Origin of the sequence: Acinetobacter sp. yr461, from assembly GCF_900110445.1 — a bacterium.
Classification (GTDB): Bacteria; Pseudomonadota; Gammaproteobacteria; order Pseudomonadales; family Moraxellaceae; genus Acinetobacter; species Acinetobacter calcoaceticus.
The window spans coordinates 461373-905607 of the sequence record NZ_FODU01000001.1; the positions used below are offsets into that span (position 1 = coordinate 461373).

Annotated in this window: 427 protein-coding genes and 9 pseudogenes (1 of these 436 running past the window's edge); 224 read left to right on the top strand and 212 right to left on the bottom strand. The window is 37.5% G+C overall.

Going from position 1 to position 444235, the window contains the following annotated elements:
- The 7 genes from BMW38_RS02235 to BMW38_RS02265 form a co-directional block, all read left to right on the top strand.
- On the top strand, positions 1-1463 hold the 3' portion of the coding sequence (locus BMW38_RS02235) for a bifunctional mannitol-1-phosphate dehydrogenase/phosphatase (RefSeq protein ID WP_213031083.1). It extends 685 nt beyond the left edge of the window; the window shows 1463 of its 2148 coding nt (coding positions 686-2148); its start codon lies beyond the left edge, outside the window; it ends in the stop codon at positions 1461-1463.
- 105 nt (positions 1464-1568) lie between these two features.
- Positions 1569-2195 (top strand): 2'-5' RNA ligase family protein, encoded by a 627-nt coding sequence (locus BMW38_RS02240; protein ID WP_092705634.1) that lies wholly within the window; start codon positions 1569-1571, stop codon positions 2193-2195.
- Positions 2183-2701 carry a bifunctional adenosylcobinamide kinase/adenosylcobinamide-phosphate guanylyltransferase gene (gene cobU / locus BMW38_RS02245; RefSeq protein ID WP_092705635.1) on the top strand — a complete coding sequence of 173 codons (519 nt, stop codon included), beginning with the start codon at positions 2183-2185 and terminating at the stop codon, positions 2699-2701. Before BMW38_RS02240 ends, cobU begins: the two co-directional genes overlap by 13 nt.
- 1 nt (position 2702) lies before the next feature.
- On the top strand, positions 2703-3758 hold the full coding sequence (gene cobT, locus BMW38_RS02250) for a nicotinate-nucleotide--dimethylbenzimidazole phosphoribosyltransferase (protein WP_092705636.1): 1056 nt from the start codon (positions 2703-2705) through the stop codon (positions 3756-3758).
- Positions 3751-4350 (top strand): histidine phosphatase family protein, encoded by a 600-nt coding sequence (locus BMW38_RS02255; protein ID WP_092705637.1) that lies wholly within the window; start codon positions 3751-3753, stop codon positions 4348-4350. Before cobT ends, BMW38_RS02255 begins: the two co-directional genes overlap by 8 nt.
- Before the next feature lie 125 nt (positions 4351-4475).
- Positions 4476-6047, top strand: coding sequence for a histidine-type phosphatase (locus BMW38_RS02260; protein ID WP_092705638.1), 1572 nt, complete (start codon positions 4476-4478; stop codon positions 6045-6047).
- A 107-nt stretch (positions 6048-6154) separates the two neighbouring features.
- Complete coding sequence (locus BMW38_RS02265; protein ID WP_092705639.1) at positions 6155-6895, top strand: adenosylcobinamide-GDP ribazoletransferase; 741 nt, start codon at positions 6155-6157, stop codon at positions 6893-6895.
- Between the two features lie 101 nt (positions 6896-6996).
- Here the strand turns inward: BMW38_RS02265 and BMW38_RS02270 are convergent, their stop codons facing one another.
- The 6 genes from BMW38_RS02270 to BMW38_RS02295 all read right to left on the bottom strand — a co-directional run bounded on the left by BMW38_RS02270 (position 6997) and on the right by BMW38_RS02295 (position 13572).
- Entirely contained in the window at positions 6997-8106 is a 1110-nt protein-coding gene (locus BMW38_RS02270) for a 3-deoxy-7-phosphoheptulonate synthase (RefSeq protein WP_092705640.1), read from the bottom strand.
- Between the two features lie 96 nt (positions 8107-8202).
- Positions 8203-9090, bottom strand: a complete 888-nt coding sequence (locus tag BMW38_RS02275) for a sulfite exporter TauE/SafE family protein (RefSeq protein ID WP_092705641.1) — start codon at positions 9088-9090, stop codon at positions 8203-8205.
- Between the two features lie 153 nt (positions 9091-9243).
- Positions 9244-9525: a DUF1634 domain-containing protein gene (locus BMW38_RS02280; protein WP_092705642.1), complete on the bottom strand. Its 282-nt coding sequence runs from the start codon at positions 9523-9525 to the stop codon at positions 9244-9246.
- Positions 9522-11078, bottom strand: coding sequence for a PepSY-associated TM helix domain-containing protein (locus tag BMW38_RS02285; RefSeq protein WP_213031085.1), 1557 nt, complete (start codon positions 11076-11078; stop codon positions 9522-9524). Before BMW38_RS02285 ends, BMW38_RS02280 begins: the two co-directional genes overlap by 4 nt.
- On the bottom strand, positions 11071-11370 hold the full coding sequence (locus BMW38_RS19535; protein ID WP_244524324.1) for a hypothetical protein: 300 nt from the start codon (positions 11368-11370) through the stop codon (positions 11071-11073). The genes BMW38_RS02285 and BMW38_RS19535 overlap by 8 nt, the downstream gene beginning before the upstream one ends.
- A gap of 66 nt (positions 11371-11436) precedes the next feature.
- Positions 11437-13572, bottom strand: a complete 2136-nt coding sequence (locus tag BMW38_RS02295) for a TonB-dependent siderophore receptor (protein ID WP_092705643.1) — start codon at positions 13570-13572, stop codon at positions 11437-11439.
- 220 nt (positions 13573-13792) lie between these two features.
- On the opposite strand from BMW38_RS02295, the gene lpxB reads away from it, so the two are divergent.
- Positions 13793-14968 carry a lipid-A-disaccharide synthase gene (gene lpxB / locus BMW38_RS02300; RefSeq protein WP_092705644.1) on the top strand — a complete coding sequence of 392 codons (1176 nt, stop codon included), beginning with the start codon at positions 13793-13795 and terminating at the stop codon, positions 14966-14968.
- Here lpxB and BMW38_RS02305 read toward each other — a convergent pair.
- The gene (locus tag BMW38_RS02305; RefSeq protein ID WP_092705645.1) at positions 14965-15612 is read right to left on the bottom strand and encodes a CerR family C-terminal domain-containing protein; all 648 of its coding nucleotides are present in this window, start codon (positions 15610-15612) and stop codon (positions 14965-14967) included. The genes lpxB and BMW38_RS02305 overlap by 4 nt on opposite strands.
- A 118-nt stretch (positions 15613-15730) precedes the next feature.
- Here BMW38_RS02305 and BMW38_RS02310 point away from each other — a divergent pair, with 118 nt between their 5' ends.
- Genes BMW38_RS02310 through BMW38_RS02325 form a run of 4 tightly spaced genes read left to right on the top strand, consistent with a single transcriptional unit; the run spans position 15731 to position 20764 of the window.
- Positions 15731-16753 (top strand): HlyD family efflux transporter periplasmic adaptor subunit, encoded by a 1023-nt coding sequence (locus tag BMW38_RS02310; RefSeq protein ID WP_092705646.1) that lies wholly within the window; start codon positions 15731-15733, stop codon positions 16751-16753.
- Positions 16743-18506 carry an ATP-binding cassette domain-containing protein gene (locus BMW38_RS02315; RefSeq protein ID WP_092705647.1) on the top strand — a complete coding sequence of 588 codons (1764 nt, stop codon included), beginning with the start codon at positions 16743-16745 and terminating at the stop codon, positions 18504-18506. The genes BMW38_RS02310 and BMW38_RS02315 overlap by 11 nt, the downstream gene beginning before the upstream one ends.
- A gap of 10 nt (positions 18507-18516) precedes the next feature.
- Positions 18517-19641 carry an ABC transporter permease gene (locus tag BMW38_RS02320; protein ID WP_092705648.1) on the top strand — a complete coding sequence of 375 codons (1125 nt, stop codon included), beginning with the start codon at positions 18517-18519 and terminating at the stop codon, positions 19639-19641.
- A gap of 4 nt (positions 19642-19645) precedes the next feature.
- Positions 19646-20764, top strand: coding sequence for an ABC transporter permease (locus BMW38_RS02325; protein WP_092705649.1), 1119 nt, complete (start codon positions 19646-19648; stop codon positions 20762-20764).
- 44 nt (positions 20765-20808) lie between these two features.
- On the opposite strand, the gene BMW38_RS02330 is transcribed toward BMW38_RS02325, so the two are convergent.
- On the bottom strand, positions 20809-21678 hold the full coding sequence (locus BMW38_RS02330) for a DUF2797 domain-containing protein (protein WP_198078578.1): 870 nt from the start codon (positions 21676-21678) through the stop codon (positions 20809-20811).
- 39 nt (positions 21679-21717) lie between these two features.
- Between BMW38_RS02330 and BMW38_RS02335 the strand changes: the two genes are divergently transcribed.
- The gene (locus BMW38_RS02335) at positions 21718-22179 is read left to right on the top strand and encodes a DUF6231 family protein (RefSeq protein ID WP_092705651.1); all 462 of its coding nucleotides are present in this window, start codon (positions 21718-21720) and stop codon (positions 22177-22179) included.
- A gap of 99 nt (positions 22180-22278) precedes the next feature.
- Positions 22279-22869 (top strand): YidB family protein, encoded by a 591-nt coding sequence (locus tag BMW38_RS02340; RefSeq protein ID WP_092705652.1) that lies wholly within the window; start codon positions 22279-22281, stop codon positions 22867-22869.
- A 110-nt stretch (positions 22870-22979) separates the two neighbouring features.
- On the opposite strand, the gene BMW38_RS02345 is transcribed toward BMW38_RS02340, so the two are convergent.
- From BMW38_RS02345 to BMW38_RS02365, 5 genes are all read right to left on the bottom strand, one after another.
- Positions 22980-24086 carry a porin gene (locus tag BMW38_RS02345; RefSeq protein ID WP_092705653.1) on the bottom strand — a complete coding sequence of 369 codons (1107 nt, stop codon included), beginning with the start codon at positions 24084-24086 and terminating at the stop codon, positions 22980-22982.
- 255 nt (positions 24087-24341) lie between these two features.
- Complete coding sequence (locus BMW38_RS02350) at positions 24342-24755, bottom strand: HIT family protein (protein WP_004642705.1); 414 nt, start codon at positions 24753-24755, stop codon at positions 24342-24344.
- 17 nt (positions 24756-24772) lie between these two features.
- Entirely contained in the window at positions 24773-25042 is a 270-nt protein-coding gene (locus tag BMW38_RS02355) for a YARHG domain-containing protein (protein ID WP_092705654.1), read from the bottom strand.
- Positions 25043-25835: 793 nt separating this feature from the next.
- Positions 25836-26708, bottom strand: coding sequence for an NAD(P)-dependent oxidoreductase (locus BMW38_RS02360; protein WP_092705655.1), 873 nt, complete (start codon positions 26706-26708; stop codon positions 25836-25838).
- A gap of 10 nt (positions 26709-26718) precedes the next feature.
- Positions 26719-27804: an alpha/beta fold hydrolase gene (locus tag BMW38_RS02365; protein WP_092705656.1), complete on the bottom strand. Its 1086-nt coding sequence runs from the start codon at positions 27802-27804 to the stop codon at positions 26719-26721.
- 135 nt (positions 27805-27939) lie between these two features.
- On the opposite strand from BMW38_RS02365, the gene BMW38_RS02370 reads away from it, so the two are divergent.
- The 5 genes from BMW38_RS02370 (at position 27940) to BMW38_RS02390 (ending at position 32232) form a co-directional block, all read left to right on the top strand.
- Complete coding sequence (locus tag BMW38_RS02370; RefSeq protein WP_213031086.1) at positions 27940-29127, top strand: O-succinylhomoserine sulfhydrylase; 1188 nt, start codon at positions 27940-27942, stop codon at positions 29125-29127.
- A 196-nt stretch (positions 29128-29323) separates the two neighbouring features.
- Positions 29324-29557 carry a hypothetical protein gene (locus BMW38_RS02375; RefSeq protein ID WP_017390619.1) on the top strand — a complete coding sequence of 78 codons (234 nt, stop codon included), beginning with the start codon at positions 29324-29326 and terminating at the stop codon, positions 29555-29557.
- A gap of 281 nt (positions 29558-29838) precedes the next feature.
- Positions 29839-30168 carry a YbaB/EbfC family nucleoid-associated protein gene (locus BMW38_RS02380; RefSeq protein ID WP_004642711.1) on the top strand — a complete coding sequence of 110 codons (330 nt, stop codon included), beginning with the start codon at positions 29839-29841 and terminating at the stop codon, positions 30166-30168.
- Positions 30169-30177: 9 nt separating this feature from the next.
- Positions 30178-30774: a recombination mediator RecR gene (gene recR / locus BMW38_RS02385; protein ID WP_003651607.1), complete on the top strand. Its 597-nt coding sequence runs from the start codon at positions 30178-30180 to the stop codon at positions 30772-30774.
- Positions 30775-31107: 333 nt separating this feature from the next.
- On the top strand, positions 31108-32232 hold the full coding sequence (locus tag BMW38_RS02390; RefSeq protein ID WP_092705658.1) for a ribonuclease D: 1125 nt from the start codon (positions 31108-31110) through the stop codon (positions 32230-32232).
- A gap of 461 nt (positions 32233-32693) precedes the next feature.
- Here BMW38_RS02390 and BMW38_RS02395 read toward each other — a convergent pair whose 3' ends face one another.
- Positions 32694-33377: an FMN-dependent NADH-azoreductase gene (locus BMW38_RS02395; RefSeq protein WP_092705659.1), complete on the bottom strand. Its 684-nt coding sequence runs from the start codon at positions 33375-33377 to the stop codon at positions 32694-32696.
- A 118-nt stretch (positions 33378-33495) separates the two neighbouring features.
- Here BMW38_RS02395 and BMW38_RS02400 point away from each other — a divergent pair, with 118 nt between their 5' ends.
- From BMW38_RS02400 to BMW38_RS02410, 3 genes are all read left to right on the top strand, one after another.
- Positions 33496-34347 (top strand): LysR family transcriptional regulator, encoded by an 852-nt coding sequence (locus BMW38_RS02400; RefSeq protein ID WP_092705660.1) that lies wholly within the window; start codon positions 33496-33498, stop codon positions 34345-34347.
- A 96-nt stretch (positions 34348-34443) separates the two neighbouring features.
- Entirely contained in the window at positions 34444-34710 is a 267-nt protein-coding gene (locus BMW38_RS02405) for a hypothetical protein (protein WP_045432582.1), read from the top strand.
- A 158-nt stretch (positions 34711-34868) separates the two neighbouring features.
- Positions 34869-35204 (top strand): hypothetical protein, encoded by a 336-nt coding sequence (locus BMW38_RS02410; protein ID WP_005047367.1) that lies wholly within the window; start codon positions 34869-34871, stop codon positions 35202-35204.
- A gap of 67 nt (positions 35205-35271) precedes the next feature.
- Here the strand turns inward: BMW38_RS02410 and BMW38_RS02415 are convergent, their stop codons facing one another.
- On the bottom strand, positions 35272-35436 hold the full coding sequence (locus BMW38_RS02415; RefSeq protein WP_002113596.1) for a hypothetical protein: 165 nt from the start codon (positions 35434-35436) through the stop codon (positions 35272-35274).
- A gap of 471 nt (positions 35437-35907) precedes the next feature.
- Between BMW38_RS02415 and BMW38_RS02420 the strand changes: the two genes are divergently transcribed.
- The 8 genes from BMW38_RS02420 (at position 35908) to BMW38_RS02455 (ending at position 43316) form a co-directional block, all read left to right on the top strand.
- A complete protein-coding gene (locus BMW38_RS02420) occupies positions 35908-36213 on the top strand; it encodes a YcgL domain-containing protein (RefSeq protein ID WP_003651616.1) in 306 nt (101 codons plus the stop codon).
- A complete protein-coding gene (locus tag BMW38_RS02425; RefSeq protein WP_003651617.1) occupies positions 36206-36592 on the top strand; it encodes a hypothetical protein in 387 nt (128 codons plus the stop codon). Before BMW38_RS02420 ends, BMW38_RS02425 begins: the two co-directional genes overlap by 8 nt.
- 29 nt (positions 36593-36621) lie before the next feature.
- Positions 36622-37473, top strand: coding sequence for an AAA family ATPase (locus BMW38_RS02430; RefSeq protein WP_092705661.1), 852 nt, complete (start codon positions 36622-36624; stop codon positions 37471-37473).
- Between the two features lie 15 nt (positions 37474-37488).
- Positions 37489-38676 (top strand): vWA domain-containing protein, encoded by a 1188-nt coding sequence (locus BMW38_RS02435; protein WP_092705662.1) that lies wholly within the window; start codon positions 37489-37491, stop codon positions 38674-38676.
- 36 nt (positions 38677-38712) lie between these two features.
- Entirely contained in the window at positions 38713-39918 is a 1206-nt protein-coding gene (gene trpB / locus BMW38_RS02440) for a tryptophan synthase subunit beta (protein ID WP_092705663.1), read from the top strand.
- Positions 39919-40155: 237 nt separating this feature from the next.
- Positions 40156-41160: a 50S ribosomal protein L3 N(5)-glutamine methyltransferase gene (gene prmB / locus BMW38_RS02445; RefSeq protein WP_003651622.1), complete on the top strand. Its 1005-nt coding sequence runs from the start codon at positions 40156-40158 to the stop codon at positions 41158-41160.
- A 12-nt stretch (positions 41161-41172) separates the two neighbouring features.
- The gene (aroC, locus tag BMW38_RS02450) at positions 41173-42264 is read left to right on the top strand and encodes a chorismate synthase (protein ID WP_004642724.1); all 1092 of its coding nucleotides are present in this window, start codon (positions 41173-41175) and stop codon (positions 42262-42264) included.
- A gap of 326 nt (positions 42265-42590) precedes the next feature.
- Positions 42591-43316, top strand: coding sequence for a hypothetical protein (locus tag BMW38_RS02455; RefSeq protein WP_092705664.1), 726 nt, complete (start codon positions 42591-42593; stop codon positions 43314-43316).
- A 293-nt stretch (positions 43317-43609) separates the two neighbouring features.
- Here BMW38_RS02455 and BMW38_RS02460 read toward each other — a convergent pair whose 3' ends face one another.
- Positions 43610-44839, bottom strand: coding sequence for a GGDEF domain-containing protein (locus tag BMW38_RS02460; protein ID WP_092705665.1), 1230 nt, complete (start codon positions 44837-44839; stop codon positions 43610-43612).
- Between the two features lie 318 nt (positions 44840-45157).
- Between BMW38_RS02460 and BMW38_RS02465 the strand changes: the two genes are divergently transcribed.
- Positions 45158-45910 carry a TenA family transcriptional regulator gene (locus tag BMW38_RS02465; RefSeq protein ID WP_003651630.1) on the top strand — a complete coding sequence of 251 codons (753 nt, stop codon included), beginning with the start codon at positions 45158-45160 and terminating at the stop codon, positions 45908-45910.
- Positions 45911-45957: 47 nt separating this feature from the next.
- On the opposite strand, the gene BMW38_RS02470 is transcribed toward BMW38_RS02465, so the two are convergent.
- Positions 45958-47097, bottom strand: coding sequence for a transcriptional regulator (locus BMW38_RS02470; protein WP_092705666.1), 1140 nt, complete (start codon positions 47095-47097; stop codon positions 45958-45960).
- Positions 47098-47253: 156 nt separating this feature from the next.
- A complete protein-coding gene (gene lipA / locus BMW38_RS02475; protein WP_092705667.1) occupies positions 47254-48240 on the bottom strand; it encodes a lipoyl synthase in 987 nt (328 codons plus the stop codon).
- A 361-nt stretch (positions 48241-48601) separates the two neighbouring features.
- On the opposite strand from lipA, the gene BMW38_RS02480 reads away from it, so the two are divergent.
- Genes BMW38_RS02480 through BMW38_RS02505 form a run of 6 tightly spaced genes read left to right on the top strand, consistent with a single transcriptional unit; the run spans position 48602 to position 55451 of the window.
- Positions 48602-49564 carry a thiamine pyrophosphate-dependent dehydrogenase E1 component subunit alpha gene (locus BMW38_RS02480; protein WP_004642729.1) on the top strand — a complete coding sequence of 321 codons (963 nt, stop codon included), beginning with the start codon at positions 48602-48604 and terminating at the stop codon, positions 49562-49564.
- A 13-nt stretch (positions 49565-49577) separates the two neighbouring features.
- Positions 49578-50597, top strand: coding sequence for an alpha-ketoacid dehydrogenase subunit beta (locus tag BMW38_RS02485; protein WP_003651637.1), 1020 nt, complete (start codon positions 49578-49580; stop codon positions 50595-50597).
- A 1-nt stretch (position 50598) separates the two neighbouring features.
- Positions 50599-52137, top strand: coding sequence for a 2-oxo acid dehydrogenase subunit E2 (locus BMW38_RS02490; RefSeq protein ID WP_092705668.1), 1539 nt, complete (start codon positions 50599-50601; stop codon positions 52135-52137).
- Positions 52138-52147: 10 nt separating this feature from the next.
- Entirely contained in the window at positions 52148-53551 is a 1404-nt protein-coding gene (gene lpdA, locus BMW38_RS02495) for a dihydrolipoyl dehydrogenase (protein WP_092705669.1), read from the top strand.
- A 26-nt stretch (positions 53552-53577) separates the two neighbouring features.
- Positions 53578-54363 (top strand): acetoin reductase, encoded by a 786-nt coding sequence (locus BMW38_RS02500; RefSeq protein ID WP_092705670.1) that lies wholly within the window; start codon positions 53578-53580, stop codon positions 54361-54363.
- 29 nt (positions 54364-54392) lie between these two features.
- Entirely contained in the window at positions 54393-55451 is a 1059-nt protein-coding gene (locus BMW38_RS02505; RefSeq protein WP_092705671.1) for a 2,3-butanediol dehydrogenase, read from the top strand.
- 45 nt (positions 55452-55496) lie between these two features.
- On the opposite strand, the gene BMW38_RS02510 is transcribed toward BMW38_RS02505, so the two are convergent.
- Complete coding sequence (locus tag BMW38_RS02510; protein WP_092705672.1) at positions 55497-56408, bottom strand: bestrophin family protein; 912 nt, start codon at positions 56406-56408, stop codon at positions 55497-55499.
- Between the two features lie 69 nt (positions 56409-56477).
- Positions 56478-57749 (bottom strand): sigma-54 interaction domain-containing protein, encoded by a 1272-nt coding sequence (locus BMW38_RS02515; RefSeq protein WP_092705673.1) that lies wholly within the window; start codon positions 57747-57749, stop codon positions 56478-56480.
- A 192-nt stretch (positions 57750-57941) separates the two neighbouring features.
- On the opposite strand from BMW38_RS02515, the gene BMW38_RS02520 reads away from it, so the two are divergent.
- From BMW38_RS02520 to BMW38_RS02535, 4 genes are all read left to right on the top strand, one after another.
- On the top strand, positions 57942-58637 hold the full coding sequence (locus BMW38_RS02520; protein ID WP_092705674.1) for an MBL fold metallo-hydrolase: 696 nt from the start codon (positions 57942-57944) through the stop codon (positions 58635-58637).
- Positions 58638-58649: 12 nt separating this feature from the next.
- Positions 58650-60305 carry a bifunctional protein tyrosine phosphatase family protein/NAD(P)/FAD-dependent oxidoreductase gene (locus BMW38_RS02525; protein ID WP_092705675.1) on the top strand — a complete coding sequence of 552 codons (1656 nt, stop codon included), beginning with the start codon at positions 58650-58652 and terminating at the stop codon, positions 60303-60305.
- A 239-nt stretch (positions 60306-60544) separates the two neighbouring features.
- Positions 60545-61336 carry a sulfite exporter TauE/SafE family protein gene (locus BMW38_RS02530; RefSeq protein WP_092705676.1) on the top strand — a complete coding sequence of 264 codons (792 nt, stop codon included), beginning with the start codon at positions 60545-60547 and terminating at the stop codon, positions 61334-61336.
- Between the two features lie 112 nt (positions 61337-61448).
- Positions 61449-62453 carry a homoserine dehydrogenase gene (locus BMW38_RS02535; RefSeq protein ID WP_092705677.1) on the top strand — a complete coding sequence of 335 codons (1005 nt, stop codon included), beginning with the start codon at positions 61449-61451 and terminating at the stop codon, positions 62451-62453.
- Between the two features lie 32 nt (positions 62454-62485).
- Here the strand turns inward: BMW38_RS02535 and BMW38_RS02540 are convergent, their stop codons facing one another.
- Entirely contained in the window at positions 62486-63403 is a 918-nt protein-coding gene (locus BMW38_RS02540; protein ID WP_092705678.1) for a DMT family transporter, read from the bottom strand.
- Positions 63404-63569: 166 nt separating this feature from the next.
- Between BMW38_RS02540 and BMW38_RS02545 the strand changes: the two genes are divergently transcribed.
- Positions 63570-64424, top strand: coding sequence for a helix-turn-helix domain-containing protein (locus BMW38_RS02545; protein WP_092705679.1), 855 nt, complete (start codon positions 63570-63572; stop codon positions 64422-64424).
- Between the two features lie 19 nt (positions 64425-64443).
- Here the strand turns inward: BMW38_RS02545 and chrA are convergent, their stop codons facing one another.
- Positions 64444-65793: a chromate efflux transporter gene (gene chrA, locus BMW38_RS02550; RefSeq protein ID WP_092705680.1), complete on the bottom strand. Its 1350-nt coding sequence runs from the start codon at positions 65791-65793 to the stop codon at positions 64444-64446.
- 251 nt (positions 65794-66044) lie between these two features.
- On the opposite strand from chrA, the gene BMW38_RS02555 reads away from it, so the two are divergent.
- Genes BMW38_RS02555 through BMW38_RS02590 form a run of 8 tightly spaced genes read left to right on the top strand, consistent with a single transcriptional unit; the run spans position 66045 to position 73253 of the window.
- The gene (locus tag BMW38_RS02555; RefSeq protein WP_092705681.1) at positions 66045-66788 is read left to right on the top strand and encodes a GntR family transcriptional regulator; all 744 of its coding nucleotides are present in this window, start codon (positions 66045-66047) and stop codon (positions 66786-66788) included.
- 28 nt (positions 66789-66816) lie between these two features.
- Positions 66817-68550, top strand: a complete 1734-nt coding sequence (locus BMW38_RS02560; protein WP_092705682.1) for a fumarate reductase/succinate dehydrogenase flavoprotein subunit — start codon at positions 66817-66819, stop codon at positions 68548-68550.
- Positions 68551-68570: 20 nt separating this feature from the next.
- A complete protein-coding gene (locus tag BMW38_RS02565; protein WP_056479873.1) occupies positions 68571-68816 on the top strand; it encodes a 4Fe-4S dicluster domain-containing protein in 246 nt (81 codons plus the stop codon).
- 19 nt (positions 68817-68835) lie between these two features.
- Complete coding sequence (locus tag BMW38_RS02570; protein WP_092705683.1) at positions 68836-70266, top strand: ABC transporter substrate-binding protein; 1431 nt, start codon at positions 68836-68838, stop codon at positions 70264-70266.
- Positions 70267-70300: 34 nt separating this feature from the next.
- Entirely contained in the window at positions 70301-71155 is an 855-nt protein-coding gene (locus BMW38_RS02575) for an ABC transporter permease (RefSeq protein ID WP_092705684.1), read from the top strand.
- A 1-nt stretch (position 71156) separates the two neighbouring features.
- On the top strand, positions 71157-71996 hold the full coding sequence (locus tag BMW38_RS02580; RefSeq protein WP_092705685.1) for an ABC transporter ATP-binding protein: 840 nt from the start codon (positions 71157-71159) through the stop codon (positions 71994-71996).
- Entirely contained in the window at positions 71993-72988 is a 996-nt protein-coding gene (locus tag BMW38_RS02585) for a HEAT repeat domain-containing protein (RefSeq protein WP_092705686.1), read from the top strand. The genes BMW38_RS02580 and BMW38_RS02585 overlap by 4 nt, the downstream gene beginning before the upstream one ends.
- Complete coding sequence (locus tag BMW38_RS02590) at positions 72972-73253, top strand: DUF971 domain-containing protein (protein WP_092705687.1); 282 nt, start codon at positions 72972-72974, stop codon at positions 73251-73253. Before BMW38_RS02585 ends, BMW38_RS02590 begins: the two co-directional genes overlap by 17 nt.
- A gap of 38 nt (positions 73254-73291) precedes the next feature.
- Here BMW38_RS02590 and BMW38_RS02595 read toward each other — a convergent pair whose 3' ends face one another.
- Entirely contained in the window at positions 73292-74578 is a 1287-nt protein-coding gene (locus BMW38_RS02595; protein ID WP_092705688.1) for an MFS transporter, read from the bottom strand.
- Positions 74579-75106: 528 nt separating this feature from the next.
- On the opposite strand from BMW38_RS02595, the pseudogene BMW38_RS02600 reads away from it, so the two are divergent.
- Positions 75107-77309 (top strand): annotated as a pseudogene (locus tag BMW38_RS02600) (TonB-dependent siderophore receptor).
- Positions 77310-77365: 56 nt separating this feature from the next.
- On the opposite strand, the gene BMW38_RS02605 reads toward BMW38_RS02600, so the two are convergent.
- Positions 77366-78784, bottom strand: coding sequence for an aspartate ammonia-lyase (locus BMW38_RS02605; RefSeq protein WP_092705690.1), 1419 nt, complete (start codon positions 78782-78784; stop codon positions 77366-77368).
- Positions 78785-79197: 413 nt separating this feature from the next.
- On the opposite strand from BMW38_RS02605, the gene BMW38_RS02610 reads away from it, so the two are divergent.
- The 4 genes from BMW38_RS02610 to BMW38_RS02625 all read left to right on the top strand — a co-directional run bounded on the left by BMW38_RS02610 (position 79198) and on the right by BMW38_RS02625 (position 82280).
- Positions 79198-79380, top strand: coding sequence for a hypothetical protein (locus BMW38_RS02610; RefSeq protein ID WP_004642753.1), 183 nt, complete (start codon positions 79198-79200; stop codon positions 79378-79380).
- A gap of 111 nt (positions 79381-79491) precedes the next feature.
- On the top strand, positions 79492-79713 hold the full coding sequence (locus BMW38_RS02615) for a hypothetical protein (protein ID WP_080028261.1): 222 nt from the start codon (positions 79492-79494) through the stop codon (positions 79711-79713).
- Positions 79714-80261: 548 nt separating this feature from the next.
- Positions 80262-81155, top strand: a complete 894-nt coding sequence (locus BMW38_RS02620; protein WP_004642755.1) for a LysR substrate-binding domain-containing protein — start codon at positions 80262-80264, stop codon at positions 81153-81155.
- Between the two features lie 231 nt (positions 81156-81386).
- The gene (locus tag BMW38_RS02625; RefSeq protein WP_003651675.1) at positions 81387-82280 is read left to right on the top strand and encodes a LysR family transcriptional regulator; all 894 of its coding nucleotides are present in this window, start codon (positions 81387-81389) and stop codon (positions 82278-82280) included.
- A gap of 49 nt (positions 82281-82329) precedes the next feature.
- On the opposite strand, the gene BMW38_RS02630 is transcribed toward BMW38_RS02625, so the two are convergent.
- From BMW38_RS02630 to BMW38_RS19475, 6 genes are all read right to left on the bottom strand, one after another.
- Entirely contained in the window at positions 82330-83502 is a 1173-nt protein-coding gene (locus BMW38_RS02630) for a thiolase family protein (RefSeq protein ID WP_092705691.1), read from the bottom strand.
- A gap of 65 nt (positions 83503-83567) precedes the next feature.
- Complete coding sequence (locus tag BMW38_RS02635) at positions 83568-84977, bottom strand: short-chain fatty acid transporter (RefSeq protein ID WP_092705692.1); 1410 nt, start codon at positions 84975-84977, stop codon at positions 83568-83570.
- Positions 84978-85094: 117 nt separating this feature from the next.
- Positions 85095-85736 carry a 3-oxoacid CoA-transferase subunit B gene (locus BMW38_RS02640; protein WP_004792490.1) on the bottom strand — a complete coding sequence of 214 codons (642 nt, stop codon included), beginning with the start codon at positions 85734-85736 and terminating at the stop codon, positions 85095-85097.
- A gap of 1 nt (position 85737) precedes the next feature.
- On the bottom strand, positions 85738-86442 hold the full coding sequence (locus tag BMW38_RS02645; RefSeq protein WP_017389585.1) for a CoA transferase subunit A: 705 nt from the start codon (positions 86440-86442) through the stop codon (positions 85738-85740).
- Between the two features lie 245 nt (positions 86443-86687).
- Positions 86688-87569, bottom strand: a complete 882-nt coding sequence (locus BMW38_RS02650; protein WP_092705693.1) for a LysR family transcriptional regulator — start codon at positions 87567-87569, stop codon at positions 86688-86690.
- Between the two features lie 116 nt (positions 87570-87685).
- Positions 87686-88075, bottom strand: coding sequence for a hypothetical protein (locus tag BMW38_RS19475; protein WP_213031087.1), 390 nt, complete (start codon positions 88073-88075; stop codon positions 87686-87688).
- A 187-nt stretch (positions 88076-88262) separates the two neighbouring features.
- Between BMW38_RS19475 and BMW38_RS02660 the strand changes: the two genes are divergently transcribed.
- The 3 genes from BMW38_RS02660 to BMW38_RS02670 all read left to right on the top strand — a co-directional run bounded on the left by BMW38_RS02660 (position 88263) and on the right by BMW38_RS02670 (position 90193).
- Complete coding sequence (locus BMW38_RS02660) at positions 88263-89090, top strand: RsiV family protein (RefSeq protein ID WP_092705694.1); 828 nt, start codon at positions 88263-88265, stop codon at positions 89088-89090.
- A gap of 97 nt (positions 89091-89187) precedes the next feature.
- Positions 89188-89589, top strand: coding sequence for a J517_1871 family lipoprotein (locus tag BMW38_RS02665; RefSeq protein WP_092705695.1), 402 nt, complete (start codon positions 89188-89190; stop codon positions 89587-89589).
- Positions 89590-89833: 244 nt separating this feature from the next.
- Positions 89834-90193, top strand: coding sequence for a hypothetical protein (locus BMW38_RS02670; RefSeq protein WP_092705696.1), 360 nt, complete (start codon positions 89834-89836; stop codon positions 90191-90193).
- Here the strand turns inward: BMW38_RS02670 and BMW38_RS02675 are convergent.
- The gene (locus BMW38_RS02675) at positions 90190-90327 is read right to left on the bottom strand and encodes a hypothetical protein (RefSeq protein WP_244524325.1); all 138 of its coding nucleotides are present in this window, start codon (positions 90325-90327) and stop codon (positions 90190-90192) included. The two genes, BMW38_RS02670 and BMW38_RS02675, sit on opposite strands and share 4 nt — an antisense overlap.
- Positions 90328-90711: 384 nt before the next feature.
- Between BMW38_RS02675 and BMW38_RS19545 the strand changes: the two genes are divergently transcribed.
- The 4 genes from BMW38_RS19545 to BMW38_RS02700 all read left to right on the top strand — a co-directional run bounded on the left by BMW38_RS19545 (position 90712) and on the right by BMW38_RS02700 (position 93735).
- The gene (locus BMW38_RS19545; protein WP_244524326.1) at positions 90712-91614 is read left to right on the top strand and encodes a TonB family protein; all 903 of its coding nucleotides are present in this window, start codon (positions 90712-90714) and stop codon (positions 91612-91614) included.
- 86 nt (positions 91615-91700) lie between these two features.
- Complete coding sequence (locus tag BMW38_RS02690) at positions 91701-92117, top strand: energy transducer TonB (RefSeq protein ID WP_092705698.1); 417 nt, start codon at positions 91701-91703, stop codon at positions 92115-92117.
- A gap of 181 nt (positions 92118-92298) precedes the next feature.
- Entirely contained in the window at positions 92299-92958 is a 660-nt protein-coding gene (locus tag BMW38_RS02695; RefSeq protein WP_092705699.1) for a YajG family lipoprotein, read from the top strand.
- A 438-nt stretch (positions 92959-93396) separates the two neighbouring features.
- Complete coding sequence (locus BMW38_RS02700; protein WP_092705700.1) at positions 93397-93735, top strand: hypothetical protein; 339 nt, start codon at positions 93397-93399, stop codon at positions 93733-93735.
- 178 nt (positions 93736-93913) lie between these two features.
- Here the strand turns inward: BMW38_RS02700 and BMW38_RS02705 are convergent, their stop codons facing one another.
- Positions 93914-94177 carry a hypothetical protein gene (locus BMW38_RS02705; RefSeq protein ID WP_092705701.1) on the bottom strand — a complete coding sequence of 88 codons (264 nt, stop codon included), beginning with the start codon at positions 94175-94177 and terminating at the stop codon, positions 93914-93916.
- Between the two features lie 230 nt (positions 94178-94407).
- Between BMW38_RS02705 and BMW38_RS02710 the strand changes: the two genes are divergently transcribed.
- Positions 94408-94851, top strand: coding sequence for a BLUF domain-containing protein (locus BMW38_RS02710; RefSeq protein WP_213031097.1), 444 nt, complete (start codon positions 94408-94410; stop codon positions 94849-94851).
- A 666-nt stretch (positions 94852-95517) separates the two neighbouring features.
- Here BMW38_RS02710 and BMW38_RS02715 read toward each other — a convergent pair.
- The 12 genes from BMW38_RS02715 to BMW38_RS02765 form a co-directional block, all read right to left on the bottom strand.
- On the bottom strand, positions 95518-96648 hold the full coding sequence (locus tag BMW38_RS02715) for a phage integrase Arm DNA-binding domain-containing protein (protein ID WP_092705702.1): 1131 nt from the start codon (positions 96646-96648) through the stop codon (positions 95518-95520).
- Between the two features lies 1 nt (position 96649).
- Positions 96650-96856: a hypothetical protein gene (locus tag BMW38_RS02720; RefSeq protein ID WP_005047321.1), complete on the bottom strand. Its 207-nt coding sequence runs from the start codon at positions 96854-96856 to the stop codon at positions 96650-96652.
- Between the two features lie 9 nt (positions 96857-96865).
- On the bottom strand, positions 96866-97009 hold the full coding sequence (locus BMW38_RS19405; protein WP_004642101.1) for a hypothetical protein: 144 nt from the start codon (positions 97007-97009) through the stop codon (positions 96866-96868).
- The gene (locus BMW38_RS02725) at positions 97006-97218 is read right to left on the bottom strand and encodes a hypothetical protein (protein ID WP_031977200.1); all 213 of its coding nucleotides are present in this window, start codon (positions 97216-97218) and stop codon (positions 97006-97008) included. The genes BMW38_RS19405 and BMW38_RS02725 overlap by 4 nt, the downstream gene beginning before the upstream one ends.
- Entirely contained in the window at positions 97206-97853 is a 648-nt protein-coding gene (locus tag BMW38_RS02730; RefSeq protein WP_092705703.1) for a Sak single strand annealing protein, read from the bottom strand. The genes BMW38_RS02725 and BMW38_RS02730 overlap by 13 nt, the downstream gene beginning before the upstream one ends.
- A gap of 11 nt (positions 97854-97864) precedes the next feature.
- A complete protein-coding gene (locus BMW38_RS02735; protein ID WP_092705704.1) occupies positions 97865-98194 on the bottom strand; it encodes a hypothetical protein in 330 nt (109 codons plus the stop codon).
- Between the two features lie 2 nt (positions 98195-98196).
- Positions 98197-98457: a hypothetical protein gene (locus tag BMW38_RS02740; RefSeq protein WP_092705705.1), complete on the bottom strand. Its 261-nt coding sequence runs from the start codon at positions 98455-98457 to the stop codon at positions 98197-98199.
- 2 nt (positions 98458-98459) lie between these two features.
- Positions 98460-98648 (bottom strand): hypothetical protein, encoded by a 189-nt coding sequence (locus tag BMW38_RS02745; protein WP_092705706.1) that lies wholly within the window; start codon positions 98646-98648, stop codon positions 98460-98462.
- A 129-nt stretch (positions 98649-98777) separates the two neighbouring features.
- A complete protein-coding gene (locus BMW38_RS02750; RefSeq protein ID WP_092705707.1) occupies positions 98778-100487 on the bottom strand; it encodes a DUF2326 domain-containing protein in 1710 nt (569 codons plus the stop codon).
- Positions 100477-100719, bottom strand: coding sequence for an ABC-three component system middle component 6 (locus tag BMW38_RS02755; protein WP_092705708.1), 243 nt, complete (start codon positions 100717-100719; stop codon positions 100477-100479). Before BMW38_RS02755 ends, BMW38_RS02750 begins: the two co-directional genes overlap by 11 nt.
- The gene (locus tag BMW38_RS02760; RefSeq protein ID WP_092705709.1) at positions 100716-101708 is read right to left on the bottom strand and encodes an SMEK domain-containing protein; all 993 of its coding nucleotides are present in this window, start codon (positions 101706-101708) and stop codon (positions 100716-100718) included. The genes BMW38_RS02755 and BMW38_RS02760 overlap by 4 nt, the downstream gene beginning before the upstream one ends.
- A gap of 15 nt (positions 101709-101723) precedes the next feature.
- Entirely contained in the window at positions 101724-102440 is a 717-nt protein-coding gene (locus BMW38_RS02765; RefSeq protein ID WP_244524327.1) for a LexA family protein, read from the bottom strand.
- Between the two features lie 99 nt (positions 102441-102539).
- Here BMW38_RS02765 and BMW38_RS02770 point away from each other — a divergent pair, with 99 nt between their 5' ends.
- The 8 genes from BMW38_RS02770 to BMW38_RS02805 all read left to right on the top strand — a co-directional run bounded on the left by BMW38_RS02770 (position 102540) and on the right by BMW38_RS02805 (position 107599).
- Positions 102540-102797, top strand: coding sequence for a hypothetical protein (locus BMW38_RS02770; RefSeq protein ID WP_092705711.1), 258 nt, complete (start codon positions 102540-102542; stop codon positions 102795-102797).
- 30 nt (positions 102798-102827) lie between these two features.
- On the top strand, positions 102828-103112 hold the full coding sequence (locus BMW38_RS02775; RefSeq protein ID WP_086378012.1) for a hypothetical protein: 285 nt from the start codon (positions 102828-102830) through the stop codon (positions 103110-103112).
- A gap of 55 nt (positions 103113-103167) precedes the next feature.
- The gene (locus BMW38_RS02780) at positions 103168-103443 is read left to right on the top strand and encodes a hypothetical protein (protein WP_244524328.1); all 276 of its coding nucleotides are present in this window, start codon (positions 103168-103170) and stop codon (positions 103441-103443) included.
- Positions 103444-104304 (top strand): MmcB family DNA repair protein, encoded by an 861-nt coding sequence (locus BMW38_RS02785; protein WP_092705713.1) that lies wholly within the window; start codon positions 103444-103446, stop codon positions 104302-104304.
- Positions 104301-105245, top strand: coding sequence for a helix-turn-helix domain-containing protein (locus tag BMW38_RS02790; protein WP_092705714.1), 945 nt, complete (start codon positions 104301-104303; stop codon positions 105243-105245). Before BMW38_RS02785 ends, BMW38_RS02790 begins: the two co-directional genes overlap by 4 nt.
- Positions 105246-105329: 84 nt before the next feature.
- A complete protein-coding gene (locus BMW38_RS02795; RefSeq protein ID WP_092705715.1) occupies positions 105330-105752 on the top strand; it encodes a DUF559 domain-containing protein in 423 nt (140 codons plus the stop codon).
- Entirely contained in the window at positions 105733-106239 is a 507-nt protein-coding gene (locus BMW38_RS02800; RefSeq protein WP_092705716.1) for a hypothetical protein, read from the top strand. The genes BMW38_RS02795 and BMW38_RS02800 overlap by 20 nt, the downstream gene beginning before the upstream one ends.
- 43 nt (positions 106240-106282) lie before the next feature.
- Positions 106283-107599, top strand: coding sequence for a DUF6602 domain-containing protein (locus BMW38_RS02805; protein ID WP_092705717.1), 1317 nt, complete (start codon positions 106283-106285; stop codon positions 107597-107599).
- Positions 107600-107627: 28 nt separating this feature from the next.
- Here the strand turns inward: BMW38_RS02805 and BMW38_RS02810 are convergent, their stop codons facing one another.
- Positions 107628-108767, bottom strand: coding sequence for a hypothetical protein (locus BMW38_RS02810; RefSeq protein ID WP_092705718.1), 1140 nt, complete (start codon positions 108765-108767; stop codon positions 107628-107630).
- A gap of 234 nt (positions 108768-109001) precedes the next feature.
- Here BMW38_RS02810 and BMW38_RS02815 point away from each other — a divergent pair, with 234 nt between their 5' ends.
- Positions 109002-109943 carry a hypothetical protein gene (locus BMW38_RS02815; protein WP_092705719.1) on the top strand — a complete coding sequence of 314 codons (942 nt, stop codon included), beginning with the start codon at positions 109002-109004 and terminating at the stop codon, positions 109941-109943.
- Positions 109944-109971: 28 nt separating this feature from the next.
- Positions 109972-110700, top strand: a complete 729-nt coding sequence (locus tag BMW38_RS02820; protein ID WP_092705720.1) for a hypothetical protein — start codon at positions 109972-109974, stop codon at positions 110698-110700.
- Here the strand turns inward: BMW38_RS02820 and BMW38_RS02825 are convergent.
- Positions 110697-111950 (bottom strand): LlaJI family restriction endonuclease, encoded by a 1254-nt coding sequence (locus BMW38_RS02825; protein ID WP_092705721.1) that lies wholly within the window; start codon positions 111948-111950, stop codon positions 110697-110699. The two genes, BMW38_RS02820 and BMW38_RS02825, sit on opposite strands and share 4 nt — an antisense overlap.
- A gap of 32 nt (positions 111951-111982) precedes the next feature.
- Positions 111983-113356 carry an McrB family protein gene (locus BMW38_RS02830; protein WP_092705722.1) on the bottom strand — a complete coding sequence of 458 codons (1374 nt, stop codon included), beginning with the start codon at positions 113354-113356 and terminating at the stop codon, positions 111983-111985.
- 78 nt (positions 113357-113434) lie between these two features.
- On the opposite strand from BMW38_RS02830, the gene dcm reads away from it, so the two are divergent.
- Positions 113435-114727 (top strand): DNA (cytosine-5-)-methyltransferase, encoded by a 1293-nt coding sequence (dcm, locus tag BMW38_RS02835; RefSeq protein WP_213031088.1) that lies wholly within the window; start codon positions 113435-113437, stop codon positions 114725-114727.
- On the opposite strand, the gene BMW38_RS02840 is transcribed toward dcm, so the two are convergent.
- Both BMW38_RS02840 and vsr read right to left on the bottom strand, forming a co-directional pair.
- Positions 114719-115699, bottom strand: a complete 981-nt coding sequence (locus BMW38_RS02840) for a hypothetical protein (RefSeq protein ID WP_092705724.1) — start codon at positions 115697-115699, stop codon at positions 114719-114721. The two genes, dcm and BMW38_RS02840, sit on opposite strands and share 9 nt — an antisense overlap.
- Positions 115700-115825: 126 nt before the next feature.
- Positions 115826-116335, bottom strand: coding sequence for a very short patch repair endonuclease (vsr, locus tag BMW38_RS02845; RefSeq protein WP_092705725.1), 510 nt, complete (start codon positions 116333-116335; stop codon positions 115826-115828).
- Positions 116336-116539: 204 nt separating this feature from the next.
- On the opposite strand from vsr, the gene BMW38_RS02850 reads away from it, so the two are divergent.
- From BMW38_RS02850 to BMW38_RS02860, 3 genes are all read left to right on the top strand, one after another.
- Positions 116540-117094: a hypothetical protein gene (locus BMW38_RS02850; RefSeq protein ID WP_092705726.1), complete on the top strand. Its 555-nt coding sequence runs from the start codon at positions 116540-116542 to the stop codon at positions 117092-117094.
- A gap of 158 nt (positions 117095-117252) precedes the next feature.
- The gene (locus BMW38_RS02855; RefSeq protein WP_092705727.1) at positions 117253-118485 is read left to right on the top strand and encodes a hypothetical protein; all 1233 of its coding nucleotides are present in this window, start codon (positions 117253-117255) and stop codon (positions 118483-118485) included.
- A 151-nt stretch (positions 118486-118636) separates the two neighbouring features.
- A complete protein-coding gene (locus tag BMW38_RS02860) occupies positions 118637-118948 on the top strand; it encodes a hypothetical protein (protein ID WP_092705728.1) in 312 nt (103 codons plus the stop codon).
- Positions 118949-119082: 134 nt separating this feature from the next.
- Here BMW38_RS02860 and BMW38_RS02865 read toward each other — a convergent pair whose 3' ends face one another.
- Complete coding sequence (locus BMW38_RS02865; protein ID WP_092705729.1) at positions 119083-119403, bottom strand: hypothetical protein; 321 nt, start codon at positions 119401-119403, stop codon at positions 119083-119085.
- Between the two features lie 109 nt (positions 119404-119512).
- On the opposite strand from BMW38_RS02865, the gene BMW38_RS02870 reads away from it, so the two are divergent.
- From BMW38_RS02870 to BMW38_RS03050, 38 genes are all read left to right on the top strand, one after another.
- A complete protein-coding gene (locus tag BMW38_RS02870) occupies positions 119513-119989 on the top strand; it encodes a hypothetical protein (protein ID WP_092705730.1) in 477 nt (158 codons plus the stop codon).
- Positions 119949-120590, top strand: coding sequence for a putative metallopeptidase (locus tag BMW38_RS02875; protein ID WP_092705731.1), 642 nt, complete (start codon positions 119949-119951; stop codon positions 120588-120590). The genes BMW38_RS02870 and BMW38_RS02875 overlap by 41 nt, the downstream gene beginning before the upstream one ends.
- A gap of 57 nt (positions 120591-120647) precedes the next feature.
- Positions 120648-121169: a DUF2280 domain-containing protein gene (locus BMW38_RS02880; RefSeq protein ID WP_092705732.1), complete on the top strand. Its 522-nt coding sequence runs from the start codon at positions 120648-120650 to the stop codon at positions 121167-121169.
- The gene (locus tag BMW38_RS02885) at positions 121129-122415 is read left to right on the top strand and encodes a terminase large subunit domain-containing protein (protein ID WP_092705733.1); all 1287 of its coding nucleotides are present in this window, start codon (positions 121129-121131) and stop codon (positions 122413-122415) included. The genes BMW38_RS02880 and BMW38_RS02885 overlap by 41 nt, the downstream gene beginning before the upstream one ends.
- 39 nt (positions 122416-122454) lie before the next feature.
- Positions 122455-123795: a DUF4055 domain-containing protein gene (locus BMW38_RS02890; RefSeq protein ID WP_092705734.1), complete on the top strand. Its 1341-nt coding sequence runs from the start codon at positions 122455-122457 to the stop codon at positions 123793-123795.
- A gap of 9 nt (positions 123796-123804) precedes the next feature.
- Positions 123805-124908, top strand: a complete 1104-nt coding sequence (locus tag BMW38_RS02895) for a minor capsid protein (RefSeq protein WP_092705735.1) — start codon at positions 123805-123807, stop codon at positions 124906-124908.
- Positions 124909-125007: 99 nt separating this feature from the next.
- A complete protein-coding gene (locus BMW38_RS02900; protein ID WP_092705736.1) occupies positions 125008-125601 on the top strand; it encodes a hypothetical protein in 594 nt (197 codons plus the stop codon).
- Positions 125602-126042: 441 nt separating this feature from the next.
- A complete protein-coding gene (locus BMW38_RS02905; RefSeq protein WP_092705737.1) occupies positions 126043-126573 on the top strand; it encodes an antA/AntB antirepressor family protein in 531 nt (176 codons plus the stop codon).
- 39 nt (positions 126574-126612) lie between these two features.
- Positions 126613-126744 (top strand): hypothetical protein, encoded by a 132-nt coding sequence (locus BMW38_RS19700; protein WP_280138474.1) that lies wholly within the window; start codon positions 126613-126615, stop codon positions 126742-126744.
- Positions 126745-126849: 105 nt separating this feature from the next.
- Complete coding sequence (locus BMW38_RS02910) at positions 126850-127605, top strand: hypothetical protein (RefSeq protein WP_092705738.1); 756 nt, start codon at positions 126850-126852, stop codon at positions 127603-127605.
- A 13-nt stretch (positions 127606-127618) separates the two neighbouring features.
- A complete protein-coding gene (locus BMW38_RS02915) occupies positions 127619-128569 on the top strand; it encodes a major capsid protein (protein ID WP_000852272.1) in 951 nt (316 codons plus the stop codon).
- A 42-nt stretch (positions 128570-128611) separates the two neighbouring features.
- Positions 128612-128938, top strand: a complete 327-nt coding sequence (locus tag BMW38_RS02920; protein ID WP_092705739.1) for a HeH/LEM domain-containing protein — start codon at positions 128612-128614, stop codon at positions 128936-128938.
- Between the two features lie 3 nt (positions 128939-128941).
- Complete coding sequence (locus BMW38_RS02925; protein ID WP_092705740.1) at positions 128942-129322, top strand: hypothetical protein; 381 nt, start codon at positions 128942-128944, stop codon at positions 129320-129322.
- Positions 129322-129690, top strand: a complete 369-nt coding sequence (locus tag BMW38_RS02930; RefSeq protein WP_092705741.1) for a glutamate 5-kinase — start codon at positions 129322-129324, stop codon at positions 129688-129690. The genes BMW38_RS02925 and BMW38_RS02930 overlap by 1 nt, the downstream gene beginning before the upstream one ends.
- Before the next feature lie 41 nt (positions 129691-129731).
- Entirely contained in the window at positions 129732-130328 is a 597-nt protein-coding gene (locus BMW38_RS02935) for a hypothetical protein (RefSeq protein ID WP_092705742.1), read from the top strand.
- Between the two features lie 174 nt (positions 130329-130502).
- Positions 130503-130871 (top strand): hypothetical protein, encoded by a 369-nt coding sequence (locus BMW38_RS02940; RefSeq protein WP_092706111.1) that lies wholly within the window; start codon positions 130503-130505, stop codon positions 130869-130871.
- 125 nt (positions 130872-130996) lie between these two features.
- Complete coding sequence (locus BMW38_RS02945; RefSeq protein ID WP_092705743.1) at positions 130997-131404, top strand: hypothetical protein; 408 nt, start codon at positions 130997-130999, stop codon at positions 131402-131404.
- On the top strand, positions 131376-131744 hold the full coding sequence (locus BMW38_RS02950; protein ID WP_092705744.1) for a hypothetical protein: 369 nt from the start codon (positions 131376-131378) through the stop codon (positions 131742-131744). Before BMW38_RS02945 ends, BMW38_RS02950 begins: the two co-directional genes overlap by 29 nt.
- Before the next feature lies 1 nt (position 131745).
- Complete coding sequence (locus tag BMW38_RS02955) at positions 131746-132144, top strand: phage tail terminator-like protein (RefSeq protein WP_092705745.1); 399 nt, start codon at positions 131746-131748, stop codon at positions 132142-132144.
- 120 nt (positions 132145-132264) lie between these two features.
- On the top strand, positions 132265-133014 hold the full coding sequence (locus BMW38_RS02960; protein ID WP_092705746.1) for a hypothetical protein: 750 nt from the start codon (positions 132265-132267) through the stop codon (positions 133012-133014).
- 38 nt (positions 133015-133052) lie between these two features.
- Positions 133053-133634: an amidase domain-containing protein gene (locus BMW38_RS02965; RefSeq protein WP_092705747.1), complete on the top strand. Its 582-nt coding sequence runs from the start codon at positions 133053-133055 to the stop codon at positions 133632-133634.
- Positions 133635-133732: 98 nt separating this feature from the next.
- Entirely contained in the window at positions 133733-134083 is a 351-nt protein-coding gene (locus BMW38_RS02970; RefSeq protein ID WP_092705748.1) for a hypothetical protein, read from the top strand.
- Entirely contained in the window at positions 134083-135174 is a 1092-nt protein-coding gene (locus BMW38_RS02975) for a phage tail fiber protein (protein ID WP_092705749.1), read from the top strand. Before BMW38_RS02970 ends, BMW38_RS02975 begins: the two co-directional genes overlap by 1 nt.
- A gap of 94 nt (positions 135175-135268) precedes the next feature.
- A complete protein-coding gene (locus tag BMW38_RS02980) occupies positions 135269-136186 on the top strand; it encodes a phage tail tube protein (RefSeq protein ID WP_092705750.1) in 918 nt (305 codons plus the stop codon).
- 71 nt (positions 136187-136257) lie between these two features.
- Positions 136258-136767: a hypothetical protein gene (locus tag BMW38_RS02985; protein ID WP_092705751.1), complete on the top strand. Its 510-nt coding sequence runs from the start codon at positions 136258-136260 to the stop codon at positions 136765-136767.
- Positions 136768-137269: 502 nt separating this feature from the next.
- A complete protein-coding gene (locus tag BMW38_RS02995) occupies positions 137270-137908 on the top strand; it encodes a TonB family protein (RefSeq protein ID WP_092705753.1) in 639 nt (212 codons plus the stop codon).
- A 34-nt stretch (positions 137909-137942) separates the two neighbouring features.
- On the top strand, positions 137943-138311 hold the full coding sequence (locus tag BMW38_RS03000; RefSeq protein ID WP_244524329.1) for a hypothetical protein: 369 nt from the start codon (positions 137943-137945) through the stop codon (positions 138309-138311).
- An 87-nt stretch (positions 138312-138398) separates the two neighbouring features.
- On the top strand, positions 138399-138941 hold the full coding sequence (locus BMW38_RS03005; protein WP_092705755.1) for a hypothetical protein: 543 nt from the start codon (positions 138399-138401) through the stop codon (positions 138939-138941).
- Entirely contained in the window at positions 138938-139285 is a 348-nt protein-coding gene (locus tag BMW38_RS03010) for a hypothetical protein (RefSeq protein ID WP_170834026.1), read from the top strand. The genes BMW38_RS03005 and BMW38_RS03010 overlap by 4 nt, the downstream gene beginning before the upstream one ends.
- Positions 139286-139336: 51 nt before the next feature.
- Positions 139337-139795 carry a hypothetical protein gene (locus BMW38_RS03015; RefSeq protein WP_092705756.1) on the top strand — a complete coding sequence of 153 codons (459 nt, stop codon included), beginning with the start codon at positions 139337-139339 and terminating at the stop codon, positions 139793-139795.
- Positions 139796-139932: 137 nt separating this feature from the next.
- The gene (locus BMW38_RS03020; RefSeq protein WP_092706115.1) at positions 139933-144450 is read left to right on the top strand and encodes a tape measure protein; all 4518 of its coding nucleotides are present in this window, start codon (positions 139933-139935) and stop codon (positions 144448-144450) included.
- A gap of 400 nt (positions 144451-144850) precedes the next feature.
- Positions 144851-145009, top strand: a complete 159-nt coding sequence (locus BMW38_RS19410; RefSeq protein ID WP_170834027.1) for a hypothetical protein — start codon at positions 144851-144853, stop codon at positions 145007-145009.
- A gap of 151 nt (positions 145010-145160) precedes the next feature.
- The gene (locus tag BMW38_RS03025) at positions 145161-145559 is read left to right on the top strand and encodes a hypothetical protein (RefSeq protein ID WP_092705757.1); all 399 of its coding nucleotides are present in this window, start codon (positions 145161-145163) and stop codon (positions 145557-145559) included.
- Positions 145559-146065, top strand: a complete 507-nt coding sequence (locus tag BMW38_RS03030; RefSeq protein ID WP_092705758.1) for a DUF1833 family protein — start codon at positions 145559-145561, stop codon at positions 146063-146065. Before BMW38_RS03025 ends, BMW38_RS03030 begins: the two co-directional genes overlap by 1 nt.
- Positions 146062-146424 carry a hypothetical protein gene (locus tag BMW38_RS03035; RefSeq protein WP_092705759.1) on the top strand — a complete coding sequence of 121 codons (363 nt, stop codon included), beginning with the start codon at positions 146062-146064 and terminating at the stop codon, positions 146422-146424. Before BMW38_RS03030 ends, BMW38_RS03035 begins: the two co-directional genes overlap by 4 nt.
- Positions 146417-149854: a host specificity factor TipJ family phage tail protein gene (locus BMW38_RS03040; protein ID WP_092705760.1), complete on the top strand. Its 3438-nt coding sequence runs from the start codon at positions 146417-146419 to the stop codon at positions 149852-149854. Before BMW38_RS03035 ends, BMW38_RS03040 begins: the two co-directional genes overlap by 8 nt.
- 117 nt (positions 149855-149971) lie before the next feature.
- Complete coding sequence (locus BMW38_RS03045) at positions 149972-150361, top strand: hypothetical protein (protein ID WP_092705761.1); 390 nt, start codon at positions 149972-149974, stop codon at positions 150359-150361.
- 588 nt (positions 150362-150949) lie between these two features.
- Entirely contained in the window at positions 150950-151495 is a 546-nt protein-coding gene (locus BMW38_RS03050) for a glycoside hydrolase family 108 protein (RefSeq protein WP_092705762.1), read from the top strand.
- Between the two features lie 156 nt (positions 151496-151651).
- On the opposite strand, the gene BMW38_RS03055 is transcribed toward BMW38_RS03050, so the two are convergent.
- From BMW38_RS03055 to BMW38_RS03090, 7 genes are all read right to left on the bottom strand, one after another.
- Positions 151652-152266, bottom strand: a complete 615-nt coding sequence (locus BMW38_RS03055) for an RDD family protein (RefSeq protein WP_092705763.1) — start codon at positions 152264-152266, stop codon at positions 151652-151654.
- 102 nt (positions 152267-152368) lie between these two features.
- Positions 152369-152785, bottom strand: coding sequence for a hypothetical protein (locus BMW38_RS03060; RefSeq protein ID WP_244524330.1), 417 nt, complete (start codon positions 152783-152785; stop codon positions 152369-152371).
- A gap of 436 nt (positions 152786-153221) precedes the next feature.
- Complete coding sequence (locus tag BMW38_RS03070; RefSeq protein WP_092705764.1) at positions 153222-154475, bottom strand: S1 family peptidase; 1254 nt, start codon at positions 154473-154475, stop codon at positions 153222-153224.
- Positions 154472-154963, bottom strand: coding sequence for a hypothetical protein (locus BMW38_RS03075; RefSeq protein WP_092705765.1), 492 nt, complete (start codon positions 154961-154963; stop codon positions 154472-154474). The genes BMW38_RS03070 and BMW38_RS03075 overlap by 4 nt, the downstream gene beginning before the upstream one ends.
- 383 nt (positions 154964-155346) lie before the next feature.
- Entirely contained in the window at positions 155347-155766 is a 420-nt protein-coding gene (locus BMW38_RS03080; protein WP_092705766.1) for a hypothetical protein, read from the bottom strand.
- Positions 155767-155769: 3 nt separating this feature from the next.
- Entirely contained in the window at positions 155770-156777 is a 1008-nt protein-coding gene (locus BMW38_RS03085; protein ID WP_092705767.1) for a hypothetical protein, read from the bottom strand.
- 2 nt (positions 156778-156779) lie between these two features.
- A complete protein-coding gene (locus BMW38_RS03090; RefSeq protein WP_092705768.1) occupies positions 156780-157133 on the bottom strand; it encodes a hypothetical protein in 354 nt (117 codons plus the stop codon).
- Positions 157134-157205: 72 nt separating this feature from the next.
- On the opposite strand from BMW38_RS03090, the gene BMW38_RS03095 reads away from it, so the two are divergent.
- The 4 genes from BMW38_RS03095 to BMW38_RS03110 all read left to right on the top strand — a co-directional run bounded on the left by BMW38_RS03095 (position 157206) and on the right by BMW38_RS03110 (position 161523).
- Positions 157206-157907 carry a hypothetical protein gene (locus BMW38_RS03095; protein WP_092705769.1) on the top strand — a complete coding sequence of 234 codons (702 nt, stop codon included), beginning with the start codon at positions 157206-157208 and terminating at the stop codon, positions 157905-157907.
- A 354-nt stretch (positions 157908-158261) separates the two neighbouring features.
- Positions 158262-160394, top strand: coding sequence for a TonB-dependent siderophore receptor (locus BMW38_RS03100; RefSeq protein ID WP_244524331.1), 2133 nt, complete (start codon positions 158262-158264; stop codon positions 160392-160394).
- Between the two features lie 83 nt (positions 160395-160477).
- The gene (locus tag BMW38_RS03105; protein WP_092705771.1) at positions 160478-160705 is read left to right on the top strand and encodes a hypothetical protein; all 228 of its coding nucleotides are present in this window, start codon (positions 160478-160480) and stop codon (positions 160703-160705) included.
- A gap of 443 nt (positions 160706-161148) precedes the next feature.
- Positions 161149-161523: a hypothetical protein gene (locus tag BMW38_RS03110; RefSeq protein ID WP_092705772.1), complete on the top strand. Its 375-nt coding sequence runs from the start codon at positions 161149-161151 to the stop codon at positions 161521-161523.
- Between the two features lie 36 nt (positions 161524-161559).
- Here BMW38_RS03110 and BMW38_RS03115 read toward each other — a convergent pair whose 3' ends face one another.
- Positions 161560-161934 (bottom strand): hypothetical protein, encoded by a 375-nt coding sequence (locus BMW38_RS03115; RefSeq protein ID WP_092705773.1) that lies wholly within the window; start codon positions 161932-161934, stop codon positions 161560-161562.
- Positions 161935-162192: 258 nt separating this feature from the next.
- Here BMW38_RS03115 and BMW38_RS03120 point away from each other — a divergent pair, with 258 nt between their 5' ends.
- Complete coding sequence (locus BMW38_RS03120) at positions 162193-162636, top strand: Sbal_3080 family lipoprotein (protein WP_092705774.1); 444 nt, start codon at positions 162193-162195, stop codon at positions 162634-162636.
- A gap of 10 nt (positions 162637-162646) precedes the next feature.
- Positions 162647-163135: a hypothetical protein gene (locus tag BMW38_RS03125; RefSeq protein WP_092705775.1), complete on the top strand. Its 489-nt coding sequence runs from the start codon at positions 162647-162649 to the stop codon at positions 163133-163135.
- Positions 163136-163179: 44 nt separating this feature from the next.
- On the opposite strand, the gene BMW38_RS03130 is transcribed toward BMW38_RS03125, so the two are convergent.
- Positions 163180-163512 (bottom strand): hypothetical protein, encoded by a 333-nt coding sequence (locus tag BMW38_RS03130; RefSeq protein ID WP_092705776.1) that lies wholly within the window; start codon positions 163510-163512, stop codon positions 163180-163182.
- A 69-nt stretch (positions 163513-163581) separates the two neighbouring features.
- Complete coding sequence (locus tag BMW38_RS03135; RefSeq protein WP_092705777.1) at positions 163582-164031, bottom strand: Arc family DNA-binding protein; 450 nt, start codon at positions 164029-164031, stop codon at positions 163582-163584.
- 108 nt (positions 164032-164139) lie between these two features.
- Here BMW38_RS03135 and BMW38_RS03140 point away from each other — a divergent pair, with 108 nt between their 5' ends.
- The 5 genes from BMW38_RS03140 (at position 164140) to BMW38_RS03160 (ending at position 169110) form a co-directional block, all read left to right on the top strand.
- Complete coding sequence (locus tag BMW38_RS03140) at positions 164140-164295, top strand: Arc family DNA-binding protein (protein ID WP_092705778.1); 156 nt, start codon at positions 164140-164142, stop codon at positions 164293-164295.
- Positions 164296-164363: 68 nt separating this feature from the next.
- A complete protein-coding gene (locus BMW38_RS03145; protein WP_092705779.1) occupies positions 164364-165167 on the top strand; it encodes a BRO-N domain-containing protein in 804 nt (267 codons plus the stop codon).
- Positions 165168-165557: 390 nt separating this feature from the next.
- Positions 165558-166979, top strand: coding sequence for a GntP family permease (locus BMW38_RS03150; protein ID WP_213031089.1), 1422 nt, complete (start codon positions 165558-165560; stop codon positions 166977-166979).
- Positions 166980-167012: 33 nt separating this feature from the next.
- Positions 167013-167798, top strand: coding sequence for a 3-hydroxybutyrate dehydrogenase (locus BMW38_RS03155; RefSeq protein WP_092705780.1), 786 nt, complete (start codon positions 167013-167015; stop codon positions 167796-167798).
- 325 nt (positions 167799-168123) lie between these two features.
- Positions 168124-169110 (top strand): AraC family transcriptional regulator, encoded by a 987-nt coding sequence (locus tag BMW38_RS03160; protein ID WP_005047199.1) that lies wholly within the window; start codon positions 168124-168126, stop codon positions 169108-169110.
- Positions 169111-169182: 72 nt separating this feature from the next.
- On the opposite strand, the gene BMW38_RS03165 is transcribed toward BMW38_RS03160, so the two are convergent.
- Together BMW38_RS03165 and BMW38_RS03170 are read right to left on the bottom strand one after the other, a co-directional pair.
- Positions 169183-170526, bottom strand: coding sequence for an MFS transporter (locus tag BMW38_RS03165; protein ID WP_092705781.1), 1344 nt, complete (start codon positions 170524-170526; stop codon positions 169183-169185).
- Between the two features lie 17 nt (positions 170527-170543).
- Entirely contained in the window at positions 170544-171797 is a 1254-nt protein-coding gene (locus BMW38_RS03170) for an OprD family outer membrane porin (protein WP_092705782.1), read from the bottom strand.
- Between the two features lie 329 nt (positions 171798-172126).
- On the opposite strand from BMW38_RS03170, the gene BMW38_RS03175 reads away from it, so the two are divergent.
- Genes BMW38_RS03175 through BMW38_RS03195 form a run of 5 tightly spaced genes read left to right on the top strand, consistent with a single transcriptional unit; the run spans position 172127 to position 177016 of the window.
- Positions 172127-173377: a dienelactone hydrolase family protein gene (locus tag BMW38_RS03175; protein ID WP_092705783.1), complete on the top strand. Its 1251-nt coding sequence runs from the start codon at positions 172127-172129 to the stop codon at positions 173375-173377.
- A 12-nt stretch (positions 173378-173389) separates the two neighbouring features.
- Positions 173390-174175, top strand: coding sequence for an SDR family oxidoreductase (locus BMW38_RS03180; RefSeq protein WP_092705784.1), 786 nt, complete (start codon positions 173390-173392; stop codon positions 174173-174175).
- Positions 174176-174218: 43 nt separating this feature from the next.
- A complete protein-coding gene (locus BMW38_RS03185; protein WP_213031090.1) occupies positions 174219-175457 on the top strand; it encodes a styrene monooxygenase/indole monooxygenase family protein in 1239 nt (412 codons plus the stop codon).
- Between the two features lie 27 nt (positions 175458-175484).
- Entirely contained in the window at positions 175485-176015 is a 531-nt protein-coding gene (locus tag BMW38_RS03190; protein WP_017390674.1) for a flavin reductase family protein, read from the top strand.
- A 53-nt stretch (positions 176016-176068) separates the two neighbouring features.
- A complete protein-coding gene (locus BMW38_RS03195) occupies positions 176069-177016 on the top strand; it encodes a SphA family protein (protein WP_092705786.1) in 948 nt (315 codons plus the stop codon).
- 68 nt (positions 177017-177084) lie between these two features.
- Here the strand turns inward: BMW38_RS03195 and BMW38_RS03200 are convergent, their stop codons facing one another.
- The 4 genes from BMW38_RS03200 to antA form a co-directional block, all read right to left on the bottom strand.
- On the bottom strand, positions 177085-178137 hold the full coding sequence (locus tag BMW38_RS03200) for an AraC family transcriptional regulator (RefSeq protein WP_092705787.1): 1053 nt from the start codon (positions 178135-178137) through the stop codon (positions 177085-177087).
- Positions 178138-178587: 450 nt separating this feature from the next.
- Positions 178588-179622 carry an anthranilate 1,2-dioxygenase electron transfer component AntC gene (gene antC / locus BMW38_RS03205; protein WP_092705788.1) on the bottom strand — a complete coding sequence of 345 codons (1035 nt, stop codon included), beginning with the start codon at positions 179620-179622 and terminating at the stop codon, positions 178588-178590.
- Between the two features lie 5 nt (positions 179623-179627).
- Entirely contained in the window at positions 179628-180119 is a 492-nt protein-coding gene (antB, locus tag BMW38_RS03210) for an anthranilate 1,2-dioxygenase small subunit (protein WP_092705789.1), read from the bottom strand.
- 2 nt (positions 180120-180121) lie between these two features.
- Positions 180122-181537, bottom strand: coding sequence for an anthranilate 1,2-dioxygenase large subunit (antA, locus tag BMW38_RS03215; protein ID WP_092705790.1), 1416 nt, complete (start codon positions 181535-181537; stop codon positions 180122-180124).
- Positions 181538-181759: 222 nt separating this feature from the next.
- On the opposite strand from antA, the gene BMW38_RS03220 reads away from it, so the two are divergent.
- The 4 genes from BMW38_RS03220 to BMW38_RS03235 all read left to right on the top strand — a co-directional run bounded on the left by BMW38_RS03220 (position 181760) and on the right by BMW38_RS03235 (position 184697).
- Positions 181760-182107, top strand: coding sequence for a winged helix-turn-helix domain-containing protein (locus tag BMW38_RS03220; RefSeq protein WP_092705791.1), 348 nt, complete (start codon positions 181760-181762; stop codon positions 182105-182107).
- Positions 182108-182597: 490 nt separating this feature from the next.
- Positions 182598-183383: a molybdate ABC transporter substrate-binding protein gene (gene modA / locus BMW38_RS03225; protein ID WP_092705792.1), complete on the top strand. Its 786-nt coding sequence runs from the start codon at positions 182598-182600 to the stop codon at positions 183381-183383.
- Complete coding sequence (modB, locus tag BMW38_RS03230; RefSeq protein WP_092705793.1) at positions 183380-184072, top strand: molybdate ABC transporter permease subunit; 693 nt, start codon at positions 183380-183382, stop codon at positions 184070-184072. The genes modA and modB overlap by 4 nt, the downstream gene beginning before the upstream one ends.
- Positions 184073-184076: 4 nt before the next feature.
- Positions 184077-184697 carry an ATP-binding cassette domain-containing protein gene (locus BMW38_RS03235; RefSeq protein WP_092705794.1) on the top strand — a complete coding sequence of 207 codons (621 nt, stop codon included), beginning with the start codon at positions 184077-184079 and terminating at the stop codon, positions 184695-184697.
- 46 nt (positions 184698-184743) lie between these two features.
- Here the strand turns inward: BMW38_RS03235 and BMW38_RS03240 are convergent, their stop codons facing one another.
- Together BMW38_RS03240 and BMW38_RS03245 are read right to left on the bottom strand one after the other, a co-directional pair.
- On the bottom strand, positions 184744-186348 hold the full coding sequence (locus BMW38_RS03240) for a PepSY-associated TM helix domain-containing protein (RefSeq protein ID WP_092705795.1): 1605 nt from the start codon (positions 186346-186348) through the stop codon (positions 184744-184746).
- A gap of 3 nt (positions 186349-186351) precedes the next feature.
- A complete protein-coding gene (locus BMW38_RS03245) occupies positions 186352-186642 on the bottom strand; it encodes a hypothetical protein (protein ID WP_003651724.1) in 291 nt (96 codons plus the stop codon).
- 400 nt (positions 186643-187042) lie between these two features.
- Here BMW38_RS03245 and BMW38_RS03255 point away from each other — a divergent pair, with 400 nt between their 5' ends.
- Positions 187043-187786 (top strand): 4'-phosphopantetheinyl transferase family protein, encoded by a 744-nt coding sequence (locus BMW38_RS03255; RefSeq protein ID WP_092705797.1) that lies wholly within the window; start codon positions 187043-187045, stop codon positions 187784-187786.
- 41 nt (positions 187787-187827) lie between these two features.
- Here the strand turns inward: BMW38_RS03255 and entS are convergent, their stop codons facing one another.
- From entS to fes, 4 genes are read right to left on the bottom strand one after another with little or no spacing between them, the layout of a single operon-like run.
- Entirely contained in the window at positions 187828-189078 is a 1251-nt protein-coding gene (gene entS / locus BMW38_RS03260; RefSeq protein WP_092705798.1) for an enterobactin transporter EntS, read from the bottom strand.
- On the bottom strand, positions 189075-196229 hold the full coding sequence (locus BMW38_RS03265; RefSeq protein WP_092705799.1) for a non-ribosomal peptide synthetase: 7155 nt from the start codon (positions 196227-196229) through the stop codon (positions 189075-189077). Before BMW38_RS03265 ends, entS begins: the two co-directional genes overlap by 4 nt.
- Before the next feature lie 12 nt (positions 196230-196241).
- A complete protein-coding gene (locus tag BMW38_RS03270) occupies positions 196242-196457 on the bottom strand; it encodes an MbtH family protein (protein ID WP_003651732.1) in 216 nt (71 codons plus the stop codon).
- 29 nt (positions 196458-196486) lie between these two features.
- Entirely contained in the window at positions 196487-197689 is a 1203-nt protein-coding gene (fes, locus tag BMW38_RS03275; protein WP_092705800.1) for an enterochelin esterase, read from the bottom strand.
- A 267-nt stretch (positions 197690-197956) separates the two neighbouring features.
- On the opposite strand from fes, the gene BMW38_RS03280 reads away from it, so the two are divergent.
- The 5 genes and pseudogenes from BMW38_RS03280 (at position 197957) to BMW38_RS19550 (ending at position 202562) form a co-directional block, all read left to right on the top strand.
- Complete coding sequence (locus BMW38_RS03280; protein WP_092705801.1) at positions 197957-198727, top strand: SDR family oxidoreductase; 771 nt, start codon at positions 197957-197959, stop codon at positions 198725-198727.
- A gap of 44 nt (positions 198728-198771) precedes the next feature.
- Entirely contained in the window at positions 198772-200010 is a 1239-nt protein-coding gene (locus tag BMW38_RS03285) for an isochorismate synthase (protein ID WP_092705802.1), read from the top strand.
- A complete protein-coding gene (locus BMW38_RS03290) occupies positions 200007-201671 on the top strand; it encodes a (2,3-dihydroxybenzoyl)adenylate synthase (RefSeq protein WP_092705803.1) in 1665 nt (554 codons plus the stop codon). Before BMW38_RS03285 ends, BMW38_RS03290 begins: the two co-directional genes overlap by 4 nt.
- A 21-nt stretch (positions 201672-201692) precedes the next feature.
- Positions 201693-202310, top strand: a pseudogene (locus BMW38_RS03295) (isochorismatase family protein); the annotation flags it as partial.
- The gene (locus tag BMW38_RS19550) at positions 202293-202562 is read left to right on the top strand and encodes a phosphopantetheine-binding protein (protein WP_227549254.1); all 270 of its coding nucleotides are present in this window, start codon (positions 202293-202295) and stop codon (positions 202560-202562) included. The pseudogene BMW38_RS03295 and the gene BMW38_RS19550, both read left to right, overlap by 18 nt.
- Positions 202563-202616: 54 nt before the next feature.
- Here the strand turns inward: BMW38_RS19550 and BMW38_RS03300 are convergent, their stop codons facing one another.
- Complete coding sequence (locus BMW38_RS03300) at positions 202617-205778, bottom strand: multidrug efflux RND transporter permease subunit (protein ID WP_092705805.1); 3162 nt, start codon at positions 205776-205778, stop codon at positions 202617-202619.
- A 217-nt stretch (positions 205779-205995) separates the two neighbouring features.
- Between BMW38_RS03300 and BMW38_RS03305 the strand changes: the two genes are divergently transcribed.
- Positions 205996-207948 (top strand): TonB-dependent receptor plug domain-containing protein, encoded by a 1953-nt coding sequence (locus BMW38_RS03305; RefSeq protein ID WP_092705806.1) that lies wholly within the window; start codon positions 205996-205998, stop codon positions 207946-207948.
- 138 nt (positions 207949-208086) lie between these two features.
- Positions 208087-208488: a transcriptional repressor gene (locus BMW38_RS03310; protein WP_004642804.1), complete on the top strand. Its 402-nt coding sequence runs from the start codon at positions 208087-208089 to the stop codon at positions 208486-208488.
- Positions 208489-208548: 60 nt separating this feature from the next.
- Here BMW38_RS03310 and BMW38_RS03315 read toward each other — a convergent pair whose 3' ends face one another.
- Positions 208549-210327, bottom strand: a complete 1779-nt coding sequence (locus BMW38_RS03315; RefSeq protein WP_092705807.1) for a bifunctional metallophosphatase/5'-nucleotidase — start codon at positions 210325-210327, stop codon at positions 208549-208551.
- Positions 210328-210575: 248 nt separating this feature from the next.
- Between BMW38_RS03315 and pqqA the strand changes: the two genes are divergently transcribed.
- The 8 genes from pqqA (at position 210576) to BMW38_RS03355 (ending at position 216139) form a co-directional block, all read left to right on the top strand.
- Positions 210576-210650 (top strand): pyrroloquinoline quinone precursor peptide PqqA, encoded by a 75-nt coding sequence (gene pqqA / locus BMW38_RS03320; protein ID WP_001982218.1) that lies wholly within the window; start codon positions 210576-210578, stop codon positions 210648-210650.
- Between the two features lie 75 nt (positions 210651-210725).
- On the top strand, positions 210726-211637 hold the full coding sequence (gene pqqB, locus BMW38_RS03325) for a pyrroloquinoline quinone biosynthesis protein PqqB (RefSeq protein WP_092705808.1): 912 nt from the start codon (positions 210726-210728) through the stop codon (positions 211635-211637).
- Positions 211638-211645: 8 nt separating this feature from the next.
- The gene (pqqC, locus tag BMW38_RS03330) at positions 211646-212404 is read left to right on the top strand and encodes a pyrroloquinoline-quinone synthase PqqC (RefSeq protein ID WP_092705809.1); all 759 of its coding nucleotides are present in this window, start codon (positions 211646-211648) and stop codon (positions 212402-212404) included.
- Positions 212401-212685, top strand: a complete 285-nt coding sequence (gene pqqD / locus BMW38_RS03335) for a pyrroloquinoline quinone biosynthesis peptide chaperone PqqD (RefSeq protein WP_061875282.1) — start codon at positions 212401-212403, stop codon at positions 212683-212685. The genes pqqC and pqqD overlap by 4 nt, the downstream gene beginning before the upstream one ends.
- On the top strand, positions 212682-213836 hold the full coding sequence (gene pqqE, locus BMW38_RS03340) for a pyrroloquinoline quinone biosynthesis protein PqqE (RefSeq protein WP_092705810.1): 1155 nt from the start codon (positions 212682-212684) through the stop codon (positions 213834-213836). The genes pqqD and pqqE overlap by 4 nt, the downstream gene beginning before the upstream one ends.
- A 17-nt stretch (positions 213837-213853) precedes the next feature.
- Complete coding sequence (locus BMW38_RS03345) at positions 213854-214906, top strand: dipeptidase (RefSeq protein WP_092705811.1); 1053 nt, start codon at positions 213854-213856, stop codon at positions 214904-214906.
- 577 nt (positions 214907-215483) lie between these two features.
- The gene (locus BMW38_RS03350; protein WP_199990501.1) at positions 215484-215660 is read left to right on the top strand and encodes a hypothetical protein; all 177 of its coding nucleotides are present in this window, start codon (positions 215484-215486) and stop codon (positions 215658-215660) included.
- Positions 215661-215902: 242 nt separating this feature from the next.
- Positions 215903-216139: a hypothetical protein gene (locus BMW38_RS03355; RefSeq protein ID WP_005040740.1), complete on the top strand. Its 237-nt coding sequence runs from the start codon at positions 215903-215905 to the stop codon at positions 216137-216139.
- A gap of 83 nt (positions 216140-216222) precedes the next feature.
- Here BMW38_RS03355 and BMW38_RS03360 read toward each other — a convergent pair whose 3' ends face one another.
- A complete protein-coding gene (locus BMW38_RS03360; protein ID WP_092705812.1) occupies positions 216223-219330 on the bottom strand; it encodes an efflux RND transporter permease subunit in 3108 nt (1035 codons plus the stop codon).
- Complete coding sequence (locus tag BMW38_RS03365; RefSeq protein ID WP_092705813.1) at positions 219327-220493, bottom strand: efflux RND transporter periplasmic adaptor subunit; 1167 nt, start codon at positions 220491-220493, stop codon at positions 219327-219329. The genes BMW38_RS03360 and BMW38_RS03365 overlap by 4 nt, the downstream gene beginning before the upstream one ends.
- 143 nt (positions 220494-220636) lie before the next feature.
- Here BMW38_RS03365 and adeR point away from each other — a divergent pair, with 143 nt between their 5' ends.
- From adeR to BMW38_RS03380, 3 genes are all read left to right on the top strand, one after another.
- Entirely contained in the window at positions 220637-221368 is a 732-nt protein-coding gene (gene adeR, locus BMW38_RS03370) for an efflux system response regulator transcription factor AdeR (protein ID WP_092705814.1), read from the top strand.
- Positions 221358-222425, top strand: coding sequence for a two-component sensor histidine kinase AdeS (gene adeS, locus BMW38_RS03375; protein WP_092705815.1), 1068 nt, complete (start codon positions 221358-221360; stop codon positions 222423-222425). Before adeR ends, adeS begins: the two co-directional genes overlap by 11 nt.
- A 117-nt stretch (positions 222426-222542) precedes the next feature.
- A complete protein-coding gene (locus BMW38_RS03380) occupies positions 222543-223130 on the top strand; it encodes a uracil-DNA glycosylase family protein (RefSeq protein ID WP_080027068.1) in 588 nt (195 codons plus the stop codon).
- Positions 223131-223147: 17 nt separating this feature from the next.
- Here BMW38_RS03380 and BMW38_RS03385 read toward each other — a convergent pair whose 3' ends face one another.
- Positions 223148-224713 (bottom strand): phospholipase D family protein, encoded by a 1566-nt coding sequence (locus BMW38_RS03385; RefSeq protein WP_092705816.1) that lies wholly within the window; start codon positions 224711-224713, stop codon positions 223148-223150.
- 223 nt (positions 224714-224936) lie between these two features.
- Between BMW38_RS03385 and BMW38_RS03390 the strand changes: the two genes are divergently transcribed.
- The 3 genes from BMW38_RS03390 to BMW38_RS03400 all read left to right on the top strand — a co-directional run bounded on the left by BMW38_RS03390 (position 224937) and on the right by BMW38_RS03400 (position 226675).
- A complete protein-coding gene (locus BMW38_RS03390) occupies positions 224937-225371 on the top strand; it encodes a GFA family protein (protein WP_092705817.1) in 435 nt (144 codons plus the stop codon).
- 190 nt (positions 225372-225561) lie between these two features.
- Positions 225562-226017, top strand: a complete 456-nt coding sequence (locus BMW38_RS03395; protein WP_092705818.1) for a hypothetical protein — start codon at positions 225562-225564, stop codon at positions 226015-226017.
- A 349-nt stretch (positions 226018-226366) separates the two neighbouring features.
- Complete coding sequence (locus tag BMW38_RS03400) at positions 226367-226675, top strand: hypothetical protein (RefSeq protein WP_092705819.1); 309 nt, start codon at positions 226367-226369, stop codon at positions 226673-226675.
- A gap of 59 nt (positions 226676-226734) precedes the next feature.
- Here BMW38_RS03400 and BMW38_RS03405 read toward each other — a convergent pair whose 3' ends face one another.
- Positions 226735-227892 (bottom strand): catalase family protein, encoded by a 1158-nt coding sequence (locus BMW38_RS03405; RefSeq protein WP_092705820.1) that lies wholly within the window; start codon positions 227890-227892, stop codon positions 226735-226737.
- Positions 227893-228076: 184 nt separating this feature from the next.
- Here BMW38_RS03405 and BMW38_RS03410 point away from each other — a divergent pair, with 184 nt between their 5' ends.
- Together BMW38_RS03410 and BMW38_RS03415 are read left to right on the top strand one after the other, a co-directional pair.
- Positions 228077-229948, top strand: a complete 1872-nt coding sequence (locus BMW38_RS03410) for a non-contractile tail sheath protein (protein WP_213031091.1) — start codon at positions 228077-228079, stop codon at positions 229946-229948.
- A 229-nt stretch (positions 229949-230177) separates the two neighbouring features.
- On the top strand, positions 230178-231287 hold the full coding sequence (locus BMW38_RS03415; RefSeq protein ID WP_003651772.1) for an S-(hydroxymethyl)glutathione dehydrogenase/class III alcohol dehydrogenase: 1110 nt from the start codon (positions 230178-230180) through the stop codon (positions 231285-231287).
- 56 nt (positions 231288-231343) lie between these two features.
- Here the strand turns inward: BMW38_RS03415 and BMW38_RS03420 are convergent, their stop codons facing one another.
- The 6 genes from BMW38_RS03420 to BMW38_RS03445 all read right to left on the bottom strand — a co-directional run bounded on the left by BMW38_RS03420 (position 231344) and on the right by BMW38_RS03445 (position 238190).
- Entirely contained in the window at positions 231344-232315 is a 972-nt protein-coding gene (locus BMW38_RS03420) for a DUF4882 family protein (RefSeq protein WP_092705822.1), read from the bottom strand.
- A gap of 113 nt (positions 232316-232428) precedes the next feature.
- A complete protein-coding gene (locus BMW38_RS03425; RefSeq protein ID WP_092705823.1) occupies positions 232429-233439 on the bottom strand; it encodes a fimbrial protein in 1011 nt (336 codons plus the stop codon).
- Entirely contained in the window at positions 233436-235994 is a 2559-nt protein-coding gene (locus BMW38_RS03430; RefSeq protein ID WP_092705824.1) for a fimbria/pilus outer membrane usher protein, read from the bottom strand. Before BMW38_RS03430 ends, BMW38_RS03425 begins: the two co-directional genes overlap by 4 nt.
- A 58-nt stretch (positions 235995-236052) precedes the next feature.
- Positions 236053-236787: a fimbrial biogenesis chaperone gene (locus tag BMW38_RS03435; RefSeq protein WP_045432364.1), complete on the bottom strand. Its 735-nt coding sequence runs from the start codon at positions 236785-236787 to the stop codon at positions 236053-236055.
- 86 nt (positions 236788-236873) lie between these two features.
- Positions 236874-237407, bottom strand: coding sequence for a fimbrial protein (locus tag BMW38_RS03440; protein WP_000731817.1), 534 nt, complete (start codon positions 237405-237407; stop codon positions 236874-236876).
- Between the two features lie 492 nt (positions 237408-237899).
- The gene (locus tag BMW38_RS03445; RefSeq protein ID WP_092705825.1) at positions 237900-238190 is read right to left on the bottom strand and encodes a type 1 fimbrial protein; all 291 of its coding nucleotides are present in this window, start codon (positions 238188-238190) and stop codon (positions 237900-237902) included.
- Positions 238191-239202: 1012 nt separating this feature from the next.
- On the opposite strand from BMW38_RS03445, the gene BMW38_RS03450 reads away from it, so the two are divergent.
- From BMW38_RS03450 to BMW38_RS03485, 8 genes are read left to right on the top strand one after another with little or no spacing between them, the layout of a single operon-like run.
- Positions 239203-240261: an ABC transporter substrate-binding protein gene (locus BMW38_RS03450; RefSeq protein WP_092705826.1), complete on the top strand. Its 1059-nt coding sequence runs from the start codon at positions 239203-239205 to the stop codon at positions 240259-240261.
- A gap of 13 nt (positions 240262-240274) precedes the next feature.
- Positions 240275-240985, top strand: a complete 711-nt coding sequence (locus tag BMW38_RS03455) for a class II aldolase/adducin family protein (RefSeq protein ID WP_092705827.1) — start codon at positions 240275-240277, stop codon at positions 240983-240985.
- 33 nt (positions 240986-241018) lie between these two features.
- Complete coding sequence (locus BMW38_RS03460; RefSeq protein ID WP_092705828.1) at positions 241019-242212, top strand: LLM class flavin-dependent oxidoreductase; 1194 nt, start codon at positions 241019-241021, stop codon at positions 242210-242212.
- Positions 242213-242222: 10 nt separating this feature from the next.
- Positions 242223-243797 (top strand): ABC transporter substrate-binding protein, encoded by a 1575-nt coding sequence (locus tag BMW38_RS03465; RefSeq protein WP_092705829.1) that lies wholly within the window; start codon positions 242223-242225, stop codon positions 243795-243797.
- Between the two features lie 5 nt (positions 243798-243802).
- Complete coding sequence (locus tag BMW38_RS03470) at positions 243803-244954, top strand: ABC transporter permease (protein WP_092705830.1); 1152 nt, start codon at positions 243803-243805, stop codon at positions 244952-244954.
- Positions 244951-245799 carry an ABC transporter permease gene (locus BMW38_RS03475; RefSeq protein ID WP_092705831.1) on the top strand — a complete coding sequence of 283 codons (849 nt, stop codon included), beginning with the start codon at positions 244951-244953 and terminating at the stop codon, positions 245797-245799. Before BMW38_RS03470 ends, BMW38_RS03475 begins: the two co-directional genes overlap by 4 nt.
- Positions 245800-245801: 2 nt before the next feature.
- The gene (locus BMW38_RS03480; RefSeq protein ID WP_092705832.1) at positions 245802-247619 is read left to right on the top strand and encodes an ABC transporter ATP-binding protein; all 1818 of its coding nucleotides are present in this window, start codon (positions 245802-245804) and stop codon (positions 247617-247619) included.
- A 27-nt stretch (positions 247620-247646) separates the two neighbouring features.
- Positions 247647-248924, top strand: a complete 1278-nt coding sequence (locus tag BMW38_RS03485; protein WP_092705833.1) for an acyl-CoA dehydrogenase family protein — start codon at positions 247647-247649, stop codon at positions 248922-248924.
- A 317-nt stretch (positions 248925-249241) separates the two neighbouring features.
- On the opposite strand, the gene BMW38_RS03490 is transcribed toward BMW38_RS03485, so the two are convergent.
- Positions 249242-250294: an ABC transporter substrate-binding protein gene (locus BMW38_RS03490; RefSeq protein WP_092705834.1), complete on the bottom strand. Its 1053-nt coding sequence runs from the start codon at positions 250292-250294 to the stop codon at positions 249242-249244.
- 283 nt (positions 250295-250577) lie between these two features.
- On the opposite strand from BMW38_RS03490, the gene BMW38_RS03495 reads away from it, so the two are divergent.
- The 4 genes from BMW38_RS03495 (at position 250578) to BMW38_RS03515 (ending at position 258176) form a co-directional block, all read left to right on the top strand.
- Positions 250578-252389: an ABC transporter ATP-binding protein gene (locus BMW38_RS03495; protein WP_092705835.1), complete on the top strand. Its 1812-nt coding sequence runs from the start codon at positions 250578-250580 to the stop codon at positions 252387-252389.
- Positions 252386-254218, top strand: coding sequence for an ABC transporter ATP-binding protein (locus BMW38_RS03500; RefSeq protein ID WP_092705836.1), 1833 nt, complete (start codon positions 252386-252388; stop codon positions 254216-254218). Before BMW38_RS03495 ends, BMW38_RS03500 begins: the two co-directional genes overlap by 4 nt.
- Before the next feature lie 165 nt (positions 254219-254383).
- Positions 254384-256876, top strand: coding sequence for a TonB-dependent receptor plug domain-containing protein (locus BMW38_RS03510; protein WP_092705838.1), 2493 nt, complete (start codon positions 254384-254386; stop codon positions 256874-256876).
- Between the two features lie 88 nt (positions 256877-256964).
- Positions 256965-258176, top strand: coding sequence for a lipase family protein (locus BMW38_RS03515; protein WP_092706124.1), 1212 nt, complete (start codon positions 256965-256967; stop codon positions 258174-258176).
- Between the two features lie 94 nt (positions 258177-258270).
- On the opposite strand, the gene BMW38_RS03520 is transcribed toward BMW38_RS03515, so the two are convergent.
- Complete coding sequence (locus BMW38_RS03520) at positions 258271-259359, bottom strand: LLM class flavin-dependent oxidoreductase (RefSeq protein ID WP_092705839.1); 1089 nt, start codon at positions 259357-259359, stop codon at positions 258271-258273.
- 315 nt (positions 259360-259674) lie between these two features.
- Here BMW38_RS03520 and BMW38_RS03525 point away from each other — a divergent pair, with 315 nt between their 5' ends.
- The gene (locus BMW38_RS03525; protein ID WP_017390729.1) at positions 259675-260751 is read left to right on the top strand and encodes a sigma-54 interaction domain-containing protein; all 1077 of its coding nucleotides are present in this window, start codon (positions 259675-259677) and stop codon (positions 260749-260751) included.
- 29 nt (positions 260752-260780) lie between these two features.
- On the opposite strand, the gene tatC is transcribed toward BMW38_RS03525, so the two are convergent.
- The 7 genes from tatC to BMW38_RS03560 form a co-directional block, all read right to left on the bottom strand.
- On the bottom strand, positions 260781-261527 hold the full coding sequence (gene tatC / locus BMW38_RS03530; RefSeq protein WP_045432324.1) for a twin-arginine translocase subunit TatC: 747 nt from the start codon (positions 261525-261527) through the stop codon (positions 260781-260783).
- Positions 261524-261940 (bottom strand): Sec-independent protein translocase protein TatB, encoded by a 417-nt coding sequence (gene tatB, locus BMW38_RS03535; RefSeq protein ID WP_092705840.1) that lies wholly within the window; start codon positions 261938-261940, stop codon positions 261524-261526. The genes tatC and tatB overlap by 4 nt, the downstream gene beginning before the upstream one ends.
- 13 nt (positions 261941-261953) lie before the next feature.
- On the bottom strand, positions 261954-262169 hold the full coding sequence (locus tag BMW38_RS03540) for a Sec-independent protein translocase subunit TatA (protein WP_045432320.1): 216 nt from the start codon (positions 262167-262169) through the stop codon (positions 261954-261956).
- Between the two features lie 95 nt (positions 262170-262264).
- Positions 262265-263020, bottom strand: coding sequence for an ABC transporter ATP-binding protein (locus tag BMW38_RS03545; protein ID WP_092705841.1), 756 nt, complete (start codon positions 263018-263020; stop codon positions 262265-262267).
- A gap of 33 nt (positions 263021-263053) precedes the next feature.
- Positions 263054-263842, bottom strand: coding sequence for an ABC transporter permease (locus BMW38_RS03550; RefSeq protein WP_092705842.1), 789 nt, complete (start codon positions 263840-263842; stop codon positions 263054-263056).
- Positions 263842-264681 (bottom strand): ABC transporter permease, encoded by an 840-nt coding sequence (locus BMW38_RS03555; RefSeq protein ID WP_092705843.1) that lies wholly within the window; start codon positions 264679-264681, stop codon positions 263842-263844. Before BMW38_RS03555 ends, BMW38_RS03550 begins: the two co-directional genes overlap by 1 nt.
- A gap of 3 nt (positions 264682-264684) precedes the next feature.
- A complete protein-coding gene (locus tag BMW38_RS03560; protein ID WP_092705844.1) occupies positions 264685-265758 on the bottom strand; it encodes an ABC transporter substrate-binding protein in 1074 nt (357 codons plus the stop codon).
- Positions 265759-266071: 313 nt separating this feature from the next.
- Here BMW38_RS03560 and BMW38_RS03565 point away from each other — a divergent pair, with 313 nt between their 5' ends.
- From BMW38_RS03565 to BMW38_RS03580, 4 genes are all read left to right on the top strand, one after another.
- Positions 266072-267205 carry an LLM class flavin-dependent oxidoreductase gene (locus tag BMW38_RS03565; RefSeq protein WP_092705845.1) on the top strand — a complete coding sequence of 378 codons (1134 nt, stop codon included), beginning with the start codon at positions 266072-266074 and terminating at the stop codon, positions 267203-267205.
- A gap of 190 nt (positions 267206-267395) precedes the next feature.
- Entirely contained in the window at positions 267396-268223 is an 828-nt protein-coding gene (locus BMW38_RS03570) for an energy transducer TonB (protein WP_092705846.1), read from the top strand.
- A 24-nt stretch (positions 268224-268247) separates the two neighbouring features.
- Positions 268248-268985, top strand: a complete 738-nt coding sequence (locus BMW38_RS03575) for a MotA/TolQ/ExbB proton channel family protein (protein WP_092705847.1) — start codon at positions 268248-268250, stop codon at positions 268983-268985.
- Positions 268985-269389 (top strand): ExbD/TolR family protein, encoded by a 405-nt coding sequence (locus BMW38_RS03580; RefSeq protein WP_001018517.1) that lies wholly within the window; start codon positions 268985-268987, stop codon positions 269387-269389. The genes BMW38_RS03575 and BMW38_RS03580 overlap by 1 nt, the downstream gene beginning before the upstream one ends.
- A gap of 65 nt (positions 269390-269454) precedes the next feature.
- Here BMW38_RS03580 and BMW38_RS03585 read toward each other — a convergent pair whose 3' ends face one another.
- Positions 269455-271038, bottom strand: a complete 1584-nt coding sequence (locus BMW38_RS03585; protein WP_092705848.1) for an ABC transporter substrate-binding protein — start codon at positions 271036-271038, stop codon at positions 269455-269457.
- A gap of 285 nt (positions 271039-271323) precedes the next feature.
- On the opposite strand from BMW38_RS03585, the gene BMW38_RS03590 reads away from it, so the two are divergent.
- The 3 genes from BMW38_RS03590 to BMW38_RS03600 all read left to right on the top strand — a co-directional run bounded on the left by BMW38_RS03590 (position 271324) and on the right by BMW38_RS03600 (position 277737).
- Entirely contained in the window at positions 271324-273936 is a 2613-nt protein-coding gene (locus tag BMW38_RS03590) for a TonB-dependent receptor (RefSeq protein ID WP_092705849.1), read from the top strand.
- A gap of 251 nt (positions 273937-274187) precedes the next feature.
- The gene (locus tag BMW38_RS03595; RefSeq protein WP_348271185.1) at positions 274188-276518 is read left to right on the top strand and encodes a TonB-dependent receptor; all 2331 of its coding nucleotides are present in this window, start codon (positions 274188-274190) and stop codon (positions 276516-276518) included.
- Between the two features lie 22 nt (positions 276519-276540).
- A complete protein-coding gene (locus BMW38_RS03600; RefSeq protein ID WP_092705850.1) occupies positions 276541-277737 on the top strand; it encodes an LLM class flavin-dependent oxidoreductase in 1197 nt (398 codons plus the stop codon).
- A 1092-nt stretch (positions 277738-278829) separates the two neighbouring features.
- Here the strand turns inward: BMW38_RS03600 and BMW38_RS03610 are convergent.
- A pseudogene (locus BMW38_RS03610) lies at positions 278830-279054 on the bottom strand (TetR family transcriptional regulator); the annotation flags it as partial.
- A gap of 63 nt (positions 279055-279117) precedes the next feature.
- On the opposite strand from BMW38_RS03610, the pseudogene BMW38_RS03615 reads away from it, so the two are divergent.
- The 3 genes and pseudogenes from BMW38_RS03615 to adeT1 all read left to right on the top strand — a co-directional run bounded on the left by BMW38_RS03615 (position 279118) and on the right by adeT1 (position 282997).
- Positions 279118-279355: pseudogene (locus BMW38_RS03615) on the top strand (VF530 family protein).
- Between the two features lie 208 nt (positions 279356-279563).
- Entirely contained in the window at positions 279564-281825 is a 2262-nt protein-coding gene (locus BMW38_RS03620; RefSeq protein ID WP_092705851.1) for an ATP-binding cassette domain-containing protein, read from the top strand.
- Positions 281826-282001: 176 nt separating this feature from the next.
- Entirely contained in the window at positions 282002-282997 is a 996-nt protein-coding gene (gene adeT1, locus BMW38_RS03625) for a putative multidrug efflux protein AdeT1 (RefSeq protein WP_092705852.1), read from the top strand.
- 79 nt (positions 282998-283076) lie between these two features.
- On the opposite strand, the gene BMW38_RS03630 is transcribed toward adeT1, so the two are convergent.
- From BMW38_RS03630 to BMW38_RS03640, 3 genes are all read right to left on the bottom strand, one after another.
- A complete protein-coding gene (locus BMW38_RS03630) occupies positions 283077-283844 on the bottom strand; it encodes a tetratricopeptide repeat protein (RefSeq protein ID WP_092705853.1) in 768 nt (255 codons plus the stop codon).
- A gap of 267 nt (positions 283845-284111) precedes the next feature.
- A complete protein-coding gene (locus tag BMW38_RS03635) occupies positions 284112-285119 on the bottom strand; it encodes a lipase secretion chaperone (protein WP_092705854.1) in 1008 nt (335 codons plus the stop codon).
- Positions 285120-285197: 78 nt separating this feature from the next.
- Positions 285198-286214 carry a lipase family alpha/beta hydrolase gene (locus tag BMW38_RS03640; RefSeq protein ID WP_092705855.1) on the bottom strand — a complete coding sequence of 339 codons (1017 nt, stop codon included), beginning with the start codon at positions 286212-286214 and terminating at the stop codon, positions 285198-285200.
- A 249-nt stretch (positions 286215-286463) separates the two neighbouring features.
- Here BMW38_RS03640 and BMW38_RS03645 point away from each other — a divergent pair, with 249 nt between their 5' ends.
- Both BMW38_RS03645 and BMW38_RS03650 read left to right on the top strand, forming a co-directional pair.
- Positions 286464-287495, top strand: coding sequence for an AraC family transcriptional regulator ligand-binding domain-containing protein (locus BMW38_RS03645; RefSeq protein WP_092705856.1), 1032 nt, complete (start codon positions 286464-286466; stop codon positions 287493-287495).
- Positions 287496-287680: 185 nt separating this feature from the next.
- Positions 287681-288556, top strand: coding sequence for an alpha/beta hydrolase family protein (locus tag BMW38_RS03650; protein ID WP_092705857.1), 876 nt, complete (start codon positions 287681-287683; stop codon positions 288554-288556).
- 7 nt (positions 288557-288563) lie between these two features.
- On the opposite strand, the gene BMW38_RS03655 is transcribed toward BMW38_RS03650, so the two are convergent.
- The 6 genes from BMW38_RS03655 to BMW38_RS03680 form a co-directional block, all read right to left on the bottom strand.
- On the bottom strand, positions 288564-290216 hold the full coding sequence (locus tag BMW38_RS03655; RefSeq protein WP_092705858.1) for a serine protease: 1653 nt from the start codon (positions 290214-290216) through the stop codon (positions 288564-288566).
- The gene (locus BMW38_RS03660; RefSeq protein WP_092705859.1) at positions 290216-291235 is read right to left on the bottom strand and encodes a lipase/acyltransferase domain-containing protein; all 1020 of its coding nucleotides are present in this window, start codon (positions 291233-291235) and stop codon (positions 290216-290218) included. Before BMW38_RS03660 ends, BMW38_RS03655 begins: the two co-directional genes overlap by 1 nt.
- A gap of 22 nt (positions 291236-291257) precedes the next feature.
- Entirely contained in the window at positions 291258-293609 is a 2352-nt protein-coding gene (locus tag BMW38_RS03665) for a toll/interleukin-1 receptor domain-containing protein (protein WP_092705860.1), read from the bottom strand.
- Between the two features lie 425 nt (positions 293610-294034).
- Entirely contained in the window at positions 294035-294577 is a 543-nt protein-coding gene (locus BMW38_RS03670; RefSeq protein WP_092705861.1) for a GNAT family N-acetyltransferase, read from the bottom strand.
- A gap of 21 nt (positions 294578-294598) precedes the next feature.
- The gene (locus BMW38_RS03675; RefSeq protein WP_092705862.1) at positions 294599-295186 is read right to left on the bottom strand and encodes a hypothetical protein; all 588 of its coding nucleotides are present in this window, start codon (positions 295184-295186) and stop codon (positions 294599-294601) included.
- 170 nt (positions 295187-295356) lie between these two features.
- Positions 295357-295911, bottom strand: coding sequence for a TetR/AcrR family transcriptional regulator (locus tag BMW38_RS03680; RefSeq protein WP_213031092.1), 555 nt, complete (start codon positions 295909-295911; stop codon positions 295357-295359).
- A 1349-nt stretch (positions 295912-297260) separates the two neighbouring features.
- Here BMW38_RS03680 and BMW38_RS03685 point away from each other — a divergent pair.
- Together BMW38_RS03685 and BMW38_RS03690 are read left to right on the top strand one after the other, a co-directional pair.
- Entirely contained in the window at positions 297261-297737 is a 477-nt protein-coding gene (locus tag BMW38_RS03685) for a hypothetical protein (RefSeq protein ID WP_092705864.1), read from the top strand.
- 167 nt (positions 297738-297904) lie between these two features.
- The gene (locus BMW38_RS03690; RefSeq protein ID WP_092705865.1) at positions 297905-298345 is read left to right on the top strand and encodes an HD domain-containing protein; all 441 of its coding nucleotides are present in this window, start codon (positions 297905-297907) and stop codon (positions 298343-298345) included.
- A 200-nt stretch (positions 298346-298545) separates the two neighbouring features.
- On the opposite strand, the gene BMW38_RS03695 is transcribed toward BMW38_RS03690, so the two are convergent.
- From BMW38_RS03695 to BMW38_RS03775, 17 genes and pseudogenes are all read right to left on the bottom strand, one after another.
- Positions 298546-299703: a hypothetical protein gene (locus BMW38_RS03695; RefSeq protein WP_092705866.1), complete on the bottom strand. Its 1158-nt coding sequence runs from the start codon at positions 299701-299703 to the stop codon at positions 298546-298548.
- Positions 299700-301028, bottom strand: coding sequence for a TolC family protein (locus BMW38_RS03700; protein ID WP_213031093.1), 1329 nt, complete (start codon positions 301026-301028; stop codon positions 299700-299702). Before BMW38_RS03700 ends, BMW38_RS03695 begins: the two co-directional genes overlap by 4 nt.
- On the bottom strand, positions 301025-302611 hold the full coding sequence (locus BMW38_RS03705; RefSeq protein ID WP_092705867.1) for a GH3 family domain-containing protein: 1587 nt from the start codon (positions 302609-302611) through the stop codon (positions 301025-301027). Before BMW38_RS03705 ends, BMW38_RS03700 begins: the two co-directional genes overlap by 4 nt.
- Positions 302608-303396 (bottom strand): hypothetical protein, encoded by a 789-nt coding sequence (locus tag BMW38_RS03710; protein ID WP_170834031.1) that lies wholly within the window; start codon positions 303394-303396, stop codon positions 302608-302610. The genes BMW38_RS03705 and BMW38_RS03710 overlap by 4 nt, the downstream gene beginning before the upstream one ends.
- A gap of 187 nt (positions 303397-303583) precedes the next feature.
- Complete coding sequence (locus BMW38_RS03715; RefSeq protein WP_092705869.1) at positions 303584-305131, bottom strand: DHA2 family efflux MFS transporter permease subunit; 1548 nt, start codon at positions 305129-305131, stop codon at positions 303584-303586.
- A gap of 25 nt (positions 305132-305156) precedes the next feature.
- Positions 305157-306218: an HlyD family secretion protein gene (locus tag BMW38_RS03720; protein WP_092705870.1), complete on the bottom strand. Its 1062-nt coding sequence runs from the start codon at positions 306216-306218 to the stop codon at positions 305157-305159.
- Positions 306219-306915: 697 nt separating this feature from the next.
- Entirely contained in the window at positions 306916-308376 is a 1461-nt protein-coding gene (iaaH, locus tag BMW38_RS03725; RefSeq protein WP_092705871.1) for an indoleacetamide hydrolase, read from the bottom strand.
- Between the two features lie 86 nt (positions 308377-308462).
- Entirely contained in the window at positions 308463-309182 is a 720-nt protein-coding gene (locus BMW38_RS03730; protein ID WP_092705872.1) for a response regulator transcription factor, read from the bottom strand.
- Between the two features lie 391 nt (positions 309183-309573).
- A pseudogene (locus tag BMW38_RS19555) lies at positions 309574-309843 on the bottom strand (J517_1871 family lipoprotein); the annotation flags it as partial.
- Positions 309844-309848: 5 nt separating this feature from the next.
- Positions 309849-310184, bottom strand: coding sequence for a hypothetical protein (locus BMW38_RS03740; protein WP_244524332.1), 336 nt, complete (start codon positions 310182-310184; stop codon positions 309849-309851).
- A 123-nt stretch (positions 310185-310307) separates the two neighbouring features.
- Complete coding sequence (locus tag BMW38_RS03745) at positions 310308-310769, bottom strand: hypothetical protein (protein WP_092705874.1); 462 nt, start codon at positions 310767-310769, stop codon at positions 310308-310310.
- Positions 310770-311136: 367 nt separating this feature from the next.
- Positions 311137-311259 (bottom strand): hypothetical protein, encoded by a 123-nt coding sequence (locus BMW38_RS19705; RefSeq protein WP_280138475.1) that lies wholly within the window; start codon positions 311257-311259, stop codon positions 311137-311139.
- A 168-nt stretch (positions 311260-311427) separates the two neighbouring features.
- On the bottom strand, positions 311428-312822 hold the full coding sequence (locus BMW38_RS03755; RefSeq protein ID WP_092705876.1) for a methylenetetrahydrofolate reductase C-terminal domain-containing protein: 1395 nt from the start codon (positions 312820-312822) through the stop codon (positions 311428-311430).
- Positions 312823-312894: 72 nt separating this feature from the next.
- A complete protein-coding gene (locus BMW38_RS03760) occupies positions 312895-313662 on the bottom strand; it encodes an ADPR responsive transcriptional repressor NtrR (protein ID WP_092705877.1) in 768 nt (255 codons plus the stop codon).
- A gap of 60 nt (positions 313663-313722) precedes the next feature.
- Positions 313723-315216: a nicotinate phosphoribosyltransferase gene (locus tag BMW38_RS03765; RefSeq protein ID WP_092705878.1), complete on the bottom strand. Its 1494-nt coding sequence runs from the start codon at positions 315214-315216 to the stop codon at positions 313723-313725.
- A gap of 11 nt (positions 315217-315227) precedes the next feature.
- Complete coding sequence (locus BMW38_RS03770) at positions 315228-316112, bottom strand: phosphoribosyltransferase family protein (protein ID WP_092705879.1); 885 nt, start codon at positions 316110-316112, stop codon at positions 315228-315230.
- Between the two features lie 181 nt (positions 316113-316293).
- Positions 316294-317103 carry a sulfite exporter TauE/SafE family protein gene (locus BMW38_RS03775; protein WP_092705880.1) on the bottom strand — a complete coding sequence of 270 codons (810 nt, stop codon included), beginning with the start codon at positions 317101-317103 and terminating at the stop codon, positions 316294-316296.
- Between the two features lie 98 nt (positions 317104-317201).
- Here BMW38_RS03775 and BMW38_RS03780 point away from each other — a divergent pair, with 98 nt between their 5' ends.
- Complete coding sequence (locus BMW38_RS03780; protein WP_092705881.1) at positions 317202-317990, top strand: AraC family transcriptional regulator; 789 nt, start codon at positions 317202-317204, stop codon at positions 317988-317990.
- Here the strand turns inward: BMW38_RS03780 and BMW38_RS03785 are convergent.
- Genes BMW38_RS03785 through BMW38_RS03800 form a run of 4 tightly spaced genes read right to left on the bottom strand, consistent with a single transcriptional unit; the run spans position 317985 to position 321269 of the window.
- Entirely contained in the window at positions 317985-318479 is a 495-nt protein-coding gene (locus BMW38_RS03785) for a GNAT family N-acetyltransferase (RefSeq protein WP_092706132.1), read from the bottom strand. The genes BMW38_RS03780 and BMW38_RS03785 overlap by 6 nt on opposite strands.
- Positions 318476-319240, bottom strand: coding sequence for an ABC transporter ATP-binding protein (locus BMW38_RS03790; RefSeq protein ID WP_092705882.1), 765 nt, complete (start codon positions 319238-319240; stop codon positions 318476-318478). Before BMW38_RS03790 ends, BMW38_RS03785 begins: the two co-directional genes overlap by 4 nt.
- On the bottom strand, positions 319237-320247 hold the full coding sequence (locus BMW38_RS03795) for a FecCD family ABC transporter permease (protein ID WP_092706134.1): 1011 nt from the start codon (positions 320245-320247) through the stop codon (positions 319237-319239). Before BMW38_RS03795 ends, BMW38_RS03790 begins: the two co-directional genes overlap by 4 nt.
- A gap of 2 nt (positions 320248-320249) precedes the next feature.
- On the bottom strand, positions 320250-321269 hold the full coding sequence (locus tag BMW38_RS03800; protein WP_092705883.1) for an ABC transporter substrate-binding protein: 1020 nt from the start codon (positions 321267-321269) through the stop codon (positions 320250-320252).
- A gap of 639 nt (positions 321270-321908) precedes the next feature.
- Here BMW38_RS03800 and BMW38_RS03805 point away from each other — a divergent pair.
- The 3 genes from BMW38_RS03805 to BMW38_RS03815 all read left to right on the top strand — a co-directional run bounded on the left by BMW38_RS03805 (position 321909) and on the right by BMW38_RS03815 (position 327116).
- The gene (locus tag BMW38_RS03805) at positions 321909-323462 is read left to right on the top strand and encodes a tyrosinase family protein (protein WP_092705884.1); all 1554 of its coding nucleotides are present in this window, start codon (positions 321909-321911) and stop codon (positions 323460-323462) included.
- Between the two features lie 44 nt (positions 323463-323506).
- Positions 323507-325471 (top strand): multicopper oxidase family protein, encoded by a 1965-nt coding sequence (locus tag BMW38_RS03810; protein WP_092705885.1) that lies wholly within the window; start codon positions 323507-323509, stop codon positions 325469-325471.
- A gap of 301 nt (positions 325472-325772) precedes the next feature.
- The gene (locus BMW38_RS03815) at positions 325773-327116 is read left to right on the top strand and encodes a PepSY-associated TM helix domain-containing protein (RefSeq protein WP_092705886.1); all 1344 of its coding nucleotides are present in this window, start codon (positions 325773-325775) and stop codon (positions 327114-327116) included.
- 56 nt (positions 327117-327172) lie between these two features.
- Here the strand turns inward: BMW38_RS03815 and BMW38_RS03820 are convergent, their stop codons facing one another.
- From BMW38_RS03820 to BMW38_RS03830, 3 genes are all read right to left on the bottom strand, one after another.
- On the bottom strand, positions 327173-329269 hold the full coding sequence (locus BMW38_RS03820) for a TonB-dependent receptor (protein WP_092705887.1): 2097 nt from the start codon (positions 329267-329269) through the stop codon (positions 327173-327175).
- A 52-nt stretch (positions 329270-329321) separates the two neighbouring features.
- Positions 329322-329738 (bottom strand): DUF2946 family protein, encoded by a 417-nt coding sequence (locus tag BMW38_RS19745; protein WP_092705888.1) that lies wholly within the window; start codon positions 329736-329738, stop codon positions 329322-329324.
- A gap of 96 nt (positions 329739-329834) precedes the next feature.
- Positions 329835-330311 (bottom strand): GNAT family N-acetyltransferase, encoded by a 477-nt coding sequence (locus BMW38_RS03830; protein WP_092705889.1) that lies wholly within the window; start codon positions 330309-330311, stop codon positions 329835-329837.
- A gap of 105 nt (positions 330312-330416) precedes the next feature.
- On the opposite strand from BMW38_RS03830, the gene BMW38_RS03835 reads away from it, so the two are divergent.
- Entirely contained in the window at positions 330417-330839 is a 423-nt protein-coding gene (locus BMW38_RS03835; RefSeq protein WP_213031094.1) for a MarR family winged helix-turn-helix transcriptional regulator, read from the top strand.
- Between the two features lie 158 nt (positions 330840-330997).
- On the opposite strand, the pseudogene BMW38_RS19560 reads toward BMW38_RS03835, so the two are convergent.
- Positions 330998-331111, bottom strand: a pseudogene (locus BMW38_RS19560) (TetR family transcriptional regulator); the annotation flags it as partial.
- 65 nt (positions 331112-331176) lie between these two features.
- The gene (locus BMW38_RS03845) at positions 331177-332073 is read right to left on the bottom strand and encodes an AraC family transcriptional regulator (RefSeq protein WP_092705891.1); all 897 of its coding nucleotides are present in this window, start codon (positions 332071-332073) and stop codon (positions 331177-331179) included.
- A gap of 192 nt (positions 332074-332265) precedes the next feature.
- Between BMW38_RS03845 and BMW38_RS03850 the strand changes: the two genes are divergently transcribed.
- Both BMW38_RS03850 and BMW38_RS03855 read left to right on the top strand, forming a co-directional pair.
- Positions 332266-332859, top strand: coding sequence for an NAD(P)H-dependent oxidoreductase (locus BMW38_RS03850; RefSeq protein ID WP_092706136.1), 594 nt, complete (start codon positions 332266-332268; stop codon positions 332857-332859).
- Positions 332860-332941: 82 nt separating this feature from the next.
- Positions 332942-333352 (top strand): YybH family protein, encoded by a 411-nt coding sequence (locus tag BMW38_RS03855; protein ID WP_092705892.1) that lies wholly within the window; start codon positions 332942-332944, stop codon positions 333350-333352.
- 140 nt (positions 333353-333492) lie between these two features.
- On the opposite strand, the gene BMW38_RS03860 is transcribed toward BMW38_RS03855, so the two are convergent.
- From BMW38_RS03860 to BMW38_RS03890, 6 genes are all read right to left on the bottom strand, one after another.
- Positions 333493-334047, bottom strand: a complete 555-nt coding sequence (locus BMW38_RS03860; protein WP_213031095.1) for a TetR/AcrR family transcriptional regulator — start codon at positions 334045-334047, stop codon at positions 333493-333495.
- Between the two features lie 636 nt (positions 334048-334683).
- The gene (locus BMW38_RS03870) at positions 334684-335889 is read right to left on the bottom strand and encodes a multidrug effflux MFS transporter (RefSeq protein ID WP_170834028.1); all 1206 of its coding nucleotides are present in this window, start codon (positions 335887-335889) and stop codon (positions 334684-334686) included.
- A gap of 38 nt (positions 335890-335927) precedes the next feature.
- Complete coding sequence (locus BMW38_RS03875; RefSeq protein WP_092705895.1) at positions 335928-337028, bottom strand: alpha/beta hydrolase; 1101 nt, start codon at positions 337026-337028, stop codon at positions 335928-335930.
- A gap of 16 nt (positions 337029-337044) precedes the next feature.
- Complete coding sequence (locus tag BMW38_RS03880) at positions 337045-338181, bottom strand: cupin domain-containing carboxymuconolactone decarboxylase family protein (protein ID WP_244524333.1); 1137 nt, start codon at positions 338179-338181, stop codon at positions 337045-337047.
- Between the two features lie 39 nt (positions 338182-338220).
- Entirely contained in the window at positions 338221-339270 is a 1050-nt protein-coding gene (locus BMW38_RS03885) for an alpha/beta hydrolase (protein ID WP_092705897.1), read from the bottom strand.
- Between the two features lie 19 nt (positions 339271-339289).
- Positions 339290-340141, bottom strand: coding sequence for an aldo/keto reductase (locus tag BMW38_RS03890; protein WP_092705898.1), 852 nt, complete (start codon positions 340139-340141; stop codon positions 339290-339292).
- Positions 340142-340298: 157 nt separating this feature from the next.
- Between BMW38_RS03890 and BMW38_RS03895 the strand changes: the two genes are divergently transcribed.
- Positions 340299-341192, top strand: coding sequence for a LysR family transcriptional regulator (locus BMW38_RS03895; protein WP_092705899.1), 894 nt, complete (start codon positions 340299-340301; stop codon positions 341190-341192).
- Positions 341193-341377: 185 nt separating this feature from the next.
- On the opposite strand, the gene BMW38_RS03900 is transcribed toward BMW38_RS03895, so the two are convergent.
- The 3 genes from BMW38_RS03900 to BMW38_RS03910 form a co-directional block, all read right to left on the bottom strand.
- Positions 341378-342430 carry an NAD(P)-dependent alcohol dehydrogenase gene (locus BMW38_RS03900; RefSeq protein ID WP_092705900.1) on the bottom strand — a complete coding sequence of 351 codons (1053 nt, stop codon included), beginning with the start codon at positions 342428-342430 and terminating at the stop codon, positions 341378-341380.
- Positions 342431-342492: 62 nt separating this feature from the next.
- Positions 342493-343125 carry a carboxymuconolactone decarboxylase family protein gene (locus BMW38_RS03905; RefSeq protein WP_092706138.1) on the bottom strand — a complete coding sequence of 211 codons (633 nt, stop codon included), beginning with the start codon at positions 343123-343125 and terminating at the stop codon, positions 342493-342495.
- Between the two features lie 107 nt (positions 343126-343232).
- On the bottom strand, positions 343233-343727 hold the full coding sequence (locus BMW38_RS03910) for a (R)-mandelonitrile lyase (RefSeq protein WP_092705901.1): 495 nt from the start codon (positions 343725-343727) through the stop codon (positions 343233-343235).
- A 207-nt stretch (positions 343728-343934) separates the two neighbouring features.
- Between BMW38_RS03910 and BMW38_RS03915 the strand changes: the two genes are divergently transcribed.
- Positions 343935-344822 carry an AraC family transcriptional regulator gene (locus tag BMW38_RS03915; RefSeq protein ID WP_092705902.1) on the top strand — a complete coding sequence of 296 codons (888 nt, stop codon included), beginning with the start codon at positions 343935-343937 and terminating at the stop codon, positions 344820-344822.
- Positions 344823-344932: 110 nt separating this feature from the next.
- Here BMW38_RS03915 and BMW38_RS03920 read toward each other — a convergent pair whose 3' ends face one another.
- Entirely contained in the window at positions 344933-345160 is a 228-nt protein-coding gene (locus BMW38_RS03920; RefSeq protein ID WP_004642882.1) for a tautomerase family protein, read from the bottom strand.
- Positions 345161-345222: 62 nt separating this feature from the next.
- On the opposite strand from BMW38_RS03920, the gene BMW38_RS03925 reads away from it, so the two are divergent.
- Positions 345223-345705 carry a winged helix-turn-helix transcriptional regulator gene (locus BMW38_RS03925; protein WP_092705903.1) on the top strand — a complete coding sequence of 161 codons (483 nt, stop codon included), beginning with the start codon at positions 345223-345225 and terminating at the stop codon, positions 345703-345705.
- A 44-nt stretch (positions 345706-345749) separates the two neighbouring features.
- On the opposite strand, the gene BMW38_RS03930 is transcribed toward BMW38_RS03925, so the two are convergent.
- The 6 genes from BMW38_RS03930 to BMW38_RS03955 form a co-directional block, all read right to left on the bottom strand.
- Positions 345750-345959: a cold-shock protein gene (locus tag BMW38_RS03930; protein ID WP_005040451.1), complete on the bottom strand. Its 210-nt coding sequence runs from the start codon at positions 345957-345959 to the stop codon at positions 345750-345752.
- Between the two features lie 348 nt (positions 345960-346307).
- Complete coding sequence (locus BMW38_RS03935; RefSeq protein WP_092705904.1) at positions 346308-346844, bottom strand: DUF4468 domain-containing protein; 537 nt, start codon at positions 346842-346844, stop codon at positions 346308-346310.
- Positions 346845-347043: 199 nt separating this feature from the next.
- A complete protein-coding gene (locus tag BMW38_RS03940; protein WP_092705905.1) occupies positions 347044-348993 on the bottom strand; it encodes an alkyl/aryl-sulfatase in 1950 nt (649 codons plus the stop codon).
- 138 nt (positions 348994-349131) lie between these two features.
- The gene (locus BMW38_RS03945; protein WP_092705906.1) at positions 349132-350526 is read right to left on the bottom strand and encodes a hypothetical protein; all 1395 of its coding nucleotides are present in this window, start codon (positions 350524-350526) and stop codon (positions 349132-349134) included.
- Between the two features lie 341 nt (positions 350527-350867).
- Complete coding sequence (locus BMW38_RS03950) at positions 350868-351485, bottom strand: TetR/AcrR family transcriptional regulator (protein WP_092705907.1); 618 nt, start codon at positions 351483-351485, stop codon at positions 350868-350870.
- Between the two features lie 182 nt (positions 351486-351667).
- Positions 351668-352294 (bottom strand): TetR/AcrR family transcriptional regulator, encoded by a 627-nt coding sequence (locus tag BMW38_RS03955; protein WP_092705908.1) that lies wholly within the window; start codon positions 352292-352294, stop codon positions 351668-351670.
- 166 nt (positions 352295-352460) lie between these two features.
- Here BMW38_RS03955 and BMW38_RS03960 point away from each other — a divergent pair, with 166 nt between their 5' ends.
- Together BMW38_RS03960 and BMW38_RS03965 are read left to right on the top strand one after the other, a co-directional pair.
- Positions 352461-354038, top strand: coding sequence for an MFS transporter (locus tag BMW38_RS03960; protein ID WP_092705909.1), 1578 nt, complete (start codon positions 352461-352463; stop codon positions 354036-354038).
- A complete protein-coding gene (locus BMW38_RS03965) occupies positions 354035-355123 on the top strand; it encodes an HlyD family secretion protein (RefSeq protein WP_092705910.1) in 1089 nt (362 codons plus the stop codon). Before BMW38_RS03960 ends, BMW38_RS03965 begins: the two co-directional genes overlap by 4 nt.
- A gap of 131 nt (positions 355124-355254) precedes the next feature.
- Here BMW38_RS03965 and BMW38_RS03970 read toward each other — a convergent pair whose 3' ends face one another.
- Positions 355255-356289, bottom strand: coding sequence for an AraC family transcriptional regulator (locus BMW38_RS03970; RefSeq protein ID WP_092705911.1), 1035 nt, complete (start codon positions 356287-356289; stop codon positions 355255-355257).
- Between the two features lie 683 nt (positions 356290-356972).
- Between BMW38_RS03970 and BMW38_RS03975 the strand changes: the two genes are divergently transcribed.
- From BMW38_RS03975 to BMW38_RS03985, 3 genes are all read left to right on the top strand, one after another.
- A complete protein-coding gene (locus BMW38_RS03975; RefSeq protein WP_092705912.1) occupies positions 356973-358595 on the top strand; it encodes an arylsulfatase in 1623 nt (540 codons plus the stop codon).
- A gap of 42 nt (positions 358596-358637) precedes the next feature.
- Positions 358638-359561, top strand: coding sequence for a formylglycine-generating enzyme family protein (locus tag BMW38_RS03980; protein WP_244524334.1), 924 nt, complete (start codon positions 358638-358640; stop codon positions 359559-359561).
- A 183-nt stretch (positions 359562-359744) separates the two neighbouring features.
- Complete coding sequence (locus BMW38_RS03985; protein WP_092705916.1) at positions 359745-360944, top strand: OmpP1/FadL family transporter; 1200 nt, start codon at positions 359745-359747, stop codon at positions 360942-360944.
- A 54-nt stretch (positions 360945-360998) separates the two neighbouring features.
- On the opposite strand, the gene BMW38_RS03990 is transcribed toward BMW38_RS03985, so the two are convergent.
- The 3 genes from BMW38_RS03990 to BMW38_RS04000 form a co-directional block, all read right to left on the bottom strand.
- The gene (locus BMW38_RS03990; protein WP_092705918.1) at positions 360999-362390 is read right to left on the bottom strand and encodes an amino acid permease; all 1392 of its coding nucleotides are present in this window, start codon (positions 362388-362390) and stop codon (positions 360999-361001) included.
- A 109-nt stretch (positions 362391-362499) separates the two neighbouring features.
- Entirely contained in the window at positions 362500-364065 is a 1566-nt protein-coding gene (locus tag BMW38_RS03995) for a CoA-acylating methylmalonate-semialdehyde dehydrogenase (RefSeq protein WP_092705920.1), read from the bottom strand.
- 54 nt (positions 364066-364119) lie between these two features.
- Positions 364120-365502 (bottom strand): aspartate aminotransferase family protein, encoded by a 1383-nt coding sequence (locus tag BMW38_RS04000; protein ID WP_092705922.1) that lies wholly within the window; start codon positions 365500-365502, stop codon positions 364120-364122.
- Between the two features lie 96 nt (positions 365503-365598).
- Here BMW38_RS04000 and BMW38_RS04005 point away from each other — a divergent pair, with 96 nt between their 5' ends.
- Positions 365599-366516: a LysR family transcriptional regulator gene (locus BMW38_RS04005; RefSeq protein ID WP_092705924.1), complete on the top strand. Its 918-nt coding sequence runs from the start codon at positions 365599-365601 to the stop codon at positions 366514-366516.
- 218 nt (positions 366517-366734) lie between these two features.
- On the opposite strand, the gene BMW38_RS04010 is transcribed toward BMW38_RS04005, so the two are convergent.
- Positions 366735-367115: a winged helix-turn-helix transcriptional regulator gene (locus BMW38_RS04010; protein WP_092705926.1), complete on the bottom strand. Its 381-nt coding sequence runs from the start codon at positions 367113-367115 to the stop codon at positions 366735-366737.
- A gap of 260 nt (positions 367116-367375) precedes the next feature.
- Between BMW38_RS04010 and BMW38_RS04015 the strand changes: the two genes are divergently transcribed.
- Positions 367376-368500, top strand: a complete 1125-nt coding sequence (locus tag BMW38_RS04015; RefSeq protein ID WP_092705928.1) for an NADH-dependent flavin oxidoreductase — start codon at positions 367376-367378, stop codon at positions 368498-368500.
- Positions 368501-368762: 262 nt separating this feature from the next.
- On the opposite strand, the gene BMW38_RS04020 is transcribed toward BMW38_RS04015, so the two are convergent.
- The 10 genes from BMW38_RS04020 to BMW38_RS04065 form a co-directional block, all read right to left on the bottom strand.
- Positions 368763-369647: a bile acid:sodium symporter family protein gene (locus BMW38_RS04020; protein ID WP_092705930.1), complete on the bottom strand. Its 885-nt coding sequence runs from the start codon at positions 369645-369647 to the stop codon at positions 368763-368765.
- Positions 369648-369729: 82 nt separating this feature from the next.
- On the bottom strand, positions 369730-371370 hold the full coding sequence (locus BMW38_RS04025; protein ID WP_092705932.1) for an AMP-binding protein: 1641 nt from the start codon (positions 371368-371370) through the stop codon (positions 369730-369732).
- Positions 371371-371438: 68 nt separating this feature from the next.
- A complete protein-coding gene (locus tag BMW38_RS04030; protein WP_092705934.1) occupies positions 371439-372812 on the bottom strand; it encodes a long-chain fatty acid transporter in 1374 nt (457 codons plus the stop codon).
- Positions 372813-373026: 214 nt separating this feature from the next.
- The gene (locus BMW38_RS04035; protein WP_092705936.1) at positions 373027-374850 is read right to left on the bottom strand and encodes an acyl-CoA dehydrogenase; all 1824 of its coding nucleotides are present in this window, start codon (positions 374848-374850) and stop codon (positions 373027-373029) included.
- 9 nt (positions 374851-374859) lie between these two features.
- Positions 374860-375321, bottom strand: a complete 462-nt coding sequence (locus BMW38_RS04040; RefSeq protein ID WP_092705938.1) for a MaoC family dehydratase — start codon at positions 375319-375321, stop codon at positions 374860-374862.
- A gap of 2 nt (positions 375322-375323) precedes the next feature.
- On the bottom strand, positions 375324-376235 hold the full coding sequence (locus BMW38_RS04045; RefSeq protein WP_092705940.1) for an SDR family NAD(P)-dependent oxidoreductase: 912 nt from the start codon (positions 376233-376235) through the stop codon (positions 375324-375326).
- A gap of 44 nt (positions 376236-376279) precedes the next feature.
- On the bottom strand, positions 376280-377035 hold the full coding sequence (locus tag BMW38_RS04050) for an SDR family NAD(P)-dependent oxidoreductase (RefSeq protein WP_092705942.1): 756 nt from the start codon (positions 377033-377035) through the stop codon (positions 376280-376282).
- 12 nt (positions 377036-377047) lie between these two features.
- Positions 377048-377812 carry an SDR family oxidoreductase gene (locus BMW38_RS04055; RefSeq protein WP_092705944.1) on the bottom strand — a complete coding sequence of 255 codons (765 nt, stop codon included), beginning with the start codon at positions 377810-377812 and terminating at the stop codon, positions 377048-377050.
- A gap of 15 nt (positions 377813-377827) precedes the next feature.
- Positions 377828-378889 (bottom strand): phosphotransferase family protein, encoded by a 1062-nt coding sequence (locus tag BMW38_RS04060; protein WP_092705946.1) that lies wholly within the window; start codon positions 378887-378889, stop codon positions 377828-377830.
- 2 nt (positions 378890-378891) lie between these two features.
- Positions 378892-380142, bottom strand: a complete 1251-nt coding sequence (locus BMW38_RS04065; protein WP_092706140.1) for an acyl-CoA dehydrogenase family protein — start codon at positions 380140-380142, stop codon at positions 378892-378894.
- Between the two features lie 87 nt (positions 380143-380229).
- Between BMW38_RS04065 and BMW38_RS04070 the strand changes: the two genes are divergently transcribed.
- The gene (locus tag BMW38_RS04070; protein ID WP_092705948.1) at positions 380230-381165 is read left to right on the top strand and encodes a LysR family transcriptional regulator; all 936 of its coding nucleotides are present in this window, start codon (positions 380230-380232) and stop codon (positions 381163-381165) included.
- Between the two features lie 163 nt (positions 381166-381328).
- Here the strand turns inward: BMW38_RS04070 and BMW38_RS04075 are convergent, their stop codons facing one another.
- From BMW38_RS04075 to BMW38_RS04095, 5 genes are all read right to left on the bottom strand, one after another.
- Entirely contained in the window at positions 381329-381634 is a 306-nt protein-coding gene (locus BMW38_RS04075; RefSeq protein ID WP_092705951.1) for an energy transducer TonB family protein, read from the bottom strand.
- Positions 381635-381839: 205 nt separating this feature from the next.
- Positions 381840-382076: a hypothetical protein gene (locus BMW38_RS04080; RefSeq protein WP_045431740.1), complete on the bottom strand. Its 237-nt coding sequence runs from the start codon at positions 382074-382076 to the stop codon at positions 381840-381842.
- Between the two features lie 116 nt (positions 382077-382192).
- A complete protein-coding gene (locus BMW38_RS04085; RefSeq protein WP_092705953.1) occupies positions 382193-382789 on the bottom strand; it encodes a glutathione S-transferase family protein in 597 nt (198 codons plus the stop codon).
- Between the two features lie 71 nt (positions 382790-382860).
- Positions 382861-383280, bottom strand: a complete 420-nt coding sequence (locus BMW38_RS04090; protein ID WP_092705955.1) for a DoxX family protein — start codon at positions 383278-383280, stop codon at positions 382861-382863.
- A gap of 16 nt (positions 383281-383296) precedes the next feature.
- Positions 383297-383863: an FMN-dependent NADH-azoreductase gene (locus BMW38_RS04095; protein WP_092705957.1), complete on the bottom strand. Its 567-nt coding sequence runs from the start codon at positions 383861-383863 to the stop codon at positions 383297-383299.
- A gap of 158 nt (positions 383864-384021) precedes the next feature.
- On the opposite strand from BMW38_RS04095, the gene BMW38_RS04100 reads away from it, so the two are divergent.
- The gene (locus tag BMW38_RS04100) at positions 384022-384939 is read left to right on the top strand and encodes a LysR substrate-binding domain-containing protein (RefSeq protein ID WP_092705959.1); all 918 of its coding nucleotides are present in this window, start codon (positions 384022-384024) and stop codon (positions 384937-384939) included.
- Between the two features lie 19 nt (positions 384940-384958).
- On the opposite strand, the gene BMW38_RS04105 is transcribed toward BMW38_RS04100, so the two are convergent.
- The 3 genes and pseudogenes from BMW38_RS04105 to BMW38_RS04110 form a co-directional block, all read right to left on the bottom strand.
- Entirely contained in the window at positions 384959-385660 is a 702-nt protein-coding gene (locus tag BMW38_RS04105; protein WP_092705961.1) for an alpha/beta fold hydrolase, read from the bottom strand.
- A 49-nt stretch (positions 385661-385709) separates the two neighbouring features.
- Positions 385710-385841 (bottom strand): annotated as a pseudogene (locus tag BMW38_RS19290) (DUF2314 domain-containing protein); the annotation flags it as partial.
- Positions 385842-385871: 30 nt separating this feature from the next.
- A complete protein-coding gene (locus BMW38_RS04110) occupies positions 385872-386081 on the bottom strand; it encodes a hypothetical protein (RefSeq protein ID WP_004642902.1) in 210 nt (69 codons plus the stop codon).
- A gap of 352 nt (positions 386082-386433) precedes the next feature.
- Here BMW38_RS04110 and BMW38_RS19415 point away from each other — a divergent pair, with 352 nt between their 5' ends.
- Complete coding sequence (locus tag BMW38_RS19415; RefSeq protein ID WP_166645289.1) at positions 386434-386610, top strand: hypothetical protein; 177 nt, start codon at positions 386434-386436, stop codon at positions 386608-386610.
- A gap of 277 nt (positions 386611-386887) precedes the next feature.
- Here the strand turns inward: BMW38_RS19415 and BMW38_RS04115 are convergent, their stop codons facing one another.
- The 3 genes from BMW38_RS04115 to BMW38_RS04125 form a co-directional block, all read right to left on the bottom strand.
- Positions 386888-387118, bottom strand: coding sequence for a hypothetical protein (locus BMW38_RS04115; protein WP_005040408.1), 231 nt, complete (start codon positions 387116-387118; stop codon positions 386888-386890).
- A gap of 98 nt (positions 387119-387216) precedes the next feature.
- Positions 387217-387357 (bottom strand): hypothetical protein, encoded by a 141-nt coding sequence (locus tag BMW38_RS04120; protein WP_092705963.1) that lies wholly within the window; start codon positions 387355-387357, stop codon positions 387217-387219.
- Between the two features lie 267 nt (positions 387358-387624).
- A complete protein-coding gene (locus BMW38_RS04125; RefSeq protein ID WP_092705965.1) occupies positions 387625-388038 on the bottom strand; it encodes a hypothetical protein in 414 nt (137 codons plus the stop codon).
- Positions 388039-388347: 309 nt separating this feature from the next.
- Here BMW38_RS04125 and BMW38_RS04130 point away from each other — a divergent pair, with 309 nt between their 5' ends.
- Positions 388348-388608, top strand: coding sequence for an Arc family DNA-binding protein (locus tag BMW38_RS04130; RefSeq protein ID WP_092705967.1), 261 nt, complete (start codon positions 388348-388350; stop codon positions 388606-388608).
- Positions 388609-388702: 94 nt separating this feature from the next.
- On the opposite strand, the gene BMW38_RS04135 is transcribed toward BMW38_RS04130, so the two are convergent.
- The 16 genes and pseudogenes from BMW38_RS04135 to BMW38_RS04225 form a co-directional block, all read right to left on the bottom strand.
- Complete coding sequence (locus BMW38_RS04135) at positions 388703-388852, bottom strand: hypothetical protein (protein WP_092705969.1); 150 nt, start codon at positions 388850-388852, stop codon at positions 388703-388705.
- 276 nt (positions 388853-389128) lie between these two features.
- Positions 389129-389842, bottom strand: a complete 714-nt coding sequence (locus tag BMW38_RS04140) for a DUF2314 domain-containing protein (RefSeq protein WP_092706142.1) — start codon at positions 389840-389842, stop codon at positions 389129-389131.
- 257 nt (positions 389843-390099) lie between these two features.
- Positions 390100-390411, bottom strand: a complete 312-nt coding sequence (locus BMW38_RS04145) for a hypothetical protein (RefSeq protein WP_092705971.1) — start codon at positions 390409-390411, stop codon at positions 390100-390102.
- Positions 390412-390556: 145 nt separating this feature from the next.
- Positions 390557-390697 carry a hypothetical protein gene (locus BMW38_RS04150; RefSeq protein WP_004642928.1) on the bottom strand — a complete coding sequence of 47 codons (141 nt, stop codon included), beginning with the start codon at positions 390695-390697 and terminating at the stop codon, positions 390557-390559.
- A gap of 211 nt (positions 390698-390908) precedes the next feature.
- Positions 390909-391766: an Imm49 family immunity protein gene (locus BMW38_RS04155; RefSeq protein ID WP_092706144.1), complete on the bottom strand. Its 858-nt coding sequence runs from the start codon at positions 391764-391766 to the stop codon at positions 390909-390911.
- A gap of 748 nt (positions 391767-392514) precedes the next feature.
- Complete coding sequence (locus BMW38_RS04170; protein ID WP_092705975.1) at positions 392515-393021, bottom strand: DUF2247 family protein; 507 nt, start codon at positions 393019-393021, stop codon at positions 392515-392517.
- 101 nt (positions 393022-393122) lie between these two features.
- Positions 393123-393602 (bottom strand): hypothetical protein, encoded by a 480-nt coding sequence (locus tag BMW38_RS04175; RefSeq protein ID WP_092705977.1) that lies wholly within the window; start codon positions 393600-393602, stop codon positions 393123-393125.
- 12 nt (positions 393603-393614) lie between these two features.
- The gene (locus BMW38_RS04180; RefSeq protein WP_092706146.1) at positions 393615-394319 is read right to left on the bottom strand and encodes a hypothetical protein; all 705 of its coding nucleotides are present in this window, start codon (positions 394317-394319) and stop codon (positions 393615-393617) included.
- 153 nt (positions 394320-394472) lie between these two features.
- Complete coding sequence (locus BMW38_RS04185; protein WP_092705979.1) at positions 394473-395315, bottom strand: hypothetical protein; 843 nt, start codon at positions 395313-395315, stop codon at positions 394473-394475.
- 87 nt (positions 395316-395402) lie between these two features.
- The gene (locus BMW38_RS04190; RefSeq protein ID WP_213031098.1) at positions 395403-395984 is read right to left on the bottom strand and encodes a TetR/AcrR family transcriptional regulator; all 582 of its coding nucleotides are present in this window, start codon (positions 395982-395984) and stop codon (positions 395403-395405) included.
- A 582-nt stretch (positions 395985-396566) separates the two neighbouring features.
- Positions 396567-396965, bottom strand: coding sequence for a CDI toxin immunity protein (locus BMW38_RS04200; RefSeq protein WP_092705983.1), 399 nt, complete (start codon positions 396963-396965; stop codon positions 396567-396569).
- A 91-nt stretch (positions 396966-397056) separates the two neighbouring features.
- Positions 397057-397927: pseudogene (locus tag BMW38_RS04205) on the bottom strand (metal-dependent hydrolase).
- A gap of 33 nt (positions 397928-397960) precedes the next feature.
- On the bottom strand, positions 397961-399190 hold the full coding sequence (locus BMW38_RS04210) for an NADH:flavin oxidoreductase/NADH oxidase family protein (protein WP_092705985.1): 1230 nt from the start codon (positions 399188-399190) through the stop codon (positions 397961-397963).
- 57 nt (positions 399191-399247) lie between these two features.
- Positions 399248-400117, bottom strand: a complete 870-nt coding sequence (locus tag BMW38_RS04215) for a metal-dependent hydrolase (RefSeq protein ID WP_092705987.1) — start codon at positions 400115-400117, stop codon at positions 399248-399250.
- Positions 400118-400130: 13 nt separating this feature from the next.
- Positions 400131-400877, bottom strand: a complete 747-nt coding sequence (locus tag BMW38_RS04220; protein WP_092705989.1) for an acetoacetate decarboxylase family protein — start codon at positions 400875-400877, stop codon at positions 400131-400133.
- Positions 400874-401677, bottom strand: coding sequence for an SDR family NAD(P)-dependent oxidoreductase (locus BMW38_RS04225; protein ID WP_092705991.1), 804 nt, complete (start codon positions 401675-401677; stop codon positions 400874-400876). Before BMW38_RS04225 ends, BMW38_RS04220 begins: the two co-directional genes overlap by 4 nt.
- Positions 401678-401784: 107 nt before the next feature.
- Between BMW38_RS04225 and BMW38_RS04230 the strand changes: the two genes are divergently transcribed.
- The gene (locus BMW38_RS04230) at positions 401785-402834 is read left to right on the top strand and encodes an AraC family transcriptional regulator (RefSeq protein ID WP_092705993.1); all 1050 of its coding nucleotides are present in this window, start codon (positions 401785-401787) and stop codon (positions 402832-402834) included.
- 180 nt (positions 402835-403014) lie between these two features.
- Here the strand turns inward: BMW38_RS04230 and BMW38_RS04235 are convergent, their stop codons facing one another.
- Positions 403015-403872 carry an SDR family oxidoreductase gene (locus BMW38_RS04235; protein WP_213031096.1) on the bottom strand — a complete coding sequence of 286 codons (858 nt, stop codon included), beginning with the start codon at positions 403870-403872 and terminating at the stop codon, positions 403015-403017.
- A 127-nt stretch (positions 403873-403999) separates the two neighbouring features.
- Here BMW38_RS04235 and BMW38_RS04240 point away from each other — a divergent pair, with 127 nt between their 5' ends.
- Positions 404000-404359, top strand: a complete 360-nt coding sequence (locus BMW38_RS04240; RefSeq protein WP_092705997.1) for a winged helix-turn-helix transcriptional regulator — start codon at positions 404000-404002, stop codon at positions 404357-404359.
- Between the two features lie 106 nt (positions 404360-404465).
- Entirely contained in the window at positions 404466-404906 is a 441-nt protein-coding gene (locus BMW38_RS04245; protein ID WP_092705999.1) for a winged helix-turn-helix transcriptional regulator, read from the top strand.
- 62 nt (positions 404907-404968) lie between these two features.
- Here BMW38_RS04245 and BMW38_RS04250 read toward each other — a convergent pair whose 3' ends face one another.
- Genes BMW38_RS04250 through BMW38_RS04265 form a run of 4 tightly spaced genes read right to left on the bottom strand, consistent with a single transcriptional unit; the run spans position 404969 to position 408580 of the window.
- Positions 404969-406219 carry an NADH:flavin oxidoreductase/NADH oxidase family protein gene (locus tag BMW38_RS04250; RefSeq protein WP_092706002.1) on the bottom strand — a complete coding sequence of 417 codons (1251 nt, stop codon included), beginning with the start codon at positions 406217-406219 and terminating at the stop codon, positions 404969-404971.
- 9 nt (positions 406220-406228) lie between these two features.
- On the bottom strand, positions 406229-406615 hold the full coding sequence (locus BMW38_RS04255; RefSeq protein WP_092706004.1) for a helicase: 387 nt from the start codon (positions 406613-406615) through the stop codon (positions 406229-406231).
- 47 nt (positions 406616-406662) lie between these two features.
- Positions 406663-407526: an alpha/beta fold hydrolase gene (locus BMW38_RS04260; RefSeq protein ID WP_092706006.1), complete on the bottom strand. Its 864-nt coding sequence runs from the start codon at positions 407524-407526 to the stop codon at positions 406663-406665.
- 40 nt (positions 407527-407566) lie between these two features.
- Positions 407567-408580, bottom strand: coding sequence for an alpha/beta fold hydrolase (locus BMW38_RS04265; protein WP_092706008.1), 1014 nt, complete (start codon positions 408578-408580; stop codon positions 407567-407569).
- A gap of 236 nt (positions 408581-408816) precedes the next feature.
- On the opposite strand from BMW38_RS04265, the gene BMW38_RS04270 reads away from it, so the two are divergent.
- Together BMW38_RS04270 and BMW38_RS04275 are read left to right on the top strand one after the other, a co-directional pair.
- Positions 408817-409620 (top strand): oxidoreductase, encoded by an 804-nt coding sequence (locus tag BMW38_RS04270; RefSeq protein WP_092706010.1) that lies wholly within the window; start codon positions 408817-408819, stop codon positions 409618-409620.
- A 56-nt stretch (positions 409621-409676) separates the two neighbouring features.
- Positions 409677-410681: an NADP-dependent oxidoreductase gene (locus tag BMW38_RS04275; RefSeq protein WP_092706012.1), complete on the top strand. Its 1005-nt coding sequence runs from the start codon at positions 409677-409679 to the stop codon at positions 410679-410681.
- A gap of 84 nt (positions 410682-410765) precedes the next feature.
- Here BMW38_RS04275 and BMW38_RS04280 read toward each other — a convergent pair whose 3' ends face one another.
- The 4 genes from BMW38_RS04280 to BMW38_RS04295 form a co-directional block, all read right to left on the bottom strand.
- Positions 410766-411644, bottom strand: a complete 879-nt coding sequence (locus BMW38_RS04280) for an NAD(P)-dependent oxidoreductase (protein ID WP_092706014.1) — start codon at positions 411642-411644, stop codon at positions 410766-410768.
- On the bottom strand, positions 411644-413020 hold the full coding sequence (locus BMW38_RS04285; RefSeq protein WP_092706016.1) for an MFS transporter: 1377 nt from the start codon (positions 413018-413020) through the stop codon (positions 411644-411646). Before BMW38_RS04285 ends, BMW38_RS04280 begins: the two co-directional genes overlap by 1 nt.
- Positions 413021-413053: 33 nt before the next feature.
- Positions 413054-414025 carry a D-erythronate dehydrogenase gene (gene denD, locus BMW38_RS04290; protein WP_092706018.1) on the bottom strand — a complete coding sequence of 324 codons (972 nt, stop codon included), beginning with the start codon at positions 414023-414025 and terminating at the stop codon, positions 413054-413056.
- 220 nt (positions 414026-414245) lie between these two features.
- Positions 414246-415181, bottom strand: a complete 936-nt coding sequence (locus tag BMW38_RS04295; protein ID WP_092706020.1) for a LysR family transcriptional regulator — start codon at positions 415179-415181, stop codon at positions 414246-414248.
- Positions 415182-415292: 111 nt separating this feature from the next.
- On the opposite strand from BMW38_RS04295, the gene BMW38_RS04300 reads away from it, so the two are divergent.
- From BMW38_RS04300 to BMW38_RS04310, 3 genes are all read left to right on the top strand, one after another.
- Positions 415293-416468, top strand: coding sequence for a fumarylacetoacetate hydrolase family protein (locus tag BMW38_RS04300; protein WP_092706022.1), 1176 nt, complete (start codon positions 415293-415295; stop codon positions 416466-416468).
- Positions 416469-416556: 88 nt separating this feature from the next.
- On the top strand, positions 416557-418344 hold the full coding sequence (locus BMW38_RS04305) for an IlvD/Edd family dehydratase (protein WP_092706024.1): 1788 nt from the start codon (positions 416557-416559) through the stop codon (positions 418342-418344).
- Between the two features lie 16 nt (positions 418345-418360).
- Complete coding sequence (locus BMW38_RS04310; RefSeq protein WP_092706026.1) at positions 418361-419935, top strand: aldehyde dehydrogenase (NADP(+)); 1575 nt, start codon at positions 418361-418363, stop codon at positions 419933-419935.
- 190 nt (positions 419936-420125) lie between these two features.
- Here BMW38_RS04310 and BMW38_RS04315 read toward each other — a convergent pair.
- The 3 genes and pseudogenes from BMW38_RS04315 to BMW38_RS04325 form a co-directional block, all read right to left on the bottom strand.
- A pseudogene (locus BMW38_RS04315) lies at positions 420126-420290 on the bottom strand (IS5/IS1182 family transposase); the annotation flags it as partial.
- A 122-nt stretch (positions 420291-420412) separates the two neighbouring features.
- Positions 420413-420622: a hypothetical protein gene (locus BMW38_RS04320; protein ID WP_092706148.1), complete on the bottom strand. Its 210-nt coding sequence runs from the start codon at positions 420620-420622 to the stop codon at positions 420413-420415.
- Between the two features lie 228 nt (positions 420623-420850).
- Positions 420851-421405 carry a TetR/AcrR family transcriptional regulator gene (locus tag BMW38_RS04325; protein ID WP_092706028.1) on the bottom strand — a complete coding sequence of 185 codons (555 nt, stop codon included), beginning with the start codon at positions 421403-421405 and terminating at the stop codon, positions 420851-420853.
- Between the two features lie 746 nt (positions 421406-422151).
- Here BMW38_RS04325 and BMW38_RS04335 point away from each other — a divergent pair.
- The 4 genes from BMW38_RS04335 (at position 422152) to BMW38_RS04350 (ending at position 425982) form a co-directional block, all read left to right on the top strand.
- A complete protein-coding gene (locus BMW38_RS04335; protein ID WP_092706030.1) occupies positions 422152-422721 on the top strand; it encodes a TetR/AcrR family transcriptional regulator in 570 nt (189 codons plus the stop codon).
- Positions 422722-422859: 138 nt separating this feature from the next.
- Positions 422860-423879, top strand: coding sequence for an MBL fold metallo-hydrolase (locus tag BMW38_RS04340; protein ID WP_092706032.1), 1020 nt, complete (start codon positions 422860-422862; stop codon positions 423877-423879).
- A 187-nt stretch (positions 423880-424066) separates the two neighbouring features.
- Positions 424067-424615 (top strand): RrF2 family transcriptional regulator, encoded by a 549-nt coding sequence (locus BMW38_RS04345; protein ID WP_034677660.1) that lies wholly within the window; start codon positions 424067-424069, stop codon positions 424613-424615.
- Between the two features lie 161 nt (positions 424616-424776).
- Complete coding sequence (locus BMW38_RS04350) at positions 424777-425982, top strand: NAD(P)/FAD-dependent oxidoreductase (protein ID WP_092706034.1); 1206 nt, start codon at positions 424777-424779, stop codon at positions 425980-425982.
- An 85-nt stretch (positions 425983-426067) separates the two neighbouring features.
- Here BMW38_RS04350 and BMW38_RS04355 read toward each other — a convergent pair whose 3' ends face one another.
- Positions 426068-426760, bottom strand: coding sequence for a type 1 glutamine amidotransferase domain-containing protein (locus BMW38_RS04355; protein WP_092706036.1), 693 nt, complete (start codon positions 426758-426760; stop codon positions 426068-426070).
- 155 nt (positions 426761-426915) lie between these two features.
- Between BMW38_RS04355 and BMW38_RS04360 the strand changes: the two genes are divergently transcribed.
- Positions 426916-427332: a MerR family transcriptional regulator gene (locus BMW38_RS04360; RefSeq protein WP_092706038.1), complete on the top strand. Its 417-nt coding sequence runs from the start codon at positions 426916-426918 to the stop codon at positions 427330-427332.
- 77 nt (positions 427333-427409) lie between these two features.
- Entirely contained in the window at positions 427410-428216 is an 807-nt protein-coding gene (locus BMW38_RS04365; protein ID WP_092706040.1) for a type 1 glutamine amidotransferase domain-containing protein, read from the top strand.
- 68 nt (positions 428217-428284) lie between these two features.
- On the opposite strand, the gene BMW38_RS04370 is transcribed toward BMW38_RS04365, so the two are convergent.
- From BMW38_RS04370 to BMW38_RS04385, 4 genes are all read right to left on the bottom strand, one after another.
- Complete coding sequence (locus tag BMW38_RS04370; protein ID WP_092706042.1) at positions 428285-428860, bottom strand: dihydrofolate reductase family protein; 576 nt, start codon at positions 428858-428860, stop codon at positions 428285-428287.
- A 213-nt stretch (positions 428861-429073) separates the two neighbouring features.
- Positions 429074-430141, bottom strand: a complete 1068-nt coding sequence (locus tag BMW38_RS04375; protein WP_092706044.1) for a saccharopine dehydrogenase family protein — start codon at positions 430139-430141, stop codon at positions 429074-429076.
- A gap of 15 nt (positions 430142-430156) precedes the next feature.
- Positions 430157-431395, bottom strand: a complete 1239-nt coding sequence (locus tag BMW38_RS04380) for an NADH:flavin oxidoreductase/NADH oxidase family protein (RefSeq protein WP_092706046.1) — start codon at positions 431393-431395, stop codon at positions 430157-430159.
- 159 nt (positions 431396-431554) lie between these two features.
- On the bottom strand, positions 431555-432385 hold the full coding sequence (locus tag BMW38_RS04385) for an alpha/beta fold hydrolase (protein WP_092706048.1): 831 nt from the start codon (positions 432383-432385) through the stop codon (positions 431555-431557).
- A 330-nt stretch (positions 432386-432715) separates the two neighbouring features.
- Between BMW38_RS04385 and BMW38_RS04390 the strand changes: the two genes are divergently transcribed.
- Positions 432716-433612, top strand: coding sequence for an acetoacetate decarboxylase family protein (locus BMW38_RS04390; RefSeq protein ID WP_092706050.1), 897 nt, complete (start codon positions 432716-432718; stop codon positions 433610-433612).
- Between the two features lie 58 nt (positions 433613-433670).
- On the opposite strand, the gene BMW38_RS04395 is transcribed toward BMW38_RS04390, so the two are convergent.
- From BMW38_RS04395 to BMW38_RS04425, 7 genes are all read right to left on the bottom strand, one after another.
- Entirely contained in the window at positions 433671-434966 is a 1296-nt protein-coding gene (locus BMW38_RS04395) for a DcaP family trimeric outer membrane transporter (RefSeq protein ID WP_092706052.1), read from the bottom strand.
- A 149-nt stretch (positions 434967-435115) separates the two neighbouring features.
- Entirely contained in the window at positions 435116-436756 is a 1641-nt protein-coding gene (aliA, locus tag BMW38_RS04400) for a cyclohexanecarboxylate-CoA ligase (RefSeq protein WP_092706054.1), read from the bottom strand.
- Between the two features lie 140 nt (positions 436757-436896).
- Complete coding sequence (gene aliB / locus BMW38_RS04405) at positions 436897-438054, bottom strand: cyclohexanecarboxyl-CoA dehydrogenase (RefSeq protein ID WP_045431557.1); 1158 nt, start codon at positions 438052-438054, stop codon at positions 436897-436899.
- A 14-nt stretch (positions 438055-438068) separates the two neighbouring features.
- On the bottom strand, positions 438069-438851 hold the full coding sequence (badI, locus tag BMW38_RS04410; RefSeq protein WP_081173763.1) for a 2-ketocyclohexanecarboxyl-CoA hydrolase: 783 nt from the start codon (positions 438849-438851) through the stop codon (positions 438069-438071).
- A 48-nt stretch (positions 438852-438899) separates the two neighbouring features.
- On the bottom strand, positions 438900-439667 hold the full coding sequence (badH, locus tag BMW38_RS04415; RefSeq protein ID WP_081173761.1) for a 2-hydroxycyclohexanecarboxyl-CoA dehydrogenase: 768 nt from the start codon (positions 439665-439667) through the stop codon (positions 438900-438902).
- A 471-nt stretch (positions 439668-440138) separates the two neighbouring features.
- Positions 440139-441335, bottom strand: a complete 1197-nt coding sequence (locus BMW38_RS04420; protein WP_081173759.1) for an acyl-CoA dehydrogenase — start codon at positions 441333-441335, stop codon at positions 440139-440141.
- Positions 441336-441368: 33 nt separating this feature from the next.
- Positions 441369-442523 carry an acyl-CoA dehydrogenase family protein gene (locus BMW38_RS04425; protein WP_092706056.1) on the bottom strand — a complete coding sequence of 385 codons (1155 nt, stop codon included), beginning with the start codon at positions 442521-442523 and terminating at the stop codon, positions 441369-441371.
- Between the two features lie 392 nt (positions 442524-442915).
- On the opposite strand from BMW38_RS04425, the gene BMW38_RS04430 reads away from it, so the two are divergent.
- Entirely contained in the window at positions 442916-443776 is an 861-nt protein-coding gene (locus tag BMW38_RS04430) for an IclR family transcriptional regulator (RefSeq protein WP_081173755.1), read from the top strand.
- Between the two features lie 73 nt (positions 443777-443849).
- Positions 443850-444235, top strand: a 386-nt coding sequence (locus tag BMW38_RS04435; RefSeq protein WP_139193528.1) for an NAD(P)/FAD-dependent oxidoreductase, incomplete at its 3' end; no start/stop codon positions are given.

A 444235-nucleotide genomic window follows, 5' to 3' on the forward strand; every position in this document is an offset into this window, starting at 1 on the left:
ATATGCCACAAGTACAAGAACCTTTTCCGCAAAGCCTGAATCAACTGACGGTTGGGATACATGGTTTCGGTGCTATTGGGGGCGGCTATATAGCGCAAATTTTGTCGCACTGGGATGGATACACAAAACCAAGACGTATTATTGCTTCTACGCGTAATAGTCTATTCCGTGAAGCTGTAAATGCGTTTGGAACTTATAGTATTCGCTATGGACAGTTTTCTTATGATGAACGCATTGAAAATATGACAATTGTTGATTCTGACAATGAACAGCAAATGTTAGAGATGTATACCCATTCGAGTTTGATCGCACTGTGCTTACCAGAACAAGCCATCGAAGCTGAGGCAAAAACGATTGCAAAAGGCTTATACGCTCGTTTTAACTCGGCACTTGAAACATGTATAGAACCGTTAACTTTTTTAATTATTTTAAATAAAGTTGGCGCAAAATATTTGGTGATGAAGCATCTTAGAGAAGCACTTTTAGAAATAACTAATGATGAGGACGTGACGGAGCATATTTTAAAAGAACATTACTTTTGCGACACCGTTGTAAACCGTATGGTTTCAAAATTGTCTAATCAAAATCTATATCGTCAGCTTCGTATTAAGCATCATTTTCTTGAACAGCACTTATCTGATGTAGAACAAGAGGAGCAGGTCGAAATTGAAGATTGCAATAAACTGACCCAAGATCAGCAAAATCAGGCATCTTTATATGTAGATAATATGCGTCGTAATTTTCAGCCGGGACATATATTACAAAGTATGGATCTAATCTTGTTCAATAGCGAAACTGATATGCCAATTTATGTAGAAAAAGGTAGCCCTTTAGTCGAAAAATTGCGCCAAGTTGTGTTGGTTGAGCAGATTACAGATATTCAATTAATCAAAAATCGACTGTGGAACGGCGTACACGCGATGCTTGCTTGGTATGCATCTTTACTGGATTATGATTCTATTGGTGTTGCTATGGGCGATAGTTCTGTTAAAGCATTTGCAGAGAATTTAATTACAGAAGTAAAGCAAGGACTTGCAATCGTATTACCTAACTATGCAAAAGATTTAGATCGACTTGCGCAGAGTTTTCTAGATTCATGTGAATATGCATTTAAAGATCCATGTCAGCGTGTTGCGCGAGATCCGCTACGTAAACTGGGTCACAATGAACGGGTAATAGCATCAATTGTGGTGAATATAGGTCATGATTTACCCTATAAAAACTTATTAAAAGGCGCCGCTTTAGGTTATGCCTATGCAATTCAATTTTTAGAAATTGATGAGAATGATGCGATTAAACATTTGCAGCAACAAATTCAGAACTTGGACATGAGTACAGTTCAGAAAAGACATCTGGAAGTTGAGTTGACACAATTAATTCAATATTTATTTTCTGAACAAGGCAAGCAACCTTTGAACATGAATATTATTAACTCCAAAACTACGCGTACTCAATATGCTTAAATTCGTTCAATGAATTAAGACTCTACAATTAAAAGGCAAACATGCTTTAATACAAAAATTGAATCATTTTGAATTAAAGCTGTGCTGCTAAAACCTTCGACATCCATGGTGCCAACATCTATACGGGACTATCCGGAATGGCACCTTGGGCGTCAAAATTATGCTTTATGGTATCTGGAAATTAATGATCAAAAATTAGTTGATTATTTAGATGGATTGCGCGCACATTTTTCAGATTTTTTATTAGAACTCAATAGCCGCCAATATCATGTCACATTGTTTATATGTGGCTTTTTGACTGATGAATCTAAAGCTTATAAAGATGACTTTAGCTTTAGTGAGTTTGAGCAGCAGATAGAAATTTTAAGAAAAAAGAATTTTGCATCATTTGAATTAAAAATTAGAGCAGTTGATAGTTTTAGTAGTGCTTTATTTGTAGAAATTCAAGATGCCGGAAATATCTTATCTCTAATACGACAAAAGCTAGGCACGGTTTCTAATGAAATTGCGGCTTTAGATTATTGCCCACATATCACCTTGGGTCTATATAAAGAAAATTATAATAGTGATTTGATTTTGCAAAAAATTTCTGAATTACCTGTACAATATAAGCACGCTGAATTTGAACTTAAAATTGAGCATTTGACGTTTGGTTATTATCAGGCTCAAACTTTACAAGGTAAGTTATATCCATATCAGCATTTATTTTTAGGTGATTCATGTTGCAACTAATTTTAGGTGGTGCTCGTTCTGGTAAAAGTCGACTGGCTGAACAAACGGCAATATCTATGCAATTAGCTGTGACTTATGTCGCGACTGCGCAAGCACTTGATTCAGAAATGCAAAGCCGAATTGCACACCATCAAAATCAGCGTCCTGCTCACTGGTCGTTGGTTGAAGAGCCATTATTTTTGGCAAAAACTTTACAAAAAATTGATCGACCTAATCAAATCATTCTGGTGGATTGTTTAACACTCTGGCTAACGAATTTGTTACTTTTAGATGATCAAAACGTTCAAGTGTTTGAGTGTGAGCAACTAATAGACGTTTTACCCACACTTCAATCAGAAATTATTTTAGTCAGTAATGAAACTGGTCTGGGTGTTGTGCCATTAGGCGAGATTAGCCGGCGTTTTGTAGATGAAGCAGGAAGACTGCATCAAGCTCTAGGACAAATTGCAGATAAGGTTATGTTTTGTGTGGCTGGTTTTCCAATGATTTTAAAAGGTGAGAAGTGAAATGAACTGGTGGTTAGAATCTGTACAGCAACCTAATCTGAAAGCAAAACAACAAGCTGAGCAACATCAACTCCAACTCACCAAACCTACAGGTGCATTAGGTGATTTAGAGCAGATTGCAATTACACTTGCCAGTTTACAGTCCAATGCTCATCCTCAAGTTAATTATCCGTGGATCACAGTTTTTGCTGGCGATCATGGTGTTGTTGAAGAAAATATCTCTGCATATCCTCAAGCTGTCACACGCCAAATGTTGCAAAACTTCACAACTGGTGGTGCAGCAATTAGTGTAATTGCTAAATATCATCAAGCTCGTTTGCAAGTCATTGATTGTGGCACAGTAGGCGAAGCATACGAATATGTCGGTATTGAACGTCATTGTATTCGTGCAGGGACAGCAAATTTTGCCAAACAAGTTGCAATGAATGCTGAAGAATGTCGTGCTGCTTTAGAGTTAGGGAAAAAGAGCGTAGATACAGCTAAAGCTGACGGTGCAGATATTTATATTGCGGGTGAAATGGGAATTGGAAATACCTGTTCTGCTTCTGCCTTAGCATGTCTTTTATTAAATGATACGGCTGAGCAATTAACTGGCGTAGGTACAGGAATTGGTGCCGATCAGTTAAGACATAAAATTGAAGTGATTGAGCAGGCAATAGAGCGTCACTATCAACATGTCATTGGTGATGCATTTAAAACCCTAAGTGCTGTAGGCGGCTTGGAAATTGCTGCCATAACTGGTGCTTACATTCGATGTGCTCAGATTGGCTTACCTGTGATTGTGGATGGCTTTATTAGTTCGGTAGCCGCTTTATGTGCGGTACGAATGAACCCAAAAGTACGTGACTGGATGTTATTTGGCCATCAATCGGCAGAATATGGGCACCGACGTATTTTGCAAGAACTCAATGCCGAGCCAATTTTAAAGCTGAATTTGCGTTTAGGTGAAGGTAGTGGAGCTGGTGCTGCTTTGGCATTGGTTAAAATGGCGTGCGCATTACATAATCAAATGGCAACGTTTGCTCAAGCGGCTGTAAGTGGAGATAAAATTGAGTAAATTGAAAATTGATTTACTCAGACATGGTGAAACTCAGTTTAGTCATACTTTACGTGGACATTTAGATGATGACCTAACACCAAAAGGTTGGCATCAAATGCAGTCAACCATTGAGCAAGACACAAATCAGACATGGGATGTCATTGTAAGTTCTTCGTTAAAACGGTGTGCATGCTTTGCGGAGCAACTTGCTAAAACAACTGAACTGCCTTTGCTTTTAAATCATGATTTAAAAGAAATGTTCTTTGGAGACTGGGAAGGCATTTCTACTCAGCAAATTTATGAAATCTCGCCAGAGTTACTTGCAAATTTTTGGCAAAAACCGAGTCAATATTGTCCGCCTGGGGCTGAAACGTTAACGCAGTTTCAAATAAGGGTTTTGAAGGGTTTTCAAGATTTACTTGTAGATATGCAAAAGCAGAATTGGCAACATGCATTGGTTGTTACCCATGGAGGTGTCATTAAGCTATTGGCTTGTTTAGCCGGGCAACAACCTTTAGATGACTTACTTAAAATGCCAGCAGAGCTTGGGAAGTTATATCCTCTCGAATTTTCTGAAAAAGATGGTCAATTAACTTTTATACTTAAATAACAATCCTCTTATTTTTATACACTTGTAAGTTATTATTTTTATAAAGATATTTGAAGTCATGTAATCGTACTGTCATTGCTAAAAATTAAGCTATGGGCATTTCTTATTAATCACTTATCAGACTCATGAATATTTTATTTAAAATGACGTTGCTTGCTGCGTCATTGTTGCTTGTGGCTTGTAACAATAATGACGATCAAGATGATCAACCAACGACACCACCTACAACCCAATCAAAGTATTATCAAACCAAAACGCCTTATCAGCCGCAACAAGATATAAAAAGCTATGAACAGGCACCGAGTGGGTTCCAGCCAGTTTTCACAGAGTTGGTCGCGCGTCATGGTTCAAGAGGTTTATCAAGTCTCAAATATGACTTGGCACTTTATAATTTATGGAAGCAGGCAAAAGCAGAAAATGCCTTAACGCCGTTAGGTGAGCAATTAGGTGCTGACTTAGAGGCCATGATGAAAGCCAATATATTATTAGGCTATGGGGTCGAAGGCATTCGCCAGTATGGTTATGGAAATGAAACCATGACTGGTATTTTAGAACATCGTGGTATTGCAGATCGGTTATTACAACGCTTACCCAATCTTTTAAATCCGCAAGCCTCTATATCGGTACAAAGTTCGGGTGTCGATCGTGCGGTAGATAGTGCTAAATTCTTTACGGCTGAATTAATTAAACAACAACCGCAGCTCAAAGATAAAATTGTTCCAGTCTCTTATACCAATTTATCGAGTGAAAGCGTTCCAAGTGTTGAAGATGGTGGGGTAGATCGTTTTAAACTTTATTTCCATAGCTTGAATGCAGATGATGACTTAACACAACCACTCAGTACTAGTCAGCAGAAAATTTATGATGCAAGTCAGGCCTATCAAGATTTTGAAGAAAATAATAATGACTTAACACAAAAGCTGGATGAGTTATCAAAAAATACTCAGGCTGAAAAAACTGCTCAGGCTGTACTCAACCCGATTTTTAAAGCAGACTTTATTAAAAAATTGGGTACAGCGGGTTATAGCTTTAGTAATACAGGGTCTTTTACCGTAACTTCGCCTAAAGGTGAGCAAATTACGGAAAAAGGTAAGGGTAAAAACACTATCGCCAGTACAGTTGATGCAGCAGCTTATGTGTATGAGCTCTATTCAATTTCTGGTGGCATGAAAGATGAGCTAAAAGGTATCGATTTTGATAAATATATGCCTGTTGAAGCCGCAAAATTTTATGCAGAATTTAATGATGCTAATGATTTTTACGAAAAAGGCCCAAGTTTCACAGAGTCAAATCTAGTCACGAGTGAAATTGCACAAGGCTTAAAACAAGATATGTTCCAACAAGTTGATGCTGTTGTGAATAAAGCCCAACCTTACAAAGCGGTTTTACGTTTTGCCCATGCTGAAATTATTATTCCTCTGGCCACCAGCCTAGACTTACATAATATGATGCAGCCTTTACCACTTCGCCAGACGTATAATTACTCAACCAGCTTATGGCGTGGAGAAGTGGTTTCACCTATGGCTGCCAATGTACAGTGGGATATTTATCAAAATGGCCAAGGCAATACTTTGGTAAAAATGCTTTATAACGAAAAAGAAACTTTGTTTAAGTCTGCATGTAACTATGCGCGCTATAGCCCAACTAGTTTCTACTACGACTATATAAAATTGAAACAGTGCTATCAAATACAATAGATTTTCTGTTTTCTGAAGTCTTTAATGGGAATAGGGATTGCTATTCCCATTTTTATTTCTTCATAATTCAAACTGTTTTTAAATATAGATCAGTTAGAGATTTGGACATGACACCATTTTGGATCGCATTGCAATTTTTAACTGTTCTGCCGATCGAGCTAAAGACAATGCCGACGGCGCAACAAAATGGTCGAGCTATTTTGTTTTATCCATTGGTTGGACTCATTATCGGTGGCATCCTTTTTCTTATTACATGTCTGTTCGCAAAATTACCAATTCTTCTACTTGCCGCCCTCATCATGACTTTATGGATTTGGCTAACAGGAGGATTGCATTTAGATGGGCTGGCAGATACGGCAGATGCGTGGGTAGGTGGTTTTGGAGACAAACTGCGTACTTTGCAAATTATGAAGGATCCAAGTTGTGGCCCTATTGGAGTACTGAGTTTAGTTGTTATCTGTTTACTCAAGTTCGCACTGTTTTATGTACTGATTGAACAACAGCAAACACTATTTTTAATATTGGTTCCTGCTCTTGGACGCCTTGTGCCATCCATTTTATTTTTAACTACGCCGTATGTTCGTGAAAAAGGTTTAGGTCGTTCTCTGACTGACCATTTACCTAAAACAGCTTCTTGGATAATAGTTTCTCTAGTTGTATTAATGTCTCTATATTGGGGATGGCAAGGTCTAATCGCCGTGATTGGCTTTTTAATGAGCCTTGTTTATTTAAGACATCTGTTTATAAAACGTATTGATGGTATTACAGGGGATACGGTGGGAGCTGCGATTGAGCTTAGCGAAACTGTGCTACTTTTTGCTTTTATCGTAAGCTATTTTTATTTATAAATAATAAAACTTTTAAACACTATTACGGCTTATCTAGAAATTTCATTAAAATAAAAAGCCCTCAAAAATGAGGGCTTAATCGATATTCTTAAAAAGATGAATTAACGATTTGGTAAAACGTCTTTTAAAGCTTCATGCATTTCAAGCAATGTTCTTTCAGTGGTTTCCCAGTCAATACAGCCATCAGTCACTGATTTACCATATTCTAGGTCACAAAGGTTTTCAGGAATATCTTGGCGGCCGCCTTTTAAGTGACTTTCAACCATAAGACCAACAATTGACTTATTACCATCTAAAATTTGTTCAGTAATATTTTTAAGAACAAGTGGCTGTAAGTATGGGTCTTTATTTGAGTTCGCGTGACTCGCATCAATCATGATTTTATTGCTAACTTTTGCTTTCGCTAAAGCATTTTCTGCTTCTTCAACAGAACCAGCATCATAGTTAGGCTTACCATTACCGCCACGTAAGACTACGTGTGCATAAGGGTTACCATTTGTATTAATAATTGAAACCTGACCGTCTTCGTTAAGGCCTAAGAAACTATGGCCATATTTAACAGACTGCATGGCGTTAGTGGCAACAGTTAAACCGCCGTCTGTACCATTTTTAAAACCAACTGGTGACGATAGACCAGAAGACATTTCACGGTGAGTTTGGCTCTCGGTTGTACGTGCGCCAATAGCAGACCATGAAATTAAATCTTGGTAGTATTGTGGAGAGTTAGGGTCAAGTGCTTCAGTTGCACATGGCAAACCTTTTTCATTTAACTCAAGCAAGAGTTTACGACCAATACGTAAACCTTTTTCGATGTTAAATGAGTCATTCATGTCTGGGTCATTGATTAGACCTTTCCAACCAATTGTCGTACGTGGTTTTTCAAAATAAACACGCATAACTAAATACAAAGAATCTTTAACTTTTTCGCTTAGCACTTTTAAGCGATCGGCATATTCGTGAGCAGCTTTCGGGTCGTGAATAGAGCAAGGACCAATAACGACAAACAAACGTTTATCTGAACCATCTAAAATATTACGAATAGTTTCGCGACCTTTTAGAACGGTTTGTGAAGCAACATCAGATAAAGGCAACTCTGATTTAAGCTCAGCTGGTGTTACAAGAGTTTGAATGCTTTTAATATTAAGGTCGTCGATATCTGGCTTTGAAACGGATTTTGAATGTGTAGTCATTACTGTCACTGGTTCGATCATACTAAAGGTTGTTTTGTGTACTGAATATACCATGAAATAATTATGAAAATACTACATCTCATGGTATTTCAGTTTGGAAAAATCTTATTGATTTTGCTATCTTTCAGTTGAATTGCTTGTTTTTTCAGCAATCACTGCTTGTTGTTGTACCACAGGGGCTTTTTGTTTTGCTTTGACCGGGTTAATCATAAAATTAACACCGAGAGCAAATAGGGTAATCCCTAAAATTTTTCGGATTAAACGTTCTGGCATGCGGGAACTAATGAGCGTACCGACAATAATTGCTGGAATTGAACCCACCAATAACCACATAAGAAGCGTAAAGTCGACGTTACCAGCACTCATGTGTCCAAGGCCGGCCACTAAAGTAAGCAATACTGCATGTACCACATCTGAACCAATAATTCGAATCATTGGCAAGTTCGGGAACATAATCACAAGCGCCATAATACCAAATGCACCAGCGCCGACAGATGAAAGCGTTACGAATACGCCTAAAATAATACCCATAATAATGATGTAGAGGCGTTTATGGTGAATAGCCAATTGCTCATTTTCTGTTTGGGTTACTTCTTTACTTCTAAAACGATTAAAGAATTTTTCAATACGTGAACGAAAGATAATTGAAACACCAGTCAGTGTTAGCATAAAACCTAAAACCATGGTTAACACAGCTTTATAGTGAGTTGACTGACTTAAATAATGTTCAAGTACCCATGAGGTAACGAAAGATGCTGGAATACTACCCACTGCAAGCCATAAAACAATTGGCCACACAATGTTGAGTTTTCTAGCATGAACCATTGAGCCACAGAATTTTGAAATTGCGGCATAAAGTAAATCGGTACCAATTGCGATATGCGGTTCAATTCTAAAAAGACTAATTAAAATTGGTGTCATTAATGATCCACCACCAACTCCTGTAATCCCTACACAGAAACCAACTAACATACCCGCTAAGATAAATTCAAAAGCACCAGACATCTTTATCGCCACTTATCACGAAACGCCCATATCTTATTCCTTTTAGAGATAAACAGTTGTCATGAATAATGATTTACTTATGCAAAAAAAAGCTAAGCAATCAAAATATTGCTTAGCTTGAGCTATTTTTCATCAAATTATTAGGATCTAAGATTATTTTGATGGTTTCAAGGGGTTAAGTAGAAGTATGAGACCAAAAGTTAACGGGGTTGCAAATATCCACCAACTAACAAAACCAATTGAAAAATTATAATGTCGAATCAAAATATATGCGCATAAAACAAACAATATGAATGCAGCGATCTTAAAGTGTTGGTAATATTTTTGAGCTAATGGCTTGAAATGGCCTGTTGATTTTGGTGATCGATATTTTTCACTCGCCATAAATAACAAATACATTCCTAATAAAATTAAGATGAAAGCTATAAAGATCATGAGCTCACCTCAGTATTTAATTTATTCAGCTTCTTCTGGATTTTTTCTGCAGCTTTATGCTGAATAGGTTGAATTTTACAGAATATAAAAATCGCTAAGCCTGCAAATATCCACAAAAATATATCTATACGTGCAAAGACCCAATAAGTGTTGAAGCTTTCAACATAATCATGCTTGAGCAAATAAATTAGATTTAAGACTGGAAGCGCCATACAAAGCAGAATAAAAATACTCAGTTGAGTTCGCCATAAATATTGTTTTTTAGTGACTAAAGCAATCATTAGGCTGATTAGCCAGACCAAGAAAAAACTATAAATTTCATAATTGATTGTGGTTGAAGTGACTGTAAATAATCGATTCGCACTTAAATAGGCGACAGTTGCACACGGCAGTCCTACAAAAGTTGCGACATTTAAACGGTCAACTAAATAGTGTCCAAAGTGAAACTTACTATTCTTATTTTGAATTTGGCGTTTAAGGCTCCAGAGTAACAAACCAGAGGCAATCATGACACACCCTAAAATGCCAGAGAAGAACAAACCTAAGCGAAGTAAAGGTTGGGCAAATGTTGCCATGTGTAGACCGTAAACTCCCGCATTCAGCGTTGCAATAGCACTATTATTACGTGTGTCTGCTAAGACTTTGCCTGTTGATGCATTCAATGTAATTTGAGCCTGATTACGAGTAATTGAATGATCTTCATTTTGAATAAAGGTAATTTGAGCCTGATTGGTATTTGGATTTTTTACACTAATTGTCGATAAAGTTTGATTTCCCCAACTTTGTTGCACTTGGTTTAATAACTTTTCGATAGATAAGTTCTGAGCTGGCTGTATCGATTGGTTCTCAAGCACATTGTTTGTACGTATTTCGGTAAAATATTGATATGGATTTTCAGGATAAAGCTTTTGCATTCCCCAAGGCAGATACAAATAAAAGAAAATGGCTAGGCCTGTAAATGTAATGGTTAAAAAGAAAGGTAGGGCAATCACCGAAGAAATATTATGAAAGTCTAGCCATGAACGCTGAGACTTAAATGTACGCAAAGTAAAAAAGTCGGTGAATATTTTTTTATGGGTAATAATGCCTGAAACCAAGGCAATCAACATAATAAATGCGGCAAGACATACTATTAATCGTCCAAGTAATATTGGGACGCCAAAAAGTTGGTAATGGAATCGGTAAAAAAAGTCGCCGCCTAACGTTGCCGAAAGTTGAAGCTCTTGACCTGTGTTTGCATCAAGTGTGGTATTGCCATAACCGCCGTCTGATTTTTCCCAATACATGGTGTTTACCGGACTTTCTGGTGTAGCAACAGTTAAATACCAAGATTTGGCATCTGGAGCGTGGTCTTGTAAGTATTGATAGGCTGTTTTAATAGCAATATCTTGCTTTACTTCATATTGCGCAAGTGGAGGCTGCATCCATAAATTAATTTCGTGGCGGTAATAGGACAAACTTCCCATTAAGAAAATGGCAAATACGAGCCATCCAAAAATTAAGCCAGTCCATGAGTGTAGCCATGCCATAGATTGACGTATACCTTTATGCATAACCCACCATACGCGTTGCAAAAAAGAAAAGGGCACATAGAACGACTGATAGCCCAGTGAGTTTCAAAAGTGATTGAATGCAAAAACCTATAATTACGAACACTACGTAAAATAGAATTGCTATAAATGATGCGAGATAGATAGCTTCAGCTTTGTCTAAGGTCAAAAGGAGAATTCCAGTGAGTCCAAGACTTAAATACGCCATACAGGCAAAACCCATACCGAAAACCAGCAAGAATCGATAGAAAACTTTTATGCGATATGACACAGGGAGATTTACAGTTTTGGACATCTTTAATGACACATAAACAAAGAGTAATAAGAAAAGCCAATCCCTAAATTGGGATTGGCTACGATATTAATATTTAAACTTTACAGCAACTGTATAGTTGGCAGAAGGACCATAAAATCCTTGGCCATCAGGGAAACTATATAGATACTTCTTATCGAAAATGTTATTACCATTCGCTTGAAGCGTAATATGATTATTTACTTCATAGCTCGCCATTAAGTTCACTAAGGCATAAGCATCTTGTGTGATGGTACTGTTTACAGTTGAGTCATATAGCTTTACACCATCTTGCCATTGTAAGCCTGCTCCAACTTTCAGCTTAGGTAAAGCTGACGGCGTATAGGTCGTCAGCAAATTAAGCGTCTGGTTTGGATTATAAGTTCTTGCCTCACCACCATTCTTAATATCTTTAATACTAAATTGAGCATAACCGAAAGAAAGATTCACATTATCTGTAATTTGGCCCGATAGGCCGACTTCTACACCTTGCGATTCTAAATCACTGGTTGGTACTTTTCTGTTGAGAGGATTTCCGTCAGAGTTGCGTAGCGGATAATTATTCTGCTCAGTTTTAAATACTGAAAGTGTTCCGGTTAAACGGTCATCTAGCCACGAGCTTTTTACACCCATTTCATAGCTTTTGCCGTCAATAGGTTTTAAAGCTTGATTGGTGTCTTTATCAATACCGGTTTGTGGGCGGAAAATAGAGGTATAACTCATATAACCTGTATATTCAGGTGTGAAGTTATAGGTGAGTCCAACATAGGGTGATACTTTACTTTCACTATATGACATTGGTGAGCCATAGCTTTCGCCTTTACTCTCAGCTCTGACATAGTTCGCGCCAAGTAAAAGTTTTAAATCTTCATTGAGATGTAAGCGCGTCGCGGCATAGATCGAGTCAATATTTTGCGTATAGTTAGCGGCTTCTGTGAAATCTGACCAAGTTACAGATTGAGGTGTCCAGCTTGCCCAGTCTGTAGTTGTCGAATTGATAACATTACTATCGTTAATCGTTCCTGTAGATTGTTTATCTTGCTGATGACTACGTACATAGCTATAACCAAGAGTTGCTTCATGTTCTCTGTTAAAAAGTTTATAGGTTCCTTCGAGGTTAAAATCTACTGCATGTTTCTCTTGGTGTTCTTGACCTCCCCAAGGGGTTAAAGATATGCCTGAACCATCAGCTTTTGGATATCCATAGTAGTAAAGGAGGCGACTATTATGCTTCGTATCAAGATAGTTGTAGGTTAGCTTCGCTGCCCATTGCTCATTAATTTTTTGCTTTAATTCGACAAAAGCATTTTGTGTTTCATTATCCCAGTGTGCCCAATCAGGGTTTGGATTATATGAGCGGTCGTACGAAATTTGCTTGCCATTTGCATCGAGTAAGGGCAGAGCACCCCAGTTATTTGCATTCGGTTTATTTTGTTCTTGGCTATAGCCTACGGTGAGTAAAGTACTATCTGTTAAATCAGCTTCAACAATACCTGCGAAACCATTTTTTTCTGAAGAATATCGGTCAATGTAAGAATTGCCAGTTTGTTCATAGCCCATGATACGGCCACGTACTTTTCCACTCGGGGTAATTGAGCCTGATACGTCAGCTTCATAACGTTGAGTATCCCACGAACCATAACTCAAACCGCCACTTGCTTGGAACTCTTGAGTTGGTCGCTTACGAATATTGTTGATTGTTGCACTTGGGTCACCAAATGCATTAGTTAAAGAGTCTGCACCTTTAACTATTTCTACACGATCGTAAAAGTAGGTATCTGGGTTAGTGTTGTTGTAGTTATACCCTGAGAGTGGAAAGCCCACGCCGTCAGTCAAAATATTTGAAATCTCAAAACCACGAGCCATGTACGAAGTACGTTCGGTTTCCTGATTGCTTACAGTTACTCCTGGAGTATTTTTTAGAACATCTCTCGTACTGGTAAGCCCGAAATCTTCAATTTGCTGACGAGTGACTACATTAATAGTTTGAGGAGTTTCTTTAGCCTCAATATTAAGCTTGGTTGCGCTACTTGAGTTTTTAACATTGTATGCTTTGGTCTGTTCAGAAGACTGCTCAGCACTTGTGGCTTTAACTTGAATGGTCTGTAAAGCTTGCACATCTGCATCTTGAGCATAAGTGAGGTTCGCATAACAAATCGCGCAGGCGATGACTGATAGCTTAAATGGTCGAGGTGGGATATTCATAAGAGTAAAGATAATGTAAATAATTCTCATTTATTTTATTGTTTGTGAATGTAAGCTACAATTCAAATTGCATTGTTAATTTAGATTAAAAGATGGTGAATGAATGTAATTTTAGATAGTGTACGCCGTGGCCGCTTTTAGTGAGGATGCAACGATCAAGTTCAAGATTGATAAGCCTCTATGCTAGAATGCGTTATTTCAAATTCTTGGGTAAATCGCCTTGGCAAACCAAAAACTTAAAATAGGCATTGTAGTTGGGGAAGTTTCAGGAGATACGCTTGGCGTTAAGCTCATGCGTAGTTTTCGAGAACAAGGAATCGATGCTGAATTTGAGGGAATTGGTGGACCTCAAATGATTGCTGAAGGTTTTAAAAGCTATTACCCAATGGAAACTTTGTCGGTAATGGGGATTGTTGAGGTATTAAAAGATTTAAAAAAACTATTTGCGGTACGTGATGGTTTAATTAACCAATGGACTGAGCATCCCGTTGATATTTTTATTGGTATTGATGCGCCAGATTTTAACCTCAGACTTTCAAAAAGTATTAAAGAAAAGAATCTTCCAATAAAAACAGTTCAATATGTGAGTCCTTCGGTTTGGGCATGGCGTCAGGGGCGTGTTCATGGCATTAAACAGAGCATAGATTTAGTCCTTTGTTTATTTCCTTTTGAAAAGGTCTTTTATGAGCGATATGACGTTCCTGCGGCATTTGTGGGTCATCCATTAGCTAAACAATTACCACTTGAAAATCCAATTCAAATTGCAAAAGCGCAATTAGGTCTTGCTGAAAATCAAAAACATATTGCTTTGTTGCCAGGTAGCCGTAAAGGGGAAGTAGAGCGACTTCTTCCTATGTTACTGGGCGCTGCCAATATTTTGCATACCAAATATCCAGATATTCAATTTTTGATTCCCGCAATCAACGATGCACGTAAACAACAGATTGAGCAGGGTGTTGAACAATTAGCACCTCATTTAAAAGCTGCAATTCATATTTTAGAAAATACAGACGCTGAATCAAAAGTTGGCCGTATGGTCATGAATGCAAGTGACATCATTGCTTTAGCTTCTGGAACAGCGACATTAGAAGCAATGTTAATGCATAGACCTATGGTTACTTTTTATAAGTTGCATTGGTTGACCTATTTAATTGCTAAGTTTTTGGTCAAAATTCCTTACTACTCTTTGCCAAATATCATTGCTGGTAAAAAAGTGATTGAAGAGTTGATTCAGGCAGATGCAACACCAGAAAATTTAGCAACTGAAATAGAAAAACTGATGAATATTGAAAAGGCGCAAATTCAAGTGATGCAACATTTAACCATGCATAAACAGCTTATTTCTGGAAATACAGAAGATCCGGTACAGGCAATTTTGCAATGTTTGAATAGCTAATTTTTAAGATTTGATTGGCTAATTGCTTTTAACCCAGCCAATGAAAATTTCTTAAAATGTTCAACTAAATCGTGTAATGGCATTTGGGCGATATTCTTAAGAGGCTCGGGTGCTTGAGCATTCGGTCCGGCAATAATGAGCATCATGCAGGGTGTCATAACACTTAAAATGCAGGGTAAAACAGCCGGATCATTTTCATTTAAACCAGCCACTTGACTAATCAACTTGCGAATAAGAAAAAATTTTCGCATTCCTGCAAATTCAATAAAACTTAATAAATGCTCTGAAGGTGAAAACAGTTCACGAATAAAGACTTTGCCATGCCAGACATCTTTTTCAGTTAATTTATGCAATAAAGTCTCAAGTAATAAGTTTAATTTTTCTTCTGGAGAGTGAGCGCTTTCAACAAGTTTTAGCAGGTAGTTTTCATCCAGATAGTGTGCGTGAGCTTCAACTAAAACAGCTTGATATAGTCCATCTCGACCATCAAAGTGATAATTAATCGCAGCTAAATCGACATTTGCTGCTTTGGCAATTGCTTTGTTTGCTGTCTTTGCAAAACCATATTGGGCTATCAAAGGTCCCGCAGCCTCAATAATTTTAGACTTGGTTAAATCACCATCACTTCGTCTAGATCTGGACATGTTTAAACCTAATTTTAATTCACCATAAAAGTATATCTTTTATTCAAAGAGTAAGGTAATTTAAATTTAAATTGAATTTAAACTATGAAAATTTGAATTTAATAAAAAGGCCAATAAGATGAATAAAAAAGTGATTGCCGGTGTTTTGGTTATTATAGCTGTGGCTCTAATCGGCTTTTGGGCTTGGAAATATAATGATAAAGAACAATTAGATAGTTTTTTAACTTTGCATGGAAATGTTGATATTCGCCAAGTTTCGCTTGCATTTGAACAGTCTGGCCGTATTCAGAAACTCATGGTCCAAGAGGGCGATAAAGTTCAAGCAGGCCAGTTACTTGCTACTCTTAATACCAATGCATTGCAAATTCAGGCAAAGCAGGCACAAGCACAGCTCAAAGCGCAACAAGAGGCAATTATTAAACAAGAGGTGGGAGCTCGTCCTGAAGAAATTACCCAAGCAAAAGCACAATTGGCTTCTGCTCAAGCAGAGTTAGATAAAACGGATAAAAACTTACAACGGTTACAAATTTTGGTGAGTAGCACAGATGGTCGGGCAATTAGCCAACAAGAGTTGGACTATGCCAAAAGTAATCAGCAAAGTGCTCAAGCAGTGGTGCGGGAAAGACAGGCCAATTTAGAATTAATAATTAAGGGTGCTCGACAAGAAGATCGTGAAGCGACCAAAGCACAGTATGAAGTAACCAAAGCTAATTTAGATTTAATTAATTATAACCTTACCCAGACTGAACTAAAATCTCCTGTAAAAGCAGTGGTCCGAGCACGTCTACAAGAAATTGGCGATATGACAACTGCTCAAAAGGCCGTTTATACATTGGCACTGACTGATCCGAAATGGGTACGTGTATATGTCAATGAACAAGATCTTAGTTCCATTAAGATGGGAGATACTGCCCAAGTCATTCGTGATTCTTATCCTAATCAGCCTATTCATGGAAAAATTGGCTATGTATCTTCAGTGGCTGAGTTCACGCCGAAAACAGTGCAGACCGAAGAGATTAGAACAACACTGGTTTATGAAGTCCGAGTGTATGTAAATGATCCGAATGATCAATTAAAAATGGGGCAACCCGTTACTGTGAAAGTTCCACTTGCTTCAAGTGAGAATGCCCATGACCAATGAAAATATAGTGGTTTATGTCCATGATTTGGTCATGACTTTTAAAGCTGAGAGTAAAAAGGCAGCAGATATTACTGCAATTGATCATTTAAACATGCAAATCAATAAAGGAGAACTTACAGCTTTAGTAGGTCCAGATGGTTCGGGGAAAACAACTTTATTACGATTAATGGCAGGATTATATAAAGCCACTTCGGGTTCATTAAATGTACTTGGAATTGACGTGAGTAAAAATCCACAAGCTGTGCAAGACCGTATTAGCTATATGCCGCAACGTTTTGGACTATATGAAGATTTAAGCGTACAAGAAAATCTTGATTTATATGCCGATTTACACGACGTTCCAAAAGAAATTCGTCATCAACGATTTAAACGTTTATTGGAAATGACAGACCTTGCTCAATTCACTCGACGTTTAGCGGGTCAACTTTCTGGCGGAATGAAACAAAAACTAGGGCTAGCATGTACTTTAGTTCGTTCCCCAGAGTTACTATTGCTTGATGAGCCTAGTGTTGGGGTAGACCCTTTATCAAGACGGGACTTATGGATCATTATTGAACAGCTCGTTCAGGAAGAAAACTTAAGTGTAATCATAAGTACTGCTTATATGGATGAAGCAGAAAAATGTGCACAAGTTTATATCATGCACGAGGGGAAAATTTTAAAGAAGGGCTCTCCAGAGCAATTAAAAGAAATAGCACGTGGGCAAACATGGCAAGTAGAACCTCCTGCAAATATTAAGGCGCGGACTGTACAAGCCCAATTACTTGATAATCATCTAGAGATTATTGATGCTGTTCCAAAAGGTGAACAAGTACGTTTTATTAGTCGCCAGAAAGAATTATCAGCCGGTGCTTTACCTCAGGGGCTAGTAGCAAATACACGAGAACCTGAACTTGAAGATGCTTTTATGATGTTATTACAACAGAATCAAAAGCAACGAAAACAAATGTCCATTTCTGAACGAGCTTTTGATTCACTGCAAAATCATGAGTTGGAATCAGACCAACCTATCATTGTGGTCAAAGATTTAGTCAGAACTTTTGGAGATTTTACTGCTGTCGCTAACACTTCATTTGATGTGCAGCGCGGTGAAATTTTTGGATTACTTGGGCCTAATGGAGCTGGGAAAACAACGACATTTCGAATGCTATGTGGATTGTTACCAGCAAGTAGTGGATATTTGGAAGTTGCTGGTAAAAACTTACGGACAGCTCGTGCTGAAGCTAGGGCTAATGTAGGTTATGTCTCTCAGAAATTTGCACTTTATAGTAATTTAACTGTTTTAGAGAATCTCAAATTTTTTGGTGGAGCCTATGGCTTATCGGGCGAAAAGCTAAAACAACAAATTGATAAAGCGTTACAGCAATACGATTTAAAAACTCATATTAAAAGTGGTGATTTACCGGGTGGCTATAAACAACGCTTATCTATGGCTGCTGCATTGCTACATGAACCGGAAATTTTATTTTTAGATGAACCCACTAGTGGCATTGATCCACTTGCACGGCGTTCATTTTGGTACAGCATTGGTCAGCTGGCAAATCAGGGTATTACCATCATTATCACTACGCACTTTATGGAAGAAGCGGAATATTGTGACCGGATTGCCATACAAGATGCAGGAAAGTTGTTAGCCTTAGGTTCACCCCAACAAGTACGCGAATTAGCAAGTAAAGATAGATATATCAGTGATATGAATGAGGCTTTTATAGCAATTGTGGAGCAAGCACGTGCATTAAGGCATGCTGTTTAGGAGGTCTACAATGAGTTTTGCATTTTGGAATCGATTGACAGCGCTAGTTCGTAAAGAAACTAAGCAGCTCATTCGTGATAAAAGCAGCCTCGGGATTGGTCTGGTTTTGCCTATCATCTTAATTTTACTATTTGGCTATGGACTCTCCTTTGACTTAAATCAGGCACGCGTTGGTGTTGTAGTTGATCAGTCTTCACCACAGATCAATCAGGTTTTAGCGGGTTTAAATGGTTCGCAATATTTAACGAGTCAAGAGTTTCATAATTTGCCTGAAGCAGAGCAGGCCATTCGAGATGGCGAGATTGATGCCATTTTGCATTTCCCTTCAGATTTCGCGAGTCAGGCACAACAAGGTAACGCAAAGGCTCAACTGTTATTAAATGGTACGTCTACCACCATAGCAACAGCTTTGGAAGGATATGTCACAGGTGCTTTGGCTACCGCGCCGTCTATACAAGTTGACCGTAGTCCAATATTAGCAACTTCAAGCACCGTTAATATTGAACAACGAATATGGTTTAACGAATCTGCTAACAGCACTTGGTTTTTAGTCCCTGGCTTAATGGTATTAATTTTAACTTTAATCGGTGCATTTTTAACGGGATTGCTTATTGCCCGTGAAAGGGAACGGGGAACACTAGAGGCCTTATTTGTGACGCCTGTAAGACCATTTGAAATTGTATTAGCAAAGCTCATTCCCTATGTTGTGGTTGGCATGATTGATATCGTGATCTGTATTATTGCTGCGTATTTTATTTTTGAAGTACCCATGCGTGGTTCATTATTCTCAATTTTATCAGCTTCATTTCTATATTTAATTGTTTCGTTATTACTTGGTTTAACCATATCAGGCTTTGCTCAAAGCCAGTTTCAGGCGAGTCAAATTGCTTTATTGGCAAGTTTTATGCCTGCACTCATGCTTTCAGGTTTTGTTTTCGATACACGAAATTTACCCTTGGTTGTACAAATTGTTAGCCAGTTACTTCCAGCTACGCATTTTATGATTTTAATTAAAACCCTATTTATGGGAGGTGATGATTGGAAGTTATGGTTTAAAGAATGCGGTATTTTATTGGGATATATCGTTGTTTTGATATGTGCTGTGAACTTTTCACTGAAAAAACGGTTGAGATAAAGTTATGTGGCAGCAACTAATAGCTTGGCTAAAACATTTAAGTTTTTTAGTCAAAAAGGAATTTCTGACCATTTTTAGTGACCCTGCAAATAGAGTCATTCTATTTGTACCGGCACTGATGCAAGCACTTTTGTTTGGTTATGCTGCAACTTATGATGTTAACCGTGTGGATTATGCAATTTTAGATCAGAGTAATGGGCAAGTTTCGCATGAACTGACCTCAAAGCTCGATGGCTCTGGTATTTTTAAGCGGATTGCAACACTTCAATATACAGATCAAATCAAACAGGTAATTGATAGTCGTCAGGCATTGGTCGTGATTACGATTCCTTCAGACTTCGAGAGCAAATTAAATAATAATCAAAGCTCTCCTATACAGGTCATTGTTGATGGCAGAAACTCATCAACTGCTGTTGTGGCTGGTTCATATCTAAATAAAATTATTGGTCAGTTTAATCAGCAAAAATTTAACTCAGCCTTACCGATTAGTCTTGAAACAAGAACATGGTACAACCCAAATCAAGAGTCTCGATGGAGCTTAATGCCTTCATTAATTGCGGCTTTAAGTATGATGCAGACATTGCTTCTATCTGCTTTATCTGTAGCACGTGAACGAGAGCAGGGTACATTCGATCAGTTATTAGTTACGCCGTATACACCATTACAAATTATGATTGGTAAGGCCTTACCTCCAATTTTTGTAGGATTGATACAATCAACCATTATTTTATTGATCATTTTATTTTGGTTTAAAATTCCAATGAATGGCTCTATTAGTCTGCTTTATTTTGGTTTATTAAGTTTTAATGTGGCTGTAGTCGGAGTGGGCCTATCAATTTCGGCTTTATCCTTAAATATGCAACAAGCCATGCTTTTTACATTTTTATTGATTATGCCTTTGATGTTGCTTTCAGGTTTACTTACACCAGTAGAAAACATGCCGAAAGCACTACAAATAGCAACTTACGCAAACCCCTTAAGGTTTGGAATTAACTTGGTACAACGGGTTTATTTGGAAGGTGCGAGCTTTGCACAAGTCAAATTCAACTTTATTCCAATGATCATACTTGGAGTAGTGACTTTACCCTTAGCGGCTTGGCTATTTAGAAACAGATTATCTTAATCATGTTAATTAAAAAGCCCCATTTTAGGGGCTTTAAAACTTACTTAGGCACGTATAATCAGTTGGTAACCCGTATATTTACGGATGTTAATAACACCAATATCAAAAATTAAATATTGACCTTTGATGCCCTGTAATACGCCGCGAATTTTTGGAGTTTTATCCAGATTTAATGACTTAATCTTTTCAGGATACTGCTCAACAGGGTAAACAAACTCACGTGGTAGCTCATCTTCTAATAATTCAACGGTTTCGTTAAATTCAAGATTTTGGCTAAATTCCTCACGAATCGTTTGAATTTTAGGTGCAAATTCTTCGATTAACTGATCACGTTGCTCAGTTAGTTTTAGAGGTTCAGCTTCTCCCTTAAGGAGTTTACGCCAATCAGTTTTGTCAGCAACTAAAGAACCAAACATTGTTTCAAGTTGACCAGATAAACGACGTGATCCAACTTTCATAATTGGTAAGGCCTGAGTTGCACCTTGATCTAACCAACGACCTGGCATATGACTAACGCGGGTAATACCAACTTTCAAAGCGCTCGAATTTGCCAAATACACAATATGAGGCTGGAAACAAACATTGTGGGCAAAGTCATCTTCACGACATGTACCTAAGTGGTAATGGCATGTTTCTGGTTTCATAATGCAGAGGTCACATTCCGCTTTCGTTTTAAAACATTTAAAGCAGTGACCTTGAGAATAAGATTTTGGTGTTTTAGTGCCACAAGAGGTGCAATAAATATTACCTGTCCATTCGATTTCTAGTTCTTGTCCTAAATTAAAAGGAAGATCAATTTCTGAACGGTCTAATACAAATTTGTATTCAACATTTGCCTTGGTTGTCTGTTGATCAGTTACACTAGCATCTTTTAGGCCTGCATGCATTTTATGGCAAATGCCTTGTAGTTCCATAAAGTTTAAACTCACATCTTTCAATTAAGGGTTGCAGTCATGGCTGAACAAAATGTCATCGCTTCTATGCTAGACGATTTATCAAAAGAACAGCCCATTCATACTGCACTTTGTATTGGCCAAAAAATTGACCAGAATAACGCAATTCAATGGCACTATTTTAGCGTAACTGAGCTTTTAAGTCTGCCTTTTACTCAGCGTTATGATTTGGGTTTTGTATTATTTGATACCGATGAAATGCAGAACATCAGTGATATTCAAAAATCACAATTATTAGTAAAACTAAGAGATTTATTAGCAAAACGAATTGTGGTGGTGAGCAAACGAAGTGATGAACAGTTATTACGCTCCCTAGGTTTTACTCAACTGATTGATAAGACTTCACATGATAGTGATTTTGCTTTATGGCAATTTAATATATTGACCTATAAACATGTTCCAGATTGGTTTAATTCAAAGTTTTGGGCAAACCCAGAAAACTGGAATAAATTCCGTTGGTAAAAGGCCATTAAATCTCTTTCAAAATTTAACAATTTGGCTTTTGCTGTCTGAATAAGAATCCGCGTATGCTCATGTATAAACCATACATAAGAGTTACACATGACAAATTTAAGCAGCATTGTTGAAGTTTTGGCTAAGCAGGCATTAGGTGGGAACCAGCAAGCATCAGGTCAAGGCGGTTTGGGCGGAATTTTAGGTTCAGTACTTGGACAAATGGGGGGTAATACTTCTTCTGGTACTCAAGGGGGCCTTGGTGGAGTATTAGGTTCTGTATTGGGTCAAGTGACTGGAAATAATAATGCGCCTCAAGCAGGTGGTGGTGTACAAAGCTTATTAATTGCGGTTGTGCCTTTAATTTTAGGTTGGGTTCAGCAACAAGGTGGTTTGCAAGCGGCTTTAGAAAAGTTAAAAGGAGCAGGCCTAGGTCGCCAAGTTCAAAGCTGGGTTGACCCAAATCAAAGCAATAGTGAGGTTCCTACTCAGCAATTACAGAGTCTATTTAATCCCGCTGATATTGAACAAGTTGCAGAGCAAGCTCAAGCTCCAAAAGAACAAGTTTACGGTGCAATTGCTTCAGTCTTACCTCAAGTCATTGACTCATTAACGCCTCAGGGTGACAGTACAGACCATCAAGAAGCAAATCAGGACATCCAAAATGTGATGAATCTTGTGAGTGGTTTCTTGAAATAAGATATAGGTTGTTAAAAAAGCCGATATAAAGATATCGGCTTTTTTAATCTGTACAATAAAATAAAAGGGCATTAGCCCTTTTATTTTAGATTTGAATCAAAGATAACTAATTAGAAGTTATATTCGATACCTGTACCTACAACTGTTTGCTTGTCGTCATCATTCAACCAGTCGCGTTTTTGTTGAGCAACAATACCGTAGAAACGAGCTTGCTTGTTGATTTGGTAATCAAGACCTAAACCGTACAAATCAATTTTACGATCTGATTGACCACTTACTTGTGTTTCAGCTGAAGCGTATTCTGCTTTCACTTTAAGTTTAGTGTTAGGAATTTTATAAGCAGCTGTTACTGCATATGCTTCTTCCTCTAAACCACGGTAAGCTTTACCAGCTTTATCAATTGAACCATCTGATTTATATGATTGACCATATGCAGTCAAATCATCAGTAGGTTCAGCATGTTGCCATAAAGCACCTACAACAAAGCCTGATTTTGCGATGTCATAAGAACCCGTTACACGGTAAGCATCTGTATAAACATCTTTCAGACCGTAAGCAGCATATTTACCTTTAATACCGAAGTCACCAGCAGCAGCCACTGCTAAGCCAAGGTCTTTGTTTTCATAACCAAGCGCAGTTGACACAGAGTCAAAGCTGTCGTTTTTGCTGTCTTTACCAGTTTCACCTTGTTTGCTATCTGAGGTGCTTTCACCAGTTTGAGCCATGATATTGAATGTTAAACCAGCTAATAATTTAGGGTCTAATTCAAAACCAACCACGTTGTCTAAGCGGTTTTCGCCGTACATGATGTTGGTAATATCTAAACGTGTATCGTCATTAAAGATGTCTTGGTTACCACCAGCAGCGGTTTTAAAGTAAGAGTCGTACTTACCTACTTTTAATGTACCCACGCCTTCAGTTTTTAAACCGATGAAACGGTTACGAGCGCTAAGATCAGTATCTGAACCTGAACCATCAGTAGAAATTGCCCATTCAGCTAAATAAACAGCAGATAGCTTGTCAGTTAATTTCTCTTCGCCTTTTACCCCAATGCGAGAAGAGTTTGAGTTAACTTCAGTAACGTCACTTTTTCCATCGAAATTTTTATTGTCAACTTGGTTAATAGAAACATTCAGTTTGCCATACAAAGTTGGCGCTGCTTGCACCGCGTTTATGCTCAAAGTTGCAACTGCGGCAGCGAGTAGCAATTTCTTCATTGAGATTTCTCCAAAAAGTATTTAAAAATGGCGTATGCCTAGTTAACTATTTATTTTGTAGTTGACTTATGTACAAAAAGTTACAAAAGCTCACCAACTTGCTAAGCAGTATCGGCAAACTTTGTGACAGGGGCGTGAAAAATAAATGACAGTTTTATGACGGTTAAAATTTAGAAATAAATTAATTATTTTAATTTTTTATAGTTTTTAGACGAAAAAAAGCGGAGTCAAAACTCCGCTTTAATGAATTAAAAATCAAAGAGCTGCTTTAATTTTCTCAGCTAATCCTTTAATTTTTTCTTGATCTCCTAACTCTACAGCATGGCGTCCAAGTTGATGCACATTTGTCGGAATAAGGTGAAAATGAACATGCGGAACAGTTTGTCCTGCCGCTGCTCCAGAGAGTTGCATCAAGACTATACCTTCTAAATTGAGGGCTTTTTCCATTGCTTTTGCAATTTTCTGAACAATTTGTATAGTATATGCGGCTGCTTCTGGAGGTAAATCAAGGAGCGTTACAGCAGGTGTTTTTGGAATAACTAATGTATGACCATCGGCTTGAGGCATAATATCCATAAAAGCTAGAACTTGATCATCTTCATAGATTTTTATCGCTGGAAGTTCATCACGTAAAATTTTTGCGAAGATATTTTGATCATCGTATGCCATGTATTATTCCTTTAAAATTATTTACATTTCAATTCTTTCTGACGCTCTTTAATAGCATCAAGACGTTGTTGCTCTTTGTCAGAAAACTTTGGTTTTGTCGTATGACAGTTTTCATTACCATATTTTTCTTTTGCATCAGGATCTTTAAAACAAAAGCCTTTTGATGCATAAATCAAATTATAATCGTCTTGCAATTTCTGACATTCTTGCTCAGGCGTTGCAGCTTGAACGCTTAAACCAGCAATACTTACCATGCCAGTAAAGACTGCAACTATAAATTTATTCATGAGCGTTTCCTCAGTTAAAGGTATGAACCTGTACTCAATATAAGGTTTATTACCAATATTTCAATGACTATTAATTACTCAAGTGTCATTTTGGTTGATAATTTGTTCACAATATAAATAAAAACTTTACATATCAACTATTTATAAAAATCAAATAAAAACATAAACTTAAGAAAAATTATATATGTTTTTTCAGAATTTGATTCTCGTTTAATCTACTTTAACTGTTATTAATAAGAGAAAAATATACTTCTGGTTCGGTTGATAATATATAAAAAATTGTAGGAAAAGATAAGATTTTATAGCTTTTTCATTTGCTAAATAGACGGCTTGAGTTTGAAATTGGGTCAATGAAAAAGAAATATATCAATGACATTATAAAAATACAAAGCGTGATAATTATCACATTTTTGTATTTTAGGATTAAGTGGAATTCACAGGGCCCATTTTAATTTAGACGGAAATGGGCTTTTTCTTTTGATATCTAAAATATAAATAAGCCAAAATTGATCTTAGTTTACAATTCAACTGAAAGATGTATTGATTTTACATGTTTTAGCTTCTATTATGTGATCCTTAATTGCTGCGTTTGATAGTTTTTGTAACCCATTTCTAAAATTGAAATGGGTTTTTTTTATTAAAGTTATTTCGAATTATACTAATTCGATCTTCTATATTGAGAGATATAGTTTGCTGCCGAGCTATATGTTTACCAATCCTTTTCTTTCGATATTGATTATGCAGCTTATTGAAATTAAGCATCTTTAATAAGCTGCCATTTAAAAGATCTAATTTATTCCAATGTAATCTTGGTCCATGCTTCATACATTTTAACTGCCGCAGAGAAGTCACTATTGTCTTCAGCAGTTAAATTCGCAGCCTGAATTAAACTTTGTGTTAATGACAAAAGTGGGGCAGGAAGCTTAGCTTGATGGACTAAATCCAAAGCAATTCCTGTGTCTTTGGCAAGAAGAGGTAAGCCAAAGGTCACTGGAAATTCACGACTCAATACACGCTGTGGGAAGATAGTTTCTGTTACCAAACTTTTACCACTTGAGGCATTAATGCACTCTAATGCTTCGTTCAAACTTACCCCATGTGCTTTGAGTGCACTGAAGCCTTCTGCAACAGACCAAAGGTTGACTGCGAGTAACATATTATTAACGGCTTTTACGGCAAATCCTGAGCCCGATTCACCAACATGTTTAATTAATTTACCTACTGCTTGCAGTGCCGGTAATGCGCGTTCGAAAGCTGCTACATCACCACCGACCATTACAGTCAAAGTTGCATTTTCAGCACCTACTGTTTGACCACTTACTGGAGCATCCAGAAAATCAACATTCAATTGTTTTAATGAGATTGCTAATGTGCGGGCAGAGTCAGGGACTCCACTTGTACAATCTATCCAGATTGCCCCAGATTTAATTTGTACATTATTAATAAGTGCTTCTACATCATTGCTTGTCGGTAAACATGAAAAGATAATATCTGCTTGTACCGCTTGCTCTAGTGGGGCAGCCTTTGTGCCATATTCTATTGCATGTTGTTTGGCTTTTTCGAAATTTCGATTCCATACATAGACAGTATCGAAGTGTTTCGGTAAATGTGCTGCCATACGGTAGCCCATTGCACCCAAACCAATAAATGCAACAGATTGACTCATGACCTTATCCTTAAATTTGTGTTGAACGTTCGGTCAGCCATTTCGCCAGTTTTGGCCAGAATTCCAGAGCACTGGCCTGACTCGACATTAGACCTAAATGACCGCCGGGGATGAGAGTAAACGTGACATCTTGGCTGCTTGTCAATTGACTTAATGGAGAAGCAGCATCAGCAGTCACCAACTGATCACTACGACCCGCGCCAACTAAGAGAGAGCAATCTATATTTTTTAATTCGATTTTCTTATCTTCTAATTGAATAAAGCCACGTTTTAATGGATTTTGTAGCCAGACATTAAACAACATGTCCTGATTAATCCCACCTGGGTAATCAATCATATTATTTAAAAAGCTACTTAAGGTTGCATGCTCTTGTACAAATTGCAGGTCATCAAGATTTTTTAGCAATTGAACATGCCCATCAAACCAGCCTTTAGGATCAAGAATTTTAAAGCCTAATGAATTTAAAATTCCGGGACTATGAATCAGGCGTTTTGGCAATCCAGAATAAATACGGTCCTGAATTTTTTTGTTACGACCAATAAGATGGTTCATGTTTCGGTAGAGTTTGCCAATATAGCCAGATGCATAACTATCTATTGGACTACCAAGAACAATAAGGTTTTTAATATAGTTAGGTTGGTTAAGCGCAGTATATAGAGTAACGAATATGCCAGCCATACTCCATCCATGAAGTGAGATTTGTTCACTTCCTGAATGTGTGCGGACAATTTGTATCGCTTTTGGAATGAAATCTTCAATAAATGATAAAAAGTTAAGATGTCTATCTTTAAACTTTAAACTTCCCCAATCGACCAAATAGACATCGAAACCAGCATTTTGGAAATATTTAATAAGAGAGCGATAAGGATATAAATCATATATCGCCATATTAATGGCGAGTGGGGCAACAAATACTAAAGGCTCTTTAAATCTTTTCTGTGTTGCTGCGTAATAGCGAATACGGGTTTGATTGAACTCGCCAATGACTTCATAGGGAGTGCTTTGTGACAGAACCAATGTTTTTGGGTGAAATAGTCGGGCAGAAAGATGCTTCATTTGACTTTGTTCAGAGACAAGGGACTTTAAGCGTTTCATCTTGCTTTACCAACTATTTACTAAAGATTGAATAAAGTCTAAGCGATAATTTTAAGGTTTACCTTGACCTTAAATACATTAGACACTCAAAATGATGATAGTTTTTAGTACATGACCAGTAAAGGCGAACATTTAATGAACCAGTCTGATGATTTAGAATACCAACTTGATACTTTAGCCATTCGTACCGGACATACTCGTAGTTTTGAAGGTGAACATGGCGAACCAATTTTTTTGACATCATCTTTTGTATATGAAAATGCAGCTGAAGCTGCAGCAAAATTTTCTGGTCAGGTTCAAGGAAATATCTATTCTCGTTTTACTAATCCGACTGTAGGCATGTTCGAAAAACGTTTAGCAGCTTTAGATGGTGCTGAACGTGCTGTTGCGACAAGCTCTGGAATGGGCGCGATTTTGTCAGTTACTATGGCATATCTCAAAGCGGGTGATCATGTTATTTGCTCAAGAGCAGTTTTTGGTTCAGTTGTTGCCTTATTTGAAAAATATATTGCCAAGTTTGGTGTAGATATTACATTTGTCGATTTATGTGATTTAGACGATTGGAAAAAGGCAGTACGTCCAGAAACTAAGCTTCTATTTGTTGAATCACCATCTAACCCTTTGGCTGAGATTGCGGATATTCAGGCACTTGCAGATATTGCCCATGCGAATGGCGCATTACTTGCAGTTGATAACAGTTTCTGTACGCCTGTTTTGCAGCAACCATTAAAATTTGGTGCAGATCTTGTCATTTACTCGGCAACTAAATATTTAGATGGTCAAGGACGCGCGTTAGGCGGTGCTGTTGTCGGTAATCATCAGTTGTTAGAAGAGGTTTTCGGTGTTGTCCGTACGCTTGGGCCTTCAATGAGTCCATTTAATGCTTGGGTCTTCTTAAAAGGTTTAGAGACTTTACGTTTGCGTATGAAAGCACACTGCGAGAGTGCTCAAATTCTTGCAGAATGGTTATCTACTCATGAAAAAGTAGAAAAAGTTTACTACGCTGGTTTGCCAAGTCATGAAGGTCATGAACTTGCTGCCAAACAGCAAAATGGTTTTGGTGGGATCGTTTCATTTGTTGTTAAAGGCGAACGTGAAGGCGCTTGGAAAGTTATTGATAATACTAAGTTTATTTCAATTACTGGTAACTTGGGCGATGTTAAGTCAACAATTACACATCCTGCAACGACTACACATGGCAAACTTTCTGCTGAAGCAAAAGCTGCTGCGGGCATCCAAGAAGGCTTAATCCGTGTATCTGTGGGCTTAGAAGATATTAACGACATTATCCGTGATATCTCACGTGGTCTAGATTTAATCTAATTATCTCGATCGAAATAACACTCTTTGGTTATTTTGTTCATGAAACCATCTCTTTAATCGAGATGGTTTTTTTTATATTTAAATGTTACTCAAATTTCAGAATTGCAATAAAAAACCTACATTTTTGTTTAAATGAGGGCTAAGAGTACAAGGTATAAAGACTTTAAATTTAATTAAAAGAAATGCGAGTTTTAAAATGCTTAAGCCTATTGCTATTGTTGTTGTGGTAGGGGTAATTGGGGTGGTTGGATATAAATTATTGACCAAACCGCATCAACACCCAGTAAATGAAACAACCTTATTGATTAACAATGCAGAGAAGTCGGTGCAAGAAGCAGATAAGTCTATTCAAGAAGCAAATACTTCCTTTAAGAAAGTCCCTTTAAGTGAATATAAAACAATTGATAAAGGGTTACAGGCATCTCAATAGTGAAATCAATTTTTATAAAACTTTACTGTATAACTTTTAGGCATTTATGAAGTGGATCTAAGTTTAATCATGCCACTCATGTAGCTACGTGAAATAGAGCTAGAGATACTGATAGAAAACATTAGTCTATTGTGTCAGAATTACGGATTAATTTGAGTTCAATGCGCTAATCTGTATGGATTTTAATCACATGGGTTGGTTCAATGAGATTAAGTTTTTATAAAGTATTACCAGATAACCAATAATACTTTAAAGATTTGATAGAGATACGGAGTAAAGTTATGAATATCAATATGCTCATGCAGCAAGCGCAGCGCATGCAAAAAGATATGGAAACAAATATAAAAAAGGCGAAAGAAGAGCTTGCCCAAACTGAAGTCCAAGCAGAAGCTGGTGGTGGTTTGGTTAAAGTAACCATGAATGGTCGCTATCTTGTAAAACGTATCGAAATTAACCCTGAATTACTTCAAGATGAACCAGATATGATTGAAGATTTGATTGCTGCCGCGGTAAATGATGCTGTGCGTCAAGCAGAAGTTATTTCAGAAGAAAAAATGCAAAAAGCGAATTCTGGTATGGGCTTGCCACCTGGCTTAGCGGGCATGTTCTAAGGAAGTTCTGTGTTTAGTGATAGATTTGAACAACTCGTTCAAGCTTTACGTATATTGCCTAGCGTTGGTCCGAAATCGGCTCAACGTATGGCATTACATCTTTTGATGAAAAATCGAGAAGGTGCGTTCGCATTAGCTCATGCTTTACATGAGGCTTCAAGTTATATTCATGAGTGCAGCGTTTGCCATTCTCTAACTGAAAATGAAATTTGTGATATTTGTGCCTCAACTGAGCGAGAAGATCAACTATTGTGTGTAGTTGAATCACCAGCAGATGTAATGGCGATTGAGCAAAGTGGTAGTTTTCGTGGTAAATACCATGTTTTAGGGGGACATCTTTCTCCTTTGGATGGTATTGGCCCAGAAGAAATTGGTGTTCCTTATCTGATTCAGCGCTTAAGTCAAGGCACTATTGAAGAAGTGATTTTGGCAACTAATGCGACTGTAGAGGGGCAGGCGACCGCTCATTATTTGGTAGAGGCGACTAAGCACTTACCTATACACATGACGCGTATTGCTCAAGGTGTACCGCAAGGTGGTGAACTTGAGTATGTAGATAGCCATACCTTAAGTCAGGCAGTTCATAACCGTATGAGAATGAAATAAGCATTCCGATGCTTATTTCATTGATGCGATATAAAATTGAATTAAATTTATTAATTTAGCTATTAAAGTAAAGGCAAATATTATTTTGTCTTTAATTAGACAAGATAGTTTAAATAAAATATGAAAGCACATAAGAATGAAAAAGATCTTAGAGATTTTAAAGAATGAATATTTGGAGTTAACTTTAAAAGTATAAATAAAAGATCAAAAAATTATCTATTTTCGAAAAATTGTTCAAAAATAGAGTATTCATAAAGGTTTAAGTGGTAATTTCCTACTTCTATGTTATATATACCAGAGTTCTAAGCACTCTTTGCATTTACTTGAGAAAGCATGTTTCAGTTTATCCAACAGCAAACCGAATTGGTTGATGTTCTTCAAAAAATGGATCAATGTTCGATATATGGACTTGATACAGAATTTATTAAGGTTGACACACTCTGGCCTAAACTTGGGGTATGTCAAGTCAATGTAAATGGTAATGTCTATCTGTTGGATGGTGTTTCATTAGATCTAAGTCAGTTTTGGAAAAAAATATTTCTCGCACAGCAGAACATTTTTCATGCATGTGGGGAAGACATTGATTTAATCTATCATTACGCTGATCAAGAAGATTTGCTTAATGTGTTTGATACTCAAGTGGGCCTTTCTTTCTTAGGTCACGGACTACAAGTGAGTTACCAAGGCGCTTTAAAGCTTTGTCTCGATATTGACATTGAAAAAGATCAAACAAGATCCGATTGGTTGGCTCGACCTTTATCGCCTCAGCAACTCTGTTATGCAGCCAATGATGTTCTATATATAATGAAGTTAGCTCATCATATTCAAGAACAACTTAAGCAGAAAGGGCTTTATGACTATGTTCTTGAAGATTGTAGTAGTTTAACTAAAGAAATTATTAGTGAAACGCCTACAGAGTTACTCTATACCGATGTTGGTAATTATCGTCATTCGCGCCGTCAATTGATGCAATTGCAAAATTTAAGTGAATGGCGTGATTACATTGTTAAAGCGACGAATCAGCCACGCAGTTTTATTCTTAGAAACTCAACCATGATTGATATGGTTGAAAAGAATCCACGTAATAGTTTTCAACTCTCGCAAGTTAAAGATATTCGCCCAAATGTAGTTCGTGAATATGGAAAAACGATTCTAGAATTACTTAAAGATTTACCTAATGAAAGTGAATGGCCAACAAGAATTGCCAAACCTTTTAAAGTAACATCTAAAGAAACTTTAAATAAAATGGATATGGTACTTGCCCATGCAATAAGTGAAACTTCTATTCCTAAAGAAGTATTACTTAGAAAAAAATGGCTAAATGCAATTCATCAACATGTTCTTTCTCAAGGGGATGAACAAGATTTACCTAATTATCTTTTGGGTTGGCGTTATGAGTTGTTAACTCAACCATTAATTCATTTATTTCAAGAAGAAAAAGAAAGTCTATCAATTTAAAATGAGTTGATAGTTAAAATTTAAAAGGCTCATCTTCGTGATGGGCTTTTTTAATTAAGGATAGTGAATGGCTTGAAGTTTAAATTGAGTAGTTTTTATTTAAAATAATAGATATTTAACATCAATAGTTAATAAAATGAATAATTATATTAGTTATATTAAATAATTAACTTATTTTAAAAGCTAGTAAAGTGATGAATTGAATGGGTTTTAATTTGTAAAAGTGATAATGAATTAAATTAACCGATTCAATGAGAAAAATTCAATTGATTAAACATACAGGTCTGTATATTCTTGGATGCAAGAAAAACAATTTCAATATGAATAATATATAACTATAAGTTTGTTTCAGTGCAGAAATAAGAAAGCCGATCCAATTGGGTCGGCTTTTTATTTTTAATGATACAGCTTAGTTAAAATGTCAGTAGGTTATTAGATTTTAAAAATTAACTATTAATATTCTACGGATTTTTTGTGAATGAACCAGCAAGTTCCGCTACAAGTTCTTCAGCTTTTTGAAAAGCATTTTCTAATGACTCTATATGTCGTTCATCTCCAAACTCTTGATATTCTGAGGCAATTTCATAAATTTTCTCTACACCTAAATATTTACTGAGTGTACGCAGGTGAGGTACAAGATGATTCATGTTGTGACGAATTCCATCTTTCTCAAAACCAAACTCTCCACTAGATGTGATAATGATTAAAATTTTTCCAGATAAAAGAGGTTGTAAAGGGAAATCTCCTCGAGCAAGGTCAAAATCAAATGTCTTATTAATTCGAATAATTTGGTCAAACCATGCTTTGAGTTGAGCAGGCATACCGTAATTGTACATAGGAGAAGAAATTAGAATGATATCTGAACTCGAAACCTCCGCTATTAACTGATCGGATATTGATAAGACATCACATTGAGTTTGTGTTCTTTTATTTTCAGGTGTGAATACGGCATCAATCCAGTCTTGAGTAATAAATGGAGGCGGATTCATTCCTACATCCCGATAAATATACTCATCCATAGGCCTTGTATTTTTCCATGAATGGACCAATCGGCTGGCAATATTTTTTGAAATAGAATTATGATTTAGATTGGGGTTAATTGCAGCTCGTACGCTGGCATCTATATGTAAAATTTTACTCATCATAAATTCCATAAGGGTTAGGAGTTAATTTATTCTGAGTTTTAAATGAGAAGTAGACAAACGAGAAAATTACAGCTATAGATGATTTTAAATCACCTATAACTGTGATTCAGGAGAAAGCATGCAAGTCTCATTGCAAGCACTTAGGGCATTTGAATCAGCTGCTCGACTAGGCAGTTTTAAATTGGCTGCTGAAGAGCTTTCGCTAACACCGACTGCAATTTCACATCATATTGCCAATCTTGAAAGCAGGTTAAATGTTGATTTATTTCATCGACAGGTAAGAAAAATAACGCTTACAACCACAGGTGATAGGCTAGCAGTAGCGATTTCTGAAGGATTTCGTAAAATTGAAGATGCGCTAGATGAAATAACAGTAAATGGAAATACACTCAGAGTAGCTACCACGTCTTCATTGGCAGCAATGTTATTAATTCCCTCAATAAATGAATTTTATCAATTACATCCTGATATCTCGGTTGAATTTTCTACAGGGGAAGCGTTAGAAAGTCACTTATATACATTACCTATTCGATATGGTGATGTATCTTTAATACCTTCTAACGATATTCTTAAATATGAGTCTTTTAATGTATTTGGTGCATCTAAACTTGATCCCCTTGAACATTCTAATGAGCCAATAATGTTATTCACCACAGAATGGAAAAATAAAGCATTACCAAGTCCGCCACTAGAGACTTGGCTTGAGCTGAATGGATGGGACCGAACGCAAATAACAATTAAGAAGTTTGATCAGGAAATTTTTGGAATACATGAGGCATTAGCGGCCAATGGACTTGTATTTTGTTCTTCTACACTTGCCCAGAGATTTATTAAAGCAAATCTTATACAACCGCTTAAAACTAAATCAGTTCAATCTGAGCTGTGCTATTACATCCCAAATAAAGAAGATTTTAAAAATAGAAATGCCAGAAAATTTATTGAATGGATAGAGAGGTTATTTAATCAATAAGCTTATATTTCTGATTGGAATTAACTACACAACACCAAAACTATATAAGCTTTTTATGCTATAAAATTAGATAAATTAATAATTAGAGAGATAAATATGCTTAATAACTTTAGTGCTGAACAAGCGCGTCAAAATGCTAAAAATTTTAAAATCAATCAAGAGGCCATGCTGGAAAAAATTTTAACAGGCACTGAAACTGATTCTAAAGCAGGGAAGCGAAAAGCAACTTTCCTGTTTCCGATTGATGCTGTAAGTCCTGATCACCTCACACAAGTAGAAGAGGAACTTAAGGGTAGAGGCTTTAATGTATCAACCAATATTGAACACTCTGGTACTACCATAACGATAGAAATAAGCTTTTAAATATCGATTTTTTTTAGACCGCTCTTTTAAAGGCGGTCTTTTATATCGTATTAAAAAGGGAAGATAAATTTATTTACATTTAAACTTATGTTAATCATGATTTTATTTGACAGGTTCTACCATCTTCTGTAGCTTTACTTTTTAAGTGGAATATGGATATGAACTTCCAAACAATACTTTTATCTTTCAAAAATCAATCTACTGGTACAGATGCATTTAAAGATTTAAAAAATGCTTGTGAACAGTCTCTTAAAGAATCTCAAAATACAAAAGAAAAAGCAGCAGTCTATTTGATCTATGGTTTTGCACGTAGCTACGTGATTTTATATGAAGATGAAGCCGTAACAACTGAATTTGCCAACGTTTCTAAGACTACGCTCATAGGTTACATGGAATGCCTCAATGAAGCTCTATTAAGCCAAGATGATAGTGCTATTTTGAATGCCTTAAATCAAGTAACTGATAACTATATAAAGAGTTCTCGAGTCTTCTAAATATCATTAACTTGTTTTGGTAAAAATACTTCTTTAGCTTGGGCTAAAGAAGTATTCAAAGTTTGTATTAGTGAGACTTTTTCTTACCGCCGCCATCTTGTTTATTGACGGTAGACCATGCGATTCGTTCAGCTTCTTCTTGAGAATGACCTCTGTCTACTTCACTCTCAACAATATGTTTAGCCTGACGTTTTTGCTTTGCTGTGTAAGCTGTTTTATCGCCACGAGGCATAAGTTCATCCTCCACATCTATTATTAAGATACTTATTATTGAAACATATTGAGAATTTAAACTAGTTAAGTAATGTCTGCTAATGTTTATTAAGTGGTTAGAAGTTTTACTTAAATGTGAATTTTAAAAGGTAATACCTAATTTTAATACGATAAATTTCATAGTATTAAGGGGTGAAACTATTAAAAACAGATCACAAAAAGTACTTAGTAACGAACGATTTCTTATTTTTTTCTAAAATTGTTTTTATTTTATTAAAATGAATAATTATATTTAATTTTTAAAATCAGATATTTACTTGTTTTTTATGAAGGCTGGCTTTTGTCTAGAACAAAGTTATTATCGACCTTAATCAACGTTGTGGGTTAATATTTCCCAAGAATTAAAAAAACGACTGATGCGTAAACAAACCTGCGTGGGTGAGTCGTTTTTTTTCATGTATGCTGTCCTTAGTTCAAGAGTTGATTTGAAATGCACTGTGATATTTATAGATCGAGCAAAAAAGATGAAATGTACATTTATATTGCTCGTCCAAACTATCCTGACGATGCGGAACAAGCTGATCCGTTTGAAAATGTTCCTGAAGCTGTTTTGCAAGCGTTTGGTCGTGCAACGTTTGTCATGCATTTAGAATTAGCTCCAACACGTAAATTGGCGCGTGCTAATGTTTTACATGTTTTAGACTCATTACAAACAAAGGGTTTCTTTATTCAGATGCCACCAGAAGGGTTAATTAACCCGAATGCGGTTGAACCAGAGGGCTTACGTGGTGCGTGAAAATCAAACTGGAATAATGAATCAATTATTCTCTTTTTTGGATTTTATTCCTGAAGATGCTATTGCTTTAACAGCTTATGGAATAGGCGCTATTATTGCTTTGTGGTGTTGGTGGCGATTAATGCGCCGTCTTCCTACAACTTTTGGTGCGATTAGCTGGCTTATTGTATTTGCTATTTTAGTCACACCAACAGTGTCTGAAGGTCCGAATGCATCGGTAGCACCAGCTATTTTTGGACTACTTTTTGGTGTTTTAACCAAAGATAGTCCTCTAATCTGGTCAAATTTATCTTTAATTCTGTTTGTAGTTGGTCTAGGTTTGGTTATTGGCTATTGTTGGTCAAAATATTCAACAAACAAAAGCATGCGTTCCATCTAACCATTGAAATAGAAAAATAAGGTCTTCACATGTCTGCTGATACCCAACATTTTACCGGTACAGATCAATATATCGCGACTGACAGTCTTAAGCTCGCTGTAAAAGCAGCCCGTGCTTTACAAAAGCCTTTACTAATTAAAGGTGAACCTGGTACGGGTAAAACTTTACTTGCTGAACAAGTAGCAGAAAGTTTGGGCTTAAAACTCATTACTTGGCATATCAAATCGACAACCAAAGCACAGCAAGGGTTGTATGAATATGATGCTGTTTCTCGTTTACGAGACAGTCAGTTAGGTGATGACCGTGTTTACGATATTAAGAACTATATTAAACCCGGTAAATTGTGGGAAGCTTTCACTAGTGAAGAGCGTTGTGTCTTGTTAATTGATGAAATTGACAAAGCCGATATTGAGTTTCCAAATGACTTGTTGCATGAACTCGATAAAATGTCTTTTTATGTTTATGAAACAAGTGAAACCATTACGGCAACACAACGCCCAATTGTAATTATTACATCGAATAATGAAAAAGAGTTACCAGATGCTTTCTTGCGTCGTTGTTTCTTTCATTACATTGAGTTTCCAGATGAAGTGACCATGCGAGAAATTATCGATGTTCATTTCCCGAATATTTCTGCAACACTCGTCAACGAAGCTTTACAGGTTTTCTTTAAATTACGTGAAATTCCTAATTTGAAGAAACCACCATCAACATCTGAGTTAATTGATTGGTTAAGCTTGCTCATGGCAGATGATATGCCTGAAGATGTATTGCGTAATCGAGATACATCTAAAGCTATTCCACCGTTATATGGTGCTCTCATCAAAAACGAGCAGGATGTGCAACTCCTCGAACGTTTGGCTTTCATGTCTCGACGTTAAAGGAGGGAATAACCCATGTTTGTGCGGTTATTTTACACCCTACGTAAATACGGTGTTCCAGTTACAACTCGTGAGCTTATTGACTTAAACCGTGCTGTAAGTGAAGGTTTAGTTTTTGCCGATCAAGAAGAGTTCTATCAACTTGCTAAAACTATTTTAGTTAAAGATGAACGCTTTTTTGACAAGTTTGATCGTGCCATAAAAGACTACTTTGACGGTATCGAAACCTTTGATCTGGATGAGTTACTCAAGCAAGTTCATAAATTACCAAAAGACTGGTTTGATTTAGAGCTTCTAGAAAAACATTTAACTCCTGAACAAAGAGCAGAACTCCAAAAAGCTGGTTCCTTAGAAGAACTGATGAAAATGCTGGAAGAGCGGTTACGCGAACAGCATAAGAAACATCAAGGCGGCAACCGCATGGTGGGTACAGGTGGTACTTCACCTTTTGGGGCTTTTGGGGATCATCCTGAGGGAGTGCGGATTGGTGGGCCGGGTCGTAAACGTTCGGCGGTAAAAGTATGGGAACAGCGTAAATATCAAAATCTAGATGACGACCAAGTTCTTGGTACTCGTCAGATGCAAATTGCTTTGCGTCGTTTGCGTAAATTTGCGCGTCAAGGTGCAGCTGAAGAGTTGGATGTTGACGGTACAATCCGTGAAACAGCCAAGCAAGGTATTCTTGATGTTCAAATGGTACCAGAGCGTCGAAATCGAATAAAAGTGCTTATGTTGTTCGATGTAGGCGGTTCTATGGATGCTCATATTGCCCAATGCGAGAAACTCTTTAGTGCCGCTAAAACTGAGTTTAAGACACTTGAGTACTTTTATTTCCATAATTGTCTCTATGACTATGTTTGGAAAGATAATCATCGCCGCACAGCTACCCGTATGAATACATGGGATCTCTTTCACACTTATGGACGCGACTATCGTGTAATTGTCGTTGGTGATGCCAGTATGGCACCTTATGAGCTGAAATCGGTAGGTGGCTCGGTTGAATATATGAATGATGAGACTGGTGAGGTTTGGTTACGCCGCTTACATCAACATTTTGATAAAACAGCTTGGTTAAATCCTGAAACTGAAGGGTATTGGCATTACACTCAGACCATTGGCTGGATTAAAGAAATTTTTGAAAATCATATGTATCCAATGACGCTAAAGGGCATTGAAGATATGACTCGCTACCTTTCTCGATAAGCTTAATAACTTTAATAATTTAAAAAGAGAGATGACATGCAACATCAAATTAACGGTATTGCTTTGCCGAATGAACAAGGATTTTTTGGTGAATATGGCGGACAGTTCATTCCTCCACATTTAAAAGAGGCAATGGATGAGATTAATGTTGCTTATGAAGAGATTCGCCATACCCCTGAATTTAAAAATGAATTGTCAGATCTCTTTACAAATTATGTAGGCCGTCCAAGTCCTTTATTTCATGCGAAGCGTCTTTCTGAACAGTTAGGCGGTGCACAAATTTATTTAAAGCGTGAAGACTTAAATCATACGGGTGCACATAAAATCAATCACTGTTTAGGTGAAGCTTTACTTGCCAAGTATATGGGCAAAAAGAAAGTTATTGCTGAAACAGGTGCTGGTCAGCATGGGGTTGCTTTGGCAACAGCTTGCGCCTTAGTGGGGATTCCATGTGAAATTCATATGGGGCAAGTCGATATTGAAAAAGAACATCCAAATGTGGTCAAAATGAAAATTTTGGGCGCTCATTTGGTCGCAGTAACACGTGGTACAGCAACCTTAAAAGATGCTGTAGATAGTGCATTTGAAGAATATTTAAAAGATCCAAAAAACTTTATCTATGCGATTGGTTCCGTGGTGGGTCCACATCCATTCCCTAAAATGGTTCGTGATTTTCAATCGATTATTGGTACAGAAATTAAAGAACAAACACATCATCGTTTTGGAAAAAATCCGGATTATGTTGTGGCATGCGTCGGCGGCGGTTCAAATGCAATAGGCGCATTTACTGCATTCTTAAATGATCCCGATGTAAAGCTGGTAGGCGTTGAACCGGCTGGACATGGTTTAGACACCCATATGCATTCAGCAACACTAACTTTAGGTAAGCCAAGTCAAATTCATGGTATGGCCTGTTATGTCCTTGAAAATGAGGACGGTGAGCCTTTACCAGTGCATTCTATTGCTTCGGGGCTAGACTATCCGGGCGTTGGCCCACAACACAGTTTTTTAAAAGATTTAGGTCGTGTTGGATATAGTACTGCCACTGACCAAGAGTGCTTAGATGCTTTTATGACACTTTCTCGTGTTGAAGGCATTGTTCCTGCGCTTGAAAGCTCACATGCTGTCGCATGGGCAATTCGTGAAGCTCCTCAATTAGCGAAAGAAACCATGATTGTAGTGAATCTATCTGGGCGTGGAGATAAAGATTCTGATTATGTCGCTGAAAAACTTAAGCTTTAAAACCCATTAAACTATAAAAGCGGTCCATCATTTAAGGGCCGCTTTTTAATTTGAATATCTAAATTAAAGTTTAATTAAAATTCATCATTTTATAATTAAAACAAAGTATTCTGATTTTAACGTGTGATTGTTCGAGATAGGCGTGTAAAACTCCGGTTCACAAGGCAAAGCGTTGCTTTGCTGTACCTCACTCAGTAGAATAGTCACTTTGCAAAATTTGCCTTTGGAGACGCCTAAGTGGAGCGACCGACGATTAGCCCTGAAAATTTACAGGAAGCGGCTGAAAATTTATCAACAATTCGAGATTTTATTCGTTTTGGGGTATCAGCATTACGTCAACATGATGCACATTTAGGACAAGGTACTGAAGATTATTTTGCAGAAAGCTCTGCATTAGTTTTACAAACCTTATCTCTTGAATGGTCAGCAGACGCAGAAATTCTAGATGCGAAGTTATTACCAAGCGAAAAAGCAGAATTTTTAAGCTTATTGGAACGCCGTATTAATGATCGTATTCCAACATCTTATTTATTAAACCTTGCTTATTTCTTTAATAAGCCATTCTATGTAGACGAGCGTGTACTGATTCCACGTTCACCAATTGCAGAATTAATTGAGCAACGTTTTGCGCCATATTGTTTAGATGAAAATGGTCAAATGCGTGAAGCTCTCAATAATTTGCCAGAAAATGCAAAGCCTAAAACTCCGCACCGTATTTTAGATATGTGTACAGGTTCTGGATGTATTGCAGTCGCTTTGGCGTATGCTTATCCAGATGCTGAAATTGATGCAACTGACATCTCTAAAGAAGCTTTAGAAGTTGCTTCAATTAATACTGAGCACCACAATAAGCAATATCAGGTTGCATTGCTTGAGTCGGATCTATTCGCCAAGATTCCAGCTGAAAATCAGTATGATTTGATTGTGAGTAATCCACCGTACGTCGATGCTGAAGATATGGCTGACTTACCAGAAGAATTTTTACATGAACCTGAACTTGCATTGGCGGCGGGCCAAGATGGTTTAGACTTAGTTCGTAAAATGCTTGCACAAGCGGCAGATTACTTAACTGAAGATGGTCTCATTGTCATTGAAGTAGGTAATTCTGAATGGTCAATGCGTCAGAACTTTAATACGATTGATTTCAACTGGCTCACTTTCCAAAAAGGTGGTTCAGGTATTTTTGCTTTGACTGCTGAACAATGTCGCCGTTATAGAAAACTATTTGAAGAGCAAATATAAGGAGTTGGGCATATGGCAGGGAATAGTATTGGACAACTCTTTCGTGTAACTACTTGTGGTGAGTCTCATGGCGTTGGCTTAATGGCAATTGTTGATGGTGTGCCACCGGGCCTTGCGTTAACCGAAGAAGATCTACAAAAAGATCTAGACCGTCGTAAGCCAGGGACATCAAAATTTGCGACTCAACGCAAAGAGCCTGATCAAGTTGAAATTATTTCAGGTGTATTTGAAGGTAAAACCACTGGTACACCAATCGGTTTATTGATTCGTAATACTGACCAAAAATCGAAAGATTATGGCAATATTGCCCAAACTTTTAGACCTGGCCATGCCGACTATACCTATACTCAAAAATACGGCTTCCGTGACTATCGTGGCGGTGGCCGTTCAAGTGCTCGTGAAACTGCTATGCGTGTTGCAGCAGGTGCAATTGCTAAAAAATATTTAGCAGAAAAATTTGGCGTTTTGATTCGTGGTCATGTGACGCAAATTGGTAATGAAGTTGCCGAAAAACTGGATTGGAATGAAGTTCCGAATAATCCATTTTTCTGTGGTGATGTAGACGCTGTTTCGCGTTTTGAGGCGTTGGTTACTTCTTTACGTGAACAAGGAACGAGCTGCGGTGCAAAACTAGAGATTTTAGCTGAAAAAGTTCCTGTGGGTTGGGGTGAACCTGTTTTTGACCGTTTAGATGCTGACATTGCTCACGCGATGATGAGTATTAATGCGGTTAAAGGTGTTGAAATCGGTGATGGTTTTGCAGTTGCTGGACAGTTTGGTCATGAAACACGTGATGAAATGACCAGTAATGGCTTTTTAGCGAATCATGCTGGTGGTATTTTAGGTGGTATCTCAAGTGGTCAGACCATACGAGTTGCTATTGCACTAAAACCAACAGCAAGCATTACGACACTAGGTAAAACGATTAATTTAAATCGTGAAGATACAGATGTGTTGACTAAAGGCCGTCATGATCCTTGCGTAGGTGTTCGAGCAACTCCAATTGCGGAAGCAATGTTAGCAATTGTTTTGATGGATCACTTCTTACGCCATCGAGCACAAAATGCAGATGTTATTCCACCATTTGCTCCAATCGAACCATAGTCATAATTTTTGACTAAAGTAAATAAAACCCCATATTTAAATTAAATATGGGGTTTTAAATTTTTATTCCATTAAGTCTGATTAAATTTTAAATTATTTTCTTGTCTTATAATATTTATATAAATATAATATTCTGCGAATTATTTTTGAGTATATTCATCTGTAGAGCTTGGCAATTAAATCTTGTTAATTTTTACTGCAACCGATATTTATCACCGAAAGTTAATTTACTCAAATTGCTTTTATATAAGTTTATTACATATTTAAATTTTTATTACTTTAAACAAAGAATTTTCAAAGTCATCATTGAAATTGGGGAAATATCAATGAATCAGTGCACATATAGAATTGGCTGTATGTCAAAGGATAGGCTATTGCCTAAAAATTTAGAGGCAATGATAAAAGTTATTCATGACTTATCTTTGTCATCTCATCTTGTGGGGAATTGGATATATAGTGAAGATAATCCTGATATACATATTATTGATTTAGATAGTGGTTATACGAATATTCTTATTCCAAAAAAAATTAAGATCGTATTAAGTAATAATCCTGAGCTTTTAAAGGGCTATCAGTATGGTTTGAAGAGACCAATAAGATATCAGGAACTTCTCAATATTTTACAAAATATTGAGAAGAATGAATATTTTAAAACAAGTCATCAAGAACGTATAATAAATAACGAGAATATAGTGTCTAAAGATCATTTAGAGACAAAAATTCTTTATAAGCTTGTCTGTTATCCAAACTTTAAAAACATTCATGCCGAGCAGATTGTTAATGTCACTAGAGTTTGTGCCTTATTATCTATTGAGTCAAAAACAGCCCAAGAAATTAAGAGATTTTTGAATTTATCTATTGATGAAATACAAAAAATTATAGAAATAATAAAAAAAGAAGCCTATCCAAATTATGAAACAATACATGAGAATATTGTTTCGATTTTACCATTTTCAACTGAAGCTATTTCCACAGTACCGCAAAGAATACAACAAAATTTACTATTTTATTTTTTAATTAAATTTTGGAAGAGGTTGAAAGGTGAGCTCTAATAAAATGGAATTTTTTCTATATTAGATTATCTGAATCTAGTAATTTTCATTATATAAAAACAGGATGTTGATGTATTGAAAGTCGCTAAATTTATTAAGTTTATATAAGTCATTTTTAACAGATGGTTTAAATTTAAATAAAAGAGGTTTTCGCACGTACTGGTTCTAAATTACATTTTAGCTTTGCCACGGATGGAAAAGCTAATTGTTTTTTTAATTGGGAAATGAGCGATAAAAGAACTTAAGAGAGATAATAATTAGTCAAAAGTCATTTTGAATAGAAGTCTGACTTTTTAAGTTAAATCTACAATTTGTTCTTCGTTTACAGCAATCTTATATTGATTGCGTCCATTAGTTTTTGCTTTGTACAAAGCATGGTCAGCACGAGCTACAAAAGCAGAAATTGAATCGTTTAGACGAGGAATTGTGGTTGCGACTCCAACACTAATAGTGACATGTGGTGAAACATCACTACATGGATGTTTAATTGCAATTTTATCAATAGCATTCATTAAACGTTCAACTTGGATCAAGGCTTGCTGATTATTTGTCATTGGAAATAACAGTAAAAATTCTTCACCACCATAACGAGCAACTAAATCACCACTGCGTGCAGCAATAGAAGAAATAGCAATTGCGATTTCTTTTAAGCATTCATCACCCTTTAGATGTCCTAATGTGTCGTTGTATGCTTTAAAATAGTCGATATCGACCATCATGATGGTAAGGGGCATTTCATGTCGTAAAGCACGGCGCCATTCATTATCAAGTGTTTCATCTAGATAGCGTCGATTGGCTAAACCGGTGAGCGCATCTTGCTGTGAAAGTAAAGATAATTGCTGTGCTTGCTGCATCAGTTCAATACGATTCAGCTCAATCATGCAGTTTTGTAAATAGTTTTCTCTATGTTGACGGTCAGTTGCATAGGCAAGGGTCATTCCTAAAAAACTACTGAAGGTGTAAGTCCGGTTCAAGAAAGTCCAGTCGATCACCCCATTTAAGTAATTACTTATCAAAATTCCAACAAGCCCGCCCATCCATCCAGCAAATATGGCGGTATAAAAGCGCATACCTACCGCACCATAGATAATCACAATCGCATACATCATCGCTGCATGAAAAAGAACATTATCTTGGCCATTTTCAATGACGTTAATTAAAATAAAAGTAATCGCCACAGCTAAAGCTGAACCGACTCCTACATAATAATCAAAATACTGATTTAATTTTTTAATAAATGATAAAATCCAGGCGATAAGAATGATTATGCCTACCCATGAATAATAGCTAAACCAGGGTAAAACTTGTTCAGTTGGTAAAACTTGATATATACCAAAGCTTAAAAATATATATAATATTAAAATAATAGGCGCTCTAAAGCGAAACTCATTAGCAGCACCGTTTTGGTATTGAAAACGATAAAGCGTTTCGAGCTGTTTAGGAAACCATACGAAGTTTAATCCTCGAGTGGTTAATAAATCTATTTGTTTCTGTCCCAATATATTGGAACCTTGCAACTTCATAATTAGTGCTCTCTATATTGGAAGTTGTCATAAAATGAGACTATTTTAGTAAAGTTCCATCTAAAAATATTGATTATATAATGTGTGATTTATTCAAAATAATAATACAGTTTTTTTAAAAAAGTAATGATTTTTATCTGAGTTAAATGTGATAAAAGTCACGTCATTTCAATGATTAGCGTCGTGATTATCCAAAGATTGGCAATCCATCGAAAAAAGTTACAAATGGTCGAATAGCGATTGTAACTTTATCATTTTCGGATAGACTTATACCGTGAAATACAGATGATTGCTGTCATATAAATAGGAAAATTAGCAATGACTGCTCTAAATCAATATGGAATGCATTTAGAAATTACACCGCATAATGGATGGTCACAGCAGTTCTGGGATGACCTGCTACCAGCGAAAGAACGGGTAAGTAAACATCCGTTTTTTTCGGAAATGGCCAATGGGGGATTGAGCCTAGATAGTTTCCGTTATGCTTTACTTAATTTCTATCCGTTAGTAGCGCATTTCCCGTCATATATGGCTGGGGCGTTAGGCAAAGCAACGGGGTTTTCTGAACCGGGCGTTACAGAGGCACGAGATTGGTTAATCCAAAATATTAAGGTAGAAGAGCGACACTTAAAATGGTATCGCGACTGGGCTGGGGGTTTTGGCTTAACTGTTGATGAGCTTGATCATGTACGACCGCCAGCTGCGATGAATGCGGTGAACCATTTCTTATGGAATATGAGTCATCGTGGTAATTTGGCAGAATGCCTTGCTGCAACAAATCTGGCAATTGAGTGGGCAACTGGGGATTGGTCGATTCAGGTCTATAAGGGTATTCATACCTATACTGACCATCCTGAAGTAACGATAGATAAACGTTCTTTAGCTTGGTTGCGTGCGCATGCACATTATGATGATCTTCATCCTTATGAAGCCATGGAGCTGATTAAGCGTTTATGTAATGATCGTCCTGACTGGCAGCAAAAAGCATTTCATGCCGCGGAAGAAGGGCTGCGGTATTATGAGTTAGCTTTAGATGATTGCTATAAGGTACAGCTTCAAGCCTCTGCTTGATCTTATTTAAAAAGGGAGAATATCTTATGGATATTCTCCCTTTTATTTTATTCGAGTAGTTTTAACAGTTTGGTTCGATAAGGCGTGTCTTCAGGCAATAATTCAAGTAGACGTTCAACTGCGTCTACTCGGTCAGGGACACGACTGACCACTCGTAATAACTGATCAACATCTTCAATCTGATAAATCACATGACTTAAGCGAGCATCAAAACAGTCTCTCCAAGCACATAAAAATGGACTTTCCGATTTAGCTAAAAAACTCCCTCTATAAAGCGTTAGTGTTGTCGATGTGAAACCCAAATTTAATGCTTGCTCCGCCATTAAAAAATCACATTGAATTTCACAGTTCAGTCGGTAAGGACGAGACTCGATCACATCGGGAATTAAGTTTCTGAGTTGAGATAGTTCTGCTTTTAAAGTGGTCGTACTTACAGGCCGATCGCCATATAAAGAGTAGTGAAGCTCTTCAAGATTAATACCTTCAGGGCACAGTGTCAGAATGCACAGAATCTCAATTTGACGTTGAGTTAAAGTAAGACTGCGTTGGTTATATTGAACTTTTGGAGTTCCAAAGGCCTTAATATATAAAATATTTTTTTGGTGAAGCTGAATTGCTTGTTTCACAATGTCCGCACATCTCTCAACGGCTAAAAGACCTAAAGAGTTATGTTTATGGGATTTTGTAGACAAATTCATAATCCCATAAAACTGGCCTGTATGTGTATCGGTGATAGGTGCTGCATAACAGACCCAATCTCTTACACTATTCATTTGGTTTTCGTGTGAGTAAACGCAGTTAGCTGAATGAGTATTTAATGCTAAACCAATTGCATTTTGTCCTACTGCCTGAGTAGACCATTGGCCACCTTCAACAAAATGAACTTGCTCTGCCGAAGAGCGCATAGGGTGACTGCTCCATGTCCAAAGTAGAGTGCCATGTGGGTCGGTCACACCAATTGCCATATCGGCATCTTCGGCAATGTGCATTAAGTTTCGGTGACACTCATGAATAGAACGTCCGAATAATGAATGTTCCCATTCTTCACTTAGGTCAAATAACGGAGCTGCTTCAAGGTCAACTGATGGCTTTTTTCCTAAATATTGAGAATGAGATGACTTTCCCGGCCGAAATAAGGGGGGAGTATTATCTATAAAAGGCGATGATAATTGTTCTGACATATCCATATCGAAATTCCTTTATCATTGAAATGGCGTATCCGTAGCCGCTCAACCGTTATAACTTTTTTATTGTGACTATTTCCTCGTTATCTCCTTACCTTAAATACTTTTATAAGTCTTGACCATTAGCCTATTGGATAAGTTTTGTTAATTACATGATCTTTAAGATAAGACATCTTTTCGACTAAAAGGTTTTGGTACGTCTTCTCCAAAATATTGTCGATCAGCAAAATAACTGGAACGGACCATCGGTGCACTCCAGATATTTTTAAAACCTAGCCGTTTACCATGTCGCGTATATCTTTCAAATTCTTGTAAATTTACAAATCGATGAATGGGTGCATGTGACTTTGAAGGCTGCAAGTACTGTCCAATGGTAATAAGGTCTACCTGATAATCTTTTAAGTCGTTCAGTAGGGCAAGTACTTCTGCTTCAATTTCTCCTAATCCAACCATTAAACCAGATTTGGTTTTGATATCGGGACAATATGCTTTAAAGCGTTTTAGTAACTCTAAGGAATGTTGATAGTCTGAGCCTGGACGCATTGCTTTATATAAACGCGGAACAGTTTCAATATTATGATTAAAGACATCGGGAGGAGATAAGCTCAAAGTTGAAAGAGCTGTCTCTAAACGACCGCGAAAATCGGGTACCAAAATTTCAATCAAAGTTTCTGGGCAGTGTTTTCTGATCTCTTCAATGCATTTTACAAAATGTGCAGCGCCGCCATCGTGTAGATCATCACGGTCTACAGAGGTAATCACTACATATTTTAAGTTTAAGTTTGCTACTGTTTCGGCCAAATGTTTAGGTTCATCTTCGTCTAGGGGTTTTGGACGACCATGAGCGACATCACAAAAAGGGCAACGTCTGGTGCAGATATCACCCATAATCATAAACGTTGCTGTACCGTCACCAAAGCATTCCGGTAAATTTGGACATGCCGCTTCTTCGCAAACGCTATGTAACTTTTGCTGACGTAAAAGGTTTTTAATACGTTTAATTTCTTCAAAATCTGTAATTTTTGCTCTAATCCACTCAGGTTTAGTTGGCAACTCTTCTGTTGGTAAAACCTTAATTGGAATACGGGCGACTTTATCGGCCCCCCGTAATTTAATACCAGTTTCAACTTGTCTTTTAAAATCCATATTAATAATTCCATTTTATTTAAAACTTACTTAAACTCCTGCCTATTTAATTTAAAGACTAATTTAAATTTCCTTAATAAGTCACAATTAATAATAAACACAGGGTGTGGCGAGTATTATAAAGTAACAAAGGTTGGTTAAAGGTTTGTTTTGCAAGCGAATGAAAATTATAAAATTTTTTTAAATTTATTTTGAGTTGTTAAGTTTTTGAAATTAATAATTTAATTGGAAATATTTTAAATAAAAACTTTTTAGTCTAATAGATCAATTATTGAATTTGAGTTTAAGTATTTATAGCGAATTAGCATTTTAGCTTGAAACTTGGTTGATTTTTAAAATCAAGATAATAAAGGAAAAGGATATGCAATTAACGGAAGAGCAATTACTCGCAGCATATAAAAGCATGCGTGATATTCGTGAATTTGAAGATCGACTTCACGAAGAAAATACCAATGGTGATATTCCCGGCTTTATTCACTTATATAGTGGTGAAGAGGCTGTAGCAGTCGGTATTTGTGAGAATTTAACAGATAAAGATTACATCACTTCAACCCATCGTGGCCATGGACACTGTATTGCAAAAGGCTGTGACATTCACGGCATGATGCTGGAAATTTTCGGTAAAGATGATGGGCTATGCCGAGGAAAAGGCGGTTCTATGCATATTGCCGATTTAGACAAAGGCATGCTTGGCGCCAACGGGATTGTGGGCGGTGGACCTCCTTTGGCAATTGGTGCTGCGTTAACAGCTAAAACATTAAAGACAGGCGGTGTGGGGCTTTCTTTTACAGGTGATGGCGGTTCAAATCAGGGCCTTACTTTCGAAGCGATGAACATGGCTGTCGTACTTAAACTTCCTGTGATTTTTGTCTTCGAAAATAACGGGTTTGGTGAGGGTACAGGTCATGACTACGCGGTAGGAAGTAAAGACATTGCAGGGCGTGCGGCAGGTTTTGGTTTGCCAGCAGTTAAAGTCGATGGTACCGATTTCTTTGCTGTATATGAAGCGGCTCAAACTGCCATTGAACGTGCACGTCGTGGTGAAGGTCCGAGTGTCATTGAAACCATTACTAACCGTTTTTATGGACATTTTGAGGGTGACCCAGGGCTCATTCGCTCAAAAGAAGAAGTCGACTTTGTTAAAGAAAATAAAGACCCTTTGAAAATTTTCCGAGAAAAAGTTAAAGGCAAAATTGATGAAGCCAAATTAGACGAGATTGATGCAGTGTCTAAGGCAAACGTTGATGATGCAGTTGCTAAAGCTCGTGCAGCGGCATATCCAAAACCAGAACAACTCCTTACCGACGTCTATGTCTCTTACTAAAGGAATAGTAAAGATGCCAAATAAAAGTTTTCGTAATGCGATTAAAGAAGCCATTGAATCAGAAATGCGCCGTGACCCAACTGTGTTTGTTGTTGGGGAAGATGTGCGCGGTGGACATGGCGGTAAAAATACCGAAGATAACCAGCTTGAAGGTTTCGGTGGTGTGCTGGGTGTAACTAAAGGTTTGTGGACAGAATTTGGTTCGGAGCGTGTTATTGATACGCCAATTACTGAATCTGCAATTATTGGTATGGCGGCTGGGGCTGCTGCGACAGGTTTGAGACCAGTTGCCGATCTAATGTTTATGGATTTCTATGGCGTGTGTCATGACATGCTCTATAACCAAGCGGCAAAATTCCGTTATATGTTCGGTGGAAAAGCAAAAGCACCAATGGTCGTGCGTGGCATGATTGGTGCGGGTTTTTCGGCAGCAGCTCAGCACTCTCAGTCACCATATAACGTATTTGCCGCGGTTCCAGGCTTAAAAGTTGTGGTTCCATCAAGTCCATACGACGTGAAAGGACTTTTAATTCAAGCAATTCGAGATGACGACCCTGTCGTGTTCTGTGAGCACAAAATGCTCTATGACATTAAAGGTGACGTTCCTGATGAAGCCTATACCATTCCTTTTGGGGTAGCGAATTACACCCGAGAAGGTACGGATGTGACCATTATTGCTTTAGGTCTGATGGTCCATCGCGCTAATGAAGTAGCAGATAAGCTAGCAAAAGATGGTATTTCGGTTGAAGTTGTAGACCCTCGAACAATTTCTCCACTTGATGAAGAAGGAATTTTAGAGTCTGTGGCATCGACTGGACGTGTGGTCATTGTGGATGAATCAGCAGCGCGCTGTGGTTTTGGTCATGATGTTGCTGCATTGATTGCACAGAAAGGTTTCCATTATTTGAAAGCACCTGTTGAACTCGTAACGCCACCACATACGCCTGTTCCATTCTCTCCAGTTTTAGAAAAAGAATGGATTCCAAGTGTAGAGCGTATTGAGCAAGCTGTGCGAAAAACATTGGAGGCTTAGGATGAGCGAAATTAAAACGCTGGAGATCCCGAAATGGGGATTATCCATGGAAGAAGGCACGATTGCCCAATGGTTGATTAAAGAAGGTGACATCTTTAATAAAGGCGATGAAATTTGTGAAATTGAAACCACAAAAATCGTCAATGTATTAGAAGCACCTTTTGCGGGAACACTCCGTAAAATCTTAGCAAAAGACGGTGATACTTTACCTGTAGGTGGTCTTATTGCTGTATGTGCTGAAAGCCAAGTTTCTGATGCAGAAATTGAAAATTTTATTACATCACTAGGTGGTTCAGCAGCTAAGGCCCCTGAAGCATCTCCTGAACAAAGTAAAGCGGAAATATCTACACCTGTTATTGAAAAAGCGGATCAACCACAGACTGTAGTAGCTAGCGCTTCAGCTCCTGTAAAGGTAGCTAAAGGTGAGTACGCTGTACCAGAGTCATTACAAGGCTATCAAAAATCTGATGAGTTGTTTACAACACCGCATGCTTTAAAGCTTGCTGAAAAGCACAATGTTAATTTGACAAGAGTGACAGGTTCTGGTCGTGAAGGCCGTATTAGCGTTCAAGACATCCAAAAGGCTGTGCAAGCTGCTGGAGGTCAGTGGCCTGATGTTAAACAGCAGCATCAAGCTAAAGTAGTTAAATCTACGGCCGATGATAGCCAAGTTTTAGCGACGCCTGTAGCACGTCGTTTAGCAAAGCAATGGGGCATTAACTTAAATGACTGCCGTGTTTCAGGTACTCGTGGCCGCGTTTGCAAAGAAGATGTTGAAGCGGTTTACAACCGTAACAACCCAACGGCGGAAAGTGAGCAGTCTACTCAGTGTGCTGCTACTCAACCACAATCGACAATTACCACTGTCGCGATGAATGGTATGCGTAAAGCGATTGCTTCACGGTTACAGGCTGCAAAACGTAATGCGCCACATTTCCGTCTTGTAGTCGATCTAAACGTAGAAGCACTTCAAAATTTACGTAAGCAGATTAATGAGAGTGTTCCACATGTGAAACTTTCTATTAATGACATGCTGATTAAAGCCGCGGCAGCAGCACTCATTAAAGTACCTGAAGTAAATGTTCAGTTTGATGAAGCCACACAGTCGATTCTGCAATTTTCTCAAGCCGATATTTCGGTGGCTGTGGCGATTCCAAACGGTTTAATTACACCAATTGTGAAAACCGCCAATCAGAAGTCTTTAGCACAGATTTCCGATGACATGCGTGATTTGGCAACGCGTGCTAAGACTGGAAAGTTACAACCTGACGAGTTTCAGGGAGGCAGCTTTAGCATTTCAAATTTAGGAATGTTAGGTATTAAACAGTTCGATGCCATTATTAATCCACCGCAAGGTGCAATTATGGCATTAGGTGCTTCTGAATCACGTGCTGTCGTTGAAAATGGAAATGTTGTGGTTCGTGAGATTGTCACAGCGACGTTGTCATGCGATCACCGAGTCATTGATGGTGCAGTTGGGGCGAAATTCTTGGCCAGCTTTAAGCAGTTTGTTGAAAACCCAGCTTTAATTTTGGTGTAGGAGAACCCGCATGTCAGAAACTCAATTCGATTTGATTGTGATTGGTGCGGGACCGGGTGGATATGTGGCTGCAATTCGTGCAGCCCAGCTCGGGTTAAAAACCGCAATTGTAGAAGAACAGCATTTGGGTGGAATATGCCTGAATTGGGGGTGTATTCCAACCAAAGCTCTATTGGCTGGGGCAGAGTTGGCAACTCAATTTAAAAATGCTGCGCAGTTTGGCTTTCAGGTATCTCAACTCGATTTTGATATTCAAAAGCTTGTGCAGCATAGCCGTCAAGTTTCCGCACAGTTGGTACAAGGCATTGATTATTTGCTTAAAAAGAATCAGGTGACTGTTTTTAATGGTCGTGCTCAACTTACGGCTAAAGAAAAAATTGAAGTTACAGATGCTCAAGGTAAAAGTCAGGCTTTAAGTGCACCACATATTATTTTGGCAACTGGTGCTAAAGCCCGACATATTCCTCAGCTTCCTGTCGATGGAACGTATGTTTGGAGCTATAAAGAAGCACTTATTCCAGAAGAGCTGCCAAAAAGCTTACTCGTCGTTGGTTCGGGTGCGATTGGTAGTGAGTTTGCCAGCCTCTATCAAGACTTAGGGTGTCAAGTCATGCTTATTGATTTAGCTAAGCAGATTCTACCGACCGAAGATTCAGAAGTTGCTCAATTTGTCAGAAAACAGTTTGAACAAAAAGGAATGAAGGTCTTAACCGATGCTGTTGTTCAAAGTATTCAAATTGAAAATGGGCAAGTTCACTGTGTAATTGAAACGGCAAATGACGTTCAAACAGTCGTTTTTGACCGTGTGCTTTCGGCAATTGGTGTACAGCCTAATACCACGGGACTAGGACTGGAACGTTTAGGCGTAGAACTGAACCAGCAAGGTTTTGTGGCAATTGACGATTATTGTAAAACCAACGTAGCAGGGCTTTATGCCATCGGTGATGTTGCTGGAGCACCATGTCTTGCCCATAAAGCAAGCCATGAAGCCATGATATGTGTGGAAAAAATTGCTGGCGTGGCAAACGTGCATTCACTCGACCGTAGCCAAATTCCGGGTTGCATTTTTACTCATCCACAAGTGGCTAGCATTGGTCTGACTGAAAGTGCAGCAAAAGCTCAGAACTTACCTGTACGAATCGGCAAGTTTTCTTTAACTGCGAATGGCAAAGCTTTGGCAATTGGAGATGCGTCAGGTTTCGTTAAAACGATCATTCATGCAGAAACGGGCGAGCTACTTGGTGCACACATGGTGGGTCATGAAGTGACCGAGCACATTCAAGGCTTTGCAATTGCTAAATATCTAGAAGCGACTGATGAAAGTCTAGCTCAAGTCATTTTCCCACATCCAACTTTATCAGAAGCCATGCATGAATCCATTTTGGCTACAATGCAACGAGCGATTCATATGTAGTGATTCTGCATTTACAGGAGTTGAAAATGGTTAAGGGATTAAAAGATAAAGTCGCATTAGTGACAGGCGCAGCTCAAGGCATTGGCCGTGGGATTGCCCTACGTTTGGCACAAGAGGGTGTACACATTGCATTGGTCGATATGAAGCAAGATCGACTCAATGCGGTACAGCAAGAGATTCAAGCTCTAGGCGTAAATGCCAGTACGTTTATTGCCGATGTCAGTGATCGTGAACAGATTTATGCTGCGATTAATCATGCTGAGCAGACGCTTGGTGGCTTTGACATCATGATTAATAATGCTGGAATTGCTCAGGTTCAGGCTATTGCAGATACGACACCAGATGAATTTCACAAAATCGTTGATATCAATATTGGTGGAGTACTGTGGGGCATACAGGCTGCTGCTGCAAAATTTAAGCAACGTCAACATAAAGGAAAAATCATTAATGCTTGTTCAATTGCAGGCCATGATGGGTTTGCTTTGCTGGGTGTTTATTCTGCTACTAAGTTTGCAGTGCGTGCGCTTACCCAAACCGCCGCAAAAGAATATGCCAGTCATGGTATTACGGTAAACGGATATTGTCCCGGAATTGTTGGAACCGACATGTGGGTTGAAATCGATAAACGTTTTGCTGAAATTACCGGTGCTGCTATAGGTGAGACTTATAAAAAATATGTAGAAGGCATTGCTTTAGGTAGAGCCCAAACGCCAGAGGATGTCGCTGCATTAGTTGCTTTTCTGGCAAGTGAAGATTCAGATTACATTACGGGTCAATCGATTTTAACGGACGGCGGAATTGTCTATCGTTAAAACAACATCCTGATTTGAGGGAGATAATAATGAAAGCAGCGCGTTTTTATGACAGAGGCGATATCCGTATTGAAGATATCCCAGAACCAGAAGTCACTCCCAGCACTGTAGGCATTAAGGTTGCTTGGTGTGGAATTTGTGGTACAGATTTGCATGAATTTATGGAAGGACCGATTTTTATTCCACCGTGTGGACATCCTCATCCTATTTCAGGCGAATCTGCTCCAATCACCATGGGACATGAGTTTTCTGGTGTAGTCTATGCCGTAGGTGAAGGTGTTGATGATATTGAAGTCGGTCAACATGTGGTCGTAGAGCCTTATATTGTGGCGGATGATGTACCGACTGGGCCAGGAGATAATTATCATCTTTCCAAAAATATGAATTTTATTGGTTTAGGTGGTCGTGGCGGCGGTCTATCGGAAAAAATTGCGGTTAAACGCCGTTGGGTACACCCAATTTCAAATAAAATTCCGCTGGATCAGGCTGCATTAATTGAACCGTTATCGGTTGGTCATCATGCTTATGTCCGCAGTGGCGCGAAGGCTGGTGATATTGCTCTGGTTGGTGGTGCGGGCCCAATTGGTTTACTGCTTTCGGCAATTTTAAAAGCGAAAGGTCTTAAAGTCATCATTACCGAGTTGAGTGCAAAACGTAAGGAAAAAGCCAAAGAGTCGGGAGTTGCAGATTATATTTTAGACCCATCTGAAGTTGATGTGGTTTCTGAGGTCATGAAAATCACCAATGGTGATGGCGTCGATGTTGCATTTGAATGTAGTAGCGTTAACAAAGTTCTAGATACTTTGGTTGCGGCAGTGAAACCAACAGGCGTTATTGTTATTGTTTCGATCTGGAGCCATCCAGCATCAATTAATGTGCATAGTGTGGTGATGAAAGAGCTGGATGTGCGAGGAACAATTGCCTATGTAAATGACCATCAGGAAACCATTAAGCTGGTTGAAGAAGGTAAAATAAATCTAGAACCTTTTATTACCCAGCGTATTCAACTTGATGATTTGATTTCACAAGGTTTTGAGACCTTAATTCATAACAATGAGTCCGCCGTTAAGATTATCGTACAGCCATAAATAAACCTTTAAATCTAAAAAAGAGCGATAATTCGCTCTTTTTTATTAAAGTAAATTGTTATTTTGGGCTTCAATAATAGGGGGTAATGGTTGTCCTAAAGAGCTTAAAGACTCTCGTTCAATCAAACGTACAATAGAATCAAGCGGTAAATCATTTTCTTGCAAACCAAAAGGCTCTTCAATTTGAGCACTTAAGGCATCTAGCCCTAAAAACATATAAGCAATTAAGCCCACAATAAGTGGTGTCCAAATACCTAAAGCTGCTTCCAGACTAAACGGTAATATGAAACAGAAACAGTAAACAGCGCGATGTAAAAGTACTGAATATGAATAGGGCAAAGGGGTACCAGCAATTCGATCACAACCTGCTTGAATATTACCTAGCTCAACAATATGACGTGTCAATGTGCTGTAGATAATGTCACTAATTTCGCCATCTTTTAAAGCTTTGACTAAATCTTTTTGAATATTTTCGAGTACAAACTGAGGTGCATTAATATGCTCATTTAAATAATCAAGTGAAGAGTTATTTAAATAGGCATGTTCAAGAAATTTCGTTGGCTCGGCTGTTTGTTGGCGCAAACGGTCGCGCAATAAATTACTAAAAATTAAGACTTGATGAATTAAATTTTCACGTTGTTCATTGGATAGAACATGACTATCTCTGACAATATGCCTCGCATTTGCAATTAAAGCTCCCCAAAGTTTGCGTCCTTCCCACCAACGGTCATAACACGCGTTATTTCTAAAACCGGTGCAAATTGAAAGAATCACACCAAAGATGGTAAATCCAATTGCGGGAACGGTAGGGATTTGAATCCAATGATAATAAGAAAGCCAGACTACACATGCTGAAATAAGAACAACAAAAATTAGCGCAGGTAAAACCTTGGGTAGAACTGTTCCTTTCCATGCAAATAAGAGTTTAAAAACGCTGCTTTTATCGCGAACAATCATAGAAAGCCTTTGAACTAATGGACCTAACCAAGTGCAGTATGATACGCCTTAGATCAGATAAATACCTACCTAAAGCTTATGTTTTTGTCTATATCGCCAAAGCGTAGTACGGCTAATTCCAAAAATATTAGCCACCATATTCAGGTTGTGATTATATTTTTCCAAAGCTGCTTGCACATTTTCAGGATTAAGTTCCGTATTTGTCTCTGGTAATTTAACGTAATCCTCAGCATTTAAGAGTTCATTCGGTAAGTCTTCGACTTCAATTTCGTCCTTACCATTTGCCATAGTTAAAGCATAAAGCAAGGTGTTTTTAAGCTCACGAACATTCCCCAGCCAATCATAATTCAGTAAAACCTGCATGGCTTTTTGATTGACTTGACGAGGCATTGTGTCGAGTTGAGTTGAATTTTCTTTTAAAATCTGATCGACAATGAGTGGAATATCGACTTTCCGTTCTCTAAGTGGTGGTATAAAAATTGGAATTACACGTAAACGATAGAGTAGATCGTGACGGAAACGCCCAGCCTTGGCTTCTTCACGTAAAGCCTTGTGCGTTGCTGTAATAATACGGACATTGGCTTGAATAGGTTTTTCACCACCGACCGGAGTAAATTCACCAGTTTCTAAAACCCGCAATAATTTAGCTTGTAGCTCTAAAGGAATCTCAGCAATTTCATCTAGAAAAAGAGTTCCGCCCGCTGCACGTTCAAATACACCTTTATGGTCGCGAATTGCTCCAGTAAAAGCGCCTTTAACATGCCCAAATAGTTCGCTTTCTAAAATATTGGCATTTAGAGCAGCACAGTTAATGGCAACAAAGATCTTATTTTTACGTTGGCTATAATCATGAATAGCCTTTGCTACGAGTTCTTTACCACTACCAGATTCACCGCGGACGAGCACTGGAAACTCAGTAATTGCCACTCTTTGAATAATTGAAAACATGCGGGTCATTTCTGGTGAGCAACTATTAAAAACCTTGGCTAAGTCTTGTAATTGCTCTGTTAATTGCACTTGATCAGCAATATCATCTTCTGTGCCAACTGGCTGTAAAATATGTAGCTTCCCAATAAAATGGTTTTCACTAATATAAATGTCATGCTCTTGATAGATAAATCGCTTTTTAATTTTATGCGTATTAATTTCAAGATATTGGTTGTGATGGTCTTGAGTAAGCGCTGCCATGCTCTCAACGGAAATGTCATCTGTATTAAATTTATAGTGAATTGCGTGAGTCGTTATATCTGCTAAAAATAGACTAGCACTTGGGAATAAAGCCTTTAATTGCTCAAATAAAATAAAAAAATCTTGTTCTGACTCAAAATTTAACTTTGCCATTGTCTGCGTTTCACCATTGTTTCATTGAAACATACTAAAGTTGCATAGAAACATCAAGTAGTGCTTATTTTCCGGATATAAATTTAATTATTAATTTAAATATTTGATTTTTATTCTTATTATTTAAATTAAAGAAATTGGCATCTTATTTGCAAAATGTAGGAAAGAAATAAATTATTGGGGGTATAAATCATGTTCTTTAAGCAGTTTTTTGAACAGGAAAGTTCGACTTATACTTATATGCTTGCATGTGAAGAAACACGAGAAGCTGTTTTAATTGACCCAGTTGCATCAGATATAGAGATTTATACAAAAGAATTAGATCAGCATCAATTTATACTGATCTATACCTTAGACACACATGTTCATGCAGACCATATTACTGCTGCAAATTTGCTGCGTGAACGCTTTCATTGCAAATCAGTTTTACACCGAAATTCAGGTGTAAATTGCGGAGATATTTTAATCACTGATGGTTGCACGCTTAAATTGGGCAACCTCAGTATTGAAGCGCGCTATACACCAGGTCATACCAATGCTTGTACGAGTTATCTGGTTGGAAACATGGTTTTCACTGGTGATGCATTATTAATTGATGGTTGTGGTCGAACTGACTTCCAAGCGGGTAATGCTGGAACGCTCTATGACAGTATTCATAAACAACTTTTCAGTTTGCCTGACGATACAATTGTTTATCCGGGACATGATTACAAAGGTCGTCTGTCTTCAACCATTGAAAATGAACGCTTAAAGAATTCACGCTTAGGTCAGAAACGCTCCCGTGAAGATTTTATTAAATTAATGGATGATTTAAATCTGCCATATCCAAAACAAATTGATAAAGCACTACCTGCCAATCAGGCATGTGGTTCAACCTCACAATCATAAGAAGGTGGCAATATGGAACTCAAACGAATTAATCAAGATTTTTATGTTGCTGGTCAAATCACTGCTGATGAAGTCGCAAAAATTGCAGATCAGGGAATAAAAACTCTAATCTGTAACCGTCCAGATGGAGAAGGTCCGGATCAGCCGAATGTGATTGAAATTGAAGAAGCAGCTCAGCGACATGGCCTAAATGTAATTTATCAGCCTGTTACGAGTGGCAAAATTACCGATCAACAAGTTACCGAGTTTAAGCAGTTTTACCACAATACTCAGAAACCTGTTTTAGCGTATTGCCGCTCTGGCATGCGTGCCATCAGTCTATGGGCTTTAGCGGAAGTTGATCCTTCAAATGCAGCACTTTTAGTCGAAACAGGTAACAAACTTGGTTTTAACTTGAAAGGCTTAGTGCCACGTATTTTAAAACGTGATCATGAACCAGCAACGATTCCTTGCTATAGCGTTGTGATTGTGGGTGCTGGTGCAGCTGGAATTTCTGTAGCGTCTAGTCTTTTATGCCGTGAACCGAACTTAGATATTGTCATTATTGATCCGGCAGATACGCATTATTATCAACCCGGCTGGACCATGGTAGGGGCTGGAATTTTTAAGCCGCAAGTAACAGCACGCTCAATGGCAAGTGTAATTCCATCCAAAGTTAAATGGATGAAAGCTGCTGTTGCCGGATTCGACCCTGAGCACAATCAAGTTATTTTGGAAGGATGCCAACCGATTCAATATAAAGCATTGGTTGTATGCCCCGGTTTAAAACTGAATTGGCATGGGATTGACGGTTTAGTCGAAACCCTTGGTAAAAATGGAGTGACCTCTAACTATCGCTATGACTTGGCACCTTATACATGGCAATTGGTACAACAGCTAAACGGTGGAAAAGCAATCTTTACCCAGCCACCTATGCCGATTAAATGTGCTGGTGCTCCTCAAAAAGCGATGTACCTCTCAGCCGACTATTGGTTAAAGCAAGGCAAACTTAAAGATATTTCTATCCATTTTTATAACAGCGGCGGTGTTCTATTTGGTGTGAAAGAATATGTGCCTGCACTGATGCAATATGTCGAAAAATATGGTTCTGAACTGCACTTTAACCATCAACTTGTCAAAGTAGATGGCCCTGCGAAGAAGGCTTGGTTTAAGGTAGTAAATGAAGAAAATGCAGCATTGGTTGAGACAGATTTCGATATGCTGCATGTTGTTCCACCGCAACAAGCTCCAGACTTTATTCGTGCCAGTACTCTCACTGATGAAGCTGGATGGGTGAGCGTTAACCCGCAAACTTTACAACATACCGAGCATGCCAATATTTTTGCTTTAGGTGATGTGATGAATGCGCCTAATGCCAAAACTGCTGCGGCAGCACGCGCTCAAGCTCCAATTGTCGCTGTGAATGTTCTAGCGCAACTTAAAGGTGAGCAAAACTTTTGTGAATATAACGGTTATGGTTCATGTCCGCTCACAGTAGAGCGTGGAAAGATTGTTCTGGCTGAATTTGGTTATGGCGGCAAATTACTTCCAAGTTTTCCCAAATGGGTAATTGATGGGCAGAAACCATCTCGCTTGGCATGGTTACTCAAAGAGCAAATTTTGCCACCGATTTACTGGCAAGGCATGCTCAAAGGCCGCGAGTGGATGGTCAAACCTGAGCGAGGATAAGTAAAGATTAATAATCTTTACCCGAGCGCAAGACGAGAACTGTGTTCGAGTGGAAGAGGATAAGTAAAGCAACGCTTTACCCGAGCGCAAGGCGAAAGCTGTGCTTGAGCGGAAGAGGATAAGCAAAGCAACGCTTTTTCCTGAGAAGCGGTTAAAGCTTCGAAAGAAGGTGAGAACTAGGTTCGAGTAAATACTGTAGTTCATTGCAAATGAAAAACATGAAATTTTAGGCTTCTGATATGTTATTACTTGTCGTTGAAGGCATTGTGATTGGCTTTTTACTTGGTCTAACTGGCGCTGGTGGCGGTATTCTTGCTGTACCCGCGCTAATGACCAGTCAAGGCTGGAGCGTAGCTCAAGCAGCACCGATTGGTTTATTGGCAGTTGCGCTTTCTACGCTTCTTGGAACCATTGAAGGGCTATTTAAAAAGATGGTTCGTTATCGTGCTGCAATCTGGATCGCCCTTATTGGCGCACCTATGGCACATATCGGAATTTTAATAGCTAACACCATTTCACCTATTTGGCTCATGCTCATGTTTAGCTTAGTCATGTTTACAGTGGGCTATCGACTCATCAGTAACCGAGTTTCGGATTTCCACAATCCGCCGTGTCAGGTTAACCCAAGTACGGGGCGCTTTATCTGGAATTTTAAAACGGGAAGCGTTCTTGCGAGCATCGGGATTATTGCTGGGCTTTTAACGGGAATGTTAGGGGTTGGCGGTGGTTTTGTGATTGTACCTGCACTTAGAAAAGTCACTAATCTCGACATGCATAGTATTGTTGCAACCTCACTCATGATTATTTTTCTCATTAGTGGAATGAGTATTGTGATGCATATTGCAGAGGGTTTTCACTATCCAGTAGGCATTACCAGTGCGTTTGCACTCGCATGTGCATTCGGTATGTTATTAGGGCGCAGAGCCATTCGTTTTATTCCGGCTGCAATTGTACAAAAAGTCTTTGCATTAATGGTGTTTGCAGTCGCAATTTATATGGTAGTTAAGATTATTAATCTCACAAATATCTAAGTAATATAGTATTTTAACCTATCTTTATAAATACAAAGTTTCCAAATGAAGCCTTAACATTAACTTTGGAAACTTTTGGATTTAAACCATTTAAGTTTTTTGAGAAAGCGATATGAAGCGAGTCAACGTGGCAATTTGTGGTTTTGGACGGATTGGGCAACAAATTGCAGAGCTTCTTTTAAATCGATCGGCATACTATAAACAAAAATATCAAATTGATGCCCGTTTAGTGGGCGTTTGCAATTCATCATCAGGCTTGATTGATCAAGACGGTTTGCAAGCTGCCAAATGGCTAGATAAAACTCAATATCAAGCAGGCCTCACTGAACAAAAGTTTTTAGAACAGGTACAAACGGATGTCATTATTGAGACCGGGCCGAGTGATTATGTGACAGGTGGAAAAGGCCTGTTTTATTTAAATTATGCTCTAACACATAACATGAATGCGATTGCAGTATCTAAAGGTGCTTTAGTCGTAGAAGGTAAAAAATTAATTAACTTGGCGCATCAACACAATAAAAAATTATTTTTTAGCGGCGCGACGGCTGCGGCTTTACCGACAGTTGATTTGTTTGAATATAACTTGGCTGGCTGTCAGATTTTAGAAATAGAAGGTGTTTTTACTGGAACCACAAATTTTATTTTAAATGATATGTTGCAAAATGAATGTGCATTTGCAGAATCTCTTGAAAAAGCTCAAGCAAAAGGTATTGCCGAACCTAATAGCTCTTTTGATGTAGATGGATGGGATACCGCTGCTAAAATTACGATATTGGCAAATACGGTTTTGGGAGCTGATATAAAAATTCAAGATATTCCAAGACAAGGAATCAGCCATGTTACAGCCGATCATATTCGTGACTGGAAAAAAGAAGATCTAATTCCTCGTCTGGTCGGTTTTATTCACATTAAGAATCAGCAAATTCAAACAGGGGTTGAATTACGTTTAGTCCCAGCAAATCATCCCTTTGCCCATCTTCAAGGTTCCAATAAATGCATTCGGGTGCTAACGCAAGAAATGGGGGAACTTGTGGTAAGTGGAGGAGCATCTGCGCCTTTAGCCACAGCAGCCGCAGCTTTAAAAGATTTCGAGTTGATGCTAAAAACGGGCTGCTAAAATTAATCATGATTTAAAAAAAAAGCAGGCTTTTAGGCCTGCTTCTCACAACTTTTTTGAGTATTAAATAACTTTTTTCCAATTTCAAATTTACTAAACATTAAGTAGTTGCCGAGTAAAATCAATAAAATTCCGAATAGAGCGTTTAGGGTCCAGACATATCCTTCAAAGAAAGTAGAAACAGAAAGCGCGACTAAAGGGAAGAGCAAAGTGCTATAGGCTGCTTTTGAAGCGCCAATTCGCCCAACCAATGAAAAATATGCAGAGAAGCCAATAACCGTACCAAATACAGCTAGGTAAAGTACTGAACTTAAAAATGGAAAATTCATCGGAGGCATTAAATCTTGGCCAGTAAATAAAGCTAGACTTAACATTACCAATGCACCATAGGTCATGGCATAACAATTGGTTGAAAAAATATTTAGGCCACGTTTCTGATGTCTAACACTAATCATGTTCCCTAAAGAAAAACCATAAGTGCCTATTGCACACAGCCCAATACCCATCAATAACTGTGCATTAAACTGGCTATTAATGAGGTCATGCCAAAAGAGCAAGACAATACCCATTAGGCCTAAAATTGCAGCTGGTGCAAAGTTTGGGGAAGGTTTTTGCTTAAAAAAGATAAACGCATTAATAGCATTAAAGAAAACAGCCATCGAAAAAATGACAGACTCTAAACCGCTATTTACATATTTAACAGCAGTATAAAAACAAATAAAGTTTAGGCCGAAAACACAAAGGCCTTGTAGCATACAAAACAGATGATCTTTAAAAGCAATTCGTTGTAATTTTCCGGAGAATAGTAAAACAACCCAAAGTAATAAGGCTGAAATGGCAAAACGCCATAAAATTGCGACAACGGGTGTTGCATAATGGCTTTGAACGGCAATTCCAATCCATGTTGTTCCCCAAATCAACACCACCGCAACATAGAGTAAAATATTCATAAATTCATCCTCGATTACTAAGCTTAAGTATCGAGGAATGCTTCATTTTTCACGTATATATTCTTGTGTTGTACATGCAAGATCTTGCGTTTTTTATAGATCTAAACTAGCTGAATTTTACTGAATATGTTTAACTTAAGCTCAATGATATTTGTTTTAATTTTGCATGGCCTATCAAACTTTAGAACAGCTACAGCAATCTAAAGCCAAGCTTCACGAAACCGTGGTGCTTGATGAAAATATGCAACTTGCATTTTGGTCTAATCAGCAAGATCGTGTAAGTGTCTGTAGCGATCACCACACTTTGAGTCTCTATATTCAAGATGGCTATGAAAGCTATCAAAAAACACCAGTAGGCTGGAAAAATGGCGGTGGGCCGGGTCGTTTCTGTTTATTACCTGAACATCAGGAGTCGACTTGGGATATACGAGGTGGGCTTAAATTCGTTCATTTGTATTATACCGACCAACATTTGCGTGATGTTGCTGAAAAAATATGGGACAAAGAGCCTAATCAAATTGAACTAAATGAAGTTGTCTTTAATGACGACGAACGGATTCGAGCGCTATATCAGTTTTTCTTACTCGACTGTGACTGGCAAGATTCTTCAAACCATTTACAAATGAGTATAACCGCCAGTTTATTGCTAAATCATTTAATTCGAAGATATAGCAATGTTAAATGGCAACAGCCTGTTATTAAAGGCGGGCTTGCGCCTCATAAGCTCAAATATATTCAAGAATGGATTGAAGATCATCTCGATCAAGCTCTGACTTTGTCAGATTTGGCAAATGTCGTGAACTTAAGCGAATATCATTTTGCCCATATGTTTAAACAATCTATGAATATGGCACCTCACCAATATGTCATGCAAAGACGTTTAACCAAGGCAAAAGGGCTGATTCAGTCTTCACACTTTTCTTTACAAGACATTGCATTGGTATGTGGCTTTAGTTCAGCAAGCCATTTGAGCCATCGCTTTAAACAGTTTTATGGCATGAGTCCTTCACAGTTACGTTAAATGACTCATCTTTTAATTTCTATAAAAGATAAACCAACAAGCCAATAAGGGCAGATGTAAAAATCACGTATAACACATTAATTTCAAAACGGAACAAGGCAATAAATGCTGCAATGGTAATTAAAGCCGCAACAACATCAATGTGACCAGAAAAACCCTGTGGCCACAAAACATGGTAGCTAAAAAATAGTGCCAGATTTAAAATCACACCGACCACACCAGCTGTTATTGCTGTTAAAGGGGCAGTAAACTTAATCTCATTATGGGTAGATTCAATAATGGGTGCGCCAGCAAAAATAAATAAAAATGAAAAAAGAAAAGTAAACCAAGTCACAATGACAGCACCGAGTGCTCCAGCAAAAAATAGCTGTTCTGGACCAAGTAGTGCATGATTCACACCTCCTAAAAAACCAACAAAAGCAACAACCATAATCAGTGGACCCGGTGTGGTTTCACCTAAAGCGAGTCCATCAATCATTTGAGTAGGTGAAAGCCAGCCAAAGTTATTAACTGCACCTTGATAAACATAAGGTAAAACGGCATATGCACCACCAAACGTAAGCAGTGCAGCTTTAGTAAAAAACCATGCCATTTGAGTATAAGAATGGTGCCATCCAAAATATGAACCTAAAGCTAAGATGGGTAATAACCATAAGCCGATAGCCACAAAAATAAGTCTAGCTAAACGCGACCATTGGAATTTAGCATGCTCTGGTGTGGGCGTATCATCATCAATAAATGCTCGACCATAATCTTTTTGGCTGGCTTTATGGCCACCTGCTGAAGAAAATAGCTCAGGGTATTTCTTACTCGTTAAATAGCCTGCAATACCTGCCGATAAAACGATAAGCGGGAAAGGAAGTTTTAAAACAAAAATAGCAAAGAAAGCAGCAATTGCGACGAACCATAAAAACTTATTTTTAAGTGAGCGGCTACCTATTCGATAAGTCGCATGAAAAACAATTGCGGTGACAGCAGGTTTAATCCCATAAAAAATTCCCGCAATAACCGGAACATCTCCAAATTTTATATAAACCCAAGACAGTCCAATTAAAATAAATAAAGAGGGCAATACAAATAGAATACCTGCAACTAATCCTCCAGCCGTTCTGTGCATAAGCCAACCAATATAAGTTGCCAATTGCTGTGCTTCAGGGCCCGGTAACAACATGCAGTAGTTAAGCGCGTGTAAAAATCTTTTTTCGGATATCCAGCGTTTTTGTTCAACTAGTTCCTGATGCATCACTGCAATTTGTCCAGCTGGTCCCCCAAAACTAATAAAACCAAGCTTGAGCCAAAATAAAAAGGCTTGCCAGAAGGTGACCTGTTCCACTGAATCATCATTGGTATTTTGTTGTTTTTGTTGCATGTCCATCTCTTCAAAAATAGAACTTAATTTATAAAAATATCTGCTTTAGAAAGGCCAAATTATTTTTAACAGCATAGCAAAGCCAAATGTACTTTTGATGATAATTTCTTCAATATTACGTTTTTGCACATATCAATACTTTGAAATTAATAGAAATTATTTTTTAAACTAAAGTTATCGCTTTAAATTATTTCCAAAGAGGAAACATTTTAAACATTATTTGCTCAAGTTGTTATAACAGGTTGTAAGTCGTGAGCCAGCTACCCCAAGATCAAAAAAATCATAAGCCTCTTTACGATCAATTAAGGGAACTCATTCTCAATAAAATCGTAAATGGTGAATATGCTGTGCTGAGTCAAATTCCATCTGAAAATGAGTTTGCTGAACAGTTCGGTGTGAGTCGAATTACAGTTCGCCAAGCACTCAACCAATTACAGTTAGAAGGCTATATTTTTAAAGTTCCAGGTAAAGGGACTTTTGTAAGTAAGCCAAAAACCTTTCAGAACATTTCAAGTTTACAAGGCTTTGCTGAAGCAATGTCATCTGCTGGACATGAAATTTTAAACCGTGTCATCTCGGCTGAACTTAAACAAATTCCTGTGCATGTCGTGCCGAAATTGAAACTACCTGTTAAAGCCAATGTGTATGAAATTCAGCGTGTTCGTTTGCTAAACCGTCAGCCTGTTTCTTATGAGTTGACTTATTTGCCAGAACACATTGGTTTGAAACTTAAAGAAAAAGCGATTGATTTACGTACTACCGATATTTTTAAAGCCCTAGAAGAAGAGTGTGACATTCCTTTGGGTCACGCAGACTTAAGTATTGATGCAACCGTAGCAGATGAAGAATTAGCTGCTTTGCTACAAGTCGAAATCGGCACTCCGGTATTACGGGTCGAACGTTTGACTCATGATGCAAATGGCCAACCGATTGACTATGAATATCTCTATTTTTCGGGCGATACCTTCCAGTACCGTTTACGTATTCATCGTTAAGAATAGAAATAAAAATAAGGAATATACAATGGAAACTAAATATCTTGAGTTTGATATTGTGGTTATTGGTGGTGGAACTGCTGGGCCAATGGCAGCAATTAAAGCAAAACAAGAAAATCCCAATTTAAAAGTTTTACTCATTGAAAAAGCTAACGTAAAGCGTAGCGGTGCGATTTCTATGGGAATGGACGGGCTTAATAATGCCATCATTCCGGGGTATGCAACACCAGAGCAATACACCAAAGAAATTACGATTGCCAACGATGGCGTTGTGAACCAGGCAACCGTATATGCTTATGCCAAGCATAGTTTTAAAACTATTCAACAGCTTGATCAATGGGGCATTAAATTTGAAAAAGATGAGACTGGCGAATTTGCAGTAAAAAAAGTACATCACATGGGGGCGTATGTTTTGCCAATGCCCGAAGGCCATGATGTTAAAAAAGTTTTATATCGTCAGTTAAAGCGTGCTCAGGTCAAAATTAATAATCGGATTGTCACCACGAAGCTTTTAAAAAATGAACAGGGTGCAATCAATGGGGTATTAGGTTTTGACTGCCGTAGTGGCGATTTCTATGTCATTAAAACTAAAGCTGCCATTTTATGTTGTGGTGCAGCAGGGCGTTTAGGTCTGCCAGCTTCAGGCTATTTAATGGGAACTTATGAAAACCCAACCAATGCAGGCGATGGTTATGCCATGGCATACCATGCAGGAGCTGAGCTTGCCAACTTGGAATGCTTCCAAATCAATCCGCTGATTAAAGATTATAACGGCCCAGCTTGTGCCTATGTGACAGGCCCATTGGGTGGATATACCGCCAATAGTAAAGGTGAACGTTTCATTGAGTGCGACTACTGGAGTGGTCAAATGATGTGGGAGTTTTACCAAGAGCTGGAAAGTGGTAATGGTCCTGTTTATTTAAAAGTAGATCATTTGGCTGAAGAAACGATTCAAACCATTGAAGAGATTCTGCATACCAATGAGCGCCCAAGCCGTGGACGTTTTCATGAAGGCCGAGGAACCAATTATCGTCAAGATATGGTGGAAATGCATATTTCAGAAATTGGTTTTTGTAGTGGTCACAGTGCTTCTGGCGTATGGGTAAATGAAAAAGCAGAGACTTCGGTTAAGGGATTATATAGTGCTGGTGATATGGCAGCTGTACCTCATAATTATATGCTTGGTGCATTTACCTATGGCTGGTTCGCTGGAGTAAACGCTGCGCAATATGTGAATGCAGTTGAAGATAGTGAATTAAACCAAACTGAAATAGAAGCAGAGAAAGCACGAATCTTTGCACCGCTTGATTGCCCAGAAGGTTTACCAGCGGAACAGGTGGAATATAAGCTGCGTCGTTTTGTAAATGATTATTTGCAGCCACCCAAAACTCGCCAAAAAATGGAAATTGGCCTGAAACGTTTTGAAGAAATCAAACAGGATATTGCTCGAATTTCTGCAAGAAATCCACATGAATTGATGCGCGCTGCCGAAGTTTCTTTTATTCGAGACTGTGCAGAAATGGCAGCTAGAGCCTCACTGTTTAGAGAGGAAAGCCGTTGGGGCCTTTATCACTACCGAGCAGATTTCCCTCAAAAAAATAACTCAGATTGGTTCTGCCATGCACATTTGAAAAAAGATGAACAGGGCAACATGACCAGCTTCAAAAAAACAATCGAACCTTATGTGGTTCCAATTAATCAAGATGAAGCTGTGTCTTATGACCGTTTACGCATTCAAAAAGATGTTGCTCTTGCAGACTAAATAAATCAGGAATTCAAACAATGGCTTTTATTTTTAAAGAAGTTCAGCACCGTACTGTCGCACCCGTCATTATTGATGAAGATAAATGCATTGCAGATAAAGGATGCACAGTCTGTGTGGATGTTTGTCCAATGGACTTATTGGCAATCGATCCTCTAACTCAAAAAGCTTATATGCAATTTGATGAGTGTTGGTACTGCATGCCATGTGAAAAGGACTGCCCAACAGATGCAGTCAAAGTAAATATCCCATACTTACTCAAATAATTAATTTGGAATACTCAACATGAGACAAAATAAATTGATCAATAGAAAACTATTACTCAGTAGCTTAATTGGTGCCATTGTACTTGGCACTTTGGGGTGCGGCAATAAAACAGAAACTGTTCGTGTAGCCATTGGCACGCAAGACACAACCATTAACTGTGCAACAGGTGGATTACTTGTTCGTGAACTGAATTTATTACCAAAATATTTACCCAAAGATGGTGAGTACAAGCATGTTAAATACGACATTCAATGGAAAAACTTCACCTCTGGTGCACCACTAACCAGTGAGATGGTAGCTGGGCGTCTAGATTTGGGAGCAATGGCCGACTTTCCTGCTGTAAATAATTTAGCGGCTTTTAAAAAGGCTGGAAAAGAAAGCATATTTTTAGCACCTTTGTCAGGCAGTATTAATGGCAGTGGCAATGCGATTGTTGTTCCAATTGACTCAAAAGTTACCTCACTGAAAGAACTAAAGGGACAGACTATTTCTGTACCTTTTGCTTCAACTGCCCATGGGCTGTTACTTCGTGCCATTCAAGCTGAAGGTTGGCAACTTGATAAAGATATTAAAGTGATTGCTCAGGCTCCTGAAGTTGCAGGACCTGCATTAAAAAGTCATAAGATTGCTGCACATGCTGACTTTGTACCCTTTGGAGAGTTATTTGCCTACCAAGGTTTTGCCAAAAAAATCTATGATGGTTCACAAGCAAAATCGCCGACATTTCATGGTTCACTTGCCAGTAAGGATTATGCACAGCAACATCCAGAAGTCATAAAAGCTTATTTACAAGCAACCATTGAAGCAAATCGTCTGATTCGAGAACAACCTGAAAAATATAGTGAATTTATTTCTGAAAAAACAGGTATTCCTGCCGAGGTGGTCTATCTGTTTCATGGTCCATTAGGTCTACAAACCCGTGACTTGACTTGGAAACCTGAATATCGAAAAGCAACTCAAATCGCAGTTGACACTTTAAAAGTTCTAGGCAAAAACGATGGCACTCTCGATGTAAATAAATTTATTGATGATCAATATATTAAAGATGCATTTCAGGCTTCTGGGCTAAATTACAGCCAGCAACTCGCTGACTATGCAAAATCACCTTTGGTTGCAAATGATGCTTTAACGGGCCAACCCATCAAAACGTTTAATCGTGTGACTCAAATTTGGGTAAAGGGTGAAGAAAAAGTTCGTAGCTATGAAACACCTGAACATGCATTTTCCGATTTAAAGAAAATTCAAGCGGCAGGAAAAACGGTGCGTGTGGTTTATAGCCAAGATCATCAGTCCGACATTAAGTTGCTTGCCAATCTAGCATGGTATGCCACAGATAAAGCAGGACAAATTCAGGCCTTTTTATTAAAAGATGATGCTGAAAAATGGGCTAAACAACAAGGCGGAAAAGTATATGACTTTAAAGCTGTTCAGCTTGTAACACAGAGCTGATGTGTTGTCTTAGCTAATGATTAGGAGGTGACAAATGTGTAGTTTAGTCCAAACAAAACCTAAAAACCAAAGTACATTTTTGATTAAATTTTTTCAGCAGTTGGTAGCATATAAGACACATTTTAAAAACTATGTCATCGCTTTTACATCTATAGCTTTTTGGATAGTAATTTGGCAAGGACTTGCTCAGTTTAAAATAAATTTAGGCATTGTGAACTTTAGCAATGTACCGACACCTTTAGATGTCATCCATGCGCTGTGGTCATTTTTTCAACTCAGCACCGCATTTGAACATGTTGAATCTAGTGTCTTTCGGGTGGTGGTTGGTTTTGTGTTGGCTGCTCTGATTGGTGTAGGTATTGGTTTATTGGCAGGACGTTATCAAAAACTCGCTGCATTTTTAATGCCGCCATTAGAGGTTTTACGTCCAATTCCAGCAGTTGCATGGATTCCTTTAGCGATTCTGATTTTTCCATCGTCAGAGGCATCCATGATTTTTATTACTTTTATTGGTGCATTATTTCCAATTTTATTAAACACCGTACATGGCGTTGGCGCAGTTGACCCAAGACTCGTTGCATCAGCAAAAAGTCTAGGTGCTTCTGATCTTGCCATTATTTATGAAGTCATTATTCCGGGGGCATTACCGAACATTATTACGGGTTTATCCATTGGAATGGGCACGTGTTGGTTCTGTTTGGTCACCGCTGAAATGATTTCTGGTCAACATGGAATTGGATATTTCACTTGGGAATCGTTCACCTTGCAAAACTATAGCAATATTGTGGTTGGCATGGTGCTGATTGGAGCGTTGGGTATGTTCAGTAGTACCTTAGTTCGTGTGATTGGAAGCCGATTTACACCATGGTATCAAGTGAGGAAGTCTTAAAATGTCGATTAAACATGGCCATGTGCGCATTCAAAATCTATCTCTACATTTAGGACAAGGCAAAAATCGCTTTCAAGCATTAGATCGGGTTAATTTCGAAATACAACCTGGTGAGTTTATTTGTCTACTTGGTCCTTCAGGTTGCGGAAAATCAACATTACTAGGTGCTTTGGCAGGACATTTACCCATTAGTTCAGGGGCTTTAACGGTCGATAATGAATCTATTCTGGAACCACATCCAGACAGAGGGCTAGTGTTCCAGCAACATACGTTATTTCCATGGAAAAGTGTGCTTGAAAATATTGCTTTCGGCTTAAAAATGAAGGGAGTCGGTAAACAAAATCGTATAGATCAGGCAAAGAAAATGATTGATCTGGTGGGGCTCAAAGGTTTTGAGCAGAAATTTCCAGCTGAACTTTCAGGTGGTATGCAGCAAAGAGTTGAAATTGCACGAGTACTTATTAACGAACCTCGCATCTTATTAATGGATGAACCTTTTGGTGCGTTAGATGCGCAAACCCGTTTAAAGATGCAAATGCTATTGCTCGACATTTGGCAAGAAATTCAAACTTCGGTTTTATTTATTACCCACGATATTGATGAAGCGCTTTTTCTGGCAGATCGAGTACTGATTATGAGCCATAGACCAGGCCGAATTATTGAGGAAATCAACCTTGATTTTGAACGTCCACGTGATATCGAACTTGTTACGAGTAGTGAATTTACAACCATTAAAAAACATTGCATGCAAACTTTAAAGGAAGCCACTCAACAAGAAGAGTTAAGCCGCTTAAACCCTTTAGGGCTTGGAAAGAAAGCACAAATCAAGGAATACGAATGAGTTTTTATCAAACTTTAGATGACCAAGATGAATATAATCAAGAATTTCTTGGTCAGTTGAACCATCCAGATGAGAAGGTTCGTTTTGTTACTTTAATGAACATCGGGGACGAAGAAAATCCAGATTTACTTCCTTGGCTACATACAGCAATGCAACATGACCCGTCTGCTTTGGTGCGTGAAGAGGCCGCAAAAAAATTAGAAAGTTGGGAGGACCACGTCAGTTTGGAGGTATTGGCTCAGGCTTTAAGTGATTCCAATCTTAATGTGCGTCTCGCAGCAAGCCAGAGTTTGAGTGAAATCAAAGAAGCTGCATCAGCCGATGTACTTGCACCATATTTACAGCATCAAGACACTTTTGTACAAAGTGCAATCTTACGCGCTTTAAAACCTTTACGAGCGCAGCAATTCTTTGCAGAAATATCAGCTTTGGTACAGCATCAAGATATTCTTGTACGCCGTGAAGCTGTGAGTGCTTTAAGCTGGTTGCAACAAGATCAAGCCATTGCAATATTGGCAAAAATTGTTGAAACAGATATAGATGATGAAGTACGACGTATTGCAACAGGTGGTTTGGCTTATAGTAAAAAATTATCAATTGATGTGATTCAAGCACTTAATCATTCACTAAATGCAGAAAGTTGGCAGTTAAGAGTGGAGTCTGCATTAACTATTGGGAAATTACGTATTTCCGAACTGGAAGTACCCTTAATTAAGGCATTAGTTGATCCTTATTGGCAAGTACAAATAGCAGCTGTACGTAGTTTGGGATTGTTAAAATCGAGTTTGGCAGTTGCAGATTTGGCAGTTAATTTTAAACATGAAATTAGCAATTTACGTAAAGAAGTTGCTTTAGCACTTGGAGAAATTGGCACACGAGAAGCTCAAATGCTATTAGAGCAGCATCAACATGATTCTGATCCAGAAGTTCGAAAAGCAATTCGTATTGGATTAAATCAAATTGGTGAGGTGAAGTATGCAAACCAGACCTGATATCCATGTCGATACTGTTAAGAAACAGGTCCATTTTGTATGGAGTGATGGCTTAAGCGTATGTCTGAGTCATCAAAATCTAAGAGAAATTTGCCCATGCGGCTTTTGCCGAGCCAAGAGGATTAAACAAATTAAAATTGAGCATCAAAATATTGAAGTGACAGCAATGTTCGATCAAGGATATGGCGCCCAAATTTGTTTTAGTGATGGGCATGATAAAGGGATTTTTCCGTGGGCTTTTTTAAAAGAATTTGCTAAGGGTTAAAGATGCCTTCTGCTTGGGACAAAAGGCATCTCATTTATTTAATGGTCATGTTCTAAATAATCTGGTTTTTTCGGCAGCGCAAGGCTACATAAGAAACAGATAATAAGCATGACAATCACATAAATAAAGAATGTATTTTCAATTCCGGCAGCTTTAAACTGCAATGCAACTGAAGGTGCCGATCCACCAAAAATGGCATTACCTACCGCATAAGAGAACCCTACACCTAGTGCACGCACATGAGGAGGGAACATCTCTGCTTTGACTAAGCCACTAATTGATGTATAGAAGCTCAAGATCATCATCATAAAAATGAGTAGCAAGGTAATGATAATCGGTGAATCTATATAATTAGGCATGCCGATCGCCATAATTGGATAGATAAAAATCGCAGATAACAAGCTAAATGCCAGCATTGAAGCACGTCGCCCAATACGGTCAGAAATTGAACCAAATACAGGTTGGGCACACATATAGACAAATAGCGCGAAGGTCATAATATAACCAACGGTTTTTCCATCCATACCTAAGTTAGTTAAATAGGTCTTTGAATAAACGGTTTCCACATAAAAAGTTAATGAACCCGCAGAGGTATAACCAACCACCAATAAAAAGGTTTTCCAATGTTTTTTAAAGAGTTCTCTTAAGCTACCAGATTCTTCACGTTCACTATCTTGATGAGAAAGTGTTTCTTCCAAACGACTACGAGCAAGTAAAGATAAAATTGCAGCAAACCCACCAATGACAAACGGAATACGCCAACCGCCATCATGTAATTGTTGCTCACTCAAAAATGCTAATAAAATTACACCGAGCAAACTTGCCAGTAATTGACCACCAGAGAGTGTGACGTATTGAAAAGAGGAGTAAAAACCACGTTGACCTTTTAATCCTAATTCACTCATGTAGGTTGCTACGGCGCCATATTCACCACCTACAGATAAACCTTGAAGTAAGCGCACAACGAGTAAAAGAAAAGGAGCAAATAATCCGACTTGATCGTAGGTAGGCAAGGCAGCAAATAAGAAGGAACTCAAGGCCATTAAGCAAATAGAAATGACCATTGATTTTTTTCGACCATGTCGATCTGCAATGCGCCCGAATATCCAACTACCAATAGGACGCATGAAAAAACTTGCAGCAAATACACCCCAAACATAAATAGCTTTGGTCGAACTATCCATGTCGGGTGCAGTTAAGGCTTGTGTAAAATAGGTAGCAAAGACTGCATAGATATAAAAGTCAAACCATTCAACAAGGTTACCAGAGGCCGCACCAACAATACCGCGTATTCTGCTACGTTTTTCATCCTTAGTGTATGTCATATATATTCCGTCAGTTAGCAGAAAAAAATAGAAATTTTTAGGTGTACTGAACAGGAAATAGCATGAGTTTTTAAATATCACTCAATCCTGAGTACTTACCTTAGAATTCCTCTCCATGCATTTTTTATAATTTTAAATTTCCATTCTAGTGATTCTATGATCTTTTGTTCGATTTAAAGATATTTTTATCGATTATCGAACATTTCCTTAATTTAGTTGGATGATCAATACACCATAAACTTTATTTAAAATCAGACATCTAATTTATCAACCATATTCTTTATTGTATTCCTCCTTGGTTTTAAGCCTATTTTGAGCTTAGTTTTATTTTGACTATTTGGTAATACTTAAAAAGTTATAGTACCAATTTCAAAGAAAATAAATGAAATTTATATAATGATGACCCTTTATTACATAAAATTTACTTGATCTGAAAATTACATAATTTGTTGTTTCTCGATATGTGTCACTGTATTCTTTCGAGGCTAAAAAATATGGAAGATTTCCGACTTTTAGCATACTTATATTATGCACGGTATGGGCAGGTAGTTATTCAATGGACAGACACTCGTTAAATCTTCACTTCATTACATGTTCTAAAACAGCATTAGCATCATCTATTGCACTGATGACGTCTGTTGTCTATGCAAATGAAGCGGAAGTTTCTCAACTACCTACAATTACCGTGAATGCTACCCAAAACACTGACGATTTGTATTCCTCAAAAAAAGTTGATTTATCTGGTTTTCAAACAGGCGATATAAAAAAGATTCCTGCATCTATCACAACAATTACATCTGAACGCATGGCCGATCAGCACGCAAAAACACTGACTGATGTTGTTAAGAATGATTCATCGTTAGGAGATGGCTATGCTGCAATTGGTTATTACCCTAATTTCGTAGCTCGTGGTTTTTCGCTCGATTTAGGTTCAAGTTATCTTATTAATGGTCATAACATTCGCGGTGAACAAAACGTTGCTTTAGAAAACAAAGAGCGAGTAGAAATTTTAAAAGGGATTTCTGCAATTCAAAGTGGAATGTCGACTCCAGGTGGTGTTGTCAACTATGTAACCAAACGACCTGCCGATGTTAAGAGTGTTACCGTCGATGCAAACTCAGAAGGTGGTTATACACTTGCAACAGATGTAGGTGGCTTTTTGAATGATAAATTTGGATATCGAATTAATTTAGCTCATGAAAGTATTCACCCAAATGTCGATCATGCAAATGGTAAACGTGAGTTTGGTTCAGTTGCTTTAGATTGGAAAATTAATGATCGCTCTAAACTACTGTTTGATATTGAAGCTCAGCATCAAAGCCAACGCTCAGTACCGGGGTATCAACTGCTTGATGGACAAGTACCAACAAATGTTGATGAAGACCGTTTGTTGGGGTATCAGTCTTGGAACAAACCTGTTGTAAATAACAGCGTAAATGCAAGCTTGAAATATCAATATGCCTTTAACGATCAATGGAATGGCAGCTTAAGTGCATCGCAAAGCCGTGTTGTGATTGATGATAATAGTGCTTTTCCTTGGGGATGTTATAACGATATTTGTGAGTATTCTGGTTTAGGCAATACTTTTGATAAACACGGTAATTACGATATTTACGATTTTCGTAGCCCAGATGACACACGTATTACCAACCAATTTGCAGCTGGGTTAAATGGACACTTCAACACTGCTAATATTCAACATCAAGTTGCTTTGCAACTACAACGTACTTATAAGACCTTAAAGCACCATACACCCCTTAATGTAGCGGTAGGAACAGGTAATATCTATCAAGATACAATTGACTACAGCCCATCATCAGACAGCTTAGGCGATCGTTACAAAGCTCTAGAAAGTGATCAGACTGCTTTCACGATATCTGACCGAGTTCAATTTAACGAGCAATGGTCAACTTTACTGGGTGGAAAACTTATTCATCTTGATGAACAGGCTTATAATTCAGATGGGCAACAAAGCCGAGATACAGACCTAAATAAGTTTTTACCGCAATTAGCACTCATGTATAGCCCAAGTGCTACGACCAATTTGTATGCTTCATATGCCAAAGGATTATCGGACGGTGGTGAAGCACCTTGGTTTGCTAATAATGCTCTTGAAATTTTAGCACCTAGAAACTCTGAACAATTTGAACTTGGTGTTAAGCAACAAGTTCAAAATTTCTTACTAACGGCTGCTATCTTTGATTTAAAACAGGATAACCAATATAGCAAAGTCAATGCCGACGGATCTTTCGATTTTGTTGAACAAGGTGAACAACACAATCAAGGTATTGAATTAGGCCTGACGGGTGCCTTAACAGATGCACTCGACGTAAGCTCAGGTATTACCTATACCAAATCTCGCCTTGTTGATGTTGATAGTGACAGCTACAAAGGTCATCAAACTCAAAATGTACCGAAAGTACGCGCAACTGCCCAGTTATCTTATAAAGTACCATCAGTTGAAGGTTTAAGACTGTTAAGTGGCATACAATATAGTAGTAGTAAATATGCAAACAAAGAGGCAACTGCAAAAGTAGGTGGATATAGCGTCTTTAATATTGGTGCTGCCTATAAAACAAATTTTGCTGGGCATGACACGACGTTTAGATTCAATATTGACAACTTATTTAATAAGAAATATTGGCGTGATGTTGGTCCATTCATGGGGGATGACTATCTATTCTTGGGTAATCCTCGTACAGCTCAATTCTCTACAACTTTTAATTTTTAAAATTTATAACACAAATAAAAAAGGAGCTTATAAAAGCTCCTTTTTTATTTCAGGAATTAAGCCGACATTTTTGGTTTAACCATATTATTAATCGACAAGATATCATCAAGCACTTGTGGCGATAATAAGCCTTCGCTCTGAACTAATGCCAATACACTTTGTCCAGTTTCGTTTGCAGTTTTAGCAATACGAGTTGTAGTTTCATAACCTAAATATGGGTTAAGTGCAGTCACAATCCCAATTGAGTTTTCAACTAAAGCTTTGCAATGTTCAGGGTTCGCCGTAATCGTATCAATACATTTTGACTGGAACATTGCCATCGCGTTACCAAGCAAATCCATCGATTCAAATAGTTTGAATGCAATAAGTGGTTCCATTGCATTTAACTGTAATTGACCAGCTTCAGCAGCTAAAGTTACAGCCAAATCATTTGCAATAATCTGGAAGCAAGCAAGGTTCATTGCTTCAGGAATAACTGGATTTACTTTACCCGGCATGATCGAACTACCAGGTTGACGTGCTTCTAAATTAATTTCATTGATACCAGTACGTGGACCACTTGAAAGTAAGCGCAAGTCATTAGCAATTTTTGAAAGTTTAGTTGCGGTACGCTTTAATAAACCAGATAAAAGAACGAAATCACCCATATCTGAAGTTGCTTCGATTAAGTCAGGAGATGATTTAATTTTTTTACCAGAGATTTTTGCAAGTGCTTGAATCGCAAGTTCACGGTAATTATATTCAGTGGTAATGCCCGTACCAATCGCTGTGCCACCAAGGTTCATATAAGCTAAAACATTTGGAATAAGCGTATTAATTTGCTCAAGGTCTTTTTGCAAAGTTACTGCAAAAGCTCCAAACTCTTGGCCCAATGTCATTGGTACAGCATCTTGCAACTGAGTACGACCCATTTTTAAGATGTGAGCAAATTCTTGAGACTTATTTCGGAAGCTTAAGATCAAGTTATTAAAAGGGAGATTCAATTCGTCTAAATTTAATAATAAGCCTAAACGAATTGCAGTAGGGTACACGTCATTTGTAGACTGTGACATGTTGATATCATTATTAGGGTGTAAATATTGATATTGGCCTTTTGCATGCCCCATATATTCTAAAGCAACATTCGCCAATACTTCATTTGCATTCATATTGGTTGAAGTACCAGCACCACCTTGTAACATATCGATCGGGAATTGATCGTGAAAATTACCGCGAATAAGTTGATTACAACTATATTCAATTGCTTCAAATTTAGTTTGATCTAAGCTTTTAAGATTATGATTCGCTTCAGCACAAGCAAGTTTTACCATTGCTAATGCTTTAATTAAATGAGGGAAATTTCCAACTTTGCTTTGGGTTAAGTTAAAGTTTTCTAGAGCACGTAATGTTTGAACTCCGTAATAATCATTATTGTTGATTTCTCTATAACCAATAAGATCCTTCTCAATACGGGTGGTAATTTCAGCGTTCATCATTAAACTTCGAATTAGTAGAGTAGATAATTCATATTAGATTTCGAAATGCTTCACTTCTAATGCATTTATCAAGTTAATTATGCATTTTTTGCATATCAGTTTTCTTCTTTTCTAAATTTAAAAATAAAAAATTTTGTTTCCTGCACTAATCAAATCTAAATTTTATTTTTTAAATTAACAGTTTACTGTTTAGATAAATTTAATATGCAAAAATTCTTTGATGAACAAAATGGCCATGTAATTAAAAAATAACAGAATACGAAATTATGGATTCATTAATTTAAGTGAAATATCAAGTAAATTAATAAGGTTTACAGCACAAAGAGTGTAGCTTATCTAACAAATTTATATAAAAATGTGATGCATTTCACATAAAAACCACTATAATACGAAAAAATCCTAGTTTTAAGTTTATGTTAAAAGTCACAGCTGCATTAATTATTTTGGGTAGTTTTACATACTATGTACTTTTTCAGGGTGAAGAGAAGAGAGAGTCTAAAACTTCTCGTCTGCTTAAAGAAGCAGAGCAATCTATTGCTTCTGCGGAAACTTCTGTAAACAAGGCAAATAGTATCGTAGCAATATCTTATAAATAGCCACGGTTACTCAGCCTAACTATTTTACATTATCCATCAAAATATTGTTTTACCTAAATTTTATTAAACTTTAGGTAAAAGACCGTATGTATAGAGACAAAATTCATGAGAATGAAGTTTATCGCCTATGATCCCAATTCTGGGGAAAAAGTAAGCTTAAAAGAGCATATCCATCAAATGGATAAATACACCACTTATATCTTTTTTAGCGATGAAAAAGATAATATGGTGTTTAACCCACAGAAAAAGCAAGTTTTTGAAATCACTCAATATACTTCTAATATGATGGTTGAAATTTCAAGAAAGCTATATTATCTCATTGGTGAATATTAGAAATTTGTTTCAGCTCAATCTCGGATAGATACTTTAGTAGAATAGTCAGGTTTATTTAGTTGAATTATACTGCAAATATATCTTCTGATTTGAATGATTTTATTAGGTCAGAAAGCTTAAATCCTGAAATAATCAAAATAGTAACATTTTAGTTTTACAGTCCGTATTCTTCCCCAAGGTACGGACTTTTTTTTATCAAAATTAAAAACATGATGAAAACATAAGATTATTTTTATTTTTTATTAAGATTGAAGTGTTCATTTACTTAGGTTATGTTTAATTTAATTATTGATTTAAAATAATTTTTACCTCAATAATTTTATATTTGTATGAGTTGATGAGTTAAATCAAAGTCTTTTATTCTCTTACACTCTTTTCTATGTCAGAATTATTAAATACATACTTTTTATCGTTTGGCCTTGCCATTCTTCCATCGCATTTTTGCAGGTACTCCCATGTTTTATATTTTTCATTCATCTATTCAGCTATTTATCCAGCTTCCCAACAAGACAAATTAAGGACATAAATATAAAAAGGGAATGCATAAAATGAACTTAGAAGTACGTTGGGTAGAAGATCTTTTGACATTAGAGCGCGAGCGTTCTATTTCAAAGGCAGCAGAAAAGCGATTTATTAGTCAATCCGCTTTTACGCGTAGAATTCAGCAATTAGAAGAGATGATAGGAGCTGAAGTTATTATTAGAAATAATAAAAATAATATTGAATTTACAGACATCGGGCGAATTATGCTGGTTATGTCTAAAAATATTGAAAAGCAGGTGGAAGAGACCGCTAAGCTGATTAAAAATATTAAAAATGAAACCGAATCTACTATTCGTTTTTGTGTTGTTCATTCATTAGCTTCTGGTTTTTTAACGACTTTTTTGAAAAAATTCCCAACGTTTATGCGTGATTTAAAAATCGAAATTGTAGCGACCAATAGTGGTGAGGGTTTATCTCTTTTAAAAGAAGGTGCCTGCGATTTTATGATTTGTTATGCAGACCGATCTCATATTAATCGTGTTGGTGATGATATTTTAAGTGGGATCAAAATTGCGGAAACAGAGATTGTTCCTGTATCAGCTACCGAAGCCGACCATACGCCTAAGCATACAATTCAGAATAATTTTTCATTGCTTGCTTACAGTAAACACGCTTATTTGCGAAAATTAGTGGACCAATTAATCGAAGGTAAATTGATCTATAAAACCTTATATGAGACTGATAATGCAACTAATTTGAAAGAGCTGGTATTGCAAGGACTAGGTGTCGCATGGATTCCAAAAATTAATGTAGAGGAAGATCTTGCTAACGGAAAACTGGTCATGTTGGATCATCATGAATATTGTCTTCCCCAAGATATTTACATTTTTAAAAATAATTTGAGTGATAACAAAGCAGTCCAGCAAATCTGGAAGGGCTTCCAAACTCAGCCTGATTAAAATTTATAATTATGGGCTGTATTCAGCAAAGTTATATACAAAGTAATCAATTAAAGCGCCCATACCTTTGTCTTTATGATGAAAGGCTTTATAAAGCATTGCTCATGGTCTAGATTCTTTGTTAATTTAGACCATATATCAATAATTCAGAAATCTAGAGAGCATTTTTATATATGCTGTACCTGATTTCATTCCTTTTGAATGGATTATTTGATCCAGACGGAGACAATTTTGTTTGATCTAGATAGTAGATTACTAAATATTTTTTATCATATTTATCGGTTTAAAAGCGTTTCAATGGCTGCTGATGCTATTGGTCTTACCCAACCGAGTGTTAGTAATGGACTGAACAAAATCCGTCAGCATTTTAATGACCCGCTTTTTATTCGTGTTGGGAATGAAATGATTCCGACTGAATTGGCTAAAGAAATCTTTCCGCTCATTAGTGAAGTGATTGATAAAGTTGAAAGTATTAACAACTTTAGTGTGAACTTTGACCCACTTACTTCTGATCAACTTTTTACAATTGCGATGACGGATGTATCTCATCTGGTCTTATTGCCGCAATTAACCAACTATTTAAAAGAGAAAGCTCCTTTAATTCGTTTGAATATTCGGCCGATTACACCAGAAACTAGCTATCAAATGGCAAATGGTGAAATTGACCTTGCAATTGGCTTTTTACCCCAATTAGAAGAAGGCTTTTATCAACAAAAGTTTTTCAAACAGCATTATGTTGTGATTAGCTCTAAGAGCCATCCTCGTTTAGATCCAAATAATTTTACTTTAGATGATTATATGCGTGAATATCATATCGATATTGATGCAGGAATCGGGCACTATCACATTAAAAATGAATTACAGAACAAAGGATTGGATAGAAATATTCTAATCCGCTTACCAAGTTATCTAGGGGTGGGTTTAGTCGTTCAAGAAACAGATGCGATTGCAACCGTACCGTATTATTTGAGCCAAGTCTTATTGGTCAGAGAAAATTTACAGATTTTACCGGCACCTCTCGACTTTCCAACTTATGATGTTAAACAACATTGGCATATGTCTTGTCATCATAAAAGTAGCCATAAATGGTTCCGCCAAACCTGTTATGAACTTTTTAAAGTCTAAAAAAAGAAGATGTAAGAAAAACTCCTACATCTTCTGTGTGGTTTGGTTTTTAGATTTCAATTGCGACGGCTGTAGCTTCACCGCCACCAATACATAACGCAGCAACACCTTTCTTTTTACCGAGGCGTTTTAAAGCATAGATAAGAGAAAGAATAATTCTTGAACCCGTTGCGCCAATTGGATGTCCTAAAGCACATGCTCCGCCATGTACGTTTACTTTTGCTTCATCAATTCCGAGCTCATGAATTGGTGCCATTGCGACCATTGCAAAAGCTTCATTAATTTCCCAAGCATCTACCTCGTCAACAGACCAACCAGCACGCTCAAGTACTTTTTGAATCGCACTAATTGGAGCAATTGTAAACTCGCTTGGATGCTGTGAATGACTAGAAGTCGCCACAATTTTTGCTAAAGTATTTAAACCATGAGACTGAGCATATTCTTCAGTAGTGAGTACTAATGCAGCAGCACCATCAGAAATTGAGCTTGCGTTTGCAGCTGTAATTGTACCGTCTTTACTAAAAGCAGGACGTAAAGTTGGGATTTTTTCAAGATTCGCTTTTAATGGTTGTTCATCTTGATCGATAACTTCGACACCTTTACGTGTTTTTACTTCAACAGGAACAATTTCTTCTTTGAAGTAGCCTTCGTTAATTGCAGTTTGCGCTTTTTTAAGTGAAGCAATCGCGAAATTATCCATTTGTTCACGTGTAAAGCCTTTGGTATTCGCCATATCTTGAGCAAATGAACCCATTAAGCGGCCTGTTTCTGCATCTTCAAGGCCATCTAAAAACATGTGGTCTTTAATTTCGCCATGTCCCATACGGTAACCACCGCGAGCTTTCGGCAAAATATAAGGCGCATTGGTCATAGATTCCATACCACCTGCAACAATAATGTTGGCACTACCAGCTTTTAAAGTATCTGATGCCATTAACACTGCTTTCATTGCAGATCCGCAGAGTTTATTAATAGTAACCGCACCCACGTGATCTGGCACACCAGCTTTACGCATAGCCTGACGAGCTGGTCCTTGACCTATACCTGCGCTCAGTACGCAACCAAAAATAACTTCATCTACTTGGTCTGGTGCAACACCTGCACGTTTAATCGATTCACGGATTACTGCAGCACCAAGCTCTGGAGCTGTTAAAGAAGATAAACTGCCCTGAAAACCGCCCATTGCAGTACGACTACCTGAAACTATAACAATTGAACTCATCTTAATATCTCTTATTGATGTATTTGCTAAATTTGCCTCTAGTCGAAACTAAAGGCGCCAGTAAATTAAAAAGTGGGTGGGGTGTAGCTAAGCGTTCTTCCAAAGAACCACAATAAAAATAAAACTAAAGGAAAATGCACGACGAGCTGAGTGACTGTAAAACCAATCACATCTTTTGCTTTTAGTTTTAAAATGCCTAACATTGGAAGCATGAAGAATGGATTGATTAAGTTTGGTAAGGCCTCAGCTGCGTTATAAATCTGTACAGACCAGCCCAAATGAACTTTTAAATCATTTGCTGCTTGCATGACATATGGGGCTTCAATGATCCATTTTCCACCGCCAGAAGGTACAAAGAACCCGAGTATGGCAGAGTAAATTCCCATCACAATCGCAAAGGTTTCTTTTGAAGCGATAGAGACGAAAAACTCGGCAACATAATGCGACAGCGATAAATCTTGACTGTTTAAAGCTTGCGTCATAATAAAGGCGATACTTCCGTACAGCGGGAATTGAATTAAGATTCCTGATACAGCTGGAACTGCCTTTGCAACAGCATTTAAAAAGTTTCGTGGCGTTCCATGTAATGCTAGACCTAGCATTAAAAAAACAAAGTTGTATGTGTTTAAACTTGAAATGGCAATGATAGGATTACTTTTTGAAAATTCAAAAAACATCCAGATTAGACCTAAAGCCACCACAATAATCGTTAAAATAGGCGAGTTTTCTAACCAATCACCCGGACGGGTAGATTTCTCTTCATGTGGCTTTTCTTCTTCAAATTGCACATTAAAACTATCAATCGTTTTAACGTTATCACCTTTTGGAGCTGACCAATACGCGATTGCGATTGAAACAATCACCAAAATAATGGTCATCGCAATTGATTGCCAAAGAAAGATCGTTTCTGTAAATGGAATAACACCGGTCAAATTATAAATCGACTCAGGCAAACTGCTTTTATTCGCTTGAAGCTGTGCTGCTGACGAACTAATTCCCAACGCCCAAGTTGCACCCATACCAATAATCGCAGCCGCTGCGGCAGCACGATAATCCATATTGAGTTCTTTACGTTTTGCCAATGCGATCACCAAAAGTGCAGTAAGGATGGTACTTACCGCCCAATTGACCAGTGAAATTAACAAGCTGACGGTCGCAACCAAAACAATAGCACCACGCCCAGAATTTGGAATACGCGCCATTTTTTGAATCAGAAATTTGATGGGTTTAGAAACAGAAACGACATAACCCACAATAATCAGCATGGTCATTTGTAGCGTAAAGGGAATAAGACTCCAAAAACCATTACCAAATGACGTCGCTACATCTTGGATTGGAACACCAATACCCAAAGCGGCAATAGAAACAATAATGACGCCGAGTAATGCAAAAATATATGAATCTGGAAACCACTTTTCAGACCAGTCACTAATCCGAAGGGCAAATCTTTCAAAAATTCCTTGCTGTTTTTCCATAGCTGAAAAAATCCTTCTCGTTCTTATTCGTTGACAGCACATCCGGTGCTTAAAGGGGCTAAGACTTAAGCTCACTTTCTAGCTTAAGTCTTGTCTGGCTAACTAAAAAATTAAAATTTAAGCAACTAAGGTTTTATAGAATTCGACACCTGTAACAGCTTGAATTTGTTCTAGAGTGACATCTTTAGCAAGTTCAATCAGTTCAACACCTTGTGGGGTGATGTCCATTACACCTAAGTCAGTAATTACGCGGTGAACTACACCTTTACCTGTTAAAGGTAAACTACAGTTTTTCACAATTTTTGGCGTACCATCTTTTGCACAATGTTCCATAAGAACTACAACTTTTTGGACACCAACAACCAAATCCATTGCGCCGCCCATACCTTTTACTTTCTTGCCTGGGATCATCCAGTTAGCCAAGTCACCATTTTCGGAAACTTCCATTGCACCTAAAATTGCAATGTTTACATGGCCGCCACGGATCATGGCAAAAGACTCTGAGCTTGAGAAAAAAGCAGCGCCAGGGCGAGCAGTAACAGTTTGTTTACCTGCATTAATTAAATCGGCATCAACAGTTTCTTCAGTTGGAAACTCGCCAATACCCAATAAACCGTTTTCAGACTGAAGCCAAACATTAATATTTTCAGGAATATAGTTAGCAACAAGGGTAGGTAAGCCAATACCTAAATTGACATAAAAACCATCTTCAAGTTCTTTTGCAGCACGTTGTGCCATTTCATTGCGTGACCAAGCCATTTTATACTGCCTCCGTGCTTAAAGTTTTATGCTCAATGCGTTTTTCAGGTGACGCATTAAGTACAATGCGATTTACATAGATACCCGCCAAATGGATTTCATCCGGATCCAATTCACCAATTTCAACAACCTGTTCAACTTCAGCAATTGTAATTTTTCCAGCCATTGCACATTCAGGGTTAAAGTTCTGAGCAGTTTTACGGAAAACCAAATTACCCGCTTTATCAGCTTTATATGCTTTAACAAGTGCTACATCGGCTGTTAAAGATTCTTCTAAAATGTAGTTTTTGCCTTTAAAGGTACGTTCTTCTTTACCTTCAGCAATCAGTGTACCTACGCCAGTTTGAGTATAAAATGCAGGAATTCCAGCACCACCAGCACGTAACTTTTCAGCTAAAGTACCTTGTGGGGTGAGTTCTACATCAAGTTCACCATTTAAATACTGACGCTCAAATTCTTTGTTTTCTCCAACATAAGAAGAGATCATTTTTTTAATCTGTTTGGTTTGAAGCAAAATACCTAAGCCAAAGTCATCTACACCTGCGTTATTAGAAATACAAGTGAGACCAGTCACACCACTTTGCTTAACTGCAACAATCAGTTTTTCAGGAATTCCGCATAAACCAAAACCGCCAACGGCAAGTGTTTGATTATCTGCAATAACATCTTTCAGTGCTGCCTCTGCATTGGCATAAACTTTATTCATTCTATTGTTTTCCTATATCCCTTAGTGGTTTTAGTTTTAGCATCTAGTTTTATGTTATAGAAGTTAATTTTTTAAAAGGATTAATAAGTATAATCAATGAATCGCATCAAATTAACAACAAAAGATAAGAAGAAAAAGGGCAAAAAATCTTAAAAAAAGTATTTCATTGCATTGAAAATTATCATAATTAAGAAATTCACCTTAGCCGTAAGCTTAGCTCATCCTAAAATACAGTATTTAATTTTTTAAAATTTATATTGAAGTAATGCCTCAATAAATTGAGTTGAAATATTTGAAATTTCAAAGTTCTTTTTATAGACAATCCCAACTGTTTTATGAATAGCTTCGTCTTGTAGCTCAATTAATACATTGTGTTCTTTATCAATGTGAGATGCAAAATGTCTTGGGATTGCACTTACACCAATTCCATAGGCCACAAAACTTGAAAGTGATGAAATTTGATGACATTCAACTTTCAAATCAAGCGTTATATTATTTCGTAAACAATTTTGCTCAACCAAATAACGAACAATCGAAGGTTTTTGCAAAGTGACAAATGGGTTAGAACAAAGCTGTTGCCAGGTAATTGACGCAGACTGTGCAAGTGGATGAGTCTTTGGCAATAGAGCTAAAAAATCTTCTTCAAAAAGCGGTTTAAACTCTAAACCTTCAGTCAGATCTGGCTCAAAACATAGGCCAAGCTCAAAAATACCATCCTGTACTTTTTCGATAATGGTTTCATTAGGAATATCATGAATTGAAAAGTTAAGGTTTGGGTGGAGACTCAAAAACTCATGAATGACTTGAGGCAAAATTGCATGAGTCACAAATGGCATAGAGGCAATACTTAGGGTTCCACGATTAAGCTTAAACCTTTGTTTAACATCATTTTCCATTTCATCCCAATTGGCAATTAATTTTTTTGCATAGGGAATAAGTGATTTGCCTTCCTGAGTTAGTTCAACACGGCGTGTATTACGGTTAAATAGTTTCCCACCTAATTCTTCTTCTAGGCTTTTGATAGTGAGACTTAAAGCGGACTGGCTAAGATGTAAATCTAAAGAGGCATTGGCATAGTTAAGCGTACGAGCAAGGGCCAAAAAAGCTTTTAGTTGTTTAAGCGTCATTTCGTTCCTTTAGATTACAGTTCCAGCCTAGTGCTGTAATTTATACGAAAATTTGTCTAATAAGATGTTTTTTGACAAAAAATTAAGAAAAAGGTATGAGCAGACAAGCGACTCAACTACTTTAGTAAATTTTCCCAACAAAATTCATCTCTGTTGTTTGCAAAATATAGAGCCATTCCAACTCCATGGAAAAATAAATGACCTAACCAAATTACTTGAGGAGCAACTTTTAAACCTTCTAATAAAATAGTTGTTGAATAAATTGCTAATAAAAAGGTGAAGATGATGATGTATGTAACACTCGCTACAAATTTATATTTCGGTGCTAGTTGAGGAATTTTATATCCAATCAAAATTTGCATACCGCAATTTATGATGAGCGAAAGTATACCCATAATGACTTGTGGCACATTAAGATATTCTAAAGAGAGTTGTTCGATTATAAAAATGATTTGCCACAGTAGAAACATACCCAGAGGGTACAATACAAATTTAATCCACATCATATTTTATTTTCTTATCAAGACTTTATAAGAGTATTCTATTGAATAACAAAGATTAAATAAATACTGTTTTTCAAAAAAACTATATCTCAATATAAAGCTAGTCTTAATTCAATTAAAATATTTGTGAATTTTAAATTCATTAAAACTTAATTTAAAAGATAAATGAGATTATGTAAGGGTAAAATTAATGAATAAAACTATTCTTGGTTTAGTGGTAGTGCCACTTATATTGAGTGGATGTATGAAAAAAGCTGAGGAAAAACCTGTAGAAAAAACAGAAAATACTTCAGCTATAAAAACGATCGAACAGCCCCAAACAAAAGAAAATCAAATTCCTGCAATGATAGCGCGCAGTTTTCTCGTGAAGTTTGAACAACCCAAAATTTGTGGGCCTAATCCAGATGTCGAGGGTATTGTATGTACTTCTAAAGAAGCTATTGCACTTAAAAGTAATATTGACTGGATTGATCAAGTAATCGATAAGGAAATCCGTAAAAATTATGCCGAAGCACTTACTCCTGCATCAGAACAGCAAAAGCAGTTAAATCAAACACAAGCTGAGGGGCTTAATAACTGGTCAGATAGTGTGGTTTATCGCTTTAATGGACAGTTTGGTCAATATGTGCAAATTTCAAAAGTTAGCTCAGAATATTCTGGCGGAGCACATGGTATAGCAACTTTTGAAGATTATGTTTTTGACTTGAAAAGCAAAAAACGCATTGCATTAAAAGATATTGTAGTGAATGGAAAAATGAATGCACTTAAAGATGCTTTATGGAAACAGTACGAATATTGGTGCCAAGAAAATGATATGCAGCCCTTTATTAGCAAAGAGGACTTTAAAGTAAGTGAAAATTTTTATATCAACCAGTCGGGTGGGCTGACCTTTGATTTTCAGCTTTACGAATTGGCTCCATATGCCGCAGGTCCTGTGAGTTTAGAGCTCTATGATACGAATCAGCTGATAAAACCAGATTTTTTACCACTAATGCCTACTTTAAAAACTGAAATGTAAGAGCAATAAATACTAAATAAATTACTTAGACCACCTTCGGGTGGTTTTTCATTTTCTGAACTGTTAAATTTTACTCATTATTAAAATGGATAATTTCATGAAAAAGATAATTTTATTAGGAGTGGTGGTTTTATTAGGTGGGTGTTTAACTCCCGCTACTCAAATGATTAATAATAAATTTAGTGAAATACAATCTTCAACACCTTCAGTGTCAGGTATATGGACGATTTCTATCGGCCCTAGCATATCAACAATAAAACTTGATTCAGATGGCAATGGAATACTTTGTGACGATACTAATGGACATGTTGTATTCAACAAAGTTAAGTATGCAAATAATATGATTTACATTCAAAATGGTATGACTCTAGAAGTGAAGCTTCTAAACAAAGATATACTTGAATCTAGAATAACGTTAAGTGCCTCCAATTCAAATATGGTCTATAAAGCCGATAATGACTTAAAGGCAGCTTCATTAAAGTGTACCAAAGAATTATAGATAATTACCTTATAAGTTAGCAGAGGTGTTGACATGATGAAGTGTTAGGAAGGATGGTGCAGAAGTTGATAGGTATTTCATCTTTTATGGAAAAAACTTCCTACTTATAGATTTTGAAATGACTTTTCCACATTTGTAATTATATTTTCTTCTCTCTTAGATTGGACTTCATCTAAATATTATCTTTATTTGTATAAAGTTGTTGATATATAATTATTTTTTAATAGCTTTAAAACTTTAAAAAATGAACTTAAAATATATTTTGATTGCTTTTGGTCTAGTATTCTTTGTGCAAACTATCGTTAGTGCCTTGATTGGCGGGTTAGCGAGGATGATATTTCCACGTAACATTGCTATGGCAATTTTCTACGCAGCAGCCATCCTTATAGTCATTTGGATCGGTTACTATAATACTAAGACCGCTGTAGGTTTTAAGGTGAAGACAGCCTTCAAGTTACATTTACTTATAGCCTTTTTTCCTCTTATTGGTTTATTAGTAGGACCTGTAGAGAAAGTTGTATTAAATATTGTGACTCTATTTATAAGTCTTAATATTGGAACAGCTATCTATTACTTTAAAGGTAAGAATCTAGTATCTGCCTAATCCATTTCAGCTTCTTTTATACGGCTCAAGATGTAGTTAATTACGTCTTGTTGCTCTAGATTGAAGGCTGTCTGTGTTGCTGAGTCTTTATCGCAAGGAAGCTTAGTATGGAGTAGCTCTATTAGCTCATTCAATAATTGTAATCCTTCACCATCACTAAAGACATTGTTGTATTTGTTATTCACTGTCCATTGCTCCTATGATTTGATCAGGAGTCGTATTCTTAGCTTGATCCTTAGACCTGTAAAACCTACTTACTGCATCATCATTTGTTAAAGGTAATTTATTGGTAACGTATTGGAGTAGTCTATTTAGTAAGTTTGATAGAATACATTTTTGAGATAGCGAAAATTTTATGAATAATAAGAAAATAAGTCTATTAAGATAGCCTTCTTAAATTAATTGAGTTGTTTGTAAAATTTGTACTGTTGGATAGCTTTTAAGCTATTTAAATGTGGTTTATATTTTCTAGTTAAAATATATGGACCTATATTAATTAGGATTAAATGAAATTCATTATGAAAATTTTAATAAAATTTATCTTAAGCTTTTTATTTTACTTTGCATTAAATACGTATGCGCAAGGAGCTGGAAATTTTAGAGAATTGCGATATCAAAAGGTTAAGTGGATTCAACCTCCAAGCATTAGCATCAGTAATGATGAGCTACAAGGATATGATAGAAATGTTGTGATAGCAGCAGAAACTAATATAAGTGGTAAAATTACAGCAGTTAAATTGTTGCAAAGTAGTGGAATTAAGAGTTTAGATTTAAAGTTAATAACCGCAGTGGAAAACGCCAGATTTTCCCCTTATCAAGAAAATGGAGTTTTCTATCCAGTCAGATTTGTACAACCCTTCCACTTAGAAGCATCTAGAGAACCTGAACTCGAGGTCTATCCAGAAATAAAAGTAAATGACGAAGATCTGTATGGTCAAAATAGATCAGTATCTATTTTTACAGAAGCTGATGTGAACGGAACTCTAACTAGATCTGAAATTCAAAAAAGTAGTGGGCTTATTAAATTAGATAATTTCGTGCTTGATGAATTTCGTAAACGTGCAAAATTTTATCCATTAAATGTTAATGGAAAACCTTATCCTATTCGTAAAACTGTTGCTTATAATTTTCCCTCATCTATTACCTCAAGCGAAGCTGAAAGATATAAAAAGGAGTACCAGTTAAAAATTTTTAAAGCTTGGAATGTTCCTACTAACTCGGCAGGAACAAATGCAAGAGTTAGAGTCTTATTAACAGATAAAGGTGAGATTGATCAAATAATATTTTTGAATGAGGTACCTAAAGAATTTAAGTTAAGTATTGAACGAGCGATTAAAAAATCAATTCCGTTTACTTTGCCTGAAAATACTGATGTTAGAAAAATAGCAAGAAACTTATCAATTAGCTTTAAGGCAACATAGTTATTTGATATTAATTTAAAATAAAGAACTCATTAGTGTTTTTTTTGAGCTGTTAAATTTTACTTATTATTAAATTGGTTACTTTTATGAAAAAGATTATTTTAACTAGCCTGTTCCTTATTTTATTGGGGTGTGCAAGTAAACCTGTAGAAAGTTTAAATAGAAACTTAGATTTAGATGTTAAAACTCCTCCAAATTTTGATTCAAAAAATTCTTACTATAAGGTTCCTGAATCATTTAAAGTTTATTGGTTAAAAGCTCCATCGCTTACTATTTCGGGAGCAGAGCTTGCAGGACGAAATAGACTTGTGCTTTTAGATGTTAAAGCTGATGAATGGGGAGTAATTACAGAGGTTGTTTTAACTCGAAGCAGTGGGCTAGCAGAGCTTGATGAAAAATCTATGAATGCTGTCAAGTTAGCTAAATTGAAGCCTTATAAAATAAATGGAAAACATGTTCATTTCGATGTAACTCTACCTCTGCTATTTACACTTGAGAACTAGTCTAATATTAATAAGTTTTCATAAAAAAATAATTTATTTGTTTAATAGAAGGAAAGGCTATTCACATGTCTTTAAATAATTATATAAATTTTTAAACCATGTGGCTGAGTATTTCTTTATGTGACATTTGGTAAATAATTTGTTAAATTGTGTGAATTTTATAACAAGCGGTTAAAAACTCATGATGAAAATATTGGCTACAAGTTTAATTGCTTTCAGTTTAGTTGGGTGTGCAACATCAAGGGGCTTAATTGAAATACCTCAAGGTCAAAAACTAAATCAATCCCAAAATATAGTAGCACAAGGCAAATCGATTATAGTGAAGGTTGAGGATGATCGAAAATTTCAAGATAAACCCGCATCAGCTGATATTCCATCTTTAAAAGGTGAGCAATCTAATGCAACAGCAGAAGAAAAAGCCCGAGCTGTTGCTCGTAAAAGAAATGGATATGGAAAGGCTTTAGGGGATATCCTTTTAAAGGATGAGACTGTATCGCATTTGGTTGATAAACGTGTTTCTGAAGCATTGCAGCAGTCGGGATATAAAGTTCTTGCTAATAACACCACTAATGAAGCCAATGCCGATCTGATACTCAATATTAAAATTAATAAATTTTGGTCATGGTTCCAGCCTGGATTTGCCTCAATCAAAATCAATTCTGAAATTGATACCGAAATTTTAGATGCCAAACACCCTAATCGCCCACCATTTAAAATCTATAGCAAGGTAACGAGATCAGCACAGGTAGCGAACGAGTCGAAATGGGTAGAGAATATTGACAAAGTACTCAATGACTACGAGGAAAAGTTAATTATTGAAATTTCTAAGCAAAGTCAGTAGTTTTTATTTAAATCTTTGAAATATATTTAAGTTTAAAAAGCACCCTAGGGTGCTTTTTATGTCTCATCGTTGTTTGTTCACCAGTTGCATTACCATCAATTGATTTAGAAAAGTAATTAAGTATTCCAAACAGCTTTTGTAATAAATTGTGGTAGATTATTAACAATTAAGGTTTTGACAGTATTTTCATGTACCATTGCGGGATTAAAAAAATAAAATCTCTAAGGTAAAATGAAATGAATAAGATAACCCTAATTTTGCTAGCCGCTCTTCTTTTTTGTATTTTAGCGAACTATGAAAGTTTTAACTTATTAAAACCTCAAGAAACTGCAAGTAGTGAAATTAACAAAACTCTTCCCAAAAACTAATCCACCTAAGGGTGGTTTTTTTATACCCTAAGCTCTTAAATTTTAATTATTAATAATAAAGGGTAATTTTATGAGAAAAACTTTAATTGGAGCTTTATTCTTAACATTTGGAGCCTCGGTAAGTGCAGCATCGAAAATTGAAAAAGAGGAAACAAAAAAGTTTTCAACAATGAAGCAATGTATTGAATGGCTAGATTCTAAATATCCAAATAGCAAATGGCATAAAGACAGAGGTGCCTCGTGGAGTTTAGAAAATAATAATTCAAATTTTTTATCTGGAATTACACATGTTCCTAGTGACGAAAATAAAAAACTGACACATCCAATTGCGATTTATTGCAAATTAAAAGAAACAAGTACCGAAGGCGTCTTCTATGAAGGAAAGTATATCGTCATAGAAGCTATTTAATCTCAAATTCAGCTATAAAAAACCCACTCAATGAGTGGGTTTTTTATAGCTGAAGAAAATCAACAAACTCATTGCCAAGAACAATTTTTCTATGATTGGATTGCTCATCGTGTAGTGATTTAAAAACCTTGAATAATTACCCTTTTCTTAGCTTCCATCGTATGCGTACAGCTATATGTCATGAGGGCCTGACTTTAGTTTTCTTTGTCAAAATCTTAATAATTTTAAAAACTTGCTCACCCAGTTTTATCTTTTGATGAACAGTTCCATTGTCGAGCTCATCCCACAACTCAAATGGGAAAAACTCTGAACTATGATCAAAGACCCATAACCATTGATGACTATTGTTAAGCGTATTTACATCAAAACGCACATCCTGAACTTTGACAATCTTAAGTTGTTTATGATGTTCGTCTTGAAGAATAATTTCATGGTTCTCCATTAGACATCCACAAATTAAAGACAATTTTCAATTTTACTGAAATTGATACTTTACTTGTGAGTTTGTTAGTTGGCTTTAATTTACAAAAGATTTCTGGTTGTTAAAGTTTGTCATTTTCAAAATGATAATAATCTTTACTCTTGAAATACAAGGTTTTAAATAGGTTCTGTTGTAAGCGATAGGCGTAAATGTCAGAATGCTTAGCTGACATCTATCTTCGAGTTATCGCTATGAGTTTAATAGGGTTTATGTATGCAAGTAAAACCAATAGTGAACATAGTCAAGTAAAACAAGATTTAATTGATATCCTCACAGAAGCAGTCAAATTCAACTCTTATAATGATATTACGGGAGTACTTTACTATGGTAATGGATATTTCTTGCAGTATTTGGAAGGCGAGAAAGAACAAGTTGAATCACTATTTTATAATTCAATTTTGAAAGATTCGCGACATCAGAACTGTGAAATCATCTTTTCGAAACCGTCCGAACAGCGGTTGTTTAAGCATTGGAGTATGAAATTTGCTCCTATAAATACGAAAATAAAAGATTTCTTTTTTCATCATCATGTCGATGAGTTTAACCCGTATTTGCTTAACACTACATCAATTCCATCTTTTATTGAATTGCTTATAGATCAACCAAATCTTAAAGCTGATCAATATCAAATTTAATCAATGATAGGATCTGAATTAGAGTAGTTTTTTCTACTTAAAAATATTAGCCCTCTAAAGAGGGCTTTTCTTAGTTAACTCGTGTTAGTAAGCCGCAGTCCTTAAGACTGCTTGGCTCACTTAGAAAGTTAATTTATACGAAAATTTGTCTAGATGATATTTCCAAAAAAATTAAATCATATGAAGAATATTTCTTAAATTATTTTAAAAAATATATTATTTAATTGCCTTTATTAAATAATATAGAGATATTAATTTAATTTACTCAATAATTAATAAGTTTTATAAAATAATGAAACTTTAAGAATAATAAATTTTTACCAAATAAATAACATATATATATGTTATTTATAGATATTTTAAAATTTAAATAAATTACATTGTTTTTAAATATTTTAGTGATATTTTATTTTTAGGCACATTTACCTATTACCAAGCATAGATATTGTGATTTTTATCATTATAGGTTTGGGATAACCTAAATATCTTCTGGTAATTTTAAACCTAATATTTATTCTTTAGGGAGAAATTATATCTAGCATTTATTTTAAAGTCATTGATTTTAAAGAATTTTATTATATTTTTTATTTTAATTATTATAGAACTTTTCGAACATATAGAATTATTAGAAAACAATAACTTAAGAAAGGGTTTTGCAGCCCAATCTTATGTCATTTCGGCAAATGGTAATTTAATACCTACGTCCACATCATTCCATATAATTTCATGTCCAGCTTCATAATGTTCAGTCATTTTCTTACTCGTATGCCCAGCTAATGCCTGAGCAGATTTCCCCGCTTTTTTATGCAAGAAAATAGCAAGAGCTCTAATCTCGTGGAAGGTCGGTAACTGTCTTCCAGTTAAGTTTGGATATGCATTTGACTTCTTAACTGCTTTTAAAAAGTTTGAAGATAAATACTGATTATCAATTTGGGTCCAATGTTCTTTCTCATATTTTCTCTTTTTGCCTTGTTTAATCGGCACACGATGAATAATGAAAGGACTCACAATATTATCTTTACAGCGATTTAAAACTTGCTGAAGTTCATTATCAATTTTAATCCGTACATAACCGGCACCTTCAGAAATCTCAAATTCATCTTCAGGGTTATCAGTGGTTTTCTCCTGAGCAACATGCAAGTAGCCATCCTGAATATCTGTCCACTTCATTTTCAGGATATCGACTCGTCTCTGTGTTGTTAGCAAAGCCAAGTCAATCGCATTTTGAAGCCATGCAGGAGAGTGCTTACGAACAAGTTCCAATCCTTCTAAAGTATGTCTTCGTCGTTGGCGCTTCGAATGTTTAGGCATCGTGGCTTCAATAGGATTATCTGGACATAATCCTTTACTGACAGCCACATTAAACAGATCAATTAAAACTCCACGACATCCGTTGCTGGAGGATGCCCTCATATCGTCTAGAAGTTGATTGGCCATAAACAAAGTGATCTGGTCTATTCGTAAATTACCCCATTTCAATTTACAGCGCTCAAGGTAAGACCTATAACTTTCAATTGTTGTGCTGGCTACTGGCTTACCATCTTTACGTCGTTTATTCGCTAAGTACTCATCTGCAAATTCACCAAAAAACACTCCACCCATGACTTTACCAATCAGGTCATCTGACGGGATGAGTAATTCATTAAGTTTACGAGCTGCTGTAATCGCTTTTGATTTATCTGAACCCATTGCATGAAACTTACCTGTTACCGGATGTCGGTAGCGCCATCCACTGCCTTCACCGCGATAAAGATTAGCGGGTAAGTCTTTGTTCTTTGTATTACGAGGTCTTGCCATCTCAACCTCTTAAAACACGGTCAACAAGTTCATTACCGGTACGCTTTCGGTAAATTTCCCAATCTATATACCAGATCCTGCCAATTTGTTCAGCCGGTAGCTCTCCGCGTCGGCAACTACGGGTAATGGTTTGCGGGGCTGGAGGTGTTGCATCCTTGCCACCATAAACCCGTTTAATAAACTCAGATACTTTGATTAGACAAGCCATAGGTCTTCCTTACTTTCTCCAAGTTGCTTCTTTAAATTTCGCCTCATCAACCAAGCTGTCGATTTGAGACGGGTTCACATTGTCGTAGTAATGGTTCATCAGGTTGCCGAACACAATAAGTGTTCGGGCTGAAGATGAGTAACGGAAGCTCATATACATTCCTCCATAGCTTCAAAAGCCTGTTTACGGGCTGAAGCCTGATTCTTGAGTAAAGAGATATGAGCATCTTTAATCAGCTCATTACTCTGCATGACACGTTGCTTGGCGTGGAGGGCAGAGGTCGCTTCAATACGACCCCTTAGAGTGCCGTTGCCATGTAGTTTGGCAACATACCTAAAGATATAGGTACTTAAGCGCTCCATCCCTCCATGTCCTTTTTTGCCTTGCATACCTTCACAATCTGGCTTTCAAAGCTGGTGCCTTTGAAGCGTTTATAGATTGTGCCGAGGTCTGCCTCATTTTGTGTATGTTGAATCGCTTGCAGTGCTTGCTGGAATTCAGCCGTAAGTTGTTGGGCTGCATTCGGCTGTTGCTGCTGGTTCTGTGGCGTTTGCTGCTGTTGAGGTTGAGCTGCCATTTGCTGAGTCTTTTCTTCCTCAGGTAAGTCTTCACCAGCATAGATATATAAACCTAAACCGTGTACAGCAATGCCTTTAACCAGACAACGCATCATGGCCTTATTGATTTCAAATGCATTTGGCTTGGTAATCGCTTTATTACGATAGTCCATCACAGGCAAGAACATGTACATGGTTTTACCAAACACGGTGACATCACAATGAACCATCATAGATCCATCCGGAAAAGTCATCGGATCACGAAAAGCCCAGTTTGCTTGTGGATCTATGCGCATGAGTTTGTCCACGGCCCAAGACCAAGACAGATAAGACATGTTGTTTTTCTTTTCGATGTGTCCAGATACGCTAATCGCTGCTAACTGTTCAAAGTGGTTAGTACTTTCATTGTTTAAAACTGCTGGATTAATTGCTGCATTCATTTTTCTTATCCTTATTTTGAACCAGTAAAGCCGCGCTTCTTCTTATAAGCTTTGCGGTCATATGAAGGGATGTTGCTAAGTTCTAGGGCAACTGCTAATGCTTTTTTTCGCTGGAAGTTAATCACACTCATTAAGGTTGCATACACCTTAGGGCGCTTCGCTTTAAACTCTTCAACATTTAAAGGAGTCTTCACTTCACCTTTTACTGTGTACAACACACTGCCATTTGCATTAGCTGCATAAACAGTCCAGCCGATACGCACAGAGTAGAGACCAGTTAAGCGGTCATGGCCCATATAGGCTTTAATACCATCTGGATGTGGTTTGAATTGAGCATTCATGATTAAGCTGCTCCCTTAGGTTCTTCATAGATCCAAACTTTAGGGTTGCTATCAAACTTGACAGAAAACACACCTGTGCCTTTGGTGCGAATAATTACACTTAGATCATAGGCACACTGTTTTTCAGTAATTTGATGGCCTTTAGATCCCATGCTGCGTACAACTTGCCATGTATAAGGCTGGTGACCTTCTTTATTGATTTCGATAACAGTTTGCAAAACAGCTTGTTGGCGTTCAGATAGGTTGAATGTTGAGTTAGTCATGATCAGCCTCCCATCATCCAAGACGCTGCAGTTACAGCAACCACCCAAAGGATGAATGAAAGGGCAATAAACTTAATGAAGTCGATTACATTGGCTTTAATGGTGGCGAAACGAGAAGGGCGCTGTTCTTCAAGGGTTGGGTGTTGATATAAGCGTGATGTGGTTTGACTGGGAATAGGGTTTTGTTTCATACTTACCTCGCGTTATGCAAAGCCCCGTCTCCGTCCAAAGTTTCGGGGCTTTTTGTTGTCTACGAGATAAATATGAACCAATAGTTCAAATTAGTCAAGAACTATCAGTTCAACTTATTTTGTTTGTGTTTAATCAATTTCACTATAATTAAAATTAAGGAATTTTTTATTTTTAGTAAATCTTGCAATAGTATAAATATCAATATCACCACTATTTATGAAATCAATATTATATTTATCAATACTTAATGTGAAAATATATTGTTTGTCAAAATTATTGAAAAGATCACAAAAATATTCTAATAAGAAGTTAAAGTTTTTATCAGCAGTATCTTGATCCATATCAAAAATATTATCATGAATAAGAAAATTTGGATGTCTATATTTAAATTCATCCGTTATTAATAGTGAAATATCATATAAAAAAACCTTTTCTCTATCTACACTATGACTACCATCATCAGAAATTCTAAGATTAAAATCTAAAATTTCTTTCGTATTATTAGTTTGAATATTGAAAGAACATTTTTGATTCTTCATAACTATCTGATAAATAGATAATAAATTTGATTCAAATTTCTTTATAGATTTTTCATTTTCTAAAATAAACTGATTGAGATCTAGTAGAGCATTAGCTTTGAGAGCATTAAGTTTTTTTAATTCATTTTCAAATTTATCATAAGATTTAATAAGATTTAATAAAGATAATTGTTCTGAAAGTTTTCTATGATATTCTCCAATCGAAATTTTAAGTGTACTGAATAAGTTTTTATCATCTAATAGTTTTACTTGTTCATGAAATTTACTTTCCAATATATCACATTCATCTTCTAATTTCTTTATTGTACTTTTTAAATATTCCGTTCTCGTACTCAATATACTTTTCTGAAAATTATCAATACTATTTTTAAATGAAATTATTTCTTCCAAATTTTTAGAAACTAAATCTCCAAGAGATTGAGAGTAAAACTTATAAGTCTCAGCCACTTCATTAATATTTATATAGTTATCACCGGAAAAAAGATTAATTTTTTTTAATTCACTTTTATGTATAGCAATCTCACTTTTAATAGCTTTAATTTGATTTTCTAAGTTTAGAAGAAGTAATTTTGCGTCTTCAAAACTATCAGCAAACTGAAGGTTATCGATGTTATTTTGTAAGTTTAATATTTCTGAATTTAATTCATTGTATACAGCATGAGCTTCATTAAAATTTAGACCTGTAAGAGTTTTAATATCTTTTTTAATTTTAGCTTTTAAATTTTTTACAGAACCAATTTCAGATATTATATTTTTGACTTCTTTATAGGGCTGAGGATTTATCCCAAAGAAGTATAGGTGAGGGGAGTAATCAGGTGGAATTCTTTTTTGAGTATCATAACAGTTAATTATTGATTTGAATTCAGAGGACTCATCTCTAATGATAGGTCCCATTAAAGTTCTAAAACTTGGGTAATGGTTGCTATCATTAAAATATAAGTTATTAAGATAATCTTTTGCATCTTCTAACTTAATAAATTCAACAATTTTGTTATCTACTTTGAAAAAAATATGATTAGGATTTTTACTTGACCTCTTAATAGTAATATTTTTATTTTTTAGATCAAAGTTTAGACATATAAAACTGTCGTTTAGCAAATGCTTTGGTATTTTTGAGTGTCTTGTATCCTTATAAGTTTTTAATAGGCAAAAGTTAATGAAATCGACACACAGTGATTTACCTACACCATTCGTTTTTACTGTAGTATCATTTTTATCACCTAAAATAATATTCATACCTGAGTAAAAATTTATTGGTGAGAAGATTTCAGGCACACTATACAGTTTATTAAGTTTCATTTTTCAAAAAAACATATGGTTCATTAAAGTCAATAAGATCAATAGTATATAGAAATATTAATGCATTATATAGTGTTTTGGGACTTATTTTTTTTTGAGATTTTAAGTGTTTCATTATATCTAATATATTGATTTTATTTGTTTTTTTATCTTTGAAGAGTTGCAGTATTTGTGCACCAACAATTGGTGGTGCAAAATTTAAATTTTCTGTTTTAACAAACATATTATTCATATTAATGCCTGCTGAATAAAGGCCTCTTGAGGAAAAACATTACATGCAATAAGCTGTTTTATAAGAGAAAATCTAATAGCTCCATCATCATACTCTACATTCTTTTTAGTCAACTTTTCAATAAAAAAATCTGTTAAATTATTAAATGCCAATTGAGGATTATTATTAGAATCTATTAAAATTTGATTACTAATAGTTCTTAAAAAAATTTCCATTTTTCTTTGTTTATTAGAACTAATCTGAAAATTATCTTCTAAGCTCTTGTATATACCTTCATAAAGAATAAATAAACTTGTGTAAGTACTAATTATAAAATGACTATGATCAGAGAAACGGTTATATATTTTATATTCGGGATCAGGTTTTTCACTATAAGTGTTACATTCAATATAGTTTTCATCATCTGAAAGAACCTCAATAATACTTAAGAAAGTATTTACCTCCTTGCAATTTTCAAATTTATTATTATTTTTCTCATTTTCATAGTTTTTTTCGAAGTTCTTTTGGAAGTAAATATGTAAATCATTTAATTTATCTATTGGTAAACTATTAATTCTCTTTATTAAATCTTCTCTATCTAGTATATGATTTCTACTATTAAAATAAGTATTATCTCCAATTTTGATAATTTCTTCTTTGTGCTTCTTCTTTTTAGTAATATTATAGATATATAGTTTTTCAAATTTTTCACTCAATCTATTGGAAATAAATTTATTGACAGTTTCAATATATTTAGCTTTACTATTATTAGATGTAATTTGTATAGCAATTTTTTTTTGTTCATCTTTTAGATCTATAGAAACATAATTAGAACAGTTGAAATTAACGTTTTGTAAATTTAAATCAAATAAAATATTAAAAAGCTCACAGAAAAAATCTTCTGAAACTATATTGATTATGGATATATTCAAGATGCCATAATTCTCAATCTGCACAATTAATACACTTAATTTTTCATTAATGTAAGAAATATATTTTTCTCTATTCATAATATAGTTATCTTTTTAAATGTCTCTGAACAAACCTACAACTTTACCAATTAACTTACAGCCTTTATGAAGTTCAATAATTTTTTCATGCCATTTAGGATTTAATGCCTCTAAATACATTCCATCAGTTTCAATAACTAACTTTTTAAATGTTGCTTCATTTTCACCTTCACAAGCTACAATTACTAAATCCCCTGTCTTTAAATCACTTACGGGAAAATCAGGATTAACATATATACGATCATTTGGTTCAAATTTGGGAGACATAGATTCGCCCTTCACAATTAATCCGTACCCATTTTTGCCACATTTAGGATTTGGAGGTAACCATTCATCGAATTCAGTATCTAATGGCACAGAGTCAATTGAGCTCCACGTGCCAGCGGCTACCCAAGAAATTACAGGAATTAATTTTTCAGAAATTTCAATTTTTTCATCAAGATTTATGTTGTTATCTAAATATCTGTCACCCGTTACTGTTTCTTTATTCATGCTTCCAGTACCGGACAATAGCCATTCAGAATTTACATTAAGAAAATAAGCTATTAAAGGGATTTTTGATGTTTCTGGTATAGCATCGCCATTTAGCCATTTTCCTGCGCCTTTATCAGAAATATTAAATTCACGACTTAATACTCGAGCTCTTCCTCTAATAGGGTAAGCCGCGGCATCCATTGCCTTATGAAGCCTTTTAGCAAACTCTTGTTTGACGAAATCAGTTTGTGAAGTCATAGCATCACCATTATGAACCATTGGTTCAATACTAAATGTTATTGAAAGAACTATCAGTTCCTGTTAAAGTTGAACCAATAGTTCATTATTAGGTTGAAAATGAGCACCATAAAAGAAGTCATTAATGATGCTGGTGGAGTTTGTGCTGTTGCATTTGCTGTCCAATTAAGTGAAAGGTCTATTTATAAATGGATTGAAAAGAACTGTTTGCCACGTTCTGAGTACACAGGAGAAAGCAACTATTCAAATTCGATAGCCCAGTTATGCGAAAACTTTACAGAACAAGAGATTCTTGAGATTGGTAATCCTCGTAAGTCAAAAAATATAGAGCGTAGGAATGAAGTAATTCCTACATGATTTTTATAAGGCAAGGGAGCTGCTCTTTTCATGAGAACCGATGAAATGAATGAAGCAAGAGAATTGGGCTTTCTAGGTGGAAAGCTCGATAACCCTGTAACGGTCAAATTTAATGACTTGACTGATGAATCCATCGAAGGCGTGGCTAATGCCAGCGACATGACGAAAGCAGACTGGATACGTGAAGCTTGCATAGAAAAACTCTTGGTGGAGAGACGCAAGTTCAATCGTATGCGAAAAGTGTGGGGTCATCCCAAGGAAACAAGAGATGCCAGAGGATGCCATGAGAATACACAGTCAAATTTAGAGCATTAAAAAACCACTACCTGCGGGAACAGGAGTGGTTTCGTATTCACAAATTTAGGAACCCATGAATATGCAAACTAATTTATCAGAACAACCAATTGAACTCAACTCAGAAGAATTTGTAGTAGGTGACATGGTGGTTGTTAATGAGCTGGATCATAAAGAAATTTTTGAAGTGTTTGGATTTTACTACAGTACCCCTAAACGACTTTTTGTTAAGTCAGTATGCGGGAAGCAGTTAGCTCTACCAGTTCAATTTTTTAGATCAGCATCAATTGCTGAGTTAGAAGCAAAACGCCGATTAACTGCAGAAGAATTAGCACGGGCGGAGGTGTCTTAAATGAAATGGGGACATGATCAACTAGCTCACGACTTAGCAGAATATCTAATGCAGAACTCTGACCGAATTATATGGACTGATATGCAATTAGGTTCTGCTGGCTCACCGAGACCTGATGTATATACGATTCCTAAATCCTATGCCAATTTCAAGCCGATTGCTTATGAATGCAAGGTATCTGTTGCAGACTTTCGGTCGGACATCACAAAAGGTAAATGGCAAAGTTACTTGAAATTTGCCAGCGGTGTAATTTTTGCCGTACCTAAAGGTTTGGTTTCAAAAGAGGATATCCCTAAAGGTTGTGGATTAATTGTCCGTAGTGAAAAGGGATGGCGGATGGTAAAGGGCCCAACCTTATTACCTGTGAAAAATGATCTATCGGCTGATTTCTGGATCAAGTTAGTTATTGATGGTGTTGATCGTTCTTTAGGTCGACATAGAAAAATGACAATGAATTTATATACGGTACACAATCAAATCGAAAAGAAATATGGCAAAGAATTAGCCTATTTATTATCTGATTTTGATACTGCCAAGAGTCGGCTTGAAACCAAGACCAAATATCTACAAGAAAAGATTAATCAACTGGATGTCTTTAAAGCTGCTGAACACTACAAACGTGAATTAGATGAACTTGAGATCGTAAAGAAAGAACTATGTGACCTACTTGGTCTTCATCATAACGTTGCAGTCTGGACAATTAAAAGACGTCTAAGTGAAAAGATGCAGTTGTTAGACGTTGATCAAACCGTTTACAAAATGAAAGGTGTCGTTGAGAGTTCAATAAATCATATGGAGAGGCAAGTTCGTGATCTAAAGTCCTTACTGGAACCGGTATTTGATACCAAGGGGGATTTATGAGCCTTGATGCCACTAATTGGGCTTGGAAAGTTTCTATCCCGACAAAGAAAGGCGGCTCATTACCCGCTTTGAAACTAGTTGTTTTGCTATCTATGGCTGATCGCGCAAGTGAAGATCATACCTGTTATCCAAGCGCTAAACGTTTAGCAGCGGACTGTAAAATTGACAGAAAAACTGTGATGAAGATTCTTGCTGAACTCTCCGATGATGGATTAATTACTGATACTGGAGAGCGCAAAGGTCAGACAAAACAGGTGGTCGTTTACCGCTTGAATGGTGTAGTTGGTCGTGAAGATACAGTCCCAACAATGGGACCGTTAGAAGGTGAAAATTTAGATGGAAAGAGTACCAACGTTGGAACAGTCCCAACAGTGGAACAGTTCCAACAATTCCATGAAAGAGTCCCAACAATTCCGGTAAACGGTCCCAACGTTGGGACACGGAATCTTTTAAAGAATCTTTCAGAAGAATCTAAAAATAAAAAAACATGGTTGAGTTTGAAAAAACTTGGTGAAGAAATTCGTTTGGCAACTGATCAGGAAACTTACGAGCAGATCAAAAACGCGACTTGGTTTGATCGGGAGCTTCGAGCATTTGAACTCTACAACGCAGAGAAGAATCTTTGTGATGAGCTCATGCATTACCACTTTGCAGATTGGTTAATCAACGCATGTGGAAAATACCAAGCACATGAACAGGCAGCTTTCCGGAATTCAGGGTCGCAGGTTCGATGCTCGCCGAGCGCACCGCACCAGTTAAGCGACAAACAGGTTCACAGCTTCGCTCAAAAACTTTCGCAGCATCCTGAGTTCGCAAGCCAGTTTGCAGCTGCAGGGGAAAGCTACGATCAACTCGCAGCACGTATCGCCGTAAAACTCAGTGATCCAGCTCAGGCCAAACAATGGGAACCGTATCTCAAGCAAGTTGGGTTCAAAGGCTGATTGCAGGGGGCAGCATGACAGACCTCTACGATGTCAACGTAGCGCTCTTGGATGGTGAGCTCTACGCATTTGAAGGGGCTTTGCATGTCTAGTATGAGTTTAGCTGAATACCGTGAATTATTTCCAGTGAAGACAAAGAAACGCCGTTCAGCAAAGCAATGTACCAGACAGCCAAGTGAAGGTGAGACGGTACTGGCCACGCACTTAAGAGCATGCAAGATCAGTTTTGAGCAGGAATACAAATTCCATCCGAAACGCAAATGGAGAGCAGATTTTTTTATTACGGGCACAAAGATTTTGGTAGAGGTTGAAGGTGGGATCTGGATGGCAGGTGGTGGACGTCACACAAGGGGCAAAGGTTACATCGGGGATATGGAGAAATATAACTCGGCTGCAATGATGGGTTTTACAGTTTTAAGGTTCAGTACAGAGCAAGTGAAGTCAGGTTTAGCGGTTCAGCAGATAGAGAAAATGGTTGGGGGAATGAATGACACTAATGATCGATAAGAAGCATGTTATGCACTCAGTGGACTGGTCTCGGTTCGATCTGGAAGGCTGGTTATATCAGTTCGGTGCATGGTTAGATCAAAAGAGCTTTACCGGTATTCCTTCTGGCGCATATAGCAACCCAATTGCCTCAGCAATGGTAGAAGCTGAAAAGCAGCGCCGTTTAAAACGGTTGGGTAAGAAGAAACAACGGGAGATTATTGCGAATTATTTTGTGAGTGAATCAGATCCATTCCGTAAAACTAAATCTAAAACCCAGTGCCAGATTGATGACAATGAAGCCCGTGCTGTACAACGGTTAGTTTTAGATTTAATGGGGCAGAGTGAAGTTATGGATGAATGGATGGACGCGATTATTGATCGTTACTTCCGTGGACAGTCATGGCCTGAAATGGTGAGAGAAGATCGTTCTCAGTCAGATGCACGTAGTGATGTTAAGTGTGGATTGGCTGTGTTGCATTGTCGGTATGGGTTTATTATTTATTAAGAATAAAATAATATATTAATATTAATAGGTTGTGGCAATTATAATGATTAAAGATATAGTGGATTTACTAAAACAGTTTTTTGAATTTGAGAGACAGAAAATAGCTGATTTTGATATGCCTCATATGCCTACGCTTGGAGAAGCATATGAAGAAATAACTAAACAAGGCTTAAGTCAAAAATATGTTTTACCTGATTTACATGGGTTAAAAGTAGTATCGGGTTTTATAAAAGTAGGAGAAAAATTAGTTCCCCATCAGATTGATTGCATGTTAGTACATGGAGATGGTGAACAATTCGGTTTAACAAGTTCATATGTTTATGAAATTAAAAATGTTTTAGCTATTTTTGAAGTAAAGAAAAATCTTACAAAGACTGCCTTGGAAGAAGCTCTTGTCCATTTAAGTGAAATTAAAATGACTATGTATGATTATGTTGATGAAGTTTTAGAATCAGAGGATTTTGAAAACTATTTTGATAATTTTTCTTTACATTTTAGTTATTTAATGGGTTTTCGGTTTGAAAAATTTGAAGATTTAAAAAAGTTGAATCAAGAGGATTTTAAAATAGCACAAGCTTTATTAACTGAGATGATCATGCCAGTAACGATCGTACATGGTCATGAAGGATATAAAACTATTTCTGGGCTAAGAACAGCCTTAAAAACAATCATTTTTGCTATCCATGATAGTAATCCAAGTAGAGGATTCAGAATTTTTGATTTACCTACATTAATTACCACTGCTAATGGAGGTATTTTAAAAACCACAGGATTACCTTATTGGTGCACTATACATAGAGATACTAATGCTTGGGCCTATATGTGCTCTTTTACAGAAAATCCAGCTCGGATTATGATTGAAAAAATATGGGCAAAAATTGGAATTGTCTTAAATATTCAATTTCCTTATGGAGATGATCAAGAAAAAGAAAATCTATTTCCATTTTTTGAAATTTATAAAAAGAAGAATAAAACATGGGAGGGTTTTTTTGTTGAATATGATGATGAAAATTATCAGGAATTTAAGAAGCCTTCAAGTATGTTTCAACCTATAGAATTAAACTCAGAATATACAGATTATATTAATCTAATATTTTTTAAGGGAGGAGTGGATAATATTGAAGAATTTAAAGAAACTTTAAGTAATGCTGGGATAGATGTAGAAATTTTCTTTGATGTTTTAAGGACCTTACCCTTTATTGGCTTAAGAGATACTGGAATATTTATTACGAATAGTTGGTTATGTGCAGAAGTGGGCGAGAAAATTTTTGTTTCTTCAGAAATAGAAAGATTTCGAATATGGCTAGATAGCCAGTCAGAAGAATATGCAATTTTATATAATAATATTTTAATTTTATAAGTACTATTTTAACGAGATAGCAGGACAACTATGGTCGGCCTACTTTTATCCGTTCTTGTCTATGTCTTTCATTAGCATAGATAAACATAAGTAAATCGATATAATTTTGTTTTGTACCTTTTATTTCAGCTAAATCTAAAGCATTAACCAGTATCCTTTCTTTATTTTCTACAACATAATCAGCAAAATTATCTAAGTGTGCCAATTCAGGATTATCTGAATTTTGTCTCAATTTAGATTTTGGTAAACTTTTAGCGTATTTCTCAAACTCTCTGCCTATTCCTCCAACATGAGTTTGTTCTTTAAGATTATCGTAATAACAGTAATCAATTACCTTAAAAGGAGCATATAAATAATTTTTTGCTGCTTTGATAATTTTACACATTGGCAAAAAATGTATATCACTACTTTCTGTGCTTCCGCGTATATGCATACCAATTAACCGTGAATCACCTACTTCATTCAACACAACAATTAATCCACCGGACATACCATTTGTATCTATATCTAAATAATTCATTTTCTCAAAATGAAATGTGAACTCATTTTCTCTTAAAATCCCACGAATCATGTCACATTTGTATGTAGTACTGGATGTAAATTTCTCTTCATCAAAAGGAAGAGCCTCATTATCACCATCATAATAATAAGGATTCGAATGTGCGGAAAAACCTATATCTGATAATATATCACCATCTTGGTAGTTCATCATTTCCAACACTTCCACTTTATCCATATCGATATAGTGATCTACAATTTGACCAGGAGCCGGATTAAAGAGTTCAACCAAGACTACATCTTCGAAATCGTAATAATCATATTCTGGTATCAGTTTTCCAATTTCCCAAATTTTCTTGGGATATAAGAAATCTAGAGTATTATCAAAAGATTTTGAGCTGTGACTGGTTATCCTAAATGGTGAAGTATTTGATAAAGGTTCATCTAAATATGTTGCTAAAACATGACGAGCTGTTAATAAAAAAAACTTCATACCTTTTTTTAAAAGTGTACCAGTACCATAAGAACCAAAATAAGAATCTTTAAAATAAAGTTTCTCATCATAAGAGGGGTCAGTAGAAATATGAAAAATTCTTCTGGTTGATAAAATATAGTTTTCAAATTTAGTAGCAAATTTTTTAGAAATTTTAATTTTTTGTTTATGAGACATATCAATAACTTATTGTAAAAAGATACATCCTAATCATTTTCATCTTAAATGCAATAAAACTTAAATATTTATAAATGCGAAGCAAGCCTCTATGACTTTGAAAATTCATTTCACAGTTATGGCATTGCTAACTAAAAATGAAGGAACAATTTATGTTTTTAACTAAATATTCCAAAATATATTTATAAGTTGTAGAGTAATGCTTATACATAACTGATAAGAAAGAATATTATTATGACATCAAAACCAAAAATTGAAACGGCTTACTACAGTGAGGACTGGAACTTTGAAAATGGAGATCCTGAGGAGTTAATTAATAATTCAGCTCATATAACAGCAAGTGAATTTGACCCAGCAATGGCAGGTCATGTTTTTTGTCCTGTATGTAAAACACCTCTGACTAGAGTTCCAAAATCTGGACTCATTCAGACTAATAATGTGAAAGCCTATTTCAGGCATCTTCCTTCTTATAAAAGTGTGAAATGTAAATTAAGAACGCCTGAGAGTGAAGGTAAAAGATATAAAAATGAAGAAGATGCCAAAGAAGCTATTGAAAAGGAGGAACTAATAATCATCTCAAAGTTTACTTCGGAACCTGTAGAAACTAACTCTGATAGACAAGCTGAACCATATGATGCTACTGCAGTGGAAGATGAAGAAGGTGAGTTGACTGAAGTCCCGATAGCCAGACACAGAGGAGAGAAATTAAATTTACCAACCCGAATTACGTCAGTTCAAGCTCTTTGTACTAACTTTGATAAGAAATTTTATTCTTATATTCTTTTCCCAGGCAAGGAACAGGCATTAATGCTGAAAGATATACTGATTAATATTAAGGATATAAATAAAGAAAAAATGGAAGAGCTGGATGCAGATGAGGAACAAGCACCACAGCTTTATTATGGCGAAATCCAGTATTCGAGGTTTTTAGGTGAATCTCATGATGATTACTTAAGAATGACCTTACTTAAGTGTCATGAATCTGTTCACGATTTTTGTATAAAAATTAAATCGAAACTCCAGGACCGTAGAGGAATTCATGAAAAAGATGCTAGTAAAGGGCGGATTGTAATTTTTTGGGGAATTATAAAAGAAAGTGGTTTTGGTTTTGCAGTTAAACCTTTATGGGGCGAATTTGGCTTATTGCCAGAAAAATATAATAAATTTTTGAAGTAGTGATGATAAGTAAAAAGGTTGAAATCCAATGACAGTATTTCAAAAACATATAATAGTTCTTATTATTTTATATGTTTTATTCTTTGCTTTTTTTGTAGTTGTGTATTTCCATCTTGGACATATCAGTTCTTCTGAACTAGGGATAGATAGCAAACAAATTCCTCAATGGTCTAGAAGTGATTTAATCGCCATGTTCGCTGCAGTTGGAGCATTAGTGGCTCCGATTGCTGTCCTGTACGGTTTGCATGACTGGAAGAGGCAACATTTAACCGGTGAGAAATTAAAACTCTTATATGAGATCAATGAATTAAATGGTGAAATTAAAGGGGTTATAGATGATGTCCGGGATAGGAATTTTTATATGATGATTAAAATTGGTGATTTTGATTATCATGAAGATTTTAAAAAGTATTTCAGAGAATATTATAAAATAGTTAACAATATTGCTTTAAAAAATCACTCACTTGAGCTTATTGATTTAGATGGTGACCTAAGAGAAGTTAAAAAGATTCTGGATATTTTAGAAATTATCAGCAAGAATTTTTATGATAGCTATAATTATTTTAGGGCTGAAATAAATTCAGAAAATCAGAGGACTGCAGAATCATTTGATATACATAGAATGATGCTTAGTTCTGAACCAGTTAAGTTACTTGTGAAAGATCCTGAAAACATAATAAATGAAGTAGAGAAAAGATACACTTCACATTTTGAGAATATAGATAAAATTCTTAAAAAAGCAGTTACTAAAATCTAAGCTATTGAACCTATTAGTTCTAATCTAGTCGATTCTTTATATGTTTTTATAACTCTCATTGGATCAAGATAAACACATTGGATAGAGGGAAAGCTTTTATCAAGATAATCACCAGTTTCCTGATCTTGCATATGAATCTTATCAAATGCGTTTTTTTGCCCAGGAAAGATCAGGGCATTTTCAAATTTATAGCCTGTAAATTCGGGCATTATTGAAATTGCTTTTTCATAAAAGAACTGTTTGACGAGATCTCCCCAGCCCGGAGCATTTTCTATACTAGTTGCTTCATAATATTTGGCATCCAGAATAGTCAGTTTTTTAGCTGCCTTGTCTTCAATCACGATATCAGTTCGCATACCTGATTTTTTCGCCGGTATTGCCGTTCCATCCGGTTTTATAAATACCGGTTTAGGTAACCGGCTATTAATATCAATGACATTATCAAGGCATCTGGAAAGCATGTGTTCCCAAGCGACATGAAAGCGTGTAACGCCAATAATCTGGTTCTTCTGCTCATTACCCTTATAGGCTTCAAGATACTCGATAAGCGTTTTTAGAAGAAGAGTCTGGCGATCCGCAAAATGATTTCTTATTTCATTCTTTAAAACTGAAATCTGGGCATCCGTAGAAAGGGCAGTTTCACCATACTGTTTTAATGAATGTGGAATCTTGTTCTTGCCTGTAAAAATAAACCCGTAATTTTTATATACCTGTTTAAGGATTCCGGCATGAATACGTGTAATTTCCGAATTGGTAGAGGTTCTCTGTTTTCCGTAAACATCCAGATAAACAGGGCGACCAGAACTGTCAGGGAAAGAAACCGACCGGTTAATGGTTCTTTTCCAGTCTGTTTTTCCGGAATTCTTTCGTAGAAGAACTTCTTCATTCTTAAAAATGCCGTGTTGCTGGAAATCCTTAATCAGGTATTTGAAAATCTCCAGTTTTTCAAAACCGGTTTCGTCAGCACCATCTTCAGGGCTAGTGACCTGTGTTTTTGAATACTGGGAAAATTTAAAAAGTGCCTGCATCAGAAGAGCTGTATATTGTTCAGGAGCAAGTTTAATCTTTTCTATATCTGACTGCCGAGGAAAGAAGAAGTAATTCTCTCCCTGATAGGAGACAAGGCCACAGAATGAAACTCTCAAGCCATTAATTGAGCTCAACAGGCCTTGACCCTGAATAAAGTCTGCAACTGGATTGGGCAGTTCATTTACAGGGTTTCTATCTAGCAGGTAATGATTATTCTTCAAACTGGTTTTTCCTGATCATTCGCTCTAAATTTTTACTTACCAGTTTCTTCTTTTAGTCTTTTTTCAAAGTTTTCCGAGAAAATAATTTCACCGGCATTAAATTTCTTTACTAAAGAACCGAACGTTTTAATATCCTGCTGGAAAAGGACAGAGCGTTCACTATGGCGTAAAACATCGTCCCAGAGGTACATCAGGATTTTTCCTGTTAAAGCTTTCTTTGCATCTTCCGGATCTTTAATCTCGGTTTCATTTACAAACCATGGACCCATGTGGCGATCTTCAGGAATAGATTCTGAAGAAAGAATAGAGTTTACAACCTGTGCAAAGGCAGACCAGCTTACAGTTTGAGGTCCGTCTTGCGTGTTGATTTCAAAATTACCTAACGGTGAAGTTATGAAATCAAGTGGTTTATATTCAAACTTCCAGCGACGCTTAAATGCCGTATCCAGAGGCATAACAGCCTGATCACTACTGTTCATTGTTGCGTAGAGGCTAAGATTTTCCGGAATATAGAGTTTATTAGCTGGCAAAGGAGCAGATAGTTCTTTGGTTAATAAGGTCAATAAACCCCTATCATTGATATCAATTTTATATTTACTTTTTCCAGCTGGATCTCTGTCTAGCAACTGGAATAGTTCCCCAAAAACTGCAGCTGCAGGTGCGCGGTTTATTTCTTCAATGATGAGATAATAATGATGTTCAGGATCCTTTAATGCCTTGACTAAGGCTTCAATGAATGGTCCGTGTTTGAAACTATATTCAATACCATCATCATTCATAGAGGGTTTCAGGCATCCTACGAAATCACTGTACTGAGTTTCCTGATGAAACACTGTACGAACAGAATTGTCGTCATCAGTTTGCTTATCAATCGAATGACTTTTTCCAGTTCCCGGAGCACCATAATAGATAACATTTTCGCCACCGGTTGTATGCGGGGTCTTACTATTTGCGGTGATTTCCGGCGGGATAAAGTTAGCTGTATAATGTTGTACCTGTCTGTTTAGAAAGGCTATCGTATTATCAAGATTTGCTTCGGTGAGAGGCATTTGTTTTTCAATATATTCAAGATCATTAACAGCACATAAGACTTTATGTATTACTGAATATAAAGGCAATGTCTGTACAGTTGAAAGAGCATTAACAACCGGATCAGTCAGGAATTCTGCAAAAGCATCTCGCCATGGTTTTTCAATATAGTCCGAGTTAGCTTCAAAAATACTAAAATTTTCTTTGATATCTATAAGTGTTTTTTCTAAAGAAAATAAAGAAATTTCAAACTCTTTTAGTCCGCGTCTTCCCGTATTTGAAAATCTTAGAGATGGCCAGCCAGGAACTCGGGTAAGAGACATTTCACTTTTATAAGTAGATATTCGGTTAATAAGGTCATCTATTGTATGGATCATTATAAATCCTGTTAATCATGATTGCGCTTTAATGACTATCATGGTTTAATAACCGGGTCAAAAAGCGGATAAGTTATTGTGAAGTACGTTGATCTTGATTCATCTTATATCAGACAAAAAAGAAATAACATGGGGTTATCCCTTAAAGAGTTCGCTTTGCTGCTTGATATGAAAGAGAATGGTGAAAGAACAGTCAGAGGCTGGGAAAGTGGCGAGCACGTTCCTACAAAAGCAAAATGGGAGCAGATTATTGCGTTGCCGGATAAAGCTCCATACAGGGAACGTCCTGACCAGAAGCATAAATTCACGTTTATTGACCTTTTCGCCGGTATTGGCGGAATCCGTTTACCTTTCCAGCAATTAAAAGGGAAGTGTGTATTCAGTTCCGAATGGGACAAGTTTGCACAAAAGACCTATGCAGCGAATTTTGGTGAATTACCTTCAGGTGATATCACACAGATCAGGGCAGCAGATATTCCTGATCATGACATTCTTCTGGGTGGTTTCCCGTGTCAGGCCTTTTCACAGGCTGGTAAGCGTCAGGGCTTTCAGGATACCCGCGGTACCATGTTCTTCGAGATCCAGCGAATTCTCTTCGAGAAACGTCCAAAAGCATTTTTGCTCGAAAACGTGAAGCAGCTGCAGGGTCATGACAAAGGCCGTACGCTCAAAACCATTCTTGAGATTCTACGTGGTGAGTTTAATGAAGAACTTGATCTTGAAGTTGAGCTTTCGGATGAAACCAAAAAGGCACTTTCAGAAAAACTGAATTACTGGGTTGATGTGAAGGTACTTCGCGCTGCAGATTTTGGTGTGCCACAGAACCGTGAACGTATTTTCCTTGTAGGTTTCGACAAGAATTACTTTGGTGAAGAGTGTAACTTTGATGAACTCTTCAGCTGGCCAGTGCCTCCTAAAACACAGACACGACTCGGTGATATTCTTGAAGACGTATCTAAATTCAAAAAGAGTGAAGATGTCTACACGATTTCCGACCGTCTATGGGAAGGACATCAGCGCCGTAAGGAAGAACACGGAATCAAAGGTAACGGATTTGGCTATACGCTTTATACCGGTGATAGTCCATATTCCAATACCTTAAGCGCCCGGTATTATAAGGATGGCTCAGAGATCCTTATTTCACAGGCCGAGCATGGCAAGAATCCGCGCAAACTGACCCCACGCGAATGTGCACGCTTACAGGGCTTCCCTGAGAACTACATAGTTGATGCTGTTTCACATGGCCAGATCTATAAACAGTTCGGTAACTCTGTATGTGTAAAAGTTATTGAAGCTGTTGCTGGCCAAATGGTTAGCTGTCTTGATAAGGCTGAAAAGATTGTCGCAGAGAAACAGCTGAAATTATTCTAATGGTTTAAATTCCTTAACTGGGCATATTCTTGTTGGATATTGCCCATTGGGTATTCCCATTCCGCTACCACCCTGAATCACTGATGATGCCAGATTAGAATTAAAATTATACATACCTATCATTTTCCAGCCTAAAAAATTCCTGCTCTTCTGATTATCAATATGTCTTACCAGATAATAGGTTGGCCACCATGTAATATCTCTTAATTTGAGTAGTGCGTTTATACGCCTAAGGTCCATGCCGAATCCCTGAGGAGGTGTTTTACTTAAATCCTTTTCTTTAATCTCAATTAAAGCAAAACTATTTAATTTTTCAGAAAATACAATAGAATCAATATCACTCGGAACTCCTTTAACCTTGGCATAACCAATATATCCATCAAATATAAGCCGCTGCACATATATACTTAAAATATCGTTATATTCAAACGGAAGAAGCATATTTATTGCAGCAGTGTAAGCTGCGGATGTGATTTTATGAGCACTACGGCCTGGTATTTTATTAGCAAAATTATTAGTCAGAGTACTAAAATGTACCTCCTTAAATGAATCGTCCTGCACTGAAAACTCGTAACAAACAAATGGAGGTACCGGAACAGGGTACTGAATATTCATTACATCTATTTGAGGCCATTCATTTACTGGTACTGAATTATCCCATTGAATAAAAAACATACTTTTACAGGAAACAAGAGCTATTTTTTTATAAATTTCTATATATTCATCTGGCGATGAATTGCAAATAGTGAAGTAGACTGGAAATAAAAGAGAATCGTCGTCTTTCACAGCAGGTAAAAAGTAACCTCCTGTAAAAAGTGGAACCGCAGGCCTGTTTTTTCTCATCCAGGGTAAAAAATCAAGTTCTGCTACAAAACCTTTATATCTACTGGTATAGGCATTCTCTCTAATTACATTGTTTGCAATGAGCAGATGAAGTGCATTCAGTAAATCTATTTTATTTTGTTGATTCATTTCGAGGCCAGATTACATTTTTAAAATTAAAGAATAAATTTTTTTAAATTCATGAGTGGTATGAAAGATAACGAAATATTTAAAAGAGGACAATACTTGGATTAAACCAATACTGAATACGCTAGCTCAGGAAGCTGGCATACTACTTCCGATCGCTTCTTTGTTTGCCTGTATATGCATAATCATTGGTTCATCTATCTCAAGCAGTTGTTCAGAACCAGATAACCATTTTGTCAGAATATCCATAAGTACTACTGGGTCTTTTTTAGAACGACGTACCGCACACTCCCAGATGGTACATATTCTCCAGCCGCTATTGAAAAGAAGCTTTTTTGCTTTTAGATCATTTTCCTGATTTTTAGAAATTTTTGCTTCCCAGAATTCGGTACGGCTAGCCGGTAACTTGAACAACCGGCAATTCTGATGTCCATGCCAGAAACAGCCATGTATAAAAATGATAGCCCTGTATTTTGGTAATACGATATCAGGTTTACCTGGCAGGTCCTTGCGGTGGATACGGAAGCGGAAGCCCTGCGCATGAAGAAGGCTACGGATGAGCAATTCTGGTTTTGTATTCCGTCCTTTAATATTTGACATCATACGGCTACGAGTTGCGCTATCGACGATATCTACCATTAGTATTTATCCTTTTTATCACTAACTGTAAGTTTATCAGCACCACTCTATATAAAGGTTGAGCACTATTTTTCGTTATAGTGATGGTATTGTAAATAAAGTAAGTAGTTGTATTTAGTTGCTGATAGTGAGGTATAGCTTTTCGTATTATCTTAATCAGGATTTATATATAATATTTTTTTAATTTCTTTTATATCAAATAAAATGCCTAATGATTTTCAACAATGGGTTTCTCTTATTGCAAATATTGCAACAATTTTAGGACTGGTTATTGCCTTTACTGTATGGATAAATTGGAAAAAGCAACAAAACTATCCATTTATCAGAGATAAACTTTCAGAACAGGAACTGTGTTTGACTAATTTATTACTTTCTTTTCAATCCACAATGGAGAATTATTTCTCTTTGCGGAAAAACGAGTTATCTGCCGCCAATGATAGGGAAATTGAAGAAGTAAGAAAAAAATTTGAACTAAGTTATGATACATTAAAGGCTAATAGTTCCAGATATGATGTTAATCATATATTCATTTCAAATTTAGCTTTTAAGAAGTTTTCTGGTTATCAGATTGACCGTATACATATAGAGGCAATTAATTTACCTTCTTTACGTATGCGTTTTGATTTTTTAAAAAAAGAAATGGATAAAATTGAATCAATAGAAGTTATAGAAGAAAAATGCACTTTTGAATTAGAGCTTGTGAGAAGAACTATAAGAGATATTATGATTGTTATAGTAACTATTAGAGCTGATTTATAATATCCATAGAAAATTTTTGAATGCTAATACTATAAGTAGTAAGAAGACTGATTCCGGAATAGAAGCCCCTCTAAATATAGATTATTAGTGGGTTTTTTTCTATGAGTTGAATGACATATGCTGTATAAAGGCAAAATCTTTTGCAGAGATTGAATTCCATGCCAATATTTACTTTAAATAATAATGAATTAAATGCAGTTGAGACTACCTCTTTTAAAGAAGAAGCTATTCTGGAAAGATTGCATCTCCAGCAGGCGCTCAAGAAAAATATCGGGGTAATTGCTGAGGACTGCCTCATTATTGCTGAAGAGTATGCTGAATGGGATGGTTCAAAGAGAAGAATTGATTTACTGGCAATCGATAAAAATGCAAATCTTGTAATTATAGAGCTGAAGCGTACAGACACTGGTGACCATATGGAGCTTCAGGCTCTACGCTATGCCTCTATGGTTTCCACCATGACTCTGGATATAGCGATAGATATCTATCGTCGATATAAAATAAATAATGGCTATCCATCTTTTGATCACGACAATGCACGTGAAGAAATTTCAAACTTTGTGGATATTGATAAGCTGGATGAAAGTAATTTTGCAGATGATGTGAGAATCATTCTGGTCTCATCAAATTTTTCTAAAGAACTGACTACTTCAGTGATCTGGCTTAATGAGCGAGATCTGGATATTACTTGTATAAGAATGCAGCCATATACTCATAATTCCCAGATTCTGGTTGATATTCAACAAATTATACCTTTGCCGGAAGCAAAGGATTATCAGATTAAAGCACAGAAAAAATCAGAAGAAAGACGAGAAGCCAAGCTTACGAATGCAAGGGATTACTCAAGCTTCATGTTTAATGGTAAAACTCTAAATAAACGTTATCTTGCTCTCGAAATTATTAAAAGCCGGTTTAATGAAATTGAAAATAAGAATATCGAAGATCTTAGGGCAGAGTTTATTGCATATCCGAATCTGGATAAATTACTGGTTAAACTTAACCTTCTTGAAGACCACAGATATAACCGGTACTTCATAGATAAAGAACATCAGTTACAGATGAATAATGGCGACATATATGTTGTTTCCAATCAATGGGGGCAAGGCAATATTTATGAGTTAATAGAAATCGCAGCCAACTTTAACTATGAAATTATTAACACTTCAAAGGATCAGTTGAAACGTTCAGTTGAATATGGTGATTATTTGATAGAGCAGCTCGAAGATACCACTATTCTAGTTTATAAAAATGGCGAGAAAGTATCAGCTTATGGAGTATTACTAGAGTTGGCCACTTCTAAGGGCATTAGCCATTTAAATAGTAAAGGTGGTAAAAAGAACACAAGGCAACTTGGGAAAGATTTGATTGATCAATTAGGCACTAACTCGTAGATCTATTAAATTTCATCTAGTTGAAAATCGGATTTATTAAATACAAAACTTGACCCTGTACAGGGTAAATGCTATTTTTGCGATATAGTGGTCGAAGTATAAGTAAACTGTTGGGTAAACCTCGCAATGCGAGGTTTTAAAATTTTAAATTATGAAAAGTACTCCTGACCAAGCAATATCTGATTTAGCATTTCTAATTTACTTGAATACGATAAAGTTATTTGAAGATGAAAAAATTAAAGTATCTAAAGATTACTTCTTGATTGAATGTCTTAAATTGGTTGCTAAAGTAAAAATGGTAGAGTTTAAAATTTCCTCTTACAATCAAACAATCATATTTGAATTGGATAAAGAGAAACACTCTTTTTGGCTTGTAGAAATCCCTGATGTTAATGAAAAGTACAAGTTTGTTGATTATTTAACTTCAAGTTTTTTATACATTTTCTATAACTTAAATAATTAAAGATTTCTAGCTTAAAAAATCAAAGCCCACTTTTTACACTGGGCTTTTTATGTTTCTGACCAACCTGTACTTTTAAACTGACAGGTACGATAATATGTGTAACTGTTTGAGTTAGTGTAATTAAGTATTTTAGTTTAATATGTTATTCCATGTTCCTTAATTTTTTTCTCCATATAAAAATCAATTAACTCCTTATTCGTTTCATAGTCTTCTAAAGAAGGATCTTCAATCCAAACAACTGTCCCCCAAAGGTCTTTATATAATCCAAATAAGGCTAATCTAGCTCCTCTATAGCCTAATTTTCTAAACTCTAATTCAAGGAAAGGAACGATCTGTTCAAAGCCTTTATCTGTATAGTCGGTTAATTCATTATGAAAAAAACTACCATTGTTGATGAAAGTTTCATATATACCAACTACTTGTTCAGGTGTTGGATATTCAACATGCAATTCCATATTTTGTTTCTCTATAAAATTATAATTCTTTGATACATATAGCAGAGTACATTGTATAAATAAATATTTAATGTGAAGAATTCTCTATAATAAAAAGGCGGGGATAATTATGGAAATTAACCAATACATCAGCCTTACAAAAAAGAAGCCAATTAAATCAAAACCAAGAACAAGACCATTACCCAAGGCAAAAGAAACATATTCAGAAGCTGAGAAAGAATTTGAAAACGCATTACAAATTCTTAAAATCAAATACGAGAAGAAATTTCAGTTTAAATCAACTAAGCACTGGCGGTTTGATTTTCATTTAATCGAACATCGCATTTTAGTGGAAATTACTGGCGGTCCTTGGTCGGGCGGTCGCAAGGGCAAGCTTAAGAGCAAAGCTTGGAGTCTTGATCGATACGATGTGGCAGCAGAAATGGGCTATACAGTGGTGCGCCTTGAGGCAGCAGCGAGATTTAAGATTGATGATTCGGGTCCATTACAGATCCGTGCAAGCTTTGCCAGCCAATGGCTTAAAAACTTGAAGAGGCAAATATTCAATGGATCAGATCAGACCATTCCCGCCAACAGACTTTATTGACCAAGCTGAACAAGAGGAAGCAATCCGTTTAATATCGGCACCAGATTTAAAAAAATGGGTTGTCGCTAACTATCTAACGCTTGGTGGACCACTTCACAATCCAGATCATGACCATATTGCTGAGCTGCTTCATGACAATGAGGCGTTTCTGGCGTTTGCTTGGGCTTCGTCAGCATTTAAAAGCAAACAGGCAATGGTTCTTGGGCAGTGTGAAAAGGTTATGTTTAATATCGGTGGCTGGCGTAAAGCAAGACAGGAGCAACAAATGCGAGACTGGTTCGGCTCAGTACCGACTTACTTAATAACGATCGATGCCACATTTTGCGATAAAGCTAACGATAGTGAATTCTGTGCTTTGCTTGAACACGAGCTTTACCATATAGGTGTAGAACGTGATGAAGACGACGAGATGATCTTTAGCAGCTCAACTGGTTTACCTAAGCACTATTTAGCTGGTCACGATGTGGAAGAGTTTATCGGAGTGGTCAAACGCTGGGGCGCAAGTGAAAGCGTTAAGCGTCTTGTTGAAGTTGCAAAGAACCCGCCGTTTGTTTCAAATCTAGATATTTCAAAATGCTGCGGAAACTGCGTAATCAATTGAGCCATAAGGCTCTTTTTTTGCCTGTTTTGCTTTACGTAGCTTTACGAAGGGGCAAGTATGGCAACACTAAGAGAGCCTGTAAAAATCTTTATAGTTCAGTCTCTTGCCTGCTTTGAAACCCCTCAACAGGTAGCAGATGCTGTAAAGCAAGAATTTAACATCGAAATTGAACGTCAGCAGGTCGCTTTATATGACCCAACAAAAGCAACGGGGAAAAACCTAAGCAAGAAACTGGTGACTTTGTTTAATAAAACCAGAGCGGATTTCCAAAAGAATATTTATGACATTCCTCTAGCCAATAAAGCCTATCGCATTAAAGAACTTCAGAAGATTTATGAAGGCTGGAAGAACAACCGGCTAATGAAGCAAGGTGTGATTAAACAGGTTCGGGAAGAAATGCAGGGTCATGACTTAACACTCCTGAATATTGAGTTAAAACAACTGGAGATTGAAAAGATCAGGACGGGCGACGGTGAAGGTGCAGATGATCCAACACCGGTCAAGGTAACCATTCAAGTTGTAGATGCGAGTAAAAAAGATGCCGAACATCAATCCGACGCTGAATGTACCTCAGGCTAGATTTCTTCAAATGGAAAACAAATTCAGGGCATTTATATCCGGATTTGGTGGCGGAAAAACTTGGGTAGGTTGTGGTTCTTTATGTCATAAGGCTTGGGAATTTCCGAAAGTTAGACTGGGCTACTTTGCACCGACATATCCTCAGATTCGGGATATCTTTTATCCGACAGTCGATGAGGTTGCTTTTGACTGGGGGTTAAAGACTAAAATCTATGAATCGAATAAAGAGGTCGATCTTTATTACGGTCGTCAGTATCGAAGCACGATTATCTGCCGGTCTATGGAGAAGCCGGCAACAATTGTCGGTTTTAAGATTGGTCATGCATTGATTGATGAGCTCGATGTTATGGCTACTCACAAGGCTCAGCAAGCGTGGCGTAAGATCATCGCACGTATGCGATTTAAACAGGCAGGTTTGTTGAATGGTATTGATGTAGCGACTACACCGGAAGGTTTTAAATTTACGTACGAGCAATTCGTTAAAGAGGCGAATAAATCAGAGGCCAAGCGAAAGCTTTATGGAATGATTCAGGCTTCAACCTATGACAATGAGGCCAATCTACCAGATGACTATATTGCATCTTTACGGGAATCCTATCCACCTCAGCTCATTGAGGCATATTTACGTGGGCAGTTCGTTAACTTAACCAGCGGTGCTGTTTATCCTGACTTTGACCGTAGGCTCAACCATACTGATGAAGAAATTAAGCCGAATGAGCCGTTAATTATCGGTATGGACTTTAACGTTCTGAAAATGGCCGCCGTGGTATATGTGATCCGTGACGGTAAACCTCTGGCACTGAATGAGCTGGTAGGAGTTCGTGATACGCCGACTATGGCCAAACTGATTATTGAGCGTTTCCCCGATCATGAAATTACGATTATTCCTGATGCTGCCGGACAGTCTACTTCATCAAAAAATAGCAGTGAGTCGGACCATGCCATTTTAAGGCAGCATGGTTTACGGGTAGAGGTGAATAACACTAACCCGACCATTAAAGACCGTTTAAATGCCGTGAATGCTTTGATCCTGAATGGTGATGGAGAACGGACGTTAAAGGTTAATACTTATAAGTGCCCACGGTTTACCGAGACACTGGAACAGCAGATTTATGATGACTTTGGAATGCCTGACAAGAAATCAGGACTCGACCACGTAGGTGATGCAGGTGGCTATCCACTAGCGAAACGGTTCCCGATTATTAAACGGATTGTTCAGGTCAGACGGATTCGGGGTATGGCTTAAATAACGCACCTTTATCGGTGCTTTTTTATTGGTGTTTTTATGGCAGTTACGGATAAACATCCGCAGTATAGTGCTGCACAAAAAAGCTGGTTGGTTATGCGTGACGCCGTTGCCGGTGAAGAGCAGATTAAACAGGCACAGACAAAGTATCTTCCTAAGTCGGCTGGAATGATTGAGGCTGAAAAGCAAGGCGATAAGACTGGAGAAATTTATAAAGCTTATCTCAGTCGTGCTCAGTATCCATTATGGGTTCAAGATTCTCTTCGCACGATGATTGGTCTGGTCTCTAAGCTTGAACCAAACATCGTAATTGAAAGTACTTTATTAAAAGGGCTTATAGAGAATGCAACCAATGACGGATTTGGGCTTAAACAGCTTTTTATCCGAATTTGCCTAGAGTTACTGGAATATGGTCGTTGTGGCTTGCTGGTGGATGTAGATGCTAACGGTGTTCCATACTTCGCCTTATATGATGCCTTATCCATTATTAACTGGAAGGAAAACAGCATTGGTGGCCGTAAGGATCTGAAACTATTAGTGCTCGAGGAGCAGTTTGAAAACGGTGGAGATGAGTTTGGCCATGATACAAAAACGGTCCACCGCGTTTTATCCATGATTGATGGAGCCTTAGCAGTCCGTTTGTTTGATGGCTCTAATGTGGAGGATAAAACTCCGGATCTTGGCGGTAATCAGCTTTCATTCACACCATTTGTATTCTGCGGTACCACGGATAATTCCCCTAATGTTGGAACTATTCCGCTTTTAACTATGGCAAAAGCAGCCCTGAAGTATTACCAGCTCAGCGCGGACTACTTTCAGTCACTTCATCACACAGCTCATCCTCAGCCTTGGATTAATGGTCTGGAAGGTGATGAAGATATTAGCGTCACTGGTGTGATGGCTGTCTGGAGTCTTCCACGTGAATCTCAATGCGGTTACTTGGAGATTTCTGGCGATGGTATTGATCTGACTAAAAAGGAAATGGATGCCCAGAAGAATTCAGCTCTTGAAGCTGGAGCAAAGGTTATTGACACCAACACACAAGAATCAGGTGAAGCCCGCCGTGCACGTCAGGATGACCAGCATGCGAGTCTACATAGTATTGTGATGTGTGCAGCTCAGGCCATTGAACAAGCTATTAAGTACGCAGCTCAGTGGTTAAAGCTTGATGCATCTAAATATACATTTACGGTAGAGCCTGAATTTATCATTCAGCAGTATGACATCAATCTTGCTAAGCAGCTTTATGAAGGTGCTCTTGCAGGGAAGAACTCATTCCAGACATATTGGGAATATATCGCTACTGGCAAGTTACCGGCTCATGATTTTCAGGAAGAGCTGAAGCGGGTTGAAAGTGAGCGGGATAACGCTCCGCTTTAGAGGTGTTAAATGGCTTCAGAAGATAAAACCTTGATCGAAGTACTTACACAACATCAGGCGTATTTATATAGGGCTTCTTCTCATTCAGTGAATGAGCTGCTAAAGATCTTTAATAATGAGTCGGCTGCAATGCTGGTAAAGCTTCGGGATTTATTAGATGAGTTAAATGAGTCTGAAAAGCTAGCACTTTCTGGTGGACAATACACTACAGCCAATCTCAAAGAGCTTCGTGATCTTATTTCTCAATGGTATGCGGCAATAAATACTTCATTGCCAGAAGCCTTTGCCATTTCTGTTACAGCATTGGCCGTATATGAAGCGAATTACACAGCCAAGTTATACGGCGGCAAAATGAGAAAGCCAAATGGTGAAAAGCTTTATGCTGCAGCCAAGAAAGTATCCTTAGTGGGCGGAGCATTGGTTGACGATCTACTATCCAAGTTTGCCGAGACTGCTCGTCAAAAAGTTGAATATGCCATTCGAGATGGGATTAGCTCAGGTAAAACCAATCAAGAGATTGTTCAGCGTATTCGTGGTACTAAAAAGCTCAATTATGAAGATGGTCTTTTAACTAGCACTAAGTCTGATATTGACCGTACTGTGAGAACAGTTCGCAGTCATGTCGCGAATCAAGCTTATCTGAATAGCTTCACCCAGATTGGCTTTGAATATGTTCGATTGGTTGCAACGCTGGATGGAAGGACTTCAAAACTTTGTGCCTCTTTAGATGGTGCTATATGGGAAATTAAAGATCCAGCAAAGCGTGTACCGCCGTTACATCCCAATTGTCGCAGTATTCTGGTACCAGTTGAGAAAGATGGTCGACTTGTTGGTGAACGCCCGTTTGTTATGGATGAGCGAAGAGTTAAAGACATCCCCAAAGAGGAGCGTAGCCAACTCATCGGCCAACTGGATGCCAATACGACATTTAAAGAGTTCTTCAAGAAAACAGATGACTTCTTTCAAAAGGAATGGCTAGGGCCAAAGCGGTACAGACTTTATAAAGAAGGCCAGTTTGATTTTGATAAGTTCTTTGATCCTGAAGGTAGGTTATATACCTTAGATGAGTTAAGAGTGTTGGATGAGAAGGCTTTTAAAAAGCTAGAACTGTAATCATTGCTCTTAAAAAGTGATTAAGTTTATTAAAATTTTATATATCATAATGTTAATATAACTTATCACTTATAGAATAAATCATAGAGTTTAAATTGAATGACAAAGATCTTTCTAAAATCACTACTCATTCTATCTTTTATAAATCTTATTTCTGGTTGCGATGATTCTAAATGGTTAAAGCAAAACGATTTATATGAAAAGGAAGTTGAATTTGTACCAGCACCTGGCAGTAACTGGATTCCTTCAAAATATATTGAGGAACAAAGTGGAAAGGTTACATATAACTTGGCAACTGCAAGTGAGCTTTTAAATACCACAGCTGAACCATATTCTAAAGATTCACGTTTAATATTCCTTTATAAGCAGGAATCTAATGATAATAGTATTTTGCTAACTGTAACTAGAGGACTTGCTATTTGTCCTGAAACTGATTGTGACGTCATATTCAAATTTGATGAAGAAAAACCTGTAAAAGTTAAAATGTTTGTTTTAGATGATTTTGATGGACATTCTTTTCAAGTTAAACGTACTCAAGATAAAGAAGAAATTATTAAGTTACTTAAGAAAAGTAAGCAGTTAAAAGTAGATATATCCTTAATCAATAATGGAGTTAAAACAGCACAATTTGATATTTCTGATTTTAGCTATGTTTTAGATCGTTTCTTGAAAGAAAATAGTCAAAAAAAATGATTTTAAATTAGATAATTTAAGGCACTTAGTCGGTCGAGACGTCCACATGCCTATATTCGAATTAGCTAAAGGTCATGACTGGCATAAAGGCGGGATAGGTTATAGGACATTGCTGGAATGTAGTTTGATTAAGTTATAGTTTAAGGTCTTGACAGCAGAAACAGTTTTGGGCTAATTTTTACCACAATGAATAGTTGTGCAAATATCTTGTTTTTATAACAAATATGCATCAACTATTAAGAAATTCTAAACCACCTTTCGAGGTGGTTTTTTTATGCCTGAAATTTAGGCAACTCAATACTAGTTAGAACGACGGTTTAAAAAGCATGCCTTTCATATTCAGTGTGCTTGCCAGTTCTTTTTGAAAAGTTTAGCCGCGTAGATGTGTTTCGTTACCACATGTCTATGCGGCTTTTTTTATAAGGTAACGAGGTAAACGATATGAATGAAATTATGAAAATTGAAAATCAGACACCATTTGTTGAGTTTGATTTAAATGGAGAAGTACAACTTGGCGTTAATGCTCGTGATTTGCATGTAATGCTTGACGTTAAGGCTGAGTTTTCACATTGGATTAAACGTAGAATTAATCAATGTAAATTTGAAGAAAATTTTGATTATGTAGTTTTCGTCAAAAAAGACGAAAACCTAAAAGGTGGTCGGCCAACAACTGAATATCTCATTTCTGTAGATATGACGAAACAATTAGGAATGATGGAACGCAATGATAAAGGGCATGAAATCCGAAAATACTATATTGAACAAGAAAAAATTGCTCGTGATACCTTTGCAGGTGTTCAACTAGAAATTGGAAAGCTTAATTTACTTGCTGAACAATGGACTGAAACTCTATCAAATGCTGGGCGTATCTTGAGTGTGGGTGGCAAGCAAGTTAAACCAAAAATATTAAGTAAATTAGATGATCTAGTTAAGCAAGCTCAATACAAATTAGATTTTGATCCAAAGCATTGATATGTACTTAATAGCACGCCACCAAGAGGTGGTTTTTTTATGTCTGAATTAAAGGTAGAAGGAAAAATGAGCGAGAAAGGTGCTGACCGTGCAGGACTAATGCAGGCAATTACCAATTTAGGATTAGTCATAGGAATCATTATTATCGCGATTATTTTGGCGCTGAAATAATCGCTCTCTTACAACGTACCGCCTTCGGGCGGTTTTTTAATGCCTGAAGCAAAGCAGAGGGCTAAACAATTAAATCCGCAAGGCGGTATCTCTAGGAGATTTTAAATGTCAGATGAAATCAAAGTTGATCTGGAAAATCCAGAAGTTAAGGCTGCTATTCAAAAAGCTGTTGATGAACAAGTACAGGGTTTAAAAACCAAGAACAGTGAACTCATTACTAAAAACAGTGAATTAAAAACTGAACTTGGTGACTTGAAGCAACAACTTGAAGGAGTTGATCTGGGAGCAATTAAGGAGCTGCTTACCAAGGCAAGTATGGATGAAGAAACGAGACTTATTGCTGAGGGCAAGGTTGAGGAAGTCATCCATAAACGTACCGAGAAGATGCGTGAACAGCATGACAAATTACTCAATGCTGAAAAAGAACGGGCTGATAAAGCAGAAGCTTATGCCAACAAGTTCAAGCAGTCGGTTGTTCAGAGCCAGATTGTACAGGCTGCTCTTGAGCTGGAGGCTTTGCCGGAAGCAACAGCAGATATCGCATTTCTTGCCCATTCTAAATTTGTACTCGATGAAAACGGTAAGGCCGTAGCAGTCGATACACAAGGCGAAGTAATCATCGGGAAAGACGGTAAGACGGCGTTATCACCAAAAGAATGGGTCGAAACCTTGCGTGAGCAAAAGCCTTATTTCTGGCCTAAAGCAAATGGAACAGGTTCACCTGGTAGCACCAATACAAAAGGACAGGTTGATATCACTAAACCAGATGGTTCGGTGAATCTGACCAAACTTGCCCAATTACGAAATGAAAATCCGCAGCTGGCGAAAGAGCTGGCGGCTAAACACGGTATTAATCTTTAAGGAGTAAAGCCTAATGGCTGAGACAAAAATTGCTGATGTAATCGTACCCGAGTTATTCACTCAGTATGTTTTAAATAAAACTGCCAAGAAATCCGCTTTATGGCAATCAGGAATTGTAGGGGAGCTGGATGTTGAAGTTGCTTTCGGTACCCAAGGCGGTTCAACCGTAAATATCCCGTTCTGGAACGATTTGGACGGGGAATCTGAAGTACTTTCAGATGCGACGCCTCTAACCGTAAACAACATTGCTGCGGGTCAGGATATTGCTATTTTGCATGCACGTGGTAAGGCATGGGGTGCTAATGATCTTGCAAAAGCTTTATCTGGTGACGATCCTCTTGGTGCAGTTGGGGATTTAGTAGCAGATTACTGGGCACGTGAGTTTCAAGGCTTTACCGTGAATACACTTAAAGGTGTGTTCGGTTCTGCAAGTATGGCAAGCAATACACATGACATCTCTGCGGGTACTGGAGCCGCGGCAGTTATCGATGGTGTTTCATTTATCGATGCCTCCTACAAGCTTGGCGATGCAGTCGATAAATTAACGGCTATTGCTATGCATTCGGCGACCATGGCTGCTTTAGCTAAGCAGGGCTTGATTGAAACCGTACGTGATGCAGATGGTGTTGTGCTCTACAAAACCTTCATGGATCGTCGTGTGATTGTCGATGATGGTATGCCAGTTGATGGTGATGTATTCACATCATTCCTGTTCGGACAAGGCGCTATCGGCTTTCAGGATATCGGTGCACCTGTAGGTGTTGAGACGGATCGAGACAGTCTCGCGGGCTCTGACATTCTCATTAACCGCCGTCACTTTGTCTTGCATCCTCGTGGCATCAAATGGGCTGGTGCAATGGGTGTTGCTCCGAATAATGCAGGTCTTTCATCTGATACCAATTGGGAACGCGTTTACGATCCAAAGCAGATTCGTATTGTGGCGTTCAAGCACAAAGTTAAATAAAGACAGGCGGAATTATCCGCCTTTTCTTTTGGAGATAAATCAATGGGCCTATCCGCATTTAACCGCATGAGAGAACGTCAAATGACACAAGCACAAGTAACTGAACTTGAAGAACAACTGGCAACGCTGAAAGGTGAGTTTATTGCATTCCAGAATGATCCGGAGGCAATGAAAGCACGTATTGCTGAGCTTGAGCTAGGTGAAGGTAGTCAGAATCCGGAAGGTGATCAAAAGCCAAGTGAAGTTCAAGCAATTAACTACGCAGGACTTAAAGTTGATGAGCTTCGAGCTGTATTAACTGAAAAGGGTATTTCATTTGAATCAGGCGCTAAAAAAGATGAGTTGTTAGCACTTCTTCCCAAGGAATAAACCATGAGCTTTATCACTGAACAAGAAGCGATAGAATATGTTGAAGGCTTTGATGCTTTATCTGCCAGTGATAAGGCTCAATACCTTCAGATGTCAGAAGCTTATCTATTAGCACGTAATGTTAAACCTTATGAAGATGCCACTCTGGTTCCTGAGTCCCTCAAAACTGCCTCTTATCAAATCATCAAGGGCATTATAAAGGGGGAGCTATACCAAGGTCAGGAACAGACATTAAAGCGTAAGAAAGTTAAGGCTGATACTGTTGAGACCGAAAAGGAATATCAGGATGGATCAGTAAAACTTAGTGCGATCGAGCAATTTATTCTTGATTTGATCAAGCCGTATAGCAAAAGAAAATCCGTATTTTTTGTCAGGAAAATCTAATGGGCTTACGTGACGAAATTCAGGCAGATATTGCTGAAGCATTTAATGAGGATCTAGCAGACGCCGTTCATACATTTACGTGTGAGCGAGTCACTAAATCAAATTGGGATCCTAAAACTGAAACTTATATTGAGGTTAAAGATAATTATTCTGGTCGTGGTGTTCTGTTTGGCTCATATAGTCAATATGAAATACAAACGCTTGGAGTACTGGCTACGGATAAAAAGGCTACTGTGCTGCAGAATGAAGTATCTATGACGCCTAAAATTGATGATGAGTGGATAACTGCCTTAGGTTCATTTCGAATCATCCATATTCAGCAGGATCCTGCTGCGACAATTTGGAAATGCCAGTTGAGGAAAATATAGGAAAAATTCTATATTATTAGGCTCGAAATATAGGAATTTTTATGAATAAGAAATTTTTACTATGGAGCATAATTTTATTATCAGGTTGTTCATCTGTTAATAATCCAGTGAAGCAAGATTTAACTCCAACTAATATCTCAGATGCGTATAAAGAAATTTCTGAAATCAAGGATTACAAATCTCGCTTATTTTTAAATTATGCAAAAGAAATAAAAACAAAATACCCAGAGATGAAGACCTCAACTTATGGTCGTCCAATGTCTATAAGATTTAATCCAGTAAGTTCAGATTACTATTATGAGCATAAAAATGACAAAAAATGGTTAAATTTTTATCTATCACAGAGTTTTGATGAAAAAATATGGAGAGATCTTTATGTATATTCAAAACATTCAGGAAATTATCAAGCATCTAAAGATGAAGCTATTAAATATTGTAAAGAAATTACTTCACTTATCTCTCCAAGCTTCAGCATTGTAATAGACAAATTAAGTCGTGATTTAGAATTAAAAGAAAAGAAAGGATCTGTACGAGCACTCAGTACTTTCAGTGGAAGTTTTAATATCTTGTTAAATGGTGAGGAGTTTGATGAAGGTGGGCCCTTTATATGTAATATTACTCAGTTTGAAGATAGTTAGACTACTGAAAAAGATAGCTGAATTGATTGATTTTCTATTAATTAAAATATCCCTTTATAAATTTAATGAAATTATATGACTACAACTACCCATAGTTCACTTTATATTTCTCGTACAAGTAATTACGAGGGCGATGGAATTGACGATAAAGAAGAATTTATTGAGTCATGCAACATCCATTTTAAAGATCTATTCAAAGATCAAAAATCAATCTCTACACTTTCTGGAACTGAAAAAAAATACTTTGATAAGTGTGTTTCGGCTTCAAATGATAAATATGCTGCTGAAGAGGTTATTTATGATCTTGGTGTTGGGTTTGCCATACTAGTTGTTTTGATGGGCATAGGCTGGGGGTTTTATGAGGCGAAAAAATCTTTAAATACTCCAATGATAATTAATCCCAAGGAGAATTCTGAGAATGAGGCCAATGGAGGTCATATTTCTGACGGAGTCATTGTAGTGCTTATTTCCGTAATTATTGCTGCATTTATTTATCTAATTTTTAGTTTTGTTTCCGGAATATGGATATCGATTAAATATTAAAGTTTTGAGTAGGGTAGATATGGAACCAAAATGTATTAGAAAATTCAAATTGTAATATAAATTTATGGATATAAGTTCAAACCCACTTCGGTGGGTTTTTTAATGGGCGCAAGTTAGGAGTTTAGATGATAAGTACAGATTATGTTCCTTTATGGCGTATCTCACCATTTCAACATGTGCATTACACACTGGCTAGAAATCAACTCCATATGGATCTTCTATTTGAGGATATGAATCATGTGGATCAGTTCCTTTCCATTAATGGTGCAGCGGCTCAAGTCGATTATTATTTTGATGGCGCATATGCCATTGTCCAGCTTGGCGATACATCAGAAAGAAAACCAATTGAGGTATATGGACTGCTTTTACATGAAGCGGTTCATGTGTGGCAGAAGATTAGAAAGCTAATGGGTGAAAAGGAGCCTAGCTCAGAATTTGAAGCTTACTCAATTCAAGCAATCGCTCAAGACCTTTTTGAAATGTACGAAGAAAGTGAGGTGAAACATGGGATGGAAGGGGAAAAAGCCAACTGATTTTAGTTTTGATGTGGCTAAATCAGCAGAAGATCAGGTGAAGAAAATCACCATGGATACAGTGCAATCACTAGTCGTTTCAAGTCCCGTTGATACTGGTGCTTACAGATCTTCTCATATTGTTTCTATTGGATCTGGTGACTTTGGAGCACGTGAACCTGAAACAAACGCTGTTCAAGATGCCGCTATTCAGGCCGTGAAATTTAAGCTGGGTAATTTGATCTATATTCAAAATAATCAGCCATATGCAGAACGCTTAGAAAATGGTTGGTCTGATCAAGCGCCGCAAGGTATTTACAACACTACATTTACTTATATTACTCAAAAGTATGGTGGCTAGAATGGTAATGACATTAGAGCAAACTAGACAAGCTATTATCAGCCGCATGCAAAGCTTTACAGGTATTGCTCAGGACAGAATCCAGTATCCAAATGTATCAGGCTTTACGGTACCAAAGGACGGTTTGTGGTGTCGTTTAACGATCGCTGGTGGGCCTAGTTTTATATCCGGAGTCGCTGATAAGCCTTGTACACGCCGTACTGGTAATATTATGGTTCAGTGTTTTGCTCGGCCTAATTCAGGAATTATGGAAATTACTAAACTAAGCGATGCATTGCTTGCTCATTTTGAATATTACTCATTCGATCATCTTGAGTGTTTACAAGGGCAATCTAGTTATTCTGAACAAAACAAAGACTTTGTTCAGAATAACTTAATAATTTCTTATGTGATTCATTAGTAATTCTACATTATTTTCATTTATATTATGTAAAAATGTAAATAATTTGGTTAAATCCTTTTTTTTATTTTTTGCATATTTTATTTTAGTACCAAATATTATTTTTGATAAATGAGAAATATGCAAAATAAAAAGTTGATTTGGTTAATTGTCTTAATATTAATACTTATTGGTTTTATCTACTACTTCTATCCTAAGAATCAAGAGGATAAATTGAATTCTCAGCAAGGTAGCTCCGAAACAAAAGAGAAGTTAAATAAAAATAATTCAATAGCTTCAAATGAAGTTAACCGAAAAGTTAAGTTCGAAAAATTCAATCCACAGCTGAATTGGAAGGATAAAAAACTTAAAATTAATGGTAAAGAAATTGATTATAGATTTGGAGAAGGTAATCCCGAAGAAGTAGCCTTAAATCCTGAAGATTATCGTGCTAAAGGTGATCATGATGGAATTCCGTATGTCACTCCAGAAACAGAAAAGAATCTCAATGATTTTTTGTCTGACTCCGATTTACCCGATATTTTAGATAAATGTGAAAATTATAATCGTAATGAGATGGCTAGGCTTAATCCAAATATTCCTGCTAATCAGCTACCTATTTTATTATCTTCAAGTGACTTTGATATCGAAAACTTGATGAAGGTAGACCCTAATACTGGGCGAAAAGAAATAGATTTATCAATTATTAATAGAATAAATGACTTCATGAATACATTAAGTAACCCTATGTCTGGTGATGAATTCGCTGTTAAATGTGCAGGTACTTCATATTTACAAAGCATTGAACGTATAAAACAAAAATTTACTACTTTAAATAAGTCATATACCAATACGGGAGGAGGCGTATTAGGTAAAGAGTGGACACGTTAATTTTAAAAAAACTTAATTATTCCTTTGAGGATATTTCTATGAGAAAAAAGCTTCCAACAACAATAATGGCTGCTGTTTTAAGTACTTCTGTATTTGCAGATGCGCCGCGTAAATCACCTTGGAATTATACTTCAGCTTCTAATTATGCTTATCAATGGGCCTTATCTCGAAATGCAAATTATATAAATTTCTCTAATGATTGTACTAATTTTGCTAGTCAAGCTCTAAGGGCCGGTGGGTGGAAAGATACAGTTTCTTTGCAATCGACACAGGCTTCAAGTTGGTACTATAAATCTGCTACAAGCTACGCTCAAACCTGGTCAACTGCAAATGGTCTACGATATCGTTTTACTAATGGTTATGAGCTTGGAACAACTAAATTACCAAGAAGTCTTTTAGGAACAGTACCTGAATATTTACATACTGATATTCGATTAGGAGATATTATTTTTGCTGATTGGAATGATGATGGAATTTATGACCATACTATGGTGGTTACGCAAGTAAATTTAACTTCAACTTTGGTTAGTTATCATTCCAATGATAATAGAGACAAATCTATGTTAACTATTTCTTTGGAAAATCCAAACGCCCGCTTTGAGGTTTATCACATAACTTAAATATGCTGTAATTTAAAAAGGGCGCATTTCGCGTCCTTTTTTATTGCTTCGTTATAGCCACCTCATAGGTGGTTTTTTTATATCTATAGGAATCACTTATGAGCAATTTTGTTTTTAAGCGTGGTGACACATTCAACTTAAATTTGCAGCTCGTTGATATGGATGATGCGCTGCAATATCCAGCCAATGATGTACGTCGAGCGATTGATTTAACGGGTTATACCTTTACTTCTCAGGTCAAAACTTTGGATGGTACCGCTGTAGCAACATTAACTTGCGCCGCACTGAGCCAAGCGACTCAGAAAGGGTGGTTGAACGTGAAGTCGAGTGCAACTACAACAGCTTGGCCTTTAGGTTTGTGCCAGATGGATATCAAAGCAGTTTTAGGTGGAGTAATCCAACATACTGAAACCCTGACATTCCAAGTTATTGATGGAGTAACGGCATAATGGCAAATCTAGTTTTTAAATTTTCATGGGATCATCGGCCCTTTCAATATAACTCTGCTCAAGGAAAGCGGCAGTTTATGCTTCCTTTTGCCTCAGGTATTCCAAATTTAACACCCGACTGGTCGCAGGTAACAGGGCTTGGCACAGCGGCCATAAGAAATACCGGTATTGGAAACGGAGAGGTTGCAACTTTCGGTCCATATGGTGTTGCTGATTTTGGATATGGAGCTTCACCAGTATCTGAACCGGAAACAGATTTGGATTTAGTTTATAAGTCTGGTACTCAAAAAACACGCTTTAAAAATGCGCCCTCTAATATTTATACAAATCCATTTGTGGCGGGTTATGGACCTTCAATTGTGATTACACGTGGAGGTCTTACTGGAACGGAGTTATTCTTACCGTATTACACCTCAACTCGTGCCAATAACATGGCAGTAATCGCATGGAGTTATAACTCTTCTACTGGAAATCTTAGTAAAACCGAGCAAATTGTTTATACGAGCAAGAACGCCATCATTTATACGACAGATAATAGTGCCACAAGTGGGAAGTTGGTTACTGTGGCTAATACAGGCGAACTGAGTTCAAAAGGCTTTACTGTCGATTCTAACGGGGTTTATAAAGCAGCTTCACCGATTGCAAGACTGTTTGCTGATTCACTTGAACTGAATGAAGACGCTTCAAAACAGCCGATTAGCTTTGAAAAGATAGATGTTGGTGACTATCTGATTAAAGACTCCCTAGGCTTTGCTAAAGAAGGCTGGTATATCGAAATGCCCAAGGATGCTAATGGCAATGTAGTTGTAGCCGTGTCTTATGAGCAGCTTGAAGATGGAGACATTTCAGTAAAAACCTACAAGAAAAAGTTCGATATCGAGACAGCCTCAATTATTCCTGATTTCGATAGTCCTGTAGATATTCCTGAATCCCGCTGGATTGATATTCGATTGCATGAAGAACCAGAGCCTGAAGAGCCACCAAGTGAAACACCCGTCGAGTTTCAGCCGACTAACTTATCTGAAGCAGTAGCTGCGGCACTAAATGGTATAGAACCGCCTGAATCCTCAAACCCTGATGAAACTCTTTAAAGGACCGCTTAATTAGCGGTTTTTTTACACCCATTTTTTAAACGACCCGCTGATGAAGCGGGTTTTTTAATGCCTAAATTTTGGAGAACCATAAATGAGTTCAGGCGCAAAAATTCGATTATATGCTTGTGAAGAAGCAGTACTGGGAACAACTCCAGCTAATCCAATCTGGTACGTCGTTCGCCGTGTGAGTGACGGATTATCAGAAAACGTCTCTACAGAAGAAAGTAGTGAAGTTGTAGATTCACGCTTTCGTCAGGGTGGAGTGGTTACTGAAGCTGAAGTGGCTGGTCAGTTAGAGTTTGAATTATCTGTAGGAACATTCGATCTATTTTTGAGTGCTCTTGCATTTAACAACTGGGCAGCAAATGCACTTAGCTTTGGTGGCACAGTACGTAAATCATTCACTCTGGTTAAAGTATTTGAAGATGTTGGACAGGTCTTTATTTACCGTGGTGTTCAGGTAAATACGGGTGAAATCACCATTCAGACCACAGGAAAGATTACTGGTAACTTTGGCTTGGTTGGTAATTCCTTTACTCGTCAGCAAGTAAACCCAGTTACCAATCCAGTAGCAGCATCAAGCCGCCCACTGGTCAGTATGCCTAACGTTGAAAACTTACTTGTGAATGGTCAATCTATTCAAGGTAAGGCATGTATGCAGTCACTCACACTATCAATTAATAATAATCTTGAAGCTATCCGCTGTATTGGTTCAGGTAAGTACACACCAGAGTTCTATTTAGAGAAGATGATGGATATTGAAGCGAATGCTTCATTTATGTTCTCGGCCACAGCTGCAGGTTGGATTGATGCCATTAAAACCCGTGATGTATTCACACTAACATTTGATATTAAAGACAGCAAAGGCAGTAAGTACTCGTTCAACTTTCCTCAATTGGAAGTAATGGAAGCTAATCACCCAGACGGAGGTGGTGATGACATCATCACTTTAGATATCAACTTTGCTCAAGTCCGTACAGCTCCGACGATTGTACGAGCGCTTGTGTAATTCAAATTAATAAACCTTAAAGCCTATGGAATCCCATGGGCTTTTTTATTTTCTAAATTTCAGAGGTAGGTATGGCTTTAAAAGTCGGAATTGTTCGAAGCTCAGAAGTATCTAAGTGGTGCGTATTTGAAACCGTAGATGGACAGGCTGAGTTTAAAATTCGTGGGATTGGTTATAAGCCGTTTCAAGTTGCGTTAGAAAAGGCAGGCAATCAGATCTCATCTAAAGGCTATGACGTGATGGTAAAAGATGAGAACGGAAAGCTTTACCATGAGCTTTTGTTGGATGCTGCTGGAGCGCATTTAATTGAAGACTGGAAGGGTGTTGTTTTTGCAGAAGTGGTAGATGGTGTAACAGTTGAAATTGATCAACCTTACACGCCTGAAAATGCATCTAAGCTGCTTAACCTTGGTGATATTGGTTTATTGATCTGGTCGTTCGTTAAAGAGCAAGCTCAAAAGATCCAGGAAGAGGCTGACAAAGATAAGGCGACGATTTTGGGAAAGTCATCGAACTCTACAAGTACCAAAAGACCTATGCGTCGAAAACGCCGCACGAAATCGAACAAATCAAGTTCTTAGGTGGGCATATCCCAGATCCACCTGAATATTCTTATGCAGCAGATTCAATCCTTTCTGCCTTTTATACGATTATCAGATCTAGGCGATATGAGCAGGGCATTCCGCTATCTTTAGATCAGCAGGCTATCAACGTTTATGCAGATCATAACGATATGCCAGTTGATGCTCATATCTTCAATGATTGTATATTTGCCCTGGATAATCTATTTATTGAAGAGGCTCATAAGAAGATTTCTAATAAATTCAAAAAGTAATAAATAGCTATCTACGTGATGGCTATTTTAGTTATTGTGCCACACATACTCTAAAGTCTTCAAAAAACAGTACATGCCAGCTCTATTCAAGCTTTCACAGCATGAATACACCGAGCAAACTTTAACTAGAGATTTTGGTGCTGTAATTAATTTCTACAAAAAACTTTTGTCGTTAATTGCGGTTGAAATCATTTATAATTTAATCACTTTTTATACTTTCAAATAAATATTTTAATACTTGGATCAATATGAAAATTCTCTTAAAAGTTTTATTAAGTTTATCGTTCTGTTTTGCGCTTAATGTTTCTGCTAGTGATCCTAATAATTTAATCGAAGTAATGCCTCCAAATTTACACTGGAAGCAAATCCCTAAAATTAATATTAGTGATCAGGAACTTCAAGGATATGACAGAGAGGTTGTTGTAGGTTTTTTAGCGAATGAAAAGGGTAAAGTAGTAGATACTACAATCATTAAAAGTAGTGGTGTTGAATCTCTAGATAAAAAAAGCTTAAAAGCCATGAAGAATGCTAGCTTTTACCCTTATCAAGAAAATGGTTTTTATGTTGGATTTTATGGTAAGCAGCCATTTAGTTTTGATGTTTCTAGAAAACCAAAATTTGCAGTTTTTCCTGAGATTAAGGTGAATAAAGATGATGTTAAAGGGCAAATCAGATATATGAGTATTTATTCAGAAGCAGATGATAATGGCAATATCACAGTTGCAAAGATTCAAAAAAGTACCGGTTTTCAAGAATTAGATAATTTTGTTTTAGATGAATTCCGTAAAAAAGCAAAATTTTTCCCTTTGATAATTAACGGCAAATCTTATCCGATTAGTGATACTACAAATTTAACGCTAACTAAGTTTTCTACTCTTCACTACTAGAATATTATTAATTTAATAGACACTGATTTATAAAATGACAAAATCTAAGAGAAACCTAATGAAAAGGCTTTATCTATTTACACTTATGTTTACATTGATAGGAACGGTTCAAGCCAAATCAGTTGAAAATATGGAAGTAAAGAAAAAGTGTGAAATATTTACAGAATTAGCATTGGTCTATTTAGATAATTATTTCAAGGGTCAAAGTCGAGAGGAACAATATCATTTAGTTAAAGAAAATACTCGAGATGAAGTATTGATTGTTTTTAGTAAAAAATTAATTGACACTGTCTACGACTATACTCCATTAACGATGAATGAAAGTGATAGAAAAGCATACAGGAAAGAATATTCATCATTGTTTTTTGATAAGTGCATGCGAGGTTATAAATCTTCTAAATGAATTTTATACACACTACATAACCACCTTCGGGTGGTTTTTTAATGTCCTAAGTGTTAAATTTTAGCCATTATTAAAATGGGTAACTTCATGAAAAAAATTATTTTGTTAGGGTTAATTTGTTTGTCTTCTTCTTCATGGGCAGAACATAAAAACCTCGGAACTTGTGAGATTTCAAAAGATAAAATTATTGTTGGTGATGTGGGGTTGGGGAAATCAGTTAAGGAATTAGCATCAAAGGATTATAGAAGGCTTGAACTTGAGAATGATGTTTTTAACAAAATAGGGGCAAAGGAATATCGTGTTTCTATCTTAAATAGGACTAATGATATGTGGTTAAGTGGTCAACCAATCTATGATTTTAACTTCATAACCTATGATCCAAAAAATTATAAAATTTTAAGTTTTGGATTAAGTCTAAGAATGGACGATTTTCCAGTTGGCAAAGTTAAAGATGCCCTTATAACCTTATATGGTTTACCTAAAGCTGGATGGAGCTTGACTCAAGAAATTGATCCTAAATACGGTGACGTCAATGAATATCATTATAGATGTAAGGACTATTGGATAGATATATCACAATCTGGATTGGGAACTAGTCTGAGAATGTATGATAAAGGTGGGGCGAAATGAAAAAGATTATTTTGTTGAGTTTAGTTTTCTTGCCTATTTTGTCGATTGCAAAACCTTCTAAACCTATGAGCGATGATGAACGGGATAAAAATTGCCGAATGTACATGGAATTGGCTAATACTGTCATGATGCAAAAACAAAATGGTTTACCATTGATTAAAGCTTTAGAGGCAAATGATTCAGCACTCAAGAAAACTCCAAATAAAAATATGCATAAAATAACTACTTTAATTATTCGTGATGCTTATGAGCAACCGAGTTATTCAGCCCCATCAATAAAGCAGGAACAGTTAAATGAGTTCTCTGCAAAATATTATTTGGGCTGTATGGCAATGTATGAATAATAGAAACAACCTAGAGTGTACTGTTTTACTGGAATAGGTTCAGGATCAAATATGAAAAAACTTTTATTATTTATATTGTCTTTGAGTGCTTACTCAATTGCGAATGCTGGATTCAATATATTAAATACTCCAGAGGTGATATCGGTAGGTAGATGTCATATGGGATATTGTTCTTGGTCTAAATCCATTAGTACAAAGATCATATCAGAAACAAGTAAAAATGTTTTACTTGAGGCAACCTTGTTGGGTGGTACTTCGGATTTTGATCCTGAAGATAGTAGAGGCGGAGATCAAGATATACGCTGGGACAAAAAACCACACAAATTAATTATTAATTGCTCCTATACAAAACCATCGGTTGGAAGTGGCTCTCAAATAACAATATTGGATTTTAGTAGCGCTGATGGGATGCCAGCAGTATATGATAGTGATATATCAGTTTATTTTAAGTATTGTCATTCCTACACCGATAATGGTGATGCCCCAAAAGAGTTTGGATATATAAATTAACGCAAGTAGAGAAAGCAGCTTAGGTTGCTTTTTTATATAAAGGCTAAATTATTTTAATACATCAGATTGGTAAATATATTTAACTTAAATAGACCCACTCAATGAGTGGGTTTTTTATTGCCTGGAGAAAAGTAAAAATGGCACAAGAATCCCGTTTGGTCATTGTTATTGATTCGCAGAATGCTGAACGTAATGTCAAAGCCTTGGCAGAAGAATTATCAAAATTTACTGATCGAGGTGATTCCGCATCAAAATCTTCAAAAGATATGGGCAAACAGCTTTCTGTTACCAATAACATTGTTCAAAATTTTAATACCACCGTTAATAATTCTAATACTTCAGTTCAAAAAACGGTTGAAGTGACTAAGCAAGCAACTCACCAAAATCATAAATTTGCTCAAGAAATTAAAGCCACAACCAATGAGCTGGATAAACAAGATAAAGCGGCTAATTCATTCGGTATTTCAATTAAAGCTTTGGCTGGATATATGGCAGGCCTGGCTACGGTCAATGCTGCAATTGGTCAAATAGATGCTTATACAGGACTACAAAACCGTTTAAAGCTAGTTACTAAAGACCAGACGGAGTTAAATAAGGCGACTGAAGATACATTCAGAATTGCTCAAAATACCTATTCAGCATGGGATTCTGTTTTACAGGTTTATCAAAGATTTAGTGATAATGCTAAATCTTTAAATCTAACAATGGATGATACAGCGCGTTTAACTGAAACTGTTTCAAAAGCTGTGGCGATTAGTGGCGCGAATGCTTCTGCGGCAGATGCAGCATTAGTTCAATTCGGGCAGGCCTTAGCGAGTGGTACCTTACGTGGTGAGGAACTGAACTCTGTCATGGAACAAACACCGGCTTTAGCAAAAGCTATTGCTCAGGGAATGGGTATTACCGTAGGAGAGTTGCGTACAGTTGCTGCTGAAGGAAAAATTACATCGCAAGAAATTGTGAAAGCTTTAAGAAATGTAGAGTCTGATGTAGATGCATTATTTGGTAGAACTGATATTACGATCAGCCAGTCATTAACTCTTCTTAATAATGAGATTACTAAATTTGTTGGGGAGGCTAGCCAGGGAAGCGGAGCGGCTCAAGTATTATCTGGTTCAATCAAGGTTTTAGCCGAAAATTTAGAATCAATCTCTTATGTAGCTATTCTAGGTGGTACAGCATTACTAAGCAAAGCAATCGCAACACAAGTATCAGCTTTAAATACCAAAGTAGGGTCCTTAGTTGCTGACAATGCTGCATCACAATTGCAAAAGCAAAAGGCGATCGAAAGTGCCAAAGCAGCACTGGCTGAAGCTGAAGCGCATTTAGTTAATGTGCGAGCAACAAATGCCGAAACTCAAGCCAAATTTGGAGCAAGTGCAGCTAGTGCCAGATATGTACTTGCAGCCAATAATGTTGAGAAAGCAACAAAGGCGGTAACTTTAGTGCAAGGTAAAAGCGCTTCAATGGCAGGCTTATTGAGCGGAGCATGGGGATTGATTGGTGGTCCAATTGGGGCAATCACATTAGGCGTGACTGCTTTGGCTGCTACTTATATGTATTTCTCAAGTAAATCTGCTGAAGCCACAGCAAAGCTAAAGGAGCAGGCCGAAGCTGCAAAGTTGACTAAGGAAGAAATTAAAGCTCTTAATGATGAACAACGTAAGGAAAAACTAGGGGATTTAGCAGCAACTTTGGATGATCAGAACAAAGCCTTGAGAGAGCAAGAATTAGCGGTCGGTTCAGCATTGATCAATATCCAGAACTATGCGGTGGGCAATGCCAAAGTTGCTGAAATTTCGAATAAGGCCAGACTTGGCACCATTTCATATACAGAGGCGATTGAGCAATTAAAGAGTCAAAAGATTCCGTCCGATTTACGGGATGCATTGCTTAAACAAGTGAATGCCTATGATGAAGCAGCTGAAATTGCTGCCAAGACCAAGCATACATACAGCTTATTTGGTGTTGAGGTAACACTTGCAGGAAATAAAGCTGAAAATGCTATCGTAGGAGTGGATAAAAACACCAAGTCCTTGAATGAGAATGAAAGGGCTGCATTAGCTGCTAAAAATGCACAAAAACAATATGCCGATTCATTGGCAGATCGTAAATTTGAAGCATTAGTTACCAAAGGTTTACTTGCCAAAGGTTACTCACCTGAACAAGTTAAGCAAATGGTTGAAACTGCAAGCTGGGCGCGGAAAAGCGGAGTAGAAGTTTCTAATGAATTATATCAGATTGGTTTGCAGACTCTTTCGATAGAGGAACAAAACAAGAATGTGATTGATGCGAAGAATAAAGCATTAAAGGAAACAACTAATGAGTTATCTAAACAGCAAAAACTTTCGAAACGATTAGTCGGTGTGTCAGGCCAGTCAGGAATTGGTACAGGACCACATCTTGATGTTCGTTATGGCGGTTCAATGTCTGGCCAGAAAGTTTCTAATGAACATCTTGCGCGATTGCAGGCAGGTGGCAAACCTCTATCCAATTACAAGATCAGTTCCAATTATGGTCCACGAAAAGCCCCTACTAAAGGGGCTTCTTCATTTCATAAGGGTATTGATTTTTCAATGCCTGAAGGCACACCAATCACGACTAATGTTCCGGTGAAAGACATTAAGACCCGTTACGATAGTAAAGGTGGCGGTTATGTCAGTGAGGTGATATTTGAGGATGGTGTATCCCTAAAACTTCTTCACCAATCACCAAGTATGCAAAGCAAGGTTAAAGGTGGGGCAAGTAAAGGAAGTGATAAAGCTTCAGGTGATATTCAATCACAACTTGATCGTCAACTAGATGCTCAGCGGTCACTTGAAAATGAAGTGGCCACTGAAGTACAGCGGATCCAGAATAACTTAACGGTTAGACTGGAGGATGTTGATAAGGCCGGTTTTTCACCAGAACGTACAGCCGAAATCAAGGCAGAATTACAACGCCGTGCTGATAATGATATTGCGATCGCTAAACAAGCTATTAGCAGCAAACTTGAGGACTATAAGGAGTTCCAGAAAACCGAGACTGAACTACTTAAAGAAAATTTTAATCGCAGGAAATTTAATGCGGCTCATAATATTGAATTAAGTAAGTCTGAACAGAAACAGGCAGTGGAATTGCTGGAACAGCAATATCAGCAAGAAAACGCGCTTATAAAGTTGGCTCAAGAGCAGCGTTTATTTCAAGCTAAACAAGCTTTGTTGACAGAAACCCAAGCCATGCAGGAACGCTATAGATTAGAGCGGGAGGAAATAGCAAAAACTGTTAAAGATACTGAGGAACGTCAAGCAAGAATCGCGTTCTCAAAAGCCAATCAGAACAAAGAGACACGCGACAAAGTTAATAATGCTGTTCAAAACTGGGGCGGTATACAGGCTGATATGAATGGTACCAGCGAATTTTATAGACAGGATCAAGAACGATTTAGTCGATTGGGTGCTGCTAATGATTTGGCTGATAGTAAATTTGGTGCTGCTGATTTAGATGAACAAAACTCATTAGAAACACTCAATGCTCAGTTTGAGCAGCAGCTTATTAGTCAGCAAGATTTTGAAAACCAGAAAACTGCAATCATTCAAGCTGCTCAAGAGCAACGCAATCAAATTGGTAGTGAATATGCTCAGAACGCTAAAGATATTGAAGACAAATATCAACAGGATCGACTGAACACCCAAATAGCTCTTGGTGGGCAAATGATGGGTTCAGTCACCTCAATGTTTGGTTCTATGTTTGGCGAACAATCCAAAGCCTATAAGCTTATGTTTGCGGCGGATAAGGCTTATGCGATCGCTGCGGCCGGACTTGCTATTCAGCAGAATATTGCAGCAGCTGCAAAGGTTGGTTTTCCTTACAACTTACCTTTGATTGCTGGAGCCGTTGCACAAGGTGTCAGCATTATTGCAAACATCCGGGCAATTAAGGATCAAGGCTTTGCGGATGGTGGTTACACTGGCTCTGGTGGTAAGTATGAAGCTGCGGGTATTGTCCATAAAGGCGAGGTGGTCTGGTCACAGGATGATATCCGCCGTTGGGGTGGAGTTGGTTTAGTCGAGAATATGCGTAAGAGCTCAGGTCCTGAAGCATTTATCAATAACCATGCTCAAAACAACACTTCTACAGAGAATGTCTTTAATCGTTCTTTCTTAAGCTCAAAAGCTTTTAATGATAGTCAAAGTATCTCGAATATTTTTAATCAACCTACTCGAGAAAATCAGATTATTACTAAAGGCTTTGCTAACGGTGGATTTACTGGAGGAGCTGTTTCAAAGCCTCCCGCTTCCGCTCGTTCAGATTTATTCCACGACGGAAAAGTTTACTTCTCATCCAATGGTTTAGTTCAGGATAGGTCAAATCTCGAAGTTGTACAGGACTTTACCTCTGGGCAATCTCCGCGTCCTCAAGCTGAGTTTATGCCTTCTTTTGAGCAATCTTCTCCAACTATCAATTTCAAGATTGAAGTACTGAATCAAGTCAATGGGGCAACAGTTGAAACTGAACAACTGGATGAGAAAACTGTCCGGATCATCGTAAGAGAAGAACTGGATAAGCAACTTCCAAAAGCGGTACCAAAATTAGTTAGTGAGGATATTAAAAATCCGAACTCTCTAGTTAGTCGGTCATTGACTGAGAATACGACAGCAAGACGAAATCGATAACTAAACATCGTTGGTTTGAAGTATTCCAGATTCTAAATGATGTAAAAATGAATATAAATGGAATGTTAAATTTTATACATTTAATTTAGTGTTGGATGAATATCGTGCAGTAATTTCTTATAAACTGGTTTTATGCCTTTTAATTTCTATTGACACGTTCTATTATTTTTTCAAGCGAAGCCGACTCTAAACAAGTCGGCTTTTTTAGTGCCTGAAAAAAGTAGTGGAAAAAATTGAGAGATTTCTAGTTATGTCAAAAGTTTAAAAATATGGACAAGTTCATTCTAAACAAAATTTAGAAATTGAAACTGTTAACTCTAATAAAGCAAAAACCCCAGTGTTGGTAGCACTGAGGTTTTTAGTTCCACTTAATCGTCGAGAATCAAGGAGAAGAATTACTATGCATGAAATTATAGCAGTGATTTTAAAATATGTAGAGGCAACTATGGAAAAATATGGTTTTGTAAAAGTAACAGGATCTATCTTTTTCGGAATTTTTCTTTGGCAGTTTTCGAACATTATTAACGCTCTGGCCAAGCTTATTGAGGTGGTTCAATGAAAGATAAATATACCTGGTGGGATGTTGGTAAACCAATATTAATGATCTCCATCCCAATATTACTATGGAAGTTAGATTCCATAATATTAGCGTTAAAATCCTAGAAACCGACCTAATTAAAAGTCGGTTTTTTATTGCCTGCAGGAAAGTTATGTACAAGTTAAAGCTAAATCCTCAAACAAATGGCTACGGCGTAACACCAGGTGATGATGTAAAGCGTCAGCAAATGGATGGAGGGCGAGGACGCTATTACATCGATGTAAAACGTAATAGTCACATTGTCGATGTGAACTGGAATTTAAGTAAAACCGATTTCAATAAAATGATGGCCTTCTGGCGTGTTTACCAAAGCAAACCAGCATCATTTTATGCGGATCTTGTTATTGATCAGGGAGCGCGCCAGCAATATCAATGCAACTTCATTCCCAACTCATTCAAGACTAACGAGGTGAATGGAAATCTTTACCGGGTAACCGCTCAGATTGAAGTTGTTCAGAACCAGCCGAACCTTACAGCTGATGCAGCATTGATCAAAGATTGGGAGGTCTAATGGATAATGAATACGCCAAGTTCTTTCTCAATCGTAAAGTCGATATCTATCAACTGGAGTGTATTGAGTTATCACATCCATCTTTTCTAAACACTTATCGTGTTGTTCGTAATGATGATCGAGGTGTCTATGTACAGCACAGAGAAGGGTCAGGCCAGTTCTACTATGAATATTTACCATTAACGATTCAAAGATCCGGAATGTTAGGTGATCTGGATCAGACTTTAACTGTCTCAGTTTCAGGTCTTGGCGATATATTGCCGGATGAGTTTGAGCGAGTGCTGGAAGGCCAATTTGCAGATGTTAAACCTATTGTGAATTATCGGCTCTATAGTTCAGATAACTTGAATACACCAATCCATTATTTGCTAGGTCTTCAACTTGCAGGTGTTTCAATGAACCATAAAGCTGTGACTTTCAAGGCTGAATCACCTCGTTTAAATACCTCCAAAACTGGTGACATTTTCTCACTAGATAGATTTAGTGGACTGAAGGGAGCTGTATGAAAAGTCATGATCATTTGCTTGATAAGCAATACGACGAAGAACACTACAACTGTGTTCACTTTGCACATGAAGCCGCTCTAGATCTATTTGGAGTAGACCGGAGTGAAGCTTTGGATTTGTTCATGAAACCTAAAGGTCATATCGAGTTTAAAGTCTCACGATTAAAGCTCTTAAATCCGCTGCCCATGCCCAAGGAAGGCTGCATAGTCGCCTTCCATCCAAGACAAAGAAATAAGCCCCCGCATGTGGGGCTTTTTCGTGGGCAGAAGGTTTTACACCTGATGGAGAGTGGAGTCACTTATTTAGCTGAAGACGTCATTAAAGCAATGGGGTTTAGTCGGGTCAGTTACTATGATTAAGATTATTTATAAACAGGATCCTTTGTCTGAAGAGAAGACAATTGAGCATGCCGAAACTATCGGGCAATGGCTTACTTCAAAATATGAATACTTGCCTGAGCATGTTCGTATTTTTCATACATCAAGCAATATGGATCATGCGGAGATCTCTTTTGCCAATGAAGTTACTCCTAAGAATGCTCACGACTTAAAGCAGCTTGATTTCTTGCCGGGTACTTTCATTGTGATTGAAAACCCGAAAGGGATGCCTGCGCTTATTGCTGCTATCGTCTCTATTGTTTTAAGTGTGGCGATCGCATTTCTAATGCCCGCGCCGTCAATTGCCCAAACTACTCAGAATAACAATCAATCCTCATCTGCAAATAACGAACTTTCAAATCGCGAAAACAAAATGCGGGTGAATGGCCGTATTGCTGATATTTACGGGGCTGCTTGGGATACGCCTGACTTAATTGCAGTTCCTTACAAAGTCTATGAAAACAATGTTGAAGTTGAACATCTTGTTGGTTGTATTGGGCGTGGTCACTATCATATTAAAGGCGCTTACGATGGTGAAACCAATATTGTTGATATTGCAGGTGCATCGGTCGAGGTCTTTCGACCAGGTGTCGATATAGTATCCGGACAGCCTTATTTTTCGCTCGGTAGCGAAATTACTACACCGCCTTTAACTGTTCAGCATCAAAACTCAGTGAATGGTCAGATATTGCGGCCAGCCGATACTCAAAGTCTAGAGGGCACAAATTATCTTCAATTTGCATATCCAAACGAGATCCTGCGAGCAGCCGCAAACAATACTGATTTAACGACTAAGTTTGTCAGCAATGACCGAGTTGAAATTACTAATGCTTCTTTTACTTATAATGGGCAAACATACGATTTAAATGGTACGTACAGCGTCTTATCCGTTGCTGATGACCGAATGGCCTTATCAAATCCGGCAGCAGTAAATCCGAATTGGCTAAAGCTAAAAGAGCTCACTAATCAGCAAACTGGTGCTTTATCTCCAAAGCTTTCATCTATTGGCGAGAAGTGGATTGGTCCATTCATTCTGGACAACATTGAACGTAGTCGTGTCATCTTTAACTTTGTGGCGAACAATGGGCTTTATACCGTCTCTTCAGGAGGTAATCAGGCGGCTGTAAATGTCACAATTGAAGTTGAAGTAACTCCAGTGAATGAGTCTGGTGCAGCTATTGGCAACCCAATGCTAAAACAGATCATTCTCAAGGGTTCAGCTAAGTCACGGCAAACTGTCGGTGCAACGCTGGATATGGTCACATTTCAAGGGCGCTGTAGCGTACGTGCTCGCCGATTAACACCAACTCCAGCAGTGACAACCGTAGTAGATGAAGTGAAGTGGCAAGCACTCTACGGTGCTTATCCATTACAAAGCACGATGTATGAACATGAAACGGTTTTCCGTGCACGTACATATGCAACGACTGGAGCCTTATCTGTTAAGTCGCGCAAGATCAATTTCGATCTTCAGCGGATGTTGCCAACATACAAAAATGGAGCGATGACAGCAGAGTTGTTCCCAACTTCAAGCTTTGCAGATGCTTTGGTTTCAATGGCGCTCGATGACAAGATTGGCCGCCGTACGATCAATGAGATTGATATTGAAAACATCTATCGTACTTATAACGATATTGTCGATTACTTCGGTACGCCTTTAGCTGCTGAGTTCTGTACAACCATTGATGACACTAATCTTTCATTTGAAGAGCTGGTCACCAACCTTTGTGATGCTGTTTTTTGTACGGCATATCGACAGAACAACAAGCTAAAGATCTACTTTGAACGACCAACAGATAACTCGGTATTACTGTTTAACTTCAGGAATATCATTCCGGATAGTTATAAGCATGATCTAACGCTAGGCATGATGGACGACTATGATGGGTTGATCTATGAATATACGGATCCGACCGATGATAGTCGTATCAATATTTATTTGCCGGATAAGGGATCCAAGAATCCCAAAGAAGTTAAATCTGTTGGTGTGCGTAACAAATGGCAAGCTCGTTTTAATGCGTACCGGCTTTGGAACAAGCTCCGCTTTCAGCGCAAATCAATCACTTTTGATGCAGCGCCAGAATCGGAATTACTGGTTTTACGTGACCGTATTGCTGTAGCGGATTACCGCAATGGCGTTCATCAAAGTGGTGATGTGGTGAAACAAGAGGGCTTAATTCTAACTCTAAGCCATGATGTAGATTTCATCGCTGGTAAGAGCTACGTGATTTATTTGCAAATGGGAGATGGTACCGTTGATCTACTTCCTATTACTGCCGGATCTGCTAAGAACAAAGTAGTTTTAGGACGGTTGCCCAACGGGGCTTTAAAACTAAGTCCAGATGATTTTATTAATACTATCTATACGGTTGTTAATGACGATACAAAGGACTCCTTACCTTACCTTGTCGCTAAGAAAGACCCAGTGGATAAGTTCTCAAATACGATTACTGCGGTGAATTATGATGTTCGGTATTACCTCAACGATAAAGATTTTATTGATGTACCAGTCGATGATTCTCCGATTTACATTCGATACGACCAGTTAGATATTAATCTGGCGCGGTTATATCAGATGCAAAGAGGTGACTTGCCAACCTCTGGAGAAATTAGCTTTATCGTTGAAGCCGGTGCTTTGGTTTCGAGCTCTAGTTCACTTCGACCAGAAACACGAATGGTGTATAAGTTCGACCACAATTCTAGTCCAGCAAAACAGGAGTTTATTGTACCTGCCGTCCAAGAACTGCCAGCGATTGATACAGGAGAGTTTCCTCCTGGTCTTACTGTAAATCTTACGATTAAAGGTTCAGTGGTTGGGCGTGGGGGCGATGGTGGTTTGCCACATTTGGCCTTTGGTGCATGGTCTAGTGATCCTGATTATAACTTTGCCAAAACACGCCGTGATGGGTTCCAAGGTGCACCGGGTTTAATGAACCGGCACGGTAAATTGAACCTGATTATTGACGGCGGAACACTTGCTCGAGGCGGCTCAGGAGGTGGCGCTACTCCAAGTGGTATCTACACTGAACTAACTTATGGAGTTCAAGGAGTACCGGGTGGAGCTGGTGCACCTTTTGGACGGGTTATGACAGGTCAGCCAATTTACAATGATACTCAGGACTGGCGTTGGTACTTTAATGGCTATTTTATGGTGGATAAGGTTACTGATGCAGAAGCTTTAGTATCTGGTAAAGGATACCGAACTCAAAACGACCGCTATGTATCACCTTTGTCAGGTGATGGAGGAGGCTGGGGTCAGCGTGGTACCAAGTCTTCAAACAGTGGTACTTCGAACTGGAATTACCATGGCACAACTGAAGGCCAGCCAGGAGCAGGCGGCACTGCAATTGTCGGAGTAGCGCCACTGACAACTAAATTGATTAATGGAGGAAAAATCTTACAAACCCTTTAATACTTTGAAAGAACTTAGAGCACCCAATTCGGGTGCTTTTTTTTGATTGGCCCAATGATGGATTGGACAACGTACAACTACCGCTTTCTAGCGGTTTTTCTATTTCTGGAGAAATAAATGGAACCAGTTTCCACAAGCGGTTTAACAGCATTATTAAAATTTTATGGCGCAGCAATTATGGTGACTTTAGCCGTCGCTTTAGTTGCAGCAGTTGTATTGATGACCCGGATGCCTCGCTCACCGCAAGAATGGGCAGTGGGCCTGATCTGTACAGTTGTATCAAGTTTAGCCGGTGGCTCATTTATTATCGTGAAGTGGGGGCTTCATGAATGGATTACAGATATTTGGGGGATGATGGCACTTGGAGGATTCTTCTTTGTTTGCGGTATTCCGGGTTGGGCTTTGGTCCGGTGGACATTTAACTTTATCAACAAACAGGAAGGTAAGACGATTATTGAAGTAATCAAAGAAGTTAAGAAAGCCAGAAGTGACATCGAAAACAGTTAATGCCGCCTTCGGGCGGTTTTGTTTAGAAGTACACGTATAAGAGAGAAATTACCTGTTGACAGTGAAAGCCTCTGGTTACTACTAAATCCTATTGACAACCAATATTATGAAATGACCACCACAGGGTGGTTTTTTTATTTTTACAGGCAGGAAAATTATGTGTGAAGAGTACGTCAATCAGCATAAACAATTTTTTAACAAAGTCAGCGGAAGTCCTTCCGCCTGATATTAAAAAAAGGATGGAGGTAAAGTTCATCTATTAATTTTATGGGAAGTAAGAAATGTACTTTATCCCAAAAAAGCAAAAACCCCAGTGCGCCAACACTGAGGTTTTTAATTCCACCCACCAATACAAGTAAGAGGAAAAATATATCTATATGGAGCATTTTAAACCAATAGTGGAGCTTATAAAAGTGTCTATTGAAAAGTACGGCTTATGGCAAACAATAGTTGCATTTATTCTATTGTTTTCCATCCCAATCTTAATGTGGAAGTTGGATGTAATAATTGCTTCTATAAAAGCATGAACCAACTTGAAAAAAACTGCGCCACCTACGGGTGGCTTTTTTACGTCAAAAGGAAAGTAAAATGAACATTGATCAATATCTTGAAGAACTTATTAATCGCGAAGGTGGTTATGTAAATAACCCTGCTGATCGTGGCGGTGCAACTAAGTACGGTATTACTGAAGCAGTAGCACGTACAAATGGTTTTAAAGGTAATATGAAAGATTTACCACTTGAAGTGGCCAAAGCAATTTACAAGAAGCAGTACTGGACAGCACCACGATTCGATCAATTAAATACTATCAGCTCAGCAGTAGCGGAAGAGCTTTTAGATACTGGTGTGAATTGTGGTACCGGTTTTGCAAAACCTCTTTTACAGCGTGCATTAAATCTATTGAACAACCAAGGCAAAACAGGGTGGCCAGATCTCTCCATCGATGGAATTTATGGCCCAGCTACTCTAAATGCTCTTAAAAATTATCTGTCAAAAAGAGGCAAAGAAGGCGAGAAGGTATTAGTTCGCGTGCTGAACATCATGCAAGGCCAACGTTACATCGAAATCTGTGAGCGCAATCCAAGCCAAGAACAATTCTTTTACGGTTGGATCGCTAATAGGGTTTCTTTATGAAAGCTTTAGTACTGCTGTGCATTCTGTTTTCAGGATGCACAGCTCATGCTATTAATAATAATGTGAGTGTTGGCATTTGCGTGAAAGTTCTCTAAGGAGAGCTTTTTATAAAAATTTTTAACTGTAAAAACCTAGTGCATAATTGTCCGTATTAATTTAACTAGCGATAACTTTTCTGGTAAATGGGTTAGGGATTTGATCTTTAGAATATTTTTGTTTGATCACAACAGTTCCTGCAATAAAGTCATGTATTGCACGTTTTCTTTTATTAAAAAGTAAAACTATGAACTCACTCCAGAACCATAATTGATTCAATAGGTTTATTAAACCATACCAAGTCGGTAACAATAGCATTATGTATTTTGCCCGATTCCCCCATCCTGCATTAAGATAAATATCTGGATCAGCCTGTTTTAAAGCAATGAGTTGAGCCGTAACTACAAAACAGGTAATGACAATTTCTACTGAAGATCTTAGTACAGCTTCTTTTAAGCCAATCTTATGACCATTAGGTAGAGTTATCTGGATACCTACTACCATTTTTCCTATAGTCGCACCAAATTTATAATGAAAAAAAATTATATAAGCATAATATAATGGGGCTAAGATTGTTGTTGTTAGTATGGCATTTAGCATTGAGATACTTTGAATGTAATAACTGATAAACATTACAGGTATAAATACAATTATATCAATAATTGCGGCACCTAGACGTTTCCAAAAACCAGCAAAAACCTTTTCACCGTTGATTTCGATAGGTAAAAATTCCATTTTTATTCCTTTAGTGAGAATTTATAAATTAATTTTTATTAATGTAAAATATTATAGTTAGTTGAATTAATAGTAAACAGAATTCATAAGAACAAATTTTAGTTAAATAGGCCCAGCTAGCCAGTAACCATGATTTGCGCAAGCATCAGGAATAGAAGGGGTGACTTGTGTAGGTTTTACTTCATATGGACCACCGCTTATTGATATTTCCTCGCCAATTAAAACAGATCGATTTGAAAAACTATTGGTAATTTTAAATATACCACGACTTGGATTTTCTAATTTGCTGCCATAGCGCCAAATAATTAATGGACCCGTTTCATCGCCAAGTCTGATACATCCATTTTTATCTGCATAAAGCTTTCCATGTGCTGAGGCCATCATTGAAATATTACTTTTCGTATTGCTTGTGATAAGTATCGGTTGAATAGAGACCTCTTTATTGTTAGCTATAATAGGCTTTACCATGCAAGAAGTAAGACTAATAGTTATTAAAGATGCTAAGAGTTGTATTTTCATATAAGGGCTTTTTCTTTACTTTTTAGTAATAGGTTCTATAAGTTGATTGATAATAACACCTTTACTTAGATCACATGCTGGTTCAGGTTTAACGATCTAGTTGTAGTCATTCAAATTAAGTGCATAAGCTTCTCCACAACTGAGGCTGTTCCTTTCACCCGAATAAACAGGACTACAACTTTGACCTTTACTCAGCGGCCCGATCTCATTTGTTTTTGACTAATGGTGATAAATGTCATTATGAGTAGCTGGCCAAATTGTCGATATAGGGCCAATTGATGTTTAAAGCCTTATTGGAATGTACTCTATTACACGATGCACCGCTCATACGATTAATAGCAATGTTAGTGTAGATATTGGTTTGAAAGCCCTCTAATGAGGGCTTTTTTTAGGCAAGTTAAAACATGCATAATTATCGAGATTTAGTTTGAAATAATTATTGCTTAATTGTGTTTACAGATGAAATATGATCATCAATATAATCAATAGGCATATAAATAGCTATATCAGGATTATCTGAACCTGCTGTGTGAATACCCACACCAGAAATGTTAGAAGAGGAGCCAGGATATATGAACCATGGTCCACCGCTATCACCGCCTGTACTTATATTAGCCTGACTACTATTTCCAACTTGAATCCATCCAGCAACACCGTCATGCGTTGCATTTCCATTTAAAATTTCACCACATGTAATTCCTGTTACTGCTCCTGATTTACAAACAAACATACCTTTTTTTTGGTTGAGGAAAGTAGTAATTGAAGTTAAGTTTAGTATTCCAGAGGCAGGAAACTCAGGAATACCATTTAAATCTTTATATTGGATTTTATTATCAACAACTAGACCTGTGGTTTCCCAAATCTGATAGTCATACTTATCTGCAATACCATCTTGTACTTGATGAGGCTTTTCAATAATAGGGCTATATAGAAGCACATCATGATTACCCATATTGGCAAAATATGCATTATCACAATGACCGGCTGTTAAAATTCCTTTTTTTGATACGCCTCCTGAAATATAACTAACAGCATAGCCTAAAGTACATCTATAACCAGTAGCACCAGCGCTACTCCAAACAGGATTACCACCATATAATCTATCGCCAGGTTGTACGCCCGTTGGAGCAGCTTGTATTTTAGGAATGTTTCCAATGTTAAAGGAAATTTCATCTGGACTGGAAAGTAGATTTTGTTTCGACGTAAATAATCTTTGCAGAGTTTGTAAATTGCTATTGTTTTCTACAGTTACTAAGAACTTTTGTTTTTCAAGATCATACACAGATGAAAAAGGAATATTAGAAGTAGTAAATAATTGGTTAATTTCATCTAATTTTTTATTGGTCTCATTACGAGATTTTTTCACTTGTTTGACCTGAACAAATTGTCTTATCTCAGGATCTAATGATTTTAAAAAATCAAAGCGATCCTTATTGTCGGAAAACATCACTATAATTTTATATACAGGAACATGCTGTATATACATATCCGCGTAATTTGGATCATTCATCTGATTTAATTTCTCAGATAAAGCTATTACTTTTTCTTGTAAATCGATTCTCTTTTTTGCTTCCGATTTACTAAGTTTGTATTTCTTTTCAACAGAAGAAATAGAAGGATTTGCATAAGTACAAGTAGCAAATAATCCACTCATTAAAAATAATGTTATTTTATTACTTAACGTTTTCAAAGGAAATCTCCTAAAATAATATATTCATTCGGGCAATTTTCTGGGGGATTAATATTAAATTTTACTTTTGAGCTTTCAAAAGAGACACCTCCAATGCCTGCTTTCGTATTTAACTTAATTGTTTTATTCGTTTTAGTGTCTTGAATTGCTTCTAAACCTCCATTTGAGTTGTAAATAACTTTTTGTTTTTTATTTAAAATTAATAAATAATCTTTATTGCTATCATCCTCTAAGTGGACTGACAGACAATTATCTTTAACTTGTATTTTTATAGGCACTTCTTTATCAAGGAAAAATACATTATCAATAATTTGAGTATTAGGAAATGAAGCTATAAATAACGAATCTTGTTGGTTTTTTTGATTTTTATTTATTACAGAGGATGTTTTTTCTCTTTCTAAATTTTCCGATTTATAATTCTTAAAATCACATCCATTTAGTGTGATAATTAATAATGAAGCTGAAAGTAAAATAATATTCTTTTTCATAAGAGGTAATTCGTTTCTCAAGCTAAAAATAGTTACATAGTGATTTTATAATCTATATTCTTATCTTGTTTTTGTTTATTTATGGAAGCCTTTTTTGTATCAATTGGTAAAAAACTTATAACCATTTGTTTTTTATATTTTAAAATTATATGATTTTTATACCTACTGTAATTACAGACTATTATTTTATAAGTTACTGAAAATATTTTTTTATAAAAAAACTACTCTCAAAACAAGGGTAATTGAACCTCTTACAGAGTTTTATGAATTTCCATGGCGTATCACATCCCATAGTGAATTTTTTGATAATTTAATCAAAACCCGAGGCTAAGATAACTAATAAAAAAGGGGCTTTTCGCCCCTTAATTATTTAAAATTCTTTTTTATTTACTTTTGAAAATATAAATAGCACTAAAAATTAAGAACATAGCTTGGAATAAAAACCATCCAAGTGTTGAATAGTTAGAACACTTGGTGATGGAATCATAAATAATCTCCTTATAAGATACAGTTTCCATCATGTTTAGTAGTATTAATTCAGCTAATAATAGAACTAGAGAAATAACAGTATAAAAATACTTATTTCTTATAAAAATTAAAATTATTGAAACGATGATCGATAATAAGCCACACATCCCTAACATTGATGGATCATTAGCTGAAACCCCATTTAACTCTTTAAAATAGGTAATAGTGCCTATAGCAATATATTCATTAATACATAAATCTTGCCCAAAATTATCTATCGTATATCCGCCTATACCTGATAAGAATAAAAATAATATGGCTACATATCTAATCATAATTTACAAACTCAATTTTAATGATGGATCAAATTTCCATGTTTCAACTTGTAGTTCTGGATCTGCTCGGCAAGTTCCTTGGCATCCATCTGGAATTGCTATTACATCACCATTTAGAGCTAATTTTATAGCTTCTTGCCATTTCCATGATCGAGCATAGACAGCTTTTTCAAGCCTTTCTTTTGGAATTTCTCCCTTTATCCAACTTCTTAAAGCCTTTTCACCAGCATTATAAAAAACTGTTGACTCTTGCAATGTTAATTTCCGTCCTAATATGTTTCCACCACGGACCACATTTTTTGCTACTAAATCCATAGCTACAGTTGCATCTGTACAGATCACAACAAAAGTTTCATAGAGCCAATCTGGATTCCTTTTATCAATATTCATCAACTCTGCTGCTAATCCTACTTGCATCTCTCCAAAGCCATAGCTGTTATGAGGATAGACTTCACCTAGATTAAGATAAAAGGATAAGAGGTTCTTTCTATAAGCCCATACACCATGCATTTTTTCTTCAAATACAATAGATGCAACGATCTGAGGATCTATGCCATTTTTAGCGCCAGCTGTTTTAATTTCATTCCTCAAATAAGCAACCATCCTTAAACCTTCAGGTACAGGATAGGTAGTTGGTACAGTTCGATTTTGAACTTTATGCTTATCTTCTCTTTCGGTTTTATCTTGAAATAGTTTAAGTTGATATTCAGTTATTAATGGTTTTGAATTGGCTTCTTTTGTATATGTATGACCATAAATTTTAATTTGAGGATTATATTCAGTTCCCGATGGCAAAAATATCTTAAAAGAAACCGTTGTTTTTGCCCCATCTTCTTGTTCATTTAACTCAAAAAATGCTTCACTACCCAAACCATTTGATTGAATTGGCAGTTTTCTGGTTGCACCAACTCGCCCCTTACTAGTTACAAAGGTAGCTACAACACTAAACTTACTAAAATTTAATATATTCTTGCTTTCTTTGATTCTTAATCTTGCGTAGGCTTTTGACATTATTACTTATCATCTTCAAGGTTTGTATATTTATCAACTAAATGGAAACTAATGTTTTCTTGTTGTTCAGTATAAATAGGTGAAGTATAACCTTCTGAATTAGTTGTTCCTTCAATCAATTTGCCAGATTCTGTTACCGCAAAATATGCTTTATTTCGATGAGGTATATTTTCACCATCTATAAGTTGAACGCTAACATTGAATAAGCCACTATTTACTTCAGGTAACGTAGGGATATGGCTAACAACTTGTTCACCCGACTTGAATATATGTTGACCAGCTTTAACCTCAAATTTACCTCCCGTTATTACAGTAATACCTTTATCATTAATTACAATACGCGAACCACCCGCCATATTTTTTTATTCTCTAATTAAAAATTATGAGGCTAGAATAACATACCTTCAGAAAACTCAAAAAATACAGCAATGACAATGATTATTTCGGCTCATTTGGGAGACTGCATACTAATCGCAGCCGATAAAAGAGCTATGATTTATGATTTAAATTCCAGATTATTAAGAATTTCTCATGATGATGAGGCTAAAATAAAGTTATGGTGCCGTGGTGCTATTACAGGCACAGGGGACAGTTTATTGATAAGTCGTATAATGAATTATTTTGAAAATTTAACAGAACAAGAACAAAAAATTGAACAAATAAATGCGATTCAAATGGAAATAGAAAGGAGATTATCTGAAGGGGTTCCAAAAGAGTTTATTTTTAATAATACGCTTATATTTTCAATATTTAATGGATATGGAACCTCATTATATACAATACCTATACAGCCATTTTTTGAGACATTTAAACTTGGTGGCCGCGAACATTTAAGAGCTCAAGTTAATGAAATTAAAGAATGGACCATAGAGGTGTGCTGTTTAAATATTCCTTCCGATTTAGCATTATTACAAGACTTCCAGCGAAATTTAAGAAGCCTAAATAGTTTTGAAAGTGAGGGGCATTTCATTAGTTACTATATAGAGAATTTAAAGACTATTTTTGCGAAACAAGCCTCCATAGATACTAGTGTTACACCGTCTTTTGATCTGTATTTACAATCATGTGAGACTGGATGTAGCTTTGCTATTCATATTGAGAATAATTTTTTAACCACTTCAAATGTCTAACGTTTTGCTAATTGGTCTAACCAGATCAAGATTAACTAAATTATTTTTAGCTCTAAGAATTATTTGGCCAAATGTGGGAGAGAAGGAGAGAGGCTATTAGTTCGAGTGCTGAATATCTGCAAGGCCAATGTTACATTGAAATCTGTGAGTGAAATCCTAGCCAAGAACAGTTTTTCTATATGGGTGTTGGGCTTAGCTGAGAATTAAATATCCGATGAATAGAACATGTATTTTATTTAAAAAATAGTGATAATGATTATCGTTTAGTTTAACATTGTTGTGTTTTTGTTCTCCATGGAAAGTGGTATGTTAAACACACAACAAAAGAAACTAGTTATAGCAATATCTTCAATTATGCTGCTGGCCAGTACTGGCACTCTCCTGCATGCAGAAGTTGTTTTGCCTACAATCAAATTAAAAGCTTCTGAACAGGATCAAAATGGTTATACCGTTAAAAAATCGTCTGCTGCTACAAAGTTGGATCTTTCCTTAAAGGAAACACCCCAGTCCGTTAGCGTAATCACAGCTGAACAAATTCAAGACCAGCAATTAAAAACACTAGGTGAAGTATTAGACCAGACACCAGGTATCTATCAGCAACGATATGGGGCAACTGGTGCTGTGGGGACTGGTGGGGAATATGCGAGTTACTATGCTCGAGGATCAAAAATAAATAACTTTCTTATTGATGGCGTAGTGTCTGCACCTGTTACAAGTGGACGTACAGGAATGTCTTTAAGTACTTTAGATCCTGCTATATATGAGAATATAACAGTTGTTAAAGGGGCGACAGGATTAAGCTCTGGTATTGGTAATCCAAGTGCCTCAATTAATTTGAGACGTAAACTAGCAGATTCAAATGTAGCTAAAGGAAATGTAAATATTAGTACTTCAGCTTTTGATGATAAATGGGCTGGTTACCGTACTACCGTTGATGTGCAAAGTCCTTTAAATGATTCAGGGACGATCCGAGGAAGAACTGTACTATCTTATAATAATTACGATTCTTTTATGAATTGGGGAGACTCACAGTCTGCATTATTTTATAGCACGCTTGGTGCAGATTTAGGGGAAAATACTACATTAAATGTGGGGGCACTATTTCAACGTGCTAAATCAAACGGTTTAACGGTACATGGTTTTACTAATTATAGTAATGGCGTAGCAAGTACACGTACCCGTGAAGATAATGCTGCCGCAAGATGGGCATACAGTGATGTAGATACATTAAATGCTTTTGTGGAATTAGAACATCGATTCAATAACGGATGGAAAGTACAGGGTAATTATAATTATCTCACGCAAGATACCGATGCTGTATATGCCGTGGTCGGAAGTGCTGCTGGATCTACAGCAAACTATTTAAATAATACAGGTTCAGTTACAGCTGGTTATCAGGAATTAAAGCCTGAAATGCATGGCGTTGATCTCTCAGCAGTAGGACCATATCAATTGTTTGGGCGTGAACATCAGTTAATGGTAGGTGCAAGTTATCAAAACGTACAATCTGATGACCCAAATTACGGCCGAAAATCAGGCACCCAGTGGGTTAATCTTGACACATGGAATGGGAATATTGAAGTTCCTGCTGGGCTATACACAAGTAATGGTACTCGTAATAAAACAGATATTAGCCAATATGGTTATTACATGGCCACAAGATTTAATCCACTTGATAAGTTAAATATCATTGTTGGGGCTAGAGGTCTAGGTTATGAGTTTAAAGACATTAGCGCGGATAAGTTGACAGCTGATTACTCAAAAAATGCCGTAACGCCTTATGCTGGAATAACATATGACATTAATCCATTTGTTACAGCCTACGCGAGCTACACCAATATTTATATGCCTCAATCTTCTCGAGACATCAATTATAGGGTTTTAGATCCAATAGAAGGGATCAGTTATGAAGGTGGTTTAAAGTCTTCTTTTTATGATGACAAGCTAAATCTTACAGCAGCTTATTTTGAGTCAAAACTTGATAATGTTGCTCTAAAAGCGGGAACATTTACTTCCGGCGATCATAAAGATGAAACATATTACACTGGGATAAGTGGAGCTAAAACACGTGGTTTCGAATTAGAGGCAAGTGGAGAAATTTTACCTGACTGGAATCTACATGCTGGCTATACGCAGGTGAAGACAAAAGCCCAAGGGAATAGAACTGGATTAGATATGCCAGAACAGCAATTTAAGCTCTATACAACATACCAACTACCAGTTTTAGAGCAACGTTTAAAAGTCGGTGGTGGTATTAGATGGCAAAGTGAGATTGTTGACTCTTCCCTAACTGGAGCAGCTTATGATGCCAATAAGCAAGGTTCCTTTACTGTGGTTGATTTAATGGCAAAGTATCAAGCTACTAAAGATATAAGCCTTGGTTTAAATGTTAATAATTTAACTGATGAAGAATACCGTGTGAATGTATCTAACAATACCTATGGTGATCCTCGAACGTATATCGCTTCTATGACTTACAGTTTCTAAAAGTACAGCTGGTTTTGAATTGATAGGGGCTTTTCATATAGGCCCTTATCAAGTTTTATAAAGGTAATTAGCTGAGGGACATCATGGAAGAATTTCGAGTTAAAGTTAAAGATGAAAGCGGGATGGAGTTATATGTGAATGCATATATCTATAAGTGGATTGCAAAAAAGATATCTACACCACTAAAAAGATTAAATTATATTGAATATATTGTCATCGGAGATGAACGTATATTACCGAACGAACGCTATGTATTTCTGAGTATGCTGACTGGGAAAACCTATAGAGTAGAAAATATAAGTTCAATCTAATTTTAGAAATTAAATATAAAGTAGTATTACATTAGTCACTTATTTTATTGCGATGGCGGGAGTTGAACCCGCGTCTTTAAAAGCTCTCTTAGGAGGGCTGAATTACTCTGTTTTTTCTTGATTACTTCACCCACTTCATTATGATGTTAAATTATAAAATTCTTATAGTGATAGGCCTACTATTTTGAGTTTGTTATGTTTCTATAAGCAAGTGAGTCTTAAAGAGAAAGGACTAGAATTTTTAAAAAAATAATGAAAGGAATTATATATAATCTCGATTGACTCCATGTAAGCCTGATCTTATTATTATGTGATTTTGTAAAGATATAGTTAAGAGTATTTAAATAATATATTTTACAAAATTAAATTATGATTCTTCATATGGGAAAGAGTCTGGGTTATGCGAAAAGCATATTTCAGAAGAGTAAAATAAGGAATTTATTATGTTAAGTCAAAATCAAATTAGTGTATTACAGCACATTATCGATAATGAAGAAGAATTAATTATTGAACTTGCAGAAGAGAATAATCTTAATTCAGATGCTAGCATTGGTGTAGCACATTTTTTGTTAGCTGATGTAAATAATTTTTCTCAAATGAGTACTAGCCAGATTTTTCATTATGAAAAAGCAATTAAACCCTTAATTCATAGGGTTCACTGTGATGGAATGATTGGAGATCATGAAGATGGTTCATCCTCATGTATAGGGGATGGTTTTATTGATGAAGAAACTTTATTAGGGGCCTATTTAGAGCAAGATATGCGTTGCCAGCATTGCATACAAACAACTGATGATTGGTATGCTAATAACCCTTAATCACATAATAAAAAAGCACCTAAAGGTGCTTTTTTATTATTCATGATTTTTATATTTTTTGGGATCATGGCTTTGATGGTAATTAAGCTGAGTCATCGCTTCGGGTATTACTGTAAGGCGAGATCGCTGTGGTTCAGTTAAATTGCTACTGATATTATAATTAGGGTAACTACCTTTTATTTCAGGGTGAAGATAGGCTGCAATCTCTACATCACTTTCACTTACATATCTTCCAGCCCATCTCTCGATATAATGTTTAATAGGATATGAATGGCGACATTGAGTTTGGATTTTTTTCTGAGCATCAAGCCACGTATATGCAATTCTTACACAATCAGGATGTTCATGTAGATTGTTAGGATTTTTAGAAATTTTATTAATTGCTTGTTGAATTTCTTGGTCAGTTAACATTTTTTTCTCCGTTTAAAAAAACTTAAGATTACAAATCAGCTTCATCCTCAAAAACTAACCAAAGATAGCTTTCATCACGTTTTTGATATACGTACATAATGATCTTGATCTACTAATCAGCTTAATCTTCTATTTCCATTGTTTATATCCGTTTAAAATATTAAGTTATTTTTAAAAGATTACATTAAAATTTACCATGTGACAATTAGTAACCAGTTTGTTAGATTATGTGAACTTTATAAAAATCATTGAAAATTCATGAAGAAAATATTAATCACTAGTTCAATTGGATTGGCTTTAGGTGGGTGTACATCAATTCAAGTTAATAATGCTACTGGTTTCAATCCAGAGTCTATTCGCCATGTTTGTATTGTTGATAACCCGAAAGTTGTCATCAAGGATTTTAATCAAGTCATCGAGCGAAGTTTCAAACGCTATAATATTGATGCGAAAACTTATAAGGATACTGATAACTTAAGTCTTTGTCAGACGACTTTGAACTATACAGCTACTCGTTCTTGGGATATGGCTCCATATATGGTTGCTGCTCAATTCAATCTTTTACAGAATGGCAGACAAGTTTCCGAAGCTTCTTTTAGATTACGTGGAAATGGTGGGTTAGCCCCAAATAAATGGCGTAGTACTGAAACGAAGATTAATGAGTTGGTTGATCAGTTATTAAATAAAGTACCATCGAAGTGAGTTATCTAAAATGAAAAAGATTGTTTTTACCTTTATTATAAGTGTGATGGTCTCAACTTCTACCTTTTGTCAAATTATTTGGCAAAAAGCAGAGAAAGGAATGAGTGTTGCTCAAATTAAGAAAAACTTTCCTAAAGCTCAGAGTGTTCAGCCAACTGATGGAACAACATTAGGGGATGGTGCGCTAAGATTATTAGAGTTGTCAGACTATGATATTAATAATTTCAAATTTGATGCATTTTTCTATTTTAAAGATGCCAAACTAATACAAGTTACCTTAAAAGCAAAGGATTCAGAAAATCAGGCACTTGTTTATAAAAAAATGGTTGAAGCATTCCGTATGAAATATGGCGAAGAAAAATCAACGAATAATATGAGTATTGGACAAGAAAAACGTTGGATAACGAAGGATAAAACTGAAATAACTGTTTCTTTCTTAGGGGGTGATATGAATATTTATTATTCAGCCAGAGTAGGTAATGAGCTAAATAAAATATAATCAAAAGGACAACTAGCAAGTTCATTAGCTAGTAAAAAAGCACCTTAGGGTGCTTTTTTTAAATTATTATGAATTTCTTTAATTAACTCATCAACCTCTAAGTTTGATACTTCAACTTCAGTTTCATTATTGATTGTAAACTTTTTAATTTTACTTGCTTTATATGAGTTGATAAGCCATGTTGCAAGGGTTTTAAGCACATCATATGATGCTCCGGCCGCAACACCAATTACTATATCGTATAAAGCGCTATCACAAGTTAGCCCATTATAATTTCGAGGTACCACAGTTAATTTAAAATTAGAATTCAATAAATTATCTTTCTGGAAAGAGGCAATATCCTCAATAAATATCTTGTTAAATTCAATTTTTTGCATGATTTCTCTCTTTTTATGTTTTCGACATTTTAATTAGTTTTCTTAAAGTAGAGGATATCCGGTTCCCCATCATTCCTTATCCTTATGTACATAATGATCTTCAACAATCAGCCAACCAAGACTTTTTTTACCATTATCTACAACATCAATATGATTGTTGCCTTTATAAACCAGAACATCTTTATTAAAAAACTTCAATGAATTCCAGAAAGAAGAGTTACTCAAAACTTCCAGAGATAGATGGATATCATCACGAAGACTTGAAAGTCCCTGTGTGTAATCCAAATCAAGTGTATTCAACAATTTCCCATAAATGACACGCTTTTTACCATCTTTTAACGGGATTATTCTGACATCAGCTTGGTTGTTGCTAAAATTAGTCGCCGGTAAAAAACTCTCTTCTAGACGATGTACTGCTTCAGCATTTATTGATCTACCGCTTTCTTTAGCCGCATCTTCAACTTGTTGTTTGAGTTCTTGTGGAACACGTAAATTAAATTGAGGATCTGTTCTAGCCATCAAAGTGAAGTCCAAAAATTTTTATAAGAATATGCTAGTACCGTGCTTGACTTCAATATTAGCACCGTAATAGTATTATCACCGTGATATCACAAAACGGAACACTATATGGCTAGAAACGATAAACAATTAAATGTTCGTATGCCTTGCGAATTGATTGACGAGCTAAAAAAGAATGCTGAACAAAGCAGACGTTCATTAACAGCTCAATTAAATTTCATTATCGAAGAGTGGCTAAAAGATCAGCCTAAAATCATTAAATAGAAAAACAATGAAGCCCCTGAATCTTGGCGGACTAGGGGCTTCTATCCAACTCGGTTAGGAAATCAGATATGACAAGTCTAGCATTAACATTTAATGAAGTGAACTTATACCCAATTTCTATAGAGGATGGGCAGGTGTGGATAGGGGCAACCCAAATTGGGTTAGCCTTAAGATACGCAAATCCTGAAACGGCTGTAATTAAACTGTTTAATCGAAATATTGAAGAGTTTTCTACAAATATGACTCGGTTAGTAGAAATGAAAACAAATGGTGGTTTGCAATCTATAAGAGTTTTTTCACTTCGAGGTTGCCATCTTATTGCTATGTTCGCAAAAACTGCGATTGCTAAAGAATTCCGTAAATGGGTTTTAGATATTCTAGATCGGGAAGTTCAACCAAAACATAAAACTCACAAATCTGAACGTGTATCACTTAACGATGCCATTCACTTACTAGTGGCCAAAACTAAAAACCTGAACTTCTCTGATGCCTACAAACTGGTGCACCAGCGTTTTGGTGTAGAAGGCATAGATGAAATTTCTTTTGATCAGATTCCTGTAGCGGTTGAATATGTTCACCACCTCATTGCTCTTATGAGCAATAAAAACGGTAATACAGGATTAGATAGCAATGTTAGAGCCATGGCTATATACCTAGCTTGGCTAAGCGGGTGGTGGAGACAATTTGGCCCTGCGGTAAGAGGTATTAATCCGCATATGGCCGCAGCAATCCATGATTATTTTAATGATGGAGGCTTTGTCGCTTGGTCATTTATTGAAAAAGATAAGAGAGCCGAGCTACATAAACGCATAGATACTCATCCTTGGCATTTACCACCAATGGATCGTTATCATTTGCTAAATAGAAACTAATAGTTCAGTGGAGATGACGGGAGTTGAACCCGCGTCTTTAAGAGCTCTCTTCGGAGGGCTTTTTTATGTAATGAGCATATAAAAACTAGAAAAATAATATTTTTATGCTTTTGTAATTCCTGTCAAATATCAGTACAAAAATGATTCCAATAGATGTAATGTCTAGAAGGTTATTTACATGAAAATTACAACATCTTAAAAAAGAAATCTTTATAGAAAACTTCAAAATAGATGTTGTCATTTGTGTCAGTAAAATGATTATTAGATTTAACTGTTTTGCAGGAATTTTGCATTTATTTTGCAGGACATCGAAATAAATCTAATAAACTTAAAATTAATCAAATAGATATGGAATTTCTAAAATATTTATTCTTTATGGAGAAAGAATATATGTGGGAATTATTTGTAATTCTACTTTCGCTTGGGCTGTTAATGTACACAGCTTACAAGGGTTTTTCCGTCATTCTCATGGCACCAATTTGTGCCTTACTTGCAGTTTTACTCATTAACCCAGCCAATGTTTTGCCGTTTTATTCGGGTGTTTTTATGCCCAAAATGGTGAACTTTATTAAAGATTATTTTCTTGTATTTTTGCTAGGGGCAATTTTCGGTAAAGTTGTTGAAATGTCAGGAATTGCTGAGTCTATCGCTCGAACTATTGTGAGATGGATTGGGGCAAAAAAAGCAATTTTAACCGTTGTGTTATTAGGTGCAATTTTAACCTATAGCGGTGTCAGCTTATTTGTTGCAGTATTTGCAATTTATCCTTTTGCAAACCAGCTTTTTAGACAAGCTAATATTCCAAAACGCTTAATTCCGGGAACCATTGCGCTTGGTGCATTTACATTTACCATGGATGCCTTACCGGGTACGCCGCAAATCCAGAACGTTATTCCAACCACGTTCTTTGGTACCAATATTTATGCCGCCCCATTTTTAGGGATTATTGGCGCTATTTTTGTTTTATGTGCAGGTTTAGCTTATTTGGAGTGGCGCCGTCGTGCTGCTGCAAAAGCGGGTGAAGGCTTTTCTGGTTTTGGAGTAGACAATACGTCGTCTCAAGAAATTGAAGCCGATATATCTATGCAAAATAATGGAAGTACAGCTCGTCAGTTTTTAGCATTTGTACCTCTCATTCTTGTTGCAGTAATGAACAAGTATTTGTCTAAGGCAATTAAAGAGTGGTATCCAAATGGCTTTGATTTTGCCACTGTAGGTTTAGCCGATTACACCGTTGATGTTGCAAAAACTGGGGCAATCTGGGCTGTTGGTTTAGCACTTATTGTCGGAATTATTGCTGCAATTTTATTTGACTACCAACGTGTAGTTACCAACTTTAAAGAGGGCATTAATGCCAGTATTGGTGGCTCACTTTTAGCAGTGATGAATACAGCTTCTGAGTATGGCTTTGGTGCAATTATTGCGTCATTACCGGGCTTTGCCATGATTAGCCACGCAATGAGTAGTACCTTCACGAACCCATTGGTAAACGGTGCGGTAACCACAACGGTTTTAGCGGGTATTACTGGTTCAGCTTCTGGTGGTATGAGTATCGCTTTAAGTGCGATGGCTGAACATTATAACGCCGCGATTTTAGTAGCAGGTATTCCGCCAGAAGTCATGCATCGTGTAGTTGCGATGGCATCGGGTGGTATGGATACGCTTCCGCATAATGGTGCTGTTATTACTTTACTCGCTGTTACAGGTTTAACCCATAAACAGTCGTATAAAGATATTTTTGCAGTCACAGTAATTAAAACATTAGCGGTTTTTGTGGTCATTACGGTCTTTACCGTAACAGGTATTGTTTAAATCAGCCCGTTATAAGTATTAAGGAGTAAATAGATGACAAAACTTTTAGACGGTAAGGTCGCTTTTATTACAGGTTCTGCAAGTGGTATCGGTCTAGAGATTGCTAAGAAATTTGCTCAAGAAGGTGCAAAAGTTGTTATTTCTGATATGAATGCTGAAAAGTGCCAAGAAACAGCAAAGCTGCTCAAAGAGCAAGGTTTTGAAGTACTATCTGCACCATGTGATGTGACTGATGAAGATGCTTATAAACAAGCGATTGAACTGACTCAGCAGACTTTTGGTACAGTAGATATCTTAATTAATAATGCTGGTTTCCAACATGTTGCACCTATTGAAGAGTTTCCAACGGCTGTTTTTCAAAAGCTAGTTCAGGTCATGCTCACTGGTTCATTTATTGGCATTAAACATGTTTTTCCAATTATGAAAGCTCAGAAATCGGGTCGTATTATTAATATGGCTTCAATTAATGGCTTGATTGGCTTTGCAGGTAAAGCAGGTTATAACAGTGCTAAACATGGTTTAATTGGTCTGACAAAAGTTGCCGCATTAGAATGTGCAAGAGATGGCATTACAGTCAATGCACTCTGCCCAGGTTATGTAGACACACCATTGGTTCGTGGTCAAATTGCAGATTTGGCTAAAACCCGTAATGTGAGTTTAGACAGCGCACTTGAAGATGTAATTCTGGCAATGGTTCCTCAAAAACGTTTGTTATCTGTTGAAGAAATTGCTAATTATGCAATTTTCCTTGCGAGTGACAAAGCAGGTGGGGTAACAGGTCAGGCTGTGGTCATGGACGGTGGCTATACCGCACAATAATGTAGAGTTTTTTAAAAGCCGCTTATTTTTTAATAGGCGGTTTTTTATAAATAATAAAATATGTAAGTTTAGTGTTCAAAACGATGATTTATCTCTACTATAGTTGCTTATAAAAATCTAATAAAATAAGTTTGTTAAGGTATGAAATTATACTTTAAAGGTATTTAACTTATTTCCAATTTTAAAATTTAATAGAGTGTGAGAAAGTAATCTTTACTCTCTTTCTTGATTAGATATTTTTCAGGAAAATTCGTCAATTAAAGGATATTAATTGGCATACAAGTTGCTTTTTTAGCAATAAGTTATTTAGCTAGGTGAAAAGGATATGATATCACTCAGCCAACAGACGGAACTCAATCATTATTCACGCAAAGCTGAATTTGCGCAGAATTTGATGTCCACAATTTGTGGTGAACACCGTCTAGATACTATTTACAAAGACACGCTCGATTTTCACTATGACGGTATGCGCCTGCCTAATAAAAAGATGGCAATTGGCACAATCAGTTATGGTGCAAATGTTGCCATTAACATCTCAAATTTAAAAGCTTATAGCATTAGCTTACCGATACAAGGAAGACAAGCTCTCAACATTCGCGGCGCTCATTATCAGTCGGATGAAAACAGAGGGCTTATTGTTTCAAATAACGATCAGCAAGATTTGATTATTGATAAAGATTGTCGAAAATTTCAGGTGGTTATTCCAGAACGAAGCATGCAAATTGTTCTTGCAGATCTACTGAATAAACCGATAGATGCCCCCATCATTTTTAATCCAGAAATGCATCTGGACTCGGAGCAACTGATTGGTGCATGGTGGAAAAATATTCAGAATTTTTTACAGTTAAAATCACAATATAGCAATTTTTATGGTTTGCAGATGCTGTCTGAAGACTATGAAAATTTTGTAATTAAAGCCTTACTTTTATCTCAAGAAAATAATTATTCCGAAAGTTTAAAGTTACTTTCGCATCAGGATGAACCAGCCTATATCCGAAAGGTGCGGAATTTCATTATTGAACACGCCCATGAAGAAATCTGTGCAGAAGATTTGCAACGTCTAGCGGGGGTTTCAAAATCCAAGTTGTATGACGAGTTTCAGCAGTACTACGGTACAAGCCCAATGTCCTATTTGAAAAAGTATCGTCTACAACAAATTTATAAGATTTTGAGTACAACAGGTGCTGATAGAAAAGTATCTATTTCTAAGCTTGCTTATGACTGGGGGTTTAATCATTTAAGTCGTTTTTCTCAAGAATATCGCGAAGAGTTTGGTGAAAAACCAAGTGAAACGAAGGGCAAAATTTTTTAAATATTTAATCTTTTAAGCAATAAAAGACCTGATTGAATTAACCCAATCAGGTCTTTTATTTATCTATATATTTTAAATACTATTTTCAAGATTCAATACTTGCTTACTTTTAGATTTTTCATAAATGACTTTAAGACTAAGAGCAATAAATGAAATGAAGGTTGGTAAAGCAAGAATAAAGAATATACCGCTTAAACTTAAGTTAAACGTGAAAATGAGTGAGCCAAAGAAAGCACCTAAAATTGCACCGATACGACCAATACCATGCATCCACGAAACGCCAACCGCGCGGCACACCGCGGGATAGAAAATAGCTGCAAGTGGCAGTAATGAAGATTGAGCACCAGCAAGTAATGCACCAATTAAGAAAATGGTAATACCCAATAAGAAAATATTTGAGCTTACCAGACCTGCAACAATGAATAGCCCAAAAGCAATTAAATAAGAGTATTTAATGACTGTGGTTGGGTTCAGTTTATCCATGTACCAACCCATAATGGTTGCACCAATCACACCACCAAAAGGGAAAATAGCTGCAATTAAACTAAATTGTTGTGTCGTAAAACCAGCAGTTTTTAAAATTGTTGGCATCCAGCTTGTTAAAAGATAAAACACCAATAGGCTGGTAAAGCAGCATAACCAAAGCATGCTTGAACCCCAAAGGTATTTTCCTAAAACGATTTTAACCGGATTTTCCTCTGATGCTGTTTCTGTTTGAGCCAAGACAAGTTTTACTGGTTCTTGGAATGGATGCCCTTGAATATCTTCTAAAATTCGTTGTGCTTTATCTTGTTGTTGGCGCGTAATTAAGTATTGAGTTGATTCAGGTAATTTAAGCAATAAGGCAACCACTAAAATTAGGGGAATACTTCCACCAATAATAATCACTTTAGCCCAGCCATAACTTTCTAACAGATAAGCTGACAATACACCGCCACAAGAAATACCCAGCATAAAACCACAGCCAGCAAGACCTGTTAGGAATGCTTTACGTTTTACAGGCATATATTCAGAGACAATGGTACTGATGTTTGGCATGGCTGCGCCTAAACCCACACCTGTAATAAATCGGTAAATCATGAGATCTTGGGTCGAGTCGGCAAAACCACACAAAATCGTAAATATTGAAAATAATAGGCTCGTAAAAACAATGACGCCTTTACGCCCAAACTTATCGGACAAAGGCCCCGAAATGATGGCTCCGATTGACATGCCGACTAAAGCGGCGCTTAAAACCGGCGCAAGCTGAGGCTTGGTAATTCCCCAGTCATCAAGTAAGGCAGGAGCAATAAAACCAATAATTCCTGTGTCTAAGCCATCACAGAAGAAGACAAAAAAGCCGAGTATAAAAACCATCCACTGTAAGGGGGACAGTTTTTCGCGGTTGATTACCGAATTTGCATCTATCGTTTTCATATGTATTCCTTAACTCATTAAAATTTTCTGCTGTAATTAACAAAGAAACGGTTTTCTGAAAAATCGTTTCCATGCTTAACGTCGTAATTGATAAAGATGTACTGAAGAGCTAGACCTTTGAGAAAAGGCTGTTGAAGGGCATAATTGACAATAACGTTTGCTTCACTTTCTTTGTTTTTTAAGCCATCGGCTGTTTTAAAGTGATCGCCATATACATACTTCAAAGTTGTATTTAAACCGGGTACATACTCTTTAAAGTCATAGCCATAGATGAAGTGATAAGACTTTTCATCTTGTTTGAAGAAACCGGTCGTATTCCAGTTAATAAAATAAGTTTCAGGCAAGAAACCATCAGGTAGCGGGTAGGCAGACTCGCCAATAATTTGTTGATAACCCAAACCAAAGCTGTGATTTTTTACTTTGAGCGTTTCTAATAAACCTACATTTTGCGCATCGATGTCGAAAAGATTTCCATTATCTTTTGCATTGAAATATTTAAATTTTGAATTGATCGAAAAATTGGAATTCTTCCATATGTGGTCCATTCCCACATAATGCTTATTGTATAAATCTTCCATATTTCCGAAGTAATATTCGCCTTTCAAAGTAGGGGTGATTTGATAGCGCAGGTCTATGTAGTTAAGGCCATCAGAGTAGCCAGTCACGCCTTTTGAAGTAAAAGAAAAGCGATGAAAATCTTCTTCATTTCGTGGCGATACTTTTTCGATTCGACCAATTTCAGCAAAAAGCTTATCGCTCAATTGAGACTTAAGGTTGGTTCCCCAATAAGACGTCAGGAGTTGTCGGCTTGCATCTACAGTGGTTACGGGTAAATCAAGCCATAATTCACCAATGCTTAGTAGCGTCTTGTTATAGCCTAACTTTAATGTCGCACCATATTTTAAATAATCGGGTGCTTGGGACTGAGTCTCTTTATCAAAAGGCAATACCGTATCTGCAACATGTTTATCTTGGCTTAGACGAACCGCATATTGTGCTGAAGCATTTGCGCCAATTTGAATCGGAGTGCCGCCAATTTCTAACGGCGTGTCATGCATATTGGAGTTATAAAATAGAGAAACTGATTGCGACCAGCTACCCGTGTCTTTCACAGCGGAATTGTCATAGTTTCTATCTATATATGCATTTTTTAATGTAAATTTCCATTCTTCATCCGCTGAATAAGCCTGAGTAGAAAATGCACTACAACATAAAATGTTGATGAGCATTAACGTTTTGTTGTGTCCATAAATTGGCTTTGGTCGATGCATAAATAAAGTGCCTTAATTTAGAAAAATGACTGAGCTTTTCTTATGTAATCAAACTAATTACATGACTTTGATTGAACTATTTTTAGCCAGTAGTCACTATCCAATAAGTCCTAATCTTCATCCATTTTTTCCAAATTAGATAAAAAGTATTAATTTTATTTTTTTATTTAAAGTTATGAAATTTATTAGTTTTCTTATTTTTAGTGTTTTACCCAGTTTGATGAATTTTGATAATTGCGCAGAGATTGGATAGTGCTTGCAGCTTTTGGACAGTCTAAAAAAATATTCGGATAGAAGATAAAGCCATAACAATGTTAGGAGTTGACACTATGGCTGGTCAAACCGTTCAAATTAAAACAGCATCTGGAAAGCAGTTCAGTGCATATCTAGCAACACCAGAAACAGGAAAAGGACCTGGAGTGGTGCTTTGTCAGGAAATCTTTGGGGTGAATGCAGCCATGCGGGAAAAGGCAGATTTTCTTGCAGAAGAAGGCTATACGGTTTTAGTTCCTGATTTATTTTGGCGTGTAGCACCTAATATTGAACTGAGTTATACACCAGAAGATTTTCAAAAAGCTTTTGAACTTTATCAGCAATATGACGAAAACCTTGGTGTTGAAGATATTCAAGACAGCTTATCTTTTTTAAAGACTCGACCAGAATGCGACACAACTACAGGCCTTGCTGTAGTGGGCTATTGCTTAGGCGGAAAGCTTGCATATCTTGCAGGCTGTCGACTTTCGGAAGTGGCATGTGCCGTAGGTTATTACGGCGTAGGCATCGACAAAGCGTTGGATGAGTTAGCCAACGTAAAAGGACGTTTGGTCTTACATATTGCAGAACTGGATCAATTTACACCGCCAGATACGAGACAAGCAATTGTCGATGCAGCCAACCAATATTCAAACGTACAAGCCTTTATTTACGAAGGTGTTGATCATGCTTTTGCACGCCCAAAAAGCAATCATTACCACAAACCTTCAGCACGTTTTGCTCACGAGCGCACAGTAACAGCTCTACATGACACGATTGGGCCGAAATATGACCTAGTTGCGCTATGGGAAGAGCATATTCGTCATGAGTTTGATACGCGTGACGTACCAGCAACCATGGCAACGATGGTCGCAGAACCTTATGTGAACCACATTCCAACGTTGACTGGCGGTGTGGGGCAAAGCCAGCTTGCCCGTTTTTATCAGTACCATTTTGTTCATCAAAACCCGAAAGATATGAAGATCACCTCGATCTCTCGTACCGTTGGCTCAACGCAAGTGGTAGACGAGTTCATTATGAGCTTTACACACGACGCTGAAATTGATTGGTTACTACCGGGTGTAAAACCGACTGGTAAATATGTCGAAATTCCAATGTTGGGTGTGATCCAGTTTAGAGGGTCAAAGCTTTGCCATGAGCATATTTATTGGGATCAAGCATCAGTGCTCGTTCAAATTGGCTTATTAGACCCGACAGGCTTACCAGTTGCAGGTGTAGAGACAGCCCGAAAACTTCTTGATGAAGATCTTCCTTCAAATACTTTGATGCCGTCTTGGTCAAGTAGTGAAAGCAAGCCAATCAATTAAGGAGTAGCTGCAATGAATATAGATTTAAAAGGAAAAGTCGCTATTGTGAGCGGTGGTGCAACACTGATTGGTAAAGCAGTTGTGCAAGCCTTAGTTAGTGCAGGTGCTCATGTCGCTATTCTAGATATTGATGCCAAAGGTAAGGCAATTGCAGAAAGCTTTAACCATGATGTGATGTTTATTCAAACCGACTTAACCAGTAATGCGGCTATTCAACAAGCTGTGGCAGATATTCACCAACATTTAGGCGAAGTAAGTTACTTGGTCAATCTAGCATGTACATATTTAGATGACGGTTTTAAATCTTCACGTCAGGACTGGTTACAAGCACTCGATATTAATTTGGTCTCTACAGTTGAGCTGAGCCGTGCTTTTTACAATGACTTAAAAAAGCAGCAAGGTTCAATCGTTAACTTCACTTCCATTTCAGCCAAAGTGGCACAAACAGGGCGCTGGTTATATCCAGTTTCAAAAGCAGCGATACGTCAACTCACACAAAGTATGGCAATGGATTTTGCCGTCGATGGTATTCGCGTTAACTCTGTCTCACCGGGTTGGACATGGTCTCGTGTAATTGCAGAAGTCAGTGGCAATAACCGTGAAAAAGCCGATAGCGTGGCAGCCGATTATCACTTGCTAGGCCGATTGGGTCATCCCGAAGAAGTCGCCAATGTTGTTTTGTTTTTATTGTCACCCGCTGCAAGTTTCGTCACCGGAGCAAATTATGCGGTCGACGGTGGATATTCCGTGATGGGCCCTGAAGGATCACAGCCCGCTATTCCACGTTTAGCCGAATAGCACAGCGTTTTAAAAGCACATTTAGAAAATTATGGAGAAGATTATGCGCCGTATTGCAATTGTTGGAGCAGGACAGTCTGGTTTACAGCTTGGTTTGGGCTTATTAGATACAGGTTACGACGTGACAATGATCACCAACCGAACTGCCGATGAAATCCGTCAAGGTAAAGTCATGTCAAGCCAGTGTATGTTTCATACCGCTTTACAAACTGAACGTGACTTGGGACTAAATTTTTGGGAAGAACAATGTCCAGCGGTAGAAGGCATTGGGCTGGCTTTAGTCAATCCTGAAAATGGTGATAAAGCATTTGAATGGAGTGCTCGTCTTGAGCGCTACGCTCAATCGGTCGATCAACGCGTCAAAATGCCATATTGGATGGAAGAATTTGAACGCCGTGGCGGTCGCTTGGTCATTCAAGATGTGGGTATTGAAGAATTAGAACAACTCGCAAACGACTACGAGCTTGTATTACTCGCGGCTGGTAAAGGTGAAGTCGTTAAACAGTTTGAACGTGATGATGCACGTAGTGTTTTTGATAAACCGCAGCGCGCTCTGGCTTTGACTTATGTCAAAAGTATGAAGCCGATTTCTCCATACTCACGTGTGACTTTTAACATTATTCCCGAAGTTGGTGAATACTTTTCATTTCCGGCACTCACCGTAAATGGTCCTTGCGACATTATGGTGTTTGAAGGTATTCCAAACGGGCCAATGGAGTGCTGGCAAGATGTCAAAACACCTGAACAGCATCTGCAATGCAGTTTGGACTTACTCAAGAAATTTGTGCCTTGGGAATATGAACGTTGCGCAAATGTTGAGTTAACCGATGCAGGTGGTTATTTGGCAGGGCGTTTCCCACCGACCGTACGCAAACCAGTTTTAACATTGCCGTCTGGCAAGAAAATTTTTGGTATGGCAGATGCCTTAGTGGTCAATGATCCAATTACTGGTCAAGGCTCAAACAACGCTGCTAAATGTAGCAAAATCTATTTTGACGCCATTTTAGCCAATGATAATCAAAGCTTTAGCGAACAATGGATGGTTCAAACCTTTGAACGTTATTGGGCTTATGCAGAAAAAGTGGTGGCTTGGACCAATAGCCTGTTAGTACCACCGCAACCCCATGTTGTTGAGCTATTAGCAGCTGCAAGCCAGAACCAGAGCATTGCTTCCATTATGGCCAATAACTTTGATGACCCGCGTGCTTTTGCCCCTTGGTGGTTTGATGCCGATCAGGCTCAAGCATTCATGGCTTCAAAAGCTCCAGCAAAAGTTGCCTAAGGTTATATATCAAAGGGAGATATGAAAATGGACACAATTGAAACTCAAGGCTTACAAACCATCAATGCTGAAAACCCAAGAGAAATCCGTAACTTGCTTGGGCAATTTGCAACTGGCGTCACTGTGATTACCACACGTGGTAAGGATGGTCGCAAAATAGGAATGACAGCCAATTCATTTTCCTCACTGTCTTTAGATCCGCCATTAATTTTGTGGAGTCTTTCAAAAACAGCTCCAAGTTTGTCTGATTTTGTAGAAGCTGAATATTTTGCCATTCATATGTTGGCACAAGAGCATCATCAGCTTTCTGGACATTTCGCTCGAGGTGCTGAAGATAAATTTGCAGGTGTTGCTCATCAACAATGCAATGCGGGCGTTCCAATTTTGACCGATGCACTCGCAACCTTGGTTTGCCGCAATATCAATCAGTATGAAGGCGGAGATCACCTGATTTTTATTGGTCAAATTGAACAGTACCAACAACGCCAAGGTGAACCATTGGTATTCCACGCAGGAAAGTATCGGATTGCCGCAGAGCATCCAGAATTAGCACATTAATTCACCACAATCACGATCAATCCGGTCGTGATTTTTTTATAGGAAATAAGAAGATGAAAAGCACTTTAATTAAACATGGCTTTTTAGCAGGGACATTGTTGGGTTTGCCTTTGGTTACACATGCATATGATTTACCGACCGTAAACTTAGGTATGACCAGCTTTCTCGATGGCGGATTACCCGCAGGCCCCGGCTGGTATGCTCAAACCTACTTTCAAAATTACGATAGTAATAAACTGGTTGATCGCGATGGGCAAAAGCTTGGTTTACCTAAAACTGATTTAAATTATCAAGTACTGGTTGAGCAAATCAGTTATTTATCGAATGTCCGAGTAAAAGATAAAGCCAGTCTAGGTATGAATTTTTTAATTCCCTTTGTCAGCAAAATGGACATGGATGACGGCTTGAATAATGCTGCAATTAAAGCCCAAAGTGGCTTTGGGGACATTATGATTGGGCCGTTTATTCAGTTCGATCCAGTCATGGGCGCACAAGGGCCGAGGTTTGTGCATCGTTTTGAGTTTCAGGTGAATTTACCTACTGGGGAATACGACCAGCAAAAAGATATCAACCCAAGTAATAACGCTGTTTCATTTGATCCTTATTGGGCTGCAACATATTGGTTTAATCCTAAATGGACAGCTTCAACACGTATCCATTATCTCTATAACTTTAAAAATGATGACCCAAGCTATACGTTTGCAGGTGCAAATGATATGCAGGCAGGGCAAGCAATTCATGCAAACTTTGCAATGGATTATGCTATTACCGAACAGTTCCGTTTAGGACTAAATGGCTATTGGCTAAAACAAGTTACAGATACTGAAGTTGATGGTGAAAAAGTCAAAGGTAGACGTGAGCAAGTCTGGGCAATTGGCCCGGGCGCGATGTATAGTTTTTCTAAAAATGATCATCTGGTCGCAAATGCTTATTTTGAGCAAGATGCTGAAAATCGCCCAGAGGGAACACGCCTGCAAGTTCGCTATGTTCACCATTTCTAATCTATAAAAATTTTATAAAAACAGCCTTTTATATCAATAAATATAAAAGGCTTTTATCTATTTTGGGTTTAAGAAAAAATTGAAGTAATTAAGCCTTCACTTGGACCAGAGCGGCGAGTAGAAGAAGGTAACTCACCATAACGACGTTTGTACTCTTGAGAAAAACGGCCTAAATGGGTAAATCCCCATTTAAATGCAACGTCTGTGACTGATAGATTTTCATTGTGCATGAGTTCTAAATGAGCTTGTTCAAAACGTAATTCTTTTAGATAAGACATTGGAGTGGTCCCCAAATAATTCTTAAAACCGGTAAATAACGTTCGAACACTGACACCAGCATGTTCAGCCAAAATTTCGACATTAAGCGGCTCATGTAAATGTTCTTTAATATAGGCTTCTGTGCGTTTCACGAAATAAGGAGAGACCGTTTTTTCTTTATAATGATCAATTTTGTGTAATGCATTATTAGGTTGACCATAAATGAGTGCATTAAACAGGTTTGACTCAAATTGTTTAAAGGCTAGAGGGTGATGGAGTGGATGTTGTTCGCATGCTAAAGCATCCATCAATGTTCTAACGAGTTGTAAAAAATAGGCTCCACTTTGGGTAGCAAAGTCTAATTTGGGGTCAAAAACGAGTAAGTTGTTTTCTGAATCAGCAATGTGCTGACGGCAATGGTAAGTAAAATCATCCTTTGAAACTTTTAGAATGAGCTGTGGTGAGTTCGCATGCCAGCGCATACGTAAAGATTGCTGGGGAGAAATAAGAGAAGCAACTTGAGAATAAGAAATAAACTTTTGTGAACCAAACTCGATTTCTGCGTAGCCTTGGGTTGGAATTTGAATTAAATAAAAGTTATCAAGATGATCTGGTTCAATAATGACATCCGCACCATATTCCAAGCGACTAATAGACAGGGCACCTGTTTTAACATGGTGCATGGTTGCACTGAAATCTCGCTTCTGATGAGAGATTTTAAGATCATGCGGTTTAAAAATTTGCCCAACATTTCGGCAGGTTTCGCTTAAATCGTGATGATCAAACACCAAATTATGATTGGTAAAGATAGACTCATTTTGAAAATGACGTCCACTGAGTTCTGGGGAGTTGGCTTGGTTCATATTTATCCCTTCTGGCTCACTCCTGTATTTACTTGTGTTGCAGAAGCTTTAAAACTTCACTATGCAGCAAGTAAATACGGCACTTAAAAAATTAAGTTACTCGCAAATTACAATGAGATATAAGCAAAATACAGACCAATTTAACCGCTAATTAATGTGATTTTCTCAAATTTTTAGTTCGGATCTAGTCCATCAATTTGATAAATTCGAGAAAGAGAATAGAGGGATATAAAAGGTGCTATAACTTAATCTCATCATGATCTTATTCCTTAAGATCTATCAAAATTTATAGCAAATCCGAGTGCGCCGGTCAATTTATTTTTTCGGAATTTATTATTTTATCTTATTGATATATAAAAATTTTTAATTTAAATGTAAAAATTCAATATACCCCTTACAGAGTATATTGAATCATTTCAGGTTTTAGTGGTTTTTAAATTATTTGTACTTTTAACGTGAGGTATTGCTTTGTAAAAACTTCTCGCTATAAATACGATAGTTTTGCAAAGATTGCTCATCTAACCAATTTTTAACGGCTTCAATCATCGGTGGTGGGCCACATAAATACATATCAAAAGCCTGCTCAGCCAGTTGATCTTTATTTAAGTGCTCATGAATATAACCCGCTTTACCTTGCCAAGCATCGGTTGCTTTAGTCACAATTGGGTGATAACTAAAGTTTGGTAACTGTTCTGCGTAGGCGTGTAAACGCTGTTGTTCACATAAGTCAGTTTCACTATTTACGCCGTAGTACAACTGAACTGCAGGTGAGTTTGGTTGATCAACCAAGTTATCTAGCATTCCTAAGAAAGCTGATAATCCTGTTCCACCAGCAACAAAAACCAATGGTCGCTGTACTTCGCGTAAATAGAAACTACCAAGTGGCGCTTCGATGAATAGGCTTTGTCCAACCTGACAGCGATCACGTAAGTAATTGCTCATCACACCGTCTGGTAAAAGACGAATTAAAAATTGCAATTGATTGGTTGAGTTCGGTCTATTGGCAAATGAATAAGAACGCCAATCTTCAGTATCTGGAATTTGCAAACGAGCATATTGTCCCGGCAAAAACTGAAGTTGCTCAGCATGACTGCTTGCATCAAGATGCAAAATTGCTGTTGTCTCAGAAACCAGCTCAACAGCGGTAACTTTGGTTTCAATTTTTAAGGTATCGCCAGCATTACAAATGGCAGAATCATGATCGAAATAAAAAGCCGCATCTGATTTCACTCGTGTCTGGCAAGCTAACATTTTTCGCTCGGCCAAATCACGTTCACTTAATGCATCTTCATCGACATATTCTTGTTCATAAATACCAGTTTCACACTGTCCCTGACAGGTACCACAAACACCTTCACGGCAGTCTAGCGGTAAGTTAATTCCTTGGCGAACTGCTGCATCGAGCAACAATTCATCGTTATTTACCGAAATGAAAAAGGTTTTGCCATCGGCAAAGTTAAGTGCAACTGAATGTCCCATTTTCATTCCCCTTAAACGTGATAGAAGTCTAAAACGGAATCAATCTTGTCATTGAGCAAAATGCTGTGCTGACGACGAATGCGGAAACCATCTGCTGTTTGGCGTAAAATATAAGTAGCGTGTCCGTAAAAACAGCCTTCTAAACCTTGACGATTATAAAGCGTTTGCCATGCAACTTTTGCTTCAATTAGGCCATCATCCAATGTTTTAACTCGAATGTTATTCATGCTGTGTAAAGTGCGTGGTAATGGCGTTGCCGAAGCTGCTTTACCAGTACGAATACGGAATACACGGTCTTCGAGTCCAGTGCGGTCTGCGTAATAAATATAAGACAAGCCCTGATTCGGATCTTGAACATAGTTATGGTCATCAATCCACTGTGGAATATGATATTCACTATCTTCATCGTAAAGTTCTAAATAGGCATCCCAGTCATAAGCATCACAAAGTTCTGCTTTTTTGTACAAAAACTGAGATACAGCAAAATATAGTTCTTGTGACATGGTTATACCTCATCCATTACGGCATTGTTTTCGAAAGTAATATCCTGCATTTTTAGCGCTTTCTTATTTAAGCCATCGAGCATTAGTCGTTGCCAGTGTCCATGTTGATTTACATAGAGCCCTTCATGGGTAAACTCACGGCCAGTAATGACTGGTTGAATGCCTAAGTCTTGTGAGTTTTTGGTCGCGCCATATTCCCAAGACTGACAACCACGAGAAATATCGCTCCAGCGTTCAAGTCGTGCCTGAAAACCTTTTTGCTGTTCACGGAATTCGACTAAATCGTCTGGTGTACCAAGGCCTGACACGTTAAAGAAATCTTCGAACTGGCGAATACGGTTACGGCGCGCTTCCACAGATTCACCTTTAACACCAATACATTGACTGATGACTTCAGTTTTATTCCATGCCACAGGGCGAATAATACGAAGCTGAGAACTAATCTGGTCCATAAAGAATAGGCTAGGGTACAAGTTCAAGTTTCTTAAACGATGCATTGCCCATTCAGCATATTTGTCACCGTATTTTTCAACCATATATGGCATAACTGTGCTGTAACCCGGACGAACAGTTGGATTCGGCATGTCACTAAACAACACACTATGGCCATTTTTAAAACTAAACCAACCATCATCAGTTTCTGAATCACCAGCACCTAACTTGCTATAGTCAAGTGTGTCGAGTTCTGCACCTTTTGATGCATTGACTTGTTGGCGGTGTTGGACTGTAGAGACATAGTTATAGTGAACAGTACTTACATGATAACCATCTAGGCCATTTTCATTTTGTAGCTTCCAGTTACCTGCAAAGGTATAAGATGACTTGCCTTGTAATACTTCGAGTTCACCTGTTGGCGACTGATTAACCATTAAATCAAGGAACAGTTTTGCATCACCCAAAAAGTCTTCTAGAGAATCTGTTGCTTGAGTATCAAGGCTTACAAATACAAATCCACGATAGCTGGCAATACGGCCTTGCTTTAAACCACGGCTTGATTTATCAAAATCTTCACAATATTCGCTTGGTGCTTTTACTTTAACCAAGCGGCCATCTGACTTGTAGCACCATGCGTGGAACGGACATGTAAATGTTGACTGATTGCCTTTAGCAACGCGTGTTAAAGTCGCACCGCGGTGCTCACAAGCATTGACCATGGCGTGTAATTCGCCTTTACCATCACGGCTCACAATAATCGGCTGACGACCAATTTGGACAGTGAGGAAATCATGATTGTTTGGAATTTCACTTTCGTGACATGCATAAATCCAAACCTTTTCAAAAATGAATTCCATTTCCAAATCAAACAGCTCAGGCTCGGTAAACATATTGCGTGCGATACGAAACACGCCATCTTTAGGACGGAAGTCGATACATCCATCTACAAAATCATTCCATTGTTTTAAATTAGATGAGGTCATTTGCTCAATCCTATTCATTCAGCTTTTAACTGATTGAACCGCGATTAGGCCTTTACCTCTATCCGTTTTTTCCAGATCTTTATCCACTTTGTGCAGTTTTGATTTTTTAATAAAATTATTTTCAAGGGAGTAATGAGGATTCTAAATTTGTATGGTGTCTTATCTTCTTAAACTTCCCTATAATCCTAAAGAGCATAAAGTGAAACCTTGTGAGTTAAGCCTATGAAAGAACACAAATTAAAATTACAAATCAGAATTCTTTCAGAGCAGAACATCGCATTTGGTCCTGGAAAGGCAGACTTACTTGAGGCAATTGAGAGAACTGGTTCGATCTCACAAGCGGCTAAATCTATGAATATGAGCTACCGCCGTGCATGGCAGTTGGTAGACACCATGAATCAGTGCTTTGAAACAGCTTTAGTTGAAACTCAAACGGGGGGAACACATGGTGGTGGGGCAGCGGTCACAGCTTTGGGCCAGAAAGTCTTACAACAATACCGCCAAATGGAAATCAATGCTCGACAAGCCTTAGAACATGATTATCAAATTATGAGTAGCTATTTAAAATAGCTAAATTAAAAGACTTTTTAGTGACTGAATCTTTTAATTCGGTATAGCTTTTGCTTAATAAAAAGTGCACGCTGAAAAAGCACTGCTGCAATTTTCAGTTACACAGACAATGGCGTCTATTCTGTACTATCGTAAAAGATGGTCGGGGATAGGCGTTTTTTATTGTGTATCTAAAAGAGTGGCTGGCATAAACGACTGATCTGTTTACAGATCTTTATGGTCATCGCTATGTGCTTCTTGGCATGGTGATGACCATAAAACTAATCAAGCTATTAACCGACACTAAAAGAAAATGGGTTTTAAAAATAGAGTATCTCGATAGATAAACTTTCAGCATATTGCACCAAAATGAAGTTTAAAATGAGAAATGCACCATCTACCTGCATTTAGGTCCTCTATATTTAACTGATTTCTGCTTTTCATCATCTACGTATACCGCTATATTCTAAGATATATATCGCTGTATAAATCGATAAAAAAAGGAAAAACAATGGTAAGTCCTGTACAGATAAAAAAAATCGCTATAGTCAGTTCAATCATCAGTCTTGGCTTATCAATCAGTCTCTCTGTAAAGGCCGAATCGGTTACTGTTTATGCAGCAGCGAGCTTAACTAATGCAATTAACGATTTAGAAAAAATTTACGAAAAACAAAATAATATAGAAGTCAAAACTTCATATGCAGGCTCATCAACCTTAGCTAAACAAATTGAAGCTGGGGCACCAGCCGATATCTTTATTTCAGCTGATACACAGTGGATGGATTATCTACAAAACAAAAAATTAGTTGCAGCAAATGACCGTATAAATTTATTAGGTAATCGATTGGTACTGATTACACCAAAAGGACGATCATTAAAGATTAAATTGGATAAAACTACCGATCCGAATAAATTATTTACAGGAAAGATTTGTACAGGGGATACTAAAAGTGTGCCCGTTGGTAAATATGCAAAACAAGCATTTACAAATTTAGGTTGGTGGAGCCGTATTGAGCCAAAATTAGTTGAAACAGAAGATGTGCGTGCTGCGTTAAACTTTGTTGCGCGTGGTGAATGTCAGGTAGGAATTGTATATGCAACCGATGCAGCGATTAGCAAAGATGTGACTGTCGTTGGTGTATTTCCAGAAAATACTCACTCACCCATTATTTATCCTGTAGGGATGATTAAAGAAAATCCTAATTCAGCAAAGTTTTATCAATTTTTACAAAGCAATCAAGCTAAAGTCGTTTTTAAAAAATATGGCTTTAGTGTATTGGTTCCAGCAAAACCATGATGTTTTCTTTAACCCCAGAAGAGCTCAGTGTTCTGCAACTTTCTTGTAAGGTTGCAGCAAGTTGTCTTGTCGTCAGTATTATTCCTGCAATTTTTGTAGGATGGGTATTGGCGCGTAAAGAGTTTTGGGGTAAGTCATTCATTGAAACATTGGTCTTTTTACCATTGGTACTGCCTCCAGTTGTGCCGGGTTATTTGCTATTACAAGTCTTTGGAAACCGCGGCATTATTGGGCAATACTTAGCACCTTTAGGATTAGATTTCGCATTTAACTGGAAAGGGGCAGTTCTTGCTTCGGCAGTGATGGGGTTCCCACTTTTAGTGCAATCAATTCGACTCGCAATTGAGCTGGTCGATCAACGTTTAGAAATGGCAGCAAAGACATTAGGTGCTTCATCTTTTGGGGCATTTTTTCATGTCACATTGCCACTCGCTAGTAGTGGTATTTTAATTGGTGCCATTTTATGTTTTTGTCGTAGTTTGGGTGAATTTGGGGCCACCATTACCTTTGTTGGCAATATCTCTGATGAAACAAGAACCTTACCTTTAGCCATGTATAGCCTGATGCAACAACCCGATACAGAAGCAGCTATTCAAAGGCTGATTGTCTTATCTTTAAGCGTAGCATTTTTAGCGCTATGGTTTGCACAGTGGTTTCATCGTTATCAAAAAAAGCGCTTAGGGCGGTAGAGTTATGTTGATTGATTGCCACTTTCAGCTACAAATGGGCCAATTTCTTATTGAACCCAATTTTCAGTCAGATGCTTTAGTTATTGGTTTATTCGGTGCCTCTGGGTCGGGTAAAACATCAATTTTACATGCGATTGCAGGACTAAATACACCACGTAGCGGATTAATTAAAATACTAAACCAAACATGGTTTGATTCAAATCAAAAAATTAATTTGAGCACGCAAAAGCGCCATGTTGGATTGGTTTTTCAAGATGCTCAGCTTTTTCCGCATAAAACAGTAAAGCAAAACTTATTATTTGGTCTTAAACATCTTGCACAACAAGAACGTCATTTTGAGGCTGATTACATTATTGAATTACTAAAGTTAGAACACTTGCTACAACGTATGCCCATCAAGCTCTCAGGTGGTGAAAAACAGCGCGTGGCACTAGGGAGGGCCTTGTTATATTCACCTAAGCTGTTATTACTTGATGAACCTTTATCAGCATTAGATGCCGCACATAAAGCTGAAATTATTCCTTTTTTTCAAAAAGTAAAACAGGAAATAAAAATTCCCATGATTTATGTGAGTCATGATATTCAAGAAATTAAACAACTGACCGAAACAATGTGGATTTTATAATTTTTCATATTTCACACATTATTTCAGTCTTGTCGATTTATGGTTGTTAGCTAGCCCATAAACTACCAGTTGGAGCAGATTTTAGACGATCTTGAGCTTGCTGATAAAAACGCCAGAAGGCGAAAGCAAAAATGACAGCCAAGAAATCAACCACCAAAATTTCTCCACCATGAATCCATAAACCACTTTGTGGAATTAAGTAGGCCGCAAGAGATGTAAGAGGAATCGCAAATAACACCAAAACCAAGGTTAACAGCAGTTGAGGTAAAGCTTTTGCATAGCCAATGACAAAGGTGTAAATCAAAGTCAGTAGGAAAATTGCATAATAACCATACATAAAAAGGTGATTCATGCTTTCAATATTGAATGCTGCGAAAAGCCAACGACTGGCCAACATGGTGCCCACTACAGCTAAAACACATCCTAAACACGCACCAATGGTTAAGTTCGCAAGGAACACCACATCTTTACGCTGCACGGGAACTGGATCTTCAGCACGCTTTTGCTTACGTGCGCGAGTTTCAACCCAAAGAATATTACCCGTATAAAATAAGAAAGCACCACCAACACCTAAAACAAAATAGACCCAACGAACGCCTGTGCCACCAAAACTACCAAAATGTAGACTAAACATTGCATTAATCAATTTATTGCCCGCATCAGTCTGCGTATTAATACCTTTATGGTTAAAGTGCTCAACCGCGTAAGGGTTCATACGCATAAAGTCTTGATTCGCACCGCGCAACATCTGATCTGAACTATATAAAGCTATACGTGCATTGGCTTTTTCAGGTTTATCTAGGCCACTGAACTGGATATAGTCAACTGAATATTCAGGCGCAACTTTTTTGGCTTGAGCTAATATTTGCTGCACATCAATTTGTGTTTGTTTCGGCTGAATAAGTGCAGGAGGCGAACGCTGAAAAACAGGTTGTCCTTTGAGTGCAAGTTGTCCAATCGCATCATAAAAAAGGTCATGAAAAGCAAAGACAATCACGCTAATACTAATAATGATGTGGAAAGGTAGACTGGTAATTCCGATTACGTTATGCGCATCTAACCAAAAGCGCTTTTTATTCTTACCTGGGCGAATAACAAAGTAATCTTTCACTAATGTTGGTAAAAGTATGATTACACCCGAAAGCAGAGCAAGAAAATATAAAATCGAAACTACACCCATCACATAGAGACCCAATCCGTGATGGCCTGCCATGCCCGGAATTCCTGCGGTTTCATGTAGCTGTTCGATTAGCCAACCTGCTTTAGATAAGTTTTCTTGAGCAACGATTAACTGGCCTTTTTCATCTAAGCTGGCCATCCATGTGGACTGAGCAGCATTAAAGCCATCTCCACGTTCATGTTCACTCCATGTAATAGGCGCATAGTGAAATTCATTCGACGATAAATTTAGTGTGAAATTCTTTTGCGCAGCAGGATATGCAGCCTGTACTTTCTGAATAAGCTCATTATATTGGTCAGGTGAGACTTTAGGTAAAACTTGCTGCGTTGGCGTAGCCCACTTACTAATATGGTGCTGAAACATGCTGAGGCCGCCAGCAAAAAAGCAGATAAAAAGCAAAATCCCTGCACATACACCCACCCAAGTATGCATACTTTTTGCAAGTTTCATGATATCCGAACGTACTTTCATTGTTTAACCCCGAATTAGAAACACACAGCTATAAGCCAGTACGTTGGCAACAAATAAATAAACCATTGCTTGTCTTCCTGTCACAAAGAAATAGGTGCCAAACATAATTGGCATCCAAACCCAAGGAACACTCCACATGCCTAATTGGGCTAAAAGATCCATCGAAATATAAGGCTGACCCAATAAAACAATCAGGTTGCCAAAAGCAATGGCAAGGCTTAACCCTAGAACACCACCAGCAAAGGTTTTACTCCACCAGTCTGGCTGAATAGGAGACTGAATTTTAGCTTTCATGAAACCAGTTTCCGTTTAAAAAGCGCCATAAAAGGAAGGAACGACCATGCAAAAATGATAAGCATGAACCAACAAAAAGCGGCAACAACTTTGGGTAAGCTGGCAAAGAGTGCAATTAATCCAATGACTAAAAACAAGAGGCCTAAATACTTAAATAGAGCGGGAAGATGTTGAGATAACAGGTTTTGGTTGCTATGACTACAATAGACACTGACCGCTCCCAACAGGGTCAAAAAAAGTCCTATAAGTTTCATGATCAATATTTTTAAATAAATTAAGGGGAAAATTTATCCAATAGTATAAGTAAATAATAATTATTATCAAATGATAAATATAATTATTTATCGATTTGTTGCCATGCGATAAGATAGGAGATAATTCGTTAAAAATTCTTTATTTGATGTCAAATGCTGTAAGTGATTATTTATATATTCCTGAATCTCTTTGTGGGTTGATTTTCGAAATTTCTAAACCAATTTTATTTAAAATGCCGTTCTATTTTTATGGTTTAGACTTATCAAAAACACTGCATTTACATATAGATCAGCAATTAGAGCATCCCCAAAAAATTATTCAAGCCCATCCTAAACGTCAACATGAATATTTATGTGGAAGGATATTGGCTCAGGCTGTTTTAAAACATCATTTAGATTTAGATCAACCAATAACTTCTATGCACGAACATTTGCCTCTCTGGCCAACTCATGTTTTGGGTAGTATTAGTCATTCACAAAATAAGTTGATCGTTGCGCTATCCGACAAAGCCAGTTATTTAGGAATTGATATCGAGCACTGGGTAAGCTCTGAATTTGCTCAAGAGAGTGCACATCTTATTTTAACGCCTTCTGAACTTGAACTTTGGAAGATTAAAGCCTCTGAGTTTTTTGATTTCTCTCAATTTGTGAGCTTAATCTTTTCTGTTAAAGAAAGCTTATATAAAGCTGTATATCCTATTGCTAAACAATACATCGACTTTTTAGAAGCATCGGTAGTCGATATTGATTTTGAAAACCAAACATTAACTTTGGCTTTTACATCAGAAATACGAAATCGCCATCAACTCTTAGAACACTATCAAGGCGGCTGGAAAGTGGAACAAGAATGTATTTTGACTTGGGTTTTTAAAGCTAATACATCTGCCTAAAACAAAAGAAGGCAACGAATTGCCTTCTTTATATCTCTAGATTAATTTTCTTGTAATTTAGGATCTTGGAATCCTGTTTCACGCATATCTTGAGAATTGAATAAGAACATAAATCCTACTGCAAAACTTAATATGCCGAAGAAGAGAATGCTTCCTGATATTGGTAAAAACCGAGTTAAAAGTCCTAAAGTTGTTGTGGCAATCGAATCTCCCAAAGCATCTTGAGCAAGCCAGATTGCATTAATACGTCCTAAATATTCATCAGGCGTATGTCCTTGCACAATGCTGTATTGAAGCAAGTTGGCAATCGACATCAAATATCCGAAAACGCATAAAATTGGCAAGGTCACGAGTAACCAAGGTGAAAGCCCAATCATAATCATGCAGCTAAAGACACCTAAACAGGTATAGAGCATGACTAAGCCGGGTCGCAGTAATCGTGTTGTCCATCCACTGAGTAAGGCACCTAAAGTCGAACCTAAAGGTACAGCCGAGTACATAAGCCCGAGCTCAAATGCACCGCCGTGAAAGATTTCATCTGCCATTTGTGGAAAAATAATGCGAATAGCACTGCTAAAACTAAGCAAGGTTCCAATTAAAATCGTGCTGCCAACCACTTTGTTTTTAAAAACGAATTTAAACCCTTGGACTAATTGGCGAAGAGGACTCTCACCATTAGCTGCATGTTGTGGTTTAAGCGCAGGTAGCCCTATCAATAAAAATACGGTAAGTAAGGTACCCACTGTTGAGACCCAATACACGGTCGCAACCCCACTAACCGCTATTAAAATACCACCGATTGCTGGTGAAATAACGGTAGCAAGTCGTACGGATACCATACTAATTGCACGGGCTTGTACGATATTTTCACGTCCTACAATCACAGGCATGATCGCCATCATTGCGGTTACACCCAAAGCACCAAAGAAACCATCCCATGCTGAGAGGAAATAAATAGCATAGAGCGAAGGTTGCTCAAACATGGCATTGATCGCAAGCCCCGCAAAACCTAAACCACAAACACTACGAGCCAATAAAATCAGCCATTTTCGATCTTTGCGATCTGACAGCAAACCACCGAGTAACAGACCAATAAACATAGCAACGCCTTCAAAGGCCATTGCAACAGCAACATTTAACGAACTACCCGTTAAGTCATAGACTTGTTTGGGAATAGCAACCACGAGCATGCCAATAGTCAGCAGTGACAATGTGCGGGCAATAAATACATGTCGGAAATGAGCATTACGCTTTAAAAGACTGAAATCGGTCAATATTGATTTAAAACTCATGGCATTTGCTCCTCTAAATCGCGTGCCTGACAAATCATGCGATTTAAAATTGGGCCAAGGGTTTGAAGCTGCTGCGGAGACAATAAATCAGTATGATCAGCATCACTTAGTCGAACAATATTGAGCTTTTTAACTAAAGGCGACCATTGTTGTTCTGGTTGGATATATGGTAGTAGGTCTTTTTCCGCAACAACCAAGTGTAGCTCACCGTCAAAACGTGGCATTTTATAAGGTTTTAGCAAACGTACTGCATCGCGATAGTTTGCAAAAATATCCTCTTGTAAACGGCGTGTTTCTTCGTTTAGCGCCGTATCTGCATCGGCCAGAATATCATTGAAGAATTGAAGTTGTTCCTGTTCAGCTTCAGCATTCATTTCTTCTACAGATAAATCTAACCACTGATGAATTTCGGCAGGGTAAGTGTCTAACAAGCCCAGAAAATCAACCTGTTCACCTTGTTCAGTGAGCTTTGCTGCAACCGCATAGGCTACAGTGCCGCCAAGTGAATAACCTAATAAGGTATAAGGTCCTGTTGGTTGTTGCTTACGAATAATCTCAAGTTGTTTTTCAACAAGCTCATCCATATCTGCACTATTTGCCAATAGGCCATCTGGTCGAGGTGACTGCAACCCGATAATAGGTAAATCAGAATGCAGATAACGATTAAGCACGGTGTATTGCCATGCCGAGCCCGAACCTGGGAAGAAACAGAACAATGGATGCCCAGAGCCAGAACGGATGGGTAAAATAGGTTGCATACCAGTTTGTTCAACTTCTTCCAAACGTTCTTGTGAAAGAAGCAAAGCTGCTAAACGTTGAATCGTGACATGACTCATTAACTGACCAATTGGAATGGTCCGCTTAAATACTTTTCGGATTTCAATTGCAAGCTTCATGACCAAAATGGAATGTCCACCAATGGCAAAGAAATCTTCATTTACACCAATATTTTGTTCTGTATTTAAGATTTTCTGGAAAATACCTGTGAGCTCATGTTCAAAGGCAGTTGAGGCATACTGTTTTTCTGTATTTGAAGTATCAAGTTGTGGTCGTGGTAATGCTTTACGGTCCAGCTTGCCATTATGACTTAATGGGAATTGCTCAACTAACATATAGTGCGTTGGCACCATATATGCGGGAAGCTGTTTAGCTAAGCATTTTTTTAATTGATCAATGTCAACAGATGTCGCTGTTTGCAAATAAGCAACTAGTTGAACATCTGCTTTATTTTGCTCAGAAACAATAGGGTGGACAATCACATCATCTAACCCACTTGCTAAACGTAGCTGTTGCTCAATTTCACCCAGTTCAATACGTTGACCCCGTATTTTTAGCTGATCATCTGCACGGCCTATATATTGAATACTGCCGTCTGCATGCCAATGGGCAATATCACCAGTGCGGTACATGCGTTGACCTGCTGCGAATGGGTTTGCCACAAAACGTGTTGCCGTTAAGTCTGCTCGATGCAAATAACCCATGGCCAATTGATGACCTGCTAAATAAAGCTCACCATCTACTCCAACAGGAACAGGACGTAAGTATTGATCTAAAATATAAAGCTGGGTATTCCAGACTGGATAGCCAATTGCGACGCTACTTTCTTCAGGATGTAAGCCCAGTGTTGCATCCATATAACTCACATCTACAGCCGCTTCGGTTGGTCCATATAAGTTATGCAACTCACAACTAAAGTGTTCGTTAAATGATTTTGCTAAAGCTGTTGGTAATGCCTCACCACTACAGAATACTCGGCGAATTGGCAAACTTTGTCTTTGAGCAAGTGACAAAATTTCTGTGGCAGCATTTTCAAAGACAGCCAGCATTGATGGTACAAAATGTAATGTGGTTACCTGATATTTTTGAATGAGATTTAATAATGCCAATGGGTCACGGTGTGCATCCACAGGTGCCATAACCAATCGAGCACCGACCAGATACGACCAGAAAAATTCCCATACAGAAACATCAAAAGTACATGGTGTTTTTTGCAAAATTGTATCGTTGGCTGACAGTGGATACTCTGATTGCATCCATAAAATACGGTTCACAATGGCTTGGTGAGAAACCATGACACCTTTTGGCTGACCTGTTGTACCAGAGGTATAGATTAAATATGCCGGATGCTGCGGGGTAATAACTGTCGTTTTATAGCTACTTAAATCAACTTTGGTTTCATCAAACAATTGATCGAAAGCAAAGGTGGCTATTGATGGTTGAGCAATATCGGTTAGATCTTTTTGTTCACCAATCAAAAGTTTAGATTTAGCATCTTGCAACATAAACTTGATACGTTCAGTGGGGTGTTGTAAATCGAGTGGCAAGTACGCTGCACCTGCTTCAACCACCGCTAAAATAGCAATACTCAGTTTGACCGACCTTGGTAGGGCAACCGCAACAATATCTCCGGCCTGTACACCTGCAATTTGCAATTGTTGTGCTAAAGCACAAACTTGAAAACGTACTTCACTAAAACTGAGCTGATGAGTTTCATCACATAACGCCGTTTGTTCAGGAGTAATTCGAGCTTGCTCTCTGAGTAATTGCTGTAATGTTGTTGGGCGAACATAATATTGAGTTTGATTCGTTTTCTGGATTAAATCGCGCTCTTCAGCAAGTTGTAGACGGTAATGGCCTAAAGCCGTTTCTGGCTCATTTAATGCAATTTCAATAAATTGAACCATTCGCTCTAGGAAATGTTCTGGTTGATCAATTACACCACGTTGCTCGAGTAGTAATTCAATTTGATGATCAGGGATGACTAACAACGCAAGCGGGTAATGGCTATAACCACGATTTGTGAGTTTTGAAATCACAGCATCACCAAGTTTTTGCTGTAAATACTGGTTATCAGGGTAGTTTTCTACGACTAACAAACTATCGAAAAGATTGCCTTGCTCCATTAATTGCTGAATTGCGCCTAGTCCTAAACCATCATGTTCTAAATGTTCAACATGCAATTGTTGTAACTGAGTCAATTGTTCCCAAAGTGTTTGCTGCATGTTCAACTGTACACGTACCGGAATCGTATTTAAAAACAATCCAATCTGCTGCTCTAAGCCATTGATAGCTGCTGAACGACCAGAAACAGGTGTACCGAACACAATATCTTCTCGGTGAGCATAAATATTTAAAGTCATTGCCCAAATCATTTGCATGAAGACATTTAGCGTGATGCCTTGTTGGCGTAATTTGTGTTGAAGTTTCGCACCCAACTCAGCACTTAAACGATATGAAGTTTCCTGTACAGCTTGCTGTGGTTGATTAAATAAAATAAGTGGCTGTAAATCAGCTAAATCACGTTGCCATATTACTTTTGACGTTTCATGGTCACGTCCAGATAAGGCTTTAATCACCGTTTCATAGCTATGTTTAAGCACTGGCAGTTGTTGGTTAGTTTGCTGATAGGCCCTAATAAAGTCTTGTAAGAACAGTGGAGTTGACCAGCCATCAGTTAGCAAGTGATGCACCATAATCAATAGTTCTGATTGTTCAGGAGCATGTTGAATCAAAGTTGCCCGAATCAGACCATAGGGTTGGTCGAGGTGAATCGGTTGCTGTAATACCTCTTGAATAGTTTGCTCAAGCAAATCGGGAGTGACCGAACAAAATTGAACTGGCCAAGCTTGGGTAGGGTGTAATGAATAGATAAAAACAGGTTCTTCAGCTAATTCGCTATCAAAATGTCCACCTAATTGAGGGTGACGTTTTAGTACGGTAATCAGCGCTTGCTGCAAACGTACAGGATCAATGTCTCCATTTAAGCTAAGACGAGTAAAGGCATTATAATTCGATTTATTTTCTACTTGAGATAAGAACAGCATGCCTTTTTGCAAAGGAAGTAAAGGCAGAATCGTGCTATGTTTTCCATATTTTTCTTGAACCTTCTGTTCTAGGTCTACTGAAAATAACGGTTTTGAAATGGCCGTTTGTTGCTCATCTAAACGTGTCAGATTAGGTACCAAAGCAGCAATTGTTTTGAATTGGAATACATCACTTGGTCTTAAGCTGTAACCATGCTGCCGTAGTTGAGTACACACCATGATGGCAGAAATGCTATCGCCACCTGTCATAAAGAAGTCGTCATCAATCCCAATAGCGTCAAGCTTAAGAACAGATGCAGTAATTTGGCATAAAAGCTGTTGTTCAGGCGTTTCGGCCATTCGGCTATGGATACGAATTTGAGGCTTTGGCAGTGCTTTTTTATCGACTTTGCCACTTACATTTCGTGGAAATTCGGACATAACAGTCAGGGCAGAAGGCACCATATATTCAGGTAAATTTTGACGTAACTGACTTAAATATTGCTGACTTAATTGCTCACTGGTTTTTTCATCGAGTTCGATGTCTTTGACAACACAGTAACCAAGCAAACGATGGCTGTTATTAATTGGCTCTGCAATGACGACAACACTTTCAATATTAGGTAAAACGGAAAGTGCATTTTCTACTTCACCAATTTCAACCCGATAACCACGAATTTTAATTTGGTCGTCGCAGCGCCCCATAAACTCAAGCTTGCCAGCCGTATTCCAACGCACTAAATCACCCGTACGGTACATGCGCTGTCCATGTTCAAATGGATTGGCAACAAAACGAGCAGCACTCAAGTCAGCACGACCTAAATAACCATTAGCAATACCAAAGCCAGAAATATAAAGCTCACCAATCACACCAGTCGGGCATCGTTGCAAGTGACGATCTAATACATAGGCCTGCGTATTGCCAATTGGGTTACCAATGACTGGACGTGATGTGTGCTTTAATTCTGCACGGAAAGTATCAACTGTATATTCTGTTGGACCATATAAGTTATGTGCAAAAAGCTCTGGCTGAGCATTAAGCTGTTGCCATAAAGCTAAAGGTGCAGCTTCACCACCAATTAAAATCAGGCTTGGATGATGCTGACCATCTGCAAATAAGCCATTGGTAATCATTTGCGCGCAAAAAGACGGCGGTAAATCTAATGTATCGATTTGCCTTTGTTGAATTTCCCGAACTAAGCCAAATGCATCACGGCGCATGTTTTCATCAAAAATATGCAGCTCTTGGCCCCAGAGCATCCAGAAAACTTGCAACCAAGATGAGTCAAACGAGAAAGAATGTGTATGCGCTGCGCGTAATGGACGATCAGGAAAACGCTGCTCTACAGCATTAAGTACAGGCCAATAAATTGTAGATTTATGCGATAAAATCAGGTTGAGTAGAGACCCATGTGTGTTCATAACACCTTTCGGACGCCCCGTACTGCCCGATGTAAAAATCACATAAGCCACATCCTGAAAATCGAAATTACGACTCTGGGTAGGAATATCACTCGTTTCTTGTTTTTGAATCTGCTTTTGAACATCATTATGGTCAAGATGTACTTGCTGAATATTTTGAGGCAATTGGGTTGAAAGTGCCTGTGTTGTAAGCACAAACAATGGGTTGGCATCTTCACACATCATTTGCATACGATCGATTGGGTAATCTAAATCGAGTGGTAAGAAGCTTGCACCCGAATTTAACACCGATAGCATCACAACAACTGAATCGATAGAACGGGGAATAGCACCAGCAATAACTGTGTGTTTCTTTGCTCCATTTTCCTGTAAAAAACGGGTAAGTTGATTCACTCGAATTGCAAGTTCAGAAAAACTAAGTTGTTGTAGATGCGGACGTTCACCACTAATAATTGCAATACGTTCCGGATATTTTTGAACTTGTTCATAGAAGATATCTAGAACATTATTATATTGTTCAGGATGGTTAACTCGAGGACCTATACCGCTTTTTGTGAGCACACTAAGTTCTTGTGGTGTAGTAATATTAAAACTGCTACATGGGTACTCTGGTTGTAATAAAGTCTGCTCTAATAGCAGCGTTATACGCTGACCATGCATGAGTAACTCATCTTGAGTATAACGCTGCGCATCTGCACGTAATTCGATAATGAGTTCATGATCTTGAACAATAAAAGAAAACTCAAAATCATCAATTGGTCCTGTTGAGATATGATGTGTTTTGACCTTTTCACCATCTAAAGTGAGATCTTGGTCAAAAGCTTTATAATTTAAAATAGGACCATACATCCGTTCATGAATGTCGATACTGTTTAAATCTCTTAAAATTTGTTCAGCATCGTATTTTTGATGTGGCCGAACTTGTTGTAATTGTTTTTGAACATGTTGAGCCAAACTCACCCAACTGTCTTTTTCAGCAACATTAAACTTCACAGGCAGTACATTTACTGTCGGTAATGTTGAGCGAATCGCCTTTGAGCCTAAACGGCGCATAAATGGAATGCCATTAACCAATTCGGCTTTATCTGTCATTTTGTAAATATAATGTAATGACAATGACATCATCATGTCATTCAAAGCTAACTTAGATTGCGCAGCTAAGGTCTGAATCTGTTCCAAAATTCCTGTAGAAAAACGCAGCTGATGCTTAACAAATTGGGCTGTTGTTTTAGAGGCTAAGTGGTGTGTACTTAAACTAATAGGACTAGGCAAGTCTTCACAGTAAGCCTTCCAAAAAGCTTGGTCTATTTTAAATTGATGGCTATTTTCATAAGCCTGACGCTCTAAGATGACATCATTAACATCAATAAAAGGTGAAGAACTAAGGTCTTTTCCTGCTTGTAATTGTTGGTATAACTCAACAATTCGTTTTGTGAGGTTAATCATGCTAAAACCATCAAGCATGATGTGATGATAACGTTGATACCAATACACTTTGTCGTGTGTAGTAAACAGTACTTGACGGAAGAGTTGAGATTCACCAGCTTTAAGTGATTTCGCGCATTGGCGGTCAGAAGGCATCCAATCCCATAACCGTTGCTGAGCTTTTTGAGGGGTTAAATGGCAAAAATCAAATTCTTCGATTCGAATCTGCACTTGGTTATTAAGCTCAATAAAGGGCTGTGCCGGATCTGATGAATATGAAGCAATCACTGTGTCAGCTTCATTTAAACCCATTTGAATTGCTTGCTTAAATATTGAAATATCAATAGATTTTGGTAATTCCAAGCAATGTGCAATCGTATATAAATCTTCAATAGAACTTAAATGATCGGCAAGAAAAATACCGAGCTGGGTAGAGGCCAATTCAAAACGAGCTGGTTGTGAAATATCGGAAGTAAATTCATTATTTAATGCCTGATTCATGACAATACTCCTTTACGCTTGCTGAAAGGGGTTAATTGCAACCCAGTGCTTTTCTACATACGCAATACACGAAGCCCGTGTATCTGGACCATGTTGAACGTCCCAACCTGATGGCACCTGATGTTGGGCCGGCCATAAACTGAACTCACCTTGCTGATTTTTTAAAACCTGAAAAGACAAACTTTCATTATCGAAAGGATTAATATAGTTTTCCTGTAAGTTGCTCATGATATTGTTATCCTTGATGAAACAAATGGTTATAGTGAAAGAATTTTTTGCAATGCCTTAAGCAAGTCTGCACGCCAGTTCACCGCATCGTGGCCGCCTGAAAAAGTTTGAAAACTCACTTGATTGAATGATTGCAATTGTTGATAAAGTTGGTGGGCATCGTCCCGCATATCGGTTTCATACGTGCCTGCACTGATATAAATTTGAGTTGTTTTTGGTAATGGATGAGATAAATTTAGTAGTTCTAAAAGGTTACCCGTATGGTTTCGTCCCAAAGCGCTGTTAGAAAAATCTGACCACCAATAAGAGCCAGACTGCAAAATCAGCGATGTAAAAAATTTTGGGAAAAGCAGTGCGCTATGCAAAGCACATAAACCACCTAAACTTTGACCACATAAGGTAATGTTCGTTGCTGAAATAAATGAATATTGTTCTAAAAGAATTTCTAATAATTCGTTTACAAGTGCCTGACTAAATACATCATGGCAACCATAATCTTGTCGACGTTGTTGGCTGTTTAAACTATGGATAAATACGTATACAGCTGGACGGATCTTTTTTAAATCGGTTAAATCGCGAATCTCGGAAAGAATCGAAAGCTCTCGACTCCAGACTTGGCCATCAAGAAAAATAACGAGTGGTAATGTTTTTTGAACTGCCTGACCACTAATAAAAACATCGACTAAATAGTCTTGTTGACATAACACGCTTGACCACTGAAATGTCTTTGTAATAGGGCAAAGGCTGGTGGGTAATTGTTTTGTCTTTTCGAGTTGAACTTGATTGATGTAACGAGCCAAGTGTCCGCTATAAAACTGCTGATGACTTAATGAATCAATCTGAACATTCTGTTTAAGCTGGGTTTGCCACCATGAGCGTCGCGTTGCCGCACAGTTTGTTTGTGGTGCTTCCCCATCAGCGGTAACTACAACATAACTACCAGCCCAAGCTACAGGGAGTTCTATTTCAAAAAAGTACACATCTGTCCCAGCTACATGGCTAAAACGATTCCACTTTTGATAGATAGATGGGCTTTGTGAATAGACATCGATATAAACGAAGCAACGCTCTTCGTGCTTGGGCTTGCGCCAAACAAAAGTACAAGAAGTTTTATTATTTGTTTGCACAATAACAAGGGGATTACCTAATTTTTTAACGGTATTCCACCAAGTTTCACATCCAACATTTGATTGTTGAAATAGTGGATGTAAAGGATGAGAAAATGGCTTCATTTTGAGTCCATCTCGACAAGAAAGCGCGGTCAAATTATCAGAATGATTCTCATTAGTAAATGAAAACAATTATCATTATAATCAATAAAAAAAGATGAGTTTTATTAATATTAATTAAAAACAATAATTTAAGTTGAAATTCTGGTTAATAAATAACTTAATTTAGATTGTAATCTTATGTTTGATATTTATCGCTCTTGATAATAATGATAATTATTTGCAATTATGTTGCGCAATTTAGTGATCAAATCAGACGGGAGTAAGAACATGAGCTCTACCATCGTAGTCACAGGCGCTGCAAGAGGTATCGGAGCTGCTATTGCAAAGCAATTATTGCAACAAGGGTATCAAGTGATCGGTATTGATCAGCAGGAAAACCCAGAACAATGGGAAATCAGCAAAAACCTGACATCAGATGAATGTTTACGTTGGCAAGGCATTTCACAGGACATTACACAGCAACAAGCCACTCAAAAGCTTATTGCCGATCTTTTAGAAAAGCACAACATTAAAGGTTTAGTGAACGCCGCAGGTGTCTTGATTATGCGTTCTATGCTTGAAGCAAAAACAGAAGACTGGGAAACACTTTTTGCGGTAAATGTCATGGCTCCTATTGCGATTAGTCAACAACTTGCCAAACATTTTTGTGAGAAAAAACAGGGGAGTATTGTCACGATTAGCTCAAATAGTTCACGTATGCCGCGTATACAACTTGGCATGTATGCAACTAGTAAAGCTGCACTCAGCCACTACTGCCGTAATCTTGCGCTTGAAATCGCACCTCATCAGGTACGGCTCAACATTGTTTCACCAGGCTCAACTTTAACTCAAATGCAGCAGCAGTTGTGGACGGACAATACACCGCCACCAGCGGTAATTGATGGCGATTTAAGCCAATATCGAACAGGCATTCCTTTAAGAAAATTAGCCCAGCCTGAAGACATTGCGAATACGGTCAGCTTTTTACTTTCCGATCAGGCAGCACAAATTACCATGCAAGAAATTGTGGTTGATGGGGGAGCCACTTTAGGCGTTTAAACACTCATTCATTACAACAAAATAACGGTATAAGGAGTCAAGAGATGTCGGCACAGCATCCGTATTTTATCCAACGAGAAAATTTTACTGAAAGCCATGTTGCACTTGCTCAAGAGGTTCTAAAGTGCGGACATGATGCGGGTTTTATTTTTACCACACCAGAATACACAATCAATAGTCATCAGAAATTACAAGACATTAAGGTCGCTAAAAATAGCCTTTTAAAAGACTGGCTACAAGAAGCTCGAATTCAACTACAGCAAGCGATTACCGACGGTTATAAAGACGTCAAGATTATGGGCGGTCTGCCGTTTTGCTCGGCAGGAGATGTCAATTTAATGCTCATGCAAAATGCAAAAATATGTCAGAAGGTACTTTATGCACACTCTGATATAGATCTTAGTTCTTTAAGATTAAACAAGGCTGATTATTTCCCGTTAGGTGAACATTACCAGCAGCAAGTTGAATATCTGGTTCAGCAAATGCAGGCAAAGAAACTGGATAAAGCCGTTCTAGCCCGTATTTTACAACTTGAATTTGAACAAAATATTCCAATCTCGGACTTATTTTTCAATTTAGCCAAACATAATCCTGAAGGTTATAACTATGCAGTCGCAAGACATCCTCAAAGTGAAGGTTGGTTTGTTGGCGCAAGTCCAGAACTTTTAATTGCAAAGCAAAATACAAAAATCTGGAGTAAACCGGTTGCGGGTACATTGGCTCGTGATGATGATCCGACTATAGACCAAAACAATGCTAGAGCATTGCTTGCCTCGCAAAAAGATCAGCATGAGCATGCGCTCGTAATCGAAATGATTGCCGATGAGCTCACACCTTTTTGTAAGCAACTACAAGTACCTAAACAACCATCTCTCATTCGTACCAAACGTCTTTGGCATTTAGCATCCCATATTACTGGTGAGTTAAAACAAGCCGACACCCATGTATTTGATCTCATTGAACGTTTACATCCAACGCCTGCAATTTGTGGCGAACCGAGCTCAGTAGCCAAAGATTTAATTCAGCAACTTGAACCATTTAATCGCGAACTCTTTGCAGGAACGATGGGATGGGCAGATGAACAAGGTAATGGAGAATGGTCGGTGACGGTTCGTTGTGCCCGAATTTATCAAAATATTGCGCGTTTATTTGCCGGTGCAGGCATTGTGGAAGCTTCTCGTCCGCAAGCTGAACATGCTGAAACTGCCGCAAAATTCCGTACTGTGCTGGACGGATTCCAGATTTCACCCAATCAATTGCCAATTCAGGGATCAAACACATGACAACACAGGTTTATTTGGATGGTGCTGTGCCATATCCAGCAGAGTTCGCTGAGATTTACCGTAAAAAAGGTTATTGGCTTGGGCAAAACTTGAGTGATTTCTTACGTGAAAGTGCTCAAAAATATCCGCAAAATATTGCAATCTATGATGGTGACAAAGCCGTTACTTACTCTGAGTTTGATTATTTGGTCGATTGCTGTGCCAGCCATTTATATCAACACGGCTTACGTGCGGGTGACAAGGCAGTTGTACAAATGCCGAACCACTATCAGTTTTACGTTTTATTTTTTGCGCTTATTCGGCTTGGTGCTTTACCTGTGATGTCTTTACCTGCACATCGCTATGCAGAACTCAGCAGTTTTTTCAAACAGACTCAAGCAAAAGCTTATTTCTGTGCTGATTTTGGTGCACAAAAATTTGACTACCGAGAGCTTGCCGAAAAGCTTCAGCAAACAGCTTCTTGCTTACGACATGTATTTGTACTTGGAAATGCAGGTAACTTTGTTGCCATTCAAGACCTATTTAAAGAAACCCATATTTTGGAAGAGGCGATCTCGCCAACTACGGCAGATCAGGTTGCTTTTTTACAGCTTTCTGGTGGAAGTACTGGGGTTCCTAAACTGATTCCACGTACCCATGACGACTATCTATATAGCGTACGTGATAGCGCAAAAATCTGTCGTCTCAATCAGTCATCACGCTTACTCATGGTTTTACCTGCGGCACATAACTTCTCAATGAGCTCAGCTGGTTCTTTAGGTATTTTTTATGCAGGCGGAGCGGTTGTTTTAGGAACCGATCCAAGTCCTGACACGGCATTTTCATTGATCAAAAAATACGACGTAACTGATGCTTGCCTAGTTCCTGCATTAGTTCGACCTTGGATGGATAAAGCTGCAAAAGATCAAGACCCAATCTTATCGACTTTACGTTATCTGCAAGTCGGTGGAGCACGTTTACCAGATGCGGTTGCCTTGCGTCTGATTGATGAGTTTCAAGTTAATTTACAACAAGTCTTTGGAATGGCTGAAGGGCTTGTGAACTACACCCGTTTTGATATGACGAAAGAACAAATCATCCATACACAAGGCTTAAAAATTTCAGAAGATGATGAAATTTTAGTGCTAGATGATAACGATCAACCAGTAGAAGCTGGGCAAGTGGGGCATTTGCTTACACGAGGTCCATATACCATTCGCGGCTATTACCAAGCACCTGAGCACAATGAGCGTTCTTTTACTCCTGACGGTTTTTATCGAACTGGTGATTTAGTTCGTATTCGTGAAGATGGCTGCATTGTGGTCGAAGGCCGTTCTAAAGAACAAATTAATCGTGCTGGGGAAAAGATTGCGACCGAAGAAGTTGAACAAGCTTTATTAACTCATCCGCAAATTCGCCTAGCGGCACTGGTCGCTATGCCTGATGAGATCATGGGTGAAAAAAGCTGTGCCTTTGTTGCGTGGCAATCTCAAATCGATGATCCAAGTCCAATTCGTCTTGCGATGTCAGTACGCCAACACCTTAAAGACTATGGCCTTGCGACCTACAAAATTCCAGATCGTGTGGAATTTATCGAGCAATTTCCATACACAGCCTTTGGAAAAATCGACAAAAAACGATTGCGTCAACAACTTGAAACTAAAACCAATGTTCTTGCTTAAAGATAAAAAAGGAAAAATTTGATGAGTATTCCAAAGATTGCCAGTTACAGCATGCCCCAAGCACACGAATTTACGGCGAATAAAACACATTGGCAGTTACATACCAATCGTGCTGTTTTATTAGTGCATGATATGCAGCAATATTTTTTAGACTTTTATGATCAAACCCAAGAACCAATTCCAGAATTGATTAAAAATACTAAAGAACTGATTGAAACTGCACGCAAGTTTAATATCCCTGTGGTCTATACAGCACAACCTGGTAACCAAACACCAGAACATCGCCAGTTATTAACTGATTTTTGGGGAAATGGCCTAAAAGATGATCCGGAGATCACTCAAATTTTGCCAGAAATTACGCCTCAGAAAAATGATACCGTTTTAACAAAATGGCGTTATAGCGCATTTAAGTTTTCTCCACTCGAACAACTTATGCGTGAGTCAAACCGAGATCAGCTCATTATCTGTGGTGTCTATGCTCATATTGGTTGTCTCATGAGCGCTGCGGAAGCCTTTATGCTAAATATTCAGCCGTTTTTATGTGGTGATGCACTTGCTGACTTTAGTCGTGAAGAGCACGATATGGCTTTGAAATATGCCAGTACACGATGCGCACAAGTCATGACGACCCAACAAGTCACTCGTGCTTGGGAACTTGAACAAGCAGCATCGCCGTTAACCCAAGAAGGTATTGTTTTGGCGGTAAGTGAACAGCTACAGATTCCTGCATCAGACATTCAGTTAAATGATGATTTACTCATGCTTGGGCTTGATTCAGTACGCCTCATGACACTGGTAGGTAAATGGCAAGCTTACGGAGCTCAGGTGAGCTTTGAAGATTTAGCTGAACAACCAACTCTAGAAGTGTGGATTGATAAGCTAGTCGCTTAAATTCAAAGAATAAAAAATGGCAGATTTAATATCTGCCATTTTTTATTTGAACAATTAGAACGAGGTATTATCTTTTTTAATACGGCCGTTAAATTTCAAAGTTCGAGTAAACCTGAGTTTGCTCATTGACCACTGAAAACTTGGCACACTATGAATTATAACAAAGAAAAACACCGTAAATAGCGGTACAAGTAAGGTGCCAAATACAACACTTCCAAATACACTCATGCCAATTTCATAACGACTAGCAGCGCCTGCGCCTGTCGCAAAAATTAAAGGAATAACTCCCGCACCAAAAGCAAGGGAGGTCATCAAAATTGGGCGTAAACGCAACTTTAACGCTTCACTTGCTGCGTCGATTTTACTTTTTCCTTGTTTGAGTGCTTGGGTCGCAAACTCCACAATTAGAATTGCATTTTTACAAGACAGGCCAATACCCGTTAATAGGGCAATTTGAAAATAAACATCATTAGGTAAGTTAAAGATCTTGGCAAAAATAATAGTGCCCGTAATTCCTAAAGGTAGACCTAATAAAATAATGAATGGTACTTTCCAACTTTCATATAAGGCTGCCAAACATAAGAAAATAAACAAAATAGAAATGACATATAAAAAGATAGCCTGCCGATTAGACTGCTGCTCTTGTAAAGAGAGGCCACTCCATGCAACGTCTACACCAGATTGTTTAGCAACCATATCCGTAAGTTCTTGCATGGCTTGCCCTGAACTAAAGCCCGGACTGATATTTGCTTCAAGTTGTATAGCAGCCAGTCCCATAAAGCGAGTTAAAGCTTCTGGTCCACCAGTCCACTGACTTTGAGCAAAATGGGCGAGGGAAAGCATTCCTCCTGTATTGTTTCGCACATGCCAGTAAGCTAAATCTTCGGGTTTAGAGCGAAATTGGGAGTCACCTTGCATAATAATTCTTTTAATTCGGCCTCGCTCAACAAAATCACCAACATAGTTTCCACCCCAAGCAGTCGATAGTGTTGAACGTATCGCTTGCTGATCAATTCCCAGCATTTTGGCTTTATTTTGATCGAGTTGAATAAATACTTCGGCTTTATCTTCACTCACAAGGGGACTTAGATTTTCAAAAGCCGAATAGTTCCGCGCCTCTTTTTCTAAGGCTTTATATTGTTTGATTAATTCATCGCGTCCTTGACCATTTACATCTCTAAGCCAAAGTTCCAAAGCATCAGACTGTCCCAAACCAGATACACTTGGTGGCATTCCTACCATGACTTTGGCTGGCAAGTTTTTTTGTAAATAAGTTTGAGCACGTTCACGAATAGCACTTGCCGTATTGGCTTCACCTTTACGCTCATTCCAATGTTTAAGCGAAATAAACGCCATGCCTAAATTTGGACCGCTCCCTGAAAAGTTTTGCCCATTTACGACCAGTACGGTATTAATATTTTTGGCTTCATGCTCAAAGAAGTAATTATTGACGAGTTTTCCAACTTCTTCGGTCTGGCTCATCGAAGCACTATTATGCAAACTATATGGGACGGCAAGTAGTCCTTGATCTTCATTAGGAATAAAGCTTGTAGGTAAACCACGGTAAATCATAAATAAAATAACCGCTATGCCCACAACTAACAAACTGGAAAAGACTTTGAACTGAATTAGGCGAATGGATAAAAAACTAAAAGTTGATCTGACTTTTTGAAGAATCAGCTCGAGTGCTTGTCCCCATTTTGGCTTTTTATTATGCTTTTTTAATAAAACCGCGCACATTGCTGGTGTAATGGTCATGGCTACAAATAGCGATAACAACATGGCTGCCGCTAAGGTAATAGAAAACTGACGGTAAATCATACCCGTTGAACCACTAAAAAAAGCCATTGGAATAAATACCGCGGTTAAGACCAGCGTAATACCAACCAATGCACCGCTAATCTCTTGCATCGACATTAAACAAGCTTCACGCACGCTAAGCTGTTGTTCATGCATAAGTCGTTCAACATTTTCGACCACTACAATCGTGTCATCCACCAGCAAACCAATCGCTAAAACCAGTGCAAATAGGGTAAGGGTGTTAATACTCATTCCAAATAAATACAACACAACAAATGTGCCACTAATTACAATAGGAACCGTGATGGTTGGAATCAGTGTTGCGCGCCAATTTTGTAAAAAGAGATACATCACAATAACAACAAGTACAATCGCTTCAAGCAAAGTGATAATGACTTGCTTAATTGACTCTTCAATAAAGGGGGTATTGTCTCTTGGATAGACAATTTTATATCCGGCTGGTAAATGTTGGCTAAGCTGAGCCATTTTTTCTTTAATGAGGGCAGAAGTCTCAATTGCATTGGCATCAGGGCTTAGAGAAATACCTAGGCCTGCCGATGGATAACCATTAAGCGTATTAATGCTTTCATAATTTTCTGCACCTAATTCGACTCTCGCGACATCTTTTAAATAAACAAGGCTTCCATCAATATTTGCTTTAACCACCACCGACTTAAAGTCATCTATTGTTTTTAAACGTGAACCTGCTTTTACTTTTGCATAAATATTCTGGTCGGAAGCAGAAGGCATTGCACCAATCGAACCCGCAGCAATTTGGGTATTATAATCTTCGAGCGCCTGTTCAATATCACTCGGCACAAGTTGGTAATTTCTAAGCTGATTTGGATTTAACCAAATTCGCATGGCATAACTCGAACCAAAAACATCAACCTCACCAATTCCTTGTAACTGGCTTAAAGGTTGTTCAAAGTGATTCACCATATAATCAGACAACTCGATATTGCTGGCTTTCCCTGTTTCATCATATAGCCCAACAATAAGCAGCATATCACCCGTGGTTTTCCATATGTTTACGCCTTGTCTTTGAACTTCCTCAGGTAAACGGTTTAACGCACCATTAATTCGGTTTTGTACTTGTAACTGTGCTTTATCAATATCTGTTCCAATTTTAAAGTGAATATCAATGCTACTCGTTCCCGATGATTCACTATAGGACGTAAAGTAAAGCAAATTATCCAGACCTTTGATTTGTTGTTCTAAAATTTGGGTCACGCTTTCTTCTACGGTGTCAGCAGCTGCACCACGGTAGTTTGCAACAACAGTGACACTGGGCGGAGCAAGGTTTGGATACCGTTCAACAGGCATTGCTAAAGTGGCAAAAAAACCAAAAATAAGAATAGTGATTGCAATGACAGAAACAAAGATAGGGTGATATATAAAAAATCGAGAGAGCATTGTTATGTCTACTTTAAGCTTGTTTTAAATAGGTTTTTAGGCACACGAACGTGTAATGGTAACGCTTTTTTACAGCACAAACAATAATGATTATCATTATATAACTAATAATTATTTTTATCTTGATCAGTAAAAGTCATGCGTATATGATGCTCGGCACATCATAAATGATAATAATTATCATGTGGTAATCATTATCCAAAACAAGGGCCGAGAAATGACGTTAACTAAAAAGGCGCTGGTGGTCGCCATCTCAACACTGCTTCCATTCACCGTTCAAGCAAATACAGATAGTGAACAGCAGGGCAATAACGAACCAGTTCAAAAACTTAAAACTATTGTGGTTTCAGCAGCATTAAAAGAACAAGATGTTGATAAAGCACCCGCATCGATTAGTGTGATTACTAGCGAAGAGATTGAGCGTAGTGCAGCACTTAGTCTTGCTGATGTTTTACAAAAACAAGCTGGGGTTTATAACTACAATAGTGGGCAGGACAAAATTATTATTCGAGGGATGCAAGATACCTCTGGTAGTTACACACTCATCCTACTTAATGGAAAACGGACATCTTCCTTAGGAGCAATGTGGCGAGGCAATGACTTTGACTGGAGTTCTATTCCTTTAAATAGTATCGAACGTATTGAAGTGATTCGTGGGCCGATGTCATCTCTATATGGGTCTGATGCTATGGGTGGGGTAATCAATATCATTACCAAAAAAGCAGAAGATGGGCAGCTTCATGGTTCGATCTTTGGGCAATATAACCGAGCCGACCGTGGAAATGGTAAAGATCAATTTCGTTATGGATTTAATCTCTTTGGTGGCTTAACAGATAATCTCAGTTTCTCTCTTGCTGGAGATTCTTATAACCGTGATGCGTGGTATCGAAATGGTAAACCGGACTCAAATGGAGCTTACTTTGTAGAAAAAGACACTAAGAATGTACACGGTACTTTAAGTTGGGATATCAATGACCAACAAACTTTAGATCTAGATCTAGGTTATAGCAAAGATAAGCGACCACTGACTCAAGATGCTGCGACCTCTATTCAAGAAGGTGAAGATGAGCGAACCAATTTTGGTATTACTCATCGAGGGAAATGGAGCTGGGGTAAAACAGAAGCTTATATTGGTAAAGAAACAGCTAAAATTTATGACTATGACAGTGAATACAATGCTCCACAAAGTCGTAATTATAAGCAAGAAAATTTACTAGGACGTGCTTTTGCTAACTTTGACTGGCTCATGAATAACACTACTGCTGGTGTGGATTATAAAGACCAGAAAGTGACAGACCCTGTGGGGTATACATCAGGCGGATCTGAACAAAAAAGTTATGGGGTATTTGTTCAGAACGATACCCACATTAATGATGCACTGACATTAACTTTAGGTGGTCGTTATGATGATTTTGACAATTTTGATGGTAAAGCAACTGGTAAAGCATATTTAGCTTATCAACTGGCAGACGGAGTTATTCTTAAAGGTGGTATTGGACAAGCCTACAAAGTCCCTGGGCCATATCAGTTAGATGCAAATTATGAATTAATTTCATGTGGTGGCAGCTGTTTTATTACAGGAAATTCAAATTTAAAACCTGAAGAAAGTACAAATTACGAAGCATCTTTAATCGTTCGAAAACCAAACTGGAATGCTGGTGTTACAGTATTTGAAAATGATGTTGAGAACTTAATTGAACGTGTTTCTAATCCTAATTCTCCAAATCCAATCAAATATCCATATAAATGGGACAATGTTGCTAAAGCAAAACTAAAAGGTGTGGAACTCAACGGAGGATATGACTTTAGTGATGCTTTAGGTATAACTGCTAATGCGACCTATTTAGATGCTAAAAATGAAGTAACAGGTAAAGACCTTACAGAACGCCCTGAATGGTTAATTAATAGCTCACTTTCATGGGCTATTGTTGAAAGTTATCGTATGAATTTAGGTGCAAGCTATGTAGGTAATCAAATGTTGTCTAGTGGTAAAGAGTTACCAGCTTATACAACTTACGATGTCACTTTTACTTCACCACTTTCACCACGTTTAACATTGGACTATGGCGTAAAAAATCTGACCGATGTTGACCTTGAAGATGAAAATGCATCATTCAATACGAAACTCTATGGACGTAATTACTTTGTAAAAGCGACTTATAGTTTCTAAGGTAAAGCTAAGCTCAAAGCCTATTCATAGGGGAATAGGCTTTGCTTTTTTATAAACAAATACCCATAATTTTCAAGCAAGTATAGACAAAATAATTTTAATAAATCTTATGCTTCTAAACATTCAGGCTAATTAATCATGACGACAACTTCAAAATCATTATTAAACGGACTACCGATAAAAAAATCGAGAATACATGTTTTTGAAATCTTAAATCAGAATCCACAAGGTTTAAGCGCAGACAATATTTATGCTCAAATTAAAAATGAATATAAAATAACGTTAGGAACGATCTATAGAATTTTATCTGAATTTGAAAATCGTAAACTCATCAAAAGAGTATTCTTGGGTAAAAGCAAAAGTATCTACAAAATTAGAAAAGATAAAATGAGCTGTAATCTGATTTGTCTTAAAACATCAGAAGCCTCTAACTTTGAGCATGAGAAAGTTAATGAATTACTTCATGAAGTTATGGAGATTATTTTTGCAAATACTGGAGCAGACATTAGCAGTATTGAGCTTAACCTTTATACTGAATAAAACCTTTATATAGAGAAAAATAAAGGACAGCTTTTGCTGTCCTTTATTCGACGAGTCTTATTATTTAATTACTTTAATTCGAGTTGTAGCTGGAATAATTAACGGCGAGTTCTTTGCAACATAGCTTTCAAGGGCATCAATATCTTGACCACCGCCTACACGGTTTTGGCCATCTTTTAATACCGTAAAGTTATCGCCGCCATCTGCCAAAAAGCTATTTACCGTTACACGATATACTTTACTGTCAACCAACGGTGAACCAGCAACCATGATGTTACTTGCTCGCGGTGAAACAGTAGTATTTGCCGCATATTCATAAGTGAACTCTTTAGATGGCTGTAAAATCCTCGCTGAATTTGCATTTGCACCAGACCATTGTTGTTCAAGCACCTCTCTAATCTGTTTGCCAGTTAAGCTCAAAGTCACAATAGAGTTACCAAAAGGTTGAACCGCAAAAACATCACCAAAGGTAATCTGGTTACTACTGTTAATCAGTAGGTCGGCACGTACACCACCTGGGTTCATGAGTGTAAAGTCAGAGCCTTGGTTACTTGCTTTTAAGGCAGCCGCTTGCTGAGCATCGGCAATCATAATACCGAGCGGACTTTCACCACTCTCGACTTGAGTACGACTTACAACCGCTGTCGCAGTTCCAACCACACGACTTGAAATGGTGGTCACAGCTTGGCGGTACTTATCTAAAATAGCCTCAATGCTTGGCGTTTTGCTAAATTTTTGATAGAGATCTGTAAGACTTACAGTAGTTGTACCAGATGTATAGGCTTCACTTTGTATAGGAACCTGTTTAGCATCCTTTTTAATCACATCACCAGTTTTACCATCAAGCTCAACCTTGATGTCAGTAATAAGCGTGCCATATTGTCCAGCTGAGGTAAGCAAGAACGGTTTTGCCGGATTTTTTGTAGCATAGTCACAAATATAAGATTGATGCGTATGCCCTGAAACAACAATATCAACTGCCGGATTTAATTTATCTAAAATGCCCAAAATCGGACCACTTAAGCCGTCACAAGTTTTTACATTAAACTTAGTACTCGGAGCTGCGCCTTCATGTACCACAACTACAATTGCTTCAATTCCTTGTTTTTGTAACTCAGGAATTAAAGCATTTACCGTATCAGCTTCATCACGGAATTCCACATCTTTAATGCCAGCAGCGGAAACAATACTCGGCGTCGCTTTAAGGGTTAAACCAATAAATGCGACTGGAATACCCCCGTAAGTTTTGACTTTATAGGCAGGAAAGATTGTTTTGCTCGCATCATTTTTCATTGCTACGTTAGCTGCAAGAAAATCAAATTTTGCACCGCTAAAGTTTTTATTAATTTGGCAAGGTGCTGTACTTGTATATTGCTGACAACCACCATTTTGCAAACGGCGTAATTCATCTGTGCCGCGGTCAAATTCATGATTACCCACAGCATTAAAGTCAATTTGAATATCATTCATTACTTCAATGGTCGGTTCATCTAAAAATAAAGAAGAGGTCAGTGGGGAAGCACTAATTAAATCGCCTGCCGAAACCACTGCATTATTTGGATTTTCTGCTTTAAGTTTTTTAATTGCATCCGCAAAGTAACTTACCCCACCCACAGGAATACGAACAGATTGAGCAGCATCGTTTGGATTTGGCGCTTCAACATAACGCTTAGGTGGCTCAAGATTTCCGTGAAAGTCATTAAAAGCTAAAATATTTACAGTTTGATTGCTTCTTTGGGCAGGTGGTGCTGTGTCATTATCATCGTCATTACAACCAGCTAATAACGTTATTGTCAGAGAAAGTGTTGTTACTTTAAAAAGTGTTGTTAAATTTGTCATTTTTTTATCATTTGATCAATTAAGACGGATAAAAAATACGCTTTTAGTATGAATATTTGATGAAACGTTCAATAAGCAAATATGTTCGAAATATTAAAATTTGGACAAAAAACACAATTATCGAACAATATCTTAGCTAGAGGTTGTCTACAAACCCCAATTTTTTATTTAGAATAAATTTTTAATTGCCTTATCAAATTTAATCAAGTGATTCATTTCACAAGATTAATATGAACCGGAGATAATTTATGCAATGGACTAAACCCGCTTTTACTGATTTACGCATTGGTTTTGAAGTTACAATGTACTTCGAAGCACGTTAATTAGCCTCATCCAAATATGTCATAAGCCCTAGTCTTGTTCTAGGGCTTATCTCTTTCTAATAAGATATTAATTTTATGTATATTTATGTTTTAGGTTCAGCTGCCGGAGGCGGGTTCCCGCAGTGGAATTGTAATTGCCCGAATTGTCATGGTGCGCGCGCAGGTACAATCCAAGCCAAACCCCGTACTCAATCATCAATTGCTGTTTCTGAAAATGGAATAGACTGGGTTTTATTAAACGCATCACCTGATATTCGTCAGCAGCTTTTCGAATTTAAAGCAGCCCAACCAGCTCGTAAATTACGTGATACAGGAATAACGAGCGTTATTTTAATGGATAGTCAGTTAGACCATACCACTGGGCTTTTGACCTTACGTGAAGGTTGCCCAATGAATGTGTGGTGTACAGAAATGGTCCACCAAGATTTAACGAGCGGCTTTCCAGTTTTTAATATGCTCAAACACTGGAATGGTGGTCTTCAATATCACGAGATTAACCCTAAACAAGCTTTTAAAATTGATGGTTTTGAAAATTTAGAATTTTTACCTTTAATTATTAAAAGTGCTGCACCACCATATTCACCACATCGAAATGACCCACATGACGGCGACAACATTGCCTTAATTATCAAAGATCATAAAACACAAAAACAGTTGTTCTATGCGCCGGGTCTTGGAAAAATTGATGATCAAATCATGCAGATTATGCAGAGTTCAGACTGCGTCATGATTGATGGAACGCTCTGGACAGATGATGAAATGCAACAAACAGGGGTTGGTAAAAAAACTGGTCGTGAAATGGGTCATTTATATATTAGTGGCGAAGGTGGTTCACTGTCTTATTTAAATCAGCTGAGTACACCTAAAAAAGTGCTCATCCATATTAACAATACCAATCCAATTTTAAATGAAAACTCTAGCCAGTTTGCTGAGCTTAAAGCAAATGGTGTAGAAGTTGCCTATGATGGCATGCAGATTGAACTCTAAGGTGAACCATGACTCAAACACCTGAAGCTTTAACGACCGAACAATTTAAACAAGCGATTATTGATAAAGGCCAGTATTATCATATCTATCATCCATTTCATGTGATGATGTATGAAGGCAAAGCAACTCAACAACAAATTCAGGCTTGGGTTGCAAACCGCTATTACTATCAAATTAATATTCCGCTTAAAGATGCAGCCATTATGGCGAATTGCCCAGACCAGCGCGTCCGTCAAGAATGGATTCAACGCATGATCGATCAAGATGGTGAATATCCTGATGGCGGTGGTCGAGAAGCATGGTTACGGTTAGCCGAAGCTGTGGGTTTGAGTCGTGAACAAGTGATTTCTGAAGAACTGGTATTACCAGGGGTTAGATTTGCTGTAGATGCCTATGTGAACTTTGCACGTCGTGCTTCATGGCGGGAAGCAGCAAGTAGTTCTTTAACTGAACTTTTTGCCCCAAAAATTCATCAATCACGTCTAGAGTCGTGGCCACAGCACTATCCATGGATTGATGATAAAGGCTATGAATATTTCCGTTCACGCTTAAGTCAGGCCCGTCGTGATGTTGAACATGGCTTAACGATTACGCTTGATTCATTTACGACTCATGAGCAACAAGAACGAATGCTTGAAATATTGCAGTTTAAGCTGGATATTTTATGGAGCATTTTAGATGCTTTAACTTTGGCATATGTTCACAATGAAGCTCCGTATCACAGTGTGACTAGCAAACGGGTTTGGCACAAAGGACTATTTAAATGAATAAAGAGCAGTTTGATTTAAACCTTGTGCCGACATGGCGACAAGGTTACCGTTTTCAGTTCGAGCCAGCTCAAAATGGTTTTGTGATTTTATATCCTGAAGGCATGATCAAGTTAAATGAAAGTGCAGGGGCAATCGGACAATATATTGATGGACAGCAAAATGTTTCCGCAATTATTGTGCAGTTAAAGCAAAAATTTGGTGATATTGCTGAAATTGATCAAGATGTAGTGGATTACATGCTGGTCGCAAAGCAGCAGCACTGGATTGACTTGGTATGACAGAAGGTGTTGGCCTACCTTTATGGTTATTAGCGGAGTTAACTTATCGTTGTCCGCTACAATGCCCATATTGCTCAAACCCATTAGACTACGCTCAACATAAAAATGAGCTGACCACTCAAGAGTGGTTTGACGTTTTTGATCAGGCACGTCAGATGGGCGCCGTTCAACTTGGTTTTTCTGGTGGTGAACCACTAGTACGCCAAGATTTAGAACAACTGGTTGAACATGCTCACCAACAAGGGTTTTATACCAACCTGATTACCTCGGGCATGGGACTCACCGAAAAGCGCATTGCCGATTTAAAACAAGCAGGGCTAGATCACATTCAAGTGAGCTTTCAAGCTAGTGACCCTCTAGTAAATGATGCCTTGGCAGGTTCAAAACATGCTTTTGAACAAAAGTATGAAATGTGCCGACTGGTTAAAAAATATGATTATCCGATGGTGCTCAATTTTGTAATCCATCGACATAACATTGACCAGATTGAACAAATTATTGAACTTTGCCTAGAGCTCAATGCAGACACGGTCGAGTTGGCAATTTGTCAATTTTACGGTTGGGCTTTTTTAAATCGCCAAGGTTTGCTACCGACACAAGAACAATTAACACGTGCCGAACGTATTACTAATGAATATCGAGAAAAATTAAAAGCGCAAAATCATCCGTGCAAACTCATTTTTGTAGTGCCTGATTATTATGAAGAACGACCAAAAGCCTGTATGAATGGTTGGGGGAAAATCTTCTTTACAGTTGCTCCAGATGGTGTAGCACTGCCTTGCCACGCAGCACGACAATTACCAATTTCGTTTCCAAACGTCCGTGAACATACATTGTCAGATATCTGGTATGAATCTACAGGTTTTAATCATTTCCGTGGTGATGCATGGATGCCTGAAGGCTGCCGCAGTTGCCCTGATAAAGACCGAGATTTTGGTGGATGCCGCTGTCAGGCCTATATGTTGACCGGCGATGCTGCTAATGCCGATCCTGTATGTGGGAAATCGCCGTATCATCAAATGATTGAGCAAGCACGTACAGAAAGTCATGTAGCAGCTCCACTACAACAACTTGTGTTTCGGAACAGTAGAAATTCTAAATCTTTAAGTGCTACACAAAATATTCCAGTCCACACGATTACAGATAAATAGCAAGCAGCGGGAATCCCATGAAGCCTAGCCATATTCCAGTTTTTGATGGACATAATGATGCATTAACGCGTTTATGGCTAAGTGATCATGCAGATCCTGTACATGCTTTTCTGCACGAACGTTTAGCAGGTCATCTTGACTTAAAACGCTGCCAGCAAGCAGGCTTTGTTGGTGGAATGTTTGCCATTTTTTTACCTCCATTTAGCTATGTGCAACAACATCATCCCAATAAACTTTTTGATCAAAATGCTTCTGATTTTACCCAACAGCAAATTGAACAGATTTGTTTAGAACAACTCGATTTAGCACACCAACTCGCGCAGCGTTCTACGGACATTCAAATTTGCACATCAGTTCAGGATATTCAGAGCTGTGTAAACACGCAGAAACTGGGCATTGTACTGCATATGGAAGGTGCAGAAGCTTTACAACAAAACCCCGATTTACTTGATGTGTTTTATGATAAAGGTCTGCGGAGTATCGGCCCACTTTGGAATAGGCCCAGTCGGTTTGGACATGGTTTGAATGCTAAGTTTCCTCACTCGCCTGACACAGGAGCAGGCCTCACACAAGATGGCAAAGCCTTTATAAAGCGATGTGCTGATAAAAAAATGGTGGTTGATGTTTCTCATATGAATGAACGGGCTTTTTGGGATACTGTAGATCTATTGCAACAGCCAATCGTAGCAACACACTCTAATGCACATGCTTTATGTCCTCAAGCCCGCAATTTAACTGACCATCAACTTAAAGCTATTCGAGACAGTAAAGGTATCGTCGGGGTGAATTTCGATGTTGCTTTTTTACGGTCGGATGGGCAACGTAATGCAAATACATCCATCGATGTAATTTTAGACCATCTAGATTATTTGATAGATCGACTTGGCGAAGAACATGTTGGTTTTGGTTCCGATTTTGACGGCGCCCTCATTGGTACTGAACTTGAAGATGTTATGGGCTTACATGAACTTATTCATCGCATGCAACAGCGAGCTTACTCAAGCGAACTCATTGAAAAACTATGTTTTACGAATTGGATAAACGTGCTTTATCGGATTCTGGGTGAATAGTTTTAGAGCTAAACATATTGAACATAACTAATAATTTACATTTTTTGATTGGCTGAAATGACTAAAAAAAATACAAATGGTTTAATTGTCAACCATTCGGTAAATTCACTAAACTCAACCTTACTGAATGTAAGAACATTTAGTATTTCAGGTCTTTTGTGGATTTCACATTACCCATTTCTTCATGAGAAGTAGAAATGGGTTTTTTCTTATCCAAATTACATAAACGTGATTTCCATCACAATAATTACTAATTATTGATAAAACCCTTCAAGCCTATCTTGACTAAAAGTTCAGCATTAAATACATTTGTAGTATATTTAAAGATAATAAGATTGTTTTAAAGCAATTCATAATACTGCTTAATCCTGAAATACAGTAAAAGCCTATTCAAAAACAGAATAGGCTTTTTACTTTGTATCAAAATTTATTTTTTTAACTATTGCACTATTCAATTAACATAAAAATTAAATACCTTACAAAAGCGGAGCAAATGAAAGCCATTAAATAACAAATTATGTGCTATTAATTTAAGTTGATTTTTCAAAAATTACTCTGTCAATCGAAGAGGTGCAAAATGTTAAAATCAATTATAGTATTGGGAACAGGTATTGCGATTGGGATGTGTGTCTACAAGAAAAAGCAAAAAAACAGTAAGAGTTTTAACACAGATAGCGATACTGACTCAGTGATTAGTAAAGACACTGCTAAAAATCAAGATGATGGTCAGCTTGATAACGCTGTAAAAGTTTAGACTTAAATAAAAAAAGGGTTCATTATCTGAACCCTTTAATTTTTATTAAAAATAAAAAGTAATAATTATTTTGAATAGATTAACTTAAAGATAATATTTAAATTAAATAATCACTCAACTATTCATTTAATTATTGCAAAAGCATGATTAAAATAAAAAAACACTTTCATTATTAAAATTTACATATTGTATCAGAGGAGTCTTTATTATTTTTGATACGAATAATAAAAATGGAGACTAGAATGTCAAAGCGCCATATTTTAAAAGAAGTAAATGCCAAAAGTATGTGTGGTATGGAAATTGTGGTTGAACAAATTTATGAAAATATTGATGAGAAAAGCTTTGTCGAAGCTGGAATAGAGCAAAACTGGTTGCCACTTTCTAAAATTGTGATTTCGGATAAAGTCATTAATTTAGATCAAGATAATACCTTTGCTCATCCAAGAACAGGCAAGGTCTTTAAAGTCCTCAACTCTTAATCGATTCTTACTTCTCTAGTACAGTTTCATATTTCTAAGTTATTGAGGCGAAACACAGATTAGTTTCGCCTCAATGCATTTAACTAAGAGCTAATTTTCTTCTTAGAGAAGAATTTTTCTGCTGCTCCCAACACAAATATAAAGAATACTGGGACAAAAAAGATTGCCAGAATAGTGGCAGATATCATCCCTCCAAATACGCCTGTACCTAGCGCATGTTGAGTTTCTGAACTTGCTCCACTTGCAATCACCAATGGAATCACACCACAAGTGAAGGCTAGGGAAGTCATTAAAATTGGGCGTAAGCGTAACTTCGCTGCTGCAACGGCTGCTTCAACTAAACTCATTCCTTCTTCTTTGAGCATTTTTGCGAACTCAACAATTAAGATCGCATTTTTGGCAGATAGACCAATAATGGTAATCAGACCAATTTTGAAGAAAATATCATTTGGTATTTCTCTTAAAGTAATGGCTAAAATTGCACCAAAGATTCCTAAAGGAACAACCAGCATAACTGATAACGGAATTGACCAACTTTCATAAAGTGCTGCTAAGACTAAAAACACGACTAACATGGATAAAGCAATAAGAAATACCATTTGAGATTCAGACTGTTTTTCTTGCAAAGAAATACCTGTCCACTCATAACCGATTCCTTGAGGAAGCTTGGCAATAAGGTTTTCCATTTCTCGCATCGCATCGCCAGAAGATACACCCATGTTAGGAACACCAGCAATACTTAATGAAGGACGGCCATTGTAGCGATTATATTGCTGAGGCAACTTGTTCCACTGAGGAGTTACCACTTCGGATAGAGAAACCAGTTGTCCGTTTGCGCCCGCAACCTTCAAACCTAAAATATCTTTTAAGTGCATTCGTGATTTTGCATTGGCTTGAACAATAACTTGCTGCATTCGTCCTTGGTTCGGAAAATCGTTGATATACATTGACCCCATTGAAGTCGAAATAATATCTGAAACGGAGGCAAAGTTTACACCTAGAGCACTTAACTTCTCACGGTCTATTTTCAAGCTAATATTGTCACCTTCGGGCAAACCTTCAGGATAAACCATATAAAACTTTTTGTTTTGAGCAGCCATTTCCATAAGTTTTTCTTGTGCAGAAATTAAGGCAGGCATTCCTAAATTTGCTTTGTCTTGTAAGCGCAAGCTAAAGCCTGAAGATGTACCTAATTCATCAATGGCAGGAGGAAGTACAGACATCGTTGTACCTTCTTTACTATTCGCCATTTCTGCATTAATGAAGTTAGTATAGTCGGTCGTGGATTTATCACGTTCACCAAAATCTTTTAAGGTTGTAAAAGCGAGTGCTACGTTTTGTCCAGCGCCACTAAATCCCCAGCCCATAATTGAAATATTACTTTTTACATCTGACCGCTCGTTTAAATGGTCTTCAAATTCTTTGACGATTTTTTGAGTTCGTTCAGCTGTTGCATCGGATGGTAACTGGAATGAAGTCAAAAACCAGCCCTGATCTTCTTCAGGCATAAAAGCAGTTGGCCAATATTTCATTCCTGCAAAAGTTAGTCCCGTAATCACCACAAAAATGATTAAAGTCGGAATGGTATGTTTAACGACTTTAAGTAGAAGAACTTCATATTTTTTTGTGACTTTATCAAAGCTACGATCAAACCATGCATAAAATCCTTTCTTTTGATGATGTGCATCAATTGGTTTTAATAAGGTTGCGCAAAGGGCAGGTGTTAGAGTGAGCGCTAAAAATGCCGAGAATAAAATTGAAACCGACATGGTAATAGTAAACTGGCGATAGATAATGCCGACCGAACCACTCGCCAAAGCCATGGGTAAAAAAACTGCTGCCAACACCAAAGTAATACCAATAATCGGGCTGGTAATCTCAGTCATGGCCTTTGAAGTTGCTTCTTTAGGCGCTAAACCTTCGGTTGCCATAATTCGTTCGACGTTTTCGACCACGACAATAGCATCATCGACAATAATCCCGATCGCAAGCACCATACCGAACATGGTCAACACATTAATTGAGTAACCCGTCAAAAGCATGATGGTAAAGGTACCAAGTAGGGCAATTGGAGCCACAATCGCAGGAATTAAGGTATAGCGAACATTATGAAGAAATAGATACATCACAATAAAAACCAAAACCATGGCTTCAATTAATGTATGAACTACTTTCTCTATCGAAACCTTAACAAAAGGAGCAGTATCGTATGGAACACTAAATTGCATACCTTCGGGTAAATTTACTTTTAATTCTTCGAGTTTCTCTTTGACACCTTCCGCTGTTTTTACCGCATTTGCACCTGGGCTAAGCTGAACCGCGGCAGCTGTTGCAGGTTTACCATTTTCTAAAATGGCAAAGTTATATGACTGAGCACCCATTTCTACATCGGCTACATCAGACAACTTAATATTGGCACCACTAATGTTGCTCTTTAGACTAATATTTTTGAACTGCTCAACATTTTCAAGCTGTCCTTGAGCGGACAAAGGTACGGTAATTAGTTGACCGTTAATTAAAGGTCTATCACCAAGCCGACCTGGTGCAATATCAATATTATTGTTGCGAATCGCATTGTTTACATCGCTTATTGAGAGTCCATAAGAGACTAACTTGTTTGGATCTACCCAAATCCGCATTGCTTTCTCAGCACCGAAGGATTGAATTTTTCCAACACCTTCAACACGTTTAAGCTCTTCAACCACATTGCGTACCAGATAATCACTTAAATCCACTTCTGAATAGCGGTGATTAGGTGAGTTTAAGCCTACAAGCATTAAAAAGCCCGATGATGATGCTTCTACAGATAAACCTTGTTGGCGGACGACTTGTGGTAATCGTGCTTCAACCGCCTTAATTTTATTCTGTACATCAACTTGAGCCATATCGACATCGGTACCGGGTTTAAAAGTCGCGGTAATTTCAGCAGTACCAGATGAATCGGTTGTGGCGCTATAGTAGAGTAGGTTTTTTACCCCTGACATTTCGCGCTCAATGAGGGTAATGACGCTATCATTAATAGTTTTGGGAGTAGCGCCCGGATAACTTGCTGTAATGTTGACTTCAGGTGGTGCGACACTCGGAAAGCGGGCAATGGGTAACTTTGGAATACTGAGTACACCAAATAAAATAATAAAAATCGCAATGACCCATGCAAAAATAGGACGGCGAATAAAGAATTGAGACATCATTTCGTGTCTCCTTGCTTCGCCGTATTTTCTGCTGAAGCTGCGTTCCATACGGAAATCGCCAGCTTCTGGTTTGGCTGAATACGTTCTATACCTTCAACAACAACTTTGTCACCTGCTTTGAGCCCTTTATTGATGAGATAAAATTGCTCATATTGTTGCCCTAATTCTACAGCGCGAACGTCTGCACCACCTTTGGCATTTACGACATAAACTTGCGGGTCACCGTTCATATTGCGCTGAATTGCTTGCTCTGGAACGAGTAAAGCCTGAGGAACCGAAGCACGTTCAATAGTGACGCGGACATACATACCCGGAAGTAATTTTCTTTCAGAATTATTTACTTCAATACGAATGGTGACATCACCAGTCTCTGGATCAACATTAATGTCTTCAAAAAGCATTTTTGCCGAGACGTTATAGGGTTGTCCTAAACTATTTAGAATCTGCACATCTTTTTGATTGTTGGCAGACAGCTCTCCACTTTGTAAAGCTGCCTGTAAACGCTCATATTCACCAATAGACTGTTTTACATCGACATACACACGATCAATTTGTTGAATTGTAGCCATAGTATTGCTATCACCTTGGCTAACTAATGCACCTTCAGTCACAAACGATTTACCAATACGTCCTGAAATCGGTGCTCGTACTGTCGCATACCGTAAATTAAGATTTTGGCGAGCCAACAAAGCTTTCATTTGGGCAACATCTGCAATCGCTTGTCGATATTGTGCTTCGGCGTTACTCACTTCTTGCTTACTAATTGCGTTACTTGGTAAGAGTTGCTGATAGCGTTCGAGTTGTATTTTTAAACGACTTACTTCCGCTTCCGCTTTATTTAGCCCAGCTCGATTACTATTTACATCTGCCTCAAATGTCTCTGAGTTTATTTTATATAGCGGTTGTCCAACTTTAACTTCACTACCTTGAGCAAATAAAACTTTTTCGATAATGCCACCAACTTGAGGGCGAATTTCAGCAGTCCTGAAAGCTTGAACGCGTGCAGGTAAGTTTTCGCTAAAATTAATTGGCTGCGGTTGAACTGAAATAACGGTAACTTTTGCCGTAGGTACTTGTGTTTGATCACTTGCTTGTTCTGTCCCACAACCATGTAACACAAGACTGAAAGATAAAACGAATGGAACTAAAAAATGCTTTTGCACTTTTATAACACCTAATGGACTTCTAGATGCTGACATTATTTTTGATGTGTGTGTAACGAAAATCACGAATATGTGGAAAAAGTGTGGAGATTTATCAAAAAATACGCGTATGATAAATCAAATTTTTCTCGCGTTTTATTCATATGTTCGAGTCAAGCTTTACGTTCAACTGTCAGGATAAGCTTATTCTTGTCGTAGAAGATGAATATGATATTGGCGACATTATCGAACACTACCTTAAACGCGAAGGCATGCGTGTTGTACGGGCCATGAATGGTAAGCAGGCGATTGAAATACATGCAACGCAGCCCATTGATCTGGTCATACTCGATATAAAAATGCCCGAATTGAGTGGGTGGGAAGTACTCAATAAAATTCGGCAAAAAGCAGCTACACCTGTCATTATGCTGACCGCTTTAGATCAAGAAATTGATAAAGTCATGGCTTTACGAATTGGTGCGGATGACTTTGTGGTAAAACCATTTAACCCAAATGAAGTGGTCGCACGTGTGCAAGCGGTACTACGACGTACTCAACAAAATCAGCAAACGCCTAACCGAAATCTGATTTATAAAAATATTGAAGTGAATACAGAAATTCATACAGCCTATATTTATTCGGATGCCAAACAACAAGCACTTAATTTAACTCTGACTGAGTACAAAATTTTGTTGTTGATGTTACCTCATCCTCATAAAGTTTTTACCCGCTCTGAACTGATGAATCAGTGCTTACCAGATCGAGATGCATTAGAACGCACAGTCGATAGCCACGTCAGTAAGCTACGTAAAAAAATAGAAGATCTGGGCTTACGCAATATGCTCATTAATGTTCGTGGTGTAGGTTATAGGCTGGACAATCCTCATGAAAAATAAAACGGGCATTAGTAAACAACTTATTATTGCACTGAGCTTTACCAGTCTAAGTGTTACGTTGAGTTCGCTCATTTTAGGCTACGGCACCTATTATATTGCAATTGAAGTGGGTCTTATTTCTCTCGAAAAACTCAAAGAAAGTGATGAGTTTTTCCACTATTTGGATGGCATATGGTTATTTGCCGTGCTTCTGTTTGGAACAGCATTATCAATTATTTTAGGCATAAAGCTTGCTCAACGTTTTATTGTGCCTATTAATCTATTAGCAGATGCAGCAAAAAAAATTAGTCATGGGGATTTAAGCGCACGAGTAGAAAAACCGAAGCATCATTCTTCTGAAATTGCAGAGTTGATGGACAATTTTAATGATATGGCTCAAAAGCTCGAAACCTCAGTTGAAAATGCCCATGTCTGGAATGCTGCAATTGCACATGAGTTACGAACTCCAGTCACTATTTTGCAGGGCAGGTTACAGGGGATTATTGATGGTGTTTTTGAAGCCGATCCCATCTTGTTTAAAAATTTGCTTAATCAAGTTGAAGGTCTGTCAAATCTAGTCGAAGACTTACGCACATTAAGCCTTTTTGAAAACCAACAACTCAGGCTTCATCTCGAAACGATTCATTTTAATGAAACTGCTCACAAAGTCGTGCATATGTTTCAAGAAAAATTAGAAAAAGCTCAGCTTGAAGTCATTTTTGACATTCAAGCACCAGAAGTTAAGTGTGATCAAAGGCGTATAGAACAAGTTTTAATTGCTTTACTTGATAATGCTACCCGATATGCAAATCCGGGGAAGCTACTTGTTTCAACAAGACAAGACCAATATAACTGGATTCTTGAAATAGAAGATGAAGGGCCGGGCATTTCAGCGGAGCATCGCAAAGATTTATTTAATCCTTTCTTTAGATTAGAACAATCAAGAAATAAAGAGTTAGGCGGTACTGGCTTAGGTCTTTCAGTTGTACAAGCCCTTGTTATTGCCCATAAAGGTCAGGTCGATTATCTCAATCAACATTCACATAGTATTTTTAAAATAAGCATTCCTCAAGAATGATTGCTTTAGTGGCCTCCTTTAACGCTTTAATTAAGAGAAATTGCATTTCTTGACTCGTGATTAACTCGAAAATAGGTTAATTTATTTATAAAGTTTTTAAGTAAATACTGATTTTTTATGACAATTGAGATAGAAACACATCCACTTGAACCATTTTTACCCGAAAATGCCCGTTTATTAATGTTAGGTAGTTTTCCACCACCGCGTAATAAATGGAAGATGGATTTTTACTATCCAAATTTCCAAAATGACATGTGGCGAATTTTCGGTTTGATCTTTTTCCAAGACAAAACCTACTTTTTAAGTGAAAACCAGAAAAATTTTAATGAAGAACGTATTCGAAACTTCTTGATTGAAACAGGTATTGCAATCTTTGACACGGCTTACCAAATTAAGCGCTTAAAGGGCAATGCTGCCGATAAATTTCTTGAAATAGTAACGCCAACAGATCTTGCTGTGTTACTTCAGCAAATTCCTCTATGTCAGACCATCATGACCACAGGCGATAAAGCGACTGATACTTTAATTTCTGTTTTACCAGAGCATACTGAAAAACCACTTATAGGAACATCGACATCAACTTGCTTTGCAGGGCGGGATATTAATTTATACCGCTTACCATCTTCCTCTAGAGCTTATCCATTAGCACTAGAGAAAAAAGCAGAGGCTTATCAAAAATTCTTTAAAGAAATTGGCATATTATAAACAGAGGTAGAGCGCTCTTACATCATCCATTCAACGGGTAAATATGAAACGGCTTTAATCATTGTGCGTTGGAAAAGGCTCGTATCTGGGTCTTTTTCATATTCAATAACTTTTCCATCCGACTGATAATCTAACCAAATGATCTTTCCTTCATTATTTAACTTAAGCTGATAAGCAACTTGTGGTAAATGTTGATCAAGCATGACCGAAACTTGAGCTTGTAATTGACTCGATTCAATAACAAGGCCAACCTCAGTATTTAAGTAAGTTGAGCGTGGATCAAAATTAAATGAACCAATAAATACTTTACCGTCTACGTCAAAAAACTTGGCATGTAAACTCGATTTATTTTTGCCTTTTGCGGGGATAACACTTCCCGTCACTACCTCATACCATGTTCTACGTCTACGTTCTAAAAATGGCTTAAACTCAAATAGTTCTACACCGCTTTTAAGCATTTCAACTCGATATTGACTATAAAATGCATGCACAATCGCCACATCATTTGCAGCAAAAGAATTGGTTAAAACCCTGACTTTAACTCCTTGCACCTTTAGCTGTTTTAAATAATACGCGCCCTGTTGTGTAGGAACAAAATAAGCAGAAGCTAATTCTATATGCTGCTTTGGTTCACCCATAATCCTCATGACTTGCCCATAAAGCATCTCTTCTTTAGAGGCTACTCCTAAGATTTTTTTAGGTGAATCTGCAACAAAATACGCTTTTGACCATTGAATGGGATAGTGCTCTAAAAGTTCTTTTAAATAGCTTTGAGCATCGTAAAGCTTATCTTCGGTTTGAGTATGATTTTCACTTTCATGAATTAGATCATGATAGTGCTGTCGTAACGATTGTAAGTGGTGGACAGCACAAGTTCCAATAAGCTCAGTAGCATTTTGGCTTAGCTCGCTTTGCCAGAAATCATTAAAGACAGTCTGGGCATGCTGTACCGTATGTCCATAAAATAAAATATCTAGGTCAGTAAATTGAAACTTACTACTTGCATCAAAATATTCACTACTGATATTTCGACCACCTGTTACAGCAATCGCTCCATCTGCAATAATTAATTTATTATGCATGCGATGGTTTACTTTTTTGAACCGAAAAATATAGTCTAAAATTCTTAAATATCTAAATTTATATGGATTAAATAATCGAATTTCAAAATTAGGATGGTGGAGAAGGCTTCTGAGAACTCCGTCAAGTTTTACTCCATTTTGATCATCGATGAGTAAGCGGATTTTTACGCCACGATCTGCCGCCGTTAGTAACTCATGCAGCATTAAGTTTCCAACAAAATCATTGGTCCAAATATAATATTGTAAATCGATTTTTTCTTTTGCATTTCGAATCAGATACATGCGAGAAGCTATGCTAATAAAGGCATCATCCAATGCCACAAAAGCAGTTAATCCTTGTTCTGTTTTTTCTGTAGCTTGCTCATCATTCAACCAATTAAAGCTATTCGTCACTGTATCATTCTCATTAGGATCGTATGTATCTGTATAAGAGGGTAAATCAGTAAAGCCCCAGGCACTTGAAGCTATAGTACTGTACTGCTTATATAGCTGATTGATCATGTAAGCATTTAATCTGCATCCAAGTTAAACCTATCAGAGCATTCTTATATTCAATTTATATGTCAAAATTCATATTAAACCTTATAAATGCATTCTGCCAAGCCTCAACGCTAGCAATTCCTTATTTTTATAGGTATTTCTAAGAAAAAATAGCCTTTTAAAAATATAAAGTTAAATTTAACCGTTTTAAACCTAATGCTATATTCAATATTATTTTTTAAGGATGCTCGAGATGAGTCATGTGGGTTCTTGTCTATGTCATGAAGTCAAATTTTCAATTACCAACGAGATAGAGACTATCTATCACTGCCACTGTAGTCTCTGCCGAAAGCAATCGGGAACGGGATCAAATGCGGCCACTTTGGTCGGCAAAGACAAATTTAAATGGTTATCAGGTTTAGAACTTATTCGTACTTATAAAAAGGAAACAGGTTTCACATCTTCATTTTGTAGTAAATGTGGATCGCCAGTACCCAACCTAGTTGGAAATACACATTTTATGTGGATACCATTAGGCTTATTAGATAAAGACATTGTTGTGCTAAAAAAACTTAATTTTTGCGTGTTTTCAAAGTCAAACTGGACAAACACAATAGAGGCAGATGAATCTTATAATCAGCTTCCAAGTTTAGATGAGCTAAACATATTTTTTGATTAGAATAATCCTCTATAAAAAGTGACTTGGTTTGCATTATCTTTAATTTTTACGGATGGTTATGCTTACGTTTTTCACAAAAAAACATTAATTACAATTAGAAGCACAACAATTACATTGGAAAACATAATATCTATCATACTTCCTTAAAAGGCTGAGTGAGTAGCTAAACAATAAAAGGGAGAAAATAGAGATGCCACAATATTTAATCATCGCTGAGAATGTGTACAAAAAGATTGAGGACAAAAATTTATTTTCAGAAAGCTCAGCAGAGACCTTAAATCATTTGGTTGGTGTAATTCGTAAGGAAATTAAAGGAACCAAGTTTAAACTTAAATATAATTTTATAGATTTTGATGAGTGCTTAACCAAGCCATTAGAAGACTGTGCGATTAAGTTGGATGTGAGCCTCATGCCCAACCATAAAAATAAAGATGAATATATTCTTTGGCTCGCAGGTTTTATTGAAAGAATTACAACAGGAGGAGAGGCCAAGCTTCCACCGATCTCACAATTTATCCCTCCAGACTTTAAGTTTAACTATGAAGAACCTCCTAAAGTGTCCTCATCTACAGGTGATGATGGAGAGATGATTATTAATTATTTCAAGTCAGATGCCTTTACTAAAATTATAAAAGAAGAAAAATAAGTTTAAAAAAATATAGAAGTGATCGTCCACTACACTTCTATATATCGCTGTAAATTCAGCAACCGCCTTCTGGGGCGGTTTTTTAATAGTGACTTTTAAAATGTTTAATATTTTTAAAATATAGAGCTTCTTAAATATAAGTTTTTAGCTGGCTGCTAAAATGCCTACCAATTTAATCGGAATAAAATTTAAACCAGATCACTTTATTAAAACAATAAATAGTTATGATATTCATAATTTATCAATTAAAATTAAAAAAACAGCAACAATCTTAATGAAAATTAGAAATTTATTTTTATAACTACAATCTTATACTTATATTTTATAAATAATTAATAAGGAGATAAAAATGCCAAAATACTTATTATTAGCAGAAAAAATCAATAAAAATATTAAAAATAAACATTCAAGCAATTACTTTAAAGACTTAAATAATTTAATTATAGAAATTGAAAAAGCGATTACTGGTACAGAATTAAAATTTTTATATAACTTTGTGAACTTCGAAGGTGCTATTGTTAGTGTGCAAATTGAATTACTCATTAGAGTAGATATGAGCTTGATTCCAAAACATAAAAATGAAGATGACTTTATTTTATGGCTGGCAGATTTCATTGATCGAATCACCATAGACACCAGTAAAGAAGTCATTAAGTAAAAAAGTTGCTCCTAGTAAGACAAGATGACTTAAATATTAAACCGAGAGGAATAAGGTATTTAAGGTTCTTGTCTAGGTGCGGAATTCATATCATGTCGAACCCTGCTTATATTTTCATAAATGACTTTACGCATTCGGTTTACTGCACCTAGTGGCTTATGTGCAGGTAAGGCATGCCACGGCGTAAAAGACAGATTTTCACAAAACTTATTTTGCTCAGGCGTATCAAAATTCTGCTTTGGAATATGAATAGTCGCTACTTGATAAAAAGGAGCTGCTTTCTCATCCCATTCTGTCATCGAGTCTTCTACTAACATTTGACTTGAAGTTCGGGGCTGAATAAGGAACTCCATGCAGGCGTCTGTATTTTGTAAAGTATTCTTTAAAGCGTCTCTTAAAAAATCATGACTAGGATTTTTAGGTAGATTATTTGCTGTCACTGAGCAAGCACGTACTGAATATTTAACCGCTTGTCGATCATTAACAAGCCCTAACTGATAGGGAACCATAGACCAGTAACGCGCATAGAGTGGGTTAGCGATTTTTGAATTACGTGCTCCGAGTGCATTCATTGTTCCTTTAAAACCTAAGGCAAACGGAATATGAAATTTTCTAATCATATTATGGCTATTCACATCATTTATAAAAGACAGATATCGTTTAGCATCATTCGCAAAAAACACAGGGTGATTAATCATAATAAAATCTTGGGTAGTTGCTTGCTTTTCACTTTCTAAAATTTTCTCTCCAGATACACCTAAAAGTTTTATCGCTATGCCACGTGCATCCTTGTCAATGTCAGCACTAGAGGCATCATTAGAAGCGTTGGAAAAGCGAATCCATGCTTGATAACTTTGGTCTGGTATAAAAACGCCTTTAGCGAACTGGGCAGGTATATTTTTTGAGACATGAAATTCAGCTCGAACACACCCATGTGCTTTAGGATGAGCATCACGTAAAGCATTTCCCGCCGTATATTGTTCACGAATTGACTTTTCAATGACTTGAGCTATGTTCTGGGCTAACACATCCTCATTAGGCTGTAGCTTTTCCCCTAAAACGGTATCAACTTCTGGATAAGCGATACTTTCTGAAGAGGTCTTTATTTGCATGGTTCTTTGGGAATGTAAAGTTTCACTACAACCTGTTAGTGCAAACACAAGAGGAGTAAATACAAACAACACCCTAAAATGTATAGGCTGCATAAAATTTGACATCTATTATCTCCTTAGGGCAAAAAATATTTTAAGATAATATTAAAAATTCTTGTTTAAGTTTATTTTGAGCTTTATAAAAAATATTAACTGTAAATAATTTAAACGTCATTGTTACTTATCTGAACAATAAAATAAGAATTATTATTTAATATAAAACTTCTTAATACATTAAGAGAATGACGACATGATAACTAATCGACAAAATGTGCAAAATAATTCTAATTCATCACCTCATCCAATCACTCAAAATACACTTATTGATCGATTTAGCCCTATTTATTGGAGAATAGACGGCCCGCAAACGATGTCTTTTGCCATTACTAATTATGGAAATGGTTTTGAAGCATCTTTTAGGTCGCGCATGGCAAATGATTTGGTAGGAATTACGTGGGACTCTTATGACTCTAAAGATCATAAATTTTTAGCTTATGAAACCAAATACAGCTATGCAGGGGTAATTTGGGACTTCGATATTGAATTGTCGGCTTCTATGCCTGTGCTTAACAATGCGAGTTTAACACCGACTTTAACGGTGTACTATAATGAGAATGGCATAGATAAAATTGCATATGTCGTCTTGTTTAACTACGCAAATAATCCTTCATCTCGCACGGCGCATATTCATATTAACTGGGATACGGTGAAAGCTGGTTTTTCTGCGACAGATAGCTTTCCTGTCACCAATATTCAGCGAATTTCATTTTCTGGTTTTACCAGTCAATATAATGGCCAATCAGCTACACCTTTAAGTCAGCCCCAAGATGGTTATATTCGACTAACCAACTCGGTTGTTATAGGAACAAATGCGAAGTTAAATTTGAGCCGTGTTGTTGTACCTCAGCACAATTATGGTATCTGTACCAGCTATGACGACCATTACGATTTAAACCCACAGCGCCTAGTCAACAATATGGTCACTTTGGGATATCAAGGTTTGGTTAACCATTATTGTGGAATGTCGCATTATCCTGAAATGAAATGGAAAAGCGATATTAATAAATGGCAAATACCAGATACGTTGGTGACGGGCGAGGCTGTTGTTAACTCATGTACTCGTAAATGGCATGAGAAATATGCTCAGGCTTTACATAACGCCAGTATGCAGCCCATCTTTGGGGTCAGCTTTGAAATGTATTCCTTGGGGGCCAATGAGTATTGGGCACAGCGTGACTGGAATAGTAATTTGGGTAAAACAGGCTACCAACCACCGAGCTATTTTTTTAGTTTAAGTGACCAAAATGCTTTGGCATATCTACATAAAGTCTTTATTGAGTTTGCAGATGCAATGGTTGTCGGGGGATGTGATGTAAACATGCAGATTGGTGAACCTTGGTGGTGGTACAACACTGACACGAATCTACCATGTGTGTATGACTATCCAACAAAATTGGCTTTTAATGCAGATACAGGTTTATATGCACCAGATTTAGGTACAATTTATGAGGCCATGAATAAAACAGGAACTCCTTATGATGAGTTTAAAACATGGCTTAGAAATAAATTAGGACAAACCTGTCAAAACATTCGTACCGTTATCAAAGCAAAATATTCAACTGCCAAAGTTAGCCCACTTATTTTCTTTCCTTCTATTCAGTCTCCAATTCAGACTTTAGCCACTTATATTAACTATCCAAGCACACACTATTCATATCCTAATTTTGATTACATGATGACAGAAGCTTATGACTGGCTATTAGAAGCCCGCTTAGACTTAGCACATCAGGCAGTTTCTCAAATACCTATACAAGGTTTGGGCTATCCTGCAAATAAGGTCATTTATTTATCAGGATTTGTTCCTGATGCATCTATTGCCTATATTTATGGCTTTGATAAAACTAAACCTTATCGAACACCCATCTGGCAACGAATTTTTGGTGACATGAAAAATAATGTTTCTCTTGGGTTAATGAAGCAATTTATCTGGGCATATCCACAAGTCATGTTTGATTCGATTACGATCGATACCACTCAAGCTCCAAATGGCTTCTTTGTTGAAAATACGCTTTATTCGCCAATTAGTGATAACACACCATATCCACCAAATATTTACCTATAAGTAAACATAAACCGTTTATAAGATAAGTGATTTAATAGAAAACCTCTTCAAGTAAGAGGTTTTCTTCTTTTTGAAACATAGGCTTGCTTAGACGTACCTGACTGGCTATGCTGTGATGGATTGTCATGAAAGCCAATTTTAATTTAAGCAAAATTAATCTCTTGTATTACTGTTACATAATCTATTTTGCTCGACTATAAATACCGAATGATTTAAAGGAAACCCAAAGATGAAATCTCGTGCAGCTGTCGCCTTTGCCCCAGGAAAACCTTTAGAAATTGTTGAAGTTGATGTTGCACCACCTCAAGCGGGTGAAGTTTTAATAAAAATTACCCATACAGGGGTATGTCATACCGATGCTTTTACATTATCCGGCGATGACCCAGAAGGTGTTTTCCCTGCCATTTTAGGTCATGAAGGTGCAGGTGTTGTGGTTGAAGTCGGTGAGGGCGTAACGAGCGTTCAACCGGGTGATCATGTTATTCCACTTTATACCGCTGAATGTAAAGAATGCTTATTCTGTAAATCTGGAAAAACCAACTTGTGTGTTGCTGTACGTGCAACGCAAGGTAAAGGTGTAATGCCCGATGGCACCACACGTTTCTCATATAATGGCGAACCGATTTACCACTACATGGGGTGTTCAACCTTTAGTGAATATACGGTAGTTGCTGAAGTATCTTTAGCTAAAATCAATCCTGAAGCGAATCACGAGCAAGTTTGCTTACTAGGTTGTGGCGTGACGACTGGTATTGGCGCCGTGCATAACACAGCGAAAGTACAAGAAGGTGACTCTGTTGCCGTATTTGGCCTAGGCGGTATTGGTTTGGCTGTTGTACAAGGTGCACGTCAAGCCAAAGCAGGACAAATTATTGTGGTAGACACAAACCCAGATAAATTTGAACTTGCTAAGCAGTTTGGTGCTACAGATTTCTTAAACCCTAAAGATTACGATAAACCAATTCAGCAAGTGATTGTAGAAATGACAGGCTGGGGCGTAGATCATTCATTTGAATGTATTGGTAACGTCAATGTTATGCGCTCAGCTCTAGAATGTGCTCATCGCGGTTGGGGACAATCAGTCATTATTGGTGTTGCTGGTGCGGGTCAAGAAATTTCGACTCGTCCATTCCAGTTAGTTACAGGCCGTAAATGGTTAGGTACAGCTTTTGGTGGTGTTAAAGGCCGCTCACAGCTTCCAAAAATGGTTGAAGATGCTATGAAAGGTGAGATTCAACTTGAGCCATTTGTAACGCATACCATGCCTCTACAAGACATTAATACCGCTTTTGATTTAATGCATGAAGGTAAATCAATTCGTACTGTTATTCATTTCTAAATGAAAGAAAAAAGGGCTGTGATTCAGCCCTTTTTTACGATTAATAGTTTTATATCTTAAATGGAATTACCGCACATGTCAGTTGTACCCTGAGGATAGCTAAATTGTAGCGCATTACGGTCAGTAATGAGTTCACTCGACAACTCTTGTCCAAATAACTGATTAGAATATATTGATATACCACTTGAGGCAGAAAAACGTATATTCTCTAGTGAGGCAGGCAAAGTAGATTGATAGCCTTGATCAACACCATTTAAAATAAAGCCAACCTGTTTAGTGTTCTGATTAATATATATACCTAATCTTTGGTATCCATTTGAACTATTTGTCATGTTTTGACCCTTATAGTATGGATTGTCAGGGCCGCTGTTATCACTAAGTCGGTAGGCTACATAATAGTGTAATCTAGCAGGATTCTCACCAAAATCGGGATCATAACTCCCCATATTAAACCAATAATTAGAGCTAACTGTATAACCATTATTTGTTATGCCACTAAATCCAATGCTAGAGGAATAATAAGTAGAATTTCCAAGTGATGAGTTTCCAAGAGCTGATACTGGAATCTTATGCTCCATTTCAAATGCAATAATACCTGTGTGAGGTATTGTTAAATCTCCAATCTCATTAGTCGAATTAAGACTAGCTTTACTTGTAGCTACATAATCTAAATCGCCATACTCGCTTTCTGGCCTAGGCTCCACTTTAAAACCAAATTTTTGACCATTTATCAATGGAAATATTTTCATTGGCAAATAGTCAGTGTGCTCATTATTCCAAAGATCATAATCTTCTTGAGTCGCATCAAAATTGTATTGGCAGACTGGCGCAGAATTAAGAGGATTAGTTTGAGCTAACAACATCTGAGGTGCTATTTTTTCATTCTTTGCAGCTGATGAAAAGTTTTTAGATGCTACTTTTTGGCCAGATTCATTACGCGATACGGTACTCGTATTATCAAAGGATACTTCATACATTGCCCAACATAATGTAATAGCGCTAACGGCAACTATGCCTATTTTTTTCATAAAATATTCCTATCGCGTTAAGTATTAAATTTTGAGAAAATATTGATAAAGTAAAACTTATTATTAATTTTTAACTGATTGATATTATTGTGTTTATAAACTATTGAATATGATTAATCATATTCAATAGTTACAGTAGCCATTGCACGTACTTTACCAGCAGTCACTTTTGCTGCGGTTTGATAGTAGCGAGCAGTCATCGGTACGTTATATTGAAGTGTCTGGTTAGAAGACAATGTACCTAAGGCTAATTTGTCACCTTTTTTGATGACTTGATTTTTATTTTGATAATTCCACAATAATTGTACGCCCACACCATTGGCTTTTTCAGAAGCAGCAGCTGTATTTGTTAAAACCTGATTGTTTGTGCCGTCTTGTGTAAAGTCGTAAGTTAAACTAATGAGGTTTTTCTCTTCGTAGCCAGTAGGGTTGATACCGCCATTACAGAGAATGTTCATATCAAAGGTTTGTTCACCTTGAGTAGAACCAACGCCCTTAAACCCAGCTTTTGTAACTGTCGGCAGTTGTACAACTTTGTTAATATTACCTTGGATTTCACACGAAGATGACGCAATGGTAATCGCATTAGCACTAACAGTACTTGTTAAAAAAGGTTGATTTGGAAAACCACGGACATAATAGCTACTATATCTACCTGGTACTAAGGTCCCAGAACCAGTTTGTGGAGCAATTTTAATGATTTCCACCACAAAATAACCTGATCCTAAATAACGAGTACCAGATATTCCACCACGTTGATAAGGATAATAGCCCGAGAAATTCGTATTATTGTCTGCTTCACGATAGAGGCGAATACCAATACCCGGAATGTTCGTGGTATAGATGCTATTGCCTAAAGAACTTAAAGGGTAAGATTGGGTTAATTCAGCAATTACTGTATCGTAATTGTCGCAAAGGCGCGCTTCAGTGGAAGTACGGTTAATAGGAAAAGTCGCTTTTCTTAAAACTGCCCCGACTTGGTCACTAGGGCGTACAACAACACGCCCTACAGACATAAGGACATCATTTGCCTCATAATTATATATACGACATGCAGCATTAGCCTCACCATAAATACCAAGACCAGCGGTAAATAAGAAACCTGTTAATAATATTCTTTTCATTTGCAGACAGCCTCAGTCATTACCATGCTTTGTTGCTTATTTTGCAACTGATTACTGATGTTGTACTCAACTGAACAACGCTCATTGCTTTCATCGCCCCATTTCACATAGAGACGATCTTGAGCAAGTGGAGTACGTAAGTAAATCATACTACCTTGTGCAACAATACCGACAGCTTCATCTTTCTGATTAAAGACTTGAGCTGCAAACGGTAAACTGTTGCCATCTACAGTTTTACTATTAATATAAACCGCATAACCAGTTTTAGTCGCAAAATCTACTTTAGCAATTGCGCCAGCAAAAGGTGCAATACGTTGACTTGTTTCTTCAAGTTCTACTTGGCTCGACATCTCTTGTGGGTCAAGGGTAATGTCATTAAGACGGTAAGGAGTTACATAAGGAACTACCGCATAACCTGCCTTATTCACGCTTAAACCAACAGCATTATTAACTTTTGCTCCAGCAGCCTCTGGTGCATGCACAAGTACCATCGTTTGGCCTTGCTCAGGTCCAAATAAAATACCTTCTGAGTGTGCAACCACACTACCAGTTAAGCTAACCATTGCTTGTTGGTAAGAATCAGCCACACTATAAGAACCACCAACAGTTGTATAGTTAGTACGATAACGACCATTTACGTTAAATGATGGATTCGCATAGTCCTGATGCGACATTGAAGCGCCGTAACTAAAGCGATCTCCAACCATTCCACTTGCACCAACAGTACGGCTGTCTTCAGAAGCAGTAACATTGACGTTAACCGAATTCTTTTTGAAATCAATCGGGAACGATAATGTCATTAAATATTCAGTATCGTGTGTTTGATTCGTTGAACCATATTCAACTTTACGGTTAATTGCAGATAAACCATAAGTTAAGCCATGGAAATTATTACTATAACCAAGCTGATATTGTTTAGTACTTTCGCTACGGTTCCAATAGTCAACCCAAGAACCCACTACATAGAAGTTACCCCAACCTTCAGGTAATCCTTGGTTCAAGGTAATTTGGAATTCACTACGTTGACGACCAGCAGAGTAGGTATTAATACCTTTTTCTTCAAAATCACGGATCAGTAGAGCATCACGTAATTTATAGAAGTTTTCTGTTGAGTAACGATAAGCTGCTAGCGTTAAGTTTGTGTTGGTCGGAGTAATTAACTTACTATAACTTAAACGGAAACTTTGCCCCGATTGTGAAGACTGTTTTTCAAACTCAGCTTCAGAATGTGTAACGTCAAGTGCAATCGCACCAATTGGCGTAGCAAAAGCAGCACCCAACAATACAGCAGCATAATTTTCTGTAGCTTGTATGCCCGTATAACCTGTTAGGTAGTTATTAATACCTTGCTGGTATTTACCTTGAACAACCCAAGGATCGAGATCAATGTCTGAATCGCGGAACTGACCTACAGTTAAAGAATAACGGTTCATGCCAGGGCGTAACATCTGCACAACAGATGCGTAAGGCACAGCAAATTTCTGTATTTCACCATTTGCTTCGATAACAGTAACTTCAATTTCACCACCAAAACCAGTAGGGTAAAGGTCATTAATTTCAAAGTTACCTGGTGCTACCGTTGTTTGATAGATAAGTTGGCCTTGTTGACGAACTTCAACTTTTGCATTGGTTTTAGCATTACCACGAATACGCGGAGCATAACCTAACATACTATTTGGCAACATTCGATCATCACTTGAGAAATCGATACCACGATAACCATATGAGTCAAATACTTCACCGTTCGTGAAACTATCACCTAGTGTTAAAACACCGCGGTATTTAGGGAAGGCTCTTTGTAAATATGTACTTGTTTCTTCGTAACTTGATTTAGATTGATTTTCGGCAGGAGTGTCTTGCCATTGCCATTGACCATTATGACGTAATTGCCAACCACCTAAATTTAGTCCAGCAGTCACGCCCATAAATGCGTTTGTTGTTTCGCTTTGATCATTAGACTGAGTAAATGTTTTGTAAGCACTGCCGTTATAAGATAGAAAAGCAGCATTAATCCCTCGATCCCATAAGCTTGGGTCGACATAGCCTTGCGCATTTTTTTGCAAAGCAACTTGTGGAATCGAGATATCTACACGTAAGCGAGAGTTATCAAACTCATAAAATGCATTTTCAACCCACTCTTCAATTTTATAACAACTACTATTTTCTTTTTGAAGAGGAGCATGCTGCGCTAAAATCTCTTGTTTTACACCATATTCAGCAAGAGTATTTCCCGTAAAGCAGGTTACAGCATTTTTATTTGATTCTAATGCTTTAAAAAACATACGACGTTTGCCAAACCATTGGCCATTTACATAAACGTCAACATTATATTCACCTGGTAAAACAGGATTACCGTATTTAAAACGAGAAATATCAACTTTTTGAGCATCACCAATTAAAAAAGCAGAATCAAATTCAGCTTCTACAGGAGCACTCGCGACTGTTTCTTCAGCGTGCACGAATACAGGCATTGTCATCGTGACAACACCAGAAGCCAAGTAGTAACAAATATGGCGTTTTAATAATTTATAAGATTCTTGCCTTTTTTTTGGCATAGCTAAGTCCGCCTACTCACATAATAGGTGCTTAAATTTATTAAAAAGATAAATCTGATTACTGAAGTTTTATTTGGTGTTCGACTCGACCACCATAGTCATTGACATTCATAAAACTCATATCTTGAAGATTGCCATTCTTAAGCTGAACAGATTCTTCAGAAAAAGGTTTAATCATTAAACCTTGAGGTAATAAATCAACTTTTTTATCACCTGCCTTTTGGTAAACAGAGGTCATTGTGATATGAAAAGGAGTTGGATTTTTTACCGTTAAATTTTGACCAGATTTAACCCATTGAAGCTTATCAGCTGCTAAATTCGCATCATCTTTAATTGAAGCTGGACGATAGAAGAATTTAATGCGTGAACGAATTGCCAATTGCAGAAAATTATCAGGCGTCGTATTTTCAGTTTTTGAAGTTGGTCTTGGGGGAATATCCAAAACATTTAACCACAAAACCGTTTCTTGCTTCTGATTTAACTGAGAAGCAGTTGGTAAAGCAGTAATACGAAGAGTCTGACTTTTTGTAGCTTCAACACGAGAAATAGGGGGAGCAATCATAAAAGGAACTTTTGATTGATCCGGAGTGCTTTTTGAGTCGCCTTCATCAAGCCAAGCTTGAACAAGAGCTGGTTTTGAACCGTTATTGCTAACTTGTAGCGTAACTTCTCTAGCATCCGACGGATAAATTACACGAGTGCCATGGATTACAATTTCTGCTTGAGTAGCAGGTGCTACAACTGTTGAAGCAAATGCTAAACCTAACAAAAAATTATAACTGTTCAATTTCATTTCAGAATTCTCAACCAAGAAAGATTCGGGAAAGCGCCACAAAAAGAGGGTTTCTATGCGGACATAGAAACCCCACTATCAATTAATTATTGATAGATAATTGTGTATTGAACAGAAGTATTTACTTTACCAGCTGTAGAAGCACCAGTTGCATAGTATTCAGCATAGTAGTTAAGGTCAGCGCTACCAGCTGCAGCTACGTCAACCCATTGAGAGTTAGCTTGAGCACCGTTTGCACCAGCAGCAAGAACTGGGATGAAGTTGTTGTTGCTACCTAAAAGTTGAACGTTAACGTTTTTAGCACCAGTAGCGTCTTTGTTAAGTAAACGACCAGTATTAAAGTCAACATTTGCACCTGGTTCGAAGTAAGTAGCTACTTTACCTTCAGAACAGTTAGCTAATTTGATTTGGAAAGGAGTACGACCAGCAACATCCCCAGCAACAGCTAAAGTTTGTTTAGAAACAGTTGGAAGAGTAACTGTGAAGTCTTTACCAGCTGGAGTAACGATGTCACAAGTTTTGTCTGTAACTAAACCATTAATTGTAATTGTACCATCAGCAGCTTGAGCATTCGCAATTCCTACAACTGAAAGAGCAGCAATCAAAGCAAGTTTTTTCATAGTGTTTTCTCAAAAGTCTGGATAAAAGTTTATTCCTTACTTTTCCAGTGTTTGACATCTTGAAAAGTAATGCGGCGATATTAACACTTCTTAAACAAAATGCAAACCACATCACATTATTTTTTCATAATTTTAATTAAGTCACACTTTATATTTGGGATGCATAGCGAACAATCACAGCTTATATAGCTGTTTATCAAAGTTTTTTTATTTTATAAAAAAGAGATACTACAGAAAAAAGTAAGTTACATAAGAACACTATGTAAACAGGAAACAATTGAATAATTTATGTGAAAAAGAAGCTTAAATTCTTACAATACAATTATATAGAATAAATTATGCACATGTATATAGAGAAAACATACAAATAGTCATTTTTTTATAAAAAAGAGTGACTCATCCTTTAAATCATCAAAATGTGCGATGAGTTCGACAAATCACTCTTTAATCATGCTTATTGTAGGAATAGCGTCAAATACTATGCCTAATAAGTTAATGATAGTTGATAACCACGACTTTGTGATTAGAACCTATGCTTTCAATGCTAGTGTCCATTTTCTCAGTATGTTGAGCTAAGTTAGAAAGACTATTTTTGTTTAAATATTCACTATCAAGTTTAATATTTAAATTATTTACCTCAACACATTCTATCTCGCTATGTTCTATTGAACATGTATCTTCAACAATATTTCCTCTTATCATTATTGTGTTATTTGCATAACAAAATAATGGGGAAGTGGAAAGCACCATCAGAACAAGAAGTTTAAATATATTATTTTTCATTTTATATGCCTATTTATAAAATAGTTTATATCTATTTGATACAATATTTTTAATTTAAAAACAATCATTAAGTTTAAATGAATAAGAAATATTAATTTTGACGTGACGAAAATCACATTAACTGTTTTAAATAATGTAATAGTTAGAATTTTAAAAACATATTAAGGAACATAATAATTATAACACTTTAAAAATTATTTATTTTAATTTAAGTTGTTGATATTTATTAGATAAAACCAAAAAAAGCAATAGAACAAAATTAAAAGAATTAATAATATATAATTAAACATTTAATAAATATGTAATTTATTTTTGTGATTTTAGTATTTACATTGCAAGATAATTACAGAGAAAAAAGATACTAATTTTATTTAAAATGTGATTTATTTAACTTTTTATTTATAAATTAAAAAATAAATTCACTTTATTTATTAAATACAATTGTCACACCGCAAATAAGTTGAAATTCATCACACATTTTAAATATATTGAGGCACAAAAGATAATTTTAGTTTTTAAAAGTTTTTGCAACAATTTAAGCATGTACGATCTTTTTAAGATCAAATTATATAAAGTAGAAATATGAATTATAGAAAACATAGTAATATTTAGACTTGATGAAAATTATCTTTTAATTGAGTTTTATAAATATTATTTGATTGCTGAAAAATTTATTCTAGAAAAAATATCTTAAGAAAGTAACTAGAGCATTATCTACAACATTTAACGCTGTACGTACCATTTCTAGAATCAGCTCTACTCCAGCAATAAATACTCAACTTTCCAACAGAACGAGTTCTAGGGTGGCTGATTGCATGATTCTGCATTTTGTAAGTTGTGTCTGTCGGAGGTAAGTGTTGATAAAACAACACTGACATTGAAAAATGATGAAATATAAACATTTTCAATCCTGTTATTTTTACATAAATAATTGAAAATAAATAATAAATTAAATTGGCATAAAAGCTGCTCAATGTGACTGATGAAAGTGGAATTATCCTAAGGAATCCGTATGTCAGTTGTAGTAGATAAAAAAGAAAATTCTAAAGAATTTGTAAAAAACATCCTGTCTGAAATTTGGGTTACTCGATGTCCTGTACCCACAGCAACAGGTATTTCCTTAAAGCGCGGCACTCTGGTTAACAAATTTGAAAAGCACGGCATTGACGTCGCTGTCTTGCAAGATGCACGTAAAGGTTTATCGGTTCATCATTTTGATCATCAATTACCCGCCTTGTTCCGAGAAGGTGGAAATGTACCTGCATTAGCGGCACGTTCAGAAGGTGCGCCAAGCCGACTCATTGGATTGACTTGGATTGATGAGTGGCAAGTGATTATTGTTCGACCTGATTCAAATATTAGCCAGCCAGAGCACTTAAAAAATGCGAAAGTTGCTTTACCAGAATACGCTGACAAGCGTGCGGGCAGTATTTTTAGAGCCATGTCATTGCAAGGTATCCGTGGTGCTTTACAACTTGCCAACCTTACTTTCCGAGATGTGAATTTTATTGAAGTACCTGAACGTGCCGGATCTAAAGAGAATCGTGATGCGAGTACATATTGGTCAGGTCTTGACGCATTAATTACAGGTGAAGTTGATGCTGTGTATGTAAAAGGAGCATCTGCTGTTGAAGCTGCAACTAAACGCGGCCTTAAAGTTGGGATTGATTTAGATAAATTTGAAGATGTGACTTCTCGTGTTAATAACGGCACACCTCGTCCAATTACAGTCCATGAAGACCTATTAGAAGATCATTTTGATGTGGTAGTCGATTTTCTTGAAGAGTTATTTGATACGGCGGATTGGGCACAAGATCATTTAGATGAAGTGTTGGTCATTCTAGAAGATGAAACCATTGCAGGGGCAGAGAGTGTTGCGACAGCCTATCGAAATAATTTTCATAAGTCTTTACATCCGTCATTAAGTGAAGAGCGTTTAGAGCTATTAAAACAACAAAAAGATTTTCTTTGGTTGCATGGCTTTTTAGAGCGCGATGTCGATATCGAAACATGGGTTGATCATCGTCCCTTGCTCGAAGTTTTAAAACGCCGTCAAAATAAAAATTTTTAAAGAGGATTTGATCATGACAACACTTATTCAAACCCCGCTGTCTCACGAACTGAATGCCTTTATCGAATTGAACCGAGAAAAAGCTGAATTTGCTTTTGAAGTATTCCGTGAAACAGGAACAATCACAGCAAATGGAACGGTTAATTTTGTAGAACGTGGGCCGGAAAATACCTTAATTACTTTTAACTATGCAGGGCCTTGGTCTAAAGATAAAAAAAGCAAAGTGCTTGTGGAGACAATTGATGGTGAAGTTTTATTGGGGAAAAAAAATGCTGGTGGGCGCTATAACAAGCTTTTTAAAGAACATGCAGATGTCACCACAATATCTCATGTACACGCGCCGAATTTAGGTGCTTGGGCGCAAACCCATCGTACTTTACCGATTCGTTATGTGCCTGTTCAGCGCTTTCATTTATTTAAAGAGCTACCAATTTATATCGATCGCCGTCAGGCAGAAGTAGATTTCATTTTAGATCAACTCAAAGTTGATATTGAGTATCGGGCCATCTTAGAAGCCAATGGCGGAGCAACCGTATGGGGACGTCAGGGATTACAAGAAACAGCTGAATTTATTTTGTTGCTAGAAGAAGGAGCACAGATTCAGCTTCTCGCAGAATTAGTCGGTGGTAGCCGAGAATACGGGCAAGGGGTTTTACATCAGCAATGGAAAATGAGCGGATTGACTGAAAAAGCAAAATCTCTTGGATTGCTCCCCCTCAATTAGATAAAGATTTAAAAAATAAAGATCGAGAATATTATGGCTGTAAAACTTTTATGGTATCTCACGTCTCCAGATGGGCCATATCCTTGGTTGGAATCTGGACGGTGGGATACCGATTATGAACACTTGCAACAGATTGCCATTACCGCAGATCGACTTGGTTTTTACGGTTCACTCATGGGTACAAGTGAGTATGAAACACTTGCTGTTGCGGCAAGTTTAATTCCATTTACTGAACGTTTAAAGTTTCTGGTTGCCCAACATCCTGGAGAAGTCCAGCCAGCAGTTTTGGCAAAGTATGCTCAAACTTTTGATGCGTTTTCTAAAGGGCGTTTGATATTTAATGTCGTCAATGGAAATGATAAGGGTTTGGCAGCTTTAGGTATTCACTATACTCATGATGAGCGTTATGACTTTAGTAAAGAATATTGGACTGCATTTCAGCAAAACTATGTAGGTGATACATCTGGGTTTGAAGGGGAGTTTATTCAAATTACCTCACGCTTAGAAGGTGGATCTCCAATGTCAAAATGGCGTGGTCCCACTCAAGAACAGGGTGTTCCTTTGTGGGGAGCTGGAACTTCTGCGAAAGGCGTTCAGCATTCTGTTGAATTACTGGATGTGTATTTAAGTTTTGCGAATACGCCGCCATTACTTGGAGAAAAGTTTAGCAAGGTTGCGGCTGAGGCTACAAAAATTGGCCGAACTTTAGAATTTGGCACTAGACTACAAATTATTGTGCGGGAAACAGAAGAAGAGGCTTGGCAGTATGCTCAGTCGTTACTTGACAAGATTGATGTAAATTATGCAATCGAAGCTGTTAAACGACAGCTTCCTCCAAATGAAACTTTTGAGAGTTATCAAAGTAACAATCCATCAATTCAAAAAAATTTAGAACAATTACGTCGAGGTGTTTTGCCTCGAGCTAAAGATTTTGAAATTTATCCTAATGTTTGGACTGGACCATCTTTATTTGGTTTCGATATTTTAAACCCAGCCGCGGGGACTGCATTAGTTGGTAGTGCTGAAAATATTGCCAAACGAATTAAGGAATACGAAAGCTATGGCGTATCAGCCTTTATCTTGTCAGGTTTTCCTTTAATTGGAGAAGCCTATCGGGTAGCAGATTTATTGTTCCCATTATTGGAGCTAGATCATGGTTTTGAGTTACCTAAGCTAAATAGAAATTCATCCATTGATTCCCTCTTGAATCAAGAAGTCGTGGTTTAAGGGAGAAGGCATGAATAAAATTACCCGTAGAGAACTCATTAAACAGACTGGGTTAGGTGTTGGTGCTTTTGCTGCAATTAGCCTTATAGGATGTTCTAAACCCGATTCTTCATCGTCTGAAAGCGCTACTGCTAGTACAACCCAAAATGATACGCCGAAAAAAGGTGGCGTTATCAAAATTGGGGTAATCAATGGTAATCAAGCTGGCAATTTAGATGCACATAAACCTATTGGTATGTCCAGTGCGTTCAGAGGTTGGCCTCTGTATGCAAAATTATGGGAATGGGGCAGAGATATTCAGCCAAAACTCGCACTTGCTGAATTTGCAGAACCCAATAATGACGGAACGAAATGGACCATTCGCTTAAAAAAAGGGCTCGAATTTCACCACGGTAAAACCATTACTGCCGATGACGTTATTTTTTCTTTACGCCGTTTGACTGACCCCAAGCTCGCTTCTCCATTTGCAGCCTATCTTTATTCTTTGCAAAGAGATGCAATTAAAAAGCGCGATGAATACACGGTTGAAATTCCTTTTACTCAAGGGAAAGGATTGGTTGCTTTACCTGAAGCATGGATGAGCTGGGGTGGCATAGTTCCTACAGATTATGACCCAGTTAAAAATGTCGTAGGGGCTGGACCGTTTAAGCTTGAAAGTTTTACACCGGGTCAGCGTTCACGCTTTGTTCGTTTTGAAAATTACTGGAAAGAAAACCAGCCTTATGCAGATGCAATAGAAATTATTGATTTTAAGGATCAGACAGGGCGTCTTGCGGCTTTGCAATCAGGTCAAATTGATATTGCGTCTGGTGTAAGTGCTGAGCATATTGCTTTAATTCAAGCCAATAAGCGACTAAATCTGGTTTCATCGGAAACCGATGCTTGGCAATCATTTGATATGAATACGTCTAAAGCACCGTTCAATGACCCACGAGTGCGACAAGCTTTTCGATTGATTACCAATAGAGACGATTTGGTAAAACGGGCTTTAGCTGGGCAAGGACGAGTTGCAAATGACCTTTATTCATTTAGTGATCCTGTATATGACCATAGCATTGCTGAGCGCAAGCAAGATTTAAATAAAGCTAAAGCTTTACTCAAAGAAGCTGGTTTTAATAACAATTTAACTATCGATTTATATACAGGCCCAGATAGCAATGCTGCATTAGTTTTTGCTCAACATGCTGCTCAGGCAGGTGTCATTGTTAATGTTAAACAGGTTGAAGCTGCTACTTTTGCGGATGCAGTAAAACAAGATTGGGCATTTAGTACAGGCTCGAACGTTTCACGTCCTTTCTTATTAACAGTCTTGCAAATTGATGGGCCGGGTGCGGCAAATAATAAAACTCGTTTTAAGAATGAGCGTTTTACCGAATTAGTGCATGCTGCATTGCAACAGCCCGATTTGGAAAAACGAAAAGTTCTTGTTCATGAAGCACAGCATATTCAGCATGAGCAAGGTGGTTTACTCATTTGGGGCTTTAATAATGTACTCGATGCACATTCGAGCCAAATTGGTGGTGTAACGCCTGATCGCACAGGCTTTGCTGCATGGCGTACAGATGAATTTTGGCGTAGAGGGTAACCGATATGACAATTCAATCCAGCAAAATAGAGGCATCAATTCAACATCCGACAATTGCCAAGTCATTTGAATTTCCTTCGTGGTTACCTTGGTTTTTGACACGTTTAGTGTCAGGGGCATTGGTTGTTTTTGTTATTAGCCTCATTGTGTTTATTGCTACACAGGCACTTCCATCGGATCCTGCTCGCGTCATTTTAGGTCCAGAAGCACCTGAAGCCACGGTTCAAATACTTCGTGAACAATTAGGCTTGAATGATCCGATATTGGTTCAATACTGGCATTGGTTAAGTCAATTATTACAAGGTAATTTTGGAAGCTCGATAGATTCTAATGTGCCTGTTTTACAAATTATTCAGAATTATTTTGGTAATACAGTTGCACTCACTAGCCTCGTTATTGTCATTAATGTACCGCTTTCAGTCGTGCTGGGTGTTTGGCTATCGCTCCGCCGTGACAGCAAACTCGACCGTATTATTGTTTCCAGTTCGATTCTGTTTAAAGCAGTACCGGGGTTTGTGATTGCGATTTGGTTAATGATGTTTTTTTCAACGTCAGTTTTCCACGTATTACCAGCAGCATCGTTGCTGATTCCCAATGAGTCACCTTATAGCCAATTAGAGTTTTTAATTTTACCAATTTTAACTTTAGCTTTATCACTCATTCCATATCTGATGCGTTTAGTGCGTGGTTCTATGATTGATGCGCTAGAGTCGGAATATGTAACCTCTGCACGGCTGCGTGGTATTCCTGAGCGACGGATTATTTGGAAACATGTTTTACCAAATGCCTTAGTACCAGTGGTACAGGGAACAGCATTGACCATCCGAGTTTTGCTAAGTGGTGCTTTAATTATTGAGGTGGTTTTTAGTTATCCCGGTATTGGTAATGCACTTAATGCAGCAATCGAAATGAGGGATATTCCGACCATTCAAGCGATTGTTTTATTGCTCACCATTTGTGTGGTGGTCGTTAATTTAATTGCAGATTTAATCACGACTTTACTCACACCAAAAATACGAACTGCAAAAAGACATAAAGCACGTTCGCCAGGCCGTCGTCAGGCGTTACGTTTATGGAAGTCAGGTCGACCAATTACGGTAAAACCTGTCGACCGTCGCAATGCACTAAAGAATATTCAGCAAGGAGGTGGCAAATGAGCTCACTTCACTGGTACCAAAGAAACTTTTTTCAGACATTAATTCGTGAAAGACAAGTACGTTTTGGATTTGTAGTTACTGTTCTGGTTTTGATTTTTGCACTGCTTGGACCGTTATTTGTTCCATTTGAGCCCACTGCGTTGGTCGGCATGACTTATGGCTCACCTGAAGGACGTTCATTTTTAGGTTATGACTATATTGGTCATGATGTCTGGTCACGTGTACTTGCTGGCGGTGCTTCTATTATTTGGATGACACTGGCTGCTAGTTTAGTTGCATTAATTATTGGTTCTAGTTTAGGCATATTCGCTGCTTTTGCCCGAAACAAGATTGATCAGTTCGTGACTTGGCTTACTGATGTGTTTATGGCCTTTCCAGATCTCATTTTAGTCTTACTTATTGTTTCGATGTTAGGTCGGCAACCTTGGCTGATTGTTTTAACAGTTTCAATTGCTTTTATTCCCGGAGTTATACGTCTTGCACGAAGCGTTGCGCTTAATTTAGTGGAACAAGAATATATCGAAGCTGCCCGAATTCTTGGTTATTCAAAAACCTATATTTTATTTCGTGAAATCTTACCCAATATGTTGACGCCGTTATTAATTCATCTGGGGGTGATGCTGACTTGGGCAGTGGGCATGTTATCGGGTTTGGCTTTTCTTGGTTATGGTGTAGCACCTCCAGCAGCAGATTGGGGGCTGATGATTAATGAGAACCGTGCGGGTTTATTGGTTCAACCGTGGGCCGTGTTTGCTCCTGTCATTTTAATTGCTTTGTTTGCACTCGGAACGAATGTATTGGCAGAGGGCGTTGGACGTGCAGCAGCTCGGATTGAGGAAAAATAAACATGGCAAATACATTTAAAAATACAGTATTGACCGTAACAGACTTAACCGTGGCATTGGTAAACACCGGCAATCACATCGTTTCTAATATTTCATTTAGCTTACGAGAAGGTGAAGTTCTAGGGCTGGTCGGAGAGAGTGGTTCTGGTAAAACGACATTATCGAGCGCCTTATTGGGCTATGCACGGCATGGTGCCAAAATTATTCAGGGCATAATTGAGTTAGATGATCAAAATATTCTCAGTTTAGATGATCATGCTTTACGTCAGGTTCGTGGCTATAAAATTAGTCATGTTGCCCAAGATCCTGGAACAGCACTTAACCCAGCATTAAGTATTGGCCAACATTTATTTGAATTATTAGAAGTCCATCAATCACAGCTATCTAGTGTTGAAAGATACCAGAAGGTTGCCAAAATTTTAGATGAAGTGGGTTTGCCACATGATGATGTTTTTCTAAAGCGTTATCCTCATCAGCTTTCTGGTGGTCAACAACAACGAATTTTATTGGCATTGGCATTCTTGCTACAGCCACGTTTAATTGTTTTAGATGAGCCAACCACCGCCTTAGATGTGACAACGCAGACCTTGGTGCTGAATATCATTCGTAAATTATGTCGGGAATATAACGTTGCGGCTATTTATGTATCGCATGATTTAACGGTGGTGAAAGATATTGCAGATCGGGTGATTGTTCTGTATTCAGGGCAAATTGCTGAAGATGCAGTATTAACTCAATTATTTGAAACGCCTAAACATCCTTATACGCAAGGTTTACTCAACGCCATTCCTGATGTGGCTATTCGTAAGTATTTATCTCCGATTGAAGGTCATGCTCCTTCACCAAATGAGCGCCCAGCAGGGTGTGCATTTGCTGCACGTTGTACTTTTGCTAACGAAATATGTCGCCAAAAACAACCTGAATTAACTCAATTAAAAGATGAGTTTGATCCGCATTTTGTTGCTTGTCACCATTCGGATGAAGTCGGTGTGATTAATTTTAAAGAGATTGATCATCCGGTACGTGAATTAGAAAGTGACACAGAAGCGTTGTTAAAAGTTGAGCATATTAATGCATGGTATGGACAGCAACAGGCACTTTTTGATATCTCGTTTCAATTAAAAAAAGGTGAATGTTTAGCATTGGTCGGCGAGTCGGGGTCAGGTAAAACCACGCTATCCCGTGTTATTGCTGGGTTGAATGAAAATGCAGACGGCCAAATTACATTAGCAGATGAAGTCTTGTCATTGTGCGGGCAACAGCGCCATTTGCAGCAGCGACATAAACTGCAATATATCTTTCAAAACCCTTATAAAGCCTTGAATCCAGCCAATACGATTGGTCAGACTTTAGTCAAGGTGGTTCAGCATTTCTTTGGAGCATCTCGACAAGAAGCCATAGAAAAAGTCACACAGGTACTTAAACAAGTCTCTTTGCCTTTACAAGTTCAAGAACTCTATCCTAGAGATTTATCTGGTGGAGAACGACAACGTGTGGCTATCGCGCGAGCGTTGCTGTGCCAACCTGATGTTTTGATTTGTGATGAGATTACCTCTGCCTTAGATGTTTCAGTTCAGGCATCCATCTTGAAATTACTACAAGATCTCCAGCAGCAAGGTGTGACCTTACTATTTGTGACCCATAACCTAGGGGTTGTTCGTGCAATCGCCGATCGGGTCGCCGTATTAAAAAATGGACATATTGTTGAATACGGTGAAACAGACCAAGTGCTCAGTCATCCTCAACATATATATACCAAAACTTTGCTTACACATGCACCGAGCTTGTTTAAAAACAACGTGCTTGAAGTTTGCGCATAAAAAAGAATAGATTTTTCGGAGTTAAAAATGAACGATATTAACCAACGTAATTTTTTAGAATTAGGTAGCGTAAGACATATTCAAAGCGAGCAAGAAGCACTTGATATTGCAAAAGAGGTAGCAGATCAACTGAATCAATTTGCTCGAGATCCAAGTTATAACAAGACAGTACCTTATGATCAGGCGCGTTTAATTTCAGAAGCTGGTTTAACCGCGATTATTGTACCCAAGCAATTTGGGGGCTTAGGCGCCAATATTTCAACATTGGTCAATGTGGTGAAAATTATTTCATCCGCCGATGGTGGTGTAGGGCAGTTATTACAAATTCACTTCACTATGTTCCGAGGAATTTTAACGGGCTATGACGATGAAATTCGTGATCAATTACTCGGTGATATCTTAAGTGGAAAACGTTTAGGCAATGCACTTGCAGAAGTGGGAGGCAAAGATAAGTTTCAGCATAAAACACGTGTAGAACGAAATGCGGAAGGGCAATTAATTTTAAACGGCAGTAAGTTTTATTCTACAGGTTCTTTACTCGCAGAATGGATTTCTTTATTTGCTGGTAGCGATGATGGACCTGTTTCGATTTTAATTCATCGTGATACACAGGGTGTGGAGTTACTCGATGACTGGGATGCAATCGGACAAAATAATAGTGTCAGCGGTACGGTTAATTTTAAAGATGTGATTGTTGATGAACGTTATGTGGCCAAACGAAATACAGGCGGCTTAGGCACTGTTTTACGTACGGGTCTCACTTGGCCTCAAATTTTACATGCTGCAATGGACACAGGAATTGCCAAAGGTGCGTTACAAGGCGGAATTGATTATTTACAACATCATGCTCGTCCTTGGGTGGAAAGTGGAGTCGATTCACCTACACATGAACCTCATATCATCAAACAGATTGGTGAATTTGCTGTTTTGGTTCGTTCGGCTGAAGCATTATTGGATCGTTCGGCACAGATCTTTGAACAGCATTTGGCAAATGTAGAAGATGAAGACTTACAAACTGAACTAATTTTATCGGTTGCTGCTACCCGAAGTCAGTCTGATCATGCATCTTTAAAAATTTCGAGTGAAATCTTTGGATTACTCGGGGCAAGTTCAACCTTATCGAAATGGAATCTAGACCGTTTCTGGCGTAATGCACGAACCCATACCACTCACGATCCAATTCGCTGGAGGCTATATCATGTTGGAAATTATTATTTAAATAATATTCCACCTGGTGAATATAATTCTGTGCTTTTAAAGAAGCAGGCGGAAAATGTGACTAAATTTAAACTGAGTTCGACTTAAATATTTCTATAACTTATTGAAAAACATATCTTGGTGGAATCTTGCCAAGTTCTCATCCAATTTCAGGATAAGCCGTCGGCTCGACCTACTTTTGTTTCGGCAAAAGTAGGCAAAACCATTGTCATCCGCAAAACTCGTTGACTACCATCAGCTAACTTAATAAATCGCAGAAACAATATTTTATTAACGGAGTCCTGTCTCAAACAATTGCGGATGACGTTTCCGAGTATCATATTTCTTGTTGAACTCAGATTAATTAATAAAATCAAGTTGTAAAAAAGGTTGTCATCACGACAACCTTTTTGCTTTTTGTATTGTTAAGCTACTTGAGCTTGAATAGAAATATCCTGTGCAAGCCATTCACGAACATTAATTTGTGCAGGAATAAAGTTCCACCGATAGAGAAAATCACTCAAGTCTTGTAAGGCAATAATAGAAGTCTCATCAAAGTTGGTGTTCAGTTTTAGATGAGCATTTTCCCCATAAGCTGCATGAACCCATTGCTCACTACTATTACATTCTTTTGCCAAATAACGATGGGTTTCATCGGCGTGTGCATGTGCCCATTGTTCTGCTTGTAAAACAGCATCGACAATCGATTGTGCTTGCTCTGGATAGTGCGTTAGAAAATCTTCATCGACAGTAAGTGTTCTTGGTGTGCCATTATTGGAGCGTAGAATAGGGTCTGGATGTGAACCAATATCAATAATGGTATGAAGTGCAAAATCATGAGCAATTTGCGCAGCATGTGCACCTTTTAGAAAAATAGCATCGACATCACCTTTAATTAATGCCACGATCTCTGCACTTGCATTGATTTTATTGTGATTGCCATAAAAACTAGAATCATTTTCTGTAGGCTGTTGTTGCTGTGCGGATAAAATATCTGCTCGTAAACAATCGACTAATTCAAGATCGCTCACCTCCAGATTTACTGTTTTTAAGGCATTTTCTAACCCCCGAATAGCCTGTGCACGCGAGAAATCAATAATTGCATCTTGATTCAGTGGAATTCCAAAACGTTTACCTTTTAGGTCGGCAACAGTTTTGATGTTTGAATCATAGCGTGTTAACAACAATTGAACTTCATCAGCCCAAGATAAGCCAATCACTTTAGTTTTTTGACCAGATGCATAGGCCCAGATTGCAGGAATACTCCCGCCATGTCGAACTGAGTTGGCAAGGGTATGGTTAAAATGAGAGTTACGAATATCTTTGGAATTTGATTCTCGAATTGATTTAATTTCAATCTGTTGCTCATTAAACTTTTCTTTGAGCCAACCTTTTTGAATAGAAATACCTAGGCCTGTTGGTACTGGGCAGCGCGTATACCAAAGTGTGTTTAATGGTTGAGTTTGAAGTGTTGTCATCGTGACATCCTTTTGTGGTTTTTATGCTTTAAAGCAAAATTGATGCCACTCAATAATTTATTGATATTTAATGATTATTTTTAATATCGTTTTTTATGATGTTGATATATCAAATTTTGTTGCGATTACAGCAAATCATTTACGCTAGTGTTTTAAAATCAACACCCCCATAAACAGTTAACTATAAAATTAATATAAAACAATAATTTAAAATCTTTTTAGAGATCATTAATTTGGCATGAATCTCGCAATAAAACGGAATCTTAAATTTTTACTATCTTTTATGTTTAAAAATTATCCATTATTACGAAGTTTGGCTTTATACCGTTTTATGCCATTTCGTTTCTTATTGACGGCGACCTTATTTGTGATTGCAAATATAGGGTTAGCACTCCAACAATATTCAATCGGACATGCGATTGATACTTTAAAACACAGTGAGCGAGAAACCTTATTTCAGCATGCTATCTCTGATCCTTTAAACCCTTGGTTTTGGTTCATTCTACTTGCGAGTATTGCTGGTATTAGAGCTGTTATTCAGTATTTGGCAGGGCTAAGTGCTTTAAGCATTGGTCAGCAGTTACTCAGTATTTTGAGAGAAAGAATCTTTAGCCAAGTGCAGCATTTAGATGTTTCATGGCACTGGAAACATGGGTTAGGAGAGGTGCTATCTCGAACAACCCGTGATTCAGATAAATTAAAAGAAGCTCTTATTAATTTTTGGCGGCAAGTGTTTGAATCAAGTCTTGTTGTTACTGTAACCGTTGGACTCTTGTGTTGGTACCATCCTTGGCTCGGCCTAGTCCCTTTATTATTTATTTTTTTAGGGCTTTGGGTCCTCTTTAAACTGACCAATCAATTGGTGGCGCTGGATCATCAAGTCGCATCTGCCTACGAAAAAGTCAGCGATACCTTAGCCGAGAGCGTGAATGGAGTTCGGGTAGTCAAAGCTTTTCAACTCGAAGAGAAACTTTTACAGCGTTTTAATCATGCCGTAGATCTATTTATTCATCACTCTATTCAAACCATAAGCACAAGTGCAAAACGCTTGCCTATTCCTCAAGTGATTATTGCGTGTTCTTATTTATGGGTGATTGGCTTTGGTGCTTATTTAATTGGCCAAAACGAGTTGCAGGTGGGGCAGTTTGTAGCTGCGATACTCATGGCAAATTTATTGGTGTTTCGTATTGAAAGCATTGGTCAGGTCTTACAAATTTTTGCTGATGCTCGTTCTTCGGCAACAAGAATATGGCAAATGCTTGATGAAAAGTCTGCAATTGAAGATCAACCACACCATTTGCCGTTGCAATGGCGTGATGGGTTAAATATTAGATTAGAAAATGTAAGCTTTCAGGATAAAACAACACAAAAGTTTATTTTAAAGCAATGTCATGTTGAATTTTGTGCAGGTGAAATCGTCACTATTGTAGGTAAAACTGGCTCAGGTAAAACGACTTTGATGAATTTACTTAATCGGTTTATTGACCCAACAGAAGGGCAAGTCCTGATTGGTTCTGAGCAACAGGGATGGATCAATATCAAAGATTTAAGCCTGTTTGAATTACGCCATTTGGTTCAGATTATTCCCCAAGAAAATTTCTTTTTCAGTGGCACATTGGCAGACAACCTAAGAATTGCTAAACAAGATGCAACTGAGCAAGAGATGCGAGATGCTTTACATTTAGCTTCTGCATCCGAATTATTACAACGGCTTGACGATGGATTAAGCACTTTGATTGGAGATAAAGGCGTTACTTTATCTGGAGGACAAAAACAACGGATTGCTTTGGCTCGCTCCATCTTAAAAAACTCGCCAATTTTAGCCTTAGATGACTCAACCAGTGCTTTGGATTCGACTACAGAAAAACAGGTTTTACAACGACTATCAGCGCTTTCTGATAGTGGAAATCATTTTAAGAAAACCATCATTATCAACTCCAATAAACAAACCACGATTGCGTTATCTGACCGAATTATTGTTCTAGATCAAGGGCAAATTATTGCTCAGGGAACACATAATGAATTGGTACAAAGTTGTTCATTCTATCGAGAGTTGATGGGTTTTGAGTTGCCACAACAGGAGCTTAAAGCATGAATACAAGTGTTAAAAATTTCCGTCCATTCGCAAAATCAGCCGATCTACAAATCGAAGAAAATTTGGCAAAGACCTCAATTCATAGAGGGATGTTAGCAAAACTTATTCCTTTAATTTATCCCATCCGTTACTTGCTACTTGCTTTGATTGCAGTAGAAATTTTGCAAGTGATGAGCGTTTTTGTTCGGCCTTGGGTGGTGAAATACATTTTAGATTCGGGCTTTCAACAAATTGCTGGGAAAATGGTGCTACATCAGCCCGTTTTATTGATTGCGATTAGTATTTTAACGTTGAGTTGGATTTGTCGTTTTGCCTTAGCGGGGGTATCAAAATATTTGTCAGGCCGAGCAGCTTTGAAAGTTATTAATGGTTTAAGACGTTCTTTGTTCCAGCATATTCAAAGTTTAAATATTGGCTATTTTGACCGTACTAAAGCTGGCAGGATTATTTCGCGGGCAGATCGTGACGTGGATACTTTAGAACCTGTTTTAATACAAGGACCACCAGAATTACTTTCAGCAATTTTGCGTTGTGGTCTGGCTTCAGTTCTTCTTTGGCATATCTATCCACCATTTTTCTGGTGCTTATTTGTAACTTTACCAATCTTATTTGGGATGACAGCCTTTTTTAAAAAGTCATCGCAAAAACACTGGGGTCGAGTTGCAGAGGAACGCAGTCGATTTACTGCCCATTTGGTTGAAACTGTAAATGGCGCAAAAATCATCCAGCAGTTAAATTATACCGAAACAAATCAATCCCGTTATCAGGATTTATTAAAAGATTTTAATAACTCTATTATTTATGGCAGCAAGCGGACCAGTTGGTTTGCACCCTTTACAGGGTTACTTTCGACTGTAGCCACAGCCGGATTTATTGTGATTGGTAGTTATGCCTATAGTGGTGGAATGATTAGTATTGGTCAGTTCGCCGAAAGTATTTTCTATGTGTTTTTATTCTTAGCTCCCTTACAGGAACTTACCGATTTATTTGAACGTTATGCAAATGGGGCCGCATGTGCGCAACGAATATTTTTACTTTTAGATACGCAATCTAGCATTCAAGAACAACCAAATGCTGTGAAGCTTGAACAGTTGCATGGTCATATTCGATTTCAGTCGGTAGATTTTGCCTATACCCATAAGCCCGTTTTACAAAATTTTAATTTAGAGATTGAAGCAGGGAAAGTAATTGCGATTGTAGGGCCAACAGGACATGGGAAAAGTACGATTGTTCAGTTGTTAACGCGGTTTTATGAACCTCAACAGGGCGGAATTTTTCTAGATCGTTACCCCATCCAAAATATTCATCTTGCCAGTTTAAGGCAGCATGTGAGTATTGTTTTACAAGATAATGTTTTATTTAGTGGAACGATTTTAGATAACTTGCGTCTAGTTCAACCTAATGCTTCAGATCAAGTGCTTATCTCGGCAATTGAAGACTTGGGGGCAGATGAGATTTTGCAACAACTTCCGCAAGGGTATTTCACTGAAGTAGGAACCCTCGGTAAAAACCTCAGTCATGGGCAAAGACAGCTGGTTTGTTTGGTTCGTGCATATTTAGCAAATCCTAAAATATTAATCTTAGATGAAGCTACTTCAGCAATCGATATTTATACCGAGCAAAAAATACAATATGCGCTCAAACGCTTATGCCAAAATCGAACATGTATTGTGATTGCACATCGGCTGAGTACGATTCGTGAGGCCGATAAAATTGTCGTGATCGAAAACGGTCATGTTGTAGAGCAAGGTTCACATGAACAGTTAATACAGCAAGAAACAGCATATTTTCAGTTATATCAGTCGTATCTTCAAAATCAACTGGTCTAAACATCTTCGAAATTTGAAACTGTAGTTTTATAAACATTTTTTTGAATCATTGTTTAAATTTAAACAATGATTCTTTTGTTTTAATTAATTAAATTATTGATAATGAAATATAAAATATTTGGCATTGGCTTTGCTATATCGGTCTAGATCGTTAAGGAAGCTCATATGCGTACATATTTTTCTCAATTTATTATTCAGTCCTCACTTTTTGCACTGAGTGCACTTACTGCTTCAATTGCTTTGGCAAACGACCAAAAGAATTTGTCAGAGAAAGAGGATGTCATCACATTACAATCTGTCGTTGTCACAGGCTCTAGACGGGCAATTAGCAATTCTCTCGATGCACCTGCACCCGTTGATATTTTAACTGCCAAAGAGTTACAAGAGACTGGGGCAACTGATTTGGCATCAGCATTAACACGGTTGTCTCCTTCGGTGACTTTACCCAGTTCTCCTGCAGGCGGTTTTGGCGCATCGGTTCCGCCAAGTATTGCACTAAGAGGATTATCTGCGGATCAAACTCTAATTTTAATTAATGGAAAACGTCGTCATACATCAGCATATTTCACCCGCCAAGCCTATGCAGGTGGAAGAGGCGCGGCGGTAACTGACCTAAGTTTAATTCCAGTGAGCGCGATTGAGCGTATAGAAATCTTACGGGATGGTGCTGCTGCACAATATGGATCAGATGCAATCGCTGGTGTCGTTAATATCATTTTGAAATCACGAGATCATGGCGGTGGAGTGAGCTATCAAACGGGTGGCTACACTCAAGGAGATGGTGAACAACATAAAGTTAATCTTTGGAAAGGTTTTGCACTCCCTAATGATGGTGCATTGACGGTTGCATTAGATTTAGGCAAGCGTGACGCTGCAAGTAACACGGCCCCAGATACACGAACTTTTTATGATGGTTCAACCAAGGCACAATATACAGAACAAAATACACCCTATAGAACATGGAAATTTGGTTCACCCGAACAAAAAGATCAAATCAATGTAACGGCGAATTTAGATTTACCTTTGACGGATGACGTTGCACTTTATGGTTTTAGTAGTTATGGACATCGTAAAACAATAGGGGAAAACTTTTATGAGCCCCCAACAACCAAAACAGTACTGAATCAATCCAGCTATTTTAAAGAACGTTATCCAGATGGACGCTCGCCATTGAGCTTAGTCACTGTAGATGATTTTGCTACAACAGTTGGAGTTAAAAAAGGAGAGCAGAAGTCAGGTAAATATGATCTTTATGCAACCTATGGGCAAAATAAAGTCAGCACAGAACAAGGCAATGGCATTAACCCAAGCTACGGCTCAAATTCCCCTTCAAACTATGACTTGGGCGAAAATATTTTTTCGCAATTAAATACAGGGCTAGATTATAGCCATGATATTGCAATTGACTGGTTAGCAAGTCCACTCACGTTGTCTACAGGGGTTTTATATCGTTGGGAACAATATAAGCAAAATGCAGGTGATCCAATTGCCTATACCCGAGGCCCATATTTCAATCCAAGCACAACTTTGGGAGTTGGTGTTCCGGGGATATATGCCGGAATTACAGACCAAGATGAAAGAAAAATTAGTCGCGATGTTTATGGTGTCTATCTAGATTTAGAAGCAGATATTATTAAAAACTTGAATGTGGGTGCCGCTGTTCGAAGTGAAAAATATTCAGACTTTGGTTCAACTACAAACGGAAAATTATTTGCTAAATATGATATATCACCTAAATTTACGGTACGTGGTTCAGTAAATACAGGCTATAGAGCGCCGTCATTGGCACAGCAGGGCTATTCGGCTTATAGCGTACAAACGGTGCAGACCCCTTCAGGTTGGCAAGATGTGCAACAAAGAACTTTAGTTGCAGGCAGTGAGGCAGCTTTACTGATTGGTGGAACTTCTCTTAAACCTGAGAAATCAACGAATTACTCTTTAGGTTTTGTTTGGAAACCTCTTGCCAATACATCGGCAACTTTAGACCTTTATCAAATCGATATTAAAAATCGTATTTTGCTTTCAGACAATATTACTGGAAGTGTAATCACCAATGCTTTTGCCAATACAGCGTATTCAAACATTGCCAATGTGGCGTTCTTTAATAATTTACTCGATACACGTACCCAAGGCGTAGAGCTCGCGCTTAAACATGATTTAAACCTTGAACAATATGGCAAGTTAAATCTGAACCTAGGTCTGGCATATAACAAAAATGAAATTACCGAAACTAGAGATTCTATTACTGCAAAAGGTGAGCGAATTCCGGTTTCAAGCATTGCAGGACGAAATACACAAAGCCTCATTGAGTCTGCTGCACCGAAAACAAAGCTAACGCTTGGCGCACTTTGGTCAAATCAAGCATGGAGCGTGAATACAGCTGTCCGTCGCTACGATAAATGGACCACCTTAAATAATACCAATACTGCATTAGACCAAACCTTTGACCCACAGTGGATTGCAGATTTGGATATTGGCTACAAAGCGGATGCATTCGTGAAAGGTCTGAAATTCAATTTAGGGGCGATCAATTTATTTAATAGCCATCCTGATCAAGCGAAAGATTCTTCGGTCGGCAACATCGTCAGATACAGTTTTAATGCGCCTGAAGGAGCATTTGGAACGTATTTATATGGCCGCGTAAGTTACGAATTTTAAATCAAAAATGATGAAACAAATTTTAAGGTAAATGACAATGCAACATACTTTTTTATCAACGTTATGCAAGTTTTCTTTAATCACAACGGTGTTAACTTCGAGTTGTTTGGCAAATGCTCAACAAGCTCCAGCGCCTAAAGATCAATATGGAGATGGCCGAGTTTCTGAGTTTTACGCATGGAAACCAATTATTCCAAATCAAGCTGGAAAATTATTAAAAACAGAAGCTATTCATAATCCTTATATTCGTTTGGCAAATGACAGTCAGGCTATTCGGATCCTCTACAGTTCTACAAGTGGTAAAGATAGCAAAACACCTATTGTGGTTTCAGGAAGTATTCATTTACCCAAAGGAACGCCACCTAAAGAAGGTTGGCCAGTGGTGTTATGGGCGCATGGTACTGTAGGCTTGGCCGATGCTTGTGCGCCGTCTTGGAGTGGACGATCATACCGAGATGTACAATATTTAAATCGTTGGCTTAAAGAAGGATTTACAGTCGTTGCCACAGATTACGAAGGCTTAGGTGTTGCAGGGCCGCACTTGTTAATTAATAACCCAATGCTGGCTTATAGTATTTTAGATAGTGGTAGAGCTGCTTTAAAAACCAAGTTACCACTTGCTAATAAGTTTGTGATTGTTGGTCAATCTCAAGGAGGCGCTGGGGCTGTTGCGGCTTCTTCCTATTCGGCAACCTACGCACCTGACTTAAATATTAAAGGTTCAATTGGTACAGGCGTGATTTATCAAGATCCTGAAGCGACGCCTGAAAAAAATCAGTTGAAGTTAAATCCTTACGAAGTCAGTCCATCACTCGCTTATGGCATCTATAGTCTTTTAGTGACACAAAGTTTATATCCAGAGATTAAAACAGAAGATATTTTCACTCCTGAAGCTGCTCCTTTAGTTGAACAAGCAAGAAATGCCTGCTTAACAAGTTTTATGGGAGATATTCAAACTGCAGGGCTTTCGCCAGCGCAAGCATATAAATCCAATCCGCCGGCAAACTATAAAAAGCTCCAAGAGAAACAGTCAAATGATTATGGTTATTACCCTACATTAAAAATCAGTCACCCATTATTTATTGGAACAGGGGCAAACGACCGAACACCAGATGCTCGTTCTCAAATGAAGCTGGTGGCAGATGCTTGTAAAGCCGGTACAGTGGTCGAAGGCCATTTGTATCATGGCTTAGGCCATAGCGAAACTGTTAATGCTTCATTAAAAGATTCAATTCCGTTTGCTAAAAAGGTGATTGCGGGAGAGAAAATTCAGGCTGTTTGTAAACCTGACTTGCAATAAAAGATAAAATAAAAATTTTCTCACTGAGGAAAATCTTTATTTTAAAAAGCCGCTCTTCAAAGATTTTGAATGAGCGGCTTGATTCTTTAAATGGTTAAGCGATTTGTTTTAATCTTTTGGCTGCCTCTTCACGTACAGCAGGAATGATATAGCGGCCATAATCGACCGTATCATAGATAGGATCGTAGCCACGATTTAAAAAGGTCGTAATGCCTAAATCTACATAATCAAGTAATGAGGCAATAATGGTGTCTGGCGTACCAACTAGGGCAGTCGTATCTCCATAAGCCCCTACAGCAGTTGCAGTTGGCATCCATAATGCACGGTCATGTCGATCACCTTGCTGTGCAGCTGCCAATAAACGCTGTGAACCAATGCCTTTGATCTTATGTCCCGATAATGTGCCGTTATTTTGAAAAGTCGGATTATTCTGAATGTCTGTAAGAATCTGTTCTGCTCGTTGCCAAGCAAGTTCTTCGGTTGTACCAATAATAAGACGTACAGATAAGCTAACAGGAGGCTGCGGTTTATTGGCTTTTTCTGCTGCGAGCTTCAATTTAGTAATTTGCTCTTTTACTCCAGCCAGTGGTTCACCCCATAGTGAATAAAGATCTGCATGGCGGACTGCAATATCATAAGCAATATCAGATGAGCCACCGAATGAAATCGGGATTGTACCGTTGACTGGTTTTAACGGGCAAAACGCATTATCCAACTTAAAATATTTACCTTCATAACTAATAGGTTGATCGCTTTTCCAAAGTTTCTGGATGATATCCAGATATTCACCCGTCCGCTGATAGCGCTGAACTTTATCAACAATATAATCTCCCTCTTGAGGCTCAGCTGTAATTCCAGTAATTGCATGTAACCTGATTCTTCCACCACCAGTTGTATGGTCAAGCGTAGCAAAAGAACGTGCAGCAAGATTTGGAGTGAGGAGTGCAGGACGATGGGCAATCATAAATCCAAGACGTTCTGTATGTTGGGCAAGGTATGCCGCGATTTGTGCACTGTCTGGACTGCTTGGTCCGCTAGCAATTAAGACTTTATCAAAACCAGCATATTCATGGGCCCGCGCATGGTAACGTAGATATTCGAGGTCAATTTTATGGCCAATTCGCGTTCCTTTGGTTTCAGACCATTGGTTGGGAAAAACCATACCAACAAATTCGATGCTCATTATTAAACCTATTTTGTGGATTTTAAATGAATGAGCAAAATAAATGCCAAGCTTTACGCCTATATAAATCAAATGTTGTAGTGGTTTATAATTATTTTAATGTTTGGATTTAATCAAAAAGATAACATTGTATTTGAGAAGCAACATATCATAAAAAGAGAATTGTGTTTATTTTTAATTTATAAGAGAAAATATTTTTAGAATAAAATAGGTGAATTTTGGATTAAATATATTTATTTGTTATTTATTAAAAAACACCCTGAAATGTAATATAGCCTTTTAGAATGCTTATATCATAAGTTTTATGGGGCAATTATGAAGACCTTTTTAGATAATGATTATAAAGTAATTACTTTGCCTGATAATGGTGTTCCTGTAAAACCAATAAGAGCAAAAGCAATTATCTTTTCAGATCAAAACTCCCGTAAATTATTAAATCAAGTGGAAACTATTGCTCCAAGCTCTGCCAGCGTCATCATTCAAGGTGAGTCTGGAACAGGTAAAGAGTTAATTGCACGTGAAATTCATTTGAAAAGTGATCGTAAAAATAAGCCTTTTCTTGCGGTCAATTGTGGTGCTTTGGTCGAGACTCTTGCCGAGTCTGAACTGTTTGGCTATGAAGCTGGCGCTTTTACGGGTGCAAACAAAACTCGAGCTGGTATTTTTGAAACAGCCGATGGTGGTACTTTATTTTTAGATGAAGTAGGTGAGTTGCCTCTATCCTTACAAGTTAAGCTGTTAAGGGTGTTGCAAGAAAAAGAAGTGGTACGTGTGGGTGGTCGAAAACCAATTCCAATTAATGTCCGTATTTTGTCGGGGACGCACGTCGATCTACGTAAAGCTGTAGCAGAAAATAAGTTTCGTCTAGATTTATATTATCGCTTGAACGTGGTTGTGCTTAATATTTTGCCACTGCGTGAACGTAAAGGAGATATTTTACCTCTGGTTGATTTCTTCTTAAGTTCATACTCTCAGAAGCTGATTACTACTAAGCCAAACATCAGTGATAGAGCAAGAAATGCACTGTTGAACTATAGCTGGCCCGGCAACATTCGTGAGTTAGAAAACAATATCCATTATGCTTTGCTCGTGAGTGGCGGCAAAACAATTGATCTTGAGCACTTAAGATTTTCTGAGGAAACGGGTTCCGCTGTGTTACCCGATAATGACCTTATTCAAGAGTTTGAGAATATCTTAAAACGTCTTTTTCAGGAATATGATGGGGAAGCTTGGCATATTATTGAAGATAAAATTGTAAATACTGCATTTTCAAGTTGCTGGAATAATCAGGTTAAGACCGCAAAAATGTTAGGTTTATCGCGTAATGTTTTGCGTAATCTTTTATCAAGATATAACTTATTACCTAATAAGAATGAAAATGAAATCGCTTAATGATTTTACATAGAAAAAACATCCATTTTTTAATGGATGTTTTTTTGCGTTGTGAATTTTGTGACCCATAAACCCAATTCAAAAAGCAGCCACATTGGGACTGCAAGAGCAAGCATGCTAAAAACATCAGGAGGGGTAATAAACATTGCAATAAAAAAGAAGAATACAATGATGTGTTTGCGATGCGCTTCTAGCTGTTGAATAGAAATAAGACCAATGAAAATAAGAATATAAGTTAAAACTGGAATTTGAAATGCTAGACCAAAAGCCAGAAAAAGCTTTAAACAAAAATCTAAATAGCTATTAATGTCCGTCATGGGTAATACATTGTCTGGTGATGCCAATACGAAAAACTTTAAAGCGAGTGGCAAAATTAAAGTATAGGCAAACACAATTCCTAGATAAAATAAAAGGTTACTCGAAAGCACAAGTGCTATACCGAATCTTTTTTCTTTTTGATAAAGTGCGGGAGCAACAAATTGCCAAAATTGATAAAGAATAAAGGGAATACTTAATAAAATCGCAAAATAAATATTGAGTTTAAAAGGTGCTAAAAATGTACTCATGACATCTGTTGCAATCATGGTGGAGTTGCTAGGAAGTAATGAAATTAAAGGATGAGCAAGAAAATGGTAGTTCTTTTGAGCAAGCGGAAGTAATAATAAAAAAATCGCTAAAACTGCACCAATGCTATAGATCAGCCGTTTTCTTAATTCTTTTAAATGTTCGCTATATTTCATTTCAGTGAGGCTTTCACTGACAATATGCTCCGTCATGCGGCTTGATCCTCACTGAATTTATTGGTTGTTTTAAAGTGAGCTAAAAATGGTGTCTTTAACTCATCTTGTGAACGGGTATAGATATAGTCCTTGATGCGCCGTGCTTTGGTTTTTTGTTCCGTAAAAACAGATGTTTGTACATTTTCAATTTCTTGTTGCATGAGAGCGAGTTGTTGTTTGAGCTGCTCTTCATTTTGTTTTATTTTTTGCAGCTCTTCTTGCATGACTCTCTTAAGTTCGATCAGGTCAAGTTCGTTTTCAATATCATTTTGAATTTTATTGATTTGGGTTTTAACTGCTCTATATTTTAGGAGGACTGATCTTAACGTGTGAGGAAGCTTTTCAGGCCCTAAAATAATAAGCGCAATAATCGCAAAAGCTAATAACTCTCCAAAACTGATATTAAACATAATAATAAATCACTCATATTTTATTTTGTTTTTCATTATGTGATTCGAGTGGGCTGATATCTTTGTATTGCTGGTTTTGCAATAATTTTTGATCATCAGAATTAACCGAGTCTTTAAAATCTTTAATTGCACCACCTAAGTCTTTACCTAGGTTTTTTAACTTTGAAGTTCCAAACAATAAAATAACAATAACTGCGAACAGTAAAATATGCCAAATAGATAAACCCATTTTCTTCATCCTATATTATCTAAAATAAAAAATATTAATATCACGATATTATCTGTTTTCTAAATCATATTAATATCGATCAATATTCAAATTAATTATGCTGTGTGATCTAGCATATTAAGTGCCTGATTGCGAAAACCAAATAAAAGTTCACTTTCTTTATGACGAGGATGTGTCAGCGGAACATGAATAATTTCTTTAATTTTTCCTGGTCGGGCTGACATGACAATTACTCGGTCTCCAAGATAGACAGCTTCTTCAATATCATGGGTGACTAAAATCATAGTGATTTTTTCGTGTTGCCAGATACGCTGAAGTTCAGCTTGTAAATGACTCCGTGTGATGGCATCTAAAGCGCCAAACGGCTCATCCAGAAGTAGAATATCGGGTTTATTGACGAGTCCACGGGCAATTGCAACACGTTGTGCCATGCCACCCGAAAGCTCATGTGGATAAGCCTTTTCAAAACCCTTCAGCCCGACAATTTCTATGTGTTCATTTACCTGTAAATTTCTTTCTTCACGGGTGAGTGTAGTTTCTTCAAGCGCTAAATGGATATTTTCAAAAACAGTAAGCCACGGAAGTAATCGGTGCTCTTGAAAGATTAAGCCGCGTTTTAAATCTGTGCCTTTTATCTGGGTTTGATTCAGTAAAATTTCACCGTCATAGTCTTGATCTAATCCAGCAATAAGACGTAGTAGTGTTGATTTTCCACAGCCACTACTGCCAACAATCGAGATAAATTCACCTTGCTCAATGTTGAGGTTAATACCATCTAAAACGGTCAAAGTATTTTGATCACGCTGAAAAGATTTATTGAGTTTTTTAATTGAAAGTAGAGAGAAGGACATATTAATTCCCGATGTTATTTTTTAAATTAAAGATTAGGTACGCCATTGCAGCAGGCGTTTTGAAATAAGATGAATGCTTGTCGTCATAAAGGCCCCGCAAAGGGTAACTGTGATGGCGCAAACCAACAGAATATCCATTTCGGCATTAATCTCGGCTTTCATCATTAAGTTGCCTAGACCTGCACCGGCATTTAATAGCAACTCACTTGCTGTGGTGGTGATCCAAGTAAAGGGCACAGCTAAATTTAAGCCAGTTAAAATATGGGGTAGCGCTTGTGGAAGGCGTATTTTTTTAAATTTGCGCCAGAATGAGAATTGGTAAATACGTGCGATCTCATCGTATTTTGTATCATTGTGGCTAAGGCCCTGAAATGTATTAATCACTAATGGAAAAAACGAGGCAAGCGCGATAATAAAGATTTTTGCTTCTTCTCCATTACCAAACCATAAGGCAATTAAGGGTGTTAAGCCCAGTAACGGTACTTGTCGAATACTGTTAAATATTGGAGAAACTAAAGCATTTAAAACCTTTGAATAGGCAAGCAAAATACCTAAAATTAATCCGCTTATTGAACCTACTATGAAACCTATTCCAGCTTTTTTAAGACTTCCCCACGTGTTTAGCCACAGTTCACCTGTTTCAAGCAATTTAATAAATGCGAAATAAATGTTTTGTAAGGGAACAAATGCATAGGCATGACTGGTGCCTAAGCTTGAGTTGTATTGCCATAAGCCTAATAACAATAATGGCAGTATCAAGCCTTGTACTAAAATGATTGGCCGTTGCCATGTCTGTTTCAAAGTAAATGAACGCTGAGACATTATTTCTCCCTCGAACTGAGTGCAGGTGAGATAAAGCGTTGTTCCACTAACCGTAAAACTTTATCTAAGCCAAAGCCCACTAAGCCTGTGATAAACACACCGACCATCACGACATCTAATCTCAACATTTGGCGTCCTAGCTCCATCATTTGCCCAATACCCGTTCCAGCTGCCAGTAGCTCGACGGCAACTAAAATCAACCATGCACGACCTAGTGCAATTCGTAGTCCACTAATTAAAGGTGGGAGTATTGATGGAAGAACAATAAACCTGAGCCAAGCACGTGTTTTAAGTTGGTAGATTTGCCCTAATTCAATATATTTTTTAGGAATATTCTTGACGGCATCGGCCGTTGCTAAAGCAATTGGAAAAAAGCAGGCTTTAATAATCAGTAAAATTTTAAATAACTCACCAATCCCAAAAACTAAAATGAAAATAGGGATGAGGACAAAGATCGGAATTTGATAAAGAACGTTGAATAAAATATAGGTGTAATTTCGGAACGTTGTGTTTGCCCCATAGGCAATACCAAAAGTAATTGCACTGATTGCTGCAATGGAAAACCCCAAAAATAGTCGAGAAAGGCTATCTTTTAAATGGAGTTGAAGCTCACCACTTTGTAATAAAGCAATGAAGGTATTCCAAACAGTTTTAGGGGGCACCAAAATTTGGGTAGGGAAAACTTGTAAAGAACTAATCAACTGCCAAACGAGTAATACTAATAAGGGTGAAATCACAGAGAGCAGCCCATACACCTTTTTAGAAGAAAATTTCTTACGGAGTGGGGTTTTAAATAAAACGTTATTTTGCTCAATAAGTGGCTTTACTAGTATCTTCATAGTCTAGTTTCCCTGCTTATTGGAGGCAGGAGTTGCTTGTAAATTTTGAATCGCTTGGCGGGTAAACTTCGGATTCAACAGCTCATCTGCTTTGATTGGTGTTTGAATAAGCTGATTTTTCACAGCATGATCAATGACTTTTGAATAATGCTGTTTAAGAAAGTCGACTTGATAGTCTGGAGACCAGTCTTGTTGCCATGTGCTTGCTGTGTTCTGGCTTTCACGTTGAATCACATTAAGAGGTTGGCCAAACTTAGTTTGACTTTGCTGAAACTCATCTTGATGGTGTGCAATCCAATCCATTGCACGCACTGTCGCATCGGCGAGTAATTGTGTGGTATCTGGGTGTTGCTCAATATAACTTTTGCTACCCCAGAGTTCGGCACGCATTTTCCAATCTGCGGGCAAAGATTGTGATGACCAAATAATTTTACCCAAATGGCGGTCTTGTAAAGTAAGCGCATCGCTTAAGGTAAAAAAGGCATCTACACTTTTAGCAGATAAAGCAGCAGCCCCAGCTTGCGGGTTTAAATTCACAATTTGAAAGTCTTTTAGGCTTAATCCTTTACTTTGTATGAGTTGCCCAAAGTTAATTTCCCATGGACGGCCACGATGTAATGCAATTTTTTTACCTTTTAATTCTTCAATAGATTTAATAGGTGAATTTTCTGGAACAATAAGGTAGACGTTATTACCGATACCTCCGGGTACAACAATTTGTGTTTTAACGCCTGTGGCATTAAGGACTACAGCAGGAAGGTTTCCATAAAAAGCAAAATCAATTTTATTATTTATAAAACTTTCATTGACCAGAGTCGCTACAGCGGCAGTCGTCACTGGTTCCCATTTTAATTCAATGTGATTTTGCTTTAACGCTTTTAGAAAAATTTGATCTTGTGAAATCAGTTGTGGCACACCAATAAAGTCCAAACTACCTGAAGTACCATTGGCAACGACAGCAATTCGAAGTTGTTGGTCTTCAGACTGTTTTGGGGTGGACTCTTCGGTTTTTTGTGCCCCACAAGCAACAAGACCCAAAAAACTGAAACCTAAAAGTAGACGTGGAAAAATACGCATATCATCATAAGAATTAAAAAATATATGGGTATAGAGCAAAAACCAAGCCAATAAAATTATTATAAATAAATCAATTAATTATAATTTTTTAAAATTATTGTTGAGGTTAAATCCCGTAGTTGTGTTGTGATTGGAACACTCGTTAACGTTTAAGTGTTGGAATATCAACACAGCATTTAAACCCAATTTTTTAATATTTATATAAAACAGTTACATATATGAAAATTAATTTAAAAAAATATCGGCATGATTCCTGCTCTAAGACCTCTAACGAATTAAATATCGTCAAATCTTTAAATTATCGAGATTCATTATGTCAGTTGAGTTTTTATGGAGAATCCCTGTTCATGGGGATGGTCGTCGAGCACATCAATTACACACACGCGGTGAATGGAACCAATTAACGCCATCAGTTAAATCTCCACAACGTGTTGCACCACAATATGAAGATCAATTGTTTGCTTACTATGACTATGTCCAGCAAGTGGCGAAAGCAGCTGATATTGTTGGTTTTCACGGCGCACTCATTCCTGCTTTTCCACATACTGAAGAGCCATGGGTGTTAGCATCTGCACTGGCAAGAGAGACAAAAAGACTTCGTTTGCTCATCGCAATTCAGCCTTGGTTTATTCATCCAGCCTATGCAAGCCAAATGGCTGCAAGTTTGCAACGCTTAAGTCAGGGACGAGTAGAGTGGAATGTGATTTCAGGCGGCGGGGGCGCACAACAACGCGCATATGGAGACTTTATCGAACATGATCAACGCTATGCACGGACCAACGAATTTTTAGAATTTGTGAAAGGTTACTCGCACCATGCACCTTTTAATTACGATGGAAAGTTTTTTCATGTCGAACAAGGTGGCCTGAAATATCCAATGAATCAATATGAAGTTCCACGCTTGTGGTTAGCAGGTGCGAGTGATGCTGCTTTACAAGTGGCAGGACGTCATGCCGATATTCATTTAACTTGGGGCGAACCTGTAGACCAACAGAAAAAAGTGATTGAACAGGCCCAAAATTTCTTTGAGCAGAATTCGCCGGAACGAAAAGTTAAATTTGGCATGCGTATCGATATTTTGGCACGACCTACTCAAGAACAAGCATTCCAAGAGCTTAAACAGATGTATGAAACCATTGCAGTTGATGGTAATGCATTTGAACGAAAAGATACTGAATCGGTAGGAGCTAAACGCCAGCAAGCCTTAGCACAGGGCAATCGTTTTGAAGATCTATTTGTGAGTCCGAATGTTTGGGCGGGAATGTCAAATGTAAGAGGTGGGCCAAACTGTATTTTAGTCGGGAGTTATGAGCAGGTCGCAGAGCGTTTGCAAGAGTATATTGATATTGGGGTAGGACATTTTATTTTAGCGAGTAATCCGCATTTAGAAGAAGCATATCGAGTGGCTGAAGAAGTCTTACCCTTAGTAGGATATAAATTAAAATAATAAACTTAGACCTCTTTGAGAAATCAAAGGGGTCTTGTTGTTTGAACAGCATAACAGTGTTTGAAAACCAACATCTTTTACGTGGTGTATTTAAATATTTTTCATTAAATATATTAAAAATAATAACTTAAGTATTTGGCATGGCTTGTGCAACTCACTACTTAATCTTTTATTTTTAGTTTAAGTTGCTATGCGTGAACAAATCTTTAATCCACATAAGCGGGCCTTGCTCTTTGAGCAATATGCGACAGTTGCAGCCTCAACTGAAATTGCAGATCCATTTGCACGGCATGATCAAGAAACCATCGAACCTGCTCCAGAGAAGTTGAATAAAGTCTTAATCGCAATTATTGCCGTTGCTTCAGCACATCTTGGAATTTGGTATATCGCGAAACAATTACCGACACCAGCTTTAGATATTCATAAACCCGAACCTGTGGTAATTGAAATCGTAAAACCGGTTGAACCACCTAAAGTGATTGAACCCAAAATTCCACCGATTACTGAAAAACCTAAAGTTCCACCTGTGGTGGAAAAGCCCAAGCCAATTCCCAAACAAGTTGAACAACCAAAACCTGTCCAAAAAAATGTGGAGCAGCCTAAGCCTGTTGCAAAAACGGTGGCTGAGCCAACTCCACAAAAAGTTGTAGCACCTGTGGTCGCAAAAGAAGTAGTAGCAGAACCAGTAAAAAAAGTTGCTGAGCCTGTAAAAGCTTCAGATGACAATTTACCTGTGACTGAAGCAAAAGGTTATGCCGGATATCTCAGTAACCCTGCACCTGAATATCCTGACCAAGCTTTAGAACGTGGTTGGGAAGGCTCAGTCATTTTACGGGTTAAAGTATTAGCAAATGGCAGCCCTGATACGGTCAGTGTCAAGCAAAGTAGCGGCAAAAAACTTCTAGACAGTGCTGCCGTAAGAACAGTAAAGCAATGGAAATTTTCACCTGCGCTAAAAGGGAAAACCCCTGTAGAAGGCTGGGTCGATGTTCCAATTCATTATCAATTACCGAAATAAAATTTAAATTAAGAGGATATTTTCATGACAGATATTAATTCATTGATCCATGACGGCACGATCTGGTTATTAGTTGCTTTCTCAATTGTGACTTGGGTGTTGATTGTAGTTAAGGTAGTCCAGACACAGCGGGCAACTAAACAAAGTAAGCTTTTTGTAGAAGAGTTTTGGAAAGCGAAAAATTTATCAGATGCAGTGACTAAGTCAGAACTTGGTGAAGGTCCAGCAGCTCGGGTTGCTAACACAGGTTTTCAGACATTAATTGAAGCAGATGAAAAAACACATCAAGACTTACAAAACAGTTGGAGCCGTCAGGACTTATTAGAACGCCATTTAAGTAAACAAGTTCTTACCGAGCGCCGTCAATTAGAAAAAGGCTCGGCTTTACTGGCTTCTATTGGTAATAACGCACCTTTCATTGGTCTGTTCGGTACAGTATTTGGGATTATTCATGCATTACAAGCGATTGCCCATTCAGGTAATGCGAGCATGGATGTCGTGGCTGGACCAATTGGAGAGGCTCTAGTTGCAACGGGTATTGGTATTGCGGTTGCTGTACCTGCGGTGCTTGCCTATAACTACTTTGTACGTAAAGTAAAAACAATTGGCGCAGATCTTGATGATTTTGCAACGGATTTCGTGAGTCTAAATCAAAAAGCAGGATTCCAACTACCAACTGCTAAGACCAAGGGTACGACTGGAAATACGGCACTTAAGGATAATTCTGCTAAAGAAGTGAAAGAAAAAGGAGTGTTTGCATAATGGCAATTTCTACTTCTCAAGAAGACGATGTCGTCAGTGAAATTAATATTACGCCGCTGGTGGATGTCATGTTGGTTTTACTTATCGTATTCATTGTGACGGCTCCTTTGTTAACAAATACGGTGAAAGTTAATTTACCAAAGGCGGCACCGACTCAATCTACAGACCAGAACAAAGCTGTGGTGATTAGTGTAAACCCACAAGGTGAAATATTCCTTGATAAAGATAAGGTGACACTTGCGAACTTTGAACAAGAAATAAAGTCACGTAAAAGCAGTAACCCTAAATTAGCATTAAATTTAAATGCTGATGAGACCGTACCTTATGGAACAGTCGCAAAATTATTGGCAAGTATTGAACGTGTAGGAGTAGATAAACTCTCTGTGATTACAGTACCTAAATAATTATGACTCCCGTAAAAAAAGCTGCTTCGGCAGCTTTTTTTATATTGTGACTTTACAGATGAGTATTAAGCTTTCCAGAGTTTCTCAAAACGCCATGTCGGAAAAATCGTATGTTCAGGAGCTAAACCGCCAATATTTTTCGCTGCGGCATCAATGGTGTGGCTAAACCCCCAAATAAGCATTCCACCACGTTCATGTTGAATTTTTTGTGCTTGCGCTAAATGGATTTTGCGTTTGGTTAAATCAGGCTCTGCCAGTGCTTTAAAAAATAGCTCACTATATTCAGGGTCTTTAAAGTTCACACGGTTGGTGGTAGAAATTGGAGCATCGTTAACAACGGCAGTCGATAAATAGGGTGTGCCTACATTGGTCGCATTACTCGATAGCTGCCAATTATTACGATCAGGGCCATTAAACGTTGCAAAATCGACTTGTTTAATTCGAATATTCACATTGGCTTGTTTTGCTTGCTCGGCAAAAATTAATGCAGGTTGAGCGCTACTCGCAGGGGTAACAAGCTCTACACTTAAACCATCTTTAAAGCCTGCTTGTGCTAATAAATTTTTTGCCTCGACAATATTTTGTTGGCGCTGCGGTAAATTGAGAAAGGCAGGGTCTTGCGGCGAATAAAGATCGTTGGCAATTCGGCCTTGTCCATTTAAGCCTCGTTGTACCAACTCCTCTCGGTTTGCAATCAAACGAAATGCCTGACGTACTCTAGGGTCATTAAACGGCGCTTGTTGAGTATTAAAGTCAAAACTATTATGCGTATTGGTCTCAGAGCGTATGGTTTGAATGTGTTTTGCCTGCTCCAAAATTTTAATATATTCAGGTGAAATCGCATTCGCTAAATCAATTTGCCCAGCCAATAAAGCATTTAATCGAGAGACCTGATCTTTAAAATCAATCACTTCAAAACTATCTGCATAAGGTTTGTCAGGTTTAAAGTAATTATTAAAGCGGGTAAAAACAGAACGTTGCCCCGGAATAAACTCTTTGACTTTATATGGACCAGCTCCCACTGGATTATGAATAGGGTCAAAGTCAGTCGGTACAATTCCTCCAAAGTTTACCCAAGTTTCAGGCAATGCAACAAAGCCGGGAAGCGTACTAATAAAAGGAATACGAACGGTGTATTCATCTAGTTTTTGAATACGATCTCGGTCAATCCACTGCACCAGATTACGAAATGGTGAAGCAAGTTTAGGGTCTGTTAGGCGTTTCACTGAAAAGATTACATCGTCCGCAGTAATGGTTTTACCATGATGGAATTCTAAGCCTTTGTGTAAACGGATGGTCCATTCACTTGCATTGTGATTAGGTTCGGCAAACTCTGCTAAAGCAAGTCGCGGCAGCATATTTTCATCCCATTCCCATAACTTATTATAAATAGCGAAACCTCGGGTAATACCACTTCCAGATGCTGAAAGATGAGGATCTAGACTGCCTGATTGTTGTCCTCCAATGAGCCCCAAGCGTATAACCCCTCCATGCTTAGGTGTTGCCGAAGAGGTACTGTTTGATTCGGTACTATGGTCTGGAGAGGGGCCGCAGCCAGACAGACTGCCCACGAGAGAGACGCCACCTAGCGCCGTGAGACTTTGCGTTAAAAATTTTCGACGTGATAACAGAAATGTTTGATTTGTCATTATAAATACCTGATTAGATCTTCATCTTCTAAGGTATTGCAGAATAAATGCCAATATTTTTTTATAATTTTACCATATTTATCAAAATCTTATGGAGTTATTGTTTTTGATGAGTGTCTCTATTTCAACAGCTTTGTTGAAAAAATAAACATGAATACAACTGATAAATAAAGAATAAGAAATTAAAAATAACTGAATCAAATGGTTAGGGGTAATTATTTGGCTGTTTAATGGTTGGCATAGGCTTTGCGTAACGCATTGTAAATTTACTTTACTGAGTGTGATATGAGACAGCCTTTTCAATTAAAACCTTTAGTTATTGCGCTTAGCATATTAGGGGCGACTTTACCGTTATATGTTTTTGCCGAAGAAACACCACAACAAGCAGGTGATTCTGAAAATGATGTGATTACTTTGTCAGATGTAGTGGTTACTGGAGCCATCAAGAAAACCACCGTTGTTCCCAAACGCAAAGTGACCTCAATTTATGGAACGGATAGCTCTGTATTGGATACCCCGCGTGTAGTATCCCAAGTATCAGAACAACAATTTAGAGAAGATGTTATTCGAAGTGCGGATGATCTCGTCAAATATGCACCTAGCATTACACGAGGCGGGGGACAAAATGCTAACTTTACTCCACAAATTCGTGGACAGAACTCGGAAGTTTTTCAAGATAGCCAACGCATTTACAGTACCCGCCATCCAACCAATCTCAATGCTTATGAAGCAGCCGATATTGTAGCAGGACCAACTGGTGTAATTTTTGCGCCGACTTCAGGTTCTGGCGGATATATTAACTACCTAACCAAAAAGCCTAATTTTAATAAAGCCGAAACCAATATTTCTGGGACTGTAGGTTCCATTTACTCAGGTAAAGGTGCAGAGCCTAATTTCTCTGTCAGTATTGATCATACGGCCCCAATTTCAAAAGAGTTAGCATTTCGCGTTAGTGCAACAGCACAAAAGACAGATGACTATTATGACAATGTGAAAAATAACTTTAATGCATTTTATGGGGCCCTTGCTTGGCGTCCAAATGATCGTTTACGGGTAGACTGGAATATTAGTTACGATGACTATTACGATTTTAATGTGACACATGGCTGGAATAGAGCATCGCAACAATCGGTTGATCATGGTCTTTATTACAAAGGTAGAGCTACGCCTATTATTCAAAACGGTTCGACTTTTTGGTCTCCTGTATTTGAATCGGGTACGGCAAATTCTAAAGTCATTGGTTGGCAAACTCGTCAGAAGAACGATAAAAACCAATATATTGCTGTTGGTGGAGTTCAGACCACGCCGTTACCGAACTCAACTGCCGATCAAGCAGGAACTATTAAAGGTTGGGTCTATGATCCATCAATCCCCGGTAATGAGTTGGTCAAGCTAGATGATCATGTTTCAGGACGCAGTGAAGATAAAAATAGTGCCAAGCGATTTAGTACTCAATTAAAAGTAATTAAAGATTTAAATGACCATTGGTCTATTGCGAATAGTACGCTCTATCAAAATAATAAAGATTTAGGCGACTCTGTTGGAAGCTTCTTTACAGATTTAGATCATGAGTTAATTGATAACCGACTAGAGTTTTTAGGCGACTATGATTTTGAAATAGGTGGCGTAAAAATTAATAATAAAAGCAGTACAGGGGGAACATATCGTCATGAAAAGTTTACGTCCTTAGCTGCAAATAATAGTTTTAATATTAATCCTTATGATTTAACCAATGATCCATCGCAGAAGAATCCTGGTGATTTACTGGGGTTAATTAACAATAGTGGTTCAACAGGAGGTTGGATTGGGCAAGCAGGGGTACCTCAATATTCTCAATATTTTGGATATTTAAATTTACCGCGCATGTACCCAATTGGAAATGGTTTATATGCAGAAAAAGGTGGCTTCCCACCAAATGGAGGAGGAGCTGTCTATACCGGATCTGGTTTTTGGGATACGTTGAGTGTATTCACCCAACAAAATTTTACCTTTAACGATGTATTCGGTATTAACTTAGGAATTAACCATAGTTCTGTAAGAGCGAAACTTGAGAACCCACTGGTCTTAACCCCAACAGATATACGTTCATCGAGTGATAAATATAGTCTATTGAGCTACCAACTCAGTACGTTTATTAAGCCTACTGCAAAAAGTACACTCTATTTTACCTATGACAAAAGTACTGCATTAAATACGGGAGTATTTGGACCATTCTTGATTTGGGGTGCTGGTAATCAGCTCAATCCTTTAGCTTTTGACAGTCAAAGTGAGCTAAAAGAAGTAGGATTTAAATATGAACCTATCACTGACCAGTTATTTTTAACCCTAAGTGGGTTTGAACAAAAACGAGATTTATCGCCTGATACCAACGGCAATATGGCTCGCTTTGAAATAAAAGGAATTGAGTCATCATTAAGATGGCAACTCCAAAAAAATATAGCGATTGGGGGCAATTTCACTTATTTAGATGCTGAATATAGCTCAATTATACCTGCTGGTTTTTCACCATTTGGCTTTCATGCGGATAATGCTACGGTTTGGGGAGACAATAACGCTTTAAACCAACGTAAAGCTGGACGTTATGATGCAGCAGGAATTCCCAAGTACTCTGCAAGTGCTTATGTAGATTACCAACATCAGTCTGGTTTTGGGGCCAACCTATCAGGATGGTGGACAAGCTACTGGTACACTAACCTAAGCCAAACCGTAAAAGTACCGAATAACTATAATCTGGACTTAGGTCTTTATTATCGCCACCCACAGTGGACGGTGGGCCTTAATATTCTCAACCTAACCAATGAACGAAATTTTGTGAATGGTTTGGCAGGAGCGAATAGCGAGTTTTTACAACCTATGCGTCCACTGACTGTACAGGGCCAGTTTAGTTATAAATTTTAAAAACTACACATCATTTCTAAGAAACCTAAAAAGCCATACGTCTGTATGGCTTTATTATTAATACTGGATAGAAAACACATAAAATAGGGGATGTTGAAATAACAACAATAATACGTTTCAGACTGTCTATCTATCAGCAGTTTTTACACGCTTTACTCTTGGTTTTTAAATAAGTATTTGAAAGTATTTAAATAAATTTAATGGCATGGAAGTTGCCAATATAAGAATAGATTTATTTAAATGGAGTCACCATGTTTAAGGTTACAAAAATTAGGCAGAGTATTTTAACTGCTATGTGGGGAGTAACGGCGAGTGTTTCGACATTAGCTTTAGCGAACGATGATGCTGATACAATTCCTGCTGAGCAACAAGCTCAGGTGGTAAATGCAAAAGATGTAAAAAAACTAGGCGATGTCATCGTTACTGCACAGTATCGTGCACAAAACATTCAAAAAGTTCCGACCGCAATTACGGCAGTTTCTGGCAAAGATTTAGCTGCGAAAGGCTCAACATTTATTGGCGATGTTTTAACTTATACACCCAATGCAGCAGCCGAAAACCCTGATGGCGATAGCCGTCCACGTTGGTATATTCGTGGTCTAGGAACTGGCGATGTTGCAGCATCTACAGTTTTTCCAGTCGGTATATATGCAGATGGGGTTTATTTAAATGCGCCTGTTGCCGGTGCGGGAGACTTATTCGATTTAGAACGTATTGAGGTTCTCCGCGGTCCACAAGGCACGCTTTACGGTAAAAATACCACGGCTGGTGCAGTGAATTACATTTCACGGAAACCCGTTTTTTCAGACAAACCGACTGGTTACGGAACTATAGGAATAGGCGACCATAATCTTCGTACTTTTGAAGGCGCCGTGAATGGGGCTATATCAGATAACGTTGCCGTAAGAGGAGCATTCTATTCAGAAGACCGCGATGGCTATGCAAAGAATTTAGCCAGTGGAGAAGACTACGGAGATGTTGATAAAAAATCATTCCGCTTCCAGATATTAGGAAAAATTAATGATGATTGGAATGCTTTAGTCAATCTTCATAGTCAAACCTATAATGGTCTGGGCAATAATGGTTCGTTAAGTATTGGAAAATACTGGGGTGTTTATGAAAGACCACAAGGCCGCGACACAAATTTAGATTTAGCTGAGAGCAATAAAATTCAACATGATGGTACATCGCTCACATTAACAGGAGATTTAGGGGGAGGTCATACTTTTACATCCATTACAGCGTTTGATAAGACCACTCAAAAATCCATTTCTGATGGTGACTATACGCCATATGATGTAGCACGAAGCTATAGTGATAATGAGTGGCGCCAATACAGCCAAGAGTTTCGCATTTCATCCGATGCTGAAAAAAGACTCAGTTGGATTGCAGGTTTTCACTACTTTAATGAAGATTTGGATTCAACAGGGGTAAGCGCACGAGTAAATAAAACGCTACCGAATGGCGCTCCAGCTCAGACCTCAGGAACACCTGCTTTTAGAGATATTACTTATAACCAGACCACACAAAGTTTTGCCTTGTTTGGAAACAGTACCTATAAATTTACCGACAAATTTAAAGTGACAGGCGGTCTACGTTGGACAAGTGAAGAAAAAGACATTGATCTAGACCTTGTTCAAATTACCACGGGCGATTACACCAAAGGCAGTTGGTGGCAAAAGGATGGGTACAGTAATGCGGTTTATAATCCAGCACCTAACGCAAATGGTTCAACAAGTCGTAAAAAGAGATGGAATGAGCTCACCTACGATATTACGCCAGAATATGAAATCACTCCTGATATCAACACATATTTCCGTTTTGCTCGAGGTTTCCGTTCAGGCGGCTTTAACACCGGACTTTCAAGTAGCCTGACGCAACTTGCAGATGTTAACCCTGAATATTTAAATAGTTACGAGCTAGGTTTGAAGTCTAGCTTGTTACAAGGCAATTTAACGGCCAATGCCAATATTTTCTATTATGACTACAAAGATATTCAAACAAATTTATTGGTTGCGACCGAAGGACAGGGTGGAGGAGTAACCTCAGTTCTAGCAAATGGACCTAAAGCAGAAGTAAAAGGTGCAGAATTAGAATTAGATTATTTGGCAACCGATAATTTACGCCTACGCTTTGCCGGAGCCTATTTAGACAGCGAATACACCGACTTTGTTGATAAAAACCCAGTAACGAATGTTGTAAATGCTGACAATACAGGTAACAGCTTGGTTCGTTCTCCAAAATACACCATCGGTTTAGGGGGTGAATATACCTTTAACCTTGATAGTGGAGCACGAGTCATTGTGGGCACAGATGTAAAATATCGTGACCGTGAGTTTTTCTTAGTGAACCGTCAAGATTATTCAGTTGACCCAATCTTGAGTCAAAAAGCGTACACCTTATGGAACGCGAACGTTGGGTATATCAGCGCAAATAATAAATACCAAGTTAATGCTTACGTTAAAAACCTATTAGATGAAGAATATCAAGTTCATGGGCGACCAAATGGTCCTGCTGGGCAATATGTCTTAACCTATGGAAACCCACGTCAAGTTGGTGTTTCTCTCACTGCAAAATTCTAAGCTTTGCTTTACGGAGAAAATAATGGGAATTGAATTTTTTACACGTTTGCCGCTTCATGGCGAAACAGAATTTTTACCCGGTGATCCACGTAATCGCGGAGATTGGGCCAATATTGAAAATGTTGAAAATACTGGAGCGGTTTCTAACTATAACGTAGGTGATGATTTTACCTATATTGATTATCTAAGCCAGATCGCACGGGCAGCAGAAATTAATGGGTTTGCTGGTGCACTCATGGTGAATGCGCCAACGGGTGAAGAGCCTTGGACTGTATGTTCGTTACTTGCTCGAGAAACTAAAAAACTTAACTTTGTGACGGCATTCCAGCCTTATCATTTTAGTCCATATAATGCTGTACAAACTGCAGCAACTTATCAGCGTGCAACAGGTAATCGGCTGGTTTGGAATATTATTAATGGCGGTTCGGAAGTAATCCAACGTCAAGTAGGTGATAATTTACCTCATGACGAACGTTATGCACGTGCTACAGAATTTCTAGATGTTGTAAAAGGATATTGGAATAATCCTTCATTTCACTATCAAGGAAAGTACTATTCGGCTGAAGGTGGTGGATTAAAATATCCATTGAATAAAGCGAGCCTTCCAATTATTTGTACAGCAGGTTCTTCGGAAGCTGCTCGCGAATTTGGAGCGAAACATGCCGACTATTATTTAATGCGAGCTGAAAAACCAGAAGAAATTGCAGCATTAATTGCAGACGTACGTGCTCGTGCAAAAAAGTATGGTCGTGAAAATATAAAATTTGGTCTATCAATCGATACCATTGCTCGCCGTACCGAACAAGAAGCATTGGCAGAGGCACAGCGCTTTCTCGATGAAGCCGCTGAAAAGCAACGTTTACACGCGGCAGCAGCCCATACGGGTTTACGCTCAGCGCGCGTATTAAGCTTCGAAAAAGAGTATGCCGAAAAAGATGGCAGTAAAAATGTCAGTGACTTCTTTATACATCCAAATGTATGGTCTGGCTTTGGCTATATTGGTGTTCCACCAGGTGTTGCTTTAGTGGGAAGCTACCAACAGATTATTGAACGTATTCAAGAATACAATAGCATTGGCATAGAGTTATTCTTTCTTGCAGGCTATCCACATCTTGAAGAGTCATACCGTCTTGGTGAACACGTTCTTCCGCACTTTAAAAAGCAACGTGCTCGATTACAGCCTACGGTAGCTAGCCCAGAGTTTGATATTGCGCTTTAAAGTTTAAATGTTCTTTAAATAAGCCTGATTAGTAAGCTAGTTGGGCTTTTTAATTTTTATCTATGTATAAGTTTTATTTTGTCAAGCAATTTTAAATAATTAAAAAAGTATTATCAATGACTTATATGTTTAGTTAAATCGAATTTATTCTCAAGAATCTTCATTCTGAATCTGAAAATTCAGCGTGATAAGCATAGAATAAGGGCTATTTATCATGACAAACGCACACAACATCTTTAAAGGCAAATTACTCAAAGTAGACGAACGTGCTAGAGATAAAGGCACAGAATATTCGTCTAATTTTGCAATCAGAGAAATTCGATCGTGGGCTTGAGCAAATGGTGCATGTTCGCAGGCAGTTAAACTTGATGAAGATCATCATCATTTAGTTGAGTTTTATAAATGTTATTTGAATAAAGAAATCTTTATTCCAGTGATGTTGTCATCAATGGGCAGCAATATTTTTTATCGTACAACTGTGATGGTAAGGCAACATTAAGAAGGAAATGTAGCTAAGAGCTTGATAGAACTAAAGACTTAATAAGGAATTATATTATTGTTCGTATAATGTATATTATGTTAAATAAGATATTTGGAAACCTACCATATATAAGGCTCTGGCTACTCTGCATTGTTAGTACGCCGTTTATAGGCTTCACTACACTGAATTATAAAAAGCTTATAAACTGCATCTGTTGCTTGAGCAACTTACTAAGCCTTGGCACTCTTCACAACTTAAACTGGCTGAACCCTATTTCTAATCTTCGCCAGAGTAATTCTCTACACAGCTTCCTATAATTTGTAATTACACTTTTATATTTACCCTATTGAACTGCATATCACCTTTACGAGCTGTATTTTGCGATTACTACTGGCTGCTATATAGATTTCTTTTTCTAAATCGCCTTTTAAACATTAGAGTTCTTAGCCAACCTAAGCTCTTATTTAAAATTCAACCAACCATGTATCCTATTGAAATTTAATTAAAAAATAAAAATACAGCTATACATACTTTTAAAAAACTTATATAATTTATGTGTACAGCTATTCTTTAGATTTCCATCACCACAATACATACAGTATTTCAAATACTCACACCAACTGCATCAAAAAATACTCAAGCAATCTCTCTCGCTCATCTGGCTTGCTTGGATCTAAAAGCTGAACCATTGCTCCATCAATCACAAACAAAAACATGTGCGCATCTTGTTTCAAAGCATCTTCATTACTTGTTAACAGCAAATTATAAATTTCTTTAATCAACCAGTTTCGATAATCAATTACGATCTGATACACCTCGGGATGTGTTTTCGCAATCCCTCTCATTTTCCAACTAGCTCAGGTTATAATAATGGACTCCCAAAATATTGTTGATCTATTATGAACGCCTCCAATGACCCTTTACACGGCAAAAAGCTTGCTGACATTTTGGATGAATTATTGGATTACTACGGTGGATTTGAAGGCTTAAGTCGTAAAATTGAAATTAGATGTTTTTTGCATAGATCCAAGTGTTAAATCATCATTGCGATTCTTACGTACCACACCATGGGCACGTGAAAAAGTAGAAAGCTTATATTTGTATGTCTTACGGCAAAAAGCCAAACAGAAATCGTAGCCTCAGCATTTTGATTAGTGGTGGACTGCCACCACTTTCCTAGACAAACCCTATTTCTAGTCTTAGCCAGAATGATTCTCTAGACAGCTTCCTAACAATTAAGCGCTATAAGTTCAATATTTAAACTATTTACTTAATAAACATATACATCCTTTTCATAAATTTTGTTTTATCTTTACCCTAAATCTTTAAATTCAAGTGATTACACATGTCTAAAAGAACAATAAATATTTATGGAGCCAGACAAAACAATCTTAAAAATATTTCATTAAAGATCCCAAAACATGAAATTGTCGTTTTTACTGGTGTCTCTGGTTCAGGTAAATCTTCTTTAGTTTTTGAGACTATTGGTGCTGAGGCTCAAAGACAAATTAATGAAACTCAAGATAGCTTTGTCCGCAATCGTTTACAGCATTTTGGGGTCGCTGATGTTGATAAAATTGAGAATTTAAATGTACCTGTCATTATTAATCAAAAGCCTTTAACGGGTAACATCCGCTCAACCGTTGCAACAATTACAGATATTTATGCCAATCTTCGCTTATTATTTTCACGTATGGGTGAACCGTTTGTTGGTTATTCAAATGTTTTTTCTTTTAATCATCCCAATGGCATGTGTCCACAATGCGAAGGTATTGGTTTAGAGCAAATAATTGATATTTATAAAATATTAGATTTAAATAAATCCTTAAATGAAGAAGGTGCAATCAACTTTCCTACCTATCAACCTACTGCATGGCGTTGGACGCGATATGCAGATTCAGGTTATTTCGATTTAGATAAAAAATTAAAAGATTATAGTGAAAAAGAATGGGACTTGTTTTTGTATGCTCCTCAGCACAAGCCTTTAAATCCCACAAGTAAATGGAGAAAAACGGCACTTTATGAAGGACTGGTGACCAGATTTGAACGTAACTTTTTGAAAGGTGAAGCGCAGGAAAGAAATCGTTATCGAAATAAACTTGAGGAAATTATTACAACCAAAGAATGTTCTTTATGTAAGGGACAACGACTTAATCAAAAATCTTTATCTTGTAAGATTAACGGTAAAAATATTGCTGAATGCACAGCCCTATCCGTATCAATGCTTTTAGAATTTATAGAATCGATAAAAAGTGAAAAATTTGAAACTGTTCTGCATGAAATCATCAATAAACTGAGCAACTTAAACTTGGTTGGTCTCAGTTATTTAAATCTTAATCGTGTGAGCAATACATTATCTGGTGGTGAGTCACAACGAATCAAGATGGTTAAACATTTGGGTAATAGTTTAGTTGATCTACTCTACATCTTTGATGAACCAAGTATCGGTCTTCACCCAAAAGATTTAGATAATATTATTAAAATCATTCAAAAGATTAGAGATAAAGGAAATAGTGTTTTATTGGTTGAACATGACCCTGATCTTATTAGAACAGCTGACCATGTCATTGATATTGGCCCTCTTTCTGGTATCAACGGTGGTCAAATTATTTACCAAGGAACTTTCGCAGAGTTAAAGAACTCATCAGGTCTAACAGGCCAGTTTTTTAGAAGACCAAATGTCTATAAGAAAACACCACGCATTCGTTGTGAATGGATTTCCATTAAAAATGCCCATTTATTCAATCTAAAAAACATTGATGTCGACATTCCTAAGAACTGCCTAACCGTTATTACAGGAGTTGCGGGTTCTGGAAAAAGTACATTAATCAGTAAAGTTTTACCGCAACAATATCCTGAAACAAAAGTCATTGATCAATCTGCAATTACTGCAAGTATTCGGTCAAATTTACTGACCTATCTAGACCTGCTTGATCCGATTCGTCAGCTATTTGCAAAAGTAAATAAAGTGAGTGCCAAGCTCTTTAGTTTTAATAGCGAAGGTGCTTGCCCTCAATGTAAAGGATCAGGTATCGAGAGAATTGAACTCGCATTTTTAGATGATGTTGAAATGACGTGCGACCTTTGTCATGGCTCAGGATATGACCCAGAGGTGTTAAAGTATCTTTATAAAGGTAAAAATATTGCTGAAATTCTGAAAATGACGGTTACAGAAGCGAGTAACTTTTTTGAAGATCACAATTTACAGCAGCAATTTAATTCTCTGGTGAGCTTGGGGTTAGACTATATTGCAATCGGCCAACGCTTAAATACGTTCTCTGGTGGTGAGCGTCAAAGATTAAAACTATCAAAAGAACTCAATGAAACAGATAATATTTTTGTATTAGATGAACCGAGCACAGGCTTACATCCTTCTGATACTGAAAAATTGATTAGTTTATTAAATAGCTTAGTTGAAAAAGGCAATACGATCATTGTTATTGAACATAATTTAGACATTATAAGTCAAGCAGATTGGATTATTGATATTGGTCCATTGGCTGGTGAAAAAGGTGGTGAATTGGTGTTCTCTGGAACAGTTAGTGGTTTGCTTTCAGCAGAAAAATCCTTAACAGGTCATTATTTGAAAAAATATCTAGAACTGTAAAAAATTGATTTATCTAAGTCTTAGGCTATATATTTTTCAACTTTTCGATAGCTTGGTCACTGCCTCTCTTAGCTATCTTTTGACTTTTTCCCTTAAAATTTTTGTTGAAATGCCATATCTAATCTGCCCCATATTTATAAAATAATTTTTATAATTTAAATAATGGATAACTAAATATGGATCGTTTTAAAACTATTTTACTTATTGCAAGCACATGTTTAACAACAACTATTTATGCCAAGCAACAAGCCGTCTGTGTTTTTGACCCAGTTGGTAAGTCGGGAGACGCTTTTGCTTTGGCCAAAGATTATGCACTCGAAGCCAAAAATTGGGGAGCTGATATATCTTTAAAAGCATATGTTGATGAACGAGTCGCAGCTGAAGATTTAAAAGTCGGAAAATGTGATGGTGCTATTATTAGTGGCTTACGTGGACGTCAGTTTAATAAATATACAGGATCTTTAGATGCTGTTGGCGCATTAACAAATATGAAAACGGCAATTAATGCCTATAAGCTGTTGTCCTCGCCTATGGCAGCAAAAAACATGGTTGTAGGTCCTTACGAAATTGCAGGCTTAGGAACAATTGGTCCTGCATATTTATTTGTAAATGATAGAAGTATCAATACGCTCGCTAAAGCTGCTGGTAAAAAAATTGGGGTATTTAAATACGATGAAGCCCAACCTAAGCTTGTTCAACATGTTGGAGGTCAGGCTGTATCAGTAGACGTCACCAATGCTGGAGCGAAGTTTAATAACCATGAAATTGATATTGTGCCCGCTCCTATTGTTGCATTTAAACCTTTTGAACTCTACAAAGGTTTAGGTGAGAAAGGAGCAATCATTCGTTTTCCTTTAACTCAAATTTCAGCAAATTTTATTATTCGTAAAGATCAGTTTCCAGCAGGTTTTGGGCAAAAGTCGCGAACTTGGGTAGCCAGCCAACTAAATAGAACGTTTGGCATTATTGCTAAATATGAAAGTGATATTCCTTCAAAATATTGGATGGATATTCCTAAAAATGAACAATTAAACTATATGAAAATGATGCGCGAGGCACGCATACAGCTAACCAAGGCAGGTATCTACGACCCTAAAATGATGAACTTTTTGAAAAAAGTGAGATGTAAAGAAAATCCAAGTAATTTTGAATGCGCGTTAAACGATGAATGAATACTGAGGCAGAAAAGGTGAATTTGGATACATAAGTTCTAAATAGCCTTGGCAGCTTCCCATTGATTAGAATCTAAAATTATTTAATTTCTAGTTCTTTCAATTTTTCGATAGCTTCGTCACTGCCTCTTTTAGCTGCTTTACCATACCACTCGATCGCCTTGCTCATATTCTTATCTGTTCCAATTCCATATTCATAGCATCTAGCTAATTCATATTGACCAATTCCATACTCTAACAATGCAGCCTTCAGATAATATTCAAATGCCAGTTTTTCATCTTTTTTAACACTGATTCCTTTTTCGTAAAACGTTCCCAAGTAATAAAAAGCCATGAAATCATTTTGTGCAGCAGCACTCTTGTACCAAAAGAATGCCTTATCTAGATTTTTATCAACGCCTTCTCCATTTTGATACATTAGTCCCAAATTTATTTGAGCTGACACATCACCTTGAAGTGCTGCTTGTTTAAACCATTTAAAAGCATTTGTATCGCTTTTTTCTGTACCTAAACCATCTTGATACATCAGTGCTAAATTATACTGTGCTTGTAATTCTCCGTTATTCGCAGCTTTAAGGTTCCACTTAAAAGCTTCGGAATAGTCTTGAGTGACCCCAACTCCTGTTTGATACATATATGCAATTCGAGCATCTGCTAATGGACTTCCTTGTTTTGCAGCCATTAAAAATAGTTCTAAAGCTTTAGCGTAATCTCGCTCTTTACCATTAATGCCTTCAAAATAATCTTTACCCTCATCTAGAAGTACTTGATTAGATGAATCGGCCAACGCCTCATTTTTCACAAGCATTAATAAAAAGATAATTAATATAAATTTCTTTAGAATCATTTAACTTCCTTATTGTTATCTCAATAATTTATAGTTAATAAAATCAGATGCTTAAATTTATATTGAGTTATTTGTCGCAAACAACAATAAAAACTAAATAACCAAGCCATATAAAAAAGCATAGAAGAAATACAAAGCTTAGCAAAATAAATTTTTTCAAAATGCCCATAAGAGTCCTAAATTGTTAAACATCTAGTTTAATAAAAGCAAATCTCACCTATAGTTTCCCAAATCCATCTTCAAACAAGCCATTTGTAGCTGCTACATTTAATTGTTACTTTGGTCGTGCATTGTTTCGTAAGCTTGCGCTCTTAATTGCTCTTCGTTTGTACCGAAGTATCTTTTTCTCAACTCCTCAACGGACTGTTGCTTAGTTTCATTGCTCATGCCAGTTTTTAAAATCTGATCTCTCTCATTTAAATAACTATTTACTTGTTGACCCCATACAGCTTCTTCTTGATCAACTTTCTCCAAACGTTTTGCAGCTTCTGTCCCTAACAAATTTTCACGCATATTTTTAATATCTTCAGATGTTCCACCTTTTCCCTTAATTTCTTGAGTAAGTTGCTGCAATTCTTGAAATTGCATGGCAGTTTTTACTCCTGACCCTAAACTTTCTGGAAGTTTCTCAATTAATTGCGATATTTGGCTCGCTTTTTGTTCCGTACTTAAAGACTTGTCTGCGTAAACTCGCATCTGCTCGATGTTAAATTGATTTAGATTTCTTTCATTACCAAACAAAGCATTTATCTCTTCAGGCTTGAAAAACTTTTGCTGAAAACTATTTATCTGATTTACTAACCGTTGATACGCATTAAAATCATTGGCTGTAAAATTGCTTTCTGGTGTTAGATTTTTTAAAGCATGATTATAAGCCACGTATTGATCTAATAAGTATATTGCATATTTAGCAGCCTCAGCTGACAAGTTTGCGGTTAAATATTGACGAATATTAGATACAAGCTCATTTTCACTTTTTTCACCTAAACTTGAAAAAAAGTAATCAAAACAACTTCGTATTCCAACTGTTAAAATTAATTTTCCTTGTTTATCAACTTGAATTGGACAATCAATTTCTGTGCCCTGTAGTGAAGCTGAAAGTTGAGGTGTACCTTTATTTGGACTAATACTTTCTTGGCTATATTTAGATTCAGTATAAGAGTCTGATTTATCACTACTTGAACTTGTTAAATTTTGATGATCAGGTTTAAAAAACCAGTATATTAAACCCAAAAATATAATAATAAGAACTATAAATAATACTTTATTCTTCAAGGTAGCTATCTCTCATTTTTACTTTTAATTAAGAAATAATTTTTATTAAAGGAGCCGTAAGCTCCTTTAACACTTAAACTATAGTCCTAAATTTTTAAGGCGGTTGGCTTGTAAACGATACGGGGTGACAGGATTCTGTAGAAAACCAACCAAACCAAGCGTCTGATTAACTTCATCAAGATGATTAAATGCGTAGTTGTCACGAATCACCGTACCAAGATGATTTGAACATCTAGATACCAAGCCATCACTTTCGCTAGGTATAAGTAGAGATAAAGCCAATAATCCAGAATCAAAGGGATCTAATATGTTAGTTGCAGGACTCGTTCCACCCCAAGAATAGTAACGAACACCCTTAACAAGTTCATCGCCTGAGCCACACTGAGTAACAGGCACACCAGCAGAAAAGCGTTTATTGAAATCGGCTGCTCCAGCTGTAGTTAAAGAGTTTAAGCCAGCAACACTATTTTGATCGTAATAATGGCCTGAACCAACACCTACTAGAGAAAAAAAGACGTTAACTGCTGTACCAAGTGCTGGTTCTAATATTGGGCCTACAGGTGATTTGGTTAAGTTATAAACAATATCGGCAACAGGCGAACCTTTGTTAGGTCCGCCTACAGAGGTTGCTGAAGCAATCTTATTAGGCATTAACCCAGCAACATAACGAACAGATTGACTACCATGGCTATGGCCAATTAAGTTAACTTTTTCTGCACCTGTAATTGCTAAAATTTGTTTAACTTGTAGAAGTAATTGCTCACCACGCACTTCAGAAGAGTTAAAAGAAGCTTGTTGAGCCACATAAACATTAGCTCCATTAGCCACCAAATCTTCAGTAATACCATTCCAGTATTGTAAAGGGCCAACCGCAGAAAAACCTGCCATTCCATGAGCCAATACAATAGGATACTTCGTTTTTGCATAACTTGATTTTACGGAAGTACTACCGCCTTCTGTACATGAATTTACGTTACAATTTAGCCAAGAAGACTTGCTAGTACTTGAGTCGCTAAAAGCTGCATTTACCACAGCTCCACTATTAATAACTAAACTGAATGTAAGAATTACAGCATTCCTATATTTCTTTTTCATCCTAAGCTCCAAGCTTTTCATTTTTTTTAAATTGATGTCCCTACACTCTTAAATATTCAATTTCCTTATACTTAAGAGTTAAAAAAAATATACTGAGCTTTTTAATTATTTAATATAGAACTGCCCAAACATTACGTGCCAAAACAGCACATTAGGCGACAAAAAATTGGGAAATGGCTAAAAATCGGATGAATGTATGTTTTCAAATTGATAGTAATGTCTTATTTTTTCATCAAATACAGGCTAAAAATGGATTTTCTGCAAAAAATGAGTATTCCTAGACATAGTACCGAGCACTTTATTTTAGGTTCATATGTTCATTTACTTTCACAATTTGTGCAAAAGTGGAATATTAATCCAGATGAGATTTTCTTGAATACAAGTGTTGATTTAGATCGATTAAATGATTTGGATTATAAGGTTAATATTTCTGACTTTAAAACCATTATTAGAAATTGCACAACCTTGACACAAGAACTCGGTCTTGGATTTTATGCTGCCAAAGAGTTAAAAATTACCTCACATGGCTTATTAGGATTAACCGCTGTTATATCTAATGATGTAAAGGATGCTCTAGAAACCATCAATAAGTTTATAAAAATACAGTGTACTTTTATAAACTTAAATTTATATGTAGAAAAGGATTTAAGTTATTATGAAATTACTTATGAAGACGGAACACTTGACTGGGATAACCCTTTAGATGTTGCAACTTATGAGTTTTGTTTCGCATTTTTTTTAGTTGGGTTTGTTTCTTTAGTCCGAATTTTCTTTCCTTCATTTAAACCTATCATTAATTTAGAATGTGAATATCCACAATATTTCACACGTTTTCACGACCTTTTAAGCTCAACGTTTGAAAAAATAAATTATAATCAAAAAAACACCTGCCTCATAACATCTAGCCAAATTCTTAATAACCCACTCATTATGGCTGACCCATTAACATCTAAAAAGTTACAAGTGATCTGTGAAAATGAATTAAATAAAATATCAAAATTTCAGGAAATTCAATTTCGTGTAAAAAATGCATTATATGATGATTTAAATGGCCTATTGAACCTTGAGCAAGTTGCTAAAAAATTAAATTTAACTAAACGTACTTTGCAAAGAATGCTTAAAGAAAAAGGATATAACTTTCAAAAATTATATAAAGAAGTACGCGAGGAAAAATTACTTAAATTTTTTAAGAACCAAGTATTAAGCCGAGAAGAAATAGCAAGAAAATTAGGTTATTCAAATACATCTACTTTTAACCGAGCACGAAAAAAAATAGAGTAATCTCTAAGCAAAAATTTTTAGAATTCTTTTCAGTCTATAGCACAACTACTATATATAAGGTCTAAAACCCTCTCCATAGTGCGCATCTAATTTAGCAAAAACAATTCATAAATTTATATATTGATTTTAAATTTCAATAGATAGAGAATCACTCGCAATCATAAATAACTACAATAGAGTTCTATATGCTTCATAAGAAGAAAAATAATATAGCCCTGTGCTACATCCTTCCTTTGATTTTAGTTATTGGCTTCTATGCTTTTTTTCGTGTATCTATTCTTCCTTATATTTATACCAAGCAAGCACAGCATCAACTTTTAACAGTAAACAATCAAACAACTGAAATTTATTGGAAAGAACCAGACCTCTTAGCTAATAAAAAGTATCCAGCAATTATCTTTTTACATGGCATTCAGAAAGATAAACAAGGTGCTAAAGCTTTTGTACGCTCTGGTTTGTTAAATGAATATACTAAAAAGAACTTTTTTAGTTTTGCTGTATCTATGAGTGGATATGGTGAGTCCTCTGGAAAATCAGATTTTTGTGGTAAAGCTTCACAAAATAATCTTATACAAGCCATTAATTTTGCTCGATCGCAGCCGGATGTTGATCCAAACAAAGTTGCAGTGGTTGGAATTAGTTGTGGTGCGTCTATAGCGAATGTCGTAGCTAACTCAGGCAAGATAAATGCTTTGATTTTGGTATCGGGCTTTTATAATTTTAAAGGTATGTATGCTCAGTGGAGTTCTAATACTAGAACACTACCGTCAAATGTAATGAAAGAAATAAACCAAACCATTGCTTCTGAAAAAAATATTGAAAATGCATCCGCAGCTAGATCATCGCTACCAATCTCATCTCAATATCCTCCTACTCTTATATTAGTTAGCACCAAAGACCCAATTGTTGACCCAAAACAAAGTATTCAGCTACATCAATTACTCGATAGCAAAGGTATTCCAAACACCTTAGAACTTATACAAAATGCCAAACATCCGGTGCCTGCTAACATATGGAAAAATAGAAGCGAGCTATTTCTGTTAAAGCTTTTCAATCTTTAGCTACCTCCTACCCATTTTTAGATAATTTTTTTATTGTTTCTTTTATTGAATGAATACTGATTCCTTCGTTTGCTTCATACTCTCCCTTCCCATGTAGTTGAGGCATAATAGATGAACCTGCATGGTGTAATGCAACAACCTCCCAATTCATGTTAAAAACAGGACTTCCCGAGCTACCAGGTTCTGTTGGGGTGCGATAATGTAATAATCGTTCTTCATCGCAAATATCCAATAATTCAGTATCATGTAAAGATAATTGAAGTGCGTCACCAGATGGATGACCAACTATAAATACTTTCGTTCTAGGTGATGGAATAGGCAAATTACCATTAACAGGAAGCGGTAAACCTCCTTTGGGCCAAGTTTTTAATTTAACTACAGTAACGTCTAACATTTCACCAGAAGTAACTCCCAAATTACCAGGAGGTGAAGTAAAAAGAACTGACGAAAGAACTTTATGCGATATCGGATGTCCTTTTACAACACACTCGAGTTCAAATGTTACCCAAGCATCAGATGGGGAAACTGCTCCAGCAATACTGTCACTAATTACATGAGAGTTGGTTACAAAAACTAGCTCTTGATTGCTACCTAAATTGAGACTCTCAGCACTAACAAGAAAACCAGTACCGACTCTATGTCCAGACTTGTCAGTTACACACCCTATACTTGCACATTTCTCTAACATTTTTCTTATCATATTTACTGTAAATGTCCGTTCTCCAGAAAAATTTTTTTCTAAAGAATTTGGGTCAACATGCACTGTTTTTAACATTTCAGTTGAAATGGACCATCTCTTTTGAGTTCTCATGACATATTGATCAATTATACGACTTAGTTTATCTGCACAACTTGTGTTACGTAATGCATTAGCATGCCAAATTTCTCTTAATTGGCGAGAGTAACTTTCAATATGAAAAGGTCTAGTTAATGTATGCTGTAAAAAACGATATAACCACAGCTCAGCTAAATCACATTGATTAAGAGCTAAATATGCTTCGGAAGCAGTTGCAAAGAGCCATTGGCTGTCATCACCTTTCATTACTCTATTCAGCACATCATTAAGTATATCTTCTGCTAATTTCGGTAATCTCAGGTCATCAGCAATTTCCAGATCTATATCGAGGCGCTCCTGAATAGCAACTAAAGCTACGATATTAATACCATGATAATATGGCCTAGAATTGTTACGATATCTTAGTGCATACAATTTAATTGCCTTATCCAATGAGTCAATATCATCAAATAAAACATATCTCTGCTTAGCTATTCTTGCCTGTTGTCCCTGATATTCTCCTAATTCTATTTTTGCTTGTTGGGTATTTAAGGAGGCTGCAAAAGGTATAACTTTTACGAGGGATTGTTCAGCTTCATCTAAATCACCTAATTCTATTAAAGCGGTTATATAATTTTTTTCAACAAGTAAATCTAATCCAAATTTTGAACGCCAACTATAAGCTAACTCTTTTGCTACTTTGAATAGTCTATGATTATTCAAAGCTATTAATGCTTTTCTAATTTTCTCGACAGGAGGGCTGTTTGAAGTACCTAATAGATGATTTATATACTGAATGATATTTGAAAAATCATCGGGTAAGCAATCTGGTACTCCTCCCTCTAGTAGTTCTGACGTAAGTCTTGTTAGTTTTTCTTCGTTCATTATAATTTTACTCCTAAGCTTTCAGCTAAAGCTCTACGGAACTGAACTCCAGCTAGATAATGTGTTGCTGTATGTCTCCAACTGCCCCAATTTGATTCTTTAATATCTTTTATTTTAAGTTTATTGTCTGATAAATATTCATTAGCTAACTTAGGATCTAGACCACAAATTGGATCTAATGGGTCATATACATTTATCCAATTCATTAATTTAGCTAATGGGAAATCGATCACTTTTACTTCAGATGAGCGTAGCTCATCCTGTATTTCCTTAATTCCTAGAGGTGATCCAAGTGTAATTAAGCTATCAATAAAAGGACATTCTTCAACATTACGAAGGACATCATACGCAATCATAGTTCCCATACTATGAGAAACAATCACAATTTTTTCGGCAATTTCATTTGCTCGTTTTAAATCACTCAGAAAACGGTTACGAATTTCTTTACGTACTTCAAAACTAACCCCATCGGAGCGTTTATAATCTTTATTAAAAAGATAATAATATGCTTCTATTGCTGCTTTCTGAATAACAAATTCTTTTACCTCTTTTGGTAACCATGAAGCTATTTCAAGCTGCCCTGGTATAGTTGCATTCAATGCTTTTGGAGGCGGACTATCTAATTTAATATTTTCTTTAATTAAAATTTGAGAATTAAATTTACGCTGTAACTCCGATAAAAATCTTACCTCGCGAGGAGTTGTAGGTTCTGGTAATTGAAGCTCACCAATAACTTTATTACAATCATGTATATTAATTATAAAGTCATTTGCAGCTTCATACTGGTCGCTATAATCCGTTTCATAGTCTGTGCCATAAAATACATCAGCCCAATATGTAAAAAATAATGGTATACCTTGATCTTGCAGATTTATTCCTGGATTAATATTTCCAAATATCTCTGGTTTAGGGTCATTTCGTTCTAGTCCCCATAACCATATTTCTTGCAATTTTTCAGGTTTAGGTTTTTTTGCAAGTCCATGAATAAATACTACTGCTGCTTTCCATTTTTTATGCATATTTTTTCTCCAGAAATAAAAATCAGTTTAAAATACTTACCTTAATTTTTGTTTTTGGTGATTCACCAATCTTATAAGAAAAAGATACTCCTCCATCATTATTTATGCTCAATACAGAGCTTGAAGTCGATAATGCAGCTTGAGAAGTATTATAACTAGTTACAAAATTTGTAATTTGTGAACCATTATTTAGATCAAGTAGCAATAGGCGACCAAACGATGTTAATATCCAAATTCTCCCTCTTTTCTCATCTATAGTTAATATGATAATCCGATCTGCACTCGCACCAGTTCTATAAGATATTGTACTTACTAAGCTTTTTTTCCAAATAAGATTGTTATTCTGTGTTAATGTAATATCTCCATTTTCAGAATCTAGCCCTAACTTTGAATTTCCATAAAAGGTCTGTACATTCCAATATTTCAAACCTTCATAATAATCTACTTCACTAAAAGTATTATTTTCAGCTATCAATTCCTCTTCAATTTTAAATTTTTCTTTAAAAACTTTTACTCCTGAAACTCTAAATCCAGCATATATTTTATTTTTATGATCACATACTATTGTTGTCACTCTATCTTTATCTGATTGCTCATAATGCTCTATACCAATATTATGATCATTATTCCAAGTTTTTGAGTATCTTAACCATGCTATACTCCCACTATAATTACCCATAATTAAATTATTATTATCACCACAGAATGCAGCAGCTGTATAATAGTCTCCAAATCCAGGAGAATTAGTAGGTATTTTAGGAAGCTCTATTTTTACTTCATTTGTTTCTTCATCATTTTTTAATAAACCACATCTAGGAACTAATGCTATTTTTTTTAGTTCTTCCAAATCAACCCAAGTTATCCATGGACATTTTTCCTTTCCTTCGAATTCAAGAGTAGCTGCTAGAGGCAACAAATTAGTATCATTGAAATTAATCAGGGATAAATAACTTTTATTATTATAAAATACGGAGGAAAAAATGTAAGATTGATCTTGATTACCAATTTCTTTATTTATCAATTCAAAAAAACCTTTATTCTTCCACTCATCTTTAATAAAATTATACAACTTATTATTGATATTAACTTTAACACTCCTCCCCAATTGCAATTTAGTTTCTCCTATAACACTACCTTCATTATTTATTAATTTCACATCACCCTTTCCAGTTATTATTAAATATTTATTTTTCGAATCACTTACATATATATAAATAATTTCATCATTTGGTTTTAGAGTATATAATTTTTTAAATCCATTATTATATAAAAACACGTTACCAACACTATCACCAATAATAAAATTATTGTTATTAATTAAAGATACTGCTAAAATATGACTGTTTTTATTAACATTATTTCCATAAGAATACCTAGCATTAAAATTACAATTATTATAATTTGCAATCTTAATACCACTATCATCATAAACGACATAATAGTTAATATTATTTTTAAAAATTATTTTGAAAAATCTATCCCCAGTATTACATAAATTTTTCAAAACATTATTACCAATATCTATTAAACCAATACCTCCATACCACCCCTGATATATTATTTTTTTGCCTTTATCTGAGTTAAAATAATACATTTCATCAATATCATCAAACCCACTATTTTCATCAAAATTAATATTATTTGTATCGACTTGCTCATACAAGCCTAACTTTGAGTTAATTAATGTTGTTGATGGAATGTCTTTTTCTTTTTTAGCACTTTCTAACACTGATTTATAATCCCCATTTTGTTGCAATGCAGAATATAAAGTTAATAAACTCGTTGTTTTTTGAATTTTTGCTTCTCTCATATTTATCCATAAAAACACAGATAGCAATATAAGTATTGATATAAAAGATGTTAATATAATTATTAATTGATTTTTCTTTTTCAAAAAATGATAAGATACTGCTATTCTATCTATTACAATTTTATTAGCAATACCTATTTCAACTGCTAATTCATCCTCTACAATCCAAATATTATTTTTATAATTTAACCAATTATCAGCTTCAATAACATCACCATATTTTTCTAGTGTATTTCCTATATTAATAGGAACTATCAGCCTTTTAGGATTTTGTGAATGAAAATATTCCACTTCCTTTTTTACCCAAGTAGATTGTAATAAAGCTCCTTCATTTACTATAACTAAAAGTACTTTCGATTTTCTCAATGCTTTTAATAAAACATTACTTAAATTTGCACCAGGAGGGGCCTCTTCTTCACTATAGAATACAGTAAAATTTTTTTCTCTTAATTTTCTTGCTAAGTCTGAGGCATAGCTTTGTGTTCCTCTAGGATATGGGCCAAGGGTAAATGAAATAAAAAAATCATACCCAAGCATATCAATTTTACTTTTCCCCTTTTCCATAATTGTAGCACTCCTGTACTAACTATTATCGATTTTAAACTTATTTTAGATAACTTAGTAATTCTTATATTTACCTATCAATTTAAAAATACTATTTTATAAATATAATACCATTAATAAAATGAAGCAACTTTAAACATCTGGTATAAATTAAATCAAAACATCTAATTGTATTATAAAAATTTAAAATTATATTTCTCACCAAATTTCAATAATTAAAACATTGTCTTTGAGATAATTTTAATTAAAATTATCTCAAAGATTAATACAATCTAAATAGTAAAATTTATTTTTTAAATTAACTAACAAATTATTATTCAGCAAAACTGATATGAATGGTTACCTAACTTTTTCTATCTAATTATTGTATAAAATTAAATCTAACTTATATAAATATAAGTATAGAGAGATTCTTGAGAACCAAACTATGCTTTTTTCCAAAATCCGCCCTCAAACAAGCTTTTATAATAAATCACCGTTCCATCATAGTTCCCATTTGAGCTTAATGCGAAACTTGGGATGACACCCACACGGACAAATCCAATTTTGCTATATAAAAGTTCGGACACATCGCCTTCACGTGTATCTAAGACAAGTAAGCGCAAGCCTTTTTCTCTTGAAAACTTTTCTAGTTCATTCAGTAGTAATGTTGCTATTCCTTGTTTTCTTGCTGTTGTCAAAACCATGAGTTTTTCAACTTCGGCTCTGTGAACTCCGTTCTTTTTACTTACCAAGGACAATTGAACACTACCGACAATCTTTCCTTCATGAATGGCAACCCATAGACGGCTATTACCATGTGCTAATTTATGGTTGACCTCACGCCAATAATTTAAGACCTCGTTCTTTTCTATAGGAGCTAAGAAGCCTATTGAAGCTCCGCTATTTATAGAATCTTCTAACAATAGCGATAAGCCTTGTTCATAGTTACCAATTTCATTTATCTCTAAAATTTCAATATCTTTCATATTTTTCTCAATTAGTTCAACTCAATCTTTTGCTAAATGCATATGTGGTGCAAAAATAAAGTGTCTAGGTTCTTGGTATTGCATAATTAATGAACGCAATTCGGTAATGAATACCTCTGCTTGTTCTTTGTTAAGATTAATACCAAATGAACAACCATCATCATAACCAATTAAATGAACAGTACCTTGGCTGCAATCTGGCAAAAACGGTGGATTTGAGTTTCCACCCCAAGGTCTGTATACAATTTCAATAATCTTTTGAGTATTAATATCCTTTGTTAACAATTTTTCCCCAAGGCATTCTTTGGAAATGCGAAGATTGTTTTTAGAAATAAAAAATATTTCTTCTGCATTTTTAGCCCATCGTTTATTTCTTCTATATTCATAATGTAAGTAGAAAATAAATGGTAATACTAGGAATATTAAAATAAGTGTTAGGACACCATCATTTTCTACATACACTTCATAAACACCATAAAAAAATAGAATGTCAAACAAAATTATCGCTATACAGTCCAAAGCTATTAAATTTTCTAAAAGCTCACCGTTCATTTTTAAATGAATAGTAGTTCCCGTATCTGAAGTATGTGTTTCAAATTGATTTGGCATCCAATACTCAATTTTCTAAGTTTATTGTTTAATAAAACCGCTGTACCTATTGAATCTTACTTATTAGTACGGCGCTTAAACTCTCGTTATTGCTGTGTATTATAAAATCACCAAGCAGAATTTTATAGCGGTTTAAGACGGCATGTGTCTCTCAATTACTCTCCCAAATGTCACAACAACTGTAATAAAAAATACTCAAGTAATCTCTTCCGTTCATCTGGTTTATTTGGGTCTAAAAGCTGAACCATTGCCCCATCAATCACAAACAAAAACATGTGCGCATCTTGTTTTGAAGCATTTTCATTGCTTTTTAAAAGCAAATTATAAATTTCATTAATCAGCCAATTCCGATAGTCAATTACGGTCTGATAAGCCTTGGGATGTGTTTTAGCAATCTCAAAAATCGCTTTAAAGGGCAAATGGTAAAGCCCCTCTAAGTCGGCATGTAAGAAGTAAATCTTTCGGAGCTTTTCAATTAGCGTTAATTCTTTTTGAACATGGATAATTGAAATGACCTCGTGTTTAAGGCCATCTTTTTGAAAGGTTAGACTCATTTCAATCAGTCTTTCTTTTGAGTGGAAGTAGTTATAAAAGGTGGCTTTAGGGATGTTCGCCGACTCAATAATTCGGTCTACCCCTACATTATGAAAGCCGTGTTTATTAAAAAGATAGCGAGAGGTATGAAGCACGCTTAAAGCACGAAATGGAAGATCTGAATGTGGCATATTTTTACCGTTATAAAAAATTATTGTTGTATATAAATGAGATAAAAAAGGCATAGCAAAGCCATAAAGACTATGCTTGGCACATCTCAAGTTTAATTGTCTAAGTTTTAAGTAATAACAAGCTAAAGCCTGAAAAGCCTTACGGCGATCAAGCTGCGTGAAATGTTTTAAGCTGTGTCGTTATAGCTTTTGGCAATGGTTGCCAAGAAATAATGGATGTGCAAAGCCAACTCCTTATATATGGAGTTCTGCCAAGACATTAGAATTATGGTGGCAGAACGAAAGGGGTTCGCAGACTGGCTTCAAGACCCAGCACACCCGAAGGTGTCCCCCTCCGTTCCGCCATAGAGGGGGCACGAGGGTATACACACTAAAAGAAGAATCTTTTAATGCTCTTGAAGAACGGTCTGCGACAACCGACTGGCAATGTAGGCCAGCCCGCAAATGGTAATCTTCAATATTTGAAGTGTCAATGTGAAATTGGCTAGAAAATATTTAAATAGTTATTATTTTTCATTCAATTAGATAATTAAGGAAATTCTTAAGTAATATTTACCATCTACTTTTATATCATTAAGTTAAAGTTCAAAATCACTAGAACTTAAGGTTTCATTTGGCTCAAGTATTAAACAACTCTTTTTTATAAATCTATGGAAGCAAGTAAAAAACAATCTGCTCTCTTTGAGCAATCAATAATCAACTCTGATCTCTTCATGACATAATTGATAAAATTTTAAGATATTAAATATTTTTATTATTATGGCACTAATATTTATAAATATTTCCACCAAAATAATTACTTTATATAAAATACCTATTATTTTCAGTAATTAATATTTATTATAAAGACAAACCATCAAAGCTTAAACAAACTTATCCATTAATTAAAAAGTTAATATAACTTAATAATATTATTTTTAAATTTAATTAAACTAAAATATAATATTTATATTAATAATTACAACAACCTATATAAAAATATAGCAATATGTCTATTTTTAATTAAGTGCTTTAATTAACACTATTAATCACATTTCAATTATGAGTTATCTTTCTCTTTAAAAAATAAAAATATTTCCACATCTAAAAACAATATAGTGTAAAAATGCCAGTAAAATATAATTTGTATCAAAAACGATTTAATTTTTAATAAATATATTATTAATAATTCAACTCAAATGATATTTTAATAAAGAGAAAATATAAGTCTAAGATATATAAATAAATCATACTTTAAACGCTTTATAACCAATGGTATTTAAAATACCAGACAAAGCATCCAACGCGATTACTTTTATAAACAATAAAATAAAGCGATTGGATAAAACATAATTTAAGAGGATTTAATCATGTCAACTTCATCAAACACTGTTGTTATTACTGATGATACTGGGCTATTAACCAATATCACATATATTGATGGTTCTGTTGTATATACAGACGGCGAAACCTGTGAACCGCCACCCTCCATTACTAAAAAAGGAAATGTTTGGACTATCACTTTAGACTGTGACCGTAGCGGCTCTTCGCAGGTTGCTGATAGTTATGTTGAACTATTACAAAAAGGTAGTCATATGTTTGCTGATAGTCAAAGTAGTGGCGACACTCCTAGCAAGCTTAACTTCTACTTTGGCGTTAATTTGCAAACTTCGTCGGCTTCCATTCCCGTATATCTCGCTCAAGGTCACTATGTTGGACATAACAATTGGTGGTTTGGTAGCTTAGCCGTAACCAATATTGGTGGAAATAAACCTGTTCTATTAATCAATGGTACGAACGTAGCTCTAACAGGAGGTAATAGCTCATTCACTTTATCAAATATTTAAAGCTTATGAAGAATACGCCGATTCATCGTTCACTTAAAAATGAGCAGTCTCATTTCGAGGCTGCTTTTTATATATGCCTCATTTGAGTATTCAGTATAAAATTGTGTTTAAGCGACCAAACTCACAAATTAGGCCGCGTCATATACTTAAAGTGATAAGAGCAAAAAATGACTCAAAATGAAGTTGAATTAGCAGAGAAATTGTCAAAAGAATCGCATCAAGGTCAAAAGTATGGTCCTCATGATTACTTTGATTACCATATTAAAGGTGTGGTCAATTCATTAATTAAGCATCGATTTTCAGAAGTCTATATTATTACAGCCCTTCTACACGATAGCGTTGAAGACACACCTCTTACGCTAGACAAAATCGAAAGTTTATTCGGAAAAGAAGTCCGTGATGCCGTTGATGCATTAACTAAACGGGAAACTGAAACACGCGAAGAATATTTAATTCGTTGTAGTTCGAATCCGATCGCTCGAGTCGTAAAACTTCATGATGCAGCCTTTAATGCGCATAACTCACATAAGGACAATAATCACTCACGTGTAGATTATTACCTTCAAACCATGTTAATTGTTTCAACGGCCCAAGATAGGTTGGAATGAAAAGGTCGAATTAGCTAGGTTTATAAAATATAAGATGATCAATTTGATTTTGTAACGTAATCAAAATCACCCTAAAAAAGGACTCTTGCTTTAGCTAAAATCAACCATTTTGCACATATATTTGCTCAATCCTATTTAACTTTCCTAAGAATTGAGCAAATTTTTGCTCATTTATGATCTACGGCGAACCTATCTCAAGGTTAAATACGCCCAACCTCTAAATATGGAATCAGGTTTCCATCAAAACTTGGTCTTGGGTCGCCTTCATAGCTAATAAAACCATGCATGCCTGTTAAACGCTCACCTTTATAAAACTGGTTTAACTGATAGCGCGGGTCTTTATGTGAAAGCGTAAAGCTCACCACACCAACGCCCTGCTGTTTTGACTTGTTATAGGCGTCTTCGAGCATTTTATGATGCAACGCTAGATCTTGTGGATGACACATTAAGGTGTGTAGCACGTGGTACTTAATAGAGTTACCGAGTTTAGGCAAACGCATGCCTTTGGTCAGCGGAGTCAATAAGTTATAAACGGGCCTAAAAATTCCAATGACTGAACTGTAATGCAAAATTTTAGTTTGCTTAATACTATGTTGATCCCACAAGCCAAACATCCCAACCAGTTTTTCATCCTTAAAATAAAGTGAAAAGTCTGAGAGTTTTATCCCCGAAAAATATTGATGCCCTTGGGCGAGTTCTTCAAAGTTATAGGCTGGAATAAAATTATAAAACTCCGCCATGTCGCTAATAAACTGATTCATGGCTTCTACATGATGAGCTTCAGCTACACATGTATGTATATCTTGAAGATCACTCTGATTAGCTTGCTTTAAGAAAGCCGTGATTTTTCTTTTTGTGCCTGTGTCGGTCAGGCTTAATGTCTCGATGAGTCCTTCATCATAATAATCGGGCATTCCCGTTTTGCCCGTTTGTATGGCTGCTCGTGCTGCATGGTTGTCATCAAAAATAATCATTTGGCTATAATTCGGTTCATGCATGGTCTGTTTTACATGCTTTGCTAAAACCTTAACCAGTGATTTCCCCCGATAGTTGTGGTCTACCCGCAAATCACCAGCGTATCGTAAGTTTTGAACGTTCCGATCGACATAACATGGACGGTAACCATTGCTATAACAAGCGACATGCTTCTGACTCTCTGTGTCTTCAATCACGACATGTAATTTATGTCGATACACAATGTCAGACGCTTGAAAATAACTTGGTTCACGCTGAAAGCTGATTTGTATGCCTTTGGTGGTCATGGGTACGGCGATTAAGTCTCTTAGCGCCTGATCATCTGCCAAAGTGGCTTCTCGGGTAATGAGGGTATTGTCAGCAAGTGGTGTATTTGTTTTCATTCATTATTCACCTGTTGTGCAGTTTGTACGGGCACCAAACTATTTAAACGCCCCATTTGGTCGAGTAGCTGATAGACAAACACGACTTCGTCTTGGTCATTCACTGTTTTTTGGGTTTGTACATCGAGTAACTTCTGCTCGGTATTGAGCAAATCAAATGTCGTTTTAGTACCCACATCAAACTCTTTACGTGTGTAAACAAAGGCAATAGACGCTGCCTCTATGGCATTTGCCAGTGCTTCTTTATTTTGTCGAATGGTTTGAAGCTGCGCATAGCTGGTACGGGTACGCTTATTCAAGTCCAGTTCAAGACTTCGAGTTTTTTGGTTAGCCAAATCTATATCGGCCTGCGCTTTTTTAACATTGGCCCGATTTAATCCATCGTCATAGAGCGGTACATTGAGCTGTACCCCAACCATATAGTTATTACTTTCAGAGCCAATATAGCTTGCTTCATCTTGCTTTCCGGCACGGCTGGTGAGCATGACCGTTGGCCAAAGTTCACGTTTGGTTAAAGCATATTGTTTCTCGGCGGCCTGTTTTTCGTATTTGCTACGCATTAAAGCTGGATGGTTTTTGGTTTGAGCCAAAATTTCATCTAAGTTAGTGGGAATAGTAGGTAGTTTTTTAATGGCAATAAGGTTGTCAGGCGTTACACCCGTTACTTGGTAAAACTGTGCTTCGCTTACGGTCAGGTTAGATTGAGCCTGTGTAATATCGGCTTGACCTTGTGCGACTTGTGCCAAAACCTGAGCCAAGTCCGCACGGGTAATCATGCCTACATCAAAACGGCGCTTCGACTCATATAAAGACCGTTGCAGATTCGCCATAGTCTTTTGTCTGAGTTCTAAAATAGCTTTCTTCTTTAATACATCGGTATAGACCATGACGGTATTTAAGATAGTTTCCGATCTTTGATCTGACAAACCTTGGTTTTGTGCAGAAAGCTGACTTTCAGCAATATCAATCCCTAAGCGGTGTCGCCCAGAGGTATAGATCGGATAATCTGCCTGCAATTGCAAACTTCGTCCTTTACGGTTTCCTTCTGTTGGAAACAGGACTTGTGAAGGCGTATCTATTCTTTCATAGTCAAGTTGCCCCACCAAATTGACTTTGAGGCCATCACGCTGTTTGGCCTGTTCAAGCATAGCGGTTGACTGATTCACGCTTAAACGGCTGACTTCAAGCTGACTTTCATGTCTTAAGCTGGCTGACAAAGCCTCGTCTAAAGTCATGGCATGTGTATTCGACACAACCAACACGCCAAGATACAAGGTGTGTCGCAGTGTTAAAAACCGAGTATTAAATTGCTTCATCCCTTTCATAGTTGTTCCAAACTATTGAGGGTGACTTTTTTGAGTGGTTCAGGCTTGATATTACCTTCGATAATGCCATCAAACATGACCAGTTTCTTGTAAGCATTCCAACCATTATTGGCCTGACGAATCTGAGGCTGGTCGAGCTGTCCTAAGTTTCGAGCAAGTTCGTAATGGAAGTTTTGACGCAAAATACTGTCGATATATTCATTGTTAATACTGTGATGAATTTCGCCTTCAAACAGCACACAATAAAACGGCTTAACGTGTTGCTCGGTATCAATCGCTAGTAAAGAAATCGCTTTAGATTCCGTTTCATTTAACTGCGACAACAACTGTTGGGCGGTTTCAGGTGCGAGTTTTTCACCGACCAGATCTACACCAAAACGGCGGCCTTGGAACTCAAAACAAGGGATTTGTTCTATAAAGCCTGTTACCCGTAAGCAATCATCCATACAGTAACGAAGCAAACCATTGCCCGATGTAATGAGCGGGCTCACCACATCGCCTTGTTTCAATTCCCACGACGGAATGATCTGACCTTGTTTGTCACCTTCCAAATATTCAAACTCATAGAAGTGACTTTGATACGCCAGTGGGTATTGGTCGTTATAAGGAATAGTGACTACACCTTCCGTCGCCCACAGACCTTTTCCTTCAAACTGAACACTGGGTAACTTCTCTTTTAATTTTTCAGCCCAAGCTTTTGAACCCGCGGTATCCCAGCTCGACACTAGGCTTAACTTTGGCCATAGCTGTTTAAAGTCAATCTGTTCGCCGTTTGAACTATCAATTAAGGCTTGAGCACTTTCAGCACTATGCGGTGGATTTACTTCTCTTAATGAGCTTTGGCGATGTCCCCATAAACCAGTCTCTAAAACCTCTATGACTTCCTGTTGCATCGACTCTAAACGCTCAAGCAATTGCAATGCAAAGGTTGGGCTCCATACAGAAATCATGGCTAAGTTACGGTTTGCCACCAAATAGCAAATGGTGGCAAAGAGTGCATCGTCGGCATTGGCTGCAAAAGCAACATTACTTGGAACGGCTTGGGTAAACTTAGATAAAATTCGCTTACCTACGCCCAGTAGCGCACTATCATCATTTAGGTTTTTATCTTTTAAAACTTCACGCTGGCTTTCAGGTAACCATGACACTGACCAATAATGTGTACCCGAACTGAGCTGTGGACATTTGCGGTATAAACTCGCCATCCACGGCGCAATCGCATGATCAAGCTCATCTAAAAACAGCTTGGTATAGGGAATAAACTTGATCTGTTCACTCGAGCCACTGGTCGGCTGAAAACGAACCAACTTACTGCTAGACAGTGAAAGTTTCTGTTCACGGTAACGTTGAATGTCTTCTCGCCATGCGCCATAACGTGTCGCAGAAAATGATTTTACAAACTGCTCATAGTTTTGAACTTTTTTGTCTTTAGCAAACGTAGAGGTCTGTAAAATCGAATGCAGGATTTGGCGTTGTGTTGCTTCTAACGCATTAAACCGTTTTTGGAAATTACGATCGGATGCATCACACCATTTTTTTAAAATAAGATGTGAACCCGTGGTCAGCCATTCAATAGGTTTCATTGGATGGCCTCTCTACGTTTTGTTTTATGTGTTACACAGGCTTCAAATTTTCCCTTACTCGTTGGTTTGGTGATGAGCTTTACTGGGAAACGCGCAAGATCTTTCCAGCCTAATCGACCAATACACGGTAATTCTGTACCCGCACTCCATGTTGGATTCATTTGCTCAAAGAAATGAATATTTGGGTTCTTTTGTCTCATTTCGGCAGTAATCGGTGCGACTTCACCTTTTAATGGTTGATAGTCATCTCCAAAATTTAAGAGGCCCGCATCTTTATCATAATATTCCCCAAAGAATTTCTCACAGTAGTGCTCGACCACTTCCGAGAGATGCTGGTTTTCATCTTTAATGTTGGGGTAGTACACATAGTAGTTATTGGCGAGTAAGAGATAGGTTTTGTAGCCTTTTGAAATGAGCAGCCAATAGAGTTCGTTAAATGGATATTTGATTCGAAGCTTGATCATGAGTTTGAGCATGGTACTTTGCAGACTACGCGTGCCCCAAAACTTCTTCAAAATGACCGTATCACCACTAAATAACACGGTGTAGTCTTTACCGTTTAAGTAAAAGTGCTGCACAACAACAGTCGAGAACCCCACAATCTCATCTGTTTCCGAGTCAAAAATTAAGATCGCACCACTTTTGTTTTTAAAATCATCTACGAAAATAGAAAATCTCGTATTTTCATAATACTGTTCGTAAATGGAATACATCACTTTTAATCGGTCAGTATCGATTTGCTCTTTTTCAAAATATTGACCATACGTCGTGTTTTTCAGGTTCAATTTTGAAATCAATTTATACGTTGTATTAATCATAATCCTTTAACCTTCCACCTCTAATTTGCGAGTTCCCCAATCTCATCTACCGATATTAGAAAACTCTATCAATGTTCTTTTTCTATGAAGGGATATGTTTTGATATGCCCTATTGTTTTTCATTCTTTGAAAGCTGCCCTTTATTTCTAAATCGCTACATATTCATTTTCTTCCCCCGATCCATAAAGATGGTTAAAAAGGCTGTCACAAACATGATAATTGCGAGCATGCGTAATAAATCATTAAAACTAGATGTAAGTGCTTGAAAATGAATGTCACGATAGATCACACTAAGCGCGATTTGCTGTGCATTTGAGCCGACCTCTTGATATTGTGCCGTGAGCTGATCGAGTCTTTCTGTAAAGATCCAATTCTGCGGGGTCATAGATTGATTAATCTGGGTGACATGAAGCGCAGTAAGCCAGTCTAATGAGGAATTAATCAGTGCCAGCCCAACCGCTCCGCCAATATTGCGCATCAGGTTATAAATACCGCTGGCATCGGCAACTTTACTCAGTGGCAAAGTGCTCATGGCTAAATGCGAAACCACAATCAGGCAGATCATGAGGCCAATACCACGGTAAATTTGCGGCCAGAACATAAAGTCATAATCGCTGTGAATGCTGAGGTGAGAATTAAGCCAAACACCAAAACCAGCCAGAATCATTCCAATAAACACAGTTTTGCGGGTATCAAAATTGGGAATGAGCCACGCAAGAAACGGCGCAAAGCAGAACATGACAATGCCTGTCACCATCATGACGTGACCAATTTGGCTACTATTCATTTCACGGACTTGCCCCAGAAACACGGGAATCATGTAACCCAAGCCATAGAGCGCCATCCCAATCACAAAAGTCGTGATGGCACTTAAGGTAAAGTTTTTATTCTTAAATACTGATAAATCGAGCAATGGCTTAGGCTGAGTAAAGCTTCTAGAGAAGAAGATCATGCCGCCCACAACACAGACCATAAAAGCGATACGAACGCCTGTGTCGGCAAGCCAGTCATGACGTGCGCCTTCATCAAGGAAATATTCAAGCCCACCCAAAAACATCGCCATACCAATCAGGCTGAGCCAGTCCATGCTTTTGATGAGTGAATGATTCGCACGGTCGATATTTGGCCCCGAATAGATCACCGTAGCGATGATAATGCCCGGAATGATATTAATCAGGAACATCCAGTGCCATGAGAAGTTATTGGTTAACCAGCCGCCAATGGTTGGGCCGATGGCTGGACCTAGAGTACTGATCATTCCAAACATAACTAAGGGCAATGAACGTTTTGCTTCTGGGAAAAGTAAGTACAATGCCGTCATAGAGGTTGGGATCATCCCGCCGCCCATAAAGCCTTGAATGCCACGGAAAACCAGTAAACTCTCTAAGTTCCATGCCAACGCACAAAGTAAAGAACTGATGGTGAAGCCAATTGCACAGATCGTGTAATAGACCCGTGTTGAAAGCACCCGCGAGACAATACTCGACATTGGAATCGCAATAATCTCGGCAATTAAGTAAACCGTTTGCACCCAAGTCACTTCATAGCGGCTTGCACTCATACCGGCTTGAACTTCGTTTAAAGAACTCGCCACAATCTGAATATCAAGAATCGCCATAAAGTTGCCAAAAATCATGGCAGCAAAAATTGCCCAAGCCGTCTTTGCGGGAAACTTCCACTCAGCGTCAATATGATTATTCATTTCTTATTACCTAAAAATTTTATTATTAAGTTCTTAGGTCAACCGTAGCGCTAACCGACATTCCAGGTTTTATAAGATCAATATGCGGACTTGAATCTATGGCAATGCGTACAGGAATACGTTGTACAACCTTGTTAAAGTTGCCTGTGGCATTGTCTGGTGGCATGAGTGAGAAAGTTGCGCCTGAAGCTGGAGAAAAGCTTTCAATTGTTCCGCTGTAAGTCAAGCTTGGGTAAGCATCAAGTTTTAATTTAACTTTCTGACCAATATGCATTTTTTCAATTTGAGTTTCTTTGAAGTTCGCTTGTACATACAAACTATTTTCAGGAATGATCGCCATTAAGCGGGTTTGCGGAGAAACACGCGAACCTTTCTGGATCGCAAGGCTTCCTATTTTCCCTGCGACTGGGCTCACCACTTTTGATGAAGCCAAATCAATTTGATAAAGATTTAAGTTTGCATTGGCACTTTGAATATCTGCCAAAAGTTGCGCTCTACTGGCCTGTAAACTACCCAACTGAGCTTCTGCTGCATTTACGGCGGCTTGTGCCTTGCTGAGCTGCGCCTGAGCCGTTAAATATTGAGATTGAACCCCTTCAAAGTTTTGACGGGTAATTACTCCATCTTTTAATAAATCTTGATAACGTTCAAAATCTTTTCTTAAGCGAGATAAGTCTGCTTGTGCCGCAACAACGCCACTATTTGCTTCAATAATTGATGACTTGGCAGACTTTTCATTTTGTTGTTGTACGCCTAGCGCTGCTTCTTTTAAGCTCACGACAGAGCTAGCCTGATCATAACGAGCTTGGTAATCACGATGGTCTAGTACAGCTAAAGTTTCCCCTTTCTTTACAAACTGATTATCGTTAATTAATAACTCCATCACTTCGCCTGAAATCTTTGGCATCACCCAAGTGACATCAGCTTGTACATAAGCATTATCAGTAGATTGATAAAATCGGTATACAAAAAAATAATATATAATGCCCGCGACTAAAAATAACAGAAGGACACTAAAAACACCCCAAGTTATCTTTTTTCGACTTTGGAAATTAGTATCAGTTTCTAGCTGAGCTACGTTATCCATATTCATTCCGTTTATTTGTAATATTCGATTTTTTATTTACACCAATAAACTATTAGCGTCTTTTTTACGTAACTTTTCACTTGGTTTATTCAATGAATCGTGACAGCGTAAAATTTGGTGCAAATTATGATTCTTAAATCGATTAAATATCATTGACCGTTTTGACATATATTTTTTCTATTTACGCCAATAGATTGCATGCTATAAAAAATATGTTTAAAAATTATGTAATTTTATATTTTTTGAAATTTCCATTTATAACCCATTATCTAAAAATTTAATTTATTAATTTTAATCAATAACTTAATGTAGTTATTTTTCTTATCAAAGTGATTAATTGACAGGAAAATTCATTGTACCAATATTAAAAATCAGCCTTCAATTTGTAGTACTTATGTAGAATTAATTAAGCTAATATGTAATTTTAAAAAGAGTTATTGATAAGTTTTATAATATTTATAGAAACATAAAATATAAATGTTTTTATTTATCAAAATAGTTAAAAAAAAACTTATTAAAGATGTATTTTAATAAATTTATGATTAACTATATTAAGTGGAATAACATGAAAAATTCCAGACCAAATCCAACTTACCCTTAAGAAATCAAGCATTATTAACAAATAAAATTAATCTTAAAAAAGAGTTACTTTTAACTCTTTTTTATTTAGAAAATACAGAATTATCAGTTTATTTTTTTACTTATTTAAATCCCTAAAAATTTCTTCTAAAGTCACTCCAATCGCAAGTATTTCACTATCCTGATGAGGTAAACCATCAATCTCCAACCCAATTGGTAGTTGTGATTTCGCCCCCTTTCCAATGGGTAAACTAAGCCCTGGTAATCCGATATTACTTCCTGGATCTGTATTTCGAATCAGTGTCTGGAAATTTTCAATTGAACTGACTTGCTCGCTTGCTAGTGGTGCAACAATGGATGATGTGGGGAACAATAAAGCATGTAAGTTATGCGCTTTAAATGTGTTTTGATAGAGTTCAAGCAATTGGGGACGAGCTTCACTGATGGCTTTTTCATACAAAGGTAAAACAGAAACAAGTTGACCCGTATGATCTTGAATTAATTGGGGAAGGATATTCTGTTTAAAAAGTGCCTTTACATCTGGACTTGAGATCTGATCGATCACCGACTCTAAGGTCAGGTCTATATGATGATGTTTTAAATATTGAATAAGCTCATATTTGCCTTCGTAGATGACCACGGGAAATGAAATAGCGTGATTGAGTTGTTCCAAATTCGGCATATCGACAGGAATAATTTCGATTCCTGCATCTTTTAAAAGTTCAAGTGCAATATGAGCTTGTTGATGAACGTCTTCATCTAAATGATTCCAAAAATATGGATTGATACCGAGTCTAATTTGATTTGGGAGTAATGGCTTTTTTCTTTGCTCTTGAGTAATCAGCTGATCAATTAAGATAATGTCAGATACTATATGTGCCATAGGGCCAGCGGTATCCCGCGTATGTGAAATTGGGGTAATACTGTCTTGTGAATATCTTCCTACCGTTGGGCGAAATCCAACACAACCATTTAAGGCACTTGGCAATCGAATAGAAGCACCAGTATCTGTTCCAATCGCAATCGGAACCATTCCCGCGGCGACAGCCACCGCACTACCTGAAGAGGACCCGCCAGCAATGTGTAATGGGTTTACCGCATTTCGTGTACCCACAACACCTTCAACATGCATGGCAGTATTATAACCTGTTACCCCAAAGGCCAATTCGTGCATATTGGTTTTACCAACAATGATCGCGCCGTGATCAATGAGCTTTTGAATAATCGATGCGGAGCTTTGAGGTTTAAACTGGGCTAAAGCTGGTGTACCTGCACTATTTGAGAAACCTTCAACATGAATATTATCTTTAACCGCAATTAAAATGCCCATCAAAGCGGGACATGGTTTTCCACTAAGCAGGTATTTATCCCAATATTGAGCTTGTTGAATTGCTGAGGTTTTATCCGTACTAATAAATGCATTTAAAGATTGCTGTTTTTCAATAGTGGCGAAGTAATAATGAACAAGTTCTTCGCAAGACACTTTTCTGTCACGGATCAATTGAGTGATGACATCTACTGAAGCATTTGCTAAATCGAGTGTTTCAATCCAATTATTTTTTTCAACTGCATTTGACATGATGACTTAAAATCCATTTAAGTTGTGATCTTAAGAACTTAGTACAAATTGCTCATTCATTCGTATCCTCAAAATTGAGGATTGTTTTAATGCTGAATCAATAAAGCCATTTCAGTGCGATTATTACAGCCGATTTTTCTCATAGAATTGTTCAGATGAGTTCTTAAAGTGGTAAAGCTAATGCCAAGTAAATTTGCCACATCTTTGTCACTTAAGCCTTTAGAGACCAAATGAACCACTTCTTGTTCACGTGGAGTCAGACCATATTGTGTTGATAAATCTGCTGGTAAGGCTTGAGTAAAATAAGGTTCAAGCAAATTTAATATTCTTTTTTCACGTTCACCAAACATTTCAGCATCGTGTGCACGCCAAATGCGTAAATCACCAATATCCATGCCATTCCGGACAAAATAAACATTTATGCCGTGGTACAAACCATAAGCTCGTAAAAACTCGTTGTAATAGGCTGTTTTTTTTAGGTCTTCAAGAGGCATAACTTCATTTACAAATGTCGGTTTCTGGAGTTTACGAAGTTGTGTGGTAATTGGGTCAGCAAATTGCCAAACACACTCATAGTCCTCCATGGCTTTTGGGTCGATTTTCCATATCACGCCTTCTTTCGATAAATTATGTGTTGAATCCCAAATATAAGATGCGGCAAAATCAGCCCGCAACAAGATGGCAATATCTGCAATGATATTTTCACGTAAATTATATTGCCCTTTTCCTGAGCCAAGTTTCCATAATATTTCAGAAAACAATGTAAACTCAGACGGGCTGAAATCCTTTTCTAAAAGTGCGGTCATCGTCTACCTATTTAACGAAATCTATCGAATTTTAAGAAGATCGGTTAAGCGCTGCTTTTGAGCTTATTCTTATTACCAATCCCATCTTTTTCTATAACATATCTATTTTTTGATTTGGTAGGTATGAGATGTTTTAATTTTCATGTAAATAGTCCTCTAGGCATTACATGTCTTGGAGTCATTTTTGTACTGATATTTGAGAGAAATTACAAAATCATAGAAATATAGAAATATAGAAATATAGAAATATAGAAATATAGAAATATAGAAATATAGAAATATAGAAATATTATTTTCTAGTTTTTTATATGCTCATTATATAAAAAAGCTCTCATTAGAAGGTTTTTCTATTTCTATCTAGGCATCAACTTGGGTTATTGAAGGAACAAACTTACATTTCTTTAGCACACTTTAATAACGCTTGTTTAAGGTCTTTAGCAGCCTTGTAGACCATATTTAAATTAGAAGCGCTCAGAGTTGTCCTAGCTTTTAATATGTTTTTATCTAATCGCTTTACTTCTAAAGTCATACCATTTTGGACATAAATAGTATTATTGAAATACTTAATTCTGTTCAATAACACATGCCCACCAGTATCTTCGCAAAATACTCCAGAGCCATCTCTATCAAGTTTTATTGTTGATAACTCAGGACCGAATGAGTGCTTTAATAACCTGAGCAAGCTAAATAGTGTTTAGCAGTGAATTCATTCACCTGATCTTTTTTAATTGATGGAACAGTATAAGTTGGCTGAGCATAAGCATCTCTTACTATATCTTTTATTAGGTCTCTATCCTTTTTTTCTTTAAATGCTTTATCAACAATTCCCAGTGCTTCAAGAATTGGGGCTCCATTTTGTCTTGTTGTCATGAAAAGCTGAGCCAATTGGGCAATTTGGATGCATTTTTTCTCATGCTCTTCCTCAGTTATTATTGGAACTGTTCCAGCAAATACGGATTTTGTCATTCCAATTATTAATAGAAATATAATTACTTTATTCATTTAATTACCCATCATTATTAATGGGTAAAATTTACCAGTTCAGAAGGTTAAAAACCACCTTTGAAGTAGTTATTTTTTATTAATAAAGACTATTAGTTAACTCATTTGAAAACATGAAATGTACTATTTGCATTTTTCATTATTCAACAAAATAAGCGTTTCTTTTTTCCCAAGTTTATTTATATAAAATAGTTCATATTGATGATTATTCACTTTCATATATTTAGGATAAAACACTCCATCGCACCAAATCTGAATACCTTCATCAGTTTTAATAAAATCGATCACTTTATTTTCATCTTCAATTGGTGGTTTCACAAGTACCTTGAGCGTAATTGATGTATAAAATGGACTTGTTGATCCTTCTATAATTTCAATATAATCATTGGCTTTATAAGGAAAAGTACTTTTTGCTCCTTCATTTCCAATTTTAAAAAATTCAATCGCTTGATCAACATCTATATATTTAAAGTCTTGTCCAATAATCCCAAGTTTTATAAGTCCGCCATCTGCATCAAAATTATTATTTGCTAACGTACTGTGGCTAATAGCTAATAATAGTAAAGCAATTAAAAATCTAAGCACTTAAACACCCTCTTATTTGAGGGTAATTTAACAAGTGCTTAATTATGATTCAATAGAAAATTGCTATCTCTAGCGGTTCTGTTTTACTCGAAGTCGCTAGAATAATTATCAACATCCAATCTAGCACTTATTATTAAATAATACTCGAAATGAATACACCTCAAGAAAAGCACCCTAGTGTGCTTTGCATATTTCTTGGATTAATTCCCATCCAGCACTATCAGTCTGAATCAAAATAATATGCTGATGCATTATTTTCCCCAACTTTTTCCCAAGTTGCAGCAAGAGAGTTTGTTCCCAACAATAAAAGCGCTAATGAAGAATGTAAATAAAAATGAAACCCACTCATTGAGTGGGTTTTTTATTACTAACCGTTTTGCCTGAGGTGATCTTGGAACTCTTGGTCGTGTATTTTGTTGTAATTAACAGGGTCGTAGACACATCCAGTTAAAACAACAATTACAGCAAGTGCAGTAACCAACTTTTTCATTGAGACAGCCTTTCTTTTAACGCAAAAGATTTGCTTTAAGTATACTCCTACGTCGTCACTTTGATTGGACATAATTAAGGCAAACAATTGTTATTTTTAAAATTATCGCCGTGCTTTAGCATACCATTTGATTTTTTAACAAAATCAAATCAAGGGGTAATAAAAAACTTAATCTTCAGTCGCTAAATACCAATTTTTCCAAGAACTAGTTCCTCTCGTTTCAATCGCTACTGTAGGAATTAATTTCTCTTTTAAGACATCGGTTTGTTCAAGAGCTTTTGCAAGTCTTGCTTTGACTGAATGAATGCATTCGCGGTCACCAAATTCACAGCGGTCTAAAGTGGTTCCACCACAAGGGCCGTTGGCTAAACCTTTTGGACACGTTTCAGGGCATATATATAAAGTGTCACCCAAACGGCACTGACCACAGCTTTCACAGCCCACTAAGCTATGTTTACTGAGCACTTCTGTTTTAAGTAGTACTTTGGCGACCAAAGCATTTTCCCAAAAAGATGCCTTGAAAATAAACCGACCTACACCTTTGGCAATTTTTGATCCAAACAGCGCCTCATGCATAACATGTAACTGGCGATATTTAATTAATTGTTTAGATGTTGGCTGACGTGAAAAACGAGCAATTTCAGGTAAAAACTCTTTGCCTGACGTGACTTGCCAAAGTGAATTCCAAAGCTCTTCTAAGACTTTAAGCTCCAAATGTCTGTATTGCTCAATGTAGCTTTCAAGCAGCATTTGTTCTTCTGGTTTATGGCAGGCAGATAAGTGAATTCCTGCAAACCCTAACTCTTTACATATCAAAATCTGTAAAGCGCAGCGCAAATAAACGCGGTCTGTATGTCCCGCCTGTTTTTCATCTGCCAAGACTTTTAGCATGTGTGGAGTAATGACAATACCTGCCACTTTATGTTTCACCATAAAATTGGCACGTGCCAAAGTCAGTGGCATGACACAAGCCAGTATTTGCTGTGAATAAGTATGCTTCGTTAAAAATGATTTGGCTTGCTTTAAGGCTTCAATGTCATAGCCTAATTGCGTAATGATAAAGTCAGCACCTGCTTTAATTTTCTTATGCAGTTTTAAGTACTGTGCATCACGCTCAGCTTCGACATATTTAAATGGGTTAAAAGCAACCCCAATGCGAAAACCGCCATGTTGCTTGGCAGCCATTACGGCGTTTACCGACTCTAAGTAACGACTACGAGGCTGTCCATCTCGCCCATTATGGTGTTCTTTGAGTTTATCGCCTGTAAGCAATAATAAGTTTTGAATATTGGCTGCTTGAGCTTGTTCTAAAAAGTGTTCAAAGTCTTGTATGTCTCGGGTCTTACCTGAAAAGTGTAAGACTTTATCAATTGAGTCAGGATAACTTTTGCTGGCCTCAAGCGGCGCAATATCATGATCTGAATGTACGCGATCTGCCAATGTCATTGCAGCCGGATATCCCGCAAACTCATGTTTCACAGGATAAATCTCATGCAGTGAAGTGAGGTATTCAACCAAGACAAAAAACTGGTTTTGCTGGAAGCAGGGAGAAACGTGTGACATAGGCAAAGTGCTGATCAAAACATGACATTAATCATAAGCGCGGCATTATAAATCAAAGCGCATCAATATGCGCTAGTCAGAAAGCTCAATGTTTTGCTTGTCTTCACCCTCTTTATTTCTTGGTAATTCGAGGGAGCGAGGAAATATAAAATCAAAAGAATCAGGTGCATAATGGTAAAGCTGAGCTGGCCGTTTGCCCACAATTTTACTGTGGTTGGTTTCTTCAACTGCACCTGCTTCTATCATACGGCGTCTAAATGCTTTTTTATCTAACGATTGCCCAAGAATAATTTCATAAATGGTTTGTAGCTCAGTTAGCGTAAATAACTCAGGCATGAGACTGGCTGGCAATGCGGTATAGCGAGTTTTATTGGTTAAACGCTCTAATGCCAAGGTGAGTAATTCGTTATGATCAAACGCCAATGCGAAATCTTTTGCTTTTGCTACTGGCACCCATTCGCTGTATTCAGCTAATTCTTGATGTTGATAGGCATTAAAATCAATTAAGGCAAAATACAAAATGGTCACAGCCCAGCCACGCGGGTCACGTTTAGCATTGCCAACAGAGGCAACTTGTTCCAAGTAAGGTGAAGCAATCCCTGTTTTTTCGACGAGCTTACGGTAAGCGGTTGCCATCAAGTCTTGATCATGCTTTAAATCGGCAAAACCACCCGGTAAAGCCCATTGGTCTTTGGCTGGAAAGTTTGGTCGCTTAATGAGTAATACCTGCAACTGACCATTAAATACCGAGAAAATAGCCATATCTACAGTGAGTAAAGGTGCGTCATAATCTCGGCGATCATAACTGGCAAGGAATTCTTGTTCAGTTTGAATAGTCACGTTCAGTCTCTCAATAAAAACTATGAGCCGATACCCATGTAACGACTCATCTAAGCTCAGTTATGCGATGGATAAACGCTCACGAATTTGATCCAAAGTACACTCATACTGGAGTTTACCATTTTCAAAGGCTGTTTTTAGTGCTCCGCCTTGTTCTTGTTCTGCTGTTTGCTCATCAAATAAGGTAAAACCAGTTTCACTTTGTTCGATGCGTAATAGACCTTTAGCAGATTTTTTTACACCTGAGTCAGTAATTGGGTCTTTAAATAGCTCTCGACCTACACCATTTACTTGCCCCCAAGTCGCTTTCACAGCAAACCCAAAGGTATCGCGAGTTAAATAGTTATAGGTAAAGCTGCCTATACCAAACACCAAGTTGTTTGAAGCAAAACCTTTGGCTTCTAGTCCTTCCAAAATGCGCTGAGCACGGTCTAGTGTAATCGAGTCACCATAAATTAAACCGACACGTTCATTCAGTACTTTATAGCCTTGGTCAGTCGTTGTACCACCAAATACTTCCCATAAACATTCAACCGCGCCTTTGTAAGCTGGGGTGCCGACTTCGGCATCTGGATCACCACAAATAATTTTGACAGGGTCGCCAGAGTCTGGACGAAAAACCAATTTAGCCAAGCCTAAAGCATTGGGTTGTCGTGTCAGAATTTCAGGTTTTAAAGCTACCGTAAACTCGGTAATCACTCGCCAAAAGTCCCAAGTATCAGACACAATACTCACAACACCAGACGGATAAAGCTCGCAAATTAAACGCTTAAACGTTTCTAGCTCACTGTTTTCTGTACCCATACACATCACACTGTGTTCGGTTGCTGGTACAGAAACTCCAATCACTCCCGTCGCATTGTAATATTCTTCGGCGTAGTCAATTGAAGCAACCGAGTCTGTTCCAATAAAACTGGTTAAATGACCGACACCCGATTGCGCCGCATCATAAATCCCACTCATGCCACGGCTACTAAAATCGTGTCCTTGTACAGGTACAAAATCGAGTGGTGCGCCAGTTTTAACGGCGTATTGCGTTAATAAACGTTTGTACTCATAAGCAATCGTTGCAGTAGTACAACTTTTCCAAAGCTCAGCACTTAATACAGTTTCAATATAGTTAGTTAACCAAAAGAAACGCGGGTCGGTATTAACTACAGTGAGCACAGGTACACGCATATTGACGCGACTGCCTTCCTGTAATGCTTTAATGCATAAAGGTAAATAGCCCAAGTCGTGTAACGCCTCAATATGATCAACGGGTACAGCGCCTTCACCTAATGATGTGTCCATACGGCGTTTATAAGCAGCCACTACTTTGTCTTTAGGTTGTTGGAAAAAGCCTTCATTCCATGTATCTATCAAAAAATGTTTGATAAAACCCTGAAGACCAAAGAATACAACTTTATCATCGAAGTCAGGCAGCATTTTAGCGAGTCGAGATGAACGCGGTGTAAAGTTGGCGTACACGTACTCTGTGCCTTCTGGATACTGACGTCTGTGATCAGCTTTATAAAAATCGATAGCGTTTAATGGATTAAGTTTAATCGTCATCTTTATTCTCTTTATTTTGCTGCAAAAGCAATTACTGAAATTTTGTCTGATGGTTGTTGTGGAAAGCTGTCCGAAGTAAACAGTTGATCTAGCAGCCCATCAAAAACCTCTAATCCTTTACTAAAAATACCGTGGGTCACATATAGAACGACCTTATTGCAATTCAGGCGACGGAGTTCTTTGGCAATACCAATAAAGGTTGCACCACCATCGCAAATGTCATCGGTGATTACCGCCGTTAGCCCAGATAAATCAGTGGCATGTACATGCGTACCTAAAATTTTGCCAGTCACGGGGTCACGTTTTTTATCACACTGAACAATAGTGATAGGTTGTTTGCGCTCAACATTAAAAGCATCTGCAACCATTTGTGTACGGGCTTTTGCGCCTTTGTCTGGACAAATCAGTACTGTTTTTTCATCTTTTAACAGTTCACTCAGCGCTTCACTCTTTTTGATGATGTCGACTGAACTGACATTTACAACTTCTTTAAAAGAAGTATTGGCAGCGAGCAAGGCTGTTGTTACTTCACTATGGCAGTCCCAAACAGTGATTTTGCCTTGTTTGCCGGCTTTTTTGTCTGCGTTGATGTTAAGTAACTTGGTCATCACATCGAGTGAGAATGCTTGGCCTACTGCACAAATACGATCCTGACGTGCGTATGGAAAATACGGAATTTCTACGTCAACTGTTAAACCCTGATTCAGCAATATATTTTCAAGTAGTAAATAGTCCATCACATCGTGACTTGAGGTCATTTGCGCACGGACCAATACCGTGCCAGATAAAGAAGCTAAGGTTGTCCCATCAATCTGAACATGACGCTCTCCACCAGAAAACTGCGTGAATTTCACTGGAATTTCATTTCTTGCCGCATCTAAAAGCTGGATAGTCATATCATCCTCTTTTTGTCTGATGACCTTCGATGAATATATAGTGGCATAAAGCCACTATATATTTCAAGTCTATTTTTCAAACTTTTTTCAAAGCCATTTAAGACATGAAATTTGCAGTTTTAGAGCGACTAGAAATTCGTTTTTTAATAAAAATTATTATTCAAGCTGTTGAAATAAATATTTAATTTACAAAAATCATGACTAGTAGAACTATTATTAAAAGTAGCGGATACAACTTTGCCCGCCATACATCCGGTAGTTTTGAAATAAATTTTTCTGAAAAATATAGCCCAATCCACGTTGCAGCAACCAAGAATAAAGCAGCATGAAACCAAATCAGGCCAATAAATCCACTAGGTGCCCATGTAGATTGCCAAAGCGACAATACACAATAGGTCAGCGTTGCTGTTAAAGACAAAGGTAAGGTGAGAATATTTGCCATAGCCGCGGCCTCTGCCATAGAACTACCCCGCCGCCGTAATAAAGGAACTGTCATTACGCTTCCTCCTACACCTAAAAGTGCTACAACCCAGCCGATAACTCCGCCTTTAATGAGTTCACTGTTCTGGCTATAGTTTTGCTTTTGCCTTGATGTCACCATAAACCCAGGTCGGTAATAACAATCAATAATCGTTACGAACACATAGCCCATAAATATCCAGCGAAGCCAATTTCCATTAAACAATGAGGCCATTACCGCACCGACAACTCCTCCAAATCCGATACCAGACCATAAAAAGCGGATCTTTTGCCAATCTATATGTCCAGACCGATAGTGTCGAAAGGTTGCAAAACTTGCCGAACACAGCATGACAAAGGCTGATGTGGCTACAGCGATTTGCATAGCATGTATGCCGACACTACTCTCATTGCCCCACTTGTGAATAATGACGGTGTAAAGCAAAGGCACAGCAACAAAGCCGCCGCCAAAGCCAAATAACCAAGTGGTTACGCCCGAAAGTAGTCCAAATAAAAATAGCTCATATAGCATGATCATCTTCCTCACGTTTATAGAGGCATGATATAAAATAGCTCTATGGCAAACTAACGTAAAAAAGCCATCTTTTTATTCTTTTCAGCCAAAAATATATGCGTAATATTCCAATTAACGGGGTAGACCATCTACCGCAAGCGGTTCTAGCGTTAGGATCAGATTATCCTGCTGATACCTTATTAGATACGCATAGCCATCGCCGTGCTCAGTTCTTATATGCACCTGAAGGCCTCATGAAAGTTGAAACCGAAGATGGTCAATGGCTCGTGTTACCGTACAGCGGTGTATGGATACCCGCAGGCAAACCACATCGGGTATGGTTATCTCAAGTCAGCACATATAGTTTGTATATAGAAGTGAGTAATGCCCCGAGACAGGCAAACTACTGCGAAGTCGTACAAGTATCACCATTACTCCATCAACTGCTGATTCAGGCAAATCAGCTATCTGTTGACTACCAACGTTCAGGCCGTGACGGCGCTCTTATTGATTTTTTATTATATGAATTAGAAGCTGCACCCGCGTTGCCTCTGTTTATTCCAATACCTCACAACACATTACTATCTAAACAGTGTACTGAGTTTATGAAACACCCCGATATTCATAGCAGCCCTAAAGATTGGGCGCATGAGAATAATAAAAGTGAGCGAACATTTCACCGCTGGTTTAAGTCTGAAACTGGCATGTCCTTTCAGGCATGGCGTAATCGGGTTTGTATCATCTATGCGTTAAATGCCTTAAAAGAGAATATCTCGATTACTGAAATTGCCTTTAGTTTAGGCTATGAACACTCAGCAGCTTTTACAGCAATGTTCAGTAAAATTATGGGCTATCCACCTACCCACTTTCTAAAAAGATTTCATGCTCATGATGAAACGCTATAAAGATTTACTCATGTGAATGGTGTCATACGTCTCGATCCATTCTCGCTTAATGACTTCAAAGCCTTGTAGAGTCCAAAACTCTTCAGCCGCAGGTAAAAATGGATGAGTGTGCAAATACAAATTGGCAATTCCATTCTTTTTTGCATGGCTAAACAACATGTCACATAGTTGAGTTGCGATGCCATTACGGCGGTATTCAGGCAATACAAATAACTTAACCACTTCAACCGTCTTAGATGGTAAATTTAAATCAAAACGATGGTCATACGCCCGATATGCAATGGTGCCAATAATGCGGTTTTTATCTTTTACCGTAATAAAACAGCCCAATGGATCATTGACATAATATTGCCCAAAATTTTTTAAATCTTTGGAAACTTGCCCATGATAGATTTCTGGGAATAAAAGCTGTCTAGTATAAAGTGCAAACTCTACCGCAGATGCATAGTCTGATTTGTCCGCTAGCTGATAGTGAAATGTCATATTTATAGCCAAGAATGATCAGGGATAACAATGGTTTTGTCTTGAATCATGGCTTCATGGAACTCAACATCATAGACACTTTTTAAAAACTTCGGATCGGTGATTCGAGTTTTTGACTCAGGCTTAACTACCTCATGTTCACGCATGAAAAACAGCTGGTCTGCAAATAAAAAAGCCAAGTTTGGATCATGCATAATCGCAATCACCGTAAAATTTTGCCGCGATAACTGACGCAATTTTTTCATCAAATAAGACTGATAATAGACATCAAGATGATTAGTCGGTTCATCGAGCAAAATGACTTTCGGTGCTTGCACCAAAATACGAGCAATCATGACCAATTGTCTTTCGCCACCAGATAGCTCGGTATAAGCACGATCCCGTAAATGCTCAATGTCTAAATCAAGCAAGGCTTGATCAACACGTTCCCAATCTGATTTTGAAGGTCTATATCTGCTAAAAGCGGCACGCCCCGTAATCACCACATCTTTAACCAAAAATGGAAATACGGTTTTATGAAATTGCGGTAAAAAGCCAAGTAATGCAGCCCGATCTTTTCCCTTAAAGTCCGATAATGGCTTTCCTGAATAACGGATTAATCCATCTTTTACGGGTTCTAAGCCTGCCATCAATTTAAAAAGTGTCGATTTCCCACAACCATTGCGCCCTAAAATGACGGAAAACTGATTTTCAGGAAACTCCAAATGAATATTTTTAAGAACCTGTTTGTGCCCATAGGCATAATTTAACTGATCAATTTGAATCATGCCCAATGAGTCCTCTGTGTTTTCATTAATAATAAGAAAAATGGCGCACCAAGTAACATGGTAAAAATACCAATCGGTATTTCAAAAGTCAGTAAAACCCGTGAAAAGTTATCAATCATGAGTAGAAAACTACCGCCCAAAATCATATTGGCAGGAATGCTGTAGCGGTGATCTGGCCCAACCAACATTCTCACAATATGCGGCATAAACAGTCCATATAGACTAATAATCCCTGCCGCAGCAACGGAAGTTGACGTACAAACGGTTACCAGAGCAATTAAAACCAGCTGTTCCCACCTTGGGTTAACACCTACAGCCTGTGCCTCTTCAGCACCCAGTGCCATTAAATTTAAACGCCAGCGCATAGCAAATAATCCGGCAAGTCCAATACAAATCGGTAGCACGGCGTATTGAACCTTTTGCCAAGAAGCTTGATGTAAGTTGCCCATGGTCCATTGCACAATCGCTTGCAATTTAAATGGATCACTTAAGTATTGAATCACCGTGAGACCTGCCAAAAATAGCCCCGAAACAATCATGCCCGATAAGATTACCATCACTAAAGACGTCTGGCTTTCATGTTTTTGATGTGCAAATAAATACGTTAAGGCAACGGCACAAACACCAAAAATAAAGGCGGATAGATTGGGTGAAAGCCAACTTAAAGAAAGTGCCAAAGCCGCACCGAATGCCGCGCCAGACGAAATACCAAGTACATAAGAGTCAACTAAGGGGTTACGAAATAATGCCTGCAAGCCATTACCCGCTGTTGCTAAGGCAGCCCCCACCATAAAGGTCAGTAAAATTCTGGGAAGTCTGACATTCACTAAAATGTTTTGCATGAGTCTAAATTGTTCAGCATCAAAATATGATGTACCGAAAACTGCTTGCACACCCCACAGCAAATAGTCCCATGCATTCAACGTCTGAGTTGGCCCAATGAGCAGCGAGATAAAAATCATCACGACTGGTAACGGATAAAACCAATAATACTTTAGTGTTTCCATCTTCATTGCACTAGCTCCTGAGCTAAGTGCTCACCATATAACTTAGTTAAAATGCGCTGTTGCAAAGCACTTACAGGTAAATCCGACTGTTCAGGATAAATACTGTGATTCAAATAAATCGCCGTAATAATAATTTTGATGGTGTGCGGGTTATATATAAATGCTGGACTCAAATTAAAGACCTTTCGGTTTTGTACTGCGCTTAAGCCTTGTAATTCTTTTCGTTCATAAATCAGTTTTGGGTTGGTGTTCCAAAGCACGATATTGTCTGGGTTCCATTCAATTAAGGTCTCGGGGTTCACATTGGGTTGATTTGCATCGGTCTGAACAATATTGAAAGCACCCGCTAGCTCAATAAAGTCATTAGTAATAGACTTGCGGCCAGAGGTAGAAAAAATTCGCCCTCCAGACCATGCATAATAAATCGATTGCTTATTTGGCTGACGTGCAGTTTTGGCTGCGACCTCTGCCACAATTTCATCAGAAAAACTTAAAATTTCTTGAGCACGCTTTTCGGCACCACTAAGCACAGCGATTTCAGATAGCTCTTCTTTCACTTGCTGGTAAGTGCCAGACTCCATCACATATACAGCAATGCCAAACTGCCTTAACAGTTCAATCGTTTGAGTCTGCCCGCTCCCCAAAATCACCAGATCTGGTTTTAACAGCACGAGACTTTCAATATTGGTTGCATTTGCCCCTTGCGAAGGTGTAGCAAGCTCTCTATTGGCAATGCGTTGATCTATTTTTGAATAGGCATTAAATAATAATGGTTGAATGTACACCTCAGCTGGTATACCAATCACTTTATGGCCTTGCCCTAGCATGTAGAGACCATCTAAGCCCGACTCAAACAAAGAAACAATTCTTTGTGCTGGTTTATCTACACAGACTTTTGTATTTGTACTATCAAAAACACATATCGAATGGGCCGCTAACTTTTCTTGTGTTTTTGCCTTTTGTTCAGATGAAGAACATCCGTATAGGATGAATACAGTGAGTATTGAAACCAAAAACTTCATTACAGTACCCAATGCACAAATACAGTGCAAAATAAAAAGATGTGTCTATTTGGTGCATTTTTCATGTGAAAAACACACTATAAGTGATCAAGAATATTTGAAGCATAAGTAATACGGCAGTCAAATCAAGTGTTGTACTGAAGATAGAAACGATTAAGCAATAAAAATGCCAGAATTACAAAATAAACTTAATAATCATGTGATTGTGATTTTTAAAACTTAGAAGATAGATGGTCATTTCTAAATTCTTTAGAATTTTCTTTACAACCGTTAAAATAAAATTACTCACTTTCCAATATTTAAATTTAATCAGAGGGTTTTAGCTTTAATATTCTAGATAATAATGAGACTTTAGACCTATAAATTTAAAAAAACAAAATACATTACACAAAAATATAATTAAATTTATTTTAACTATCTTTTAAATTTCAATAAAAACAAAATATTAAATAATTAAGTTTTTCTAAAAAATTACAGGATATAAAATTAACTTTCATCATTATTAATATTAAATATAAAACTTTAATAAAAACTATTTTATATGCTAGATTAGGTTAAGAATTATCCAAACCAAGGGTAAATTCATACATTACAAATAATCAAATATAAGAACATTAAACATGACAAGGATTTAAAATCATGAAGCGAAATTATTATATTTTAGGCACTCTATTATTTAGCATGAGCTTAACAACCCATGCTGACTCACTACGAATGAGTGCGACGGAGTTTGCAAAAGATCCAGCCAAAGTAAGTGCATTACAAAAAGGTTTGGAAAAAATGCGGGCAAATAATAATGCTCCCCCCTTATCACCGGAGTTTCGTACAAGCTTTAATTACTGGGCCAATACGCATGGCTATTTTGGCACAGGTACACATGCAACAGACAAAGATTATTATGTTAATCAATACCGCATGCCCCAGTGTTTACAGGTATATAGTAAAGCAATATGTGACAGTTACTATAAGCATATTCAAAATTCACCAGTCCCAAATGATGGCTTTACCGATGAAGTTTGGGGTACATGCCAACATGGCAATCTAAATTTCTTACCGTGGCACCGTATGATGCTTTATTTTTATGAGCGAACAGTACGTAAATATGTTGGGCAAGATTATTCACTTCCTTATTGGGACTATTACGAAGAAAAAGCGGCTAATGGTCAAGGCTTAGCACTGCCTAAATTGGTCCGCGGTAAACAGGCTGGTACTTTATATGATCAGTTCCGTACACCGGGTTTAAATACCAACATCAGCGCCATAGATCCAGATAATGCCAGCGCTGCTCAAGCCTTTAAATGGGATAACTTCAAAGATTTCTCTAACCAATTACAGTCTCAACCCCATGGTGTAATGCACTGTGCAGTAGGTAAAAACTGTGTGCTACCAGATATGGGATTTGTGCCGATTGCAGGTTTAGACCCCGTATTTTATATGCACCATGCAAATATAGATCGCTTGTGGCAATGCTGGCTAAATAAAAAAGCGAATGGGCAACCGATTACGCTTGAATGGGCGAAGAAAAATTTAGGTATGCCAGATAGTTGGTATGACACCCGATATACATTTGCAGATGAAAACGGCAACAAAGTCACCATGACCATTGCCGATGTATTCACCCCTGGTAAAATTCCAGTTCGCTATACCAATGAAAATGCTTGTAAAGTTCAAGCACCTGTCATGAGTAGTAAAGGTGCTGAAAAAGCAAACCTATTTAAAATGAATCATAAACCAGTGAGCAGTAATAAAAGCATTAAGCTTATGGGTGTAACTCAAAAAGTAGCCTTAGACCCTCAAACTGCGACTTTCTTAAAAAACTCTAGTCAACTTTCTCAAACAACGCTCTCATCGGGACAAACCTATTTAATATTAGACAATGTTCAAATGATTGGTACTCCAAATCTAACCTATAAGATTTATCTATATCCTAAAAATAAACCTGAGCAAAAGGTTTACGTCTCTACAATTAACTATTTCGGTGTACTAGATCATGATCATGGCGGACACTCGAGTAATGGTGCTATGGGTCAATTGGTCTATCAAGTTAGTGATCAGGTTAAGCAATTAGGCATGCCTGCTGAAGACTTAGAAGTTCAGTTTGTTGCTACTGATTTAACGCTTGATCAAGTGAAAGAAAAAGTAAGCTCTCAAGGCTTAAGTATTTCTCAAGTTCGCTTAGAAACTTCAAAATAATAATTTAAGGGAGAGGCCTGATTTTTTTCAGGCCTATATTCATTATGAAAATAGCTCATTTAATATTGTGCACTCCTCTAACTTTGCTTAGTTGGTCTGCATCAGCAAATGATTCTTCTGAACGTGTATTAGAAGACCCACCTGATATGGCTGTTGCACGTAATCATGTCGCATTACTTGCTGCACCGAATCCTAGTGTGTCATTAACAAATGCACCGCAAATGCAATCTTCAAATGAAGCATTGTTTACTTGGGAAGTTAAAAAAACGAGGAACAGACTTTGGAATCCAGCGACAAATCGTTATGACGAAGTCCTTTTACGTAGTTATCAAGGTACAAATACGCAGCCCAATACGCCTTATATTGCTCCGACAATTGAAGTATTTCCCGGAGAAACTGTACGGGCAAATTTAGATAATCAACTTGATATAGACCCGATTACTCACAAAAAATTTCCTAAGGACCCAAGTTGTACTGGCGATCATTTTGATGTGAATAAACCACATTGTTTTGATGGCACTAACATGCACACTCATGGTTTATGGATTAACCCAGCAGGAAATAGTGATAACGTTTTAATTTCGATTAATCCGGGTGTTAATTTCCAATATGAATACAACATTCCACCCGATCATCCAGCTGGAACATTTTGGTATCACCCGCATCGACATGGTTCAACTGCTATTCAAGTTGCAAGTGGCATGGCGGGTGCGTTAATTATTCGCGGATATCGCCAGCCTACCTCAAATAAGACAGGTGATTTAGATTTACTCACCTATGGTTTCAAAGAAAGAACTCTGGTTTTTCAGCAAATCCAATATGCTTGCTACGATGCTAACGGAAAAATCGAAACCGATCAAAATGGCAACTATATTTGCCAAAACAATCAAATTGGTGAAATTAGAGATTATCAAGGTTTTGGCCCTGGCGATTGGGGGAAATCAGGACGATATACAAGCATCAACGGAGAAGTTCAACCCTTCATCACTCAAGCGGTTGCAGGACAAGTTGAGCGTTGGCGAATGGTACATGCAGGTGTACGCGACAGTATCAACCTGAGCGTTCGTCAAATGCAAAATATTCCATCTAAACTCAATTTGACACCAATGGGTGAAAAGAAATTATTAAGTGAGAGTTGTACAGGACCTATTGTGAGTCAACACATCATCGCAGCCGACGGTCTAACCCTCAAACAAGTTATGGACAAAACAGTAACCGTCTTTCAACCAGGTTATCGATACGACGCATTAATTCAATTCCCTCAAGAAGGTCGTTATTGTTTAATTGATGAAGCGGCTTCGGCTTCTGCTAACGTGGACCGTACATTTTCGCAAAGACGCTTACTCGGTATAGTTCAAGTCAATAAAGCTACTTCAGCACCTCCATCTTTAACAACGGCTTTAAGCAATAATGCATACCGAAATATTGCCCCAGATATGCGTCCCGCCGTTCTTCAAGATTTACAACAAAATCTAAAGCTCAGCCACTTTGTTCCTCATCAGGACCTACCAGCAACATCGAATAGACAATTTTTAGAATTTAATATTGATACTAAGGCTAATCCAACTCAGTTTCAGGTGGATGGAAAACCATACAAACCAGACCGAATTGACCGTACGCTCGAGTTAGGCAAAACCGATGAATGGATACTCACCTCTAAATTAGCCAGCCACCCTTTTCATATTCATGTAAACCCATTTCAAGTGGTGGCAGTATATGACCCTAACGGTAAAGATGTCAGTGATATAAACGCCGTGGATGACTATGACAAAACGGCTGCTCCTGACCCACAATATCGTGGGCTAAAAGGTACATGGAAAGATACAATCTGGGTTAAAAACGCACAAGGAGCCAGTTATAAAGTCGTTGTCCGAACCAAGTACCAACGCTACATCGGTGACTTTGTATTGCACTGCCATATTTTGGATCATGAAGATCAAGGCATGATGCAAAATATTCGAATTAGTCTTCCAGATGGGAATGGTGGCGTTTCACAAGGCCATCACTAGTTTTGGACTGTAATAAAACTTTATTCTAATAAAACCGCTTATTTTAATATAAGCGGTTTTTTTAATACTAGTAAGGAAGCAGAACAGTTTGAATTATAAGTTGTAGAGTTATCAAATAAGGTCTTAAATAGTAATTTTAAAAAGGCATAAAATTTACCAAGCAATAAAAACTGTTTAATTGTTAGGCCAAATTGTCTGCATATGAGCCACTCAAATAATTTAATAGCGGTTACAGCTCAATCAACATTAAGAGAAATAAGTCGTTATAATCCGCCCAACACCTGATAGACATTATCTTCTGATGCTGACCCATTCATCCTTCTGGCGTAGTCTTTATCGTTTAATTCATATTTATGCTGGTATTTTTATTGCACCCTTTATATTGGTCGCTGCATTCACCGGCTTACTCTATGCAATTACACCTCAACTTGAACAAGCGATTTATAAAGATGTTCTATACGTTGAGCCATTGAACCAAGCGCAATATAAGCTGAGTCAGCAAATTGAAGCCGCAAAGCAAGTGATGCCCAAGTCCGCGCAGGTAATTGAAGTTAGACCAGCCCCAAGCGCTGATCAGACAACTCGTGTCATTTTCTCAGACCCGATCCATCATTTTACCAGTGAAGCTGTTTTCATTGATCCCTTTACGCTTAAAGCCAAAGGCCACCTAGCTGTCTATGGGACCAGTGGAGTACTGCCGTTTCGGACTACGCTCGATCAGCTACACAGTAATTTATTATTAGGACAATGGGGTCGTTTTTACAGTGAACTGGCGGCAAGTTGGTTAGCCATTTTAACTTTAACTGGACTGTATAATTGGTGGAAGCGCCGTCAAAATCTTAAAATCAGGCAAACACAAAAAAATAAATTATTAAGATGGCATAGCACGCTTGGTTTAGTTTTATTTCCACTTTTATTATTCATTGCCATTACGGGTCTTACATGGTCCGAGTGGGCTGGAGATAATATTCGAGTTGCTCGTCAATGGCTCAACTGGCAAACCCCAACATTAGCAACTTCTCTTCAGACAGATAATTTACCTACAGTGATGCATCATGAACATCACGAGATGCCACACAGTGAAAATCTTAATTTAAATATTGTGTCAGGTGAGTACGATATGGTCCTCTCCATGGCCAGAGCACATGGCATTGATGCGGCACAAATACAAATCAAACCACCTACCAGTGGAAATCAGGCTTGGACAGTGGCCGAAATTCAGCGTAAATGGCCAACTCAAGCTGATAGCATCGCAATTGATATGGAACAACATAAAGTCATCGATCAACTTGCTTTTAAAGACTATTCACTGGTGGCAAAACTAACTCGTTGGGGAGTTGATGCTCATATTGGTATGTTATTTGGCTGGATAAATCAGTTGGTTCTCGTACTTTATGCACTTACGCTTTGTATCATGATTATTTACGCATATAAGGCTGCATTTAAAAATTCGAATTTAAAACACATGACCATCCATTTTGTAAGTCAAAGCTTATTAATTTGGAACCGTGCAACTGGCCAACAAAAAGTATTGTTAATGCTGGCTGGCATTGTCTTAGGGCTCAGCTTACCTGTGTTCGGTTTTAGCATATTATTTACGGTATTCATTCTTGCAATACGTAAATACATCCCTTCCAAACCATAAATCTATAAATCTTAAAAAAGGAGTTAGACTCAAACTTTGCCTAACTCCTTTTTTAATCAAAAGTTCCAAGTCAAAGATAAAGTTGCCTTTAATGGCTCTCCAGGTTGTATCCATTCATCTGTATAACTCGAAACGTAATAATCTTTATCGAATAAGTTATCAATATTCAATTGCGCCCGCAGATCAGGACGAACTTGCATATAGCCCCCAACATTCACCACCGTAAATTCTGGCAAACTGGTTCCATTATCTATGTAGTTCGCACTGCGTTTGCCAAAATAGTTGATTGTTCCTACCAAGCCCGCTTCTCTGCCCAATAGTTCAAACTGGTAGTCCGCATTTAAATTTGCAGTGTGTTTGGGAATGTTTTTAAGACGAGCACCTTTTGTATCAACTTCGCTTTCAATAACCGATGCCTTTGTAAAAGTATAGTTGGCTCCCACACGAAGCTGATCGCTGAATTGATGTTTTAACTCGACTTCGACACCATGACTCTGTACACGGCCACTATCTACATAACTATCGGTAATACCTTCAGTCAATAGATGCTGTTTATCTAAATCAAAATAGGTCAGTCCAAACCAGCTTTGCGGTAGATATTCGTATTTGGCTCCAATTTCCCAACTTTGGGTTTTCTCTGGGTCATAAAGTTGATTGTCTTTATTAAGCCCCGTATTTAACTCGAAAGATTTACCCCAGTTGCTATACAAGGAAAGTTTTGTCGTAGGTTGATAGTTCACACCCACACGTGGACTAAACGGCGTAAAGTCCTGTTGATCTGAAAGTCCTGTTTTATCGTCATCAATTTGTTGTTCCAGACGATTAAAACGCCCCCCAATCAGTACATTCCATTCGGGATTTAAAAAGATCTGATCTTGTAAATTCAATCCCAGCATATTTTGAGTTTCTTTAGAGTTTTTCGTGGTTCTAGCCAGCGCTAAAATATTTTGCCCATACACTGGATTGTAAATATTAATCGGGCTTGATGTACCCACCGCATTACGCAGTTGAGTTTGATCTATGGTGTAGTGGCCAGCCTCGACATTTGCAACGAGTTCGTGCTTTACCGCCCCCGTATTAAACTTCCCGCGCAGAATTGACTGAAGCTGAAATGTATCTGTTTCAAATTGACGGTAACGTCTAAAACGATTTGCGGTTTGTCCATCTGCGGCAATGCTTGAAATTTCAGTTGAGGTTCCTGCCCGCTCCCCATGGTTATAGCTAAGAGCGGTGGTGTTATTCCAGTTCTCATTGAATTGATGATTCAAACGTAACTGATACATCTGATCTTTAACCTTAATGTCACCATCTGATGGTTCGCCTAAAAAGGTCTTCTTGTTGACAACAAACTGCCCATTAACCATCGGAATACCACGGTCAAATACACCTTGATGTTCTGAAAATTCAGTATCCAGATTGAGCTGTGTTTGATCCGATATTTTCCATGAGAACTGTGGAGCAACAAAGTAATGCTGACTATCGACATGATCTCTAAAACTCTGGTTATTTTCATAAGCCAATCCCAAGCGATAAGCCAGTGCATCATTTAATGCGCCTGTACTGTCTAGAGAAGCCCGATATTCTTCTAAGGTACTACCGCTTAAACTCACCTCATTTTTTTGCGTCCACTCTGGTTGTTTAGTCGTAATGTTCATAATGCCACCAATAGCACCTTGTCCATACATGGCAGCCATTGGACCTTTTAAGAAATCAATTGCTTGGATATTGACCATGTCTCTTGGAGTATGGATGCCACTTAAAGAACTCAGACCATTACGTAAATAGCTGGTTCCCATATTGGGGTCGGTGCTAAAGCCACGAAATGAGTAGTTATCCCAAAAACTGCCACCATAACTATCCTGATAAACCACGCCATTCACTCGTGATAATGCATCACTCACCCGCTGAATATTATTGTTCTTAATATCTTGTTCCGACACATGGGACTTGGTAAATGGAACGCTCAATAAGCTATGGTCAAATTGAGTTAACGCTGTTGAAGAAAAAGAAGTCTCGGCAACATCTTCAGCCTTAATCGTAATTTTCTCTAATTCAGTCGTCTGACTATGAGGTTGGCTTTGTGCCATTGCCGACATCGAAAATTGAGCAAACAAGATGCTCCACGCAAGTGGATTGAGTAAAAATTTAGACATGACAAACTCTGTTTAGTAATGAATGAGGGACTGATCTGTACCCATTAACCAATTAAGCAAAACAAAGTTGTTGAGGTGGAGCGCGACCTTGGGGCGAGAGAAATAAACGCCGTAAATAAAATAATATATAAGTGATGGTTGCCAATATGATTAAGCGAATAGTCACTCCAATTTCAAACAGAGATAATTTGAAGCCATCAATTGTTGCAATGTGACTATACAAATAACAAAAATGACAGCTTGTGCTTGAATCGTGTTGAGCGCTCTTGTTTGAAATTTTTTTATTTACATGCGTTGATAGATGATGAGATGAATGTGGTTCCGAGCTCATTTTAGAATGGTGCATTACTTCTACAATTTGAGCACATACCAACTGCTGATGCATTTCATTGGGCAATAGGCTTTGCCAGAACACAAAGTTCTGTAGCAATATTGCTAGCAAGCCTATTATGATCCCAAACCGGTACATGAAAACTTATTCTCATCAATGTAAGCCGGAAAATAACATAATTTCATTCAAATCATTAGCGTTTTCTTAAATGCAGTCTTTTCTGCTTATTAAAATTTAAAGCTTGAGCAGAAAAATTAAAGAGTCTCGATCTGGATAAATATAGTTAAATGGAAGATCACTTTTTGCAATTTCAATAAAACCAGCTTGTCGATAAAATTTATGCGATCGAGTTGCCTTTGAAGGAGTATCAAGAACAATCGTTTCAAATTTCTTGTTTTGAGCAAATGCTATAAGTTCATCATACAAAGCCTTTCCAACTTTTTCCCCTCTTAGCTCTGAGTTGACAAAGAATTTTTTCAAAATTGCTGATTTGGAATCATATGCTTGGAGTCCCAAGGTGCCAACAACTTCATCTTGGTCATTTAAAGCTAACCAGAAATTTCCTCCAGATTGAATATAATATCTTGTGATATCAAGCAGATCAGGTTGTTCATCTAATTGTATATTTACTTTAAACTCATCATTTTGAATTTTCAAAATTAGATTAATCGCCTCATCCTGATACTTATTTGTATATTCAACAATTTTCATTTTTCAAACACCATAAGAACTAAAAAAATACGGGTATATACCCGCATATTAGTAAAATTATATACTCCTTACAAGAATTACGCTTTGTGGCAAAATAGATTTAACTTGATAAAAGCAACTGAAATTATGATTTTACCTTGTTACAGCGCCATTCTACGTAGTGCTTCACGACGCTTAAGCCATCAATACAATACTGCTCTAGCCGAGTTTGGAATTAATATTACCCAATTTTCGCTTTTATCAATGATTAAAAGAATGGAACCGATTAGCCTTTCGACTTTGGCCAAAATGATGGAGTTAGAACGATCTACAATGGGAAGAAATGTAAAGGTTCTAGCTAAAATGAAATTGGTTGAGTTATTACCCGGAGAAAGCGATCAAAGAGAAGTTACCTTAAAGCTAACGCAAGAAGGCCATCAATTATTGAAAGACTCTTATCCTCACTGGAAGAAAGTTCAACAAGAAATTGAGAATAAAATCGGCAAAGATCAAATATCAGTTTTAATGGATATATTAAATAAAATTTAGTTAAAAAGTTCTAATGCACCAGAGAAGTTAGCATGTTAAGCCCATTAAAGGGCTTAAGTCGGTTTATAGAAAATTTGGATTCAGTAACACGAAGATAGAAAACCTAAGAAATATTCAGCTTTCTTGCATTGTTTCCAACTGTTGCGTCAAACTTTAATTTACACAAACTCCGCCAAAAAATAATCCAGCAACCGTTCCCTGTCATCCACGCTATTTACATCTAAAAGCTGAACCATCGCCCCATCAATCGCAAATAAGACTATGTGTCCATCTTGGTACTTTTGCAGATTCAACAATTTGATCAATACCAACACAATGAAAAACCATATTTATTAATTCAATTATTTAGATTACGCATACGTTTTATATCCCTGAGCGGTGGTTCCCCAAACATTCGAGCATACTCTCTATTAAACTGAGTAACACTTTCATAACCAACACGTATAGCAGCACTACCCGCATCCATATCCTCATATAGCATCCAATGCCGTGCATCTTGCAGACGTAAATTTTTTAGATATTGCAAAGGGCTTAACCCTGTAATGGTCCGGAAATGTTGCCTAAAAGTAGATGAACTCATGTGTGCTTTTGCTGCTAATTCATCAACTGAAATATTATTTGTATAGTTTAATTTAATCCAAGCAATGACTTTGGAAATTTGTTGACTAGGTGAGCCTACAGTTGCGAGGTGCTGGAGCATAGGTCCATGCTCTCCGTCTAGTAACCTGATAATAATTTCTCGTTGAATTAATGGCGCAATAAATGGAATTTTTTTTGGTTCATTTAAAAGTTTAATTAACCGTGTTAAAGCATCAAGTAATTCATCATCTAACTTTACAATCGACATCGCTCTTGAACAGCCACCTTTGCAAGCTCTTGAAGCATCCATTTCCGTAGCAATTTGCACAATTAAATTTGCATCCAGATCCAAACGCAACCCTAAATACGGCTCTGCTATTGTGGCCTCCGTTACATAAGATACAACTGGTAAATCAATCGAATTAATAAGTGCTTGTCCAGAGCCATATTCAAAAACCTCTTCTCCAAGTGTTACGCTCTTTCCACCTTGTACTGTTACACCTAAACCTAGGCCAAAGATACAAGGCATTGGATCAGTGACTGTACTACGCCGAGCTATCGCCAATATCGGAAGTTCTGTATTGTAATCGCCGTCGTTTTGAGCAATATCTTTAACTAAAGATATGAGATAACTATGTACACTGGACTTGTTCATTTTTACTCTATGATCATAAAATCAGGATTTCAATATCCTATTTAAGATTAACAGATTAAAAATTGATTATTTATTTTTTTGTCGCTCCTCATCATATTAGGCAAGAATTAAAGCAGATTTGGCAATCAAGATTGACGTTCTTCCATGCAAACTAATGCCTTAATTTATGCGAATAAAATTAGGCAAAGTCTGATGAAGAAAGTATTGATTATTAATACACATCAATTCTATGAAGGTATTTCTACTGGTACCTTAAATAATTCAGTAGTTGAAATCATGAAAGAAACGATGACCAATCTAGGGTGTGAAATTCAGCTTACTCATGTTGAAAAAGGCTATGATATCAACGAAGAAGTGAATAAACACTTATGGGCTGATTTGATTATTACTCAATCTCCTGTGTATTGGTTTGGTTCACCTTGGATCTATAAAAAATATGTTGATGAAGTTTTTACTGAAGGTTTAAAACAAGGAACCTTCTTAGCCGACGACGGACGTACTCGAAATGATCCATCTAAGCAATATGGTACAGGTGGAAAGCTCTTTGGCAAAAAATATATGCTATCGCTAACTTGGAATGCACCACAAGAGGCCTTTGATAACTCTGAGCAAAAGTTATTTGATGGTAGATCGGTTGATGATGTCTTTATTCACAATACATCAAACTACAAATTTTGTGGTGTTGAAGTATTACCAACATTTTCATTCTTTGATGTATTTAAAGATCCACAAGTTAGCAAAGATATCGAGACTCTAAAACAGAAACTCATCCAAATTTTTGATTAATTTCCAATGAAGCCAAAAATATATCGCTACACTCTCATAGTGTGGAATATTTAACCAATTAAAAATATTTAGAGGATTCCTAATGAGCGAAGTATCTAATGAAGAACTGGTCGCAATTGAAGCGACAGCGATAGCTTATTTGACCGCCTTCAATCGTGCAGATGTCGAAGCTGTGATAGCAACATACACAAATGAAGGTGTCCTAATGGGACCTGGAATGCCAGCGGCTGTGGGCAAGGATGAGCTTGCAATAGTCTATCCTAACGTTTTTAATGAAGTCGGCTTTGATATGGCCTATGAAATTAAAGAAGTCGTGCAAACCAGTGCTGACTGGGCCTTTGTTCGAAGCGCCACTGAGGGTACAGAGACAAACAAATCAACTGGCATTATAACCCAAGCGAAATATCATGAGTTATTCCTGCTAAGTAAATCAGCAGATGGAAAGTGGCAAATTGCACGATATTGCACATCTAAGATTAGTCCTGTCGCCTGAGTTGCATTTGAACAGAAAATTATTTGATCCGCACTTTGTTGCACAAACCTTTTTTATAAAGGCTTGTGCATTTTAAACAACTATCTTAATGACCAAAACTAAATTTTGGATAAAAAAACTATAGCAATATAATCAAAGAATTACATAGTCTGTGCCAAAAAATAATCTAGCAACCTTTCCCTGTCATCCACGCTATTTACATCTAAAAGCTGAACCATTGCCCCATCAATCACAAACAAAAACATGTGGGCATCTGGCTTTGAAGCATCTACATTAGCTGTTAAAAGTAAATTATAAATTTCTTTGATCAACCAGTTTCGATATTCAATCACGACCTGATACGCCTTTGGATGTGTTTTCGCAATTTCAAAAATGGCCTTAAATGGCAAATGATAAAGCCCGTCCAAATTTGCATGTAAAAAGTAAATTTTGCGAAGTTTTTCAATTACGGTTAATTCTTTTTGAACATAGATAATCGAAATGACCTCATGTTTAAGTCCATCTTTTTGAAAAGTCAGACTCATTTCAATGAGCCTTTCTTTTGAATGAAAATAGTTATAAAACGTGGCTTTCGGCATCTTTGCAGTTTCAATAATTCGGTCTACTCCGACATTATGAAAGCCATAATTGTTAAAAAGATAACGGGATGTATGAAGCACGCTTAAAGCACGAAATGGGAGATCTGAATGTGGCATAGTTTTACCGTTATAAAATAAATTCTTGTTGTATATAAATGAGATATAAATTTCTTCGCTCTTTTTTAGCAAATAAAAGGCATAGCAAAGCCACAAAGACTGTGCTTGGCACATCTCAAGTTTTATTGTTGATGCAAGTTTTTGAGCCGTAATGACTTAAAGCCTGAAAACCCTAAAGGTAATCAAGCTGATAATATGATTTAAGTTGTATCGTTATAGCTTTTGGCAATGGCTGCCAAGAAATGATGAATGTACAAAGCCAACTCCTTTTTATTGGGAGTTCTGCCAAAACATTAGAAATTATGGTGGCAGAACGAAAGAGGGTTCGCAGACTTGGTAATACACAAGCACACCCGTGGGTGTCCCTCTCCCGTCCTACCGCTACGGGAGGAGACTAGGAGCTTACACACAAAACTATCCCTCAGAAAGGAATAATTCTGATGCGGTATTACATGCGGTCTGCGACAACCGACTGGCAATGTAGGCCAGTATGCAAATGGTAATCTTCAATATTTAAGGTGTCAATGTGATATTGGCTAGAAAATATTTAATTAATTATTGTTTTTCATTAAATTACACAATTAAGAAAAACCTTAAATAATGGCTTAACAATTTACTTTTACAACAGTAATTTAATTAGTGTTTATGAGGAATAAACGCCATTACTGCACTCAGTACTGTAAAAATTGTCATAATGACAATCATGGTCGTAGGTGTGCCCGTAGATAGCCATGCAAGTAATAATGAAGAAATGATTCCACTTCCATATTGCAATGAACCAATCAGTGCTGATGCTGAACCAGCCATTTCAGGTACACCATCTAGTGCTGCTGCTGTTGAGTTGGCTGCAATCATGCCATTCATAGAAAAAAAGACAAAAACCATAGCAATAATGCTATAGATTTGCCCAATTTGGGCATAGAACAAAACGCAAAGAATTAAGAGTGCCAACATGGCAATCGCAGTGGTAAATTTGAGTAGTTGATCGAGGCTAAATCGTTTGACCAAATTACGATTCACAAAACTAAGTCCCATCACCCCAACGATATTGAGTGCAAATAACCAGCCATAATGTTGTGCATCTACGCCATAAAAAGAAATATAAACAAAGGGTGAGCCAACAATAAAAGTAAAAGCAGCAACATAGAAAAATGTCACACACAATGTATAACGCATAAACTGCCTATTACCGAGTAACTGACGGTAATTCTTAAACGTATTCAGCACTGAAGTCGTGGTTCTTTTTTCGGGAGCATGAGTTTCGGGCAAAAAGAATAACGATATAAACATTACTGCACCAATCATTGCTAACAACCAGAAAATGCTATGCCACGTACTAAACTTAATGATTTGCCCACCTAATAATGGTCCAGCAATCGGAGCGATTGCCATAATAATCATTAGAGTTGAAAGCATTTGAGCAGCTTGAGTCCGAGCATACAAATCTCGAATTATAGCGCGACCAAGCATAGGACCTGTGCATGCCCCAAAAGCCTGAAAAACTCGCCAAAATACGATCTGTTCAATTGATTGTGATAATGCACAACCAATTGAACCAATTATAAAAAGAATCATGCCAATGAATAAAGGAATCTTCCTTCCGATACGGTCGCTCATTGGGCCCCATATTAACTGCGCCAATGCGAAGCCACCCAGAAACCCTGTAACCGTCAGCTCAACATTCCCATTTAATTCATGTGCCATTTGTGGCATGGCTGGTAAGTAAATATCTGTAGAAAGTGACGTAAATGCCATTAATGCACCTAAAATCATCATAAAGAACCAACTTGAGGTCTGTATGGTGTTTTTAGAATGTGAGATGGGGGCAGATGATGTTGGCATTTGAGAAACTCTATAAATTTTGCTTAGATAAAAATGAATTAGTCCAGTTTATTTTGCTTAAGCCATTCTGAAAGCAGTTGTGCAATTTGTCCGTTGTTTAGATCAGAAAAAGGAAAATGAGTATTTCCATAAATACCAATTTCTGGCAAATGGACTAATTGAGCATGTCCACCATGTTGATTAATCTTATCAACCCAAAGCTGTGCCATTTTTAAACGCACACGCCAATTGTCTTGCCCTGCATTTTGCTGGCCTGCATAGCCATTTTTTTCAGTGGGAATGTTGTCGCCATAATAAATAATGATTGGCATTTTGGTCAGCTTCTCGAACTGTGCCATTTTTACAGGGGTCGGAGCCAATGTTCCTGTAGCACTCGACATCGGCTCAGGCAGTTCATTTTCAGGAAAAACAAAACCACTGCCTGGTTCATACGCCACGATGCCTTTAACCTGACTAGATTTGATTGCTGTCCACCAACCTGGTCCACCACCTTGTGAATGGGTAATGAGTACGGCATCTCCCGATTTCTTCAAAACCTCAACCATTGCATCGCTAATTACTTGTTCATCATAAGCTCCAGTATTTGGAGTCATTTGACGGAAATATTGATTTAAAGCTTCTGGATTTTTTGAAAACTGTACACCATTAAAAAAATTAGGATATTGCCCTATACGAAACATATTAAACCAAGCTTGGTCGTTAGTCGTTGCAGGTAGTTCCGCCGCTACAGTCGATTGGCCTGCTTGTCCACGGCGTGGCTGATCTACTACATAAATCGGGAAATTCTGACGTAGAAAAATTGTTTGAAATCCCTCTCGACCATCGGGGGTAGTTCCCCATGTTTTGGCCGACTGGCCTGCACCATGTAAAAAAACCAGTGGATGAGGACGGGCATTTTCGGGAATTTGATAAAATACTGAAGCATGGTCACCATGCAAAGTTTGACCTTGAGGGGTAAACAATTGTTTATCATCAAATTGACCCGCAGTTTGGATCACTTTCCCACCCGCTGCAAAATTACCTTGCTGGGCAATCTTTAAAATATTTGATTGCAGAGGGTTGATTGAGCAGGCTGAAATTGAAGCCGCAATACAGATTGAGAGCAGCACTTTGCCGAACATCGAGTTGGTATTCATCATTTCTTTCTCATCTCAATTATTTTAATTGCTGTACAACACTTTGAGCATTGTTTGCCAAATCATTGCCCACGGCTTGCTGTAAAGTCGTCATAATTTTCTGCATTTGAGTAGCATCTACACCAAGATTTTGAGTAATTCTTAAATGCGAACGTAATTGCGCATTAACATCTCCTAACGCAGATAGCGTGCTCACAACAACTAATTCACGTTCTAAAGGAGGCAAGTTATCTCGGCTAAACAGATAACCAAACAAATGGGCTTTCAAAGCGTGATCCATCGTAGGTGAAAAATTATCGAACAGCGGTTTTGAATTGTCTTCGATAGAGGTGTTATTCAGATAAGCGAGTCGTTCTATACCAAGCTGATAATAATCGGTATTACTTGGTAAAGTGCTTGGCATTGCGCCCTGTGTATCTTTGATACCCTTTTTCTCACGCTCTTCAAGTAGGCTTTTAAAAGTTAGCATCCCGTTTAACGCGCGTGGAAAACCTGCATAAGCATATTGATGCGCAAATACTTCTTTAATTTCATTGACCGTTAAACCACTATTCAACCCACTAACTAGTGCTGGCTTGAGTTTTTCAATATCTCCTCTTGCAGTAAATGCAGCAATTGGAATCAAACTTAATTGTTTTTGATTTAACACTACTGATTTGCTGTTTTTGGAAGATTCTGATGTTGGTTTAGCATCAGTTAAATTTACTTTTTCTAACCATGTAACACTTTTGCCATCGGTAGCCACAGGACTCATGGCGATGTGCGACATTGGGCTATGTTCACTTGCTCCATGCCAATGTTTAACATTGGGTGGACACCAGATCACATCTCCCTTATGAATGGTTTGAATAGGCTTACCCCATTCCTGTGTACGCCCTTCGCCCTCAGTCACAATTAAATATTGACCATGAGGATGTGTATGCCAGTGAGTGATAGCTCCTGTTTCAAAACTAACAATCGCAGGAGCAACATTACCTTTGGAAGGCATTACAGGGAAACGTGAAAATTCAGCTTTACCTGAAAAGTTATTGTCTGGAGCAGATTGAATAGCAAGCTGCTCTGCTCGAGTAATCTGCTGTTCTATCTTGTCTTCAGCCCAGACCATTCCCGAAAGAGAACTCATTACAAGTAAGGCATTCACCTGATTTTTCATCATATTTCCTATCATCCTATAATATGCAAATCACAAAGTTTTCTATTTCAAATTTTTGCTATAGAAAGCGGTCAACTGACCCATTGCCTGTTTGACATATTCAGGCTTCCAATATGTTTCGATATGCGTCGCATTTGGAATTTTGAATAAGGTTTTATCTTTTGTGCCTGTGGCTTTTGCAAAAGCATCTTCAGTCATATAAAGGCTATCGGCCTTACTTCCTGCGATCATTAATAAGGGCTGATTGATCAACTCGATTTGATCGGTTGCATCCCAACGCATCAGATCAAGCAAACTGCTCATGGTATATTTAAAAGTCGAATTTGGATGAGCATGTGTTCTCCAATAATATTCATAACCTTGGCGATACATCTCAAATGGTAATTTGGCAATCTGCTCATCAGTCATATCGGCATCACCTGCATAGAGAACCGTACCTCCTGCCGCTTCCTGAGCACGAGCATCAGAGGCTTGTTTTAAACGCTGTTGAATCGTGTCTAACTGAGAATCTGCAAAACCATTACGGCGAACTCGTCCTGAGTTGAACATACTTAAGGTAGCCACTGCTTTAAAACGTTTGTCCGTTTCCGCTGCTGCCAAGGAGTAGCCACCCCCACCGCAGATTCCAAGTAAACCTAAACGGCGACTATCTACACCTGCATATTGGGTAATAAAGTCTGCCATGCCATGCACATCTTCAATACGATTTGCGGGTTTATCTACACTACGCGGTTGACCACCACTACCACCTTGATAAGCAGCATCGGCCGTAATAGTGATATAACCTTGTTCAGCTAGACGTTGTGCATATAATCCAGCAACTTGTTCTTTGACCCCACCATTTGGGTGTGCCACTACAACTGCGGGATATTTCTTATTGGCATCATAATTAGCTGGGGTATAAACATTGGCAACAATATCCAAACCATTAAGCTTATAAGTCACAGGATGAATATTGACTTGCCCTTTAGCGTTTTTAGTAATTGCACCGCCATACACGAGGCCAAAGGGGTTATCTTTTTTATCTGCTGCAAAAGCAGCACCAGAAGTCGTAATTACTGCTGACATTAAAATGGTATTTAAAATTTTCATCATCATTCCTCATCTAAACTTATACATCTATTTTTCGATGGGCTAACCACTCAATCATGGCTGGATCACGATGTGAGAAAAATGCGCTGGTTGCTGTATCCATTGCTGCAATTTGGGTCATATCTTCAGTTGATAATTCGAAATCAAAAATATCGATATTTTCTTGCAAGCGTTCTTTGCGCACAGATTTGGCTAAAGACACAATATTTCGTTGAAATAACCAACGTAAAACCACCTGTCCTACAGACTTACCGTATTTCTGCCCAATCGTTACCAGTACAGGTTGATTGAATAAATTATTACGGCCTTCAGCAAAAGGTGCCCATGCTTCTGGTTGAATATCACGAGATTTCATCCATGGCACAGCATGCAATTGTTGGTTAAATGGATTGACTTCAACTTGATTGACCGCAGGTTTTACCTTATTAAATGCGATAAGATCGGCTAAACGATCAGGATGAAAATTACTGACACCAATTGCACGGATTTTACCTTCAGCATATAACTCTTCCATTGCTCGCCATGCGCCATGCACATCACCAATTGGTTGATGGATGAGATAAAGGTCAAGATAATCCAGCTGCAAACGGTTCAATGAACGTTCAAATTGTGCTTTTGCGCCTTCATAACTGGCATCTTGTAACCATAACTTTGTGGTGACAAATAATTCATCACGAGCGATTTGACTTTGGCGAAGTGCATTACCCACTTGCGTTTCGTTTTGATAAGAGGCTGCCGTATCAATCAGTCGATAGCCTGCTTCTATCGCATGTAATACAGCTTGTTCACATTCCACAGGATCTGTCATTTGAAACACGCCAAAACCAACAAGAGGCATTTCAACATCATTATTTAATCGAACTGTTTTCATCGTTATCTCTCACCACGTACATACAAGGTATTGGTTAAAAAATAACTATAACTCGACAATAAGGAATGTATTAGCTAGGCAATTTCGATTACATTTATATGAATTTTTGATTAATAAAATTCTATTAACAAAAAAAATAGTATTTTCGAGGTGCCGCATGTCTGAAAATTTAGATGATTTAAAATCTTTTATTATTGTTGCTCAAACAAGGAGCTTTACCAAAGCAGCGGGACAATTAGGTGTATCCCAATCTGCCTTAAGCTATACGCTTAAAATGCTTGAACAAAGGCTTGGCATTAAACTATTGAATCGAACAACTCGAAGTGTTTCCCTCACACAAGAAGGTGAGCAACTTCTTAATGATATTGAACCTCTCATCACAGGCATTGAACAAAAGCTCTATAACTTGAATGAATTTCGGGATTCACCCCGCGGCAAGTTACGAATTAATGGAACCGAGATAAGTCTCAACTTTTTATTATGGGATAAATTATCGAAATTTTCACATGACCATCCCAACATACAACTTGAACTGACCATGGACTATGCCTTTACGGATATTGTTAAGGATCGCTACGATATTGGGATTCGATTGGGAGAAAATGTCCATAAAGATATGATCTCGGTTAAAGTTAGTCATGAATTAGAAATGATGACTCTGGCTTCGCCCGCCTATTTGCACACATACGGCGCTCCTCAAATTCCTGATGATCTACACCAACATCGATGTATTGGATTGCGCTTACCCAGTCATGAACGTATTCAATCATGGGAGTTTAAAAACTCTCAGCAAAACTCAGAAATTCAAACGCTATCTCCCGAGTTTTCAATGGTTGTTAGTCATGCCAGATTGCAGTTAAAAGCAGGTTTAGATGGGTTAGGGATTGTCTGGCTACCGAAAATTATGGTTGAGGCCGAAATACAAAAAGGTAATCTTGTGACGGTATTAAAAGATTGGGACATGAGTTATTCAGGTTACTACATGTATTACCCGAGCCGTCGTGAGTCTTCACCCTTATTTCGGTTATTAGTAGAAGCATTACGACTGTAATTTTAACTGTAAATATCAGGCACAAATGTATAGTTTGGCTAGAAAATATTTAATTAATTATTGTTTTTCATTAAATTACATAATTAAGGAAATTCTTAAATATCAACTTAATAATACTGTCCCGTTTAGAGACTTTTTTGAGCTGTGCACCCTAAGGCAGAATGCACAGTCAAGATCAAACTAGCTTAATGATCAGATAAAGTTTTCATATCAATCACAAAACGATATTTCACATCACTCTTTAACATACGCTCAAAAGCGTCATTGATATTTTGCATATCAATCATCTCGACCTCAGAAACGATGTTATGTTCACCACAGAAATCAAGTAACTCTTGTGTTTCCTTAATCCCGCCAATCACTGAGCCAGCAATTGATTTTCTACCCAAAATCATTGGCATTGAATTTGCGCTAATTTCACCCAAATATCCAACCAACACAATTGTTCCATTTAAAGCTAACGTTGGAATATAAGGCTTAAGATCATGGTCATAAGGCACAGTATCAATAATTAAATCAAACTGATTTAACACTGATTTCATTTGAGCTTCATCTGTTGAGAGCACAACATGATGCGCACCGAGCTGTTTTGCATCTTGTTCTTTGTTAGCTGAGCGGGTAAATAAAGTCACTTCCGCACCTAGAGCATTTGCAAGTTTAATGGCCATATGTCCCAAGCCACCTAAACCAACGACTGCAACTTTACTGCCCTTTCCAATATTCCAATGGCGAAGTGGTGACCATGTGGTAATCCCCGCACAAAGTAACGGCGGTACAGCTTGAGCATCTAGGTTTTCAGGTATTTTTAATACAAAATCTTCACTACAAGTAATTGTTTGAGAATATCCGCCGTAAGTCGGTCGTTGGTCATGACGATCTACAGCGCCATAAGTTTGGATGTTGCCTTGTTCACAATACTGTTCTAGTCCTGAATGGCAAGCTGAACAAGTACGGCATGAATCGACCATACAGCCAATGCCCACCAACTCACCGACTTTATATTTTGTGACTTTGGGGCCAATTGAGGTTACGCGCCCTACAATTTCATGACCCGGAACTAACGGATAAGAACTGAATCCCCAATCGTTTTTGGCCTGATGTAAATCTGAGTGACAAACACCACAATATTCAATTTGAATAACGACATCATCTTCACGTGGAGTTCTACGTTCAAACTTAAATGGAACTAAAGGAGTTTCTGATGACAGCGCGGCATATCCTAGAACTTCAATTGTCATATTTTTCTCTCATGTTTAATCTATAAATAAAGATGATTTCATCTCTGCAAAATCATTTAGAGCTATTGATTTTGGAAACTCGTCAATACCTTTTGGAACCTTTGACCCACTTGCAAACTTACTTTTTTGCTAAGTATTTTCTGTATATCTTCAAAATGATGAGAAGTAACACCTTGTTTCTTTGCAATATTAATATGGGATTGAAGTTGGCTATCTACACCTTCTAAAGCCGAAAGCATGCTTAGAGTAGCAATCTCACGATCTTGCCAATTCAGCACATCCCTTGAAAAAATATCGCCAAATAGATGAGCCTTTAAATACTCATCTATAGCTGGAGCAAATTCAAAAAGTGCACCTTTTACGGGTTGACCAACCAACTGAGTCTGATTTTGAGTACCTTGTAGAAGTGCCTGATAATCTTTCGGTAAAGCATTATTCGTTTTGCCTTCTACGTCATGAATACCGTTTTCTTTACGCTGTTCTAGCACCTGCATAAATGTCGCGAGAGCATTCAAACTTCGGGGAAAACCAGCGTAGGCATAGGTTTGAACTAAAACTTCCTTAATTTCTGCAATGGTTAGTCCCTGATCTAAACCATCTTTTAATGATTGACTAAGTTTGACTAGGTCACCATTTGCAGCATAGGCTGCAATCGGTATGATTGCCTGTTGGTGTTGCGATAAAGAATTTTGCATTGGCTTCATTTCCTTGTTTTGCGACAAAGAAGGCTGAACTTCTGTAGCCGCATAAATTTGCTGCTCAAGCATTAACACGCTGATAGCTAAAAATATGGACTTTAATTTCAATGACCCGCCTCTTTATATTGTTCATCTGACACGGGCTCTAACCAATCTACGTTTTTGCCCTGTTCATCAGTTGCAGTTAAAGCAAGGTGTGTCATCGAAGAATGTCCACTTGCACCATGCCAATGTTTCACCCCAGGTGGGCAGTAGATCACATCTCCTACAGAAATCTTTTCAGCAGGTTTACCCCATTCCTGCACAACTCCTTCGCCCTCTGTCACAATGAGATATTGCCCTTTAGGATGTGTGTGCCAAAATGAACGAGCATTTGCATTAAAACTTACATAGGCACTTGAAGCATTTATCCCTTCAGTCACATCAGTTAAAGGTTTAATTGCTACAGTTCCTGTAAAAATATTATTAGGTCCTTCAATTACTTGTTGCTGACTAGCTTTTTTGATGGTTTGAGATGCGGTGACTGGTTGTTTATCCATTGCGGGTACTCCCATTGAGATAAATAAACTAGTCACAAAAGTGACTGTCTTAATATTCATCTTTTTTCCTAGATTGATATCAAACCTCAATTTTTTGAGGGTACGCAGAATGAAGCGTTATTCAAACAGTATAAAAATGAAAATCATAAGCTGTTGTTCTATTCCTCTCACAGATTTGCCTAATCCTCCGAATTGTTGCACTTCTCTCTATTTTTCTGATTTGAAATGCCTACAATAAAAACACAGAGGGTAATAGGTAGAATCTGAATGGCGAATAGGTCTCTAAACCATAATCAAGAATTAGCTCAACTTGTCGATCAATGGACTAAAGAAAAAGGTACATTCGAAACACCTATTATGGGACTGACTTTATTTCGTGCGGAAACACTGATCCAACCAACGAGCTGTATGATGGATGCCAGTCTATGTATGATTGCTCAAGGGAAAAAACAGGTTATTCTCAGTGAAGAAGCCTATACCTATGATTCTAATCATTTCCTTTTTACGGCAATTGACCTGCCAGTAATTGCTCAAGTTCTTGAGGCTTCGGTTGAACAACCTTATCTATCAATAGTCTTACGACTAGACCCCTATGTACTTGCCCAAATCATGCTTGAAGCGCATATTCCTTTTAAAGATACAAATAATGAAAAAAAAGGAATGGCTGTTGGAGTGGTGAGTTCGGAACTGAATGATGCTTTTATACGGTTATTAAAACTACTAGACACACCACAAGACATCCCAATCTTGTCTCCCCTGATTATTAAGGAAATTTTTTATCGTTTATTGATGAGTCCACAAGGTGATCGGCTTAAACGTATTGTAGCGGCAGGAACTACAGGTCATCGAATTGTGAAAGCCATTGAATGGCTGAAAACTAATTTTGCAAAATCATTTAGCATTGAAGAGCTTGCGAGCACCATGGGTATGAGCGCTTCAAGTTTTCACCAGCATTTTCGTGATATTACTTCAATGAGCCCCTTACAATATCAAAAAAGAATGAGACTGACCGAAGCACGGCGCTTATTAATCACTGAAGAATGCGATATTTCATCTACAAGCATGCAAGTAGGCTATGAAAGTTTGTCGCAATTTTCTAGAGAATATAAACGCTTTTTTGGGGTTCCGCCGTCGGTGGATATAAAGAGCGTATAAAAATAGACAAGCATTTAGCAGATTAATTTTTAATAACCTGAATTACCCTAAAATAATTCAGGTTTGTTATGTCGGTATTTCTACACCTAACACCACTGGAAGAATAATAGTTAATTAGCTTTAGATATTATTTCAATCATCTCTTTTGTTGGTCGCAAGTGACCTAATTGCCACTGTTCAGGAGGATATTCATCAATTCGTATCCAGACATGCTCTCGAAAAGCAGCATTTCCCTTTCCTTCGATCTCTACAAATAAATCTGCTATTCGCTTAAAAAGCTCAGCCTTACTTTCTTTATCTAGTAAGCCTTCTATTGTTTGTATATTTATAAATGGCATAATGCTACCTGAATCAACCCTAGGTCTAAATTGTAGACTCATGCTAATTGGAGCCCCACTGAATGTCAAATCAAATTATTCCAAATATTAGATTCTCGGCAGATGCGTGTGGAATTTTTCAAATTGCTGAAATATTGAATGACACGTGGACCATCCTCTTATTAAGAGAAGCTTTTTATGGGGTAACCAAATTTAATGAATTTTTAGAAAATACAGGCATATCAAAGCAAATTTTATCTAATCGACTAAAACATCTTATTCAATTAGAAATATTTGAATTGTCTATTTATAAGGAAATCGGTGTTAGAGAGCGTAAAGAGTATTTACTCACACCAAAAGGTAGAAGCTTAAATATTGTATTACTTGCAATGCTTGAGTCTGGCAGCAACTTTATTGAAGCTGATAAAGATGTAGTTAAGGTTTTCCACAAAAATACAAATGATTTACTTAAATTAAAGCTGGTCGATTCAAATGATCAGGTCGTTAGCTTAGAAAATTTAGAATTAAGATTAATTCATCGTCAGGTAGAAGTTGATTCAGAATAAATAAAAAAGCCCTGATGATTCAGGGCTTTTTTATTTATCGCTTATTACTGTGGAATAATATTCACAGCACTTGGACCTTTTTGGCCTTGAGCGATATTAAAAGTTACTTGCTGACCTTCATATAAAGTTTTGAAGCCAGAAGAAGCAATTTCTTTAAAATGGGCAAACACATCTGGACCAGATTCTTGTTGAATAAAACCGAAACCTTTAGTTTCGTTAAACCACTTTACTGTACCATTACTTGTATTAGACATAATATATCCTTTGATTTTAATAATTTGAGTCATTTTAAAATGACAAATATAACTTTGAAAAAATAATAACGAATTGAGCTTAAGATCTGAAAAAACGAAGGATTATGACTAAAACTGCGATACTTAAAGAAGATTTACTACAAGTCTTTTTTCTAGTTAAGTTAAGCATACAGGAAACCAATATTTATTCAAGATATTTATATGCAATATTTATTTTTTTTATATTAAAGAGATATACATCACCTACTTAACAAAGATAAATGCCTATTTTCCTTAGACATTTATCTCTCACGAGCCTATATTGGGCCCCTACAACTATACTTTTTTAAAAGCCAATATATAAGAAAACTACATTGGACTCGCGCCTACAGGTTGAGCATTCGGATGTGAGATATGAAATTTATAGCCTTCCACAATGTTCTTTAATTGATTTTTTATGGCTGCATTTTTATCTTTATAAAAATGATTATTACGGTTGTCACGAGGTTCTATATTGCTAAAAGTAAGCTTAGCTTGATGATCTTTAACTTCTATTTTCAGAATATAATTAAAGGAATCATCCGCTACCTTAATCATATTTCTGCTTAGACAGTCCATACAATTATCAAATTTTAGCCCTGCATGTCCTTTAATGGTCAGTACTTTATTTACTTCATCTGCCTGAATAATCTTTCGACTTGAAACATAATCCACCACATTGTTTCGCCAGTTTTTAGAAGCATCATAAATTTGCGTTTGGCTTAACCCTTTGAACTTAACAGTTTCTGAAAAATACTCGTTTTTCTTTTCAGCAGGTTTTTCATCAACTTTATTAGGTAAAGAAAGACAACCTTGCATACCTAGTACAGCAAAACTTAATGTAGCAGCTAAAATTACTCTTCTCACGTAACGCTCACTTTTTAAAGAGACTAGAAGTTAGAACCTCCAAATTTACACCAGCACATCGAATAATTTGGTTTATATAAAGTTAAAAATGCAGTACCTGATTGTCAGGTGTATCAGGTACTGCCAGATCTAGATCAATTGAAATCATTGCTAAAGGATGCTTTAGCTTAAGTTTCCTAGGAATCTATCTTTGATCGTTTTAATTTTCTGGACGAGTCACTATTGGAAAACCATTGCTAGACTTTTTAAATAAAGAAAAGAACTTTCCAATTTTTAACGGATTGCCCTTTATTTCGCTGTCCTTAGAAAATAAAACTTTCGAAGCATCTACTTCACCTGTAATTAACTTTAAATATAAAAGTTTAGTCAGCTTCAACGTTGGGCAGTTTGTCGGTAGATTACCACTGTCATATTTATCAAAGAGCATGACCGAGTTTTCAATCCGTAATGAAAAATTTTCTTGTGTATCGGTCAAGACTAAGTTCATACACTGATTTTCATTTTTTAAATTTTCAACATCTAGATTGGTTGCCATCGCTTCAAGAAATCTTTCAGTCGGCGTATGAATAAGTAAACCTAAACGACCAGAGGTATTCTTAAGTGGAGTAACACCTTGTAATTCTTGTGCGCCCGATAAATAGAAATTACGCCAAGTCGAAGCTTCCGCTGAATATCCTAATTGTCGATAAGTTTTTGCCAGCAATTCTTTGGCTTGAAAATTCTTTGGATTATTAAATACTAAATGTTTTAGAACTTCCGCAGCCCATCTGTATTCAGCCTTGTCGTAAGCTTGCTGAGCATTTTTTAAAGCGTTCGCCTCTCCACCAGCCAATTCAATATATTTCTTTGCAGCATCTTTAGGCGGTAATGGGTCTAAATTTGACGGGTTGGCATCAAACCAACCCATGTAGTATTGATATACAGCCTTTGCATTATGTTTTAAGGTTCCATAATAGCCGTGAGCATATAGCTTTTGGTCTAACTCAGGTGGCAGTTTAATCTTCTCTGCAATTTCAGCACCATTTAAACCAGAGTTCATATAACGAACAGTTTGATCATGAATGAATTTATAGACATCTCTTTGTGTCTTAATAAAGTCTTGAATATTTTGTTGCCCCCAAACTGGCCAATGATGCTGGGCAATAAAAACTTCTGAGTTTTGGGTTTGCACTAAAGCTTGGTTAAGATAACCGACCCACTTTAACGTATCGCGTACTTTAGCACCCCTTAGAGTATAAAGATTATGTAGCGTATGGGAGAGAATCTCTGCGCCGTTATAAAGCTTAAGTGACGGAATGGAAAAAGTTAATTCTGACGGCGCTTCTGAACTTGGAACGTTATAAAATACAAAATCTAAACCATCGATATTCAATTTTTGCTCTTTCTGCGTAATCAACTGATTCGGTTCTAAAATTCCGATTTGTCCGACTGCTACAGCTTTACCTAAACCATTATCCACCAAACCTTCTGTATTTTTAGGCAAATACGTACCATACATATACGTTGCTCGGCGGGTCATGGCTGGTCCCGCCATAATGTTCTCACTAGTCGCTTCTTCCATAAATCCTTCGGGAGCAACAATTGGTATTTTTCTTTGCTTCAATTCTTCAGCAGAGAGAACACCGAGCGCCCCCCCAAAATGATCAATATGACTATGTGTAAAAACAATCGCTGAAATTTTCTGGTCACCTAAATGCTGTCTTGCAAATTTGATAGCCGCTTCAGCAGTTTCTTTAGATGTTAAAGTATCAACAATGATCCAGCCTGTATTCCCCTGAATAATGGTCATGTTTGCCAGATCAAAGCCTCGAACTTGCCAGACACGGTCCGTCACCTTAAACAAACCAACATTATTATTTAATTTTGCTTGTCTCCACAGGCTTGGATTTACAGTATCGGGAGCTTGATCTTTAATAAAATTAAATGCATCAAAATCCCAAATCACATCTCCTTGCTCATTCTTTATTTGGCCAGTAGGTTTAGCGATAAAACCCTTTTCAGCATTTTTAAACTCATCAGCATCTTGTAGATTGTACTTGCTACCGTACGAAGCATTTGAGTCAATAACGGCCTTCTCTACTTTATTTTCTGCAAATGCATTGAGAGAAAAAATGGATAATAATGACACCGTTAGTACTTTAATTTTCATAAAATTTCCTTAATGTTTTATATGCTTTTTATCCCTTAAAGATTGGGAATATTTTTATTGAATTAGAACTTTTTAGCGTACTAAAGAAAAAACCAATCTTTCATTAAAAGATTGGTTGATTTTCTTTATATCTAGATTTTAAGAACATCCCTTTGTTTCAAAGGCGTCTTTAGAGGTGTAGCGAATGTCTGGCAAATAATCACCCATTACTGCTTTTTCTTCACCGGGTACTTTCACCTTCTGAACCGCATGAGCAAAGGCATTATCAGGTAATAAATTACGCATAATAAATAAACCAAAGTCTGAGTGACCGAAAGCTTTACCATCTTCGGCTGTATAACCTGAACCACGAGGGCTTAGCTCAAGGAAATATACTCCACACTCTTCTCGTGCATTCGCTGGTCGATCTTCTGGTAACGAAGCAACAATGGTATAGAACCCGTCTTTGTCTACTTTTTGAATATTTTCGTCATAGAGACAATAATTTGTCGCGGTTGAAATCACTTCATTTGTACAAATTGACCAATAACGTACATCTGTTTTTTGAACAAACGGATCATTATTAAAGGTTTTTTCTGTAGTTGGAACTTTACCTCGAAGTTCTATCACTTTCCCTAATCGTCTACTCACCGCCGCATAAACATATTCATTGTCAGGTGTAGCCCAATAACCAAGTTTTGGTGTGACCGCCAAACCTTCGCATTTATCAATCGGTTGTTTTGTAATAGGATCGAATTTATAAATACATTTAAAGCTATCTAAAGCACTAAAGGCTTTGTACCATTTTGGTTCCTGTTGTGCAGGAAAACCCACATATCTATTTTGGTTAAATGCATCTACAGTATTTTTTAATGGCATTGTTGATATACGATCAATAGGTGCTTTTTTTACTTCTAGAACATTACAAACATCTTGGCCTTTTTTGACCTCCCCATTTGCAAGTTGTACTTTAAATCGAGGGAAACTCACATTTCCTTTAATATCCATGTTTTTGTTAGGTACATATACACGATATAAAATGGCAACTTTGCCATCACCTATTTTTGGGGCATACAACGTATTATTTAGAGGATTACTTGGTAAATCTCCTAATTGCAATTGTGCTGAGTAACTACGCGCTTTACCAAGGCGGTTATTCCCGATTACAAACGGGTTGATTGAACCTTGATTTGGTAAAATAGCTGCATCCAATAGTGAATTAACTCGCTCACCTTTTGCAGTATAGCTCACCAATGAAAAGTGACGCGAATAAGGATAATCCCCATCAATCATTACTTTTGCACCTTCTGGAACAGTAAATTCTGATGACCAATACGTTACATTAGAATCAGGAAACGCATAATTTAACGGGTCTTCTCCAGTATGCTGTTTACTTGTTACAGAATCTTGCCACATGCAATCTGTTAACTCAGTTCCTGGGTTTGTTGGTTTATTTACCTGAGTAGAATCATCACTATCATTACACGCGCTCAAACCTACAGAGCCAATAACCGTCAATAATATTGCAATCCTTAACTGATTAAATTTTTCCATAATACTTTTCCATTTTGACCAAGTGATACAAACTTGATCTCTTTGTTATATTTCTTAATCTCGAATTTTTTCCGAGACCTAATCCATTTAGATTAAAATAATAATCCAACTAGATTAAATATCAAGCTATTTTTATCACCCATGAAGAAAATTATTTTTTAAAATTAAATCAAATACTTATCAATATTTATTAAAATATCAACACTACAGAAAAAGTTTTATCAATTCTGATTAAACAAGTGAGGAGAGTTCAAACCGTACTGTCTAAACACTGGTTCTATAAAAAATGTAGGGCGAGATGAAGCAATGCTGACTCAATAAAAGATAGGAATTTTTGAGGCTTATGAATAAAAATGATCTGCTTTAAAACGAATTCCGCCTTCAATATAATCTTTTAAATATTTGGCGAGTAGTTTATGGTCTTTAACCTCTGTTGGCCAAAAATGCTCAAGTCCAACATCACTGATCACATTTAAAATAATATTAAAAGTAAAAAGTACTTTAAGTGAAATCGCATTAGGGTCTGCATCTGGTAAAGCTTGTTGTAATAGACCTACGGCTTTATTGGAAATAGGTACTAAAGTTTTTGCAACAATAACGCGCCCTTCATCTCCAGCACTAATCGTTTTAGAGAAAAATTTTATGTAATGAATTCCGTTATTCTGTAAAAGTATTTTTACCATCGGCTTCATTAAAGCATCTACAACATCAGAAACCTGTACATTATTAGATGGAATAGCATTTAATAACTCTAAACTATCAATAACATAAGGCTGCATAACGTGATCTAATGCGGCCTCCACGAGTCCCCATTTTGATTTAAAGTGGTAATAAAGAGCTGATTTATTTGCAACTCCAGCAGTTTCATTAATTCTTTGTACTGATAGCGTTTCAATATTATTTTGTGAAAAAAGAATGATGGCTGCTTCTATCAATTTTTCTTTAGTTTGTTTACTCATTAGATTCCACAGTACAAGTTAAAATTAATGGTGTTAACTTAAGAAAATATCCCCATTCTTATGCATTAACCTTTAGAGAAAAATAATAATCCATATAGATTAAATATCAAGTTGTTTTATTCTCAAATAAGCAAAAATAGAAATTATTCATACCAATTTTGAGACTGGAAGTACTTATAAAATTATTTTAACTTCTCTTTGTAATTGATATTTTTCATAAATAAACCAACTGCGTATTCAACCCAAGAACTAATTTCACTATCCGATATGATGTAATTAGGATGTGTAAGACACTTAAGATGCGCATCACTTCGTAATAACGCTAAAAATAAATTCGCAGCGACATCTGAAGAAGCATTTAACTCAATTTCACCATTTTTAGCTGATTTTTCAAGATAACCCGCAATGATATTAGCAAGACGTTCTGGGCCAACTTGAAAGAATTTTTCAGATAACTCTGGGAACCTGACTGCTTCTGCAATACATACTCTAAAAAAAGCCAAACCTGAATGCGATAATATAAAACACAGATAAGTTTTTCCAATTTCAGTTAAAGCAGAACGTAGGTTTTCGGCTTTTGTCTCGACTAATATAATTTGCTCTTGCATGTTTGTGCATTGTCGTTCAATCACGGCAGCAAACATCACTTCTTTATTTTTATAACAGCCATACATGGTTGCTTTTGAAACACCCGCCTCTTTTTGAATCATATCTGTTGTGGTGCCGCTAAAGCCATGAGTCAGAAAAAATTTTGTTGCTGCATCCAGAATTTTTTGATCTTTTTCATTAGCTTTCGATGAACCAGACATAGTGACCTTATAAAGATTTTAACGGTTTCATTATTAGTGTAACTCATCGAAAAGTTCAAAATCGAGAATTGACGTAAATTTAATTAAAGAGTAGAGTACCGATCGGTACAGTTAATTGCAATACCTGCTACCTACATAAATTTGTGTTTAAAATTTAAGGTAAAAGATGAATATACGCCCACTCATCGGTTTGGCAGGTGCAATATTTGCTGCAATGACTGTTGAATTTAATAACCGAATTACCAGTATTACCTTAGCCGACATACGTGGAGCTATGGGAATTAGTGTCGACTCGGGTTATTGGGTCAACAGTATTTATGCCAGCGCCATGATTATTGGAATGATACTTTCCACCAGTTGGGCGGTCATTTTTTCTATGCGAAGAGTTCTTCTTTTTGCTATAGGGCTTTGCCTCGTTTCTAGCGTTTTAATTCCATTTAGTCCAAATATCGAAATATTTTATTTATTACGCGCCTTACAAGGCCTAGCTAATGGTTTAACTATTCCTTTGCTCATGGCATGTGCGCTTAGATTTTTGGGGCCAGATATTCGACTATGGGGCTTAGCCTGCTATGCATTAACTGCCACTTTCTTTCCCAACTTAAGTGCTGCGCTTTCTGCCTTTTATTTAGATGTGATTGGCTGGAAGATGATTTTCTTTCAAACCATTCCTTTTTGTGCGCTAAGTGCTGCGCTGGTTTATTTTGGAATTCCTCAAGACCCTTTAAATTATTCAAGAATAAAGACTTACGATTGGACAGGCGCTATTTTAGCCATTGTTAGCTTGGCAAGCCTGAGCACCATGTTGTTACATGGCAATCATCTAGATTGGTTCCATTCCAAATTAATTTGTGTACTGGCTTTAATAAGTGTCATCACATTACCGTTATTTTTGATACATGAATGGCGTTCTCCATCCCCATTAATTAAACCGCAAATGCTCGAAATACGAAATTTTGCTTATGCCATTTTTGCGCTGTTTTGCTTTGTGATTATTGGGATGTCGACAAGTACATTACCGCTCAATTATCTGAGCGCTGTACACGGCTATAAACCTACCCAAACCATGTGGATTGGTTTACAAATTGCGGCATTGCAATTTATCTATATTCCTATTGTCGTTAAGCTTTTAAATCAAGCTTGGGTCGATAGTCGATATGTGCATGGCTTTGGTTTACTTCTAGTCATCGCTGGCTGTTTAGGGGCAAGTCAACTCGACACCACATGGAATCAAGATCAATTTTATTTTTGGCATGCGATTTCATGTTTAGGGCAAACCTGTGTAGTGCTCTCTTTGCTCATGATGGGTACAAACAGCGTACATCCAACCATGGCAATTTACGCTTCACCAATGATTAATACCCCACGTGCCATTAGTGGCGTACTTGGTGTTTGCATTTTGGATTGGGTGAACCGAGTACGTGGTGAATACCATTCAACACGACTAATTGAAAATACAGCCCAACATGTTTTCCAAAATATTCAAGGCCCTGTTATTAACCCTCTTACCCCACCTGTACTGACTGAAAATGGCGCAGAACGTGTTTCAGGTGGTTTATCAGCCCTAAATTCTGCGATTCAAGCGCAGCAATCTGTTTTAGTCATTAGCGATCAATATCTACTTTTAGCGGGATTGGCTGCGTTTTTATTGATCGTTATGCTGATTTTGCCCGTTAGAACTTATCCGCCACGTATTGCTCTCATTAAGTTAATGAATAGTCATAACTCAGGAAAATCTTTATGAGTACTCTCGAAGCCCAAGATACCACCAACATCGAACCACCCAAGTTAACAAAGATGCAATATCTCAAAAAGCATTGGGTTATGGTTATCGCATTCATCATCGTTTTAGCATCCATTTTATGGGTTTTAAAACTCATATTTTTACCCTCTTCGATTATTGAAACAGACGATGCACGTGTGGATGTAGAGTACTCAACCATTGCCCCTAAAGTGTCTGGCAATATTGAAGAAATTTATATTAAAGATCATCAGACTGTAAAAAAAGGACAACTTTTAGCAAGGATTGACGCACGTGATTATCAAGCTGCTTTGGCTGAAGCTGAATCTAATTATGCAAAAGCACAAGCTGACTTAAGCGAAGCAATGCTCGCAGTGGATAGACAACCAACCGTTATTAGAGAAACTGAAGCACAGCTTAGAAAAGTAGAAGCAGGAATTACACTTACTAAAGACAACACGGCGCGTTATGAACAATTACAGGCGCTCGGTGCTGAGTCGAGATTAATTACACAGCAGTCAAAAACCACATTGACTGAACAATATGCCGACTTAGACAGCAGCAAAGAAAAAGTGATAGATGCGCAGTACCAGCTAAACCAATATAAGATTCAGGTACAAGCCAAACAAGCTGCTCTTAAACAGGCACAGGCCGCCCTTGATAAAGCAAAACTAAATTTGAGCTATACAGAAGTTCGAGCGCCTATTGATGGCATGATTGGTCAAAAGTCTGCTAACGTCGGTAACTTTGTTGGCGCTGGTAACCCATTAATGGTTGTCGTGCCTTTAAATCAAGTCTACGTAGAAGCAAACTTTCGAGAAATTGAGTTAAAACAAATCAAAATCAGACAACCTGTTAATGTCTATGTCGATGCTTATAACGTTGAATTAAAAGGTGTGGTAGATAGCTTTTCACCCTCTACTGGCGCATTTTTCTCACCAATTTCTGCAACGAATGCGACGGGCAACTTTACCAAGATTGTTCAGCGTTTACCCTTACGCATCAAACTTATTGAGAACCAACCAGATATTAAGTTGTTGCGTCCTGGTTTATCTGTTTTAGTTTCGGTTGATACAACTCAGAAATAACTCATTTGTATTTTGGGATAAGAGCAAAAAGAGACCATTTGTGGTCTCTTATCCTCCAAGCAATCAATGGTTAAGAAGAGTATGTTTTGAGCTTTTTTCAGAATGAGAATTTTAAAAAAAGAAAATTGTGATCAAATAAAATCATCCCGATATTTCTTTGGTGATTTACCAGTCCTAGATTTAAACCAAGTAATAAAAGCATTACTGGTATAAAAACCCAAAGATTTCGAAATTAGAGATATTTTAAAATTATTATTTTCCAAATAACTTTTTGCGAGATCAAATCTAACTTCATCTAAAATTTCACTATATTTACTATTCTCTTCAAGTAATTTTCTACTTAATGTACGTACACTTATTCCTAATTTCTCTGCGATATATTCACGTGAAAAATTTCCACTTATATGTAACTGCTCATATAGAATAGAACGCACACCGTTAGTAAACTCACTACTACCTACCGATTCTTTAATAATTAATTTCGCATAATTTTCAACATTTTCATACAACCTACGGTTTGCTGTTTTTAAGGGTAGTTTTAATGCATTCTTTGATAAAATAATTGCTGATTCAGGTTGGTTAAAATACACAGGACATTTGAAAAAATTTCTATAGAATATAATATCTTCAGCTTTTAAAATATCATGTTTAAAATGTATTGACTGTAAAACATTTTGTTCATTACTTTTTACGAGTTGAACAATACTAGCCCACCAAGCAATTTTATATTCTGTTGCATATTGTATAAATTTAGGACTGCCTAATAGGCATACCCATTCTAAGAAAATATAATTATCTTTTTCAATCAAAAAAACCTTACCAATTCTACCATTTAGCTCCCAATACTTTTCAAAGGTTTCTATGGCTTCTTCTAAGGATGAGCTAATTTCAATTAAATAACCTAATACCCCATTTGCTACAGAGTTATTTTTTTCAATAAATTTTAATATACTTAATGGATCATCTGAATTAGAAAATAAAAAAAGTATTATTTTTTCTAAATATTCAAATAAAACAAAAGAATTGGGATCTATCAATAGATTTTCATTTAAATTAATTTTATCTATTAACTCTTCACGGGTAATGTTAAAAAAATCACAATTATCTAGTATATGATTAATTAACCCAACTCGAACTTTCCCATTTGTATTAAATTTTTCCTTCACTTTTACACCAATAAAACCTATTAATATAAATAAATTTTAGTAAGAAACTTTGAGAAATATTTTGAAAGTCTTAATCACAAACTATCTCAGTAAAATATAAATTACTACTCTTCTAATCCTAAATTTATCATACACTAAACAATAACTTACATACAGAGTTAGCTTTTTCCATTTATTTTTTCAACGCTATTACAACAATTCTCGATAGCCTTCTCTTGGAATAGTATCTCCTTAATAAACATCTATTTCTAATTTATGCCATTTCATTTCTGCTTTAGGTCTATTTTTAAAAAATAACATTTAATATCAAATAGATATATATTTTTTATAAATTTCCATCAATTGAAAGTTACTTATAAAAAATATAGTTTACGTTAAAGATTTTCCAAATCCGGCTTAAGTTTTTACGTTTGGGGAATTCCGAATAGATTAATTAAAGGAATAAATTATGTTCAATTTTGGATTGCCATCTATTTTTTTTAAAGTTATTTACTTCTTAAAAAATCATTTGAAGAAGAAAAATTATCAGTCAGGGCTTTCTGTTCTCTAAGAGATTGATTTGTAAATTAATTTAGGTCACCTATTTTAATGAAACTCTCTTCTGTTACTAATTTTCTAATGATTAAGCTCAACACTACAGGAGCTAAAAGTTAGAGATATCATCTAATTATCAGGAACATATCATGCCCTTGACTACAAAATTACGCATGAGTACAGCTCTAATTTCCGCATTCGCCCTATCGGCATTGGCACAAAATATTAATGCTCAAACTACAGCGATGACGGATGATACATTTTTAGCTCAAACTAAAACCGAACACCCAAATCAAGAACCATCCATTACTCGCGCTAAACAAGAGTCATCCGCCCAACAACGATTAAATGTACTTAAACAACGTTTTGGCCACTCTCCTAATATTATCGTTATTTTATTAGATGACGTTGGTTGGGGCGATCTTGGAGTATACGGTGGAGGGGTTTCTACCGGTGCTGCTACACCAAACATGGATCGTATGGCTAAAGATGGTCTACAGTTAATGAATGCCTATTCACAACCATCCTGTACACCAACTAGAGCTTCAATTTTAACCGGACAATTACCCATCAGAACAGGACTATTACGTCCTATGCTACCTGGCGAAGGTGCTCATGAAAGAGGTATTAACCCCAACACGACCCTTCCCCAAAAACTCAAAGATGCTGGTTATGTAACGCAAGCAATAGGTAAATGGCATCTAGGCTCTACCAAAGAAGCTCAACCTCAAAATGTGGGCTTCGATCATTATTATGGAATTCTGACCTCATCTGACGATTATACGGCGTGGCGAGAACCTTGGCGTAATCCAGAGTTAATGCTGGATCCTGCTCGAAAAAAATGGGCTGCCGAAGGTGAAATAATGGCCATTGTTGAAGCGTCTAAAGGACAAGAAGCTAAAGCTGTTTTTCCTATCGATAATGATTCAATCCGTCTCGTGGATGAAAAACTAACAGATAAAGCAATTAGCTTTATTAATGATTCAAAAAATAGTAATAAGCCATTTTTTCTCTATATGGGCGCACGTTGCTGTCACAATGATAATTATCCCCATCCTGATTTTGTAGGCAAATCACTTGCTAAATATCCATATAAAGATGCCTTAGTGGAAATTGACTATCGAATAGGACAGATTCGAAAAGCATTAGAAAAGTCAGGACAATCAGAGAATACGCTGATTATTTTAGCGAGTGATAATGGCCCATTTACAGAAGCTTTCCCAGATACAGGGGTCACCCCATTTCGTGGAGCAAAAGCGACTAGTTTTGAAGGAGGCGTCCGCGTTCCCGGTATTGCCTTCTGGCCTGGAGTAATAAAACCTGGACGTATATCAGAAGGGTTATTTGATCTGACAGATATTTATGCGACTGCCTTAGGCTTAGCTGGTGCAACGAATAGTATGCCAAGCGATCGCTATATGGATACTATCGATCAGTCATCATTCCTCGTTGCTGACGATGGAAAATCACGCCGTCGAGTCCAATATTATTGGGCAAATGATAATTTCATGGGTGTTCGCATTGCCGAATATAAATTATTAGTTAAAGAACAAAGCTTTAATATCCCCGATACATGGCCACAAGCAAGTCCTTTTCAAGGTACGGCTCAACCGTTGCTATACGGCGGTAAGATTTTCAACTTACTTATTGATCCGAAGGAAGAGCACGCAATGGCTCCTCTAAAGCAACCTCAAATTCCGGTTTTAAAAGAAGCTGTAATGAGGCACTTAGAAACCATGAAAAGATATAAGACTCCTGTGCCATTTAGATAATGAGTATGACAGACCAACAACGAGCTATTAATAGATATTGATATGAATATGAATGATATGGTTTACCTCAATGGTGGTACTTTTCTAATGGGTTCAAACACCCATTACCCTGAAGAAGCCCCAGCACATCAGGTTAGTGTTTCTCCTTTTTGGATTGATAAAACACCTGTTACAAACCTGCAATTTAAACAGTTTGTTGAAGCAACGGGTTATATCACTTTTGCCGAACTCCCTCCTAATCCAAACGATTATCCGGGAGCTCCAGCTCACATGTTACAACCGGGTTCCTTACTATTTGTTCCCCCTTTAAAGCCCACTGATTTAACAGATTGGTCTTGGTGGAAATTTGAATTTGGAACGACATGGCGTAATCCACAAGGCCCTGGATCAACTATTCGTGGTTTAGATGATCATCCTGTTGTTCATATTGCTTATTGTGATGCTTTGGCTTATGCCTCATGGCGTGGAAAATCTCTACCCTCTGAAGCGGAATGGGAATATGCAGCTAGAGGAACTCTTGAAGGTTGTGAATTCGCTTGGGGTGATGAACTCACGCCTCTTGGCAAGCATATGGCCAATACATGGCAAGGAGATTTTCCCTATGAAAATACAATGGAAGATGGTTATTCACGAACGTCTCCTGTAAAAACATTTCCCCCAAATGATTATGGGCTATATGACATGATTGGAAATGTATGGGAGTGGACAGCAGATTTTTGGTCGCCAACCCATCAATTTAAATCGGTTTCACCTTGCTGTATACGACACAATCCACGCGGCGGTGCGAAAAATCAAAGTTATGACCCAGCAATGCCTGAGATCTCTATCCCTCGGCAAGTACTTAAAGGAGGTTCTCACCTCTGCGCCCCTAATTATTGTCGACGATACAGACCAGCCGCCAGACATCCTGAAGCTGTTGACACTTCTAGTAGCCATATAGGTTTCCGATGTGTCATCCGTGCATAACTGAAATATAAAAGTAAAAAAATGAATAACTCACTAGGAGAAGATTAAAGGAAAGAATTCATAAACACTAAATCAAGCATAAGTACTTAGCTTGAAATCACTATATTGATGATATTCATACAGCGTTCTAATAAAAAAAATTAATTAGAATGTTGTATGCCCCAAAAGGAATTTGAGGCTCTCATGTATTCACGCATTACTCGTTACTCGTTACTTATTTTAGCAACATCACCATTTATGAATACAGCATCTGCTGCTGCTTTGGATAGATCTGGACAGCCAGTGACTGATTTTTTTCAAGATGGTACCTATGCTTCCGTTTCTTATAACTATGTTATTCCCCAAATAAGTGGGCAAGATACTGGTCTAAGTTCTCATGGAAATCCACAACATATTCCGAATATTACCAACAACTACTCATCCCTCAGAGGAGGATTAAAAACTGATTTAAATGAAAATATTAGTGTTGGCCTTCTTTATGACCAACCCTTTAGTATAGATCTTCAACATCATGGCCAAAATGATTTTGTCTCTCAGCCTGTAAATCACCTTGTACAAGGAACTAATGCTACGTTGAGTAGTCATAATTTGACTGGTTTAGTTGGCCTGAATATTAATGAATATTTAGGTATTTATGCAGGGCCTGCGATTGAAGAGATACAAGGTAAAGTACAATTACGTGGGCACATTTATAAAGGTATGGCAAATTACAATGCTGACCTAGACTCAGATTATGCTACTGGTTGGGTCATAGGATTAAATATTAAAAAGCCTGAATTAGGGTTAAAAGCAGCCCTGACCTATCGTTCAGAAATCAGACATAAAACCGAAGGCACAGAACAATTTAGCGCATTAAGTAATGATATTTACATTTCACCTGTAATATTTACCTCTCCAGAATCGATTAATTTTGATTTTCAAACAGGTTTGAATAAAACAACATTATTAACTGCAAATGTCCGCTGGGTACCATGGAAAGATTTCGAGTTAAAGCCTGCCAAATTAGCAGAGCGAACTGCACCAGCGAGTCCCGACCATACTGGGTTTCCATTAATTAGTTATGAGAAGGATCAATGGTCTGCACAAATTGGATTGGCTCGAAAAATGACTGAAAAGTTTGTCCTATCCACATCAATTAATTGGGACTCAGGCCTTGGAGACCCTGCAAATGCATTAGGTCCAATTAATGGTTATTGGGGAGTCGGACTTGGATTCCAATATCATTTTTTACCCGAATGGGCTATCTCATTTGGCGGCAAATATTTATGGCTCGGAGATGCTGAAGCTAAACGCCAAAATGGTGATATTGTTGGAAGATTTACAAATAACGACAGTATTGTTTTTGGATTAAAACTGTCTTATCAAAATAAATCTAATCATTAGAAATTTTAGAAAGGACGGTATTTTCCCGTCCTTTCATATGTAAAAACTTTTTAATTAATCTAAATTCATGGCAACCGCTCTGGTTGCTTTACGCTTTCGCGTGACGAACAACCCGCAAACAACCACAAGCAAAGTTACGCCCAAAGATAAAGTAGTTTCATAACTATAGGCTGGTGATAAGAACATATAACCTAAAACGGTCATAATGACTAAAATCACAAACCAAGTTAACCATGGGAAAAACCACATTTTAAAAGATACCGCTGTACCCTCTTTTTCCCATTTATGTCTTAAACGCAATTGTGAAAATGCAATCACCAGATACACCAGTAACGCAATTGAGCCAGTTGTTGAGAGCAAGAACCCAAAGACTTGCCCTGGAAACATATAATTGACAGCACAGCAGACCACACCAATCAAAGTAGATAAAAACACAGCCGAAGTCGGTACGCCTGCTCCATTAATTTTTGTCACAACTCTCGGGGCTTCCTGACGTGTACCTAAAGCAAATAGCATTCGAGATGAGGTATAAACTGCGGCATTCATACAGCTTGCAACTGCAATAAAAACGACAGCATCCATAATCAATTTAGTTTCAGGAACATTTAGGCTCATTAACACAAACTGAAAGGTGCCAAATTTTTGTAAGTCTGGCGAACGCCAATCCACCAAAGCAACTGCAAGAAAAATAGAAACAACAAAGAATAAAATAATTCGGTAGAGCACTAAATTGGTCGCACGTTTAATTTTTTCTTCAGGATTTTTAGATTCAGCCGCAGCAATAGAAAGAATTTCGATTCCAAAAAATGAAAATGCTGAGATTAAAATGGCCGATACAACCCCGCCCATGCCGTGTGGCATAAAACCACCATTTGAAAATAGATTGCCGACACCACTCACATTTTTTGCTAAAGGCCAAACTCCAAATACAGCCATTGCCCCGATGATGATAAATACTACAATTGCAACGACTTTAATGAGGGCAAACCAAAACTCAAACTCACCAAAACTTTTGGTACTAAAAAAATTCGCTAGGCTGAGTAAAATAATAAACGCAAGCGCATAAACGGCACTGGAAATTTGTGGGAACCATGCATGTAAAATTTCAGCCCCTGCGATGGCTTCAATTGGAATAACCAGTACCCAAAACCACCAATATAACCATCCGATGGTAAACCCAGCCCAAGGGCCGATTGCTTTACGGGCATATGTAGAAAATGAACCTGTATCTGGTTGTGCTACGGCCATTTCGCCCAGCATGCGCATGACCAGAAAAACTAAAATACTTGTAATTATATAGGCAAGTACGGCGGCTGGGCCTGCTTTTGCAATTGCCGCAGAAGAACCTACAAATAAACCCGCACCAATAACGCCACCAATACTAATCATGGTGATATGTCGGTTAGAAAGTCCTTCACTTAATTTTGTTGTTTTATCATTGTTCATATTCGATTCCTTCAAATTGACAAACTTATTTTAAAACCGTCTTAAAAATGTACTTCTCCAATTTGTACGAAACAAAAAAGGGAAAATCAGAGTTTTCCCTTTTTATTCATCAATTTAATGTAGGCATAGCGAACTGTTTGGATTCACGGACTTGTGTCGAAGGCCAACGTTGGGTAATGGTTTTACGGCGTGTATAAAAACGCACACCATCTGGCCCATACGCATATAAATCACCAAACAATGAACGTTTCCAGCCACCAAAACTGTGGTATGCAACTGGCACAGGTAATGGCACATTGACCCCTACCATTCCAACTTGAATATTGCTGGTAAAATAGCGTGCTGCTTCACCATCACGAGTGTAGATACACGTTCCATTGCCATATTCGTGGTCATTAATCAGTTGCATTGCATCTTGCATGGTTTGGACACGAATGACCTGTAAAACAGGACCAAATATTTCTTGCTGGTAACTTGTCATGTCTGGTGAAACTTGATCAATTAAAGTTGGCCCAACAAAAAAACCTTTCTCATAACCTGCTGGTTTTGCATCACGACCATCCACAACAATTTTAGCACCTTGTTGCTCTGCACTTTGAATAAAAGCTTGTACTTTATCTTTATGTGCTTGCGTAATGAGCGGTCCGAAGTCATTACGCTCATCTGCATAGTGACCAAACTTCAATTGCTTCATTTCTTGTTTTAATTTTTCAATCACAACATCTGCAACTGCATCACCAATTGCAACCGAAACTGAAAGTGCCATGCAGCGCTCTCCAGATGAACCAAATGCAGCACCTAACAAAGAAGTCACCACATTATCAATATCGGCATCTGGCATAATAATCGCGTGATTTTTAGCCCCTCCTAACGCTTGGCAACGCTTACCACTCGCCGTTGCTGTCCGGTAAATGTACTCTGCAATTGGGGTTGATCCGACAAAACTTACCGCTTGAATTTTTGGATGATGCAACAATGCATCAACAGCTTCTTTATCACCATTTACAACATTGAAAACACCATCAGGCAACCCTGCTTGTTTTAATAGCTCCGCTAGAAATAACGCAGCCGACGGCGCTTTTTCTGAAGGTTTTAAAATAAAACAGTTACCGCAAACAATCGCCATTGGGAACATCCACAATGGAACCATTGCTGGAAAGTTAAAAGGTGTAATACCGGCAACCACACCTAGCGGTTGAAATTCGCTCCATGAATCAATATCTGGCCCGACATTTTTTGAATATTCACCTTTTAAAAACTCAGGCGCGCCACATGCATATTCAACATTTTCAATCCCGCGCTGTAATTCACCTTTTGCATCGTGACAAATTTTTCCGTGTTCTTCACCAATCAGCTCGCAAAGCTTGTCAGCATTTTCTTCAAGTAATTGCTTAAATTTAAACATAACACGTGCACGCTTAATTACTGGTGTATCACGCCATGCAGGAAAAGCTTGCTCTGCAATTTGAACCACTTGGTTGACCAGCTCTGCGTCTGCAAGTGCAACATCTTTAGTACTCTCACCAGTCGCAGGATTATAAACAGGTTGTTTCTTGGTGGTTTTAGTGACGAGTCCACCATCAATAAAATGCCCTACCACTTTAACGGATTGCTGAGTTGAATCTGTATCTGTGTTCGTAACTGCATTACTATCAAAATTCTCTAAAGTGTTCATCTTTATTCCTTATATCTATTCATCTTTTCCAATTAAGTTTTAAGTCGATCAATGTTATTTGACTTGATAAATTGCCTCACCGACGGCATTCAGGAGTCTTTGCAATTCTGTTTCTGTGCTATTAAACATCGGGCCAAATTGGAGTGTGTCGCCGCCAAAACGGACATAGAAACCCGCTTTCCAAAGTTGCATGCCAATTTCGAAACCACGAATTGTCGCATCGCCATCACGCGGTGCTAATTGCACAGCACCAATCAGCCCGCAGTTGCGTATATCAAGAATGTTTGGAGCGCCTTTTAATTCATGTAAAAGTTTTTCAAAGCTTGGAGCTAGAGCAGCCGATTGATGGATTAAATTTTTCTTTTCTAAAACGTCGAGTGTTGCTAAAGCAGCCGCACAAGCCACCGGATGCGCCGAATAGGTATAACCATGGGTGAACTCAACCGCATGTTCTGGTAAATCTTGCTGCATAAATGCATCATAAATTTCATGGCTTGCCACCACTCCACCAAGCGGAATAGCGCCGTTGGTAATTTGTTTGGCAAAATTTAAAATATCTGGCGTAACGTCAAAATATTCTGAAGCAGTCCATTTCCCCATTCGTCCAAAACCAGTAATGACTTCATCGAAAATCAGCAAGATATCATGTTGGTCGCAGATTTCTCTTAAGCGTTTTAAATAACCAGTCGGCGGCACAATGCATCCTGCCGAACCAGAAACTGGTTCTACAATGACAGCGGCAATATTCGATGCATCGTGCAGCTCAATTAACTTAAGCATTTCATTGGCAAGTTCTACACCACCTGTTTCAGCACAGCCTTTGGTAAAACTTAAATCGGGCTGCAAGGTGTGCGGTAAGTGGTCTACATCCATGAGCTGACCAAACATTTTACGATTGCCACCAATGCCTCCAAGGCTGGTTCCTGCAACGTTTACCCCATGGTAGCCACGTGCGCGACCAATCAATTTGGTTTTGCTTGGTTTACCTTTAATTCGCCAATATGCTCGCGCCATTTTAATTGCGGTGTCGGCAGACTCTGAACCCGAGTCGGTAAAGAACACATGCTGCAATTTTTCAGGCATATGCTGAATAATTCGTTCAGCCAATTGAAATGACAAAGGATGACCAAACTGAAATGCCGGAGAGTAATCCAACTTTGCCAACTGAGTGCTTACGGCTTGCTGAATTTCTGGAAGCGTATGTCCTGCACCACAAGTCCAAAGGCCCGACAAAGAGTCGTAGACTTCGCGTCCTGCGCTATCAATTAAATAAGATCCTTTAGCACCAACAATCATGCGCGGATCTTTATGGAAATTACGATTTGCAGAAAATGGCATCCAATGCGCTTGATAATTTAAGCTCATCTGAGCATTTGATTGAACGGTTTCTGATGCAGAATCACCATCAGTTAATTTGTCGATATCAAACATAATCACTCTTCTTGTTTTGAGGCTATTTTTTGAGTGTACATAGCGATATAGTTTTGATAAATTCAAATTATCTTGAGTTTAGATTTAAAAAAACAAAACTAAATGAAACCTAAAAAATTAAATCAAGTCACTGATTTTGATATTAAATTGCTTAAAATTTTTAAAACAGTTTGTGACTGTCATAGCTTTACGTCTGCCGAAAGTATTCTTGGTATTAGCCGCTCAGCAATTAGTCTGCATATGAGTGATTTAGAAAATCGTCTGGGCATTCGGCTTTGTCAACGTGGTCGCGCAGGATTTGCACTGACGGATGAAGGACGGGAAATTTTAGAATATATAGAAGTGCTCACCGCCTCTATCGAAGACTTTCGCTCTAAAGTTAATCAGATGCATAACCGTCTAAAGGGCGAATTTAATATAGGCATTATTAATAACCTTGTGACCATGCCAAGTGGCTATATTACCAATACGCTGGCACAACTTGCCGAAGAACATTCTGAAGTGATTATTAACATTAGTATGAGCACACTTTCAGATATTGAGTGCCGTGTGCTAGATAACCGTTTACACGCTGGAGCAATTCCCCTTGTTACCCCTTTATCTGGCCTAGAATATTTTGATTTATATAGTGAAAGTTCATTTTTGTATTGCGGTAAAAACCATCCCTTGTTTGGCAAATGTAGCAACCTCAATTTAGATAAGTTAAAAACCTGGCAAGCGGTACTCCCCAATTACGCCATCACTCCAGAAGCAGCAAAATTGCACCAGCTTTTAGACTGTAAAGCGACAGCAAGTGACCGTGAAGGAATTGCATTTCTGATTTTAACTGGAAAATTTTTAGGTTTTTTACCCGACCACTATGCTAAAAAATGGGTTGAAGATGGCTTTATGCAAGCTGTTTCAAAGGAAAAAATGCATTACAGCACACCGATTTGCTTAATTACCCATAAAGGCAAAAACCACAATATTATTTTAAAAACTTTTATGGATATGCTTGAGAAGCGGATCGTAAATAATTAAAAATCTATCTTTTTTAATTTATTAAGCTCAAACATGGCCTTTTTATATTTAAAATATGCCTTATTTATCTGTTTTAGTTTCTATTGATATTACTAAGAAATAGTTAGTACTTTACAGATGCATTAACAATTCACAACCTAGAGGTAGTTGTAGTTTTACCCTACCTCCTCAGTAAAAATTAGCTTATTTCTTAGGATATGAGCACGGTTAGAAATTATTTATACAGAATTTTGCAGATCGAATGCATTTCGAGCGTGTTCAACCATTGGAAGCTTATCAATTGTCCACGCATGCAGTTGTCGTAAGGGTTGCTGCAAGGTATTGCCCAGAGGCGTGATTTCATATTGAACAGCCAGTGGAGACGAAATCACATGGCGGGAAATAAGTCCATTACGCTCCAAACGGCGCAGACACTGGGTCAGAGCCTTTTGTGTAACACCTTCCAAACGACGCTTAATCGCATTAAAACGATGTGGACCATCCTCTAAAACAGCCAATACCATCATCGACCATTTATCTGCAATTTGATCAAATAAGGCTCTGCTTGGGCAATCTGATGAAAAACACTGCGGTTCAATAACTAACATCGAATGTTCCATGACTCTCCCCGAACAACTACATACCAATGTGGTACTAGGTTTAAATTTTATACCAATCTAAACGCTTGAACAACAAGCTCTCAATCCACTCGCTTAGCCATCTTGATTGAGAGTCACATCATACAGTGTGGCAAGTAATTACTATGAAAATGAAGTTTGAGGTGGTTTACGTGAGTATACCTAGTCTACTTAAAGTACCTAATTGACACTAGGTTTATAATATATACCATTAAGACTTACACCTTTTTAGAGTCTATTTGATGTCTGCACTCAATCATTTCTTCCATCCTCTTAAGCTTGCTTCAGGCATAACTCTTCGCAATCGTATTGTGATGTCGCCAATGACAACTTGGTCAAGCACTGATGATTTTCAAATCTCGGATGAAGAGGAAGCCTATTACCGTCTTCGCGTTAAAGGTGTGGGTTTGGTCATTAGCGGCTGTGCCCAAGTCACCGCGAATGGTATTGGATTCACAAATGAGTTTTCTGCTGCTGACGACAGCTATATTCCAAGTCTTAAGCGGCTTGCTGACGCTGCAAAGAGTGGTGACGCACCAGCCATTCTTCAGCTATTTCATGCAGGCAACAAGGCACTCCCTCATCTCATTCCCGATGCAGATGTTGTGAGCTCGAGCGCGATCTTGACAAAAGCTACTCCTTTCATGGCACCGCTGACACCTCGGGCACTGACAAGCGATGAAATCTTGCAGATGATCAAGGCATTCGGTGAAGCAACAAGACGCGGTATTGAGGCGGGTTTTGACGGAATAGAAGTGCATGGCGCCCATGGTTTTCTTTTGCAAAATTTCCTGTCGCCAGCTACCAATACACGCACCGATGAATGGGGTGGCTCGTTAGAAAATCGCATGAGGCTCCCATTAGCCGTCGTTGCAGAAATCAAGCGCGTCATAGCAAATTATGCTGACCGCCCATTTGCTATCGGTGTCCGCCTTTCACCTGAAGAGACAGTCGATGAAGGTTACCGTATTGATCAAACTCTTAATTTTATTGACCAATTGTTAGACCTCGGGGTCGATTATATTCATGTCTCTTTGGCTAACCTGTTGACTGACTGCCCTATTGACGATCCAACAGGACCATCCATTATCAGCCACATCATTAATCGGGTCGACGACCGTGTGCCTGTTTTGGCCGCTGGTGGCATTCTGACACCAGATCAAGCCAAGCAAGCACTGGATACTGGGCTATCTATGGTTTCGGTTGGACGCGGACTTATCATCAATCCAGGCTGGGTCGATGATCTTAAACAAGAACAGGAAGTGAACTTCGAACTTGATCCAACCAAGATAGATGCTCTCAAGATCCCACAGAAGCTTTGGGCCATCATTCAAGGCATGCCTGGCTGGATTCCTTTGAAGCAATAAGCATCACTTAGACTGTACACCAGCTTAGCTGCCATCAAGCTGGTGGTGAGCGCTCTCATGAAACAAAGACTTATTATTTTTTATATTCTTTGATGTAAGAGACAGTTCAGAGAATAACGGTATTTAGTTAGCCATCAACATATTCGATCTTGAGAATTAAAAAAGGAGGTAGTGGCCTCCTTTTTTAATTCAAACTGTAAAGATTTGCTGATCATGAATATCTTTATTTGATAGATATTACTAAAGATGCTTTGATTTCACTTTAGGTGGTAGTTGATATTTGTGCTATTTCTTTCTTTTCTAGACGATTTAGCAATGTGCCAAAAATTGCTGCAACAATGTACATAAATAATGAATAAACTGCTGCTGGCATAGCGGCCATACTACTTGCCATTACTGTAAACGCAATGGTCATGGCTAAAGTACTGTTATGAATCCCAATTTCAAACGCACAAGCTTTTGCCTGAAAGCTATTTACACCAAATAATCGTGGAACAAAATAGCCCACCATTAAACTACATACGCAGAACAACAAAGTTGCCAATCCAATTTGCCCAATATACGTCATCAGATTTTGGTAATCTCGCGCAATTGCCAATATGATGATGGATACGAGAAAAACGATAGCAAAAATACGTACAGGTTTATTGAGCTTTTCAGCCATATGCGGTGAAAAATGACGGACTAACATCCCAATACACACGGGTACTAAAATAATTAAAAAAACTTGTATGATTTTAGAGAATTGCAAACCAACGTTTTGTCCATTTTCCATAAAGTGTTGTATTGCAAAATTCACAATTAATGGAAGTGTAAAGGCAGCAATCACCGAATTTATAGCCGTTAAAGTAATATTTAAAGCGATATCACCTTTATAGAGATAACTAAATAAATTAGCAGTTGGCCCACCCGGTGATGCAGAAAGTAGCATTAATCCCACAGCGAGTAATGGCGGTAAAGCAAGAACCTTACAAATAATAAAAGCAATACTGACTAAAATAACCAGTTGGCAAAATAATGCGATAAAAACTGCTTTTGGGTGTTGTCGTACACGTTTGAAGTCATTTACGGTCAGCTCTAGACCTAAACCAGCCATAATAATTGCAAGTGCAATTGGTAAAAATACGGTAATTAATCCTGAACCCATAATCTCATTCCTTTTTCCATTTATTTATGGACCTTCTAGTCCAATACACTTATGTTTTTAATTAAAAAATTAAAAATTCTTATTAAACCTTTAGTTCTTTTCTTAAAATTTTACCCACATTCGACTTGGGTAATTCATTAATAAATTGAATATAGCGTGGTTGTTTGTAGCCTGTCAGGTTTTCTTTTGCATAGGTCTGGATTTCTTCAACCGATAAAGAATCATCTTTTTTAACAATAAAGGCTTTAGGCACTTCACCCGATTTTTCATCTGCAATGCCAACCACGGCGACTTCCAAAATTTTTGGATGTTGAGCTAAAACTTCTTCAATTTCGTTTGGAAAAACATTAAAACCTGAAACTAAAATCATGTCTTTCTTACGGTCAATGATTTTGGTATAGCCTTTTTCATTCATGAAGCCAATATCACCGGTTCTAAAGAAACCATCATCCGTCATGACTGCTTTAGTTTCTTCAGGCAAATTCCAGTAACCTTTCATGACCTGCGGGCCACGAATTGCAATTTCTCCAGTTTCACCGGGTGCTAATTGATTACCTTCATCATCCAAAATAGCAATATCTGTACTCGGTACAGGAATACCGATCGTGCCACTAAACAGATTAGAGATTGGCGGGTTAAAGGTAGCAACTGGTGAGGTTTCTGATAAGCCATATCCTTCACGGATAATACGCCCAGTCAGTTTTTCCCATCCATCGGCCGTGGATTTCAAAATTGCCATACCGCCGCCTGTGGTAATTTCCAAACGGCTATGGTCCAATTGATTAAAGCCTTCATGATTAAGTAGCGCATTAAATAAAGTATTTACGGCAGGAAAAACTGTAGGGCGATATTTTTCAAAACAATGCACGAGAGCATCTAAATCACGAGGGTTTGGAACTAAAACAGTGGCATAACCTTTATTCATCGCGCTGTGCAGCAAACAGACAGTAAAACCAAAAATATGATAGAGCGGTAAAGCACAGATCGCTATTTCATCTTCAAAAGCATCTCGGTCACCAAAATAGCTTTTAAAAACCACGTTATTTTGTAATAAATTGGCGACAATATTTTTATGGGTTAGTTCCGCACCCTTTGATACACCTGTTGTTCCACCCGTATATTGCAAAAGCACAGTATCATCAAGAACAAGTTCAGGACGTATATAGTCTTGGGCATTTACCTTCAATAAGATTTGCTTAAAACTATAGTTTTTTGAATCTGATGTGTCTAATTTAGCAGCTTGTTCGACTAACATTTCAGTCATCGTGGTCGTAATAATCTGCTCAACCGACACCTGCTCTTTGACAGCCTCATAAACAGGTAAAAACTGTTCCAATATAAATAAGACTTTTGCACCTGCATCATTTAATTGATGCTTTAATTCACGTGCTGTATAGAGTGGATTAATATTGACCAGAATGTAACCTGCGCGAATCACGGCAAGTGAAATAATCGGATATTGAATAATATTGGGCATCATTACGGCAACACGTGTACCTTTTTCTACCCCTAAACTTTGCAAGAAGGTTGCTACTTTTCGGCTATATAAATCGATTTCAGCATAAGAAAAAGATTTGTCTGCAAATATAAAAGCATTTCTTTGCTGAAACTTATTAAAACTGTTGTCCCAAAAATCGAGAAGTGAAGTCTGTTCATCAGGCAATGTAATCGTACTTTCAATATTCCATTGCTTATATTCATCTAACCAGATCTGATTTGTCATCTTATCGTCCTTTATGATAGATAGGAATTTCGATTTTCTTCTGTGTCATCTATGTCATTATTATTAAGTTAAAATTTATAACCAATTTTCAAACCATAACCAATTGAATAGTTATTTTTATATTCACCGACATAATATTCACTGCCTGCCTGAGCACCAAGCTGGCCTTTGGCATCACCTAACCATAGATACTTCATTCCACCTGAAATAAAGTATTTTGCAGTTGGACTATATTGCGCACCAAGACCAACATTGTAATAACCTTTCGCTGGCCCGCCTGTGGACACACGTTCTCCTGCACCCGAATCCCATCCAATAGAAACTGAACCTGACCATTTATCACTCAGACGTTGACCAATTCCAAGATTGGCAGACCATTGATCGTCATAATAGCGAACCAAATTAAAACCATTTGGACGACTTGGTGTCGATAGAACCCCAACAACTTCTGAGATTTCGCCAAAACGATACGGTTCAAACTCAAAATCATTCCAGTGAACCCAACGCACGTTACCAAACAATAAAGTGCCTTTGCGTAATCCGGTCTGAAATTCCAAATTCACTGACTCAGGTGCTCTAAATTTAGTTGGACCTGAGGTTCCTGCATCTGGTAAGCCCGCCACAATATGATTGAGCGCTTCTTTACGTGATTCAGTGAGTTGCCCTATAGAAACCATATACGCCAAATGCTGATCAAGAAAATCACGACCTTGTTGCGTACTTAACATATCAACCATTGGTGCATTTTCATTGGCAGTCACTTCATGCATAATTTCTGAACGATAGGTTAATGAGGCTTTAATGGCTTTTTCGGGAATTTGATAAGCCAATCCTGCCGTCCATCCCCAATCGCCAACTTCTTTGGCTTCAAAGTCATAGCCATTATATAAACTGAAAACTTGACCTCTTAAGTTGACGTTGCTTTTAAAAGTCTGATAAACAAGGCCTGCATAAAAATTCCAGTTTTTATCAGGTTGATAGCCAAAAATCAGACTAAAATTTTGCATATCGAAATTCGATTTGCTGTTCCCTGTCACTACTTCTCTACCTGTCTTTTGGGCAAGTGTTGCAGAACTCATGCCTGGTACTAGCACCGTATCATTTGGTGTAGCAACAAAGCTGTTGTTTCCATAATATTCTGAGTCGGATGTAAATGGCTGATCATAAAGAAAGCCAAATGAAAACTGCGGGGCTAACTGTAATTTCAAAGCTGCACTGGGGCGATAATCAGAATTTGCAATATCAGAAATAGCATTACGCGTTGGGTTCGTACCCGCTTCTTGTCCTTCTAATGAAGTGTCTGAAACAGATAAACTTGCCTCAAAATAATTATCAGGTTGTAGAAATGCAGAAATTGATTGTCCTGTTCGATCAAATGCTGCTGCATAGAGTGGGCTCGTACAAAATGAAGCCATTACCATGACTAAAGTTTTCTTTTTCATCTTTTTAATCCGTCCTAGATTTTTTATTTTTACTTATTAGGGCGCTCTTATACCGAACGCCCGAAGTTTGTTTCTATATGGTGGTTTTTATTAAGCAACTTCAAATAGACTGGCTGATTCCACATCTCCCATTGATACCGTGACATAACACATCTTCAATAAACTTAGGTACTTCTCCTGACCATTCAACGGCGTGTTTAAGGAATGATTCTTACTAGAACCATTCTTCTGGCATAGTGAGTGGAGTTGTCTCTACCGGATCAAGCACTGCTAACCAACTTATAATTTTTGGCATTTCCCAACCAAAGAAATAATCACAAGCTGCAAGCTTCCCACGCAGAAAATCAGGGTCTGTTGAATTTGGCATGAGTTTATGAATGACTACGGCCTGATCAAGCCACAACCATCCCACCACAAGATGTCCAAAAGCTTCCAGATAATTAGCAGCATTTGCCAGTTGGAGTTCTACATCGGTTAAGGCATGTAATTTCTCTGTTACATTTTGGATGAGTTGCCACTTTTGAGCTAAGTGATCTGCATGATCTTTTAAAGAAGGCTCTGCTTTGGCTTGTGCAATCGTACTGATGATTTTTTCATGTAATAATTTCATCGACAGCCCATGATTAAGACGAGTTTTACGTCCTAATAAATCAAGTGCCTGAATGCCAAATGTTCCTTCATGGATTGGGTTAAGTCGATTGTCCCGATAAAACTGTTCAACGTTATATTCACGGGTATAACCGTAGCCACCATGAACTTGAATTGCTAAATCATTTGCCACAAGTCCCCATTCAGAAGACCAGCTTTTCACCACAGGCGTTAATAGATCAAGTAATTGATTGGCTTGATTGCGTTGCTCATCATCTTCTAATGATTGAATATCATCGGTTAATCTGGCTGCATATAGGCAGAGTGCCAACGCACCTGAGACATACGCTTTTTGTGCTAAGAGCATACGGCGAACATCTGCATGTTGAATGAGTGGGATCTGTGGAGAACTTGGATTACGTTCGCTACGAGAGCGACCTTGTAGTCGGTTTTTTGCATAATCTAAAGCATGCAGATAACCTGTATATCCCAATGCTGCCGCGCCAAGTCCAACTGAAATTCGGGCTTCATTCATCATATGAAACATATAGGCCAGCCCTTTACCAGCTTCGCCAACTAGTTCACCAATTGCGCCTGCTTCTCCTTCGGGTGTGAAACGACCTTCCCCAAAATTCAGCACGCAGTTAACTGTTCCCCGATAGCCCATTTTATGGTTAATCCCAGCCAGCACCACATCGTTGCGTTCACTTGGTTGTCCATTTTCATCGAGTAATTTACGCGGTACGGTAAACAGTGAAATGCCTTGCACACCTGCGGGTAATTGCCCATTTTCATCTGGAATTTTTGCCAAAACCAAATGAACAATATTGTCAGAGATATCGTGTTCGCCGCCTGAAATCCACATTTTGTTTCCAAACAAGCGATAACGACCATCTTTTGTTTTAATCGCACGTGTACGAATATCAGCCAGACTTGAACCTGCTTGTGGTTCAGATAAACACATTGTTCCGAAGCATTTACCTTCCATCATTGCATTGACATAGGGTTTCACTTTTTCAGGTTCACCATGGGCCATTAATAAATTTGCATTACCAATGGTTAAAAAGGCATAGCCTGCTGTTCCTGAATTGGCACCGAGTAGATATGCCATACCTGTACGCTCAATGGTATTTGGTAGGTTCATACCATTCCAATCTGATGGAAAAGCAGCACTCATCAAACCCGCATCAGCAAAGGCCTTAAGCGCGACTCCGACTTCAGGATTAACGGTCACACGCTCACCATCAAAAACAGGTTCGTTACTGTCATTTTTTTTATTATGAGGAGCAAATAAATCGGTTGCCAAAGCCTCGTAAACGTTTAAAACAGACGTATATTCAAAACGGTCCTGTCCTGCAAAAGAATTGCGTTGACTAAGTTCTTCGACTTTTAGCCAATCGAATAGCAAAAAATCTACATCACGGCGAGAGAGAATTAATTCATTGCTCATGGTTTATTCCTATACATTCACAAGTGTAAGCCACTCTGTAACAAGTGCCGGCTTGGCTTGGTTTTCAATTTCAATACTGACTTCCATGATCAGTTGATAAACGCCCTTATTTTTCTCGGAAACATTTTTTAAGTGAAAATGTCCGCGCACACGCTTACCGCTATGCACAGGGCTGATGAAACGCAAATTATTGATGCCATAATTCACAGCAGATTGCTGCCCTTGTACAGTCGGAATGACTTGGGCAGCCATGGCTGAAAGTAAAGATAGGGTTAAGAAACCATGCGCAATCGTGCCGCCAAAGGGAGTTTGACGCGCAGCTTCTTCATCCACATGAATAAATTGACGATCCAGTGTTACATCAGCAAAGGTATTGATCATGGTTTGCTCTATTGCAATCCAGTCCGAGCTACCGAGTGCCTTGCCTTGTAACTCAAAGAGTTGCTCGATGCTTAATGTATTTTTTGTCAAAATTATTCTCCTGCCATTAATGAAGCCTTTTTCAGCTCAAGCTCACCCTGAGCGCCTCCTCTGACAGGCACAAACTCATCTGTTCGGTCTGAAACATCAGCTAAACGTTGTGCTAAAACATGAGGAACTTGTTCATCTGTACCTAAATAAATTCCTTGCGTAAGGGTAATGTGGGCAGCTTCAAAACTACCTGCGCCAGCGCAAAGAATCATACGGGTGGGTGCATCTTCGCCAACTAAAGCCGCAATTGCCGGACTGACCGCGCTTGGTGCAAGAGCTTTGAGTGCGTCTTCGGGTAACAACCCTTCAAGCATACGAGTTGCTGCTGTTGGTGCTAGACAGTTCACTCGAACATTAGATTTTTCACCTTCTAAAGCAAGCGTCTGCATTAACCCAACCAAAGCCATTTTTGCAGCACTGTAGTTGGACTGCCCAAAATTGCCATACAAACCTGAGGATGAAGTGGTCATGACAATACGACCATATTTTTGCTCGCGCATGATATCCCATACAGCTTTAGTGCAATTTACGGCTCCCATGAGATGTACATCAATTACTGTACGGAAATCTTCTAAAGCCATCTTGCTAAAGGTTTTATCTCGGAGAATTCCAGCATTATTAACTAAAATATCTATGCGACCCCAGCGGGCAATAGTTTCATCTACCATCTGTTGAACTTGTTCAAAATCAGTGACTGAAGCACCATTTGCCATCGCCTCGCCACCCGCTGCAATAATTTCATCCACGACTTTTTGGGCCGCCATGGTTGAGCCGCCCTTTCCGTTTACATCACTACCCAGATCATTCACGACCACTTTTGCACCCAAACGAGCCAGTAATAGTGCATGTTCTCGCCCTAGACCAGCGCCAGCACCTGTAACAATAGCCACTCGATTGCTTAAATTAATTGTCATGATTTTTTCCTAAATAAATGAATAAGATGTATTTAATAAATGTTTTAATAAGCTGTCACGCCGCCATCAATTGCAATGGCTTGACCTGTGAGATATGAGTTTTCTTTGGCACACATCATCAGCATCATTGCCACCACTTCGCTTGGATGGCCAAGACGCTTCATTGGCGAGGCCTGCGCTAAAAAGTCTTGTTTCTCTTTGAGTTCACTGTCGACTACCATCGGGGTGGTTGTATAAAATGGACAAATTGCATTAACTCGAATGCCTTTATTTGCATATTCAATCGCTGCTGTTTTGGTTAATCCCACCACAGCATGCTTTGCCGCAGCATAGGCAGCCAATTTGGGAGCCGCGCCTAAACCTGCAACAGAAGCAACATTCAGAATAATGCCACCACCTTGTTGCAACATCTGACGAATTTGATGCTTCATTCCAAAGAACACACCTTTGGCATTGACGGCAAAACTCAAATCCAGATCTGCTTCATCGGTATCAATAAAGCTTTTCATAGGCGGACTCATACCTGCATTATTGATCCCGACATCGATTCTACCAAACTGAGTAACTGCACTTTGCACCAAAGCCTGTACATCTGCTTCACAGCTGACATCACACACTTGCGCAACGACCTCTACTCCTGCTTGGCGTAGCGGTTCAACTACAGTATTTAACCCTTCAATATTCAAGTCACCCAACACTAATTTTGCACCATACTTTGCCAGTCGCTCTGCCAGCAATGCACCAAATCCACTAGCCGCACCTGTGATTAAGACCACTTGACCTGAATAATGTTCGTACATTGCTATTCCTCCCTAAATAGTTAAACCACCATCAACCACAATACATTCACCATTGGTGTAACTCGCAGCATCGGACACCAGATAAAGTACCGTTCCCGCCATTTCACGTGGCTCTGCGTGACGGCGTAATGGAATTGAACTCATCCAGCTTGTATAAATATCTTCATTTTCAAATAGTGCCGATGCAAATTTGGTCTTTGTAAGACCTGGTAACAAAGCATTCACTCGAATACCCAATGGTCCACATTCTTTTGCAAATGCTTTGGTCATATTCACCACCGCAGCTTTGGTAATAGAATAAATACCTTGTTGGTCTCCGGGTTGTAGGGCATTTACAGATGCGGTATTCACAATTGCACCGCCGCCCTGTTCCTTCATTAATTTACCTGCCTCGACAGACATAAAGAAATATCCACGAATATTGACATCAACCGTTTTGTTATAGGCCCCAATATCAGTATCCAAAATATGCCCAAAATAAGGATTGGCAGCTGCATTGTTGACTAAAATATCTAAACGACCATGTTCTTTACGAATATATTCAAAAATTTCTGCAATATCTTCTAGTTTACCCACATGACAAGCGGCAGCTTCCGCTTTACCATTTGCTGCAATAATTTCATTAGCAACGCGTTGGCAATCTTCAACCTTGCGACTAGATACAATCACATGTGCGCCTTGTTCAGCTAAAAGTTTGGCAATTTCCTCACCAATACCACGACTAGCACCTGTAACTAAGGCTATTTTTCCAGTCAAATCGAATAAATTTGTAGCCATATCATTTCCTTATGTTCATGGATTTTGTGAAGTCAGTTGTAAACAACGCTCATATAAATTTTCGACAAAACTCCCAAAATTTTTAAAATCGGGATTTTGAGTTTCTTTATGGTAATAACGATAATAAATTTGCTGGAGAATAGCGGCTAAACGAAATAAGCCAAATACTTCGTAAAACGTCCAATTGTGGGTATGTAAACCTGTTTTTTGCAGATAATAGTCCACGACTTCCTGACGTAAAAACATGCCTTGTAAATAGGTTGGCTGACGACGCATAGATTTCAATATTGCGTTATCGTCATCTTGTACCCAATAAGCCAAAGCACATCCTAAATCCATAAGTGGATCGCCGAGCGTCGTCATTTCCCAATCCAACACCCCAATAATAGAGGTAGGTTGTTGACGATCTAAAATGAGGTTATCAAATCGCCAATCGTTATGAATGACACACGTTTTACTGTCTTGAGGGACATGCGCATGTAGCCATTGTCTTACCGCACTGAAATTTGGTACATCAGGCGTTAATGCTTTTTCATAACGCTTATCCCATCCTTCAACTTGGCGACGACAATAACCCTCGCCTTTACCTAGCATTTCTAAATCAGTGCCTTGATAAGGGAGTTGATGTAAGGCGATTAAAGAGTCCAGCATATTTGTACAGAGAACTTTGAGCTGATCTCTACTTAAACTTAGGTCTTGGGGCAGATCAGCCCGAAGAATTATGCCTTCGATACGTTCCATCACATAAAAATCACAACCAATGACGGTGTGATCTGTACACAATGCCACCATTTCTGGAACCATAGGATAAAGTGGCTTAAGTGCTTTTTGCACCCGATATTCCCGCACCATATCATGAGCAGATTTTGCTTTTGTGCCTGATGGTGGGCGACGTAAAATCAAATCGTGATTATCGGATTCAATCCGATAAGTCCAATTAGAGGCCCCACCCGAATATTGAGTTATTTTTGGTGTACCTTTTAAACAAATACCTTGTTGAAACAGCCAGTCTTGTATAGCAGTTATGTTGAGTTCTTCACCCTGACGTACCTGACCACCAACATCAATCACAGACATGGTTATTTCCCCTCTGCTCGATGGTGGCTATATCCCCGCTTTTTTAACTCGATTTTACTAATAACACGTTTATGAACTTCATCTGGACCATCCGCTAAACGTAAAGTTCGCGCAAGAGCAAAAAAACGAACCAACGGCGTATCATTTGATATTCCCATTCCACCATGAATTTGAATCGCCATGTCCATGACTTGTTGCATCACATTGGGTGCGACTACTTTAATGGCTGAAATTTCAGTCATAGCTGCAACATTTCCAACGGTATCCATTTTCCAAGCTGCATACAAAGTCAATAATCGAGCTTGATCAATCGCAATTCGGGCATCTGCAATACGCTCTTTATTGCCGCCTAATTCTAAAATTGGCTGACCAAATGCCGTACGACTCATACCACGATCAATTGCCAATTCTAAAGCACGTTCCGACGCCCCCACACAGCGCATACAATGGTGTATCCGCCCTGGCCCTAAACGCCCTTGTGCAATTACAAAGCCTTGTCCAGCTTCGCTAATGAAATTACTCACGGGTACACGTACATTATTAAAACTGATTTCGCCGTGACCATGGGGTGCCTCAGTTTCATTAAAAACTGGAAGCATTCTTTCAATCTTGATTCCAGCCGTATCGATAGGTACTAAAACCATCGAATGCTGTTGGTGTTGACCTTTATTTTCATCAGGTGTGCGTGCCATCACAATCAATATTTTAGCATTCGGATCACCTAAACCTGATGACCACCATTTTCGACCATTGAGAACGATTTCATCACCCTCAATAACCGCGGTAGTTTGCATATTGGTGGCATCACTTGATGCAACTTCAGGCTCGGTCATACAAAAAACTGAACGAATTTCACCTTTTAATAATGGTGCTAACCATTGTTTTTTCTGCTCTTCATTCCCATAACGCCATAAAACTTCCATATTGCCAGTATCTGGAGCATTACAGTTAAAAACGGTTGGGGCTAAAAAACTACGACCCGTTTGTTCTGCGATATGAGCATATTCTTGAATATTCAGACCCGCACCTAATGTGTCATCAGGTAAGAACATATTCCACAAACCAGCTTCCTTTGCCTTATTTTTTAATGTTTCCAAAGCGGTCGGCCATTTCCATGTGGTCCAATCATCGTGGTCGCAAGTCCGTCGAACCTCAGCCCAAAACTCATCTTCAATAGGCTCAATTTCAGTTGCCATGAATTGCTTAACTTTTTCTAAATATTGTTTGCCACGAGCGCTAAGTTCAAAATTCACAGTTTTAATCACTCTATTTGTTATGCTATTTCCTGACCATACCTAACTTGTTACAATGAATAAAATGAATTGTTTGAATAACAAACCATGAATGAAATGAATAATAATGTCGCCTCTCTCGCTCGTATTGACCTCAATCTATTTCGGGTGTTTGTCACAATTTATAAAGAAAAAAATCTAACACGTGCGAGTGAACAGCTATTTCTTAGCCAACCTGCTGTTAGCCATGCTCTAGCTCGTTTACGCGATCATTTTAATGACCCACTATTTATTCGAGATGGGCATGGCGTTGTTCCATCGCCTTTAGCCAAAAGGTTATGGCCTAAAATTGAACAGTCATTGCAACTTATGCATCAAGCAATTCAAAGCACGCATGACTTTGTGCCAGCACGAGATTTAAAGCATCTCACAATCGCTATGACTGATGAGTATGAAGGGATTTTTTTGCCTTCTATTATTCAACACTTAACTCAATTTAATCCTAATTTGCAGTTAAATAGCGTACGCATTGATCGTAAGAACTTAAGGTATGAGCTGTCTACGGGTAAAATCGATTTTGCAATTGATGTTCAACATTCCGTTGAAGATAGTATTGGTTATGAATGCTGTAATAAAGACCAGTTTGTGGTAATAAGCCGCAAGCAGCATCCATTATTATCATCTACGGACCTAACAAAAGAAATTTATTTAGATGCCAAACACATTACTGTATCCTCTCGCCCCACAGGTCGTGTCTTTGAAGATTTCTTCTTATCTAAACTAGGTATCAAAAGAACTATTAGCTTTCGCTGCCAACAATATGAAACGGCAATCCGATTAATTACACAAACGGACCATTTACTCACGATTCCTCAATGCCAAATTGCTTATTTTAAAGATAATTATCCTCAAATTAAGGTGCATCCACTACCCATTGATATAGCTGGATACCAAATGAACTTATATTGGGATCAACAAAAGTCCCATGAACACCAAATAGCGTGGTGTAAGACACAACTATTGCAGATTATTAGCAATTTATAGAAGAGTTTCACAACTAATTCAGAAGGCTAATTAAGCTCAGCATTTTATTTATGCCTGATGCATTACTTAATTATCTGTAAGGGTAAAAATCACAAGATTATTTAAAAAATTTTATGGAAATGCTTGAGAAGCGAGTCATGTCTTCTGATAAAACAAAAATGCTTTAATTCTGTTTAATTTCAGTATCGCTAAGTTCAATTGTAAATGGTTGCGTTAGATACATGCGGTCTATATTTTTATTGGTTATTGGCTTGAACTGGGCTTCCTTTACAGCCTTAAGTATTTTCTCATCTAAATGTTTAAATCCACTGCTTTTTTTTAAATACTCCTCATGCCGCCCGTCTTTATAAAGCTCAATCAAAACTTCAGCATAGGCATATTTCGGTTCAGGATTTAAATCCTTTTTATCTTCAGCAAAAACAATGGTATTTGAGAGGGCAAAAACCAAAAATAATAAAATAGCTTTCATAATATGTGATTTTCTTTATTCGTCAAAGTTATACCTTACAAGCTTAACATCATTTATAAGTAGTAATAAAATAGACTTATAAGATCAACTATTTAAACTTAACAGTCATTTCTCTAATGCATATTTAAGATCATCTGGCGTTTCCAAATTGCTTTGGAGAATAAATTTCACCCAATAAAAAGAGCACCTAAGTGCTCTCTAGTTCTCATTGATTTTTGGATAAGGCAAAATTTATTGCCCTGTCATATGCGTGTTCTTGTAGCTCAGTATATACATAGAAATCCTGTTCTGCCTTGGTAACAGGATTAATGAGTTTCATTGGTTCATAACTATGAGTATTTAAATCATTGGGATCAACATCAAATGCTTCTAATTGCTGCTCTCTCCACTCGCCACTTAGAACACCACCCACACAAAGCCATTTTGTTGAATTGTCTGACATATATAATCCTTATTATTGGAGGTGCTTTTATACCATATCACGACGACCTTTAAGTCAGTTTAATTTTTCATCCCATCAAAAGATAAAGCCCCGTGTTTAGGAGATAGCTAGGTTTTTTAGTTCATCTTGGCGACTAAATTTATTGAATCTCTTTTTTCTAATTCACTCTTTAACTTTAAGATTTCAGGCCCCTTATTCAAATTTAGAGAGAAATAGTCACACCAATGTAACATTACATAGAAATAGAAATCTGCAATTGAAATTTCACTACCCATCAAAAACTGATATGAATGAAGTCTACTCTCTATGTAATCAAAGCTTCTTTCTAATTTTTGTTTAGATACTTCAATCCAAGAATCAATCTTTTCATTGTAGAAAAAAGCAGAAAAGTTCTTATGAATATCCATACTAATAAATGATAAAAGACTCATCATTTCATAACGCTCAAAAGAACCAACTTTGGGAATTAGATTCTTCTCTGGAACCAAATCAGCTAAGTAAGTCAGTATAGTGGTAACTTCAGTTAGAACTTTACCATTATCAAGCCCAAGTGCTGGAACTGCCCCTTTAGGGTTAATCTTTAGATAATCCAGCCCAGATCCAGTCACTTTTGTTGATAAATCTACAAACTCTGTATCAAATACTTGCCCAGTTTCTTTTAAAGCAATATGAATCGCCATTGAACAGGCATGTGGATAAAAAAATAATTTCATTGATGATATCCATAATTTAAATAGAAAAAATAAAGGTAAAAATACAAATCTGCATTTCTACCTTTTTGAAATTATTTAAGTTTCTTATCTACACTGAGGCCACCTGCTCCAAAAATAACAAGTGCCAAAAGACCTCCCGCCATTGAAATGTTTTTCATAAACATAATTTGGCTGTTCATATCAGAACCACTGTGAAATAGCACTGCTGCCACTAACGAGAAACCAAATAATAGGAATGCTGCAAGTCGGGTTTGGAAACCAATCAATACAAGAAAGCCTCCTCCAAATTCAACAAGAATAGCGAATGGTAATAATGCGGATGAGACTCCTATAGACTCCATATACCCTGCATTACTTGAGTATTGAAATATCTTTCCTAGTCCAGATAAGATAAAAATTACAGATATCATTACCCGCATTAGAAGTGATGCAAATGGAAATATCCTCGGATGTTGGATAACTTTTTCAATTGCATTATTAATTTTAGTCATGGTTATTCCCTCAGTTCTAAGCAGAAACAGCAAACATTTCTGGAATACCATTAATTGTTTGGCTAATTGATTGAGAACGAGTTGGAAAAGCCATTCCTTCTGCACGTACTACAAAAACATCTTGGACACCTAAGAAGTTAAAAATATCTTTTAGATAGGATTCTTGATGATCCATAGGGAATTGGTCGCCATAGGCACTACCGCGAGCACTGACAATAATAACTTTCTTACCTGAAACTAAGCCTTGCGGTCCATTTTCTGTATATCTGAAAGTTCGACCCGCAATTAAGATTCGGTCAATCCATGCTTTCAATGTGGTAGGGATACTCAAGTTATACATTGGCGCACCTAGTACAAAAACATCCGTTTCCTCAAATTGTTGAAGGATACGTTCATCAACTTGTGCTTCGGCACTCAAGTTATCAAAATGTTTGGCAAAATGTGGAAGTGGATCTGCATGTAAATCTCGATACGTCACTTCTAAAGGACCATGTTTTTTTAACTCTTGAACAACCGCATGACCAATTTCTCTGGTGGCAGAGTATTCACCGAGTGCGCTCGAGTCTAAATGTAATAATTTCATTTCATACCTATTAGGTTTTTAGTCGTGAAATGAGTTTATGTGTTTTAGATTTGCAACTTAAGATCCATAACTGGGAACATATGTTGCAGAAAATGCAACCAACAATCATACAGATCGAAGTAAAATAAATTATTAGCTCTTAAGGTTAAAAATCACCTATGAAAGATTTGAATGACTTATATATTTTTGCTTTGATTGTTGAACATGGCGGTCTAAGCAAAGTAGAACAAAAAACAGGAATATCTAAATCAAAATTAAGTCGCAGACTTTCAACTTTAGAGAAAAATTTAAACGTTAAATTATTACAACGAGACTCAAGACAAATTAAGCTTACGGCAATTGGGGAACAGATTTATCAATATGTGCAATCTATGCTTTTAGAGGCACAAACTGTCTATGATCTAATAGATCAGCTGCGCGGTGAACCTATTGGAGCGATTACTGTAAGTGTTCCAATAGATGTTGCGGAAAGGATAATGCCTCTTATTCTGCCTGAATTTATGGATAGATATCCCAAAGTAGAAATCAAATTTATTGTGACTAACAAGAGAGTCGATATCCTTAAAGAGTCTGTTGATATAGGTATACGTATTCGACAGAATTTAGATAGTGACCATAATTTGGTTATGAGACATCTTGGCTATACACAGTCAGTGTTGGTTGCTAGCCCCAACTATCTTAATCAGTATGGCACACCTACGCATCCGAGTGAATTAACTAAACATAAGTTGTTAAGTAATATCGAAAATGAAAATCAAACTTGGTTCTTTAGTAATCAAGTTATTAATGAGAACTTAAGTTTACCTATAAAACCATTTATCAAAGCTGCAAGCTTAACCCTGCTGAATTGTCTAGCAACTGATGGAAAAGGTATCGCCCTACTGCCTTTATTAAAGTGCAAAAGTTTAATATTAGAAAAGAAACTGATTGTAGTTTTACCTGAATGGGAACTTCCAACTGGAAATTTTCATTTAATCTTTCCATCTAGAAGTGGTGCTTTGCCAGCATCAAAGGTCTTCCTTGATTTTTTGATAGAAAAAATTCCCCTACTGTTAAAAGAAATGCAGGATATTTAATCTTTTTATACTAAATCTGTCATAAATTTTTCTCAATTAACCAGTTCGAAATCACTGAGGCCAATGCCTGAGGTTGTTCAATTGGAATCATGTGGCCAGTATTATTAATTATCTCAAGCTTTGCATGTGGCAACTGATCTAATAATTCAGTTGCTTCCTCATTACTACGCAGTTGGTCGTCAGCACCAGAAATAATTAGAGTTGGGCATGTTATCTTACTCATATCATAAGAGCTTCTATCTAACATAGATTGTTTAATGAACTCTTCATAACCTAATGTTTTACCCATCTCTTGGATTCTTTTTACAAGAGTTCGATTTTGAGCATTTGATGGATGCAGGGTTTTCTCAATCGATAGCGAGCTCAGCCCACGAAAAGTTTGTTTAGAATTAAGTCTAATTGCGGTTAACTTTTGATTTTTCTGCTCCTCACTATCAGAGCGTAGTGAAGAAGCTATTAAAATTAATGCCTTAACCTTCTCAGGAAATTGCTCTACTAGAGATCTGGCAATATAACCTCCAAGTGAAAATCCAATCAGTACAAAGTTTTCTGGTACTTTTTTAACAATATTTTGAGCAATTTCTTTTATTGTATTTCCTTCTTTTAAATTGGCTCGAAATATATCCCACTCCATAGGCATCTCATTTACGAATTCATTCCAGAGAGATTCATCAAGCATATAACCAGGAATTAAAACGACCGAAAGTGGCTCTCTATTCATAAATTTATAACACCTTAATAAAATGAATGCCCTAATGAAGATGAAAATTTCCATTAGATAAAAACATCAAATCAACTATAGACTCAAATTGAAGCCTTATGGTTTCACCCGCTTGCACATTATCAATGATATAAGGTTCGTTTAACAAAGTTCATGAAATTGTACTCCCATCAAAATCAACTATTAAAAAACCCACTGAAGTGGGTCATGTTTACTCTATATAATAGCTGTTGCCATCGGAACTGTAGAAAACCAAATTTGAAGTAGGGTAAATAAATTCACCTTTTAACAAAATATATTCAACTTTGGGTCTCTGAACTCTAGATGAATGATTGATTTTATTAGTGTTTACTTCTGTATAATTTGCCTGTGCTCTTTTTTCTTTACCTTGGAAATCAATAATTGTAATGTCTTTTAGCATTCATATGCTCCAATTTAATCATGCATATTATGCCTAACGATATTTTTATACTATCAATATTTTGTAGGCAACTAGATTGAATTAATTTTAAAACTTTATTAATCCACTATTTTGAAATCATTTATATATGTGTGCTTTATGTACCCCTACTTGAAATTCGGATGACGTAATTTCAAAATTTAAAGGATAAGACTCAACAGGTTATATATAATTGATTTTATTTATGAAATAAGTCGTCGAGATAAAGATCTTTTCTAGGACATATCAACACATATAAGTCTTAAAACTACCGCAATGTAAAGGCTTTTAAAGCGTACTATGAACTCTCCCTAGTGAAGATAAGAAGATAAAAATGTCAGGTTTTAAAAGTTTTTCTCAGAATACAACAAACAACACTAATATCATCAAAGCTCAAATGAACAAGCATTCTTCAGCAACACCACCTACTGAAACTCAGCCTTCACAAGTTCCTGGCACCGTAAAAGATCTGCCTGAGAATAATGAACAACCTGATCCTAATAACAAATAATTTCTTATTAACAGTGCTTTGGACGTTGTTTTGAGGCTCTGCTACTATAAAGAATAAATTAGTGCACTGATTTATTATAATATTAACTACTTTTATCAATTTGATTTGTTTAGTTATTTAAGAAATTACAGCCATTCATTCCAGAAAATTGATATGACTAGTCTCTCAGATATGAGGGGCTTTTTTAATTGTTTTTTTCACTTAACCAGTATTTAGCCGACCACCCTAGATAGATTAAGCCCACCAAAATTGGCGGGCTTATTTTTTAATATCTGAATTATGAAAGGTATGGATGTTTTTGCGCCAAGTAATCATTCGCTATCTTTGTTGTCTCAGCATAGGTCAACTCAGCACACAGCCAAAAGCGATAAGTGTTTTCACCAATAATGTAACTTTGACGATTGTAAGTAGATTCCTTACTTGTATCTATTTCACTAGCCTTAAAGAACGTTCCTTCACGGTTATTTACAACTTCGCCGTCTAAATCACCACCAATACAAATGAACATTATAAGAAACCGTAAATTTATGAATTTCAGCTTAACACATAAAGTAAAAAGCCCACCTTACGATGAGCTTTTTATTTAATTAAGATTATTAATAAGTATTAGTCTTTAAATTCTGCTAATACAAATTTTTTAACGATTTCATCAAAATTTGGTTTTCGAAGAGTTAGCTTGCTATTTTTTATAGTTTTATACCAATAACTCGCTGCAACTCCCATGCTAATCAAAGCTAACAATTTCATTGCTCACCTCACTTATGGGGAAGAGTAGAATTTAAATTAACATTCACGTTTGTAGCGTTCCAACTCGTTTTAGCAAAGTTTCTGTATATATTTAAAGCAATATGTAATAAAAAAAGCCTGCTGTTCAATAAGCTTAAATTTTTTGGATCAACTCTTAATATCATTGAAAATTCTATCCTAGAAGCGTGGCCGCACTGGAACATGAAAGCTGACTTCATTGTTCATACATTACTCCCATTAAAAAAGAGCCTTTCGGCCCTTAAAAATCTAATTTTTACTTTCTTGATACTGCCGGTAAGCAACAATTATCTTCTCTTCAATTTGTAAATTTTCTAAAGTGAAATCATCTTCAATAGACCGTACACTGAAGTTTGTAGGAGCCGATGTACTATGTGAAGGCAAATGCTTTGGAATAGTTACCAATTGGGTTCTTTGGCTTAGATACTTTTCAAGCGCCGCATCCAAATCGGTTTTCTCAAAAAATATATAATCAACATTTAAAGAATTCACTGTAATGACGTCACAACCATAAAAATTATTAAAGTTTTTGCTTAAATCGGTGTTTGGGTCATGCAAGATATCTTCGTAAGTCTGTAAACTGATAAACACTAAATCTGGATTTCTATCATAACGATCATGATAGCTTGTCCTGCCCTGAACTAAATCAATTCTAATCGTCATAATAATTACTCAAGATGTTGAATCTCAAATATATCAAATAAAAAATAAAAAGCCCCGCCAATAATCAATATTTAGTGGGGCCATTTACACCATAACTCATTCAGTAAATTCCACCATCATTAATGCGAACCTGTTTAACTTTTTACAGCCAAAAAGCCAAATATCTCAAGCTAATTCCACCTAATCAACTTTTATATTAATCAATAAGATATCTTGTTATTCTGATATGAGAACAATATACTATTTTCAAATTGTCCTACAATTATCTTCACTTTATAAATAATAATTTATTACATGAATGGAATAAGCATGAAGAACATCAGTGATAGTGAACCGATTCCTTCTCAATATAGCTTGCGCTTACCAAAAGAACTCAAAGATAAGCTTACAAATGCAGCAAATAAAAATCATCACTCTTTAAATAGAGAGATCCTTGTAAGGCTTGAGCAATCATTACTTATAGATCAATGCCCTGAATGTGTTAAATATTTAAAAACGATTGAAAATCATAAAACAATATTTGAGGAGCAATACAAGATGTTTGAAGAATTAAATAAAAAATTAAAGTAGATAATGATATCAAAATACGTTCGCACCAATTTCTATATATTCCAGTAAAGCAAAAAGCCCATCTTCTGATGAGCTTCTTATTTAATTAAGATTATTAAATGCATAAGGCTTTAAATTCTGCTAATACAAAGTTTTTTACTATTTCATCTAAAGTTGGTTTCAGAAGAGCGGGCTTGCTATTTTTTATAGTTTCATACCAATAACTCGCTGCAACTCCCATACTGAACAACGCTAACAATTTCATTGCTCACCTCACTTATTGGGAAAAGTGGAACTTAAAGTATCATTCGCCTTTGTAGCCTTCCAACTCGTTTTAGCGAGGTTTCTGTATGTATTTTAAGCAATGTGTAATAGAAAAGCTGACCTTTATTAGATGAACTTAAATTTTTTGGGTCAATTCTCAAGATCATTGAGAATTTTATCCTAGATAGCATATACCGTATTAGTACTTGAAAGCTGATTTTATTTTTCATAAATTTCACCCATTAAAAAACCCTCCATTAGAGGGTTTGGGTCAAAGCTAATTAAGTAAATTTACAATATTGGTCCACCCCATTTTATGAGCCAAATCTAAAGGAGTCATTGATTGATTATTCACTTCTAACTTATTAGTATTCAACCTTAAAAGTTCTTGAACAAATAAATAATTACCGGCTATAACTTCACGATGTAATAATTGATTACCACTTTCATCTTTTTCAGTAATAATTGTAGGGTCTGTATTTGTAATATTTATGAACTGATCCAAAATACTCTTACACATGGGATGTTCATCTAGATTTTCGGGATAATTTTTCTGGTCATAAACTAGAAAAATTTCATCAGGATTGCCAAAATCAATCCCCCACGCCTCATCATATTCTTTACGATTTACTGCATCTAAAGTTTTACGATATTCTTGAATCGTAAACCCACCATGAACATTGCCATTAGACAAAAACATCCAATCAACTATAGACTCAAATGGAAGCCTTACTGTTTCACCAGCTTGGACATTATCAATAATATAAGGTTCGTTTAACAAAGTTCCTGAAATTGTACTCCCATCAAAATCAACTTGATCAATCCACATATACTCAATCAAAGGTTGATTTTTATCCTCAAGATTTTCTTGGGTAAATGCACATTTCACATAAGCCAGTTCTAGAGCAGGAACAATTCGTCGATATTCCCAATAGAGTTCTCGCCAAAAATATTTAAATGTACTTATAGCTTTCTCAAAAGCTAGAATCATTTCCGGAGATTCATTCTTATGCAATTTATACATATTATCCATATAACAGTTAATTAATATTAAACTTGCTTATATTAACACTATGATAAATTTAAATATCTTGAAATTTCTCCACTATGAACACGAATGTTCAAAAAAAGAGACCTCAGCCAAGACCAAATTAAAGTAGGCGTCGTGGGCTGTAAGAAGTTCGGCAAATTAAAATCAACTATTAAAAAACCCACCGAAGTGAGTTCAATTGCTATCTATAAAAGTGATTAATTACATTTAATAGTCTTATTGAAGGTCTTATAAGTGCCTGTTGTAATTACTTGAGCTGTATATATCTGTTGGCTATGGGTTTGATGATTATTATTTATTTCACTAAAGCCTTTACCATCACAAACAGTTTCAGCCTTTTTGTTTACTTTGTTTTCCATTGCTTCATTAGAACCCAAAATATTAGAAGTGGTCTGAATCATATAATTTCCATTTTCAAGTTTAGTAGCTTGAGCTGGAAACATTTGTGCGCAACCCATTAAAGAAAGAGTGGATGTTTCAAGAAGAATTAGCATAAGGTATTTATTCATAATTTCTTAGTTCATTGAATTGAAAAAAAAATGACAAAATATATTTTTAAATTTTAACAGTCAACAATAAAATAAATAAACACCACTACAATAAAAAAGCCCACCTTCCGATGAGCTTTTTATTTAATTAAAATTATTAAATGCATTAGGCTTTAAATTCTGCTAATACAAAGTTTTTTACTATTTCATCAAAAGTTGGTTTCAGAAGAGCGGGCTTGCTATTCTTTATAGTTTCATACCAATAACTCGCTGCAACTCCCATACTGAACAAAGCTAACAATTTCATTGCTCACCTCACTTATTGGGAAGAGTGGAACTTAAAGTATCATTCGCCTTCGTAGCCTTCCAACTCGTTTTAGCGAGGTTTCTATATGTATTTTAAGCAATGTGTAATAAAAAAGTCCGCAACTTTGAGAGCCTTCTTTAATGCCAATAGTAGTGCAATTTACTGATTGTTAGCCCACTATTTATCTTGGACATAACTAAATTTTCAGAACTTATTTAGTCTTCCTTTTGGGTGACCAATCTTTCCATTCACCTTCAAAAGGAGTGAAAATATCAAATTCGCACATAAATTCCCAAGGCTCGGGATATTCAGATAAAGGCTTTACAGGCAACCATTCTTTAGGTATCCAAGGAGTATCTATATTTAACTGATATCCATTTCTCCATGCTAATTTGCTATAAATTACAGAATGAGTAGCAATAAAATGCTCAGTGAAAGTAAATGCAAATTCAAAATTACGGACTTTGGCAATTTTTGGACTAGTTAATTCAGTCAAAATATTTTCCATTTCACCCTTATCACCATTGGCTAAGGCAAGATAAAAACGATGGTCAATTAAATACTTTTTATCCTTTTTTAAATCAGTTTGCAAAATGAGTTCACAACGTTCACGTAATTTATCCCACTCATGATTAAGAGCTAAGATCAACTGGTACCCATGAAAATCGGGCTTACGTGGATTATCACGGTCTTTAATTGAGCCTAGTCGATCATACGATACTCGGTGCTGGCTATACCAAGAAATGATTTCCTCATTATCTGATAATAATGCTGAAAAATGTTCATATGCTGGAAACCATCCAATAGGGTCAAACTGAATGACCATTCGATTTAACTTCGCAGCAATATAGCACCATTGCTTAAAACCCATTAAGTCATTGTCACGAAACCAAGATACTATTGCATTGGCTTCAGCATAACTTCTTAACCTTCTAATACAAAATGGTATATTACCCTTTTGATTTGAAACAAAATCTACAAACTCAACAATATCTTGATTAAATTCAGCATGTTGCATTACATGTGCTAATGCTTTTTGATATTCTTCCTTATTTTTAATACTATTCATAAAGGCTGATTTTTCCATGAAGGAGCTAATTTTCTTAACATTAAATAAGGGGTTCTTACTACATAACTACAAACATATAAAATCATTAGTAACCTTTAATATTTAATTTACCAATCGCTCTGTCTCCAAACTGCTATTTTTCAACTATTGAGTACTGTTAAATAAAGTATTATTTAAAAATCAAAAAACTATCGTAGATTGCTAATACTCAATAAATTCATGTAATGAATTTATAAAGTGTACAAAATTATCTACTAGGTACAGAATCTTTCTTTTACCCTCATTCATTCCAAAATCATAGAATTCATCGTGTAAAACAAGCACAATCTTAGGTTGATCTTTTATCCAAGGATAATCAGTAATCAAAACAAATAAAATTTCCATCAGGTTTCGATCAAAATCCTATCAATTTTCCAGCATAATCATCATCGCCTTCAGGAAATTGCATTCCTTCTATTCGAGGTTCATGCAAGTATCCTCCTAACTCTACTGTACTGATATTTAGCTCACCGTCAGTATCAACCTTAGAGGTAGTATTTCCGCCAGAATATGTTGAACTTATTTCTCAACATGATGGCATCTATCCTGAAATTTCTAGCTTTGACTATGTTGCTGCAAAATTTTCAATAATTTCTTTATTAATTGCGCCATTTGGATACTGATCCCCAATATCTTGTAGCATTTGATGGTTCTCCACTATTTAAAAAATTTGCCTAATATTCTTAAGTGTCAAAAATCACAAAGTGCTTTATTTGTACTTTAGGGCACTCTTTTGTAAGTAATTTTCCCAATTCTTCATTAAGCGATTAATATTTTCTGCATAAGAATACAATGATGGATTATATCCATCTGTAGGAGGCATATATTTAATAAAACTATCCATTTCGGCTGGATAATCAAAATCTGTATAAATAATTTCTACTTCATCTAAAGGATCTTCAAAACTTGCGCGATTAATCCAAAGCCAGCTAAGAATTACATATAACCATTTTTGATTGGTAATCGCATATTCATCTTCTTTAAAGTTAGGACATAGTTCATTAATAAAAGGAGTGATGTCATTTGATTCAGTGGGTATAAGGAATGACAGCTCAAGTTCAGCTTTAGTATAACTCCCTGTTGATACAATATTTTCTGCTTTTTTTATTGGTATTTCTGAAGTGAGAAGATTATTTTCATAGCCCCATTTGATATCACACCATGAAAGGTTCACCTTTTCATCAATAAAATCAGCAGGTATTGGAAACAACGTCATCTCTTTGTGTCTCTGTTCTTAATAAAAGGACTGTAATTCTACTATGTGCAAAATCTTCACAAGTAATAGTTTATTAATTATCAAGCATATATTTAAAAATATTATAACATTTTCAAATTAAGTCTTTTAACTTCAGCTTTATCACCATACCACCACACTGGTATATCTTTGACTTTAGCTGACATTTCTTCATTAGGACCTAGATCACTTTCTAATGAATAGTAGTCCCCATTTTGATATCTCGGCATAATTGTACTATTTATAAATAAATCATAGCCTTGTTGATAGCAATGTGGACATGAAAGTAAAGAGTTTAAAAACCTTTTAGTATTATTCTCAATATAATTACGATAAAGAGGACCACCATTAGCAGCATATTCTGGCAACTCCTCATTTAAAATAGGATCATTACGCCCAGTTATCCACACAATCGTATTACAATTTGCACATTGCGCCCCCATAGCCTCCGATGGGTGGTAATGATTTGGTCGAATAAACAAAATACCATTTTGTTCAAATCCTTTCTGGTACCATACTCCTATACCCAATTGACTGGCTGCTACCTGATGTAAAGATCTCATAGGTACTCCTTTTTAGAAGAAAAGATAGAATAAAAACATAAATAAACTACCAAGTACTATTACTACCCATGATATTAGTTTAGATATAAATCTATCTTCTTTAAAAAAGAATGGTAAAACCCATTTATTGATGTCTATTTCTCTTAGCCAAGATAAATACCAAGGAAAAGTTAAGGCGAATATAATAGAACTTGTGAACATAGCAACAGATGAAGGTCTCTTGTAAAATTCAGACTCACTCATTTTAAAAAACATTACCCAAAAAATTACTTCTAGAGCGCATAGCAAGACACATAAATAAATATAAAACTTATTCTTCAGATTAGTGATAAAAATTGGGGTTAGTGTCCAGAATGGAAAAATGAATCCAAATCCAAGTCTAAAACCATATAAATCATTATGAATATCAAATAGAAAGAACCGTAGAGGTATTATTACATAATAAAGAGCAAAAAATATAAGGCTTAAAAACTTAACTCGATTAAGAGTGTTAGAGTCAAGGTCTGCAAGAATAGGTTTAGATATTAAATATCCAAAAAAATAAATAGCATAGAAACTAATTAGATAAATAAATATGGAAGAATATGACTCATAGTCAAAAACACCATACAAGAATGAAGATAAAATCCAAAGCAATCCAAAAATAAAGAAATTTTTAGCAATAATAAAAAATGGAGATTTGGTTCTAAGAACTGATGGTTCAATCATAATTTGCACTGCGGTATATCCCATCTATACATAGCCATTTCTAAGTAATGACTATAATTAATTCAAATTTATCAATATATTCGGTAGATATATAAATTCATGCCATTGTATCCTCCTGTACTCCAGCTGTTTGCAACCACACTTTTGAGTAGGTTGATTCAACTACAAAAAATTTATCTGTATCGTTTCAATCAAATCATCACCTATCACTTCAAATACTTTAATTTTTGCAGAACGAGTGTTCATTAAAGGATGATTTAAAGATATTTCCTCTAATTCATCCAATGCTCTTAATTTATTAATCACATGAATTTCAAGTGGCAATAAAGTAAACGGAGGACTAATAAATTTTGGAGGATACTTACGTAAATCATTATCTATTAATTCTTCGCAGTGTAAATTTGCTATATCTATTAGTAATGGTTCTAAAAATACTGAGTCACATGACCAATTATTTATCAAATCTTTAAATTTTCCATCTATTTTTGATTCTAATCTAAACTCTTCATTAATCCATTTGTAATAAGCCCATAATGAAAAATAGTCATAACTTAAAGGAAAGTCAGATAAAAATTGTTGTTGTAAGCAAAACTCCACTTGGCGTGCTAATTTCTTTGCTAAATTTTTATTATTTAATAGAATCGCCCAAAAAAGTAATGCAGAAAATTCTGAAAAATACTTCTTTAACTCATGTACATTCATTTTATCTAAAGGTTTTATTTTAAAATCTTTTAATTGTAATTCTCTTCCCACCTCTGCATACATCAAAGCAAGATTTAAACTATTTAAAGCATCTATATCTGCATTATTATTTTCAATTTTTAAGAATGCCAATTGGGCATAAGATATAGACATACCCACTATATGATGGGGAAAAAGTATGTCTTTCCCATCTAAGGTATCTAGTATATGTTTTTGATCAAATTTTAACGAATACGCCAAATTTTCAATACTATATATTTTATAAGCTTTTAATAATTTATTTAATTCCCTTATTTCTCTCATAAAATAACCTTATTGGCTTTCTATCCATTCAAAATAGTTATAAAGATTTGATTACTTTTAACTTTACTTTAAAATTAGCTTTATAAACTATAATTTATCTTTGTGGAAATACTTATTTAATTTCCCACCCAAAAACCTCTCCACCACCACATCCCTCTCTTCCAAACTGTTCGAGCTTAAAATCTGAAACATCAAACCATCAATAAGATTTAAAACCATGTTGGCATCGGGTTTTAGCGGGCGGTTTTCCAAACTAAAGACCAAATCAAAAATCTCGTGAAGTAGCCATTTTCTATACTCAATTGCCATGTGGTAGGCCTGAGGGTAAAGCTGTTTAATTTCAAAAATGGCTTTAAGCAATAGATAGTACAGACTATTAAAATTGACATGTAAAACAATAATCTCTTTGAGTTTATCGCTTGAGGTTCGGTAACGGCTTGAGTAAATAATTGCCAGCACTTCTTCTTTCAATCGGCTTTTTTGAAAAGAGACGCACCTTTCAATAAGCCTCTCTTTTGAATGAAAGTAGTTATAAAAAGTGGCTTTAGGAATTTTAGATTCTCTGGCAATTAAGTCTACGCCCGTATTGTGAAATCCATAGATATTGAATAGCTCTATTGCGATATGAATAACCTGTAATTTTTTGGAAGATGTTTCTAAAGTTGGCATAGTTTTACCTTTATAAATTCTTGTTGTTTCTAAATGAGAGACAAAAGCCATTACCCTTTCTGGGAGAAAAAAGGCACAGCAAAGCCGTAAAGACTGTGCTTGGCACATCTCAAGTTTTATTGTTGCTAAGTTTTTTAATCGAATTGATTTAAAGCCTGAAAAGCCAATAGCTCATCAAACTGTTTTAAAGTGATTTAAGTTGTATCGAGATAGATTTTGACAGTGACTGCTAATAATTTATGAATGTGCATGGTCCAACTCCTTATTTGGAGTTCTGCCAAAACATTATAAATTATGGTGGCAGAACGGAAGCGGGTTGACGGACTGGTTTCAACTCCAGCACACTCGAAAGTGTCCCACTCCCGTCCTACCGTAACGGGAGGGAACGAGGTGTGCACACAAAACTATTCCTCAGAAGAAATAGTCCTGATGTGGTTGAAATAACGGTCCGTCAAAACCGACTGGCAATGTAGGCCAGCCCGCAAATGGTAATCTGCAATATTTAAGGTGTCAATGTGAAACTGGCTAGAAAATATTTAATTAATTATTGTTTTTCATTTAATTACATATTTAAGAGAAACCTTAAATATGAGGTTTATTTAAGTTAGGATTAAAAGCCACTCTAACGGTGTAAGTTGGAAAAAGTGGTTCTAACAGGATAGTTTCATTAAAAATAAAGACTTTAGGACATAGAGCCATAACATCATATATATTTTCGATTATTGATTTCAGCTTAGAAGTAAAGACTGGAATATTCTGATCATCTGCAACGACATAGACATTTTCATTCTGAATCGTTTGCATGCTTTCTAACAACTCTTCCATATCATCAAAGTCGTTAAAATTCATATTTGTCCATAAAATACTGTTTTGTTTTATAGGATACATATTCAACTTCGTATAAACATCCTCTGCATCTATATCACTAATAATTTGAAAATCATTTTTGAGTGCATTTTTGCATTCTTCAAATAAAGACATATCTTTTACCTAGTTTTCTTTTAACAATTAACAATATATTTCACATTCATTTTATAACTTTTAGCTATTAATTTTTCATACAAGCATTTATTTAATTAAGTTCTTTTATACTTGTTAAAAATGCCAATGCTTGCTCAGTTGATCCTTCATTTAAAGGACTATAATTGGGATTAAAGTAACGCAAACAGGCACCTATTATATTGTCAGCTTTAGGCACACGGTCTTGTCGAGCTGCTCGGAAATAATCTTTAAAACGAAAACGATGCGGTAATTGAGCGTCTTGTTCTACTAGATTTTCGACAGCAACATAAGCCAAAACAATAAATAGAGGGAACGTGAAAAACTGCCGCCCCCACTCGAAGTAGATTGCTATTGCTGAAGTATCTAAACATCGCATCGGCTACTTCACGGTGCTCAACCTCTTCGGCCCCGTGCCATTGCAATAGACGCAACATTTCTACATCTACAGGTGCTTGTTGTAACCCCTCTGCATTAAGAACCCAATCTCCTAACACTCCAGTCAGATGCTCGGCAGCAGCCACCATTGCTAATCGGGTCGTCAACCACATCGACTTTAAGCGTGGACGCTTCAATTCATAGCCTAATGGTTTGGGACCAATCATGTCATTAAATATCCAATTCATCATCTTGGTATAACGACTTAAATCAATACCCAAAGCCTCTATATGCCGAGTTCCTAGAGTGTGCCCATAACTATGAGCACCCTCTTGTTTAATGAAAGCAATGGCTGCCTCTTTAAGTTTTTCATCTTTAATATAAGGCAATGCATCTCTAAAAGTCTGACAAAACCAACGTTCTGGTGCAGGTGTAATCGGGTTAATTGAATTTAATATTTGTGAAACGATTGGATCATCATAAATCCAATGCCTTGGTGTTTCAGCAAAATTAAATACAGGGCGCCGCGGAACAATGACATGGTTTTGTCTGATTAAACTATTCATGATAACAACTCCTTATATCAAAAGCGTTTACCACTAATCCTGAGTCAAAATGTTAAAGCCCATACGTGGACCAAAGGCAATCAATGTATGGATTAATCCTTTAATTGCTTTCGGTTTTTGCCCACTGCTAATACGGCGAAATTGCGCTGCATGCCAACCGAGTTGCAAATAAGCATCTACTGGTTTATATCCAATCGCTGGAATTTTTGCTGGTTTTAATACTGATTTTCCGGCTAGTAGTTGTTTGGCTAAATCGGGCTGTATTGCAAAAGGCCGAGCCAACCCCACCATATCAACCGTACCATTGGCAACAATGTGATTCATAAAATCTACATCACGTAGTCCGCCTGTTAACATCAGTGGTAATTTGCTTTGCTTACGAAGTGCAGTGGCATAGTCAATAAAATATGCATCACGCTGAGCAGAACGCTCAGGCGCATAGCCTAACTGGGCAGGAGATTCATAATTACCGCCTGAAATCTCTAATAAGTCGATCCCTTCTGCTTCTAAAGCTAATGCAATTTTTAAAGATTCTTCCTGACTTAAGCCGCCCTTTTGAAAATCGGCAGAGTTGAGTTTTACGCTTAAAATTTTATGCTTGCCAATCGCTTGGCGAACCGCCCGTACAGTTTCAATCAACATACGTTGTCGGTTTTCAGGACTTCCTCCCCATTGATCGGTCCGAACATTTGAGAGCGGTGACAAAAATTGCGAGAGTAAATAACCATGTGCAGCATGAACCTGTACGCCATCAAACCCTGCTTTAACAGCCAGTTCAGCGGTTGTGGCAAAGCGCTTAATTTGCTCTAAAATATCGGCTTCAGTCATCGCCCGTGGAACACGAATAATATTCATGGCAGGTAAATCAAGCCCAACTGCGGATGGTGCGATCGGCTTTTTCAAAAGTGGTAAAACCGCAACACGACCCGGATGGTTAATTTGCATAATTATTTTGCTGCCATTGGCTTGAGCAGCCTGAGCCCATAACTTATTTGCTTGTAAAAATTGCTCATCTTGCAAAACGACATTTCTTGGTTCAACAAAGGCACGATGGTCAATCATCACATTGCCCGTAACTAACAACCCAGTTCCGCCCCTCGCCCATGCTGCATAAAGTTGCTGTAAGTCTGTGGTGGGTGAACCATGTCGATCTGCCAATTGTTCACTCATGGCCGACTTTGCAATACGGTTGGGTATGGTTATGCCACATGCCAATTTTAATGGTTGCTGTAGCGAAGAATTTGTAAATGTAGACTGTGCCATGGTAATTATTCCTAAAATTGTTTGTTCTGTAGGTGTTGTATAAACATCAACTTTTGATTACTTCAACAGATCTTCATTGAAATATTGCTTTTTTAATAAGTTCATCATGTCCCGATTGTCATGCTGCCAAGGATGAAAATCTGCGGAGAAAAAATCGCGATAATTTTTACCAATACGTCTGACTAGACCTTGTCCTCCAAACAAATAACGAAAACCTTCATAAAGTTCTTTTAAATCTCGTTTTTTTCCAGAAGCTCGTAATAGTTCTGCTGTTCCTCTGGTGGTAATAACAAGAAAAGAAAGCGTGGTTTCTATCATGACCCATCGTAAGAAATAAGGTCTATTGACCAAAGACTGATATACATCAAAAGCCACAGCTTTATGTTCTGTTTCCTCAATCGCGTGCCATGCCCAAATTTTTCTTACATGGGCATTAAATAATTCTAAATCTTGGGGCGCGGTACTAATAAAATAGTCAGCTAGAATTGCTGTGAGGTGTTCCATACATACGGTGCATGCAAGCTGATGAGCTGTAGAGAGTTGCTCTTGCATTAAGCGATTCATCTTTTTAAAGCGCTTATAAATTCGGTCTACCGGATAGCCCTTTTTCAGCATGACCGCATTGAGCGCGTCGTGTTCTTTACCGTGATGTGCTTCTTGACCAATAAAAGCACGGACTTGTTTAAGCAGAACAGGATCTTCAATTTTTGCCTGATAATTACGTACACTATGAATAAATTGACGTTCACCATCTGGAAATGCACTCGATAATGCAGTCAATAACATTGTGAGTAAGGCATTGTTATTAAACCAGAACTCAGGAATTTCATCTGGAAAGTTAAAATCCATTGTTCTTACAGGAATATCAATTGAAGCCGAAATTTTAGAACAATCTTGTGTTTGTTTTGACTTAAAGAATGCATTCATCTTTATTCTCCAGCTATAAAACGCGAGGATTAAATTGGCGTAATAAAAATAATGGTGTACGTAGACGAGGTATTTGAATTGGCGGAATTAACCCACCCGACAAATCAACTCGATGCAATCTTGCTTCAATGACTTTGCCCAGCCCCATATTATGTAAAGGATCATTTTCCGTACCCCTAAAACGTAAGTTCATTTCTACACGACGAACTTCAAGTGGATGTTCTTTAGGGGTAAATCGGACCTCACGTGGTAGCCCAAGCCCTAAACCGCCTGTGATATTACGGTGTGGCAGTCCTAAAATTGGAGGTGCATCAAGAATGACTTCACCAAGCTTGGCATCCATTTCAATGAGTGTGGTACCACGGCGTGAGGCATTGCTAACAATACGTTTGCCATCATTTTCCCAACTGATCTCACCCATCTTTTTAGGATAGCCTAGCAACTCACGTCCAATAATCATGGCGCGATCATCGTCTAAAATCATCCAAGGACAAAAGATTCCTGTTTTATTGCCTACCTTAATATGAACGAATAAACCCGCTTCATGGTAAGCACCCGTATAGACATTTTCTGGGAAATAAGCACAGAACAAATCAGCTCTTGCAGGTTCCGCCAATTTCATTCCAGACGGTAACCAGCGAGCCATGATTTTTTCATCAATTTCAACAACAGCCGTTAAGTACTGGGCATTGTGATACAGCTTATTTCCAAGATTGGCCAAGCCCACTGGAACACTTAAATCATTGATGAGTTGTCTCATGATTTTAATCTCGAAAATACTTGTTTCAAAATGGGAAGCAAAATGATGCGCGGGGTATAACGTCCCCCAAAAGTTTGAGCCTGTGCAATAAAACCGGGAATCACGATACGACGATTGCAATCCATACCTTGAATCGCTTCTTTAGCCACCCTTTCAGCCGTCACCCAAACAAAATTTCCACCAACTCCATCAATTTTGCCAATACCAGCAACTTCATTAAAACCTGTTTTAGTAGGCCCTGGAGCAAGTAAAGTACAAGTCACGCCTGTACCTGTTAGCTCGCTATGTAAGGATTCTGCAAATGAGTTTGCAAATGCTTTAGTTGCCGCATATGTGGCATTTGCCGGAGTGGGTTGATGACCAGAAGTAGAACCGACAATAAGTATTGCTCCGGATTTTCGTTTGAGCATTTGTGGCAACACAGCTAAAGTCAGGTCGTGAATTGCCACACTATTGACTTCAACCTCTTCGCGCTCTCGATCTGCATCTAACTCTTGAAGTCGTCCAAAAGTCGCAAAACCTGCGTTATTACAAAGAATGGAAACCTCAATACTTTCTAAATACTGACGAAACTTAGCTCTAGCTTGTCTATCTCCCAAATCACATGGATATAAATCTACAGATATTTGATATTGAGCTTTTAGTTTTTCAGCCAGTACTTCTAATTTTTCGACACGGCGAGCAACTAAAACTAAGGAATAACCTCGTAAAGCAAACTGTTTTGCTAACTCTTCTCCAATACCAGATGAAGCACCTGTAATCACAACGCGAGCTGAGGCTAGTGGAATAGGTAGGCTCATAATTCTTGCTCAAAATAGAATAAATTGATTATTCCGAAGTTTTGACTTGAGCGTGAGATGTAGATCAGACATACTGATAATCATTTTCGGCCACAACAAAAAACAATATGAAAGATCCCTATGGACTATCTAAGGCCAGCATTCCTATTTCTTATGCTCATTTATTATTAGAAATTATGGTAGACAAAGGGTTTTCAGCCCTTGAGATTTTGAAAAAAAGTAAAATCCCCTTAACGCTTTTAGATCAATTAGATGCCCGAATTACCCCTATGCAATGGTCTAAACAGGCATGGGAAAGCTTAATACTGTCAAAAGATTCAGGCTTGGGATATGAATATGGAATAAAACTGCGTTTAACTGCCCATGGGTCAATGGGATATGCCTTAATGAGCAGCCGCAATTTACGACAGGCTATTGAGGTTTCAACACAATTTTTTAATATGCGATTAAAAGATTATGGGATGACTCTGCTAGACGATCATGACTTTTTTATTATTGAAATTAAAGAAAGTCACCCTGTTGTCAGCAATCAACCCGCACAAATAGAAATGCTGAGACGTTTTTTTTATGAATGTTTGATGATTGGCGTGATTCAAGCTAGTCAATTTTTGATAGAGCATGATTTAGCTGATATTGAGTTATGGGTGGACTGGTCAGAACCTAGCTACCACAAAGCTTATCAACATTTATTGCCTACTATTCATTTTAATCAAACGACTAATCAAATTCGATATAAAAAACAGCTTCTAGACTTACCTATTAAAATGGCAGATCCAATTGCTTTCAAACAAGCTCTAGCACAATGTGAAGCTGAACAACTCCGCTTTTCCGAACAAATTAAAGATATATGCCTGACCGTAAAAGCAGAGTTAAACTTAAAACCCCAAGTGGGCTACCCCACTTTTGATGAAATTGCCGATCGCTTAAATATGTCTAGTCGGACACTGAGACGTCACTTAAACCAAGTCGGTTCTTCATATCTGCAATTGTTAGAAGAAGTACAACAAAAAGAGGCTGAAAACTTATTACTTAATAGTGATATGGAAATACAAGAGGTAGCTGTTTATCTGGGCTATATACAGCCGACTAATTTCACACGGGCATTTAAGAAATGGACTGGAATAACGCCAATCCAATTTCGAAAGAAAGAGATATAAAAACTAAACTATCACAAACAAATGTGTGCATCTTGCTTTAAAGCATTTGATTTGGTTGTTATTTACTGACTCAATAACTTGGTCTACCCCGACTTTATGAAAGTTGTATTTATTAAAATATACAAAGGCCTAAATCAGAACGATTTAAGCCTTTTTATTTTTTAGGTATATAGCGTCGATTTAAGATAAAAATTCTTTAATCGTCTCTTGCATAGTTGTAGTGGCACGACCAATTAACTGGTGCAGCTCTTTACTTTCACTATGCAAGCCACCTTTAGATACGCCTTCATCTGAATCTGCCAAGATATTGGCAAAGCCTTCTGGTATACCCAATTGTACCAAAAGCGCTTTATATTCTTCTTCTGGTAAGTCTTGGTAAATTATTTCTTTTTTGCTGATTTCACTTGTCCATTTTGCAACTTCATCAAGGGTATAGCTCGTATCACCTGCTAATTCATAAACTTTATTTTCATGCCCTTCTTGAGTTAATACTACAGCGGCAGCAGTCGCATAATCTAAGCGTGAAGCAGAAGCAATTTTACCGTGATGCGTTGCCCCAAAAATTTTGCCATGCTCAACTGCTTGGGCAAGTCCCATCGCATAGTTTTCGCTGTACCAGTTATTACGTAATAATGTATGTGAAATATTCGATGTTTTTAAATATTGTTCAGTCTCTACATGTTCTTGTGCTAATAGAAGCGGTGATGTATCTGCGTTTAATAAACTCGTGTAAACAATAAATTTTACCTGTGCAAGTTTTGCCGCATTAATCACATTTTGGTGTTGTACTGTACGTTGACCAATTTCATTTGATGAGATTAATAAAAGCTTATCAATACCAGCCAATTGAACCGAAAGTTTATCTGCGTCTTGAACATAATCAAAAGCACGAACTTCGATCCCTTTTGAGCTTAAATCTGATGCTTTTTCTGGATTGCGAACTAATGCCACAATATTTTTTGCCTCAGTACGTTCGAGTAATTGAGAAATAACCAATTGGCCGAGTTGACCTGATGCACCAGTAACTGCAATACGCATGATGATCTCCATCTGATGTAGTTGATATCTTTCAATCATCGTAGTACCTTAACTTACTAAAAGTAAGTACTTACCTAAAAGTAAGTTTAGAAACAAATGTAAAGTTTTGTAATTAAGGTGGTGCGCGATGAAAGGATACGTTTTTTCAGCAGATTGTCCCTCTCGGAAAATTTTGTTAACACTCACTAGCCGCTGGAGTGTCTTGATTTTAGTGGCACTTCGAGATCAACGTCTGCGCTTTAATGAGTTAAAAAAACTAATTGATGGCATTAGTGAAAAGATGTTGGCACAAACCTTAAAAACGCTTGAGCAAGATGGTTTTATCGTGCGTCAGGATTATGCAGAAATACCGCCTCGTGTAGATTATCAATTAACAGACTTTGGACGGGAGGCTTCCGAACGACTTTTTGATTTGACGACTTGGCTTGAAAATAATTTATCCAAATTATTAGAAAATCAGCCGAGTGCAGATATCGTTCAAAATTGACTCGGGAAATAAAAGTATTATCGTATATTAAACATTCAAACTGGTTTCACTCACCACTTTATGTTAGTATTATTTTAGTAGTTACTATTAAGTTTATTAATTCGATATGAGTAAAAATAGCAATCTTGAAGTCTGCCCAATCGCTAGAAGTCTTTCTGTTCTAGGTGATGCATGGAGTATGTTGATTTTACGTGATGCTCATGCGGGTTTTACACGTTTTGATCAGTTTCGTAAAAGCTTAGGTATTGCACCAACCATGCTAACTAAACGTTTGTCTGTTTTGGTAGAGGAAGGCTTACTCGAAAAAAGACAATACTCTGAACATCCGCCGCGTGAAGAGTACCTATTAACTCAAGCCGGTAAAGATTTTTTACCTGCTTTATTTGTGATTGGCGCATGGGGCCGAAAATATAAACCTTATGGCCAGCCCGAAAAAATGGTGACTTTTCTTGACGCAGAACAAGGCACTGAGATTAAACCGATTGTGATTGATCAAATAACGGGTGCCGAGATTGGTACTCGCCCTATTCGCCAAAAAAGCGAATAATATTTTAAATAAAAAGCACTCAATTGGAGTGCTTTTTATTGTGCCTATTTAAAGTAAATCAGCTATTTTGCTCGGCTACGTTGGGTTGCATAAGTTCCCCAACCATTACGTAAAACAGATTTAATAAATGCCCATAAACCACTTTCATAAGGTTTTGGCTCTCTACCTTGACCTATGCGTTTTAATTGTTGGGTGTACCAAAGTACTTCCATAACGCCTAGACTATCAACCTTCTTAATGCCTGTTTTGATGGGATGCACCGACCGAAGACCATTTTTGCCCGCCAGCAAATATTTAGGTACATCAGGTTCAATTGCCATAATTCTTGCAATCCCAATGACATCACACGCTTGAGACTGCAAAGCTTGATTCATACCTTCTACGGTCCGAAAACCACCTGTAACCATCAGTGGTGTTTTTACGAGTGTTCTTACTTTTTCTGCGAAATCAATAAAGAAAGCTTCACGTGCAATTGTCGAAGCTTTTTGTGGTGCTTTGGCTACTCCTGATTCATAAGTCCCACCTGATATTTCAATCAGGTCGATACCTGCATCTGCTAAAGCCTGAATGGTTTCTAAAGAGTCTTGCTCAGTAAAACCACCTTTTTGAAAATCTGCCGAGTTAAGCTTAATTGCAATTGGAAACTCTTTACCGACTTGTTTTCGGATTTCTGTATAAACTTCCATTAAAAAACGACGGCGTTTTTCAGGCGTACCGCCCCACTCATCGTTTCTTAAATTATGCAAAGGCGACAAGAACTGGTTAATGAGATAACCATGTGCAGCGTGAATCTCGACGCCACTAAATCCAGCCTTTTGACATATGGCAGCACTACGACCAAAACGCTGAATAATATCTATAATCTCTGCATCTGTGGCTTCCTCAGGCGTCGCAAATAAAGATTGCATTTCTGGCCCGAACGGCACTGCCGATGCAGAAATATTACGTACATTTAATCCTTTCGTTGATTGTTTTCCCGGATGATTTAACTGTGCCCACAATTGAGAACCTTGATCGGTCACGGATTTTGCCCATTTTTGTAAAATCGCAAAATCACGCTCATCCTCAACAACAACATTCCCAGCCTCACCCAAGGCACGTCGGTCAATCATAATGTTGCCACTGATGATCATCCCAATTCCTGATGCAGCCCAACGCTGATATAACCGAACATGTTTTTCGGTTGGATTATTTGAATAGGTAGCTAAGGTTTCACTGGTTGAAGCCTTCGCTAGTCGGTTTGGAATGCTGAAGCCATTTGGCAACGTTAATGGCTGATTCAAAAGATTGGCTTTTAATTGCAGTTGAGTCATGGTCTTATCTCACACAGTTAAAGATGGTTTTGAATGAGGTTGAATAAAGTCCACTAAACTTTGAAACCACATCACATCCACAAAATTTCCGCTAATCACAAGGTCTTGTGTTTTAAGTGCCGTTAAAAACGTATTCACGCTATCTTTAGCAGACAATACGGCGAACCCCTTGCTACCCGTTTTAAATGTAAAAATAAAACTGGGTGACTTGGTTAGCCCTGAGTAAGAGTTAATCTTGCCGTTTTTCACTTCGAAATAGCGCCCTTCACCATTTGCAGTTTGAATCTGAAAGGTGACATTTTTGTCATTCACATAGGCCGCACATTTCGGATTCTTTTTTACAGCACGCTGCATGAGCTTGGTCAGCATCCACAGCAATAATTTAAATTTCATCATTTTTATCTTCTTGATTCATCAAATTGAATGGACCGAACTCATGGGCATTATTCATCTAAAAACTGTATTGCATGTTTTACGAAGCGTTCAGGGTACTGAAATTGGGCACCATGTCCTGCATCGGGATAAATAAATAGCTGCGCGTTTGGAATGTTAAGTGCCATGTGATATGAGTTGATGGTCGGAATCATCACATCATCTACACCATTTAAAATGAAAGTAGGTTGTTTAATCTCACGTAAATGTGCAAAAGGATCTTGTTCATCAAGTTTAGGTAAAAAATGCATATTAGCTTCTATCTGTGCCTGCATGACTTCAACTGAACTCGCCGGATCTTGATCTTTACGTTCATGTCGACGTTGCCAAAATTCACGACCCGCTTGAATCGCAGCTTCAGAGCGGCCAAAAAATAAAAAGAGAAAGTCTTCTTCAGACGGCACAGCAGTTGTGGCATGTTTCAATACCAATGCAGCCACTTCTGGGTCGTCACCTCGTGGTTTCCCACCTCTTGGCCCTGTACCTAAAAGCATCAGCTTTCTGACGAGTTCAGGATGACGGCGTACTAAGTCTTGTGCCTGAAATCCCCCGAGTGAAAAGCCTAACAGGTCAACTTGTTTTAAGCCTAAAGCACGAATGACTGCTGCCGCGTCGTCTGCCATATCCTCAATGCGAGTACGGGGCTGGCCTGTAGATGAAGCAATACCTCGACCATTAAACAAAATGACTTCACGCCCTTCTGCCAAACCATTGGTAATGATTGGGTCCCAATTGTCTAATCCACCGCGGAAATGCTGGAGAAAAAATAACGGTGGTTGCTCTGTATTTGCATTCCCCCATCGACGGTAGGCAAAATTTGCTCCATCTACTTCAATGAATTGGGTCTCTGCTGTTTGGTGAGTAATAGTAGTCATTATCTTTATCCTAAATTTAAGTTTCTGATTAAGCTAATTTTTATTTAGCTAAAAACGTGAGGGATTGTTTTACAAAATCTTCATGAAACTGAAAAATTCCACCATGACCTGCATCTGGATAGATGACGAGTGAGCTATTCGGCAAACGTTTTGCCAAATCGTAAGTATTTACTGTTGGCACCATTCGGTCATGATCGCCATTGCCAACAAGAACAGGTTGTTGAATTACAGAAAGGTCAGCAGACTCTTTATTTCCCCATTTTTTGAGTGCTTTAAGTTGGGCACGATAGGCAGATATGGTGATTTCTTTATCACGGTTTTCAGTACGTTCATTAATACGTTGAATAAACTGTTTTGCCGCAGCTTTACCATTTTCTGTACGCGTGAAGAAAAGATAAACTTTAGGGTCTTGACCAGTAGCCATTCCACGGACTAGATCCCAATTAGAAATTCGTCCGACTGTACTAATTCCTGTACCGCCCGCAGGACCAGTTCCCGATAAAATCATTTTTCGAATCAAATTCGGCTGTTTTAGCGCAATCTCTTGTGAAATCATGCCGCCCATCGAGAAGCCAAATAAATCAACTTGCTTAAATCCTTTTGCCTGAATGAAAGCAATCGCATCATCTGCCATCTGCTCAATCGACTGGGCTGGTTTACCTGTAGAAGCACCAACACCACGATTATCAAACACCACCACATGATGTTTAGCCGCAATTCCATCAATAATTCGTGGGTCCCAATTATCTAGAACAGCCGCCAAGTGATTTAAGAAAATGACAGGTGTTCCACCGTTTTGTTGACCGTATTCTCGGTAAGCGAAGTTAACGTCACCTGCACTAATAAATTGAGTGGGTACATTCTTCCAATTTGTATCTTGCTGAGCGTTTTGCCCTGCTTGCGGATTGCTAACAGCACTTGATGACACTTTATGTGCCTGAATAGATGCTTCATTAAAAGAAACCGATGGCACAACCTCTGCCTGAGTTAAGGGAGCACTAAAAATAGATACCGCCGTTAAACTCATAGCAACTGTATTTAATAAAAACTTCATTTCTCTGATCCTCAAATTTAATTCATTGATCTGATTTATCTGTTTTTTATGAGTGATCTTTCAAAGGGAGAAAAGATAAAAAACAGAGTAAGTATCAATTTAATACTAACTATACATAGGTAAAATTAGATTGTCACTATCTTTTTAGTAGTAACTATTTTATTTTTAGATTATGATGAAAAAATCAAGCCGGAATTCATTCGTTCAGGCGACAAAGTTTAAGTAAGGAACATGATATGACTAGCAAAGTAGTTCTCATTACAGGCGCATCTTCGGGTATTGGTTTAGCGACCGCAGACCTTTTACAGGAAGCAGGATTTATTGTTTATGGCACAAGCCGCCAAGCGAAAAACTCATCAAACTATAAATTTCATCTGATTGAGCTAGATGTAAATCAAGACGATTCGGTCACTCAAGCCATTGAAAAAGTAATTGCAAATGAAGGCCGAATTGATGTCTTAATTAACAATGCTGGGTTTGCAATATCGCCTGCTGGTGCTGAAGAAAGCTCAATGCAACAAGCACAAGCTATTTTTGATACCAACTTCTTCGGCGCTGTTCGAATGACACGTTCAGTAATTCCACATATGCGTGAAAAACGTTCAGGGCTGATCTTAAATGTCAGTTCAATTCTTGGACTTGTGCCTATGCCTTTTAGCGCACTTTATTCTGCGTCAAAACATGCGCTTGAAGGTTATTCTGAATCTTTAGACCATGAATTAAGGTCTCAGGGCATTCGTGTATCTCTTATTGAACCCGCTTACACCAAGACTTCTTTAGGAATGAATTTACTTGAAGCCGACAATAAAGTTGCTTTTTATGATGAAGCACGCAAAAAGTTACATCGACAAATGATTAATTCAATTAATAAGTCGGATGACCCTAGTGTGGTTGCCAATACAATTTTAGATGTGATTCAAAGTCAACATGTCGTATCTCGCTACACAGCAGGTAAAACTGCAAAAAACTTAAAAGCGTTAAGACGATTTGCACCAGCAAAGATCTTTGACAAATTAATTCAGCGCAGCTTAAAAGTTTAGAGCAAACTTAAGCTTATAAAACATTAAAAACAAATTTCAAAAAATAGAGGTTTAAAATGAAAGCAGCCTACATAAGCCGTTATGGCAAGATTGATGATGTACAGATCAATGAACAACCCAAACCATCTCTAACCGAAGATGCTGTCCTTGTTAAGGTACATGCAGCAAGTATTAACCCTCTCGACTTAAGAATTTTAGAAGGTGAATTTAAGGCAATTTTGCCAGTACCATTTCCTTTTATTTTAGGCAATGATTTTGCAGGCACAGTGGTAGAAGTTGGATCGAACGTTACTGGGTTTAAAGCTGGAGACGAAGTGTATGCCAAGACCGATCTGAACGGCGCTTTTGCCGAATATACGGTCGTTCAGCAGTCTTCGCTGGCGCTTAAACCGCAAAATATTTCGATGGAACAGGCAGCAGCTCTACCTTTAGTTGCCTTAACTTCATGGCAAGCACTAGTTGAAATTGCAAAAGTGAAAGCTGGACAAAAAGTACTGATTCACGCAGGTTCAGGCGGTGTGGGTTCAATTGCAATTCAACTTGCAAAGTCATTAGGTGCTATTGTTGCAACCACAACCAGTGGCAAAAACACTCGTTGGGTTAGAGAGTTGGGTGCCGACATCATTGTTGATTATAAAACAACGGACTTTGAGCAAGAGCTTAAAGACTATGACGTAGTTTTAGATACGCAAGGTGGGAAAACCTTAGAGAAATCACTCAATGTACTTAAACGTGGTGGGCGTCTTATTAGTATTTCAGGTCCACCCGACCAAGCTTTTGCAGAAGCAATTAATCCGAACTGGTTTCTAAAATGTGTTATCCCGCTTTTAAGCTGGTCAATTCGACATAAAGCAAAAAAACGTGGCGTTACCTATTCATTTTTATTTATGCAACCGAGTGGTCCACAGCTCTCAAAAATTACAGAATTGGTAGAAGCTGGAAAGATTAAACCCGTAGTTGACCAAACCTATGACTTTGCTCAAATTAAAGAAGCACTTCAATATGTAAATACGGGCCGATCAAAAGGTAAAGTTGTTTTAAATAATATTGCTGAACTTTGAGCATTTATTTAAATAAAAAACACTACGAATGGTCAAATCATTAAAGATCTTAATGACTCGACCATTCGTAGTAGCTTTATAAAATTAAAGAGCTAAATGATTCATCCGCTCTAACTCACGGATTAAACCTGAGTGATCAAGTTCGCCGTCACCAGCGACCACCATATTTTGAAAGAGCTGATTGACCAATTCAGCAATAGGCAAATTCAACTCTAGTGATTTGGCATAGCTAATGGCGGTATGAATATCTTTATGCTGGGTTTTAGCTGTTCCACCGGGTTTAAAATTACGCGTTAAGATACGTTCACCATGTTGCTGCAAAATCGGAGAGTCTGCAAAACCGCCTGTTAATGCCTGTTTGAGTTTTACAGGGTCAGCTCCTGCCTTACTCGCAAGTAATAAACCCTCACTTACCGTTGCAATGGTAGTGGCAACAATCATTTGATTGACCAGTTTAGCAAGTTCGCCACAGCCAGCGTCACCGACTAAAATTGGTCTGCCCATCGCTCTTAAAATATTTTCAGCCTGTTTGAAGGTAGAAAGCTCTCCACCCACCATAATTGCCAAACTTGCATTTTGAGCGCCTTTTTCTCCGCCAGAGACCGGAGCATCTAAATAGCGAAGTGATCGCTCTTTGCACTTTTCACTTTGTGTTTTTGCAACTTCAACCGGTATCGAACTCATAACAATCACGGTGCTTTCTGGTTTTAGCTGCGAGACTGCACCGTGTTCTTTAAACAAAATGTCATCACATGTTTTTCCGTCGCTGAGCATACAAATTAAAAACTCGACATCTTTTCCGACTTGCTCAATTTCACTGCAAACCTGTGCACCAGCGTCTTTTAAAATATCTGCTTTAGATGGAGTTCTATTCCAGACCTTGAGTTGATGGCCTGCTTTTAATAAGTTCATGGCCATTGGCATTCCCATAATGCCTGTACCAACAAATCCGATGGTCGCCATTATTTCATCTCCGTCGCAGTTCGAACTTTGAATTGCTGTTGCTCTGCTTTTAAGCTATTTGATTTTAACTTTGCCAATAGCAACAACCCTAAACCACCCATGGCAACAAATCCTGCAATTACAAGAAATGCTACTGTGTAGGTTCCAGTGGTTGTATATAAATATCCAGTTAAATATGGGCCAGTAAAACCACTTAAGTTACCGACAGAGTTAATTAACCCAATCCCGGCTGCGGCACCAACGCCTGTTAAAGTTTGCCCAGGAATGGTCCAGAAAATATTAATTGCACTAAACACGCCAATCGCAAGCAGAATAAAACCTACAATAATTGCCCAAGGTTGGTTCACAATTAAGGCAATCGCAATTGCTGAAGCAGCCATGAGTGCAGCACAAGCGCCATGTTTATAACGCTCTTGTTTACGGTCAGAACGACGGCTCCATAAAACCATGCCGACTGCCGCGAAAGCATATGGAATTGCAGTGAGTAAACCATTTTGAATGAGGCTGATTTCCATACCAAAGGTGTTACGGAATGACTCTAAAACACTTGGTAAGAAGAAGAACATTGCATTTGAACCTGAAGTAATTCCAAAATAAACAACTGCCATAATCCAAACCAATGGATTTTTAAATACTTGCTTAATCATTTCACCCTTGGTTAAAGCCACTTCTGTAGATTGTTCTTTTTCTCTTTCTTCACGCTCTAACGTAGTCATGAGCCATTGACGCTGTTCAGCCGTTAACCACTCGGCTTCTTTAGGGTTGTTGGTTAAATATTTTAAGCAGACTAAGCCTAAAATTATTGAAGGAATACCCTCCAAAATATACATTAAGCGCCAGCCTTCATAGCCAATGGTATTGCCCCATTGCATAAGACCAACTGAAATTGGGGCACCAATAATTTGTGCAATTGGCAATCCAAGATAGAACGTTGCGAAAACACGGGCACGATATTTTGCAGGAAACCATAAGGTTAAATAAAAGATAACACCCGGAAAGAAACCCGCTTCGGCAATTCCAAGTAAAAACCGTAAAACAATAAACTGAGTACCACTATGAATGAAACCCATAAGCCCGGCAATGATGCCCCAAGTAATCATGATTCGGGCAATCCAGATCCGTGCCCCAAAGCGATGAAGTAAAACATTACTCGGTACTTCAGCAATGAAATAACCAAGGAAAAATACGCCCGCACCTAAACCAAAAATGGTTTGAGTAATTCCAATCGCATCATTCATGTGTAGCGCAGCAAAACCAATATTGGTTCTGTCTAGAAATGCCATAATGAATAAAATAATCAGAAATGGGATAATTCGACTCGAAACACGCTTAATTGTCTGCTCTTCAATAGCAGTAACATTCTTGATATCTTCCATAATAAATCTCACATCAAATGGCGATCACTGCCATTAATTTTGGGTATCTTCTATATGTGCCTGAATGACGCTTTCAAAATTTTTATCCGCTTGGAAACCTAAAGACTCGGCATATTCAGCCTTCACCTGAACGGGCCAACTTTTAACAATACGTTGAATGGTTTGGTCTTCTTGCCATTGCACTAAATCGGTTGCTTGTTTACCTGCAACTTTTTCAAGCGCCTCAAGCATTTCTTTAACCGTAACGGTTAATCCCGGTAAAGGAATAATTCGATTGTCTTGAAGTACATCTGTCGAAATGGTTGCAGCCTTAATCATTGACTCGACACAGCGCCGTGGTGAAGTCACAAAAACTGGGGTATCTGACGGTACTGGGCAAATTGCCGTTTCGCCTTTTAGCGGTTCACGAATAATTGAGCTAAAAAATGTAGATGCAGCTTTATTTGGTTTACCGGGACGAACTACAATGGTTGGTAGTCTTAAAATACGGCCATCAATAAAGCCTTTTCTTGAATAGTCTGAAACGAGTAATTCTCCTACTGCTTTTTGCATGCCGTAAGAAGACTTTGGCGTAACAACTGTCTCGTCTGTCACAACTTCAGGTAATTGACCTCCAAATACAGCACAGCCACTGGCAAAAATGACTCGAGGTCGTGTCTGCTTTTTTCTTAATTCTTCTAATAAATTTAAAAGTCCATAAAGGTTAACATCCATTCCTAAGTCAAAATCAGCTTCTGCCGCTGAACTGACTACGGCAGCCAAATGCCAAACTACATCAATATTTTCTGTAATATTTGCTACAGTAGTTTTATCGGTAATATCACCCACAATGACTTCAATTTTCGGGTCTTGCGGCAAGTCATCACCAGCAAATGCATCAAACAGAATAATTTTATTGATGGGCTTTGGCTGCTGTTCATCTAAAGCCAAGCTGCCGATTTTTAGAATCTCTTTGGCGATTTGTTTTCCAATAAAACCAGTACCACCAGTGATTAGCACATTCATACAGGGATCCTTTCCTAATTTTTATTCACTTAAAAATTTTTTAATCATCGTGAATTAAACGATAAGGAGTCCAAGCAATAATTTCCAATGAATAATTTCTAAATATTGATAACTTTTTAATATCAGTTTTATATGGTTATAACTCAACAATAACTTGCTATTTTTTCTTATTTTTTAATTAAAAAGCCCCAAATATTTCCATGTTTTGGGGCCTATCATTTTACTTACGTTTGGTGTTCTTTAATAAAATCTCGATAAAAGCTGAGGCAATGTCAGAAACTGGCTCATCTTTACGCGTCAAAATTCCATAATCTTGCGCATCTAAAATCAAATCTGTTTCTAAAATCTGTAATTGCCCTTCTTTTACCTGATCAATCACCATCGCTTCTGGCAACATTCCGACCATAGGCGCACCTTTTAAGATCTGTAAAAAAGTCTGCATAGACATGGTGTTCACCGTATTTAAAGGTATTTTTACTTTTGCCCGCGCAAATGCACCTTCCATACGTTCTCGAATTGGCGTGCCTTTGGGATAGAGGACCCATGGCCAATTTAATAATTCTTCTAGGGTACAAAATTTTTTCTGAGCGCATGGATGGGCACTATTCACAACAATACAAAATGGCTCTGGTCCTAAGGGCTGAAAATTAAAAAACTGGCTTTGAGTGACATCTGTAAAACGGCCTATGGCTAAATCTAAAGTATGTTCGCTTAACATTTCCATTAAATGATCACTGGTCTGTTCAACCACATCGATAGAAAGTAGCGGCCATTTTTTCTTAATTTCAATAATTGAGTTTGGAATGACCACTGCGGTTGCCGCAAAGATGCCTCCTACCTTTAAGAACCCATGACCGCCCAACCGCAAAATTTCAATGTCTTCAACAAAATGCTTTGCATCATTTAAAACGCGCTGCGCATAGCGAATGACATGCTCCCCCAAAGCAGTGACTGGCATATTTCGGGGTAAGCGTTCAAAAACCTGAAAACCTAGCAGGCTTTCAATTTCTTTTAGCATTTTACTCACGGCAGGTTGACTTAAGTTCATCTGCTCGGCAGCCAAATGCATGTTATTGGTTCGTGCTAAAGTTTCTAACAAAACCAAATGTTTGAATTTTAACCAATTATTTAAGCTTGAGTAAGTCAAATCCGCCATTTATAAAAATCCTTTTCGATAACTATTCGTTATTAATAATTAAATTATTACGATTGGTGTTTATTAAATAAGAAACATATCATGATTTCAAATAAAAGAAGGATGCTTTAAATGAACTTTACCTTAAATTCCCAGAACTCATTACCAGATGACGCTACCCAAGGATGTTTAATTGGTCGCGCGTGGATTCCAAATCAAATTTCTGGTCCATCTCCGATTCTTTTAAAAGACAATCAGGTTTTTGATATTTCAGAAAAGTTTCATACGATTTCCCAGTTGCTTGAAAGTTCAGATCCTTTAAAAGCTTTATCTGAAATTGAAGGAAGATTAGTTGGCTCAATAGATGAGTTATTTGCTAACACAGTCGCTGAGCCAGATACAAATAAGGCGTATTTTTTAGCTCCTATTGATTTACAAGTGATTAAAGCGGCTGGTGTAACCTTTGCGGCAAGCATGTTAGAACGCGTGATTGAAGAACAAGCTGGTGGCGATGCGCAGAAAGCTCAATCCATCCGTGAAGTTGTACAAAATGTGATTGGCGATAATTTAAAAACAATCGAACCCGGCTCAGAAAAAGCCCTTCAACTCAAAGAATATTTAATTGAACAAAAAATGTGGTCTCAATACCTTGAAGTAGGTATTGGCACAGATGCAGAAATTTTTACTAAAGCACCGGTTTTAGCAGCCGTGGGAACTGGTCAAAATATTGGTATTCATCCTAAATCTGAGTGGAATAACCCAGAGCCAGAAGTGGTATTAGTTGCAAATAGTCACGGTAAAATTTTAGGTGCTACGTTAGGCAATGACGTTAATTTACGGGACTTTGAAGGTCGTAGTGCTTTGCTCTTAAGTAAAGCCAAAGATAACAATGCGTCTTGTGCAATTGGCCCTTTTATTCGTCTTTTCGACCATACCTTTAGTTTAAATGACATCCGTGCTTGTGATGTTGAATTGCAAATTGAAGGTACAGATAACTTTGTGCTCAATGGTATTAGCTCTATGTCTCAAATTAGCCGTGATCCTGAAGATTTAATTCAGCAAACGCTGAATGAAAATCACCAATATCCAGACGGTTTTGTTTTATTCCTAGGCACTTTATTTGCCCCTACTCAAGATCGAGAACAAGCTGGCGCAGGGTTTACTCATAAGGTCGGCGATGTCGTCCGTATTCATTCGCCTAAACTCGGCACTCTATACAACACGGTCATGACCAGCGACAAAGCGACGCCGTGGAATTTTGGAATAAATGCATTGATGCGTAATTTGAAGCAACGCGAATTATTGTAATTTTCACGTATTATTGGTCAGTTGAATCGTAAGATTCATCTCGTGAAAAAAATTAAATTTCAAAAAGTATGAGTGAAAGGATCTAAAAATGAATGATCAAGATAAACGGATTTTTTTACGTAGCCAAGAATGGTTTGATGATCCTACACATGCTGACATGACAGCACTTTACGTTGAACGTTATATGAATTATGGATTGACCCGTACCGAACTACAATCGGGTCGCCCTATTATTGGCATTGCACAGACCGGTAGTGATTTAACCCCCTGTAACCGTCATCACAAAGAACTAGCTGAACGTGTGAAAGCAGGTATTCGTGATGCTGGTGGTATTCCGATGGAATTTCCGGTTCACCCAATTGCAGAACAGTCGCGCCGTCCGACTGCTGCACTCGACCGGAACTTAGCTTATTTAGGTTTAGTTGAAATATTACATGGCTATCCACTTGATGGTGTGGTGCTAACAACGGGCTGTGATAAAACCACACCAGCTTGTTTAATGGCAGCCGCGACTACAGATTTACCTGCCATTGTTTTATCCGGTGGTCCAATGCTAGATGGCCATTTCAAAGGCGAGTTAATTGGCTCAGGTACAGTGCTCTGGCATGCAAGAAATTTACTTGCCACTGGTGAAATTGACTATGAAGGCTTCATGGAAATGACGACTTCGGCATCACCTTCGGTTGGGCATTGCAACACCATGGGTACAGCACTTTCAATGAATGCCTTAGCTGAAGCGTTGGGCATGTCTTTACCTACATGTGCAAGCATTCCTGCACCGTATCGCGAACGTGGGCAAATGGCCTATATGACAGGAAAAAGAATTTGCGAAATGGTCTTAGAAGATTTACGTCCCTCTAAAATCATGACCAAACAATCATTTGAAAATGCCATTGCGGTAGCGTCTGCTCTAGGTGCATCTAGCAACTGTCCTCCTCATTTAATTGCAATTGCCCGCCATATGGGCATTGAGTTGAGTTTAGAAGACTGGCAACGCGTTGGAGAAAAGATTCCTTTAATTGTAAACTGTATGCCTGCGGGTAAATATTTAGGTGAAGGCTTTCACCGCGCTGGTGGTGTTCCTGCGGTTATGCATGAGTTGCAAAAATCTGGTGTTTTACATGAAGACTGTGCATCGGTCAGCGGTAAAACAATGGGTGAAATTGCTAAAAATGCAAAAACCTCAAACTCAGATGTCATCTTTCCATATGAACAGCCACTTAAACACGGCGCAGGCTTTATTGTGCTCAGTGGTAATTTCTTTGACAGCGCCATTATGAAAATGTCTGTGGTTGGCGAAGCATTTAAGAAAACCTATTTATCTGACCCAAATAGTGAAAATAGCTTTGAAGCAAGAGCGATTGTTTTTGAAGGCCCTGAAGACTACCACGCACGAATCAATGACCCTGCTCTGGAAATTGACGAGCACTGTATTTTGGTCATTCGAGGTGCTGGAACAGTGGGTTATCCGGGCAGTGCAGAAGTTGTCAATATGGCTCCCCCCGCAGAATTGATTAAAAAAGGAATTGACTCACTGCCTTGCTTGGGAGATGGCCGTCAAAGTGGAACATCTGCCAGCCCTTCTATTTTAAACATGTCACCAGAAGCGGCCGTAGGCGGTGGAATTGCGTTATTAAAAACCAATGATCGATTGCGCATTGATCTGAACAATCGCTCCGTCAATGTGCTTATTTCTGATGAAGAGCTAGAAAAACGCCGTCAGGAATGGCAGCCAACAGTCTCTGTATCTCAAACACCTTGGCAAGAAATGTATCGCAACATGGTCGGCCAACTATCTACTGGCGGTTGCTTAGAACCCGCGACTTTATATATGCGTGTGGTCAACCAAAATAATCTGCCACGACATTCTCATTAATCTCAGGATATTTATTATGGTCATTGGACACAACTTTATTGGCGGTTCACGCAGCGCGCAAAGTGCAAACTTATTAAAAAGTGTGAATGCAACAACTGGCGAAGCTTTGCCTTTTGAATTCCATCATGCAACCGAGCAAGAGGTCAATCAGGCCTGTGAAGCAGCAAGTAAAGCCTTTAAAACTTACCGTCACACTTCACCTGAACAGCGTGCTACCTTTTTAGAAAACATTGCTGATGAGCTCGATGCTTTGGGAACAGATTTTCTAGAAATCGTCTCACAAGAAACTGCCTTGCCACTTGCACGCTTGCAAGGCGAGCGTGGCCGTACCAGTGGACAAATGCGTTTGTTTGCCAAAGTGTTGCGTCGTGGTGACTTCTTAGGGGCGCGTATTGATACCGCTTTGCCTGAGCGTCAGCCTTTACCACGCCCAGACCTACGCCAGATTAAAATTGGTGTTGGCCCCGTTGCAGTATTTGGTGCCAGTAACTTTCCACTCGCTTTTTCAACTGCAGGTGGCGATACCGCCTCTGCACTAGCAGCGGGTTGTTCGGTTGTAGTGAAAGCGCATAGCGGCCACATGGCGACAGCAGATTTTGTGGCTCAGGCAATTGAACGTGCTGTCGAAAAATCAAATATGCCTAAAGGTGTATTTAACATGATTTATGGCAATGGCGTGGGCGGACCTTTAGTTAAGCATCCCCTAATTCAGGCAGTGGGTTTCACCGGTTCACTTCGAGGTGGTCGCGCTTTATGTGACATGGCAGCAGCCCGCCCACAACCGATTCCGGTGTTTGCTGAAATGAGCAGTATTAACCCAATGCTGATGTTACCCGAAGCATTAAAAAGCCGAGGGGACAAAATTGCACAGGACTTGGCAGATTCAGTCGTTCTGGGCTGCGGTCAGTTCTGTACCAATCCGGGTTTAATCTTGGGAATTAAATCAGTCGAATTTAGCCAACTCATTACTAACCTAACCAACATTATGGGCAGCAAACCTGCACAAACCATGCTGAATGCTGGCACCTTAACAAGCTATGCGGCAGGTCTTGAACATTTAACCCAGCATCAAGGCATTGAACACTTAGCAGGTCAAATCCAGCAAGGCAATCAGGCTCAGCCTCAACTGTTTAAAGCTGATGTTGAGCTTTTACTAGCAGGTGATCAGCTTTTACAAGAAGAAATCTTTGGGCCAACGACTGTCATCATTGAGGTTGAAGATAAAGCCCAACTCCTTCAAGCCCTGCAAAGTATGAATGGTCAGCTAACGGCGACTTTAATTGCCGATGAAGCAGATTTAACCGAGTTTGCAGATGTGGTTCCGGTGCTCGAAGAAAAGGCTGGTCGTTTGCTTTTAAATGGTTATCCAACAGGTGTTGAGGTGTGCGATGCCATGGTACATGGCGGGCCATATCCAGCAACTTCAGATGCGAGAGGAACTTCGGTTGGAACCTTGGCAATTGACCGTTACTTACGTCCAGTGTGTTATCAGAACTACCCGCAAAGTTTATTACCTGAAGCTTTAAAAGACAGTAACCCGTTGCAAATATTAAGACTGGTTAATGGTGAGATGACCAGAGATACCCTATAAATTTAATCGAAATTTATAGGGTATCTACTGTAATTTCCTGCCATTTAAAAGAATAAAAGTCCTTCTTCGGGCTTTTATTCTTCCTTAAGTTTTTATTCACATTTATAACTATTTACCTGATTAACATTACCTGCAATATAAGTAATTTTCTTCGGATATAAACAAACAGATAAACTGCGATTTGGGCATACGGTCGGCCTAATTCCGTGAATTTATTCAGAGCTGCAATTCTCGCATGCATCTCATTTACCTGACTTGAAAAATGCTTTGCTGATAATTTATCTCCTAATAATTTAATACAGTACATTTTAGTCTCAACCAAACTTCTATGATGATAACCCAACCATTTCTTCCAACTAGCCAGCCAGATCGTCTAAATGATCCAAAAAATCCACAGCAGCAACAAATAGACTTAAATACGTATAAAAAAACCTCAATGAGATATTGAGGTTTTTTTATACATTTGCGATAGTTTTATCAGTTCTGCTGATCTTTTTGCCGCTGTATATCTTTCTGATCTTTCACGTTTTGTTGTCGCTGTTGATTTGGTATATGGTGTTGGTATTGGTGGTTTTGTTGCTGTTGTTGATCCTGTTGGTTTTGCTCGAATTGTTGTTCTTGCAGTTTATTTTGGCGATCTTGATCAATCTCTTGTTGCCGGTGTTGATCACTTTTTTGATTAGCCATATTAATTGTCCATTCTTTAATATGATTCATTTTTAAATTCACATACTTATCATTATAAAGCTACTTACTTCATGTGACATTTTCTTTCATTGTAAATTTTATGATTGAAGATAAAAATATATGACTAATAAAGATGCAGTTATTTGAATTTCCTAAAAATATAAATTACATTGACTACTTGATCAAACAAATTTCATTTTAGATTTTACAGATTAAAATGCTTTTCTCTCACCCCAACCCCAACAAAAAATACTCAAGCAACCTCTCCCGTTCATCGGGTTTACTCGGGTCTAAAAGCTGAACCATCGCGCCATCAATCACAAACAAAAACATGTGGGCATCGGGTTTTGAAGCATTTGGATTGGACGTTAAAAGCAGATTATAAATTTCCTTGATCAACCAGTTTCGATAGTCAATGACGACCTGATATGCCTTTGGATGTGTTTTCGCAATTTCAAAAATAGCTTTAAACGGCAAATGATATAGCCCTTCTAAATCGGCATGTAAAAAGTATATTTTCCTAAGTTTTTCAACCAGCGTTAAGTCTTTTTGAACATAAATAATTGAAAGTATTTCTTCTTTTAAACCATCTTTTTGAAAGGTCAGACTCATTTCGATAAGACGCTCTTTTGAATGAAAATAATTATAAAACGTGGCTTTCGGGATTTTTGCTGCTTCAATAATTCGGTCTACCCCGACATTGTGAAAGCCGTGTTTATTAAAAAGATATCTTGCAGAATGAAGTACGCTTAAAGCACGAAATGGAAGATTTGAATGTGGCATAGTTTTACCGTTATAAAATAAATTTTTGTTGTATATAAATGAGATATAAAATCCGCTGCCCTTTCTTGGGAGAAAAAAAGGCATAGCAAAGCCGTAAAGACTGCGCTTGGCACATCTCAAGTTTTATTGTTGATGCAAGTTTTTTAGTCGTGACGATTTAAAGCCTGATAAGCCTAGAGGCGATCAAACTGTTTTAAAAGTTTAAGTTGTGTCGTTATAGACTTTGGCAAAGACTGCCAAGAAATGATTAGTGTGCAAAGCCAACTCCTTTTTATTGGGAGTTCTGCCAAAGCATTATAAATTATGGTGGCAGAACGGAAGTGGGTTAGCAGACTGGTTAGACTCCAGCACACCCGTGGGTGTCCCACTCCCGTCCTACCGCTACGGGAGGGAACGAGATGTGCACACAAAACTATTCCTCAGAAGAAATAATCCTGATGTGGTCTAAAACGGTCTGCTAAAACCGACTGGCAATGTAGGCTAGCCCGCAAATGGTAATCTTCAATATTTAAGGTGTCAATGTGAAATTGGCTAGAAATTATTTAATTAATTATTGTTTTTCATTAAATTACATATTTAAGGAATATCTTAAATGTAAGCTTAACAATATAAGATAAATCTATAATCTTTTTAAAATTCTGAGTTTATTGGCGTGTTCCTAAATTTCACCTCTTCTACAAAACATTTCTTGCACTCTATCTATTTTTATGTATGATTGAGTAATCACTCAATTAATATATTTGTATATGGCTCGTCCCCGTAGTGAAGATAAACGTAATGCAATTTTAAGTGCTGCTATTGAAACATTGGCAGAGCTTGGCGAACGTGCATCTACCTCAAAAATTGCTAAAGTCGCTGGCGTGGCAGAAGGCACTTTATTTACCTATTTTAGTAATAAAGAAGAACTGCTTAATCAGTTATATCTTTCGCTAAAGGCCGAGCTCCGTCAGGTCATGATGAATGGTTACCCTACCCAATCAGACCTGCAAGCACAAATGTCGCACATTTGGCAAAGCTATTTGGACTGGAGTTTAGAAGCTCCCCTTAAACGAAAAGTCATGGCACAGCTTTCGACCTCAGAACAAATTACTGAGCAAAGCAAACAAATTGGCATGCAAACCTTTTGTGACCTGACCCAAAACATTCAAGAATGTATTAATGACGGAAAATTGAGAGATTACCCGCCGTTATTTATTGCATCAATTTTAGGTGCACTTGCCGAAGTCGCACTCAATTTTATTGCCCAAGACCCTTCTCAAGCAGAGCGTTATCGCAAATCGGGTTTTGAAGCATTTTGGCATGCGGTTTCAATTTAAATAAAAGGTAAGGACCCACGGCGTCCTTATTTTTGAAAGAGTTAATGAGTGAGTAAATACTCATTTTATAGATATTAATAAGTACTTCAAAGGTTCTTATTTGCAAATACAGGTTTGTTCCACTAAAGGAAAAACAAGATGACTATTTCAAACACAACAGACTTGCCTTCTCCCTTAATGCCGTCACAACAGCAAAATGGCAAATTTAGAAATACACGCCCAAACCTACACAAACCATCTTTTGGTAAAACACTTCAGTTGATGTGGAAGTTTCTATTTAACAAACCGAAAGACACTGTGCCCAACCGAGACATTCCCGTTTTGAGTTTGTCAAAAGAACAACTTTTGAGTGCGCCTGACCGTTCCCTATTTCGTCTTGGGCACTCGACCATATTGTTAAAATTGCGTAATGAGTTTTGGTTAACTGACCCTGTTTTTTCAGAGCGTGCCTCGCCTTTTCAGTGGATTGGGCCAAAACGTTTTCACCAACCACCCATTAACATTGCCGACTTACCGCCCATCAAAGGCGTGATTTTGTCGCATAACCACTACGACCATCTCGACTACCATGCAGTCATGCAGCTTAAAGACAAAGTTGAGCATTTCTTAACACCGCTTGGTGTGGGTGACACCCTCATTAAATGGGGAATTCCAGCAGAAAAAGTTCAACAACTTGACTGGTGGGACACCACTCATGTTGATGGTCTTGAACTGGTTGCGACCCCTGCCCATCACTTCTCCGGTCGTGGTATGGGTGATAGTAATGAAACGCTTTGGGCATCTTGGGTGATTATTGATAATGATCTACGCGTGTTTTTTAGCGGAGATACAGGATATTTCGATGGTTTTAAAGAGATTGGACATCGTTATGGTCCCTTCGATCTGACCATGCTAGAAACTGGAGCTTATGACCCTGAATGGCCAGATGTTCACATGCAACCCGAACAAACTTTACAAGCACATATCGATTTAAAAGGACGTCATTTATTGCCCGTGCATAACGGTACTTTTGACTTGGCGCTCCATGCTTGGGACGACCCGTTTGAACGAATTGTTGCTTTGGCTAAACAAAATGAGTTAGCAATTAGTACGCCTCAAATGGGTGAAGTATTGAATTTAAACGAGCCAAAAGTTGAAAATTATTGGTGGCGTTCGTAAGTTTTTCGATATTTTTTAAATTATTTATTTCTCTTTAAAGGTATTTAAATTCAGATATATATCTCCCATTCCTCCTATCTATATCGTTCACAAATAAAACTAGGACTAACTTTGTCTTAGTTTTATTGTTGACTTAAAACACAGACTACATTAGTCTGTGTTTGTAATTGATCAATTATGAAATTAAATGGCTTATATCACTAGTAGCGTCGAGTATGCGATTCACTGTCTTCTTTTTCTTGTGAACAATGAAGATAAACCATTGAGTAGTAAGGATCTGGCCGAATTACAAGGAGTCTCTCCGAGTTTTATGGCCAAGATTTTTCCTAAACTTGAAAAGGCAGGCCTTGTTGTTGCACAAGAAGGTGTTCGTGGTGGGTATTTACTGGCCAAACCGGCTCATGAAATCAGCTTTTTAGATATTGTGAATGCAATCGAAGGTGAAAAACCGCTTTTCGAGTGCCAAGAAGTTCGTGGGAAATGTGCTGTCTTTAATCATGCCCCACCAGATTGGGCAACCAGTGGTGTGTGTGCAGTGCATGCTGTCATGCTACAGGCCGAAAAAGCCATGCGAGATGCATTAGGTGCTCATACACTTGGCGATATTGCAGACCGCTTTGGTCGTTATGCACCCGACGTATTTTTTAGTGATGTAAATGGCTGGATCAATGAACGCATTGAAGGAAGAACAGCAAAAATGCGAAAAAGTAAAATATCGCGGGACACCCCCGACTAATAAGCTTGTAGGGCCTCAAACCCTAGAGTAACAACACCCCTAACCCTTTTTTAAACGCCTTCTCAGATTTTTCGGACAATCAGAGAAAGGATTCGCTCACCCAAAATTTTGTGATGAGCTGGAATGTATTGTCCGAAAAAACCTATCAAAAGGATAATCAAATGAGTAAGCGTATTATTATTGCAGGTTCTGGTTTTGCTGGTTTATGGGCTGCACTTGCTGCACAAAGAGCAATTCACTTGGCTTCCCAAGAACAAAATATTGAAGTGGTTATGGTTTCCCCTAGCCCGAATGTTGGGATTCGACCGCGGCTTTATGAAGCTGTACTTGAAAATATGAACCCTGATATTTCAGAGTTATTAAGTGTAGTCGACGTTAAATACGTGGCTGGCTGGGTAAATCAGATTGATGCCGACCAACAAACAATTGAAGTTTCAACCACCGACGGCGGCAAGCAAACCTTAAGTTATGACCGTTTTATTCTGGCAACTGGAAGTACGACGTTTATGCCGCCTATACCGGGCCTTACCGAATATGGGTTTAGCGTAAGCACATTAGAAGATGCTGAAAAACTAGACCAGCATCTTAAAAACTTAGCCAACAAACCTGCAAATGCAGCTCGTAATACTGTAGTCGTCGCTGGTGGCGGTCTTACTGGTCTAGAAACAGTGACTGAAATGCCTGAACGTCTACGTAGTATTTTAGGCGAAACTGATATTCGTGTGGTGTTAGTCGACTCATCTGCACAAATTGGTGCTGCTATGGGTGATGAAGCTGCGACTGTAATTCGAGAAGCTCTCGACGAGTTGGGTGTTGAAGGTATAGCTGGAGTCCGCGTTACTGCAATTGATGCTTCTGGTGTCACACTTTCTAATGGCGAAAGAATTGAAACAGAAACCGTCATTTGGACTGCGGGCATGAGAGCTAACTCACTCACCTCTCAAATTGCAGGTGAAAAAGATAATTTAGGCCGTATTTTAGGTGATACCTATTTACATGCACCTGAAGCAAAAAATATTTTTGTGACCGGTGATACCGTAAAAGTTCCAACCGATGATTTAGGTAATTTTAACGTAATGTCTTGCCAACACGCCATGAGCCTAGGTCGTGTGGCGGGTTACAATGCTGCGGCGGAATTGGTTGATTTACCGTTGCATGCCTATAGTCAACCAAAGTATGTGACTTGTCTTGATTTAGGCCCTTGGGGTGCTCTCTATAGCGAAGGTTGGGACCGTCAGGTTCAATTTGTTCGTGAAGAAGCTAAAAAAATTAAGCAAGAAATTAATACTGTCTGGATTTACCCACCTGCGGCAGACCGTGATGCTGTGTTTGCGATAGCAAACCCTGATTTTGTTATTGTTCCTTAAACGATCTGTTTTAGTGAGTACAAATCTATTTAAAACCCCAAAAGTAGAGAGCTGCTTTTGGGGTTTATTTTTGAAACATTAAAATCTATGCTTTTTCTAGTTCTTCTATAATCGCTAAAGCTGTCTTTTTAGCAGAAAAAGGATTTTGACCTGTAATTAAATTGCCATCTTGAACAACATAGGGTGCAAATGGAACAAAAGCCTTTTTATAGTCAGCACCATACTCTTTTGCTAACTCTTCGGCATTATAAGGTACCTTTTTTGCCACGCCTGCCAAGATTTCTTCACTCCATGCATAACCTGTTAATTTTTTACCTTCTATCAGTCGTTTACCATTTGAAAGCCTTACATTAAGTAAGCCGCAATAGCCGTGACATACGCTCGATACAATGCCGCCTTTTTCATAAATATTTTTGGTGATCTCTTGTAGTTCAGGGTTATCTAGAAAATCCCACATTACCCCATGACCACCTGTGTAATAAATCGCGTCATAATCTTGCCAATGAATATCTGAGGGTTTATGAGTGTTGGCCAGCAAAGTCATAAACGTTTGATCGTCTTCTCTCGCTTTGACAGATTTATCGGCAACTAAAGCGCCCAGTGATTTTGGTTCAATCGGCGTTTTGCCGCCATTTGGACTTACAATATCTTGGATATAACCTTTTTCTTCGAACTTATCATAGGCATGCGTGAGTTCGCCTAACCATAGACCTGTGGGTTCATCTACATCTTTATAGCGTGAAACATTGGTCACGACATGTAATATGCGTTTAGACATCTTTTCACCTCATTTTTCATATTTATAATTCTGTTCATTAATTTATCAAAGCATAGAAACCTGTTACTGAAAGTTTGTGCTTAGTAAAGTTATGAACCTTGCTTTTACACCACTATAAGTCTAAAGTTAACTTTAATGTCAAGAGAGTAGTGGCTATGAATATTAGCGAATTATCTAAACTAAGCGGTTTAACGACCCCTACCATTCGTTATTATGAACAAATAAAACTCTTGCCTAAAGCTAAAAGAAAATCGAATGGCTACCGTGAATATAGTGACAACGACTTAAAACAACTTTCTTTAATTCAACAGGCTCAACAAGTTGGATTTTCTTTAGCAGAAATTAAAGCTTTTTTGCCGTCAAAAGTTGCCTCTTGGAATCATGATGAACTAATTAAAACCCTTGAATCCAAAATTCAGGAAATAGAACTTTTAGAACAAAAGCTAAAAGTGAGTAAACAAAATTTACACACCATGATTGATGCGATCAATAACAAGCCCGATGAGATTACTTGCGAACAAAATGCGGAAAGACTCATGAATCTCTATTACGACAAGGCAAAAGCACCATAAAATTTTAAGAAACCCATTGACCTTCAAGTGAGCTTTAAGCATAGGATTGGCTACAGGTGATTGATAAGGAACCTGTGATGTTTAAAGTTTGGAATTTTCAGCGTTGGTTAACAATTATTTTTGGCATTCTTTTGTCTTCAAATCTGGTACATGCCGCAGAGCCAGATAAAACCCAAAGCCTTACTAAAGCAAACGGAAGAATTTTAGTCGTGATGACCAATCACTCGGCTTATCCTTCCCGTTCGGATAAAACAGGACTTTGGCTTACTGAACTGACTCACTTTTATGATGTTGCTTTAGCGGCTGGCTATAAAATGGATTTTGTAAGCCCGCTCGGCGGTGAAGTTCCGTTAGATGAACGTAGCTTAAAATCCACTTACTTAGACAAATCAGCGCGAGATCATTTAGCCAACCCAGCATTTATGCAGCGGTTAAAGACCACATTGTCCCCTAGTGCAATTAATCCATCAGATTACAAAGCTATTTACTATACTGGTGGTCATGGCACCATGTGGGATTTCCCAAACAATAAATCTTTGCAAAACATTGGCGAACAGATCTATCGTCAAGGTGGAATAGTTTCAGCGGTATGTCACGGCGTGGGTGGTTTATTGCCTCTACAAGATGAAAATGGCAAACCTCTAATTGCAGGTAGAACCGTTACAGGCTTTGCAAATATTGAAGAAACTCTTTCAGGTATTAAATCTCAAGTACCTTTTTCTTTACAAAATGGACTCATTGAACGCAGAGCAAACTACAAACAAGCATTTGTTCCATTTACCTCATATGTAGTTTCAGACGACAGAATTATTACAGGACAAAATCCTCAATCGAGTAAGGAAATTGCCGAGGCAGTCGTTAAGCGTTTAAGTAGCATTCAATAAATCTAAAAAGACGAATTACAGCTCCATTCTGTAATTCGTCTTTTCCATATAAATACTATAGAAAAAAATCAGCCGATCTTTTGATAATGAAGACCTATTGCACCTGAAGCAAAAGTTTTATTTTCAATGAGTTTAAAATTAGTCTTTTCTTGAATGCCTTGAAATAGTGGCAAGCCACTACCAATCAGCACGGGCGAAACCGTAATTTTATATTCATCAATTAAATCAAGTTGCATCAAGTAGTGAGCGAACCGAGGACTCCCCAGAATTACCATATCCTTGCCCTGCTTCTGTTTAAGCTTATGAATCTCTTCTTCAACATGATCTTTCACAAGTCTGGAGTTATTCCATTCAACTTTATCTAGAGTTGTAGAAAAAACAATTTTCTCTGTCTTTTCGATCCATTCGGCATGATTTCGCTCATGCTCTGAAGCTGCTGGATTTGAAAGCATAGTTGGCCAATAATCGTACATCATTTGATACGTCGCACGCCCCCAAATCAACGTATCGGCAGTGCTCAAAATTTCTTTTGCGTGGTTTGCTAAATCGGCATCGTAAGCAATCCATCCTATGTCCATTGCTCCATTTGGACCTTCGACAAAACTATCAAGCGAGGCATGTAGAAACTGTATTAGTTTTCTCATTATTTACATTCCATTGTTATAAAAAATATTTATCACTTTTTAGTATATTCAATTTGAATTATTCCTTGTGGAATGTTTTGTTTTCTCTTTTTCTTAGGACAAAAACCAAGGTGTATTTGTTTGAAATAGCTCTAAATCTTATCAATTACCCGAATAAGCATGATTCCTTATTCGGGATTAATCTATAAACATGATGCTTTAAACAAAGTTTTGTTAAGAAATTACCAGTGATCCAGAACCCGGAAGTTCGGTTACTAGCTTATAACCCATGAGTTTAGCAGGCGTATATGTACCGCCTTTGACCGTATTTTTAAGTAAATAACTCACCACAGCCAGTGAACCATTCACGGTAAGGCTATAAGCATTTTCTGTTTGGATACGGGCAGTTTTTATTTCTCCGCGAGCATTTCTTGCTTCGCCCCAAACATAGGTCGGTACTTTCGCGCGAAGTTCTTCGTTTGGCCCAACAACCGTTTTTTCAATACGTGACTTAATTAACTTCTGCACAGCCTTGAGTTTTAATACAGGACGTAAATAATTCATCATTTTCGCGCCCATAATCATTTTTGGAAACGCAGGCACAAACACTTCAATGTTTGGAATACCAGTTGTATAGAACGCTGTAGATACGTCACCCCACGGAACACTCATGGCACTTTTTTTACCGTCACCAAAATCAATAGTCCGAACATAATGTGCTAATGGAACGGTGGTAATTTTTCCGTTTTTACGAATTTTTCCGCCCTCACCCATCCCTTCTATACTTGTTTTGGCAGTACCCGGTGAAAACCCAGTTCTAGAGTCAAAACCAAGCGCTAAATGGGTCGCATCTGGTAGTGCTTCTTTCAGTGCGGCTGCAACACAATCTGTTGGAATCACATCAAAGCCAACACCCGGACAAAGTACAATATCGGCTTTTTCTGCTTGGTTATTGAGAGACTGTGCCAATTCAAATACAGAAATTTCACCAGTAATATCAAGATAATGAGCGCCTGCTTTTATACAAGCTTCCATCATGGGTTTTGAGGTAGCTGAAAATGGCCCTGCACAGTGCATAACCAGTTTAAAACCTTTGAGATGCTCACTTACCGCCTCTACATTATCAAGACCAAAAGCCTGATAGGTGAGCCTTAACTCTTGAGCTAGTGCTTCAACCTTGGCCTTGTTACGACCAGCAAGAGTTGGTTTTAGACCTTGGCGTACAGCTTCACGAGCGATTAACTCACCCGTGTAGCCATTTGCTCCATAAATTATCCAGTTTGAATCGTTAGGATTTGTCATAACACCACTCTTTTATTAAGAAGCAAATGAATAATCACGCATGCCTTTTTTGTATTGGCGGGTACGGCATGACATAGCTGATTGTTGCAAAATTAAAGCCCACGCTGGTGAAACATTTGGTTTTGTTTTTTTACCCGAGCTTAAATTACGTAACTGAAATTTGACCACAGCCATATTTGCAAGGGAAGCTAACGTTTTATTTTCCCATGTAATTGGTTTTAGTTCAGGTGTAATATTTTGGCCTTGTTTCCAAGCATTGGGCAAATTAGGTTCAATTGCTAAAGCTGTGGCAATGCCAACCATATCTACACCACTTTCAACCACCTGCTCTGCTACCTGTTTACGGCGTATGCCTCCTGTCACCATAACAGGCATTTTGGCAACTTTTCGAATTTCTTGTGCAAACTCTAAAAAGTAAGCTTCCCGAGCAAGTGTTCGACCATCACGTGCTTGGCCTTGCATTGCTGGCGCCTCGTAGCTACCACCTGAAAGCTCAACCAAATCGACAGCGTATTCGTTTAACATTTTAACCACTTGCTGGGCATCTTCGGCGCTAAACCCACCGCGTTGGAAATCGGCTGAATTTAGTTTTACTGCAACAGTAAACTGAGGCGAAACCACTTTACGAACTGCTTCCACAATTTCCATTAAAATTCGAGCACGGTTTTCTAAAGAACCACCCCATTGATCTTGGCGTTTATTACTAATTGGAGAAAGAAACTGGCTTAATAAATAACCATGCGCTGCATGAATTTCTACACCGGTAAATCCTGCTTTTTCACCTAAACGTGCCGTGTTTGCAAAACGCTGAATCACCTCTGCAATCATCTCTTCGGTCATTTCGATTGGAGTATTAAAGCGATTTGACATTTTGCCTAAATCGAGTGAAATTGCAGAAGGTGCCCAAGTTTGCTGACCAAGATTGGCTTGCATTTGACGCCCCGGATGATTAATTTGAAGCCAAACCTGAGCGCCTTTGGAACGACCAATTTGTGCCCATTTTTTGAAAGTATCTAAATGCTTTTCATCTTCAAGAACCACACCGCCCGGTCCGGTCATGGCTCTACGGTCTACCATCACATTACCCGTAATAATTAGACCTACACCGCCATCTGCCCAAGCTTGATATAAACGCATTAGCTCTTCTGAAGGTGCGTGGTTTAAATCAGCCATGTTTTCTTCCATTGCCGCTTTCGCAATTCGGTTTGAAACATATGAGCCATTTGGAAATACTAATTTTTCGAACACTTTCATTGGAATGACCTCATTCAGTATGGCTTTACTTTAAGATTAAAGCTAACTTTAATGTCAATACTTTTTCAATTTTTACTCTTTAATAATTTGAATTAACTAATTTTTTATATAAAAAAAGAGGCATTCAATAGCCTCTTTTTTTAAAGTTTAATACTTTTATTACTCGCGAATAAAGGCTAATAAGTCAGCATTAATCACTTCATGGTTCACGGTTAACATGCCATGAGAAAAACCAGGGTAGATTTTTAATTGGCTATTTTGAAGCAATTCAGCAGATTTCACGCCAGAAGTTTTATAAGGCACGATCTGGTCATCATCACCATGCAATACCAAAACTGGAATCGTGATTTTCTTTAAATCTTCGGTAAAGTCAGTTTGTGAGAAAGCGACAATACCGTCGTAATGCGCTTTTGCACTACCCGTCATACCCTGACGCCACCAGTTAGCAATAATACCTTCCGATGGCTTAGCATCAGGTCGATTAAAACCATAGAATGGTCCAGATGGTAAATCACGGAAAAATTGTGCACGATTGGTGAGAACTTGATTTTGCAGGTCATCAAAAACTTCTTTTGGTAAACCTTCAGGATTATTTTCAGTTTTAACCATGAGTGGCGGGACAGCACTGACAAGCACAGCTTTTGCAACATTTTCTTCGCCATGACGAGCGATATAGTGAGCCACTTCACCGCCGCCTGTTGAGTGGCCAATATGAATTGCATTTTTAATATTGAGATGTTTAACCACCTCTGCGACATCATCTGCATAATGGTCCATATCGTGACCATCCCACACTTGACTAGAACGACCATGACCACGTCGGTCATGAGCCACAACACGATAACCTTGTCCTAAAAAGAAAAGTAGTTGAGTGTCCCAATCATCTGAACTTAAGGGCCAACCATGATGAAAAAATAAAACTTGGGCATCGCGTGGACCCCAATCTTTATAGAAAATATCAACGCCATCTTTTGTGGTTACATATCCCATCTTTGTTCTCCTGCTGAAAATCTGCTCGTAGATTCGTTATAAAGGCTTGAATATTTATACTAAGGTTAAAGTTAACTTTAAGGTCAACAGTCTCAATTTATTTTTAATAATAAAATTTATATGAAGGCTCCACAGGACTTTGTATCTTTTTAATCTTTAATTGTTTTTGTTTTATTTCTTTTAAATGTCAAAGATCTTACATATGAAAATTTAAAATCTTGACTTTAAAGTTAACTTTAATCTTATAGTGACTACATTGGCTATCAATTAACACGTCTCGATATGGACAAACGTAGCTACTCGGTCAATTAATGTTAAAGGTGAACTCTCATGAATATAAAACAACAGTTTACTGAGGTTGAGTTTGGGCAACAAAAAGTCAAAGTACCCAAAGGCGGTTATTACGACCGTTTTAGAATGAACCCGGATTTAGACGAAGTAGCTCAAGATCCAGCTGCTGGCAATATCGATTTTTTTCATAAAATTCCTAAAAAATTAGTTGAATCGAGGGTTGGACCTGTCTGGGCACCAAACTTTTATTATCGTAGTTCAAATATTCAGCTGTTAATGCTTGCGCCAATTAAGCAAATTAAGGCAAAACTTCCTGCTGCTTTAACTCCTTTACAACCATTTCCAGGCTATGGATTGGTCGTCGTTACGTTCTTTACCTATTCAGTTTGTGACAATGACCCATATAACGAAGTGTCAATTGCGATTGTTGTACGTAAACCGAATGCTCGTGGACCACACATTGCTGAGTTAATGAAATCGATGCGTCAACGTCATTTCTATGCACATGTTTTAGCATTGCCTGTAGATACAGAAATTGCCCGTGTGCGTGGTGTATATGGTTATCAACTACCAAAATGGTTAACTAAAATTGATGTCAACATTAGCTCAAAAGAGGTCCAAGCCAATATTGCCGATCTTAATGGCAAATTAGATTTAAGCTTAAAAACCCGTGTACCTAATTTAAAACATGTCGATTCTGAAACACATATCAACAAAGCCACCATGCTACATGTTGTTGATGGCAAATGGCATCAAACAGAAGTTCAGTCCAACATTCTTTCTTTTGCACAAAAGCTTTTTCCAAAGAAAATTCAACTTGAAAAAAATGAGGGACCTTTAACTAATTTGCTAAATGAACTTGGTGCTTCAAAAATTCTACGTTTAGACGTAATAGAAGATGCTCAGGTGGTATTAAATCTACCAGTTAAAATTTAGTAATCTGTTATTTAATAATGCTAAAGGTAGCCTTAAACTACCTTTAGTATAAAACATTTTAAAAATCATAGATAATGGTAGCATTTATACGATTATCAATTCCTTCTCGATCATTAAAAGTTGTCCTTTGCCCATACATATATTCAAAACCAATATTTATTGCTTTTACTGGTGTATAAAAGGCATTAATCCATCCTTCTATTAGCTCTTTATTTTGAGTCGGATCATTTTGTACGAGTTCAGAAAATGAATTACTACTATTAGCACGCATATAGCCTAACCCGACTGAGGATCGTATCTTAGGCGTAAATTTTTGAGTTAACCCAACTGTTACTGTGTCAAATTCATTTGGTTTGATATGACCATTTCCATCAAATACATAAGCATAGTTAGACCACAGTAAATTTTTAGTATCACCCTTAATATGATTGTAATCAGCTCGAATTAAAGTATTTGGAGTGACTTGCCACTTGCCGCCTAAAGCTGCTCCCCAAGCGATAAACTCATCATGATCACCTGCTGATGTTGCTTTTTGAGTTATAAAAACTCGACCAGAAAGTGCAGATCCATTATCAAACTTGTAATTTATACGTCCTGTTGCTGATGGTAGTTTCAACTTTGCATTAGCATCCGTTGTAAAGTTCTGCGTACCTGTAGTCGTAACAGTTTCAGACTTAGGATCTTCAAGGCTAACTGCAAAATTCAAATGTGAATCCACAGGATGACTATATTTTATTTGAGATACACGTGTTAAAGAACCACCTACAGAAAGTGCTGCATCTACTGTTTCTGGGAAATACTCAATGGCATTAAAGTTTGACCAAGTTTGACCGATTAACCAGTCATCAAAGGTAATATAAGCATGACGGAGGCGGAATGTATCACGCCCCGCTCCACCAAAGAAATCCATCTCTAACTTACCACCTACTTTGTGATCCCAAGTACTAGGCGCAGTAAAATTAAAACCAAAACGGGTCGCATTTAAGGTACTTTGGAATTTATCTGAATTATGTGTTTCAGCTTCGGTATGCTTCAAAGGTACGGTACTGATGTTGTTATACATCGCACTAGGACCCTTAATTTGATATGAAGCATCGGCACGAATATTTCCATACAACTCAAATTCCGCGCCACCTTTGGTCACAAGGTGCTTAAGGTCCGAGGAGCTAGTTGATGACGTAGCTACTACTTTTTTATCTTCATTTTGTTTATCGAACTTTGCTTGTAATTCTTGTATTTGCTGCTGAAGTTTTGCAATCTGCTCTTGAGTCACTTCTGCATAACTCGATGTAGCCACAGCAAATATTGCAAGGCTTAGTGTACTTCTATAGAATAATCTTACTGATTTATTCATGTTAAACTCCATTTTTTGTGAATAGTCATCCGTAAAGCAGTTTTAGGCATCATGCCTAAGAGATTGCTTTTTGGTTTTAATAAGGAACATAGGCCTCTCACCACAAGCAGCTTATGTTTTCCTTATATTTATTAAAGATGAGTCGGTTATTAAGAATTAGACGTAATCATTTCTCTTAATTTAAATTTTTGAATTTTTCCTGAAGGTGTCATTGGAATCTCATTCCAAACCTCTAGGCGCTCTGGGATATACTGCACAGCAAGTTTATGCTGTTTAAGAAAATCAACAATTTCTGAAAGTTCTATAGATTCCCTATGTTCTTTTAATTTGATAACTGCACAAGCGCGCTCTCCAAGACGTTCATCTGGATATGAAACTAAAGCAACGATAGCGATATCTGGATGTTGGTAAAGTAATGACTCAATTTCAGCAACCGGAATATTCTCACCACCACGAATAATCACGTCCTTATTTCTTCCGCAAATTCGTATATAACCTTGCTCATCTTGATATGCTAAATCGCCAGTATCAAACCAATCATCATGATCAGTAGCATTCAAATAAGGACGCTTAAGATATCCCCCAAAATTTGAACATGTGCGAATCATTAAAGAGCCTGGTTCATTAATTCCTTTCTCTTTACCATCTTGATCAATGATTTTAATTTCAACACCCGGTAAAGGTAACCCATCTGTATTAAAAGACCTTTCATCATCATCTTCAGGCCTTGTCATGGTCACAGCACCACACTCAGACATGCCCCAGGCAGAAATTACTTTTACTCCAAGATTTTCTCTTGCTTTCTTTACTAAAGGACCAGGAATCGGTGCACCTGCACAAAGGAATGTTTTTAATGAATGAAATTTTTTGTCGCCTTGTGATGCAGCATTGGATAAGTCATTTAAAAAGGGAGTTGAAGCCATTGTGAATGTAATTTTGTATTTATCAATAATGTCAATTGCTTTATCAACATCCCAAATATCTTGAAGAACAACCTTGGCTTTTAAAATAACTGGCATAATAAGGCCGTACATAAAGCCTGTCTGATGTGCCATTGGAGATGCCATCAAAATTACATCCTCATGATTTAAATGTAATCTCTCCGCGTAAGGCACTATATTTGCAAACAGTGTATTTGCGGTATGCATTACACCTTTTGGTTCACCTGTGGTTCCAGATGTAAAAATTAATTGTGCGATATCATCAGCATTAATTTTTATGTCATTAAGCGTATTTAGGATTTGAGGATCTTTATCTAATCCGTGATTGAGTAAAACATCAGCAAAGTTATTTTCTCCATTTCCATCAATCACAATAACATGTTGTAAGCTATTGATATTTTTTTGAAGTTGATATGCCAATTGCTCATAATCAAATTTACGAAATATTTTTGGAACAATAAAAACCTTACTTTCACTATGCTTTAACATAAATGTAAGTTCACGTTCACGAAAAATTGGCATTAACGGATTTAAAACTGCACCAATACGTCGGCATGCAATATAAAGTAAACTGAATTCCCACCAGTTAGGTAATTGGCAAGAAACAATATCATTTTTTTGTATGCCTAATTTTCTTAATCCCATAGCAATCTTATTAGAAGTGTGTAATAACTCACGATATGTAAAACTTCTCTCTGGCTGATCATCTTTTATACTGACTAATGCTGTTTTATCCGGATATTGATGAACAGCATCATTTAGCGATTGAAGAATGGTTTTATCCAACCAATATCCCTGTTGAATCATTCTTGCTCTTCGCTGTGGCAAAAGTACTGCATCGAAATCCATTCTTTAACTCCTTGTTATATTCTTTCCTTGATTTATAGACTACTACCAAGATCATTTTTTAAAGTTGAAGCCCACCAAGTGACTAAACATTTTGTTTAGCCACCTTCAATAATCAATTGATAATAATAAATAAATTATATTTAAGCTGGCACAGCCTTGCGACCTGCTTTGTGTCTGGCAATAATTGTTTTCATAATCTGGGCGGTACCATCACCAATTTGAAAGCCGAGTACATCTCGTAGACGCTGCTCCATAACTCCACGATCGTATCCAGCATGACCGAAGGTTAATAAGCATTGATGTACCACATCATAAGCAAGTTTAGGTCCCCACCATTTACACATCCCAGCTTCAGAAGTATGAGGAAGATGATTATCTTTCAACCATAAAGTCTGTAAACACAATAATCGAGCAGCTTCAACTTGGGTTTCATAATCTGCCAAAGGATGAGAAACACCTTGAAATGCAGTTAATGGCTTCCCAAAAGCTTCACGCTGAGCTGCATATTCCCAAGCTTCATCAAGTGAAACCCTTGCCACAGCCAAAACCTGTAAACCGATCAATGCTCGTGAAAAGTCAAAACCTTGCATGACTTGTACAAAGCCCTTATTTTCTTCCCCTAAACGGTGATTGACAGGAACTCGTACGTTGTCAAAGAAAATTGAGCCTCGTCCAATGGCACGTTGACCATGACAATCAAATCGCGTAGTACTAATACCAGGTAAATTCATCGGGACCAGTAAAGCTGTCACACCATGAGCCCCTGACTCAACTGAACCAGTGCGCCCAAAAATAACTGATGCATCAGCCTGATCAGCAGCTGAAATTGATGTTTTTTCTCCATTAAGGATGTATTCATCACCTTCACGCTCAATTTTCAAACGTAAATTTGCAGCGTCAGATCCACCTCTTGGTTCAGTTAAACCTATTGAAAAAATAGCTTCACCTGCTGTAAGTTTTGCTAGCCACGGGCGGACAACTTCTGGATCACCATGTTCAGCTAAAATCTGGCCATTTAAAGAGGCAAGTAAATTAATATATGAAAAACTCAAATCGGCTTTAGCAATTGCCTCATGAATAACTCCTGCTGCCAAGCGCCCCATCCCTTGTCCACCATACTCTTCAGGTAACTCAGGTGCGATAAAGCCCATCTCTCCCATTTTTTTAACTAAATCTCGGTCAAAAGTTCTAGTCTGGTCACGTTCTAGAAAGCCGGGAGCGATATATTTTTGGGCAAATTTCTCAACTGTTTCAGCTAGATATTCCAAGTCTTCTGTAATATAAGGATTTTTACTCATCTCGTTCTCCTTAATTATTTGAAATATTTTCGGAATTCTGGCTTACGCTTATCTTTTAGGGCATTTACACCTTCACGAGATTCCTCTGTATCATAATAAAGTTTCAATGCATACATACCCATACCAGCAATACCAGCTTGATGTGCGGTATCCATATTGAAACTACGTTTTGCGATTGCTAACGCTGTTGGACTACGCTCACAAAGTTCTTCTCCCCATGCTTGTACTTCCGCATCGAGTTGATCAGCTGGAACACATTTATTTGCCAAGCCCATTGATACAGCCTCTTCTCCAGTATAACGGCGACACATATACCAAATTTCACGAGCTTTTTTCTCACCCACAACTCGAGCCAAGAATGCAGTTCCATAACCCGGATCAACAGAACCCATTTTAGGACCGACTTGACCAAAAATTGCTTTATCAGAGCAAATTGTTAAATCACAGATGGTTGCCAAAACATTTCCACCGCCAATCGCATAACCTTGTACACGTGCGATTACAGGCTTAGGAACATCGCGGACAGCTGTATGTAGTTCTTCCATTGGCAAACCAATTGTGCCACGTCCGTCATAGTTTCCATTATGAGCAGACTGATCTCCACCTGTACAGAATGCGCGATCACCGGCACCAGTTAAAACAATTGCACCCACATCTCGATCATAACCAGCTTTATTTAATGCTTTAATAATTTCATCACAAGTCTGCCCACGAAAAGCGTTCATTTTTTCAGGGCGGTTAATGATGATCCATGCCACACCATTTCTAACTTCGTATAAAATATCTTCAAAATTCATTTTTTCATTTCCTTGAACTGTTATTCGTTATTTATTCCAAAATTGGAATTAACCATTCATGGTTAATCCACCAGAAACACTTAATACTTGACCAGTAACAAATCCAGCATCATCACTTAAGAAGAATGTAATAGCCGATGCTAAATCATCTGGTTGACCCAATCGGCCAAGTGGTATAGCACGTGTAAAAGCTTCACGAAGTTTTTCTGGATTCGAAGCGCCTTCGGTTACGCCAGCCAATAAAGCCGTATCAGTTGGCCCTGGACAAATAACATTGAAAGTAATGTTATTGCGTGAATGCTCACGAGCCAGTGTTTTAGAAAAAGAAAGTAATCCACCCTTACATGCTGCATATACAGCTTCACCAGATGAACCAACTCTTGCAGCATCAGATGCAATATTCACTACACGCCCATGATTTCGTTCAACCATTACTGGTAAAACAGCATGGTGCATGTTCAACATGCCAATTAAATTGATCTGAATTAATTTTTCCCACTCATTCGCAGATGTTTTCAAAAATGGTTTAAATACATCCCAACCTGCATTATTTACCAAAGCATCAATTGGCCCCAATTGTTCTTGGGTAGATTTAACTGCGGAATCAACAATCTGACGATCTGTAATATCACACTCAATTGCAATTGCCTGACCATTATTTGCTTCAATTTCCGCAACCAGACTCTTCGCTGCTTCTAAATTCATATCAAATACCGCAACTTTTGCACCTTCTTCAGCTAAGCGTTTACAAGTTGCTGAACCAATTCCACCAGCACCGCCTGTCACGATAATTACTTTGTCTTTTAGTCCTTTCATAAGTTTTCCTTGTCCATTTAGTGAGCTAAATTTTTCATTCCTTGTTGATAATTTCAAAATAGCTAACAAGAAAATTAATTTCAATTACTAAATAACAGAGCTCACTATGCGAAATATATAAACAAGTTGACATATTTTTATAACTATATGTTTTTTAATATAAATATATTTATTTATGTAAAAATTATGAAATAATTAGTTACATTTATTGCGCAAAAACAAGATGCTTAACCGTCAATTTCAAGAATTAAAAATACAAGATTGGAAATATTCCAAAAGAATAATTAGTAATATTAATTTTTAGATTATTTAATAAATTGAGTAGATATAATTTTTCAAAAAAAAGCCCTTATTCGTGTAATCCACAAATAAAGGCTTTTTTTCAATTTTATTTTTTGAAGAAGATAGTAATAAACACTATCCCTTAAACCTTATATGGTTTAAGGGATAAGACCTTCAGAAGGTCAAATCTTAATTAGAAAATGCAGCTATACCCGTCTGAGCGCGCCCAAGGATAAGAGCATGGACATCGTGTGTTCCCTCATAAGTATTTACAACCTCTAAATTTACAAGATGTCGAGCAACACCAAACTCATCGCTAATTCCATTTCCTCCCAGCATGTCCCTAGCTAGCCGAGCAATATCAAGAGCCTTACCACAGTTATTACGCTTAATTAGGGATGTGCCTTCAACAGATGCAATGCCTTCATCTTTCATACGTCCAAAGCGTAAAGCCACTTGCAAGCCCAAAGCAATTTCAGTTTGCATATCTGCAAGTTTCTTTTGAATTAACTGATTTGCTGCTAAAGGACGCCCAAACTGCTTACGATCCATCGTATATTGATGTGCTGTATGCCAGCAAAACTCAGCTGCCCCCATTGCACCCCATGCAATACCATATCGTGCACTATTCAAACATGTAAACGGACCTTTTAAACCCCGAATCTCTGGAAATGCATTTTCCTCTGGAACAAATACGTTATCCATTACTATTTCACCAGTAATGGAAGCCCTCAATCCCACTTTTCCATGAATTGCAGGTGCAGAAAGACCATCCCAACCTTTTTCTAAAATGAAGCCTCGAATATCACCAACATTGCCTTCAGGTGAAACTTCTTTTGCCCATACTACGAATACATCAGCAATAGGACTATTAGTAATCCACATTTTAGCGCCAGTTAAACGATAACCACCCTCAACTTTTTTAGCGCGAGTAATCATACTGCCAGGGTCCGAGCCATGGTCAGGTTCGGTTAGTCCAAAACAACCAATGTATTCACCTGTAGCGAGTTTAGGTAAATATTTTTGCTTTTGCTCTTCAGTACCAAATTCATTAATAGGAACCATAACTAAAGAACTTTGAACGCTGGCCATTGAACGATAACCTGAGTCTACTCGTTCAATTTCACGAGCAATTAACCCATAACTCACATAATTCAACCCTGAGCCACCATATTGTTCAGGAATTGTAGGTCCTAAAAGACCTAGCTCGCCCATTTCACGAAAAATAGAAGCATCTGTTTGCTCATGACGGAACTGTTCTAATACACGTGGCATTAGCTTATTTTGACTATAATTAAATGCAGTATCCCGAATCATTCGCTCTTCTTCAGTTAACTGATTTTCTAATAAAAAAGGATCTTGCCAATTAAATTGAACTCTACTCATTTTCTCATTCCTTTAGGTAAAAACATCCATCTATTAAGTTGTAGCTTGTTTAATCATGTCTCGAGCAATAATGATTTGCTGAATTTGTGTTGTTCCCTCATAGAGACGGAATAAACGAACATCTCGATAAAATCGTTCAATTGAATATTCACTGATGTATCCAGCCCCACCATGTATCTGTAAACAACGATCAGCTACTCGGCCACACATTTCTGTAGTAAACATTTTTGCACACGATGCTTCAGTACTAATGTTTTCTCCAAGATCACGACGACGTGCTGCATCTAACACCATGCATTTTGCAGCGTAAATTTCTGTTTTTGAGTCTGCCAACATCGCTTGAATGAGCTGAAAATTAGCAATCGATTGACCAAATTGTTTACGTTCTATTGCATATTGCAAAGCATCTTCCAACATACGCTCTGCCATTCCTGTACTATAAGCAGCTATATGTAAACGGCCCTTATCAAGCACTTTCATTGCTGTTTTAAAACCAATACCTTCAATACCACCAATTAATTGATCTTTATGAACACGACAATTATCAAAAATGACATCACAGGTATAAGAACCTTTTTGTCCCATTTTTTTATCAATCTTTCCTAAAGTGAGCCCAGCAGTTCCTGCCTCAACCAAAAAAGCAGAAATGCCTCCAGCACCTTTAATATCCGGATTAGTTCTAGCCATCACGGTAAAAGTTGATGCACGGGGTGCATTAGTAATAAAACGCTTGGTCCCGTTTAAAATATAATAATCGCCATCTTTAACTGCAGACGTCTTCAAAGCAGCAGCATCTGAACCCGAGTCAGGTTCGGTTAGGCAGAAAGAACCTATAATTTCTCCGCTAGCATAACCTGGTAAATATTTTTGCTTTTGTTCATCGGTACCATCAATAATAATTCCACTTGAGCCAATCCCATTATTTGTACCAATCAAAGAACGAAATGCAGCAGAAGTTTGTCCCAACTCAAAAGCAACAAACACCTCTTCTTCCATGGTAATTCCAAGACCACCATACTCTTCAGGAATGGTTAAACCGAATAAGCCCAATTCCTTCATTTGTTGGACAATATGGTCTGGTATCGCGTCAGTTTCATCGACCTCATGCTCTAAAGGCCTCAACGTATTCTTAACAAAACTTCGAATTGTAGATAACAACTGTTCTAATGTTTGTTGATCACGAATCATCTTTCTCTCCTTATATCCTTATACAATGCTATCCAAAGCACCATTTTGTAATACAAAACCACAAGTAATTTCGTTATACGAAATAAAATAGCAGCACAACTCTAAACAAACAAGAATTTTTGCTTAAAATTTCGCAATACAGAATTAATGTTCATTAAATTGCATAAATATATTGATTTAACTCTTAAATAAAGCTAAATTTAAATGGCTATTTATTTTGTTATACGAAATTAAAGTTAGTGATTGGTTGATTCTTCTTTTCAGTTTTTTAGCCAATATTGCTGTTGACTAGGTGAATCATTTAAAAAAGCATTAACTATTCTAATTTTTTTTGTATAGCGAAATATAATTGATATGATCAAGAATAGTGTTTGATCAAATACGGGAATGGTATGCATTTAGAATATAATCAACTAAAAGAACAAGTCGAAAAAAAAGTGAACTTTGATGAAATCCGTTTAGATCCGATTTCTCATATTCACCGCGAGAATAATCCTCAATTTATTGCTTCCTTAGCGCGTGGATTAGAGATATTACGTTGTTTTTCAGCATCCAACCAAGTTTTAGGGAATCAGGAACTATCTCATCTTACAGGCTTACCTAGGCCAACAATTGCAAGAATTACGAGCACCTTAGTGTCCCTTGGTTATTTAAAGCAACTTCCAAATTCTACTAAATACACTTTAGATATTGGGGTACTGGCGCTTGGTTACGCCGCATTATCGAGTATATCTATACGATCAATTGCCCATTCTTACATGGAAGAAATGTCCAGATATGCACAAGCTCCTGTTGCTATGGCAATGAGAGACCGGTTAAACATGATGTATCTAGATGTGGTTCAAACCGAAACCAATTTAACTATGCGCAGACCAATTGGTTCGACTTTACCCTTACATAACACATCTATGGGAAGAGCCTGTTTAGCAGCTCTTCCTGAAAATGAACGTGAATTTATTTTAAAAGCATTAGAAAAGAAGCACACTGCTGAAGAATGGCCAGCGATCAAACGTAGTTTAGATCGAGCCTTTCATGATTATCAAAACTATGGGTATTGTTTATCTTTAAGCGAATGGCATAAAGAAGTGAACTCTGTTGCCGTTCCCTTAATACATCCAATATACGGTTTATTAGTCTTTAACTGCGGAGCACCAAGCTATTTAGTTAATCAAGAAAAACTTGAAAATGAAATCGGACCAAGATTAATTCATATGGTTCAAAATATTCAAGATGCTCTAAACACCTTACATTAACCCTCTATTAAAAACTGAACTCTGTTTCAGTTTTTTTAGGAGTAATTTTAGTAATGAAATTGGATTTCGCAATATGGAAAAAATAGAAAGAGAGTCAATGGAGTTTGACGTTGTCATCGTAGGTGCAGGACCTGCAGGTCTATCTGCTGCGATTAAGATCCGTCAATTAGCGATTGAAAATAACTTACCCGATCTTTCTGTTTGTGTAGTTGAAAAAGGCTCTGAAGTAGGTGCGCATATCTTGTCTGGTGCTGTGCTTGAGCCACGTGCCATCAACGAACTTTTCCCGAACTGGAAGGAAGAAGGTGCGCCTTTAAACGTACCTGTAACTGAAGACAAAACTTTCTTCTTGTTATCAGACACCACATCTAAAGAAGTGCCTCACTGGATGGTTCCTAAAACCATGCATAACGATGGCAACTATGTTATCTCTTTAGGTAACGTGGTTCGCTGGTTAGG

Excerpts from the sequence above, each read along its gene's own strand:
- BMW38_RS02275 (WP_092705641.1), bottom strand. The coding sequence starts at position 9,090 with ATGTCTGGTGCTTTTGAATTTATCTTAGCGGGTATGTTAGTTGGTTTC.
- BMW38_RS03445 (WP_092705825.1), bottom strand. The coding sequence starts at position 238,190 with ATGAAAAATAATATATTTAAACTTCTTGTTCTGATGGTGCTTTCCACT.
- BMW38_RS03555 (WP_092705843.1), bottom strand. The coding sequence starts at position 264,681 with ATGAAGATACTAGTAAAGCCACTTATTGAGCAAAATAACGTTTTATTT.
- BMW38_RS02520 (WP_092705674.1), top strand. The coding sequence starts at position 57,942 with ATGTTCTTTAAGCAGTTTTTTGAACAGGAAAGTTCGACTTATACTTAT.
- BMW38_RS03015 (WP_092705756.1), top strand. The coding sequence starts at position 139,337 with ATGAAAAAACTTTTATTATTTATATTGTCTTTGAGTGCTTACTCAATT.
- BMW38_RS02870 (WP_092705730.1), top strand. The coding sequence starts at position 119,513 with ATGGAAATTAACCAATACATCAGCCTTACAAAAAAGAAGCCAATTAAA.
- BMW38_RS04420 (WP_081173759.1), bottom strand. The coding sequence starts at position 441,335 with ATGAGTAGAGTTCAATTTAATTGGCAAGATCCTTTTTTATTAGAAAAT.
- BMW38_RS03255 (WP_092705797.1), top strand. The coding sequence starts at position 187,043 with ATGTCAAATGCTGTAAGTGATTATTTATATATTCCTGAATCTCTTTGT.
- BMW38_RS02915 (WP_000852272.1), top strand. The coding sequence starts at position 127,619 with ATGGCTGAGACAAAAATTGCTGATGTAATCGTACCCGAGTTATTCACT.
- BMW38_RS04380 (WP_092706046.1), bottom strand. The coding sequence starts at position 431,395 with ATGAAAGTGTTCGAAAAATTAGTATTTCCAAATGGCTCATATGTTTCA.
- BMW38_RS03075 (WP_092705765.1), bottom strand. The coding sequence starts at position 154,963 with ATGAAAAAGAATATTATTTTACTTTCAGCTTCATTATTAATTATCACA.
- BMW38_RS03460 (WP_092705828.1), top strand. The coding sequence starts at position 241,019 with ATGGCTGTAAAACTTTTATGGTATCTCACGTCTCCAGATGGGCCATAT.
- tatC (WP_045432324.1), bottom strand. The coding sequence starts at position 261,527 with ATGACGGAGCATATTGTCAGTGAAAGCCTCACTGAAATGAAATATAGC.
- BMW38_RS02610 (WP_004642753.1), top strand. The coding sequence starts at position 79,198 with ATGTTAAAAGTCACAGCTGCATTAATTATTTTGGGTAGTTTTACATAC.
- BMW38_RS03450 (WP_092705826.1), top strand. The coding sequence starts at position 239,203 with ATGTCAGTTGTAGTAGATAAAAAAGAAAATTCTAAAGAATTTGTAAAA.
- BMW38_RS03585 (WP_092705848.1), bottom strand. The coding sequence starts at position 271,038 with ATGACAAATCAAACATTTCTGTTATCACGTCGAAAATTTTTAACGCAA.
- BMW38_RS03195 (WP_092705786.1), top strand. The coding sequence starts at position 176,069 with ATGAAAAGCACTTTAATTAAACATGGCTTTTTAGCAGGGACATTGTTG.
- BMW38_RS03855 (WP_092705892.1), top strand. The coding sequence starts at position 332,942 with ATGAGCGAAGTATCTAATGAAGAACTGGTCGCAATTGAAGCGACAGCG.
- BMW38_RS02860 (WP_092705728.1), top strand. The coding sequence starts at position 118,637 with ATGAAAAGTACTCCTGACCAAGCAATATCTGATTTAGCATTTCTAATT.
- BMW38_RS03930 (WP_005040451.1), bottom strand. The coding sequence starts at position 345,959 with ATGTCTAATACAAGTAATGGTACAGTAAAGTGGTTTAACGAAACTAAA.
- BMW38_RS02365 (WP_092705656.1), bottom strand. The coding sequence starts at position 27,804 with ATGAAACGCTTAAAGTCCCTTGTCTCTGAACAAAGTCAAATGAAGCAT.
- BMW38_RS02535 (WP_092705677.1), top strand. The coding sequence starts at position 61,449 with ATGAAGCGAGTCAACGTGGCAATTTGTGGTTTTGGACGGATTGGGCAA.
- BMW38_RS03700 (WP_213031093.1), bottom strand. The coding sequence starts at position 301,028 with ATGAAAGGGATGAAGCAATTTAATACTCGGTTTTTAACACTGCGACAC.
- BMW38_RS02490 (WP_092705668.1), top strand. The coding sequence starts at position 50,599 with ATGAGCGAAATTAAAACGCTGGAGATCCCGAAATGGGGATTATCCATG.
- BMW38_RS04100 (WP_092705959.1), top strand. The coding sequence starts at position 384,022 with ATGAAAGATTTGAATGACTTATATATTTTTGCTTTGATTGTTGAACAT.
- BMW38_RS03305 (WP_092705806.1), top strand. The coding sequence starts at position 205,996 with ATGACGTTAACTAAAAAGGCGCTGGTGGTCGCCATCTCAACACTGCTT.
- BMW38_RS03355 (WP_005040740.1), top strand. The coding sequence starts at position 215,903 with ATGTCAAAGCGCCATATTTTAAAAGAAGTAAATGCCAAAAGTATGTGT.
- BMW38_RS02775 (WP_086378012.1), top strand. The coding sequence starts at position 102,828 with ATGAGAACCGATGAAATGAATGAAGCAAGAGAATTGGGCTTTCTAGGT.
- BMW38_RS03665 (WP_092705860.1), bottom strand. The coding sequence starts at position 293,609 with ATGGAAAAGGGGAAAAGTAAAATTGATATGCTTGGGTATGATTTTTTT.
- BMW38_RS04120 (WP_092705963.1), bottom strand. The coding sequence starts at position 387,357 with ATGAAATTGTTAGCTTTGATTAGCATGGGAGTTGCAGCGAGTTATTGG.
- adeT1 (WP_092705852.1), top strand. The coding sequence starts at position 282,002 with ATGGATCGTTTTAAAACTATTTTACTTATTGCAAGCACATGTTTAACA.
- BMW38_RS02890 (WP_092705734.1), top strand. The coding sequence starts at position 122,455 with ATGGCAGTTACGGATAAACATCCGCAGTATAGTGCTGCACAAAAAAGC.
- BMW38_RS03800 (WP_092705883.1), bottom strand. The coding sequence starts at position 321,269 with ATGAAGTTTTTGGTTTCAATACTCACTGTATTCATCCTATACGGATGT.
- BMW38_RS04155 (WP_092706144.1), bottom strand. The coding sequence starts at position 391,766 with ATGAATAGTATTAAAAATAAGGAAGAATATCAAAAAGCATTAGCACAT.
- BMW38_RS03915 (WP_092705902.1), top strand. The coding sequence starts at position 343,935 with ATGGCGAATAGGTCTCTAAACCATAATCAAGAATTAGCTCAACTTGTC.
- BMW38_RS03885 (WP_092705897.1), bottom strand. The coding sequence starts at position 339,270 with ATGAAAATTTTAAATACCATTTTAATGTCAGCAGTAATTACGACTTCT.
- BMW38_RS03985 (WP_092705916.1), top strand. The coding sequence starts at position 359,745 with ATGTATTCACGCATTACTCGTTACTCGTTACTTATTTTAGCAACATCA.
- BMW38_RS04335 (WP_092706030.1), top strand. The coding sequence starts at position 422,152 with ATGGCTCGTCCCCGTAGTGAAGATAAACGTAATGCAATTTTAAGTGCT.
- BMW38_RS03030 (WP_092705758.1), top strand. The coding sequence starts at position 145,559 with ATGGATAATGAATACGCCAAGTTCTTTCTCAATCGTAAAGTCGATATC.
- BMW38_RS02330 (WP_198078578.1), bottom strand. The coding sequence starts at position 21,678 with ATGGAACTACAAGGCATTTGCCATAAAATGCATGCAGGCCTAAAAGAT.
- BMW38_RS03670 (WP_092705861.1), bottom strand. The coding sequence starts at position 294,577 with ATGAAAGATATTGAAATTTTAGAGATAAATGAAATTGGTAACTATGAA.
- BMW38_RS04260 (WP_092706006.1), bottom strand. The coding sequence starts at position 407,526 with ATGACTACTATTACTCACCAAACAGCAGAGACCCAATTCATTGAAGTA.
- BMW38_RS02920 (WP_092705739.1), top strand. The coding sequence starts at position 128,612 with ATGGGCCTATCCGCATTTAACCGCATGAGAGAACGTCAAATGACACAA.
- BMW38_RS03490 (WP_092705834.1), bottom strand. The coding sequence starts at position 250,294 with ATGACAACACTTCAAACTCAACCATTAAACACACTTTGGTATACGCGC.
- BMW38_RS04350 (WP_092706034.1), top strand. The coding sequence starts at position 424,777 with ATGAGTAAGCGTATTATTATTGCAGGTTCTGGTTTTGCTGGTTTATGG.
- BMW38_RS02615 (WP_080028261.1), top strand. The coding sequence starts at position 79,492 with ATGAAGTTTATCGCCTATGATCCCAATTCTGGGGAAAAAGTAAGCTTA.
- BMW38_RS02620 (WP_004642755.1), top strand. The coding sequence starts at position 80,262 with ATGAACTTAGAAGTACGTTGGGTAGAAGATCTTTTGACATTAGAGCGC.
- pqqD (WP_061875282.1), top strand. The coding sequence starts at position 212,401 with ATGAATAAAGAGCAGTTTGATTTAAACCTTGTGCCGACATGGCGACAA.
- BMW38_RS03085 (WP_092705767.1), bottom strand. The coding sequence starts at position 156,777 with ATGTCAAAAGCCTACGCAAGATTAAGAATCAAAGAAAGCAAGAATATA.
- BMW38_RS03170 (WP_092705782.1), bottom strand. The coding sequence starts at position 171,797 with ATGCATCGACCAAAGCCAATTTATGGACACAACAAAACGTTAATGCTC.
- BMW38_RS02505 (WP_092705671.1), top strand. The coding sequence starts at position 54,393 with ATGAAAGCAGCGCGTTTTTATGACAGAGGCGATATCCGTATTGAAGAT.
- BMW38_RS03240 (WP_092705795.1), bottom strand. The coding sequence starts at position 186,348 with ATGAAAGTACGTTCGGATATCATGAAACTTGCAAAAAGTATGCATACT.
- BMW38_RS02285 (WP_213031085.1), bottom strand. The coding sequence starts at position 11,078 with ATGCATAAAGGTATACGTCAATCTATGGCATGGCTACACTCATGGACT.
- BMW38_RS03175 (WP_092705783.1), top strand. The coding sequence starts at position 172,127 with ATGGCTGGTCAAACCGTTCAAATTAAAACAGCATCTGGAAAGCAGTTC.
- BMW38_RS03540 (WP_045432320.1), bottom strand. The coding sequence starts at position 262,169 with ATGGGTTTATCTATTTGGCATATTTTACTGTTCGCAGTTATTGTTATT.
- BMW38_RS04210 (WP_092705985.1), bottom strand. The coding sequence starts at position 399,190 with ATGGCACAGTCTACATTTACAAATTCTTCGCTACAGCAACCATTAAAA.
- pqqC (WP_092705809.1), top strand. The coding sequence starts at position 211,646 with ATGACTCAAACACCTGAAGCTTTAACGACCGAACAATTTAAACAAGCG.
- BMW38_RS03880 (WP_244524333.1), bottom strand. The coding sequence starts at position 338,181 with ATGATGAAAAATCAGGTGAATGCCTTACTTGTAATGAGTTCTCTTTCG.
- cobT (WP_092705636.1), top strand. The coding sequence starts at position 2,703 with ATGAACTGGTGGTTAGAATCTGTACAGCAACCTAATCTGAAAGCAAAA.
- fes (WP_092705800.1), bottom strand. The coding sequence starts at position 197,689 with ATGAAGCCATTTTCTCATCCTTTACATCCACTATTTCAACAATCAAAT.
- BMW38_RS04170 (WP_092705975.1), bottom strand. The coding sequence starts at position 393,021 with ATGACGTTGTTTCCAATACCTGCTGATTTTATTGATGAAAAGGTGAAC.
- BMW38_RS03360 (WP_092705812.1), bottom strand. The coding sequence starts at position 219,330 with ATGATGTCTCAATTCTTTATTCGCCGTCCTATTTTTGCATGGGTCATT.
- BMW38_RS02925 (WP_092705740.1), top strand. The coding sequence starts at position 128,942 with ATGAGCTTTATCACTGAACAAGAAGCGATAGAATATGTTGAAGGCTTT.
- BMW38_RS02560 (WP_092705682.1), top strand. The coding sequence starts at position 66,817 with ATGGAAACTAAATATCTTGAGTTTGATATTGTGGTTATTGGTGGTGGA.
- BMW38_RS03990 (WP_092705918.1), bottom strand. The coding sequence starts at position 362,390 with ATGAACAATGATAAAACAACAAAATTAAGTGAAGGACTTTCTAACCGA.
- BMW38_RS03900 (WP_092705900.1), bottom strand. The coding sequence starts at position 342,430 with ATGACAATTGAAGTTCTAGGATATGCCGCGCTGTCATCAGAAACTCCT.
- BMW38_RS04320 (WP_092706148.1), bottom strand. The coding sequence starts at position 420,622 with ATGGCTAATCAAAAAAGTGATCAACACCGGCAACAAGAGATTGATCAA.
- BMW38_RS19745 (WP_092705888.1), bottom strand. The coding sequence starts at position 329,738 with ATGTACCGGTTTGGGATCATAATAGGCTTGCTAGCAATATTGCTACAG.
- BMW38_RS04060 (WP_092705946.1), bottom strand. The coding sequence starts at position 378,889 with ATGTCTGTGATTGATGTTGGTGGTCAGGTACGTCAGGGTGAAGAACTC.
- BMW38_RS03815 (WP_092705886.1), top strand. The coding sequence starts at position 325,773 with ATGCTGACCCATTCATCCTTCTGGCGTAGTCTTTATCGTTTAATTCAT.
- modB (WP_092705793.1), top strand. The coding sequence starts at position 183,380 with ATGATGTTTTCTTTAACCCCAGAAGAGCTCAGTGTTCTGCAACTTTCT.
- BMW38_RS03945 (WP_092705906.1), bottom strand. The coding sequence starts at position 350,526 with ATGGAAAAATTTAATCAGTTAAGGATTGCAATATTATTGACGGTTATT.
- BMW38_RS04425 (WP_092706056.1), bottom strand. The coding sequence starts at position 442,523 with ATGATTCGTGATCAACAAACATTAGAACAGTTGTTATCTACAATTCGA.
- BMW38_RS04235 (WP_213031096.1), bottom strand. The coding sequence starts at position 403,872 with ATGCGTATTGCAGTTACTGGTGCATCAGGTCAACTCGGCCAATTGGTT.
- BMW38_RS03020 (WP_092706115.1), top strand. The coding sequence starts at position 139,933 with ATGGCACAAGAATCCCGTTTGGTCATTGTTATTGATTCGCAGAATGCT.
- BMW38_RS04230 (WP_092705993.1), top strand. The coding sequence starts at position 401,785 with ATGAAAGATCCCTATGGACTATCTAAGGCCAGCATTCCTATTTCTTAT.
- BMW38_RS03960 (WP_092705909.1), top strand. The coding sequence starts at position 352,461 with ATGAATATACGCCCACTCATCGGTTTGGCAGGTGCAATATTTGCTGCA.
- BMW38_RS03100 (WP_244524331.1), top strand. The coding sequence starts at position 158,262 with ATGCTGCTGGCCAGTACTGGCACTCTCCTGCATGCAGAAGTTGTTTTG.
- BMW38_RS03795 (WP_092706134.1), bottom strand. The coding sequence starts at position 320,247 with ATGGAAACACTAAAGTATTATTGGTTTTATCCGTTACCAGTCGTGATG.
- BMW38_RS04135 (WP_092705969.1), bottom strand. The coding sequence starts at position 388,852 with ATGAAATTGTTAGCGTTGTTCAGTATGGGAGTTGCAGCGAGTTATTGG.
- BMW38_RS02900 (WP_092705736.1), top strand. The coding sequence starts at position 125,008 with ATGACAAAGATCTTTCTAAAATCACTACTCATTCTATCTTTTATAAAT.
- BMW38_RS03290 (WP_092705803.1), top strand. The coding sequence starts at position 200,007 with ATGACAACACAGGTTTATTTGGATGGTGCTGTGCCATATCCAGCAGAG.
- tatB (WP_092705840.1), bottom strand. The coding sequence starts at position 261,940 with ATGTTTAATATCAGTTTTGGAGAGTTATTAGCTTTTGCGATTATTGCG.
- BMW38_RS02930 (WP_092705741.1), top strand. The coding sequence starts at position 129,322 with ATGGGCTTACGTGACGAAATTCAGGCAGATATTGCTGAAGCATTTAAT.
- BMW38_RS03600 (WP_092705850.1), top strand. The coding sequence starts at position 276,541 with ATGGGAATTGAATTTTTTACACGTTTGCCGCTTCATGGCGAAACAGAA.
- BMW38_RS03160 (WP_005047199.1), top strand. The coding sequence starts at position 168,124 with ATGATATCACTCAGCCAACAGACGGAACTCAATCATTATTCACGCAAA.
- BMW38_RS02660 (WP_092705694.1), top strand. The coding sequence starts at position 88,263 with ATGAATAAAACTATTCTTGGTTTAGTGGTAGTGCCACTTATATTGAGT.
- BMW38_RS03145 (WP_092705779.1), top strand. The coding sequence starts at position 164,364 with ATGACAAGTCTAGCATTAACATTTAATGAAGTGAACTTATACCCAATT.
- BMW38_RS02700 (WP_092705700.1), top strand. The coding sequence starts at position 93,397 with ATGAGAAAAACTTTAATTGGAGCTTTATTCTTAACATTTGGAGCCTCG.
- BMW38_RS02640 (WP_004792490.1), bottom strand. The coding sequence starts at position 85,736 with ATGGCTTGGTCACGCAATGAAATGGCACAACGTGCTGCAAAAGAACTT.
- BMW38_RS02995 (WP_092705753.1), top strand. The coding sequence starts at position 137,270 with ATGAAAATTCTCTTAAAAGTTTTATTAAGTTTATCGTTCTGTTTTGCG.
- BMW38_RS19545 (WP_244524326.1), top strand. The coding sequence starts at position 90,712 with ATGAAAATTTTAATAAAATTTATCTTAAGCTTTTTATTTTACTTTGCA.
- BMW38_RS03025 (WP_092705757.1), top strand. The coding sequence starts at position 145,161 with ATGTACAAGTTAAAGCTAAATCCTCAAACAAATGGCTACGGCGTAACA.
- pqqE (WP_092705810.1), top strand. The coding sequence starts at position 212,682 with ATGACAGAAGGTGTTGGCCTACCTTTATGGTTATTAGCGGAGTTAACT.
- BMW38_RS04010 (WP_092705926.1), bottom strand. The coding sequence starts at position 367,115 with ATGGAACATTCGATGTTAGTTATTGAACCGCAGTGTTTTTCATCAGAT.
- BMW38_RS03525 (WP_017390729.1), top strand. The coding sequence starts at position 259,675 with ATGAAGACCTTTTTAGATAATGATTATAAAGTAATTACTTTGCCTGAT.
- BMW38_RS02435 (WP_092705662.1), top strand. The coding sequence starts at position 37,489 with ATGTTTGTGCGGTTATTTTACACCCTACGTAAATACGGTGTTCCAGTT.
- BMW38_RS02480 (WP_004642729.1), top strand. The coding sequence starts at position 48,602 with ATGCAATTAACGGAAGAGCAATTACTCGCAGCATATAAAAGCATGCGT.
- modA (WP_092705792.1), top strand. The coding sequence starts at position 182,598 with ATGGTAAGTCCTGTACAGATAAAAAAAATCGCTATAGTCAGTTCAATC.
- BMW38_RS02820 (WP_092705720.1), top strand. The coding sequence starts at position 109,972 with ATGACAGTATTTCAAAAACATATAATAGTTCTTATTATTTTATATGTT.
- antA (WP_092705790.1), bottom strand. The coding sequence starts at position 181,537 with ATGACCTCATCTAATTTAAAACAATGGAATGATTTTGTAGATGGATGT.
- BMW38_RS02295 (WP_092705643.1), bottom strand. The coding sequence starts at position 13,572 with ATGAATATCCCACCTCGACCATTTAAGCTATCAGTCATCGCCTGCGCG.
- BMW38_RS04225 (WP_092705991.1), bottom strand. The coding sequence starts at position 401,677 with ATGAGCCTACCTATTCCACTAGCCTCAGCTCGCGTTGTGATTACAGGT.
- BMW38_RS03790 (WP_092705882.1), bottom strand. The coding sequence starts at position 319,240 with ATGATTCAAATTGATCAGTTAAATTATGCCTATGGGCACAAACAGGTT.
- BMW38_RS02580 (WP_092705685.1), top strand. The coding sequence starts at position 71,157 with ATGTCGATTAAACATGGCCATGTGCGCATTCAAAATCTATCTCTACAT.
- BMW38_RS03125 (WP_092705775.1), top strand. The coding sequence starts at position 162,647 with ATGAAAAAGATTGTTTTTACCTTTATTATAAGTGTGATGGTCTCAACT.
- BMW38_RS04025 (WP_092705932.1), bottom strand. The coding sequence starts at position 371,370 with ATGACAAATCAGATCTGGTTAGATGAATATAAGCAATGGAATATTGAA.
- BMW38_RS03395 (WP_092705818.1), top strand. The coding sequence starts at position 225,562 with ATGCCACAATATTTAATCATCGCTGAGAATGTGTACAAAAAGATTGAG.
- badI (WP_081173763.1), bottom strand. The coding sequence starts at position 438,851 with ATGAATTTTGAAGATATTTTATACGAAGTTAGAAATGGTGTGGCATGG.
- adeS (WP_092705815.1), top strand. The coding sequence starts at position 221,358 with ATGAAAAATAAAACGGGCATTAGTAAACAACTTATTATTGCACTGAGC.
- BMW38_RS04035 (WP_092705936.1), bottom strand. The coding sequence starts at position 374,850 with ATGAGCAATGAATTAATTCTCTCTCGCCGTGATGTAGATTTTTTGCTA.
- BMW38_RS03520 (WP_092705839.1), bottom strand. The coding sequence starts at position 259,359 with ATGAGCATCGAATTTGTTGGTATGGTTTTTCCCAACCAATGGTCTGAA.
- BMW38_RS03310 (WP_004642804.1), top strand. The coding sequence starts at position 208,087 with ATGACGACAACTTCAAAATCATTATTAAACGGACTACCGATAAAAAAA.
- BMW38_RS03560 (WP_092705844.1), bottom strand. The coding sequence starts at position 265,758 with ATGCGTATTTTTCCACGTCTACTTTTAGGTTTCAGTTTTTTGGGTCTT.
- BMW38_RS03155 (WP_092705780.1), top strand. The coding sequence starts at position 167,013 with ATGACAAAACTTTTAGACGGTAAGGTCGCTTTTATTACAGGTTCTGCA.
- BMW38_RS02875 (WP_092705731.1), top strand. The coding sequence starts at position 119,949 with ATGGATCAGATCAGACCATTCCCGCCAACAGACTTTATTGACCAAGCT.
- BMW38_RS03545 (WP_092705841.1), bottom strand. The coding sequence starts at position 263,020 with ATGTCCTTCTCTCTACTTTCAATTAAAAAACTCAATAAATCTTTTCAG.
- BMW38_RS03890 (WP_092705898.1), bottom strand. The coding sequence starts at position 340,141 with ATGAAAACAGTTCGATTAAATAATGATGTTGAAATGCCTCTTGTTGGT.
- BMW38_RS04340 (WP_092706032.1), top strand. The coding sequence starts at position 422,860 with ATGACTATTTCAAACACAACAGACTTGCCTTCTCCCTTAATGCCGTCA.
- BMW38_RS03675 (WP_092705862.1), bottom strand. The coding sequence starts at position 295,186 with ATGCCAAATCAATTTGAAACACATACTTCAGATACGGGAACTACTATT.
- aliB (WP_045431557.1), bottom strand. The coding sequence starts at position 438,054 with ATGAGTAAAAATCCTTATATTACAGAAGACTTGGAATATCTAGCTGAA.
- BMW38_RS03660 (WP_092705859.1), bottom strand. The coding sequence starts at position 291,235 with ATGCATAAAAAATGGAAAGCAGCAGTAGTATTTATTCATGGACTTGCA.
- BMW38_RS02950 (WP_092705744.1), top strand. The coding sequence starts at position 131,376 with ATGGGATGGAAGGGGAAAAAGCCAACTGATTTTAGTTTTGATGTGGCT.
- BMW38_RS02980 (WP_092705750.1), top strand. The coding sequence starts at position 135,269 with ATGAGTTCAGGCGCAAAAATTCGATTATATGCTTGTGAAGAAGCAGTA.
- BMW38_RS04395 (WP_092706052.1), bottom strand. The coding sequence starts at position 434,966 with ATGAATAAATCAGTAAGATTATTCTATAGAAGTACACTAAGCCTTGCA.
- BMW38_RS03565 (WP_092705845.1), top strand. The coding sequence starts at position 266,072 with ATGTCAGTTGAGTTTTTATGGAGAATCCCTGTTCATGGGGATGGTCGT.
- BMW38_RS04245 (WP_092705999.1), top strand. The coding sequence starts at position 404,466 with ATGAGTAAAAATAGCAATCTTGAAGTCTGCCCAATCGCTAGAAGTCTT.
- BMW38_RS03005 (WP_092705755.1), top strand. The coding sequence starts at position 138,399 with ATGAAAAAAATTATTTTGTTAGGGTTAATTTGTTTGTCTTCTTCTTCA.
- BMW38_RS03720 (WP_092705870.1), bottom strand. The coding sequence starts at position 306,218 with ATGGATAACGTAGCTCAGCTAGAAACTGATACTAATTTCCAAAGTCGA.
- BMW38_RS02590 (WP_092705687.1), top strand. The coding sequence starts at position 72,972 with ATGCAAACCAGACCTGATATCCATGTCGATACTGTTAAGAAACAGGTC.
- BMW38_RS04125 (WP_092705965.1), bottom strand. The coding sequence starts at position 388,038 with ATGACGATTAGAATTGATTTAGTTCAGGGCAGGACAAGCTATCATGAT.
- BMW38_RS03685 (WP_092705864.1), top strand. The coding sequence starts at position 297,261 with ATGTCAACTTCATCAAACACTGTTGTTATTACTGATGATACTGGGCTA.
- BMW38_RS04150 (WP_004642928.1), bottom strand. The coding sequence starts at position 390,697 with ATGAAATTGTTAGCTTTGTTCAGTATGGGAGTTGCAGCGAGTTATTGG.
- BMW38_RS03810 (WP_092705885.1), top strand. The coding sequence starts at position 323,507 with ATGAAAATAGCTCATTTAATATTGTGCACTCCTCTAACTTTGCTTAGT.
- BMW38_RS04030 (WP_092705934.1), bottom strand. The coding sequence starts at position 372,812 with ATGAAAAAGAAAACTTTAGTCATGGTAATGGCTTCATTTTGTACGAGC.
- BMW38_RS04295 (WP_092706020.1), bottom strand. The coding sequence starts at position 415,181 with ATGGCGGATTTGACTTACTCAAGCTTAAATAATTGGTTAAAATTCAAA.
- BMW38_RS02670 (WP_092705696.1), top strand. The coding sequence starts at position 89,834 with ATGAACTTAAAATATATTTTGATTGCTTTTGGTCTAGTATTCTTTGTG.
- BMW38_RS03420 (WP_092705822.1), bottom strand. The coding sequence starts at position 232,315 with ATGAAAAAAATAGGCATAGTTGCCGTTAGCGCTATTACATTATGTTGG.
- BMW38_RS02400 (WP_092705660.1), top strand. The coding sequence starts at position 33,496 with ATGCAAGTCTCATTGCAAGCACTTAGGGCATTTGAATCAGCTGCTCGA.
- BMW38_RS04355 (WP_092706036.1), bottom strand. The coding sequence starts at position 426,760 with ATGTCTAAACGCATATTACATGTCGTGACCAATGTTTCACGCTATAAA.
- aroC (WP_004642724.1), top strand. The coding sequence starts at position 41,173 with ATGGCAGGGAATAGTATTGGACAACTCTTTCGTGTAACTACTTGTGGT.
- BMW38_RS03715 (WP_092705869.1), bottom strand. The coding sequence starts at position 305,131 with ATGAATAATCATATTGACGCTGAGTGGAAGTTTCCCGCAAAGACGGCT.
- BMW38_RS02360 (WP_092705655.1), bottom strand. The coding sequence starts at position 26,708 with ATGAGTCAATCTGTTGCATTTATTGGTTTGGGTGCAATGGGCTACCGT.
- BMW38_RS04305 (WP_092706024.1), top strand. The coding sequence starts at position 416,557 with ATGAATGATCAAGATAAACGGATTTTTTTACGTAGCCAAGAATGGTTT.
- BMW38_RS02260 (WP_092705638.1), top strand. The coding sequence starts at position 4,476 with ATGAATATTTTATTTAAAATGACGTTGCTTGCTGCGTCATTGTTGCTT.
- BMW38_RS02530 (WP_092705676.1), top strand. The coding sequence starts at position 60,545 with ATGTTATTACTTGTCGTTGAAGGCATTGTGATTGGCTTTTTACTTGGT.
- BMW38_RS03550 (WP_092705842.1), bottom strand. The coding sequence starts at position 263,842 with ATGTCTCAGCGTTCATTTACTTTGAAACAGACATGGCAACGGCCAATC.
- BMW38_RS02705 (WP_092705701.1), bottom strand. The coding sequence starts at position 94,177 with ATGGAGAACCATGAAATTATTCTTCAAGACGAACATCATAAACAACTT.
- BMW38_RS03780 (WP_092705881.1), top strand. The coding sequence starts at position 317,202 with ATGCGTAATATTCCAATTAACGGGGTAGACCATCTACCGCAAGCGGTT.
- BMW38_RS04300 (WP_092706022.1), top strand. The coding sequence starts at position 415,293 with ATGAACTTTACCTTAAATTCCCAGAACTCATTACCAGATGACGCTACC.
- BMW38_RS04285 (WP_092706016.1), bottom strand. The coding sequence starts at position 413,020 with ATGGAAGATATCAAGAATGTTACTGCTATTGAAGAGCAGACAATTAAG.
- BMW38_RS04050 (WP_092705942.1), bottom strand. The coding sequence starts at position 377,035 with ATGTACGAACATTATTCAGGTCAAGTGGTCTTAATCACAGGTGCGGCT.
- BMW38_RS04345 (WP_034677660.1), top strand. The coding sequence starts at position 424,067 with ATGGCTTATATCACTAGTAGCGTCGAGTATGCGATTCACTGTCTTCTT.
- BMW38_RS02650 (WP_092705693.1), bottom strand. The coding sequence starts at position 87,569 with ATGACGCTTAAACAACTAAAAGCTTTTTTGGCCCTTGCTCGTACGCTT.
- BMW38_RS03910 (WP_092705901.1), bottom strand. The coding sequence starts at position 343,727 with ATGAATATTAAGACAGTCACTTTTGTGACTAGTTTATTTATCTCAATG.
- denD (WP_092706018.1), bottom strand. The coding sequence starts at position 414,025 with ATGAATGTGCTAATCACTGGTGGTACTGGTTTTATTGGAAAACAAATC.
- BMW38_RS03150 (WP_213031089.1), top strand. The coding sequence starts at position 165,558 with ATGTGGGAATTATTTGTAATTCTACTTTCGCTTGGGCTGTTAATGTAC.
- BMW38_RS04185 (WP_092705979.1), bottom strand. The coding sequence starts at position 395,315 with ATGAGAGAAATAAGGGAATTAAATAAATTATTAAAAGCTTATAAAATA.
- BMW38_RS02525 (WP_092705675.1), top strand. The coding sequence starts at position 58,650 with ATGGAACTCAAACGAATTAATCAAGATTTTTATGTTGCTGGTCAAATC.
- BMW38_RS03655 (WP_092705858.1), bottom strand. The coding sequence starts at position 290,216 with ATGAACGAAGAAAAACTAACAAGACTTACGTCAGAACTACTAGAGGGA.
- BMW38_RS03620 (WP_092705851.1), top strand. The coding sequence starts at position 279,564 with ATGTCTAAAAGAACAATAAATATTTATGGAGCCAGACAAAACAATCTT.
- BMW38_RS02390 (WP_092705658.1), top strand. The coding sequence starts at position 31,108 with ATGTTTCAGTTTATCCAACAGCAAACCGAATTGGTTGATGTTCTTCAA.
- BMW38_RS19405 (WP_004642101.1), bottom strand. The coding sequence starts at position 97,009 with ATGAGCTTCCGTTACTCATCTTCAGCCCGAACACTTATTGTGTTCGGC.
- BMW38_RS19705 (WP_280138475.1), bottom strand. The coding sequence starts at position 311,259 with ATGAAAAAGTTGGTTACTGCACTTGCTGTAATTGTTGTTTTAACTGGA.
- BMW38_RS03920 (WP_004642882.1), bottom strand. The coding sequence starts at position 345,160 with ATGCCATTTATAAATATACAAACAATAGAAGGCTTACTAGATAAAGAA.
- BMW38_RS03830 (WP_092705889.1), bottom strand. The coding sequence starts at position 330,311 with ATGAAAATTGTTGAATATACAAATAAGTATCAGGATGAGGCGATTAAT.
- BMW38_RS02470 (WP_092705666.1), bottom strand. The coding sequence starts at position 47,097 with ATGGATATGTCAGAACAATTATCATCGCCTTTTATAGATAATACTCCC.
- BMW38_RS03485 (WP_092705833.1), top strand. The coding sequence starts at position 247,647 with ATGAACGATATTAACCAACGTAATTTTTTAGAATTAGGTAGCGTAAGA.
- BMW38_RS03765 (WP_092705878.1), bottom strand. The coding sequence starts at position 315,216 with ATGACGATTAAACTTAATCCATTAAACGCTATCGATTTTTATAAAGCT.
- BMW38_RS03455 (WP_092705827.1), top strand. The coding sequence starts at position 240,275 with ATGACAACACTTATTCAAACCCCGCTGTCTCACGAACTGAATGCCTTT.
- aliA (WP_092706054.1), bottom strand. The coding sequence starts at position 436,756 with ATGGATTTCGATGCAGTACTTTTGCCACAGCGAAGAGCAAGAATGATT.
- BMW38_RS02965 (WP_092705747.1), top strand. The coding sequence starts at position 133,053 with ATGAGAAAAAAGCTTCCAACAACAATAATGGCTGCTGTTTTAAGTACT.
- BMW38_RS04130 (WP_092705967.1), top strand. The coding sequence starts at position 388,348 with ATGAAGAACATCAGTGATAGTGAACCGATTCCTTCTCAATATAGCTTG.
- BMW38_RS03135 (WP_092705777.1), bottom strand. The coding sequence starts at position 164,031 with ATGGCTAGAACAGATCCTCAATTTAATTTACGTGTTCCACAAGAACTC.
- BMW38_RS02715 (WP_092705702.1), bottom strand. The coding sequence starts at position 96,648 with ATGGCAAGACCTCGTAATACAAAGAACAAAGACTTACCCGCTAATCTT.
- BMW38_RS03090 (WP_092705768.1), bottom strand. The coding sequence starts at position 157,133 with ATGGCGGGTGGTTCGCGTATTGTAATTAATGATAAAGGTATTACTGTA.
- BMW38_RS02395 (WP_092705659.1), bottom strand. The coding sequence starts at position 33,377 with ATGATGAGTAAAATTTTACATATAGATGCCAGCGTACGAGCTGCAATT.
- BMW38_RS02840 (WP_092705724.1), bottom strand. The coding sequence starts at position 115,699 with ATGAATCAACAAAATAAAATAGATTTACTGAATGCACTTCATCTGCTC.
- BMW38_RS02605 (WP_092705690.1), bottom strand. The coding sequence starts at position 78,784 with ATGATGAACGCTGAAATTACCACCCGTATTGAGAAGGATCTTATTGGT.
- BMW38_RS04270 (WP_092706010.1), top strand. The coding sequence starts at position 408,817 with ATGACTAGCAAAGTAGTTCTCATTACAGGCGCATCTTCGGGTATTGGT.
- BMW38_RS02265 (WP_092705639.1), top strand. The coding sequence starts at position 6,155 with ATGACACCATTTTGGATCGCATTGCAATTTTTAACTGTTCTGCCGATC.
- BMW38_RS03130 (WP_092705776.1), bottom strand. The coding sequence starts at position 163,512 with ATGCAAAAAATTGAATTTAACAAGATATTTATTGAGGATATTGCCTCT.
- chrA (WP_092705680.1), bottom strand. The coding sequence starts at position 65,793 with ATGCAACAAAAACAACAAAATACCAATGATGATTCAGTGGAACAGGTC.
- BMW38_RS02810 (WP_092705718.1), bottom strand. The coding sequence starts at position 108,767 with ATGTCTCATAAACAAAAAATTAAAATTTCTAAAAAATTTGCTACTAAA.
- BMW38_RS03435 (WP_045432364.1), bottom strand. The coding sequence starts at position 236,787 with ATGAAATTGAACAGTTATAATTTTTTGTTAGGTTTAGCATTTGCTTCA.
- entS (WP_092705798.1), bottom strand. The coding sequence starts at position 189,078 with ATGAGTTTTAAATCAATATTGACCGATTTCAGTCTTTTAAAGCGTAAT.
- BMW38_RS02310 (WP_092705646.1), top strand. The coding sequence starts at position 15,731 with ATGAATAAAAAAGTGATTGCCGGTGTTTTGGTTATTATAGCTGTGGCT.
- BMW38_RS04005 (WP_092705924.1), top strand. The coding sequence starts at position 365,599 with ATGAAACCTAAAAAATTAAATCAAGTCACTGATTTTGATATTAAATTG.
- BMW38_RS02760 (WP_092705709.1), bottom strand. The coding sequence starts at position 101,708 with ATGAATAGAGAAAAATATATTTCTTACATTAATGAAAAATTAAGTGTA.
- BMW38_RS02270 (WP_092705640.1), bottom strand. The coding sequence starts at position 8,106 with ATGATCGAACCAGTGACAGTAATGACTACACATTCAAAATCCGTTTCA.
- BMW38_RS03690 (WP_092705865.1), top strand. The coding sequence starts at position 297,905 with ATGACTCAAAATGAAGTTGAATTAGCAGAGAAATTGTCAAAAGAATCG.
- BMW38_RS02765 (WP_244524327.1), bottom strand. The coding sequence starts at position 102,440 with ATGACTTCACAAACTGATTTCGTCAAACAAGAGTTTGCTAAAAGGCTT.
- BMW38_RS02800 (WP_092705716.1), top strand. The coding sequence starts at position 105,733 with ATGACACTAATGATCGATAAGAAGCATGTTATGCACTCAGTGGACTGG.
- BMW38_RS04375 (WP_092706044.1), bottom strand. The coding sequence starts at position 430,141 with ATGACAAATCCTAACGATTCAAACTGGATAATTTATGGAGCAAATGGC.
- BMW38_RS03300 (WP_092705805.1), bottom strand. The coding sequence starts at position 205,778 with ATGCTCTCTCGATTTTTTATATATCACCCTATCTTTGTTTCTGTCATT.
- BMW38_RS02305 (WP_092705645.1), bottom strand. The coding sequence starts at position 15,612 with ATGTCCAGATCTAGACGAAGTGATGGTGATTTAACCAAGTCTAAAATT.
- BMW38_RS03440 (WP_000731817.1), bottom strand. The coding sequence starts at position 237,407 with ATGAAAAAACTTGCTTTGATTGCTGCTCTTTCAGTTGTAGGAATTGCG.
- BMW38_RS03650 (WP_092705857.1), top strand. The coding sequence starts at position 287,681 with ATGCTTCATAAGAAGAAAAATAATATAGCCCTGTGCTACATCCTTCCT.
- BMW38_RS19535 (WP_244524324.1), bottom strand. The coding sequence starts at position 11,370 with ATGTCCAAAACTGTAAATCTCCCTGTGTCATATCGCATAAAAGTTTTC.
- BMW38_RS03110 (WP_092705772.1), top strand. The coding sequence starts at position 161,149 with ATGTTAAGTCAAAATCAAATTAGTGTATTACAGCACATTATCGATAAT.
- BMW38_RS02735 (WP_092705704.1), bottom strand. The coding sequence starts at position 98,194 with ATGAATGCTCAATTCAAACCACATCCAGATGGTATTAAAGCCTATATG.
- pqqB (WP_092705808.1), top strand. The coding sequence starts at position 210,726 with ATGTATATTTATGTTTTAGGTTCAGCTGCCGGAGGCGGGTTCCCGCAG.
- BMW38_RS03955 (WP_092705908.1), bottom strand. The coding sequence starts at position 352,294 with ATGTCTGGTTCATCGAAAGCTAATGAAAAAGATCAAAAAATTCTGGAT.
- BMW38_RS02790 (WP_092705714.1), top strand. The coding sequence starts at position 104,301 with ATGAGCCTTGATGCCACTAATTGGGCTTGGAAAGTTTCTATCCCGACA.
- BMW38_RS03280 (WP_092705801.1), top strand. The coding sequence starts at position 197,957 with ATGAGCTCTACCATCGTAGTCACAGGCGCTGCAAGAGGTATCGGAGCT.
- BMW38_RS02545 (WP_092705679.1), top strand. The coding sequence starts at position 63,570 with ATGGCCTATCAAACTTTAGAACAGCTACAGCAATCTAAAGCCAAGCTT.
- BMW38_RS04055 (WP_092705944.1), bottom strand. The coding sequence starts at position 377,812 with ATGGCTACAAATTTATTCGATTTGACTGGAAAAATAGCCTTAGTTACA.
- adeR (WP_092705814.1), top strand. The coding sequence starts at position 220,637 with ATGTTCGAGTCAAGCTTTACGTTCAACTGTCAGGATAAGCTTATTCTT.
- BMW38_RS02630 (WP_092705691.1), bottom strand. The coding sequence starts at position 83,502 with ATGAGTTCAATTGTTATAGTTTCAGGTAGTCGTACTGCAATGGGCGGT.
- BMW38_RS03430 (WP_092705824.1), bottom strand. The coding sequence starts at position 235,994 with ATGCCAAAAAAAAGGCAAGAATCTTATAAATTATTAAAACGCCATATT.
- BMW38_RS03390 (WP_092705817.1), top strand. The coding sequence starts at position 224,937 with ATGCTCGAGATGAGTCATGTGGGTTCTTGTCTATGTCATGAAGTCAAA.
- BMW38_RS03850 (WP_092706136.1), top strand. The coding sequence starts at position 332,266 with ATGAAGAAAGTATTGATTATTAATACACATCAATTCTATGAAGGTATT.
- BMW38_RS03120 (WP_092705774.1), top strand. The coding sequence starts at position 162,193 with ATGAAGAAAATATTAATCACTAGTTCAATTGGATTGGCTTTAGGTGGG.
- BMW38_RS04325 (WP_092706028.1), bottom strand. The coding sequence starts at position 421,405 with ATGCCACATTCAAATCTTCCATTTCGTGCTTTAAGCGTACTTCATTCT.
- BMW38_RS04045 (WP_092705940.1), bottom strand. The coding sequence starts at position 376,235 with ATGACAATTAATTTAAGCAATCGAGTGGCTATTGTTACAGGTGCTGGC.
- lipA (WP_092705667.1), bottom strand. The coding sequence starts at position 48,240 with ATGGATTTTAAAAGACAAGTTGAAACTGGTATTAAATTACGGGGGGCC.
- BMW38_RS02770 (WP_092705711.1), top strand. The coding sequence starts at position 102,540 with ATGAGCACCATAAAAGAAGTCATTAATGATGCTGGTGGAGTTTGTGCT.
- BMW38_RS02730 (WP_092705703.1), bottom strand. The coding sequence starts at position 97,853 with ATGAATGCAGCAATTAATCCAGCAGTTTTAAACAATGAAAGTACTAAC.
- BMW38_RS03775 (WP_092705880.1), bottom strand. The coding sequence starts at position 317,103 with ATGCTATATGAGCTATTTTTATTTGGACTACTTTCGGGCGTAACCACT.
- BMW38_RS03080 (WP_092705766.1), bottom strand. The coding sequence starts at position 155,766 with ATGATTAGATATGTAGCCATATTATTTTTATTCTTATCAGGTATAGGC.
- BMW38_RS03040 (WP_092705760.1), top strand. The coding sequence starts at position 146,417 with ATGATTAAGATTATTTATAAACAGGATCCTTTGTCTGAAGAGAAGACA.
- BMW38_RS02405 (WP_045432582.1), top strand. The coding sequence starts at position 34,444 with ATGCTTAATAACTTTAGTGCTGAACAAGCGCGTCAAAATGCTAAAAAT.
- BMW38_RS04275 (WP_092706012.1), top strand. The coding sequence starts at position 409,677 with ATGAAAGCAGCCTACATAAGCCGTTATGGCAAGATTGATGATGTACAG.
- BMW38_RS02750 (WP_092705707.1), bottom strand. The coding sequence starts at position 100,487 with ATGAAACTTAATAAACTGTATAGTGTGCCTGAAATCTTCTCACCAATA.
- BMW38_RS02880 (WP_092705732.1), top strand. The coding sequence starts at position 120,648 with ATGGCAACACTAAGAGAGCCTGTAAAAATCTTTATAGTTCAGTCTCTT.
- BMW38_RS03270 (WP_003651732.1), bottom strand. The coding sequence starts at position 196,457 with ATGAGCAACTTACAGGAAAACTATATTAATCCTTTCGATAATGAAAGT.
- BMW38_RS02895 (WP_092705735.1), top strand. The coding sequence starts at position 123,805 with ATGGCTTCAGAAGATAAAACCTTGATCGAAGTACTTACACAACATCAG.
- BMW38_RS03640 (WP_092705855.1), bottom strand. The coding sequence starts at position 286,214 with ATGAAAAAGAAATATAGGAATGCTGTAATTCTTACATTCAGTTTAGTT.
- BMW38_RS03000 (WP_244524329.1), top strand. The coding sequence starts at position 137,943 with ATGACAAAATCTAAGAGAAACCTAATGAAAAGGCTTTATCTATTTACA.
- BMW38_RS04070 (WP_092705948.1), top strand. The coding sequence starts at position 380,230 with ATGAATGAAATGAATAATAATGTCGCCTCTCTCGCTCGTATTGACCTC.
- iaaH (WP_092705871.1), bottom strand. The coding sequence starts at position 308,376 with ATGTCAAATGCAGTTGAAAAAAATAATTGGATTGAAACACTCGATTTA.
- BMW38_RS03385 (WP_092705816.1), bottom strand. The coding sequence starts at position 224,713 with ATGATCAATCAGCTATATAAGCAGTACAGTACTATAGCTTCAAGTGCC.
- BMW38_RS04265 (WP_092706008.1), bottom strand. The coding sequence starts at position 408,580 with ATGAAGTTTTTATTAAATACAGTTGCTATGAGTTTAACGGCGGTATCT.
- BMW38_RS04115 (WP_005040408.1), bottom strand. The coding sequence starts at position 387,118 with ATGTTCATTTGTATTGGTGGTGATTTAGACGGCGAAGTTGTAAATAAC.
- BMW38_RS03570 (WP_092705846.1), top strand. The coding sequence starts at position 267,396 with ATGCGTGAACAAATCTTTAATCCACATAAGCGGGCCTTGCTCTTTGAG.
- BMW38_RS02970 (WP_092705748.1), top strand. The coding sequence starts at position 133,733 with ATGAGCAATTTTGTTTTTAAGCGTGGTGACACATTCAACTTAAATTTG.
- BMW38_RS04310 (WP_092706026.1), top strand. The coding sequence starts at position 418,361 with ATGGTCATTGGACACAACTTTATTGGCGGTTCACGCAGCGCGCAAAGT.
- BMW38_RS03705 (WP_092705867.1), bottom strand. The coding sequence starts at position 302,611 with ATGAAACCTATTGAATGGCTGACCACGGGTTCACATCTTATTTTAAAA.
- BMW38_RS03995 (WP_092705920.1), bottom strand. The coding sequence starts at position 364,065 with ATGAACACTTTAGAGAATTTTGATAGTAATGCAGTTACGAACACAGAT.
- BMW38_RS02960 (WP_092705746.1), top strand. The coding sequence starts at position 132,265 with ATGCAAAATAAAAAGTTGATTTGGTTAATTGTCTTAATATTAATACTT.
- BMW38_RS02510 (WP_092705672.1), bottom strand. The coding sequence starts at position 56,408 with ATGATTGTTCGCGATAAAAGCAGCGTTTTTAAACTCTTATTTGCATGG.
- BMW38_RS03950 (WP_092705907.1), bottom strand. The coding sequence starts at position 351,485 with ATGAGTAAACAAACTAAAGAAAAATTGATAGAAGCAGCCATCATTCTT.
- BMW38_RS02570 (WP_092705683.1), top strand. The coding sequence starts at position 68,836 with ATGAGACAAAATAAATTGATCAATAGAAAACTATTACTCAGTAGCTTA.
- BMW38_RS02805 (WP_092705717.1), top strand. The coding sequence starts at position 106,283 with ATGATTAAAGATATAGTGGATTTACTAAAACAGTTTTTTGAATTTGAG.
- BMW38_RS02725 (WP_031977200.1), bottom strand. The coding sequence starts at position 97,218 with ATGGAGCGCTTAAGTACCTATATCTTTAGGTATGTTGCCAAACTACAT.
- BMW38_RS03645 (WP_092705856.1), top strand. The coding sequence starts at position 286,464 with ATGGATTTTCTGCAAAAAATGAGTATTCCTAGACATAGTACCGAGCAC.
- BMW38_RS04085 (WP_092705953.1), bottom strand. The coding sequence starts at position 382,789 with ATGAAATTATTTTTTTATCCACATGCCTGTTCAATGGCGATTCATATT.
- antC (WP_092705788.1), bottom strand. The coding sequence starts at position 179,622 with ATGAAAATGGGACATTCAGTTGCACTTAACTTTGCCGATGGCAAAACC.
- BMW38_RS04240 (WP_092705997.1), top strand. The coding sequence starts at position 404,000 with ATGAAAGGATACGTTTTTTCAGCAGATTGTCCCTCTCGGAAAATTTTG.
- BMW38_RS03820 (WP_092705887.1), bottom strand. The coding sequence starts at position 329,269 with ATGTCTAAATTTTTACTCAATCCACTTGCGTGGAGCATCTTGTTTGCT.
- BMW38_RS02500 (WP_092705670.1), top strand. The coding sequence starts at position 53,578 with ATGGTTAAGGGATTAAAAGATAAAGTCGCATTAGTGACAGGCGCAGCT.
- BMW38_RS03465 (WP_092705829.1), top strand. The coding sequence starts at position 242,223 with ATGAATAAAATTACCCGTAGAGAACTCATTAAACAGACTGGGTTAGGT.
- BMW38_RS02635 (WP_092705692.1), bottom strand. The coding sequence starts at position 84,977 with ATGGAAAAACAGCAAGGAATTTTTGAAAGATTTGCCCTTCGGATTAGT.
- BMW38_RS02645 (WP_017389585.1), bottom strand. The coding sequence starts at position 86,442 with ATGAATAAAGTTTATGCCAATGCAGAGGCAGCACTGAAAGATGTTATT.
- BMW38_RS02320 (WP_092705648.1), top strand. The coding sequence starts at position 18,517 with ATGAGTTTTGCATTTTGGAATCGATTGACAGCGCTAGTTCGTAAAGAA.
- BMW38_RS02575 (WP_092705684.1), top strand. The coding sequence starts at position 70,301 with ATGTGTAGTTTAGTCCAAACAAAACCTAAAAACCAAAGTACATTTTTG.
- BMW38_RS03870 (WP_170834028.1), bottom strand. The coding sequence starts at position 335,889 with ATGCCAACATCATCTGCCCCCATCTCACATTCTAAAAACACCATACAG.
- BMW38_RS04365 (WP_092706040.1), top strand. The coding sequence starts at position 427,410 with ATGTTTAAAGTTTGGAATTTTCAGCGTTGGTTAACAATTATTTTTGGC.
- BMW38_RS03140 (WP_092705778.1), top strand. The coding sequence starts at position 164,140 with ATGGCTAGAAACGATAAACAATTAAATGTTCGTATGCCTTGCGAATTG.
- BMW38_RS19415 (WP_166645289.1), top strand. The coding sequence starts at position 386,434 with ATGTCAGGTTTTAAAAGTTTTTCTCAGAATACAACAAACAACACTAAT.
- BMW38_RS04215 (WP_092705987.1), bottom strand. The coding sequence starts at position 400,117 with ATGAATGCATTCTTTAAGTCAAAACAAACACAAGATTGTTCTAAAATT.
- BMW38_RS02855 (WP_092705727.1), top strand. The coding sequence starts at position 117,253 with ATGCCAATATTTACTTTAAATAATAATGAATTAAATGCAGTTGAGACT.
- trpB (WP_092705663.1), top strand. The coding sequence starts at position 38,713 with ATGCAACATCAAATTAACGGTATTGCTTTGCCGAATGAACAAGGATTT.
- BMW38_RS04080 (WP_045431740.1), bottom strand. The coding sequence starts at position 382,076 with ATGTCAGACAATTCAACAAAATGGCTTTGTGTGGGTGGTGTTCTAAGT.
- BMW38_RS03590 (WP_092705849.1), top strand. The coding sequence starts at position 271,324 with ATGAGACAGCCTTTTCAATTAAAACCTTTAGTTATTGCGCTTAGCATA.
- BMW38_RS02910 (WP_092705738.1), top strand. The coding sequence starts at position 126,850 with ATGTCAGATGAAATCAAAGTTGATCTGGAAAATCCAGAAGTTAAGGCT.
- BMW38_RS02865 (WP_092705729.1), bottom strand. The coding sequence starts at position 119,403 with ATGGAATTGCATGTTGAATATCCAACACCTGAACAAGTAGTTGGTATA.
- lpdA (WP_092705669.1), top strand. The coding sequence starts at position 52,148 with ATGTCAGAAACTCAATTCGATTTGATTGTGATTGGTGCGGGACCGGGT.
- BMW38_RS04140 (WP_092706142.1), bottom strand. The coding sequence starts at position 389,842 with ATGATTCTAGCTTTTGAGAAAGCTATAAGTACATTTAAATATTTTTGG.
- BMW38_RS02905 (WP_092705737.1), top strand. The coding sequence starts at position 126,043 with ATGAATGAAATTATGAAAATTGAAAATCAGACACCATTTGTTGAGTTT.
- BMW38_RS03875 (WP_092705895.1), bottom strand. The coding sequence starts at position 337,028 with ATGATGAATACCAACTCGATGTTCGGCAAAGTGCTGCTCTCAATCTGT.
- BMW38_RS03470 (WP_092705830.1), top strand. The coding sequence starts at position 243,803 with ATGACAATTCAATCCAGCAAAATAGAGGCATCAATTCAACATCCGACA.
- BMW38_RS03185 (WP_213031090.1), top strand. The coding sequence starts at position 174,219 with ATGCGCCGTATTGCAATTGTTGGAGCAGGACAGTCTGGTTTACAGCTT.
- BMW38_RS03415 (WP_003651772.1), top strand. The coding sequence starts at position 230,178 with ATGAAATCTCGTGCAGCTGTCGCCTTTGCCCCAGGAAAACCTTTAGAA.
- BMW38_RS02815 (WP_092705719.1), top strand. The coding sequence starts at position 109,002 with ATGACATCAAAACCAAAAATTGAAACGGCTTACTACAGTGAGGACTGG.
- BMW38_RS02565 (WP_056479873.1), top strand. The coding sequence starts at position 68,571 with ATGGCTTTTATTTTTAAAGAAGTTCAGCACCGTACTGTCGCACCCGTC.
- BMW38_RS02415 (WP_002113596.1), bottom strand. The coding sequence starts at position 35,436 with ATGCCTCGTGGCGATAAAACAGCTTACACAGCAAAGCAAAAACGTCAG.
- BMW38_RS02585 (WP_092705686.1), top strand. The coding sequence starts at position 71,993 with ATGAGTTTTTATCAAACTTTAGATGACCAAGATGAATATAATCAAGAA.
- BMW38_RS03200 (WP_092705787.1), bottom strand. The coding sequence starts at position 178,137 with ATGAACCAAGCCAACTCCCCAGAACTCAGTGGACGTCATTTTCAAAAT.
- BMW38_RS02540 (WP_092705678.1), bottom strand. The coding sequence starts at position 63,403 with ATGAATATTTTACTCTATGTTGCGGTGGTGTTGATTTGGGGAACAACA.
- BMW38_RS04110 (WP_004642902.1), bottom strand. The coding sequence starts at position 386,081 with ATGCTAAAAGACATTACAATTATTGATTTCCAAGGTAAAGAAAAAAGA.
- BMW38_RS03895 (WP_092705899.1), top strand. The coding sequence starts at position 340,299 with ATGTCTGAAAATTTAGATGATTTAAAATCTTTTATTATTGTTGCTCAA.
- BMW38_RS03630 (WP_092705853.1), bottom strand. The coding sequence starts at position 283,844 with ATGATTCTAAAGAAATTTATATTAATTATCTTTTTATTAATGCTTGTG.
- BMW38_RS02350 (WP_004642705.1), bottom strand. The coding sequence starts at position 24,755 with ATGGCATACGATGATCAAAATATCTTCGCAAAAATTTTACGTGATGAA.
- BMW38_RS03245 (WP_003651724.1), bottom strand. The coding sequence starts at position 186,642 with ATGAAAGCTAAAATTCAGTCTCCTATTCAGCCAGACTGGTGGAGTAAA.
- BMW38_RS04385 (WP_092706048.1), bottom strand. The coding sequence starts at position 432,385 with ATGGGATATGTAACCACAAAAGATGGCGTTGATATTTTCTATAAAGAT.
- BMW38_RS04075 (WP_092705951.1), bottom strand. The coding sequence starts at position 381,634 with ATGAAAGCTATTTTATTATTTTTGGTTTTTGCCCTCTCAAATACCATT.
- BMW38_RS02325 (WP_092705649.1), top strand. The coding sequence starts at position 19,646 with ATGTGGCAGCAACTAATAGCTTGGCTAAAACATTTAAGTTTTTTAGTC.
- BMW38_RS03500 (WP_092705836.1), top strand. The coding sequence starts at position 252,386 with ATGAATACAAGTGTTAAAAATTTCCGTCCATTCGCAAAATCAGCCGAT.
- BMW38_RS02745 (WP_092705706.1), bottom strand. The coding sequence starts at position 98,648 with ATGAAACAAAACCCTATTCCCAGTCAAACCACATCACGCTTATATCAA.
- BMW38_RS03095 (WP_092705769.1), top strand. The coding sequence starts at position 157,206 with ATGACAATGATTATTTCGGCTCATTTGGGAGACTGCATACTAATCGCA.
- BMW38_RS03860 (WP_213031095.1), bottom strand. The coding sequence starts at position 334,047 with ATGCCACATTCAGATCTCCCATTTCGTGCTTTAAGCGTGCTTCATACA.
- BMW38_RS19550 (WP_227549254.1), top strand. The coding sequence starts at position 202,293 with ATGACGACCCAACAAGTCACTCGTGCTTGGGAACTTGAACAAGCAGCA.
- BMW38_RS02985 (WP_092705751.1), top strand. The coding sequence starts at position 136,258 with ATGGCTTTAAAAGTCGGAATTGTTCGAAGCTCAGAAGTATCTAAGTGG.
- BMW38_RS02780 (WP_244524328.1), top strand. The coding sequence starts at position 103,168 with ATGAATATGCAAACTAATTTATCAGAACAACCAATTGAACTCAACTCA.
- BMW38_RS04190 (WP_213031098.1), bottom strand. The coding sequence starts at position 395,984 with ATGCCAACTTTAGAAACATCTTCCAAAAAATTACAGGTTATTCATATC.
- BMW38_RS02945 (WP_092705743.1), top strand. The coding sequence starts at position 130,997 with ATGATAAGTACAGATTATGTTCCTTTATGGCGTATCTCACCATTTCAA.
- BMW38_RS02280 (WP_092705642.1), bottom strand. The coding sequence starts at position 9,525 with ATGATCTTTATAGCTTTCATCTTAATTTTATTAGGAATGTATTTGTTA.
- BMW38_RS03495 (WP_092705835.1), top strand. The coding sequence starts at position 250,578 with ATGTTTAAAAATTATCCATTATTACGAAGTTTGGCTTTATACCGTTTT.
- BMW38_RS02755 (WP_092705708.1), bottom strand. The coding sequence starts at position 100,719 with ATGAATAATATGTTTGTTAAAACAGAAAATTTAAATTTTGCACCACCA.
- BMW38_RS03845 (WP_092705891.1), bottom strand. The coding sequence starts at position 332,073 with ATGAACAAGTCCAGTGTACATAGTTATCTCATATCTTTAGTTAAAGAT.
- BMW38_RS02370 (WP_213031086.1), top strand. The coding sequence starts at position 27,940 with ATGAACCAGTCTGATGATTTAGAATACCAACTTGATACTTTAGCCATT.
- BMW38_RS04105 (WP_092705961.1), bottom strand. The coding sequence starts at position 385,660 with ATGAATAGAGAGCCACTTTCGGTCGTTTTAATTCCTGGTTATATGCTT.
- BMW38_RS03980 (WP_244524334.1), top strand. The coding sequence starts at position 358,638 with ATGAATATGAATGATATGGTTTACCTCAATGGTGGTACTTTTCTAATG.
- BMW38_RS03285 (WP_092705802.1), top strand. The coding sequence starts at position 198,772 with ATGTCGGCACAGCATCCGTATTTTATCCAACGAGAAAATTTTACTGAA.
- BMW38_RS04390 (WP_092706050.1), top strand. The coding sequence starts at position 432,716 with ATGAATATAAAACAACAGTTTACTGAGGTTGAGTTTGGGCAACAAAAA.
- BMW38_RS02335 (WP_092705651.1), top strand. The coding sequence starts at position 21,718 with ATGGCTGAACAAAATGTCATCGCTTCTATGCTAGACGATTTATCAAAA.
- BMW38_RS03975 (WP_092705912.1), top strand. The coding sequence starts at position 356,973 with ATGCCCTTGACTACAAAATTACGCATGAGTACAGCTCTAATTTCCGCA.
- BMW38_RS04255 (WP_092706004.1), bottom strand. The coding sequence starts at position 406,615 with ATGATGAAATTTAAATTATTGCTGTGGATGCTGACCAAGCTCATGCAG.
- BMW38_RS04175 (WP_092705977.1), bottom strand. The coding sequence starts at position 393,602 with ATGAGATCTTTACATCAGGTAGCAGCCAGTCAATTGGGTATAGGAGTA.
- BMW38_RS04095 (WP_092705957.1), bottom strand. The coding sequence starts at position 383,863 with ATGAAATTATTACATTTAGACTCGAGCGCACTCGGTGAATACTCTGCC.
- BMW38_RS02355 (WP_092705654.1), bottom strand. The coding sequence starts at position 25,042 with ATGAATAAATTTATAGTTGCAGTCTTTACTGGCATGGTAAGTATTGCT.
- BMW38_RS03050 (WP_092705762.1), top strand. The coding sequence starts at position 150,950 with ATGAACATTGATCAATATCTTGAAGAACTTATTAATCGCGAAGGTGGT.
- BMW38_RS03905 (WP_092706138.1), bottom strand. The coding sequence starts at position 343,125 with ATGCAAAATTCTTTATCGCAACACCAACAGGCAATCATACCGATTGCA.
- BMW38_RS02690 (WP_092705698.1), top strand. The coding sequence starts at position 91,701 with ATGAAAAAGATTATTTTAACTAGCCTGTTCCTTATTTTATTGGGGTGT.
- BMW38_RS02695 (WP_092705699.1), top strand. The coding sequence starts at position 92,299 with ATGATGAAAATATTGGCTACAAGTTTAATTGCTTTCAGTTTAGTTGGG.
- BMW38_RS04250 (WP_092706002.1), bottom strand. The coding sequence starts at position 406,219 with ATGACTCAACTGCAATTAAAAGCCAATCTTTTGAATCAGCCATTAACG.
- BMW38_RS03510 (WP_092705838.1), top strand. The coding sequence starts at position 254,384 with ATGCGTACATATTTTTCTCAATTTATTATTCAGTCCTCACTTTTTGCA.
- BMW38_RS02465 (WP_003651630.1), top strand. The coding sequence starts at position 45,158 with ATGACTGCTCTAAATCAATATGGAATGCATTTAGAAATTACACCGCAT.
- BMW38_RS03730 (WP_092705872.1), bottom strand. The coding sequence starts at position 309,182 with ATGACCGCACTTTTAGAAAAGGATTTCAGCCCGTCTGAGTTTACATTG.
- BMW38_RS02795 (WP_092705715.1), top strand. The coding sequence starts at position 105,330 with ATGTCTAGTATGAGTTTAGCTGAATACCGTGAATTATTTCCAGTGAAG.
- BMW38_RS02410 (WP_005047367.1), top strand. The coding sequence starts at position 34,869 with ATGAACTTCCAAACAATACTTTTATCTTTCAAAAATCAATCTACTGGT.
- BMW38_RS04200 (WP_092705983.1), bottom strand. The coding sequence starts at position 396,965 with ATGTCTTTATTTGAAGAATGCAAAAATGCACTCAAAAATGATTTTCAA.
- BMW38_RS04145 (WP_092705971.1), bottom strand. The coding sequence starts at position 390,411 with ATGAATAAATACCTTATGCTAATTCTTCTTGAAACATCCACTCTTTCT.
- BMW38_RS02315 (WP_092705647.1), top strand. The coding sequence starts at position 16,743 with ATGACCAATGAAAATATAGTGGTTTATGTCCATGATTTGGTCATGACT.
- BMW38_RS02420 (WP_003651616.1), top strand. The coding sequence starts at position 35,908 with ATGCACTGTGATATTTATAGATCGAGCAAAAAAGATGAAATGTACATT.
- BMW38_RS02345 (WP_092705653.1), bottom strand. The coding sequence starts at position 24,086 with ATGAAGAAATTGCTACTCGCTGCCGCAGTTGCAACTTTGAGCATAAAC.
- BMW38_RS02955 (WP_092705745.1), top strand. The coding sequence starts at position 131,746 with ATGGTAATGACATTAGAGCAAACTAGACAAGCTATTATCAGCCGCATG.
- BMW38_RS03770 (WP_092705879.1), bottom strand. The coding sequence starts at position 316,112 with ATGACTATCCAGCTTTTAGATGCGGCAAGAAATGAAATTCCAGTGAAA.
- BMW38_RS04015 (WP_092705928.1), top strand. The coding sequence starts at position 367,376 with ATGTCTGCACTCAATCATTTCTTCCATCCTCTTAAGCTTGCTTCAGGC.
- BMW38_RS03055 (WP_092705763.1), bottom strand. The coding sequence starts at position 152,266 with ATGGAATTTTTACCTATCGAAATCAACGGTGAAAAGGTTTTTGCTGGT.
- BMW38_RS03220 (WP_092705791.1), top strand. The coding sequence starts at position 181,760 with ATGAAAGAACACAAATTAAAATTACAAATCAGAATTCTTTCAGAGCAG.
- BMW38_RS03580 (WP_001018517.1), top strand. The coding sequence starts at position 268,985 with ATGGCAATTTCTACTTCTCAAGAAGACGATGTCGTCAGTGAAATTAAT.
- BMW38_RS03595 (WP_348271185.1), top strand. The coding sequence starts at position 274,188 with ATGTTTAAGGTTACAAAAATTAGGCAGAGTATTTTAACTGCTATGTGG.
- BMW38_RS02830 (WP_092705722.1), bottom strand. The coding sequence starts at position 113,356 with ATGATCCATACAATAGATGACCTTATTAACCGAATATCTACTTATAAA.
- BMW38_RS02935 (WP_092705742.1), top strand. The coding sequence starts at position 129,732 with ATGAATAAGAAATTTTTACTATGGAGCATAATTTTATTATCAGGTTGT.
- BMW38_RS04430 (WP_081173755.1), top strand. The coding sequence starts at position 442,916 with ATGCATTTAGAATATAATCAACTAAAAGAACAAGTCGAAAAAAAAGTG.
- vsr (WP_092705725.1), bottom strand. The coding sequence starts at position 116,335 with ATGGTAGATATCGTCGATAGCGCAACTCGTAGCCGTATGATGTCAAAT.
- BMW38_RS04220 (WP_092705989.1), bottom strand. The coding sequence starts at position 400,877 with ATGAGACAACTCATCAATGATTTAAGTGTTCCAGTGGGCTTGGCCAAT.
- BMW38_RS04090 (WP_092705955.1), bottom strand. The coding sequence starts at position 383,280 with ATGACTAAAATTAATAATGCAATTGAAAAAGTTATCCAACATCCGAGG.
- BMW38_RS02460 (WP_092705665.1), bottom strand. The coding sequence starts at position 44,839 with ATGAAGTTGCAAGGTTCCAATATATTGGGACAGAAACAAATAGATTTA.
- BMW38_RS03740 (WP_244524332.1), bottom strand. The coding sequence starts at position 310,184 with ATGAATAAAGTAATTATATTTCTATTAATAATTGGAATGACAAAATCC.
- BMW38_RS02515 (WP_092705673.1), bottom strand. The coding sequence starts at position 57,749 with ATGGCAAAGTTAAATTTTGAGTCAGAACAAGATTTTTTTATTTTATTT.
- antB (WP_092705789.1), bottom strand. The coding sequence starts at position 180,119 with ATGTCACAAGAACTATATTTTGCTGTATCTCAGTTTTTGTACAAAAAA.
- BMW38_RS19475 (WP_213031087.1), bottom strand. The coding sequence starts at position 88,075 with ATGATGTGGATTAAATTTGTATTGTACCCTCTGGGTATGTTTCTACTG.
- BMW38_RS02380 (WP_004642711.1), top strand. The coding sequence starts at position 29,839 with ATGAATATCAATATGCTCATGCAGCAAGCGCAGCGCATGCAAAAAGAT.
- BMW38_RS03035 (WP_092705759.1), top strand. The coding sequence starts at position 146,062 with ATGAAAAGTCATGATCATTTGCTTGATAAGCAATACGACGAAGAACAC.
- BMW38_RS03695 (WP_092705866.1), bottom strand. The coding sequence starts at position 299,703 with ATGAAAACAAATACACCACTTGCTGACAATACCCTCATTACCCGAGAA.
- BMW38_RS03380 (WP_080027068.1), top strand. The coding sequence starts at position 222,543 with ATGACAATTGAGATAGAAACACATCCACTTGAACCATTTTTACCCGAA.
- BMW38_RS03400 (WP_092705819.1), top strand. The coding sequence starts at position 226,367 with ATGCCAAAATACTTATTATTAGCAGAAAAAATCAATAAAAATATTAAA.
- BMW38_RS03350 (WP_199990501.1), top strand. The coding sequence starts at position 215,484 with ATGTTAAAATCAATTATAGTATTGGGAACAGGTATTGCGATTGGGATG.
- BMW38_RS03265 (WP_092705799.1), bottom strand. The coding sequence starts at position 196,229 with ATGAATCAGGCATTAAATAATGAATTTACTTCCGATATTTCACAACCA.
- BMW38_RS03965 (WP_092705910.1), top strand. The coding sequence starts at position 354,035 with ATGAGTACTCTCGAAGCCCAAGATACCACCAACATCGAACCACCCAAG.
- BMW38_RS03425 (WP_092705823.1), bottom strand. The coding sequence starts at position 233,439 with ATGAAAAGAATATTATTAACAGGTTTCTTATTTACCGCTGGTCTTGGT.
- BMW38_RS03755 (WP_092705876.1), bottom strand. The coding sequence starts at position 312,822 with ATGTCACACGTTTCTCCCTGCTTCCAGCAAAACCAGTTTTTTGTCTTG.
- BMW38_RS03405 (WP_092705820.1), bottom strand. The coding sequence starts at position 227,892 with ATGTCAAATTTTATGCAGCCTATACATTTTAGGGTGTTGTTTGTATTT.
- BMW38_RS02720 (WP_005047321.1), bottom strand. The coding sequence starts at position 96,856 with ATGGCTTGTCTAATCAAAGTATCTGAGTTTATTAAACGGGTTTATGGT.
- BMW38_RS02240 (WP_092705634.1), top strand. The coding sequence starts at position 1,569 with ATGGTGCCAACATCTATACGGGACTATCCGGAATGGCACCTTGGGCGT.
- BMW38_RS02710 (WP_213031097.1), top strand. The coding sequence starts at position 94,408 with ATGAGTTTAATAGGGTTTATGTATGCAAGTAAAACCAATAGTGAACAT.
- BMW38_RS03190 (WP_017390674.1), top strand. The coding sequence starts at position 175,485 with ATGGACACAATTGAAACTCAAGGCTTACAAACCATCAATGCTGAAAAC.
- BMW38_RS02595 (WP_092705688.1), bottom strand. The coding sequence starts at position 74,578 with ATGACATACACTAAGGATGAAAAACGTAGCAGAATACGCGGTATTGTT.
- cobU (WP_092705635.1), top strand. The coding sequence starts at position 2,183 with ATGTTGCAACTAATTTTAGGTGGTGCTCGTTCTGGTAAAAGTCGACTG.
- BMW38_RS02885 (WP_092705733.1), top strand. The coding sequence starts at position 121,129 with ATGCCGAACATCAATCCGACGCTGAATGTACCTCAGGCTAGATTTCTT.
- BMW38_RS03060 (WP_244524330.1), bottom strand. The coding sequence starts at position 152,785 with ATGAAAATACAACTCTTAGCATCTTTAATAACTATTAGTCTTACTTCT.
- BMW38_RS03475 (WP_092705831.1), top strand. The coding sequence starts at position 244,951 with ATGAGCTCACTTCACTGGTACCAAAGAAACTTTTTTCAGACATTAATT.
- BMW38_RS03805 (WP_092705884.1), top strand. The coding sequence starts at position 321,909 with ATGAAGCGAAATTATTATATTTTAGGCACTCTATTATTTAGCATGAGC.
- BMW38_RS02850 (WP_092705726.1), top strand. The coding sequence starts at position 116,540 with ATGCCTAATGATTTTCAACAATGGGTTTCTCTTATTGCAAATATTGCA.
- BMW38_RS02665 (WP_092705695.1), top strand. The coding sequence starts at position 89,188 with ATGAAAAAGATAATTTTATTAGGAGTGGTGGTTTTATTAGGTGGGTGT.
- BMW38_RS04280 (WP_092706014.1), bottom strand. The coding sequence starts at position 411,644 with ATGGCGACCATCGGATTTGTTGGTACAGGCATTATGGGAATGCCAATG.
- BMW38_RS03115 (WP_092705773.1), bottom strand. The coding sequence starts at position 161,934 with ATGTTAACTGACCAAGAAATTCAACAAGCAATTAATAAAATTTCTAAA.
- BMW38_RS03045 (WP_092705761.1), top strand. The coding sequence starts at position 149,972 with ATGGAACCAGTTTCCACAAGCGGTTTAACAGCATTATTAAAATTTTAT.
- BMW38_RS02340 (WP_092705652.1), top strand. The coding sequence starts at position 22,279 with ATGACAAATTTAAGCAGCATTGTTGAAGTTTTGGCTAAGCAGGCATTA.
- BMW38_RS03010 (WP_170834026.1), top strand. The coding sequence starts at position 138,938 with ATGAAAAAGATTATTTTGTTGAGTTTAGTTTTCTTGCCTATTTTGTCG.
- BMW38_RS04360 (WP_092706038.1), top strand. The coding sequence starts at position 426,916 with ATGAATATTAGCGAATTATCTAAACTAAGCGGTTTAACGACCCCTACC.
- BMW38_RS03940 (WP_092705905.1), bottom strand. The coding sequence starts at position 348,993 with ATGAAAATTAAAGTACTAACGGTGTCATTATTATCCATTTTTTCTCTC.
- BMW38_RS04020 (WP_092705930.1), bottom strand. The coding sequence starts at position 369,647 with ATGGGTTCAGGATTAATTACCGTATTTTTACCAATTGCACTTGCAATT.
- BMW38_RS03575 (WP_092705847.1), top strand. The coding sequence starts at position 268,248 with ATGACAGATATTAATTCATTGATCCATGACGGCACGATCTGGTTATTA.
- BMW38_RS02375 (WP_017390619.1), top strand. The coding sequence starts at position 29,324 with ATGCTTAAGCCTATTGCTATTGTTGTTGTGGTAGGGGTAATTGGGGTG.
- BMW38_RS02740 (WP_092705705.1), bottom strand. The coding sequence starts at position 98,457 with ATGACTAACTCAACATTCAACCTATCTGAACGCCAACAAGCTGTTTTG.
- BMW38_RS03235 (WP_092705794.1), top strand. The coding sequence starts at position 184,077 with ATGTTGATTGATTGCCACTTTCAGCTACAAATGGGCCAATTTCTTATT.
- BMW38_RS04370 (WP_092706042.1), bottom strand. The coding sequence starts at position 428,860 with ATGAGAAAACTAATACAGTTTCTACATGCCTCGCTTGATAGTTTTGTC.
- BMW38_RS03180 (WP_092705784.1), top strand. The coding sequence starts at position 173,390 with ATGAATATAGATTTAAAAGGAAAAGTCGCTATTGTGAGCGGTGGTGCA.
- BMW38_RS19410 (WP_170834027.1), top strand. The coding sequence starts at position 144,851 with ATGCATGAAATTATAGCAGTGATTTTAAAATATGTAGAGGCAACTATG.
- badH (WP_081173761.1), bottom strand. The coding sequence starts at position 439,667 with ATGAAAGGACTAAAAGACAAAGTAATTATCGTGACAGGCGGTGCTGGT.
- BMW38_RS02785 (WP_092705713.1), top strand. The coding sequence starts at position 103,444 with ATGAAATGGGGACATGATCAACTAGCTCACGACTTAGCAGAATATCTA.
- BMW38_RS02975 (WP_092705749.1), top strand. The coding sequence starts at position 134,083 with ATGGCAAATCTAGTTTTTAAATTTTCATGGGATCATCGGCCCTTTCAA.
- BMW38_RS03680 (WP_213031092.1), bottom strand. The coding sequence starts at position 295,911 with ATGCCACATTCAGATCTTCCATTTCGTGCTTTAAGCGTGCTTCATACC.
- BMW38_RS03410 (WP_213031091.1), top strand. The coding sequence starts at position 228,077 with ATGATAACTAATCGACAAAATGTGCAAAATAATTCTAATTCATCACCT.
- BMW38_RS03345 (WP_092705811.1), top strand. The coding sequence starts at position 213,854 with ATGAAGCCTAGCCATATTCCAGTTTTTGATGGACATAATGATGCATTA.
- BMW38_RS03480 (WP_092705832.1), top strand. The coding sequence starts at position 245,802 with ATGGCAAATACATTTAAAAATACAGTATTGACCGTAACAGACTTAACC.
- BMW38_RS03165 (WP_092705781.1), bottom strand. The coding sequence starts at position 170,526 with ATGAAAACGATAGATGCAAATTCGGTAATCAACCGCGAAAAACTGTCC.
- BMW38_RS03105 (WP_092705771.1), top strand. The coding sequence starts at position 160,478 with ATGGAAGAATTTCGAGTTAAAGTTAAAGATGAAAGCGGGATGGAGTTA.
- BMW38_RS02455 (WP_092705664.1), top strand. The coding sequence starts at position 42,591 with ATGAATCAGTGCACATATAGAATTGGCTGTATGTCAAAGGATAGGCTA.
- BMW38_RS19700 (WP_280138474.1), top strand. The coding sequence starts at position 126,613 with ATGTCTGAATTAAAGGTAGAAGGAAAAATGAGCGAGAAAGGTGCTGAC.
- BMW38_RS03315 (WP_092705807.1), bottom strand. The coding sequence starts at position 210,327 with ATGACAAATTTAACAACACTTTTTAAAGTAACAACACTTTCTCTGACA.
- BMW38_RS02485 (WP_003651637.1), top strand. The coding sequence starts at position 49,578 with ATGCCAAATAAAAGTTTTCGTAATGCGATTAAAGAAGCCATTGAATCA.
- BMW38_RS03925 (WP_092705903.1), top strand. The coding sequence starts at position 345,223 with ATGTCAAATCAAATTATTCCAAATATTAGATTCTCGGCAGATGCGTGT.
- BMW38_RS02430 (WP_092705661.1), top strand. The coding sequence starts at position 36,622 with ATGTCTGCTGATACCCAACATTTTACCGGTACAGATCAATATATCGCG.